A 461,373-nucleotide genomic window follows, 5' to 3' on the forward strand; every position below is an offset into this window, starting at 1 on the left:
GGCGATCAGCTTCCCGCCGGGTGAGACGCTCGTCGTCGCCAGCGTCGGGATGGGTCAGCTAGAGGTGATCCTGCCGGCCGGCGTTGGCACGATCGTTGACTGGCAGGTCGGCGCGGGCGACATTACAATCTTCGATTCGTTCCAGCAATCCGGCGCGGGCCGCAGTGGCGTCGAGCGCCGTGAGGGTTCGAGTGGCCATGTCGTGCGGCTGCAGCTTCTCGATCGGGGTCGGCGATATCGAGGTGCGCGATGGGCGATAAGTCACTGAACATAACCGCTGTCGTTCTCGGACTGCTGTTCGTCGTGATCGGCGTGCTCTTCCTGTTGAACGAGTACGATCTCATCAAGGTGGACGGTTACTATATCCTCCCGCTGCTGGTCATCGGTGTCGGGGTGGCGATATTGCTGGGTAGTCGTAGCCCGGGTAAGCAATAAGGAGAACCGAGAGTGAGACTGAATCACGGCCGGCTTCTCATCGGGATCGTATTGGTGCTGCTCGGCGTGCTTCTGATTCTCGAACGCGCGGGGATGGTTGGAAGCTTCAACGTCTGGAGTCTCTGGCCGCTCTTCGTCGTTGCCGTTGGTCTGTCGATATTGAGCAGTGGCGGCAGAGCGAACCTGGGTGGCTGGATTGTTACCGGTGTCGGCGTTGTGCTGCTCGTCCAGAGTCTCGATCTGTTCTCCTTCAACCTCTGGAGTATCTTCGGCGCACTCGTCCTGGTCGGCATCGGCGTCTCGTTCATCCTGCGCCGCGATATGCCGCTCCCCGACGGCAGCTCGCACTCGTCACCAACGGCGGGGACAACGGGCAATTCCAGCATCGACGACGTCGTCAACCTGACGACGATCTTCAACGACAACGACGTCGTCAGCGCTGCCACTGCCTTTCGCGGTGGCTCGGCTACGTTGATCTTCGGCGATGTCGATCTCGACCTGAGCAGAGCGCAACTCTCGCCGAATGGCGCAGTGCTCAACGTCACAATGATCTTCGGCGACCTGGATATCACCGTCCCGGCCGGCTGGACAGTCCGCGTTGATGGAACCTCGATTCTCGGTGATATCAAGAACCATGCGGCGTCGATCACCGACCCAACGCAGCCCGGGCTCGTCATTCGCGCCACCACGATCTTTGGCGATATCGACGTGAACCAGCGCGGCTGACGCCAATCGGGGCGCTGTTTGCCTGTGCTACTATCGTGGCACGATACGCCTGCAGCAGCCATGGTGCCCTCCCCCGCGACGCAATCATCTGTTACTGCTGGCCCGATTCTTGCCGTAAGCACTGACATCGTGGACAGGTACCCAGATCGAGGGAGGCGAGCGATGGAGAATGTCCGCAGGCGAGCGTGGATCGTCACGGCGATCGCCACTGTCGCGCTACTGGCCCTGATCTATATCGGCTCGCGTGGTCTGCGCGACTTTGACTCATCGCTGATCGGCTATTGCGTCGCGACGATCTTCGCGGTTGCCGCGATGACCTGGCGCTACACGCTCTGGCTCGGCCGGCCGCCGACCTGGCGCTACTTTCGCGCTGGGTGGGCGAACTTCCTGTCGGTGGCGAACTTCCGCCGCTATGCCCTCATGATCCCGAAGGCATGGTGGACAGACATCTTCGGCCAGACCTTCATCCTCCGGCGCAGCACTACCCGGTGGGTGATGCACATGTGCATCTTCTGGGGTGTGCTCCTGTCGGTCATGGTGACGGTCCCGCTGACGTTTGGCTGGATTCGCTTCACCCTCAAGGGCATCGACCACTATACGGCCTGGTTCTTCGGCTTCCCGATCTTCACCTTCCCGATCGCCGCGCGCTCCGGCTTCGCGATTTACCACGTCCTCGATTTCACCGCCGCGCTGCTCCTCATCGGGTTGGCGATCGCGTTCTGGCGGCGAATTACCGACATGGGACTGATGTCGACGCAGCGCTTTGGCTTCGACCTCGTGCCGCTGATCCTGCTCTTTGCCATCGCGGTGACTGGCCTGGCGTTGACGGCGTCGTCGACCTGGTGGGAGGGTAAGTTCTACTGGTTTATCGCGCTCACCCACGAGATCGTCGTCGTTCTCTGGTTACTGTCGATGCCGTTCGGCAAGTTTTTCCACATCATCCAGCGCCCCGCCAGCATCGGCGTCACCCTCTATCAGCAAGTCAATCAGGACGTCGAGCACTACCACCTCCCCGATCCCGCTCACGCCAACCGGGCGATCGGCAGTGGCGCCTGCCGGCGCTGCGGTGAAGCGCTGCCGTCTCAGCAGTTCATCAACGACCTGAAGGGCGTGCTGTCCGACCTGGGGCAGGACTACGACCTGGGTGAGGACAAGGGCCAACTGCAGGACTACTGTCCGACCTGCAAGCGCATCCTGCGTGGGCAGGCGTACTACGAGATGATGGGACGACGGTTTCTCTAGACACACGGACGCACGAGACGAACCCCCGGCGAGGAGGCTGCCATGTCGGTCAACAAGGACACCTTCGTTCCCGACCGCGATTTCAACTATGACTTTCAGGAGGTCGGGCGCACCGACGAGCAGTGGCAGCACGCCACTAACATGCCCGACACGCTTGTCCCGACGCATTGCTCCTTTTGTGGCGTCCAGTGCGGGATGAACCTGCGGGTCGAAGGTGGCAAGGTCGTCGGCGTCGAGCCGCGTAACTACGCCCACAATCGGGGCTCGCTCTGCCCCAAGGGCGTCGTTGCCTATCAGCAAGCCAACCATCCCGACCGGCTGCTATACCCGATGATCCGCCGTGGTGGCAAGGGCGGCAAGCTGGAGCGCGCAAGCTGGGACGAGGCGCTTGGCTACGTGGTCTCCCGTTGGCAGCAGCTGGCAATCCGAGCATGGCCGCGACGCTGTTGCCGTCTATTCCGGCTCGTCGATGACGAATGAGAAGTGCTATCTGGCCGGCAAGTTCGCTCGGCTCGGGCTGCAGACCCGCCACATCGATTACAACGGCCGGCTCTGTATGTCGTCGGCCGCGGGCGCATATTCGAAGGCATTTGGCATCGATCGCGCTCCGCTGCCGATGACGGACATCCCGCTGACAAAGTCGATACTCGTCGTCGGTTCGAACGTCGCCGAATGCTTCCCGGTGATGATGCAATGGCTCTGGCGCGCGCGCGATCGCGGCGCCAGCCTGATCGTGGTTGACCCCCGCGAGACCCCGCTCGCCCGCACCGCCGACCTCTGGCTGCCAGTCAAGCCCGGCACCGATATCGCGCTCCTCAACGCCATGCTGCGCGTCATCATCCACGACGGGCTGGTCGATGAGGAATACGTCCGGTCGCGGACGAACGGTTGGGACGATGTCGTCGAGATGGTCGAGCCGTTCACGCCCGAATATGCCGAGTCGCTCTGTGGCGTGCCGGCCAAGCGCATCGTCGCCGCCGCTCGCCTCTATGGCCGCGCGGACCCATCGCTCGTCATGCACGCTCGCGGTATCGAGCATTCCACCCACGGCGTCGACAACTGCCTCGCCTGTATCAACCTCGCGTTGGCGCGCGGGCAGATGGGCAAGCCGGGCGGCGGCGCAATGACAATCACCGGCCAGGGCAACGGCCAGGGCGGTCGCGAAGTCGGCCAGAAGGCCAACCAGCTGCCCGGCTATCGCCATATGGACGTCCCCGAGGACCGCATGCACATGGCCCGCTTCTGGGGGATTCCCGAGCCGGAGCTGCCCGGCCCCGGAGCAGCCGCGACCGAGATGATCCACCTGATGGCTTCTGGTGATATCCGCAGCTGCATCGTCATCTGCTCGAATCTGATGGTGTCCTTGCCCGACCTCAACGTCGTCCAGCGAGCGCTGGAGAACCTCGACCCGCTGATCGTTGTGGACTTCTTCATGTCGGAGACGGCCGAGCTGGCCGATGTCGTCTTGCCCGGCACCGTCTGGTGCGAGGACGAGGGCACAACGACGAACCTCGAAGGCCGCGTGATCAAGATCAACGCTGCCCAGGAGCCGCCCGGTGAGGCCCGTCGCGACTGGGAGATCATGAACGAGCTGGCCGACCGGCTTGGCCGCGGCAATCTCTTCCCGGCCCGCAGCGCCCTGGCGATCTGGAACGAGCTGCGCGAGGCGTCTCGCGGCGGTATTTCCGACTATTACGGGATCACCTGGGAGAAGATCGAGGATCAGCAGGGAGTCTTCTGGCCATGTCCGGAGCTGGACCATCCCGGCACCCCGCGTCTCTTCACCGAGCGCTTCGGGCACCCCGATGGGCGGGCGCGCATGTTCGCTATTCCCTATCAGCCGCCGGCCGAGGAGCCGGGCGATGCTTATCCGTTCCGGCTAACGACTGGCCGCGTGGTCTATCACTATCTCTCCGGCAATCAGACCCGTCGAATCGGCTTTCTCGCCAGCCAGGCGCCCGAGCCGTGGGTCGAGATTCACCCGAATGCAGCCGAACGGCTCGGCATTCAGGATGGCGAGATTGTGCGTGTGCGCACCAAGCGCGCCCAGATGGAGGTCAAGGCACTGGTCGTCCCGACCATCCGACCGGACACGATCTTCATCCCCTATCACTGGGGCCATCGGCTCGCCGCCAACCAGCTGACCAATCCGGCCGTCGATCCCGGGGTGAAGATTCCGGAATACAAAGCCTGCGCCGCGACCGTCGAGAAGGTCCAGGCTGTCTCGACGATCTCCCAGAATGGCGCGATCGAGAACTTCACTCCGGCGAACGCCCCGAAGATGTTCCCCTACGCTAACGGCGAGGTGAAGACCCCCGTCGCGGAGGAGGCGAAGACCCATTGAGTGGCGCGTCAACGTCAAAGTGGCATATATGTTGGCGCGGCAGCCACCCCGGTGGCCTGTCATTTCGAGTGCGAACGCGAGAAATCTCTTCTGCGTTGGATTGGCATCGAACGGGTGGGAGATCTTTCGCTGCGGCTCAAGATGACGGGACAAACGGCAGGCTGCCGATCGGACAGTCTGACGTTGACAACCCATTGAGTGCTCCGACTAGGATAAAGTGTCAGGTTGGCAGCCTCCCCGCACCTTGTCATCCTCTGCCCAGAGGGCGCCCGCGCAGCCGAAGGATCTCCCTGCGTTCGACTGTATCCAGCCAGGGGAGATTCCTCGCTGCGGCCCGGAATGACAACGAGCGGTGGTGGCTGTCGCACCACAGTACAGGACACATCACGCTGGTCGGAGCATTGAGTGGCGCGTCAACGGCAATCTGTCCGGTGGGCGGCGTCTCCTTCCTCTGTCATCCTGCGTGGTGCGTCAACGCCGACCCGCCGGATCGGCAGTATCCCTCTGTGCCTGTCATCCTGAACCGCAGTGAAGGATCTCCCCCGCGCTGCCGCGCACGGACGCAGGAGAGATTCTTCGCGGGCCGGACGCGCAATGTCGACTGCCGCCCCCATCCCTCCGCCACCGAAAGGAGCGTCCGTGGCCGTCAAGTCAATCTTCCTCGACCCTAGCCGCTGTATCGGCTGCCGTGCCTGCGAGGCTGCCTGTCGGGAATGTGACACACACAAGGGTGAGAGCATGATCATGGTCGATTTCATCGACCGTGGCACGAGCGTCGCGACCCAGCCGACGCTCTGCATGCATTGTGAGGACCCGGTCGCCCCGTGCGCTCAGGTCTGCCCGGTGATGGCGATCCTGATTACGCCGGATGGCGTCGTCCAGCAAGCCGAGCCGTCGCGTTGCATCGGCTGCCGCAACTGCGTCTATGCCTGCCCCTTCGGGGTGCCGAAGTTCGACATCGAGGCTCGGCTGATGAAGAAGTGCAACCTGTGCTACGACCGAACCAGCCAGGGGCTACAGCCCTGGTGCGCGCAGGCCTGCCCGACGCAGGCAATCTGGTACGGGGACTATCAGGAGTTCATCAACCAGCGCGAGGGGCGCGCAGTCGAGGTGACCAGCTTTGGGCCGCAGTCGGTGCGGACCAAGAACTACCACGTTGTGCCGGCCGATGAGCCACGGTTGGACGTCACTCTACTGCTGATGGAGGCCGACGGGCGGATTGTGCAGACCGGCGGCGCCGACGAGGAGGCATGGGTGCTATGAAGCAAGCGGACGACGAGCTTCTCAGTCCTCGCAATCGCGACGAACGCTGGAACGTCGCGTTTCCCTTTGGCTGGGACGCCGACGACGCCGTCTCGCGCCGCCAGCTCCTGCGTTGGGCCGTGATGACTTCCGGCGCGCTCTTCGCTGCGACGGCCGGCCTCGCCGGTCTTGGCCTCTTCCGCGACCGACGCACGGTCGATTTCCAGAAGATCATCAAGGCGAATGACGTCGCTGTTGGCGAGGCGCACTACTTCAGCTATCCAGGCACGACCAACCCGGACCCAAGTAACGACCACCACGGCATCCTCCTGCGTCTCACAAACGACCGTTTTGTCGCCTACAACGGCAAGTGCACCCATCTGTCTTGCGCCGTCTACTGGAATGCCGATCGGGGGATCTTGCACTGCCCCTGTCACAATGGGTCATTTGATCCGGAGACCGGCGACCCGATCGCCGGCCCGCCGACCAGACCGCTACCGAAGATCGCGCTCCAGCAGGAGAACGGAGTCATCTACGCGCTGCAGGTGGCGCCATGATCGATCAGACCGATCGCGATGACCGCCCCCTCGCAATCCCAACCAGCTCCGAGGGGCGCCGCCCGTCCGTTGGCCAGACGGGCCTTGTCATGCTCGGCCTGGCCGTCGGCATCCTCCTGATGTCGTTGCAGCTCTGGCTACTGACGCTGGCCTTCGACTTGTACCAGCTGAATGACGACCGCGGCACGGTGCTGGTGGCGATCTTCTCCGGTCTCGTCTTCCTCGGCGGGGTGATCATGCTTCGATTGCTCGGCTGGCCACAGCGCCCTCCCCGGCGCGGGTCGCGGTGAACCGATCGTCCGGGGCAATGTCCGAGCCGCCGGAAGACGATAATCGACTCGCATATGGGCCGATCGGCGGGCATCTCGCGGCGATCCTCCATGGGTTGCTCGTTCGCTTCCGCTTCGCGTCGATGGTTACGCGCCACGATGCGCGCTGGATGCTGGCGATCTTCAGCTTCGTCAATGGCTGCCTGTCGATCGCGATCATGGCGATGGCGGCGCTGGTCAGCGGCCAGCCGTTCATCTTTCCCTCGCTCGGGCCGACTGCATTCCTGTTCTTCTATGCGCCGTTGACACCGCCGGCCAGCCCGCGCAATGCCTTCATCGGACATCTGATCGGCTCCGCGGCCGGCTATTTCAGCCTGTTTGCCTTTGGCCTGCTCCACGAGGGGCCGGCTTTGGCAACCGGCGTCACTGGTAACCGGGTCGCTGCGGCGGCGCTCTCGCTCGGGCTGACGAGCGCGCTGATGGTGCTGGCGAGAGCGCCACACCCACCGGCCGGCGCGACGACGCTGATCATCTCGCTCGGTATCCTCCGCGATCTGGACCAGATTGCGATCCTGATGGTTGCTGTCGTCCTGCTGACGATCCAGGCTATTGCGATCAACCGACTCGCCGGCCTGCCTTACCCGCTCTGGGACATCCCGCCAGCGCCCGGGCGCCGGGACGGGGGATAGGCGCGGTCAGCGATAGATCGGCAGATGGGGTACGGTATGCTCCAGTGACAGGATGACATCGTGGAGAGGGGTGATGGGATGGATCACGAATCGGTGCTGGCGGTCTTCGACCTCGATCAGGAAGTCGATCGTTTCCTGCCTGGCGGTGGACACAGTGGCCGGCGGGCGCAGATTCTGGTCAAAGCCGACCGGTTGAGAGTCGTGCTGGTGACGATGAATGCCGGGGTCGAGCTGCACGAGCACACCGCGCCCGGGCCGATCACGATCCAGACCCTGCGCGGGCGGATGGCAGTCTCCGTCGGAACCGGCGAAGTCACGCTCGACGTCGGCGCGATGATCGCCATTGTCGAGGGCGCCCCGCACTCCGTCCGGGCGGTCGAGGACGGCGCGTTCCTGCTGACGATCGGCTACCCGTCGGCTCGGGCTGCTGCCGCCGACGATCATCTGCCGTTCGACCGCGAGTAGTCGCGCGCCGTCTATTGCTCGGTTGGCACCGGCAGCGACGTCCCCTGAACACCGTCGAGCGCCTCGGCGTGCTGGAGCGTCAGGTCGCGCCGCGGGCCGTAGTGGCGGCGTAGCCAGGCGCTCAGCCCGTCCAGCCCGGGGAAAAGCACACGTTCGGTGATGTTGGCCTGGTCGAGCTTATCGCGGATCTCCCACTTCAGGCTGGCCGGGATGATGACTCGTCGCAGCAGCTCCGGGTGTTCCAGCAGCCAGTCATCGAGGCTCAGACGCGGGCTGGAGAGTAGCGAGAAGAGCGCATACTGGTTGACGATCCGGTTGTCGAGCGAAGGCGGCTCGAAGAAGGTCACGAACTGGCCGCCGGCCGCAAGCGCGTCGAAGGCCGGCAGTGACGCCGCCGCCCGCTGAAGCATCTCCGCCGTGAAGACGTTGGCCCCCTCGTCGTCCAGCACCGCCCGGAGACCGATCGGCAGAAAGCGCTTCGTCTCGACATAATCGACACACCAGATCAGCCCATCGGTGTCGAAGTGGTCGAGGGCGGCGGTCGCGAAGTGCATCGCGACGAACGGTGAATAGGTCCAGTCGAGCAGGCGAGTCGGCAGCCCATGGTGTTGGGCGACGGCCAGCCAGTGCCAGGTCGAGTCGATCGGGATGCGGTCGATCATCTCCATGTGCGCGTACTTGCGGAAGTTGCGCAGCAGATGGCCCTCCAGCTGCTGGTAGGGTCCGCCGAGGCGCATCAGGCTGGTGTTCAGCGTCGAGAAGGCGGCGTTCGAGACGCCGCGAAAGACATCGTCAGAACGGAAGCGCCCGATACCCGGCTCCCACGACCCGGCATAGAGGGTATCGACCAGCTCGTCCCAGCTCGCGACCCGTATCTCCTGCATTTCGCCCCTCGTCCTTCGCCCGGCCTGATTGATGCTCACAACGGTACACGCTGGCCGACCTGTCGCGAATCTGTTACGCCCGGCGCGCCTTTGTCACCCGTTCGTCACTCGCTGGAGACTACCCTTCCAACGGGTGAGATCGCCCACCCGATGGTAACGAAGGGGGCCGAGCCGTGACCACGCTGGTAATCCCGCTAAGCGATCCGCAGGTTGATCTCGACGGGATCGCCGCGCGAGCGATCGACTGCACGCGGATGATTCCGGGTGGCGATGATGCCGCGGTCGTCGTCGTCTCCGCGGTTTCGCGCGACGAGCAGGCCGCGCCGCGCCAGGGCTACCTGGACGGTGTCGCCGGGTCGATCGGCGAACGGGCGCGGTCGCTCGTCGAGTACGGTGATCCCGCTGTGGTCATCCTCGATGTCGCCGCCGAGGTTGAGCACCCTGTCATCGTGATGGCCAGCCATGGCCGGCGTGGTGTCGAACGCAAAGTGCTCGGCAGCGTCGCCGGCCGCGTCGTCACCGGCGCTCGTTGCCCGGTGGTCATCCTGCCCGGCGTCACCGTTGCCTGTCCCGTCCGGCTTCGTCACGTCCTCATCCCGATCGATTCGTTGGAGAAGGCTGGCGACCTGGTCGAGGCGGTAATCGAGCTGCTCGGCCCACAGCGAGATATTGCCCCGACGCTCCATCTCCTCGACATCGCTGATCCGACGCCGCCGCGGCCGGCAATCGTTCACGGGGAGGCGTTCGAGAGTAGCCACGAGGTGCCGGCGCATGCGCTGCGGAGAGTCGCCGAAAACGCCGCGCGCGACGGCCTGTCGGCGACGTGGGAGGTCAGGATCGGCGATCGTGCTCGCCAGACAGCAGTGGCGGCACGCGAGGGCGAAGCCGACCTCATCGTGCTGGCGGCGCGAAGTCAGGTCGATATCGAACGGACACTGGCCGGCCTTCTCGCCGAGCTGGTCAGCCAGCAGCTGCCTGTTCCGGTCCTCGTGCTGCCGCCGGCCTGGTTGCGCTCTCGCGATGCGCAGACGCCGATAAACACCGCGTGGGCCGGCTGAGCGGCAGTTATCGACGTCTCAGCGTCAGATCACCTGCTCGAAAGCGCTGGAATGTATCGTTTCCGTGACCGCGGCATCAGCTTTGCGTTGTCATAGTATGGGAGAGGATCGCGCGGGGCGGTCCGACGCCCGGGATCGAACAGGAGCCTCGCTCGTGAACATGGCAAGTCTCGCGCTCAGTGTCACGATAGCCGTCCTCGCGGTCGCGCTTCTGACCCTCCTCTATTGCCGGTCGCGCGTGTCACGGAACGGGGTGGATCCCATCGTTGGCCTCCAGCGCCATGGCCGCACGTACTATGTTCCCCGCTCTCTGCTCGAAGAACACCAGCCAGACGGCGTCGCCTCGGCGCTAACCGTCGCCGGCCGCGTCGCCCTTCTTGTCGCGCTCGGCAGCGCGCTCCTTGTCGCAGCTTTCGTCCGTTTCGCCTGATCATCTCACGTCGCAGAATCTGATCCTCGTCATCTGCGTGTATCACTTCACGCCAGTGATATAGTTCCACACCGTGGAACTATCTATGGTGTTGGAACAACACCATTCGAGCGCAGGGGTGATCATGACCGGGAAGCGAGAGGATCTGACCCGCCGCTTTGTCGAGCTGGCGGGACGAATACGGTCTGGGATGGCGCGGCGGCGCTACGCCGCCGAGTGGTCGCAGTTCGACCTGACGATGCCCCAGCTTCGGTCGCTTGCGCTGCTGTTCACCGGCCCGCAGCGAATGAGCGCGATTGCGGAAGTGCTTGGCACAAGCCTGCCGGCAACAACCAGCCTCATTGACCGGATGGTCGACAAGGAGCTCGTCGAACGGGTGAGCGATGCCGCCGATCGGCGTGTCGTCGTCTGCCGGCTGACACCGGCCGGCCAGCGCGAGGTCGAGCGCTTGCATGGCATCAGTCATGCGCGCCTCGATGAGCTCGTCGAGGTTCTGACCGACCCGGAGCTGGCTGTGGTCGTCGATGCGTTCGAGATTATGGCCAGCGCGGTCGAGCGACTGGAACATCGCCGGCCGACAGAACATGGCGCGGCGTGCTCGCTGCGCTACGTAACCGCTCAGCAGGCGGACTAGCAGGAGGCACCCGACGTTGGAATCGATCTCCTCAACCACGCACGAAGCCAACTCCCCATTCGACGAGGCCCGCGACTCACGCTGGAAGATAATCTCGATCGTGGCCGCGGTCATGCTCGGCATGCTGCTATCGTCACTCGACCAGACCATCGTCGGCACAGCGATGCCGCGCGTTATCGCGGATCTCCATGGTCTCGAGCACTATGCCTGGGTCTTCACCGCCTACATGCTGGCCTCGACGGTCAGCGTGCCGATCTACGGCAAGCTCTCCGACATCTATGGCCGCCGGCCGTTTTATATGCTCGGTATGGTCATCTTCCTGCTTGGCTCGGCCCTGTCGGGCATGGCGCAGAGCATGCCGCAACTCATCCTGTTTCGCGGCATCCAGGGGCTCGGCGCGGGGGCGATGATGCCGATCGCGATGGCGATCATCGGCGACGTCTTCCCGCCGGCCGAGCGTGGCAAGTGGCAGGGGCTGTTGATGTCCGTCTTCGGGTTGACGACGATCGTCGGCCCGACCCTCGGTGGGTGGCTCACCGATAACTGGGGCTGGCGTTGGGTGTTCTACGTCAACATGCCGGTTGGCGTGCTGGCGCTCATCGTCGCCGGACTGGCCCTGCCGCGCAAGGTCACTCGCCGGTCGCACACAGTCGACTACCTCGGCGCAGCCGCGTTGGTCGCGGGGACAGTCCCGCTGCTGCTTGGCTTCTCCTGGGCTGGAACGGAGTATGCCTGGGGCTCGCCGCAGATCATTGGCCTGCTCGTCTTCGCTGTCATCGCGCTGGCTGCATTCGTCGTTATCGAGACGAAGGCGGCCGAGCCAATCATCAGCCCGCGCTTGTTCCGCAACCAGATCTTCCGTGTCTCGTCATTGGCAACGTTCCTGACAGCGGCAGGAATGTTCGGCGCGACCCTCTACCTGCCGCTCTTTATCCAGGGAGTGCTGGGCAAGAGCGCGACGAACTCCGGCGCGGTGCTGACTCCGATGATGCTCGGCTTCATCGTCAGCAGCATCGTCGGTGGCCAGATCATGTCGCGAACCGGACGCTACAAGTTCCTGGCGCTGGGCGGCTTCGTGGTCGCGACGGTTGGCATGGCCCTGCTTGCGCGGATGCCGGCCGATGTCTCCAGCAGCGTCGTCATCCGCAACATGATCATCCTCGGCCTGGGCATCGGCGTCTCGATGAGCCTGTTCACGATCATCGTCCAGAACGCCTTCCCGTTCCGCCAGCTCGGCGAGGTGACCGCCAGCCTGACGTTCTTCCGTTCGATCGGCGGGACGATCGGCGCGGCGCTGTTTGGCACGATCATGACCAATCGCTTCCACGCATCGTTCAACGCGAGTCTGTCTCCTGAGATCCGGCAGGTCATCCCGGCAGATCAGCTCACCCAGCTCGGCAATCCGCAGGTACTGCTATCAGAGCAGACGATGACCAGCCTGCGCCAACTCTTCGGCGCAGCGGGGGCATCGGGCAACGATCTGTTCAACCAGTTCATGCTCACCGTCCGCGACAGCCTCTCGGCATCCATTGGCGACCTGTTCGCCGTGGGCGCCGTCATGATGGCGCTGGCGGTCGTCTCCGTGCTCTTCCTCCGTGAGATCCCGCTGCGCTCCAGCTTCGCCGAAGACCCCATTGCTGTGACTGGCGAAGCCGTTGCGGCAGCGGCGGCGGAGATTCCAACGAGCCTGGCCGGCGGCCAGAGCGCGCCGATTAGCGCCGGCAGCGACCGGCTGGGCCAATCCCGGCCATTGCCAGGGTCGAGCGACTAACTGGGAAGCAGGTCGGCCGGCGGCGCGTCCCTGCGACGGCTGTCGGCCGCCAGCACGAACGCCTCGTGGGTCATCAGTCCGGGGCCGAGCGACTCTCGAGCCTGTCGGATCAGGTTGTTCTCTCCGAATTGAGTTGCGTGGCACTCGGACGCTCGCCACTTGTCGTCGGTCCAGGCGGCGATATCGAGCATCAGATCCACCTCATCGTCGGGCCAGCCGGCCGAAGTCTCGATCAGCTCGTCGGCCCAGGTGGTGTCGAGACCCGCGCTGGACATCGCGTCGCGCAGCGCGCGAAACGCCGACCGGGGGAGGACCGACCACCAGGTCAGTGGCGTCCGCCAGGGCGCGCCAAGCTCGGGCGCATAGGTTGTCGTGCCTGCCGCGCTCAACGCCGCCATCGTGTGGTGGTGCGCCGCGATGTGGTCTGGATGGCCATAGCCGCCGCCCGGCTCGAATGTCAGGATCGCGCCGGGCCGCTCGCGGCGAATGACCTCGACCAGCTTGCGGACGACCGCGTCGGCCGGCTGCGCCGCGAACGCGCGAGGGTCGGTATTCCCCTCCGTCCCGGCCATGCCGGAATCGCGATAGTCCAGGAAGATCAGCTCGGAGATACCGAGCGCGGCGGCGGCACAGCGCAGCTCCTGCTCGCGGACCTCGCCCAGCGTCTCTGGCGTCGCCAGCGCCGGGTCGCTGATCTCTCCCAGCTCGCCGCGTGTTGCGCAGACGAGCACAACCCGGTGGCCGGCGGCGGCGTGGCGAGCCAGCGCCCCGCCGCAGCCGAATGCTTCGTCGTCGGGGTGGGCGAAGATCGCCAGCAACGTCGGCCTGCTATCCGTCTCGGTCATCGTGCCTGCCCTTCATTGCGTAATCAGCTTGACTGCGCCGAGAGCGCATCTCGAGCGCGAACGACGGAATCCTGATCGGTTCCGGTGATCAGGGTAACCGATGCTCCCGCCCGAATAACGGCGCTGTGCCGTCCCTGGCTGTCGCTGATGATCTGGCCGGCCGGGTCGGCCGTGCGGAACGTCTGGCCGAGGGCGGTAACGAACTCGCTGGCGTCCGCTTCGGTATCCCATTCGACCGTAATGACCATGAGCGAATCTCCGGCGGCCGGCCCGCTATAGAGGCTGTATTGGCCGCCACCCCAGCCAGCTGCGGCACTGTCCGCATTCTGTGCCCCGTTTTCGCGGAGGAGGATTCGCAGGTCGAACTCGCCGATCGAGTCAGTGCGCGCCATCCGCCACCCACTGCCGAGGGCTCGTTCGAGGTCAGGGACCACGACGGGCAATGGATCGTCACGCTCGACCAGATACTTCTCGGGATGAAGAATCTGCTCGGTCGAGATGGGTGGATCGGCGAGCGCCGCAGTCTGTCCCTCGACACCGCGCAGCTGGAACAGTTGGGTGGCGAACGTGACCCCCTCGATATAGGGAAAATAGAGGGAGTCGCGGATGTAGGCCGGAGCGCGGTCGAGGACATCGGATGAAGAGTCATTGCTCTCGGTGGTCAGATCCATCAGCTGGGAACGGCTGAAATACTGGAGCACATACCGGGTTGCGGTAACCTCGGCGTCCCCTTCGATCAGCGCGCTATGGGCCAGTGACCGATCCCCGTCGATGTCGTCGCTGCGAACTGACAGCAGATCCGAGTGCTGATCCTGCAACGCATGAACCATCTCGTGGGCGACGGTCATCTCGCCCAGCGGCGAGAGCGTCGGATTATCGTTGACGACGTACAGTTCCTTCGTCTCGGGGTCGTAATAGCCGAGGACGCGCTCAGTCAGCAAGTCGATGTAGAGGTTGAACAAATCCAGGTCACGGTCGTCGGTCAGCCGTAGCAGCCAGAGGGCGTTGGCATCCTCGCGCGCCTTCTCCTCGCTGTACTCGTCGGTCTGGAGCCGCACGAGATTGTCGTGAAGCTCCTGCCGGGAGATCAGCCTCGGCTCGATCGGCATCGTTGGCGTCAGCCCGCGCAAGTCGACGACACGCCGCTCGATCTCGGCGAACTGCTCCTGCAACCCCTCCGGCGACGCAGCCGGCGTGGCGGAAGGCTCGGTTGGTGTCGCTGTCGGACTGGCCGCCGTCTCCGTGGTGGCTGTCGCGGTCGCCGCTGTGGCTGTCGGCGCAACTGCTTCGACCGTCGCGACGCTGGCGGCGGTTGGCGATGTGCTGCTCGTGCCACCGAAGCCGGCGCAGCCGGCCAGCAACAGCAGGCAGAGCAGGACAGCATAGAGTGGGCGAGCGTTCATCCGAGCGGCTCCGTTCGTCGCGTGGTCCACATGGCGACCACGTGCCGCCCGCCGGAAAGGATACGTGGAGCCCGGGCCGGAGCTCAGCGGCCGGTGGCGACCCGGCCGTAGCCGGCAAGATGGGCGCGCCAGAAGGGTGTGTCGAGCTTGTCGACACGGACGAACTCGCCGACGTCCGGGGCGTGGATCATCATCCCGTTGCCGACGTAGATGCCGACATGGGTGATTACCCATACGGGCTGGCCGTCGTTCTGCTGGCCGGCCAGCGCGCTCGCCTGTCGGCCGACCGGGGTAGTGTTGGCGAAGAAGATGAGGTCGCCCGGCTGGACATCGGCCGGGTCGAGCCGCTGGGTCGCGGCGAATTGCTCGGCGGCGGTCCGAACAACCGATACGCCCAGTTGCGCCCATGCCCACTGGACGAGACCGGAGCAGTCGAACCCACCCTCGTCGTACGACTCGCCACCCCAGACATAGGGCGTGCCGAGCGCCGACATCGCCATGCGGACAACATCGACCTCGCGTGGGACGAGGCTATATGGCACGGCAACGGGTCCGATCGGATAGCCGAGGCTGGCGGACTGGCGCTCGATGAGGGCGACGTACTCGCGGCCGGTCAGGCCATGGTCATCCAGCCGCTCGACGGTGTTGCCCCGTTCGTCGATCCGCCCCGTATACGCTGCCGCAACCTGTGACCACGACCCCCAGCGCTGGTCGAGGGTGGCGAGAATCGCCACGCCAGCCCGCAGATTCGTCGCCGGGTCGGTCAGATCAACCCCGGCTGCGCTCGGGAAGAGGTCCGGCCGGACCTGCATCAGCCCGATGCCGCCAGACGGCGAGATCAGCGCGGGGTTGCCGGCCGACTCGACCATCACGACCGACGCGACGACCTGCCACGGAACGTTTTCCGCGGCTGCCGCCTGCTGAATCTGGTCCGACCACTGGCCGAGGACGACGACGACACCGCCGGGTTCGGCGCGAGCCACCGGCGTCGGCAGGCTGGCTGACGTAAGCAATGTGAGCAACAGAAGGATGAGCGGGATGCTCGAGAGGCGACGCATGCGCAGATCCATTACCGTTCGTGCGTAACCGACGCGGCTTGGGCCGTCGTCGCGCGAATCAGGCCAACATAGAGGATAACAAACGAGACCTGATATTGGTTCCGGATGCGTGCCATCTATCCAGACAGTCTTGTCATATATGCGCTGTCACTCGCTTCCCGGTTCGGCGCCACAAGGCTGAACTGCGCGCCGCCTTCGTCCTCGGCAAGCGCGACAGCGCCACGACGGGCAACCGTCGTGGCGCTGTCGCGCTTTGCCCGGAGGTTGGCGTGTCTAGGCCTTCTTGCTCCAGTTCTTCATGTCGTAGACATCGCTCATGAAGGCGGCCGGAGAGTAGCCCTCGAGAGTCTTCGATACGGCGATCAGGTTGCCGCGGTGCACGATCGGCACCTCGACGAAGTCGTTGACCGTCAGGTCGTTCATCGCGATGAACAATTCGGCCTGCTTGGCCGGATCCATCTCAACCTGTGCCTGATCGTGGAGCTTGTCAAACTCGGGGTTGTTGTAGCGGGTGACGTTTGTTGCTGCCCAGCTGTTGGACTTCTGGCAGATCTCATCGCTACGGAAGCGCCGCGCCCAGGCGATCGGGTAGGGGCTATCCGGCCCGTTGGTGTACATCTGCAGATCGGCATAGAACTTCCGGTTGGTGTCCGGGTTGCCGGCGTCGGACGAGAAGAAGACCGAGCCGTCGATCGACTTCAGCTCGACCTTGAATGCCACCTTCTCAAGACTCTGCTTGATGATCTCCTGCGTCTTCTGCCGCACAGAGTTGATCGAAGTCTGGAACAGCAGCTTGTAGCCGGCCGCCTCCGGTACTCCCGCCAGCAGCTCCTTCGCCTTGTCGATGTTGTACTCCCACGTCGTGTTCGGCGAGACGAACTGCGGTGGAGTATTCAAGTTATTCGGGGTAACCGTACCGCCCTTACCGTACAGCTGCTCGACAATCACATCGCGCTGAACCGACAGGGCGATCGCGTTACGCGCGTCCTTGTTCTTGAAAATCGGGTGCTGGGTGCTCGGCTCGGAGCGCGCGCCATCAACTTCTTTGTTCGGGTCGGCGAAGTTGATCATGACTCGCTCGGAGCTGGCGCCAGGACCAGAGAACAGAATGCCAGCGCCGCCTTGCTCCATCTGTGCCAGCACCGATGGTTCGACCTGCAGGTTCCAGGCCCAGTCAGCCTCACCAGATTGCAGCACGGCGCGGGCCGCGCCCTGTGAATCACCGCCGCCCTTCATCTCGACACTGTCGAAGTGAGGCTTGCCGGCATCCCAGTAATCAACGAAGCGATCTCCCCAGACGGTGTCGCCGGCGCGGAATTCCTTGAGCTTGAACGGGCCAGTGCCGACCGGGGCCAGGTTCGCTGATGCGTCACGGGACTTCTCGCCAACATAGTCGCCAAAGACGTGCTTCGGCAAGACGCCACCATTCGGCCCAACGAACAGGTCGTACCAACCCGGCGATGGCTTCGCGAATGAAACCTTGACCGTCAGGTCGTCGACTTTTTCGACGGACGCTGCGCGGGAATAGATTCCCTGGGTGACCGCGGAGGTCGCCGGGTTGGAAGCGTACTCCCAGGTGAACACAACATCATCAGCCGTAAACGGCTTGCCATCGTGCCACTTCACGCCTTCGCGCAGCTTCCAGGTGATGCTCAGACCATCCTTGGAGACGCCGCCGTTGTCCAGCGTCGGTGCTTCGGTCGCGAGAACCGGGAACATGTTGCCATCAGTGTCAAAGTCTGCGAGCGGCTCGTAGAAAATGCGCGAACCGTCGGAGTCCTTTGTGCCGGTCGAGAGGTGCGGGTTGAGGATCGTCGGCGCCTGCCACCACAGCAGCCGAAGCGTTCCGCTACCACCCGCCTGACCGGACCCCGCCGAGCCGCCAGCCGGGGCAGTTGCGCCGCCAGCCGGAGCCGTCGCGCCGCCAGCCGGGGCCGTTGCTCCACCGCCGGCCGGCGTGGTGCTGCCGCTGCCACCGCAGGCCGCCAACAGGCCAGCGATCACCGGCGCACTCAGGCCGAGAGCGAGTCCGCGCTTCAGCGTGGCGCGGCGTGTGAGCTTGCCCGATAGCACATCGGTTTGCAGCTGGTCCAGCTTCTGACTGAGGCTCACGTCGATCGATACCTTTCCCGAGGCCCCACGGGCCCGCTCAATACCCCCGCAAGACAGCGCGATCAAGGGCTTGCGCAGATGCGCAAGCGCCTGAACCAGGACGCCCGACAGGGGACTCCATACGTGGAAATTCGGCACGGGAGGACTTACGGGGTATCCAGCCACCCAGCGCGGTTGCGGCGCAACTAACTAAGTATGCGTCATTGTTTGCGTTCTGCGCAACCACTTTTGAATACTCGCGAGATGGTATATAATGAATTGGCGTCAGTATATAGTGGCAGAGGCAATGCGTGACAACATCGACGACAAGACGGCGCGGAAGACCCCGGTCGATCCCAGAGGCGCAGCGACGCGAGGAGCTGCTCGACGCCGCGATGGAGCTCTTCCTCGACCAGGGAATCGAGTTGACGACGGTCGCTCAGATCGCCGCGCGAGCCGGTGTCGCCAGCGGCACGGTCTACCTGTATGTCGGCAGCAAGGAATCGCTCGTCGCAGCGTTGCGGGCGCGGTTCCGCGAGGCGATGGCCGGCGAGATCGAGCGTCTGGTCGATGGCTGGGCGGGCCCGTTCGCTGGGCTGATCGACGCGCTGGTGGATCTGACATTCGAACTCCACATGACTCACCGGACGGAGATCGATCTGTTTCGCCGCCAGATCCCGGCTGACGCGATTCGCGAAGTGGCCGAAAGTCGTCGCCGCTACAACGCGCCATTGACCCGCGCGATCCAGCAAGCGGCTGCCCGAGGCGAGGCCGCCGTCCCTGGCGGAGACCCGGAGCTACTGGCCTACTTGCTATCCGGCGCGATCGAGGAATCGGTGTATGCATGCCTGACGTTCGGCTTTCCCGCCGACGCCGAGGCGCTGCGCGTGGCGGCCCGCGCGATGGCCCACAAGCTGCTGAATCCAGCAGCAGGGGTTCTGGCCGCGACAGGAGGTGCATGATGCGGACATCTGATCTGGAGGCATCGGTCGGCACGGCGAAGCTGGTCGGGATCGTCTCGGGCGGGCTTGGCCTGGCAACACTGGTAACGACGATCTCGCTCCTGGTTCGCCAGTGGGTGCGGACGCCGTTGCCTTACACACCGGATGAATGGTGGTTCACCTTCGGGGCGGATCGCGAGGCTCCCGGAGCATGATCGGCGGCTCGGCGCGCATTCTCGAGCGCCCGGATATCGTCCGGTGTGTCAAGGTCGAGGTGCGTGCCGCGCCGCTCCACGTCGGTGATCGGGATATCGGCTAGCGCCAGGCTGCGACGATGGCGAGCGGCGCTGCCGACGCCGAAGGCCGGCGCAATCCCGTCTGGCGGCGCGAGCAGCAGCGCGTTCGTCCCGGTTCCGTGGCGGTCGGGCGCCAGGACCGCGGCGTCCGGCGCGGCTGCGTCGATGATCGCGCGGATATCGGCGACATCGAGCGTTGGCAGATCGGGCAGCAGAATCAACAGCCCACCCGCGCCACCAGATAGCGCCCAGCGTTGCCCCTGGCGCACGGCGGCATTCAGCCCCTCGTTGTCCTGGAGCAGCACTTCGGCGCGTGGATCGAGGCCGGAAGCGGCCAGCAGCGGATCGCGTGTCACGACGGCGATGCGCTCGACTCCAGCGTCGGCAACGGCGGCTACCGCGCGATTCAGCAGCGCGAGCGCCAACTGGCGTCGCTCCGCCTCGGATAGCGCGCTGGCTAGCCGGCTCTTGGCGTTCACCAGCCCGCGGAATGGCAGCAGCGCGTAGATGCGGAGATCGGCCGCAGCGCTCATGGTTGTACTCCGACGATCGATCGCGCTGGTCTTCATCGTGCTCCGGCTCGCGCCGCGGCAAGCGTCGTCGCGAAATCGAGCACTTCGCGAGCAAGCCGCTCGCGACCGGCATCGTCGCGCATGATCGCGTCCGTAACCAATGCCTGCATGCCAAGTGCTTCTATCGCCGGGGCGAGCGCGGAATCGACCGCGTCGATGACAATTCCCGTCGCCAGGCCGGCATACATCCGGGCAACACCAAGCGCTGAGACTTCGTGGCCAAGCCCCTCCATCATCAGCGCCGCCGGCCCCTTGAGCGCTTCGCCACCGACGATCGGCGAGACGACGATGAGGGGACCCGATGCCGACTCGACCGCGTCGCGCAGCCCCGGCACGGCCAGAATCGGGCCGATCGACACGATCGGGTTCGATGGGCAGATGATGACCGCGTCGGCTGTGGAGAGAGCGTCCAGCGCGGCAGGGCTGGGCCGCACCGCCGCGATGCCGTCCAGCACAACGTCGGTGACGATATCTGCGTGGCGACGGGCGACGAAGTAATCCTGAAAGTCCAGCCGGCCGCCGGGCGTGTCGATCAGTGTCGCAACAGGGTCGTCGGTCATCGGCAGCAGGGTTGGTGTGATGCCGAGTGCCCGGGCCAGGCTGGTGGTTGCCACGGTTAGCGTCGTGCCCGCGCGCAGCGCCCGGGTGCGAAGGATGTGGGTGGCGAAGTCGCGGTCACCGAGCTGGAACCAGGGATCCTCGCCGTACTGTGACATCATCGTCAGCGTCGTGAACGTATCGTCGCGGACACCCCAGCCGGTGGCCGTGTTGGCGAGGCCGGCCAGCGTGTACATCACTGTGTCGATATCGGGAGAGATATGCAGCCCGTAGAGCTGGAAATCATCCGCGGTATTGATGATGACCGTCATCATGGTTGGGTCGTCGAGCGCCATCTGCAGTCCGTGGGCGAGCTTGGCTCCGCCGACTCCGCCTGCCAGTGTCACGATTCGCTGGGTCATCTCGCGCCGCTCCTCACCGATCGTCCTGCCCGCGGCGTCCGACCGGGGCCGGAGAATCGTACCGCGATGGCGGCCAGAGCGGTTCTCAGGCGTGGTGCGCGGCTGAATACCAGGGCAGTTGAGCTCCCACGTGGCGGTGATTGATCCAGATGTGCTGGTGGCTCGTGTGCGCGTCACTGAAGACGAAGGCGAGGCAGGCAGTGAGTGTTGCGATGTCGAATGGCTTCTCGATCATGACATCGATATCGAGAAGAGGATCCAGACTCTCCGGCGTCTCAATCGCGGAAATGACGATAACCGGCATCTCGCTGAGGTGTGAATCGGCCCGCACGGCGCGGACCAGCTCGATCCCGTCCATCACCGGCATGTTGACATCACAGACAATCGCATCCACTCGTGATTCCGCCAGCCGATCGAGCGCGTCGCGCCCGTTTGCCGCCATGATCACCTCGTAGCCGGTTTCCTCTTCGAGAATCGAGACAAGCAAATCGCGGATGACATCGTCGTCGTCAACAACGAGAACGCGTTCCATCGCCTCTCGCCTCCGCTCGTGTGCATCGTTCGTTGAGCCCGGCCGGACGCATCGTTGTCCGTACTGACGCGTCTATGCAGAGCGCATGCCACATCCTCGAACACGCCACCATCGGTAGCTACCCGCAGCGAATCCAGCCGATGCTGCCTGCCGCATGCTGGGGGTCAGAGGAGCGACTTGATATCGTCGGCAATCATCTGCGTCGGCGCCTGGAACGGATAGATCACGCGCAGGCGCCCGTCGGCGTCGATCAGATACGAGTAGGTCGTGTGGTCGACGGTGTAATTCTCGCCAGCCGCCGTTGCTGTCCCAAGCGTCACTCGCTCAAAGTATACATAATAGTCTTTGCCGATCGTTCGCACCAGCTCCTCGTCCCCGGTCAGCCCGATGAACGCGGGGTCAAATGCATGAAGATACGCAGCAAGAGACTCCGGCGTATCGCGGGATCCGTCGACGCTGATGAAGACGAATCTGGCCTGCTCGCCCTTTTCGCCCATCTTCGCCTTGATCTGGCGGAATTCGCCCAGTGTGGTTGGGCAGACGTCGGGACAATGGGTGAAGCCGAAGAACAGCAGCACTGGTGTGCCGCGCAGGTCGCTCAGCCGGAGCGGTTGGCCCGAGTCGCTGGTGAGGGTGAAGTCGGGCATCTCCCTGGGCGGATCGATGACCTGTTTCGTGCCGACCCCTGGGAGAGGCGCATCGTTGCGCGTGAGGAATGTCCAGGTGGCGAACGCTGAGACGGCGATGATGCTGCTGACCAGAATCATCAGCCCCGCCCGCGCAAGCCACCCGGGCCGCTTGTTCGTGTCCGAAGCGGTGTCCCCGGTCTGCTCGCTCATCGTTCGCTCTACCCTTCGTTGCGCTCGGTCCCTACTCGCCGCGCATGCGGGTCGAGCGGTCAATCCTGAACAGTTGGTGTCGGTGTCGAATAGCAGCGTTCGGACGGTATCAGAGGCTGGTCTACCGACGGTGACCCTATTCTGACCGCTCCGATATCAACCTGCTTCCTGAGTGGGTCGCCCGCGCTTGTCGTGCCGCTAACGACCAGTACCCAGTTCCCAGCCATCGTGAACTCGAAGTCGTCGACCTCATACTGACCCCGGGTGGTCTCGACAGCATCCCGGATGACCGGAAGCATACCGGCATGGCTCATCGTACTCTCGATGCGGATTGTTGCGCCGCTAATCGGCGTGTTCGACCGATCGGTCAGAAGCATGACGATCCGCGCCGGGCCGACGATGGCCGGGGCTGGGTCGGTCGTGACACGGACCGTAATATCGCCAGCCTCGCCCGCGCTTTCACTTCGTCCACATCCCGCGAGAACCAGCAGGATAATCGCCCCGACAATTGCGATTCGTTTGCGGCTTGTCGTCCGGCCGTCCTCGGTGGCCGATGCCGGGCGGCACGCGGCCGGGAGGGTCATGGCTGGCGAACCTCGACTGCGTTGAGCTCGATTGTCACTCCCGATTCGAATGTGAGCGTCAGCGCGATCGTGTCGCCCGCGTTTAGCGGTTGCTTCAGACCGATCAGCATGACGTGGAGTCCGCGTGGCTTCAGCTCGACCGAACCGTGGGCCGGAACGACAACGCCTCCTTCGACGGGCCGCATCCGCATCGTGCCGTCGGTCATCGTGGTCTCGTGAATCTCAACGACCTCGGCGACGCTCGATGCTGCGGAGATCAGTCGCTGCTCGGTGTCGGAGTCGTTCTGGATCACCATGAAGGCGGCGCTATTCGTGCCTCCGCCGTTACCCATTCCTGCCATCGGAGTCCCCATATTGTGGCCGGGCATTGGGCTGGCGTCCGTGGCCATCGGGCTGCCGGATGCCATCGGGCCAACAGCGGCCCGAGCCCAGGCGCTGCTCACCGAGATACCATCCGCTGACGTCGCGGCTGTGGCCGCCCCTGCGGCCGGCGATGTGGCTGTGGCGTTGCCGTCGTCGTTGCCGCAGGCAGCCAGCAGCACCGCGAGTATGACAATGGTTAGCGGCACGATCTTCCATGCCCGAATCTCTGTAAACATTCGATACTCCCGACTGATAACGCCCGATGGCCATTCGATCGAACCATACCGATCGAGCGACCCGTTCCCCATAGCCCGATAGTGAACACCGGGAGTCATTTCGGAGCTACCAGCCGTGGATCATGACTGTCGTCGTGGTTGGATCCAGCCGCGTGCGACGGCGTACGCCGCTGCCTGACGCCGGTTGCTGAGCTGGAGCTTGGCCAGGATATTCTTGAGATGGTTCTTGACGGTGTGTTCGCTGATCGAGAGTCGTTCGGCGATCTCCTTGTTCGACAATCGATCGACGACGAGCTCCAGGACCTGAGTTTCCCGCGCGGATAGCCCGCCCTCCGGCTCGATGATCGCTGCCTGCCGGTCGAGGGAGCGGAACTCGTCGAGGATTCGCGCCGCCATTCGGCGGCTGATGGCCGCCTCGCCACGCGACAACCCGTCGAGCTGATCCACCAGCTCCTGTGAGCGAATACTCTTCAGTAGATATCCCTGCGCGCCAGCGCGGATAGCCTCGAAGAGCCGGTCCTCATCGTCGAAGACGGTGAGCATCACGATACGAATGTCGGGCAGTAGCGCCTTGATGTGGCGCGTCGCCTCGATTCCATCGATGCCGGGCATATTGATATCCATCAGCACGACATCGGGGTTGAGCTCGATGGCCATCTGGATCGCCTCTTCGCCGGTCCCGGCGTCGCCGACGACATTGAACCTGCCGCGATAGGACAGCAGATTCCCGAGGCTTTCACGGAATAGCGCGTGGTCGTCCACGATCATTAGCCGCGGGGCCGACATTCGTCAGTGCTCCGTTCTGGTGCAGTGGGATCAGCGCCGAAAGGCGCGTCCCCCCGTCAATTACGCTTTCGATATGAAGCTCGCCACCGAGGCTCGCGGCACGCTCGCGCATGGTCATGAGCCCGAAATGACGTGAGACGACATCGTTGGCGACGGAAGCCGTATCGAATCCTCGTCCGTTGTCCTCGACTTCCAGTGATACGTCGTCCTCGCCAGCTGAGAGTCGGATGACGACGAGTGTTGCCTCGGAGTGCTTGCGGATGTTCGAAAGGCTCTCCTGGATGATACGGATCAGCTGGAGGCCGGCCTCGGGGCTCAGTGGCGTATCCGGGTCGTGTTCGACAACGAGGTCGGTCGCGATGCCCGTCTGGTCCTCGAAGTCCCCGACGAAGGTGCGCAATCGCTCGAAGAAGTCGCGATCCAGATCGGAGAGCAGCCGCAACGACGCAATCTCGGCGCGAATCTCGGCATTCGCGCGTTCGGCAGTGTCGCGCAGTGCGCCAAGCGCGATGAGGGAATGGTTGCGCTCATCGTCGTTTGTCAGGGCTTCGACGATGTCGATCTGGACCAGGATCGAGGCGAGCAGCTGGCCGAGACCGTCATGCATCTCGCGCGCGAGCCAGTGCCGCTCGTCAGCAATAGCGGCTGAGCGGAGCTCCTTGAGTAACAGCGCGTTTTCGATCGCCATCGTCGAGGTATCGGCGACGAGATGCAGGAGACGCTGCTCGGAGACGTCGAGCTCGCGCTCTGGCTGGACGATTGTGATCGAGCCGATTGTCCCGCGGTGGGACTGGAGCGCTGCCTGGGTCTGATGGCTGTCGGGCCGGGGCGCCGGCGCGGGCGCCCCGCCGGCCGGGTGTTGCCCATGGAGGGATATCGTTACGATGGCTGATGGAAACAGAGAGGCGAGCAGCGCGCGTGTGCGCTGCACGATACCGGAGACATCCAGCATCGAGACTGCCCCGGTCGCATACTCGTTGACAGCCGCGAGCTCGGCATTGCGGCGCAAGAGCTCGGCCTGCATGCTGTCGATAATCCGAAAGATAAACGCGCTGAAGGCGAACGAGCAACAGAACGCGATGACACCGACGGCGATGTTTCCGACGATGTTTGCCGGCAGGTATGGCTCGATCCAGTCGTGGCGAATCGTCTCGCTGAGATAGATAGCCAACGCGGGGATGATCGCGCCGACCCACTTCAGGTAGTTGAGGTGTCGTACTCGATCGAGATGGGGTGCGGCCACCGTCTGCGCTCATGTTCGTGATGGTGATTCGCCCGCTACCGCCGTCATGACGGTTGCCGCGCAGAGGGCCAAAGCCATCTGCGCGGCAAGTATAACCGAGCGTCGACCCCGCCTAGTCTCGCGCCTTGCAGGTGTTGCGTAGCGTGCCGATGCCCTCGATCTCGACCTCGATCGTGTCGCCGGCCTGCATCGGGCCAACACCCTCCGGCGTGCCGGTCATGATCACGTCGCCCGGCTCCAGCGTCATCACGTTGGAGACGAAGCTGACCAGGAACGCCGGGTTGAAGATCATGTCGGACGTATGGCTACTCTGGCGCACATCGCCGTTGAGCCGCGATTGAATCGCGACGTTGCCGGGGTCGAGCTCGGTCTCGATCCACGGGCCGAGTGGGCAGAATGTGTCGTACCCCTTGGCTCGCACCCACTGGCCGTCCTTCGCCTGCTGGTCTCGGTGCGAGACATCATTGCCGCAGGTGTAGCCGAGGACGTAGTCGAGCGCCTCGGCCTCGCGAACGCGCGAGGCGCGCTTGCCGATGACGATGCACAGCTCGGCCTCGTAATCGATTCGGTTGGCCGGCGGCAGCGCGATCACGCCACCTTGCGGCAGCAACGCGCTGGGCGGCTTCATGAAGATGACTGGCTCGGTCGGCGCTTCGCGGGTGGGGTCAGTCTCCGTCACATGGGCGGCGTAGTTGAGCCCGATCGCCACGATCTTGCCTGGCACGACCGGCACGTCGAGCGCCACATCATCGAGCGACCCGACGCGCGCGCCCTTTGTCAGCCCGCCAAACAGATCTCCGCTGGCCATGTAGACATCGCCGCCCTCGACGATCCCGTGCGCAGCGCTGCCATCCTGTCGATACCGTGCGATCTTCACGATAAACCCTCCCTGTCAGTGAATCAAACAACCGTATCTTAGCGTGGGGCCGGCGATGCGCTGATCGTCCGACGTGTCATAACCTGCGTCTGCTGTTTGCGTGCGAGAGTTATGGCCATTCCTGGTCGATCGTCGACGTCAGACGAATCACCAATTCATCCGTCACTGCGCTGTTGCGCCGCCATCGGCAATGACGGTGCTGCCCGTCATGTACGACGAGTCGTCCGAGGCGAGAAACAGGGCGACGCGCGCGATCTCCTCGGCGCTGCCGATGCGGTGGAGTGGAGTCTCGTCGAGAATCATCTGCTCGTAATCGGCGCTATTTGCGTGACGATCGATCGAGCGACGTAGCATCGGAGTCTCGATCGGTCCGGGGCAGAGAACGTTGACACGGATACCGTCCGGCGCGTGGTCGAGCGCCATCGACCGGGCCATGCCGATCAGCGCCGCTTTCGAGGCGGTGTAGGCGGCGTTACGACGCGAGCCGACCAGGGCGAGCTCGGACGCGGTGAAGATGATCGAGCCGCCGCCACTGGCAGCCATGTGTGGGATGGCATGGCGGGCGGCGTGGAACGCGCCGAACAGGTTCACCTCAATGGTGCGCCGGAACTCCTCCTCGGCGATCTCGACCACCGTGCCGTTGCCGGAAACACCTGCGTTGGAGAAGAGTACGTCCAGCCGGCCGAAATGGTCGGCAATGGCGTCGGTGGCGGCGCGCACCTCGTACGACCGTGAGACATCCGCGACCTGTCCGAACGCCGCCCCGCCGGCCGCACTGATCTCCGCGACGACCGCGGCCACTGCGGCGGAGTCGACATCGACGATCCCGACACTCGCGCCCTCGGCCGCGAACAACCTCCCGCTCGCTGCGCCAATGCCCGACGCGCCCCCAGTGATCATCGCGACTCTGCCTGCCAACCGTGCCATGCCACCTCGCCCCTCTCTGAAGCCACCGTCCTACATCGAATGGACGATAGCAGGTCGTCGAGGGCGTGGGTATGAAACGGCGTGTGGAGCGGGGTCGATCAACTGGCCGGCGTGGGTGGCGCGAGCTTGGCGTGGGCGTCGGGCGTGTTCTGCGCGCCGCCGACGAGATCACGCAGGGTGTTCAACCCCAGATCCGGCATATATGCGCGCACAATCGCGTAGCCGATCTTCGGAAGCACGCTAGCGCCGGGATAGGCGATGTAGACCGGTTCCCAGCGTGGGGAGAACTTGTTCTTGAACTCAAACAGCGAGTGCGCGCCGTAGACCGGTTCGACCAGGCCGGCCAGCCCGATAACCGCCTGCTCGACGGTGCCGATCTCCTCACCCTCGCGCTCGACCCGCGCCAGCGGCGCGGTTGCGAGACTGACGAACGGCGCGCCCTCGTCGCGGAATGCGAGCGCGGAGCTGATGATGAGGAATTCCATGATGCCGTTGAACGCATCTGGCCGGCGGCGCATGATGTCGATGACCCAGCCACCCGTGCCATGGATCGGTAGCCAGGTGACGAACCCGTGGACCTGCCTCTGGTCATCGATCGCGACTGCAAAGCGCACCTCCGGGTCTGGCTCGCCAGACAGGCTCCCGAGGGTAAAGCCCATCTCCGACATCCGCTTGGCGCGCAACCACGCGTCCGAGATCTCACGAAGCTGACGAAGGATGTCGGGGTCGATCTGGCTCGCGTCGACGAGCTCGAGCTCGATTCCCGACCGACGGGCCCGGTTGATAGCGGTGCGGGCATCCTGCCAACGCCGGCCGCGAAGATCGAGTGCCGGCAGGTCGATATAGGCGTCCTCCCCGACGTGCATCATTGCCAATCCATTGCGAGCATATTCCGCGCGCAGCGCCTCGCCGACGCCATAGAAACAGGGAGTCCAGCCCCGATGACGGGTGAGATGAGTAAACTCGCGGATCGCGGCGGCGCAGCCATCCGGCGATCCGATCGGATCGCCCAGGACGAGCGCGACGTCGCCGATCAGACGGTAGGCGATATAGGCATCGCGGTGATGGTTGAGCAGTAGCGTGTTGCCGGGCCAGGTCGTCATGTGGGCAACCGACGAATTGCCATAGCGGTGGAGCAGCTCGAAGGCATCTCGCCGGTCGGCATCAGTCTCCTTGGTCAGTCGCAGGATCGGCCGGAGGAGCGCGATAACGCTGACGAGCAAGACGGCGACCCAGATCCAGGTGATCGAGTCGAGGAACCAGCGCGCTCTGAAGTGTTCGCCGTTGATCTGATGCGTCGTTGTCAGCAGCACGCGCGCGAACGTCTCTCGCACGGCAATGCCAGGGGTGATCGGCTGATTGAATCTGTCGCGGAGCAGCCAGAAGCCCAGCGCCGCATAGAGCGGCAGCATCGCCAGAGCGACGGCTGAAAACCTGAGGCTGCGGCGAACGGTTGGCAGATCCGGTCTCGCGACATAATCATCGTGATGCCAGAGCAGCCAGAGCAGCAATAGCACCTCGATCGTTGCGACCTCGATCTCAAGGCCCTTGATCACCTGGGAGATGGCGCCGCCAGCTAGCAGCGCTAGCGTCGCCAGCCATGCCACCCTGCGACCGTGCCTCAGCCCGTTGCCGAGCAGAATGAGCCCCAGTCCGGAAAGCGCGACGAACGTGCGCGACCCATGCAGCGCTGCGAATGGAATATCGTTATCCCATGTTCTGGTGTGGAAGTGCGTCGATGTGACGAACGCCGAGTAGACGTTGAGCAGCCCGGCCAGGACGACCAGTATGACTGCGACGTCGCGCGAATGAGGCCACGGAAATCGGTTGAGCGTGCGCGCGATGCCGGCCCCATGGTTGCGTTCCACCAGCAGCCAGCCGGTCCCGAGACCGATCATGCCCGCGATCAGATGCTCGATATCCCATATCTGATGTGTCAGGATCAGGAACCCCATGAAGTACAGAAACAACGCGACGATGCCTCGCCATTGCCAGCGTCGAGGCAGGTACCAGACTAGAGCCGCGAGGCAGCCGAAGGCGCCTGCCGACGGTCCGACATCCCGCGCCGTCGCGAGTGACTGGCCCCAGGCGCTCCCGGTCGCGGAGAGCGGCCAGGCGACGAGCAGCGACGCGAACAGATAGCCGCCGACTTGCGACGCGAAGAACACGACCGCCGTCCGGCGCCAGCCGGCCACCACCTCGAAGGGCGCGACGCCGATCAGAACGAGGAACGTGATCGTTACCAGCATCCAGGGATAGAGCGCAAACGGGATGTTGGTGATCAGCGTGTCGAAGCGGCCCACCCGAAGCGGGTCGAGACCGTAGCCGACGTCATTCAGAAGGGAATGGCCAGCAATGCTGTGCGTCAGCGAGCCACTGATCGCGTTCGCGACGAACATCGTCGCCAACAGGCTGGTGGTGAACGGCAACAGCCATCGGCGCGCACGACCCAACTCGATGAACCGCGTGGCTCCGGCGCTTGCTTCACGCCAGGCCTGTTCGATCATGTCGTGCCACCCCCCGTAGTGATCGGCTGTCCGGTTACCGATGCGGCGTTATTCGCGGTTGCGGGGAAGTGTTGATTGGCGTATTCGAGCGCGTCGAGAAGGTGCGTCTTCCAGAACTCCCAGCTGTGGCCTCCCGATGCGAAGAGAGTCCGATGGTCGATCTTGCTCTGGGTCAACTTCGCATCGAATGCGTTGGTGTCGGCGACCCCTTGCCCCTCGTCGAGCCCTTCCATGAGGAGGATATGCATAGGCTGTGCCAGGGAATGAACCTGGGAGATCGGGCTGTTGGCGCTTCGGGCAGCGTCGCTTCCCCAGATATCATGCCCGTCGTACGTGTTTGTCGGCTTGAAGTAGCCCGAGAGCGAGAAGGCCACCCCGAACGTTTCGGGGTGGTGGAGGGCGATGTTGATCGACCCATACCCGCCGGACGAGAGCCCGCCAATGGCGCGTGCGTCGCGCCGCGCGATTGTGCGGTATTGCTGGTCGATCACGGGAATCAGGTCGTCGATAATGGCGGCCTCGACGCGCTCGCCAGTCACTGGCGAATTACCCCATTGCGTGTCGTGGTGGGGATCTCCGAGCGAGCCGTCTGGCATGACGATGATGACCGGACGGATGGTGCCGCTGCGGATCAGCGCGTCGGCCGTCTGATCGGCCGACGCGCCATCGACCCAGTCTCCACATCCACCGGGCGAGCCGTGCAGCAGGAAGACCACAGGATAGCGAGTCTGGGCGAAGCGTGGGTCGTCGTAACCAGGAGGCAGGTAGATGCGGAATGCAACGCTCTTGCCGAGTGTTGCGCTGTCAAAGTGTCCATCCTGAACCGCGCCGTTCCCCAGTGTCATCATGTCGATATGGCTTGTCGTCTGGGCGGTTGCGGCCGGCGCGGCGTTAGCCAGCCCACCGGCCGACGGCGGGGTGTTTGCCGGGGGAGTCGACAGCGACTGCAACAACGCCTGCTCGTGGGAGCGGCCCCAGTCTGGAAGACGGCGATAATGGATGTAGCGATCCCACCCCTGGGTGTAACCCCAGATGCCGAGTAGCAACCCAGCGACCGAGACGACACTCAGGAGGACTGCCGCCCGCCGGAGCCAGCGCCTTTGGTGATGGACGGTGTTGTGCTTCCTGCGCATCGCGATGGTTCTCCGTGTCCAGGTGTCATGGCGGCCGGCCGGGCGTTGAGGTCGCGCAATCCGCATCGCGATGGTGGCAACGTCCCGGTTCGGCCCCCAGGTCTATCGAGCCCCGTCTCCCGGTGGAGGCATTACGACGATATTGGGCTGACATGAAGCCGACATGAAATGAACCTGAAAACATGTCGAATGTGCTAACCAGCGACGGGTCGCCGACACACGCGGAGTACACTGGGGGCGCGGATTCGGTGGCGCGAGAGGACAGTACTTGGCATCGCAGACGATCCTGGCGGCCGCGCCCGACCTTGATACGCGCAAGCACCTTGTGGGGCTGACCGGCGCAGACGTCGAGGACCGGCGGGCGCGCGGCGCGGTCAACACAGTCAAGCCTCAGAGCAGCCGCTCCTACCGCCGCATCCTCTTCGAGAACGCGATCACCTTCGTCAATGTTCTCCTCTACGTCATCGTCGGCTTCCTGCTCGCCCTCGGCCTCTACGGCGATGCCTTTATGACAGCGATCCTCGTCGTGGCTAATGTCGTCATCGGCTCGTTCCAGGAGGCGCGGGCGAAGCGAAAGCTGGACAAGATCGCGTTGCTGACCCGGCCGGTCGCGACGGTGCTGCGCGACGGTGTCGAGCGCCAGATCGAGCCGGGCGAGATCGTCGTCGATGATCTGCTTCTCGTCGGGCCGGGGGATCAGGTGCTGGTCGACGGATCGATCGTTCTCTCGACGTCGGTAACAATGGACGAGTCGCTGCTGACCGGCGAGTCCGACCTCGTCCCGAAGAACGTCGGTGATCAGGTCTATTCCGGCAGCTTCTGCATGACGGGTGGTGGGATCTATCGGGCCGAGAAGGTCGGCGCAGCCAGCATGGCGCAACGCATCACCGAGCAGGCCCGCGCCCACCGCGCAGCCAAGACACCTCTCCAGCGTGAGGTGACGCTGGCGATCCGGATCATGTTGTTTCTGATGCTGTTACTGGGCGTCCAGGTCGCCGACACGTTCCGGCAGATCTACACCCATGTGCCGATGACCGAATCGGTCCGTGCTGCGGCGGTCATCGTTGCGCTCATCCCGCAGGGGCTGATTTTCATGGTTACCGTGTCCTACGCAATGGCAGCGGTGCGGATGTCGGGCAAGGGAGCGCTGATCCAGCGCATGAACGCGGTCGAATCTACCAGCCAGGTTAATATTCTCTGTCTGGATAAGACCGGCACGCTGACGACCAATGAGCTGCAGGTCCGCGAGCTTGCGCCGATCGGGCTGGATGAGCCGGCGCTGCGGCGCGCGCTGGGCGACTTCGCCGCCAGCGCTAGCTCTGGTAACCGCACGAGCAACGCGATTCGCACTGCCTGCCCGAGCGAGGGCCGCCCGGTTCTTGCCGAGACCCCGTTTTCCTCCGACCGTAAGTGGAGCAGCGTTGCCTTCGACGATGGCGTCTGGGTCCTGGGCGCGCCGGAGATGCTGTTGCCGGCGCTCGCCGGCGGGGCGGAGATCGCGTCGCGCGTCAGCGCGTGGGCCGATCAGGGATACCGGGTACTGTTGTTTGCCCATGCCGCCACCGGCGCAACATTGCCGGATCCGGCTGGGTCGCCCGAATTGCCGGCAGGCCTCGAGCCAGTGGGACTGATCAGTATCAGCGACGAGCTGCGCCCTGAGGCGCGAAGCACGATCGCCGAATTTGCCGCTGAGGGCATCGCGCTGAAGATCATCTCCGGCGATAACCCGACTACCGTCGCGGCGCTGGCGAAGCAGGCAGGCATGCCGGGCGATCTCGCTGCCTGCTCGGGCCTCGACCTCGACGGGATCAGTGATAGCGACCTTGACGAGCTGGCCCAGCGCACGACCGTCTTCGGACGCGTCTCTCCGCAGCAGAAGGAGCGCATCATTCGAGCGCTCCGCCGTGGCGGCGATCACGTCGCGATGATCGGCGATGGCGTAAACGATGTGCTGGCGCTGAAGCAGGCGAATCTGGCGATCTCGGTTCGCAGCGGCAGTCAGGTCGCGCGGAGTGTGGCCGATATCGTCCTGCTCGACGACTCATTCGCGGCGTTGCCCGCAGCCTTTCGCGAAGGGCAGCGCATTCTCAAGGGGATGCAGGACATCATCCGTCTGTTCCTCATCCGCGCGCTCTACACGTCGTTGCTGATCTTCGGCGCGACCCAGCTGCGTGTCGAGTTCCCGACGACGCCGAAGCAGAGTGGCCTCATCGCAATGTTGACGGTTGGCATCCCCGTGCTGTTTCTGGCGCTCTGGGCAAAGCCCGGTGTCACCCCTCGGCGGCTGATCCCCTCCTCGGGTTACTTCGTGGTGCCGGCCGGTGTCAGCATTGCCATCGCTGGCCTGACCATCTATGCGGCGATTCTGTCGTTGGGCGGCAAGCCCGAGGAGGCGCGGACGGCGATTACGGTGACGTCGATCGCCTGTGGGCTGCTGTTGCTGCCGTTCCTCTCGCCGCCGTCACCCGCCTGGGTTGGTGGCGACGAGCTGACTGGCGACCGGCGGCCGGCGCTGCTGGCCGGCGCGATCCTGGTGTTGTTCGTCGCCGGGATGTTTGTCGGGCCATTGCGCGATTTCTACGAGCTGATTCACCTGCCGCTGTCGATCTACGTATTGATCGGGTTCGTTGTCGTCGGTTGGGCGTCACTTCTGCGCTTCGTCTGGCGGCTGCAGCTGCTGCCACGCTCTGTCGCGGCAGTGAGCCGCTGGATCGCATCGATCCGCGGCTGGTTCCGTCGCGTGTTCAGGCGCGAGGAACCAGCCGCGACAGGCAGCAGCAATTGAGCGCGAGACCATCGGAATAACTGTAGGCCAGCGCGTCGCCTACTGCCGTGCGATCTTGTCCCAGTTCGCCAGCTGCTCCTTGGCTGCGCCGAGCAGGTCCGCGTCGGTCATCAGGTCGAACGCGGTCAGCGCCATCGCCTTCGATACCTTGATGAGCTGGTCGTAGCCAAATTCAGAGCAGGACGCGTCGACTACCTCCTGCGAGTGACCCGGCATTGGCTCATGGCTAATGATGAAGTTGCCCGTCACCGATGGAGCTTTGTAGCTGACGTTGCCGAAGTCGGTCGAACCCATCCCGCGTCGCGAGCGAGGCGGCTGGATCTCGAGCCCGACCTCTTTCATGTTCTCAAGGTAGCGGGCGGCGACGATGTAGTTTGTCCGCATGTCGTAGAACGTGTTGCCGCGGGTGAGCTTCATCTCGCAGCCGGTCATCAACGCGGCGCCTTCGGCCACCTTGTCGAACTTCTCCATCAGCGCGTCAAGACCCTCGATCGATTCCGAGCGCACTTCGATGAACGCCGACGCGTAGTGTGGAATGACGTTTGCCATGTCGCCGCCATGGGTGATGATGCCGTGGATCCGCGTGTCCATCGTGACGTGCTGGCGCAGCGCGTCCAGCCCGGTGAAGAGCTTGATCACGGCGTTGAGCGCGTTGATGCCGTTGTACGGATCGGCGGCGGCGTGGGCCGGCTTGCCGAAGTACTCGACCTTCGTCCCCACCAGCGCCAGGCTTGTGCCGTCGGGATAGCTCAGTGGCACGCCCGTGCGGTCGCCGTAGTGCACCATCAGCGCGGCGTCGACATCATCGAAGACGCCCGCGTCGACGAGGTCGATCTTGCCGCCGGTGGTCTCCTCGGCCGGCGTCCCGACGATCTGGAAGATGCCGTTGATCTCTGGCATCACCGCCTGCAGCCCGATCGCCGAGGCCAGCCCGCTGCCGGCGATCAGGTTATGGCCGCAGCCATGCCCGACGCCTGCGAGCGCGTCATACTCGGCGAGGACGGCGACGATCGGACCCTCGCCCCGACCGTGCAGCGCCGCGACGAAGGCAGTCTCCAGCCCGCCGGCCGGCTTCTCGACCTCGTACCCGAGCCCCTGCAGCTTCGACGCCAGCAGCGCCGACGCCATGTGCTCTGCGTTGCCGACCTCGGGGTTCTGATGGATCGTCGCAGTGACATTGATGATCTCATCGCGATGCGCGTCGATCGCGTCCACAATTCTCTTGCGAAGCTCGTCCCGACTGGCCATTCGCTCACCTCCACTCGTTGTGCCTGTATCGTTGCGGCAAAACGTAGCATGAACAATGAAGTTTGTCATTCGGCGGGCGCCGGCCGGCTCGGTGAAATGGGTCATGATGCGTCGTTGCCCGCATCGCCGACGCGATCATTCGGGGGCATGCCGACTGCAAGCATGGTCTGGCGGACTGGCATGGTGGTGTCGTATTGCCAGCGTTAGGCGTCACGCGGCGGCCGTGTGATGATTGAGATGGATAGTCGTTACAGGTTCAGGCGCGAGACGGAGGCGCTGATTGCCGGACGCATCGATCGCGGTGAGTCATCTGACGCGCTCCTATGGGAAACGGCGCGGAGTCGTCGACCTCGATTTCACGGTCGGGGCCGGCGAGATCTTTGGCTTCCTCGGGCCGAATGGGGCCGGCAAGACGACGACAATCCGCCTGCTGATGGGGTTGCTGAGGCCGGGAGCTGGCGGAGCGCGTATCTGCGGGCTGGACTGCTGGCGCGATGCGCCGGCTGTCAAGGCGCGGGTCGGCTTCCTGCCCGGCGAGATTCACCTCTACGAGAAGATGACCGGCGCGGCGTTCCTCGACTTCTTCGCCGCGTTTCGCGGCGGTCCGGCTCCGCGCCGCGATGAGTTCGTCGAGCGATTGCAGCTCGATCTCGCGCCGCGCATCCGGCACCTGTCCAAGGGTAACCGGCAGAAGCTGGCGGTCGTCCAGGCGCTGATGCACGACGCGCCGGTGCTGATTCTCGATGAACCGAGCAGCGGCCTCGACCCGCTGATGCAAGCGGAGCTGATCGAGGTCCTTCGCGAGGAGCAGCAGCGGGGCAAGACCATCTTCCTGTCCAGCCACACGCTCTCCGAGGTCGAACGTGTGGCCCAACGCGTCGCGATCATCCGCGAGGGACGGATCGTCGCCATCGAGGATGTCGAGCATCTGCGGGCGACTCGCGAGCGGCGGATGGAGGTGCTGTTGCATCAGCCGGTGGATCCCGCCGTCTTCGAGGCGCTGCCGGGCGTGCGATTCCTGACGACCCACGCCGACGGGCGTCACGTCGATCTTGCAGTCAGCGGCAACCCGCGCGCCCTCCTCGAATTGCTCGGGACGCTGCCGATCGATGACCTGGTCTACGGCCCGCCGGATCTGGAGAGCGTCTTCCTGCGCTACTACGATCGCGCGGATTCCGTCGCGGCAAACGCCGACAGGTCTGCGGAGGCGCGTCGATGAGTATGGTGATGTTCCGTCGATGGCTGTGGAGCTCACGCTGGTCGGCGATCGGCTATGGAATCGGCGCGGCGGCATACATTCTGATCATCATCGCCTTCTACCCGACTGTGCGCGCCAACTCGGCGCAGATGGATCAGCTGCTGAAGGTCTATCCCGAGGCACTGAAGCAGGCATTTGGCATCGCGAATATCGGCACGCTGGCCGGCTTCCTCGGCGCAGAGGTGCTCAACATCATATGGCCGCTGATCGTCGGTGTCTTCGCGATCATGGCCGGCAGCGCCGTCGTCGCTCAGGAGATCGACAACGGCACGGTCGATCTCTGGCTGTCCGTGCCGGAACGACGTTCACGGCTGCTGCTGGGGAAGATCGTGGCGCTGGCGATGGTCGCGCTGCTCATCGTCCTGGCCACGCTGGCCGCGATCTGGGTCGGCGCGATGCTGGTCGGCGAGTCGTTCACAACGCGTGGCTATCTGGCCGCCGGTGTGTCGATGCTGGCGTTGATCCTGGTGATGCTCGCCTACTCGGCGCTGTTCTCATCGTTCGTGAGTGACCGCGGCCGCGCCGGGGCTCTGGCGGCGGCCGTGACTATCGGCGGCTACCTCGCCTGGATCATCGCGGGGATGAGCAACAGCTGGAGCTGGCTGCGGTACGTGTCGATCTTTGCCGGCTACAAGCCGCAGCCCGCGCTGGCCTCCGGGACGTTTCAGGTCGGCGGAATCGGCATCCTGCTGGGAATCAGCGTCGTCTCTGTCGTTGCCGCGCTCGTGCTGTTCGAGCGACGCGACGCGATCTCGTGAGCGGGGGTGAGGCGGAACGATGACACGACAGCGCTACCCGGGACGGGGCTGGCCACTCGGAGCGCACTGGGACGGTCGCGGCGTGAACGTGGCTGTGTATTCCGAAGAGGCGACCGGGGTTGACCTGTGCCTGTTCGACGATGCCGGCAACGAGGAGCGGACGCCGCTCTATGCAGGGCTCCAGAACGTCTGGCACGCGTGGCTACCCGGCATCGGCCCCGGACAACGATATGGATTCCGCGCCACTGGCCCGTACGAACCGATCAATGGTCTGCGCTATAACCCCAACAAGCTGTTGGTAGACCCATATGCGCGCGCGCTGTGCGGCTCGGTCGACTGGGGCGCGCCGATCAACGGATATCGGCACGATGACCCCGCGCTCGACCTGTCGTTTGACGAGCAGGACGACGCCCATGGCGTGCCGAAAGGGGTCGTGATCGACCCTGAGTTCGACTGGGACGGCGATACGCAGTTGCGTATTCCCTGGCAGGACTCGATCATCTACGAAACCCACGTCAAGGGGTTCTCTCAGCAGAACCCGGCGGTCCCCGAGCCTCTGCGCGGCACGTATGCCGGCCTGGCTCATTCTGCGTCCCTCGACTACCTCACCAGTCTCGGCATCACTGCCGTCGAGCTCCTGCCGATCCACCCGAGCGTCGACGAACAGCGGCTCTACCAGATGGGCCTGTCGAACTACTGGGGGTACAACTCGCTCTGTTTCCTCGCGCCCGATGGACGATACAGCAGCGCCGGAAGCTGCGGTGAACAGGTGCGCGAATTCAAGGCGATGATCAAGACGCTGCACCAGGCAGGAATCGAGGTCATCCTCGATGTCGTCTATAACCACACTTGCGAGCACAACGAGTTCGGCCCGACGCTCTCGCTGCGGGGGCTGGACAACCCGACCTACTATCGCCTCGTTCCAGGCCGCGAACGGTACTATCTCGACTATACCGGCACCGGCAATTCGCTCAACGCACAACACCCCCAGGTGCTGCAGCTCATTATGGATTCGCTGCGCTACTGGATCACCGAGATGCACGTCGACGGCTTCCGGTTCGACCTGGCCGCCACCCTGGCCCGCGAGCTGTACGACGTCAACCGGCTCAGCGCCTTTTTCGACATCATTCACCAGGATCCGGTCATCTCACAGGTCAAGCTCATCGCTGAGCCGTGGGATGTCGGCGAGGGCGGCTACCAGGTCGGCAATTTCCCGGTGCTGTGGACTGAGTGGAACGGGAAGTACCGCGACACCGTCCGCCACTTCTGGCGTGGCGACGCCGGCCACATCGACGAGCTTGCCTACCGGCTCTCTGGCAGCAGCGACCTGTACGACGAGGCCGGCCGCGGCCCGTTGGCCAGCGTCAACTTCGTCACCGCCCACGACGGGTTTACGCTCGCCGATCTCGTGTCATACTCAACCAAACATAATGATGCAAACGGCGAACACAACCGTGATGGCGCCGACGACAACATCTCGTGGAACTGCGGGGTGGAGGGGCCGACGGACGACCCGGAGATCCTTGCGTTGCGGGCGCGGCAGCAGCGCAACTTTCTGGCGATGCTGTTGCTGTCCCAGGGTGTCCCGATGATTCTGGGCGGGGACGAAATCGGCCGGACCCAGATGGGCAACAATAACGCCTATTGCCAGGACAACGCGACCTCGTGGTACGACTGGGATCTCAGCCCGGCGGACGAGGCGTTGCTGGATTTCACCCGGCAGATCATCGACTTTCGCAAGGAACACCCCGCGCTTCGCCGGCGTCGATTCTTCCGCGGCCAGCACCACGAGGAGCATGGCACAGCGACCGATGTCGCCTGGCTCCGGCCGGACGGGGCCGAGATGGCGCACGATGACTGGAAGATCGGCTGGATCCGCAGCCTCGGCGTGCTGATTCCCGGCGACGAGGTGCACGATGTCGACGCGCTGGGGCGTGACCTGGTCGACGACGATCTCCTATTGCTTATCAACGCATCCGATGTCACTGAGTCGTTTCACTTGTCGCTCGCCGATTTCCCCCAGGGCTGGGAGATTGTCATCGATACGACGGTCGGCGCTCGGTTTCCATATCCGCCCGTCGCCGCAAGCCAGGTCGATGTCCCGGCCCGGTCGCTCGTTCTGCTCCGCAAGCATCACTGGGCTGGGTAAGCCCAACGAGGAGGTTCTTGATGTATGCCCGCGTGATCTCCGTAACGATCCAGCCAGGGCATGAGGATGACCTGCTGGACACCACGACATCGATGGTTCTGCCGGTCGCGCGCGAACAGGCCGGGTTTGTCGATGCGGTGGGATTGTTCGACCCCTCGACAGGCCGCATGATGTTCATCACCCTCTGGGCGGACGCGCACTGCCTCGAATCGTCCGAGGCGAGCGGCCACGTCTCCTCCCAGTTGGCGCGCGTCGCCCCGTATCTCAAAGGGCCGGCGGTTCGCGAGACGTTCGAGGTCGTCATTCCCCCCGCCGGCCAGGTACCTCAACCGAGCTGATCCTCGATGGCCTGCTTGGGCAAACAGTCTGATGTCGCGACATGGGCGGTCGCAGTGGTGACGGTTTCGAGCCACTGGGCGATCTCGGCCGGCGAGCGTAGCCGCACGAAGGCGGTCCGCGACCAGCGCGGGTCGGTCAGCGCCTGCGCAAACGCCCGGCGACGAGTTCCGTGGGTCCGAACCATGTAGGCGAGAATCGACCGGTCGGGGTTCCACACCGAGAGCGCGTTGCGCAGGTTCTCCCGGTTTCCGTTCCATAGCTCCTCGCGAAGAACGACGCGTCGCCCGGTGCGCCACGAGACGCGCCACAGCACCGTCATCAGCGGCAGGTCCAGCCAGACAATCGTGTCGGCCAGCGGCCAGGAGATGTGTTGCTGCTTGCTCGTGTAGTTGCCGGCCATGATCCATGCTTCCGCGGCGGTCGCCGCAGAAATCCGAGCGCGAAAGATCGCCTCGGTCGCCGGAACCCAGGCTGGCTCCCAGTGCAGCGCATCGAGCTCGATGAATGGCCGGCCAAGCCGCTGGGCAAGCTGCTCGCCAAGCGTGCTCTTGCCGCTACCCGAACCACCGATGATGATGACTCTCTGGCCGATTGTCTGGCGCACTCGGGGCCTCACGTTGGTCGGTGATGATCCATCGTCGGAGCCGAAGACGATAACAAAAGGCGATGGTCAGCGGCGCAGGCGTCCGGGCGGGAGGCGATTCAGAAACGCGAGGTCGACCGCGGCCCAGATCGTTTTCGAGATCGGATAGAGAAAGAATGGCAGGACGATGTTCAGAATAACGCCGCCCAGGATGAGCCGCCAGACCGGGATATCCGGCCAGGTGGAAATGACGATCGCGACGAGCAGGGCAGCAAAGATGAGCTCGGTCAGGACGATGTTGAACGCCATCGCGCCGACCCAGTAGCCTTCTTCGTGCTCGAAGCTCCAATCGCAGCGTGGGCAGCGACCGACCATATGTGTCCAGCGCTGGAACAGCTTCCCACTGCCACAGACCGGACAGCGCATCGTGACCCCGCGCCACAGCATGACCAACTCGTTCATTCTTCTCCTCGCTGCCTCGCCCGGCGAGCCCATTCCATCTAAATGGTACTGGCTCGGGCCAGTGCCGCGGCCCCTGACCTTTCCTGGCCAGTCGGACAGGCCCGGAGCGTGCCTGTCGGATGATGGCGCGGCCGCGGGCGCCCACTAGACTGGTAGAGGTCGGCAGGCCGGCGATGTCGCCGGAGGACGCAATGACGCGGCCGACATGGAGACGAAGGAGAAGCCTCGGCAATGGATGCAACGATGATGAAGTACGTCGTCAACTACACCCAGCAGGAGCTGGCGCGAGCTCGCGGTCAGTCCGCCTGGCGGACCTTGTTCAAGACCAGGTAACCGCGCCATCGGCTCACGGCAACGATCTCGCTCATCCCCGAAGAACGCCCGGCCAGCAGTGGCCGGGCGTCCGTATGCTTGCAGGAAGAAGGATGGGGGCGCCGGGCGTGGGTTCTGGACGACGCGGAGCGGGGGTCGTTGCGGCGTTGCTGCTGGTGGCGGTGACGCTACTGAACGTTGCCATCTCGCGCGGGGTGTTCCTCTATGGCGACGACACGCTGATGTTTCAGGTGACACGGAGCATCGTTGAGGATCGCGATGTCCGTGTGACGTCGCCGACCTGGAACGAGGTGGCAGACAACCCGGCACTCGACACTGCCGGATTTACCGCGGCGTCAATCCCCGGTGTCGATGGCGCTCGCTACGCCAAGTACGGCGTCGGCCAGTCGCTGGTGGCGATCCCGGCCTTCATCGCGGGAACGCGCTGGATCTCGCGCTTGCTGGCGCTGGACATCCGCGTCGATGCCTGGGGCAATGAATACACCGGGACGCCGATCTATGCCGTCGGCCTGGTGAACGCGCTGATTGGCGGGATGACGGTCGCCCTGTTGTTCCTCCTGTCGGTTGCGCTCGGATACCCCCAGCGGACGGGATTCGTGCTGGCCGGCCTGCTGGTGACCGGGACGGTGCTGTCGCACTACGCTGCCTCGTTTCTCAGCGAGCCGTTGTCGGCGCTGTGCCTGACGGCAGTGGTCTACGGGATCGTGCGCGCCCGGAATGCCGAGTCGGCGTCGGGCTGGCTGGCGCTCTCTGGCTTCGCGGCCGGCCTGGCGCTTGCGACGAAGATCGCGCTTGTGGTGGCGGTGATCGCACCGGGACTCTGGCTGCTCTGGTTGCTCTGGCAACGTGAGCGGGGGGAGATCCGCGCCGTGGGGCGGATGTGCCTGGCCTGGGGCGCCCCGGTGGCGCTCTGGCTGGGCGTGATCGGCGCGTATAACTGGCTGCGGTTCGGGAGCCTGACCGAAACAGGCTATGGCGCTGAGGCGAACGCATACACGACGCCGTTGCTGGATGGGCTGGTCGGTCTGCTGTTCTCGCCCGGCAGGGGGCTGTTCTGGCACGATCCGCCATTGCTGCTGGCGTTTGTTGGCGCAGTCTGGTTTGGCCGGCGGCATCCGGGGCTGGCGTTGACGATCCTCGGGATGCTGGCGGGACTGCTGCTGCTCTACGGCCGCTACTACGCCTGGTGGGGAGGCGGCGTCTGGGGGCCGCGCTTCCTCGTGCCGCTCCTGCCTCTGTTGCTTCTGCCGGCCGCCGAGGTGATCGAGCGCGCCTGGTCGGGACGCCGCTGGGCGGTGGTTAGCGTCGGCGCGGTGGCGATTCTCGGCGCGATCGTCACAGCGCTGCCCATCCTCGTGCCGTTCGACCGCTACGTTGCCGCCTACATGTCCTCGCCCGAGATGCTGCGCGAGGCGCTCTGGACGGTGAGCGGCTCGCCGATCGTCGTCGCGGCCCGCGATGTGCTCGACGGGCACGTTACGCTCGACATCGCGGCAATGCGCTACGGAGATGGACGCCTTGTGGTGGCATCCGTCGTGGCTGGGGCGCTGGGACTGGCGCTGCTGATGCTTGCGGGTCTGCGGGTCATGCGCGAGGAAACCGGAGACGGACCTCGCTAGCTAGCGCCGAGAGATACGACAGCATTGTCGCGATGAACAGGATAATGCCGGCGTTCTCCAGTGTTTCCTCGACGCCGACCATCAGCCGGTAGGGCATGTTCTCGACGCCGTGCAGTGTGTCGTAACGCGCCTCGAAGCTCTCCACGATGAGAGCGCCAAACACGAAGACCGTCGCCGCGACGACGACGCGCCAGCGGGTGGCCGGCGGCAGATGAAACAGGAACCGTAGGTACGCGATCCCGACCAGCGCGACGAGTGCCGCCGCCGGGATCACCCAGGCGTAGGCGAGAAACCCGCCGGTGTCGAACATCGCGTGGAGCGTATACGACGTGTGGCCGTGAACATCCGCGGCATCATCGATCGACATGGCGAGAAAGATCAACGCCAGAACAACCCAGTGGCGGGCGTAGCGGTCTCCGGAGGCGCGCTTGCCGGCGGCGATGATGGTGAGGACGCCGGACGCCAGCAGCAGAAGCGTTACCGAATACCAACTCGGGATCGACACCTCATCCCACATGTCAAACAGCACATAGAGATCGTTTGCGCCGAAGAACGTCAGGCCGAACACGTAGCGATTGAGCGATGTCAGCAGATGCGCGACGAGCAGGAGGCCGGCAGTGGCCGACAAGCTCCACACGAGCCGGTTTCGTGGGATCACCAGCGTCAGGTCGCCTGCCTCGACCCGCGCCTTCGCGTCGATTGTCACTGCTCCCCCCTTCCCCTCTGGCCTCGTAGATCGTAGCAGGGCGGGGGATGGGAGGACGGGGGGCGTGGCGGTGCAGGGTTCCTGGCTCTGTCCGCTTTTCAGTCATCCTGAGTACAGCGACCAGCGTGATCTGTCATGTCGTTAGGTACGGCAAGCCCCCTTCCCTCTGTCATCCTGAACGGAGTGAAGGATCCGTTTTCCCGCATGGAAACCCAGAAACGGGGAGGACGGATGTTTCGCTCCGCTCAACATGACAGAGGCACAGGTGGCTGTCGACCGGACACTTCATGGTAGTCGCTGTACTGAGTGCTCCGACCAGCGTGATGTGTCAGGTCGGCAGCCAGTCCCGTGTCTTGTCATGTATCGTCCAGAGGGCGTCCGGAGCGAAACAGCCGTCCTCCCCACTGCTGGGCGTACAGACGAGGGAAACGGATCCTTCGGCTGCGCGGGCGCCCTCTGGGCAGAGGATGACAGAGAGATGGGGTGGCGGCCGCAACCAACAATCCGACATTTCACGCTGGTCGGGCCACTCAGTACAGTGACTAGCATGATGTGTCAGGTTGGCAGCCTCCCCGCACCTTGTCATCCTGAGGCCGCAGCCGAAGGATCTCTCCTGCGTCTGAATGCATCCAGCATGAGGAGATGCTTCGCTGAGGCTCAGCATGACAAACGGCCGGGGTGGCTGTCGCACCACAGTACAGGACACATCACGCTGGTCGCTGTACTGAGTACAGCGACTAGCATGAAGTGTCCAGTTCAGGGACCGGATACAGCCGGCGCAATTTGATGCGTGCGTGCTCCACCATGAAGTGCCATTGCACCGGTTTGGCGCGGCTGTTGCGCCGGGTTGTCCAGGCATCAACCGCCTGCTGCAAGTCCGTCGGCGTGGGGATGCGCTGATCCAGACATTGGCGCACCAGCGCACTAAACTCCAGTTCGGCGATGTTCAGCCACGAAGCATGCTTGGGGGTGTAATGCAGTTCCAGCTTGTCGCGAATGCGCTTTGCCTCCCGGGGCGGGAACGCCGCATAGAGTGAGTGGTCGGCATGGATGTTGAGATTGTCGAGCACCACCACGATCCGCTCCGCCGTCGGGAAGACCTCATCGACGAGATGGCGCATGGCGACGGCCCAGTCGACCCGGGTGCGCCGCTCGGTGACGGTGATGCCTCGCTGTCCAAGATGGGGCGCACACCAGAGAAAGAGGTTGGCACTGCCGTGGCGGATATAGGCCGGATCTTCCCGCAGCGCGTGACCGGGTCCAGCTGGCTGACTGGGACGGACATCGCCCCGGAGTGCTTTGCCACTCTCGTCAAAGCAGACTAGTGGACGCAGTGGGTCGATCGGTCGAGCATAGACGTCGAGCACATCTTCCATGGCTGCGACGAATCCCGCATCAGGCTTCCCGGACAGACACCAGCTGCGTTTCAGCCACGGCTTGAGGACGTTTTTTTAAGTGTCATGCGGACCGTCTCCGGGCACACCTGGGGGACAATCTCCTGCTCCACCACGGTATCGGCCAGCAAGCGCAGCGTCCAGCGGGCAGCACCCGCTGGTGCAGGACTACAAGCAAGCGTGGTCAGCCGGGCTTCCGCTGCGCCATCAAAGCGTCGCCGATAGACCCGTGTCGAGGGACGTCGCCCCAGACTGGCGGCCAGACCCTCACGACAGCATCGTTCCCGGAGTCGCGCGACCGTCCGGGGACTGCATTCCAGTGCCTCCGCAATCTGGACATCGGTCCACCGTGGTCCGGCGATACTGGCATCGGCTTTGAGCAGGATGCGGGCGCGTTTAAGGCGCCTGGCATGGGCGGACCCTGTCTCAATGAGCTGGCGCAATTCCGTTCGTTCCGCTGCCGTCAGCCGTACCACGTGTTGCTTATTACTCATGCCAGACCCTCCCGCTGGTGCACACAACTGCGTTGCATCCCATCAGCCAGTTCTGTGCCAACAAGTCACTTCATGCTAGTCGCTGTACTGAGTGCATCGACTAGCATGATGTGTCAGGTTGGCAGGCTCCCCGCATCTTGTCATCCTGAGCCGCAGCGAAGGATCTCTCCTGTGTCTGAATGCATCGAGCCAGGGGAGATGCTTCGCTGCCGGGCGCCCTTTGCGCAGAGCATGGCAGGGTAATTGGAAGGCTATCGACGTGACACATCATGCTAGTCGCTGTACTGAGTGCTTCGACTAGGATAAAGTGTCAGGTTGGCAGCCTCCCCGCACCTTGTCATCCTCTGCCCGGGTGCCCCTGGGCGATGGCGCCCGCGCAGCCGAAGGATCTCTCCTGCGTCTGAATGCATCCAGCCAGGGGAGATTCCTCGCTGCGGCTCGGAATGACAACGAGCGGTGGTGGCTGTCGCACCACAGTACTGGACACTTCATGCTGGTCGGAGCACCCAGGATGACTGATAAGCAGATTGGTGATCGAGAGCGACTACCCGGCCTGTTGCTCCCGGACGACCTCTCCGAGAATCACGATGCCCTTCTGGATCTCGGCGTCGTCATTGAATGAATAGGAAAGCCGGAGGTTGCGCTCCCCGCCGCCATTGGCGAAGAACATGAGTCCCTGCCCGACGCCGACGCCGCGCTTCATCGCCGCTTCGGCCACCGGGCCGCAGGTGACCCCTTCCGGCAGGGTTAGCCAGATGAAGAAGCCGCCGGCCGGAGTCGTCCAGGTCGTGCCTTCTGGCATCTGCTCCGCCAACGCCTCCAGCATGACGTCGCGGCGGTGCTTGTAGAGCGGGCGCAACTCGGAGATATGCTCCTGAAGAGCGCCGGATTCGCAGAACTGGGCGGCGATGTGGTTGGTGAAGGCGTTCGCCCCGGCGTCGCTCTTCAGCCCGGCCAGCCGAGCAAGGATCGGGGCGTCGGCGACGCACCAGCCGAGCCGGATGCCGGCCGCGATGGTCTTCGAAAACGTCCCGCAGTACATGACCAGCCCCTGATCGTCGAGCGAGTACATCGTCGGGATCGTCTCGCCATCGAAGCGCAGGTCGAAGTAGGCGTCGTCCTCGAGGATCGGTAGCCCGTGCTTCTGGGCGAGCGCGACGAGCGCCTTGCGCCGCTCCAGCGAGTAGGTGATGCCGGAGGGGTTCTGGAACGTCGGGACGCAGTAGAGCAGCTTGGCGCGCTTACCCTCGGCCTCGATGGCGACGAGCGTGCGTTCCAGCTCCGCAATGTCGATCCCCTCGTCGTCGAGCGGAACCTCGCGGACTTCGGCGCCGAGCGCTTTCGCTCGCCAGATCGCGCCCATGAACCAGGGCGCCTCCGCGATCATGACATCGCCGGGGTTAAGGAAGAGATCGAAGATGAGGGCGAGCGCCTGCGACGATCCATTCGTGATCAGAATGTTCTCGACGCCGGCCTTGATGCCCTGATCGCGAGCCAGCTTCTTGCTCAGCTCATCGACCAGCTCGGGGACGCCCGAGCCGAACGCATAGGCAAGCGCCCAGTCGCCGTCGCGCTCCAACGCGATGCGGGTGGACTCGATCAGATCCTGGATCGGCAACGAGGCGGGGTCGGGGTAGCCGCCGCTGAGGGCGATCACGTTCGCGACCGCGCGCGGATCCATACCGACCCCTCCCGCCCGCGAACGTCGGGCCAGGTCGGAAAACAGCTCCTCGATGTTGCCAGTTGCCGGTGTCGTCGCCATCTGCTCCTCCAGTGTAGGTGTCGGCCAGTGTTTGGGGACAATACACGGTCTCGGACGATTGGGGAAGAGGAATGTCCACCGCGCGGGTATGCTACGCGGGGATGAGGGACGGGGGACGGGGGACGATGCCGATCTATGTTTATGCGTGCGCAAGGTGCGATATCGTGCTGGAGGAGCGGCGGCCAATGGAGCTGGCCGATTTCCCGCCGGTTGAATGCCCCGTCTGCCACGAGCTATGCGAACGACAGATGGCGGCGTTCAGCATTAATCGCGGGGCTACCGAGGTAATGCCGGACTCCAAGGCCGGCCATCCTCCCGGCTGCCCATGCTGCGCCGGCCTGCGCTATCCTGCCAGCGGAGACGCCTGAAGGATCGGGCGAGGAGGGGACGACGATGAGCGGTGGATACCCGGACGGGGCGATCGATTCGTTGCCTCGAAACCAGCTTCGCGCGCTCCAGTCGGAGCGCCTTGCGTCGATTGTGCGGTGGGCCTACGATCGGTCGGAGTTCTACACGCGGCGCTTCGACGACTACGGGATCAACCCGAACACGATTCAGAGCGTCGATGACGTGGCGACGCTGCCGTTTACCGTCAAGGGAGACTTCCGCGAGCATTACCCGCTCGGGATGCTGGCAGTCCCGCGCGAGCAGCTGGTGCGGGTGCAGGTATCGTCCGGCACACGGGGCACGCTGACGGTGGTTGGCTACACGAAGCGCGATATCGCGACCTGGGCCGAGGTCTGCGCGCGATCGTTGGCGCTGGCTGGGACACGGCCGGGAGACATTGTCCAGAACGCGTTCAGCTATGGGTTGTTCACCGGAGGCCTCGGTCTGCACTACGGCGCAGAGCGGCTGGGCGCGGCGGTGATACCGGCGTCGGGCGGCAACACGTTGCGGCAGGTGACGCTACTCCGCGATCTCGGCGCAACCGTCCTCTGCTGCACCCCATCCTATGCGTTGATCATTGCCGAGGTGCTGGAGCGCGAAGGGGTCACGGCCGATGAGCTGGCGTTGCGAGTCGGGGTGCTCGGCGCAGAGCCATGGTCGGAGGAGATCCGGGTCGAGATCGAAGGAACGGCTGGGCATCCACGCGATCGATATCTACGGGTTGAGCGAGGTGATCGGGCCGGGCGTCGCCTGCGAGTGCGCTCATGCGCGCGACGGGCTCCATCTGATGGAGGATCACTTCCTGGCCGAGGTCATCAACCCGGCCACCGGCGAGCTGGTCCCAGATGGCGATTTCGGAGAGCTGGTGCTGACGACGCTCAGCAAGGAGGCGATGCCGGTCATCCGCTACCGGACCGGAGATATCTCGGCGATCATCGATGCGCCGTGCGATTGCGGGCGGACGCACCGGCGGATCGCCCGGCTGCGCGGGCGGCTCGACGACATGATCGTCCTGCATGGGGTCAACGTCTACCCCTCCGAGGTCGAGGCGACACTCCTGGAGTTCGACGAGGTTGCGCCGTTCTACCAGATCATCCTCGACCGCGACTCTGGGCGCGAGACGATCCAGGTGCAGGCGGAGATCACTCCGCAGTACGCCGGGTCGGCAACTGCCTCGGACATGGCTATTCTGACTAATCAGATAACCCGGATCCTGAAGAGCCGATTCGACCTGACGATGGGCGTGCGGCTGCTCAAGCCGGGCGAGCTGGGCCGAATGGAGAACGACAAGGCGGTTCGCATCGTCGATCGACGAACCGGCTAGCGGCCGGCAGAAGGGAGCATCGACCGTGACCCAGCTGGAATCCGACGTCCTCCTCGCCGAGCAGAAGGGCGGGGTGCTGATTATTACGCTGGATCGGCCCGCGACGCTGAACGCGCTCAACCGGGCACTGCTGCTCGATCTGCTCCGGGCATTCGAGCTGGCGGCAACAGACGATAGCGTGCGCTGCGTCGTGCTGACCGGGGCGGGCCGGGGATTCTGCTCCGGCGCGGATCTGTCGGACCTTGGCACGCAGTACGAGGGACCGGAGCCTCCCTCGCTCGGCGCGTATGTCCGCGAGCTGTACAGCCCGCTGGTGCTGGCAATTCGACGGATCGAGAAGCCGGTGATCGCGGCGCTGAACGGGATCGCGGCCGGCGGCGGGGCCAGCCTGGCGCTCGCCTGCGATCTGCGGATCGCGTCGGACCGCGCCAGCATCGCCGAGCTGTTTGTCCGCATCGGCCTGCTGCCCGACACCGGCGGGACGATCATCCTGCCGCTGCTGGTCGGGCTGGGCAAGGCGGCCGAGCTGGCGTTCAGCGGCGCGCGGATCGGCGCGGCGGAGGCGGAGCGAATCGGCCTGGTCAACCGCGTCGTGCCGGCCGACGATCTCGTGCCAGCGACGCTGGCCTGGGCCGCCGAGCTGGCTGCCCTGCCGACCCGCGCGATCGGCCTGACCAAGCGCGGCTTCAACGCGGCCCTGCTGCCGCACCTGGAGCAGCACCTCGAGCTGGAGGCCCAACTGATGGACGAGGCCGGCCGCACGGCAGATCACCGCGAGGGCGTCCTGGCGTTCCGCGAGAAACGCGAGCCGAAGTTCGTCGGGGCGTAAGGGATGGGGGACGAGGGACGAGGGACGAGAGGTGACGTAGGGACAGGACCCGGCCTGTCCGCGTCCGCAGACGCCCTCTGTGCCATGTCGCCCAACCCCGCGCCAGAGAAGGACGCGCCATCCGGATTCCCGATTCCTGATCCCTTAAGGATCGGGAATCGGGAATGGGGACGACAAGCGAATGGAGACCGCAACGAGTGACGTAGGGACAGTGCCTCTGGCCTGTCCGCGCCCGCAGGCGCCCTCTGGGCTGTACAGACACAGACCGGAGATAGTCAGGGAGTCGCTGTTGGATCGTCGTTCAGCTGGTAGATGATGCCCTCATGGAGGAGGTACTTCGGATCGGGCCGCCCACTGGATCCGCCGATTGTGCCATCCGGCAAGACGTACTGGTGAACAACGGCGATTTTGTCCCCCGTAGCGTGCAGGTAGGAGACGATCTGCGAGCGCGTACCTTCTGGATGACCGTACGGTGGGGGGTTCGGGGTTTGATTGCGCTTGACAATCATGCGAAACTCGCCGTCACGCGCTCGCTCCCAGTAGCGACCTTCATTGAAAAGTCGGCGAAGGTGTTGTGCTGGCACGCGACGGGAAGGAAAGCCCCCGATGGTCATCCGCGTCGATTCTCCTTTTCGAGCCCTGATCGAGCGCTATTTGCTCGATGAGATCCCGTTCCTTGATTTCGAAGAACGATTCGTCGTTGCCACATGGGATAGTGAGAAGCTCGGCGATCCTGACCTGACCAGACTGGTGGATGCTGTTATCTGTCTGCTGGTCGATTTTCGCGATGGCCGGATTACCGATGACGAGTTTCACTCTTCCCTGTGGGCCGCGATTACCACTGGCATCCACGGCGAAATACTATCCCGCATCACGCTCTCGGGTTCCTCCGCAACTGAGCCGAAAGATGAATCTCAGCCATCGGGAACTACGACGTGTAACGTTGGTACACCACTCGTAGCGGCACTTTCGTGACGAATCGATCGTCGAGCTTCACGGTGAACCAGTAGAGACCAGCGCCGCTAATCGGATAGTCACCGAGATAGAAGGTGAAGTGCGCGCCGCGATCCTCGCCCTCGAAGTGGACTGGTAGCGTCAGCGGATCTCCAGCGACCATGCCCGAAGGCGACTCGATCTCGACGACGAGCGTGCTACTCCCACGCGCCTGACCCGCGCGAAACGCGATCACGAGTGACATAGGGAATGTGATTACAGGCATCTCGACAGGCGCGTCCGGCCCACGTTCGACGTGGACGAGGCGGTCGATTGCGCGAATGAAGCTGTGGACTCCGTCTCGTTCGATCATCTCGCGCTCGCAAAGGAACGCCCAGGCGAGATACGGCCCGCCATAGTCACGGGTTGGGGTAACCGATTCATTCATTCTGCATGCCTTTCGGATGTACGTACGTCTTAGATCAGGAATATCACACCCGGGTCGACAGAAAACGTTTTCCCAATCGCAAACCGTTACTCAGTCTGTGCCCGCTCCAGGTTGAGGGCCAGCAAGCGGGTGAGGATCGTTTCGTCGTCGGTTTCGGCCGGCGGCTCGGGCCAGCCGTAGGCCTCCCAGACGGCGGCGTCAAGGCGGGCGTGGGCGTTGGCGAGCCAGGTCGGGCGCTGGTTGTAGAGGTTGGTGAGGGTGCGCTTCTTCAGCTCGGCGGGTTCAGCCCCCTCGGGGTCGAGCCAGGCGCGACGCAGGTCGTCCAGCTTCCCGGCGGCGGCGGCGATGGCGTCGCTCTGGGCGTCGGTCGGACGGGGGCGGGGGAACGTCTCGAAGCAGGTGGTCGGCGTGTAGCGCGGGTCGTTGCCGACGCCGAGCCACGTCCCCATCCGCAGCGACCAGACCTCGTGGGCGCGAGAATGCAGGACGCCGAAGAAGTAGTCGTCGTCGCGGGCAAAGACGATCAACAGGTTTGACGCAAGCGCGGTAGCATCGAGCCAGGTGAAGAATCGGTGTTTTGACACGTGTGGTGTGACAACGTAGCGATTCAGGCCGGTGATCGCCTGTCGCATCTCCGGCCGAGGCCGCCAGTGCCTCCACCAGAAGTCGCGCGCCATCCTCTGCTTGTTCTTCAGCCGAACCGGCTTGACATGCATTCGTGCGTACTCGAATGGCGTCTCGTAGAGCGCTGCCTCGGCTTCGTCGAGATCCACGCCAAAATCAATGATCCAGCGGTTGGCAGATCGGCCAGCGAGATCGGAAGCGGTTACGTACGGACGGACGACGTCTGAGTTAGGTCGACCGTTCGGATTCAAGGGCAGCGCCACCCATCTGGCCGCGAACTCGGCACTGATATCGAATGGCCCCGTCGGCTGGTCGCCGGTGAACGAGATGCCCGAGTTCTCTGTCAATCGGCCTGCTAGCGCGAGGTCCACTCCCGATGTCAAAGCGGAAGTAATCGAATTCACCGGTTTACCATCGAGGGTTCGAAGCGTTTCGCCACCATCGTCAAAGCCGATAATTGAGATGCGGACGGCAGCACCGTCGATTACCCATGGTTCGTCATGCCCACGCCATGAAGATATCGCCGGTCGTCTTGATTCGATCGACGACAGTGCGATTCGCGCCACCGCGAATAGAGTTCGTGGCAAGGAGACCGGCGCGCTTGGCCTTTCCCGACTCAATCTCCTGTCGCGTCTTCTCGAAGAAGTAACAGACGAGGTCCGAGAACGGTGGAAGACTACCGGCAAATAACCGATGGAGGTCATCCACATATAGATCCCCCAACTCGGCGCGGAGTCGCTTGCCACCCAGAAACGGCGGGTTGCCGATGATGACGTCGGCGGCCGGCCACGCCGCCTCCCGTGGCTGCTCCGGGTCAGAGCGGTCGAGGAGGGCGTCCTGCAGGCGGATGGCGTCGAGGCTCTCCAGGATCGCGCCGGTCGTCCGCCGGCCGAGCATGCCGTTCTGCTGCAGCCACTGCAGGTAGCCGATCCAGATGACGACGGAGGCCAGCTCGGCGGCGTACTCGTTGATCTCCAGCCCCATCACCTGCCGTGGATGCACCTGGCTGATCATCGCCGAGAGGCCGCTGGTGGCGGCGTAGCGTGAGACCTCCTTCTCCAGATCCAGCAGCGCGACCAGCGCGACGTAGAGGAAGTTGCCGGAGCCACAGGCTGGGTCGAGCACGCGAATCGACGACAGCTCGTCCTGGAACTGGCGGAGGAGCGCGATCAGCTCGGCGCGGCGGGTGTTGGCCGTCCGGGTGGTCGTGGCGGCCTGCCAGGCCTCGCGGAGCGCCTCAGCTTCGGCGCGGACCTCGTCCCACCTCCGGCGCAGCGGGGCCATCAGCACCGGCTCGACGACGCGCTCGATATCGCGCCGGCCGGTGTAGTGCGCGCCGAGCTGGGCGCGCTTGGCCGGGTCCAGCGAACGCTCGAAGAGGGTGCCGATGATCGACGGCTCGATGCTGCTCCAGTCCAGCGTGGCCGCTTCGGCCAGGGCGGACAGCTCGTCGGGCGCGAGCGGGACGACGTCGACCTCGGCGAAGAGGCCGCCGTTGAAGTGGGGGATGTCCTCGAAGGCGACGACGCCGCCATTGCGCATGGCGACGAAGAGGGCTTCGATCTGGGTGGTGAACTCGGCCGGCTTGCGAGCCGAGAACTGCATCAGCTTGGTGAAGACGCGGTTGGGCAGCAGGCCGATGTCCTCGGCGAAGAGGCAGAACAGGAGCTGGACGAGGAAATGGGCGGCGCGGTGCGGGTCGACGCCACGGCCGGCCATCCGCAGGGCGAGATCGCCGAAGTGCTCGGCGACGCCGGTCGTGACCTCCTCGACGGAGATGCCGGGCTTGAGCGCGTCGGGGTCCTCGAAGGCGTTGCGGAGGATGCGTAGGAACTCGGGACGGTCGATCTGGTCGAGGGTGAATTCGTGCACCTGAGTGATCGCGCCGGTGAAGTTGGTGTAGACGCGGAAGCGGTTGAGGTCGCAGACGACCAGCAGGGGTGGATTCTGGAGGTCGTCCTTGTACATGAGGAGCTGGCGATAGGCGACATCGAGGTTGGCGTGGCGGCCCTTGTACTCCCAGGCGAAGTGGTTGAGCATCCAGACATCGGCGAATCCCTGCCCGCCGCCCGCGCGGGTGAGGCCCTTCTCGAACGTGTACCAGCTGCCGGTCGGATCGGCCTCAGCGGGGGTAGGCTGTCCGAGCATGTGGCAGAGGTCGAGGAAGTGCTGCTGCGCCGCCGAGCGCTCCGTCAGCTCGACGTTCCGCCATTTCGCCTGGAACTCGTGAACGAGCATCGCGCGGTCTCCCATGCATCGCTTGCGTCTATGGATGATAAACGAACGAAGGGATGGGGGATGGGGGTGTTATTCGTGGCACTTGGCGTGCTGCAGTCTGGCTGACGAGAGGAGAGTCCAGGATGATGACGGTGATGAGCGAGACGCGGGTGAAGGCCGGCCACGAGGCGGAGTGGGACGCCGCCTACGCCGAGCGCGCCGCCGATGCCAGGACGCAGGACGGATGGGTGGATCTCCATCTGCTTGTGCCGGAGACGGATCCGGCCGCCCGAGTGATCGTCGGCACCTGGCGCGACAAGGACGCCTGGCGTCGCTGGCACCAGACCGAGACGTTCCAGCGCACCCGCGAGCTCCTCGACGGAGCCTCCGACGACCGGGGTGACGACCATTGGTACGCCGTCGTCGAGCAGGAGACGGCGTAGCGTTTAGCCGAGCTGGCCCGAGCGGCACAGCGCGCCGATCAGCGTCAGGATCAGCCGTGTCGCGACGAGCGCGGTGTGGCCGTTGACGTCCATGCCGGGCGCGTACTCGACGACATCCAGCCCGGCGACCTTGCCGCGTGCCGCCAGACCAGCCAGCAGGCCGGCCACCTCCTCGTAGCTCAGGCCGGCCGGCGCAGGCCCGGTGACCCCGGGCGCGACCGCTGGGTCCAGCCCGTCGAGGTCGATCGTGACGAGGTATGGGTGTTCGGTCGGGATCCTGCCCAGTAGCCACTCGACTCCTTGCTGGCGAACTTCCGCGGCAGTCACCAGCAGGTTGCCGTTGTTGCGAGCGTCCTGCACGTCGCTCGGGCGGGCGCTGCCGACCCCGCGCAGCCCGACCTGGACGACCTTGTCGATCCATGGCATCTCGCTCGCGCGGCGGATCGGGCTGGAGAATCCCTCGCGAACGCCGTCCAGCTCGTCGCGGAAGTCGAGGTGCGCGTCCACCTGGACGAGCGTCAGCGGCCCGTGGCCCTCGAATCCGCGGAAGAACGGGATCGGGACCGAGTCGTCGCCGCCAAGCATGATCGGCAGCGCGCCGCTGGCGACGATCTGGCGCGTGGCCGCCGTCGCCTGGGCCGAGTTGCCGGGGATGTCGAGCGGGTCGGCGGCCACGTCGCCGCAGTCGACGATGCGGACGGCGCGCCCATCCAGCAGCGGGCCGTCGAGATCAAAGTCGTAATGCTCGATGAAGCGGCCGTAGCCGAACCTCTGTGACTGCGCCCGTAGCGCTGTCGGCGCGGTGGAGCAGGGGCCGGCCACGCCAGCCATGCCATAGGGGACGCCGTAGGGGATGCCGAGGATGGCGACGTCAGCGTTGAGGTTCGCCAGGTCGCCGGCCAATGGCGCGTTGAGGAAGGTGTGGCCGCCGGCCGGCGGGGTTGTCAGGGGGTTGGGCATGCCATGACTCCTTCGTTACTCCAGCCGCGTGAGGGCTTCGTAGGGACAGGACCCGGCCTGTCCCGCCGTCCGCAGACGGCAATCCCCGTCCCGATGTTGCTCCAGCCGCGTGAGGGCTTCGTAGGGATGCCCGCCGTCCGCAGACGGCAATCCCCGCGTCCCGGTGTGCTTGGCGTCGGCCGAGCGGTCTGGCATCGGCGGGGGAGTGCGCCCATCGCCCAGATGGCGCCCGGGCGCCGGACAGGCCGGGTCCTGTCCGTACGCATCGTTCATCCTTGCGTGGTGTAGCGGTCGCCGTCGCGGGTGAGGCGGCCGTCTTCGACGAGCTTGTCGAGGTTGGCCTGCAGGGTGCTGCGGGCGGCGAACGAGAGGTGGTCGAGGATGCCGGGGTAAATGATCGGCAGCAGCTCCTTCAGCGTCGCCGCGCCGCCCACGACGGCGTCGTAGACCTCCGTCTCGCGCGTCTGCCGGTGCTCGATGTACTCCTCGATCTTCGCCCTTGTGGCCGGGATTACCGGGCCGTGGCCGGGGCAGGTCAGCGAGAAGGGCGCGATTTCGTCGGCCGCCAGCAGCCGTCGAAGGCTGTCCATGTACTGGCGCATGCTGCCGTTCGGCGGGAAGATGCCGACGCTGCCGAAGCCGGAGATCATGTCGCCGGCGATCAGCACCCGGCTCCGCGGCTCGACGATGCAGACATGGCCGGGGGAGTGGCCGGGGGTGAAGATCGTCTCAACGGCGAAGCCGTCGCCTTCGATGGTCTCGCCGTCCTCGATCCAGTGATCGACGACCAGCCCCTTTGCGAAATGCGCGATTTGCGCCCGCTCCAGCGGATGCGCCCAGACCGGCGCGCCGGTTGCCTGCTTGAGCATCGTGGCGTTTCCGACGTGGTCTGGATGGCAATGGGTCAGGACGATCCGGGTGATCCGGGCAAGGTCGATGCCGCTGGCGGCGATCGCGTCGAGCAGCGCTTGCTCGCTACCGTGGTCGCCGGTGTCGACGAGCATCAGCGGGCCACCCTGGTCGACATATCCCAGAAGGAACACATTGGTCGGCTGGCCGGCCATCATCCCGGTGTTCGGCACGCCGAACATCAGAATATCCGGCGCGTCGGTTGGCAGTGTGTCAGTCGTTTCGCCAGCGGCCGGCTCGCGTCGGAAGACACGCGCCGTCACCGGCTCGAAGTGCGGCGCGGCGTCGTCGCGGACCTGGACCGGCAGGCCTTGCCAGCGGCCGCCCTGGTGAAAGCGCGCGTAGCGTTCGTCGTCGCTCACCGAGCCTCCTTCGTCGGGCTGAGGTTATCAATGAAGACCGGCACGTCGAAGTAGCGGATATCAGGAGGCGTGCCGTAGAGCGTGGCCGCCTTCGCCTTCCACTCGTCGGTGTAGACTGCCTCGGCCGCCTCGCGTGACTCCCAGAGGTAGAACCCGCCCAGGTCGGCGCCGTCCTCGGCGTAGATGTATGCCTTGGCATGCAGGCCGGCGCGACCGCGATAGTTGGGCGCGGTCGTCTCGAAGCGGCTCACCGCGTCGCTTTGCGGTATCCCGTCACCATTCCCGAACAGCACCAGCGCGGCGATCATCCTCGTCCCCCTCCTGCCGACAATTCATCTCGTTGCAGGATACCAGCCGTTCAGCCTGCCCGGGCGTACCCCGGACATCGAATGACGGCGTCTCTGCCAGCGCCGCTTCCTCCTCGATACGCGATTGCTGAAACGAGATTGTCACGAACACGAGGGATTGTTGACGGAATTCTCACGTGCTGCCACCCATACTGTCACCGGACATATTCACAGTTCTCCATGCGCCTGGCTCTGGCTCTGTAGTGGTTTCTCGGCGAGGAGGTTCGATATGGCCTCTGCTGCGCGCTCGTCCCGTTCGGACGCAGGCGGCGCGTCGTCCTCGGCGTGTCCCGCGTGCGGAGCGGCGGTCGATTCGTCGCAGGCGTACTGCGATGAGTGTGGGGTGGCGTTGCCGCCCAAACCGGCAGACATCCGCGGCACGCTGGAGTGGGGCTACCGCATTCCCGTACTCAGCCGCTACTTGCTTGGAACGATGCTGTGGGTGGTCGCCCTGTCGGTCGGCGGAATGCAGGTGGTCGTGTTCATCGCTGGCCTGGTGTTTGCCCGCGAGGTTATTCTGCTGCCCTGGCAGATTCTCGGTCTCGTCATGCTGATCGTCTTCGGGCTCGCGCTCATCGCGATGACGCTTCTGCACGTCATTCGGACGGAGACCCGCTTCCGCGTTAATGCTAACGGCGTGTCCTGGCGCAGCGGATCGCGCGAGTCGCGCCTGATGGTCGGGATCGCGCTGCTCGGTCTGCTCATGCGCAAGCCGACCGTCGCGGGCGCTGGCATGCTCGCGTCCTCGGCCACATCCGGGTCGATCCGCTGGCGTGACATCAGCCGCGTCGTTGTCCACCCACGTGAGCGAGCCATCTCGCTACGGTCCGGCTGGCGGACGGTGCAGCGGGTCTATTGCCCTGCTGCGCTCTTCGATGAGGTCGTCGAATATGTCAATGAACATGTATCACACGCCCCAGCACGGAGGCGATCATGATTGCGCGAGTCGTGCGGGTTACTATCCTGCTGCTTCTGGTCGGCCAGATGTTGGTCATCGCGCCTCCGCGGGGCGCATCGGCTGAAGATCAGGACACCTCCAAGCTGGGCTTCACCCATGGTCCTCTCCCGACGGGCTGGTCCGAGGCGCCGCTGCCGGATGACAAATATTTGTATACAACGTTCACCGCTGGCGCGGAGACCGGCACGGACTGGCCGGGGATCACCGTGGCCGATCTCATGCCGATGGGCGGGACGGTGGAGATGTGTCTGGCTGGTGAGATGCTGCCGAAGGACGGCGACAATCTCTCGTACTGGGGTACGGGAGATGTCCGATTCCGGACGGGGTTTCCCATCGAAGACGGAGCGTTCGAGGCCGGGAGCTGGAGAGCCCAGACGCGCACGATCGATGGCAATGTGGAGCGATGGACGTCGGAGATGGGCTGGGAGCCCTGGGTCGGGATTCGGTATCGCTCCTACTGTGTCGACCTCCCGGGCGCGAACCGGGCGATCGGCATCCTCGCGATGTGGGTAGGCAACCAGGAAATGGAGGTTGAAAACTTCATCCGCACGTTCCAGTTCGCCGGTAACGAGCTCGCGCTCTGCGAGGAGGCCTGGCGCTACTTTGGCCGAGCCGCGCTATACGAACGCTTCCCCGACCCATCATCTCCAACCAAGATCCGAAAGAGCGGCGACCAACTCCTGGTTGACATCATGACCGGCATCTCGGACTACGACTTCAAACACCAGGACGCGCCAAGCTACACCTCCGTCTCCTGGCGTGGGACGCTGCGGGCGATCGACTGGCTGGGCCACGAAGGTGGCATGAGCAAGTTCATGGTGAACTCGTGGTCGGATCGTGATCTCAATTTGGCAACGCCGGATGACACCGTCGAGCTTATCTCGGTCAACGTGGTCGCCGACGAGTTCTCATTCAACAATCCGGACGACGCGTTGCTGCGTTGGGGAGGGCCGGGGACCGAGCCAGCACTACTCGCGGCCATCAAGGCACGCGTGGACAACGATCCGGCACACGCGAAGCTTAGCCCGGCCGATGTGACGTACCTGGCGCTGGAGCAGACGAAGGGTGACGTCCGGCAGGCGATGTTGCTGGTCCACAACACGATGCGGTCGGCCGGCCGCGACGACGCGTTCTTGCCCGGCACTGGGGATACGCCGTCCACTGGGGTGGTGTACGAGCCGTCGCTGTTCACCGATTATCTCGAGCCGATTCGCGGATATCCGGGACGCACCTTCGCGAATGCGCAGGATGCTGCTGAGAACGGCGACAACGCCGGGCCGTGGTACCACCTGTTCGGCACGACGTTCTTCGAGATGCAGGCCATGGGCGACATCGGCGTGGCGCCATTGGCGTTTGGCGTCCTCAACATGCCGCGCGCACTGCTGACCTCCATCTACACCAGCTACTTGCAGAACCTGTTTGCCGATGAGGCCAGCATGGCATCGGACTTCAGCAACGTCGCCGAGCAGTGGTTGCGTTGGGTCGGAGGGTCCGAGGCGGATCCGGAGAAGTTCTGCTTCAACGTCTGGGGCGCGAAGATCGGCCACGAGCTGCACAACTACTACAGCCAGCGAGAGAACGGGATCCGTTGGGGGCCGCCGGGCGCGCAGAAGCCGGCTGGTCCGAGCACCCCGCAACTCCCCGGAGAGCCTCCGCCGGCCGGCCAGGCGCCATCGCTATCGTCCGATACGGTCCATCTCGACGCTGTCGGTCCGGCTGCAGCCTCGGGAACCAGCCCCGACCTGTACCAGACGCAATCGCCAGTCAGCGTGACGTGGCGTGGTTCCAGCGGCGAGCTGCGGCTGGATCAGGACACCGAGACGCTGACGGGGTGGTATCCCCTGCAACTCGTGCCGCTGCTGGAGCCTGAGTCGGAGACCTGGGGCGTGACCTGGGTCGACCTCGGCGCTGAGTCGCACGAAATCGTTTTCGAAGCCTCGGACGACGGGACGTTCACGCTCCTCTGGCGAGATGGCGACAGCGGCCGGGTCGATCTCTGGTCGGCGCCAGTCGCCACAGGCGACGTGTTGACGATGGCCGTCGATCCACGGAGCGAGGAACGGGAACTCCTGCTCGCCGATGGGTCCGCCGTCGCGCCGATTGTGAGCCTGACGCCGGACGATGAAGCAGTGGTTCAGCCGCCGTCCGGATCAGATGACGAGCCGACGGTCGGTGTCGCAACACGCACTCCCGAGAGTGACCAGACCGGACTCATTGCCAAGGTGATTGCGGGGTTCGTGGTTCTGCTTGGCGGGGCGCTGTGGCTGCGGTCGCGCGGAAAGCGTAATCAGGCGACGAAGGCTGCTGCGGCGTCCGCGCCGAAGCAGTCCCGGAAGCGGGCCAGCGCCGCGCGGAGGAAGCCGATGACACCGAAGCAGGACGCCGCAGGGCTGCTGGCCGGCCGTCAGTGCTCGGAGTGCGGCGGCCAACTGACTCCGTCGGCGAAATTCTGTCCCACGTGTGGCGCAGTCGTGCCTGAGCCCGCACAGCCGCCACCACCGGCGACGGTGGCCGATTCCCCGTCTCAAGTGTTCTGCGACCAGTGCGGCGCCTCGGTGCGACCGGAGGCACGTTATTGTCCGAGGTGTGGCGCCGGTCTGCCCGCGTCGGCCGGCGTCGAATCTGTGACGCCACGCGACTGAGTCGTTGGGACCGCCGCACTGCTTGGATCCCTCAGGTCAGCAGGTCGCGCCATCGTGGTGCGACCTGCTGCCGATCCGATGGTCCTGCTACCTCAGTTGTACTATCACAGCCTCGAGATCTTTGACTGTCGCTACAACGCGGCGAAGTCGAGCTTATCATTCGCGATGTTGCCGAACGCCTGATCGAATGAAGTGGGGCCTCTGTTCGTCCCATTAGCATCCCCACGACGAACCCGTCGATCAGCGCCTCTGCGCCTGTCGTGCCATCGGGCCGGACGATGGGCAGGTGTGCGGAACCAGCACAGGGCGGCTCTTCCGTATACGCGAATTCTGCTCACTTGACGCCGATCAGGTCGGAGCGTATTCTCTGAACCAATCTGGACAATTGCCAGCTTCTTGCCGCGCGCTGAGATCGCGGCGGTCTGTCGAGAGGGGAGAGGGCTACTCCGTCATCCGTGGGGGGGATGGGCGCGCGCCTCGCGTCGCCCGTTGTGCGCAACGATTCATAGCAGGGGGACACTATGCACAGGCGACGACTCCGCCTTCTCGCGCTCGTCGGCGTGATGATGCTTCTATCGGCTTTCCCGCTTGGCGCGGTTGGCAAGGGCGGACTACAGCCCCTGACTCCGGCCCCGTCGGCGGAGGACGGCGTCAGGCGCAATGAATCGACGAACCTGTGGTTCGTTGAGCTTTCCAGCCTTCCGACAGCTGACGGCGCCAGCGCGGCCACGCTCTCGCGTGAGCGCTCGACATTCCTCGCCGCCGCGCACAGGGACGGCGTTCGGTTCACAGAGCGCTATTCGTTCCAGACACTCTGGAACGGCGTCTCGGTCGAGATCAATCCGGCTGATATCGGAAGGCTGAGCCGCATCAGCGGCATCAAAGCGGTCTACCCGATCGGCAAGATAACGTACGACCCCGGAACGCAGATCAGTCCCGAGATGGAGTCTGCGCTGGCGATGACGGGCGCGGATATCGCGCAGTCTGAGTTGGGCCTGACCGGCGTGGGCGTCAAGGTCGGCATCATCGACACCGGCGTCGACTATCACCACCCCGATCTCGGCGGCTGCTTCGGCCCCGGCTGTCGCGTCGCGATTGGCTGGGATTTTGTCGGCGATAGCTACAACGCCGATCCCGATGACCCGAACTACCAACCGGTCCCGCAGCCGGGTCCTGATCCGATGGACTGCAACGGCCACGGCACGCACGTCACCGGCATCGTTGGCGCGAAGGCTGCCAGCCCGACCGGCGTCACCGGCGTCGCGCCGGGTGTGACGTTCGGGGCCTACCGCGTCTTCGGCTGCGAGGGGTCGGCGAACGACGACGTCATCCTGGCGGCGATGGAGCGCGCTGTGGCGGACGGCATGGATGTCGTCAACATGAGCCTCGGCGAGGACTACACCTGGCCGCAGGATCCGGTTGGCCAGGCGGCGGACCGGATGGTGCGTCGTGGCGTCGTCCTCGTTGCGGCGGCCGGCAATGCCGGCTCGACCGGCATTTACTCCAGTGGCTCACCGGGCGTCGCCGCGAACGCCATCGGCGTCGCGTCATTCGACAACACCATAGTGACGCTGAATTCCTTCACGATCACGCCAGATAACAAGTCGATCGGCTACATGGAGGCCTCCGGCGGCGGGGCTGCGCCGACGAGCGGTAGCTCTCTGATGGCCCGAACCGGCACGACCTCGACCCCGAACGATGCCTGCAATGAGGTTGCGCCCGCCCCGGGCAGCCTGACCGGCAAGGTCGCGCTGATCCGACGCGGGACTTGCTCGTTCTACGAGAAGTCGTACAACGCGCAGCAGGCGGGCGCGATCGCGGTCGTCCTCTACAACAATGTCGCCGGGCTCTTTGCGGCGACGGTCAGCGGCTCGCCGGCAGTCACGATCCCGGTTGTGGCGATCTCGAACATCGACGGCGCGTTGATTGACGGCCGGCTGGCCAGTGGATCCGTGACGATGACCTGGACCAGCGGCTCTGGCACGTTCCCGAACCCGACCGGCGGGCTGATCTCATCGTTCAGCTCCTACGGCCTGGCAGCCGACCTGACGCTGAAGCCGGATATCGGCGCTCCGGGCGGGCTGATCCGCTCGACCTGGCTGCTGTCAGACGGCGGCTACGCGACGATCAGCGGGACCTCGATGGCCTCGCCGCACGTCGCCGGCGCGGTCGCGCTCCTGCTGCAGGCCCGGCCGGGCCTGTCGCCCAGCGCGGTGCGCGACATCCTTCAGAATAGCGCTGAACCGAAGAACTGGTGGGGTAATCCAGGCCTCGGCATTCTGGACAACGTCCACCGCCAGGGCGCGGGCATGCTCCAGATCGATAAGGCGGTCCTGTCGACGACGACGATCAGCCCCGGCAAGCTCTCGCTCGGCGAGAGTGACCGCAACCGGGCGATCCGCACCCTGACGATCCGGAACACATCGTCCAGCCCGGTCACCTACGACTTGTCGAACGAAGACGCGCTGGCGACATACGGCAATACGTTCGCCCCGAGCTTTGGCTATGCGCCATCGTCGGTCTTCTTCAACCCACGAAGCGTCACTGTCCCGGCCGGCCGCAGCGCCAGCGTGACCGTGACGATTACGCCAAACTCGGCGTATGACGACCTCACCATCTACGGCGGCTACCTCACCTTCACGCCACGAGGTGGCGGCCAGGTGTACCGGGTGCCGTACGCCGGCCTCAAGGGTGACTACCAGAAGATCACGGTGCTGACGCCGAATCCGTATGGCATGCCAGTGCTGGGTCAGCTCGTTGCCGGCGACTTCGAGGACCGGCTATCCGGGGCGACCTACACCATGCAGGGCGACGACATTCCGTTTGTTCTCGCCCACTTCCACCACCAGTCGGCGCTGCTGCGGATCGACGTGTTCGACGCCAACACCGGCCGATTCCGTGTTCGGGCGGTCAACGAGTGGCTGATGCCGCGGAACAGCACCACTACTGGCTTCTTTGCGATTCCGTGGGACGGCACCGGCCCGAACGGCGCGCGGGTCGTCGCGGTGCCGAACGGGCGGTACATCCTCAAGGTGTCGGTCCTGAAGGCGCTGGGCAACCCCGGCGTGTCCTCGGACTGGGAGACCTGGACATCGCCGGTCGTGACGATCAAGCGGCCGTAGCGCGGTTCGTCTGACCGAGAGGAAGCAACGCGGGCCGGCGAGGATTCACTCGCCGGCCCGTCTTCTTACCGGACGATGAACCCGTCGATCAGCGCCTCTGCGCCTGTCGTGCCATCCGGCCGGACGATGGGCAGGCGCGGGTAGCCTTCCTGCCATGCGTAGAGGGCGGTCAGCAGCCGGTAGCTGCCGGCCGGGAAGTCGGGCGGGACGGCAAGCTGGTAGTGGAGGGTGACTTCCTGGCCGGGCTGCCACTGACTGGTGGGTGGGTCGTAGCCGCCGGGGAGCAGATCGTAGCCTGCCTTCCGCTCGCCCCCGGCGTCGATGAGCTGGACGGTCGAGGCATATTCCGCGCCGAGCGGCCGCAGCACACGCCAGGTGACGTCTACGGCGACCGTCGCCCCGGGCGTGACTGTCGTTGGGTCCCAACGGACGCCGACCAGCTTTGCGGCCGGCTCGCCAGTCGCTTCAGCGTGGAAGATCTCGACCTGCTGCTCGCGCCGGGTCGCCGGGTGGCCGTCCAGCCAGGCCTCGACGGTGTAGGTTCCCGCTTTGGCCGGCGTCTCGACCGGCGTCAGCGTCCCAGACGTGCCCGGCTCGGCGGCCAGCGGCAGCGTCGACGCAGAGTGCTGGCGCAGGACGATGTTGCCGGCGGTGTCGCGCCAGACGATCTGCAGGTCCGGGGACGGCGTGAGCCGCAGCAGCGCGGGGTTCGGGTTCGGGTTCTCGATCCGGAGCGACACGTAGTACGGCAACCCCGCGCCGATCGCGGCCGGCATGCTGATCTGCGCGTCGTCCAGCGCGATGGGCGCGCGTTCCCCAGGGCTCAGCTCGTAGATGGTCGCGCCGTCGACCTGGCCGGCCAGCCGCAGCTCGGGCAGCGCGTTGGCCAGCGCGGTCGCGCGTTGCCAGTCGTACCCCTGCTTGTGGCGGATCACGATCCAGCGGATGCCGAGGTCCTGGAGGACGCCGACCGAACGGGCAGTGACGGCCGACGGCTCGTCGCCGTGCTGGCCGAGGAGACTGATGAGCGCGAAGTGGGGCTCGGGGATGAAGCCGCTATATCCGGCGACGATCGGGTTCCAGGTGCGAGTGGAGAGGTACATCGCGCGGATCGGCTCGAACAGCCCGTCGTCGGTGCTCGTCCGGTGTGTGATCAGTCCGTCGGCCGGGAACTCGACGACCGGGCCGGCAGGGTGCTCGGCCAGCCAGGCGACGAACGACGGATCTGGCGGGATGTGGTCGGTGCGCGTCGCGCTGCGTAGCTCGACAGTCGCACCCAGAGTCAGCAGCGCGGTCAGGGCGAGCGCGACCGGCAGCGCCCGATTCCCGAGCCGCGGCGCGAGACGTCGCCAGGCTGCCGTGTAGCCGAACGCGGCCAGCAGCGGGACGCCGATCGCGGTCAGCAGCCCGAACCTGCCGACTCCGCGGATCCCCCGGATCGGCGGGAAGGCATCGTAGATCAGCGCCCAGGGCATCGGCACGCTCCGCCCGGCGATGTGCAGCGAGAGACCGAAGGAGAAGATCGCGGCGACGAGCGTCAGCAACAGCGCCCAGCGGGCCGGCCAGCGTCGGCAGGCCAGCGCTGCCAGCGCCGCGCCGGCCAGCGCAATCGCGCCGGGGAAGAATGCCTCGCTGCGCGTGCCGAGCCGGCCCGCCCAGAAGTGGTTGGTTACGAAGACATCGAGGTACGCCCCCGGGCTGGAGGCGAACGCCTGCAGCTCGGCGCGACTGCGCTCGAATCCGTAGATCTCGCCGACCCACAGGTGGGGCAGCAGCGTCGGCGCCAGCAGCAGGTACGGCACGACCAGCGCCAGCCCCAGCGTCACCCACTCGCGCCGCGCCAACGGCCTCCCGCGCCACAGCACGAACGGCAGGAATAGCCCGAGCGCCACCGTCGACAGCACGGTAGCGTGTAGCGAGGCGAGTAGCTGCATTGCCAGCGTCACGCCGAACAGCACGACATAACGCTGCTGACGAACCCTGCCTGGCTGGTTGGCAGGCGTCTGTCGGGTCGGAAGATGATCAGCTTCCTTGTCATCCTGAGCCGCAGCGAAGGATCTCTCCTCAGTTCGGCTCCCTCCAGCCGGGAGAGATTCTTCGCGTGTGCGCTCAGAATGACAAGAAGGCGGGATCGACACAATCCCCGTGGATTTGTCATCCTGAGCCGCAGCGAAGGATCTCTCCTCTGTCCGGCTGTCTCCAGCCGGGGGAGATTCTTCGCGCGCGCGCTCAGAATGACAAGAAGGCGGGATCGACACAATCCCCGTGGATTTGTCATCCTGAGCCGCCGCGAAGGATCTCTCCTCTGTCCGGCTGTCTCCAGCGGGGAGGAGATTCCTCGCGGCGGCTCGGAATGACAAGGGAGCGGGGGAGCTCCCGGGCGGGCGGGTTGACGACGATCGGGTCAGGTACGCAGCCAATGCCCAGAACGCCAGCGGCAACCAGCAGAGGGCGAGGAGGTGCAGGTGGCTGAGGTGGCTGTAGCGGGCCGGGGCGAACGCGGCGGCGACTCCGGCGATGAACGCCGCCCCGGGGCTGGCGCCCAGCTCGCGGGCCAGCAGGAAGACGGCGAAGGCCATCAGCCAGAACGTTGCGATGAAGACGGCGTTGTAGGCCAGGATGTCGTTGCCGCTGGCGAGGTAAACCGGCCAGGCCACGAGGGCCGTCGAGATCGCCTCCTCGGAGTAGGCCAGCGAGTACTTGAAGGGGTAGAAGGCGTTGCCGTCGTACAGGCGGAGCGGCTGGTGGATGAGGTTGTGCTGGACCGAGCGCATCACCCAGATCTCGAACAGCGGGTCGCCGGGGTCCTGCACCGCCGACCCGGCATAGCGCGGGAGCGGCCAGAGCATCCAGCAGGTGAGCAGCAGATAGAGGATGGCGACGGCCGGCGCTGGCCGCCTGGCTATTCGGTCGAGCGTCTGCATGGCCGGAGTATGCCAGTAGTCGCGGGAATCGTCGTCATGCGCGATACTCCGCGGCGGCCCGGCAGCGTCGCCGGGTCGGGACCATCGAGGAGGAGCACGAGTGACCGACGAGCAACGACCGATCGATATTCAGGACGCGATCAACCAGCGCGCCCCCAGCGGCATCGCGATGAGCCCGGATGGTAGCCGGGTCGTCTTCAGCCTCGGCCCGATCGCCAAGAAGGGCGAGTACCCGGAGGCCGACCTCTGGCTGGCCGAGACCGACGGCAGCGGCCTGCGCCGGCTGACCACTGGGGAGTCCAGCGACGGGCAGGCGCGCTGGTCGCCGGATGGCTCGCTGATCGCCTTCATCTCTGACCGCGAGAAGCGCGGGACCGGCGCCCTCTACGTCATCAGCCCGGACGGCGGCGAGGCGGTGCGTGTCTCGCAGTGGGACGCGAACGTCGCCAGCCCGGTCTGGTCGCCGGACGGCGCGAAGGTCGCCGTCCTCGCGACCGACCCGGAGACGGAGGACGAGAAGAAGCGCAAGGAGGAGCGCGACGACACCTACGTCCATCAGGAGGACGAGAAGCTGGCTCGCCTGGCCGTCGTCGAGCTGCAGTCCGACCCGCTGGGCCAGCCGGCCCTGGTGGCGGTCGAGCCGCAGCGGCTGCTGGAGGGCGAGTGGAACGTCTGGCAGCATGACTGGTCTCCCGACGGCGAGCGGATCGCCGTTGTCGTCTCACGGCATCTGGGGTTTGGCGAGGGGCAGTATGGGCTTAGCCTCGGATTGGTTCCGGCCGGCGGCGGCGAGCTGACAGTAGTCGGCGGGGAATCGCCATCGTTCCGCGCGCCCGGCTCGGTGGCCTGGTCGCCGGACGGCGCGCAGCTTGCCTTCCTCGCCGCGTTCGATCTGAAGCGCGACGCCGGCCATGCCCTCTACCTCGTCGACGCAGCCGATCCGGCCAGCGTCCGCGAGCTGGCCCGCGACGAGGGTTTCACTGCGCTGTCGCTCGCCTGGCCGCTGGCCGACCACCTGGCGCTGCTGCGTCTGAAGAGCGTCTATTCAAACGTCGTCACCCTGACGCTCGATGGCGAGACGGTGGAGCCACTGTTCCACGGCGAGCAGCAGGAACGCGGCGCCTGGTCGACCGGCATGCAGATGACGCCGCTCGGCCTGGGATTCAGCGCCGATGGTGGACGCTTTGCGGCCATCTGGGGCGATTCGACCCGCCCGGCCGAGGTCTGGGCCGGCGTGGTCGGCGCTGCGCCGCGCCAGCTCACCCGCTTCAACGCGGACCTGGCCACCCGCGCGCTCGGCCGCACTGAGTTGGTCCGCTGGGCTGCCGAAGGCGGACTGGAGATCGAGGGGCTGCTGATCTACCCGGTCGGCTACGAGGAGGGCAAGGCGTACCCGACGATCCTCCACGTCCACGGCGGGCCGTCCTGGGCCTGGGACGACCACTTCTACGCCAACTGGCACGACATGGGCCAGTATCTGGCCGGCCATGGATACGCCGTCCTGATGCCCAACCCACGCGGCAGCACCGGCCGCGGCTGGGAGTTCCAGATCGCCAACCATAATGACTGGATGGGCGCGGACTATCGCGATTCGCAGGCCGGCCTGGACCAGCTGATCGAGCGCGGCATCGCCGACCCGGAACGCCTCGGGGTCGGTGGCTGGAGCTACGGCGGCCTCACGACGGCCTGGACGATCACGCAGACGAACCGCTTCAAGGCGGCGATCGTCGGGGCTGGCGTCACCAACCGGACCAGCATGCAGGGCACGACTGACATCGTCGACTGGGCGGGATCCTGGATGGTGGCCGAGTTTGCCGAAGACACCGACGCCTACTGGCACACCTCCGCGATGCGCTACGTCGGCCAGGTGGCGACGCCGACCCTCGTGCTGCACGGCGGCAACGACACCCGCGTGCCGGTCAGCCAGGGCTGGGAGATGTACAACGCGCTGAAGACAATGGGCGTGCCGACGAAGATGGTTGTCTACCCCCGCGAGCCGCACGGCATCGGCGAATACCACCACCAGCGCGACCTGCTGGAGCGAGTGCTGGGCTGGTTCGATCAGTACGTTAAGGGATGAGGGATGGGGGATGAGGGATGGGGGATGAGGAGCGGGAGACGGCGCTCTACGGTTTCGTAGGGACAGCGCTAGCGCTGTCTGCGGGCCGCAGGCCCGCCATCGCTGGACTGCCGGCCGCTCGGACATAGCCCGTCGGGTGCCTCACGGCACCCTCGCGCCCTGATACCCCGGCTCCCCCTGGCTCCAGAACGATTCGGAGTAGCTGACGTACCAGCGGCCGTCGACGCGGACGAACTGGTACGTCAGCACCTGACCGCCGGCCTCGGGCGGGTCGAAGGCGACCTTCGCGCTGCCGCGGTCGGCCGATGCGCGAACGTCGAACAGGTGGTAGTCCGGCTCGATCCAGCGGTCGGCGGTGACGCGCTCCATCGGCACGAACCCCTCGGGGAGGTCGTCGATCGACGGTTGCCGGCCCTCGGCTTCCGCCGTCGCGATCGCAGCCTCCCACGCTGCCGTATTGCGCTCGCCGTAGATGAGCGACGCGATCCGGGCCGTCAGGTAGCCGTCCCGTGCGCCGATCGGACCGCCGGAGAGCGTCGCGAGGGTGGCGCGTGCCTCGTCGCCATACAGGCTGAGAGAGTACTCGTAGTCTGGATGCATCTTCACGGTGGGGTCGTTGTAGTAGACCGTTGGGTAGCGCGACGGATCGCCGGAGACGATGGCGTCGAACAGGATTCGATTCTCGGCGCGGATGAGGGCGATAAGCTCAGCCTGGACAGGCGGTGAGGCGGCCGGCAGAGCCGTCGGCTCAGTCGGCCCGGCGCGCGCGCAGGCGACGATAGTGAGGACACAGGCAGTAGCGGCGAGCGCGACGCCTATCCGCAATCGAGCGGAGCCCGTTGCTCGACGCTCATCGCATGCCTGCGTGCTCAATGACTACTCCATTATCGGTTCGACGCGTAACACACTGACGCGCCAGACGGACTGTCCGTCGATCTCGTCCCACAGCTCGACGGGCATGGGTGGGATGATCGTGGTCGTATAGACGATCGTCTCACGGCGCGTGAACGTCGTTCCGGTTGCGCAGGCCGTGGGACGCTGTTCGGGACCTGCCGCCGAGCATGGGACAGTCACCTCGCGTTGATACTGGACGACGTTCGACGTCGGGTCGGCTGAGCGGTGGAACCCCTTTGACGCGAGCGCGGCGTCGCGCCCCGGCACGAGCCAGGCATTCGGCATGACCGGTACGCCATCCGTGTGGTCGATCGCGATGTCGTCGGCGCCGGGCAGCGAAAGATCGACGATGAATCGCTTGCCGTCGAAGTGGTACGTGTCGCCGACTGCTTGAGGATTCGTCGTGCTGCCAGTCAGCTCCTTCTCCCATCGCCCCAGACCATGCCAGGTCACGACCCAGGTGTCGGTCGTCGGGGGCGTTGACACGCCGCTCGGGTAGCCGAACTCCTCATACGTCATCTGGAACGGCGGCCAATCGGGACGGCGAGCCGGCGCATCCGCGGCAGAGATGCTCGAAGTGAGCGTGATCACCAGTGATAGCCCCAGGAGAACGAACACTCTACGACCTGATCGGCTAAGCATCCTCTGCATCGATGTTGCCCTTCCTGTATCACTCAACCAGACAGACGGTCGTCGTCACCCTCTCATGACGACGCGATGTAGTGATGCAAGACATCTGAGTACCAATACCAGCAGGAGCCACCGCCGTCACATGAGTAGTAGTTGCCCAGGAAGATCACATCAACGAGAGTCGTTGAGTAGCCATGAGTACTGCAGCGACACTCCCAACCATCGAAGAACTGATTATAGTACCATCTGCTCCATTCCTGAGACCGTCCAGTAACCCAGCCCGATCCGTTCCAATACAGGTCGCGGGTGTACGCTAATCGCCACTGTTCCGCACCACCATTGCCTCGGGAGTCGTCGTAATAGCGTGCAGAAACCGACACGCAGTTTGTCGATTTGCTGTATGACACATAGGACTTGAGATATTTGCCGTCAGATCGTATTTGACGGTTGTATCGAGCGCGAATGCTTCACCCGGTAAGAGCGCGAGCCATCCGAGCGTTAAGAACGAAGCTGCCAACAGTGTTCGGATGATGTCGAACCTCGTCCTCTGTCGCATTCATTCCCTCAATTCTTGCTGTTGGTCACCCGGCGTCACAGCCGGAGTGCTTGGCTGCAGCCGAAGCAATGGACCTATTGTTGATCGAGATCAAGCATTGGTCAACGCAGAATCCGCCAAAACGATGGCGAGTCCCCGCCAAAATCGTGGCAAGTATTCGCCATCGAACGTTTCAGCGGACGAGGCCGTGGTTGACGGTCGCGACGATCAGTCTCTCGGAGGTCGGGCCGATCAAGACGCCCCTGAGATCGTCGGCGCCGTTACTCCTCCAGCGCTGGGTTGAGCGGCGCGGCATTGAGCGGGACGACTGGCGCAACGCCCGCGATCGGGCCAGCCGGCATCTCGCCGAGCAGCGCGTCGCGGATCGCGGCAGTTGCTGACGCCAGCGGCTGACGCTCGAACGCGGCGTAGTGCGCGGGCAGGTCGGTAAACATGTCGTCGTCGGTCAGCCGCCAGTAGCCCTGCCGCTCGCCGACGACGAGGTAGGCATCGCCAAACTCGATTCGCTCGTCGTGGTCGAGGAAGAGCAGGAAGCGGTCGCCGGGCGCCAGCTTGAGCTGGCCCATCGGATCGGCGCAGCCGCCGGGGATCTCGCCGCCCGGCTGCCGGATCGTCAGCGTGTCGATCGGCTGGCCACGGACGTACGATTCGACCTTGATATCGAAGTCCGTGTGGAGCGGCAATCGTGCGTCACGAGGATCGGGCGTTGTCGGGTGCGCGCGCAGGATCTCGCCGCCGACGATCTGGTCCGACGCCCAGGCGAGCGACGCGATGTCGGGGATCATCGCGATCGACACGCCAGTTACGATGCACTCGCCCTCTCTCAGTTCCACATCGAGCGTGTTTGTTGCCGTTGGTGCTGCTTGCTCAGCACCCGCGCCGTTTAGGCGTTCGGCCTCCGGGCTAGTTTCCCCGCATGCGGTGATCACCAGTGCCAGGCCGATCAGAACCAATGACCGAGCGAACATGGAATCGCATCTCCCTTCGGCACGGCACCGATGACTACATGTCTAGCACCAGTACGTCGAGCCGCCGTTCCTGCAGCCGTACATAACCCAAGCCTGATGCCGATCGTGCCAGTTCAGGGTTCGTTTCAGTGTCTCCCCGAATGAAATCCATCCATACATAGTATCGGCGGAATCCGCTGAGTCATACGTATCCAGAAGGAAGAACCAGTGGCCGAACTCATGAAGCTGCAACATTATGCAGATCGTGCATATTGTTTGTTTGGCAGTACGTAGGGCCAGCGGCCAGACAGTCGCTGTACCAATTCACGTTGTTATGAAACGTCGTCGTGATTTGGGTAATGGTGCGATATGGTTGTGGCGAAGGATCAATATGGCAGTCGATCACGCCCACGGCGGTTCTCGCGATCACGTTCGGCCGCGATGGATCAGGATTACCTTTGACCACCTTATTCGGTCTTGACCCGTATAGATCCCGTTGGAGGACAAGGTTGAAATTGCCTTCCGACCACGTATTGCCACCGTACTGAATGCGATTGGCATGGTCGGCCGTGAAGTGGGACGAGACGATTTCGTAATTGACGGTAGTCGGCCATGGCCACGGCCACTTGCACCACGTCGCCGTGTTCGCCGCATCAACCGTTGACGGTAACGTGAGCCACATGCTGATAATGGCTGCCGAAAAGATGATGTGAATCAGGCGCGGAGCTAACTTCGCTCGGCCAGTTCGTCTGGTGGCGAGCTTGGCACGTAGCCTCATGAATAGCATGGTGCCCTCCGGTCATGCGTCAATGCTTTGCAGATCACCGAACTAACGCCTTCGAGACATGCTATGAAGTAGCGTTTGGGCCTGTCAACGCAGAACTCGCCATTTACGCGGCGAATCGTCGCCACAACAGTGGCGAATCTCCGCCAACCCGGCTCGTCAGCGCAAGGGGCCGAGGTTGACCGCTGTCACCATCAGGCGCTCGCGGGCCGGGCGGAGGGGGTGGGCTTGAGGTCGTCGATCGTTCGGTCGACGGTGCGTCGGCTGATGGAGAGTTGCTCGGCGATCTGTTGGCGGCTGTGGCCGCGGGCGAGCAGGCGCAGGACGTTGGACTCACGGTCGGACAGTGTCGGGGCTTGCGGCGCCGGGCCGGCCGGATCGCGCAGGAGCTGGTCGTACGCCTCGGCGACCTCGTTGGAGAGGACGACCGTCGTGCCGGCCAGCGCCACCTCCAGCGTCGGGCGCAGGTCGGCGGCGGAGAGGCGCGACCAGAGCAGGTAGGCGGAGACGCCGGCCCGCGCCAGGTCGGGCAGAGTCGCTGACTCGACCTCGTTGTCGACAATGATGAAGACGGCTGCGCGCAGGGTGCGACGGATGTGGCGGAGGAGCGGCGTGACTGGCTCGCCGTGGAAGTGGGCAGCGGTGATGACGGCGGAAGGCCGGAGCTCGCGAACGCGCGTCAGGATTGCCTCGGCATCTCCAGCCGCGTCCTCGACCCGGACACCCGGCAGGTCCGCGAGCTCGTGCCGGAGCGCGGTCCAGCCGACATCGTTCGTTGGGGTGAGAAGCACCGTCCGTGGAGTCATTCGCGACTGCCTTGTCCGCACTGATACCCTACCATAGCACATATGCAGGAGTTGAGCGCGGCAACGGGTCAGCGTCACGGCGGCGCGTGCCTTCGATGGCGTGCGAGAGCGGCGATCTCGCTCAGCCGTTAGCCTGTTCTTCGCGTTCGTCCTTCCGTCGGAGGGGCCGAAGCGCGATCCAGATAACGACAACCACGGACGCGCCGAGGACAACCACGAATAGCATCAGCACGAACAGAGCGGCGAGGAGCGACACGTCGATTGTGGGCATGTATCGCGTCCATCTCGTGAGATCACGACACCTGAAGTTCGCGTTCGGCGATGCTCGTTGTGGCGTAGTGATCATCGATATTCGTCGTGAGCGCGTGAGGGATGGCGCCTGCCGAAGGCGCGCATCGTCCACCTAATGGACGATCATCGATGAAATCTTGTCGTTGGCAGTATTGCCGACGTAGGCACACTCTGGACTGCACAGATACGGCCCAGTTGTCAGGTTCGCGTCGAGATAGAATCGAAATCCACCGTCACATCCGTAGTTGCGCTGAGTGAATCCCGACGATGTGCGATCGTTCATGTAGTCGCCGACATAGTAGAACAATGCGGCTTGCGAACTACACGGGAGCGACGCAGTGTAGTAAGCCGCTCGACCGCTCACATACTGGTTGTAGTCCGCGTGCTCATAGAGATGTGCGACGATGTACGACGACGGCGCAAAACCTCCTTGCGGTTCGGCAACTGAAGACTCCGGCTCGTCAAGCGTTTTCACGAACTCCTGAGCCTCAGCTTCTGTTGCGAAGCAGTGTTCTTCGCCGATCGTGTACCGTCCGAGCGGCTTACCGATCTCATCCTCAATACGCTTGAGCTTGACTGCCTCCTCAGCCGTCGGCGTGTCTGTGATTGGTACCCCGATGCTGACGCAGACTCCCGCGTCTGGCGCGGCGGTCGATGCCGTCGGTTGTATGACGCCAAAGACAAGAGCGAATAAAGCAAGACTCGCCACAGTGGCGAACGCGACGAAGATTCGGGCGCGCATAGCATGTCTCCTTTCGGCGCGCTTCAGGCAGAACACCATCCCTAGCTCACCATCGCCCCGACGCATACGATCGGTCAAGGGAGAACTCGCCATTTCCGCGGCGAATGGTCGCCAAAACGGTGGCGAATCTCCGCCAACCCGGCTCGTCAGCGCACGAGGCCGAGGTTGACGGCCGTCACCATCAGGCGCTCGCGGGTCGGGGCGGCGAGGACGGCCTTGAGGTCGTCGATCGTCCGGTCGACGGTGCGTCGGCTGATGGAGAGTTGCTCGGCGATCTGTTGGCGGCTGTAGCCGCTGGCGAGCAGGCGCAAGACGTTGAACTCACGGTCGGACAGTGTCGGGGCTTGCGGCGACGGGCCGGTCGGCTCGCGCAGGAGCTGGTCGTACGCCTCGGCGACCTCGTTGGAGAGGACGACAGTCGTGCCGGCCAGCGCCACCTCCAGCGTCGGGCGCAGGTCGGTGGCGGAGAGGCGCGACCAGAGCAGGTAGGCGGAGACGCCGGCCCGCGCCAGGTCGGGCAGAGTCGCTGACTCGACCTCGTTGTCGATGATGATGAAGATGGCTGTCCGCAGGATGCGGCGGATGTGGCGGAGGAGCGACGTGACTGGCTCGCCGTGGAAGTGGGCAGCGGTGATGACGGCGGTCGGCCGGAACTTCCGCACCTGCGCCAGGATTGCCTCGGCATCTCCAGCCGCGTCCTCGACCCGGATTCCCGGCAGGCTCGCGAGCTCGTGCCGGAGCGCGGTCCAGCCGATGTCGTTTGTGGGAATGAGGAGCACCGTCCGTGGCGTCATGTGCGCCCGCCTTGCCTGTCGCGATGTCGCAACCATAGCATGCGGGCGCGAGTTGAATGTCGACGCGAGCAGCCGGTCAGGCAGGCGACGCGGCGTCTTGCTGGCCGTGGGCGTCCTTGAGGTAGGCCATGCAGCGCTCGAACGTGGCGGCGTCGATCAGGTCTGACGAGTGGTAGTAGTTGAGCATCGTCTTGAGCCGCAGGATCGGGAGGACGTTATAGCCCCGTTCGTGGAGCCGCTCGACGCCGCCCTGCTCGCGGTCGATCAGGACGATGGCGTCGCGGACGGCCATCCCGGCGTCTTCCAGCCGCTCGGCGGTCGAGAGGATCGAGGTGCCGCCGGTCATCAGGTCGTCGATAATCAGCGCTGACTGGCCGACGAGGATGCGTCCCTCGATCACCGGCTGGGCATCACCCACATTGCCGTTGCGGGATGGACGCAGATAGATCAGCGGGGTGTCGCTCTCCAGCGCGTAGGCGGTGGCAATGTGGAGCCCGCCCATCGGCACGCCGGCGATCGCAGCGAACGAGTGAATCCGCGAGCGGCGGCGGGCGTGGTCGGCCTGGATCTCGGAGTGGATCAGCCGGGCGACGCGGCGTAGCATCGACGGCTCGCTGATCAGCACGCGCGGGTTGATGTAGATCGGTGATGTTCCTGCCGTCGGGCCGAGATCGAATGAGCCGAACTGCACGCCGCCCAGGTCGAATAGCGCCTGTGCGAGATCGAGATTGGAGTCAACATCCAGCAGCACTGCGCTGCTCCCTTCCGCGCTCGTTGCCCCGGCGCCCACTTCCCCGGGCAATCCCCGCGCGTCGGGACGTGTCATAACGCCAGACGATACCACGCGGGAGACGGAAGGCGCTATGAGATCATCGCGAGGACGTATTAGACTAGTCGGCAGTCGGTCGGATCATTCCGATGCGGACTGCTGGAGCCGTTGAGGCTTGGACGAATCTCTCGTGCGTGCCGGATGAAGTTGAGCACGGAGCGACCAGTGCCAGCCACGGATACCCCGTCACGCGGCTGTCGCTCTTCGAAGAATGTGACGCATGAACTACCGCGAGGCGATTCGCTGGATCATCGAGCGGGCCGGCTACGAGAAGGGGTTTGTCGCCAATCCCTTTGCCGGCGACGACATCGCCGCACTGGGCCTGCGACGCACTGCGGCGCTCCTGCGCGGCCTCGGCTCGCCGGAGATGACGTATCAGATCGTCCATGTCGCTGGGACGAAGGGCAAGGGCTCGGTCAGCGCGACGGTTGAAGCGCTGGTCCGCGCTGCCGGCCGGAAGACCGGACTGTACGCGACGCCACACCTGCACACCTTTCGTGAGCGAATCCAGGTCGGCGGCGTGCCGGTCTCGGAGAAGGAGTTTGCGGCGCTGGCCGACGCGCTCGTGTCGATCGACGCGGACGTCCAGGCAGACCAGCCCGAGATAGGCCAACCAACCGCCTTCGAGGTCGCGACGGCAATGGCATTGCTTGCTTTCCAGCGGGCAGGAGTCGACGTCGGAGTGCTGGAGGTTGGCATGGGCGGGCGTCTTGACGCGACCAACGTCGTGACGCCGGCGGTCAGCGTCATCACCAGCATATCCTTCGACCATACCGCGATCCTCGGCAACACGCTGGAGGCGATCGCCAGCGAGAAGGGCGGGATCATCAAGCATGGCGTGCCGATCGTCGTCGGTCCCCAACAACCGGAGGCCTTGTCGACGCTGGAGCGGATCGCGGCCGAACGTGGCGCGCCATTGCTGCGCTGGGAGCGCGACTGGCAGGCAGCCGGGTCGTCCGATTCCGCGCGGCTTGCTGGCCCGTGGGGTGACTGGCGCGGTGTCGGGTTGGCGCTGTCCGGCCCGCACCAGGTCGAGAACGCTGGCGCCGCGCTGATGGGTGTCTGGCAACTCGATCCGGGGTTGCTGGCCGACGAGCAGCGTGCCCGCGAGGCGTTGGCGAGCGTCCGCTGGCCCGGTCGCTTCGAGCGCGTCGCCGAGCAGCCGGATATGTACGTCGACGGCGCGCACAACGCCGATTCGATTGAGAGGCTGGTCGAGACAGTGCAGTGGCGCAGCTCGCGCCCCCCGATCGTGATCCTCGGCGTCAGCCGGGATAAGGATCTCGGCGGCATGCTCGCGGCGCTGGCGACGCTCTCGCCGCACCTGATCGCGACCGCCTCGCACAATCCGCGCGCCGCCGATCCGACCCGGATCGTCGAGCTAGCTATCGCGCGGGGAATGGCTGCCGAACGCGCCGGCGATATCGAGTCCGCGCTCGACACGGCGCGCAGAATCGCCACTCCCGACGACCTGATCCTCGTCACCGGCTCACTCTACGTCGTGGCTGAGGCGCGGGAGGCGCTCGGCCTGGCCGAGACTCCCGTATTCGAGCGCGCGCTGCTCTACAGCTGATCGCCGATCGCCCGTTGACGAATGCCCCCGGGGGCCATACGATACGAGCACGATGCGTACGTACAGTGGCGGGATGACGGCGGGGGGGTCGTCGACAACACGCCCGACGGCGCGTCTCGATCGGCCGGCGGGCAGCTCATGTCCGCCGGCTCCCGGGGTAGGACGGCGCCAGTGCGCCGGGCGGAGGGGTGTGGAGTGTGAGTAGTCGCGCGAACAACGCCGGGGCCGCGCCTGAGAGTGGTCTGGAGGCGACGCTCGATCGCTTCTTCCGCTTTCGGTCGATGGGCTCGAATATTCGAACCGAGCTCTTTGCTGGCCTGACGACCTTCATCGTCATGTCCTACATCATCTTCGTCAATCCCCAGATCCTTCATCTCCCGGACGGCAGCGGCCTGCCGATAGCGGCGACAATGACGTCCACCTGCCTCGTGGCCGGGGTGATGACGATCATCATGGGGCTCTACTCGAATCGAGCCTTCGCCCTCGCTCCCGGTCTGGGGCTGAACGCAATCGTCGCTTTCACCCTCGTCCTTGGCGAGGGGCTGACCTTCCCGCAGGCGATGGGCGTCATCGTTGCCGAAGGCATCCTCATTACAGTCCTCGTTCTCGTCGGCCTCCGGCGCTACGTGATGGATCTGGTGCCGCTGGAGCTGAAGAAGGCGATCTCGGTCGGCATCGGCCTGTTCATCCTCTTCATCGGCCTGGTCAATGGCGGGATCGTCAAAACCGGCGCCGGGACGCCGCTGGAGCTCGGCAACTTGCGTGGCCTGCCGGTGCTGATGACGGCGATCGGGCTGGTCATCACCATCGCCCTGCTAGCTCGTGGCCACCGCGCCGCAATCCTGATCGGCATTGTGGCGACGACGGTCATCGCTATCATCCTGGAGAAGATGCTCAACACTGGCCAGTTCGGACCGGGGCAGGCGCAGGTACCGACGCAGTGGATCGACACGCCTGACTTCAGCCTTGTCGGGCAGTTCTCGTTCCGCTTCTTCTCGCACATGGGTATCGGCGTCGCGATCCTGACGATCCTGGCGATCATGATGGCCGACTTCTTCGACACGATGGGGACGATGGTCGGAGTTGGTAGCCAGGCCGGCTATCTCAATGAGAATGGCGAGCTGCCCGACGCCCAGAAGCCGCTGCTGGTCGATTCAGTCGCAGCGATGGCCGGCGGTATGGTGTCGTCTTCCTCGGCGACGACGTATATCGAGTCGGCGGCAGGCGTTGGCAACGGCGGACGCAGCGGCCTGGTTTCGGTTGTCGTCGGTGTCCTCTTCCTGCTGGCGATGCCGTTTGCTCCGCTGGTTGGTGTCGTTCCGACCCAGGCGACGGCGCCGGCGCTGATCGTCGTCGGCTGGATGATGACCAGCGTGCTCTCCGAGCGCGAGGAGGTCACCTCTGATGGCCGGATCGTTCGCTCCCGCGGGATCGACTTCGGCGACATCGAGGTTGGCTTGCCGGTGCTGGCGGCGATGGTCATGATGCCGCTGACCTATAACATCACCAATGGCATCGGCGCTGGATTCGTCGTCTGGACGCTGGTGAAGATGTTCCGTGGCAAGGCTCGCGAGATCCACCCGATGATGTACATCATCAGCCTGGCCTTCCTTATCTACTTCCTGCGCTCGTTCCTCGGCGTCCACGCCTGAGAACGAGACGACAGCACAGACGAGATTCGACCGGGGCCGGCGAGGGTCATCTCGCCGGCCCCGGCCGTCATCGACCAGATAGTTGCGCTCGAGCTGGGCTATCGATTCGGGCGGCCCTACGGCCCACCCTGACGCGGGCCAGGCTGCTGGTTGAGCTGGGTGCCGACCAGCCTGGGGATGGCGATCTTCGGGATGCCGCGGATGGCCTCGACCTGAAGCCCCCATTCGAGCAGATCGCTGACATCCGTGTACCAGTTGTCGCCATCATCACCGACGACGACGGCAATGACGAAGCGACCGTCGCGAGTTGCCGCGCCGGTCAGGCAGTAGCCGGCGTTATCGGTAAAGCCGGTCTTTCCGCCGATGACATCGTCGCGCATCTGATAGAGCTGGTTGTGGTTCCAGATTTCGTAGCCATCGATATTGATGGCCGGCGTCTGCATGATCTCGCGCAGCACGGGGAAATTCAGCGCCGCCCGCAGGATAATCGCCAGATCGAACGCGGTTGAGTAGTGACCGTGCTCGTCCAGCCCGTGCGGGTTCATGTAGTGCGTATCGCGGAGCTGGTACTCCCGTGCTGTCTGGTTCATCAGATCGACGAACTTCTGGACAGCCTGTTCGGGATCGGTCGCTCCGCTCTGCCCACCAACGGATCGGGCGATCGCGTGGGCGGCGTCGTTGCCAGAAGGCAACAGCAGGCCGTAGAGCAGGCCACGCAGCGTGACCGTCGTCCCGGCGGTCAACCCCATCGAGGCCTCGCCGACAATATCGGACTCGTCGATCAGCACTGGCGTGTCGAGCCGGCCGTAGCGGACGGCGACGATCGCAGTCATCATCTTCGTCGTCGATGCCATCGCGACGCGGACGTTGGCGTTCTTGTCGTAGAGGATTTCGTTGTAGTCGGACAGGACGATGGCGCCGTGGGAGAAGGAGCCCGGAGAGGGCGGCTCTTCGACGGCGGCAGCCGGCCGCGGCGCGTTCGTCAGCGCAAGCGAGATTGCTGAGATCAGGGAGACGAACAACAGCAGTCGAGTCATCCAGCCGTGTCGTCGGGTGTTGTAGTTGAACACGGTGCAGACTCCGCCAGCCATCAAGTGGGTCATCGTCACCCCGGGTGACATCAGGGAGTGTACGAACCCGAACACCGACCAGACAAGGCTTACGAGGCGTCGCGCGCGGTCGCGCCATGCATCGCCTGCCTGTTGGTCCTCCACCGCGGCGCCAGGGGAGAAATCCTCGCGCTCGTAGAATACCCGCCCCGGCGGCGTTATTGGCTCAGACGTTCTGTATCTCTCCACCCGCGCCGCTCGAATTCCGATTGATCTTCGCTGATCTCTTATCCGTCCATTCCTCACTATGCTATTGTCGCGGGCGATCGCCGCGCCACGAGATGGAGGCCCAGGATGCAGGACGACATCATCGACCGTCTGCTCGACGATCTCATTGTCGAGGGGCAACGATCCGGCAGGATGTGGAATGTCGGGCGAGAGGGAGGAGCGCTGCTAGCCTGGCTGGCTGGCCTGCTCGGGGCTCGTCGGGCGCTGGAGATTGGCACATCCAACGGCTACTCAGCGATCTGGATCGCCCGCGCGCTGGTTGCCACTGGCGGCACGTTGGTGACGCTCGAACGTGACGCAGCAAAGATCGCGTTGGCTCGCGCCAATCTGGCTCGGGCCGGCCTTGCCGATCGCGTCGTCATTGTCGAAGGGCCGGCGCTCGCTTCACTGGCCACTCTCGGCCCCGGCTTTGACCTCGTCTTCATCGATGCCGACAAGGGGAAGTACGTCGACTATCTTCGCGCCTGCCTGCCGCTGGTTACGACCGGCGCGGTCATCGTCGCCGACAACATGACCAGCCATCCAGCAGAGACCGCCGCGTATCGCGCCGCCGTCGCGTCGGATGCGCGTCTCCAGAGCGTGACGGCTCCGGTTGGTGGCGGGTTGCTCCTCAGTCGCGTCATTGGGCCGCCGACAGGCTGAGCACGTCATCTCTACGCCGATATTGTCTATGGGCCGGGTGTGCGACACGATTCTGGTCTCGTGGGGTCGTCACCAGTGGCTCTATATGGTACTCATTATGCGTGGTTGCGTTCGCCAAAGCGGCGCGTTCCGATACCAGGGACGGCCAGATCGCCCGGCGACACGTATAGTAAGTCAGGGCTCTCCACCGTGGGGGTAGGAGAGTCGGCCGACTTCATCACCGGCGCCGCCGCCCTCGCTGTCGTGTTCGCGCGCATCTCGTGCGCGACGTGGACGGTGAACGGCAGCCGAGCGATCAGGAGCCGCGCGGCGTTGCGCGGCTGCTGGATGCACAAAGGAGGTGGTTGTCGCTCAAAACCAGGGCGTCATGTCCGGTTTTGGACGCGCCCCAACCCGTCGTGACCGTGTGCAGGGGGGTCGCGATGTCCGTGTTTTCCGATCGAAGCCGAACACTCGAGTATCACCGCTGACGCTAGTCGTCCGTGCTCTCGCGCGTGCTCCGATCGTGGAACGCGATGTCCTGTGCGCGTGGTGTGTGCCACGCGATCCGGTATTTCATTCGATGGAGGAGTGATTTGCGACTCATGCCCAGATGGCTGCGATATGCCGGGCTCCTCATGGTCATTGCGCTCGTTATGCCACTGATCGTGGCTTGCGGCGGCAGCAGTGAGGCAACGGCAACCAAGGGAACCACTGCCACTGAGCCGGCAGCGGCGTCCAGCCCGACCGAATCCGGAACCACCGGCACTGCAACCGGAGCCGAGCCGACGAAGGCGGCCGAAACCCCGTCGACCGGCTCGCCAGTCAGTAGCCCGCCCACTGGCAGCGCTGGCCGGGTCGAAGGTGGCGATCTGACGTTCGGGCAGACGCTCAAGCCGGTCGACAACAAGGGTGGCACCCTGATCGAGGGCGCCATCTCCGATATCTCGACTGTGCTGCCGATCGTCACTGACGACGTCCCGTCGAGTAACTTCGAGGCGTTGATTTTCGAGAGCATGATCACCGTCAACCCGTTCACCCTGGAGCCGGTCGGCCTGCTCGCCGAGGCCTGGGAGTCGAACGAGACGATGGACGTCTGGACGATCTATCTACGCGACGGGGTGACCTGGCAGGACGGCAAGCCGTTCACGGCCAAGGATGTCAAGACCACCTACGATCTGCACATGAACCCGGACTCCGGATCGAGCTACACCTCGGATCTCACGAGCAAGATCAAGAGCGTCGACGTGGTCGATGACCACACCGTCACATTCACGCTGAACCACCCGCTGGTCGACTTCCTGGTTGATGTTGCTGGATACGCCATCGTCGCGGACCACATCTGGGGCAGCGCCCCGGCTGCCAGTGTCAAGACGGACGGTGGCGCGACTGGCCAGGATCCGACGCGTGTTGTCGGCACCGGCCCGTTCAAGTTCAAGGAATGGCTGTCCGGCGATCACGCGACCGCGGTTCGCTACGATGACTACTGGAACGGGGCTGCCGCGCTCGACGAGTACATCATGAAGGTTGTGCCGGACCGCGCAACCGGCGCCCAGCAGCTGAAGACTGGCGAGATCGATTTCTTCCAGGGTCTCCTGGGATCCTCGGTCAGCGAGTTCAAGGGCAGCAACGTTGATGTCGTCGCTGCTGACGCGCTGAGCTTCACCTTCTTCGGTTACAACATGGACCCTGCTCGCAAGGGTGTCTTCGAAGATGTCAACGTCCGCCAGGCGCTGATTTACGCGCTCGACCGGGACGCCATGGTCGAGGAGATTCAGTTCGGCTTCGCGCAGGTGGCCGTTGGCACGATGCCGCCGCTGTCCTGGGCCTACAACCCCGATGGCATCAAGCTGAAGTACCCCTACGATGTCGACAAGGCGAACCAGCTCCTCGATGAGGCCGGCTGGGTCAAGGGCTCCGACGGCGTCCGCGCCAAGGACGGCAAGAAGCTCGAGTTCACGATGTACACCAACGCGGGCAACAACGTCCGCGAGCAATACCTCGTGGCTGCCCAGGCATACTGGAACGAGATCGGCGTCAAGATGACCCCGCAGCTCGAGCCGTTCCCCGAGCTGGTGGATCGCATCACCGAGACGCACGACTTCGATATCTTCCTGATCGGCTTCTCGTGGAGCGCCACGCCGGACCAGTCGATCATGTTCGGCTGCAACTCCTACGAAGGTGGCTTCAACTTCGGTAAGTACTGCAACGAGGAGGTCGACAAGGTCCTGAACGAGGCTATGTCGGAGCCGGATCGCGCCAAGCGCATCGGGCTCTACACCGAGTTCCAGAACCTGATGCTGGCCGACGCGCCGGCTGCGATCCTCGACTTCCCGCAGTCGCCGACGGGCGTTAACCAGCGGCTCCATAACGTGTTCCCGAGCGGGATCAACGCTTATTGGAACGTGAACCACTGGTGGGTCGACAAGAAGTAATCGACCAGACCCTTGTGTAGGGGGCGGGCGTTGCCCGTCTCCTGCGCAACCTCTATCATGTCGCTGGTGTTGGGACGGGCGCTCGCCCGTCCCAACCGATTCAGACGCACGACTGTTGCGTCACATGGATTCTGACTTACCATTAGCGCTGGACCCTGGGCGGCTGCCGCAAGGGCGAAATCCGAGGGCGTGGCGCCCTGGCAGCAGCTGTCGGGCATGGGGATGGGTGTGCGCGTCATCCGACGCCGTAGTATTGGGAAAGGGCCGGCCGATGGGGCGATTCATCATCAGGCGGCTGATTCAGACGATCCCACTGATCATCGGCATCACGGTCATCACCTTCGCGATCGCGAACCTCGTCCCGGGGAGCCCGGTGTCGGGGCTGGAGTTCAACCCGCGGGCGCGGCCCGAGGACATCGCGCGGATCAAGCAGAGCCTGGGCCTGAACGACCCGCTCTATAAGCGCTACTTCGTCTGGGCCGGCAATGTCGTCCAGGGCGATCTCGGTCTTTCGTTGAAGAACTACCGGCCTGTCCGCCAGCAGATCATGGACAAGCTGCCGAACACGCTGCTGCTGACGGGCTCGGCGCTACTCCTCTCGCTGATCATCTCGATCCCGATCGGGGTCTATTCGGCAGTCAAACGCAATTCGGCGTTCGATAAGATAGCGACTGCCGGCGCAGTGTCGGGCTTCTCGATGCCGACGTTCTGGTTCGGCATCATGCTGATCATTGTGTTCGCCGTGAAGTTCCGCGAATGGGGGTTGCCAGCGTTCCCGGCCGGCGGCGCCTACGATCTGCGCGGCGGCGGCGGGTTCTGGGATCGGATCCACCACCTGATTCTGCCCGCGTTTACGCTGGCCTTCGTTCAGACCGCTGCATGGACCCGCTACATCCGCTCCCAGATGCTCGAGGTGCTTAGCCAGGACTACATGCGCACCGCCACGGCCAAGGGCTTGCATAGCCGCGCGGTTATCTTCCGCCACGGCCTGCGCAATGCCGTCCTGCCACTGGTGACGCTGCTCGGCATTGCGATCCCCGACCTGTTCGGCGGAGCACTGATCCTCGAGACGGTGTTCAACTGGCCGGGGATGGGGCTACTTGCCTACAACGCCGCGATCGGTAAGGACTACCCGATGATCATGGGTATTGTCCTGTTCGTCGGGACGCTGGTCATCCTTGGCAATCTGATCGCCGACGTTTGCTACGGTCTGCTCGATCCGCGTATCCGGCTGGAGTAGTGCGGCGTACTCGCCTGCCGAAACGACGACTGGCACAAAGGAGATAGACGTGGGATCGGTTCCGTCTGCGCCGGGCACTACAACAGCTGACTCTTCGAAAGCGGCAGACCGCACTTCGTTGGAGGGGGTAGGCAAACCTCGAACCTACCTCGGCATGGCCTCGCGTCGTTTTCGTGGCAACAAGATGGCAATGGTTGGCCTGTTCTTCGTGCTCCTGATGATTCTGACTGCGATTGCCGCCCCGCTGGTGAGCAAGCACGTTACAGGCCATACACCCAACGCCCAGAATCTGCGGCTCAAGTTCTCGGGCTTCAACGAGAATGGCTTCCTGCTGGGCTCCGACAACCTCGGCCGCGACACGGCAACCCGTCTCGTCTATGGCGCGCGGGTCAGCCTTGCGGTCGCCGGGATGGCGATGTTCTTCGCGATCACGATCGGCGCTGTCGTCGGCGTCGTCGCTGGCTACTACGGCGGTATCGTCGACACGCTGCTCATGCGGTATGTCGACATGATGCTCTCGATCCCGACCCTCTTCATCCTGCTGCTAGTCGCCTCGATGTTCACACTGAGCCCGGTGGCGCTCGCGCTGGTTATTGCCTTCGTCTCATGGGTGACGCTCTCGCGACTCATCCGTGGCGAGGTCATTTCGGTGAAGGAGCGTGACTATATCGACGCCGCCCGCGTCGTTGGGGTCGGCGACCGGCGCATCATGTGGCGGCACATCCTGCCGAATGTCCTGCCGGTCGTCATCGTCTGGGCGTCGCTGACGGTGCCTGCGCTGATCCTCGTCGAGGCGTCGCTGTCGTACCTGGGCCTCGGCGTCCAGCCGCCAACAGCCTCGTGGGGGAACATGCTCTCGCAGGCGCAGCTCTCCTATACACAGTCGATCCTGGTCGTCTTCCTGCCGGGTTTGACGATCTATCTGACGGTCTTCGCCATCAACCTGGTCGGCAACGGCCTGCGCGATGCCCTCGACCCGCGTCTGACGGACTGAGCAACGAGCGAACGCACAGCATAGTGAGACGGGGCGGCCAGCCTGGCCGCCCCGTTCGCGTGTCCTCAGGTGAGATGCGCTCGCCAGGCCGACCAGTTCCAGGAGCCGAGGTGGATGACGCGGTTTCCTCCGCCGTAATCGACGACCTCCAGGTGGTTCGCCTGCGTGTGGCGGGGGAGCCCGGTGGTCGGCTGCCAGGTGTTCCCTGCGTCGCGGCTGAACCATGCGCCGCCGCTGCCGGCCAGGATCAGCACGGCGGGGTCTCGGGCTCGATCGACCTCGAGCGCGTCGATGGAGGTTCCGGCTGGGCCGCTGATTGTCTCCCAGGTGATGAGGTTTGTCGTCCTCAGGAGCGTCTGGCCGGCCAGACAGAAGGCCAGGCCGCCGCCGACGACCGTCACCCGCCTGACCGCTGAGTTCCCAAGACCTGCCGGCAGCGTCAGCTCGACGACCGATCCGGTAGCCGTGTCCAGCCGATAGATATGCGGTCCGGCTGTGCCAACAATCAGCCAACGGCCATCCAGCGTTGCCAACCCACCGATCGCCGCTGGCACGGCGCCGAGCTTCTTCCAGTAGAAGCGCTCGTTGGCAGGGTTCGTCGCGGCCCCCTTGTCGAACATCCCGACCACGTCCCCGGTTGCCACGCCATCGCCAGCGATCGCGACCATCAGGTTGCTGGTTCCGGGATCCTTCCAGGCCGGGTATGACACGCGACTCGCGATCGGCATGAACTGACTGCCGGCTGGATAGCCAGGAGGCTCGAGAGGGACGGGGTCGGTGAACTTCGCGCCGTCCCAGCGTGACCACTTCATGTCGACATCGTCGTTGCCGCCGCGCAGGACGACATCGGGCGTGACGAACAGGGCGCGGAAGCCATCGCCGCCGTCGAACAGCTCTTGCCAGGCTTCTCCGTCGGCGGTCAGATAGATGTTGCCGTTGTCCTGTAGCGCGCCGACGAGCAAGCCCGGGTAGGCCGAGCTGGCGCTCAGTGCCTGGCCGGCTGGTGAATTTCGACCGTCGAACATCAGCGTCGGGAAGTGCTGGTTGCGCGATGTATCCCAGGTCACCCCCGTATCGCGGCTGACGAAGATCCCGCCGTCGCCTCCGGTCAGCACCGTCTGACCAGAGCCATCGAACCGGTCGAAGGCGATGCAGAGGCTATCGGCATGGAAGCTGTTGTCGGCGACGTTTGGCCAACGCGCTGCGTCCCAGGTCTGCGCGGCGTCGGTCGATCCGAGCAGTCCACTCCGCCGGCCCGCAAGCAGGACGAGGTCGCGATTGGTCGGGTGGGCGGCGAGCTTCAGGTTGCGTTCGGCCTGGTAGCCCATATCGACCGTCCCGCCGACCCCAGGCGGCTTCAGGTAGGTCAAGTTCGGGTCGGTGTACGGGATCGACCAGGTGCGTCCGCCGTCGTCCGAGCGCAGCACCGCGAGCCAGGCGTTGTCCATGCTGTCTTCGACCGCGGCGTAGACTCGCGATCGGTCTGCAGGGGAGGATGAGAGCGCGCCGTTCGCCATTCGTGCGACGACTGTCGTCAGCCGTGCGTCGGCCGGCGGCCCGCCGGTTCCGGGAGTTGTGGTGGACCACTGAAGGCCGCCCCCACCCCAGGTCGCGGCGAAGAACGCGCCGCCGGGCGCGCCGGCACGGTAGCAGACGATTCCATCGCCGGGTCCCTGGCAGAGCGCCAACATGTTGCCGGTATTGACCAGTGGGTCGGACGACCAGGCATAACCGACGGCGGTTGTGGCCGGGATCGCGGACCACCAGATCCCGGAGTTTGTTGCGACGACGACCAGATTACGACCGGGCAGCACGAGGATGTCGTTGATCGTTGCGCCGGGCCGTGGCGCGCCGGGGAATATGCCCCCCATGCCTGGCAGACCGTTGACCCGTTTCCAGGAGAGCAGCGGCAGGAGGACGCCTGGGTCGGACTCCATCATGCCGGCGGCCGTCCCGCAGTAGAAGTGGTTGTCGCCGCGTGTTCCACGCGAGAGGCTCCGGATGCGGACCTCCGGCCAGTCGAGGCTCAGCGGGAAGGATGGCCCGCCCGGCTGGACGGTCCAGAGCCCGCTCTCCTCGGTTCCAACCAGGAGCCGGTCGCCGGGGGTCGGCCCCAACGATTCCACCGCCTGAACCCGGCCGGCCATATAGAACCCGCCGCCAACTTCGAGTCCGCCATCCGTTGGCCTGGTCCACTTCAACGCGAGCCCCGGCTGGACGTAGAGCTCGTGCGCGGATCGCTGCTGGCCACAGAGCCGGGCGGTCACGTTCACACGCTGCTCGACGCGCAGCGTCTCGCTGACGCCTACTCGCCCGGTCGGTCCGGCCACCCACGCCTCGCCTGCCAGATGGCCGTTGACGACTATCGTCACCAGACAGCCCGGCAGCAGATCAATGACCGTCACCGATCGGTCGCCGTCGATTGGCTGCTCGATCCGGAATGGCGGCAGGTCGGTCTCGCCTTCGACCTCGCGCTCGGCGACACCGCGAGCGCAGCCGCTGACTTCGGCGCGGATGTGGTCCATCTGCCCATTGGGAAGGGGGTGGAGCAGCGGCGGGAATACCTCGACATCAACGACGCTGCCGGTCGCGAAGGCGTGGCCGATCCGGCCCTTCAGCAGTTCGGAGTACACCTGGACGAACGAGCCATCGGCAACGCCAGACACGCGGACGACCCCGGCGCAGGCGACGAGCCGCTCGGGTATCATCGGCGCGACCCCTTCGGCCGGTTGGGTAACGACTGCCGGCACGGCGGATGCCGGCCCGTAGACATCGCAAAGGCCCTGGACGACCGTGAGTTGCTGTCCTGGCGTAAGAGTCACCCCGGCCAGGTCCACCTCTTGCGACTCCTCGGCCGCTTCGAAGACCAGCAACTCTGTTGCGCCAGACATCACCTTGACTGTCGCCGAGGGGACCAGACCGTAGGCCCAGAATAGCAACGACCCCGGGCAGGGCTGGCTGCCGATCCACGGAGCGCCCGGCGGGCCGGGGTCGACCGTCGCCGACACATTATCGCTGGGTCGCGATTCACAGTGGATGTCACCCATTTCCTGCCGGAAGACGAGTGATTCGCCACCCTTCAACGGCGGATCGACCCGCCCGTACAGCTCCTGATCGGTCACTGGCCAGGTGTAGACTCCGTCGTCGCGTTCCATGTACAAGGTCGCGCCGACCTGCAGCCCGGTGATGTGGAGGACGCGCATGCAGGCGAGCAGCGGCGGAATGACCGGGGTCGGGAGCTCCCCGTTTGCCCCGCGGTGTATTTGTTCGGCCGGTAACGAGTCGACGGATGGCGCGGGCGCCCCGCCGCACGCCTCCGCTGTTGCGGTCAACACCTCACTGCCACCGATTGGTCGATTCAGTGGGACGACCGCTCGGCTGCCAGCAGCCGTGACCTTCCCGAGAAACATACCGCCACGATCCAGAATCGAGACGGTTGCTCCAGGAGCGAGGCGATCGATGACGGCAATGGCGGTGCAAGCCACCAACGGGCCGGCGAACTGCGGTGGGGACGCGGATCGGTCCTGGACGGTTGCTCCGATGCCCGACGCAGGGCTGACATCGGCGCCGCGACTCTGGCGGGCTCGGACGATCTGGCCCGGCTGGAGGCTGACACCGGGGTTCAAGGGGAACCACTGGTCGGGCCAATCGGCCGGCCCCCCGCCGACAGGACCAGCCACGCCGTCGAGGAGGATGTCGACGCGCGCTCCATGGAGTTGACCTTTGACGCGGACCTGTGTGCTACAGACGGAAAGCTCGCCGACGATCACCGGAGCCATCAACCCCATCGCGCGTCTCCTTTCCCGGGCAGGTATTGCTGTGATGGCTGCATCGTGTTCCCAGGATCGGAGACCGTCAACTGTCCTGCCGGACATCTGTCGCCTGTCCGGGTGTCTCCCCGGTCGAATCCGGTGGTACCATGGTTCGCTGGGCGCCAGCGGCCTGCCGACGACGGTGTCGACCCTGGGGCGTCCGTAGTGGCCTGGAGGAAGGCTACGTGCAACGACATGGTCCACCGATGGGCCGGATGTCTCCGGAGCCCGGCTCCGGACGCGCGCTCGGACGCGCCATCGGTTATCTCCGTCAATATCGGCTCGATGCGGCCGGCGCGTTGCTCGCGCTCATCGTCGTCTCAGCCGCCAACCTGGCCGTCCCGCAGGTGCTGCGGGTGGCGATCGATCGCGGCGTCGATGGCCGCAATGGGACAGTGGTTGCGCTGGCAGCCGCCAGCCTGGTTGGGCTGGCGCTAGTCCGCGGGCTGTCGTCGTTCCTCCAGGGCTATCTGTCCGAGCGGGCCTCACAGGGGGTCGCCTTTGACCTGCGTGAGGCGTTGTTTGCCCGGATCGAGCGACTTTCGTTCGCGTACTTCGACCGCGTCGAGGCCGGCCAGCTCATCAGTCGCATTACCAACGATGTCGAGCAGATCCGCCAGTTCGCCGGGACGGGGGTTATCCAGCTCGCTTCGGCCTTCATCATGCTGCTCGGCACGACCACGCTGTTGTTGATCATCAACTGGCGATTAGCGCTGGTCGCGCTGGCGGCCATCCCGCTGATTCTTCTGGTGCTGCTGCGCTTCGTCCGGTCGGTCTTCCCGATCTTCGGCCAGCTGCAGCGCGCGATTGGGAAGCTCAACGCTGTCCTCCAGGAAGACCTCGTCGGGATGCGGGTGATTCGCATCTTTGGCCAGGAGCAGCGCGAGATCGCCCGCTACAGGGTGGCGAACGATGAGCTGCTGGACCGTAACGTCGCGGCGCTGAATGCCTTCGGCAACAACTTCCCGCTCGTGTTCTTCGCCGGCAACGTCGGCCTGCTCGGCGTCGTCTGGATCGGCGGACGCGAGGTCATCGGCGCGCAGCTCACGATAGGCGAGCTGGTCGCGTTCACTGCCTACCTCAACTATCTGCTGTTCCCGATCCTGACGATCGGCTTTCAGATGGCGACGATCTCTCGCGCGGGCGCATCGGCACTGCGAGTCTTTGATGTGCTCGACGAGCCGGACGACCTGGTCGAGAGACCGGATGCGCGTGTGTTGCCGCATCTCAACGGCGGGATCGAGTTCCGCAACGTTCACTTTCGGTACCCAGGCGCGGAACAGGAGATCCTTTCGGGGATCGATCTGACGATCCAGTCGGGGCAGACTGCGGCGATCATCGGCACCACAGGGTCGGGGAAGAGCAGCCTTGTCAGCCTGATCTCGCGCTTCTACGATGTGTCCTCCGGCGCAGTGCTGATTGACGGCCAGGATGTCCGCGAGGTGACGCTGTCCAGCCTTCGTGGGCAGATCGGCATCGTGATGCAGGAGACGCTGCTCTTCTCCGGCACGATCCGCGACAACATCGCCTATGGCCGGCCAGAGGCCAGTGACGCCGAGATTGTCCAGGCGGCGCAGGCTGCTCAGGCGGCAGAGTTCATCGAGACACTGCCGGCCGGATTCGACACCATCGTCGGCGAGCGCGGGCTAGGTCTTTCGGGTGGCCAGCGACAGCGCATCGCGATCGCCCGCGCGCTGCTGGTCGATCCGCGGATTCTGATCCTCGACGACAGCACATCATCGGTCGATGCGCGGACCGAGGCTGCTATCCAGGAGGCGCTCGACCGGCTGATGCGTGAGGGCGGGCGCACTGTCGTCGTCATCGCCCAACGGATCAGCACTGTCCGTGACGCCGACATCATCGTCGTCCTCGATGCCGGCAAGGTCGTTGCCCAGGGCACGCACGCGGAGCTCCTTGAGGAGAGCGCCATCTATAACGAGATCATCCAGTCGCAGCTTGTCGATGACCGAACCACGGAAGCGGCGATGGCAGGAGGCGACCGGTGAGACCACCGATCGAATCGTTTGCGGATCACGAGCAAGCTGCCAATCAGCGCGCCGTTGCCGGCCGGCTGATCGGCGAGGCGCGACCATACTGGCGACAGTGGCTGCTGGTACTGGCGCTGGTGCTGATGAGCGCGGTGGCGCAGGCGGGGGCGCCCTGGCTGATCGGGCGCGCGGTGGATGACGCGATCGTGGCGGGAAACCGCCACGAGCTGACGCTGCTGATGCTCCCGTTGCTGGGTCTCTATCTGATGGGCGCGCTGGCGATGCGCGGGCAGATCCGCATTGTCGGGAGAGTCGGACAGTCTCTCCTGGCCTCGCTGCGTGGGCGGCTGTTCGACCGTTTTCTGCGCGTGCCGTTGCGCTTCTTCGATCGCCAGCCGATCGGCGACCTGATGAGCCGGGTCATCAACGATGTTGAGACGCTCAACCAGTTCTTCTCCCAGATTCTCTCGCAGACGCTCGGCTCGATCTTTGCTCTGATCGGCGTCATTGTCGCCATGCTGTTGCTCGACTGGCGATTGGCGCTAGTCAGCTTCGCGGTCATCCCGATCATGCTGGTGACGACCTCGTACTTTGGTCGCCGGGCGCGCGTTGTCTATCGTCGGGCGCGCGAGACGACCGGCGATGTAACGGCCGGCCTGCAGGAGGAAATCGCCGGAGTTCGTGAGGCGCAGGCATTCAACCGCACCGGCCAGAATATCAGCCGTTTCCGGGAACGCAACGCTGCGAACCGCGACGCCAACGTGCAGGCGGTCGGCGTATCCTCGGCGTTCGCTCCGGCGATCGACATCCTCTCGACACTGGCAGTCGCCGTCGTGATTGCCTATGGCGGCTACCTCGTCGTTCACGATGCGCTGACGGTCGGCGTGCTGACAGCGTTCGTCCTCTACGTTCAGCAGTTCTTCCGGCCACTGCAGATGCTCTCGACGATGTATGCCCAGGTGCAGGCGGGACTGGCCGGCGCCGAGCGGATCTACACGGTCCTCGACGAGCCGGCCGAGCCGGCGGATGCCGCCACCGCCATCGCGCTCGACACTCTCCGGGGCGAGATCGAGTTCCGGCATGTTCGCTTCGGTTACGAGACGGGTCGCGACGTGTTGCACGACGTCAGCTTCCGCGTTGCCGCGGGCCAGACAGTCGCCCTCGTCGGGAGGACCGGCGCTGGCAAGACGACGATCGCAAACCTGATCCCGCGCTTCTACGATGTTGATGATGGCGCGCTGCGGATCGATGGACATGACGTTCGCGAGATCACCCGCGAGAGTCTGCGGGCAGGGATCGCCGTCGTCCTCCAGGAGCCGTTCCTCTTCGCCGGGACGATCGCCGATAACATTGCCTACGGTCGCCCAGACGCGCCTCGCGCCGAGATCGAGGCGGCGGCGGAGGCGACCGGCGCGGCCACCTTCATCGCGATGTTGCCGGATGGGTACGAGACTGTGCTGGGCGAGGGGGGCGGCAATGTCAGTCGCGGCCAGCGCCAACTGCTGACGTTCGCGCGCGCGATCCTGGCCGACCCGCGCATCCTGATCCTCGACGAAGCGACGAGCAACGTTGACACTCGCACCGAGCGGGTTATCCAGCAGGCACTGACGCAGTTGATGGCCGGCAGAACGAGCATCGTCATTGCCCACCGCCTGAGCACTATTCGCACTGCCGACCTGATCCTCGTGATCGAGGATGGGCGAATCGTCGAGCAGGGGAGCCACGCCGGGCTGCTAGCGGAGGGTGGCGCCTACGCCGCCCTCTATCGCCATCAGTTTCGCGATGAGCCGACCGCAGTCGCGGCGGACTGACCGCAGCGACTGGCATGAAATGCCAGGATGGCAGCCGCCCTTGTGCCCTGTCATCCTGAGCGGATGCGAAGGATCTCCCCCGGTTCGATTGTTTCCGGCCGAGGGGAGATCCCTCATTGCGATTCGGGATGACAGGCGACACGGTCGGCTATCGAACCCGCAGCGTCGCAGTGGCGGACTACTCAGCCCAGCCGCATCGCGAGCCCGGTAACCTCGCGGACGCGATCCATCTTCGGCGTCGCGATCTCGCGGGCGCGCTCGGTGCCGCGGTCGAGGATGCGCATCAGCTCGCCCGGGTCGGCCGACAGCTCGGCAAGGCGCTGCTGGATCGGCTCCATGTGGTTGGCGACGACTTCGGCCAGATCCTTCTTGAACTGGCCGTAGCCGGAGCTGGCGTAGCGTTGCTCCAGCGCGGCAATCGGCTCATCACTGAAGAGAGAGTAGATTGTCAGCAGGTTCGAGACGGCCGGCTTGTCCTCGCGGTAGACAATGTCCGAGCCGGAGTCGGTGACAGCCCGCATGATCTTCTTGCGGATCTCGGAGGGCGTGTCCTGAAATGCGATATACGAGGCCGGCGCGCCGGACTTGCTCATCTTCTTCGTCGGATCGTCGAGACTCATGATCCGCGCACCCTCGGCCTGGATGTCTGCTGCGGGAATGACGAACGTGTCGCCGAACGTCGCGTTGAAGCGCTGGGCGACGTCGCGTGTCAGCTCCAGATGCTGTCGCTGATCCTCGCCAACCGGGACCGAGTCGGTGTCGTAGAGCAGGATGTCGGCGGCCATCAGGACCGGATAGAAGAACAGGCCGGCGCCGGCGCGCTCGTCGCCGCGACCCTTGTCCTTGAACTGCGTCATGCGGTTTAGCTCGCCGAACATCGTCTGGGTCGAGAGGATCCAGGTCAGCTCGGAGTGTTCTGGCACCTCGGACTGGACGAACAGGATCGCCTTCTCCGGGTCGATCCCGCAGGCGATCAGGACTGCGGCGAGGTCGAGCGTGCGCTGTCGCAGATCGTCGGCGGTGAACGGCTGGGTCATGGCGTGGAGGTTGACGATCGAGTGGATGCTCTGGTGCTGGTGTTGCTGGATCACCCAGCGGCGGATCGCGCCCAGGTAGTTCCCGATCGTCACCGCGCCGCTCGGCTGGATGCCGGAGAAGACGCGCCTGGGGCTGCTGGCCGGTCTGGTTGCCGCCGGCCGCGGCTGTGTCTCGACGACCATCGTCGTGCCCGGTCCTTTCCATATCCGAAGCCTGTCCGCCCCGGTATCGCTATCGACAGACAACAAAAAACCCTCGTCCCTGTCTCGGGACGAAGGCGTCTGGCGCGCTCCGCGGTACCACCCGGATTGGCTCGTCCCTCGCGAGACGGCCCTCCTTGTTAGATACGGAACGCATCACGCGTCCGATATCCAGCCCCGGGTAACGGTAGAGCCCTCCGGCGCCGCCTACTGAGGCCATTAGCCTGTTCGGAGCGCAACTCCCGGATCCATTCCACGCCTGCTGCGGCGCCGGCCTCTCACCACCTGCCGGCTCGCTGACCCGTGCTCGGGCGCGTACTCGTTCCGTTCGTCGTCGTTCGCGTCTTCACTTGTCGTGCCGATCGTAGCAATCCGTTGGCGTCGCGTCAACGTCACATCGTCGCGCGCGGGGTGGGCAGCGTAGGATTAGCGCGGCAAGGGAGGATACGGTGCGTATTCACATCGGGATGGATCCCAATATTCTGAAGCTTGGGCCGTTCGTGCTCGCCTGGCATGGCGTCCTGACGGTTGTTGCGATCTTCGTTGCGCTCTGGATCTTCCAGATCGGCCTTCGCGAACGTCGTGTGACGTTGGAGGGCTTCGATTCGTTCGTGCTCTGGTCGATCGCCGGGGGCATTATCGGCGCGCGTGTCTTCTTTCTGATCGACCACGCCGGCTATTTCGTCGATCACCCCGGCGAGGCAATCAAGATCAACGAGGGTGGTCTGGCGATCTGGGGGGCGGTGATCGGTGGCTTTATTGCTGTCGCGGCGCTCTGCTGGGCACGCAAGTATCCGTTCCGCAAGGTGATCGACGCGATCGCTCCGGGCCTGATCGTCGCCCAGGCGGTTGGCCGGATCGGCTGCGCGATCAACGGCGACGCCTGGGGCGCGCCGACGAGCTGGCCGTTCGCGTTCATCTATACCAACCCGAACGCGCTCCTCCCCAGCCGCCTGCTGAATGTGCCGACCCATCCATATCCGGTTTACGACATGATCATGGCGATGCTGATCCTCGCAGTCATCTGGCCGCTGCGGAAACGTGGGCTGCCAGATGGCTCGATCTTTGCCGTCTACGCCGCGCTCTATGGCGCGACGCGGTTCGTCATTTCCTATGTTCGCGAGGAGCGTGTCTGGTTCTGGGGAATGCAGGAGGCGCAGGTTGTTTCGCTCGTCGTCGTCGTGCTGGCGCTGATCGCGTTGGCCTGGCTTCTCCGGGGGCGGCCGGCGACTGCGACGGAAACCGAGATGGCTATCTCCGCTGACCAGATTGCTCACCGATAGCGGGACATAACGACTGCGCTGCTGCGGCGTTATCAGTGCAGAACGACGATGCCCTGCGACCGACGCAGCCCCGTACAATGGGGCGTATCCCGCCGTGACACATGTGACGCCTGTGGTGAAGTGAGCCAGCGCCATGTCGGTATCGTCATCTTCGTACATCCTGATAGGCCATCACCGACGTATAGTGAAATGTCGCCTCATATCGGCATCGCGAGGATCCGTTGAGTGAGCGGATCCGCCGGTTGGAGGTGGTGTCGGGTGACGCCGATCGGTCCACGTCTGCCGAGCCAGCAGACGAAGTGCTGGTAAGCCGCGTCTGTGACGGTGATACGGCGGCGCTGGAGGCGCTCTACAGCCGGTATGCGCGGGTTGTTTATTCCTTCGCTGCGCGCATCGTTGGTGATGGATCGACCGCTGAGGAGATTCTCCAGGAGGCGTTCGTCCGGACCTGGCGACAGGCTGAGACGTATCGGACCGGTCGCGGCAGTTTCGCCAGCTGGTTACTGAGCATCACCCACAATCTGGCGATCGACGAGTTGCGACGCCGCCAGCGCCGGCCCCAGCGGTTCGATGGCGCTGACGTTCATGAGGTAATGGACGGGCTTGTCGATGACGCAGCCAGCGTCGAAGAGGCGGCCGAAGCGGCTCTGCTGCGCGAGCGTGTTGGGCGGGCGATGGCATCACTCCCCGACGCGCAGCGAGTAGCAATCGAGTATGCGTTCTATCACTCGATGTCACAACGTGAGATCGCCGCGCATCTCGGCGAACCACTTGGGACGATCAAGACCCGGCTTCGGCTGGGAATGCGGAAGCTGAAGGACGCGTTGGCCGATGAGGAGATCATCGGAGGACGCTAGAACGCGAGACGAGTAAGGGTGGATGTTGGTGAGCGCCGAGCATGATGATCTGTCCGGCCATGGTGAGGACGACGATGGGCACGTCCGAGGCCTGATACCGGCCTTCGCGCTCCATGCGCTCGATCCCGACGACGCTGAACGAGTGCGTGGCCATATCGCGCTTTGCGACGCTTGTGCGGCCGAGCTCGTGGCATACGAGCGGGCGGTCGAAGCGCTGCCGTATGCTGCGCCGGCCATGTCAGTGCCGCTGCGCGCGCGGGCGGCGCTTCTGTTGCGGATCGATGAGCGTGAGCCCGTGTCGGCGGCGTCCGCCAGGCGGCGCGAGCGCCGCCGGTTTGGCTGGCTGCCGGCCAGCCCACGGCTGGCTGGAGCGCTGGCTGCGCCTGCGTTGGTCCTCCTCCTCGTCATCGGTGTCATGGGCGCCCGGCTTTACGAACAGCAGCAGCGAATCGAGGCGATTCAGGCCGAGCAGGATCGCACTGTGCGGACGCTTGCCGAAGCACCGGTAACGGTCGGGTCCACCTTCATTGCGCCGTTCGCTGCCGATCGAGATCTGGCGCCCGACGCCAAGGCCAAGCTCATCGTCAATCGCGAGTCCGATAGCGCGTTGATCGTGGCAGTCGACCTTCCAACGCCAGCCGAGGGGCAGCGGTACATCGTCTGGATGCGTTTCGCCGACGGAACGGATTTCGCCAATGGCGGCGAGCTGAGGGTCGATCCGGACGGCGGCAAGGCCACCTTGATGATTCAGCCATTCGGCGGGTTAGCGAGATACGAAGCAGTTGTCATAACATCCGAACCAATCGCGTCCACCGGTGGGCCGAGCAGCCCCAGTCTGTTGACTGCTGTGCTCGGAGCGCCGTAGTGATATCCACCTCTTGCGGGTGTCGGCCGCAGTCGAGGGGGTGTCCAGCCGTATCTGTCTCGCGGAATTCGCCGAAGCAAGTCGCGGAGGCGAGTCTTCCGGAGGGTGAGCATGGAGGGATGTTGTCCTGTCGAATACGTCAGGCGTCGTGGGAAGGCGCATTCCTGGTCTGGTCATATACTGATGTCACACAGTGACGATCTCCGCTGAGACGCATGCCGACCGGTCTCTGGTCTCGCGTAGTGCGCGTCTCACCGACAGGGGATTGATGCTGTAGATTTTCGCGTGGTCTTGCCGAGGGGCAGAATCGTGCCGATCCTGCAAGCGCAGGAATGGGTCGACTGAGGAGAGGGGTTCGAGGACAGATGGATGAGTTCGTGAAACCAGAGGATCTGGCGGCGCAGACGCTGCGTTCGCGGCTGTCGCGTCGTGGCCTCCTGCGCCGCGTCGCGGTGCTGGGCCTGGCGACGCCGGTAGTCGGCACCTTGCTGGCGGCCTGCGGCGGCAGCAGCGAGACGGCGACGAAGCCGGCCGAAGCGACCAAGCCGGCCGGCGGCGGCACGGAGGCGACCAAGCCCGCCGAGGCGACCCAGCCTGCCGGCAGCACACCGGAGGCGACCGCGCCGTCCGGCGGCGCCGAGGCGACGGCGACAGAGAGCGGTTCGGGGAGCGCCGAGCCGGCCGGCAAGATCGTCATCATCCAGGGTGTCGATGCCAACTCGCTCGATCCCCTGCTGCGCAACTCGACGCCGGAGTTCAACCTGAACCTCCACATCTACGACATGTTCCTCAAGCGCGATGCTGAGACGCTCGAGCTGGTGCCGAATATCGTCGAGAAGTGGGAGTCGGTCGACACCAACACCTGGCACCTGACGCTGGTTGAGGGCGCCAAGTTCCACGATGGCACGCCGGTGGATCCGGCGGCGGTGGTCTTCACCTTCGATCGCGCGAACAAGCCGAAGATCGGCGAGAAGCCGCGGGTCTCGTCATTTGCCAAGCAGATCGGCTACGTGAGCTCGAGCGCGCTCGACGCGAAGACGGTCGAGATCAAGACGAATAAGCCGGCCGCGCTTCTGCCATCTGGTCTCGCCAGCCTGGAAGTCTGCCCGCCGAGCTACTTCACGGACGAATCGCCGGAGAATCTAGCCAAGATCGCCGAGTCGCCAATGGGCTCCGGCCCGTACAAGTTCGTCGAGTGGAAGCGGGACGACCACTTCACCTGCGAGGCGAACCCGGACTACTGGGGCAAGAAGCCGTCGATCAAGACGGTCACGTTCCGGCCGGTTCCGGAGCTGTCTGCCCGCGTGGTTGCGTTGCAGAACGGCGAGGCGCAGATCGTCACGAACATCGCGCCGGACGTCGCGCCGCAGGTCGCGCAGAGCGACGCGGCGCGCATCTCGAAGGTGACCGGTGGCCGGATCATCTTCCTGGGCATCCGCTGCGACAGGCCGCCGTTCGATGATGTCCGCGTGCGTCAGGCAATCAACTACGCGATCGACTTCGATTCGATTATCACGGCGTTGCTGGACGGCAACGGCAAGCGCGCATCGACGATCGTGAACCCACCGCACCAGAATCCCGACCTGAAGCCGTACGCGTACGACCCGGAGAAGGCAAAGGCGCTGCTGGCGGAGGCCGGCGTTGCGCCGGGCTTCGAGATCACGATGGACGCGCCGAGCGGCCGGTACATCAAGGACGCCGAGATGGCCCAGGCGATCGCCCAGAACCTGGAGGCGATCGGGCTGAAGGTCAACCTGAAGGTGCTGGAGTGGTCGGTGTATGCCGGCGAGCTGATCGCGTCCGACAAGCTGGACGAGCTCTTCTTCCTGGGCCTGGGCTCTTCGTTCACTGGCGAGGACGAGCTGTACTATGTCCACCCGGACTTCTCGCTGAACTTCACTCGCTGGAACAACGCGGACTTCAACAGTCTCTACGACAAGCTGACGAACTCGCTCGACGAGAAGGAGCGTCAGGATCTGATGAACAAGCTGCAGGTAATCGTGATGGACGATTGCCCGTGGGCGCCGCTGTGGCAGCAGGTCGACTTCTACGGGGCGAGCAAGAAGATCAAGTGGGAGGCTCGGGCGGACGAGCGGATTACTGCGACCGAGGCCAGCTACATCAGCTAGCGTGCGGTAACGATCGATAATCGCGAGGCGTCGATCTGGGGATCGTCCGGGAACCGGATCGATCATGTTCCGGAGACGCCTCGCGACCCTGAACTGGAACTTTTCTCGAGTCGATCGCCGGCAGCGCAATTCTCTCCACGATGGAGGGGTGTGTTGTCGGGTTCGTCGGGCGGAATGTCGTAGGTTGAGGCGTGCTTGACTTTGCTGTCTGCCGTCGCCTACCATCAGTCACTGGCTCAATGAAGAGTTGGCTTCCGCTTGAAACGCACACTGGCCGGTTCGCGATGTCGCGAAAACCGAGCGCTCGTGCGTTTTGTGTACATGGGGTCGACATATCGGATTCTGGCATGGCGCCACTGGCAATGGGCCGTGCTACGCGTGCATCTGGGGGGATGCCGCTGGCTTGAGGAGAGGGGTCTGAGACCAATGAACGAGATCGTGAAACCAGAGGATCTGGCGGCGCAGACGCTGCGTTCGCGGCTGTCGCGTCGTGGCCTGCTGCGCCGCGTCGCGGTGCTGGGGCTGGCGACGCCGGTGGTCGGCACCTTGCTGGCGGCCTGCGGCGGCAGCAGTGAGACGGCGACGAAGCCGGCCGAAGCGACCAAGCCGGCCGGTGGTGGCGCCGAGGCGACCAAGCCTGCCGGCAGCACACCGGCCGCGACTGCGCCGTCTGGTGGCGCCGAGGCCACCGCGACCGAGAGCGGTACGGGCAGCGCCGAGCCGGCCGGCAAGATCGTCATCATCCAGGGCGTCGACGCGAACACGCTCGACCCGCTGCTGCGCAACTCGACGCCGGAGTTCAACCTGAACCTCCACATCTACGACATGTTCCTCAAGCGCGATGCTGAGACGCTCGAGCTGATGCCGAACATTGTCGAGAAGTGGGAAGCGGTCGATGACACGACCTGGCACCTGACGCTGGTTGAGGGCGCCAAGTTCCACGATGGCACGCCGGTGGATCCGGAGGCAGCGGTCTTCACCTTCGAGCGTGCGAACAAGCCGAAGATCGGCGAGAAGCCGCGCGTTCAGGGTCTGGCCAAGCAGATCGGCTACGTGAGCTCGAGCGCGCTCGACGCGAAGACGGTCGAGATCAAGACGAACAAGCCGGCCGCGATCTTCCCGGCGCTGATGACGAGCTTCGAGATCTGCCCGCCGAGCTACTTCACGGACGAATCGCCGGAGAATCTGGCCAAGATCGCCCAGTCACCAATGGGCTCCGGCCCGTACAAGTTCGTCGAGTGGAAGCGGGACGACCACTTCACCTGCGAGGCGAACCCGGACTACTGGGGCAAGAAGCCGTCGATCAAGACGGTCACCTTCCGGCCGGTCCCAGAGCTATCTGCCCGCGTCGTGTCCTTGCAGAACGACGAGGCGCAGATCGTCACGAACATCGCGCCGGACGTCGCGCCACAGGTCGACCAGAGCGATAACGCGCGCATCTCGAAGGTGACCGGTGGCCGGATCATCTTCCTGGGCATCCGCTGCGACAAGCCGCCGTTCGATGATGTCCGCGTGCGCCAGGCTTTGAACTACGCTGTGGACTTCGATTCGATTATCACGGCGCTGCTGGACGACAACGGCGAGCGTGCCTCGACGATCGTGAACCCACCGCACCAGAACAAGGACCTGAAGCCGTACGCGTACGACCCGGAGAAGGCCAAGGCGTTGCTGGCCGAGGCCGGCGTTGCGCCGGGCTTCGAGATCACGATGGACGCGCCGAGCGGCCGGTACATCAAGGACGCTGAGATGGCGCAGGCGATCGCTCAGAACTTCGAGGCGATCGGGCTCAAGGTCAACCTGAAGGTGCTGGAGTGGTCGGTGTACGCCGGCGAGCTGCTGCCCTCGGGCGAGCCAGACCCAGTGTACTTCCTGGGACTCGGGGCTCCGTTCACTGGCGAGCAGGAGCTGTACTACGTCCACCCCGATTACTCGTTGAACTACACTCGCTGGAACAACGCGGACTTCAACAGTCTCTACGACAAGCTGACGAACTCGCTCGACGAGAAGGAGCGTCAGGATCTGATGAACAAGCTGCAGGCGATCGTCATGGACGATTGCCCGTGGGTTCCGCTGTGGCATCAGGTCGACTTCTACGGGGCGAGCAAGAAGATCAAGTGGGAGGCCCGGGCGGACGAGCGGATCGACGCGACCGAGGCCAGCTACATTAGCTAGCGTAGTTTGCCGGGGAGCCGCGAGCGGTTCCCCGGCATTGTCCACCGTAGACTGGAAGTAGGTCCGCGATGACCCGCTATATCATTCGGCGGCTCCTGCAATCGTTCCTGGTTGTCATCGGGGTGTCGATCCTCGTCTTCGTCATCCTGTTCCAAACCGGCGACCCGGCTATTCTGATGGCCAGCCCGGACGCATCGAAGGAGGAGGTCGAGCAGCTGCGGCATGACCTCGGCTTCGACCGGCCGATCTACGTGCAGTACTGGGACTTTGCCTCCAAGGCGTTACGTGGCGACTTCGGCACGTCGTTGCGGCAGGGTCAGCCGGTGTTCAAGCTGATCAAGCAGCGCATACCGGCGACGCTGAAGCTGGCGTTGACCGCGTTCGCTATCTCGGTGATTGTCTCGATTCCGATCGGGATCATCTCGGCGACGAAACGCAACAGCATCTGGGACAACCTGGTTATGGGCCTTGCGCTGCTCGGGCAGTCACTGCCGGCCTTCTTCCTCGGAGTCGTGCTCATCTTCCTCTTCGCCGGCAAGCTCAAGTGGCTGCCGTCGTACGGCCAGGGTGACGGGACGTTCGTCGATACGGCCAGACACCTGGTTCTGCCGGCGATCACGCTGGCGACATTCTCGCTGGCCCGCAGCGCTCGCCTCGTCCGCTCCAGCCTGCTCGAGGTTCTCGGCCTCGACTTTGTGCGGACCGCGCGGGCGAAGGGGTTGACCGAATCGGCGGTGACCTACCGCCATGCGCTGAAGAATGCGCTGATCCCGGTCATCACGATCTTCGGCCTGGAGTTCGGCACGTTGCTTGGCGGCGCGGTCATTACCGAGACCGTCTTCGCATGGCCGGGGATTGGCCGGATGATCATCCTGGCGATTCAGCAGCGCGACTTCCCGGTCGTCGTCGGAGCGGTGACGATCATCGCGGTGATGTTCGTCTTCCTGAACCTGATCGTCGATCTCCTGTATGGTGTTGTCGATCCGCGGGTTCGGTACGGCTGATCGGACAAGGGGAGTAGTAGATGGGTCAGACAGCCTCCACCGCGCCACAAACCCTCGCCGAGGAGACAGGGCGCTCGACGAAGCGTAAGACGCCGCGGATTGTTCGCAGCCTGTTGCAGAACAAGTTGGCGTTGTTCAGTGTCTTCATCATGGTGCTGATCGTGATTGCCGCGATCGGGGCGCCGCTGCTGGCGCCGCACAATCCCAAGGCCGGCGTGCTGATCGACAGCAAGAAGCCGCCGATGTGGGCCGCCAAGGGCAGCTCGAAGTACGTCCTCGGCACCGACGCGCTGGGGCGCGACATCCTCTCGCGGGTGCTCTACGGGGCGCGCATCTCGTTGATCGTCGGCGTCGTCGCCGTGCTGATCGCAGGCGCGATCGGGATCGTCCTCGGGCTCGTCTCCGGGTTCTACGGGGGGCGGATCGACGACATCATCATGCGCTTTGCCGATATCCAGCTGGCGGTGCCGTTCATCCTGCTCGCGATCGCGATCCTGGCTGTGCTGGGGCAGGGGCTGGACAAGATCATCCTGACGCTGGGCATCTCTGGGTGGGTCACCTACGGGCGCGTCGTCCGCGGGCAGGTGATGTCGTGGCGGGAGAAGGACTTCGTTGAGGCGGCGCGGGCGATCGGCGCGCGCAACGGCACGATCATGTTCAAGCACATCCTGCCGAACACGTTCGCCTCGATCATCGTCATCGCCAGCTTCGCGGTGGCCAGCACAATCCTGGCCGAGGCGTCGCTGTCGTTCCTGGGCCTCGGCGTCCCACCGGACGTGCCGACCTGGGGCGGCATGGTGGCGGCCGGCCGCGACTACATCATCACCGGGCAGTGGTGGATCTACACCTTCCCGGGCGTCGCGATCATGCTGACGGTGATGTCGATCAACGCCATCGGCGACTGGCTGCGCGACTTCCTCGACCCGCGCCTGCGGTTGTAGATCGCGAGACACGACGAGACAGGAAACGGGCCGGGAGCGGTGAATGCTCCGGCCCGTTTCGAGTGTGGATTTCTGAGATTCTGAGATAGTCTCTCTACTCAGCCGTCGTCATCGTCAGCCAGCCACGCGCTGCCAGCGTCTCCGCACCAAGTCGGCGAAGCAAGACATTGAACGGCGCGTCGTTGTCTGGATGGGATTCGAAGACAGCGCGCTCGAAGTACTGTGTCAGAATGGTATCCCCATCAGCGTTTGTCTCCATCATCGGCTCCGAAAGTGGGAAGCCGAAGAGCGCCAGAGACTCACGGAACGAGATGCCGGGATCGCCGAGGTCAAGGCCGCCACCCGACCATGCAGCCATGAATTCTGGCGCGATCGCGTGGCCCGTCTCCGGGAAAATACCGGGCGTACCAGGGCTCGCAGTTGGGAAGTCGCGCCAATCGCGGCCCTGCGCCACCAGCAGCTCGGCACCGAGACGTCCTAGCAGTACCTCATACGGGGTGTCAGCATTCTCCGGGTGATACTCGAAGCGCTGCCGCTCGGTGAATTGCACCGTATAGACTTTACCGGTATCGGCGTTCAGCTCCAGGAACTCATCGGTCAGTGGGAAGCCCAAGGTCGGCAGTCCACCACTTGCCTCCCAGAATGCGCGAAAGCCGAGCCGCAGAGTGTGGCTGGTCTCGGGGAAGCAGGTGACGGATTCGGCTGGCTCATTGCAATCACCAACCGGTGCCGTAGGCAGGACTGTGACCAACGGCGCAGCGTGGATCGCTCCGTCCGTATTGCCCCCCTGTCGCCAGACGAGCATGCCATTGGACAGATCAGGGGAGTCTGCGGCGCTAGCTGGCTCTTCGCTCCCAGCTGCGATCAGGAAGTTGCTGTTCGTTTGCAGATCGTAGCCACGTAGGTCGACCCAGTTGGCCCCAGCCCGATGATCCTCCCAGATGACATACCGGCCATCTGTCGTCGGCCGCTGGCTGTAGGCCGGTAGCGGTGCGTCCGCCTCGCTGTCGGCTGCCAGATCGAATGCATGCAACGTGAACGTCGTGTCGATAACGACGACCGTGTCACCCGCCACGTCAAAGCCGAATGAGCCATTCACCCCCCTGCTGAATGGCTGTCCTTCGAAGACCACCGTCGGCTCACTCTCGCCGACTCGCATGGTGAGTAGTTGCCAGCGATCGGTCGCGCCATCGGGTTTCAACTCTTCCCAGACGACTCGACCACCATCGATGGCCGGTGCATGGAGATTCTCACCAGTCGTGAGGACAACGGGCTCCTCGTTTCCGGCCAATTCCTTCGCCATCAGCGTTGTGCCGCTGACCCACACCACCCAGCCGTCCGAGATCGCGGCTTGCGATCCGCCGGTCGCGATATCAAATCGCTCACCAGTGTTCAGATCCATGCCCACGACATCGTAGCTGTACGATGGTGTGTCGTGTTCCTCCGACCAGACGACGACGCCATTATCAATAGCTGGTGCCGAAGCCTGGACTGCATCAGTTGTGACAGCGATGGTCTCCCCGGTCGTCAGGTCGGCAGCATAGATATCAGCCGCACCCATATCGCCGTCGCGATAGCCCAGCCAGACGACGTAGCGGCCGTCTGTCCGCGGGGCCGCCTGGTTGCCCGACGGATCGAAGATGTTGCCTGTCGAATCGGGAGCAGTTGCGCTGGCGGTCGGGGCAACAACCATCAGCAGTAACGCCACTGCCGCCACCGTGCGTTTCAAATACATAAGGTGGGTGACCCCTCCACATGTGCCTGCGCTGAGTGTTACTGCACTCAGCGCAGGCTCTCTACCTCTCGCTACGGGCTGGATGTCTGGTAATTCTGGAACCATCGCTTTTGAAGCCCCGCGCTATCCAATCCGTCCGCCCGGTTGTTCCAACCTCTCACAATCCAGACTGTGACCGCCTCGGTATTGTGCCGATGGTACGCAAGGAAGCGACTCAGATCATTCTCAAACAGGTGGGTAACGCTGTCCCCAGCTCGACATCCAACGCTCCCCGTGCTCGGCCAGGTTGAGTTTTGGGTTAGCCCAGAAGCCCCAAAGCAGTCAGTGCGCGCCATTTGTCCGGGATTCCAGCCAAACTCGGTGATCATCGTCCGAACCGTGCTGGAGTTTACTCGGCCCTGTAGCCAGGTGTTGAACCAGTTCCACGAGTTGTTGACGACCCCGCCGGACCCATCCGCATCATAGCTTGGTGCAGGATATGTGTGGTATGTCATCCGGCCGTAGAGACTGATCAGCCCCTGGAGATGATCGTAGAAATTGGATCCGTTATCCAGAAGGCGGTAGATATCAGCCATCGGTGGCGTCCATAGTTGCATCGCCTGCAACCGGGTTCGGATCGTCGCGTTGGGATGGTTGTATCGGTAGTAATCAGTGGTGTACCACGCATCAACATAGAATTGGTTGATGGCCTGGTACTTCCGGTAGTCGTAGACACCCGTCCACCGATATGAACGTGTCACACCGTTGGTGACCCAGGTACATGCTGGCTGACCATCCTTGCAGACATCTCCCCAGCCCTCTGCAAGGTTCGGCTCATTGTCGACCTGAATGTGCTTGATCCAGTCGAACGTGGAAGCGAGGCTGATGATCGTCTGCGCCACATCTTCCGGCGTGTCACCGCCTGAACTGCCTGGCTCGGCATTCGGCCACAAGCGCACGACTGGCCGAACGCTATACGTTGACTGCCAATACTTGAGCCAATCTGCGATGGCGGGATTCGTTCCTGCCAGTGGTGAATCTCTGCCGGTGTCGGTAGTCAGGTCGGTGTGCAGAATCAGGAACGAGCCGAACATTGGAGCGTTCCCCGACTTGAGCGCATCGATCGCAGGGCATGCCGTAGCGTTGCAGGGTTGAGGAATGCCACCGTACAGCACCCGCCAGCCGGCGCCAATTGCAACGTGCATCCCTTTGATTGTTGGACGCGTGTACAGTGGAGCAAAGTCCTCCTCAGCCGCGGCTGCCGCGCTGATTTGGCGCTGCTCAGTAAGCATACCGGCGCCTGTTGCAAACGCTTCCTGGATCGGCTGCGCCTGGATCCGTGATCCTGCCAACTGATGATCCTGCCAGTAGAGCATATTGCCGACCACAGTCGGATGAGTCTGATTCCCAGGCATTACAATCAGTGGCGTAGCGTCATGATCACCGACATGGAGGCCATAGATGTCAATTCCTGAGTCAGCGCCGATACTCGGGGCCGCCCAGGTGGTGATCTTCTCGGCGATGGCGATATTCGCGGCTCGTCCAGTGTCGATGCGATCTTCGATGCCCGTTGCCAGATCGCGGACTCTAACGTCAGGATCCGCCCAAACAACCACGCTGCCCTCGATCGCGTATGAAGCCTGTGGGGACATCAGCGAAGTGACAACAGTCGTTTGGCGTGTTCCGAGATCGTATGCTACCAACCGGCTAGCTTGCGCTGAACCAATCTCGCTCCACACAATATACTGATCACTGATGACGGGCCGACCAGCTGAAAACGCCTTTTCCACTGCCGCGACAGGAAACGGCGTGAGCGTCTCTAGGTCAGCAGCCATGACCCGAAGACCCTGTTCGTCGCCTTGCAGCCAGGTCACATGAGAGCGTGAGACCGCAGGATGAGCTTGATCTGCTGGGCCGTCGGCAATTGTGAACGTATTGCCTGTTCGAAGGTCTAGCCCGAGAATGTCGAGCTCACACGTAGGGCAACTGTGTTGGCTGTCCTGCCATACTACGACGTCATCTGAGATTGCAGGCTCAGCTTGGTCACCCTCAGCGAGGGAGATATCGAACACACGACCGGTGTGAATATCCATACCCCGGAGATCCGAGGTGCCGATGCTCGGGTCTGCTTGCCCACCATACCCACCGCCCGAAACCGACGTTGGGAAGAGTCGATCCTCCCAGACGATGGTCGATCCTGCGCCAGTAACGCCGAACTGCTGCCGATTCTCGCGAACACCAATGGACTCGAATGCGGGTTGCGCTGTGACCCTTGACGGCGAGTTCATCGTTGCGATTAGTCCAGCCACCATCGCCAGGATCACGAATGCTGTCACAGCTTTGGCGTGAGAACCCATTCCCTGACCATCCTTTACTTGCAGCTCCTGCTGGCCGGTTACGGCAACGTGCCTCTGTAACCAAAGCAGCGGCAATTCTTGTGTTGCGCTGTAGTTCGAGGACGTGCCCATATTCAAGTGGGGAGGTCGGGTGCAACCATAGACTAGCACGACACATGATTTTGGTCAAGCAAAATGACTTCGGCGATTCGCGCAGGAAACTAGATTGCGTCAGGATTTGTCGTACCGTGACTGACGCGGCGGATGTGTGAAATGGTGAATGTAGTTGGTCGCGGAATCCGTGAGAGCGGTCGACTCTGAACGACGCGACCCCGCACCGCGCTTTGCGCCGCTATCGACGGTGGGTTTGACAATTGGAGGACCACCTCGTTCGGCAAGAGCCCTCGCGGAGATCGAACGCGAGCTGAACCGATGGTTGCCGGCGGGTCCTTCGTGTGCCCTACCTGACTCCGGTTCACGAGACGGCGCGCGCGATCGGCGCACGCAACGGCTCGATCATGTTCAAGCACATCCTGCCGAACACGTTCGCCTCGATCATCGTCATCGCCAGCTTCGCCGTCGCCAGCACGATCCTGGCCGAGGCGTCGCTGTCGTTCCTCGGCCTCAGCGTCCCGCCAGATGTGCCGACCTGGGGTGGCATGGTGGCGGCCGGCCGCGACTACATCATCACCGGGCAGTGGTGGATCTACACCTTCCCCGGGGTTGCGATCATGCTGACGGTGATGTCGATCAACGCCATCGGCGACTGGCTGCGCGACTTCCTCGACCCGCGCCTGCGGTTGTAGACGCGACGCAGAGACACGATGGGACACGGGGCGGCACGACAGTGGCCGCCCCGTTCTGCATATTCCAGCGGAGAAGGGGCTTGCGTATTATACCCCCTGGGGGTATGATGCAGTCAGAGTCACGTTGCCGGCCGGCGGCAGCGACGCAGCATGGAGGGCCAGAATGACGGCCAAGACGCCCGAGCAGGCGAAGATCGAACCCGAGAACATCACTGATATCAGCTTTCCGGTCGAGGGGATGACCTGTGCATCCTGCGTCCGGCGGGTCGAGCGCGCGCTGGAGAAGATGCCGGGCGTGGCGACGGCCAACGTGAACCTGGCGACCGAGCGGGCGTCGGTGTCGTACGACCCGACGACAGTGTCGGTGGAGGCTCTGCGCGGCGCGGTCGAGAAGGCTGGCTACGGCGTGCCGGAGGAGGACTATACCTTCGACGTCGAGGGCATGACCTGCGCCTCGTGCGTCGGCCGCGTCGAGCGGGCGTTGAAGAAGACGCCGGGGGTCGAGGAGGCCAGCGTTAACCTGGCGACCGAGCAGGCGCGCGTCCGGGTGGTCGGCGGCGCGGCGAGCCGCGAGGATCTTGTGCGGGCGATCGAGAAGGCCGGCTACGGGGTGCGCGAGCCGGAGACGACGATCAGCGTCGAGGATGCTGAGGCGGCTGCCGAGGCGCGTGCCCAGCGCGAGCTGACGGTGATGAAGGTCAAAATCATCGCGTCGCTGGCGGTTAGCGGCATCCTGATGTTCCTCATGTTCTGGCCGTCGTGGCTGATCGCCCGACCATATGCCGAGATGAAGGACATCTTCCTGCTCAGCTTCATCCTGGCGACGCCGATCCAGTTCTGGGCCGGAGCGCAGTTCTACCGTCAGGCCTGGGCGGCGGCGAAGCACTTCCAGACCAACATGTCGACGCTGGTCGTCCTCGGCACGCTGGCGGCCTGGGGCTACAGCTCGTTCGTGACGTTCTTCCCGCACGTCGTCGAGAACTCGGGCCTGATGGCCGAGGTCTACTTCGACAGCGCGACGATCATCATCGGGCTGATCCTGCTGGGCAAGTACATGGAGGCGCGGGCGAAGGCGCGCACTACCGGCGCGATCAAGACGCTGATGGGGCTGGCTGCGCGGACGGCGCGGGTTGTCCGTGGCGGCGAGGAGATCGACATCCCGGTCGAGCAGGTGATCGTCGGTGACGTGATCCGCGTGCGGCCGGGCGAGAAGGTGCCGACCGACGGCGTCATCCTCGACGGGCGCTCGGCGCTGGACGAGAGCATGCTGACCGGCGAGAGCTTGCCGGTCGAGAAGGCGGCCGGCGACGAGGTGATCGGCGCGACGGTCAACCGGACCGGCTCGTTCACCTTCCGCGCGACCCGCGTCGGCAAGGACACGGCGCTGGCGCAGATCGTCCGGCTGGTCAGCGAGGCGCAGGGCTCGAAGGCGCCGATCCAGCGGATGGCGGATCAGATCTCGATGTACTTCGTGCCGGCCATCATCGTGCTGGCGCTGGCGACCTTCGGGGTCTGGATGCTGGTCGGGGCGGAGCCGACGTTCAACCGGGCGTTGCTGGCGATGATCGCGGTGCTGATCATTGCTTGCCCGTGCGCGATGGGTCTGGCGACGCCGACGGCGATCATGGTCGGCACCGGCATCGGCGCGGAACACGGCGTACTGATCCGCGGCGGCGAGGCACTGGAGCAGGCGCACAAGGTCGGCGCGATCGTCCTCGACAAGACCGGCACGATCACCCGCGGCAAGCCGGCGCTGACCGACCTGGTCCCGGCGGACGGATTCGACCGCGACGAGCTGCTGCGGCTGGCGGCGTCGGCCGAGCAGGGCTCGGAGCACCCGCTAGGCGAGGCGATCGTGACGGCGGCGAAGGAACGCGGCATCGCGCTGGCAAGCGTTTCCGATTTCGAGGCGATCGCCGGCCACGGCATTGCGGCGACGATCGACGGGCGCGAGCTGCTGCTGGGCAACCTGAAGCTGATGCGCGAACGCGGCGTCGCCGTCTCGCTGGACGACCAGGCCGAGGCGCTGGCCGGCGTTGGCAAGACGCCGATGTACGTTGCGGTCGATGGCGCGCTAGCCGGGCTGGTGGCGGTTGCCGACACGATCAAGCCGGAGTCGCCGCAGGCCATCCAGCAGCTGGAGGCGCTGGGCCTTGAGGTCTGGATGCTGACCGGCGACAACCGGGCGACCGCCGAGGCAGTGGCAAAGCAGGCCGGTATCGCGTCGGAGCGAGTGCTGGCCGAGGTGCTGCCGGGCGAGAAGGCGGACAAGGTTCGCGAGCTGCAGGCGCTGGGGCTGGCGGTGGCGATGGTCGGCGACGGGATCAACGACGCGCCGGCGCTGGCGCAGTCCGACCTGGGCATCGCGATCGGCACCGGCACGGACGTGGCGATGGAGGCCAGCGACGTCACGCTGATCGGTGGCGACCTGCGCGGCGTTGTGACAGCGATCGCGCTATCGCGCAAGACTGTCCAGACGATCAGGCAGAACCTGTTCTGGGCCTTCGCCTACAACGTGGTGCTGATCCCGGTGGCGGCGGGCGCGCTCTACCCGTGGCTGGGCGAGATGCTGAGTCCGGCGCTGGCGGCCGGCGCGATGGCGCTCTCCAGCGTCAGCGTCGTGACTAACTCGCTGCGGCTGCGTAAGTTCGCCGTGCCGGAGAACCCGCGCGAGATCGCCCACCCACCGCTGCGCCGCCGGCTGGCCGAAGTGAGCTACCTGCTGGCCTTCGCGCTGATCGGCTTCGGGGTAGGCGTCGCGTTCTTCTGGTACCAGGCGACGACCGACTCGCACGCCAGCGACGCGCACCAGCACCCGCAGTCGCTGATTCGGGACGCGGGACGCGGGACGTGGGGCGCGTAAGAGCCACTCCTCCCGCACCACGCGACACGCGGCGAAGGCCGTCCTCCCCGACGAGGGTGGCCTTTGTCGTTCCCAGGCGCGGCACGACCCAGGGTCTGTCCGTAACGATATGCTGCTGTGGGCGCGGTCGAGATGGCGCGGTACTAGCCCTACCTGGGAGGAGAACGAATGCGCACGGTCCGGTTCGAGGAGATGTTCCCGTGGGAGGTGGCGCGGGCGATTGCGGACGCGCCGATCTGCTACCTGCCGCTCGGGGTGTTGGAGTGGCACGGCGAGCACAGCGCGGTTGGACTCGACGGGATCAAAGCCCACGCCGTCTGTGAGGCAGCGGCGCGGCGGTCGGGTGGCGTCGTGGTCCCAACACTCTGGTGGGGCTCAGACGAGCGCGAGGACCTGGAGGACGCGACCTACCTGACCGGTGGCATCGAGCGCGGCGAGCGCTACCACGTCCCCGGCTCGATGTTCTGGATCCGGCCCGAGGTGTTCCGCGACCTTCTGCTGGACATGTACGAGGCGATGCGCCGGCGCGGCTTCCGGGCCATCGTCGTGGTCGCCGGCCACTGGTCGCCGCACGTCTACCTGCCCACCGTTCGCGGCGCCGGCGAGGAGTTCCTGTCCCATCATCCCGACACCCGCTGGCTGCTCGTCACCGACCAGGAGGTTGTCCCGGATCTGCACTACCCATACGAGCACGCGGCCGGAGGCGAGACATCACTCCTCATGGCGATCCGGCCGGATCTCGTCGACCTCGAGAAGGCGCTGGCGACCGACGGCTCGCTGGCGGCGTACTACGCCGGAGAGCCGCGGCACGTTGCGCGGCGGCAAACGACGCCCCACAAGTACATCGGCCTGTTCACGGGGGCCGAGGACGATTCGAACGACCCAGTGCTGACGTCGAGCGCGGAACGAGGGCGGGCGCTGCTGCTGGCTATTTCGGAGCGCATCGCCGAGCAGGCGGTGGCGCTGCTGGTGGACGCGCGGTCGTCCTCGACTCAGGGCCGGTCAGCATAGGCCAGCGGGTTCGGTCACGGCCGGCCGCAGGAGAGCCTTCGCGTGCTGGGTGCTCTACTTCAACCGTTATGAGCCGTCGCGGAGCGGCCACCTCGTGCTGTTACCCTGAACGCAGTAAGGGATCAGTCTCTCGGCGTGAGTGTGGACGAGCGCCGGGAGACTGATCCTGCGATCCGCTCAATCGTCGGCCAGATGAATCTGCCGCCCGACACGCAACGCCGCCTGAGGCGCGCTGCCTGACCGACAGACACGAGCCCCGTCGCGCTATCATGCCGGCGGGGCTGATTCGTCTTCCGCATCCCGCGTCCCGAAAGGTCGCCCATGTTCCAGCTCGACCTGCGCACCCTGGGGGAGATCCTCGTGCGGACCACCGCGGTCTATGCGGTGCTGTTGGCGCTGCTGCGGCTGGCCGGCAAGCGCGAGCTGGGGCAGATGAGCGTGTTCGATCTCGTCGTCGTGCTGATCGTGGCCAATGCGGTGCAGAACGCGATGGTCGGGCCGGACACGTCGCTGAACGGCGGGCTGCTGGCGGCAGGCTGGCTGATCGCGCTCAACTGGGGGGTGGGCCGTCTTGGCCTCCGCTACGATTGGCTCGGCAAGCGGATCAGCGGGAGCCCGACGATGCTGGTCTGGGAGGGCAAGCCGCTGCTGGATCACTTGCGGCGCGAAGGGGTGGCGATGGGGGAGCTGGAGATGGCGGCCCGCGAGCACGGGGTCGAGAAGGTGGGCGACGTGAAGCTGGCGATCCTCGAATCGGACGGCACGATCAGCATTGTGACTCGGGATATACCAGTCCGGCACACCCGCCACCGTGTTCGAGGGAGGAAGCCGCGTGGCTGAGCGATCCGGGCCTCGCCGGCCGGCCTCGATCACGGTCACGATCTCGCGCCGGACGATCCTGCTGGTCCTGGCGATCGTCACCGCTGTCTGGGTGGTGATGCACCTGGTCAACGTGCTGATCGTGGTCTTCTCGGCGATCCTGCTGGCGACGGCGATCGACGCGCCGGTGGGCTGGCTGCAGCGTCGGGGCGTGCCGCGCTCGGCCGGCGTGCTGGCGATGTACGGGCTGGTCGTCGGCATCCTCGGCGGAGTCGTCGCGCTGCTGGTGCCGCTGGTGAGCACAGAGGTCGCCTCGGTGCAGGAGGCCCTGCCGGGTTGGACGAAGCGGCTGGAGGAGTTCGTCAATCGCGTCCGGCCGGCCGGCGCCGCCGAGGCGAATCTCTCCTTCGAGAATGTCTCTACCCGGCTGTCGACGCATCTGGAGACGGTGGCGCGGACGCTGACGAGCGTCTCGCTGGCGGCCGGCCACGTGCTGGTGCTGCTGTTGATCACCTTCGTTGCCGCCTACTATCTGGCTGCCTCGCCGGGCGGCGGCGCATACGTCATCCGGCGCTTCCTGCCGCGCGATCATCAGCCGCGGGCGACGGCGATCGCCTCGGCGGTGCGCGACCGGATCGGCGGCTGGGTGCGCGGCCAGGTGCTGGTGGCCGGCACGTTCGGGCTGGGGATGGGCATCGGGCTGTGGCTGATCGGCGTGCCGTTCGCCGTTTCGCTGGGTGTGGTCGCCGGGGTGCTGGAGCTGGTGCCATACGTCGGCGGGGCGGTGACGCTGCTGCTGGCGTTGCCGCTGGCGCTGACGGTCGGCTGGCCGCACGCGATCGGGGTATTGGCGCTCTACACGGTGCTGGTGAACGTCGAGGCGCACGTGCTATCGCCGTGGTACGTCGGACGAGCGGTGCATCTGCCGCCGGTGGTCGTGCTGATCGCGTTGCTGGCCGGCGCGGAGCTGGCCGGGTTCATCGGCATCCTGCTGGCCATCCCGGCGATCGTCGTCATCTGGGCAGTGATGGACGCGCTCTGGCCGGAACCGGAGGGGCGGGGGACGGGGGGCGAGGGGGATGAGGGATAGCGCGGCGGGCCGGTTGGCCGGACCCGCCGCATTGAACCGATTACGCGAGGAGTGAGCTACTGGCCGGTGTCCGGCGTTGAGTCGGTCGTGTTGGTCGACTGCGACTGGAGCTGGTCGTGATCGACGCCTTTCTCTGCGCCTTCGGATTCGTTGGTGTCGGCCTGTTCGGTGGCCAGGATCGAGCCGTTGCCGGCGTCGACCTTGACTTCGACACCACTAGACAATTTCACCTCATACACGAGCCAGCCATTCTCGTTGCCGAGGCTGCTCGATGTGACGGTTGTGCCGGAGTTCGCGGCCAGAGCGGCTTTCTCGGCATCCGCACTCGTGATTTTCGCCAGGTGCTGCAGGGCGGCTGCTTCGTCTGCCTCGCTGGTCGACGAGTTGTCCTGCGTGTCAGGCACCGAGATGCTGCCGGTATAGTTGGGCCATTGCTCGTTCGTGTCGCCTTTCTGCGTCGTGACTTGTTGGGTCGACGGTGTTGCGGGCGCATTCTGGGCGAACGTGGTGAGCGGGCCGGCCGCTGCGCCGCCAAGGAGTAGGAGCGTCCCTGCTCCCGCGCCCATCAGCCATCGTCGTGCTCGAGTCTGCATCGTGAACTCCTTCCGAGTCCTGAGGCCCGGTTGCGGACCATTTTCCGGCGAGTCATCCCGCCGCTGTTCACCAGTCTGGGGGGCGTCCATAAAGTCGCGATGAACTGATCCTGAAGATTGCAGGCGATTTTTCGAAGCTGTTCGGTGCTTGCGCGTGGGGGTATGAGTTCATTCGGACTTCATCTTGACGCCACATCGTTGATGGTGAGGCCGGCGTTGGCCGGCTTCGGAGGAGGGACAACGATGCGCATCCTGATCGTTGAAGATGAAGAGCGCCTGGCGATTCTGACGCGGAAGGGACTGCTCCAGGAGGGACATGCCGCGGATATCGCCGCAACGGGTGAAGAGGCGCTCGACTGGGTGGCGATTGCCAGCTATGACGCGATTATCCTCGATGTCATGCTGCCGGGGATGGATGGGCTTGCCGTCTGTCGCACATTGCGAGCACGCCGCGTCCCGACGCCGATCCTGCTGCTCACAGCGCGTGGGGCGGTCGAGGATCGGGTGGCGGGCCTCGACGCGGGAGCCGACGACTATCTGACGAAGCCGTTTGCCTTCGCGGAGCTGTTCGCGCGGCTGCGGGCTCTCAGCCGACGGCCGGCCGAGCCGCTCGACCCGGTGCTGACGGTTGGCGACCTGCGCCTCGATCCGACGACCCGGCGCGTTTGGCGTGGCGAGCAGGAGCATACCCTGCCGAACAAGGAGTTCCGCATCCTCGAATACCTCATGCGCCATCCGAACCGTGTCCTGACGCGGATGATGATCGCCGAGCATGTCTGGGACTATGATTTCCCGAACCTGACGAACGTGATCGATGTGCATATCCGCTCGCTGCGCCGCACGATCGATGTGCCATACGAGCAGAAGCGCATCGCGACAGTGCGCGGCGCGGGGTACAAGCTCGTCGGCGACGATGGCTAAGCGCGTTCCTGTTCGCTGGCGGCTCACGCTCTGGTACGGGGGGCTGCTGGCGTTGGCGCTAGTGGGCGTCTGCGGCACGCTCTACTTCAGCCTGCGTCACGAGCTCTATCAGGCGCTCGATGACGGGCTGGGGCGCGAGGCGGCGCTTGTGCTTGCCTCGGTCACCGTCGATCAGGGACAGCCGAGCCTGGATATTTCCGCGATCAGTAACCCTCGTGAGGGCGAACAGTTCCTCCGGCTGACCGACATGAGCGGCCAGCCTGTCGCTGATACTGGCGCGAGCCTCACCAGCGACGTCATTGCGTCGGATGGGCTGAATCTCGCGCTTCGGGGCGTCGGCAACCTGCAGTGGGTTGCGATCGATGGCGAGCAGTTGCGGGTGCTGAGCGAACCGGTCCGCGTCGACGGTCATGTCATCGGGGCAATTCAGGTCGGAGCGTTCGGGACGCATATCAGCGAAACGCTCGAGTTGCTCAAGCTGCTGCTGGTCGTTGTCGTGCCGCTCGCGCTGGTGCTGGCGTCCGGCGGCGGGCTCTGGATAGCCGGGCGCGCGCTGGCGCCAGTCGATCGGCTGACGCGGCTTGCCGCAGCGATTGCCCAGCACGGCGAGCAGAACCTGAGCCGGCGCCTGACGACGATGATGCCAGACGACGAGATCGGGCGGCTGGCCCGAACGTTCAATGCGATGCTCGGCCGGCTGGACGATGCGTTTCAGCAGCAGCGCCGGTTCACCGCCGACGCCGCACACGAGATGCGCACGCCTTTGGCGTTGCTCCAGAGCCAGCTCGAGGTCGCGATTGTCCAGGAACGAGACCCGACTGAGGACCAGATCGTCTTCGAGACGCTGGCGGACGACCTGGGGCGGCTGACGCGGATCACCAGCGCCCTGCTGGCGTTGGCGCGCGGTGATGCTGGCGAGCTCACGATCACACGAGAATCAATCGACCTTGCCGAGCTCGTTGAGCTGGTTGCCAGCCAGTACGACGCCCGCGCCGAGGAGGAGGGGGTGGCGGTTGTCGCGGCGACGTCGCCGTTGACGATCGTCGGTGACGAAGACCTCTTGATTCAGCTGCTCGTGAATTTCATCGAGAATAGTCTCCGCTACACTCCGGCCGGCAAGCAGATTACGGTCGGCTGCCGGCCAATCGCGCAGGGCGCACAGCTGTGGGTAGCCGATGAAGGACGCGGCATCGCGGCCGAGCATCTCCCGCACCTGTTCGAGCGCTTCTATCGCGTTGTTGATAGCCGCGGGCGATCTCGCGCATCAGGGGGAGAGCATGCCGGAGCAGGGCTTGGGCTCAGCATCTGTCAGCTGATCGTCACCGCGCACGGTGGCACGATCGAAGTAGCGAGCACGCTCGATCTAGGGACGACGGTGACAGTCACACTCCCTGCCAACACGCCAGGCCCGGATTCCCGATTCCCGATCCCTATAGGGATCGGGAATCGGGAATCGTCGTGACCTCCGCGCCCTACGCCGGGAGCTCATCCGCCCCCAAGGTGGCCAACCTGGATCGCTCGTGACGTCAAGGTGGCCAACTCGTCCTGTATGGAAGTGGCCATCTTGGTCACGTTCGAGAGCGCTGACGCCAGGTTGTCCACTCTCCCACGTATGGAAGTGGACAACCTGAACGCGCAGGTACTATCGAGATTGTCCACTGGCCAACCTGAGGCGTGCGCCGTGAGGGTGCTTGGCCAGGTTGTCCACTTCCATACCTGAGGAAGTGGACAACCTGAACGCGCAGGTACTATCGAGATTGTCCACTGGCCAACCTGAGACGTGCGCCGTGAGGGTGCTTGGCCAGGTTGTCCACTTCCATACCTGAGGAAGTGGACAACCTGACCAACGCTGGGCGACGGAGCCAGATCGGCCGCCGTACGCCGATCACGGTCGAGGCAGCGGTCGAGCCGGCACAACGGGCGCCCTACCGCGGACAGGCCGGAGGCGCTGTCCCTACGGAGCCGTTTGCGCGCCCGTCTCTCTCCGCCTCATCTCCCACTCCCTTCACAGGGGAGGGGGTTGGGGGAGGGGTTACTCGACCGGCACGACGCCCATCGGCATGTCGTCCATCGCGGCTTCGTCGGAGAGGTCCATCTCGTTGGTGGTGGCGTCTTGCTGGGCGAGGATCTGGCGCTTGGCGGAGACGATGGCCTGGTCTGCGCTCCAGAAGAACGAGCCCTGGCCCATCTCATCGACCAGCCCGGTGCGCTCAAAGAGCTTCTGCACCTGTGGCTGCAGCCCTGTGATCAGCAGCACGCCATCGCGCTGGCGCTGGATGTGCCAGAAGTGCTCCAGCGCGTGGACGCAGGAGACGTCGACCATTGGCACCCCGCGCATCGAGAGCACCAGCACCCGCGAGGGGGGCAGCGCCTCCAGCGTCTCCGTCAGCTGCGAGACAGCGCCGAAGTAGAGCGCGCCGGAGACGTAGACGACGCGCATGCCCTCGACCTCGCGCTGGATCTGGTGGCCGGCCCGCCGGATGCGCTCCCAGTCCACCTCGGTCGGCACGATCTGCAGCCGCGACACCTGGCCGAGGAAGACCAGCAGCGATAGCCCGACGCCCAGCAGGATCGCCTGCGTCAGGTCGAGCGCGACCGTCGCCGCCATCGTCACCAGCATGACCCCGGTGGCGCTCTTCAACCGCCGGTGGAGGTAGAAACGGATGACGTGCCACTCGTTCATCCGCCAGGCGGTGACCATCAGCACGCCGGCCAGCGCCGCCAGTGGGATGTGGCTGATGACGCTGCCCAGCGCCAGCGCCCCGGCCAGCAGGGCGAACGAGTGGACGAAGCTGACCATCCGGGTCACCCCGCCGGCCCGCACGCCGACCGAGATCCGCGCGATCGCCGCCGTCGCCGGCACCCCGCCGAGGAACGGGATCACGATATTGCCGACCCCCTGGGCGACCAGCTCCTGGTTGACTGCCAGCTTCGTGCCGGTCATCCGGCCAGCGACGACGCCGGCCAGCAGGCTCTCGATCGCGCCCAACGCGGCAATCGCGATGGCCGGCCCCAGCAGGTCGCTCATCATGCCGGTGTTCGGCAGCGTCAGCGCCAGCCGGTCGTCGAGAATGATGCTGCGTGGGATCGCGCCGATCGTCGCCACCTGCCAGCCGGCCGACCAGGCGAGCGCCGTCGCTACGCTGATCCCCAGCAGCGCCGCTGGGACGCGCTGGACCGGCCGGACGTGCGGCAGCAGGATCATCGTCGCCGCCACGATGCCGGTCGCCACGATTGCCTGGACGCTGACCGCCGGCAGCGGGTTGGTCAGGTAGCCCCAGATCTTCAGCGCGGAAGTGTCGGCCGGCTCGGTGTGGATGCCGAGGGCGTTATCGATCTGCCCGATGAAGATGATCAGCGCGATGCCGCTGGTGAAGCCGGTGATGACCGGGGCGGGGATGAAGTTGATGATCCGGCCGAGCTTGAAGACGCCGAGGGCGAAGATGACCAGGCCGGCCATCACGCCCGCCACCCAGATGCCCTCCAGCCCGTGCTTCTGGCCGACGAGGATCAGCACCGCCGACATCGCGCCGGTCGGGCCGCTGATCTGGTAGGGCGCGCCGGAGAGAGCGCCGATCAGGAAGCCGGCCACGATCGCCGTGATCAGGCCGGCCGCCGCCGTCGAGCCCGAGGCGACGCCGAAGGCCAGCGCCAACGGCAACGCCACCGCCGCGACCGTCAGCCCGGCGACGACATCCAGCTGGAAGTGGGCCCGGTTGTAACCCGCAAACTCGGACTGCCAGAGCCGTACCAGAACCGGTGTGCGCGACAGCACGATAAGCCTCCCGCTGGGGACACGGACAACCGCGCCGCGAGCGTCAGCCCGCAGCCCATCTCACGTAACGTCAGAACGGCGACGACGCCGGACGCCTCATCGCGCTCCGGTGTTGTGGATCGATCTAGCCTAGCACCGCGACGGACGAGGAACAATAACCACCGCCCAGCTATTCAGAATGCCCCCCCCGCCCCCTACGCCGGCTCCAGCCGCTGGGTCGTGACTGCGTCGTCGTCGACTGCCTCGCGGGAGTAGGGCATCGGGTGCATTCGCACGGCGCTCCAGGTCTCGGCCTGGTCGGCGTAGTGCGGGCTGCCGGGGTGGCCGGACGCGCCGAGCGGCGAGACCCATCGCGACATATCCCACGAGTCGGTATCGAACGCATAGCGGGCGACCGATGTGCCATTGATAAGGTAGCTCTGGCCCGGGAACGTCCCGGCGCACTGGAGCGTGTCGGCGTCGCCACCGAGCGTCACCGAGGGCGGATTGAGCAGCCCGGCTGCCTCCGGGAACAGCGCTGCCAGTGGATGAACGGGGCGGGTGCGGTGCAGCTGCTCCCAGCGCCACTGGTCGATGTCGTCCCCCAGCTCGGCCCGCAGGAAGGTGATTGCGTCGCTGAACGCCGCGGCGAGCGGTGTCGACCATGTCTCGCCCTCGGCCAGCAGGCTGGTGTCGCCATCGCGCAGCATGCCCGGGATCTGGCTCCAGAGACGCGCGGCCGGCCCCATCGCTGCTGGTTCGCCGGGGTAGGGGTTTGGCGCCAGCGCCGACGCAGCGGGCCGCTGGAGAACCTGACGGGTGAGATGCTCGCGAGTGACGGCGTAGATCGCCGGCTCGACCAGCGCCTTGTTCATCGCGCCATCCCAGCCGGCCAGCCGCTCCCGCGCGGCGATCTCCAGCGGGTTGTCGAGCGCGAGGCCGGCCAGCGCGTCCACGAGCAAGCGGCTGGGGATCGAGACGCAGTCGGAGTGCATTGCCTCGATGTCGTCGATCGTCGCGCCGTCCAATGCTGCCAGCCGGGCAGTCACGCGCAGTGCTCGATGGGGAGGGGCGTAGTCGAGCCCGAGGTAGTAGGGATAATCGTCGCCGACGACCTTGTTGTTGGCCGTCCCGATCCAGCTCGTCTCGGGGTCTCGAGAGCGCGGCAGGTCGGAGAACGGAATGTCGCCCTGCCACTCGTGGTCGTCATTCCAGCCGGGGACGGGTAGCCAGCCGTTGGCCGCGTTGCGGACTGGCACGCGGCCGCGGAAGAGAAACGCGATCGTGCCGCCGGCGTCGGCCATCGTCATGTTGTTGCACGGGTCGACCCAGTCGCGCATCGCGTCGTCCATCTCGGCGACGCTGGTCGCCAGCATCTGTGGGACGAGGCACTGGAAGCCGGGGTTCGGCCGGTCGAGCGCGGAATAGCGGAGCGTGATCGCGTGGCCAGAGGCCGGCGCGCCGACGACCACCGGGCCGTGGCGGGTGCTGACGACATCGATCTCGACCGGGTCGCCGCCGCGGACCTCGATCGTCTCCCGTCGCGTTGTGGCCGGCCGCCACTCGTCGTTGACCGCGTATTCCAGCGCGCCGTCGGAATCGCGGAATCGCTCGACGTAGAGATCCTGATAGTCGGCCATCCCGTGGGTGATGCACCAGGCGACCTGCGCGTTGTGGCCGAAGTGCGGGAAGCCGGGGATGCCGGCGAACGAGTAGCCGATGACATCCGCCTCGGGACAGGTGAGGTGGTTCTGGTAGTAGACGTTCGGCACGTCGAGGAGGCGATGTGGATCGCCGCCGACAAGCGGTTTGCCCGAAGCCGTCCGGCTGCCACCAACAACCCAGCTGTTCGACCCGGCCGCCTCCGGCATGCGCGAGAGCGCCTCGATGCCCGGCATCAGCGGTGCGAGATCGGCCATTGCTCCCTCGTATTCCTCGCCCGGTGGGACGATGACGATACCCCCTTCGGCCGTGCGCACCCCCAACTCCGACACTGCCTCCGGCCCCAACGCCATCAGCACCCGCGCCCGCCAGAGCTTCGACCCCCAGGCGCCCATCAGGACGTGGCGCACCTTGAAGATCGCGCCCGAGTCCCACGGTTGCCACGGCGCAGGTGAGACGCCGAGCAGATCCAGCTCGACCGGCAGCGTCGCTGTTGTGTCGATGAAGGCGTTGACGCCGGCCGCGTAGGCGTCCAGCATCACCCGGGTGTCGTCGTCGAACGCTGCGTAGTCGGCCTGCGCGCTGGCGACGAGGTCGAGGCGACGCATCAGGCTGTCGCTCTCGAGCAGCGTCTTGCCGGCCAGCGCTGCGCCACGGCCGGCGGCGCGGTCCCGGTCGAACACCATCTGCCAGAGCCGGTCCTGCGCGTGCGCGAACCCCTGGCCGAAGAATGCGTCGCGCAGGCTGGTTGCGCGGACATGCGGGATGCCGAGGCTGTCACGGACAATCTCGACCGGCTGATCGAGCCCTCCGACGCGGACGGTCCCGCTGGTGTCGGGCAACGCCCGCTCGAGTCGCTGCCGGTCTATGCTGCCTGCCATGCTGCCCCACTCCTCTTTGCTATCGCCATACGCATGTTCGGCACATAGTACCGCCATCGGCGCGCCTGCGACCGGACCGACCCTGCATGAGCCTGGCGTCGAGTTATACACTTGCGCATTGGATCGGCCGTGTGCGTGGCCGGCCAGCTTTCGGAGTAGGCAGGATGATCGACACCATGCGCCAGTCTCTGCTGCGCGCCATCCTGTTGTTATGCACGGTATTGCTTGTCGCTTGCGGCACGCATGCCGGCGATAGCGCGACCCGCCTCCCGGGGGCCGGGATGCAGACGGCGGGCAGCGAAGCGGTGGCCGGCACGAAGACGCCGCCAACCGGGGCTACCAAAGTCGGGTCCACGGACGCCACCGGGGTTCCGGCTCCGCCGCAGCCGACAGGTATCGCGATCTCGGCTACCAGCGTGCCGACAGCCATTTCCGGCCCGGAGGGAACCGGGACGCTGACCGCGCCAGCGCCAACCTCGACACTGCCACCCGCCACCGGTTCGCTGCGCATCCGCCAATGGGGATACAGCCAGTCCGAGGCATACACCGAGGTGAGCTGGGGCTTTCTCATCTCAAATCAGGACCGCGCCAGCGCCGTGCTGGACACTGCCTATGTCCTGACCTTTGTCGACGACACCGGCCAGACGATCAAGGTCGACGAGGGGTATATCGACATCATCATGCCCGACGCTGAGATCGGCGTTGGCGGATCAACCTTCCTGCCCCAGGACGCCATTGCTCGATCGATGCGAGTCGATCTCCGCCCCGGCCGCCTGGCGCAACCGCCGATCCGGCCGGCGATTGCCGTCGAGAATATCGCCTATTTCGAGCGGTCGCTCTTCCCGATCGCGACGGGCGTCGTCAGCGCCGTGTTCGATCGGCCGGTCGAAGATGTCAGGGTCTATGCGGTCGGGTTCGACCGCAACGATGCGATCGTTGGCGGCGGCTCCGTCTTCCTGCCCTTCATCCTCCCCGGTCAGCCGATCGGCGTCGAGGTGTCGATCTCCGGCGCCGGCCAGCCGTCTCGCATCGAGCTCTACCCGGTCATCACATCCGCGACAGTCCACGCCGACGAGATGGCGCTCCTCAACCCACGGCCGGCGGCTGTCACGATCGAGAAGCAGGGCTGGGGAGCCGTGGCAGCCAGCGGCGAGATCGGCTGGGCGTTCCTGCTCCAGAACCCGAGCGACACACTGGCAGCCGAGCCGGTCTTCTATCAGGTGACAGCCTGGTCGGCCGATGGCCGGGTCCTGGCAACGAACACGTCCGCGATCCCGGTCCTGCTGCCCGGAGAGCTACTGGGCGTCGGCGGCTCGGTCTTTGCGCCGGACGGCGTCGCGCCCGATCGCGTCGATATCCAGATTCTCGACCCCTCGTGGGAGAAGCTGAACGCCACGGCCGGCATGCTGCCAGTCAGCAATGTCCAGCTCGTGCCAGACGTACTCACTCCCCGCGCGACCGGTGTGGTGACCAACGGCCTCGATGTCGATCTCGGCTCCGTCGCGGTGTTCGCGGTTGGTTATGATGCTAGTGGCGCGATCATCGGCGGCGGGCTTGCGACAATCGAGACGTTGCCCGCGCGCGGTGAGGCGACGGTTGATGTGGCGCTTGCGGTTGGCGGCGAGCCGGCGCGTGTCGAGCTGTACGCGGCCCTGAGCTCCTCCAGCCAGATTCCCTGAAACAGCCGGGAGGCAAGAACGATGCATGGTGAGTACAAGACGCCGGGCGGCAAGCTCGTCGTCGTCGATTTCGCCGTCGCCGATGGGCGATTGAGCGACGCGATGGTCTCGGGAGATTTCTTCCTGTATCCCGAGGAGGCGCTGGAATATATCTCCGGCGCGCTCGACGGCCTGTCGGTCGATGCCAGTGAGGAACATATCGCGCAGTCGGTCGCCGACGCTCTGCCACAGGGCACAGAGATGCTCGGCTTCTCGCCGGAGGCGATCGCGATCGCGGTGCGAAGGGGGTTAGCATGAGCCGAAGCGAGCAGCTGTACCCGCGCGAGGCGAACTCCCGCTGGCGGGACTATGAGTGGGAGATCATTCCATCGACCCCGCTGCCGCCGGCGATGAACATCGCGCTCGACGAGGTGCTGACCCGCCAGGTTGGCGCGGGAGCGCGCCGGCCAACCCTGCGCTTCTGGGGCTGGGCCGCGCCGGTCGTCGTCATCGGCCGCTTCCAGTCAGTCCGCAACGAGGTGCAGATCGAGAACTCGGCAGACCTGGGCGTTCAGATCGTCCGCCGTATTACCGGCGGCGGCGCGATGTTCACCGAACCTGGTCTCGATATCACCTATTCGCTGTACGCGCCGCCGGCGCTCGTCGAGGGTCTGTCGTTCCCGGAGTCATACGCTTTCCTCGATAGCTGGGTGGTCGAGACCTTTCGCGAGCTGGGGATCGACGCCTGGTACGCGCCGCTGAACGACATCACCTCGGCCGGCGGCAAGATCGGTGGCGCGGCTCAGGCCCGTCGGTTCGGCGCGGTGTTGCACCACACGATGGCGTCGTACGAGATGGACCCGACGCTGATGCTTCAGGTGCTGCGGATCGGGATGGAGAAGCTGTCTGACAAGGGGCTTCGCAGCGCCGACAAGCGGGTCGGCCCCCTGCATCAGCAGACGAACCTGCCGCGCGAGGCGTTCTTCCACGCGCTGACCGAGCGCTTCAAGGATCTAACGGGCGGCGAGCTGGGAGAGATTACCGACGTCGAGCACCAGGCGGCCGTCGAGCTGGTCCGCGCCAAGTTCTCAACCGAGGAATGGACCTACCTCCTGCCCTGAGTGCTCTGGCTAGCACGAAGTGTCAGGATGGCAGGGCACAGGGGACGGCAGCCACTCCCATCGGTTTGTCATCCTGAGTGCTCCGACCAGCGTGACGTGTCGGATTGTTGGTTGCGGCCGCCACCCCATCTCTCTGTCATCCTGAGGCCGCAGCCGAAGGATCCGTTTCCCTGCGTTCGGTCGCAGCTGGCGGGGAGGAACGGATTCTTCGCTGCGGCTCAGAATGACAGGAGGCGGGGAACCGTCCAGAATGACAGGATCACTGCGGTCGACGACTCAGTGCACCGACTAGCGTGATGTGTCCTGTACTGTGGTGCGACAGCCACCCCGGCCGTTTGTCATGCTGAGCCTCAGCGAAGCATCTCCTCATGCTGGATGCATTCAGACGCAGGAGAGATCCTTCGGCTGCGGCCTCAGGATGACAAGGTGCGGGGAGGCTGCCAACCTGACACATCATGCTAGTCACTGTACTGAGTACAGCGACTAGCATGAAGTGTCCAGTTCAGGGACCGGATACAGCCGGCGCAATTTGATGCGTGCGTGCTCCACCATGAAGTGCCATTGCACCGGTTTGGCGCGGCTGTTGCGCCGGGTTGTCCAGGCATCAACCGCCTGCTGCAAGTCCGTCGGCGTGGGGATGCGCTGATCCAGACATTGGCGCACCAGCGCACTAAACTCCAGTTCGGCGATGTTCAGCCACGAAGCATGCTTGGGGGTGTAATGCAGTTCCAGCTTGTCGCGAATGCGCTTTGCCTCCCGGGGCGGGAACGCCGCATAGAGTGAGTGGTCGGCATGGATGTTGAGATTGTCGAGCACCACCACGATCCGCTCCGCCGTCGGGAAGACCTCATCGACGAGATGGCGCATGGCGACGGCCCAGTCGACCCGGGTGCGCCGCTCGGTGACGGTGATGCCTCGCTGTCCAAGATGGGGCGCACACCAGAGAAAGAGGTTGGCACTGCCGTGGCGGATATAGGCCGGATCTTCCCGCAGCGCGTGACCGGGTCCAGCTGGCTGACTGGGACGGACATCGCCCCGGAGTGCTTTGCCACTCTCGTCAAAGCAGACTAGTGGACGCAGTGGGTCGATCGGTCGAGCATAGACGTCGAGCACATCTTCCATGGCTGCGACGAATCCCGCATCAGGCTTCCCGGACAGACACCAGCTGCGTTTCAGCCACGGCTTGAGGACGTTTTTTTAAGTGTCATGCGGACCGTCTCCGGGCACACCTGGGGGACAATCTCCTGCTCCACCACGGTATCGGCCAGCAAGCGCAGCGTCCAGCGGGCAGCACCCGCTGGTGCAGGACTACAAGCAAGCGTGGTCAGCCGGGCTTCCGCTGCGCCATCAAAGCGTCGCCGATAGACCCGTGTCGAGGGACGTCGCCCCAGACTGGCGGCCAGACCCTCACGACAGCATCGTTCCCGGAGTCGCGCGACCGTCCGGGGACTGCATTCCAGTGCCTCCGCAATCTGGACATCGGTCCACCGTGGTCCGGCGATACTGGCATCGGCTTTGAGCAGGATGCGGGCGCGTTTAAGGCGCCTGGCATGGGCGGACCCTGTCTCAATGAGCTGGCGCAATTCCGTTCGTTCCGCTGCCGTCAGCCGTACCACGTGTTGCTTATTACTCATGCCAGACCCTCCCGCTGGTGCACACAACTGCGTTGCATCCCATCAGCCAGTTCTGTGCCAACAAGTCACTTCATGCTAGTCGCTGTACTGAGTGGCCCGACCAGCGTGAAGTGACCGGTTGTTGGTTGCGGCCGCCACCCCTCCCTCTGTCATCCTCTGCCCAGAGGGCGCCCGCGCAGCCGAAGGATCCGTTTCCCTGCGTCGTTCGCTGCCGCCGAGGAGGGACGGATGTTTCGCTCCGGGCGCCCTCTGGACGATACATGACAAGACACGGGACTGGCTGCCGACCTGACACATCACGCTGGTCGGAGCACTGAGCTGCAGCGAAGGATCTCCCCGCATGGCATTCCATGCTGGCCGATACCCTGAAGCCGGCGGCATGGGGGTTATCCCCACCACGAATCTTCCTGCCAGCGGCGTTCCCGCGGGGCGCAGGGCGCTCGACACTACCAGTGTTGACGTACGCGCCGCGTGGGCTGTAGCGTAACGTCCGCGTCACTGGAAGGAACCACAACATGGCCGGGATCCTGGAAGCGCCTGTGCGACCCGAGCGGGCATCGCTCGCCAACCCGCTGCGCCTGCTCGTCGCGCGCGAGACGTGGGTCTCGTTCACGTTTATTCTGCTGAGCTTCGCGCTCGGTATCTTCTGGTTTGTCGCGCTCGTGACGCTGCTCTCGACGGGGCTCTCGCTCGCGGTCACCGTCGTTGGCCTGCCGATCCTGGCCGGCACGCTGGTCTTCTGGGTCGGGGGCGCCCGGCTGGAGCGCGCGAGGTTCAACGCAATGCTCGGTGAGCAGATCGCAGATCCCTACAAACAGCTCCCGGCCGGCAGCCTCTGGCAGAAGCTCAAGGTCCGGCTGAGTGATCGGTATGTCTGGCTCGATCTCCTCTACCTGTCGCTGCTCTTCCCGATCGGGCTCGTCCAGTTCGTCATCGCGATTACCTGGGCCAGCGTGGCGCTCGCACTGATCACCGCGCCGTCGTGGTACTGGCTGAATTCCGACGCCACGGGCTGGACTGTCGATACCCTCCCCAGGGCGCTCCTTGCTATTGTGATAGGTATCCCAGTTCTGCTGGCGATGCCCTATGTCCTGATCGGCATGGTCCGCGGCCACGCATGGCTGGCGCGGAACTTGCTCGGCGCGGACCTCGAAGCGATGCTCAGCGCGCGGGTCGGGGAGCTGACCGAGAGTCGATCCCGTGCCGCCAATGCGTCGGTGGACGAGCTCCGCCGGATCGAGCGCGACCTGCACGACGGAGCTCAGCAGCGATTGACACGGCTGGCGATGGATCTCGGCATGGCGAAAGAGAAGATGGACAGCGACCCGGAGGCTGCCAAGGCGCTCATCGCCGAGGCCCACGAGGAGGCCAAGGCGGCGATGCGCGAGATCCGCGACCTCGCTCGCGGCATCCACCCGGCCGTCCTGACCGATCGCGGATTGGACGCGGCGATCTCGGCGCTGGCCGGCCGCTCGCCCGTCCCGGTGACGCTTGACATCGATCTGCCGACCCGTTTACCCGACGCAATCGAGTCAACCGCCTACTTCGTTGTCGCCGAGGCGCTCACCAACGTCGCCCGCCACAGCAACGCGACCTCCGCGCGCGTGACCGCACGCCTGACTGGCGGCAGATTACTGGTCGACATAACCGACAATGGACGCGGCGGCGCAGTCGTAACCCCGGGTGGCGGGCTGGAGGGCCTGGCCGATCGCGTTGCCGGGGTCGACGGCACGCTGACGATCGACAGCCCCTCTGGCGGGCCGACCACCATCCACGCGGAGCTGCCGTGCGTGTGGTGATCGCCGAGGACTCGGTTCTGCTGCGGGCGGGGCTTGCCCGATTGGTGACTGATGCTGGCCATGAGGTCGTCGCGGCTGTCGGATCCGGGCCGGATCTCGTCGAAGCGATCATTCGCGAGCGGCCGGACGTGTCGATCGTCGATGTGCGGATGCCGCCAACATTTCGGGACGAAGGCTTGCGCGCCGCCATCGCGGCGCGCGACCGCGTCCCGCTCGCGCCAATCCTCATCCTCTCCCAGTATGTCGAGGAGCGCTACGCGGGTGAGCTGCTGGCAACCGGCGCGGCCGGCGTCGGCTACCTGCTCAAGGACCGCGTCGCTGATGTTGGCGATTTCCTGACCGCCCTGCGCCAGGTGGCCGGCGGCGGGACCGTCCTCGATCCCGAGGTCGTTTCTCAGCTGGTGACCCGTCGCCGCCGGGACGACCGCCTGGCCGGCCTGACGCCCCGCGAACAGGAGGTTCTCGCCCTGATCGCCGAGGGCCAGTCCAACACTGCTATCGCCGATCGCCTCTTCATCGGTGAGGGCACGGTCGAGAAGCACATCAGCAACATCTTCAGCAAGCTCGGCCTCGACGACGCTATCAGCCAGCATCGCCGTGTGCTGGCTGTCCTCGCGTATCTGCGAGGGTAGCGGACTGTCGCCGGCCCGGCGATTCGCGAGGCGGCCTATACTAGGGTGTGATGCGCTGAATGGACGGGAGTGGACGTGTTCCTGCCGATCTATCACGGGGGTAAGCTGACCTGGGACGAGTGGCTCGTCCTGGCCGCGGTCATGGCGGCCGTGCCATTGCTTACCTGGCTGTGGGGTCGACGCAACCCAACCCCGGATTCTCCACCTACCCCGCCTGAGTCCGACACGCCGGACGATATCGCCGCCTGATCCTCGTCCTACTCGATTCGCTGGAATGCGTCCCCGGTCGCCCGATCGAGCGGTTGGCCCGTGTCGATGACGATGTGCTCGTCCGGAGCGAGCTCGTCGATTGCTTCGAAGTGCCGGCGCTGGTCGAGCCAGACATCCAGCCCTGCGTCCGAGATGGCAGCCGCGTCAGTCTGGCGCGTCCGCAGCCGTGCGCGAACGATCTCCTCGCTCGCAACACATTCGACGCAGACGAAGCTCGCCCCAGCCCGGCCGGCCAGTGCATGCGCTGCCGCCCGTTGCCGTTTGCGCGTGAATGTCGCATCGAGAATCACGCTGGTCCCGGCGTCGAGCAGCCGCTCGGCTTCGTCCAGCATGGCGGCGTAGGCGCGTTCCGTCTGCGCGGCCGTGTAGATCCCGCCGCCGACGTCACTGCTGAGCCGGTCGGTTGGCGCGTGGCCGCTCAACGCTTTGCGAACGACATCCGAAGCGATGACCGTCGCGCCGAGCCCGGTTGCCAGGCGCGCTGCCAACGCCGATTTCCCGGTTCCAGATAGTCCAGCCATGACGATCAGCCGCAGGCGGCATGGTTGCGTGGTGTACTGATCTGCAAGCGAGAACGCGTGGCGGGCGCGTTCGGCTGCCCGTTCGCGCTGCTCGGTCGGGATCTCCGGCTCGGCTGTCTGGAAGCTCTCGACCTTGCCACGCACGAACGCGCGATAGCACTGATAGAACCCGACGATGTCGAGCAGCCCGGTGTCCCCAGAGGCTACGACATACTGCCGAACGAAGCGGCGGCCGAGATCGGGCCGGCCCTGACGGTCGAAGTCCATGGCCAGAAAGGCGATGTCGGCGGCGACGTCCGAATAGCGGAATCGCGCGTTGAACTCGATGCAGTCGTAGACGCAGATATCGCCGGGGTTGCGGAAGCAGACTGTCGATAGCCGCAGGTCACCGTGACAGTCGCGGACACGACCCTCGGAGACTCTGCGCTCAAGCTGCTTGCGATGGTCGCGCTGGAACGCGGCAACCCACTCCCGGATTCGCCTGTCCTGGTCGACATCGAGCGTCGTTCCGACGAATTGCCGGGTCTGATCGAAGTTCTCCTGCCAGTTACGCGCGATGACGCGCGGGGATCCGAAGCGGCTGATTCGCGGGTCGCGGTCGGATCGATCGTGGAAGCGCGCGATGACGCCGGCCAGCTCGTCGACCATCTCACCAGTCACCAGTCCCGCCGGCAGCAGCCGGTCGAGCATCCGATGTTCCGGCAACCTGCGCATCTTCACCGCATAATCGACGACGCGGCCGGCCGACCCGCCAAAGCGCAGCCCGGCCTGTGTCTCCCGGATCGGCACGACGCCGAGATAGGTGTCGGGACAGAGGCGACGATTCAGGCGCACCTCGGCCTGACAGGCAGCCAGCCGGCGACGCGGCGTCGTGAAGTCCAGAAAGCCGAAATCGACCGGCTTCTTCACCTTGTAGACATAATCACCAGCCAGGAACACGACCGAGATGTGTGTCTGGATCACCTCGACCTCGGTTACCGGGTCGGGCCATGCGGCGGGCTCGCGCAGCGCCGCAACCATATCTGCCAGATCGTCGTGGATGTCGGGGCGTCTGGATGTCATGCGGCGGTTCCTCAGTGTGCGGTGATGATCGAGGCGTTCTCCTCCAGCCAGTCTCGCAGGAAAGTCCGGCTGGATTCGACGATCGCCCGCACGTCTTCTGCCGCGATCCCCTCTGCCTCGGCGATCGCGACCGACTCCCAGCCATCGACAACCCGCAGAAGGAAGACTTCGCGCCAGCGCTCCGGGAGCTTGTCGAGCAGCGCGGACAGCGCGTCGGTGTCCTCGGCGGCGATCAGGAGATCGTCGGGAATCGCGGCAGCAGGGTCGGCGAGCACGGAGATCAGCCGGACGACGCGGTCGGGCCAGTCGCCGACGACCATCACAGGCTCCTCGAGCGAGACCTCGATGCGGTTGAGACGCTCCTGTTCGAGCAGCGCGGCACGGACCTCGCGCCGGCCGATCCGCCGTAGCCATGTATAGAACGCTCGCGCGTGCGGCGCTTCGTCGGCATGCTCGACGGCGGCCAGATAAATGGTGGCGACGATGTCATCCACCGGCGCATCATCCAGCTCGAAGCCGTCGATCGCGCCCCAGTGGATGACTTCGCGGTGGACGAAGCGGCGGAGCGGGCCGAAGAACGTGAGGCCGGTCTCGATGACTTCGTTCCGACGATGCGCCAACTCGCGCGCGGCCGGCGCGGGAAGGGCGGAGGTGTCGAGGTCAGCAACGTACTCGCTCAGCGCGCGGGCGAGCTGCCGACGCGCGGCCTCATACTGCGTCGCAACATCAGCGGGCTCCGGTTGCCGCATCAGGGGTGTCTCGATATTCATCGTGCGCCTCCCTGGCTGGGTGTCTGGTCAATCTTCTACCTGAACCATAGGCTGGGCGCCGTCTCAGCCGCGTGACGGAACGACGTGCTGTGCGACAAATGTGCAACAACCCAGCGAGGCTTGCCCTGCCCCGCGAATCCGGCGATACTGGCGCATCCAATCGGTGAATATTTGTGATGGCCCGAGGAGGTCTGCGAGATGGTAACGGCAACGGTGGGACGGGTTCGACAGCGCAGCGGCGCGGCGGTCGTCGAGGCGCTACAGGCCGAAGGGGTTGATATCGTCTTCGGTCTCGTCGGCTCGCACGTCCTGGAGATTTACGACGCGCTGGCTGACGCGCCGGAGATCCGCCACGTGACGGTGAAGCACGAGGGCGGCGCTAGCGGGATGGCAGACGCCTACGGGCGACTCACCGGCAAGCCTGGCGTCGTGGTGGTGACGGCCGGCCCGGGCGCGACCAATTCGTTGACCGGCGTTGCTCAGGCCTACATGGCCGCCTCTCCGATGGTCCACATCTCCGGCGCGGTGCCGCGCAAGGCGTCGTACGAGTCGTTCCACGGTGTCGACAAAGAGGACTTCCTCGTCCGCACCTTCGCGGAGGTCACCAAGTGGAGCGTATCGATCCAGCGGCCAGAGGACATCCCGAGTGTGCTCGCCAGGGCGTTCGCGATCGCGCGCAGTGGCCGGCCGGGGCCGGTGCACGTCGAGATCCCCCAGGACGTCCTCCTCTCCGAGGCGACTGAGATGGACGTCTATCAGCCGCTGGAGCTGCCGGCCGTCCCGCTTGATGACGATGGCCTGAACGCGATCGCCGATGCGGTCAGGGCCAGCAAGCGGCCGGTGATCTGGGCTGGCAAGGGAGTCCGCTCGACATTCTCGAGTGATGAGCTAGCCGAGCTGGCCGAGCTGCTGGAGGCGCCGGTGGTTCTCTCCGGCGACGCGGCCGGCGCGATCCCCGACACTCACCCGCTGGCAGCCGGCCAGCTCAACCTGTACGATCGAACACCGCTCCACAAGGAGCTTGTCACCGAGGCCGACCTCATTCTCGCCGTTGGTGAGCGCGGCGGCACTGGCCATGCCGATGCGCTGTTCGACTCGTCGACGGCGCCGGTTGTCGGGATCTGGCTCGGCAACGAGGGCGAGCGTGCCGACCCGCGCGCGAAGGGCGGCGCGGTCGCCGACATCCGGCCGGCGCTCAACCAGCTCATCGAGGCGCTCGGCGACCAGCAACGCCCGCGCGACGACGCGCTGCGCGCTCGGATCGTCCGTGGCAAGGATGGACTTCGCGGGGCAGTCCGTGCCCAGATCCGTCGCGATTACGCCAACGACCGACCGATGCATTACGGGCTGGCGCTCGAGGCGCTGGCCGACAGCGTTGATGATGACACGGTGATCCTCGGCGACATCGGCTCGCACAATCAGTGGTCACGCGTCATGATCCCAACGCGCAATCGCGACACGTTCACCCCCGAAGGCTACTGGGGCGCGATGGGATTCGGCCTGCCGGGCGCAATTGCCGCGAAGCTGGCCTGGCCGGAGAAGAAGGTCATCACCGTCACCGGTGATGGCTGCTTCCTGATGGCCAGCGCCGATTTCGGCACTGCCGTCGAGCAGGGCGTCAATCCGGTCATCATTGTTCTGAACGACCGGCAATACGGCATGATCGTTGGCATGCAGCAGCACATGTACGGTCGCAAGAGCGAGACAGCGCTGGACGGCCCCGATTTCGTCGCCTTTTCCCGCTCGTTTGGCGGTGACGGTATGCGCGTCGAGCATCCTGACCAGATGGCCGAGGCGCTCGAGCGCGGCTTCGCCAGTGACACGATCTTCGTTATCGACGCGATCTGTGACTACAACCACCCGCCGGCCAACCTCGTCGCCGCAATGAAGGAAGTCGGGGAGTAGGACGGATGGGACTTGGAGATCGGTCGTCACCCATGACCAGGGGCTCTGGATCGTGGCGTGATGGCCGTTCTCTTCATCCCGCCGCATGAACCGGGCTTCGGGCTTTGCGTTACTGGGGGCGACGCTCATCTGGGGCTTCGTCCCGGTCTCGACGCGACACGTCGTTGAGACGCTGACGCCGGGGCAGATTCTGCTGGCGCGTTTCATCGTCGGTGGCCTGGTTGGCGCACTGGCGCTGGGGCTGCTTCACGCGCCGGCCCCGCCCCGGCGGCTTGTCCTTCGCGCAGTCGGCTTCGGGCTCCTCGGCCAACTCGGCTTCAATGTCCCGCTGGCCTATGGCATCAAGTACGTTGAAGCAGGGACGGTCGCGCTGATCTCCAGCACATCGCCGGTGCTGATGGCGCTGCTGGCGGTCCCGCTCCTTCAGGAACGACTGCGGCCGCGCGTTGTCTTCGGTCTGGCGTTGTCACTCTCGGGCAGCGCGCTCGTCGTCGTCGCTGGCGGGCGGACCGTCGCGCTCGGCGTTGACCAGGTCGCAGGGAGCCTGCTGATTCTCCTATCGGCGATTCTCTGGGCGTTTTACTCGGTGGCCGTCAAGCCGTGGCTGGGGCCGATTCCGCCGACGAGTATCCCGATGGTCGGGTCGATCGTCGGCCTCCCGCTGATGCTCCCATTCGGCGCGGTTGGATTTGCGTCTGCTTTGTCCCGGCTGGATCTACCGGGCTGGATGGCGGTCGCGCTCTTCACCGTCGGCGCTAGTGTCGTCGCTCCGATCCTGTGGGCCGTCGGGCTACAAGGGGGCGCGGCGTCGCGGGCAGGGATGTTCCTGTACCTGACCCCGCTCATCGGCGTTATCTCCGGCGCGATCCTGCTCGGCGAGCCGGTCGGCCTCGGCACGGTGGCCGGCGGGACCCTGATCCTGCTCGGCGTTGCTATCGCCACGCTACCACTCGCCCTGGCCCGGGTCCGCTGCCGTTCGCTTCTGTGGAAACGCCCGGGTGCGCGTCATGGTTTGGCGTGATGGTGGTGAGCGGTATGCTGGGGGAGCGATCATCGGAGCCGAGCACCTGAGGAGCCACCAATGCCAGACGAGCGAGCGAGCGACCAAGGACTGGGCACAATCGAGGCGGAGTTCCGCGCCTGGCTAAGCGCGCATCCCGCCGCGACCCTGACGGAGCTGGAAATCGAACTGGATCGGCGTCTGCGGGCGGGTCGTGCGCAGATCCTGCGAGAGGCCGTCACGGCCATGCCGAACCCTGCGGGCGTATGTCCCGATTGTGGCCGGCCGCTCGTGGCGCATGGCCAGCATGTGCGGCGCCTGGTGACGCAGGGGGACGAGCCGCTGACCGTGGAGCGGTCGTATCAGCGCTGTCCGGCCTGTGGGGCCGGGCTTTTCCCCCCTGGATGAGACGCTAGGGCTCCTGAGTGGGGTGGCCTTCACGCCGTGGCTCGTTGAGAGCATTGTGCGGCTGGGCACGTTGCTGCCCTTCGCGCAGGCGCCGGAGATCCTGCAGCACTTCACCGGGGTCACGGTCAGCGCCGCCACCGTGCGACGGCTGACGGAGGTGGCCGGCGCGATGCAGGAGCAAGTGGAGCGTGCGGAGGTGGCGCGGCTGGAACGGGAGCTTCCCGCCGCGCCAGCGGGTCCGGCGGTGCAACTGCTCAGCGTTGATGGGGCGATGGCGCCGCTGGTCGGCGGAACCTGGGCCGAGGTCAAGACGCTGGCCATTGGCACGGTCGAGGCCAGGGCGACCGGGGTCCGGACGCAGGAGCTATCCTATTTCTCACGGCTGGCGGATGCGGAGACGTTCACCCGTCTGGCGACGATCGAGACACAGCGCCGGGGGACAGCTTCGGCCCGGACGGTGGTCGCCGTCGTCGATGGGGCGGCCTGGTGCCAGGGGTTCATTGACACGCAGCGATTCGATGCGGTCCGGGTGCTTGACTTCGCCCATGCGCTGGAGCACCTGGGGCAGGTGGCGCACGCCGTCTACGGGGCGGGCACGTCGTCTGCCAGCGAGTGGCTCGGCCAGCAGGCCCAGGCGTTACGCCATGGCGACGAACAGCAGGTGCTCGATCGGCTCGCGACGCTCGGTGAAGCGCCGCACTGCGGGTCGGAGGCGCGGACGCTGATCCAGCAGAACCACGACTATCTGGCCGCGCGGATCGAGCAGATACGCTACGACACCTTTGTCGCGGCGGGGTATCCGATCGGCAGTGGGTGTGTGGAGAGCGCCAACAAGCTGCTGGTCGAGGCCCGGCTGAAGGGGAGTGGGATGCACTGGGCGCGCGCCAACGTCAATCCAATGCTGGCGTTGCGGACACTCGAGTGTAATCAGCGCTGGGAGGAGGGATGGCCGACCCTCTGGCAGGCCTGGCGGCGTGCCGCCCGCGTCCGTGCCAGTCACCGTCGTCAGGCCCGTCGTGCCTCGGGCCAGGCGCCGACACCGGCCGCGTGCGCAGTTCCGCACCCTGCCGTCGACATCGTCGAACGACCCAGCCGACCCAAAACCATCGTCAACGGCAAGCCCACCATCGACCATCCCTGGCGACGATCCTCACCCATCGCCGCCAAACCATGACGCGCACCCGAAACGCCCCGCTCGCTAGCGATCCGGTCGGCGACCCGTTATCATCCTCAGAGTACAAATTCGAGGCTTACGCAGGAGCATCACGTGACGCTGGCCGTCCCGACCGTTGCTGGCCTTGCTGGCAACTGGTTCGTCTGGAAGTACACACGAGTTCACGCCGCCCCGCTGTCCTGAGAAGCGACGCAGGAGGACAGCGGGGATGGCGCGTCCACGGGACCCCATCCCCACGTTAGTGACGTGGGAGCGTTTTTGGCATGCTCGAAACAACAACGGCAGCGCCGCAAGGTGTCGGCTCTGCCTCGATTCGCCGGTTCTACCTCTACCAGCTCGTTACCCGGACCGAATTCACCGGCGGGATCTGGATCCTCTATCTCACCAGCCGCGGCTTTTCGCTGTCGCAGATCGGCCTGGCGGAGTCTGCATTTCACCTGGCGCCGGTGCTGCTGGAGCTGCCGTCGGGATCGTTTGCCGACCTGATCGGCCGGCGCTGGTCGCTGGCGCTCGGCGCGCTGCTGGTGGCGATCTCGGCCGCGCTGATCTTCGTTGCGCCGTCCTTCTGGGTCGTGCTGGTCGCGATGTTCCTCAACGGCACGTCCTACAGCTTCCGCTCCGGCGCGGACCAGGCGTACCTCTATGACGCGCTCGGCGAGCAACGTTCCAGCTATACCGGCATCCTCGGCAAGCTGATCGGCGCGGGATACATCGTCGGAGGCGCGACACTCTGGCTTGGCGCGGCGCTGTCCGACATCTCCTACGCCTGGCCGTATGGGCTCGTGGTTGGCGCGGGACTGGCCGGCGTCTGGCTGGCGGCCGGCCTGGTCGAGCCGCCACGCCGCGCCATCGGCGAGCGCCGTCCGTCGGCAGTCGAGCACATCCGCGATGTCGTCCACGAGTTGCGCCAGCGCCCGCGTGTTGCGGCGATGCTGGCCTTCTCCGGTGGCTTCTGGGCGACGGGAACAGTCGCCTATCTCTACCTCCAGGCGGCCTTCTCCGACCGGGGGATGTCAAACTCGACGATCGGCCTTGTCATCGGCGCGGCGCTGCTGGTCAGCGCGGCCGGCGCGGCAATTGCCGGGCGTGCCGAACGTGTCGGCACGTTCCGCCGGCAGGTCGTCATCCTCGGGTTGCTGTCCGGCCTGGGCGTCGCCGGACTCGCGGTCGGCTCGATCTGGCTGGCCACGGCTGCCTATCTGGCGTCGAACGTCGTTATCGGCTTGCTCGAGCCGCTGATGTACGCCTGGTTCAACCGGCAGATGCCGTCGGAGCAGCGCGCGACGTTGCTCTCGGCCGAGTCGTGGCTCTTCTCGCTGACGATGATCGTGATCTTCCCACTATCCGGCTGGCTTGCCGAGCGCGCGGGCTGGAATGTTCTCTTCCTGCTCTGCGGCGGCGTGATGGTCCTTCTGACGCTCATCGTTGCCGTCGCGGCGCGCGCCGCAACAGGGCGGAGCAGCGATGTAACCTGATCGCCAGTGTCAGGCGCGTCGACCCTCCGTCTCTCCGATCGTGTCTCGCTCGGCAAGCACGTCGAGCGGGACGCTGGCCAGCACGACCGCAGCGGCCGGCCCGCCGAATGTCAGGTCGACTGCCGCCGAGAAGAGAATGTAGGCGTCCTCGGCTGTCAATCCGCGCTCTGCAGTGAGGTAGTGGAACATCTGGTCACAGGCGTGGCGACGGGCGGCTGCGTAGTCGCACTGCTCGGCCAGCCCGATGGTGTAGATCCGTTCCGGCGTCTCGACGCGCGGCATCTGCAGGTCGAGACGCTTCCGCACGCCCAGTCGCACCGTTGCCGCCCCGGCGCACTCTATCGAGACGCTCGTCGCCTCGCCGTCGCCCATGGCGGCGTGCAGGTCGCCGAGCGAGAACAGCCCGCCCCGCACCTGCGCAGGAAAGAGGATCGTGCTGCCCGGCCGGACCTGCTTCAGGTCGTAGTTGCCGGCCCAGGGATAGGGTGGCTGCAGCGTCGACGTCGTGCCGCGCGCCGGGGCCAGCCCGAGGCAGCCGATCATCGGCTCGACTGGCATCGACAGCGCTTCGTTCAGCCAGACGCGCCCATCGCGGATCGGTATCCGGCGCAGCAGCGGATGCTGCATGTTATCCGAGAGGATGCCGAAGCCGGGGATGTTGGCGTTCCAGCCCCAGTCGAGTGGCTCGACCTCCAGGATCTCGACCGACACCGCGTCGCCCGGCTCGACGCCCTCGATATAAACGGGCCCGGTCACTGCGTTGATCAGCCGCACGTCGACGGCATCCACCCAGCCGTCGCCGGCCGCGAACAGCCGCTCGGCCGGCAGGGGCGACGTCTCGAACCGCACCACCTCGCCGGGCCGCACCCGCAACGCCGGCTCGGCATCCGGCCGGAACTCGAATGTGTGTCGCTCCGCGCTGACGATCTTCATGAGCATCATCCTTCGTTTGCGTGCCTGACGGCTCTCGGCCTGATGGTACGATGCCCGCGCGATGCATGCCGGACGGACGAGTGGGGATGAGCGAGCAGGCCGAGGTCGTCATCATCGGCGGTGGGATCATGGGCACGAGCCTGGCGCTCGCGCTGACCCGGTTGGGAGTCCGCGACGTGCTGGTGCTGGAGCGCCACACCGTCGCATCCGGCGCTAGCGGCAAGACCGGCGCGTTGCTGCGCCAACACTACACGAACGTCCCGGAGGCGACCCTCGCCCACCTGTCGCTCCAGACCTTCGCCAACTGGGCCGACGCCGTCGGCGGCGACTGCGGTTTCCGCCGCACAGGCTCGATCGTCACTGTCGCCACCAGCGGCGACGATGCCGTCAACGTCGAGCGGATGCATCGGGTTGTCGCGATGCAGCGCGAGGTTGGCATCCAGTCGGAGGTCATCTCGGCTGACCGGCTGGTCGATCTCCAGCCGTTCGATCGCGCCGACGACATCACTGCCGCGATCTACGAGCGTGACTCCGGCTACGTTGACGCCGTTGCCGCGACACATGGCATGGCCGACGCGGCGATTCGCGGCGGCGCACGGGTTCGCGAGCGCTGCGCCGTCACCGGTCTCCAGAGCGATGGCGGTCGCGTCATGGGCGTCGAGACGACCGACGGACCGGTCTCGGCCGGCGCGGTCGTTTGCGCGGCCGGCGCCTGGTCGGTGCCGCTGCTGGCGGGGATCGGCCTGGCCGTCCCGGTCGAGGCGCAGCGGGTGCAGGTCGTCGTCCTCAACCGGCCTTTGGAGATGCCGGCGGACGGCACGATGACCTACGTCGATACGGCCGCCGGGTTCTTCTGCCGCGACTGGGGGCCGGGCCGCACACTGGCGGGGGTCGGCGGCGGCGAGTTCCACGACATCGTCGACCCGTTCGCATTCGACGAGCGCTCCGAGCCGCGCTTCGGCGAGGTGGTCAAGTCGTACGTCGCGCGCCGGATGCCGGCCATGGCGCGTGCACACGAGCTCTACGGCTACGCCGGCATCTACGACATGACCCCCGACACCCACCCGATCCTCAGCGGCATCGAAGGCCTCGACGGCCTCTACCTCATGCTCGGCTTCAGCGGCGCTGGCTTCAAGAAGGGCCCGGCGATCGGCCAATCGCTGGCCAGCCTCATCGTCCACGGCCGTGGCGACCCGGTGGACCTCACCCGATTCCGCTTCTCGCGCTTCAGCGACGGTACCTGGGAAGAGCCGTGGAGCGAGAACGAGTACAGCTTCTCGACCGACTTCGGGCACAAGTTCTGACGGCGGGCGACCCGCTCAGTCCTTGTAGGGGTCGCGGACGTCGGAGCCGGCCATGACGACGACCAGCGGCCGGAGCCGGTGGAGGATCTCGATCGTGTCACCCTGTTCGGCCAGGACCGCGTCGAGCCTGCGATAGACGTGCGGGCTCTCGTCGACGTCGCCGCCGCGGACGATGACGCCCTTCTTTGAGGTCCACTCGGACATCATCTGCCGCGTGATGGCGCCGCGCTTCCGCTGGTTGCGCTCGCCGGTGCGGCGGTCGGTCCGAACCCTCGAACCCTTGGCCTGCGTTCTGGACATGACCCGGCCGGCGCCATGGACGGTGGAGTAGAGCGCCGACTTCTGCAGGTCGGTGTTCGCCCGCGACCCCTGCAGGATCACCGCGTCGTCGCCCATCGATCCGCCGACGAACCCCTTCTGTCCCGGGAAGGCCGGCGTCGCGCCCTTGCGCACGACGACGAGGTCCCGGCCGAAGTGGCGTTCCCGCCACGCGTAGTTGTGATGGTTGTGGACGGCTAGGCGGGCACGCGCGCCGAGGATGCCCTCGACCACGCGCTCGGCGACCCACTCCCGGCCGGCGTAGGCGTACTGACCGACCATCTCCATCAAGGCCCAGTAGCGCCGGCCCAGGTCGCTATCGAGATCCAGCAGCGCCTCGAGTTCCGGCACCCGCTCGCTCCAGGGCCGGCCGGCCGCCAGCGACATGAAGCCCGAGGCGATGGTGTGCCCCAGGCCGCGGCTGCCGAAGTGGACACCGACCCAGATCGCGTCGTCCTCGTCGGCGAAGACGTCGACGTAGTGGTTTCCCGAGCCGATCGTGCCGATCTGCGCCCGCGCTCGCTCCCGCAGCGGCGCGCGCACGTTGCCGGGGAGCGCGTCCCACGCGGGAGACGCGAAGAGCGGATGGTCCACCGGCCCGTCAGGCGTGGTCCGGCCAATGCCGAACTCCAGCCCGTGCGCGATGTGGTCGGCGATCTCCGCCAGCGCCGACTGCTGGACGTTCTGGCCGAGGACGAGGTCGGTCTGGATCGCCAGGTTCCCGCAGGCGATGTCGAACCCGACCCCGGCGACCGAGACCTGATTATCGTAGGCGGCGACACCGCCGATCGGCATGATGTATCCGAGATGCCCGTCCGCCATCAATGCCGTGTAGACAGCACGGCTGTCGACGTCGGCCAGCTGGGCGAGGGTCTGCTCGTCGTGGTTCCCGAAGATGGCGAGCGTCGTCATCGATAACCTCTCGCGCGGCAGGCGGACCCGGCGCCTTGCCGACTAGTGACTCTCTCCTTTGAGGTCAGTGGCAGGTCGCGGTCCAGACGCTGGTGCCTGGCGGATCTCGCTGATAACCCAGCCGAATGCCTGGCGAAACTTGTCCATGTTGCGATCTGAAGCGAGGACCGTGATCGGGATCGTCGGCCAGAGGTCAATCCGAGACGGGTCCATTGACACCTCGTCGAGTTCGTTGAGCCGTCGAAGAAGCTCCAGTCGCTTCGCATCGTCGCTGAACGCTGGCGTCTTCTTCATATTGCCGAACTCGAATTGCACGCGACCGGTAGTGATGACGGAGAACAGCCAGTTGGTCTGCCCGTCCACTTGAATCGACGGATACATGGAACCCTGTATCCTGCCCTTGCCCCACCATATCCGCGACGCCTTCTCCTCGGCCCAGTCCAGCAGCTCGCGGGTGATGCGTCTCGCTTCCGGACCTGCCTGATTCTCGATCTCCGCCATGAACGATGGTTCGTCCCACTGTCGAGATGGTCCCCTCGACTTACCGCCGGACTTCTGGCTGATCGCCTGCTGCGTTTGGCCGACGACGCGCGGAACGAGTGCTTGCTGTCCCTGCCCGACGTACTGGCGCACCTCGACGGCGAGCACCTCGGCCGGGTTCATCTGCGCGTTGAGAAACTCAACGACGCGCCGGAGCTCGGGCGGGACGATGTCCGCGACGAAGACGAGGCGCACACGCCCGGCTTGCAGGTTCGTCTGTACGAGCTTCCAGAGCTCGTCGGAACCGCCATCAAGGCCGAGAGTGTCGGCGACCACGCTCTCGGGGTCGCGTCCTTCGGTCGAGCATAGGGATTCAAAGCGCGAGCGCAGGCTTTCGACCGGCCAGTAGACGACGGCGTTCGCGGCGTAGTCGAGCATCTGGCCGACGACCTCACGGCGGATGCGGGTGTCGGTGCTGCGCTTGACCTCGATGATGGTCGGGATGCCGTCCTGGTCGACAAAGAGATGGTCGATCGACCATCTGTCAGTTCCGTCCTCGGCGGAGGGCAGGCCCGCCTCGCGGGCAAGGAGCAGCCAGCGGCGAGGAGCCGAGGCGTTCATCTGCTCGCCGCCCAGAAGATCGGGATAGTCGGCGAGGAGCCGCTGGAGGACGTCCTCGCTGTCGTACGACTGTTCGGTCATTGGCACCAGCGTTCCCTCGCCATGGACGAGGTAGATCACCCCACTCATCCGACCTCCGTTCGTCGTGACACTGCCCAGGAGCCAGTATCGGTCGTAGGGGCCGACCGAGCAACGATGCGTGAGCGGGTGGCTTACCCGGCGGGCTTCACCGCGATCACCCGCACGCGGCCGCTGCGGCCCAGCGTCGCGCCCAGCGCGGCCAGCGGCGTGGCGGCCACGATGAGGAGCGGGTGGATGCCGCGGAGGAGCGGTTCGGCGGCTGGCAGGTGGTCGCGGGCGAACAGGCGCAGCGCCCAGGCCCACTCGAGCCCGACCGCCTCGTGGCGAATCTCCGCCATATCGAGGCCGGCGCTGGCGAGTGTGCGCCGCAGCGTCGTGACGCCGAACGTCGTCAGGTGGCGCGGGGCGTCGTAGCCGATCCAGTATGTCCGCAGCAGGCTGGCCTCGACCGACTCGACGCTCGGCAGCCAGAGGATCAGCGCGCCGCCGGGACGCAGCACGCGGGCGACTTCGGCCAGCGTGGCGGCCGGGTCCGGCACGTGCTCGATTGTGTGCGAGAGGATGACGGTGTCGAACGAGGCGTCGGGGAACCGAGCGTCCTCCAGCTCGCCGGTGCGCACGTCGAGGCCGCGACGCCGCGCGATCCGCGCCGCCAACTCGCCCGTCTCGACGCCGGTGACGTGTGCATTCCCGGCCGCGCGGATCGCCAGCAGCAGCTCGCCGGTCGCGCAGCCGACATCGAGCACCCGGCGTGGCGCGGCGAGATAGCGCCGGAGCTGACCGACCGAGCGGCGCTCCAGCCAGCTCTTCGCCCTGCCAGACAGGCCGGCCCGCGCGTGCGGCGTGTAGCCCGGCCCGTAGGCGACGGCCAGCGTTGCCGAGTCCGGCTGTGGGTGCAGCCGGAGCAATCCGCAGCCAGAGCAGCGGACGAGCGGGAAGACGGCGTCGGTCGTCTCGAACATGCGGTCGGTGAGGTCGAGATGGGGCGTACAGTCGGTCGAGCCGCAGACCGGGCAGCGGAACGTCACGTCAGTCATTGGCTGCCCCTACGCGGGTTAAGCATCGGCTGATGGATCGTGGCGCAGGACGCGGCGGATCGAATAGTCGGTCGGCCGGCCGCCTGCGTTGCTGAGGTGCGCGTGATGGGCGATCATCTCGCCCAGCAGACCGAAGACGATGAACTGCGTGCCGACGATGATCAGCAGCACGCCGAGCGTCAGTAACGGCCGATGGCCGATCGGCTGGCCCAGCACTAGCTTGACGAACGCCAGCCAGGCGTCGATCAGGAAGCCCAGCCCGAACGTGATCACGCCAATCAGGCCGAACAGGTGCAGCGGCCGGCGGGTGTACTGCGACAGGAAGAGGACCGTCAGCAGGTCGAAGAAGCCGCGAAAGAAGCGCGACGGGCCGAACTTCGAATGCCCGTAGCGGCGCGGTCGGTGCGGCACGGCGACCTCGGCGACGCGGAAGCCGCGGACGTGCGCCAGCACCGGGATGTAGCGGTGCAGCTCGCCGTAGAGCGTGAGCTCGTCGAGCACCTCGTCGCGATACGCCTTGAAGCCGCAGTTGAAATCGTGCAGCTCGACGCCGGTCATCGAGCGGACGACGCGGTTGAACACCGCTGACGGAAGCGTCTTCGACGGCGGGTCCTGCCGGTCTGCCTTCCAGCCGGAGACGAGGTCGGCCTCGTCGTTGAGGATCGGGGCGAGCAGCGACGGGATCCTGGCTGGCACGTCTTGCAGGTCGGCGTCCAGCGTCACAACTAGCCGGCCGCTCGCGGCGCGAAAGCCGGCCGCCAGCGCGGCAGACTTGCCGAAGTTGCGCCGGAACTGGATCACCTGGACGCGGGGATCGACGTCGAACAGCCCCTGGAGGATGCGCGCCGATCCGTCGGTCGAGCCGTCGTCGACGTAGATGATCTCGGCCGGCCCACTCAGATCGAGCGTCGCCAGTGCGAGGGTGATCTCGGTGTGGAGTTGCGGCAGGCTCTCGACCTCGTTGAGCAACGGCACGACGACGCTTAGCGCCGCGCGCTCGACCGCTGGCGCGATATCCGGTTCGCGATGCTCCGTTGATGCCGGGATGCTCATCGGCGTTCCTCGATCGCCGCTACACGTTAAACAGGAAGTGGGTGATATCGCCATCCTGCATCACGTAGGTCTTGCCCTCCAGCCGAAGCTTGCCGGCCTTGCGCGCCTCGGCCATGCTGCCGGTCGCCATCATGTCGTCGTAGGCGACGATCTCGGCGCGGATGAAGCCGCGGGCGATGTCGGAGTGGATCTCGCTGGCTGCCTCGACAGCGGTCGCGCCGCGTCGGATCGTCCACGCGCGGTCCTCGTCGGGCCCGACGGTGAAGAACGAGATCAGCCCCAGCAGATCGTAGGATAGCCGGATGACGCGATCGAGGCTCGATTCGCTGATGCCGAGGTCTGCCATGAACAGCGCGGCGTCGTCGGCGTCGAGCTGGGCGATCTCCATCTCGATCTGGCCGGCCAGCGCATGGATTTCGACGCCAGGCCGGCCGAACCGCTCGCGCGCGACGGCGACGATCTCATCGGCGGTCGCGCCGAGCTGGTCCTCGCCGACGTTGAACAGCACCAGCGCGGGCTTCTGGGTCAGGAACCCGAAGCCACGCAGCAGTCGCGCGTCTTCCTCGTCCAGCTCGACTTCGCGGATGGGAGTATCGGCTTCCAGCGCCACCTTGCAGCGCAATAGCGCCTCTCGCTCGCGCTCGTGCTGCTCGCGCTCTGTGCCGCGGAGCTTGCCGACTGTCTGGTCGATCCGGACAAGCCGCTTCTCGATGATGCCGAGGTCGGAGAAGGTGAACTCCAGCAGCAGCGTCTCGAGATCACGTAGTGCGTCGACCGTCTCCTCCGGGTGGGGGACGTTGGCATCCTCGAAGGCGCGGACGACGAGGACGAGCGCATTGGCCTGCGCAAGCTGGCCCAGCAACTGCCCGCCCATGCCGGATTCGCCAACGCCCTTGGCCAGGCCGGCCACGTCGAGATACTGCACGTCCGCCGGGACGATGCGCTTGGGGTTGAACAGCGGCGTCAGCGCGTCGAGACGCGGGTCCGGCACCTTGACGGTCGCCAGGTTCGCCTCACTCTCGCCCGACGAGAACCCGCCGGTTTCCGCCTCGGAGCGGGTGAGCGCATTGAATACCGTCGTCTTGCCGCTCTGCGGCAGACCGACAATGACCATCCTCAGCATCGACGCCCGTTCCTCCAGCCAACCCATCGCGCCGTCGCCCGGCGCTCGACCCTGTGTTGTACCGTACCGGGCTGCTTACGGCCAATCGAAGCTGACCGCTACGGCCGGCGGAATCGTCTATTCGTGACGGTCGCGGCCTGTATTCTGCCGGCAGGCGTTGCCCTCACGCCCCGACGATTCGCGCGTACGCCTCCGGATCGGTCGCGCCCTCGGTGACGATGACCAGCGCTGTGGCGTCGGGGGTCGCGCCGAGGAGCGCGCGGTAGCGATCGGCGTCGGGGCCGGTGAGCAGGTCGAGAAGGCCGGCCAGGCCGGCGGCGCCAGTCTCACCCGCGACAACCCCGTCGGCGGCCAGCAGGCGCATCGCCTCGCGGGCGCGCTCGTCGGGGACTGAGACGAAGATGTCGGTGGCGCGAGAGACGATCGGCCAGGCCAGCATCGACGGCGCGCCGCAGTTGAGGCCGGCCATGATCGAATCGTGCGGCCCCGGAACCGAGACGATCTCGCCCGCCTCCATCGAAGCCAGCATCCCGGCGGCGTGGGCTGGCTCGACGCCGACCAGCATCGGGCACGCCCCGCCCGGCCGGCGGTAGTGCGCGACGACGGCCGCCGCCAGCGCCCCGACCCCGATCTGGACGGCGACGACGTTCGGCGCTGGAAGGCCCTCTGCGGCCAGCGCGTCGTCCACCTCCCAGAGGATCGTCGAGTAGCCATCGATAACCCAGCCTGGCACATCCTCGTAGCCGGGCCACGAGGTGTCGGAGATGACAAGGTGCTGGTCGTCGGCATCCTCGGCCGAGCGGGCGACCGCCTCGTCGTAGGTGCCGTGGAAGACGATGACCTCGGCGCCTTCGCTGGCGATCGCGTCGCGGCGGGCCTGCGCCATGTCGTCCGGCACATAGATCCGCGACGACAATCCGAGCAGGGCGGCCATCCGGGCGACGGCCCGTCCGTGGTTGCCGTCCGTCGCGGCAACGAGGGTCAGCGGACCGTGCGGCGCGAGCTGGCCGGCCAGATCATCGAGCGTCTGCCACGCGCCGAACCCGCCGACGCGCTCTGCCAGCGCCCGGTAGGTCGCCCACGACGCGCCGAGGATCTTGAAGGCCGGCAGACCCAACCGGCTGGATTCGTCCTTGACCAGCAGCCGACCGATCCCCAACGCTCTCGCCGCGTCCGGCGCTTCGGCCAGCCGCGATGGCGCGTAGCCGGCCAGCAGCCGGTGGAACGCCATCGGCTCGCGACTCGGCGAGCTGTTGGAATCCGCAACGACACTGGTGTTGACATAGGTCCGTGGCGTCTGCGCGTTCGATGACACTGCTACGCTCCGATTGTGATGTTCGCGGGGCGATAACACGGCGCCGCCTCGCTCTGTCGGCGCTCATATGGTCGCATAGATCGTCAGGCGTGAACCAATCGTGTCGAACACGCAACAGAGTAAATGAGATGGATGATCACGACCTGCTAACCGCCATTGCCGGTGGAGACGACCTGGCCTTGCGGACGCTCTTCGAGCGCCACGCCGGCTGGCTGGCTGCCCGACTTCGCGCACATTTGCCAGCCCATGCCGTTGAGGACGTTCTGCAGGAGACGTTTCTCGCTGTCTGGCGTGGCGCAGGGACGTATCGCGGGGCGGGGCAGGTTGGAGGATGGATGTGGGGCATCGCCGCTCGGCAGGCGGCACTCTGGGCACGCAAGCACAGCCGACCGCTGCCCGATCTGGACCTGCATATGACTGACGACATGGCGGCACAGTCCGCCTTGCGAATAGACCTGCAGCGCGCATTCGCCCGCCTGAATACCGACCATGGCGATCTGGCGCGCATGGTCCTGATCGAGGACCGCTCGACCGCCGACGCCGCGCAGCGCATGGGCATCCCCGAGGGGACGGTCAAGAGTCGGATGCATCGCATCCGCCGCCTGCTGCGTGCCGCACTTGAAGGAGGCTCGTCGTGAGCGACCACGTTCCCCCAGATGTTGATTTCGGGCGCGTCTGGTCCGGGGTTGCGGGAGAGGTCTGGTCGCCGCCGACAAGTGCTGTCGAGCGGGCGATGGCGCGGCTGCTCGGCTCGTCGGCCTTTGCGCGCGTTATCGTGACGACTCCGTCATTGGTCGTCTCATGGCTGCTGGCAAGCGTCGTCGTGCTGGTCGTCGGAACTGTGGTGACGGCCCAGACGGGAGAGCCATGGATCGCCGTGCTCGCGCCTGTGCTGGCCGGCATCGGCATCGCGTTCGCCTACGGCCCCGGCGTCGATCCGGCGTGGGAGCTGAGCCGCTCGATGGCAACCAGCGAGCGGGCGGTGCTGCTCTCACGGGTCGTAGCTGTTTTTGCCGTGAATGCGCTGCTCGGTTTGCTCGCCTCAATCATCGTCGGCGACGCACTGACGCTGACGCTGCAGTGGCTAGTGCCGATGGCGATGCTCTCGGCGCTCGGGCTGGCGGCTGCATCGGCCAGCGGATCCGCGCCGGTCGGCGCGGCGGCTGTCGTGCTCGGCTGGGCGCTGATTGTCCTTGGTGGGTCGGTCTCCCTCGGCGGCATGGCTGCCGTCCAGGATGCACGGCTCATGCCGTTCTACAGCGCGTTGGCGGTGGTGCTGGCTTGCGTGGCGCTGGCGCTCCCAAATCGAAAGGCTACGGGATGGTAACGAACACGACGCCAAGCGTCGCCGCGCGCGGCCTGACGCAACGAATCGGCCGCACGACGATCCTGAACGGGATCGACCTGCAGATCTCCGGCGGTGTCGTCGGCCTGCTCGGCCCGAATGGCGCTGGCAAGACGACGCTGTTGCGGACATTGGCCACCGTGCTGTCGCCGGCGAGCGGTGAGCTGCAGCTCCTCGGCCACGACCCGCGTCGATCAAGCGAGCGGACCGCGATCCGTCGCCGGCTCGGCTATCTCCCGCAGCACCTCGGCTACTATCCCGGTTTCACCGTCTTCGAGTTCGTTGAGTACTTCGCGCTGCTCAAGGAGATGCCGGCCGATGAGGTTCGTCCGGCGGTCGCGCGGGCGATCGAGCGGGTCGGGCTGGCGGACCGGGCGAAGTCGAAGCTGAAGACGCTCTCCGGCGGCATGCTCCGGCGGGTTGGCATCGCTCAGGCGCTCGTCAACGATCCCGACCTGCTGCTGCTTGACGAGCCGACCGCCGGCCTCGACCCCGAACAGCGCGTTCTCTTTCGCGCCCTGCTACGGGATGCCGGCCAGCATGCCACGGTCATCATCAGCACCCACCTTATCGAGGACGTCGCCGCCGCCTGTACCGCTATGGCGTTGCTGGACGGTGGACGGATCGTCTTTCGTGGCACGCCCGACGAGCTCAGCCAGCTCGGCGACGGTGGCATCGGCGATTCGGCGCTGGAGCGTGGCTATACACGCGTGCTGACAGGAGCGCGCGGATGACTACGCTGCGACTCGTCGCCATCGAGGCGCGCCACAACGCGGCGCTGCTGCTCGTCCCGGTGATCCTGCTTGGCGCGTGGTACCTGATCGATGCGCAACTCTGGGAGCCGTATCTCTGGTCGAGCACGAACGAACTATTACGGAAATCGGTTGTCCCGCTGGCGGGGCCGGCCATCGCTGGCGCGGCGGCCTGGATGGCGGGCAATGACCGTCGCCGGGCCATCACCGATCTGCTCTCGACGACGCCACATCCGACACTCTCCCGACACCTGACCCGCTGGTTCGCGACGGCCGTCTGGGCGTTGCTGGCCTACGTCGTCGTTGCGGTCTACATGTTCTCCCGAACGACGCCGCACGCGACGTGGGGCGGGCCGGAGTTCTGGTCCGTTGCCATCGCGGAAGTCGCGTTGCTCGCCTTCGCAGCCTGGGGCTATCTGGCCGGCTACCTGTCGGCCTCGCGCTTCACCGCGCCGATCGTCGCGGTCGTCGCCTTCAGCGGGCAGATGTTCGTCGCGAACAGTATGGCGGCCATGGGCGATGGCACGCAGCGCTCGACCTGGCCAACGTTGCTCGCCGTCAGCAACGTCACCGAGCGGTCCGCGCCGTGGCAGGCGCTCCTCTATGCCGGCCTGACGTTCACCGCTATCGCCGCGCTCTGGCTGGCGCAGCGGCGCGATCTGGTCCGTGGTGCGCTGCTGGCGCTCGCGATCGTGCCGGTCGTCGGTACCGTGGTCATGATCTGGGCCGGCGTGCCGCGCTGGGATTACGCGAACAATCGCCTGGTCGACGGTTGGGGTAACACGATCGCGGCCGAGGAATACACAGCGCCGGAGCCGGTTTGTCGTGGCGACGACATCGTCGTCTGCGCCCATCCGCAGTACCAGCCGTGGCTGGACGATGCGGTCGTTCAGGCTGAGGCACTGGCCGCACCGCTGCGCGGCCTCGCCACATTCCCAAGTACTATGGAATGCCGCAACACCGGCTTCCGAATGAGTCGCGATCTCGGATCGTCGATCGACGTCAGTAATTGCGCCGACCAGCTGGTTGCCGATCCGGGAACGCTCAGTCGTGACGGCGTACCGCAAAACGACGCGCAGCTTGCGATCCGGGCCTGGCTCCTGCGGCGAATGGACTTCTTTTCGATGTGCGACGTGCCGAGCTATGTTGGTCAGGGCGCCACAGTTGCAGGCGCCTGCGACGCTGCCGACCGGTTCGCCGCGCTCCCCGAATCGGAGCAGCACGCCTGGCTCGGCACGCACTACGCCGACCTGCGCGCCGGCACGCTGTCGCTGGCCGACTTGCCGTGAGGCTGGCGATCCTGTTCTTGCGCGCGCGGTTGACTTGCGTTGCGCTGACATGGTTCGCCGCCGCGGCAGCGCTAACCTGGGTCTGGCTCACGCGCTTCGATGCGCTGCCGGTCGGGCTGGCGCTCGTGACGCTGCCGTTGCTGCCGGCCGTCGTCGTCGGCGCAGTAGCACGCTCGCCGTTCGGCGAGGCCGAGGAGACCGCCAGCCGGCCGATGCCGGTCTATTGCGCGCTCCACATCCTCGGTCTGACGATAGCCGCGGCGGTCCTGCTCGTCACGGTCGCCACCGCCGTCGATGCCGCCGACCTCCGCCTGGCGCTGGCGCGGACGCTCGTCGGCTTCGTCGGCCTCGCGCTGCTCGGTGGGAGGGCGATCGGCAGTCGCGTGGCGTGGCTCACGCCGCTCGCCTATGCCGCGCTGGTGCTCTACCTCGACCCCGCCAGTCGCTGGGCGTGGCCCATACAGATGCCAGTTGAGGGCTGGTCGGTGGTCTGCGCGATGGCGCTTATGGCGGCGGGGCTGTTCGCCGTCACGAGGCCAGCGGCGCGCGATCGATTCGACGAACAGTAGGCCGCCGGTCGAATCGGTCGCGCGCCATCAGTGCGTCAGGCGTTGCGGATGTCCTTGACGATCTCGCCGCCCTTCATGACGAACGCGATGTTGTTCGTGTCCTCCAGCGAGCGGATGTCGGCCAGCGGGTCGGTCCGGGTGATGACGACGTCGGCGTACTTGCCGGCCTCCAGCGTGCCGACGCGATCCTGCCAGCCGAGGCATTCGGCGGCGACCTTCGTCGTGGCGACGAGCGACTCCATCGGCGACATGCCGGCATCGCACATCAGCCCCAGCTCGCGCAGGTTCGTGCCGTGGGGGACGACCGCTGCGTCGGTTCCCATCGCGATCTTGACACCGGCCTTGTAGGCGCGGGCGATGCTGTCCTTGTGCGCGCCGACCGACTCGCGAGCCTTGCGCAGCGCGTACTCCGGCGCGGCGTTGCCCTGCTCGACCGATTCGAGGACGCCGAGCGGCGCGACGAGGGTCGGCACGAGGAAGGTGCCGTGCTCGATCATCATCTCGATCGCCTCGTCGTCCAGATAGATGCCGTGCTCGATCGAATGGATGCCGGCAATGACGGCGTTCTTGATCCCCTCCGCGCCCTGCGCGTGGGACATGACCTTGATGCCGCCGTGGAAGTGACCCTCTTCGACCATGATCTTCAGCTCTTCAATCGAGAACTGGGTGAAGTTCGGGTGGTCGGTCGGGCTGCCGACGCCGCCGGTCGAGCAGACTTTGATCACCTCCGCGCCGGCGCGCAGGATCTCGCGGACCTTCTTGCGCACCTCCTCGGGGCCGTCGCAGATGCCATCCGGATAGCCAGGGTAGGCTGGCGTCATCTTCAGGTCGTTGCCAGAGAGCATCCAGCCGTCGCCATGCCCGCCGGTGGTCGAGAGGACGCTGATGCTGATCTGCATCCGCGGGCCGGTGATGAGGCCGTTCTCGACCGCCATCTTGATGCCAGCGTCTGCGCCGCCGGCGTCACGGATCGTCGTGATCCCGACGTCCAGCGTCTTGCGCATGTAGTCGATCGTCTCGTAGAAGCGATAGGAGAATGGCGTCGTCAGCAGCTTGGCGAGGTTCATCCCCTCACCGGTGATGTGGACGTGGGTGTCGATCAGCCCCGGCAGGATCGTCCCGCCGCCAGCGTCGATCTCGACTGCGCCGCCCGGCACGGCGAAGCTGCCGTCCGGCCCGACGGCGACGATCCTGCCGTCCTCAACCAGCACCGCCCCATTGGCGACTGGCTCACCGCCATTGCCGTCGATCAACGTGCCATTCCGAATGATCTGCGCGGTCATCCCCACTCCTCTCGCAGTGTTTCTGCGCGTTCAATTGAGCATACGAACGATGAGGCTACATCAGTCGTGGTGCGTCGTCCAGACTTGGGATGTCGAGGCAGGGGCGACGGATCGGTCGTTCGGACGTACGATACCGCTCGGTCTACCAGCAGGGAGGGATGGCGAATGGGCAGTGACATGACGACGTTCGGCCGGCGGGTTGCCGAGCTTGCGGAAGAGCATCCCGACAAGCCGGCGCTGATCTTCGCCGCGACCAGCGGTGATGAGCAGATCGTGACCTGGGCGGAGTACGACCGCGCGACAAACCAGCTGGCGAGATTGCTGGCCGGGCGTGGCGTGGCCGCCGGGACGATGGTCGTCGTCGGCCTCTGGAACTCGATCGAGCACGTCCTGCTGACGACCGCTGCCTGGAAGCTGGGCGCGCTGGCGCTGCCGCTGCGCGCTGCCCTGCCGGCCCACGAGCGCGACCAGATCCTCGATCTCGCCCGGCCGTCCCTCGTCTGCGCCGACTGGGATGACACCGACTGGCCGCTGCTGCGGCCGGCCGAGGTTGCGCTGTCCGACGGCTACGACGATGCTCCGCTGCCCGATGACCCGCCGCACCCCGGCAAGGCGATCGCCTCCGGCGGCTCGACCGGCCGCTCGAAGATCATCACCGACCCAACCTGGGACCCGGTCGCCTACGCGGCGCGTGGCAGCAAGCTGGGCGCGCGGCACGGCTCGGTCGAGCTCCTCGCCGCGCCGCTCTACCACAACTCGCCTTTCCTCAGCGCATTCGGCGGGCTGGCCGACGATCATGTCCTCGTCATCATGGAGCGCTTCGACGCCGCGCGGGCGCTGGATCTGATCGAGCGTCACCGGGTCAACTACGGCTACATGCCGCCGATCATCATGCGGCGCATCGTGCTGCAGCCGGACATCCACGAGCGCGACCTCTCCAGCATCGAGGGCATCCAGTCCTCCGCCGCCCCCTGCCCGGAGTGGTTGAAGCGCGCCTGGATCGACCTGGTCGGGCCGGAGAGCGTCTACGAGGTGTATGGCTCGACCGAGGGGATCGGCGCGACGATCATCCGCGGCGACGAATGGCTGGAGCATCCGGGCAGCGTCGGCCGGCCGGTCAGTTGCGACATCCGCATCCAGGACGCCGAGGGCAACGCGCTCCCGCCAGGCGAGATCGGCGAGATCTTCATGCGCCCATCGTCCGGCGACGTGACCTATCGCTACATCGGCGCGGAGCCGAAGGCAACCGACGACGGCTTCCAGTCGGTCGGCGACCTCGGCTGGGTCGATGCCGATGGCTACCTCTTCATCGCCGACCGCCGGACCGATCTGATCGTCACCGGCGGGGCGAACGTCTACCCGGCCGAGGTCGAGGCGGTCCTCGGCACGCATCCCGGCGTCGACGACGTTGCCGTCATCGGCGTGCCGGACGAGGAGTGGGGCCGGCGTGTCCACGCCATCGTCCAGCCGCGCGATCCTGCCGAGCCGCCGTCGCCCGAGGCGCTCGATCGTCACTGCCGCGCCGACCTGACGTCGTACAAGGTCCCGAAGACGTACGAGCTCCTTGCCGCGCTGCCCCGCAACGAGGCCGGCAAGATCCGGCGCTCCGACCTCGCCGCCGAGCGCGAGTCCGGCTGGACGGACGCGATGATGCGCCCGAAGCGGGAGACGCCGGCGTCGTGAACCGGCTATGCAGAGTTGGCCGTCCCGATTCCTAATTCCCAACCCCTTAGGGGTCAGGAATTTAGGAATTTGGGAATCGCCCTGAGCGGGCTGCTACCACAAGCAGTTGGTTCCGACAGCCACCCCGTGCCTTTGTCATGTCCCACCCGTTCGATGCAGCCCGGCGCTGGGGGAGATTCTTCGGCTGCGGCCTCAGAATGACAAAGGGCGGGGGATGCTGCCGGTCTGTGTCGGCGGGATTCCTAAATTCCCAATCCCTTAGGGATTAGGAATTTGGGAATTCAGGAATCGCCCTGAGCACGCTGCTACCACAAGCAGTTGGTTCCGGTAGCCACCCTGTGCCTTTGTCATCCTGAACCGCAGTGAAGGATCTCCCACCTGTTCGATGCCAGTCCAACACAGGAGAGATTCTTCGGCTGCGGCCTCAGAATGACAAAGGGCGGGGGATGCTGCCGGTCTGTGTCGGCGGGATTCCCAAGTTCCTAACCCCTAAGGGATTGGGAATTTGGGAATCGCCCTGAGCGGGCTGTTACCACCGGCGGTTGGTTCCGACAGCCACGCCGTGCCTTTGTCATCCTGAACCGCAGTGAAGGATCTCTCCTGCGTTCGATCACCATCTGCGCTGGGGGAGATTCTTCGGCTGCGCGGGCGCCCTCCGGGCAGTGAATGACAAAAGGCGGGGGATGCTGCCGGTCTGCGACGGCGGGATTCCCAGATTCCTGAATTCCCAAATTCCTGACCCCTAAGGGATTGGGAATTAGGAATCGCCCTGAGCACGCTGCTACCACAAGCAGTTGGCGCCGACAGCCACCCCGTGCCTTTGTCATCCTGAACCGCAGTGAAGGATCTCTCCTGCGTTCGACTGCATCCAGCGGGGGAGATTCTTCGGCTGCGCGGGCGCCCTCCGGGCAGTGAATGACAAAAGGCGGGGGATGCTGCCGGTCTGTGTTGGCGGGATTCCCAGATTCCTAAATTCCTAACCCCTAAGGGGTTGGGAATTGGGAATCGGGCGCCCCACCGCGGACAGGCCAGCGGCGCTGTCCCTACGAGACATCCACCTCTCGGCGCTCGACGATCGCTCGGGCGAGCTCCTGCATGCGTGCGGCGACATCCCGACTGGCCAGTTTCGCCACACGCTCCATCGCGGCGCTGATGCCCGGCGGGCGATAGCGGACGTTGTGGGCGTCGCTGGCGATCAGGTGGGCGAGGCCGGCGTGGATGAGCGCCTCGGCGGCGCGGCGGTCGAGGTCGGACTCGCGGTAGAACAGCGAGGCGGCGTTGACTTGCACAGGCACACCGAGCGCGATGATCTCGGCGACCGCGGCCGGGCGCTTGTGGACGAACGGGTAGCGCTCGGCATGCGCGAGGATCGGCCGCGCCCCGACGGCGCGTAGCCGCTCGATCGCGCCCAGCACCAGCGGCAGTGGCCACTCGTCGTGCAGCGGCAGCTCCAGCAGCAGCCAGGGGCCGTCGTCGATCGACTGCAGCTCCCCGGCGCGCCAGGCGGCGTCAAGCCCGGCGACGATCCGCACCTCGCTCCCCGGCAGGATCGTCACGTCCAGCCCTTCCGCATCGGCGAGCTCCTGCAGGCGCTGCGTCGCGCCCCGGATGTCCCGGCCGCGGACGTGGTGGCTGTGCGGGGTGGCGACCAGCGTCCCGACGCCGTCCTCGACGGCCCGCCGAACCATCGCGACGGCGGTGTCCCACGATGTCGCCCCGTCGTCGATGTGGGGCAGGATATGGGTGTGGAGGTCGATCACCCGCCCGGCTACCAGTAGCGCATTGCGTCGGCGAACAGGCCGGCCAGGTCCTCCTCCGACGCTGGGCGTGGCGAGAGCTTCGTGACGCGGTGCTGCGGGATCGTGCCGGCCACCAGCGCCGGGATGTCGTCGCCCTCGAAGCCGACAGCGGCCAGGCCGCTGGGCATGCCGGTCTGACGCATCAGCACGATCATCGCGTCGGCGAGGATACGGCCGGCGTCCTCCGGAGCGGCGCCCTCGACATCGGCGCCAATCAGCCGTGCCGCCAGCAAGTGGCGCTCCGGGTTCGCCGAGCTGGTCCAGCGGAAGACGGCCGGCGCGTTGAGCATCACCGACATGCCGTGGGGGATGATCGGGTGGCCGACGTCGTAGCCGGCCGGCTGGTACTCGCGGACCATCCCCGAGACCGGGTAGGACATGCCATGCGGCAGGTGCACCCCGGCGTTGCCGAAGCCGATCCCGGCAAACGCCGACGCCAGCAGCATCTGGCCGCGCGCCTCGTCGTCGTCAGGATGCTCGACGGCACGGACGATGTTCGCCGCGACCATCTCAAGCGCCCTGGATGCCCAGATGTCGGAGATCGGGTTGGCGCCCTGGTAGGAGGGCCGCATCGCGATGCTCTCTGGCGCAGGCCGCTGGTTGTAGGGCAGCGCCGTCAGCGACTCGACCGCGTGCGAGAGCACGTCGAACCCCGAGCACGCCGCGACCATCGGCGGCATCGTCCGGGTGTTGTCCGGATCGATGATGCCCATGACCGGACGCAGCGCTCGGTGGGCGATGCCAGTCTTGGCATGCATCGCGACATAATCGAAGATCGCGACACCGGTCGTCTCGCTGCCGGTCCCGGCGGTGGTGGGGATGGCGATCAGCGGCTTGACCGCCCCCGGCACTGGCGTCGCCCGGCCGACCGGCGCGTTGACGTACTCCAGCAGGTCGGCCGGCCACGTCGCGTAGAGATTGGCGACCTTGGCCGTGTCGATGCTCGACCCTCCGCCGATGCCGACGTAGCCGTCGAACCTGCCCTCGGTTGCCACCGCGATGGCGTCGAGAAACGACGCGTCAGTCGGCTCGACCCGCGTCCTGTCGTACAGCTCGGCCTCGATCCCGGCCGACCGCAGCGACTCCAGCGTCGTCTGGACCGGCTGGCTGGCGCTGAGGCGCGGATCCGTCACGACCAGCACGCGCTTTGCGCCGAGCCGCCGCATCTCCTCGCCAACCTCGCGGGTCGCCCCCGGCCCGTACTTGATGCTGGACGTGTCCATCGTAAAGATCGTCTCGGTCGCTGGCATATCCCCATCCAATCAACAACCTGTCGGCCACGCTGGCTGTCGGCGGTCGCGTGCATCGTATCCGCAACGTCGGCAGGCGCGCCAGCGACGGTCGGGTAGGCCGGATCGTCAGGGCAGGTGAGCGGCGGCGATCGAGAAATCGTGGAACAAAGACTCGGTGTCTGTATACCCAGGAGCGCCTCGCTGGACGGCGAGCGCAACGTTTCCAACAAGTGGCCCGGAGTGCGTGACATGGGCCAGCATTTGCCCGTTGGCGACGAACCAGAGATCCGCGCCGACTGCCACGATCGTGAGGTCGTAATTCAGCCCGAAGGGCGCTGACGCGACGCCCGGCGGCACGAACCAGTCCACACTCTCGACGCCACCGGCCCGCTGGTAGTAGAACGCGACGAAGTCCTCGCTCCACCGAATGCAGAGCGCGTAGAAGCGCAGGTCTGGGCCGTCCTGCAGGACCCGACTCAGCAGGCAGCTCCGGTCGCCGTCGTGGGCCGTCCCGAGGAGCGATCGCACGCCGACGTGAGCGACGATGTCGTCGAACGCCCCTGCCGGAGCGGTGACGCCGACCCATGCGCCGACCTCGCCGGAGATCGCGAGCTGGTACTCCTCGTTGCTGATGGCGGCCGTGCCGGCTGGTCCACCGAGCCAGCGACTGTCACCGGCTGCGAAATTGCCGGCCGGCCACTGCGTCCAGCCGGCGAGGTTGGACCAGTAGTTCGGCATTCCTGCCCGCGGTCCCGTCCCGGGGAAGAGCTGGTAGCGCCAGGCGTAGTAGTGCAGGCCGACGTTGCCCGCCTCGACCTGCCAGCCCTCGGGGTTGTCTGGCGTGTAGGTCAGGCAGCGGCGCTCGAAGCACTGCATCAGGACATCCTTGTAGGTTCCAGCCACCTTGACGTTGGCCCAGTAGGGTTCGGTGATGGGCCGGCCGGTGGCATAGAACGGGTCCGGGAAGAGGCTGCCGTTGACGTAGCCGCTGCCGTCGAAGATGACGCCTGATGAGTTCATGAACCACCAGAACGGTCCGGCGATGTTGTGTTGGGTGACGGAGTCGTAGAAGGTGATCGTGACGCCGCGGGCGGTGAGAGTCGGATCGTCGTGGACGGCGCCATCTCGGTCGATCCGCGACGCAACCGCCGCGTCGATCGCTGGATCGACCGTGTAGCCGGGGAACGACAGAGCGGTGAACGTCGCATAGGTCGGGCCGGTCGGGTCATCCGGGTCGCCAGCGACATTGATCTCGGCCGGGCTTCCGAAGGCGAGTTGATCGTCGCCGATCTGTTGGCTGCCGGAGATCATCTCGGTGGCGAGCAAACCGTTGGTCACGTACCAGACTCCGTCGTCCGACGCGTCGGGATGGGTGATCTCCATGCGGGACTTGTCGAAATACTGGACCGTCCGCCAGCCTCGGGGCGCTTCCTTATATGGCTCGATGCCCGCGTGGGAGTTTGCCTCCGGGCCCCACATCCAGGTGCGGGTCGCGTTGCCGACGACGACCGGCTGGTCCGTGCGCGCCCAGGTGCTCTGGAAGGCGTCGTTGGCCGGCGGGGCGGCAGCGGTCGGTGGTGGCGTGATACCCGCGATAGATGCGGCGAGCATGGCGGCGATAACGATGCGAGGCAGAAGGCGGCTGACCATCTCTCGATCTCCTTCACACGAAAGGAACGCACTCTTCGGCGTTCGTGCGTGGGAGGCAGGACCGCTGGAATGCGCGTGCCAGGCGAACGGAGTCGATGCGGGGACTATAGCATGCCGGCCGTGCCGGCTGGGGTGCTCTGTGGGGGAGTGGCGTTGGGTGTCGGACAGGGTGTGCAAGCGGCCAGCAGACGCTTGTATTCTGCTGGCCGTTCGATGACACGCGGGTAGTTTGCTACCGCGCGGTCTGCTGGCTACATCGGATCCTTCAGGTTGGCCGCGTCGCCGCCGCAGGCGAGGTAAAGGGCGTTGTAGACGTACCACTGGCGGCGGATCGACTCACGGTCGTCGTAGCCGCCGGCCTGCGCCATGCGCTTGAAGCCGTTCGCCATCGAGTTGAGCCCGCGCGATTCGGGGGTGAGGTCCTTATTCGGTGTGTCCGCGCCACGCACGATGCGGGCGACGCCGGCCAGCGCCTCGTCATCCTTCGGCCCGTGGGCCCTCAGGATCGCGTCGAACGCGCACTCGTCGCCGTGATGGCCCATCTCGACGCCCGGGATGTCGAACGGGATTGCGTTCTCCTGCTCGGCGACCGCGAGCACCTGGTCAGTCGGCACGTACAACAATGTCGCGTCCGGATCGACGAACGACAGGATCAACCACGAGCTGGAGACGCGATCGACCCGCACACTCTCGCGAGTCACCCATTTCGTAGCCATTGCTCCTCCTTCGCATTATCAACGCGGGCGAGGATACCGCCTCTTGCGGCCGATGTCACCAGCCCGCCGAACCATGGGGCTTGACAGCCTGTTGACAATGACACGATAGACAAGGTTGTGTCGGTACGTTGATGAAAGCAGGACGCCGTGTCCGAGGTCGAATCTCCTATTCAGGTTGTGCAGCATCCGTTTGTCTTCCGCATGCTCCAGGTTATTCGATCGGAGCGAATCGCCCCGAACATGGTGCGAGTGACCCTGGGCGGAGATGAGATCGCAGGGTTCCGTACGGACGCGCCTGACGACGGCATACGGCTGTTCTTTCCGGCGGATCCGACCGATGCATCGTGGCGGCCGGAGGTAGACGGCTCGAAGCTGGTCTTCGCGGAAGGCACGCGCCCGCCGAACCGTGAGTTCACAGCGCGGCGATACGATGCGGAGGCCGGCGAGGTGGACTTCGACTTCGTCGTCCATGAGGGCGGATCGGCGTCGACCTGGGCGGTGAACGCCCAGCCGGGCCACTACCTCGGCTGTAGCGGCCCGCGTCGATCGCGCATGATCGCCGGCCAGGTCGATGGCTACGTGCTTGCCGGCGACGAAACGGGCCTGCCGTCGATCGCGCGGCGACTCGAGGAGCTGCCGGCCGGCATCCCGGCGCTCGCGATCATCGAGGTGGCGAACGCTGCCGTGGAGACGCCGATCGAGACTGCCGCGGATCTGCGGCTGGTCTGGCTGCACCGCGATGATCACCCCGGTGACACGAGCAATCTCATTGCGAACACGATGCGCGAGCTCGAGCTTCCGGCCGGCAACATCTTCTGCTGGGCAGCCGGCGAGGCTGTCTCGATGCGCCAGACGCGCCGCCACCTGCTGACCGAGCGCGGAGTTCCGGAGCCGCGCACGCGCTTCACCGGCTACTGGAAGCGGACTGTGACCGACTACGATCATCACCTCCCGCTCGACGAGTAGGTTGCATCCGCCGCCGAGTCTGGTACACCTTGAGTGGCGCGCCGTAGACGGCGCGCCGCCAGCCGGTCGTCCACGCAACGACCCCGTCCCACCGAGCTGATGAAGGGGGATCCCGGTGATCCCGACGGATGAGATGGCCCATTCTGAACACCTCGAACAGCAGCCGACCCAACCGCTGCAGTCAGTCAAGCCAGTGAACCCTGTTCGTGCCTGGCTGCCGACAATCCGCTTTCTGCTGCTCTGCGCGGCGCTGTTTTTCGGCATCCGCACCGTCGCCCCGACCTATGCGATCGAGGGCGAGAGCATGTCACCTACTTACCATAACGGCAATCGGGTGATCCTCAACGGTGTCTATCGGTTTCAGTCGCCGCACCGGGGCGATGTCATCGTGTTCAACCCGCCAGTGCAGAGCACCGAGCCGTACATCAAGCGCGTCATCGGCCTGCCCGGCGACCATGTCCTGATCGAGAACGGCGAGGTGACGATCAATGGCGAGCCGCTCGGCGAGTCGTACCTGCACGGCGTCTCGACGACCTGTTACCACACTGCCTTCTGCGATCTCGTTGTCCCGCCGGGGACGGTGTTTGTGCTTGGCGACAATCGGCCCAACAGCAGTGATTCGCGTGTCTTCGGCCCGGTTGATGAGAAGGCGATCATCGGCAATGTGCTGGTGAGCATCTGGCCGCCGAACGCGATCGGCGTCGGCTCCTAGCTCACGTTCGACAACACAACTGCCCCCTCCTGTTTCGATGGCTCGTTCGTCGTAACCCGTAACGCGAGACAAAAGCGCGAGGCGTGGTCTACCATGCGTTCCAGCGATACCGTTCGCGCGCTGGAGCGGAGGTGGGGAACGCGATGAGACCACTGGCCGGCGTCTATACGATCCTGACGACGCCATTCCTCAACGACGGTAGCCTGGATGAGATCAGCCTCGCGCGTTTGATCGAGGTGTCGATCGGCGCGGGGGCGGATGGACTGACCGCGCTTGGCGTGGCCGGCGAGGCGCACAAGCTGACCGATAGCGAGCGTCGCCGCGTCGTCGAGCTCGTGGTAGAGACGGCCGCCGGCCGCGTCCCGGTCGTTGTCGGCGCCAGCCGCGAGTCGACTGAGGCGACGATCGAGGCCTGCCGCGAGGCAGAGCGGGCTGGTGTAGCCGGCGTCATGATCGCCCCGCCCACGTTCGTCCAGCCAGGGCCGGCGCTCACTCGCCACTTCGCCCGCGTCAGCGCGGCGACGACGCTGCCGATCACGTTGCAGGACTATCCGCCAGTGAATGGCGTCACGATGTCGCCGGCCGACATGGCTGCGCTCGTTGATGCCGCGCCGTCGATCGTGACTGTCAAGCTGGAGGATCCGCCGACGCCGCAGCGCATCGCCCAACTGGTCGATCTGCTCGGCGACCGCGGCACGACCGTCGTCGGTGGCTCGGGCGGGCTCTATCTGCTCGACGAGCTCCGGCGCGGCGCGGCCGGCACGATGACTGGCTTCGCCTACCCCGAGGTGCTCGTCCGCATCTGGCGGGCGTGGCGCGATGGCGACCGCGTAGCCGCTGCTGAGACCTATTACCGCTACCTGCCGCTGCTCGTCTTTGAGGGCCAGCCGAAGCTCGGCGTCGCCATCCGCAAGGAAATCCTGCGTCATCGCGGGCTGATCGACACGGCGCTTGTCCGCCAGCCCGGCCCGCAGCTCGCGCCCGGCATCGCCGACGATCTTGCCGCGACGCTTGCCTGGCTGCGGATGGACGATGAGTTCCCGCCGAGCGCAAACGAAGGAGATGACCGATGAACGACCGGCCGACCTGCTACCTTTCGGCGCAGGCAGAGGACGCGCTCCGGCGGGTCAGCACCGCGACGCTGACCTCACAGATGCTGAAGCGCGGGTATCGGACGACGTTCATGGCCGGCGTCGCGCCGGTGCGGCCCGACCTGCGGATGGTCGGCTACGCCTTCACCCTGCGCTACGTCCCGATGCGGGAGGATCTCGACCTCGGGCCGACCGACAACCGCGCCAGCATTCAGCGCATCGCCGTCGAATCGGTCGGCCCCGGCGATGTGCTGGTGATCGACGCCCGCGGCGATGTCGAGGCCGGCGTGCTGGGCGATATCCTGTCGACCCGGATGCAGGTGCGCGGCGCGGTCGGGCTGGTCACCGACGGCGCGCTGCGCGACGTGCCGGCCTTCCGCGCCATGGAGTTCCCGACCTACTGCCGCGCCGCTCACGCTAGCCAGAGCGCCGTGCGCCACCATCCAGCGGACCTGAACGTGCCGATCGGCTGCGGCAGCGTGCTGGTCATGCCCGGCGACGTCGTCGTTGGCGACGCCGAGGGGGTCGTCGTCCTGCCGCGCGCCACCGCCGAGGAGATCGCGCTGGCCGCCCTGGAGCAGGAGGAGATCGAGGCGTTCGTCCTGGAGAAGATCCGGGCCGGCGCGTCGATCCACGGCATCTACCCGCCCGACGAGGCCACGCGGGCCGAGTTCGCCAAGCGTCGCGGTTAGATCACCTCCAGCCCGTTCGCGTCCGGCAGCTGTGGAAACGGCGCGTGAGGCTCGGCCTGATACCAGAAGGCGGTCGAGGCGATATCGTCTTGCAGTGGCAGGTACCGGCGCTCGCCGCCGACCGGCGTCCGCCAGCCGAGCGCCTGGATCGTGACGCGCAGGTCGGTGGCAAAGCGGATCGGGTCGGGGACGTGCCAGCGATACATGCCGAACCGCTGCTGGCTGGCGTAGAGGCCGTCCGGCCGGATCACCTGCGGCAGGCCGAGGTACGGAGTCGAGAACGTGCCGTACTCGCCCTGCGGCTGCTCGAAGTTCCACGCCCCGCCGAAGTAGTCCTCGGCGCCGGTGCCGCAGATCGTCGGCCAGTCGTCGTCGCCGTCCAGGTAGAACTTGATCTCGCCCTCGCCCCACCAGCGGTTGTTGTTGACGCCCCAGGCGAGGTACGTCCCAACGTACTGGCCCTGGCCGCGGACGCCATCGAGCAGCGTGTGGACCTCCTTGTAGGGGAGGGGGTTGTTGCGTCGCCACTGGGCATGCAGGTAGGCGCGGTCGTCCTCGACGTCGGTCAGCGCGTAGGTGATCTGGTAGTAGAAGCCGCGCACCTCGTCGGGACGCAGATTCTCGATCGTGATCCTCGCCCGCTTGCGAAAGGGCATCTCCCAGTAGGAGTTGAACCCGCCGGCCGGGTTGACGGCTACCGGCAGCGAGGCGATGTTGCAGCGCACGCCCCAGCCGTTGCAGAAGAAGTCTCCCAGTGGCGTCTCGACCGATGGGGTCTCCTCGTCGTCCCAGTAGCAGCGCAGGACGAGCTGTCGCCAGGCAGCCGGCGTGACGGTCAGCCAGATGTGCTGGATCGCGCCGGGGCCGTCGATGTCTGCGAGGATCACTGTCGCGTCCCCCGGAATGACGATGCTCGGCGAGACCTTCCAGCCCTGGCCAAGCTCGCGGGCGGCGATTGCGCCAGTTCCTTCTGTCGCCATGCCGCCCTGACCTTTCGCGCCGGTGAAGTTCTCGGCCGAGATCGAGCGTGTTTTCGCGTTGCTCAGCCGGGCGAGGTTGCCCAGGTGCATGCCGAGGCCGTTGAATTCGCCCACTGTGTCCCCCTCCGTCGTTGATAGTCCGTCGATCGGGCGAGCGTATGATCGCATAGCGCCCGTAGACGGTTTACGATAGGGGACAGCGAGACAGCCACGAGCGAGGAAGGCGGGTGCGGACGATGCCGGTTGAGACACAGACGCTGCCTGGGGTCATTACGGTGGGCGCCGACGGCGAGGAGCTGGCCCGGGGCTGGTGCATCGTTGTCTATGAGATGGCCGGCCAGCACCTGCCGCTCGCTGACTGGCGCGGCGAGATCGCGGTCGATAGCGAGTCCGCAGCCCGGCTCAGCGCCGCCGCGGATCTCCATATCCGCTTCCACCCGTATGGCGGCGTCTACGAGCCGTGGCATGGACCGGTGACGGTCGCGCCAGTGGGCGAGGAGGACGATCCCAACGGCCGGCGGCTGCGGCTCAGCAGCGCGGGGCCGCTGATCCGCTCGCGGTATTCGCCCGACGAGCTGCGCCACGGCTTTCCCGAATTGGCCAGCGCGACGGAGGAATAGCGCGAGGCGAGTATCCCGACCGGCGCTACGGTAGCGCCTACCGCGACTGCTTCCTCGCCCGCTGGGCGAGGGCCGAGGCTGCCGCCGCGCTCAGCGCAACCACCGCAACCGCGCCGATTGCGAAGTAGACCTTGGCGTTCGACGACCCCTTTCCGCTGGTGTCGCCGCCAGACGCTGTCGGGTTGGCAGAAGCAGCGCCGACACTCGTGGCGCTGGTTGGAGACGCCGCGCTCTGGGCGGTCGGCGCCGGGGCATTCGGATCGACTGTGAAGCTGAAGTCGCCGGTTGTCTTGTGGCCGTCCGCAAGCGATAGCGCCACCCAGTCAACCGTATATCTGCCGTTTGGCAGGTCGCCGGCCAACGATGCGACGAGCATGTTGCGGTCGGGGTTCTCCAGATCGACGCCCGCGCTGCCTGGCGTGATGTCCTTGCCGTCCGGGTCGAGCACCCTGATTGAGCTGCCGGTCGCGTCGAGCTCGCCGGGGAAGGTGATCGTTATTTGCGCGGGCGCCGTGGGGATAACGCTGCCATCGGCCGGGTTGGATCGGGCCGGAGCCTCGTGCGCGAGAACGGTTGCCGCCGATAACGCCAGGATGAGCGTCAATATCGCCGCCAGCCACTGAAATCGAGATATCACGTGGTTCGGTCCTCCCTGTTGCGTCTCACGTCGTCCCCCGGCGTGCCGTCGGCAATCATAGCCCGCCGGCCGGCTGCTATAGTCAGCGCGAAATTGCGACACGCCCACGGAGACGCGCCGGACAGAACCGCCCCGCAGGGCGATGTCACGCCAGACACGAGAGGCATCCGATGGTAACCATTGCGCCCCGCGCCCGCGCCGAGATCCCAGCCGACGACACCTGGGACCTGACTGCGATCTTCCCCGACAAGGCGGCATGGGAGGCCGTAATCGAGAGTGTCCGCGCCGATCTGCCACGTCTAACAGTGATGCAGGGCACGCTCGGTGATGGCGCCGGCCAGCTGCTGGCCGCGTTTGCGCTCCAGGACTCGATCGGCAACCGGCTGGGCCGCATCTTCGCCTGGGCCGGACTCCGCAAGGACGAGGACAACGCTAACGCCGAGGCCGTTGCGAACTATGATCGCGCCGTCAAGCTGAGCGTCGACGCAAGCGAGGTCGGGTCGTTCGTCGAGCCGGAGATCCTCGCCATGCCGGACGGCGTGATTGAGTCGTACCTGGATGGTGAGCCGGCACTGGCGGTGTATCGCCATGCCCTCGAGAGTCTGTTGCGCCAGCGCGCCCACGTCCTCTCTGCCGACCAGGAGCGGCTGCTAGCGGCGGCCGGCGAGATGGCAATGGCGCCCGGACAGATCTTCTCGATGCTCAACGACGCCGACCTGCGCTATGGAACGGTCACCGACGAGGATGGTAATTCGGTCGTCCTGACCAAGGGCAGCTACTCACGCTTTCTGGAGAGCCGGTCGCGAGATGTTCGCAAGCAGGCATTCACGCTGATGCATCAGGCATATCGTGACCATCGCAACACACTCGCTGCAACCTACGCCGCTAGCGTCAAGGCCGATGCCTTCTACGCGCGCGTCCATAACTATGGCTCGACAATCGAGGCAGCGCTTTCGCCGCACAACATCCCTCTCGACGTCTATGACAACCTGATCGCGACGGTCAACGGCCGACTGGGCCTGCTCCACCGCTACATTGCGCTCCGCAAGCGCGTGCTCGGGCTGGATCGGCTCGGCGTCTACGATCTGTATGTCCCAATCGTCGCTGAAGTCAAGCGCGAGTTCACCTGGGAGGCGGGCGTTGAGACGGTGCTGGGCGCGCTCGGCTCGCTGGGTGACGACTATCGTTCGGTGCTGGCGGGTGGCCTCGACTCGCGCTGGGTGGACGTCTACGAGAATGTTGGCAAGACGAGCGGCGCCTACTCGTGGGGTGTTTACGGCGTCCATCCGTTTATTCTGATGAACTGGTCCAGTCAATTGCGCGATGTCTTTACGCTGGCACACGAGGCCGGCCATGCGATGCATTCGCACTATTCCAGCAACACGCAGCCATATGTCTATAGCCACTACACGCTCTTCGTCGCCGAGGTCGCATCGACCGTCAACGAGCTGCTCCTGACCGATGCGCTCCGTCGCCAGACCGACGACCGGCTGTTCGAGGCGTATCTGGTCAACCACGTGCTGGAGGATCTCCGCGGGACGCTGATGCGTCAGACGATGTTCGCCGAGTTTGAGCGCTGGGCCCATGCCCACGTCGAGGCGGGCGACGCGTTGACTCCCGACCTGATGGATTCGCGCTACGCCGAGCTTTGCCGGACGTACTACGGGCCGGATGTCGAGGTCGACGAGCACGTCGCAGCCGAATGGTCACGGATCCCGCATTTCTACCGCGCGTTCTATGTCTATCAATATGCGACCGGCATCTCGGCGGCAGCGGCGCTATCCAGGCAGATCATTGAGGAGGGCGAGCCGGCCCGTCGGCGGTATCGCGCGTTCCTCTCCGGCGGCTCGTCTCGCTACTCGATCGACCTGTTGCGCAGCGCGGGAGTCGACATGGCGTCGCCGCAGCCGATTGATCGGGCGCTCGACCTGTTTGAATCGTTGATCGACGAGCTCGAGCGGCTGTTGGGCGGGGCGGACTCTCACTGATGAGCGATCTGCTTCTGCGCTATGCGATCTGGGAGTCGCGGTTTGGCCCGGGCCAGCTTCTGGCCGGGCCGGCCGGGCTCCTGTGCCTCGAGTTCCGGCCGGCCCGGCCGGACGCATGGGACCGCTGGGTACATCGCTGGCTGGGGCGCGATGCGCGCATCGTTGAAGCCGGGGCAGGAGCCGCGGACGCGATCGTCGAGCAGGCGATCGCCGAGCTGGACGAATATGCTGCCGGCCAGCTCGCCGAGCTGCGCGCGCCCCTCGACCTGCGGGGCACTCCATTCCAGCAGGCGGTCTGGGCGGCGGTGCGATCTGTCCCCTACGGGGAAACTCGCAGCTACGGCCAGATCGCTGCTGAGATCGGCCGGCCACGGGCAGTGCGGGCCACCGGCGCGGCAAACGGAGCGAACCCGCTGTCGATCTATATTCCGTGCCACCGGATTATCGGCGCCGACGGTAGCCTGCGCGACTACGGTGGCGGTCTCGAGATCAAGGCGGCACTGCTGGAGATGGAGAGCCGGGCGAGCCAGCCGCGCTGATCGCATGATTCAGACGACCTGATCGCGCGAGTCGTGTGTGCGCGCGCGCGCCGGCAGGAGATGGCCGGCGGCGGACGGGCCGACAGCGACAGCCGTGAATGTGACGGCCAGCACGGTTAGCGCGAGCAGATGGTGGGTCGGGGAGATGTGGGTATTGACGATCTTGTCGTCGATAACCATCCGCGCGGCGGTAATCGTCAGAATCACCGCGCCGACCAGGCTCAGCCACGGCAGGCGGTTCATCATCCGGGCGATCAGCGTGGATGAGAACAGGATAATCGGCATTGAGGCGAGCAGCCCGAAGACGAGCAGTCCGATCGACCCATTTGCCGCGCCGCTGATTGCGAGGATGTTATCCAGACTCATCAACAGATCGGCGACGACGATCGTCTGAAATGCGCCCCAGACGGTCGTCGCGGACTGAATGTCCTGCTCGTCCTGCTCCTCGCGCAGCAACCGCCAGGAGATCCAGACCAGCATCACGCCGCCGGCCGCCTGAAGCAGCGGGATGCGCAGCAGGATGCTGGCGACGATGGTGAAGACAACGCGCAGCACGATCGCCCCGGCTCCGCCAGCGAGGATCGCTTTGCGCCGTTGTGGAGGTGGCAAGCGTCGGGACGCCATCGCGATGACGACGGCGTTGTCTCCTGAGAGCAGCACGTTGATCAGGATGATGGTGAGCGTTCCGGTGATGAGCGCGATCGTCACGTTAACAGGGGCCTAACACATAATTTGGCGGCTACTCGGCAGCGAGATTGGCGAAGGCGCTGCCGGATAGCCGCGTGGCGCCGGCTCGATCAGCGATGGGCGACATTGGCGGAGAAGATCCGTCGCACCACGAAGACCGTTACCAGTGACGAGATCGCGACCAGTGGGATGTCGACCAGGACAAACTCCCAGGTCAGCGCCAGCTCGCCGCTGATAGCCGAGGCTGCGATGCCGAACACGACGCTCAGCAAGATGATAGCGGCTGTCCTCACGCGCAGTGACGCGATCCGCATCGCGATAATACCGACGAGGACGCCGGCCAGGACGGGAAAGATCTCGTTCATGGAGTCCCCTTTCTACACGCGAAACACGATGACCGACGATGTTCGTGATACCACCGTTCTCCCGATCTGTGAAGACCCAGAGCAACACGATGGCCAGCCCGCGACACCATCAGCTTCCGGGAAGCAGCACACCCTCCGGGAGGCTGTCCAGCAGATCGCTGGAGAGGCCGAAGCGCCGAGCGATCTGGCGGAGCTGGTCAAGCGTCAGCCCCGTAGCTGGCCGGCCGGCGATGAGGTCGATCACCTCGTACTCCGCCACCGTCTCGACATAATCGATCAAGTCGACACAGCCAGCCGGGCCGCGATCCGAGCGAGCGACGACGCCGTGCTGCGACCAGATCACCAGTCGATGTTGTCGCATGGCCCGTGCCGTCAGCTCGCCCTGTTCGGGCGTGCCGGGAGTGACGAACGGCAAGACGCAGATTCCATCCGAGAGCATAACCATCGTCTCCGGCTGCCAACGGAGCAGTTGGCGGTTCAGGCGCGCCTGATCCTGGTAGGCGGGGATGTGTGAGAGCCAGGTCAGCTTCGGTGGCTGGGCGTGGACGACGGCATGAACGCGAGCGTGGCCGGCCAGCGTCGCGGCATGGATGCCGAGATGGCTATCGATCTCACTCGTTGGCCGGACATCACCGGGCGCGCGGTGTAGCCACACTGCGCCTTCCTGATCGAAGGCGATGGCGCACAGCGCCTGGTCGGGGTCGCGAGCGAGGTCGGGCAGCCGCCGGCCGGTGCCGGTGATGAGTAACACGCCGGGAGGCAATGCGGCGCTGTCTCCGACATCCGCCTTGCCAGCTCGTGGCATGCGCTCGGACAGGAAGCGGTCGAGACCCGGTGTATCGTCAGGCAGGAACAATGAGATATTCCCGGCTGCGCCTTCGACGGCGCGAAGCGCGGCGAGCCGGACGGCGGCTGACGCCATCTCGGCAATCCAGGTGTCGATCCCGGTCGGTGTGGCAGTCAACGGCATCTCCCATCCGTGAAGGTCACTGCTGGAATGGGCAGCAGCCTGATCGTAGTATTATCGATTGCCGGTCGATCGGGCTTCCTGGTCCCGGGTGATCGACCCTGACCGCGGAGCCGCCGATGAGACCCGATGTCATCTTGCCAGAACCTCGACAATGGAGCGTGGATGGCGTCTGAGCGAACCATGGCTACCTTGCCCTCGTACCTGAGATCGCTGATCGACGGAGTTCAGGATGGATTCGTCCTGCGTTCCGTCGATGGCACGATCATCGAGGTGAACCAGGCGTTTCTCGATCTCGTCGGGTTCGATCGCGATGAGGTGATCGGCACGCGACCTCCGCATCCCTGGTGGTTACTAGACGAGAACGATGTCGGGCTTAGCGATCGGTACTTTCGAGGCGCGGCGTCCGAAGAACGTGTTGTCTATCGCCACAAGGATGGCAGGACGTTCCCGGCGCTGCTCGCCAGTGGCCCGCTACGCAACGACAGTGGAGAGATCGTCGGGCTTGTCGGCACGGTCAAGAATGTCACTGACTGGGCAACGGTTGAGGAGCAGCTGGCGTTTCAGGCGCAGGTCATCGACCAGGCCCAGGGCGCGGTGATAGCGACCGACATAGCCGGCCGGGTGATCCTCTGGAGCAGCGGCGCTGAGGGGCTGTTCGGCTACCCACGTGCTGAGATGGTTGGCCGGAACCTCGCGCATCTGCTCGTTGAGATGGTTGACCGGCTACACGCGGACGCCATCTTCCACCACCTCTCCACCCATGCGACGTGGGAAGGTGAGCTCGTGGTTCGGCTCCGCGACGGCGGGCAACTCCCTGTTCTGACGACAATCTCGTCGCTGTACAGTAGCGCGAACGAGCCGATAGGGCATGTCGTTGTCTCGGTCGACCTCCGGGAACGCAAGCGCGCTGAGTCGCGCATCTCCGCGCAGTACGAGGTGGCGCGCGCCCTTGCGACCGCCGAGTCGCTGACGGAGGGCATTCGTTCCGTCCTGAAGGCGGTCGGCGTTGCGAGTGCATGGGATGTTGGCACATTCTGGGCGCCGGATGCGGTGACCGAAACGCTTCAGTGCGTTGATGTCTGGAGCGCGTCCGCGATCGATATCACGGCGTTCGAGCTGGATTCACGACGTGGCGCCATGCCAAACAGCCTTCCCGACCGTGTCTGGCGGGCGAGGCAGGTGATCTGGGTTGCGGACATCGCTCGCGACCTGGCGTTTCAACGCACTGACAGCGCGCTGGCGACGGGGTTGCGGTCAGGCGCAGCGTTCCCGGTCGAGGCCGAGGGCCGCATCCTCGGCGTGATGGAGTTCTACGGTGTCGAGGTTGATCGGCCGGACGACGCGCTCGATGCAGTCCTGGTCACCATCGGCCATCAGGTTGGTCAGTTCATCGAACGCCGGAGGGCTCTCGCGTCATTGCGCGAGAGCGAAGACCGGTTCCGGGCGATGGCCGAGAGCGTCCCGATCATGATCTGGTTGACATCGGCGATCGGCCAGGTTGAATACGTAAACCGGAGTTGGCGCGAGTTCACCGGCCGACCGATCGAGCGGGATCTCGGCATCGGCTGGCTGGAGAATCTCCACCTCGACGATCGGGATCGGACGATGACCCGGTTCCAGGCTGCGTTCGACGCGCGAACAGCCTATGAAATCGAATACCGGCTACGCCACCATGATGGCGAATTCCGTTGGGTGCTCGCGACCGGTATTCCGCGCTACGACACGGATGGGACCTTCCGCGGCTATACAGGCTCCTGCGTCGATATTGACGCGCGCCGCCGTAACGAGCAGCACCAGATATTCCTGAGTGAGGCGACGCGCATCCTTGCGTCGTCGCTTGACTACCATACGGCGCTGACACGCGTTGCTCGGCTGGCAGCGCCGTCCGAGGCGGACGTGTGTGTCATTCATGTGGTGGATGACGCGGACCAATTGCAGCGCGAGGCGGTCGAGAGCGCTGACCAGGACCATGAGCATGACCCAGTCCGTTCGTTCGAATCGGAACTGGAGGATATCGTCGCCGACGTCACTCGCAGCGGTCAATCGCGGCTGTATTCGGTGAGCGCCATCGGGTGTGACGGTGACTTCGATGATGATCAGCGTGTCCGTCGCCTCAGACAGTCCGGGTTCAGCTCGGCGATCGTCGTGCCGATCGTCGCCCGCGACCGCACTCTCGGCGCTATTTCGCTCATTCGAGCCCGGCCAGGGCGCAATTACGATGCGGACGACCTTTCTATGGCTCAGCATCTGGCCCGCCGGGCGGCCGTCGCGATCGATAACTCACGGCTCTACCGCGAGGCGCAGGAGTCGGCGCGCGCGCGGGACCAGTTCCTCGCGGTGGCAGCTCACGAGTTGCGTAGCCCCCTGACATCGATGAAAGGGTTTGCCCAGCTGCTGCTGCGCCGCGCCCGGAAGAATGCGTCGGGCCAGGAGTGGTTGAGCCCGCTGGAGACCATCGATATGCAGGTCAACCGGATGGCAGATCTCGTCAACCGCCTGCTCGACGTCTCGCGGATCGAGGAGAAGCGGCTGCGGCTGATCCTTGCGCCGGCCGATCTGAGCCAGATTGCCGTTGACGCCGTCGCCGAGGCGCAGATCACCACCGAGACTCATACCGTGGAATACGTTGGCCCGGTCGAGCCAGTCAGGGTGGAGATCGACAGTACCCGCGTCACCCAGGTGCTATCGAACCTGCTGAATAATGCGATCCGTTACAGCCCTCCGGGCACGACCGTAACGGTGGACCTCCGGCCCAACGACGATAGCGTTGTGGTGTCGGTTCGTGATGAAGGGCCGGGAGTGTCTTCGCAGCTTCGCGAACGCGTTTTCGAGCGTTACTTCAGCGGGATCACCGGGTTGCGCGGATCGACCGAGGGGCTCGGCCTGGGGCTGTATGTTGCGACTGGGATCGTCGAGGCGCATGGCGGGAGAATCTGGGTCGATAGCGACGCAACGCACGGGTCAACCTTCAGCTTCACGCTTCCTCGTCAGACTCCCCGGTTCGGCGTGGGAGACGGGGAGTGAGTAGGGCGCAGCCCGACCGGCGCGATGTCGTGCCGCCGACGCTGGCCTCGTTCGTCGTGCCGCCGCGCTTTGACGACGCAACCTTCGACAGCTATCAGCCAGATCCGGGGTATCCATCGCAGGAACGGGCGCGAGATCGTCTGAGTGTAGCGGCGCATGACTTCGACAACGGGGACGCGCGGCGCGGATTGCTCAGCCGGTTGCGGCGCGGGGGAGCCCAGCCAGGCTGGCAGGCGCTCTACCTCGACGGCCGGTTTGGTGTTGGCAAGACACACTTGCTGGCGGCGGCCAGCCACGCCGCCTGCGTGCCGAAGGCGTACCTGTCGTTTGCCGACCTGACCTACGCTGTTGGCGCGCTCGGAATGCCGCAGGCCGTGGATCTGCTCGGACAGGCGCGACTGATCTGTCTGGACGAGTTCGAGCTGGACGACCCCGGCAATACGATGCTGGCGACCTCGTTTGTTCGCGCTGTGCTGGAGCGTGGCACGCGGTTGATCGTCACGTCGAATACGCTGCCCGGCGAGCTCGGCAGAGGGCGGTTCAGCGCGGATGAGTTCGAGCGCGAGATTGGCAGCCTGGCGGCAGTGTTCGAGTCTATTCGGATAGACGGAGATGACTATCGGCATCGGCGCTTCGGCAACGACGATGCACTGCCGCGGATCGTCCCACGCGATGTTCTCGATGACCAGGCCGAACCGATCCGCTGGCTCGAGCTTCAGCGCCTGATGGTGACGATCCCACCGATCCATTTCAGTGACATGATCCGCGACTTCGATGTGCTGGCCATCGACGGACTGGCGCCGATCGAAGACCAGGATATGGCGCTGCGTTTCGTGCATTTCATCGACAAAGTCTATGACCGGAGCATTCCGCTACTGGTCTCCAGCGATTGCCTGCCGGAGGATCTCTTCCCGCCCAGCTACGGATACGGTGGATTCGAGCGCAAGTTTCGTCGATGTCAGTCGCGATTACACGAGATGTTGGCCCAACCGCTGGATCAGCCACACGGCGCGGAGCTCGCCGGCGAGGAGTAGGAGATTCGTAATGCGCATTCGATCCGAGGCGGACTGCGAGATCGAAGTCTGGCGCGATGGCGTCAAGACCCGAATGTATGCGTCAGCGACAACCGGCGCCCATCAGCTGTGCGTCTTCGAGCAGTGGTGCGCGCCGGGACATGGCGCGCCGTCGCACGTTCACGCCGTCGAGGAGGTGCTTCGGGTCGTCGCGGGTGAGGCCGAAGTCTGGGTTGGCGATGGTCGCCAGCAGGTGACGGCCGGCGTGAGCGTGTTGATCCCGGCCGGGGCCGTCCACGGCTTCCGCAACACCGGCGATGGCGTACTGCAGATGCTGGCGATCCTCGCCGAGCCGATCTTCGAGGCTCGCTATCTCGACCCCGAACGTGATGTCCGCCGCTGGTCGCCTCGATCAGAAACAGCGCCCTCATAGCAAACAGGCACGTCGGGTAGCAGCAGAGTCGCGTGCGAATGCCAGCCGGCCGCGTGCGTCACCGGCCCATATCCCTGAGAGCTGTCTCGCGGGCGTCGGCGACTGCCTCCTGAAGGATCACGACGTCGTCGGGTGTTGTTGCCCAGTTATCGAACGCTGCGCGGACCGCTGTGCGACCGTTCCAGATTGTTGCAGTCACGAACGCGCGCCCATCGCGCTGGATTGCCGCGACGGTCGCGCGATTCAATTCGTCAGTCTCGTCGCCCGACAATCCCGGCTCGATCGCGCGGAAGCAGGCGATATTCAATGGTGTCGGGGCCAGTGCCTCGACGCCAGATGTTGCCTCGACCCAGTCGGAGAACGCGGACGCGTTGGCGCAGCAGCGCTCCACCAGTTGACGATACCCGTCGCGCCCATACGCCTTCAGCGCACACCAGGCCGGCAGCGCTCGGAAGCGGCGCGACATCTCCGGCACGTGCGACGAGGGATCCCAGCCGCTCCCGGCTGTCGCGGCGATGTACGCGCCCGTTGCGTTGAATGCGCCCCGCAGCGCGTCGGCGTCGCGGACAAAGGCGAAGCCGCAGTCATACGGCACGTTCAGCCACTTGTGGCCGTCGGCTGCGACCGAATCCGCCAGCTCGACTCCCTTGACCAGCGAGCGGTACTTCGGAGACGCGGCAGCGAACAACCCGAATGCGCCATCGACGTGGAGCCACGCGCCGCCGGGGTGCGCGCGACAGAGCGCGGCGACCTCGCGGAGGGCGTCGAATGCGCCGGTGTTGACCTCGCCAGCGTTGGCGACGACGATGACCGCCCCTTCGGTCTCGTCCAGCGCTCGCTCCAGCGCCACGAGATCGACTGCCCCACCCGGCGCGGCAACCTTCCGCACGGTATTGCGACCGATGCCGAGGGTTCCGAGTGACTTGAGCGCGCTGGCGTGGATCTCGGTCGAGGAGATGACCGGGATCGGCGGGTGACCAGCGAGGCCATCGGCGGCTGGATCGAATCCCCGCTGCTGGCCCGCCCACTGACGCGCGGCGGCCAGGCCGACCAGGTTCGACATCGTCCCTCCGCTGGTCATCGCGCCGGTCCACTCGGCCGGCAGGCCGAACAGGTCCTTCAGCCAATCGATCACGACGAGCTCGGTCTGGGCTGCTGCCGGGCTGGAGAGCCAGAAGCCGGCGTTTTGGTCGATCGCCGAGGCCAGCCAGTCGCCGGCCAGCGCGGCGGGCGTCGAGCCACCGTTGACGAAGCCGAAAAAGCGCGGCCCCGGCGAGGCGGTGATGCCAGGCCGCGCCCGTTCGAGCCACTCGCTGACGGCTGCTGCGGCGTCGATGCCAGCCTCCGGCAACGGTTCATTGAGCAGCGTCGCCATTTCTTCAGGCCCGAGCCGGAGACTGACCGGCTGATCATCGAGCCCGCCGACCCATGCGCGAGACAGCGCGTGTGCATGGTCGAGCGCGGCGGCGACATGGGCAAACGCATCGCCGGATGGCGCCGGTTCGGTCTTGCTTTGCGGTGTCTCGTTCGTCATCCCTGCTCCTCCTCCGCGGCCGATGGCTCTACACTGCATCTGGAAGACCATCATACGGCGCGAGAGGAGTGAGACATGGCAGTCGTCCGTTGCGAGACACTGAGTCGTGAGCCATATGCCGGGGGAGTGGAGTTTGGCGAGGCCGGCGCCTACGAGCGCCTGGACGCGCGACTGCACTTCGCAGTCGACCCCAGCAACCCTGCCAACCAGAAGATCGTCGACCTCGCCCTCGCGCCGCGCGACGAACGCGGCCGCGTGCAGTTCAGCGCTGACTTCTGCCTGCTCCGGCCGGCCGATCCGTCGCGCGGAAATCGGCGACTGTTCCTGGAGGTCCCCAACCGCGGACGCAAGCTGTTGTCTGGCCAGCTCAATCGCGCTGCCGGGGGATTGATCCCGACCCGCGATATCCCGCCTGGCGACGGCTTCCTCTATCGCCACGGCTACGCTGTTGGCTGGATCGGCTGGCAGTGGGACGTCGTTCGCAGCGAGGCGCTGATGGGGCTGGACGCGCCGCTGGCGATGGACGGCGGCCGGCACATTGCGGGCCAGACCGTCCTGCGCTTTCAGCCGAGCGTGGCGCACCACACCCATCTGCTAGCCGATCGCGTCCACCACCCGTACCCGGCCGCGGACGTCGACGAGGCCGGCGCGGCGCTGACCGTCCGCGACTTCGATGACGACGCGCCGCGCGTCATCCCGCGTGACCATTGGCGATTCGCCCGTGAGGAGGGTGGAGAGGTCGTGCCGGATGGCGAGCACTTCTGGCTGGCGGACGGCTTCGAGCCGGGCAAGATCTACGAGCTGGTCTACACAACCGACCGCGCGCCGGTGGTCGGCTGCGGGCTGCTGGCGATCCGCGACGTCGCTTCGTTCCTGAAGCACGACGTGACAGCGGACAATCCGCTGGCCGGGGCGCTCGATCTTGCCTACGGCTTCGGTGTCTCGCAGGATGGCCGGCTGCTGCGTCACTTCCTCTGGCTGGGGCTCAATCTCGATGAAGAGGGCCGGCAGGTCTTCGATGGTCTGATGCCGCACGTCGGCGGCGCGCGACGCGGCGAGTTCAACCACCGGTTCGGCCAACCATCGGTGCAGTACACGCCCGGCTTCGGCCATCTCGCGCCGTTCGACGATGCCAGCCTGCTGGCGCGTCAGCGCGCGCTTGGCGGCTGCCCGAAGGTCATCCAGACCAACTCGTCGGCCGAATACTGGCGCGGCGACTGCGCGCTGATGCATGTCTCGCAGGACGGCACGGCCGATTTGCCGGCTGATCTCGAGACGCGGATCTATCACCTCGCTGGCACGCAACACGGCCCGGGGACATTGCCGCTCGGCTGCGAGAGCGTCGCCGACGGCGCGAAGGGACGCTACTGGTTCAACACGCTCGACTACACGCCGCTGCTGCGCGCGGAGCTGGTCAATCTCGATCGTTGGGTCAGCGCTGGCGTCGCGCCGCCAACGAACGCCCACCCACGCTTAGCCGATCGCAGCCTCGTCACCCGCGCGGCAGCGCTCGATAGCATGCCCGATATCCCCGGTTTCCGGCTTCCGGACCCGGAGAAGATCCTCCGCATACGGCGTGTCGATCTTGGCGAACGTGCCAGCGAGGGGATCGGCCGCTTTCCGGCGGTCGAGGGCGAGCGTTATCCGTCGCTGGTCTCGGCGGTCGATGCCGATGGTAACGAAGTTGGCGGCATTCGGCTGCCAGACCTGACCGTTCCAGTCTCGACGCTTACCGGCTGGAACCCACGCGCCCCGGAGACGGGCGGCGAAGATCTCATCATTCCGATGCAGGGCATCACGGTGTTCTTTCACCGCACTCGCGCGGAGCGTGAAGCGGCCGGCGACCCGCGCCCGTCACTCGAGGAGCGGTATCCGACCCGAGACGACTTCCTCGCTCGTGTCCGCGAGGCGGCGGCAGCGCTTGCTGGGCAGCGCTACGTGCTCGACGAAGACATCGACGTCATCGTAACCAACGCCGCCGAGCGCTATGACTACGCGATGCGCGGGGAGCCAATCGTGCCGGCGTAGGGGCGCGGTGGCGGCGTTCCGCCAATCGGCTCAGGGCCTCGGCGCTACCTCGAACACCGGGTTGGCGATTGAGGCAAGGATGCGTTGGAGGTCGGCGCCGCTGATCTGGAAGGTGACGGTCGGCAGGGCGGGGCTGAACAGCAGCTGGTCGATTGTGTAGAGCGCCGGGTCGACGACGATCGGGACGCTGGCGTCGAAGCCGAACGGGTAGGCAGAGCCCGGCACCGCCCCGAGTCGATCCATCAGCGTGTCGGGTGTAGCGAGCCGGGCCGAGCGCGCTCCGGTGAGGCGCTTTACTGCTCGCTGATCCATGCGCTGGCCGGCGGTCGTCAGGTAGACGACCAGCCCACGATCCGTCTCGCAGACGACCACCTTGCTCTCGATTCCGTCGAATCCGGCCTCGTGCCGGGCCAGCGCGGCATCGTCGTAGTTCAGCACCGGTTGGTGCCGCCATGACTGGCACGGGATCTCCAGCTGTTCGAGGAGGGCGACGATCCTGTCATACGCCGCAACGGTTCGCGGGTCGTGCTCCATCCCGCTCAGCTGCCCAGCGACACGCCGCGCATGTCCATCGGCAGCGACATCAGCAGGACACTGACGCCGAGCAGTAGCGCCGCCAGAATGATCCAGGGAGTGACGGCGCGAAGGGCGACCGATCGGTTGCTATGGATGCGGCCGGCAACCGCGCGCAGCGCGGCAAAGGCGGCGTAGAAGCCGAGCCCGAGCGCGATCATTTCAACGTAGTCAATGACCTTGACGGGGAGGATCGCCGCGAGATCCCAGCGCGGCTCGCCGAGGAATCCGACGCCCATGTCGGCCAGGAACGACTGCGTCACCGGCACGATCGTGAGCGCGCCGCTGAAGAAGTGGTAGCCGTAGTGGGCGAACCACATCGCGAAGCCGAGCGGGATCAGGGCCGGGACGTACCGCGCAGCGGTTGCCGCGACGCCAGTCGGCCCACCACCCGGGCCGGCCAGTTGCAGGCTCGACCACGCTGCGAGCGCCGTCAATGCGACCGGGATCACGGCGATGCCAGCCAGAAAGATCAGCAGCAGCAGCACCGGCCCGTTGGAGATGCCGAGCACGCCCGACAGCCAGCGCTCCAGCCGGTAGACCGGGCTGACCATCCCGAAGGCGTTGACGACTGAGCCGAAGACGAGGATGAGAATCAGCGCGGTGTAGTCCAGCCGCTCCCCCAGCCGCCCGATCCCCGAGCGGTTGGCTGTCGATGTCAGATCGTTGAGCGGGTTGCGATAGAGGACGCCGACATTGTCGTATGGGCAGGCACGAACGCAGTCCAGGCAGAACGTGCAATCCATGTTGCCGACCTTGCGTTGCTGGAAGAGCCAGAGTTCGCAGCCGGGTTGGCTGATCGTTGCCGTCACGGGATCGAGCCGGCCGCTGATGCAGTCCTTCGTTGTGCATTCGAGGCAGGTCTGCGGGTTGCGAACGGCGACTTCGGCCGGCGAGATCATCGAGTTGACGAAGTTGAACTGTCCGATCGGACAGACATGCTTGCAGAATGCCGCGCCTTTGAAGAAGGCGTCGACAGCGAATGCCGCCAGGAAATAGCCTGCGACGACCCAGGCTGTCAGCCATGGGCTGGACCACAGGTCGAATGCCTCGTAGACCCAGAAATACGCCACCAGCAGCCCGGCAGCCAGCCACTTGCCCGGCAGCCAGCGGGGCCAGGAGCGATTGTTGATCCCGAGCTTCTTCGCCAATCGGCGTGGCAGCATGAACGGACAAGCCATGCAGAACAGATTGCCCACCAGGAGCAGCGCCAGCACCACCAGACCACGCCAGTGGACCCACGGCAGCACTCCGGCGAGGTTTTTCGGCGCCAGCGACGGGCCAACGAGGCCGTCGTAGATCACGAGCGCCGCCAGGATCAACAGGGGGACCTGCATCGCGCTGCGCCCGTGCTTCCAGCGCGCCAGGCGGCCCAGCAGCGGGACGCGCAGGAGATCTCGCCGGCGATAGGGGCGTTGGTGACGATCGAAGACAGTCAATGGCTGCGAGGTCATCCGCCAACACCCCCCACGTCGATCTGCGCCTGATACGGCGTGCCGTCGGGAAGTGTGCCGCGAACGCTGATGACCCAGTCGCCGCCCATCGTGAACTCGAATCCGTCCGAGACGTATGTTCCCGGCGTTGTCTCCGTCAGGGTGGCGATCACCGGCGCCATGCCGGCGTGGTTCATGTTGCCCTCGATCTCCAGCTTCGCGCCGGTGATCGGCGTGTGGTCGTCGTAGCGCGGCTCGATCGTGATCGTGGCTGGGCCACGGGCAGGCGGGGATGGCTCGACCTTCCACGCCAATGCACTGCCGTCTGTCGAGGCGGAGTTGCCACGGCTACACGCTGTCAGCGAGGGCGGGATGACGAGCAGCATGACGACGAGTGCCAGCGCGAAGCGCCGGTTCACAGGCGACATAATATCTTCATCCTCTGAGCTTGTGATCGACAACACAACCTATCCCGCGGTAAGCATACGCCAGCGGCGCGGCGCGAACTCCGGGTGGGCGAGTCGGGATCAGCCGCCGATGCGGGACATTTCGACCTTCTTGAGCTGGGCCGTATTCTCCGAGCGTAATTCGGAGTAGCGGTCGGCGCGGTTGCCCCAGACGCGGCCAAGCACCGAGAAGACCTCGTCGTCGGACGCGCCGCCGCGCAGCAACGCCCGGAAGTCGTGGGAGCGTGTGCCGAACAGGCAGGTATAGAGCTGGCCATCTGCGGAAAGGCGAACGCGGGTGCAGTTGCCGCAGAACGGCATCGTCACCGAGGCGATGATACCGAACTCGCCGCCGCCATCCCGATAGCGCCAGCGGGTAGCAACTTCGCCGGTGTAGTTCGGCTCGACTGCCTCGATTGGCCACTTGGCGTCGATCGTATCGAGGATCTCGCGCGCCGACACGACGTCTTCCATTCGCCAACCGTTGGTGTTGCCGACATCCATGAACTCGATGAAGCGCAGGATAATCCCGTTGCCGCGGAAGTGCTCGGCCATCCCGAGGATGCTATCTGCGTTGTAGCCGCGCTTGACGACCATGTCGATCTTCACCGGTGAGAGGCCGGCCCCCGCCGCATTGTCGATCGCCTGCAACACCTTGGTGACCGGGAAGTTGACATCGTTCATCGACTTGAAGACCGTGTCGTCGAGCGAATCGAGCGATATGGTGATGCGTTGGAGCCCGGCGGCCTTCAGCGCCTGCGCCTTCTTCGCCGACAGCAGCGAGCCGTTCGTCGTCATCGCGATGTCGTGGATGCCCTCGACCCCCACCAGCATCGCGACCAGATCCTCGATATTGCGTCGCACCAGTGGCTCGCCGCCGGTGAGGCGGATCTTCTCGACCCCGTGGGAGGCGAAGATGCCGGCCAGGCGCGTGATCTCCTCGAAGGTCAGCACATCCGCATGTGGCAGGAAGGGATAGTTAGCGCCGAAGATCTCCTTCGGCATACAGTAGACACAGCGGAAGTTGCAGCGGTCGGTCACCGAGATCCGTAGATCTCGCAGTGGCCGGTTCAACAGGTCGGTCGTCGCCATCATTCACCCCCGCCTTTGAATACTCATGCGTTGAGTATACCGCCATTGATGATATTACGCGCGCTCTGCGATCATTCAGGCGAGACCGGCAAGAATCGGCGGAAGAGGAAAGCGGAGGCTGGGCAGCATGCGGATCGTAGTGACCGGAGGCGCGGGATTTATCGGCTCCCACGTCGTCGACGCATATATCAACCTCGGCCACGAGGTCGTTGTCGTCGACGATCTATCGGCCGGCAAGCGTGAGAATGTCAACCCACTCGCGCGACTGGAAATCGCCGATGTTTCGTCGTCGGCGTTTGTCGATCTGCTTGGCGAGCTTCGGCCGGACATCGTCAATCACCACGCCGCCCAGACCAGTGTCCGGAACTCGGTCGCGGACCCTCTCGATGATTGCCGGCGCAACATCCTCGGCACGCTCAACCTGCTGGAAGGCGCGCGTCGGGCTGGGGTGGGAAAGGTGATCTACATCTCCAGCGGCGGCGCGATCTACGGCGAGCCGGAGACGCTGCCCTGCCCGGAGGATAATCCGATCGCCGCTGATTCACCCTACGGCATCTCGAAGCACACGCCCGAACACTACCTCGGTCTGTACCGACGCCTCCACGGGCTGAGCTTCACGACGTTACGGTATGGGAACGTCTACGGTCCGCGTCAGGACCCCTATGGCGAGGCCGGCGTTGTCGCAATCTTCACCGCCCAGATGCTGGCCGGCGAGCAGGCAATCATCAACGGCAGCGGCGACCAGGAGCGCGACTACGTCTACATTGCCGACGCGGTCCGCGCCAACGTTGCCGCGCTCGACCGCGGTGATGGCGAAGCGATCAACATCGCGTCCGGCATCGGCACGTCGGTGAACGAGATCTTCGAAAGCCTGAAGGCCGCGACCAGCTACCAGCGGGAGGCGGCCCACGGGCCGGCCAAGCCGGGCGAGACGTTCCGGATCTACCTCGCCATCACGCGCGCCCGCGACGTGCTGGGCTGGCAGCCGGAGGTCCCGCTGGAGCGCGGCATCGCGCAGACCGTTGCGTCGCTTCGGGGCAGGTGACGGCGCTAGCTGTCGGCCTTCCGCGCTCGGTCACCACCGTGTGCAGTCGGCAAACGTACCTGGAACGTCGTCACCTGGTCCCCCGTCCATACTGGAACGATTGCCAACCACAGTGTTGGCTCTGACTAGTGTTCCCTGTGGCTGTGGCCCAGCCATGACTGACCTGTGACAGTTGTGTGAACGCACGACGAAACCCGACAACAGGCCAGCCGCGCTGCTTGGCACGATCATGAATAGCGCCTACCAGGGCTATTTCAGCGCAACCGTCGCCTCGGTTGCCGTGGTGATGGTCGCGGCCCACCAGATTGAGGGGCGCGCGGGACACGGAGTTGAGCTGGAGGTGGTCCCGGTCTTTGTCGAACGGGGGGGTTGACGGTACTCGACGTAATGTTAACGGCGAGGGACAGAACGAACCCGTTCTGTCCCCCGATTCCCGCGCCGCAATCGCCTCACCGCAGGGGACACTGTGGCAGCTCAGCCAGTCTCCAGACGCCGTCTGTGTCCTTCGCGAACGCCCATGTCCGCTCGACAGTCGTCTTCGTCCCGTCAACACCGGTGAGCTCGAGCGTCACGGTCGACGTGGCCGTGTCTCCGTGGATTTCGACTCGCTGGTCGACAATTCGCGCCGTCGCGTGCTCGGGCATGCACGTTGCCAGGTGATCCATGTCCCGGTCGTGGTCGTGGCCATCGAGATGATGTCCCGACAGCTCATGGAGCCGGTCGCGATCGTGGCGCTGCATGGCGTCCAGAACATGCGTGGCGGCCAGGTGAATCTCGTCCTCATCGTGATGAGCGCTCGGCGTCGCGCCGCTCTGCGTGGAGACAGATGGCTGTGCCATTGAAGTGGCCGTCGCGTCAGGCGACGGAGCCACTGTCGGCATGGCGCTGGTCGCTACCGCCGCTGGTTGCTGGGTGGGCGCCGTCGTTGGTGTTTTGTCCGCCGCGCCACAAGCGGCGAAGACGAGCGCGAACGTCGCGATCACGAGCGCGACCTGCCGCCGGTGTCGTCTGTATGTCATTGGAAAGCCTCCCCAACTACTGGTTGCCAGGACACGTACTATCCATACACCCGCAGCCATGCCAGACGCGCTACATGCGCGAGGCGCGGTGTGTCAGTCGCGTATCAGTCGGGATTTCGCGATCATGCGCCGGCCGCTGCATGATGTTGGACATAATCACGGACTGATGTACGATACGATCGAGGCATCGTCGATGGGAGGCGTGGCACATGCGATACATCTGGACCGTCGCGCCTGACCAGGAGCGAGTGCAGCTCGTGACTGAGAATGGCGACGAGGACGCTGAACTGCTCGGCCGACGATCGACTTCATCGTTACGTTCGCTGATCCTGCTGATTTCGATCAGCCGGAGCGCGACGAGGCGGATTCGGCGGTAGATGCCGGCCCTGTCACTCAATCGCCGAGCTGACTCTCCTCAGCCGCGACGCGAGATGGCGCGGGCCTTCGAGCCCCGCCGTGTCATCGCCCCTGTCACACAGCGTCAGGTCGTGTTCTTCCCTATGCGTACAAGAGCAATTATCCGCAAAGTATCGCGGACGCCGGTGGGACCTGTTTACGGGGCCCATATATGTCACCGTCCGCGATAGCTCCCCCGTTCAGGGGAAGCGATCGCGGACGGTGCTGTTCCTGCGAGGGTAATGTCGGACTAGATACGCGACAGGATATTGAACCGCTCTGCCGAGAATGGCTTCATGTCCACGTCGCTCGTGCCGGTTGTCATCAGGTCCGCCATGACGGCGCCTGTTGCCGGGGCCAGGGTGACGCCGAGCATTGCATGGCCGGCGGCGATCCATGTGTTGTCCGAGCCGGGGACGCGGCCCATCACCGGAATACCGTCGGCCGTCATCGACCGCATGCCGACCCAGACCCGCTCGTTGCCGCCGCCGTCCCAGTTCGCCAGATATTTCCGGCCGGCTCTGTTCAGCGCCTCGACGCGCTCTGGCCGGATATCCAGGTTGATGCCCGACAGCTCCATCGTCCCGGCAAGCCGCAGGCTGTCGGAGAATGGCGTGCAGGCGCAGCGCGCTTCGATGAAGTTCATGGTGCGCTTGATAGTCGGGGGGCTCTGGTCCACCGAAACGCTATATCCCTTGCCCGCCTCGAGTGGGAGGTGCTTGCCAGTGATGCGTTTGGTGACCGGGCCAGACCACGCCCCGGCGGCGACCACAATCTCGTCTGCCTCGATATCGCCGACCGTCGTCCGGAGTGTCGTCACCCGGCCGCCGCGTCCGGAACTGCCGTAGACATCCACGCCCGATCGGATCTCGATCCCACGCTCGGTCAGCGCCTCGACCAATCCGTCGACGAACGTGTCCGGCTTGATGTGGCGTTCGCCGTCGATGGCAACCGCGCCAGCGACGTTTCGTGACAGGCCGGGCTCGGCGTCGAAGACTTCCTGACCGTAGACGGTGCGGACAGGATCCAGGCCGAACTCCGTCATGCTGGCGAGCAGCTCCGCTTCCTGGGCGACCATCTCGCGGCTGAGCCCGAGGATGAACATCCCCTCCTTGTGCATCTCGAAACGGACGCCATCGCCGGCCAGCGAGTCGTACTGCGCCATCGTCTTGGCGTTGAGCGCCGAGAGCGCCCGCATGTTGTCGCGGAATGCGTCGTCGGTGCAATGTCGCCAGAAGTCGACCATCCACAGCGCAAACCGGGGGTCGAGGCGCGGCTTGACGTAGAGCGGGCTATCGCTATGCATCATCCACTTGATCGACTGCGCGACGATCCCCGGCGCTGGCACCGGCGTCGCGTAGCCGCGAACGACCCAGCCGGCGTTGCCGAACGAGCTCCCCGCGCCGGGACCGGTACGGTCGATGACCAGCACCTCTCGCCCACGCTTCTGCAGCTCCCAGGCGGTGCAAAGGCCGATCACCCCTGCGCCAACGATGACTGTCCTGCCCATTTCTCTCCCCGTGCCTGTCTCCCGTGCGCCTCTCCTGGCGCTCAACGTATGAGTATCGGTTACGGCTGGTATCGCTGTCCAGTGCTTGGCCGGCGATCCTGCCGCAATCGTGTGATCGGTGGGGCGCGCGATGCCGGATCCGACGATCAGGGCCAGGCGACGACGCCGAACGCTTCCGGGCGACGGACGACGCGACGAAACCCAGCCTCGCCGAGGCGCTGGACCACGCCGCGCGTTATGTTGCGTTCGGATGCACTCTCCGGGTCTCCAATATAGTGAAAGACGCGCCCGTTTGGCCAGACGACACGATGGAGCTGCTGATAGAGCTCCCGTGAGTACAGGTCACCGCCAAGGCTCGTTGCGGGCGGATCGTGGATGATCCGCGAGAATGCGGCGTCCGGGAAGTCTCGGATCGCCTCGAATGTGTCTCCGATGATCTGCTCTAGCCGCGGACTCTCAAAGAGGTCTCGCGACCAGGGGTTCTGGCGAACAATCTCGAGCGCGGCCGGATCCAGCTCGATCGTCATGATCCGTCGGATGCCGCGATCTGCGCGAGATCGTCCCAGTGGATGATCTCTCCGCCAGGGAAGATGACGCCGTCGTCGCACAGTCGGATCTCGACGCTCGTCATCCCCAGGTCTGGTGAGGTGTTGGTGGTGAGTGCGCGCCCCCTCAGCGCCAGTAGCGACGCGACCTGGTAACGGGACAGCACGATGACGTCGTCATGGGCAGACATCGTGTTCTACCCAGCTGGCGAACGCTTCAATGGACGTGAACAGCGCGCGTGGCCCGGTCTGTGCCAGCGCTTCTCGGTTGGCGGTCGCCGCCCATGCCGCAGCGATCGCGGCCGCCCCGGCCTCCTGGGCGTGCTCGATATCGTGGATGGTGTCGCCGACGTAGGCTAACCGCTCGACCGGCACATCCCAGATTGTTGCGATCTCGCGGATCTGATCGGCTTTGACCAGCCCGTCGGCCGATCCGGAGCGGACAATATCGAAATAGCGGGCCAGCCCCAACCTCTGGATGGAGATGGCCGCGCTCCCAGCGCCCTTGCCGGTGATGATCGCCAGCCGCGCGCCTCGTTCATCGATCCGACGCAGAACGTCGTCGATCCCTTCGAATGGCGCCGGGCAGGTGTCGTGGTTTGCTTCGTATTCGGCCAGGAAGCGCTCCATCGCGGCCGGCCAATCATCCCCGGCGAGTCGACGGAGAATCCCCTCTTCGTTCGGCCCGAAGAGCGCAACGATCTCGGAATCGTTGTATTCCCTGCCGGTTATGTCGAGCAGAACTGGTCGAAATGCCGCACAACAGACCGGGAGTGTGTCGGCCAGCGTCCCGTCCAGGTCGAAGATTACGCCACAGATGCTCACTCGCTCATCGTCCTCTTTCGCGTGCCGTCGCTTCTCGGAGGCTATTACAGCACAATCCGGACGACGCTCCGTACAATGCTCGCATGGATGAACAGGTTCCCGACTGGTTCGAGAATATCGACGATCCCGAGCTGGAGAGCCGGGAGCACGCATCACGCGGCCCGGGGTTCTGGATCGCGATCGTCACCGTGCTGATTATCCTCGGGCTGGCGGTGATCCCTTTGCTCGATCTGCTCGATCTCGGCCCTCGCGCGAATCACTCGACGCCCAGCCTCTCCCCTGCCCAGCAGGTGGGGTGGAAATTCGGCATTGCCATGCTCCAGGCTGCGTCGGTTGAGGATGCGACGCGTCTCGCCGCGCCCGACCAGTGGCCGACGATCTCGTCGATCATCGATGAGCGCCACGCGGTCGACCAGCCGTTGCTAGTTGGAGCGCAGATCGGAATCGGGGTTGTTCGCTGTAACGATTCGGCGCCGGCCGACGCGGTATGCTTTCACGCTTGGCTCTACACGACCGGCCGGCCGGAGATCATGCGAATTCGCTACGTGGTGTCTGGCCCGCCGGATGCCTTGCTTGTGACGCAGATCGACCGCGTGGCCCCGCGGACTGCTGCTCGCTAGTCGCCGGGCGCGCTGAGAGTCGAAGCGGCTGGGACTGCCTGACTTGAGTCATTTCGCTGCCTTGCCGGCAACCGCGCCGCTGCTGGTCGTGGCATGACGTGGACCGATAGATACGCCATCGTCCCGAAGAATAGTGAGACCAGAATGCTGTGCGATATCGTCGCCAGCGTGCTCACTTTCGTCAAAACAACAATCCCTCCGCCGATTGCCTGAATGCTGACGAAGACGAACGCAGCGACGCTCCCCCAGAACAGATCTGGCCGCGTTTCGCGAAGACCGCGTGTCCAGTAGAGCAGGATCCCCACGCCAACCACCAGCAGCGCGGCCGAGACACGGTGCGTGAACGCGATACCGACCGGGCCGCTGAGCCCCGGGTAGATTCGCCCGTTGCACAAGGGCCAGTCGAGGCAGGCGAGCATCGAGTTTGTGTGCCTGACGTAGGCGCCGAGATAGACGACGATGTACGTGTATCCGGTCAGTCCCAAGACTGTCCACCTCAGTCGTTTGCTGGTCGGGCGGTCTCGCAGCGTATCCCAACTGTCGATGTCGTACATCAGTGCCGCGACCAGGACGGTGCTGGCAAAGGCGATCAGCGAGATGCCGAAATGTAGTGCCTTGACCTCCTCCGACTGCGGCCACATGACCGCCGCCGCGCCAAGGCCGGCCTGCAAGAACAGGAACGCGATCATGATTGGGACATAGATGCGCATCTCGCGTCGGTGGCGGTAGAGCTTGAGGGCGCCAATCGCGGTCGCGAAGATCAGAACCGTCGCGATCGTCGTCACGAAGCGGTGGCTGAACTCGATCGCCGTCTTAAGTGTGTATTCCGGGATGAACTGGCCGTGGCAGAGCGGCCATGAGTTGCCGCAGCCATCGGCCGAATTGGTGTTGGTGACCAGCGAACCCTGGATCAGCACCAGCAGCATCACCAACGCGTTCGCCAGCGCAATCCGACGGACGACGGTCTTCAATCGAGATCGTTCCATACTTGAGCTACCCCCGAGGACGTGCATATCGACCTGCGGTCAAGGATACGACGTTGGCGCATGCCCGGCGAACAGCCACTCCAGTCACCGCTAACCGGCAACCACGAGTCATGCCCTCCGACGGCAGCAGGCGTCCGGCTGGTCTCCGTCTGGTAGCATGCGCCCGGGTGAGATGTGTGGTCAGAGAATTGGAGCAACGAATGGCTGCGATGCGGGCGATCCGTCCCGGGATGCCGGTCGAAGAGCTGGAAACGCCTGTTCTTACGATCGAGCTCGATGCCATGGAGCGTAATCTGGCTCGGATGATGGAGGCGCTCAATGGGTCGTCGATGCGCCTGCGTCCGCATCTGAAGACGGCGAAGTCGCCGGCCATAGCACACTTGATGATTGGCGCCGGCGCGGTTGGTATCTGCTGCGCGAAGCTGTCCGAGGTCGAGGTGATGGCCGACGCTGGCATTCGGGACATACTGCTCACCAGTGAGGTTGCTGGTCCCGGCGCGTTCGACCGGCTGGTGGCTATCGCCGCCCGACTGCCCGACTTCAAGGCAGTTGTCGACAACGCCTGGGCAGTCGATCAAATCGCTAGCGCCGCTCGGGTCCGCCGTGTCGTTGTGAAGCTGCTGATTGAGATCGATGTCCTCACCGGACGAAGCGGTGTTGTGGATAGCACGGCGGCACTCGCGCTGGCCGATCTCATTCGCGCGACGGATGGCGTCGAGCTGGTCGGATTGCACGGCTACGCCGGCCACGCCCAGGTTCAGCCAGAGGCAGTTCGACGCGAGCGCAACGACCCCGCGATGGCACTTCTCGCCGATGTTGTTGAGACGCTTCGGGAGCATGGCCACGAGATCCCCGTCCTGACTGGCGGTGGCACTGGCACTGCGTCGATGGACGCCCAACGCGGGCTGCTGACGGAACTGCAGGCCGGCTCGTTCCTGCTGATGGATGTTGCCTATCGGAATGCCGGGACGCCGTTCGAGAACGCGCTGTTCTGCCGCTCGACGATCATCAGCCGGCCGACACCCGAGCGTGCCGTCTGCGACGCTGGGCAAAAGACCCTCACGGCCGATTCTGGCCCGGCCGAAGTCATCGGCCGGCCGGGAGTTCGCTACCTGCGTGGCTCCGATGAGCACGGCTCGCTCGTTGTGGAACCTGTCGCGCTGGAGGATGATCTGGCTGTTGGCGACGTGATCCAGCTGATCCCCAGCCATGTCTGCACAACGATTAATCTGCACGATGTTCTTGTCGGAGTTCGCGACGGACGTGTTGAGGTGGTCTGGCCGGTCGCCACGCGTGGCCATGTCTGGTAGGTCGGGAATGCGACGATTGATTGTCAACGCTGATGACTTCGGTCGGGCTCCCGGTGTGAGCCGCGGGATCGTCGAGGCACATCGTGCCGGAATCCTGACGAGCACGACGCTGATGGTCAACCTACCGTGGAGTCGAGACGCGTCTGATCTCGCCGTCAGCGTGCCGGCGCTCGGCGTCGGGCTGCACCTCAGCTTCTGCTATGGGGAATCACTGGCAAGCGACGCCCCCTCGCTGCTCGGGGACGATGAGCTGCTGGATCGAAACCTGGCGCGGCTGCAGGGCCGGCTACTGGTCGAGGATATCGACCGGGAGGCGCGTGCCCAGCTGGAACGTTTCCGCAAGCTCACTGGGCGCAATCCGACCCATATCGATAGTCACCAGCATGTCCACTCCTGGCCAGAGGTTCGCGAGGCCGTTGCCCAGATCGCGCAGGAGAATGACCTGCCGCTCCGTGCGATTGATGCCGATCACCGCGCGTTCCTGCGCCAGCTCGGGGTGCGGACAACCGATCACTTCGTGGGCGACTTTTTCTCTCCCGGCAGCATGACCGCCGACCGTCTGCTGATCGCCCTCGAATCGCTGCCCGACGGCGACACAGAATTGATGTGCCACCCCGGTTACGACGATGCGCATCTTGCCGACAGCTCGTTCCGTCGGGAGCGCGAGGGCGAGCTGATGCTGTTATGCCGAAGCGATGTTCGGCGGGCTACGGCCGGAACATCGCTCGTCAGCTTCGCGGATCTGTAGCTACAGACAGCGAACGCCCGGCCACCAGGCCGGGCGTTCGTTGCGAAAGGTCGCGATCGATCAGTAGTGGACGATGACACGGGTTCCGTATGGCGCCCACGAGTAGAGCCATGCGGCGTCGCTGACCGGCGCATTCACACAGCCGTGGCTACCGGAATAGCCGAACGAGGATCGCCAGTAGGCGCCGTGGATTGCGAAGTCCGCGTAGAAATACATGACGTACGGCACGTCCTCGGTCTCGTACTTGCTACCGTCGACGTTGTAGCCGCTCATCGTCTGAGAATCGAGCTTTGAGTAGATGCTGAACTGGCCGGTCGCCGTCGGGTACTCTGCGGCGCCATCGACGATGTAGGTCTGGAGCACAACGGTCTGACCCTCGTACGCCGTCAGCAGGTAGCTCGACAGGTTGACGTCGATCCACTTCTCGCCCCCGCCGCCCGGCGTCTTGTTCGTTGTCTCCGCATAGGTCGGCACGCCATCGGGCTTGGCCCCGGTGAGCTTCAGCGAGGAGTTCAGCGCCGCATCGAAGATGCCAAGCGGTAGCATCGAGACGCCGTAGTTGGGGTTCCAGGAAAGCGCGCCGCGCTCGAAGAACTGATACGTCGTGCCGCCGATCGAGAATTCTTCGGAGATCGGTATGCCCAGACGATCGCCGGTGTCCCCCTTCTCCCAGGCGTGGAGGAAGGCGTTGGCGAGCATGCGGCCGTTGTCAAAGACGCGGGTCGTGTCGCTGGCAGTGTGGTTGATCGGCCGGAAGGCTGGGTGCAGCTTCAATAGCCCGAGGCTAGCGGCGACCGACGATCCGACAGGGGCGGTGACAGCATCGGCCGGCGCTGCGTTGTCGAGCGATGGCTTGGCGATCTCCATCCGGGTGAAGGTAAACCATTGCGTCCAGCCGTTGTTTCGCTGGATGGCCGGGCTGACCGGCTCTCCTGCTTCTCGCAGTCCGCCATGGTCCTTCCAGGCATCGTAGAACGGGTTGCTCAGAACCTGACCGGTCTCGTCAAAGTAGACTTTATCGGCAGAATCCTGGCTTGCAGAGGCAAACGCTGGAGTCAAACTGGCAATAAGTACACACGCGAGAACAATGACTATCCAGCGGAACGTTGTCTGTGTCTTGCGAACATTAGAATGCATCATCGCGAACGTACGAACCCTTTGTTATCCCAGCCGAGCGTGTCGAGCTCAAACTTAGCAGGATTGTGTCTTTCGGGCAACTGCCAGATCGGACGGCAGCGATAACCATTGCCGTTCGCCGCCACGGGTGACGGGCCTTGGCGGCCATCCGGTCTGCCTAGTCGTCGTCGCTGGGCGCGTCATCCTGCGGGGTTGCTGGCTGTGCCACCCGCATCGACGCGGCGACCAGCTCGGCGAGGTCCTTGACGGCGAAGGTCTCCTCTGCGCCAACCCCTTTGATCCCATCCTCGAACATCGTCATGCAGAACGGGCAGGCGGCGCAGAGCACCTCGGCGCCAGTGTCGATTGCTTCGGTGACGCGCGCCTGGTTGATCCGCGTGCCGCGCGTCTCCTCCATGAACATGCGCCCGCCCCCGCCACCGCAGCAGAACGACTTGTTGCGGTTGCGTCCCATCTCGATCAGCTCGATCCCCGGCAGCGCGCTGATCGCATCACGTGGCTCGTCGTAGACGCCGTTGTAGCGACCGATGTAACAGGGGTCGTGGTAGGTCACCTTGCCCTGGGCGATTGCAGAGTCCGGGTCGAGCGTGATCCGGCCTTCGTCGATGAGCTGGTTGATGAGTTGGGAATGGTGGACAACCTCGAAGTTTCCACCGATTTGCGGGTATTCGTTGGCGATCGCATTGAAGCAGTGCGGGCAGGCGGTGACGATCTTCTTGAACGAATACTGGTTCAGCGTCTCGACCGTCTGCATCGCCAGCATCTGAGCCAGATACTCGTTGCCGACTCGCTTGGCCGGGTCTCCGTTGCAGGTCTCCTCCTTGCCGAGGATGGCGAAGTTGATGCCGGCCTCCTGGAGGATGCGTGTCAGCGAGATTGTCGTCTGCTGGCTGCGCGAGTCGAACGAGCCGAGGCAGCCAACGAAGAACAGGACCTCGACATCCTCGCCGGCCGCCGCTTTCTCGGCCATGACTGGCACGGGCGCGCCGACCTTGCGTGTCCAGTCGGCTCGCTGGTTCTGGGGAAACTGGTACGGGCTATTGAGCCGTTCGAGGTTGTTGAACATCGACACGAGCTCGTCGGGGAACTCACCCTGCTCAAGCACCAGGTTGCGGCGCATTCCGACGATCATCGGCACATGCTCGATGTAAACCGGGCAGTGCTCCATGCAAGCGCCACAGGTCGTGCAATCCCACAGCTCGGCCGGGGTGACGACTTCGCCGATCAGCGATCGTTCAGGCCCGACTCCCCAGCGATAGCGCGCGAGGTTCTCGCCCTCGCCCACTTCGCCGGAGAAGATGTCGCCACTATCGGCGGCATACCCGGCGATCTGCAGAATGAGATCGCGAGGATGAAGCGGCTTGCCGGTGTTAAATGTTGGACAGTACTCCAGGCATCGCCCGCAGTGCATACAAGCGTCCACGTTCATCAGTTGGGCCCAGTTGAAGTCCGCGAGGGCGGCGATGCCAAATGATTCCGCCTCCTCGAGATCCGGGATCGACGCGAGCTCGCCCATCGGCCGTAGCCGGCGGAAGAAGACATTCGTCAGGCTGGTGAAGAGGTGAACCATCTTCGAGTACGCCAGGTAGCTGAGGAAGATGTAGGTCGTGACAAAGTGCCCCCACCAGTTGATCCAGTGCAGGTGGCGGATCGTGTCGACCGATAGCCCCTGGAGAGGGATTGACATTGGATAAGACACAAACGACCAGTCCGCCCACGGGTCGCGAGTGACGGCGAGGCGCAGCGCCTGGAGGATGAACCCCTGGATGCTGAGGACCAGGAGCATCGTGAGCAGGATCAGGTCGTCTGCGGCCGTCTCCTGGTACTTCGGCCGGATGCGGAATCGCCGCAGGAATGCCATCAGCACCCCGACGATCAGCGCAACCCCGCCGATGTTCACCATCAGCTTGTAGCCGAGATAGAAGTTGCCTCGATAGAAGGACCAGTGGAACAGCGGGACAGTGATGTCATCCTCGATCGCAACGATGACCGTGCCGATGAAGAGGATGACGAAACCCCCGAAGATGCAGGCGTGCATGATCCCGGCATAGCGCTTGTTCCGGCGGATAATCCGGCCGTGGAAGATGCTCTTGACCAGGGCGCCTCGCAACCGGATGCCCCACTGGCCGAAGCGATCCTCGGGCTTTCCCCGTCGCCAGACGCTCACCCTCCGGGCCAGACCGAAGGCGATGAATATGAACGGCAGGACCATCGATGCAAGCAGGATGATCCTGGAGATGCTGCCGATATTCCAGAGAATCTCGCGAGTCGGGATCACGCGTCGGCTCCTTCCCGGTCGACCGTGGCCGGGTCACCGGGGTTCGGCTGGTCGTTTGCGGCGCGGTTGATCCGCACGATCGTCATGCCTCCGGTCAACAACGTTGCCGCCAGCATGAGCGCGCCAATGAGCGCGCCAAGAAACAGTAGCAACGCGCTGCGGTCGTTGCCCGCGTTGCCGGCCAACCCCGCCAGGAGCGCGACAAGCGCCGCGACGGCCGGCGCGATCGCCAGGACAGTCGAGATGATCCCGATTACTGCGCGGCGGCTGCGAAGCCAGGCAGGAGTTCGGAGAGTTCGTGGGGGGGCGAGACCGGCGTCGATGCCGAGGCCGATCCCACCGAGCGCAACCAGCCCCGCGGCAAAGACGCGAAGCTGGTGAACCCCTCCAAGCTCAGAGATGATTAACCCAGCGACGCCGAAGGCAAACGCCACCGCCGAGAATAGCCGCAGGTGTTCGTTGAGGAGCGCCCTGAGCGCATCACCGCGCGGCTTCGGCGCCGACTGCGGTTCATCGACCGTGGACATCGCTCACCCCTCGTCTCCACGCCGGCCATGGCGCGCTATCCCCGTCGGAGCTGTTCGGTCAGCTTCGGCACGATCGTCATGACGTCGCCGACGACGCCGAGGTCGGCAAGCTCGAAGATCGGCGCGTCCGGATCGCGGTTGATCGCGATGATGTACTTGCTGCCCTTCATCCCGGCGATGTGCTGGATCGCGCCAGAAATGCCACAGGCGACGTACAACGTAGGCTTGACCGTCTTCCCGGTTTGTCCGACCTGGTGCGAGTATGGAACCCATCCAGCGTCCACGATCGCGCGGGTTGCGCCCGGCGCGCCGCCGAGTGTCTTTGCCAGGTCTTCCACCAACGCGTAATTTTCTGGCTGGCCAAGTCCCCGTCCGCCCGAGACGATGATCGACGCATCCTCGAGGTTCGGGCCTTCACTTGCCTCGACGACTGTCTCGATGACTTTCGTCCGCAGCGTTCGCTCTTCGATGGCGATGCCCACCGGCCTCACGTCCGCCTGTCCGCCAACCTCCTCGGCGGCGAACGCCTTGGGGCGAATCTGGACGAGGTGCGGCTGCGAATTGCGGAGTGTTACTGTGCCGGTAGTCTCGGCGCCCCACGGAACGGTTACCCGCAGGTCGTCACCGTCGTAGCGCACGTCAGTCGCATTCGCAATGACGCCGACGTTCAGCCTCGCTGCCAGCCGTGAGACGAGATCCCGCGCCGACGGCGTGCTGGAGAACAGAATCAGGTCGGGTGGGTCGCTTGCGATCATCGCCGCCAGCGTCGCGGCGTGTGGCTCTGCGAGGTATTCGGCGTACCGTGGGTCGTCGCCGTGGTGGATGACTGTCGCGCCGTGGTTGCCGATGCTTGTTAGCGCATCGCTGCCAGCGGGGCCGAACACGACCGCCTCGGCGGTACCGAGCGCGCGTGCTGGAGTGAGGAGCTCCAGAGATTGTCTGTGGACTGCGCCATCGGTGACTTCAGTCCAGACCCAAACTCGCTTTTCTGTCATCTACGCCACCTGGATTTTCTTCAGGTAGGCGACGATCTGCTCGACGCTATCGCCGCCCTCGTCCGTGATCTTGACGCCCTGCTTCTCCTCGCGGATCAGCGCGACCGTCAGAACTTCTTCCTTCGCTCCGGTCTCGCCGACGGAATCTGCGGCAACTCCGAGCGCCGCTGTGTCCTTCGCGTCCACCGGCTTCTTCTTGGCTTGCATCATCAGCTTGAATGATGGGTAGCGCGGCTCGGCAACCGACGCGGTGACGGTGACGAGCGCCGGCAGTTGTGCCTCGACGGTCTGATAGCCCGTCTCGGTTGCCCGTTGGACGGTGACCTTGCCGCTGTCGGCAGATAGCGAGCGGGCGAACGTGACCTGTGGCAGGTCCAGGAGCTCTGCGAGAGCCCCGGGAACCATTCCAGTGTAGGCGTCGGTGCTCTCGACGGCGCAGACGACCAGGTCGGGGGATTCGGCGCGGATCGCAGCCGCGAGCGTTCTGGCAGTGCCGAGCGCGTCGGAGCCGGCCAGCGCGTTGTCCTGGATATGGATTGCTCGCCCGGCGCCCATTGCCATTGCGCGGCGCAGTGCGTCTTCGGCGGCGGCCGGCCCCATCGTCAGGACGACGACCTCGCCGCCCTGTTTTTCGACGAGCTGTAGAGCGATTTCGATTCCGTATTCGTCGGACGGATCGAGGATTGACTGGGCGGGATTGCGCTTCAGCCGCTTCGTGCCGGTGTCCACTTCCATCGGCATGTTCGGGTCGGGGACGTGTTTCGCGCAGACGACGATCTTCATCGCGGCAGACGATTCCTTTCGTTACGCCGAGTGTCGCCTCGAGTATCGACGGGGAAGGATGCACTGGTGCTTCGGGCCGGCATGATAGGTGAACTAAAGCATGGTTGGCAAGCCTTCTGCTCTCTGGTTGGCGCGATCAATCGAAGAATTTCCGTTGACGTGTCTCAGCCCGGCGACGCTGCAGACGCCAACCAGCCTGCGTCAGGACGATCGTATCGTAATAGTCTCCGGTCATTGGTGGGCCTTCGTTCGGGAACGCGATGAACTTGCTATGGGCGTTGACGACGCCGTCGATGGCTTCTGTGAGTGTCGTGTTGCCCGTGAAGTGAGCGTACATGTTGCGACCAAGGAACGTCCGGATGATGTCCGCGGCTCCGTGAAGGTCGGGAATCCCGTATGCGCTGCGATCGAAGATGAAGTCTTCGGCGAATACCTCGTCGACGCGGCCCCAGTCGTGATCGTCGACGATATGCCCGTAGTCGGCCAGCAGCGCGTGGATCTGGAGGATGTCGTCGGCTGTCAATGTCATTCGTTCGCTCCCCTCTCGATCGATAGTATGGCGCAATCCAGGGGAATGTCGTGGGCACGCAAACGCCCACTGGCTAGAGACTCCGGGAGTCTGTTACCAGTGGGCGTCAGGCGTAGGTAGTAGCGGGGGCAGGATTCGAACCTGCGACCTTTGGGTTATGAGCCCAACGAGCTGCCGCTGCTCCACCCCGCGGTGGTGGTGGTGGATGCGTGTGTGTGAGGGTGGGTGTTGGTGATGACGAGTCGGGGGTGGGCGCGACGGCCTCGCCTCCCACGCAGTTGCCCGCGCAGTACTCTCCGGCGCTGCCCGGGGGCACGACCCGGTGCGGGATGGGACGGGGTGGGGCCCGGGCGCTCTGGGCCACGCCCACCCCCGGCTCGTCAGTTGGTGGTGGTATAGATGGCGTGGGTTTGCCGTGGTGGTCGGGAGACGCGCGTGGGCGGTGGTGGTGGTGGAGAGTGGGGTGGGGTGTGTGTGTGGGAGGGGGAAGAAGAACCGCCCTCGACCATGAGGACGGCTTGGCTCCAGTCGGTTACCCGCTGTCCACCGGCCGCCTCTTAACCCGGTCGTCTTCCGGGGGTCTTACTCTGTAATGATGAGAAGGCTCATCTTGGGGTGGGCTTCCCACTTAGATGCTGTCAGCGGTTATCCCTGCCAGACGTAGCTACCCAGCGCTGCCGGATGTCCGACAACTGGCACACCAGCGGTCTGTCCAGCCCGGTCCTCTCGTACTAGGGCCAGCCCCCCGCAACCTTCTATGCGCCCACGGCGGATAGAGACCGAACTGTCTCACGACGTTCTGAACCCAGCTCGCGTACCTCTTTCATGGGCGAACAGCCCAACCCTTGGGACCGCCTCCAGCCCCAGGATGAGACGAGCCGACATCGAGGTGCCAAACGCTGCCGTCGATATGGACTCTTGGGCAACATCAGCCTGTTATCCCCGGGGTAGCTTTTATCCGTTACGCCACGGCCCTTCCACGCGGGACCGTGGGATCACTCTGCCCGACTTTCGTCCCTGCTCGGGTGGTCACCCTCGCAGTCAAGCCCCCTTGCTGCCAGTGCACGCTCCGGCCGATTTCCATCCGGCCTGAGGGGACCATTGGGCGCCTCCGTTACTGTTTAGGAGGCGACCGCCCCAGTCAAACTCCCCGCCAGCCACTGTCCCCGCGCCGGATAACGGCCGCAGGTGAGAGCGCCGACCTGGCCAGAGTGGTATTTCACCGCCGCCTCCCCCGGGACTGGCGTCCCGGGTTCATTGGCTCCCACCTATCCTACACAAGCCAGATCTACGCCCGATGGCAAGCTGGAGTAAAGCTCCACGGGGTCTTTTTGTCCTGCCGCGGGTTGTCCGCATCTTCACGGACAGTTCAATTTCACCGGGTCCCTCGTTGAGACAGCGCCCAGATCGTTATGCCTTTCGTGCGGGTCGGAACTTACCCGACAAGGAATTTCGCTACCTTAGGACCGTTATAGTTACGGCCGCCGTTTACCGGGGCTTCGGTTCAGAGCGTGAACCCCTCCCCTTAACCTTCCGGCACTGGGCAGGCATCAGCCCCTATACGTCCGGTTTCCCGTTCGCAGAGACCTGTGTTTTTGGTAAACAGTCGCCTGGGCCGCTTCACTGCAACCCCCTCCCGCTCCGGTTCGCGAGGAACCATCACGGTACCGGGGCCCACCTTCTCCCGAAGTTACGGTGGTAATTTGCCGAGTTCCTTAACGAGGGGTCTCCCGTCCACCTTGGTCTATTCGACCTGCCCACCTGTGTCGGTTTGCGGTACGGGCACAGATCACCTGGCTAGAGGCTTTTCCTGGCAGTTCAGGCCCAACCCACTTGGCCGGGGTGTCCCCCGACCTCGCCATCGCCTCTCGGTCATCGTCGCGGGGGATTTGCCTCCCGCGGCTCCCTACCGGCTTGGACGGATTGCTCCGCTGGGCCTGCCGCCCTGCGTCCCCCCATCGCTCGTAACGGGGATCTGTGGTACGGGAATATTCACCCGTTGTCCATCGCCTACGCCTTGCGGCCTCGGCTTAGGCCCGACTCACCCGCAGCTGATCAGCATGGCTGCGGAACCCTTGGGCATTCGGTGGGGCGGATTCTCACCGCCCTTGCGCTACTCATACCGGCATTCGCACTCGTCGCCGCTCCAGCCGTGCTCCCGCTCGACCTTCTCTGCTGACGACGACGCTCCCCTACCATACGATGCATTGCTGCATCCTATCCGCGGCTTCGGTGCTGGCCTTGAGCCCCGGTACATTGTCGGCGCCAGCGCACTCGACCAGTGAGCTATTACGCACTCTTTCAAGGGTGGCTGCTTCTAAGCCAACCTCCTGGTTGTCTGTGCACGCTGACAGCCTTGTCCACTTAGGCCAGACTTGGGGACCTTAGCCGGCGGTCCGGGCTGTTTCCCTCTCGACGACGAAACTTAGCTCCCGCCGTCTCACTCCCGATGGATCGGCGCCGGCATTCGGAGTTTGGTTGGGGTCAGTAAGCGGGAAGCCCCATCGCCCATCCAGTGCTCTACCTCCGGCGTCGCCTGACATCGAGGCTGGCCCTAAAGCCATTTCGGGGAGAACCAGCTATCTCCAGGTTCGCTTGGCATTTCACCCCTACCCACAGCTCATCCGCGCCTTTTGCAACAGACGTCGGTGCGGGCCTCCACGCGCTCTTACACGCGCTTCACCCTGGCCATGGGTAGATCACCTGGTTTCGGGTCGACCGCCCGCGACGTGATAGCCGAAGCTATCGCTCGCCCTGTTCGGACTCGGTTTCCCTCTGGCGCCGGGTATCACTCCCTCAACCGCGCCACAGACGGTCACTCGCCGGTTCGTTCTACAAAAAGCACGCCATCAGCCTGCCCGTCCCGTAGGCCGGGCAACAGCCTCTGACAGTATGTCGGCACACGGTTTCAGGATCTATTTCACTCCCCGCGCCGGGGTGCTTTTCACCATTCCCTCACGGTACTGTTCGCTATCGGTCGCCTGCGGTATTTAGCCTTGGAGGGTGGTCCCCCCTGCTTCCGGCGGGATATCACGTGTCCCGCCGTACTCCCGGATTCCTGACCGAGTCCGTCGCTTTTCCCCTACGGGACGCTCGCCCTCTTCGGTGGCCCGTTCCAGTGGCCTTCGGGTAAGCGGCGGATTGATAACTCGGTGCGGGTGCTGCCGCCCCCGCTCCAGGCCCGTCCAACCCCAGACGACCATCGCCGGCAGGCTGTGCCAGCCGTCTGGTTTCGGCTTCTCCCGTTTCGTTCGCCACTACTCCGGGAATACTCTCTTTTCCTCGGGGTACTCAGATGTTTCACTTCCCCCGGTGCCCTTCACCCGGCCTATGTGTTCAGCCGGGGATGACGGAGGTCCACCTCCGCCGGGTTGCCCCATTCGGACATCCTCGGATCATTGCGTGCCCGCCGCTCCCCGAGGCGTATCGTCGCGTGGCCACGTCCTTCATCGGCCGCAGGCGCCAAGGCATCCACCGTGTGCCTTCGACGCGGTTCTTCTTCGTCTCCCGCGTCCCACGTTCTCTCCACCACCAGCACGCGCCTCGCGCGTCTCCCGGCCACCCGGTCGACCACGCCGGCCACCTGCCAGCAGTCCTCACACGATCGACAGCCCGGCTTGGCTGTCGTCGCGCGCATCCTCCACTTGGTAAGGTGCCGGTGGAGCTGCGGGGATTCGAACCCCGGACCTCCGCCGTGCAAAGGCGGCGCTCTCCCAACTAAGCTACAGCCCCGTCTCGACGACTCCACTCGCCGCCCGCCTTCCCTGTCCGGGAACAGCGGTGGGCGTTCGTGGACTCGAACCACGGGCCTCACCCTTATCAGGGGTGTGCTCTAACCAGCTGAGCTAAACGCCCCCAGGCCGTGGCTCCGGCTGAAGCCACGCGCTGGCGCCGTGCCAACTGAGCCGTGATGCCCCCGTGCGAACCAGAAACTTGAAAAGCGGATTCAGTGTCTGCGGTCAGTGTGTGGTCGCCCCTCCCCGTCCGACCCCATCCGCCCAGGCCCTCCCCCCGGTTTGTGCCGGGGCTCGTCAGGCGTGGGATGGTGGATGACGGCGGCGGGTGACTCGCGGTGCGACCGTTGACCTGGAAGGGATCCGTCCTCGATGACTCGAGACCCGGATCCGGCTCCCTAGAAAGGAGGTGATCCAGCCGCAGCTTCCGCTACGGCTACCTTGTTACGACTTCGTCCCAGTCACCAACCCCACCCTCGGCGGCTGCCTCCTTGCGGTTGGCCCACCGACTTCAGGTGTTGCCGGCTTCCATGACGTGACGGGCGGTGTGTACAAGGCCCGGGAACATATTCACCGCGGCAATGCTGATCCGCGGTTACTAGCAACTCCGCCTTCATGAGGGCGAGTTGCAGCCCTCAATCTGAACTGAGACCGGGTTTGGGGGATTGGCTCCGCGTTACCGCTTGGCAGCCCACTGTCCCGGCCATTGTAGCGTGTGTGTCGCCCAGGGCGTAAGGGCCATGCTGACTTGACGTCATCCCCACCTTCCTCCGGTTTGGTCCGGCAGTCTCGCTAGACACACCATGGTAACTAGCGACGAGGGTTGCGCTCGTTGCGGGACTTAACCCAACATCTCACGACACGAGCTGACGACAGCCATGCAGCACCTGTCTCACCGCTCCCGAAGGCACTCCTCCCTTTCAGGAGGATTCGGTGGACGTCAAGCCCTGGTAAGGTGTTGCGCGTTGCGTCGAATTAAACCACACGCTCCGCTGCTTGTGCGGGCCCCCGTCAATTCCTTTGAGTTTTAGCCTTGCGGCCGTACTCCCCAGGCGGGGCACTTACTGCGTTAGCGCCGGCACGGCAGGGGTCAACTCCCGCCACACCTAGTGCCCATCGTTTACTGCGTGGACTACCGGGGTATCTAATCCCGTTCGCTCCCCACGCCTTCGCGCCTCAGCGTCAGGTCAGGTCCAGGCGGCCGCCTTCGCCACTGGTGTTCCTCCGGATCTCTACGCATTTCACCACTACACCCGGAATTCCACCGCCCTCTCCCTGCCTCCAGCCAGTCCATCTCGACGAACCCTCCCCCGTTGAGCGGGGGGCTTTCACCGCCGATGCGACCGGCCGCCTGCGCGCCCTTTACGCCCAGTAATTCCGGACAACGCTCGGCCCCTACGTCTTACCGCGGCTGCTGGCACGTAGTTAGCCGGGCCTTCTTCCGGGGGTACCGTCACTTCCTTCGTCCCCCCGAAAAGCGGTTTACACCCCGAAGGGCGTCCTCCCGCACGCGGCGTTGCTCCGTCAGGCTTTCGCCCATTGCGGAAAATTCCTTGCTGCTGCCTCCCGTAGGAGTCGGGGCCGTGTCTCAGTCCCCGTGTGGCTGGTCGTCCTCTCAGACCAGCGACCGATCACCGCCTTGGTAAGCCATTACCCCACCAACTAGCTAATCGGACGCAGCCCCCTCCAGGCGCGACCCCCGAAAGGGCCTTTCCTCACCTCCGTCCCCAGAGATGAGCGTATGCGGTCTTACACCCCGTTTCCGAGGCCTATCCCCCACACCTGGGCAGGTTAGCTACGCGCTCCTCACCCGTCCGCCACGGTCGACGCCCGAAGGCGCTCCCGTTCGACTTGCATGCATTAGGCACGCCGCCAGCGTTTATCCTGAGCCAGGATCAAACTCTCCATCATGACTCGTCCCGGCCACGCATCACTGCGCCCCGGTGACTCGTGTCCTGCTTCGTGATTCTGTGCCTGACTTCAGCACACAGACCCCACTCCACATTAGTCACTCGCCCGCACGTTGGCATCACGGCTCAGTTGGCAAGGTGCTGCTTCGACCCCGCTGGTCTGCCGCCGAGCCTTGCGTCATCTCGACGCAACACCCTTGAGCCGCACACCGCACGGTGGCGAAGCCTCGGAAGTATAGCCACCACCCTAACCCCTGTCAAGGCGATTTCGGCGCTCTTGAGAATCAATTCGATCCTGGCCGGATTCGCTGGCAGACATATTGACGAGAGACGCGGAAACGAGTAGCGTGCTCGCCGCGATAGGTATTGAAGGAGTATGCAGGCGGAGGGGTCCGCTGACGCGAGTTTCGAGGGAGGAGAGCCGTCGGGAGACGACGTTTCGATACTCGTTGGATGTGAGAGGATCGGCATATTGTGGACCTGAACTACACGGCAGAGGATCAGGCGTTTCGCGCCACTGTTCGCGCATGGTTTGAAGAGAACCTCCCCACTGAGCCACTCCACACGCTCGAGGAACGGCGCGCCTGGCACCGGAAGCTCTATGAGGCTGGCTTTATCGGCATGGGCTGGCCGAAGGCGTATGGTGGCCAGGAAGCGCGGCCGATGGAACAGGCGATCGTCGGCGAGGAGATGGCTCGGGTCAACGCGCCGGCCGGCGTCGGCGGCCTCGGCATCTCGATCGTCGGCCCGACGATCATTCACCACGGCACCGAGGAACAGAAGAAGCGGTTCGTCAAGAACATCCTGACCGGCGAAGAGATCTGGTGTCAGCTGTACTCCGAGCCGAACTCGGGGTCTGACCTGGCCTCCCTTCAGTGCCGGGCAGACATCGACGGCGATGAATTTGTCATCAACGGCCAGAAGATCTGGAACAGCGGCGCCCATATCTCCGACTGGGGGCTGATGCTGGCGCGGACCGACCGCTCGGCCTCGAAGCATCAGGGTATCTCCTGCATTCTGATTGATATGAAGGAACCCGGGGTTGAGGTGCGCCCGCTCAAGCAGATCAGCGGCAGCAGCGAGTTCTCCGAAGTCTTTTTCTCCGACGTCCGTGTCCCGGCTGACAATCTCATCGGTGAGCTCAACACTGGCTGGCAAATCGCCCAGACGACGCTGGGGTACGAGCGCGGCGGGAGCACGCTGTCGCGGGTATCCCGGCTGCAGGTGCAGTTCTCCCGGTTGCTCGAAGTCGTCCAGTCACTTGAGGTGACTGGTGGCAAGGCGATCAATGATCCGGTTATCCGCCAGGAGCTGGGCGCGATTGCGGCAGATATCGAAGTGTTGCGCTATGCGTCGTTGCGGATTCTCAGCCGACTTGAAAAGGGCCAGCGACCCGGGCCGGAGGCGTCGATCGCCAAGCTGCACTACTCCGAGCTCGACAAGCGCGTGCAGGAGATCATCCTCGACATTCTCGGCCCCTACGGCCAGGAGCTCGACAATATCCCCGAGGAGCTCCGCGCCGATGGCGGCGGCTCCCCGAGCGGTGAGGATACGGCCGGATCGTGGGCGTATCCCTACGTCTGGTCGCGGGCAGGCACGATCTACGCAGGCTCGTCCGAGATTCAGAAGAACATCATCGGCGAGCGCGTTTTGGGCTTGCCGAAGGAAGTTCGCGCGGATCGTATCGCCGCGGCCCAGCCGAAGGCTGGCACGCCAGCGGGTGAGGGAGGGCAATAGATGGATTTCGACTTTACCGAAGATCAGGTGATGCTGCGCAACCTGGTGCGCGAATTCCTGACCGAGCAGGCGCCGGTCAAGCAGGTCCGCGACATGATGGACGATGCGCTTGGCTATGACACTACTGTCTACTCCCAGTTGATGGGGCTCGGGGTCACGCCGTTTCCCGAGTTGTACGGCGGCGGCGGCCTCGGCATGATCGAGCAGGCCATCATCCTTGAGGAGATGGGCCGCATTCCGTACCCGGGTCCGTATTTCGCCTCTGTCATTCTGGCCGGTTCGGCGCTGATGCACTCTGGCGACGACAATGCCCGCGCGCGCTATCTGCCCGATATCGCCAACGGCGATCTGACGGCGACGCTTGCGCTCATCGAGGACGCTGTCGACTGGACGCCGGCCGGCATCGGCCTTGCGGTCACATACGACGGCGGCGATCTCGTCCTGAACGGAATCAAGCGCTTCGTCCCATTCGGACAAAGCGTTGATGTCGTCTTTGTTGCCGGCCGCGCTCCCGGCTCGTCCGGCGCCGATGGCGTGTCACTCGTCGTGGTTCCGCGCGACGCAGCCGGTCTCACCGTCGAGCCAACGACGATGCTCGACATGACATCGAAGGTTGCGACGTTGCGTTTCGACAACGTCCATGTGCCTGCCGAGAATCTGGTTGGCGCCGAAGGCGGCGCGGCAGCCGCGCTGGAGGAGACGCTGCGCGCGGCTGCGATTGCCGCCGCGGCAGAGATGCTCGGCGCGTCGCGCAAGTCGCTGGAGATGTCGAACGATTACGCGAAGGTCCGTAAGCAGTTCGGTCAGTTCATCGGGCAGTTCCAGGCGGTCAAGCACAAGCTGGCTGAGATGCTGGAGCTGGTTGAGAACTCGCACGCTGCCGTCTACTACGCTGCCTGGGCGGTCGACGCCGGGGCAGCAGATGCCGCGCTGGCGGCGTCGGTCGCCAAGGCCACGCTTAACGAGTCGTCAAAGCGAGTCTGCGGCGAAGCGATCCAGGTTCATGGTGGCATTGGCTACACCTGGGAATACGATCTGCATCTGTACTGGAAGCGGGCAAAGTACCTCGAGCCATTGTATGGCGACACGTCTTATCATCGCGAGCGCGTCCTCGAGGAGTCGCTCGCGCAGCATGCCGCATCCTGACGAAACGAGCGCCGGCCGGCGATATCGAACGTCGCATGGCCGGCGCAACCATCAGAATTGACGGCGATTCCGTAGTGGTGTGATGGCGTGGGTCGAGGACGCCGGGAAGGAAGGGATGAACGTGAGCGAGACCGAGGCGGGCAAAGTCGTCCGCAGCGTTGCCGAGCTGAGGGAGCTGATCGGTCAGGAGCTCGGCGTCGGTGACTGGGTCGAGATCGATCAGGACCGAGTCAACGCATTCGCCGATGCGACAGGAGACCATCAATTCATTCATGTCGACCCGGAGCGTGCGAAGCAGACGTTCTTCGGTGGCACGGTGGCGCACGGGTATCTGACGCTGTCGCTGATCCCCTATCTCGGCTCTCACCGTGGCGGCGTGAAGATCGACCTCGGCGGCAGGATGGGAGTCAACTACGGGTTGAACAAGGTTCGTTTCCCATCCCCGGTGCCGGTCGGCAGCCGTATCCGGTCGCGACACAAGCTGGTTGCCGTCGAGGAGATCGGCGACAAGGCGGTCCAGATGACTACCGAGGTAACTGTCGAGGTGGAGGGCCAGGAGAAGCCGGCCTGCGTTGCCGAGACACTCAGCCGGACCTATTTCTAGATACGTCGACGCACAGGAAGCGAGCGTGAGACGAGTGGATATTCTCGACCGACTGCTCGGCCATGATTACGCCACAACGCGGGAGCTGCTGCTGCAGGCCCGCCGCCTCAACGATGACCAGCTCGATCAGGTCTTCGATGTTGACCACGGGAGTGTTCGCGCGACGTTCGCGCATATGATCGGGAACGTCGCCATCTGGAGTGATCTGATCGACGAGCGACCGGTCGATCGGAAGTCGTTGGACCCCTCGATCGTCGGGCTGCTGCGCGCCCACGAGCGCACCTACGGTGAATTCGCCGATCTTGCTCGCGAGATCCGCGACCGGGATCGGCTCGACGAGCTGTTCACGGATACGCTGGATACCCCGGCGACCGAGAAGCGCTTTGGCGGAGCGATCGTCCACGTCATCACCCACAACATGCACCATCGGGCACAGGTCATCTGGATGATGAACAAGCTCGGTGTCCGCGGCGTGACCGAGGGAGACGCGCTCTCCTGGGAGACCAGTCACGAGGCGATCGGTGTCCATGGCGAGGACGATATTTTCGAATGACATGCAGGACCGCGGGTTGGATGGATCGGCCCAGTTGAGGAGGACGGGGTGGTAATACGTCAGGCTGCTGAGGAGCCAAATCCCGGAGATGAGGCTATCGCCTTCCGGCGGGCGATGGATGCCCTCTTTCACCCAAAGTCGATTGCGATTGTCGGCGCATCGCAGCGGCCGGGCTTCGCGAACTCGATCCAGCGGCTGATCCTGAAGGGCGGCTACGAGGGCGCGGTCTATGGCGTGAATCCGCGCTATGACGAGATTATGGGCTGCCCCAGCTATCCGACGATCGACGCGATCCCGGGCGGGGCCGATAAGGCGATTGTCGTCGTGCCGAGCCAGTCCGTTATGGATGTCCTCGGCCAGGCCGAGCGAGCCGGCGTCAAGGCAGTCAATATCATCACCAGCGGTTTCGGCGAGCAAGCCGATGACGACGCCGCCGGCCGGCAGAAGCAGATCCGCGACTTCGCCGACCGCACCGGCATCCGTATCGTTGGGCCGAACTGCCTGGGCATCATCAGCACACCCGCAAAGATGATCGCGAAGTCTGGCCCATATAGTTATGTCAATCGGGGTCCGATCGGGATTGTCTTCCAGAGCGGGTTGCTGGCATACAGCGCCGTACTGCCGCCGACCGACCGCGGGTTTGGCTATTCCTACATTGTCACGACCGGCAACGAGGCGGATCTCGACGCGACTGACTTCATGCGCTACTACGTCGAGGATGATGAGACGCGAATCATCGGCTGCTTCATCGAGCAGTTCCGCGATGCAGACAAGTTGCGACATGTGGCCGAGATAGCGGCCGATGCCGGCAAGCCGCTGGTGATCCTGAAGATCGGGCGTTCCGAGGGTGGTCAGCGCGCCGCGCGCGCCCACACTGGCTCGCTCGTCGGGTCGGATGGCGTCATCGACGCGGTCATGCGCAAGTCGGGCATCGTTCGGGTCACGAACCTCGACGAGATGATCGAGACGCTGGCCGTCTTCCACACGCGGAAGCTGCCGAAGGCGGACGGGCTCGGGACCATCTTCGTCTCGGGCGGGGCCGGCGGGTTGATCTCCGACCTGAGCCAGGATCTCGGGATCAACCTGCCCGAGCTTGCGCCGGATACAGCCGAAAGGCTCCACGACATCATCCCGCCCTATGGCACCGTCGGCAACCCACTCGATACAACCGGGCAGGTCGCCCAACAGCCGGAGATCATGGGCGGGGTCCTTCAGGCGATGGCCGAGGATCCCAATATCAGCACCGTCGTCTATGGTCAGGCATACCCGAGCAAGATCGACCTCGACAGCCCGGTCGGCCGGGTGATGAAGGGGATCCCCGATCGATACCCGGACAAGGTCTTCCTGATTCTGTCGCTTGTCACCGGGAAGATGCAGGAAGGTTTCCGCGCGGATGAGCCGCCGGTCGAGCCAACAGAAACCTGGGACGGCATACCGTTCCTCCAGGGCGCCGAGAACGGCCTGCGCGCGATACGGTCGCTCAACTGGTACGCCGACTTCCAGCGCCGACGGGCCACCGCAAAGCCGGCAGCTACCGGTGACTCTGTCGTCGCAGAGCAGGCCCGAGCGATCGTTCGCGCGGCCGGCGGCCATCCACTGGTGGAGCGTGAGGCGAAGCAGCTACTTGCGCTGTACGGGATCCCGGTTACCGGTGAGCGGCTGGCGGTCAGCGCCGATGAGGCGGTTGCCGCAGCAGGGCAGATCGGCTATCCGGTTGTGCTGAAGATCGAGTCACCAGACATTGCCCACAAGACAGAGGCCGGCGGCGTGTTGCTGGGCGTCGCAGATGATGCCGCAGTTCGCGAAGGGTACGCCAGAATTATCGCGTCGGCAGGCGCATATAACGCGAACGCGCGAATCACCGGAGTGCTGGTCCAGCAAATGGTTCAGGGCGGGCGCGAGGTGATCCTCGGCATGACCCAGGATCCCACGTTCGGCCCGGCGGTCGCAGTCGGTCTCGGCGGCATCTTCGTCGAGATCCTGAAGGACGTTGTGCTCGGCGCGCCGCCGCTGACGGCAGACGAGGGTCGGGAGATGCTCGGCCAACTGCGGGGACGTGCGATCCTGGAAGGAGCACGCGGCGCAGCGCCGGCCGATCTTGACACCGTTGCCGGGATCATCGAACGATTCTCTCGGCTGTGCCTGGATCTGCGCCACGAGGTGGCCGAGATCGACATCAATCCGCTGCTCGTCTTCGACGAGGGGCAGGGCGCCTGTGTCGTCGATTGCCTGATCGTGCCGTCGGATGGAGCAGCTTCCGGCGGGAAGCAGAACGGGGCATCTTGAGCTTCGGCAAACGAGTCGGTGTTCTCTCCGATATCCACGGGGCGACGCGTGTGCTAGGGCTGGCGCTTGATGTCTGCGCGCGCGAGGAGGTCGAAACGATCGTCCTGCTGGGTGATCTGTTCGACCGGGCGGAGCAAGCGGACGCCACGATCGATCTGCTGAAGAGCTGGCAGGTGATCGGTGTGTATGGGAATCACGAGCGTGAGGTTGCGCTGGCAGCGGCGGCCGGCGAGGTCGATCTCAAGCCGGAGACGATCGCGCTCTTGACCGCGCTCGAGGAGGAGGTCCGGATCGGCGACATCCGGTTGACTCATGAGGTTCAGCGCTGGGGCTCGGTCGACCCGGTTGCGCGGATGTTTGGCGGTCATCACCAGGATCATGGGGATGACCCGGCTGCCCGGCTGACGTTCACCGGGCACACGCACTTTCGCCAGGCTCGGGATGAGCGCGGCCTCCTCGACATAGGACGCGGGGTCGTCTCGATCGTTCGCGAGCGTCGATACCTGTTTAACCCGGGCGCGCTGCAGATCGGGCAGTTCGCCATCTGGGATCGGGAGGAGCGGACGGTGAGGTTCCGCCACATCGAATGGTGAACCGCAACGGCCCGCCGCGAAACGCCAAGGAGGGATTAATGGGCAGGCTTGATGGCAAGGTCGCGCTGGTCACTGGCGCCGGGCGAGGGATCGGACGTGGGATTGCTCTGTTGATGGCCCAGGAAGGGGCAGCGGTCGTTGTCAACGATCTTGGCACCGGCCTGGCCGGCGAGGGCGCCGATGTGTCCGTCGCCCAGCAGGTGGTGAATGAGATCGAGGCGGCTGGCGGCAAGGGTCTCGCCAACACCGACTCGATCACCGATTACGATGCGGTCGGCGCGATGGTCGAATCTGCGATCGACCACTTCGGCAAGCTCGATATCGTCGTCAATGTCGCTGGCATCCTCCGCGATCGGATGATCTTCAACATGGACGAGGCAGAGTGGGACGCGGTCGTCGCCGTCCACCTGCGAGGCACGTTTAACACATGCCGGCATGCCTCGACGCATTTCCGTGATCGGCGGGAGGGTGGCCGGATCATTAACTTCTCGTCCAGCTCGGCATGGGGCAGCCCGGGCCAGCCCAACTACGCCGCCGCAAAGTACGGCATCCTCGGACTGACCGCGGTATTGGCGAACAGCCTCGATCGCTACGGTGTTACCTCCAACGCGATCCTCCCGTACGCGGCGACTCGAATGATCGACTCGACGCCGCGCGCAGAGAAGGTGCGCGAGGAGACCGGCAAGCTCCCCAGCGAGCTGGCAATTGGCAGCGAAGGCGATCCCGCCAATGTCGCGCCGATGGTGACTTACCTTGCGACCGACGATGCGCACAACATCAACGGTCACTTCTTCGGCGTCGGCGGCTACACCGTCGGCCTCTATTCGCACTGGGAGCTCGCCGGCGTGCTGCAGGCCGACCGTCGCTGGACGGTTCAGGAGCTGATCGACCTGTTCCCGAAGACCATCGGCGCTGAGGTTGTTCCACCACCACCGGTCGAGGCTGGCGGCCGGATGATCAACGGCTCGGCAGCGCAGCAGCTCGATCCGGCGAGCTGGAAGTCGCTCAGCGACAGCATCGCCTACTGGGAGCGGCAGCTCTACTATGACGCCCGCCGCCAGGAACGCCCGAGCGCGTCATAGGTAGAGGGGAGATACGAGACATGGGAGTTCTCGACGGGAAGGTCGCGCTGGTTACCGGGGCTGGCCGGGGTATCGGGCGGGGTATCGCCCACTTGCTGGCTGAGGAGGGCGCATCGGTCGTTGTCAACGACCTCGGCGCGTCGCTTGATGGCGAAGGTGTCGACACCGGGCCGGCTGCCACGACGGTGAAGGAAATCATCGACGCTGGCGGCGCCGCAGTCGCCAATACCGATTCGGTGACCGACTACGAAGCCGCCCAGGGCATGGTCCAGCAGGCAATCGACACCTTTGGCAAGCTCGACATCCTGGTCAACGTCGCTGGCATCCTGCGCGACCGGATGATCTTCAACATGTCGCCCGAGGAGTGGGATGCCGTTATCGCAGTCCACCTGAAAGGCACATTCAACACGTCGCGATGGGCGTCGGTGCACTTCCGCGAACGCCGGGACGGCGGGCGGATTATCAACATGTCGTCGAACTCCGCCTTCGGCGCACCCGGCCAACCAAACTATGCGGCAGCGAAGGCCGGCATCATCGGGCTCACGCTGGTCTTAGCCGCGTCACTCAGCCGATATGGCGTCACCGCCAATGCGATTCTGCCCAGCGGCTCGACCCGGATGATCGATTCGATTCCCCGGGCGGTCGAGGCTGTCGCCCACACCGGCAAGCTTCCCAGCGAGCTGGCGATCGGCACCGAACGAGACCCGGACAACGTCGCGCCACTGGTCGGCTTCCTGGCCAGCGAAGCCGCCGGCCACGTCAACGGACAGGTCTTCGGCTCCTTCGGATACAACGTCGCGCTGATGTCGCAGCCGAAGGTCATTCGCACAATCAAGAACGAGCATCGCTGGACGGTGGACGAGTTGGCCGAAATCGTCCCGCAGGCGTTTGGGCCGGAGTTTGTCGGCCAGGCGAACATGCCGGGCATCACTACCAACATCAACGCGCTGCCTGATGACCAGTGGGTCACGATCGCCGAGGGGCTGCGCGCCTGGACGACGACACTCGAGCCGTACGGCGAGCTCGTCTGGTAGCGCTGACGCGCGGAGCAATCTGGGAGGGCAGCGATGGACGAGCATGTCTTGATTGTGGACTTTGCGGACAAGACCATCGAGATGGTCGAGCGAATCCTGGCCTGTGCCGATGGGTTGGATGAGGCCGGCATCAACTGGAAGCCGGATGCTCCCGAGACGAATAGCATCTACGTGTTGGCGACCCACACGATGGGGAACGTTCGCCAGAACACGCTGGCGGTCCTTGGTGGTCAGACAGATCACCGCGACCGCGACGCCGAGTTCATCGTGGCTGGGGACAGCGCCGCCGAGCTTCAACGACAGTGGTCGGTGCTGAAGCCTCAGGTTCGGGAGATTCTTGGCGGGCTTGGCACAGCAGACCTGGAGCACGTCCACGCGCATCCCCGCCGTGGGACGATCACCGGCCACCAGGTGCTGATGCTGATGGCGACCCACGCGGCCGAGCATGCCGGCCAGGCAGAACTGACACGGGACCTGTGGAAGGCGCGGGGGTAGGGGACGGCCCTCACCCCGCTGCCCCCCTCTCCCAATGCTGGGAGAGGGGGAGGTATTTGAAGGAGGATGGTGTGGCGTTCAGTCTGAATGGGAAGACCGCCATTGTCGGAGTGGCGGAATCGGATGAGCTGGGGAGGCTGCCGGACAAGCCGGCGATCCTGCTGCATGCGGAAGCCGCGCGTAACGCGCTGGCCGACGCCGGGCTGACCAAGGATGATGTCGACGGACTCTTCACTGCCGGCATTTCGACACTCGAGCTCGGCGAATATCTCGGGATCGAGCCGAAGGTCACCGACTCAACGTCGGTCGGCGGCTCGTCCTTCGTGATTCACATCGCGCATGCCGCCGCTGCGATCGCGACCGGCCGTTGCGAGGTGGCCCTGGTGACCCATGGCGAGAGCGGGCGATCGCGTGTCGGCCAGATGCCCTATCCGTCTTCCGCGCAATCGCTGCGGGGCCAGTTCGAAGCGCCATATGGTCTGCCGCAGCCGGTCGGCGCCTACGCAATGGCGGCCACCCGCCATATGCACGACTATGGCACGATCCACGAGAACCTCGCCGAGATCGCCGTCGCAACGCGCAAGTGGGCGATGATGAACCCCAAGGCGATGATGCAGGATCCGATCACGATCCAGGATGTGCTCGACTCGCGGCCGATCGCCTATCCCTTCAACCTGCTGGATTGCTGCCTCGTCACCGACGGCGGTGGCGCGTACATCATGACGTCTGCCGAACGAGCAAAGTCGTTGAAGCAGACGCCGGTCGTCGTGCTCGGCGTCGGCGAGGGGCACGACCACGCGATGATCTCGCAGATGCCTAGCTACACCAGCTTCGCCGCGAAGCACTCTGGTCAGCGCGCGTTCGAGATGGCCGGCATCGGCCGCGACGAGATCGACATCGCGATGGTCTACGACTCGTTCACCTATACAGTCCTCCTGTCGTTGGAGGAGCTCGGCTTCTGCGCGAAGGGCGAAGGTGGCGCGTTCGTTTCCAACCAGCGCACCGCGCCGGGTGGAGCATTCCCGTTGAACACGAACGGTGGTGGCCTCTCGTACACCCACACCGGGATGTACGGCATGTTCGCTGTAATCGAAGCGGTTCGCCAACTGCGTCACGACTACGCCGATCAGGGTCAGCGCCAGGTTCAGGACGCGAAGCTCGGCATTGTCCACGGAACCGGCGGCGTTCTGTCGTCGGCCGGCACCGCGATTCTGGCCCGCGGTTAGCGGCGCTCGTTGTTGAGGGAGAACAGATATGGCCGACTATAAGAAGCCGCTGCCGACGCCCGATCCGGTGACCCAGCCGTTCTGGGATAGTCTCAAGCAGCACGAAATGAAGATCCAGCGCGATAACGACACGGGGAAGTACTTCTTTTACCCGCGCGGGCTTAGCCCGTACTCGCTCACGGACAACATCTCGTGGGAGCCAGTCTCCGGCAAGGGAACGCTCCACGCCTTCACGATCGTCTGGAACCAGCGGCAACCCGGCTTTGCCGAGGAGGTTCCCTATGTCGTGGCGATGGTTGATCTCGATGAGGGCGTGCGGATGATGTCCAACCTCGTCGAGGTCGAGGCCGATCCCGAGCACGTCAAGATCGGCATGCCGGTCCAGCTCGTCTACGAAGATGTCAACGACGAGATCACCCTGCCGAAGTTCAAGCCGGCGTAATTACGTCAATTGCCAACAGCCCCCGCGTCATTGCACGACGCGGGGGCTGCGTCTTGCCCGTGTGCTGGCTGAGAGCACGGCGCGTATCTTTTGTCTCCGAGCATCGGCGTCTAGTTGCCGGGACTGCCGCCAGCCTGCATCGCACAACCGACATAGGCTAACAGCCCACAGTCGATTCCCTCGCCGGCCTCCATCTTCGCTCGAACCTCTCTGGGTGCTGCGTGATGGCGTCCGGGTGGTGTTCGCAGCAATTGGCTGTCTACCGCCGGGGATTGCGCCGCGCACGTAATCCCCGGCGAACACGCCGTCGGCCGTCAGTCGTCGCGGCGGCCGGGAATTCGCTTGAATCCGGCCAGGGCCGCGTCGAATCGCGGATCGCGCTCGTCGGGCGCGGAAACTGAGATCGTATCGATCAGGCCAGAAAGGCGCGCGTCGACTCGATCCGCGATCGTGTCCCAGGTTCCCGAGACGCAGAACGTATCCAGCACATCGTCCGGCACAACCGTCGGGAGGTCTTCCCAGCGATTCTGGGCAATCAGGTCGCGCAGCTTCGGGTTGAGATCCTCCCAGCCGTGATGCTCCAGCACCGGCAAGTAGGTTCGAGTGGATGCGTAGAACGCGATACGGTAGCGGGCGTCCTCGCGTGCTTTCGCGACTGCCGCAGCGTCCGGCCCGGTGGCGATGAACCCGGTGCCCGAGAGCTCAAAGTCGTCGAGCGAGCGGCCAGACTTCGCCGCGCCGGCCATCACGTTCGGCCAGATAACATCGCGCGTGTACTCGGCGGTCGAGAACGGGTGGACGCGCAACCCATCGCAGAGCTCGCCGGCCAGGCGGATGTTGTAGGCATTCACCGCCGCGATCTGCACCTTCGGCAGCGCGGTTGCCAGTGGTGGCGGCGAGAACTCCGGCGTCATCAGGCTGAACTGGTAGAACGGGCCGTCGTGACGCAGCGGCGTGCCATTCTGCCAGGTGTCCCAGATCGCTCGTAGTGACTGGACGTAGTCGCGCAGCCGCGGGCCGGGCGAATCCCAGGTCGTCGAAAAGCGGCGCTCGATGTGGCCCTTGACCTGCGTCCCCAGTCCGAGCACGAACCGGCCGCCGCTCATCTCCTGCAGGTTGAACGACTCGTAGGCAACGACCATCGGGGAGCGTGGGAAGGCAATGGCGACGGATGTCTCCAGTCGGATTGTCTTCGTCTCGCGCGCAGCGACGGCCACAGTGAGAAACGGGTCGCGCTTGAGCTCCGGGGCCCCGATCCCGTCGAAGCCCATTTCTTCCGCGAGCCTCGCCTGCCGCGCTACTTCATCCCACGGGCGGTCGCCCAGCCCCGTTTCGACCCGCATCGCAGCCCCTCCATCCGTTCCCAACTGTCGAGTGACATAGACTCACTGTAGCGTAGCACGCGTCGCGCCAGCGACCGGCTCAGATCGTTGGATACATGAATATGTGGTAGCCGCCGTAGAGTAACATCGCCGCGCCGATGGAAATGACGAGCGCGCGAGCCGGCCGGCCGGAGATCTTGGCACTGATGCCTGCGAAGAAGAGCGCGGTCGCCAGGTAGACGGTGTTGAGCACATAACTGTCACTTTGCGCGCTCGCCATCAGGCCACGGACGAAGATTTCATCAGCCTGCGCCTCGAGTTGATGGGCTCGGTCAAGTGAGGTCGGGATATATTCCGGCATCGCCAGCGGGTTCGGTGGCGCGTTCGGGTTCTTCAGCGGATCCAGCGCCACCCATGCATCGACCGCCGGCCGCAGCCGATCCGAGAACTGGTGTTCCAGGAAGTCCATCATCTGCTGATTGTTCTGTGTATAGGCCGCAGCGTAGTCGTTGAACACCTGGATGTCGATCATCATCTCGAGTTGCGCTGTGGTCAGCGCGTCGCTCGCGCGCACTCGGGCCGACGATGCCTTCGAGAACGCCTTTGCCTGCTCACCGCCCCATCGTGCCGCCTGATAGCCGTTCCATGCGGTGATGAGTGATGCGGTCGTGAGCAATATTACTGCGACTGTTTCCAGCCAATCGTCAGCGCCCTTGCCCTTGACCCATACCCTTGTGCTACGCCAGACGCCTCTGAGTGACAAGTTCGTCGAGTGGATCGGGGCATTCACCAGGCTATGCCTTTCATTCTCAAATCGCGTCAAGACCCGATTGGCATAACCAAACCGGGTCATCAGACAGGCTGCCGTTTTCGGTCGCCCGGGAGTTGTGAACGCTGATGATAAACCATGATGAGAGGAATTCGGTACGCCGATTCGTGCGGCGAGCGGGATAACAACGGTTTGCAAACAGCAACGTGTTTACAGCAATACGTCGTTGGCGTTGAGGTCGTCTCGTCCGCGCGATCTCGTGCGCTACGGGATTGGCAGGGATCCCAGATCGCCGTATCGTCTATCGGGCATATCCGGGCCCGATCCGAAGGCACTGCGTCGAAGGAGTATTGCTGTGACCGCGATTACCATCGTCGATGTTGGGCCACGAGACGGCCTGCAGAATGAACCTGTTGTCTTGTCTCCGGTTGTGCGAGCTGAACTGTGTGACCGGCTGGCGGCAACAGGCATCATGCGTATGGAGGCGGCCAGCTTCGTGCATCCGAAGCTGGTGCCGCAGATGGCCGGGGCTGAGGATGTGATGACGGCGATCCATCGCCAGCCTGGCGTGATCTACGCCGGCCTGGTGCTGAATGAGCGCGGCTACGATCGCGCAATCGCCGCGAATGTCGACGCCGTCCACTACACCTTCGCCGTTAGCGACACCTTTGCCGCCCGCAACCAGAACTCGACCGTTGCCGATTGCATCGCGCTGGCGCTCAAGCTTGCCGCGCGAGCAAAGGCGGACGACAAGCGCTTCGTCATCCCGCTCAGCACCGCCTTTGGTTGTCCCTTCGAGGGCGTCATTGACCCTGCTCGGGTGCTTGACGTCATTGCTCAGATTCAACAAGGTGAGCCGGACGAGATCGTTCTCTGTGACACGATCGGCGTCGGCGTTCCGCGTCAGGTGCGCGAGCTCGTCGCAGGGGCCAAGCAGCTTGGTGTCACCGTCGGTTGTCATTTTCACGACACACGCACGACCGGCATCGCGAATGCGCTGGCCGCGGTTGAGGCTGGCGTTCGTGTGCTCGATGCGTCGGTCGGCGGCACGGGCGGCTGCCCGTTCGCTCCGCGAGCGACTGGCAATATCGCTACCGAGGATCTCGTCTACATGCTGCATGGTATGGGGTATGAGACAGGCATTGACCTCGATGCGTTGATTGGCTGCGCCGAGTGGCTCGCCGGCCAGCTCGGTAAGGAGCTTCCGGGGCGGGTCTACCGCGCTGGATCCTTCCCGGCGAACGGCGACTAGTCGCGCCCGGTGTGATCCTTCCGAAGGGTCGAAGCGCTGTAGGTGATGCCGATTCCGAGGAGGAAGAGTGTGCCGAAGCTGAGCAGCAGCGCCTTCCCCGGTGTCTGGCCGAACTCGACGACTCCAAGCCAGATGAGAATGAAAAAGACGACCGTAACGGCCAGTATCGTCAGAATATGGCGTGGCATCGTGGTTCGTTACTCCTCCTGTGCGTGCACCATAGCAGATCGCGACATGGCGCGGAGCATCGCCACCACCCCGATCATGGCCTGTGGCACACTCGACACGCTCGTGAATCTGGACGGGCTTCCGCCAGCTCTGCCTTTCGGGCGGCTGAGAAAAATGCGGCGCGAGCAACGACATGCGATGGGAGATACTTGTTGATCGCTGACGACTCGTTTACCAATCCGTTTGATGAGGACGATGTCTTCGAGCTGTACGACCTCCGCGTCACCGTCGAGCGCATCGAGGGGCGTTCGGTGTGTGGACTCGAGGTGGGCGACTACTTCGAGCTGACGGAATCCAGTCAGGTACGAATCCCTGCCGGCAAGCATTTCTGCCTCTACGCGCTTCAGTCGGTCTTGCCGCTTCTGCCAGCCAAGCAGCGCATTCTGGACCCGGACGACTGGCTGGAATACGACACCCTTGTTGCCTGCCCGGACGTAGACGAGCGCCTGATCATGCGGATCGAGCGAATCGCGCGATCGACGTTCCGCACCGACGTTCTCACATGACCGACGCCAGATCCCTCTCGATCGCGCTCCAGTCCAACAAACCGCTGACAGACTACGCGCCGCTCGCCGTCCTGGTCGAAGATCTTGGCTTCGACATGCTCTCGATCTATGCGGATCTGCTTTTTCAGCCTCCCGTCGTCCCTCTGGCGCTCGCGGCGCAGGCGACAGATCGAATCGCACTGGGGCCGGCGGCGATCAATCCGTTTACCCTGCACCCGGTCGAGATGGCCGGCCAGATCGCGACGCTCGATCTCCTCAGCGAAGGCCGCGCATACCTCGGCCTCGTCCGTGGCGCGTGGCTGGAGGATATCGGCGTCCGGCAAGGTGACGCCGTTGTCATGCTTCGCGAGGCGATCGATGTCGTCGAGCGGCTCCTGGCCGGTGATGATGCTGGCTATCACGGACGATATGTCCAGCTGAAGCCTGGCCAGCGCCTGCGCTACGACGTGCAGCGGCCACGAATCCCGTTGATGCTCGGAGGGTGGGGGCCGCGCGTCCTGGCGCTGGCCGGCGAGCGGGCCGATGAAGTCAAGGTTGGCGGGTCGTCCAACCCGGATGTCGTCGCTTCAATGCGCGAGCGCATCGCAGTGGGCGCGCAGCGTGTCGAGCGCGATCCTGCGTCGATCGGCGTTGCGCTCGGCGCGGTGACCGTCGTCGACGAGGACGGTCACCGCGCACGCGATCTCATCCGTCGCGAGATGGCGCTCTATCTGCCGGTCGTCGCGCCGCTGGATCCAACGGTCGCAGTCGATCCGGAGTTGGCGGCGCGAATCGACGCGCTCGTTGCGGCCGGCGATCCGGCGGGAGCCGGCCGGCTGATCCCCGACGATCTGCTCGATCGCTTTGCCTTTGCCGGTACGCCCACGCAAGTGATCGAACAGTGCGAGGCGATCTTCGCGGCAGGGGCGACGCGAATCGAGTTTGGTACCCCGCACGGCATCACCGCCGAGGGTGGCATCCGCCTGCTTGGCGAGCGCGTATTGCCTGCGCTCCGACGCTGAGCCCAGTGCTGAGTTCGGATATATCTCCAGTATGATGGCGGCGCTGCGCTTCGGCAGCTGGCACGGGAGGAGAGCTCTATGGACTTCACGAATGCGTTTGCGGCCGTGGACGCACAGGAGGACAGGCTTATCGAGCGGCTTCGCGCGATCATTGCGATCGACAACTGCGTCCCGCCGGGGCTGAATTACGACACACTCCTCGATCTCGTCGAGCCGGAGTTCCAGCGCCTCGGCTTCGAAACGACTCGTGTCGTCATTCCTCCGGAAAAGGTCGCCCTGATTCCTTTGCCGCTGGAGGGCGAACGCATCAACCTGGTCGCGCGGCTGAACAACGGCAAGCCGCCACTGACCGTCTACGCTCACATGGACACAGTGCCAATCGAGGAAGGCTGGACGTACGATCCGTTCGGCGCTGAGATCGTCGATGGTCGCATCTATGGGCGTGGCATTGCTGACATGAAGGGCACGATCGCAACGCTGCTTACTGCTCTCGATGTCATGCAGCAGCAGGGCATCGAGCCCGTCTGGGACCTCAATGTCGTCCTCTGCACCGACGAGGAGATCGGCGTCTATCCCGGCCTCTATCATCTGGCGCTCGAGGGCTACGTTACCGCGCCAGTGCTCTGCATGGAGGGCGGGCAGGACCCACTGCTCCGACTCGGATCGAACGGCGCAGTCGATGTGACGATCACCGTTCATGGCCGTTCGTGCCACTCGGGCGCGAACTACCTCGGCATCAACGCGATTGAGGAGATGATCCCGATCCTCAATGAGTTGATGACGCTCAAACACGAAGTGGAGTCGCGCCGTTCGGAATTGCCGCTAGCGCCAGCTCCCGGCGCGCCGTCGAACCTCCGGCCCATGTTCAACCTGGATATCGTCGGGGGCGGCGTAAAGTCGAACATCGTGCCGGCCACGGCATCGCTCGTCGTCAATCGCCGGTATATCCCCGAGGAGAAATACGAGGACGTCGCAGCCGAGATCCGCGAGGCAGTCGACCGCGGACTGGAGAAGTCGCAGGCTCTCTCAGTCGATGTCTCGTTCATGCACGCCTACCCGTCGTACTACCAGTCGCCGGATTCACCCGGCGCGAAGCGTCTGGTTGAGGCATTGAAGCTCGTGCAGGGCTACAAGGACGAGGATTTCATTCGGTCCGGCTCTGGCGGCTCGACCGACATGGCCTACGTTGCCCAAGTCCTCGGGACCGACCAGTTCGCGACGGTCGGCAATGGCCGGCAAAAGGAATCGAAGGCGCACGGGTCGGACGAGTCGATCCGCCTCTCCGATGCCCGCGCGCACGCCAAGGAGCTGGTCTACTTCTTTACTGCTCCACTCGACGCCAGCTAGGGCCAGTGGGCTTGCCGCCGTGCCGTTCTGGCGCGGCGGCAAGCCTACTAGCCGAGAATCACCTCAGCGATGACGTGTGGCTGTGTAACGACCTTGCCGATGCCGTCTCGCAGCTCCAGCGCATTGCCGCCATCAATCGCTCGCAGGCGTAGTGATGACCAATCCACACTCGCGAGTGACCGTGGCCTGGATAGCATGATCAGATAGGCGCCACTCTGCAGCTCGCCGCCGGCCCCGATCCTGAATGGGGTTGTCGCCGTGCCATCTGCCGCCCGATAGTCGATCCAGCCCCGCAGGCCGCCCTCCGTGTCCAGCGGGATGTCGACGCGGGCGAGCGGGCTTGTGTTTGTGACTGGCCCTGCCTGATGTCGCCAGATATCAAGCGCGCCGTCGTGGGCTGGCCGCAGATCGAGGCGAAGCCCGGTCGAGCGGTAGCCATTCCAACCGGTGAGCTCCGACGGATCGCAGCCGACGGTCACGGTGATGTGCGCGGTGGTGGCTCCGCTGCGGGCCGGCTGGACCTCTCTCGCGTCGATGAACGACGAATCGAGCCGCCCATCCCAGTAGCCGATTGCGACGCGCGGCGCAGCTGTTGTCGCAGCGTGGGCGATCTGGCCAAATCTCGGCAGCGGCTGGATCGATGCCGATGCGCCGACCAGTGTCCCAGTTACTGCCGACGCAGACGTGATCTTGAGGAAATCGCGCCGGGCGAGCTTGACGTTACCGATATCAACCTTCATTACAGACCCCTCTTCGCGTCGTCTGGCTCGTTAGTCCGGCTCCGGTAACCTGCCACGGCAGGCGATGATGTAGGTCAGCGCCATGTAGGGTTGCAGATTGGAGTGACCGTCCGATCCGCCGATGCGCTCGGTGACAACTGGAACAGCATGTTGCGATGCCGCTCCGATCGCGCTGATTGCGACGCCGGCCGACGACGCCATCAGTGACCGCGTGCCAGGAGCGGTTGCCACGCGGATCGACGCGTCATGCTCGTGGGTCGGAACCTGATCCTCGCGAAGCGCCACCGTCATCTCGCCGCCTGATTCAGCGAGCCAACGGGTCGTGAGCTCCGGGCCGCGGCCGGCGGCGATCGCAACTCTCCCGCGCAGATCGGGTAGCGCGAACGCCTTGCGCCCGTCGCCTCCAAAGGTTGTGCCAATAACCGAGTAGAGGTCGCCGAACTCGTCGATTGCCAGCCCCTGCCCATCGCAGCGCGCCCAGCCATCCGGCGCAGCCGCTCCGGCAAGGATCCGCACTTCCCCGATGAACGGTCCGTCAGCTTCGTCACTGAGGGCGATGATGGCGTTCAGCGCCAGGTAGGGCTGCATGTTCGGGTGGGTCGTGCCAAGGCCGTTGCTCGTCATCGCGCCGAGGCGGACATCGACTCCGCTGCCGCCACCGTCGGTAACAAGGAGCGCCCGGCTGCTCGATTGGCCGGCCTTCCCGACGCTCGTGGCGATCGGCAAGCCGTGGGTATGGCGCGGGATCTCTGCCTCAGCAAGCGCGACGGACTCGGCCCCGCCGACCGTTCCGACGCCGATGCGTTCCGACCGGTGGACTGGCACACGACTCCGCAGATCGGGCAGCCGAAATGTCGTCCGCCCATCGCCCCCGAAGCGTGTCCCGATCGCGGCATGAAGTTGACGCGCGGCGTCGATCTGCGCCGTCTGCCCGTGGCAAAACGCCCAGCCGGCGGGTGGGACATTCCCGGCGAAGAAACGGATTTCCCCAGAATATGACATCGCTCGACTCCCTCCTCAGTGCCGCGTCGCCTGTGACCTGCCGAGCGCGATCATGAATATCAGGCCGAGATACGGCTGCATGTTGTCGTGCCCGGCGACGCTCGCAGCCGTGAGATGCGCGTCAGTCCATCCGATCTCGGTTACTGCGGAATCGGTCAGGTAGCTGACTGCCTCGCTACCGACTCCGTCCGCCGCCGGTGGCGCGAGCAGCAGCTCATGCTGGTGCGCCGGCAACTCGGCAAGCGCCAGTGCGTGACGCTCGGCGCCGCCAGATGCGCCGAGGGCAAGGCCCGCGCTGTCGTTGTGGATGGCCACCCGGCCGCGAAGGTCGGGCAGCGCGAATGTCGTGCGCCCATCTCCGCCGTAGGTCGTGCCGATTACCGTGAAGAGAGCTCGATATTCGGCGATCGGGAGCCGCTGTCCGTCGCAGGCTGCCCAGCCATCCGGTACCCCGTCGAATCCGGCGAGCCGGACTTCGCCGATGATGATGTTGTCCACGCAGTTGTCTCGCCTTTCGATCTCGCTCTTTCGATCTCGCTCTTTCGATCAGTCGAAGCGCTTGATCCACATCCGACGTAGCCGTAGCACCGGCGTGCCCATCGAATTGCTAAGCGTGCTGAACACACTCAGGTCGAACTCGTAGAAGCCCGTGCGTTTGGTCGGGCTGCTGGGAATCTGCATCGCTGTCTCCCAGGTCCGAATGACAGCCGCGACGTCGTTCGCAAACGCGGATGCGCTCGACGGCTGGAACGGCACGTGATCCATGACCGGCAGATAGACGAAGAACTGATCGTCGACGCCTGGCCCGAGAACCGGGAACGCCGCGTTTCGCGGGTCGTGACCGTAGCGACAACCGACCTTGGTGAGCGGCCAGGGGTAACCGTTGTCGATCGCGATCTTGAAGATTTCGTTGAACATCGGTGTCAGGTATCCCACGAGCGAATCAGAAGTCTTCGTCACGCTGGCGGCGATATCGACGGGAACGGTCCGGTCGATGTATGGCTGCAACGGGTCGGTGAACTCACTCGCGCCGCTGCGATAGACGAATCGCTCGTTCGTTGTCCGTCCTTCGAGCTCGCCGAGATTCTCGTTGCGCGTGAGCCACATCCGACCGCGCGCGTTCTCGGTGCGAAGCACGTTCAGGTTCGAGAAGACGAACGACCGCGTCTGATTGTCGGGCACCACGCCCGACCAGCTGAACGAGTAGGTCACCGGGTCTCCGAGCGCGGCAGAAGTGGGGTAGTGCGTCAACTCCTGCGGCCCGTTTGTCTGCGGGTCGGGGACGCGCACCTCGGGGAAATCGCCAAAGAGCCTGCCCCCGATCGGCTCCTTGATTGCCAGTGGCTTCAGTCGGATGGTGACGACCGGGGCGTCCGAGTTCGGGTAGCCCACCGTCTCCGACAGATAGTAGGCCCAGTCGTCCTTCTGCCAGTCATACAGCTGGAGTGGGACATTCGGTGTCCAACTGCCCCATTTCGCGGCAACATCCTCAATCGCGTCGACCAGGCCCAGCAGTTGGGCAGGCGTTGGCTGAGTCTGATCCGCAACCGGTTTGTCTGCGCCAACCAGGCGCGAATACCGCAGGTCAAAGCGGCACAGCGCATGCAGGAGAGTCTCCTCCTCGGCGAGGAGCGCGCGCATACTCTGGTTCTTGTTGAACGCAATCTGCAGGTAGATGCGGTCTTGCGCCGCGCGTGGACGCTCGATCTGATACTCGTATTCCCACGCGGCAGCCTTGTCGAGAGTGACCGACTCGCCGGCCGCCGTCTCGGGCGTGCCGAACTGCCGCAGCACGGCTGGGGTGATCGGGAACTCCCGCAACGGGACTGGGACGTTCGTGTCGGCGCCAGCGGCGAACAATGGCGTTGGATCGTTGGGCAGCCGAGAGTCGTTCAGGATGCGCGTATTGTCCGGCAGGATCAGCTTCAGCCACGACGAGGAACGATATTCATAGTCACCGCTCGGCGGCGCCCAGGCGGGCTTGCTCGTCTGGATGTTGTGCTCGACGTAGGTGATCTGATACGCCATCTTTGCGGGCAGTTGAGCGCGCTCGCTATCGTGATCGGTCGAGAAGGTGAACGCCAGCTGCGGCGGGTTGCCAGCGGCGTCGTTGCCGAGCCGGAGCTTCGCCGTGCCAACGACGAATGGCGGTTCGCTGCCATCAGAAGGATCCAGTGAGACGACTGTGCCATAGAGATTCGGCACGACCCCGCTCGGCGTCTCCGAGTTCGTGACTGCTGCGTCGCAGGCAATGATTGTGTCCACATCGTAGGCTGCCGAGAGCGACTTGAGCAGCGCCTGCCGGAATACCTCACGTGACGCAGACTGACGGCCGGCGACGTCGTCGCCCTGGTAGATCGCCAGCATCCCGTTCGGAATTCCTGATGCAAGCGTCTCCTTGGCCCGCAGAATGCGCGCGAGCTTCGAGGAATCCGCCCGCCGCAGCGCGACCGCCCGATCCTGGGAGAGCATGTCGTCCACGATGGAAACGAACCGGCGCCCCAACTTGTCCATGTCGATATTGCTGAACGGGACCGTTGCAGCCGCATCGTCCGGGTCGGCGATCGTGACTGCCTCCAGTCGCGTCGAGAGCGGGGCGTTGGCGAAGTATGAGCGGCCATCGGGGTCGATCGAGTAGTGAATGCCCGTGCCGCCGGCCGCCACACCGCGGCCCATCCGGATCGTCCAGAGCGCCTGATCGTTGGTGTCGGAGTCGCCAATTGCCACGCGGAGCTCTGGGAACGCCTGTTCGAGCTTCTGGGCGAAGCCGACGAGAGAATCGGCGGAGAGCACGGTCATGTCTGCCGGCAGTGGCGGTAGATCGCGCTCCGCCTTTGTGTCCGGCTTGATCGTCGATGTCACCGCTCCGATCGAGGCCAATCGCGCCGTCGCGTCGGCGTCCACCTTGTTGTCCGGGCGAGACATGACGACGCTGACAGTGAGCGGATGGATGTTTTCCGTCTGGGCGTCGCGGCTGGCGCGGCTGATCGTGGCGGTCGTAATGATCTTCATGCTCGGGTCAGCCGCTGCCCCGCCTGTGACTTTCGCGTTGAGGAAGGCGAGCACCTCCTCGACCCAGCCAAGCAGTTCCGCATTGAGCGACGAGCCATTGGCAAGCGCGATCGAGGCGTTGCCGTTCAGTAGCGTCGTGTGCAGCTCGACGGTGGTGTTCTCGTCCTTCAGCTGGAACCAGATTGTTTCGTACTGCGCCCGCAGCGCCCTCGCCCGATCGACCGTTGCCGGGTCGGTGAAGCTGTCGGCTCCGAACTCGAGGATAATGACGATCTGACCGGCGGTGTTGACCTGATACGACGCCTTCGCCTCGGCCCACTCCGGGATCGAGATCAACGCGTCGGTGTAGCGAACGTCGAATGACTGGCTCGTTTTCGTCGGGAACAGGTTACCGAACGTGTCGAGCGCGGCGAGCTCGACCTCGAGCGTGTCCCCGACGAGGTCATACGGGCTGCGCGCGCCGGTATTGGCCACCAGCGGCGACTGCGTGCGACCGCCAGTGAGGAATGTCGTCCACGGAACGACGACCTCGTACGTCCATGGCATGCCGGCGATGTTGGCCGGCGCCTGTTCTGCGTCCAGCTTCAGCGGGCCGAAAGGCATCGACCAGCTTTCGTTGCTGACTGCCCACTTGCCGGCGTGCGCCCCAGCGTCCTTGATGCGATAGGCCAACAAATTGAACAACGTTGCGGTGCTTCTGACGATCCCGGTTGCTGAGGCGTCGGAGACATCGCGGCCGGCATAGAACGCGACCGTGCCGGCCGCGCCGACCGGTATTGCCACCTTCGCGGCGGCGTCGGTCGCCTTGATGTAGAAACGTTCGGGCTTGGCCGGCGTGGCCTTGTAGACGATGCCGTTCGCGTATGCGGGAAGTCCCTGGCTGGACGAGAGTCGGACGACCAGCAGGAGGTTGGCGGTGCCAGTCGTGCCGAACGCTTCGTCCGGAAGGCCGCCGCTGCCGTCGTATTCCAGGAAGAACCCGGGGGCATTGACGATGCTCGCTTCCCAGATCAGGCGCAGGCTGGCGAAGATGTCGGCGGCGTTCAGGTCGCCGTAGAACTTCTCGGCTGGTGGTTGGACTCCGGCAAGGCGTCGGGCTGTGCGGGGGGCGCTGATCGTGGAGAGATTCGTTTTCAGAATCCGGGCGGTATCGGAGAGTCCGGCCAACCCGCCGACCTCGTCGATTGCCGTCGAATGCAGAACGTCCACGCCGGCGATTGATGGCGAGCCGTTAATCAGATCGGTCATCAGGCCGGCGATTCGTCCGCGCGTCTGCTCGTCAGTGCCGCCGAACGTATAGGTGTCCTTCAGATAGACCCGCGATCCATTGCCGGCTGAGCCCGACACGAGTGGCGCTTCGACCCTGCCAGCCGTGAATGGCACGATCAACACCCAGTCATACTGCCCGGTCGTCAGATCGGTTCGGCTGATGATGTCATTGGAAAACTCATCGGCATAGACCACCCGGGAGACTGTGGAGGCCAGCCGGTCTGTCGTGCCCAACTCACCGAGCCGAGCAAGGAGCGGTGTCGAGAATGGCATCACCGCGTTGCCGAACGCGCTGCCACCATTGCTGTTGAGCGGTACGCGCTCGTCGATCGGGTAGTCAGGGCTGCGTTCGAGGTAGGGCTTGATCCGCGTGATCACCGGCTCACCTGCGCCGAAGTCGATCGCGTCTTTCACGTCGCCCGGCAGTGCCGTCAACATGTTGTAGTCGGCTCGCGTGGCGGTGGCCGAGGCCAGCGCAGCGCCGCCCGCGTCGGTGAGCGTCAGCTTCCAGACGACGTCGGTGTCCTTCGGCTCGTCGACCGTCGGAAGCACCAGGGCGACCGGGACCTGCTGCCCGGTCAGCGCGTAGAGTGGCTGGAATCCCGATGGCTTGGGCGGCGCGCCAGCGCTGAACGTGCCCGGCAGCTGATGCCCGCCGAGCATCAGACGCGACACCAGACCGGTGACGGGCTTGACGATGGCAGGGTGCTCGCGGTCGATGATGTCCTTGATGATCTGGGCCAACGACCATGTATCGGTGATCGTCGTGGGATCCTCGGCGCGCGGCGCCTTGTCCTCGATGGTGTTCTCGACGCCGGCCTCGAGCAGAAGCTCGAAGTAGGCCTCGAAGACGTGGGTGACGAGCGGCTTGGTTGTGACGGTGCTCGACCCGGTCGACCCGTCGCCGAGACCGAGGTGCTGCTCCACCTGGAGTACCAGTGATTGAAGGTAGGCGTCGAGATTGGCATAGAAGGCAGCGTCGCGCAGCGTCTGATCGGCGAAGACGACGGTCGTCTCACCATACGTCAGCTTGTAGTCCGGTCGCATCGGGAAGATCGTTGCCACGGTCTGGCTGGATCCGGCTGGCTTCAGCACCGCCGCCGCATCGGTGGGCGGATGGATCGTGAACACGAAGTTCGCGTCCAGGAAATCGCGCAGGGTCGCATACTCCAACTCCTGCCGCTCTCCATCAATGGCTGAGCGTAGTGTCACCAGGTCGTTGGCGGTCAGCACTGTGCTGCCAGTGGTGCTGGCGCCGAGGACGGTCTTCGCGGCCCAGGCGAACATGCCGGCCTGCAGGAATCGTCCGTGGAGCTCGGAGATGACAAACCCGGCCGCGCCGACGAGCTTCTCGCTCTCATCGATCGTGAATGGCGTGGCGAAGACGAGGTCGATCGGCAGCTTTCCACCCGCGCGGAGATCGCCGCCCGAATAGACAAACGCTGGATCGAACGATGCTCCCCACATTGCGCCCGGCGCGGTCCATGTGACGGTCGTGGCTGCGAGTGCCCGGCCGGCGTGTGGTCCGAAAGAATTGCCTGCAGCCTGTCCGGTCAGGACGTTGTCGCCCCGATCGACACTCTTCGGAGGGTAGCCGCTGGCATGCGCCAGCCAGTCTGGGCGCTCGTTGTTCTTGATCGTGAAGGTCGGCTGGAACTTGAACTCGAACTTGAAGCTGATCGAGATCGAGAAGAAGACCAGATGGAGCTCAACCGTCAATTCTGCCTCCAGCGTGACACTCAGCTGGATGCGGATATCGACGGCCGTCATGTAGCGGAACTGGAGGCCCAGGCTCGCCTTGATGTTCAGTGATGCAGACAGGCCAAAGCCCGCCTTTCGGACCTCGAACTTGCCCATTGCCAGCAGAACGAGGCCGAAACTGGCCTCGAGCATCAGGTAGTCGGCCGGCGCAGGCTTCCCGGAGTTGCTGGTTGAACCAACCCGGTCGATCGCGGCCGCGACTCCCTGGAAGACGAGCTGTGCCGTCAGGGAGAACTCAAATGAGAGCGGACCGCGCTTGTACGCCTTGCCGAAGCCCAGCTTCGCGGCGAATCCGAACTTCCATACCGAGTTCCACACGCCAAACATTGTGTCGAGATCGGGGATCGTGTACTCGGCATCGGCGCTAAGCCGCCCGAAGTATAGCCCGACCGCGCCCATCACCGGGAACGGCCCAATGAAACCCTGGATGGCGAACGATCGCGAGAAGTCGTAGCCGGTGGCAAAGCTGCCGCTCGGAAACCCGAGATCCAGCATGAAGCCGCCGTCGGTGTAGATCGCCAGGCTGATGACAGGCACTGTGATCGAAAACCCACCGACGTCCCAGTACCGCAGGACCTCGGGCAGGATCAGGGTGCCCTCGTAGACGCCGAGGTCGCTGTCGTCCCATAGGCGGCGATAGAGGATCTCGATCCGCAACCCGGCGAGCTTCTGTGCAAATGGGGGCAGCTTGTCGGCATTCTTGATCTCGATGAGACCACCGTAGATCTCGTCGGCCGTGTTGGCGATCACGGCGAACCGAAGCCAACCCATGATCGTAATGTCGATGCCGACCATCATCCCGGCTGACGGCGCGTAGATATCGCGCAGCACGTCATACAGGTCGGGGCCGGATTGCCCGTCGGGCAGCATCTGCTGCATCAGCGCCAGCGCGTCACCGACGGTGCGAACCTCGGGGCGAACATTCAGATTGGGGTCTCCGCCATCGGCCGTGCCGCGTCGCAGCCGGATGCCGCGCCCGATCGCCACATAGTCGATTTCGATGATTGGCGAGCCGGATCGGCCTGGCTTGCCCTCGTCGCTGCGCAAGCTGATGGTATTGGTCAGATGGATGGTCTTGCTTCGGGAGTCGGCAATGAAATTGCCGCTAATGCGCACGTCGGCCGTGTATGTCTCATCGCTGCTCGGCCATGGCTCCTGCGCGAAGAAGATCTCGAACTTCTCTGACCCTTTGAACGACCCCTGCGGGAAGGAGACATCGATGGACCGCGCCGTTGTCGTTGAGCGAATCACGCCGCCATCGAACAGTCTTGCCCTGACGTTGATCGTCGTGCTGGCGCCGATACCGCCTGTGTTCTGCACGTAGCCATGCGCCACCAGCTGGAAGTGCGTCGGCAGGTTCTTCGGATTCCGTGTGACCAACACCCGAAGCGCGGCGTTGGCCAGCACAATGACTGGATCCCCCGGCTTTGCCGGCGAGACGATCGGCGCGGGCAGTATGTCGACGCTTGATGTGCCGCTGCTGCCCTTGGTGGCCGAAAACGACGCGAACCATGCCGAGATGTTCTTTCCGCCATCGCCGAATGCGCCGCCGAATCCCTCATCGCCGGGGACCGGGGCGAACAGCATCAGCGACACTTTCGCGGTCCAGCGCATGATCGTGAGTGACAGCGAGTTGACGTAGATGAAGAAGAGCCGATCGTTGCTCGATGTCGGCACCTCTCCGAAACCGAAGTCCTTGAGCTCGGCCTTGAACATGCCCTTCTTGCCGATATCAAGGCCAGCCAGCGGCGTCCCCCACTGGAGCGCCGTGTAGAACACACCCTCGCCAGACTCGACCCAGGTGCCCTCTTTCCAGCCGGTATGGACGGTTATATCGATCAAGCTGCCGGGAGAGACGTTGAGCCCAACCCCCGCCGTGCTGATGTTGTACGAGATGATGTAGGTGACAGGGCTTGGGTCGGCGGCGTGCGATGTGCTGGCCGGCTGATAGGGGATCATCGCTTTCGACATCGGCACGAGATTCGGAATGGGGAAGACGCCAGCGTCGGCCGCCGAGAAGGTGCTGACGGACTCCGCGATCCCCTTGACGGTTAGCGGCGCCTTCTTGACGATGCTGTCATCACGCGCCTTCCCCCGCACCGTGTCGAACCGCATCGTATTTGGCGAGAAGATCCAGAACGGGTTGCCCATCTCCTCTGGTCTGGCGATATCATCGGTCATCTTGTCTTCCGCAAGCGTGTTGTAGTTCAGCGCGAGGCTGAGCTTGCCGAAGCCGACGCGGTCATAGGAGAAGAAGTCACGTCCGCCGAGATCGCGAGTCGCCAGAAACCCGGCCAGGACGAACTCTGCGATGTTGGAGTCGCCGACGTTCATGCCGATCTGGAGCATGTTGTAGTCAACGCGGGTGGATTCGATCTCGGTGATGACGGGGCTCACGTCTGGGAACCTGACGATTGCCCTGGTCTTGTCGAGGCCCTTTTCCGCGCAGACAATGAAGTTGTTCTTCAGCGGGTCAACACATCCGAAGCGGAAGACATAGGTCGGGATTCCGTCGATCTGCTGGAGCGAGCCCGACAGGTCGATCACGTTGATCGACTTCGTGCCGTCGGGCAGATCGACGATCGCAGGTGTTTCCTTGAATAGCCGGTGGAAGCGCAGGGTAACGTCGCTGATGAAGTTCTTGATGTACGAATTCTCGAAGACGATGCGCATGAACTTCACGCGATACGAGAAGTCGCTGATGTTGGCTATCGCATCCACTTCGATTGCGGACTTGGAATTGTCTGTCCAACGGGAGACGCCGGTCACTGGGCTATTCTGATTGGTGTAGTCGACCAGCGCCGACATCGAGCTGTTCTCGATACCCTCGATCGAGTTGTCGCTACCTTGCTTGACGTGCGCGATGTCGATCCGCAGATGGTGTGCCTTGAACGATGGGTCCATCCGGTTCGTCGCGGCGCTGTAGCTGTTCCCGCCGACGCCGGCCGTGGTCCTGGTCACGACCATCCCTGGCAGCAGCCCGCGGATCTCTCGTGGCATGTCGTTGGGGTTTCCAAGCGCCGCGTCAAAGACGACGATGCCGGCCCAGTTTGGCGCGTCGATGACGGTATCCAGGAACGTCTTGTAATAGCGGGCGACGTCGGCATCGGTATCGGCGCTGGCGCTGCTACCGCCGGCTGCCGCAGCCTTGGCTCGGACATCGGCGATGATACTCTGGAGTCTCGCCGAGATTGGCGCGGCATCGGTGAAGTTGTCCGGGTCCCGCCACTGACTCGTGTCGGCGACCATGTTGGCCAGCGACGTCCCATCGGCGAACTTCATCACCATGATGCTGCGTACGACGTTTTCCGCCTTCAGCGGAATGTCAGCGATGAAGCTCCAGCCGCTGATCGCCACTGAGTTCGAGGAGAATCCCGCGTCGGTGTCGTCGCTAAGCGTGTCGCGATGGGAGACGACGAGGAAGAGCTTGTTGGCGGCAAGCGCCTGTTGGAGCGCAACGGTCGGCGAGTCGATCGCAAGCTCGGTATCGTCCATCTTGCCGAGCAACAGCCGAGTGTAGCGGCTTGACGCGATGTCGACATCGACGACCAGCCCCTGAGGCGTCGTGCGCTTCTCGTTGCCGACGCCGGTTGCCAGGAGTCTGCGGACGGAACGAGCCGGGCTGGCCGCCAGCGCCATTGTCGAGGAGCGTTTGATGGTCTCGTCACGTGTCGGCACGAGGACGTCTCGCTCGAATAGCTCGTAGGTGTCGACATCGATCCCTGCCGCGTATGGTTCGATATTCACCCCGGCTACCGGAGTCATCGGGAAGGCCGTCTTGACCGTCGCAATCGAGACCTCGCTGAAGTCGAGGTATTCGGTTCCGGTGAAGATGCCATTTGCCTGATACAGCGGCGCCTCAGGCGGTTGTGCGAAGTAGTAGCGCTCGGTCGGGGCGCTTACCCCGGCAACCGTTGCCCACGATGTCTTGTAGTCGGGTGACAACAGCGCGCTGCCGCCGACGTTGAGATCGCCAAATGTCACGGCGTAGGCGTTGCGATCGAGCTCGAATCGTAGAAGGTCGCCGGCCGAACCGTTGCGTGGCCGGAGCCGGAAGTACTCGGTGCCAGATGCGCCCGCCAGAAGCGTGAGCATGCCGTGCTCGTCACGCGGTCCACTCGCGGCGATCTCAAAGCCGCCACCCGGCGTCAGATGATAGATCTCGGGCAGATCGGTGATCTCACGATTGAGGTTCAGCCGCGGACGGAGATAGAAGCGCCCTTTTGCCTGGACGTTCGCTAGCAGATCAACAGGAAAGCCTGCCGTCGTGCGGAAGTACGACGGCACCGGTGTCGGCTGGCCATTGGACTGTGGTGGGACGCGGAAGAACGATGAGAGTTGGTATGTCGGAAAGAACGTAGCCTCGAAGCTCAGCGGGCCATTGACGCGAGGTTTGTCGATCAGCGGATAGCGCAACGCGCGAGGGTTGGTCGAGCCGGCGGCCGGCCTGAGGTAATAGTAGAGCGACGCGTCGATCGCCCCGTAGCCGAACTTGGCCGTCGTGAGTGGCTCCAGCGTGAACTGCATGGCGCCGCGCAGCTCACCTCCGAACGGAATGAATGCTGTCGAAACCGCGGCGTAGCGTTGTGGCGCGACGGGTATGCGAAGCTCGACGGCGGTTGCGCGAGGCTTGAGCAGGATCTCAACGCCGGACCAGTCCGACTTCACCTGAACCTCGGACCCTCCGGCCACCGCGATGGTGAACTGCTTGAACGTGAACTTCTGCTCATAGGCTGGCGTAATCGGGTTGGGCTGGCGACGTGACGGGTTGGCTGCCAGGAGATCCAGCCGCTGGACGACGAGCGTTGCCGGCTGTCGGAGGTTTCCATCAAGCCAGACAAAGCCCACGTTGGCTTTGGTTGCGCTGCTGGGTAGACGAGTTCGGAGTTCGCGGATCAGCGCCGTAGCCCCGGCGGTATCGGTCGGGATCGATTGCCCCGGCGCAGTAAACAGGCACCATCCGGCGCCGCTAGAGTTGATTCCCCATCTCCAGACGTCCTGAATGGTGAGCTGGCTGGGTATGTGGGGGGTTCGATCGGGCACCAGGAACCCGACACTTCCGTGGCTTGTCGGGTCTACAGGCTGCTCCGCGAATAGCGGGGTCTGCCCGACACGAGTCAACGTCAACACAGGCGCCTCCGGCATTGGCTTACAGACACCATGGATGCTCACATCCGGCGTCTGGACGAGGGTCGGCAGAGCGATCGCGTCTATCACCGAGCAACGCACATCCACGCTTATTACAACGTGTGCGTCGCGACACGAGATTACTCCACCAAAAACAAGGTGCGCAGACGACCCCGGGGGAGCGGGAGCGTCGCGGTGCGATAGAAGTCGGGCACTGCAAACATCCTAGCGGACAAAGTCAGATCCTGCAAGCATCTTTCGCGGATGTGTCGCAGGATCCTGCCCGCGTCCGTTCGCGGCTAGTGGGGGGCAGCAGGTCGCCAGCGAGCATGATGCCGGTCACTCTGTTTCGCGACCTCTGCTGCTGCCATCGGGGGGTGGGCCCGCTGATACGGAACGGATGATTCATGCGCCATGGTCGACCCGAGCGATGGATACCAGCGCTACGCTGTGGTCGCGTTCGCGCCGTCGTCCTTCTGTCGCTTGAAGATCCACAATTCGTCGGTTGTCATCCCCGCGTTCGTCGCTCCGCCACTACTTGAGCGTGGCAGCACGGTCACCAGCTCCCAGCCCGTAGCGCCCAACTCTGGCAACATGCCAACGACGTTTTCATCCCAGCCGCCGGTGATTTCACCCAGCGTGATGGTGCGTTGGCGGTGGAAGACCCGATATTCCCAACGTTGCATTGTGATCTCCTCGATTCCGGCTGTCCACGCCGCTATTGTCCCCACGATATTGTGAGGGTGCTGACACACCGCTGCCAAAGGCGGCGCGCCGGGCGATTATTCTACGACCAGAGGCCAGACGCAAAAGCGGAGCTGTCATCCACCTCCGGCGCTCCGATCTGGGTGGGCTTCGCCCCGGACAGATCGTGTCGTTCGGCGCGAGGCTCCGGTCGGACGGCTCCCCCGACGCACGGTGTGAAGATCCTTGTCTTGTTGCGTGACAGAGTCGTGACGGCGCAGCTCTGGCGCGTGTCAGCCTCGTTACAGTCGCCACCAGGGGAGTTGACCCGCGCCGATGAGGATCTCAGACTGAATCCGGAGCCCGGAGATCGTGGACGCGGGGCGGCCCTCGTCATCGTAGGGGAGGCACGAGATGCGGCGGGTAAGATGGGCGAGAGTATTTCGTTGGACGGCGATCGGCTTCGTCGTGCTGCTTCTCGCGATTCAGCTCGTCCCCTACGGACGTGACCATAGCAACCCGGCGATCACCGCTGAGCCCGCCTGGGACAGTCCCCGCACACGCGAGCTTTCGCAGGTCGCATGCTTTGATTGTCACAGTAATGAGGTCGTCTGGCCTTGGTACTCAAATGTTGCGCCGATCTCATGGCTGGTGCAGAACCACGTCGATGAGGGACGGCGAAAGCTGGAACTTTTCAGAATGGGATCGAAAGCAGGAAACCGACGAGGTAGTCGAATCGATCGAGGACGGCGATATGCCTCCCGGCTACTATCTGTTGACACACCGCGCGTCACGGCTATCGGCGGCAGATGAGCAGGCGTTGATCGACGGCTTCGTTGCGATGTTCGGTCGTGGCAAGCATCGCTAGTGTGACGGGTATCCGCCTACAGCGCCGTCAGAATCTCCGGGCCGGCGGTGGTGATGACGATGGTGTGCTCATATTGCGCAGAGCGCGAGTGATCGTCGGTCACGATCGTCCATCCATCGGATAGCGTGTGGACCGCGCGTGATCCGGCTACGATCATCGGCTCGATCGTGAAGACCATGCCGGCGCGAAGCTCCGGCCCCTGGCCGGCCGGGCCGTAATGCGGCAGCGACGGCGCCTCGTGCATCTCGCGGCCGATGCCGTGACCGAAGAGGTCGTGAACGACCTTGAACCCGGCTGCGTTTACCACCTGTTCGATTTCCCAGGAGATGTCGGTGAGCCGCCGACCTGGCTGTGCCGTGGCGATCCCGACGTTCAGCGACTCCAGACAGACATCCATCAATCGCTGCGATTCGGCGTCTATCGTCCCGACGGCGTACGTGCGGGCAGCATCGCCGTGCCAGCCGCGGAGAATAACGCCGACATCGAGGGCGATGATATCTCCATTCAGCAAGACACGGTCACCCGGGATACCGTGCACAACGACATCATTGACTGAGGAACAGACTGATCCGCTGAAGCCATGGTAGCCCTTGAACGACGGCACGCCACCCTTGCCGCGGATGTATTCGTCTGCAATCCGGTCGAGTTGGCCCGTCGTTACTCCCGGCACGATCATCTCTTCCATCAGGTCGAGGATCTCGGCGACGACACGCCCTGCCTCACGCATCAGCGCGATCTGCTCCGGTGTCTTGAGGTAGATTCTGGATCGGGCCATGTCGGACGTACCGCCTTCGTTCTCCCGGGCTACGGACTCGAAGCGGGGGCGCCACAGACGCCCCCGCGACCTGATCTGGAATTGTACCGGACAGGCCGGCCGCCCCCGGCCTACTCTTCGAGCGTGCTGATGTCGCCGACCTCCTGGCCTAACTCCTGGGCCTTCAGGAAGCGGCGCATGATCTTGCCCGAGCGGGTCTTTGGCAGCGAGGTCACGAACTCCAGCTCCTCGGGCACGGCGATCGGGCCAACGTTCACCCGGACGTGCAGGCGCAGATCGTTGAGCAGGTGCTCGCTTGGCTCGTAGCCGGTCTTGAGGATGACGAACGCCTTGATCGCCTCGCCCTTGATCTCGTCAGGCTTGCCGATGACGGCCGCTTCTGCGACAGCCGGGTGGCTGACCAGCGCGCTCTCGATCTCCATTGAGCCGAGGCGATAGCCCGACTTCTTGATCACGTCGTCGACGCGACCCTGGATCCAGAAGTAGCCATCCGCATCGCGGTGGGCTGCGTCGCCAGCAAAGTAGACGCCCGGGATCGTGTTCCAGTAGGACTCGTAGCGTCCCGGATCGCGGAAGATGGTTCGCATCATCGCCGGCCATGGGTTGTGGATCACGAGGTAGCCGCCCTCGTCAACCCCGACCTCTTTGCCGTTCTTGTCGACAACGCTCGCCTTTACGCCCAGAAACTCCTTGGTCGCTGAGCCGGGCTTGAGCGGAGTGATCGGCGTCGGCGTGATCATCTGCATGCCGGTCTCGGTCTGCCACCAGGTGTCGATGACCGGCTGGCGGTTGCCGGCAATCTTGCGATACCAGATCCACGCCTCGGGATTGATCGGCTCGCCAACGGTGCCGAGCAGCCGGACGGTCGAGAGGTCGGATTCGGCCGGCCACTGGTCGCCGAAGCGCATCAGCGCGCGGATGGCGGTTGGCGATGTATAGAAGATCGTCACACCGTAGCGCTCGATCGTTCGCCAGATGCGGCCCGGATCGGGATAGTCGATAGCTCCTTCGTAGAAGACGCTCGTTGCCCCTGCGATCATCGGGCCATAGACAATGTACGAATGTCCAGTCACCCAGCCCGGATCGGCGGAGCACCAGTAGACATCGTCGGGGCGCATGTCGAACACATATTTCATCGTCGCGTAGACGCCGACCATATAGCCGCCGTGAACGTGAACGATGCCCTTCGGCTTGCCGGTCGTGCCCGAGGTGTACAGCATGTAGAGCGGCGCTTCGGCGTCGAGGTGCGCGATCTCGGTATCGGGGGTCGCGAGCGCCATGACCTCGTGATACCAGACGTCACGGTTGGGATACCACTTGACCTCGTTGTTGGCCCGCTTGACGTTGACGACACGCTTGATCGTCGGACACTGGCGGACCGCGTCGTCGACGATACTCTTCAGCCCGACCATCTTGCCGCGATAGAAGTAGCCATCGGCGGTGATCACTGCCTTCGCCTCGGCATCCTGGATTCTGTCGCGCAGAGCCTGGGCGGAGAAGCCGGAGTAGACGACTGAGTGGACCACACCGATGCGGGCGGCGGCGACCATCGCGACGATTTGCTCGGGGATGCGTGGCATGTAGATGACGATGCGATCGCCCTCTTTGATGCCCATGCTCTTCAGCGCGCCAGCGAAGCGGCAGACCTCGTGGTAGAGATCGCTGTAGGAAATCGTCCGTGTCGCCCCGTCCTCGCCTTCCCAGTAGAAGGCGACCTTGTTGCGGGTAGGGGTGCTCATATGGCGATCGAGTGCGTTGTAGACGATATTGGTCTCACCGCCAACGAACCACTTGGCATGTGGCACTTGCCAGTCCAGCACCTTATCCCACGGCTTGAACCAGTCCAGCTCCTCCGCCATCTCACCCCAGAACTCCTCGGAGTGCTCGACCGACCATGCATGGAGCTCGTCGTAGCTGGAGAAGCCTTTTGAGCGGATATAGGCTGTAATGTTGGCGCTCTCGACAACGTCCTCGCTCGGCTCGAAGACGCGTTCTTCGGAGAGGACGCGGTTTGTCGTTTCCCAGTCGAGACCCTTCGGCTTCGTCGTGGTCATTGCTCCTCCTTCGCTCCCTGTATTGTCTGGAGATGTGCGGTGATAGCAGTCCCTATCGGTCGATTCTAGCATCAGCCCGCAGTTTTCTGGCCAGCGCTTACTCCCCCTGAGAACCACCATCGTCCATCTGGATTATCACCTGTAGTGTTTTGCGAAGCGCCTCGAGCTGATCGCGACCGAGGATGTCCGCGTATTCCGCCTCGATCTCCTGCCTGACGGCGCGAGCATCCCCGAGGAACTGCCAGCCAACGTCTGTGAAGCGGACGAGCACCGCCCGTGCGTCCGCCGGGTCGACGTCGCGACGAACATAGCCCTGCCGTTCCATGTCGCGAACCAGCTGCCCCATCCCCTGCTTCGTCATGCCGGCCCGCTCCGCCAGCGTCGTGATCCGGGTCCCTTCCAGATCGAGATATGGCAGTAGCGACGTGTGCGTCAATGTCAGTCCGTGATGTCCACGCTCGTGGAGTCGCGCGATCGCGCGCGCGTTGACGGCGCGCTGCGCGCGCAGGAGTAGCCGGCCGATGTGCTGCTCTCGCATCTCGTGGATCTGCTCGGCTGTCGTCCCGATCGCGCTGGACTCTGGCATGCCCGGGTTATCTCCCTTGTCAAGATAGGTAAGGTCGTTTCCTGTATAGTCTAGCCAACGAAGGTCACCAGCGTATCGCCACGGCCCCGTGTTCGCATGGCTTCGATCGGCAGGCTGGTCGGGCCGATCGGCTGAAGAGCCCGGCTGGATCGCGTACAATCCTGCTATCTCGCAGCATCGCGGATGGCGAGCCTCGGGTTAGCAATGGAGGGTGGGTCAGTTAGCCTATGGCCTTGTTCAAGCGCAGTGTGACATCCGCGCCGTACGAGCCGCGGCGAGTCGGACCCGAGACTCCGGGCGCCTTGGTTTTCACTCTCCGTTCGACGCCCCGCCATCACGACGGGATTGTGGCGGCGATCGAGAGCACCGGCAGCGCGAAGGTCTATTTCTCCGAACCGCTCGCCTATCTTCGTGGGCAAGGGGTCGCGCTCTTCCGTATTGAGGCGACCGGGTTCGACTGGCTGCCGAATCTCTATCAGTTCTGGCGCAATACCGAGGCGATCGAGGCGTTCGCGTACGATATCGCCCTCTACGCCAACAACATTGATTATGTCACGACCCTGCGAGGCCTCGCGCCGGATGATGCCCGTCGCGCCATCGAGCGGGCGGCGTCGCAGACACCCGAGAATCCCAGGAGTCACTGGCGCACGCCACTGACGCACTAGCCCGCCCGTCAATCTGGCCCCCTGAATAGCGCCACACGACCGAGTCGCGTGGCGCTGTTGCGTTTGGCTACGAGCGGGTAGCATGGCCGTGGTTGCGCGCTCCGCAGGGCGAGTGTCGAGAGGGGGAGCAGTTGGCACATCGTGTTGTCATCGGTTCGATCATGCACGAGACGAACTCATTTTCGCCGGTGGGGACAACCTTCGCCTCATTCCACACCGGGCGCGACGATTTGGTGAACGGGATTGAGGTGATCGAGGATCACCGAGGCACGTTCACCGGCCTGGGTGGCTTCATCGATGTTGCCGATGCGGCCGGCTGGGATCTGATCGGGACAGTCAGCGGGCACGCGACGCCGAGTGGCAACGTCCCGGCGGCAGCATACGATGAGCTGAAGCGCAGGCTGATCGATCGAGTCCGACACGCCGGCGATGTCGATGGCGTCCTGCTCTATCTCCACGGCGCGATGTTGGCCGAGAACGCGCCGGACGCCGAGGGGGACCTCTGCGCGGCGGTGCGCGAGGTGGTCGGCGGCGACGTCCCGATCGTCGTTGAGCTCGACCTGCACGGCAACATCACCGAGGCAATGTGCCGGGTCGTGAACGCCGTTTACGTCTACCGAACGAATCCGCACATCGATGCCTACGAGCGCGGGATCGAGGCGGCACGCTGCCTGCAGCAGATCCTCGATGGCGCCCTCGTGCGGCCGGCAGTCTACATCTCCAAGCCGCCGATGATCCCGCCGACGATCAATATGCGCACCGCCGAGGGGCCGATGCGCGACCTGATCGAGCGTGGCATCGACTGGGAGGCGCACCCGGGCATCGTGACGACCGCCGTCTTCGGTGGCTTCGCCTACGCCGACTTCGATCAGGTTGGCGCCGCGATGGTGGTTACCGCGACCGATCCGGCGCTCGGCCAGCGCTGCGCCGATAGCCTGGGCCGGGCCGCCTGGGAGATGCGCGAGGAGTTTCTCAAGTCGATCCCGACCCCCGAGGAGGCGCTCGACCAGGCGTTGGCGATCATCTCGGCCGGGGCCGAGAGGCCGGTCGTGCTGGCGGACGTTGCCGATAATCCGGGCGGTGGCGGCAGCGGCGACACGACCGAGCTGTTGCGAGTGATCCTCGCGCGTCGCGTGCCGGGCGCTGCGGCGGCAATCTTCGATCCCGAGGCGGTCCAGCAGGCGATCGAGGCCGGGATCGGCGCCGAGCGCGATTTCCGGATCGGCGGGAAGGTGGGTCCGCCCGAGCACGGCCAGCCGCTTGAGGTGCGCGGTCGGGTGACGCGGCTGAGCGACGGCTTCTTCGTCGGCCACGGGCCGGTCGTGCGAGGACAGACAGTAGCTTCCGGGCCGAGCGCGTGTATTGAGGTGAATGGGTTCAAGCTCGTCGTCACTTCGATCCGTCATGCGGCGAATGATCGAGGCTACTTCAAGATGGTCGGGGTCGTGCCGGAGGAGGAACCGCTGCTGGTCGTGAAGTCGCGTGGCCACTTCCGCGCCGACTTCGAGCCGATCGCCGAGCAGATCATCGAAGTCGATGCTCCCGGGGCGGCCAACCCCAACGTCCTGCGTTACCCGTTCCAGCGCGTTCGCCGGCCAGTCTGGCCGCTGGATCCGGGCGTGGCCTGGGAGGAGTGAGACTACCTCGCCTCACCCCAGCAGGTGCGCGAGCCCGATCAGTACCGCGACGAACACGAGCGGCGCAGCGTTCCAGAGCCAGCCGCTGCCGCCACTCGCCATCGAGCCGGTCGGGGCAGCGTCGAGGTAGCTGAAGCGCGGGTCGAGGTGGCGGTAGGGGTTCTGGGGGCGGGCGAACTCTTCGAGCATCGCGATGCCGACCGCGGCGATGATCATGATCCCGGCCGCGATGATGTCCCAGCCGTAGCGCCCGAAGAGTGGACCCCACACCATCTGAATCACCACCCCGATCGCCAGCGCGACGAGCGTGGCCGCGACGCCAACCTTCATCTGCGCGACGATAGAGCGAATGGTCGTCATCGATCCGCCCTCCCCGTGGGCGTGGCCGACAGCAGCGGCAGCAAGAGCCGCTGCCAGTGCTGCCGGACATCGGCTCGATGCTGCTCGGCGCAGACGATGCGGATAAGCCGCCGGTGATCTTCGTACGCCTTGAGCTGCTCCGGTGACGCGCCGGCGACATCGTGCCACGGCATCAGTGGCGCGAAGCCAACCGGCGGGTTGTCGAAGCGCACCCAGACATCGGTTCGCCAGCGTTCGGGCTTGGGAATGTCGACTAGAATATCGCCTTGCTCAACCGGCCGGCCGGTGATGTGTCGTAACTGACTGACCATGACGTTTTCGAGAGCCCGGCGTCGGCCAGGATGGTCGAAGAGCGTGCCGAGGTAGACGAACAGCTCGCCTGCCCGCGAGCTGATCTCGACGGCTCGTTTGTGCAGCCTCCTGCCCGCTAGCGCGCCGACGAGCCGGCGCGTGGTGGCCGGCAGCTCCGGGGCGGCTAGCGCTGCCAACAGCGAGGCGTCGTCGTGGCGCGTTAGCTGCTCGGGCGGCAGCCCGGCGAGGACCGCCTCCTGAACGGCCCGTAGCAGCATCGCCATACAGGCGCGGTTAGTGTGGTGCCAGTAGACGTTGTCGAACATCTCCTGGCGAGCGTTGATCAGCGAGTGGAGCGGCGAGATGCCTTTCGCGTCGATCCCGATCGTGCGCCGACCTTCTACCTCGATCACCCGCAGCGCGCCCAGCAGCCGGGTCGTATCGACGCCGCCGTAGGGGACGTGACAGGCGCGAGCATCGCGCGGCAGATAGTCGAGCTTGTCCACGTCCAGCGCGCCGCTCAGCAGCCCGCGCACCATCCGGTCCTCAGCCGGTAGATCCTTGCCGCCGGGGCTGATCAGCCGGGCGACTCGTGCCGGATCGACGCGCCAGTCAGCGCGCAATATCCCGGCGATCTCGCTCTCGACGACGATCTGGCTGCCGACTTGTTCATGGCTGGCGATCGGTGCGCCCAGCTCTTCGATCGCGTGGCTGAAGGGATAGTGGCCGATGTCATGGAGCAGCGCGGCGGCGATCGCGACGCGGGCGGATTCGTCGTCGATTCCTGCGCCGCGCTCGTTCAGTCGCTCCAGTGCTTGTTGCATCAGGCACATCACGCCGAGCGAATGCTCAAAGCGAGTGTGCCTGGCGCCCGGCCAGACTCGCGAGACGAACCCGAGCTGCTGAATGCCGTCGAGACGGAGGAATTCGGGCGTGGCGATCAGCCGCGCCGCCTCGTGGGAGAGCGGGATCAGATCGTAGAGGCTATCGCGAATCACCGTTTCCGGCGTCAACCCGAACATGCGCGTTACTCCAGCATCCGTTCAAGGGTCATCGTAGTGATTCTATCCATCTTCCGCCGGTCGGGAGGCGCGACTGACTGCGTTACACTTCAGACGAAACCCATGTGATGTGGATCGGTGGAGGTGGGCATGTTGCGCTCGACGTTGATGTGGCTCGCGGGCAACCAGCAATCGGAGAAGATGGTCCGCGGCTGCCGGGTTACCCGATCGCTGATCGACCGATTCGTGGCCGGTGAGAACCTCGATGAGGCGCTGGGTCGCGTCCGTGATATCCATTCCCACGGTCAGCATACGACGCTTGACCTGCTTGGTGAGAACGTCTCCAGCGCGGCCGATGCCCAGGCTGCCGCCGACGCATACGTCCAGATTATCGGTCGATTGCGGGAGAGTGGGTTCGATCCGAATATCTCGATCAAGCTGACGATGATCGGGCTCGATCTCGACGAGGGGGCAACCTGGGAACGGCTGCAAACGATCGTCGGCCGAGCCGCCGATCTGGGCGGTTTCGTCCGGGTTGACATGGAGGGTTCGGCCTATACCGAGCAGACGCTCGCGCTCTTCCGTCGGATTCACGATCTCCATCCGGAGCATGTCGGAATCGTGCTCCAGGCAATGCTGTATCGGACCGAGCGCGACGTTGATGAGATGATCGAGCGGCGTGCTCGCGTGCGTCTGGTCAAAGGCGCGTATAACGAGCCGGAGACAGTCGCGTTTCCACTCAAGGGCGATGTGGACGCAGCCTATCGCCGCCACCTCGAGCGGCTGCTCGAGACCGGTAACTACCCTGCGATTGCCACCCATGATGAATCCATTCTGCGGGTGGCGCGTGGCTATGCCGGGCGGATGGGGATCGGCAAGGAGCGCTTTGAGTTCCAGATGCTCTACGGAGTCCGACGGGATCTTCAGCAGCAACTTGCCGACGATGGCTACAACATGCGAGTGTATGTGCCGTTTGGCACAAGCTGGTATCCGTACTTCATGCGCCGCCTGGCCGAGCGGCCGGCCAACGTCCTCTTCGTTGCCCGTAATGTCGTGCGCTCCTGAGTCTCCGATGGATGCTATGCTGCATCCCGCTTGCGCAGCGCAATAGCGGCGCGATCGGACTGGCTTCCGTGGCACGAAGGGGACGATGAGATGGTTCGACTTGGCATTATGATCGAGGGCCAGGAGGGCCTGACCTGGGAGCGTTGGCAGCGCATTGTGCGGGCCGGCGAGGACTTTGGTTACGACTCAGTCTGGCGTTCAGACCATCTCTACTCGGTGATGGCGGAGGTTTACCGGCCGACTCTCGCGCTGGTGCCATCGCTGACCGCCGCCGCAATCTGGAGCGAACGAGTCGAGCTGGGCGCGCTGGTGTCGCCCACGACGTTCCGTCACCCGGTGCATCTGGCGACCGAGGCTGCCGCGCTCGACCAGCTCACGGGCGGGCGTTACTGGTTCGGCGTCGGCGCTGGTTGGAACGAAGCCGAGCATCATGCGTTCGGTTTCCAGCTTCCTAACCTCGGAGAACGGATGGACCGCTTCGAGGAGGCGTTGCAGGTCATCACCCTGCTGTGGACTGGCGAGGTCGTCTCATTCAACGGCGTCCACTTCCAGCTTCGCAACGCGCAAGCGGCCTCGGTTCCGGTGACCGCCGGGGGAGTCCCGATGATCATTGGTGGCAGCGGAGAGCGTAGGACGTTGCGGATCGTTGCGAAATACGCCGCCGAGTGGAACGTCTCGACGATGACTGTCGATGCCTATGACCACAAGCGCGCGGTGCTGGCCGAACACTGCCGAACAATCGGGCGAGACCCCGAGACGATTCGTCAGTCGATGATGCTCGGCCATGTCATCGGCCGGGATGAACGAGAGGTTCTCGACCGGGCGAGGAAGCTTCAGGAGATTATTCCGTCGCTACGCGACGTGTCCGCCGCGGAGGCGCTCGACCGGGTCCGGCAGCGCGGCTACCTGGCCGGCACGGTGGACGAGGTGATTGAGCAGGCTCGCGAGCGAGGACGTCAGGGAGTCGAGCGCATCATGCTTCAGACATACGACCAGGACGATATCGACGGCCTGAAGCTGATCGCCGACGAGGTGGCGCCGAATATCTGAGGTCGAATCGACACACTCGCGCGAGGTCGATCATCCATTGCCCGCATACACGCTGGGTGATGGCGTTCGGCGGCGAAGGATCTCTCCGCGTTCGGTCGCTGTAGACCGGGGGAGGTCCTTCGGCGGTGAGAGCGCCATCTCCCGACGGATCGCCTCCGTCGCGTCGGAGCATGGAACCGCCGGGATGCGGTGATCTGCTGGGTAGCGTGGCCGGATCCCTCAGCCTGCAGCAAACATCTGGGCGGTATTGCTTGTCGGCCAGTGCAGCGTCGTTTCCAGATCGTGCCTGAACGACGCGCCAAGGAATGTGCCGAGCGTGTGATCGACCAGCGCGGCTGCCGCAAGACCGCGACGAATGCCGTAGGCGGGCTCCAGCCGGTCGATCGTCTCCCAGTAGAACGCGCACGACGCATACATCGATAGCCGCAATCGCTCGGCCTCGAGCAAGTCCAGGGCCACGGCAGCATCGGCACTGGTTGTGCGCCACGTCGAGAACCAGTCATCGAATGACACAGCGCCGTCAACGACATCAACGTAGGCGTCGCGCGCTGCCCACGGGTCGCGGAGATGTCTACTGCCGTGCTCCTCGAACGCGCGGTCGATCTGCGCTGCCAGCCGATCGAAGGCATTTCGCAGCGGTCGCTTCCATCCCGAGTAGCCCGACGTGCAGGAGCAGCCGTCCGCCCAGCGCGCAAGATCGTGTGCGCAGCCCCACGAAGATCGCTCAATCAGATCGGCAGTGGCCGTTGCCGGCCTCGTCGCGACATGCCAGTCCGCCGAGACGGGTGTCACCCCACGTTCGCGCAGCCGGCGGACAAGCAGATCCTGGAGGAACAGATCCTTGAACTTGTGATGGTGGCCATAGACCTCGCCATCCGTCGTGATTGCCACCAGCGGATCGGCGGTGTTGCGTTGCTCGAACGCTGGCAGCACATGCGAGGCGACGAATTCGGCGGCGTTGGCCGTCGCGATCGGGTCAAATGAAACGCACCCGCCCAGGCCCGCGTCATAGACAACGGCTTCGAACGGCCGGCCCGTCGCCAACGACAGCCGGTACGAGCCGTACATCTCCCCGGTCGGACGAACCTGATCCGGGGCAAGGATCGTATAGCGCAATCCCTCGTCGGCGCACATCTCCAGGGTGGTGCTATCGACCGCCGTTTCGGGCAGCCAGATGCCAAGCGGCTTTCGACCGTATAGCAGCTCGAACGAGCGGACGCCCCATCGGATCTCGGTCCGGCGGTCCCGTGGTGAGTCGAGTGGCAGGATTGTGTGGTGATACCCCTGAGCGATCGCAGAGCCGTGACCTGTTGCCGTCCGCGCGTTCTGATCGGAGCGGACGACGCGGGAGAGGACATCCGGATGCTGGCGACGCAACCACGTTGCCAATGTAGGACCGAGGTTGAAGCTCATCCGGCTCAGGTTACCGAGGTCAGCATTTGGCCGGTAGCACTCGGCCAGGATCTTCTCGTTGTAGTCATGAAACGGGCTTGCGCCCGGTTCCCAGGGCATCTCCCCGGATGTGGGATGTTCCCGAGGAGGCTGATAGAAATGCCCATGAACGATTGCGTAACGGGTGCTCACATAGCGTCCTGTTCGTGACTTGAAGCCCCCCAATGCAACGCTGGCGGCAGGGGTGGGGAGATCCCGTCGTCGTACTGCTTACATGTTGTGTTGTACGTACAGTATCACACTTTCCGGAGTTCGCACGGGTTGCCGCCCGCTATGGGCATCGCGTCCAGATATGCGCGACGGCGGCCTTGTTCAGGGGCCGCCGTCGTCTGCTGGTGTGAGATTGCGCTAGCCGTCAGCAACAATCGCGAGATCGGCTGATTCACGTGCTGGCAACGGCACCGGGCGATAGTGCTCCATCGTCAGACACTCGGTCGGGCACCACTCGACGCAGGCTCCGCAGCGGATGCAGGCGAGCTCGTCGATGATCATCGCGACCGCGTTCGGCCCGAGCTCGGCGCGCGCGAGCTCGGCCAGCGAGACATCGCTATCGATTGAGTAGATTCGGTCGGTCGAGATCATCTCGATGACTCCGACCGGGCAGATATCGACGCAGCCGTTGCAGAGAATGCAGCGGTCGCCGTCGATGAAGATGTTGAGCTGGCACTGGAGGCAGCGCTTCGCCTCATCGAAGCCGACTGGCTTCGGATATCCCAGCTCCACTTCGAGTGTCGTTTCGTCCGCCAGCAGCCCCCGCTCCTGAAGCGGCAGCGTCGGCATGATCTGGCGTTGCAGCGAGGTGTAGTTATCTCCCCAGCGCAGTCGTCGGCTCATCGTGGACGTTGACCACTCGGCGACCCCCTCGGCCATCAGCGGGTTCGGGGTGTGCAGGTCTTCGATCGGCACCCGTGTGATCTCGAAGTCCGGCTCGGGGATCGGCAGGCCGCTCAACTGGGAGTGGACGTGCTCGGCGACGCGCTTGCCATCGCCGATCGCCGAGATGAAGTTCAACGGGTTGGTGACATAGTCTCCGCAGGCGAAGACCTTCGGGTGGGCGGTTCGACCCTCGGCGTTTACCTTCGGCACGCCGCGCCGGTCGACTTCGGGGAAGAAATCCTTCGGGAAGAATGAATTGTCCTGGTACTGGCCGATGGCGATAATGACCTGATCGCACTCGATGACGAACTCGGACCCTTCGACGGGTTCTGGCCGGCGACGGCCAGAGGCATCCGGCGCGCCGAGCTCATTACGGACGAACTCGATGCCGGCGACGTGGCCATCCTCGCCAGCGATGCAGCGAGTCGGCGAGACCATGTACATGATCTCGCACCCTTCGAGCTCGGTCTCCTCGACCTCGAGCGCGTCGACCGGGATCTCATGGGCCGAGCGTCGGTAGGTCATGATCGACCGCTCCGCGCCGAGACGCAACACACTGCGAACGCAGTCCATCGAGGTAAAGCCGCCACCGACGGTAACGACCCGCTTGCCAACGAAGACATCCGGGACGAGCTCGAGATTGATCTCCTCCAGGAAGGTCAGTCCGGGGACAACACCCGGCAGATCCTCGCCGGGGATGCGAACCGGGGTGACATTCTGGTTCCCCGCGGCAATGACGACGGCGTCGTGCGAATCGATGAGGTCCTGGAAGGAGATGTCTTCGCCGATCTTGGTGTTCAGCCGAAGCTCGATGCCGAGATCGAGGATCAGCTCGACCTCCTCCATGATGACGTCGCGCGGCAGGCGCCACTCTGGTACGCCGGCCCACATCATCCCGCTCGGAACAGGCATCGCCTCGTAGATGGTGACGCGATAGCCCTGCCGGGCGACCTGGCGGGCAGCGCTCAGGCCGGCCGCGCCCGCGCCGATTACGCCGATCGTCTTGCCGTTCGGTGGAGGCGGCGTCTCGCGACGCGTCTCGCCACGATAGTCCGAGGCGACCCGCTTCAGATAGCAGATGCCGATTGGCTGATCCACGATCTGGCGTCGGCAGGCTGTCTCGCATGGCCGGGCGCACATTCGGCCCAGACAGCCCGGGAAGACGTTGTTCTCCCGGTTGAGCTCGAACGAATCGGCGTAGCGCCCGTCGGCAATGAGGGCGATATATCGCGAGATGTCGGTGTGCGACGGGCATGCCTTCTGGCAGGGGATGTTGTCCGCAAACCAGCGCTGGTCGCCGGTGAAGACAGCGTAGCGCGCGCCGGATCGCCGCGTGAAAGGCGAGAACATCTCGGAAGAAACGAACGCCAGCAGCCGGATACGTCGCGTGTCGTCGACCGGAGTCTCCGACTGATCCTGGCTCACGATGCCATACGACGTTCGGCCATTGATGATCTGGCTGACCTCATCGGAGGTCAGCGGGGCAAACCGGTCGCTGGATGCGCCACACGATGGGCACTCTACCGGCTGCGTGTCGTCGGTCTCAATATATCCGCAGATCCTGCAACGGAACATTGGCAAGTCCTCCCACATCGATCGGATACGCCAGCCCCTGCGTGCGGGACAACGCCAGCAGGAGCGCCCACCTCGCCGGCTCCTCGTTGCCGACCGTTCGATGGCGCGCGAACGCGAAGGCGTCCCAATCCGCTAGGCAGAGTATAGCAGTGACACCAGGAGATTCTGCATCACCAGGAGGTGTTGGCAAGTCGTTTCCGGCCACCACTTCGAGCGGCGAGGGTTTCGGGGTCAGACAACCCCGATTCAGCGCTCTTGCTGCGACACGGGCGCGCCGGCGTCATTGTGCGCGCGGTCGCCGACGATGATGCCGAACTCGGCATCCTGCTCGGGAAGATCGGCAATTGGCGTGCCGTCGGGGTTCATGCCGTGCTGGCGGCGTAGCTCATCGCGCTGGTACTTTCTGACCGCGGCCTTGAGCGTCCCAAGCGCGAGCGTCGCGCACTTTGGTCGCATCTGGACGGCCTCTTTGCCGAGGACTTCGATCATCGTGGTGTAGTCGTGGGCCAGCGCCTCCTCCAGCGTCCAACGTTCGTCGTGAACCATCTCCATGAGGATCGACGCGGCGGCCTGGCTGATCGTACAGCCTTCGCCCTCCCAGGAGACGTCGGCGATCGACAGGCCATCGTCTCCTGGTTGCAAGTAAATAGTGATGACATCGCCACACCCGGGATTGCCGCCAGGCATCGTCACCGATGGATTGTCCATCGCATGGCGGTGGCGAGGATTCTGATAGTGGTCGACGAGTATCTCGATTTGCTCCTGGCGGTCCATGCCGTGTCTATTCTCTTTCTCAGCAGGTGTTCACTGTGTGTCGCTGCGTCGTCCTCAGAGCTCGATCGGCACGCCGATCACGTTGCCCCATTCGGTCCACGAGCCATCGTAGTTCCGCACATCCGGGTAGCCGAGCAGCTCGTGAAGAACGAACCACGTGTGCGATGAACGCTCCCCGATCCGGCAATAGACGATCACCGGCTGATCCGGCGTGATCCCCTCACCTTCGTAAAGAGCGCGCAATTCATCGACACTCCTGAAGGTGCCGTCTTCCGCAACGGCCTTGCCCCACGGGATATTTCGCGCGCCAGGGATATGGCCGCCGCGCAATGCCCCCTCCTGTGGATAGTCGGGCATATGAAGCAGCTCGCCGGTGAACTCCCCGGGGGAGCGAACATCGACCAGCGGGTTGCCTTCGCCGATCCTGCGCAGCCGGCTGTAGCCGATATGAGCCAGCACATCGTCGCGGTAGGCGCGCAGCTCCGGCCGTTCGGCCGAACCGTGGTAGTCAGCCGGCGTGATCGTTGGCGCTTCGCGCGTAGTCGCGCGGCCCTCCGCTTCCCACTTCTTCCGGCCGCCATCCATGATCCTGACGTTGTCGTGCCCCATGTAGCGGAAGAACCAGTATGCGTAGGCGGCCCACCAGTTGGTCTTGTCGCCGTAGAACACGGCGGTCGTGTCCCGGGTGATGCCCAGCGCGCTCATCAGCCGATCGAACCCTTCGGCATCGATGAAGTCGCGTGTATCGGTGCGCTGCAGATGTTCGTGCCAGTCGATCTTCACCGCGCCGGGAACATGACCCAGCTCGTACAGCAGGACATCTTCGTCCGCTTCAACGATGCGGATGGTTGGGTCGGCCAGATGCTCCGCGACCCAGGTGGTGCTGACGAGCACCTCGCGGCTCGCATTTGCCTTGCCGTTTGCCATCGGGTGCCTCCTCGTTGATCCAGATCGTCGCCCGCGCCCGAGGCGCGGCGTCGAACCTTCTATTGACTATACACGCGGCACGGCCCACCTATTCCGCGATGGCTCGAGTGGCGCATCCTCGCTCTCACTCGCGCGTCGCGAGACAGTGCGGCGCGTAATTCTGTACGATCAGTAAGCAGATGGCCTGGTTTGACCAGATCATTAGTTGTTCGTTGGTATGTCACGGCGGAGTGCGCGCCTGTGACGCATATGGAAGAGGGGGCGCAATGGACGAGCGCGTTGGGTCGGGGGCGAACGGATTGGCGGCGCTGGAAGCAGCTGTCCTCACGGGTCGCCTCTCGCGTCGCGATGTTCTGAAGCGTGGCGCGGCGCTTGGTTTGACTGCGCCTGCCATCGCCGCTCTTCTGGCTGCATGTGGCAGTAGCAGTAAGGAAACACCGGCTGCAACGGCCAGCTCGGGGGGCGGTGCTCCGGGCGCGGGCACGGCAACAACGGGGCCATCCGGTGGCGGACGTGGACGCGGCTCGGGCGACCTGCTGCGCATCCTTTACTGGCAGGCGCCGCCGATGCTCAATCAACACTATGCCAATGGCAATCTGATCTCCAATCCAGCGGCGCTTGTTCTCGAGCCGTTGATTCGTATCAGCCCTGAGGGCGACGTTGTCGCAGTCCTCTGCGAGAAAGCGCCGTCACTGGAGAATGGTGGCATCTCGGCCGACGGCAAGACCGTCACCTACACGTTGCTTGAGGGACTCGTCTGGTCAGACGGCACGCCGGTGTCGAGCGACGATGCCAAGTTCACCTGGAAGTGGGCAATTGACCCGGCAGCGGGAACGACGTCCTCGCCAGCATTCGTCAATGTTGATGACATCGAGGTGGTGGACGCGCGAACCTTCAAGATCCATCTGAAGAACACAGACCCTGCCTGGTACAACATCTTCGGCCGCGGCACGAGCGATGGCGCACCGATCCTGCCCAAGCACCTGCTCGAGAACTACATGGGGGATAAGGCGCAATCTGCGCCGTTCAACATGAAGCCGGTCGGCACCGGCCCATACAAAGTCACCAATTTCGTCCCCGGTGACGTCGTCAACTACGAGATCAACGAGAGTTACCGCTTCCCCGATAAGCCGTTCTTCAAGAAGGTTGAGTACAAGGGTGGCGGCGATGCCCCGTCCGCCGCGCGGGCTGTCCTGCAGACCGGCGAGGTGGACTACGCGATCAACCTGCAGGTCGAAAAATCCGTCCTGGAGAACCTCCTCAAGAGTGGCGTCGGTGAACTGATCGTCCTGCCCGATGGCAGTGTCGAGCACGTATTCATCAACTTCGCCGATCCGAACAAGGAGGTCGACGGCGCCCGTTCGGAGCCATCCACTCAGCACCCGTTCCTGACCGATAAGGCGGTTCGCGAGGCGCTGGCGCTCGGCGTCGATCGCGACATGATCGTTAGCCAGTTGTATGGCGAGGCGGCCAACGCGACGGCAAACGTGATTGTCGCGCCAGAGATGTTCGTGTCGAAGAACACGAGCTACAAGTTCAGCGTCGATGACGCCAGCGCGGCACTTGAGGCGGCCGGTTGGACCGGCAAGCCGCGGACAAAGGATGGCGTTAAGACGAAGATCCTGTTCCAGACGACAGTCAGCCCGCTGCGCCTCAAGGCGCAGGAGATCATGAAGCAGCCCTGGGACGCGATCGGGTTCGAAGTCCAGTTGAAGTCGATTGACTCCACCGTCTTCTTCTCCTCCGACGCTGGCAACCCGGACACCTGGAAGCGCTTCTCCGCCGACCTGCAGATGCTGGCGCTCAACGGCCGGCCGTTCCCGATCGACCTGATGTCGTACTGGAAGTCGATTGACCCGGCCGAGGATATCGCCCAGAAGTCGAACGGCTGGTCTGGCCGCAACCTCAGCCGGTGGGTCAACGAGGACTACAATAAGCTCTGGGAGGCCGCCTCGACTGAGCTCGACCCGACCAAGCAGGCCGAGTTGTTCATCAAGATGAATGACATGATCTCCGACGATGTCGTCACGATCCCGTTCATCGCGCGAAAGCGGGTCTCGGGCAAGAACAAGCGGCTCCAGGGCAATAACCCGGGTCCGTGGACCGAGGACACCTGGGACGTTGCCGACTGGTATTTCGAAGGCTAGAGCCTTGTTGCGTTCGACGTAGCCGGTTCGCGATCGTGAACCGGCTGCGTTGGAGCACGGTGAAGGGACTACCATGAATCATCAGCAAGCCCGCGCGGCGCTGGAGCAGCGGCTGGAGCGTGACGCTGACGATATTCTCGGGTTTGTCCAGAAGATCGTCCAGATCCCGAGCGAGAACCCCGACGGCGACACGACCCAGCTCGTCTCATTCCTGACCGACTGGATGGATGAGCGTGGTCTCGATCACGAGATTGTCGCTCCGCAGCCGACGATGCCGAACGTCCTCGCCGGATTCGATGGCGGCGATCCGGGCAAGCACCTCATCCTCAACGGCCACCTCGATATCTTCCCGGCCGGCGACCCGACGCAGTGGTCGGACGACCCGTACTCCGGCGCGGTGCGCGATGGCAAGCTGTTCGGTCGCGGCGTCATCGACATGAAGACCGGAACTGCCGCCTCGTTCCTGGCATACCGATATCTGCACGAAATGCGACAGCAGCTGGGCGGCCGGCTCACGCTGACCGCCGTCTCCGACGAGGAGACCGGCGGAACCTGGGGCACTGGCTACCTGATGGACAACTACCCCGATGTAATCGGCGACTGCGTCCTGAATGGCGAGCCAAGCACCCCGTACACGATCCGCTTCGGCGAGAAGGGTCCGGTCTGGCTCGATATGCTCGTCCGCACTCCGGGCGGCCACGGCGCATACACCCACCTGAGCAAGAGCGCGATTCAGGAGACCGCCGAGATTATCGGGCGGATCGAGCGTCTGGCTGACCAGCCGGTTACGTTGCCGGCCGATATCCTCGCCGTTGTCGAAGCCGCTCGGCCTGAGCTGGACGCCGCGCTCGGCGCCGGGGCGACCGACATCGTGAAGCAGGTGACCGTCAACATCGGCACGATCCGTGGTGGTGTCAAGACCAATGTCATCGCCGCCGATTGCTACACCGGCGTCGATCTGCGCGCGCCGGTCGGCCACTCGGCCCAGTCGCTACTGGAGCAGTTCGAGGCGATCCTGGCCGACTACCCCGACGCCTCTTACGAGCTCTTCAAGGTCAGCGAGCCGTCGGTCTGCACGCCCGACCACGAGATGGTCCGCATCCTTCAGCGCAACGGCGAGGCGGTGCGCGGCATCAGGCCGAAGCCGGCCATCAGCATCGGCGGCACCGACTGCCGCTTCTGGCGCTGGCGCGGCATCCCGGCCTACGTCTACGGCCCGATCCCGTACAACATGGGCGCCGCCGACGAGTACGTCACCCTCGACGACCTCTACGGCACCGTCCGCGTCCACGTCCTGTCGGCCTTCGACTACCTCACCGGTGCGACCGACTAACGGCGGGAAACTCACTGCTGGCCCGACAGGCTTGAGTGCCCTGTCAGGCCAGCATCTTCAGGCAAGCCGAAGCGCGACGATCTGCACATCAATCTAACGCATTTACTTGACAGCCCCCCCTCCCGCATTACAGTAGCGTCATCACATGCGGCCCGTTGGAATTAACATCACATTGGCTTGGTCGTCTCACCTTGGAGACCGAATCGCTCAGATTCGGGATCAATCGCACGATTCAGAGCGAGAGGCTTGCCATGCGTACGGTGGGCGCCGTCGGTCGGATCGTCGCCGAGTTGACGTTATGTGGAGGCTACCTGTTAGCGGGCGATGAACTCGCCAAACAACGCGCAGACAGCGCTCGCGGCCGAGTGACTGTCGGGATGCGTGACCTGTGGACGACAATTAGAGAACCTTGCGGATTTACCCGCGCCCATCCCAGGTTATCACTCAATCGAATCGTGTTCGTCATTGCTATCGTCAGCGCTGTGATCGTCAGTGGCTGTGGCGTGGATGATGTATCTACTGGTAGCCAAGTGTCAACGGACGTGTCTGCCAGCGAAGCCTGGACAACCGCAACCCCCCTGGCAAATGGAACGATGATCACGACCTCGGAGGCGCAATACCCTCGATCGGACTCGACCCCCTATCAGGCGTCAACCCCCGATTGGTCAGTGCCGCTTGGAGTCAGCGTCGCGATCGACAGTGTCTACTATGCGTCGCTCGGGGAACTAGCCTGGGCGTCAGATGCGATCGTGATTGGCGTGGTCGTGGAGGCGCGTGCGCCGCAATACATCGAGAACCATGATCCACACCGGCCGTCGGATGTGCCGCAGGCCGATCCGGCCCATATCTTCACCGACTACATCATCAAGGTTGACCGCGTCTTACGGGGTAACGGTACTGATAACGCCGTAATCCGTCAGCAGGGCGGTACGATCCAGAATGTCACGGTGACCAACTTATCTGAGCCGGAGATGAAGATCGGGTACCGCGGTCTATTCTTCTTGCAGCGGATTGAAACGCCGGTCCCGACGAATGGCGACTCGGTGACTATCGTGCACGTGGCGGCTGCGACTTGGTGGGTCGAAGGGCAAAGCCTCGTTCCGGCGCTGCCGACTGGTAGCGAAGAGCATCCTCCCACGATCCCATCGGAGATGATGATGAGCGAGATTGCAGTCACGTTGAGAGGCGCGCCGATCGGAGCGGATGCTGTACCCATGTCAAGCGCTCCTCTCGGGCCAGACCTCCCATAATCGGTCTTTGATGCCGCTGCCTCACCGCTACGATCAGGACGAACCCCCTATTGTCACGACCCTGCTGAGTGGCGCGCGATGCCGAGTTGGCTAGCTCGTTAGATCATCCGATCTGGCGGGCAGTTGCTCTTGCCCATCCCCTCCCGGCCTCCCATTGCCAGCATGAAGATTGCTCCTTGACCAATCCCGACGAAATTGCTATGGTTTATCGGGTTATCTAGGAGTGATTCGCAACTGGGAGTGATTCTCAACGATGGCCGAGAAGACCGAACTCTTCTGCGAGCGACACGACTTCCGTATGACGACGCAACGCGCGGCGATCCTTGAGGAGGTGCGGTCTGGCGCTGGCCACCTCACCGCCGGGGAGATCTTCGAGCGCGTGCACCGGAAGTACCCATCGATCGCGTATGGGACGGTCTATCGGACGTTGCACCTGTTTGCCGAACGCGGGCTCATCCTTGAGTTTCCCTTCGGCGACCAGGCGAGCCGCTTCGACAAGCGGGTGGATCGGCACGATCACGTTCAGTGCCTCATCTGCGGCACACTCGTCGATGTCGACGTGCCAACCGCTCTGCTCGCACAGCAGGTTGCGGCCGAGCAGACCGGCTACCACGTCAGCGGCCACCAGACGGTGTTCACTGGCGTCTGCCCGATTTGCCAGTCCGCGAGTCACACCCGGAGTTAGTCAACCTATGGGTATACTAAGTGCGACGACAGGATCGTCGTGACGGCGCGCGATGGACGCCGCCGGGGTACGGATCGAATGTGGAGGGCGCAAGCCAGGTTATGAGCGAGACCCCACTGTTTCAAATTCAGAATCTACATGCCGGCATCGATGGGCAGGAGATCCTGCGCGGTGTCGACCTGACGATCAATCGTGGCGAGATCCACGCGCTGATGGGCAAGAACGGCTCGGGCAAGAGCACGCTGGCCTACGCCGTGGCCGGCCACCCGAACTACGAGGTCACCGAGGGCGCCGTCCTCTACAAGGGCGAGAATATCCTCGAGATGGGGCCGGACGAGCGGGCGCAGTTGGGTCTGTTCCTCGCGTTCCAGTATCCGACCTCGATCCCGGGCGTCTCGATGGCGAACTTCCTCCGGATGGCTGCCAACTCGCGCCGCCAGCGACGCGCCGACCAGGGCGAGGATGTCGCCCCGTTCACCCCGCGCGAGTTCCGCAAGACGCTGCGCGAGAAGATGGCGCTGCTGAAGGTGGACGAGTCGTTTGCCAATCGCTACTTGAATGAAGGCTTCTCCGGCGGCGAGAAGAAGCGCGCCGAGATCCTTCAGATGGCGATGCTCGAACCAGAATTCTGCATCATGGACGAGACCGACTCCGGCCTCGACATCGACGCGCTCCGCACCGTCTCGGAGGGTGTCAACGCGCTGTTCACCGACAATATGGCGATGCTGGTCATCACTCACTACCAGCGTCTGCTGAACTACATCAAGCCGAACTTCGTCCATATCATGGCCGACGGGCGAATCGTCACGTCGGGTGGACCCGAGCTCGCGATGGAGCTCGAGGAATCCGGCTACGACAAGTTCATGGCCAAGTACGCGCCGGAGGCGGTGGCGGTCTAGCGGCCGTCCGGCTTGCCGGCTGGCAGTGCGTGAGGAGGCACGGATGGCAACAACCGAGCTCGATTTTGGGACATACAAGTACGGGTTCCGCGACGAAGAAGATTACGTCTTTAAGTCCGAGAAGGGCATCGACGCCAAGAAGGTCGCGGAGATCTCCGCGATGAAGGGCGAGCCGGAGTGGATGCGTGATTTCCGGCTGAAGGCGTTCGATTATTTCCTGAAGCGCCCGATGCCCGAGTGGGGCGCTGATCTGTCGGACATCGACTTCGACGACATCTATTACTACATCCGGCCGACCGAAAAGGCGAGCAAGTCCTGGGATGAGGTGCCGGAGTACATCAAGGATACGTTCGAGAAGCTGGGCATTCCCGAGGCTGAGCGGAAGTTCCTCGCTGGCGTCGGCGCGCAGTACGAGTCCGAAGTTGTGTACCACTCGCTGCGGGCAGACCTCGAGAAGATGGGCGTCATCTTCCTCGATATGGACGCGGCCGTGCGCGAGTATCCCGAAATGGTCAAGCAGTACTTCGGGACGATCATCCCGCCCAATGACAACAAGTTTGCCGCGTTGAACTCGGCGGTCTGGTCGGGCGGATCCTTCGTGTATATCCCCGAGGGTGTACGGGTCGATGTGCCGCTGCAGGCCTACTTCCGGATCAACGCCGAGAGCATGGGTCAGTTCGAGCGGACGCTGATCATCTGCGAGAAGAACTCCTACGTCCACTACGTCGAGGGTTGCACCGCGCCGACATATTCGTCGAACTCACTGCACTCAGCAGTGGTCGAGATCATCATCAAAGAGGGCGCGCGTTGCCGCTACACGACGATCCAGAACTGGTCGAAGAATGTCTACAACCTCGTCACCAAGCGCGCCGCGGCCTACAAGAACGCGACGATGGAGTGGGTCGATGGCAACCTCGGCTCCAAGGTGACGATGAAGTACCCGGCTGTCTGGCTGATGGAGGAGGGCGCTCGCGGCGAGATTCTCTCGGTCGCGATGTCCACCGACGGCCAGCACCAGGATGCCGGCGGCAAGGTCGTGCATGTCGCGCCGCACACCTCGTCGCAGATCATCTCCAAGTCCATCTCGAAGGGAACCGGGCGGTCGTCGTACCGTGGGCTCGTCAAGGTTCATCGCGGGGCGGATCACGTCCGCTCCAATGTCGTCTGCGATGCGTTGTTGATCGACGAAGACTCCAGGACTGATACCTTCCCCTATATCGAGATTGAGTCCGAGGAGGTTTCGGTTGGGCACGAGGCGACCGTGTCGAAGGTTGCCGACGAGCAGCTGTTTTACCTGCAGTCGCGCGGCATTTCCGAGTCGGACGCGATGAGCATGATCGTAAGCGGCTTCATCGAGCCCATCGCTAAAGAGCTGCCGCTGGAATACGCCGTCGAGCTGAACCGACTGATCCAGCTCGAGATGGAAGGGTCTGTCGGATAGACGAGGGATGAGGGACGAGGGACGGGGGACGAGGAATCGTCGCCGCACGCCTCGCGTCCTGCATCCTGCGTCCCGATGACGTGAGGGAGATGCATGGCTACGAGTATTCAAGGCGCGACGAAGGGATTCTCGCGCGAGGCGGTCGAGGAGCTCTCGCACCGCAGGGGTGAGCCCGACTGGCTACGCCAGAAGCGTGTCGAGGCGTGGGAAGCGTTCGAGCAGATTCCCATGCCGAAGCGCACCGACGAAGAGTGGCGGCGGACCGATATCCGGCTGCTCCCGCTCGATGAGGTTGCGCCGTTTGCCGAGCAGGTCGATCGGCTGTCGAGCCGGGCGGATCTGCCTGCCGCGGTCGCCGCGGAGGTTGCGGCCGCTGGCGAAGTCTCCGGCGTTGTCGTTCAGCGCGACTCTTCCACGATCTACTTCGAGGTGGATCCGGCGCTGGCCGAGCAGGGTGTCGTCTTCGCTGACCTGGAGACGGCCGTCCGTGAGCACCCGGAGCTGCTCCAGCGCTATTTCATGAGCGATGAGGCCGTCGCAGTCACTGATAACAAGTTTGCCGCGCTTCACGGGGCATTCTGGACGAACGGCGTCGTTCTCTATGTTCCGAGCGATGTCGAGATTGAGTTGCCGTTCCGAGTCTTCTCTACCCAGGAGACTGCCGGGATCGCGACCTTCAATCACGTGCTGATCGTCGCCGAGAAGAATGCTGACGTTACCCTGGTGGATTTCTATGACTCGGAAACGCTCGACGAGGAGTCGATCGCGGATAGTGTCATCGAGCTTCATGCCGCCGAGGGCGCTCAGGTACGCTACATTCAGGTTCAGGACTGGGGCCGGCATGTCTGGAACTTCTCTACCCAGAAGGGCGCTATCCACCAGGACGCGGCCGTCCGCTCGCTGAACGTTTCGTTGGGCTCGCGCCTGTCGAAAACGCTGATTGCCTCGAACCTGCTGGCGGCCGGCTCGTCGGCTGAGATGCTGGGCCTCTACTTCGCCGATGACACCCAGCACTTCGACAACCAGACGCGCCAGAACCACATCACGCCGTACGCGTCGAGTGACCTGCTGTTCAAGGGCGCGATCAAGGATCGCTCGCGGTCGGTCTACTCGGGCGTCATCAAGGTCTGGCCAAAGGCCCACGGCACCGACGCCTACCAGGCGAACCGCAACCTGATCCTTTCGCCGACGGCGCGGGCCGACTCAATCCCGAACCTGGAGATCGGCGCAAACGACGTGCGTTGCACGCACGGCGCGACGATCGCCCAGATCGAGGAAGAGTACGTGTTCTATCTGATGAGCCGCGGGATCTCTCGCACGGAGGCGGAGAAGCTGATCGTCGATGGCTTCTTCGACGAAGTGATCGAGCGTGTGCCGGTCGAATCCGTCCAGAAGACGGTTCGCACCGCGATCGACCGCAAGATCGGGTACGCGATCTAGTACTCTGCCGCGGGGGTGCGTCCCGCCCGGACGCGCCCCCGTTTGGGGCGCCTACGTTCCCTCGCCTGCGTCTCCCCCGCAGGCGAACCCAACAGGAGGTCGCTGTGAGCGCAATACCCTCGACCGCGTCGACATCGTTCGATGCCGTCGCGCTCCGTCAGCAGTTCCCTATCCTCCGTGACCCGAGCCTGGTCTATCTCGACAGCGCCGCGTCGTCGCAGAAGCCCGAGGCGGTATTGCAGGCCATGGAGCAGTACTACCGCCACGACTACGCCAACGTCCATCGCGGTGTCTATGCGCTTGCCGAGCGATCGACTGAGGCATATGACGAAGCGCGCCGCCGAGTGGCCAGCTTCTTTGGCGTAGGCTCGATCGCCGAGATCGTATTCGTCCGCAACACGACCGAGGCGATCAATCTGGTTGCCCGAACCTGGGGTGCGGCCAATCTCAGGCCCGGAGACATCATCGTCCTGAGCGAGATGGAGCATCACTCGAACCTCGTGCCCTGGCAATTGGTCGCTGCCCAGACCGGCGCGATGCTGGAGTTCATGAGCTTTGATGACGACGGGCTGTTGCGACTCGAAGATCTCGACCGCTTCCTCGCGACCGGGCGCGTGCGTCTCGTGTCGGTCTGCCACGTGTCCAACATGCTTGGCACCGTCAACCCGATCGAGGAGATCATCGCCCGGGCGCATAACCATGGCGCGCTCGTGATGCTGGATGGCGCGCAGGCCGCGCCGCACGTCGCGGTGAATCTCGCTGCGCTCGGCGTCGACTTCTATGCCGCGTCGGGCCACAAGATGTGTGGGCCGATGGGGTCGGGCCTGCTGTACGGTCGGCGTGAGCTGCTGGAGGCGATGCCGCCATTCCTTGGCGGTGGCGACATGATCCGGGTTGTCGGGCTGCGTGAGTCGACCTGGGCCGATCTGCCGGCCAAGTTCGAGGCCGGAACGCCGAGCGTCGCTGACGCCGTCGGCTTCGGCGCCGCCTGTGACTATCTTGCCGGGTTGGGCATGGCCAATGTGGCGACCCACGAGCATGACCTGATTGAGTACGCATGGGGGCAGCTGCTCGAGCTGCCAGAGCTCACCGCATGGGGGCCACCGCCGGAGCGCCGCTCCGGTGCGATCAGCTTTTCGATGGGCGGCATCCACCCACACGATATCGCGTCGATCCTCGATGAGGGTGGCGTCTGCATCCGGGCCGGCCATCACTGCACCCAGCCGCTCCATGCCCATCTCGGACTGGACGCGACCGCTCGGGCCAGCTTCTACGTGTATAACACCAGAGACGACGTGGACCGCCTGATCGACGGCCTGCGCCGGGTGCGATCGATCTTCGGTAATTAGCCGCTGGGCGGCAAACAGGAAGCGACCATGTCGGATCTCTATCGTGAGTACATCCTCGATCACTACCGCAATCCGCGCAACCACGGGACGCTCGATCCGAACGATGCGACCTATGAGGACACGAATCCACTGTGCGGCGATCGTATTCGAATTGACCTGCGTCTCGACGGCGACCGGATCGTCGATATCAAGTTCAGCGGTCGTGGCTGCGCAATCAGCCAGGCAGCGACATCGATGCTGACCGAGATGGTCGAGGGCAAGACGATCGACGAGGTCAAGGCGATCTCCAAGGACGATCTCCTTGAGGAGATCGGAATTCCACTGAGCCCAGCGCGCATCAAGTGTGCGCTGCTCGGGCTCAAGGTGCTCAAGGCGAGCGCTTACGGCTTCCACGGCTGGCCGGGCGACGAGTAGTCGAGCCGCCAACAGATATGGCGCCCGCTGTGGCCCGGCGGGTCGGGAGTGAGGAACGCGTGGTTCAGTTCGTCTGCGTCGGCCGGGTCGGAGACCTTGGGCCGGGTGAGATGAAGGCGGTCAGAGCAGGCCGCCATTTCGTCGGCATTGCCAATGTAGAGGGCGGCTGGTACGCCTTCGATGACACCTGCACCCACGAGGAGGCGTCGCTGACCGAGGGAGAGCTCTACGATTTCATCGTCGAATGCCCACTCCACGGCGCGACCTTCGATGTCCGCACCGGGTCGGTTGAGTCCTTCCCGGCCACGATCCCCCTGCCGACCTACGATATTCGCATCGTGGACGGCGAGATTCATGTAGCAACCGAACCGCGCGAGCGGCTCTGACTGCAAGGAGATGCGGATGACGCAGCTGAGCGACGACCTGATCTTCGAGGCGCTCAAGCAAGTCTATGACCCTGAGATCGGCGTCAACATCGTCGATCTTGGGCTGGTTTACGGGGTCGAAATCAAGGACGACAACGATGTCGAAGTGACAATGACGCTGACGTCGATGGGCTGTCCGCTTGGCCCCGTCATCATCCAGGATATTCAGCAGACGGTGGCGAAGCTCGATGACAGCAGGAGCACGTTCGTCCGGATTGTCTGGTCGCCGCCCTGGTCGCCGGCCATGATGACCGAGGACGCCCGCGACGAGCTCGGCATCTGGTAGTTCGCGCAACGCAACCCGGTATCGCAGTCGACCCGGCTCGCTGCCGGGTCGTATCCTTGCTGACGGACGAAGGGCGAGCGAAGCGATGGCAACCGAATCCACGAATAGCAATCAGACCGTTGTCGAGCGAGAGTCAAACGCCCAGCGATCGGATGCCGAGCACCTGGAGCAGGTCATCCTTGCCCAGCCGGAGTTGATTACCGCGGCGATTACCGACAATCTGGACGCGATCCGGGAGGCTGCCGCGCTCGTTGGGGCTGCCCGGCGGGTGCGACTGGCCGGCGCCGGGTATAGCGCCAGCGCTGCCGAGGCCGGCGGGCATCTGCTGCGGGCGGTTGGGATCGATGCGCGAGCGAGCCACGCCTTCGATCTGGCGGTCTATCCACCGGGCTTCGACGCTAGCGATCTGCTGATCGCCATTGCCAGCGGCGATGATCGCTCCTACGCGTCGCGCGCTGTGCAGCGCGCGAATCATGCCGGCCTGTCATCTATCGCCGTCGTGACCCAACTGGCCCCGATCTCGAACGCGACGATCACGATCCAGATCGGGCGGGAGGAGATGACTCCGACCGACCTCACCAGAATGCCGGCTCTCATTGCCGCCCTCGCAGCCATTGCTGCCCGCTTTGAGCCTCGCGCTCCGCTCGCGGAGTTGCTGCCGCGGCTGGGCGAGCTCGTTCGGGCGATTCTCCCGAGCCGAGATGTCGCGCTCGGTGTCGCTGGGGCGCTGGCTGACCCGGAGCGCCGAGTGTTGCTGGTCGCGGCAGGCCCGGCAATGTCGATCGCCCGGGCCACGGCGCTGGCTCTGGCCGAGGTTGGCGGCCTGCTCGTAATGGCCCAGCACGTCGAAGACGCGATACTGGGCGGTCTCCGCGTGCTCCGGCCGGGCGACGTGGTCGTGCAGGTGGCCCCGACCGGGCCGGCCGATGCGCGCCATCGCGACCTGGCCCAGATCTGTTCCGCTGTTGGCATTGATCGCTGGCGAATCGGTGGCCCGACCGACGGCGCCCGCTGGCACACCGACCTGCCAACCGGCGATGAGACGCTCCTGACGGTCGTCGCGGCTATTCCGCTGCTCTGGATGGTTCAGTCCATGCTCGCCGGGACCGATTCTGATTCCACACCTTCATAACTTGGGGACGCGGCCGTCATTGTCACTCGTAGCGGACACTTGCGTGTGATTGGTGAGAGGTAGCAGTCGGTGCGTTTCGTGATCCTCGTGGCGACGATCCTGGCCGTTGCCGCCTGCTCCGGCCCCGCCAGTCGTGAGGCCAGCCCTTCGGCAGCAGCCTGGCCGACTTCGACAGCCGCGCCGACAGTAACGCCGATCGCGACTGCCTCAGCGACCGCGACGCGTGCCCCGACTGCTATGCCTTCGCCGACGCCCGAGCCGACCGCAGCGCCGGCCCCGACCGCCACGATCCCACCACCCCCGACCGCGACCCTGGGGCCGACGGCAACAATCCCGCCCCCACCACCGGCAGCCGACGTGATCACAATCCGCCGAGCTGATACGACCGAGAAAATCGTCGCCTTGACCTTCGACGCCGGATCTGATCGCGGCTACGCCGAGGAGATTCTCGACACACTGAAGGCGAACGGAATCCACGCAACATTCGGGATGACTGGTGTCTGGGCGGAGCAGAACCCCGACCTCGTCCGTCGGATGGCAGACGAAGGACACCAGCTGATCAACCACACCTGGGATCACGCCTCGTGGACCGGCAACTCGACCGGGGAGCCGCCACTGACAAGCGCCGAACGAGCGAGCCAGCTGACCCGGGCGGCCGACGCCGTCGAGCAAGCTGCGGGCTACGACATGCGCCCATACTTTCGCCCTCCATATGGCGACTATGATGATTCGGTCCCGGCAGACCTGCTGGCAAATGGCTACAGCGTCAACGTGTTGTGGACGGTCGACTCTCTGGGATGGAAGGGCCTGAGCGCCTCGGAGATCGTTCGCCGGGTGGTCGACGGAACCGTTCCCGGCGCAATCCACCTGTTCCACGTTGGCGCTGCCTCGGCGGATGCAGAGGCGTTGCCCGAGATCATCTCCGAGCTGCGTGGAGAGGGATATCGATTCGTCACGATACAGCAGATGGTCGGGCGCTAGAGCCGCGTCGCAACGGCGCACGAGATCACAATATGTGGTATTATGTCATATAGGAGGTTCAACCTCCCCCTCCACACCCCTGGCGCCCGGGCACCCCCACCCCGGGCGCCGCTTATTCCGGTCTGGCAATCCAGCGGCGCATCCTGGGAGCGGCTATCATGCGCGCGAGTGAGACGCCCGCAAACCAGTGACCGGAGGATGACACGATGACCCGACGTCCGATTGAGATCGACGACCTGTATAGCATCCGTCTCGTCGCCGACCCGAATATCTCCCCGGATGGCCGGCGGGTGGTCTGGGTCGTGACCGAGGTCGATCGCGACTGCGACGGATACAAGTCCAACATCTGGGGCGCGGATCTGGATGGCGATCGCACAGCCTACCGTCTGACGACGGGGAACGGTAAGGACACCAGCCCGCGCTGGTCACCAGACGGGACGATGTTCGCGTTCCTGTCCGATCGCAGCGGCCGCAACCAGATTCACGTCATGCACACCGACGGTGGCGAGTCGTGGCAGGCGACGGATGGTCCCAACGGCGCTTCGGATCTGGCCTGGTCCCCCGATTCGACCTCCCTTGCCTACGTCGCCAAGGTCGAGCTGGCGGAGGAGCCGGCCAGCGATGTGCGGGTCATCACCTCGATGCTCTACCGAATGGACGGCGAGGGATTCTTCGACGGCAAGAACCGCCAGGTTCATCTCGTCTCCGCCCACGGCGGCGCGGCCCGCATGGTGACCGATGGGGACTGGGACTCGATTCAGCCGGCCTTTTCAGCCGATGGAAAGTGGCTGGCGGTTGTGTCGAATCGCAGTGAGGATCGCAAGGAAAACCGGCTGTCCGACATCTGGGCGATCGAGCTGGCCACCGGCCGCGCCGAGCGACTGACCGCGGGGGATGGCAACTACTCGACTCCAGCATGGTCGCCGGCCGGCGATGTCGTTACCTGGGTTGGCCACCCGATCACCGAGAAGTACGGGCCGGTCACGCTTGATGACCTGTTTATCTACGACCGTGGAGCGGATGAGTTACGTGGATTGCTGTCGTCCCACGATCGCGAACCGGGCAATTCGGCCATCGCCGATGCTCGTTATGGCTTGCCGAACCCGACTCCTGTCTGGGCCGTCGATGGCTCAGCCGTCTACACAATGTTGAGTGACGCCGGCAGCGTCCATCTATATCGGTGCGCGGTGGATGGCCCGGCCGCGCCGCTGCTTGATGGCGCCCAGGATATTCAGTCGTTCACGATCTCGAACGATGGCACGGTTGCCTTTGCCGCCAGCACGATGGCAATACCGACCGAGGTGTTCGTCCGTCGGCCCGATGGGACGGTCGAGCAGATCACCGATATCAACCGGGCGATGCTGGCCGGCGTCGAGCTCGGCGAAATCCGCGAGGTCCGCTTCGAGAGCGATCCGGGCGTCGAGGTTCATGGCTGGTTGCTGACCCCGCCGGGGTTCAACCCCGCCGTTCGTTACCCGGCAATCGTCGAGGTCCATGGTGGCCCGCACGGCATGTATGGTGTCGGCTTCTTCCACGAGTTGCACGTGCTCGCGGCGCGCGGTTATGTTGTCCTGTACACCAATCCACGTGGCTCGACTGGCTACGGGCAGGAGTTCGTCGCCGCTGCTCTGGGCGACTGGGGCGGAGCCGACTACCGGGATGTGATGGCCGGCGCGGACTATCTCGCCAGCCTTGACTTCGTCGATTCGAATCGGCTGGGTATCACCGGTGGCTCGTACGGCGGCTACATGACCAACTGGGTTGTCGGGCAGACCGACAGGTTCCGCGCCGCCGTGACCCAGCGCTCCACTGCGAACCGGATCTCGACATACGGCACCAGCGATATGAATATGACGTACAACGACTGGGAATTTGCCGGCACACCGTACGACAATCCGGCGCACTACATCGACCGTTCGCCGCTCACCTGGGTGAAGAACGTGAATACACCGCTGTTGATTGTTCACTCCGAGAACGATCTTCGCTGCCCGATCGGCCAGGCCGAAGAGCTGTTCACCGCGTTGCGGAAACTGGGTAAGACAACTGAATTCGTCCGTTTTCCGAACGAGAGTCACGGGCTGTCCCGCGCAGGCAAGCCTGCGCATCGCGTGGAACGACTGGAGCGTATCTGCGGCTGGTTCGACCGGTACCTGTAATGGCGGGGCGCTCTCGGTAATTTGTCAGACTTCGAGCCGGCGTCCCCGCTTTCACGACCAGGGGTATGATTGTTGCGCGACATGTGGTGATTCAGCGAGTCTGGCACGAGACAGCTGAAGGTACGGTCAGGGAGGGATGGCAATGCGCGCATACGAATCCAGAAGCGATTTGCTGGATGCCTTTCGCCCATACGGCGAAGTGCACAAGGACGGCGTCCACGTCTCTGATGCCCATGGTCTGCGTGGTGAGTTTGTCGATAATCTGGCCTATACATCGGCGCTAGGCGCCGATGTAATGAAGCTGGCAGCCCGGCACCTCATCTGGGAGCTTGCCCAGATCCTTGGCTGCCCTCCGGCCTCGATTCACGACTACTACATCGCCGGCGGCCGCAACGTCTGGCACAACCAGACGACCCCCGCGATCAATGTCCGCGCCATGGCCTACGATACTGCGCGCTCGATCGCTCGCGCGGCAAACAAGCTCGATGTGGGGCAGGTAATTTTCGAAATCGCACGCTCCGAGATGGGCTACACCGAGCAGCGGCCGGCCGAGTACACCGCGTCGATCCTTGCGGCCGCCATTCGCGAGGGCTTCCAGGGGCCAGTCTTCATCCAGGGCGACCACTTCCAGATCAATGCCAAGGGGTACAAGGCAGACGCTGAAAAGGAGGTTCAGGGGGTTCGCGATCTGATCGACGAGGCGCTCGCGGCCGGATTCCTGAACATCGACGTCGACACATCGACCATCGTCGACCTCTCCTTTCCGACCGAAGATGAGCAGCAGGCTGAGAACGCCCGCCGCACCGCCGAGCTGACCGCCTATATCCGCCAGCACGAGCCGGAGAATGTCACCGTTTCGGTCGGCGGTGAGATCGGCGAGGTGGGGACCGAGAACTCGACCCCCGCTGAGCTGGAGGCGTTCATGCGCCAGTTCCAGCGCGAGTTGGCCGCGATGGATGGCGGCAAGCTGACCGGCATCTCGAAGATCAGCGTCCAGACTGGCACCAGCCACGGCGGCATTGTGTTGCCGGATGGCACGATCGCCAAGGTAAAGGTCGACTTCGAGACCCTCGGCCAGCTCTCGACGCTATCTCGCGAGAAATACGGGATCGCTGGCGCGGTCCAGCATGGCGCTTCGACGCTCCCGGAGACCGCGTTCGGTCACTTTGCTCAAGCCAACGCCTGCGAAGTCCACCTGGCGACCGGCTTCCAGAACATCATGTATGACAGCAGTGCGTTCCCGTCCGATCTGCTCGCAGAGATGTATGCCTACCTCGACGAGAATCATCCGGGCGATCGCAAGCCGGACATGACCGACGCCCAGTTCTATTACACGGCGCGCAAGCGGGCCATCGGTCCGTTCAAGAAGCAGCTCTGGGACCTTGACGACGCGACAAAGGGCGAGATCTGCGGAGAGCTGCAGGAGCGGTTTGAGCTCATCTTCAACAGCCTGAATGTCGTCAATACCTCATCCATGGTCCGCGACTTGACCCCGATTCAGAAGTTGCCGTTCCGCGCCGGTGATGAGATCAGCGACGTGCTGGTCGAGGGCGAGTAGCCGCGGACAGGCTGCCTGGAGGGGCGCCTCAGTGACGCCCACCCGTACCGTCCAGGCATCGATCCGCATCCGCCGGCTGGATTCAGCCGGCGGATGCGGATTTCCGTTCGCGTTCAACAGTCGATGTCACTGCCCAAACACCAACAGACGTAGCGGACATCGCGCTCACTGAGACGGCTCAACGGCCATTGTCGAGCCGGCCGGCCGCGCGGAGCAGCTCGGTGACACGCTCGATTGGAAGCGCCTCGCGAGTGTTGCCATCGCGACCGACAACTGTCGTTGCGCGGAAGAGCGCGTTGACGATCGCTTCCTCTGTTGCCTCGACCGTCGCCTGAAACAACGCGTCGATCGGCTTGTCGGTGTCAATCATCAGCTCGACCTGGATGGTCGGCGTCAGAGGCTCGTACGGTATTCGCACGGATGGCGAAGCCGAAAAGGCGATGACGTAGTCGCCGCTCCCGTTGCCCGCGATCGAGCCAGTGCGCGCCAGCCCGATGCCTGCCCGGCGGGCCAGTCGTCGCAGCCCGCGATCCAGCAAGGGTGCGTCGGTTGCGACGATCATCATGATCGAGCCACGCTCCGGCACGTCGTCTTCGGCGGCGAGTATTCGTCCAATCGGGACACCGTCGATAACTAGCTGACCACGCCGGCCGAAGTTGGCCAGCACAAGCACCCCGACTGTCCATCCGCCGAGGTGAGCTGGCATGACCCGTGAGGACGTGCCGATGCCGCCCTTGTAGCCAAACGCCGTCATTCCGACGCCTGCCCCGACTGTGCCCTCAGCGACCGGGCCTGCGCTTGCCGATGCGATCGCCGCCAGCACGTGCTCTTCCCGGACATGCCGGCCCTGCATGTCGTTGAGCCATGCATCCGAGCATTCGCCGACGACCGGATTGACCGTCGAGGCGTCGATCCCGACGTCGGGATTCTCTCGGATGCTCCAGGCGACGATTGCATCGGTGACGAGGCCGACATTCATCGTGCCAGTCAGCGCGATCGGACTTTCCAGCGTTCCCAGCTCGTCGACCTGCTCCTGGCCCATGCACTTGCCGAAGCCGTTGATGATGTGAATGGCCGCTGGAACTTTGTCGCGATACAGGTTGCCGGCATGCGGCAGGATGACGGTGACGCCAGTGCGAACCGGTCCGTGGCCAGGGATCAGCGGGCCGTCGCCAGCAATCAGCGTCGTCTGTCCGACCATGACACCTGCGACGTCGGTGATCGCGTTCTGCTTCCCGGTCGGCAGCGTGCCAATCCGTAACCCGATGTCCCGCGAGCGAGGGCGTGTATCCTCTGACTGCATCCGACATCCTCTCCTTCGGCGTTGGAGGGGATGCTACGGATCGGTGCGGCGATTGGCAACCCGGATTGCGGTGGCGGATCGAGGGATAGCATGAGCGAGGCGCAGCGCGCGCGTGATTACAGCAGAACGAAGGATCGCCTCAGTCTGCTCGGCGCTTTTCTGTCGCTGCTGTTCGGCCTGGCGTTCGTGTTCAGTGGGCTATCACGGAGACTGGCCGATCGGCTTCTCCCGGCGGGTGGCGAATCACTCGTTCAGCGATTGCGCTTTGCGACCATCCTGTCGGGTATGACGACCCTTGCCGGGTTGCCGCTGCGCTACTACAGCAGCTACACCGTCGAGCATCGCTATGGGCTGAGCACGCAGGATCGGCGATCGTGGATCTCTGACATGATCAAGGGTTCGGCGATGAGTCTGCCGTTGGAGCTCGGGCTGGTCGAGGGACTCTACGCTGTGCTGCGTCGCTGGCCACGCCGCTGGTGGCTCGTCGTATCGGCGGCGGTGGTCCCGCTGTCAGCCGCGATGTCGCTTCTGTTCCCGATTCTGATCGCGCCGCGTTTCAATCGGTACGAACCGTTGCGTGATGAGGCGCTTGCGGCGCGTCTGCGCGATCTGACGGCGCGGGCCGGTGTCCCGGTTGCGGACGTGATGCAGATGGACATGAGTCGTCGGACGGCGAAGGCCAACGCTTTCTTCGCCGGCATCGGCCGGACCCGGCGGATCGTGCTGGCCGATACGATGCTGGCGACGTTCAACCCCGAAGAGATCGAAGGGGTCGTCGCCCACGAAGCGGCTCATCAGGTGCACAGGGACATCTGGCGCTTCATCGGGCTGGCCGGGCTGACCACGGTGGTGACAACCGCGACGGTGAGTCGTCTTGCCAGCGAGGCGCTGCGGCGCCGGCCCGGCCTTGTCGGAACCAGCAGTCTGTCCGACCCACGTTCGCTGCCGATCCTCGGGATTGCGATGTCGCTGGCCGGCGTCCTGCTTTCGCCGCTCCAGCTTGGCTACAGCCGGAGGATCGAGCGGCGCGCGGACGCCTACGCCATTCGTCTGACCGGCAACCCGCGCGCCTATGCGGACGCGATGCGTAAGCTCGCGTCGCAGAATCTGGCCGATCCCAATCCCCCGCGCGCCGTGGTGATCCTGCTGCACTCACATCCACCGCTGGCCGAACGCATTGCGGCTGCCCAGGCTGCCGAGTTCAACTTCGTCGAGGGAATCGAAGCAGGTTGACGCGCTAGCTTGCGGACTTGCGAGCGCGGAGCAGCAGCTTGTTGTCGTCTAGCGACTGAATCGCGCCCTCGTCGATGTCAATGGCAAATGCTTCGAGGATCCGGTCCGGCGCGGTTAGAATGAGCTGCTCGAGCTCATCCTTTGCGGCTTCGGTCATCCTCGATCTTCCTGTCCACGATTCGTACTCGTAGCGACGCTGGAACGGCTCGATCGCGTCGATGACGAGGCCGGCCTCCTCGATGAACGAGCGCCACTCCGAGAGCTTGTAGGCGCGGACATGCGTCGTGTCACGTCGCCACTCGACCTCGTTGATGAACGCATCAAGCTCGTCATCCTCTGGGGCGAGCGAGTCGATCAACACAAAACGCCCGCCTGGCCGTAACACCCGGGCGACTTCGAGGCAAAAAGCGCGGACGTCATCGAAGTGGTGTGGGGCAATCCGGCAGCTGACGATATCGAAGCTGGCGTCGTCGAACGGCAAGTGCTCGGCCTCCGCGATCTCGAACGAGACGTTCTCGATCCCCTTCTCTCCGTGGATGAATCCCTCGGCGGCACGGAGCATCTCCGGCGTCAAGTCGCTCGCGACGACGTGATGGACGTGTGGCGCGAGCGCCAGCGCAGTGTGCCCGCCGCCGGTGGCGATATCGAGGGCGTCGTCACCCGGTGTCGGGTCGGCGAGCTCGACCAGCCGATCGAGATCGCGGCCGGAGCGGTGCCGTTCGGAGGTGACGTAGTCCTGGGCGGTTCTCCCGAATTGATGCCGGACACGGTCTTTGTGGTCGATCGACTGTTCGTTGTCATCAGCCATGGCTGTCTCGCCCTCGTTTCATTCCGACAATCACCGGTAGCAATGCGTAGCGTAACCGATTGCGGTGGATGAGCGGCAAATAAAACGCGGCGGGTTCATCACCCGCCGCGCTTCCCCCATCCCCACAATGAAGGAATCTGTGTGTCAGGCCGGCGGGAGGTCGAAGTCTCCCGCGACGGTCGTGAGCGTGATCCTGTCGTCGATAATCGACGCGATTGCCGCCGCCGGGATCTGGACCCGGTCGCGATGGAAGATGCCGGAGGCGGCGACGATGGCGGTGATTTCATCGCGGTTACCGTAGATAATCTCGCTTAGTGCCCCAACTGCCCGGCCGTCCCGATCGACAACCTCGACACCGCGGCCGAGCGCGACGCTGTCGTCCGGAAGATTCGACCGGCGTTCGACCGCTCCGCCATCGATTGTCGCCGATTCGAAGAACGGGCGGTCGACGCCGTGGAATCCCTTACCAGAGTAACCCGATCCCCAGACTCCGGGCGCCGTTAGCCCACCCGCGATGCTGCCGGCGATAGGGTACGCATTGTCGGCCGTCTCATTCGACGCGGGAGTGACATACTGGTGGTAGATCAACCGAGGCAACCGTGATACCTCGTCGGCGGGAATCGCCAACTGAACGACGCCAGCTTCGATGCGCGCGATGTTGAATACCTCAACGATGCGGTCAGTATGTAGAAGATGGCCGGCGCGGACGATGATCTCAAGAACCTCTCGATTATCTGGCGATACGACGAGGCGGGTCACCTTGCCGACCGGTCTGTCATCAGCTCCGACGACCAGGCTCCCAAGCGCGATCTGATGATCCATCGGCTATCTCCTCCAAGCGTCACCTCTACCAGTCATCAGGATTGAAGATACCAGAGCGCCTGCCGCGGGGGCGCGCGAAAGTGGAATGAAATGTGACGATCCCGTGTCAATGGGCCAGGCGGCGACTATAGCCACTGGCGGTCGGAGCCGTGACCCGTCACAATCAGGCCGGGCGGGGAAGCGCGAGAGGATCGCGGCGTGAGCGAGGAAGATGTTCTATAGAATCGGCCGATGGTCCTACCGGCATCGACGACTGGTTGTTCTGGTCTGGTTCGTAGCATTCATCCTTGCGATTCCGATCCTGCCCCGGATGACGGACGTTCTCAAGGTCGGCGGATTCTCGAACCCGACGATCGAAGCCGCTCGTGCCCGGCAACTTCTCGAAGATGAGATCCCGAGCTTCTCCCCTTCCACGCTCGTGGTGATCTTTCAATCCGACACACTGACTGCGTTCGAGCCGCAATATTCCGAGGCCGCGAATCGGGCACTGGCTGGCGTGATGCGGCTGCCCGAGGTGACTGGTGTAACGGCATTCCAGCAGAATCCGGCGCAGATCTCGCGAGGCGGGCACACGGCTTATTCACTGGTGCAGCTCTCGTTATCGCCCGAGCAGTCGCAGCGGCTGATGCCGGCGATTCGGGAAGCGATCGTGGAGTCTCCGGAAGTCACCGTGACACTGGCCGGCGCTCCGGCTTTCTACGAGGACGTTGAGCGAATCTCCGAGCAGGATCTGCGGCGGGCCGAAGTAATCGCGATTCCGTTCGCGCTCATCGCTCTCGTCATCGTCTTCGGCTCGGTCGTTGGCGCGGCGGTGCCGCTCGCCGTTGGCGCGCTCAGTGTCGCCGCCGTCATCGGGCTGCTCTGGCTGATCGCTCACGCAGTCGATATGTCGATCTTTGTCCTGAATCTGACGACGATGCTTGGCCTCGGCCTGGCAATCGACTACTCGCTCTTTATGACGAGCCGGTTCCGTGAGGAGGCGCCTCACCGACCGTTGGTCGAGGCAATTGCCGTAACGGTCGGCACTGCCGGCCGGGCGGTGTTCTTCTCGGGGCTGACGGTGCTGATCGGGCTGGCCGGGCTGGCGCTGTTCGATTTCATGTTCCTGCGCTCGGTTGGCGTGGCGGGAGCGCTTGTCGTCGCTGTCGCTGTCCTGGGAGCGCTGACGCTCTTGCCGGCCGTCCTCGGATTTGTCGGCCCCCATATCGATCGGCTGCGCCTGTTCCACCGGGGCGATCACCGCGGCGGCTCGTTCTGGGCCATCCTCGCCGGCTGGGTGATGCGCCATCCATGGAGCGTATTCATCCCGGTCATAATCTTTCTGGTGACACTCGGGTTGCCGTTCGCCAACGTCGAGCTGTCCTCGCCGGACGCCACGATTCTGCCGCTACGGGTCGAGTCGCGACAGGGGTTCGAGGTGCTACGACGCGAGTTCGGGGATGGCGAAATTTCGCCGATCGTCGTCGCTCTCCGCACACGCGGAGAGCCCACCACGCCGGAGAATCTGGCGGCGCTCTGGGATTTCACCCGCCACTTTGCCGGGGACGACCGGGTGACGCGAATCGATAGCCTGGTCACTCTCGATCCCCGCCTCAGCCTGGCGCAGTACGATCTTCTCTACAACACAGGGCAGACGAGCGATCCGTTCATCTCCGCCGCGCGAGCCAAGCTGGCCGGCCCAGATGCCACGGTCGTCCTTCTCTACACTCGCGGTCTGCCGACTGACACCGCGAACAAGGCGTTGCTCCGAGATATCCGCGCGTGGCCGATCGGCGGAGACACGCAGATGCTGGTCGATGGCGGCACTGCCGAAGTGGTCGATGTCGTGCATGAGATGTATTCCGAGTTCCCGCGGGTTGCGGCGGTGGTTGTGCTATCGACGTACCTCGTGCTGCTGTTCCTGTTCCGCTCGGTCGTCCTGCCGCTCAAGGCGATCCTGATGAACGCGCTGTCGATCATCGCGTCGTACGGCGCGCTCGTCTTCATCTTTCAGGAAGGGCATTTCTCGAACGTTCTCGACTTCGAGCCACTCGGTTTCGTCGAGGCATCGTTACCGATTCTGATGTTCTGCCTGCTCTTCGGGTTGTCGATGGACTATGAGGTCTTCCTGCTGTCTCGCGTTCGCGAGGCGTATCTGGAGACGCACGATAACACCGGCAGTGTCGCAATCGGGCTCCAGCGCAGCGGCCGGATCATCACTGGCGCGGCACTGATCGTGGTTGTTGTCACGCTTTCGTTCGTGTCAGCGGAGATCGTGCTGGTCAAGGCGCTCGGCCTCGGCATCGCGCTCGCTGTCCTGCTCGACGCGACCATCGTCCGCGCGCTGCTCGTGCCGGCGACGATGCGCTTGCTCGGTGACGCCAACTGGTGGTTGCCGAGCTGGATAGCACGGCTGCTGCCGAAAAAGGAGTTCGATCATTGAGACGCCGGTTTGTCGTCGCCTTTGCGCTGCTGGCGCCCCTCATCGCGGGTTGCGGCGCAGGTGCATCTTCCCAGACCAGCGGCGCGTCAACCGGTGAGCCTACCGCCACTCGCGCCGCAGCGGCATTCGTCGCGCCATCCCCAGCCATCGAGCCAATTCGCTTTCCGGGAGATGAAGCGCCTCACGATATGCTGACCGAGTGGTGGTATTACACCGGCCACCTCTTCACTGCCGATGGCGCTCGCTACGGGTTCGAATATGTCATCTTCCAGGCAGAGCGTGGCGCGTTCCCACCCTACTACGCCGCGCACTTCGCGGTTACTGACAACGCCGGCCAGCGCTTCGTCTACGATCAGCGAGCGGGGCCGGATGCGCGACGCGACACCGAGGCTGGGTTCAGCCTCGACCTCGATGGCTGGACGATGGCCGGCGCGCTCGGTCACGATCGACTGGTGGCCGACATGGCCGGATTCGCAATCGATCTCGATCTCACAGCCGCGAAGCCGCCCGCGTTGCACGATGGCGATGGCTACGTGTCGTTCGGCCCGGCCGGCGGCTCGTATTACTACTCGCGCACGCGGCTGGATGTCAGCGGAACACTCGTCGTCGATGGAGACCCGCGCTCGGTGACCGGTGAGGCATGGATGGATCATCAGTGGGGCAACTTCATCCAGGTCGGCGGTGGCGGGTGGGACTGGTTCTCGGTTCAGCTTGATACCGGTTGGGACATGACAATCTCGCTCGTGAGAGGCCTCGACGGATCGCTCTCGGCGGAGTACGGGACGATTGTCGATCCGGCTGGCGTCGCCCACCACCTCGCCGCCGAGGATATCGACGTCCGTGTAGTCGAAACATGGACGAGCCCGCGTTCGGGCGCGGTCTACCCGGCCGGCTGGCAAATCGACCTGCCAACTCACGATTGGTCGATTCTGCTGACACCCTCACTGGCCGATCAGGAGCTACAGACGCAGGCGACGACGGGGGTGACCTACTGGGAGGGCGAGGTTGTCGTGAAGGGCGTTGTTGCCGGTAAACCCGCTCTCGGTCTGGGTTATGTCGAGTTGACCGGGTACGCGCCGAATACTGTAACGGCAACCCCGGCCGTCATACCATGACCCCCTCGTCAGTTGAGCCGACGATATCGTGCCGGAGCGCCCAGATTGCGAGCTCGGTGCGATTGGCGCTCTGCGTCTTTCCCAGGAGGTTCCCGACATGCGTCGTCACCGTGCGATGGCTGATGAAGAGTTGATCCGCGATCTGGCGGTCCGACAACCCTTGCGCAACAAGACGCAGGACTTCGATCTCGCGCGCGGTAACGCCGGCCGGCCGGGTAGCGCGGATTCTCGGCGTCAGAGACTCAATCTCCCGAATGCCCGCCGTCGCGCCCAGTCGGGCGAATATCGCGCCGGCTCGAGCAAGATCCTCATGTGCGGCGACTGCATCGCCTGACGCCAATAAAGCCCTCGCCCGCTCGATTCGCGCCTCGGCGCCTTCGTAGGGCAATTGACAGTCGCAGGCACGCTCAATCGCCATCGTGGCCAATCGCGCAGCTTCGTCGTGGTAGTTTGCTATGTGGAGTGCTTCTGCTTCGAGCAAACAGGACTGGATGAACGCCAGTTGATGATGTGTCGCGTGCGCCTTGTCCCGCGCGTCGACTGCAATCGTTCGCGCCGTGGTCGTGTCGCCGCGAGCGAGCGCCAGCCGGCCTCTGGCGATGTCCAGCGCGAGTCGTCCCGGCGCAAATTCGCGCTCGGCCAGAACACGATCCATTGCGTTGACCCACTCGGCTGCGCCGGCAATGTCACGCGTCGCCAGACATAGTTGCACTCGCCGAGACGCGGCCGCCATCCACGTGCGAGAGGCGTGGTCGCCGATGCCATCCGACGCAGTCCGGGCCACCCGATCGAGCGCGAGCTCGCACGCGGCACGGCGTCCCTCGGCGAGCGCCAGCTCCGCGACAAGGAGGGCGGTCATGTCGCGGACAACCTTCGGTGAAGAATCAACCAGGGTCTCAAGGATCGGGACTGCCGAACGAACAACATCCCAGTCTCCGTAGAGGAAGCGGACGGAAACGAACGCTGGCTCGGGGGTGTCGGAGACCACCAGGCGCAGGCTGCGGAGACGCGCGAGCTCCTCCCCGCGCTGGAGGAGTGCCCGCATACGGGCGGGCTCGTGGAGATGAGCAACAACCCCGGTGACGATTCCTACCGCAGCGTAGTCGGTCGCGTGGTCCACATGGCCGAGCTCCTCCGCGATGTCGACGCACTGGAGGACGAGCCCAAGCGCATCCCCTCCCTCACCACGGCCAACGCGCAGGCTGGCCAGAAACTGGAGCGCGACCGCCTGATACATCGGCGTGCCAGTTTGCCGCGCCAACTCCAGCAGCTCTTCCGCGATGTCTTCGAGGTCGTCATAGCGGCCCCCTGATCCGTGGCAGTAGCCGGTGTACGTGAGCGCTGTGGCGAGCGACTCGGTGTCTCCTTCGGCACGGAGGATCGGGATGGCCTCCGTCAGAATAGTCAGACAGCCGCTGACATCGCCATCTTCATAGAGCATCGTTGCGCGTCGCTGCGCGGATCGAGCGAGCATCAGCGCGTCACCACGCAGCCCGGCGCGGGTCGTAACGCGATCGATCTCTCGCGTGCCTCGCACTCGGTCATTCCAGACCAGGACGTCGGCCATAGCGAGGCGAACGCTATCCTGCTCGGCGTCCGGGATATGGAGGCGCTCAGCAATGGAGAGTGCCTTCATATACAGCTTCGCTGCCTCCGGAAAGCCGAATTCGTCACGCGCCTGATGAGCAGCATCGAGAAGCGCATGATAGGCAGTCGTCAGGTCGCCGGATCGTTCCGCATGTCGAGCAATCTCGCCGGCACGGCTGTCGGGCTGGTGGCGCAGCCAGTCCAGAATGTTGGCGTGCGCGAGTCGTCGCTGTAATGCCGGTTGATGTCTTGCCAGCATCTGCTGGAGCACGCCATGCCGGAACCGAACCGTGCCATCGATATCCTCGACAAGTAACCCCACTGCTAGCGCGGCATCGAGACGCCCAGCCAGATCGACCGGCGCGATTGACCTGAGCTCGGCGAGCATGTCGAGGTCGATTGTTTCGCCAGCGATAGCAGCCAGCCCCAGTATGTCGGTTGTTGAAGAGGGCAGCCGGCCAACAAGCGCCGCGATGACGCCGCCGAACGAGGTTGGCAATCGCTCGGCGATGTCGTCGTCGGAGACGAGATCGATCACGCCCGTTTCGAACACATCAAGGAGGCTATTGAGCACGAGCAGATTACCGCCACTGAGCCTGACGAGCGTCTCGGATATTCGCTGGCGGGTGGCCGGCGACCGACTGGAGGCGATTTCGTCGATATGGCGCGAGATTTCCTCCGGGCTGATCGGCGTCATCTCAAGCAGTGTGACCCGACTCTCGGAGACGAGAGTATTCAGCCAGCCGGCGAGTCGTGAAGCATTCGTCTGTGCTGCGTTGACGGTAAGCACGAGTAACAGCGCCGTCGATGCCGCGCGCTGCGCGAGCGCGCGTAAGAGAACGAGCGATGAGTCATCGGCGAGGTCGATATCCTCGAAGGCGACGACCATCGGCGAATCAGCAGCGGCGTCGATGAGCGCCTCGGTGACGCGCCGGCCGAGCTCGGCAATGCCCTGAACGGCCGGCTCGGCCTCACCGATCGGTTGTGGCAGTCGATGCTCGAGCGCCGGATAGGTCGCAGTCAGCTGGCGCCAGGGAGCATAGGGATCGGCCACATCGCTGGTATAGCAGCGTGCCAGAATGATCCGCGGTCGATCGACGTGTTCCTCGGCGTAGTCCACAACTCGGCGCAGCAGGACTGTCTTTCCACTGCCTGGTTCGCCCACGATGATGACGACTCCACCGTCGCCGTTGCAAGCCCGGTCGAGTGTTCCACGGAGTGTCAGAATTTCTTGCTCACGAGCGACGAATACCATGCGCTCACGTCACCCTCCGCCTCTGGCCCCACTGCGCGAGAAATATTGGTCGCCGCAGATTATGACCGTGCTTCGATCCACCGCCACGCTGCAACCGGAGACCCATGTGTCGCCAGATAGGAACTCGACCATTGTCAGGTAGATTGCGTCGTGTGTGTCCGTATCGGGTTCGACGACCAGGTCGGCAGGCCAACTGCCCGGCACTACCCGCGTCTCGCCATTGACGATCTTGTTGCCTTCACCGTTGACTGAATTGATCTGGAACCAGTCACTTCGTGAGACGAGGTGGCCACGAAGGACGGCGCCGCTGTCGAGACCAATGACGAGCTTGATTGGTCCACCGTTCTCATTCCTGTACTCGTGTCTTTCGGCAGACTGCAGGATTACGCCGACGAGATTGTCAATCATGGGTGTGCCCTCTCTGCATTAGTCGAACGGGAGAAACGCGACGATTCGACGCCGAAATCTGACGGAAACACAGGACGCAGGCGAACGAGTTGCGGAAGCATGAATACGGCGGGTCGCGTGTCTGGAACATAACAGTACCTGCCAACATTGTCAAAAGTTTCATCTCCACACTCGATCTGCTGAACGACTGACACAAGGAGGCGGCCGAAATGTGGGGTCGGCCGCCTCAGCAAGATGGGAAGGAGGGAGGGAAGGACTTCTGAGGTCCGGAGTCCGTCACCCGTGCCGTTGCTGGGTCACCAACTCTTGAGGATCAGGGTTCATCATTCGCCTTTCGCGTCGCGGGATCGCCATCGTCCCGCCTCGTGCCTTTTCGAGCCAGGTCGCGAAGCGCCGCTGCAAGCTCGTCGATCCACGATCTGTCCGTCTCGTCGCTGTTGTCATCTGGTGGTGGGTCTGGCTGGGGGTCGGCATCACGCGCCGGGCGAGGATGCTGTGTGTCCGACGCCTCGCTGAACATGCTCGGGACAATATGAGACTGCCAGACCAGGTGGTCGACCATTCCAGGGCCTTCCTGCGCGAATGGCTCGCGTGTGCCGATTCCCGCCGCCATGCGGATCGTTCCAGTGGACTGCCGCTATTGTGCGGAACTGTCCCGCGAATCCCATCGGAAAGAATGCGCAATTTGCCGTGGGTCGTCCGAGCATCGAGCATACGTAGAATTACGTAGTCGACGTGCAGTCAACTGACGCGAAGGCCGGCCATGATGAGCACAATCGTCTGATCGGCGATCGCCTGAAGCTCGGTGCGCGTAGTGATCCCGGCTCTCTCGGCCTCGACGAATCCGACGATACTGAGCAGCAGCGCGCGGGCGATTGCCGGCGCGATGTCATCGCCATCAGCCAGTACTGCAGCGACCGCGTCGACCAGAGGCGCTTCGAGCACGGCCGCGAGCGGGGACATGGCCGGCGCCGCAGTTGCGCGAGCCGGACGAAGCGTGAAGATGAAATGAAAGGCGTCCGGCGCATCGAGCGCGGCGTTGGACAGAATGAGAAATGTCTGGCGCAGCTGCTCGTCAGCGCCGATACCGCGTGGCAGCCGGCGGAGGCGCGCGACGATCTCGTGCGCCGTAGACTCGGCAACCTGGTAGAGCAGATCGTCTTTGTCACGGAAGTACAGATAGATCGTCCCGTGAGTGACGCCAGCCAACTCGGCAACGTGACGGATGGACAGCCGCTGCCCGGCGTCGAGCACCAGGTCACGAGCCGCCGCGAGAATTGCCGCCCGCGTTCGGACGGGATTACGTCCACTTAGCGTCGGCTCGTCGGGCGCCATGAATCCTGCCCTTCATCGGGACCGAGACTCGTAAATCGCGGAGCGTGAAACGTTGTCATGGTCCTGTGGATCCGCCACCGGAACAGCTCGGTGATGATGACACCACCGAAAGCGATCTGGGCGGTTATTGACATATCTCGGGTCACGGAATTGATCGGGATTCAGAAGCTGGCGTCTGGCCGGCAGCCCCCTCAGGCTGCTGAGCCAGCCACTCCGCTACCTGGCGCAGAATCTGAAGCTGCTCGTCGTTCACATCGTAGAGATGGCTCCAGGCGAGATGATCGGCTTCATCCTTCACGCGGTCGCGCTCGGCTGAACGGTTTGAAGCCGTGAGCATTGTCGGGACGAAGAGCGATTGCATCACGCCCCCGAGGATGAAGAACAGGAACGAGTATGGATAGGGGTCAAAGCCATGATCGTGATCAAGGATGCTTTGCCAGAGTCCCCAGCCCATCATCAGCCCACACAGGAGGTAGAAAAAGGCCATTGTTCCGGCAAGCCCGACGATATGGTCGGCGAGCAAGCCATTGAACTGCCCGATTGCGGAACGCCGCGATCGAAGCTCGTGGAGGACGACCTGTGGATGCACGAGGTAGGCTCTGCCCTTATGCACCCGCGTGACCATCTCACTCAACTCGTCGGGAGTCTGGTACGAGTATCCGCGCCGGTTTGCCACGCCCGCCACCTTTCTCAACTACCCACACACGGGGTCCGTCGGCCAATTCGGCTCACCAGTCTACTCCCGAGTCGGCTATGCCAGACACATCACCCCCTCTACGACGGCCAGGAGCGTTTGACTGACTCGAACAGGCCGCCGCGCGCGTCTGGTCTCGGGTGGTCAACGTCACTGTCTCCTTCATGGGGTGACATTTTCACTGACCCATTCGGAGTGACAGATTCACTGGACCACGACAAACCACGAAGAATGGGTTGACACGGCCCGGGGGCGCTGGTATCGTCTGTTCCACAACTGAATAGACCCTGCGCTCATCCAGAGTGGTGGAGGGAATCGGCCCTTAGAAACCCGGCAACCGGCGTCTCGTGCGTGCGGTGCCAATTCCGCCGGAACCTGGTTCCGGAAGATGAGCGAATCGAGCAACCACCATCTCGATTGAGATGGTGATTTTGTTCTTCCTCTCCGGCGCAGGGCAGCTACGGCAACGACGAGGACGAGTAAACGGCACACTGCCGGCACAGCGAGCCACAGATGGTGTGAGGTGGCGTCGACCAGCCCGTTGAATATGACCTCCGAGCTGCGATCTGAACAGCGCCGTGCCACGCCATGCCTCGCATCGCTTTGATGCGCAGCCGTTTGGCGAACCTCATGGACGCACAGTAGGAGTCGCCGGAATCGCCCCCGATACAGGGCTACGTGTGCATGACATGCACCAGCTGAGTCCGTCGCCGCGAGGCGGTGGTGAAGCGGGGTGGTACCACGGGCGCGTCCCGTCCCCGCGCGGGGGCGATGTGTCGATGTCCTGCGCGCTCCCGCCGTTCCAGTCGAACGACGAACGAAGGGAGCCGCGACCAATGACCAGTGTCACACCGATCGACGCGCATACGCATGGAGCCTCCAGTATCATCGCCGCGCCGGGCATCGCCTGGGAGCCAAGCGTCGCCCAACAGACGATCCGGATTGCGACACCGGCCGATCCGTTTGTCACCGAAGCCGGCGCAGAGCTGGACGATGTCGTCTTGTCGTACGAGACGTGGGGTCGGCTCTCGGACGCGGGTGACAACGCGATCCTCGTCTTCCACGCCCTCACCGGTGACTCACACGCGGCGGCGCATCCGGAGATCCCCGGCGACCGGCCCGGCTGGTGGGAGCCGTTGATCGGCAGCGGCCGGCCGATCGACACGGATCGTTTCTTCGTCATCTGTGCCAACACGCTCGCGTCGTGCTACGGGTCAACCGGGCCGTGCACGCTCGCGCCCGACGGCGCTCGCTGGGGTATTCGTTTCCCGGCCGTTACCGTCCGCGATCAGGTCAACGCGAACCTGAGGTTGCTGGACCTTCTCGGCATTGGCCGGTTGGCCTGCGCGATCGGCGGTTCGCTAGGCGGGATGGAGGCCGTCGAGCTCGCGACAACCGCGCCGGAGCGCGTCGCGCGGCTGGTCGTCGTCGCTGCCTCGGGTAGATTCCACGCACAGGGAATCGCGTTCAACGAGATCCAGCGCCGGTCGATCATGCTCGACCCGAGCTGGCAAGGGGGCGACTATGGCAACCAGCAGCCGGCTGGAGGTATCGCTCTCGCCCGAATGGTCGGAATGCTCACCTTCCAGTCCGACGAGTCGATGACGATGCGGTTTGGCCGGCATCCGGACGCCCGCTATCACGCCTGGCCGGAGTTCCAGGGTCGGTTCGACATCGAGGGCTACCTGCAATACCAGGGAGATAAGCTGGCAACGCGGTTCGACGCGAACGCCTACCTTTATCTCCTTCGGGCGATGGATAGCCATGACATCGGTCGCGAGCGCGGCGGGCTGGCCGAGGCGTCGCGGCGGATTTCCGCCCGGACACTGGTCATCGGGGTGCGGTCGGACGTGCTGTTCCCGACCGTCCACGTTCAGGCAACAGCGGAGGCGATCACCCGAGGCGGCGGCGCTGCCCGGTATTGGGAATTGAACTCGCCGCACGGGCACGACGCATTCCTGAAGGATTTCCACCGGCTCGACGCTGTGCTTCGTGACGGTGTTGGCCAGCCGGGAACCCGACGAGTGGCGCGTCTCGCGGAGGCAGTCGAGACGGAGGCGGCTGATTGAATGCGCTCGCCCCCAGGTGGATCGTCCGCGCGCCACCGCTCGGCCGGGCTCGCGGTGATCCGGCGCGCCAGCCACTGACCGACACGATTCGTTGATACACACAGAGAGGGACTGATAGACCGATGGCAGAGCATAATGGAAACGGGACGCACGAGCCGAAGCCGTGGGGGTTCAACACCCGCCAGGTGCACGCCGGCCAGCAGGTCGACCCGACGACGACCTCGCGAGCAGTGCCGATCTACCAGACTTCGTCGTTTGTCTTCCACGACGCCGACCACGCTGCGCGACTGTTCGGGCTGCGGGAATTTGGCAACATCTACTCGCGGATTATGAACCCGACCAACGATGTCCTTGAGCAGCGTATCGCGTCGTTGGAGGGCGGAATCGGCGCGCTAGCGACTGGCTCCGGTCAGGCGGCCGAGGCAATTGCCATCTTTACCTTCCTCGAAGCTGGCGACGAAATCGTCTCGGCTGCCAGCCTCTACGGCGGCACCTACAACCTGTTCGCCGTGACACTGCCGCGACTCGGGATTGTGACGCGCTTCATCGACCCGACCAATCTCGATAACTTCCGCAATGCGATTAACGATCGCACCCGCGCGATCTATATCGAGACGATCGGCAACCCGAAGCTCGATGTCGTCCGTATCCGCGACGTGGCCGCAATCGCGCACGAGGCCGGCCTGCCGCTGATCGTCGATAACACCTTCGCCTCGCCGTACCTCTGCCGACCGATTGAGCATGGCGCGGATATCGTCGTCCACTCGGCGACGAAGTGGATTGGCGGCCACGGCACGTCGATCGGCGGCGTGATCGTCGATTCGGGCAAGTTTGACTGGACCAATGGCAAGTTTCCGAAGATGGAAGACTATATCGAGCGGTTTGGCGATCTTGCCTGGATCCTGCGCGCCCGGGTCGAACCGTACCGCGACCTCGGCCCTGCCCTCGCGCCGTTCAACGCGTTCCTCTTCCTCCAGGGACTCGAGACGCTGTCGCTGCGGATGGATCGCCACTGCGCCAACTCACAACAGGTTGCCGAGTGGCTCGAGGCCGATCCGCGTGTCAGCTGGGTAACCTACCCGGGCCTGAAGAGCCACCCGGATCATCAGGTTGCGACGGAACAGCTCGAGAACGGCTACGGCGCAATGGTCGTCTTCGGTGTGAAGGGCGGTCGCGAGGCCGGCCGAACACTGATCAACAACGTCAAGCTCTTCTCGCTGCTGGCCAACGTCGGTGATGCCAAGTCACTGATCATCCATCCGGCAACGACCACGCACGAGCAGTTGAACGAAGAGCAGCAGGCGGCGGCTGGAGTTGCGCCCGACCTCCTGCGGCTTTCAATCGGCATCGAGGATATCCAGGACATCATCGACGATCTGGATTCCGCGCTCGACAAGGCGGTCGCGAAGAAGAAGGTCGCCGTCTAGGGCGGCTGGCCCCCACCTCCGTCCCCTCCCAGATTTGGGAACAGGGACCGGAGGTGGGGGCCGTTTTTCCTACCCCAGCCGCGGGGTCGCGGCGCTGCCGGTCTTCACCGCCTCGACGATGTCGGACAGGATCGCGCTGGAGGTTGGGGACGGGCCGGCGCCCTGGCCATGGAGCAACACCGGGCCGACGCGGTTTCCGACGATTTCGATCGCGTTGTAGTTTCGCATCACTCGCGAAAACAGATCATCACCCGGAACGAAGACGGGGCCGACCCGCAACGCTGTGGTATCGCCAAGCCGCTCGGCGCTGGCGATGAGACGAATCGTGCCACCCTGCGCCTTCGCCTCGGCAACCTGCTCGCTGGTGACGCCGGTGATTCCCGTCCGATCGATCTCGTCTGGCTGGACGTGGCGACCGAGCATCAGCGACGCAACGATTGCCAGCTTGTAGGCAGCGTCGAACCCCTCGACATCGGCGGTCGGATCCGGTTCGGCGTATCCAAGCCGCTGCGCTTCGGCCAGCATATCGGTGTAGCTGGCGCCCTCAGCGTCCATCGCCGACAGAATGAAGTTCGTCGTCCCGTTCACGATGCCGCGCACTCGTTCGATCCTGTTTGTTGCCATCACCTGCCGGAGAGCGGCAAAGAGTGGGATGCCACCGCCCACACACGCCTCGCAGAGGAATGCCGCGTCGCCGTCGCGGGCGGCCGAAAGGATGGCCGGAAGATTCTTCGAGACAGCTTCCTTGTTCGCGGTGACGACATGCTTCCCGGCCGACAGAGCGCGGATCATCAGGTCGGCGGCCGGCCGCTCACGCCCGAGAACTTCCACGACGACCTGAACCGAGGGATCGTCGATCAGCGCGTTGCCATCGTCGGTCACCAGTGCCGGATCGATCCGGGCGCGCTCCGCCTTGTGCGGTCCACGATCGAGCGCGCCGGCCAGCCGCAGCTTGATGCCACTCGTGGCGGCCAGGCTGGCCGCATCGTTGGCGATCGCGTCGGCCACCGCGCTTCCGATCGTCCCGAGCCCCAGTACCGCGACCCCGATCGTCTGCGACACGGCGCAACCTCTTTCGTGATGCCGGCCGCGATCTTGACGCGCGACCGTCTGGCTGTTATCGTCCACCCACACCGGTTGGCAGTTGCAGCCTACCGAACTCACGCCATCCATGACAACGGGAGCGACGCAAGTGATCTGGCCCTGCTGGATTATCAACGAGGAGACTATTACCGCGCACGCCGCAACGGCGTTGCGCGGGGGAACCGGCTGACGGTTTCAACAGCGCGATGACGTTCTGGCGGCAGGAGCGACGGCTCCTGCTTTTTGTTGTTCGGGATCAGGTGATGCTCCGCGCTGGAGCGCGACAGGGAGGGATTGGACCGATGGCAGACAGGATCGATGTGGCGGTGCTCGGAGCGACCGGGAGTGTCGGTCAGCGTTATGTCGAGCTTCTGGCGAAGCATCCGCAGTTTCGGCTGGCCGAGCTATTCGGGAGTGAGCGTAGCGCCGGCCAACGCTATGCCGATGTTGCCGACTGGCGTATCTCGGGCGCGCCGCCGGAAGAGGCGGTGAACAAGGTTGTCAAGCATCATGAGGAGCCGATCAATAGCCCGATTGTCTTCGCCTCGCTTCCTGGCGGGATTGCTCGCGAGGTCGAAACTCGGCTGGCCTCCGAGGGTAAAGCGGTGTTTTCGAATGCCCGGGACAACCGGATGGACCCGGATGTCCCGCTGATCATCCCTGAGGTGAATGCCGACCATGCGCGAGCGATCGACGTTCAACGCAAGCTGCGCGGCTGGGATCGTGGCTGTATCGTGACGAACCCGAACTGCTCCACGATTCACCTTGTGCTGGCGCTCAAGCCGATCTGGGATGCATATGGCATTGAGCAGGCGATGGTGACCACGATGCAGGCGACCTCCGGCGCGGGGTATCCCGGCGTGCCGTCGCTCGACCTGATCGACAATGTCGTTCCCTACATCGGCGGCGAAGAAGAGAAGATCGAGTCGGAGAGCAAGAAGCTGCTCGGCGGCTGGATGGGCGACGAATTCCAGTATGCCGACCTGCGAATGAGCGCCCAGTGCAATCGCGTGCCCGTCCGGCACGGCCACCTGGAGACGGTCAACCTCAAGCTGGGTCGCAAGGCTACGCCGGAGGAGGTTATCGAGACACTGCGGTCGTTCCGCGGCCGGCCACAAGAGCTCGGCCTTCACTCCGCGCCGGAGACTCCGATCATCGTCCGCGACCAGCCGGACCGTCCGCAGCCGGCGCTGGACCGCGATGTTGCCGCCGGGATGGCCTCGGTGGTTGGGCGTGTCCGCGAGTGTTCGCTGTTTGATATCAAGTTTGTCGTCCTCGGCCACAACACGATCCGGGGCGCGGCCGGCGCATCCATCCTCAATGCCGAGATGATGCTGGCCGACGGCTATCTGCGGGTCTGAGCCGCGCCGGCCAGCGTTGGGATTTGTGCGTGGGTAGTCGGTCCGATAATCACGCACACCGCGTGGCCACCGAATAGACGTGATGGCGCCGACAGTTCTGTCAGCGCCATCACGGCTACGGGTCTGAATTACCCGCGCGGGCGCACCAGCAGGAGAGGGTGCGTCGATTCGTGGAGCACCCTCTCGGCAACCGAGCCGAAGAAGAGACGCGATACGCCGCCCCGGCCATGCGTGGACATGAGGATCAGATCAGCTTTTTGCTCCGCGGCAGTTCTGAGGATCTCATCAGAGACCCGACCCTGACGCACCTCCGACGTTACGGCTACGCCCTTTTCACTCAGCCGCCCGGTCACCACCCCCAGATAGTTCGTTGCTTCCTCTTGCATCGCCTCTGTGTATTCGGCGACGAGTCCGTAATCAAGAGGGATGTCCGGCCCGGGGATTCTGACGGCGAGAAACTCGATGACGCGCAACAGATGCACGGCAATCGACTGGCCGCCTGGAGCGATAGCGTCCAGCCCCCGATCGAGAGCATGCTCGGAGAACTCAGAACCGTCGAGCGGCACCAGCACTCGATCGAAGGATGGCGTCACGTCCGGCGTTTCGCGCTGCGAGCGGATCACGAGCACCGGGCAGCGTGCGTCGCGCACAATGCGGTTCGCGGCGCTTCCCATCACCACCCTGCTCGCGCCGGTCCTGCCATGGCTCGTCATGACTATGAACGGGTCCTCAACGTCGCCAATTGCGCTAAGAACCTCGCTGGTGGGACTGCCGATACGGCTGACGATATCGATCTGGATACCGTCGATCTTGCTGGCGACGTCCTTGAGGTAGGCCTTTCGCTCGGCCGCCCATTCGTCGAGCTCGTTTCCGACGGCCATCGCGCTGGCTGCGCTCCACGCGCCGAACTCGACCGGGATCTCAACGACTGAGATCAGTGTCAGCCGGGCGTTGATCCTGTGGCAAAGCGCTGTTGCCCAGGGGATGGCCTGCTCTGCACGGTCCGACCCGTCGAGCGGGACGATGACTGTTGTCATCGATGAGGCTCCTCTCCTCCTGCGAAGGTCCGGCGCTGTTGCCGGTGGCAATGATACGGATACACGGTTTCGCCGGGGAAGGCAATGGCTGGCCGGCATACTGCGCCTACCAGAATGCATGCCCGGCTCGTACACTTGGCAACCGGAGTCGCAACTTGCCGGCACGTCGCCTGCCGGTCGTAAGGGCCAATTGAATGCATCGAATCATCCTGACACGACGGTCGTTTCTGCGTGTTGTCGCTGCTACTGGCGCAACGTTGCTCGCAGCTTGCAGTGGCCCGGAGGAGAAGCCGGATGCGGCGCTCGGTCCGAATGCCGCGTCGCAGCCACAAGTGGGTGCGTCTACGCAGGTTGCGAAGCCGGGCCAGACGCCATCCGGAACCAAAGGCAGCGGCGTCGCGTCGCCGACTTCGGGCGGCGCGAGCGACGGCACAATGACTGTCCGCATTGACGGCGTCCCCGAACCGTTGTTGACGCATGCGAGCTGGATGCGGGATCGATTCGTCGAGCATCTTGGCGCCGTTGCGGCTGCCGCATCTGACAGTCGCGCAGACCTGACGATCCGTATGGCCGAGCCCGGCGCTGTGGACGCGGGACTGCCGCGGCTAGTGACAGACTATGTTGCGGTCGTGTCTCGTCGGCTGGTGGTCCGGGGAATCACGAGCGAACAGCTTCGCGGGCTTTGGTCTGGCGAGATTACCGACTGGAGCGCGCTCGGTTCTCCAGTGTCGCAAAGGGTCGTGCGGGTGAAGGTGGCGGAATCCGCCGGCCCGTTCGCTGTGGCGCAAGCTGACCAGGCGGTGCCGAACCGCGACAACCTGGCGACCTTTATGGAGGATGAACCAGGCGTGCTGGCGATCATCCCGGCGGCGTGGGTCGATTTTCGATTCCGAACGTTGCGGCTCGATGACATCAGCTGGTTCCGGACGGGTGACGCGACCTGGCCGTTGCAGGTGACGATGGTGGCCGATGTCGATGACTCGCGCGAGACAGGCCTTGCCGCGCGGGCCGCGGAAGCCATCGCAACCGTGCCACTCCATCCGGCCGTGTCGATGACCTGGGCCGGCGACATCATCATGGGCCGTCACGTCCACGTCAGGATGGTCGAGCTTGGTGATTGGGCGGCGCCATTCCGCGCGATCGCCGACGAGCTGACCTGGGCGGATGTGACGATCTCGAACCTGGAATGCTCGCTGTCAGATTCCTTCGAGACGCCGACGGACTGGTCAACATTTGAGTTCAAGACTGATACCCGCGCTGTTGCCGGACTGCAGCTCGCCGAGATCGACGTCCTCAACAGAGCGAACAATCACTCGTTCAACTTCGGCGTCGTCGGTATGGATGACACGACCGATGTCCTCGACAAGGCGGGAATCCTGCACTTTGGCATGGGCCACACCATCGAGGAATCGCGGAAGGCGGCGCTGGCCAAGGTCGGCGGCGTCACCTATGCGTTCCTTGGCTACAACGGGATCAGCGATCAATGGGATGGCGCCGAGGCAAATAGCCCGGGCACGAACCCGCTGATTGACTGGCTCGTTGTCGAAGATATCAAGCGCGAGCTGGCCGCTGGCCACGTCGTCATCCCGTTCTTCCACTGGGGCACCGAGTATGTTTACGATCCGACCGAGGAACAGCGCGCCTTTGCGCAGCTGGCGATCGACAACGGCGCGGCGATGGTCATGGGCTCTCACCCCCACTGGGTTCAGGCCGTCGAGACCTACAAAGACAAGTCGATCGTCTATTCGCTGGGGAACTTCGTCTTCGACCAGGAATGGTCGCTCGAGACCAAGCAGGGGATGATCGCCGATGTCTGGATGCGAGGTGACGCGGTGCTGGCGCTCGATCTCGTCCCGGTGTTGATCGAGGATTATCATCGGCCGCGGCGGATGAGCGATGACGAAGCCTGGCCCGTCCTCCAGCATGTCTGGGACGCGAGCGACCTTATTCGCCACGGCTGATCGGCGCGGCTGGTGGAGAACCCACGCCCAGGAGAGCGATAGAGTGCGTGCTATACTGCCAGCAACGTGCGCATCATCTGGCGCGTCCACAGGAATGGCGTGCCTGTGTATAGATCGAACCCCACTGAGAAAGGTACCGCGCGATGACCTATGTGATCGCCGAGCCATGCATTGACGTGAAGGACGCCTCCTGCGTCGAGGTCTGCCCCGTCGACTGCATCCACTCGGACGACAATTCGAACCAGTATTTCATCAATCCCGACGAGTGCATCGACTGTGGCGTCTGCGCCGAGGTCTGCCCCGTCGAGGCGATCTTCTTCGAGGATGATCTGCCCGAGCAGTGGGCCAGCTTCCTCAGCCTGAACCGTCAGTACTTCGACAATCGGTAGCCGCCGATACGGCAACGCAACATCCCCGGCCTTGCCGGGGATGTTGCGTTGTGCGCCTCTCTCACTGGATCCAGGAGGCCATATTCAGCGACGGTGAATCGCTGAACATGGCCTCGGTTGGTGACAGGGAGCGCCGCATGCTTATGATCCGAGCGAATACACCCGGAAGCTGCGGATCATCACCTGGATGTTGCCATCCAGGTAGAGGCCGGCGCCGCCGGCTGCCGAGAATTGGCTGTTCTGCGTCTCGCCAGCGAACTTGCCATCGATGAACAGGCGGATGTTGTCGCCCTTGACCTCAAGGCGATAGGTATGCGCCGTCGTGTCGAGCGGGCGATAGCCGCTCTTCAGTGTCGAGCGACTGTCCTGGCTGACAGCGTCGATGCGCCACTCGTGCGCGCAGGCGTTGCCAGCGTAGCCGGAAGACTTCGGCGGAGTTGAGTCTTTCGTCTGCGTGGCGCGCACAAACACTCCAGCGAGCTCGTTGCAGCCATGGCTTCCGATGATGGCGATCTGCGCCTCGACTGCGTAGTCCGGGCTGGTTGGCGTGAACGGGGATAGTAACGGGCCGGCGAGGGCGCCATCGGCGACCAGCGCACTGCCGTTGACTTCCCATCCTTCGCCGAGCTTCCAATCGCCTGCGCCACCCGACCAGTTGGCCGAATACACTAGCGCGCCTGGAACTGGCGTCGGCACGGTTGGCGGCTCGGTAGCGGTCGGTTCCGGCTTCGGCGTTGGAGTCGGTGGCTCCGGCTTTGGTGTCAACGTCGGCTCGGGCTTCGGTGTCGGCGTATATGTTGCCGTGGGTTGCGGCTTCGGCGTTGGTGTGTACGTTGGAGCCGGCGTATATGTTGCAGTTGGTTTCGGCGTCTCGGTGGCCGTCGGGCTTGGCTCTGGCGTCTTCGTCGGCTCGACAGGGGTAGCAGTTGCGGTTTCCGCGACTGCTGTCTCCGTCGCTACTTTCTCCGCCGTCTCCGTCGCCACAACCTTGGGAGCCACGATCGTCTTGGTTGCCTCGGCGACATGATCTTCGTCGTCATCATCGTCATCACGGGAGATGAAGAACACACCAATGAGCACGATAAAGACCAGGAAAGCGATGAGCCCGCCGATGACCCAACGCTGATACGTCTGTCTGTCCGATGATTCGGGCGGCTCGCCGCCGCCCGGTGGCTCGATCGGAGGCTCTCCCCCCGGCGGCGGCGGTGTGTTGGGAGGCACTATTGGGAGCGCGGTTGTCGGCTGATCTGGCGCGATGTCGCCGCCAGCGCCATGCATATCGCCGGCCTCGTCTGGCGCGGACGAGGCCGACGGGGTCTCGTCGTTAGTTGGTGGTCGTTGTTCGTCAGTCATCTTGCCTCCTTCGGGTATTCCGTTCAGTCTTGCGGTTGCGCCGTATCCTGGCGCGTCGGTGTTATGTGTCTGCTGGCAGCGACTCCTCACCAGAGGTGAGGAGCGCGAACGCCTCCCGTCGAGTCATCATGGGCTGGTCCTCGCGCTTGAAGCTGTAGCGGAGCAGCCAGATAACCGGCAGCAGCACGATTATCGGCGCCACGATCATGACGATACGCGGGCCGACGAGGTTTGACACGACTCCCAGCGCGATGATCGTCGCCAGCGCGAGGGCGTTTTCCTGGACTTCCTTCAACCCGAACGTCGCGCCCTGACGATCGGCTGGCGTATGACGGTTGACGAAGTTGTCGACGGCTGCGCCGGCCGCGGTCGAGCCAAAATTCGTCGGCAGTGCGATGACCGACGCCGCCAGGACCTCCTTGCTGAGGTGAACGCCGAATGGCTCGAGGAGCCGGAGGGGGCTGATGATCGACACAAACGGCGCGATCGGCCTGATCAATCCAAACAGGATCATTCCCGTCGTCACGCAACCGAGGGCAACGACCGCGAGTCGCCGCTCCCCAAACCGCATGATGACCCAGGGCGCCACAACAGTTGCGACCAGAAAGCCGACGCCGGCCGGCGCGAAGATGTAGACCGAATGAGCCGGATTTGCGTTCAACACATCCCGCACATAGATCGGGATCAGCGTGGTGAATGCTTCGAAGAGCGCGACGACGATAGCGCCAGTCAGGATCATCGTCCCCACCGAGCGGTGGTCGCGAATCCAGTCCGCGTTCATGCGAAGCGAGATGGAGCGGGGCTTCCAGTCGATTTTCCGCCAGGCGCCGGGTTCTGGCTTTCCGTGTTCAACGTCCATCTTGAAGACGCGGATTGCGCCGACTGCAAACAGGACAGCGGCGACGTAGAGAACCATGTCGATGCCAGAGACGCTGATCAGCACTGGCGCGATCATCGTCGAGCCCAGCGCGGAGCCGACCGAGCCAACTAGCGCGATGACCGCGTTTACAGACGCCATCTCCGACGGCGTCGAGACAATTGCGACCGCCGCCTTCATGCTCGGTATGACGATCACCATCAGCAGGCTGGTCATGAACATGAGGAACATCAGACTGCCGACTGTAGTTGTGAGGAAGACCGCGGACAGTAGGCACAGCAGCGCCTGCATGCCGAACCCGAACGCGAGCGCAACTCGTTTGGACATCGTGTCGGCGGCGGCCCCACCCTGCACGCCGAAGAACAGCGGGGCGATGTAGGACACGGAGCCGACGAGCGAGACGCCGAGCTGTGATGCGCCGGCCTGCCCGAGGTGAACCATCGCGCCGTAGCTCAGTGTCGTCTGCGCCATCCGGCTGGTGAATCGGGAGCCGGCGAGCAACCGCACATTGCGTCGTCGGAGAATCGTTCGGTATGGGACTGGCTTGTCAGAGTTGTCTGCCGAGGGTGTCTCGGCATCCGAAAAGGTCGGCTGCATACGAGCTCCTCAGCGTGCCGCGCCGGGGATGAAGGCAAAGACCATCATCCCCGGTGCGCGCCCGGTATCAGGCAGGCTCGGCCCGCGTCCAGCGATCTTCGGGCAGAACAACTGCCTTGATCGACTGGAGCTGATAGAGGATGCCGACCACCGCGGCGACGATCCAGATGATGAGCCAGAACCACGACTCGTTCACGGTGGCCCAGGCGAGCCCGTAATGCAGGTCCACTCTGTCGATCTTGTTGATGATCAGAAGTAGCCCGGTGACGGCGGCCGCAGCGCCGACGAACGCAGTGTTGATGACGACGACATAGACCGGCAACGCCAGCAGGAATGCGATGGCGAAGAAGACGATCGCGACGGCGGCGGCGATCAGGAAGATGACCCAGCCCGAGCTAACGCCGATGGCCTTCATAGCGCCCGAGCCGATCAGCGCGCCGGTTGAGCCGGCCGAGAGCAGCGCGCCGAGATACCAGAAGAGATACGCCAGCGTGCCAAAGACGACGCCGACAACGAACCCCACGATGACCGCCGTCAGATCTCCAAGGAAGCTGCCATTGGTGATCGCGGCAATCGCTGCCGCGCCCGCGTAGAATCCCGCGACAAAGCCGATAATCGGCAGTGCCACGAAGAATACCCGGAGACCAGCTAGACAGACGAGGAGACCGAACGCGCCGAGAATGAGACCGATAATGATGTCGGCCACGGAGCTACCCCCTTCTCCACTAGACCCCACGCTCCACGAAGTGATCCTGCAGGATCACTGTTTGTTGAGAACCCCCTGGTTACCCCCCGAGCAACTGCGCCTTCGCGGCCTCGAACTCAGCGTCATTGAGTATCCCGGCAGCCTTCAGGTCGGCGAGCTGCTTCAGTTGCGTGATCAGGTCGCCACCAGCAGCCGGAGCCGGCGCTGCCGGGGCCACGGGCGTAATCGTCGCTTGCGCCTGTTGCATCTGAAGCGCCGCGAGCTGTTGTTGCATCTGCTCGACATCTGTCTGGGTTTGCGCAGCTGCCTGCTGGGCTGCCTGCTGCTGCTGAGCAACGTTGGCTTTCGCGTGCTGCTTCTGCGCGACGTTGCCAGAGACCGCCGTCGCTGTGCCGGCGATCACGGCCGTGCGGGCCATCGTCCCCATCAGGCTCGGCCCACGCCGCGGTGGTGGTCGACGTCTCATAGCGCTGTTTCCCCCTTCGTCGTGTCCGGTTCGGTATCCGGCCGGCCTTAGTTAGGCCGATTCGATCTCGGCGGCAATGAGCTCCTCGATAACCGCTCGCGGGATCCGTTCGTTCAGGATAACCTGTCCGTTCGCCTCCGCGACGGCGTCCGCAAAGCGCTTGGCCCAGACGTTCTCGAACAGCATGATCCCGGCAGAGGAGTTCGGCGCCATGGCCGCCGTCAGCAGCTCGGCATCCTCGTGTGTCAGCAGCCCACTGACCTCATCCACCACCGGATCGTAGGCAGTGTACACGTCGTCAATCAGATCTCCGAGCTCGCGCTCGGAGACGTTCCCATCGGCATCTTTCGTGACGAACAGAATATCGATGATGCTGACTGTCCCGTGGTCTACCAACTCCTTCAGGGCCGGGGCGAGCTCCCCGGTGAACTTGTTGCCGGGGAATTCAACGACCAGAAGCTCGATCGGCCCAAACGGCATGTCTATCCTCCTTAGTCCAAAAAGCGCCGGTGCGCCACAGCAGACCGTGGCGCACCGAACTGAGTCTCGTTTTACTTCGATTCGTGGAACATGACAAGGAGCTGCCCGTCACTGCCCCGAAGGTCGAGCGTGCCATTGCCCAGCTCGTACGTCTTGGACTGCTCGAGCGCCTTCAGGAATCGCTGCTCCTGGATCATGATTCCCTGGTCGCAGGCCATCGCCGTCTGCGCGATCACGCCGATCTCCAGCGTGTCAGCCCCCCGCTTGTAGCTGCTATTGAAGGTATTGCAGCCGCCACTGCCACTGACGGTGCCGTCCGGAGCGAACACGGCGGTCATCGTTGTGGCGTCGACCGAGATCACGGCGTCCTCGCCGTTATTGATCCCGACGGCTTCCCACTTCGTCCGTGTCAGTTCGGTGGCCTTCAGGGTCGCGAACTCGGCAACCTTCACGTTGTCAGCGTTGTAGAGGCTGAGGTCGTCACCTTCGAGCCTGTACCGCGAGGTCTGCTCGAGAGCCAGCGAGAACTCATGCTCCTGCTTCATGACCGGCTCTTCGCACGCCATCATCGTCGATGCGCCCATCGAGAGTGCCAGTCTGTTCGAGTCGCTGTGCTTCCAGCTCCCCATGTAGTTATTGCAGCCGCCATTGCCGATCAGCTTGCCATCTTCGGCAAACTTCATCGACACCAGGACAACCGGCACCGCGTCATTCCCATTCAGTTGGGTCAGTTGCCACTCGGTGTCCAGGAGCGTCGCGGCCTTGCCGGTCGTTCCGCACGCGGCCAGCAGCGACCCAAGCATCACCAGCGCAGCCAGCGCCAGCGTGCTTCTGTAGATTCGTCTCATCTTCATGTCGTGTCCCTTCGCGTCACCTACACGTCGTCGCAGTTCGACTCACCGTTATAAGACGATAGGCGCCGTTATAGTTTCACCGGGTAGCCGGGGCCCAGTGGGATACCGACCAGATACCAGATGACGAAGAGAATGATCCAGACGATCGTGACGATCAGCGTGTACGGGATCATCAGCGAGATGATCGTGCCGAGCCCTGCGCTCTTCACGTAGCGTTGCGACACGATCACGATGAACGGCAGGTAGACCATCAACGGGGTGACGACGTTCATCGGCGAGTCGCCGATTCGGTAGGCTGCCAGCACCGTCTGTGGAGCAACCCCGAGCCGCATAAAGATTGGCACGAACACCGGCGCGAAGATCGCCCACTTCGGCATCGCGCCCGGGATGATGATGTCGAGCAGCATGATCACCAAAATGAAGCCGATCAGCAGTGGCAGCGCGCCCACGTTAGCGCTCTCCAGCAGATGAGCCATTGCGCCGGCCAGCACACGCGGAATGTTGGTGAAGTTGAAGTAGGCGATGAACTGGCTGATGATCAGCAACATGAAGATCAGGCCGGACAGGCTGGCGAAGGTCTTGACGATCGCGTTGATCACATCGGTGCTCTTGGTGAACGTCTTCGCGCCGATGCCATAGCCCAGGCCGGCCAGCATGAAGATCACCGTGATCATGAAGACCAGGCTATCCATGAACGGGGTGTTGCCAATGATCGAGCCATCGACCGGGTCGCGGAGTGGGGCGCCCGGAGGAGCGGTCATCACGGCGAAGAACACGACGCCGGCCAGGATGCCATAGACCGAGTACTTCAACCCGCGTGATTCGGCGGCGTGATCGATTGCCACTTCCTCTGCCGGGACTTCGTCCCCAGCCTCGGACGGATCGTAGATGCCGAGTCGCGGCTCGATCAGCCGCGTCGTGACGAACGTGATGACGAGCGCCATCAGAATCGTGAATACCGCCGAGAAGATGAAGTTCGCGGTAATCGTGATCGATCCGGTCGGATCGGTGATCTGGATGGCCTCGTTGGTCATCTCGGTCAGCATCGCGTCGAGCGGCGCGATCAGAATATTCACCGCAAAGGCGGCGCTGACGCCTGCATAGGCTGCGGCGACGCCCGCGAGAGGGTGTCGCTTCACGCTCAGGAACGCTGCCGCGCCCAATGGGACAAGGATCAGGTAGCCAGCGTCGGTCGCGACGCTGGAGAGGCCGCCGATCAGGACGATAATGAACGTCAGCGCGCCACTCGGAGCCACAGCCACGAGCTTGCGGATCGATGCGGCCATCAGTCCGGCTTCCTCAGCGACGCCGACGCCGATCATCGCCACGAAGATCACGGCGACGACACTGAAGCTGGCGAAGTTGCCGACGAACGATGTCAGCAGGAATCGCAAGCCGCTGATCGACAGCAGGCTCTTGACTTCGACCCGTTCTGTGATGATCTCGAAGTCGGGATTGAGGATTGCGCTATCGGTGACGTCGAGAATGTTCTCGGTTGTGCCTCCGAGAATGTTGTACTCCTCGGTGACGTTTGTGCCGACCGGGACCATGATCTCTTCGACGATTCCGACGTTCATCATGTTGAGGATCGCCGACAGGATAATCACGAGTACGATCAGGTAGACGAACATCATCACTGGATGGGGAACCTTGTTCCCCGCTTTTTCGATGCCATCCAGCATCTTCTCGGTGAAGCCGCGTTTTTGTGCTTCTGGCTTCTGGGCGGCAGCCCCCGCTGCGCTCATATGGTCCTTCCCCCTACCGCGTCACCCCCGGCGCGGCTACATGCTACATGTCGAGTGCGCTTGCTATGGCCGAGCCACCGGCTCGGCCGACAACCAGATCCTCATGAATCGCCGGCACATCCTTTCGCTACTGCTGGCTCCACAGCTCGGCGAGCCGCACGCACATTTCGGTGGCGCGAGCCATGTCCTGAACGCTGACCCACTCCATCGGCCCGTGGAATGCTTGCATTCCGGTGAACAGATTCGGCGTCGGAACGCCGAGCTCGGTGAGGCGAGATCCGTCGGTGCCACCACGCGTTGGCTGCGAGAACCAGTCGACGCCGATCTCGGCGCATGCCTGGCGCGCCAGCTCAACGGGCGACATGTTGTCCTCCAGCCAGTAGCGCATGTTGCGGTACTGCGGGGTGATCTCGCAGGTGACCGTCGCGCGGGGCTCGCTGGCCTGGACTGCATCGCAGACCTTGGTCAGTAGCTCGCCGTGTTGGGCCAGGAGGTCCAGCTCGAAATCGCGAATCGCGAAGTGCATCTCGGCCGCGGCCGCTGTACCACTCATCGCGTAGAGGTGGATGAATCCCTGCCGGCCGTCGGTCGTCTCCGGCTGGAGCGTTGCGTGCGGAAGGGTCATCACGACCTTGGAGGCGAGATGCAGCGCGTTGACCATCGTGTCCTTCGCCTGCCCGGGATGGGTCGAGACGCCCTGAATGGTCACCGTGCCCTTGTCGGCGGAGAACGTCTCGTAGACGATCTCGCCAAGGTCTGCGCCGTCGAGCGTGTAGGCGTATTTTGCCTTCAGGTCGCCCGGCAAATTCGCATGGACCCCACGACCGATCTCCTCATCGGGCGTGAAGCAGATGCGGATCGGGCCGTGCGGAGTTTCCGGGTGCTCGGCGAGGTGGCGAACGAACTCCATCACGATCGCGAGGCCGGCCTTGTCGTCAGCGCCGAGCAGCGTTGTCCCACTGGCGGTAACGATGTCGTCGCCGACCTTCTTCGCCAGATACGGCATCTCGCTGGCCGAGAACACGATGCTGGGGTCGTCTGGCAGGACGATGTCGCTGCCATCCCAGGCACGGTGGACGAGCGGCTTGACGCCGGTCGCGTTGAATGCGGACGACGTGTCGACGTGCGCAAGGAAGGCGACCGTCGGGATGTCCTTGTCAACGGTGGCCGGAATCGTCGCCAGGACCGCGCCGTAAGCGGTTAGCTCGACATCCGCGAGGCCAAGCCCCTTCAGCTCCTCCACGAGCAAGTTGAGCAGATCGTACTGCTTCGCAGTACTGGGAATGGTGGCCGATGTCTCATCGGCCTGGGTGTCGATGATGCAATAACGCACGAGCCGATCCTCGAGCGCAGCGTACAGGTCGTGCCCCATAGAGCTATTCCCTTCCTTCCGATGTCTCTCGCTGTTCGCTGGCGGGTATGACAGGCCTCGACGCGAACAGATTCAACCCGAGCCGCTCTGAGAGAAGCCTCGTCGCGAGCTGGCCCCTGACACTATTTCCGGCTGGGTCGAGCGGCGGCGAGAATGTCGCCAACCCGCCCTTGCCCGGTGCGACGGTCAGAATCCCACCACCGATACCACTCTTGCCTGGTAGCCCTACATCGTACAACCAATCACCCGACGTTTCATACAGCCCAGCTGTCGCCATGACTGCGAGCGTCGGTCGGCAGACCTCGGCGTCGATCACCCGCTCCCCGGTCAGCGGATTCACTCCGCCGTCTGCCAGCGTGGCTGCCATGACGGCCAGATCGGTTGCGGTAACGTCGAGCGAACACTGACGCGTGTAGAGCTCGGTCGCCTCGACAGGGTCAAAGTAGAGTCGGTCGTAACTGAAAAGTAACCGGGCGATCCCATGGTTACGGTGGTTCGTCTGCATCGCCGAGGCATAGACCTCGTCGTTCAGCGATAGTTGCCGGCCGGCGAACCGCGACAGTCCATCATGGATGTGTTTCCACTTCTCGTCCGATGTCGCGCCAGGCACCAGACTCGTCGTCGCGATCGCGCCGGAGTTGACCATCGGGTTCGTGCGCCGATCCGCGTTCAACTCAATCGCCATGACCGAGTTGAACGGCAGCCCGGTGGCATTCACCCCCAGTTGCTCGCGCGCTTGCTCCGCGCCGATGAGCTGGCACACGATCGCGAAGACGAACGGTTTGGACACACTCATGATCGCGAACTGATAGTCGGCATCGCCGACGGCGTAGAGGCGACCATCTACGCCGGCGACGCATAGACCGAACAGATTGCGGGGGACGGCGGCGAGCGCCGGGTACACAGCAGCATTCTGGCCGTCGTTGACGTCAGCGAACTGTTCCCAGGCAGCGGTGATCTCGTCCCGCACGCGCCCGGGTAACGGGAGATCACCGGTTGAGACTGGCGCCTCAACGGAGGTGTCCATGCTGTTGCCGGGCTCAGCTGAACGGATGCCGTCATCTTCTGTTTTCATGCTACGTCGTGCTTCCACGTGTTCCCGATTGTCCCCACCACCGGACGTTTCGGCGCGCTCCGAGCTAGCGCTCCATCGTCGCTAGCTCGTCGAGATAGACGATTGCAGTCTCAATTCCTCGGTGGAACATCTCGATCGTGAGATGTTCGTTGGTCCCATGAAGGCCGTCGGTGTCGAGACCATACCCCATCATGACGACCGGCATGTTCATCAGATTGTAGAAGTCGGCCACCACCGGGATGCTGCCGCCGCCGCGCGTGAAGACCGGGGTATGCCCCCAGCCCTTCTCGTAGGCGCGAACCGCCGCCTGCATTTCGGGCAGATGGAAGTCGATCAGCGCCGGCTCGCCTGTCGTCAGCAGCCGAACCTCGACTCGGACCGTCGGCGGCGTGATCGACTCGATGTAGCTCTTGAGGTGATCGTAGATCTTGTGCGGATCCTGGTTGCCGACCAGCCGGCAGCTGATCTTTGCCATCGCTTTCTGGGGAATGATCGTCTTCGGTCCGGGGCCGGTCCAGCCGCTGCCCATGCCGTTGATCTCGAGGGTCGGGCGCGCCGAGACGCGCTCGCGGATGGTGTAGGCCGCCTCACCCCACTGGGATGGGGCGCCCGTTGCGACGAGAAGCTCTTCCTCGCTCATGTCGGTCTTGGCAACCTCGGCGCGCTCGTCGGGCGCCAGCGGCACGACATCGTCGTAGAAGCCCGGGACCGCGATGCTGTGATCGGGGTTGTGGAGCTTGGAGATGATCTCCGCCAGCGCGAGCGCCGGGTTGTGGACGGCGCCGCCGTAGAATCCGCTATGCAGGTCGTCGTGCGGGCCATCGACCTCAACCTCGATATAGGTCATGCCACGCAGGCTGTGCATGATCGACGGGCGGTCGATCGACGGCATCGACGAGTCGCTGATCACACAGACGTCGGCCGCCAGCAGATCCAGGTGCGACTCGATGAATGGCCGAAGGTTCGGCGAGGAGACCTCCTCCTCACCCTCGAGCAGCATCTTCACGTTGACCGGCGCGCTTCCCGCGGTGCGCAGATACGACTCAAGCGCCTTGACGTGAATGAATAGCTGCCCTTTGTCGTCAGTGACGCCGCGAGCGTACATCTTGCCGTCTTTTTCGATCGGCTCAAACGGCTCGGTGTCCCAACCATCCTCGAGGGAGGCCGGCACGACGTCGTAGTGGCCGTATACCAGCACGGTTGGTTTGTCCGGGCCTGCGCCGAGCCAGTCGGCGTAGACAACCGGATGTCCGGCAGTCTCCATGATCTCGACGTGATCGAGACCCAGCGTGTTCAGATGCTCGGCGAGCCACTCCGCCGCCTCGCGCACGTCGCCGGCATGAGCCGGATCGGCGCTGAGGCTCGGAATCCTCAACAGCTCATGAAGCTGGCCGCGGAACTGCTCCGCCTGCTCGCGAGAGTAGGCTCGCGCCTTATCGGATGCCTGTGTCATGATGAGTTCCTTCCTGAGACCATCCCATGTACCACCATGTCCTAATCGCCGGCCGGGCCGGGCGGCGGGGGAGAACGCTCCTCCTCCGTCGCGTCGGATTTGCCGACGTTCAGATCCGTTGGAATCTCCCCGCGCCGATATGGCGGCAACCCGCCAGCGGGGATGATGCCGAGCAGCGCGAGCCCGGCCAATACTTGAAAAGAGATCTTGAGTGCGCGGAGGCGCGCGTCGGTGTTGATGCGCACTGCCTCTTTGATCTGGGCATCGGTTGCGGTCGTCTCCTGTTCGAGGACCGCCTCCAACTCGTCGTTGTCGATGAAGTCAACGGTGTCGAGCTCCATCTGGTCTACCAGCGAGGGCGGGATGACCGGACTCTCTTTGACCGTGGTGTTGACGATGATGCCAAGCGCGGCGATCGCGAGCAGGCTGGCAATCGCAGTGCCGAGTCCGGTCGCCAGGTTGTTGACCGTTCCGCGGAGCGCGCCAACGTCACCGGAGAGCTCCTTCGGCGATGCCGAGACCAGGATGTTGAACATCAGCGTCAGCAGAGAGCCCTCGCCGAGCCCGATGACCAGCAGGCTGACGACGACCATCGGTGTGCCCCACTCGTTGTTGATCGTGTAGGCAAGCACAATCACACCGACGGCGACCATCCCGAACCCGTAGCGGCCGATCTGTCGCGGCGACAGCGTGCCATAGACACGGACGACGAAGGTTGCGCCGATGAAGATCGCTACCGCGTAGGGGACGATGGCGATCGCCGTCTCCATCGTGGTGCGTCCCTGCACGATCTGAATGTAGAGGGGCAACAGGAAGTTGACTGCCGGCCCGACCGCCGCGATCACCAGGAGCGCGAAGGTTGCAGATCGTTCCTTGGGCGTGTCGAGCGTCTCGATCGCGAACAGGGTCGGCTTTTCATTGGCGCGCTGTCGGCGCATCCAGGTGAAGAACGCCTGCCCTACCACCACGCCGGCGATGATCATCAGCGGCGCTGGCGACATGCCGGCCATGTCGAATGGCGCGTCGGGCTGCGCAACGAGGAGGCCCCATGCGCTGATACTGTTGAACCCAAGGCTGATCAGTGTGACAGCTGCGGCGGCGAGAATCGCGCCGAGCCAGTCGATCCGGATGCCCTTCCGTGGCTCGATGACCTCCAGCCGGAAGCTCAGGATGACGATGATCGCCCCGACGACGACCAGCATCGCGAATGCCCAGCGCCAACTGACGACCATGCTCATAAAGCCGACGACAAGGAACGCCAGCGCGCTCGAGCTGGCCTGGGCCGCGCCGAGGAGCCCGAGTGATTGTTCCTGCTGCGCGGCGTGGTAGTAGTTCGCGATCATGACGACGAACGCCGGAACGGCGAGCGCAGCGGCGACGCCGGCAATGGCCTGAGCGAGGAGCATCAGCTCGGCGTTGAAAGCCAATGCCATGACTGCCATCGCGGCCGCCTGCGCGGCGATGCCGATCTGAAACGCGAGCCGGGAGCCGATCATCCGCCCGATCTTCGCGCCGAGCATCACCAGACCCGCGACGGCCAGCGAATAGACGACCAGCGCCGTCCCGACCATCGCCGGCGGAACCTGCAGATCCTCGACGATCGCCCCCATCGAGATCGTCAGGGCATTTACATTGAATCCCAGCTGGATTTGAGCCAGCGCGATGATGACCATCGGCAGCCAGGAGGCCTTGATGACCGCTGCCATCGGGGCGCCGGCCCCTTGTCCCTGCCTGTTATGGTCGATAGCCTCTGTCAACGGATCAGACTCCTGCCCGAGTCAACGCCCATTGGACTCTGCGCGCTGATGACAATTGACTTTGTGTGCTTCCGAGTATAGTAAGCCCGGTTGGCTTCGTGCGTTACCAACCGGGCTCGGGTATTGTGCCGAAACAGATCCAGCCTTGCTCGTCTCGTCGACTACTCCGCGCCGAAGGTCTCGCGGAGCCGCTCTTCCTGCTCCTGCGAGAGGTTGCTGGCGACCAGCTTGAACGAGATGTTGCGGGCCTTCATCTCTTCGGCGAGCCGGTCCGGCACGGCGCCCGACGACAACAGAAATAGCGCAGAGGTTCCCTCGGTCACCTCGTCGCGGATCTTCTTGATGAAGTCGTCGTTGATGCCGAAGTCGGTCATCGCCCCGCCGAGCGCGCCCATCGCGGCGCCGATGGCCATGCCGAGCAATGGCACGAAGAAGATCAGCCCGAACAGCAGCCCCCAGAACGCGCCGGACATCGCGCCCGCGCCGGTCAAGTTGGCCAGCTGGTTGGTCTTCGGCTTCTTCTTGCCCTCGGGCCAGCTGACGATAGCTGCGTCTTGCAGCGTGATCAGCTTCTGCCGCTGGAGGTCGCCAAGCGCCTTGACCATCTCTTCAGCGCCGCCTGCGGTCTCAAACTCAAGAACTGTAAGTGTGGCCACGAATGCCCCTTCTATACATACCGATGTCGCTGAACCTTCCGGACGCTCACGCTCGTGGGCGTCCAATCTCAACTTTACACGTGGATTGACTCAGGATTGACTCATTAGCGATGCTCACCAGGAGGATCTGATGACGGACATCGCGCTAGTCGCTGTTGGCATCGACAATCAGCGCCGAGGTTGGCAGGCTTGAACCATGCCCAGCACACTCGCCATCGCCCGTGATCGGCTGATAGTGGCGAAGAATGGTCGCGCGATCGGCATACGCGGCGACGTACCGGCGTCCCTGTTGCGCCGGCAGGCGAGCAGCGCGCTGGGAGATGAGCAACGCGCCGGCCCGCAAGACCTCGCTCGCGAGCTGGTCTCCGGTGGATGTCAGCGCCCGGTAGGTGACGAGTATGTTGCGACCTGGCTCTTCGCACCCGGCGAGGCGTCGCTGGAGCAGATGATCGGCAACCTGCCTCGCGACGCGCCCGGCCAGGTCGAAGCTGTCGTTCGAGAGCGAGACGTTCGCGATCCCGGTTAGCGCATCGCAGGCAATGTGTGGGATTGCGAGCAGCTCGGCGAGCGCGAGCGACTGGGCGTAGGCAGAAAGCGCCGAGATGCCGTCGCCATGCTGTTCGTGCGCGCCTCCGAGCACGAGCTGCAATGTAGCCTGGGCGTGCTGGCGACCGGTGTCTCGCGCGATCTGGAGCGCCTGCTGAGCGCGATCGATTGCTGTGTCACGGTCCCCTGCTGCGAGGGCAAGCTGGGCGAGACAGGCAAACGAGTGGCCGATCGCGCGGTCGTTGCGCACATCGATTGCCCGGTCGAGCGCGTGGTCGAAGTGACGCCGGGCGTGGTCGAACATACCCACGCGCATCGCATTACGTCCGCGCGCTCGCTGAATGTTGCCGTCGAGGTGGGGATCGCCTGTGAGCTGCGCGATCTCCGAGGCCTGATCGAAGTAGTCGTCGGCGTCGGCGTGACGGCCGAGCGCGACGTCGTGGATTATTCCGAGCTCAAGGAGCGAAAACGCCTCGACAGAACGGTCGCCCAGTAATGTCGCGATCCGGAGACTCTGCTCGAACTCGGTCTGCGCCGCGGCAAAGGCGCCAGTCACCTCATGCAACCTGGCCTGCTGCAGCGTCGTCCGAGCCAGTGCGTGGCGATCGTTGAGCATGTGGTAGAGGCGGGCTGCTCGCTGCAGGTACGTGGTCGAGAGGCGGTAATCCTCGCTGTCGTATGCTGAGTAGCTGAGCTCGAGGAGGCTTCGTGCTTCGACCTGTGGCTGCCTCGACACGCTCGCCAGAACGCGGGCTTGTTGCAACGCGTCGGAGGCGGAAATCGCAGAGCTACGATGAAAGCGCAAGAGCCGGCCCTCAATAAGACTGAGCAGCGCCTCGACCTCGAATGAGCCTCCCTGCTCGGTGATCTTCCGGGCGTCCGCGATGTGCGCGAGCCCACGCTCTGGGTCGCCCTGCCAGACGCAGATGTCGGCGGCGCCGGCGAAGAGCCGCGTCAGGAGCGCAGCCCGGGCTGGGTCGTCGCTGTGGCCACGCAGACGGGAGATCGCGCGTTCGATCCGTCGATACCAGTCATCGTACAGCCCGGCTCGCCGGCTCCACGCATCCAGCCCATCAAACAGCTGCTGGAGCTGCTGGAGGTTGCTCGTCTCAACGCTCCAGTCCCAGGCCGCCTGAATATTCGCGAGGTCCCGGGCGATCGTTGCCGGCGCGTCGTCCGACCGGTCTATCGATGGCGCGACCTGGTTGGTGAATGCGGCGAAGTGCGCCGCGTGGAGCGATCGAGCATCCCGCTCGACGTCCGGGCGCTCGACCAGCCGTTCGACCGCGAGTCGACGCACGAGTGGGTGGAGTGCGTAGCGACCGTGGGCGTCACGCTCCAGCAGCGAGCGTCTGGATAACGCCAGGAGATCCGGGAACGTCAACCCGACTGCGATGGCCGCGGCACGGTCGAAGGTAGTGGGAAAGACCGCGAGCCGCGGCAGCGAGTCTCGCTGCGGCTGCGCCAGTCCGTCAATCGCCGCGTTGAAGGCGGAGCGAATCGTGGCTCGACCATGCGGAGTCGCGACCGTCTCGAAGAGCGCCGTGCCGTGGGCTAGCTCGCGCGCAACATCGGCGGGCGACATCGCGATGAGCGCGCTGGCCGCAATCGTCAGCGCCAACGGCATGCCGCCGACAAGCCGGCAGATCTGCACGATATCCGGCCAGTCCGATTCGGAGACGACAACGCCCGCCTGTCGAGCCGCATGGAGCAGAAGCTGGCTTGCCGGCGTTGTCTCGGCCTCTTGCGCGGTCGTCGGGACCGGCAGCATGGCCAGCTCGATCGTCCACTCGTCTGCCAGACCAAGCGCGGACTGTGACGTCGTGACGACTGTAACCCGTGGCGCATTGCCGAGGATTCCGGCTATTACGGTTTCTGCGCCGCCGGCCTCGTCCACATCGTCCAGCACGAGTAACAGCCGTCGCGACTGAAGGAACGAGACGATCCGGTCGAGCTGGTTGCCTCGATCGCTGGAGGGAATCTCGAGCGCTTGCGCGATCGCCGCCATGAGTCGATCGCCCGCATCCGCCTCGTTCATGCGTGGATCGATTGCTGGCGATTGGTGAAGCTCGATCAGATAGACACCGTCGGCGAACGGGTGTTCGTGGATTATCCAGGCCGGTATAGCAATTCGGCGGGCCGCGGCGATCGCGACACTCGTCTTACCAATCCCACCGATCCCGACGAGGCTCACAAGCCTGCAGGCCGGGTCAACAAGGCATCTGGTGATGGTGTCGATACTCTCGCGGCGCCCGATGAGGCCGTCTACTGCCGGCACTGAAGGGAGATTGTTGCGGATTACTGAGGGCTCGGCGTGAAGCTGGTCGATCAACGCGACGGTCTCTGCTTGTGGCTCGATACCGAGATCAGTAGCCAGAGCCTCACGACACAGCGCATGCTGCGCCCTGGCGGCAGCAAGCTGCCCGTCGCGAGCCAGCATGCGTATCAGCATACGATGGGCTGGTTCGTGCCACGGCTCGACGACGAGCAATCGCCGGGCCAGGTCGATGCCTCGCTGGTGCTGGCCACTCCACAAGAGCGACTCGAGAATACGATCCACGACTGTCGTGAGCTGCCGGCGACGCTGAATCCGCTCCCACGCGAGCCATGTTTCGAAGCCGGGCGCATCATCCATGTCGAGCCCGGAAAGAAACTCGTGATCACAGCGGGCGCTCGCCCAATCGAAGTCGTCCGTCTTCTCTCTGCCGTGGTTCGACAGCATCGCGTCGAGACGGTCGACGTCAATCGTCACTCGTTCCGATGGCCGCAGCCCGATAGACCGCCGGTTGATCTCAAGAAACGGGCCGAGTCCGTGATTGACGAGGTCGGCAAGGGCGTTTCTCAAGCGTTTGCGCGCCGCGTCGGTTGGCAGCTCGCCGGCAAGAAGCGCGGTGAGATCCTCGCGAGTGTGCGAGCGTCTGGTGACTGCAAGATAGGCGAGGAGGCCGAGCGATGGACGGCGATTGAGGTGGACAGGCTCGCCGTCGAGTATCACGTCTGGCACGCCAAGCAGGCGCAATTCGAGCATCGCCACGTTCCCGCTCCATGCTGGCGGGCGCCGTGGATGCGTTTCATGCGTCCGGGCGCCGGTGTTTTCTGCAACAGTCGCGAGCTGCGGCTGTGGCGAACGAGATCCTTTACGTTCCTTCTTGCGATTCTACATCAGCGCGAATCTCGATTCTCGGACAATCGAGATAGCTCAGTGAGTCAGTGATGAGCGGGTCATTGGTCATACTGCGAGATTCCTCGACGTCACCGTGGTGGCGATTGTGGCGCGAGAGGCGACTATCGTGCCACGATTGACGTGCGCGGGGGGCTTCGCGCCTCACTCGACGACCATTCCCGGTGGCGCAGGAGATCGATTCCGGATGATCCAGGTCGCGCCCTTGCCGTGGCGTTCGGGGTTGCGGACATGGCTTAGGATTCACAACGCCCATCCGATATCGTTGGCGGCGAGTGTCGTCGGGGCGACGTCCCGACGCGGCGAGGAGCACCATGAGCCCATTACTGGTTGGCCGTTCCCGACGGACGGTGCATTTCATCTTCGTGCTGGTGAGCGTGGTGATTGTCGTGTTCGCCGCGTTCGTGCCTGCCGGCCAAAGCCGAGCGGCGGATGGCGGCGTTACGAGCACGACTATTGGTGATCCGCCGCCGTCCGCCGACGCCGGGCCGGCCCAGCAACTCGCAGATCGCTACGCGCCGGTCGTCTATCTTCGCGAAGTCAATTCCAATATCTGCGACACCGAGAACGAGGGATTTGACCCCGTCGCGGTCGACTTTGTCCTCAAGCGCGACGATATCCCCCTGATGAAGTCCGTCGATGGCACTGCGAATGGCGCTCGGGAGCTGGTGAAGGACGCGCCGTCGGCCGCCGATCTGTACGGCCGTGACGCTGGCTACTATCTCGATTACCCAGGCTCGCCCGTGCGTCCGGGATGTGTCTATCGCCGATACTTCGCTGACCGCATGTCCACCGAGAACTGGCCCTTCGTCGCCTACGCGCACATCTACCAGGAGCCCGGCTCTCACGAGCTGGCCCTGCAATACTGGATGTACTACTACTTCAACGACTGGAACAACAACCACGAGGGCGACTGGGAGATGGTGATGCTCTTCTTCGATGCGAACACCGCCGAGGAAGCGTTGACGAAGGAGCCAACCCGTGTCGTCTATGCGCAACATGGCGGCGGAGAACGCTCTGACTGGAACGACAAGAAGTTCTCGAAGGAGGACGGGCATCCGGTTGTCTATGTCGCGCGGGGGGCGCATGCCAGCTTCTTCGAGCAGCGTGTGTATCTCGGGCTTGCTGAGAATGGCACCGGATTCGGCTGCGAGACGACGAGAGGTCCGCATCGCCGCGACGCGATGAAGGCGGTTGTCGTGCCGCATACGCCGACGGGGCCGGATGACCCATTTGCCTGGCTTGCCTTTGACGGACGTTGGGGCGAGCTACGTCGCTCCGAATGGAACGGCCCAACCGGCCCGAATGATAAGACCTCGTGGACTCAGCCGGTAAAGTGGGGCAACAACGTCCGCGACACCAGCCTCACCGCCCCCGATTTCGAAGGGTTCGGACGAGCCCCCCTCGGCATCTTCTGCGGCGCCGTCAGTGGTGGATCACGCGTGCTTGTCGCCTTTACGCGAGCCCCCGCGATTGCCGCAGGTATTCTTGGCGGGTTGCTTGTCGTGCTCGGGCTGATGTTCGCGTACACGAGCCAGGAGACTCGTGGCGCATACGCCTACTACCGACGTCATCTCCACACCTTCCTGCTGATCGGCGCTTGCCTGATCCCGATCGCCTACCTCCTCGCGGCGCTGCAGACTCTGATCTTCCACATCCCGCCGATTGGCCCGTTCCTCGCGATGATGGGCAGATTCCCAGGCGTCCGAATATTCCTGCTGCTCCTGGTCGGCAGCCTGAACGCTGTTGCCGCGCTCATCTTTGTCGAGCCGACGATCGTCTGGGCGATGGGCCAATTCCGTCGCGGACGACGACCTGGAGTCGTTGAGTCCTACCAACAGGGCTCCCGCTTCATCGTGCCGATCATCATCGCCCGCTTCAGGGCGATACTCGCAGCGCTCCGACAGGCGATAACGATCGTTGGGATTCCCCGCGCGATCATGATGCTGGTGCGAATGATCTTCATTCCCCAGACAGTTGTCGCCGGAGGTGATGTGCCAGAGAAGGCAATCGCTGATAGCGCGAAAGCGGTGAATGTCAGTGTCCCTCGCACACTCCTGACACAGCTGTCATTGCTTATGCTCACCGGTCTGGCCGGCCCGCTGTTGGCGCTCTTCCTTCTGGTCGCGATCCCGACCCGACCGGTTGACATGGTCAATTTCATGAGCAGCATCTTCTTCGCGTTCCTCTATCCGTTCGGCGTCATCGGCATGACGCTCCTCTACGAGCGGCACCGTGGCGGCGAGGCCTGGCAGGGTGAGACGCAGACGGACGGGCAGGTCGCGAGCGCGGAGGCCTGATCATTCCGCCTCACAGGTTGTCTGATCAGTAGTCGGTCCGCTGCCCCGGTATCCCGAACTCACACATGAAGAATCTCCCCCGCGACGACGAACAAGCGCGAGGGAGATTCTTCGTAGTTGCCGGGGCAGAGAATGGCAAGCGGCAGTGGACGCAGCGGACGGGACGACACTCTGTTGGCTGCCGGCTCGGGTTCATGCCGCCAACCGTCTTCCGACGTGGCGGGGTCAGAGTGAGTGGCTGCCGGGACCTCATGCTGTTCCGATGACAGTGGCGTTGTCTCGACGTGGGAGGGCTGCCGCTATCGCGTTTCGCCCGCTGTTGGCGTCACCTTGTCGCTGGACGCGGGCGGAGCTGGCAGCCGGACGGTAACGACCGACGTCTCGGTGAGCACGTAGGCGATGCTCTTCTCCTCGTCGACAGTTAGCCCGATTGCGCCCCGAAGGCGATCCGCGGCATCACCTGCGGTGATCTGCTGCGTCAGCGCGCCGTCGCGGGTCAGTCGCAGGATACGGCCGTCCGGCCCATGCAGGAGGTAGATGAATGCCTGATTCGGCTCGGCGACGATCGATGTCGCGTTGCTGAGAGGAGGAATGATCGCGGGCGCGAAGGTCGTCTTCAGTCGCGAGCGCAAGAAATCAAGGACACGACCATCGCGGAGTAGCACGTAGACATGGCCGTCGACCGCGAAATCGACGGCGGACTTCAGGTCTTCTTTCGCGACTGTGCCGACCCAATCTTCGGGCGTTGCCCCGTAGGCGTCTGCCGGGAATTTCAGGATCTTCCCGTCGGCTGGCATAAGCAGGTACAGATTGCCGTCGAAGGCTTCGGCGGCGATCGTGTTGACGTAGCCGGCCGTGTCGGGTGTCGACAGGGATTGCGCCTGCCACTGCCCGGTCGATGAATCGAGCGTGTAGGCGCGGGTCGCGTCGATGACCATCAGTCGATCTTCCCGCCAGGTGAGCGCTCGGGGCACGAGCACTGGCGCATCGCTAACGACATCGCCGGGCTTGAGCAGCTGGACCAGAACGGAGTTGATCGGGTCGATCTCATAGACGGCGTCCGACAGCATGAATAACCGCCCACCGGCTGTGATGACCTGTGGGACGACGCCGGCCGGCGCGGCTGGATAGTTCCCGATGATCTGAGTCCCAACAACCGGCGTAGAAACTGAGAGATCCGCGAGCGCGGTGTCGATCGTTCCCCGGAGGGCAGCGACTTCGTCTCGTGATGTGTCATCGCTCGCGAGTGGCGCGAGCCGATCCAGCTCGGCGCGCGCGTCGACGAGCGCAGTGTATGCGACGGCGGGGTCGGTTACGCTGCGGGCTTCAGCCGCGTGCTGGTTGACGCGCGACATACCCACACTGAAGCGATCCTCGCGCGAAGCGTTCTGCGACACCGACCGGGTGTAGAGCGCAAACGCCCCGCCGGCCACCAACAAGATGATGAAGAGCACAATGCCGAGCCGGCTAAGCTCAAAACGAGGGAATTGCGATCGAAGGCGTTGGAATCTGGGAGGGTGGTAGCTTTCGTCCCACCGCTGGATACGTGGCAGCCCGAGCGTGCCATCGTCGATCGGCCCGTGGAGCGGGCGATCCCGGCGCGTGATCTGCCACGCACCGACGACCGCGGCAGTGAGGCTCAGCACGAGCCCCGCGAGCAGTTCCACGAAGCGTCGTCCTCTCAGCCCGCTGGATACGGCATGCCCCGCGGATGCCCCACGCCAGCGGTGAAGGTGCGTCAAGTCCGCGACAGGTCAGGTTGAGCCCGAAAGCAGGATGGGACTCGTGTCGCGCAGTCATCTCTCTCGGCGCTCGCGCCGGACAGCGAGGTTCCACAAGGACATGCGTGGCGCACAGCGCGGCACGCCCCGAGATAACCCGGCACTGGCGTTTTGCACCGCTCGAGCGTCCAACCGTGTACGCCATCAGTCTGCATCTTCGTGGCGTCGGGGTCAAGCGATTTTGAGGCGATTTGTGACTGAATGTCATGAGTCCGGCGATATCTGGCCGGCTGTCGTCGCGCTATCGAGCGGCGGTCAGTAGGGTGGCGCCGGACGGGGCCGGCTTGGCTCCTCGCTGATCGGGAAATCGATCGATTCGTCGTCGTTCCAGGCCGAATACGGCGCGGGCGGCGGCGTCAGAAGCCGGAGTAATGAGCGCGCGCGATCGCCAAGCGCGAAGTCACGCAACTGTTCGGCATGGTCTCGTGCCTGGGTGAGATGGTTGCGGGCTTCCTCGTCTCGATTCTCGTCGACGAGTATCGCGCCGATGTTGTAGTGCGCGGTTGCGATCGTCCGCTCGTCGTCGGCAATCATCGCGGCCTGAAGCGCGTCGCGGTAGAAGTCGAGCGCGGTCTCAAGGTCTCCGGCCGTATCGTAGATCGCGGCGATTCCTTGCAGCGCGCGACCTCGAACGAGATCGTCGCCGGTCTCCGCGGCGGCGTCCACCGCGCGCATATACCGCTGCTCGCCGGCCTCGCGTTTGCCAGACTGCGTCAGCAACCTGGCGGCCTGCGAATGGAGCCGAGCGATCATGCCCGGCTCCCCGGATCTGGTTGCCTCGTCGATCGTGGCATCGATGTAGCGCAGCGCCTGATCGATCGCTCCAGACTCGGCGGCCAACCGGGCCAGCAACGGGAAGTAGTGCAGCGATTGGCCCGGCAACCCGGCCGCGCGCGCGGCTGCGGTCGCCGAGGTAAACGCGTCCTCGGCGTCGTCCAGCCGGCGCTCAACGAGCGCGATCTGTCCGGAAAGGTTGAAGACCTCGGCGCGCAGCGCGTTGTCGGCGGTCATGCGGGCCAGCTCTTCGGCGCGTTCCGCGAGGGCCGACGCATGATCGCTCTGCCCGGAGCGCAGCATCGCTTCGCCGGCCGCGATCAACCAGTGAGCTTCACCCGGCACGTCGCCCAATGCTCGCGCGCCATGGACGGCGTTCTCCAGCTCGTTCAGCGCCTCAACCTCACGGTGAACCAGCATCAGCGCGCTCCCGAGCAGCCCGTGCGTCCTGACACTGAACTGCGGGTCGTCGACCTGGCGGATGAGGTCGCGAGCGTCAGACAGCTCGCGAATCGCGTCTGCCGGCCGGTCTGCTTCGAGGTAGATCTGTCCGCGCGTCAACCTTGCGCGAGCAACCTCGGTCCGGTTGCCGAGTCGAGTCTCGAGCGCGATCACCTCGTCGAAGTGGCGCAGCGCGTCGTCGCGTCGGTCGAGCTGGAGGTCGAGGCGCGAAAGCATCGCAAGCGCGCGGGATTCCATCGACAGGTCGCCCAGCCGGCGCGAGCGGTCGAGTGCAATATCGAGCCGTTCGGCCGCCACTTCTGGCATCTCCAGCTCGAGCATGAGCGCGCCAGTTCGAAAGGCAACCTCGGCCTGGAGCGCGTCGTCGACTGTGCGGTCTGCGGCATCGCTGGCTTGCTGGAGCAGCATCAGGCAACCGTGGAGATCCCCGCGCTCGCGCAGGATCGCAACCTGGCGGAGTAGCGCGTCCACGGCGCTAGAGTAGTCCCCGATGCGCCGGGCGCTGCGGGCGGCCCGATGATAGAGGTCGTGGGCGTCGGCAACGTCGCCGTCCGACAGCGCAATGTCGGCCAGCAGGATCGCGGTCTGGATGTCGTCGCGGGTGTCACTCTCCTCGCGGCCGGCATCGAGCTGCTGTATCAGAAGATCACGCGCCATCTCCGTCTCGCCGCGCTCGAATGCGCTTCGGGCAAGTCGGTTGAGGGAGCGCTTCTGGCCGGCAACGTAGGAGATCCGCTGTGCTGTCAGCAGTGCGTCGCGCAACTGCTGCTCGCGTTCGCGCTCGTCGCGATCATCGACAAGTAGATCAGCGACGCGAAGGTGCAGGTCGACGAGTACCTTCTCGAACCCCTTTGCGTGCGCGGTCGCAACGTTCAGTTGGGCGAGGGTGAGCGCGAACTCGGGGTTCACGCGGGATTCGAACTCGACCTGGTGATCGAGCTCGATCAGATCACCGTCTGCAATCCGACCGTTTACCTGGAACGACTGAGCAGCGGCCAGCGCGCGGTCGAGCGGCATCCGGCCGACGGTGACGTCGGCGGCAAGCCGGTAGAGCGGATTAGCCTCGATGCCCTGGTATCGTCGCAGCCATCGACTGAACATCTCCAGCATCGGCTCTGGAACCCTCCCCGCGTCGGCCTGATCCTCGCCCTACGGCCAGGGTGCTTCATCACACATCGCTCGTTGCAGCGTGTCGAGCGTTACGTTACCCCCACTGACGATCAACCCGACTCGTTGGCCGCGGAGATCGTCCGCCAGCAACCCGGCAGCTGCTAATGATGCCGCGCCAGCGCCTTCGCTGACGAGGTGTGCTTTGTCGAGCAGAAGCACCATTGCCTGGCGCATCTCTTCTTCGGAGACGAGCACGACATCGTCGACGAGCTCCTGCATGATTCGAAATGGTGTCTCGAACGGCACTCTCGTGGCCAGTCCTTCGGCGAACGTGCTGCCGCCCTCCAGGGAGATCATCTGCTTTTGATGAAACGACTCATAGACGGCCGGCATATTCCGCGTTTGCACGGCGATGATGCGTGTCTGCGGGCGCATCGCCTTGAACACAATCGCCGTCCCACACACTCCGGAGCCGCCGCCGACCGGCACGATCACCGTGTCAAGATCCGGGGCAGCCTCGATGAGCTCCAATGCATAGGTGCCGACTCCGGTCAGGAGCCAGGGCTCATTCGCGGGATGGATGTACCGCATGCCCTCGCGTCGCGCGTGAGCTTCCGCCTCGTCGCGACACGCATCGAAGTCGGCGCCCGACTCTACGACTTCCGCGCCAAGTCGCCGGGTTGCCGCGACTTTGTCCGGGTTGTTGATCTCGGGCATATAGATCACTGCGCGCACCCCGAATTCGCGGGCCGCGTAGGCGATCGACTGCGCATGGTTGCCGGTGGATGCTGTGACGACGCCACGCGCGCGTTGCTCCGGATCGAGGCGGCTCATGAAGTAGATGCCGCCACGCACCTTGAATGCGCCGACGGGTTGCATGTTCTCGCACTTGAGCGTCAGCGCGAGGCCAAGGTGCTCGTCCAATGCGGGCGAGCGGACGATCGGCGTTGGCGGGAGGTAGCGATTGACGACGAGGCGCGCGGCGAGAATATCGGAGATGGTTGGAGCAGTCGTTGCCATCGTGGTCAGTCCCCCTGCCGTCTCCGACCGGGCTGCCTACGAAGCGCCTTGATCGGTGCTGGGCGCGGAGTGGACCCGGTTGGTCTGTAAGCCTCCAGCGAGTATATCATCGTCACGGTTGACCTTACGTTCATACCCTTGGCCGATCGTGACGGAAGGACTGCTCGTGACCGTTGATTCGAGCTCATTTTCTCAACGGCTCCGCGCCGCGCAGCAGACGCAAGAATCACTTCTCTGTGTTGGGCTCGATCCGGATATCAATCGATTCCCGGATGGCTTCGCCCGTACCCCGGAGTCGGTTGCCGATTTCAACCGCGCCATCATCGAGGCTACCGTCGATCTGGCCTGCTGTTACAAGCCGAACATGGGCTTCTATCTCCAGTACGGCATTCCGGGTGTCGAGGCGCTGGCGCGCCTGCGCGACGATGTGCCTTCCCATATCCCGGTGCTGCTGGACGCGAAGCTTGGCGATATCTCGGTGACGAGCGCCGGATACGCGAAGGCTGTCTTCGAGACATGGCGCTACGATGCGGTGACGGTCAACCCGTTCCTCGGTCACGACTCGCTCGAGCCATTCCTCGCCTACTCCGACCGCGCGATCTTTGTCCTGGCCAAGACGTCCAATCCCGGCAGTGGCATGCTGCAGGATCGCCTTCTCGCCGGGGATGGCGCGAGCGAGACAGTGACGATGGCGGTCGTTCGCCACGCTCGTGAGTGGAGCAGCGGAGGGAACGTCGGGCTTGTGGCAGGAGCTACCTGGCCGCGCCAGCTTGCCGAGATTCGCCAGGCGGCCCCGGAGTTGCCGATCCTGATCCCGGGTGTTGGCGCACAGGAAGGGGATCTTGCGGCGGCTGTGTCGGCCGGCCTCGATGCGGAGGGTTACGGCATCCTGGTTAACGCCAGCCGCGCCATCACCTACGCATCGGCCGGCCGCGACTTTCAGCAGGCAGCCCGGGCGGCGGCGCTGGCGCTACGCGACGGGATCAACGCGGCGCGCTCAGGCGCGGCGGGGTAGCTCACCCTGCCAGCCGCGATGGCACGACGCGCCATTGGGCCTCGGCCCGCCTCCCGCCGCCGATCCAGCGGTGATAGCTGTCGAGCTCGTCACGATGGTCCCCCCAGTCCCGGAAGATAACCGGCAGTTGGGACGCGTAGCAATCGATCGCTCGGCACTTGCGTTCGAACGCGTCGTCGTCCAGCCCAACGAGCCGAACCTCGCGGGCAACGCCGGACGCCAGCCGCGGGGTGATCGCGCGCCGGTCCAGCGCATAGGGCAGGTCGGCATACGCCCAGACTCGTACCCCTCGTGCAGCCAGCCGGCGGCCGGCACGAAGGACGATCTGGTGATCGACATGATGGCCAATCGCGAGCGGGACGACTAGCTCCTCGGGATCGAGGGCCAACAATGCCTCGACGATCCGGTCGATCGTCGGCATGTCCTCGTCGAGCAGCCTCCCGAATAGCGCCTCGTCCGAGTCGTATCGCGGGTCGCGATAGATCGCATCGAGCTCGTCGAGCCATATCGGCGTGACCCGGTCACCGAGCGCCGCGGCGGCGCAACGATCCTCACCCTGGCGTTGACTGGCGATCGTGTTCGTTTCCAGACCCCAGCGCTCATGCTGCGATCGGGCGAAGGCGCCCACTCCTCCCTGCGGCTGGCCGGCGAAGACTGTGACAATCTGGGCCCCGTCGTCTCGCGCCGCGATCGCGACGGCGCCTCCGCATGAGAGTGCGACATCGTCAGGATGCGGGGCGACGAACAGGCGGCGCATATCAGGCTGTCCCGCGGACGCGGGCGTCGCCAACGCGGCGGGTAACGCGCTGCTGGTCGAAGTATTCGAGCACAGCCTGGGCGTACTTGCGGCTTGTTCCGAAGACATCACGGAACTCCGCCAGCGTGATGCTTTCACGCTCGTCGATAATCTCGCGGACCTGTCGTTCGATCTGCGCTAACTCATCCACGCCATAGACGACCCCGTCGGCGATCCGGACGACCTGTCCGAGTTCCGCCATCGCCGCGAGCAGGTCGGGATCGACTCCGAATGCGTCGGGCGCGGGCGGGGACACTGGCTCGGCAGCCAGCGCTGCCAGGTAAGCGCCCGCTCGCCGCTGCTGATCCTGCGAGAGCGCGATCTGATGGTCGGGTAGCGCGATCAGGCTCCCGAGGTCAGCGATCGAGAACTCGGCTGCCAACGATTGCAGCAGCGCATCGGCGGCTCGGCCACGGATCGTGATGCGGCTCTTGATCTCCTCTCGGGGCATGCCCCGTCGGAGCGGCCATCAACGGTGATAGTCATGTAGCAGATTGACGATCGACAAGCGCTCGGATTCCAACCGATCGCGTCGGATGATCAGGCGGTTTGGCGCGAGTGGAACATCGTCCCCCGGGCCCAGCGGCGCGACGAGATCATCGACAGAAGCCACCGACGATCGAGCGGAATCGAGGTCGATCGAAAGCCGTTCAGCCAGAGTCCGCAGCTCGATCGGCCCGTCGGCCAGTAGTTGAACGAGTCGTTCCTCGGTGGTGCCGGTCGACCGTGTTTCGAGATTCTGCAGCACGTCGTTCCGAAATCGTCGATGGCGACGGGGCTGCGTGTCGACAATCCGGCCTCCGCCCAGCGTCTGACTAGGCGATGCGCGACGGATGATGAAGTGATCGCCGGCCACCGCCGCAATCGGTTGGTCGAGGCGGATCTGGACCCAGCCATCGGCCCCTGGTGACAGGTGTTCTGTGTCCAATAGAGTCAGATGACCCGATGATTCGGCCGCGCCAACGAACACGTCGATTGGCTCGTTCTGCTCCAGCGGAGCTGGTGCGTCCGCGACGACCCGCAATCGCGCGTCGAGGAGCGCGGTCGGTCGCAACCAGCCGGGGGTCGTCAACACATCACCGCGATGGACGGCTTCGCGATCGACCCCGGTCAGATTGACCGCTGTGCGCGAGCCGGGTAGCGCGCGGTTTGTCTTCCGTCCGTGGCTCTGGAGGCCGCGGATACGGCTCCGAATCCCACCCGGCGCAAGCTCGATTTCCTGGCCGACCTCAAGCGGACCGCCGCTGAGGGTCCCGGTTACGACCGTCCCGAAGCCAGCGACAGTGAACGCTCGATCGACCGGGAGCCGCGGACGCCCGGCCGTCGATCTGACCGGCAGCGCCGAGGCGAGCTGGTCGATCTGGGCGATCAGGTTATCCAGACCGGCTCGTGAGAGTGAATCCACCGCCACGATCGGCGCGTCCGCGAGCGAGGCGCCGGCAAGTCGTTCGCGTGTTTCCTCTGTAACCAGCTCCAGCCACTCTGCATCGACAAGATCGCGCTTCGTCAGCACGACGATGCCGTGTTGGATGTCGAGCAGGTCCAGGATGGCGAGGTGCTCTGCGGTCTGCGGCATCGGTCCTTCGTCTGCGGCGATCACGAGGAGCGCAAGGTCAATCCCGCCGACGCCGGCGAGCATATTCTTGATAAAGCGCTCGTGTCCGGGCACGTCGATGACGCTGAGCGACAGCCCTCCGGGTAGACCCAGCCACGCGAACCCCAGGTCTATCGTCATCTCCCGCTCGCGCTCCTCACGGAGCCGGTCTGGATCGATGCCAGTCAACGCGCGGACGAGGCTCGATTTCCCATGGTCGACGTGTCCAGCCGTCCCGGCAACGACTGTCGATGCCGAAAGCGACGTGGTATTGCTATGGTTGGTTGTTGATGCCATCTGGTTCAACCCTGATGCGTTCTGTGAGGCCGGCCCGCAGTATAGCAACGCATCCCGCCGCTTCCACGTTGCTACGATTGAGATGGCTAGTCCGGGCCGCTATCGAGGAGCCCCGCGTGACCGCAGAAACAGGCCGCCCTATCCGCCCGTGGATTGGCGATCCTCCACGCACCGATCCCCCAGAGCATGTCGGTTATGTCGAGTTATCGCGAGAACGGTTGCGGATGGGCCCGATGACCGTCGTGGGCTTTGTGCTCATTCCTGTGTGGTGGTATGTCATCGCGACGCTCGTTATGCTGGCCGGCGGCTCGAAGAGCCTGAGCTTTGCGATCGACGGACGGTCGCTCGTGTTCGGGTTGCTGATTGCGCTCGTTGCGGTTCCCGTTATCCACGAGCTGATCCACGGTGTTGCGGGCAAGCTGGTGGGTGTCAAGCCAGCGTACGGGGTTGGACCAGGGTTCGCATACACGACGTTTCGCGAGCCCCTCGGCAAGTGGCAATACCTTGCCGTCGGGCTGGCCCCGCTCGTTGTCCTCACGATTCTGTCGGTGATCGTCGCGGCGCGATTTGAATCGGCTGCGATCGGCGCGATCTTTTTCGCGGTCATCAACGCGGCCGGCGCGATCGGTGATATCTGGATGAGTTGGCGGATCGTTCGCGCGCCGCGCGGGGCGATCTTCTACGATCTTGCCGACGGCTTTGCCGTCCTCATTCCCGACCCGTCCACCCGCGCCCGATAGCCCTCCGCGTCAGTCAGCGGCCAGTGCCGCAATCCGCGCGACGCGCGGCTCTGGCGCCAGGAGCTCGGCGATCGCCAGTGCCCGCGCGACAATGCGTTCGAGCACGTCTGGCGCGATCGACTGCTGGGCGTCGCAGAGCGCGTCATCAGGCGAAGGATGCACCTCGACGATCAGACCCTGCGCCCCTGCCGCTATTCCTGCCAGCGCCATTGGCTCGACCAGCTGACGCAGGCCTGTGCCATGGCTGGGGTCGACGACGACCGGCAGATGGGTCAACTGCCGCGCGAGTGGCACGGCGTTCAAGTCGAGCGTGAATCGGGTGGCGGTGTCGAAGCTGCGGATGCCACGCTCGCAGAGGACAACCTGATCGTTGCCGCCGGCCAGAAGGTACTCGGCTGACATCAGCCATTCCTCAACGGTCGCCGAAAAGCCGCGCTTGAGCAGGATCGGCTTGCCAGCAGTCGCCGCACGGCGCAGCAGCGGGAAGTTGGCCATATTGCGCGAGCCAATCTGAAGCATGTCGGCATAATGGGCAACGAGGTCGACCTGGTCCGGCTCCATCACTTCAGTGACGACCGGCAGCCCGGTAACGTCGCGCGCCAGGGCCAGAATCTGGAGGCCTTCCTCGCCCAGTCCCTGGAAGGAGTAGGGGGAGGTGCGCGGCTTAAACGCCCCGCCACGCAGCATGTGTGCGCCGGCCGCCTTGACCGCGTGGGCTGCCTCGAGCATCTGGTCGCGTCCCTCGATGACACAAGGGCCGGCCATGATGACCGTCTCGCTCCCGCCGACGACGACATCGCCGATGTGAACCCGGGTGCCATCGGGTCGTGCTTCACGCTGGGCGAGCATGTATGGCCGTGTCGCCGGCGTGACCGCGGCGACGCCGGCCAGCATTGCGATTTCGTCGCGCAGCTGTGGTGTCATCGTCCGCCCGGAGACACCGATGACGGTGTTGCCGCCGCGCCCGAGCACGTGCGTCTGAAAGCCGCGCTCCTGGACCATCCTGACGATCTGCCGTTGCTGGTCGAGGTCGCCTTCGGCGTTCATCGTAATGATCATGTCTTCCCCGGTCCTTCCCTCGTTGCCACCCAACTCATCGCAAATCCGAGCAACAAAAAAGCAGAGGTATTGCCTCTGCTCCTCCGACGCCCCTGGTATGTGCTAGACGGTTATCTGCTCAACCCCGAATAGCCCACCAGCGACGCCGGAGGGGTAAAGTAAAAGTAGAACCACCAGTATGATGGCTGCTGCTCTACCAGGCTATTCGAGTGATCACTGATCGTCTGCTCCATAGTAGAGCCATGGTACGAGCCGATGTTGGAGATGTCAAGGACGAATTTCCGCGTGCCATTATCCGACCGTGTTCACATGCTATACAGGCGGTTGAATCGGGACGCACGTCGCACAACAGGGGAGCCGGGATGAGCCAGAAAACGGATTCGCGCGGGTTCGGGCCTCTGCGCGGGGTTCGGGTACTCGACCTCGGGACAATGATCGCCGCCCCATATGCCGCGTCGATGTTGGCCGACTTCGGCGCGGAGGTCATCAAGGTCGAGATGCCCGGCGCGGGTGATCCCAGCCGCGACCTCCTGCCGCAAGTTGAAGGCTACTCGGTTCGCTGGGGTAGCTTCAGCCGCAATAAGAAATGCGTCACGATCAATCTCAAGTCGCCCGCCGGCCGCGACCTCTTTCTCGATCTCGCTCGCCAGGCCGATATGATCGTCGAGAACTTCCGCCCCGGCACGCTTGACCGGCTTGGCCTCGACTACGAGACGCTCAAACAGGCAAACCCGCGCATCATCGTCGTCCATATCTCCGGGTACGGACAGACTGGCCCGAATCGGGAGCTGGCAGGCTTCGGGACGCCAGCCACCGCGTTCAGCGGTGTCACCTATCTGACCGGCTACCCCGACCGGCCGCCGGTTAGTCCGCCGTTCTCGCTCGCAGACTACGTCGCCGGCCTGACTGGCGCATTCGCCGGGTTGATGGCGCTCTACTACCGCGACACCAGCGGGGATGACGAGGGCCAGGAGGTGGATGTCTCGCTCTACGAGCCCCTCTTCCGGATGCTCGAGGCGCTTGTTGCCGAGTTCGACAGGTTGGGCGCGGTCCGCGAGCGGACTCCCTTCGTGGCAGCCGGCGCCAGCCCGGCAGGGACGTATCGGACGGCGGACGGCAAGTGGGCTGTGCTGGTCTGCAGCACTCAGCGAACCTGGGAGCGGCTCCCGGCGGCAATCGGCCGGCCGGAGCTGCTGGATGATCCTCGCTTCGCGACGAACGCCGATCGTGTCGCGCATGATGACGCCCTTGACGCGCTATTGGTGAGTTGGTTCGAAGCGCGGACCTACGGCGAGGCGAAAGCGCGGCTCGACGTTGCTGGATGTCCGGTAAGCCTCGTCTACTCGATTGCCGACATCTTTGCCGATGAGCACTACCACGAGCGCGAAAGTATCGTGGAGGTTCAACACCCGACGGTCGGGACGCTGAAGATGCCGGGCATTATTCCGAAGCTCTCACGCACGCCTGGTCGGGTTGTGTTCCCAGGTCCGGCGCTGGGCGAACACAATCGCGATGTGTTCGGCGGGTTGCTGGGCCTGGATGACGAACAGATTCGCGCTCTTTCCGACGACGGAGCGATCTAGTCGGCGACTGGGATTTGACATACGACCATCGGCGCTGCTACCATCCTCGGCAATCGAATAGCCGAACGACGACGAACGGAACGAGTACGCGCCCGAGCACGGGTCAGCGAGCCGGCAGGTGGTGAGAGGCCGGCGCCGCAGCAGGCGTGGAATGGATCCGGGAGTTGCGCTCCGAACAGGCCAACGGCCTCAGTAGGCGGCGCCGGAGGGCTCCACCGTTACCCAGGAGCTGGATATCGGACGTGTGATGCGTCCCGTATCTGACAAGGAGGGCCGTCTCGCGAGGGACGAGCCAATCCGGGTGGTACCGCGGAGCGCGCCAGACGCCTTCGTCCCGAGACAGGGACGAGGGTTTTTTGTTGTCCCCGGAATACCGGGGGCAGTACTGGACGGACGAGCGCATCGTGTTTTCTGGAGTCAATCAGGCGAACCTGATACGGCCGGCCACGGTCGCGGAATGGAGCCGGGCAAGCTGGCGTCGCTGAACTGCGCCAGACACACCGTGCTGCGAAAGTTCGCTGTTATCGAAGGGCCGGATTCCACGATGATCGATACAACCGCTGTTCCCGACAGTGCCACCAGGTCCACCGAGTCCCACCGCTATTCGCTGAGCCTCGACGATGTCATTGCGCTCCGCGAACAGGGCAATGTGATCCCCATCTATCGTGAGATCATGGCCGACCTTGAGACGCCCGTGTCCGCGTATCTAAAGGTGGCCGAGGGACCGCACTCCTTTCTTCTGGAGAGTGTCGAGGGCGGCACGACCCTGGCCCGTTACTCGTTCCTTGGTAGTGACCCATATCTCGTTGTGCGGCTCGAGGATGGCATCGCGAACGTCAACCAGGGCGGCTACAAGCAGTCTGTCCCCTACGACGACCCGCTCGTCGCACTCCAGCAGTTTCTGGCGCCGTATCGGGCGGTGAATGTCGAGGGTCTGCCACGCTTTCTGGGCGGCGCAGTCGGATACCTGTCATACGAGGCCGTGCGCTACTTCGAGGATCTGCTGGTTGCGCCGGATAACCCGAATCCGTTCCCGGACGGCGTATTCATCTTCGTCGACACAATGCTCGTCTTCGATCACCTGGAGCGAAAGATCAAGGTCGTCTCCCACGTCCACGTCGACGATGACACGCCGATCGAGCGGTCCTACGACGAAGCGACCGAGCGGATTGAGCGTCTGGCCGGCCGGCTGGAGCGTGGCGTCACCGTCGTCCCGACTGGCGACCGCCCGCTGCCGGACACAAGCGTCCGCGATCGGGCGCGGCACAACATGGGCCGCGAGACGTACAACACGATGATCGACCGGGCGAAGGAGTACATTCAGGCCGGCGACATCTTCCAGGTTGTCCTCTCCCAGCGTATCGAGATTGAGACTGGCATCCATCCCTTCACCCTCTACCGGGCGTTGCGGACGGTGAACCCGTCGCCGTTCATGTTCTACCTGCAGCTTGGGGACGAGCAGATCGTCGGCGCTTCTCCGGAGGCACTGATCCGGCTCGATGGCCGGACGTTGACGACCCACCCGATCGCCGGTACCCGGCGGCGCGGACAGGACGATGCCGAGGATCTGCGACTCGAAGCCGAGCTGCTGGCTGACGAGAAGGAACGGGCCGAGCATGTGATGCTGGTCGACCTTGCGCGCAACGACATCGGCCGAGTCGCGACGCCGGGGACGGTCGAGGTTCCGGTGCTGCTGACGACCGAGCGCTTCTCGCACGTCATCCATCTGGTCAGTCATGTCACTGGCGAGATCCGCGCCGACCTGAGCGCGGTCGATGCGCTTCGCGCCTGCTTCCCGGCTGGGACAGTGTCGGGCGCGCCGAAGATCCGGGCGATGCAGATCATTGCCGAGCTGGAGCGCGACCGGCGCGGGTTCTACTCCGGCTGCGTCGGCTACCTCGCCTACTCCGGGAACATGGACATGGCCCTTGCGTTGCGGACGGTCGCCATTCGTGATGGAACAGTCATCATGCAGGCCGGCGGCGGGATCGTCTACGACTCGACCGCCGACTTCGAGTACCAGGAGACGTTGAACAAGATGGGCGCCGGGCTGCGGGCGATCGAGGTCGCCGAGGAGATCGAGCGCGGCGCGCGCAGAGCGGGGGCACGAGCATGATCGTCCTTATCGATAACTACGACTCGTTCACCTACAACCTCTATCAGTACCTGTGCGAGTTGGGTGCCGAAGTCGAGGTCGTCCGGAACGACCGCGCGAGCGTCCACGACATCCGGATGATGCAGCCGGAGCGGCTGATCATCTCCCCGGGGCCATGCACTCCGCAGGAAGCCGGCATTTCGGTGCCGCTGATCCAGGAGATGGCCGGCCAGACGCCGATCCTCGGCGTCTGCCTCGGTCACCAGGCGATTGGCGCGGCCTTCGGCGGCGAGGTGGTCCGTGCAACGACCGTCATGCACGGCAAGACGAGCCAGATCGAGCACAACGGCCGCGATATCTTCGCAGGCCTGCCGAACCCGTTCACCGCGACCCGCTATCACTCTCTGATCGTTGCCGAAGACTCGTTGCCGGCCACCCTGGAGATAACGGCGAGGTCCGAGGACGGCACGATCATGGGTCTGCGCCATCGCGAGTGCGCGGTCTATGGAGTCCAGTTTCACCCCGAGTCGATCCTGACAACCGGCGGACACCGATTGTTGGCGAACTTCCTCGGGCACGAGCAGCCCGCCGTCACCGAGCGAGCACTCGTCCACGGTTACTGATCGGAAGGACGACTCATGCTCAAGCCGTATATCCAGGCAGTTGTCGAGGGTGAGCAGCTCAGCCGTGAGCGGGCTGTCCAGGCGATGGAGATCATCATGAACGGCGAGGCGTCGCCCTCGCAGATCGGCGCATTCCTCACCGCGCTGCGGATCCGCGGGGAGACGGACGAGGAACTGGTTGGCTTCGCCACTGTGATGCGCGCGAAGTCCCGCCGTGTCCGGCTGCGCACCGATGAGCCGGTGCTCGATGTTGTCGGAACCGGCGGGGATGGGGCTAATACGTTCAACATATCGACAACGGCGGCGTTCGTTGTTGCTGGCGCTGGAGCACGGGTCGCGAAGCACGGCAACCGCGCCGCAACCAGCCGGTGCGGCTCGGCCGACGTTCTCGAAGGGCTCGGCGTGCGGATCGAGCTTGCGCCGGAGCAGGTGGCCGAGTGTGTCGATCGCATCGGCATCGGCTTCATGTACGCCCCGACCTTCCACCCCGCCATGCGGTTTGCCGGCCCCGTGCGGCGCGAGATCGGGATCCGCACCGTCTTCAACCTGCTCGGGCCGATCACAAATCCGGCCGGCGCAACGCATCAGGTCGTCGGCGTGCCGAGTGACGGGGATGTGACGCGCATCGCACGGGTGCTGGGGCTGCTCGGCTCGCGGCATGCGCTGGTCGTCCACGCTCACGAGGGGATGGATGAGCTGGGCGTGGCCGGGCCGACCAGCGTCGCCGAGATGGTCATGCGTGAGAGTGCCTGGTTGACCCTCTACGAGATTACCCCGGAGCAGTTTGGGTTGACTCGCCATGGGCGCGAGGAGGTGCGAGGCGGCAGTGTCTCAGACAATGTGCGGATCACCCAGCGTGTGCTGACCGGTGAGCAGGGAGCAACGCGGGCGATCACGCTGCTCAACGCTGCCGCCGCGCTCTACGCCGCCGATATGGCCGGCAGCATTCAGGAGGGTATTGACCTTGCCGCCTATTCGATCGATAGCGGCGCAGCGCGCGAGAAGCTTGACCAACTGGTTGCCCTGACGGTCCGGATGACTGCTGGCGAGACGGTGGCGGCCTGAGATGAGCACGAGAGCGATCGAAGGAACCTACCTGCGCGAGATCCTGGCGAATACTGCGAACGAGGTCTCGGCGCGAATCGCGAGAGTACCGCTGGCTCAGATCGACGCGGCAGCACGCGTAATGCCGCCGGCGGTCGACATGACCGCGCGGCTCCGGAGTGACCGCGTCACGGTTGTCGCCGAGTTCAAGCGCGCGTCGCCGTCGAAAGGCGCGATTGCCGCTTCGGCCGATCCGGAGAACGTAGCCAACGCGTACCTTGACGGTGGCGCGGCGGCAATCTCGGTCCTTACCGACGCGCGGTTCTTCCGCGGCTCTCTCGACGACTTGCGCAAGATCGCAACGCTGGCTCACGCCACGGAGCTGCCAGCCGCAGTGCTCCGCAAGGACTTTGTCATCGACCGATATCAGATCGCCGAAGCGCGGGAGGCTGGGGCGGACTGTGTCCTGCTGATTGTCGCGGCGCTCGACGACGGTGAGCTCGCCGAGCTGTTCGGCATCGCACGAGACTACGGCGTGCAGGCGCTGGTCGAGGTTCACGACGAGGATGAGCTGGGGCGCGCGCTGGGTATCGGCGCGACACTGGTTGGGATCAACAGCCGCGATCTGCGGTCGTTTCGGGTGGATCTGGCGACGATAGAACGCATCGCAGCGCGCGTCCCACCGGAAGTCACGCTGGTCGGAGAGAGCGGCATCCGGACGCGGGAGGATGTGATCCGACTGGAGCGGGCCGGCGTCCATGCCATCCTCGTCGGTGAGACGTTGATGCGTTCCGCGGACCCTGCCGCGGCGATTCGGGATCTCGTCGGATGACGCTGGTGAAGATCTGTGGCATCAGCGACCCGGCTCATGCGACGGCCGCCGTAGAGGCCGGCGCGGACTTCGTCGGGGTGGTCTTCTATCCGCCGAGCAGCCGCTATGTGACGACCGACCGGGCACGCGAAGTGGCCGCGGCGCTGGACGGGAGTCGGACACGGCTGGTCGGGTTGTTTGTGAATGAGACGTCCGAAACGATCAACCGCACAGTCAATGCTGTCGGTCTCGATCTCGTTCAGCTGGCCGGAGTTGAGAACCCGCAGGACGCTGGCGGTATCGACCGGCCGGTCATCGCGACCATCCGGGCCGATTCATCCGGCCGCGTCGATGAGGAGCGACGGTTCCTCGCCTGGACCTCGGGAACGGCGCAACCGTTCGCGATCCTGCTGGATGCCCACGTCCCCGGGATGTACGGCGGCACCGGGACCGTCGCCGATTGGTTCGTCGCCGCCGAGTTCGCCCGGAGATACCCGGTTGTGCTGGCCGGCGGGCTGACCCCAGCGACGGTTGGCCTGGCGATCCACCGTGTCCATCCGTTCGGGGTGGACGTCTCCAGCGGCGTCGAAACGCAGGGCCATAAGGACATAGAGAAGATTCGCGCGTTCATCGCCGCCGTCCGGCAGACGGACGCGGACCCGATATCGAGTGTGACGGCATCGATCGATGTACCCGCTGGGCGGGGGAGGTAAGAAATGGCGACCACGACGCGACAACATCCGCCGGCTGCGAGCTTGCCCGACCGATTTGGCCGCTTTGGTGAGTTTGGCGGAACCTACGCGCCGGAGACGTTGATGCCGGCGATTCATGAGCTGGCGGCGGCCTGGGACGAGGTGTCCGCCGACCCGGAATTCCAGCGCGAGCTTACCCACCTGCACCGCACCTATATCGGCCGGCCGACTGCGTTGACCTACGCCGGAAACCTGACCGTGCGTTGGGGCGGCGCGCAGGTGTACCTGAAGCGTGAGGATCTGGCCCACACCGGCGCGCACAAGATCAACAACGCCATCGGGCAGGCGCTACTCGCACAGCGCATGGGCAAGAAGCGAATCATCGCCGAGACGGGGGCTGGTCAGCATGGGGTCGCCTCGGCTACCGCCTGTGCACTGCTCGGCCTCGACTGCATCGTCTATATGGGCGAGGTCGATATCCAGCGCCAGTCGCTGAACGTATTCCGCATGAAGCTCCTCGGCGCCGAGGTGCGTCCGGTTTCCAGCGGATCCCGGACGCTGAAAGATGCGCTGAACGAGGCGATCCGCGACTGGGTGACGAATGTTGAGACGACCTACTACCTGCTCGGCACGGCCGCCGGCATGCACCCCTACCCACGGATCGTTCGCGATCTGCAGGCGGTCATCGGGCGTGAGGCCAAGGCGCAGATCCTCGATGTAACCGGCAAGCTGCCGGCCGCCATCGTCGCTTGCATCGGCGGCGGCTCGAATGCGATTGGCATCTTCCACCCGTTCGCCGACGATGACGAGGTCGCTCTGGTCGGAGCTGAGGCGGGTGGCTACGGAGTGGCCTCCGGCAAGCATGCCGCAAGCATCACCGCTGGCAAGGTCGGCGTCCTCCACGGGTCGAAGTCGTACCTGTTGCAGGACGAGCACGGTCAGGTTGCGGAGGCGCACTCGATTTCGGCCGGCCTCGACTATCCGGGCGTTGGGCCGGAATTGTCGTATCTGCACTCGATTGGACGCCTGGAGACGGCCGCCGTCACCGACGATGAGGCGCTTGAGGGGCTCCAGCTTCTCTGTCGGACTGAGGGAATTATCCCGGCGCTCGAGTCGGCGCATGCGGTCTATCTGGCCGAGACGATCGCCAGACGGTATAGCCCGGACGAGTCGATCATCATCAATCTGTCTGGTCGTGGCGACAAGGACATGCACACGGTTGCACAGGCACTGGGGGTGACGCTGTGATTCAGCAAACCGCATCGACCGGCACATCCCGCGTCACGGAGGCGTTTGAACGAGCGAGAGCGCAGGGCAGGGCGGCGATCATCCCGTACGTCACCTGCGGCTGGCCGGAGATCGGCGATACGGTCGGGATCGTCGAGGGACTGGTCGCTGGCGGGGCGGACATCATCGAGCTGGGCGTGCCGTTCTCCGACCCGATTGCCGACGGCCCGACGATCCAGCGCACCAGCCAGCGCGCGCTCGATAATGGCATGACTCCGCAACTGGCACTCGACACCGTCCGTCGGTTGCGCGAGCGCGGTGTTGCGGCGCCATTGCTGTTCATGGGATACTACAACCCTGTATTCGCATATGGTCTGGATGCGTTTGCCAGAGCATGTGCCGAGGCCGGGGTCGATGGATTGTTGATCCCCGACCTGCCCCCCGAGGAGAGCGATGAGCTGCTCGCTGCGTGTCTTGATAACGGCATTCACCTCATTTACTTCCTCGCGCCCACAAGCACCGAGGAGCGTGTCGAGGCTGTCCTGCAGCGCGCCAACGGCTTTCTCTACCTCATCTCGCGCACCGGCGTCACCGGTGCGCGCGACCAGCTCCCGGCCGGCCTGGACGACTACGTCGTGCGGGTGCGGCGGCACACCCAGCTACCGCTAGCCATCGGATTTGGCATCTCCAATCGCGACCAGGTGGTCGTGACGGAGAAGCTGGCCGATGGCGTTGTCTGCGGGACCGCGCTCCTCTCCGATCTGGAGCAAGCCCGCCCGGACGAGCTCGCGCCGCGCGCGACGGCGTTTATCCGCATGTTGCGCGGCGATTGACGGAACGGGCAGTGGCGATGTGCGTGGGCGGAGGCGGTCGACCTGATCCTGCAACGAGCAAGCGATCTGCCAGTGATTGAAAGGACGCACATGGCCTGCCGGGCAATTCGCGGCGCAACGACGGTCGAGTCGAATACCGCCGAAGACATCCTCGAGGCAACCGACGAACTGCTGCGAACGATCGTCGGGCTGAATGAGCTGACATCGGATGACGTCGTCAGCATCATCTTCACGACGACTGCCGACCTGAATGCCACGTTCCCGGCCGTTGCGGCCCGGGCGATGGGGCTCGACCTCGTGCCGTTGATGTGCTCTCACGAGATGGCTGTGCCGGGCGCGCTCGACATGGTCGTGCGCGTGATGATGCATATCAACACCGAGAAGCCGGCCGCGCAGATCAACCATGCATATCTGCGTCGGGCTCGAGAGCTGCGTCCCGAATGGGGCCGCGAGCCGGTCCACGCCTAGAACGATCGAAACGCCGGCCGCGATGCGCGAGACCGGGAGTGAACAAAGGATAGACCAGTGATCATCATCATGAAAAAGGGCTACGAGGAGCAGGAGCTGGATCGCGTCATCAGGCGCGTCGAGGAGGTCGGCCTTCGCACCCATCTTTCCATCGGCGATAACACCGCGATCGTTGGCGTCGTTGGTGTGCCGATTCCACCTGAGCTGCAGTCCGATCTGGAAGTCGTCGGCGGGGTTGAGGAGGTCTTGCGGGTCACCAAGCGCTACAAGCTGCCGAGCCGCGAGTTCCACCCGGACGATACCCGTTTCACCGTCCGCGGCGTCGAGATCGGCGGCGACGAGATTGTCGTCATTGCCGGCCCCTGCTCGATCGAGACGGAGGAGCAGACGCTCACGACGGCCCGAGCGATCAAGGCGGCTGGCGCGAAGATCCTGCGCGGCGGCGCGTTCAAGCCGCGCACCTCGCCCTACGAGTTCCGTGGGCTCGGCGAGGAGGGCCTCAAGATCATGGCCGAGGCCCGCGATGAAACCGGCATGCCGATCATCACCGAGGTGCTCGCCCCTGGCGACGTGGACCTCGTCGCCCAGTACACCGATATCTTCCAGATCGGCGCTCGCAACTGCCAGAACTACCTGCTGCTCGAGGAAGTTGGCAAGACCGGCATCCCAGTGATGCTCAAGCGCGGGATGAGCGTATCGGTCGAAGAATGGCTGATGGCGGCCGAATACATCATGGCCCAGGGCAATCCGAACGTGATCCTCTGTGAGCGCGGCATCCGGACGTTCGAGACGATCACTCGGAACACGTTCGATCTGAACGCCGTCCCGGCGGTCAAGCGCCTGTCGCACCTGCCGGTCTTCGCCGATCCGAGCCATGCAACGGGCAAGTGGTATCTCGTGCCCGCGATGACGCTGGCCTCGATCGCGGCCGGCGCTGATGGGCTCATGATCGAGGTGCACCCGAACCCCGATCACGCCCGCTCGGACGGCGCGCAGTCGCTGACGTTCGAGAATTTCGCCAAGCTGATGCCGCAGGCGGACGCGGTTGCCCGCGCCGTTGGCCGCCACGTCGCGACGACGGCTGATGAGCCGTTGACCGTTGCAGGCTGAACCTCAATAGTCCTGTGAATCAGGGGGGCCGCGCCGGACAGGGCGCGGCCCCTCGCGTTTCCACCTCGCAACACCTCGTACAATTGGCGATTCGGACGGCAACCTGGCCGGCCCCTTTCCAATCGGCGTATCCGGTAGCGAGGTTTCATGGCTGACGCACACGAGATAGAGCAGCAGGAGCGGGTTCGCCAGGGCGACGTTCTGACGGTGGAGTTGACCGACATCGCATTCCATGGCGCGTCGATCGGTCGGCACGACGGGCAGGTCGTCTTCGCTGACTATGGCATCCCCGGCGAGACGGCCGAGATATTGATCGAAAAGGTCAAGCGCTCGATGCTGCTGGCGCGGGTCGCCGAGCCGGTCGAGCCGTCGGCCGACCGCGTCGATCCGCCTTGCCCATACTTCGGGATCTGCGGCGGCTGTCAGTGGCAGCATATCTCCTACCCGCGTCAACTTGAGCTGAAGGCCCATGTCGTCGCCGAGCAGCTCCGGCGGATTGGCAACTTCGACGACGCGCCGGTGTCACCGATGATCGGCTGTGACCGGCCGTACGGCTATCGCAACAACGCCCGCTTCACGACGAGCCCGGATGGTGAGCTGGGATATATATCGCGACCTGGCAGCGGCCGGCAGTTCATGCGGATCGATCGCTGCCTGATCATGGATGACACGATCAATGCGGCGCTGGCTGAGATGCAGGGCAGGGCACGCGTGAAGCACCAGGTCGTCGTCCGTCACGGCGAGCATACCGGCGACCTGTTGATTCAGCAGGATCTCTCCGAGCTGGTTCCATCACTCCCCTCCGGCCGCGAGCACTACGAGGAGGAACTCCTCGGGACGCGCTTCCGTGTCTCAGCGTCGTCGTTCTTCCAGACCAACACGATCCAGGCCGAGGCGCTGGCCAGACTGGCGATCGAGCGCATGGCGCTTACCGGCAACGAGGTTGTCGTTGACGCGTATGCCGGCGTCGGGACATTTGCCGCGCTCGTCGCGCCGCATTGCCGGCAGGTCATCGCGATCGAAGAATCGCGTTCGGCGCTTGATGATGCCCGAATCAACCTCGCTCCGTTCGGAAATGTCGAATACCATCCGGGCAAGGTCGAGAAGATCCTGCCGGATCTGGAGATTGAGCCGGATGTCATCCTGCTTGACCCCTCGCGAACTGGAATGGCGAAGCGAGCAATCGACGGAGTGCTGAAGCATCGCTCCCGACGGGTCGTCTACGTCTCTTGCGATCCGGCTACGCTGGCCCGTGACCTCCGGATCCTGGTCGATGGCGGCTACAGGCTGCTGGATGTGACGCCGGTCGACATGTTCCCGCAGACCTACCATATAGAGTGTGTTGCGACGCTGGAGTTGGTGTGAGGCGAGCAGAGGCCGCCCCGACCCTGATCCTCGCATCGGGATCACCGCGCCGCCGCGAGCTGCTCGGGCGTCTTGGCGTCAGGTTCGAGGTCGTAGCGCCCAATCTTGACGAGTGGGCGCCCGCGCGACATCCGCGCGCCGAACGACTCGCGCGGCGACTCGCGCGGGAAAAGGCGCTGGCCGTCGCGGCTGTGCATCCATCATCGGTGGTATTGGCTGCCGACACGATCGTCGTCCAGCAAGGTTCGCTGCTGGCGAAGCCAGTGGATGCCGAAGAGGCTCGCGCGATGCTGGAGCGGCTTCGTGGGCGCGACCATCGGGTCATCACCGGGGTTGTTGCCGCGCGGGGCAGTCGCGTTCGGGTCGCTCACGCCGTAACGCACGTGCGGATGCGTGACTATACGAGCGCCGAGATCGACCGGTACATCGCCCGCGGCGAACCATTCGATAAGGCCGGCGGCTACGCAATTCAGGACGCCGAGTTTTCCCCGGTCGACCGATTCACTGGCTGCTACTGCAATGTCGTCGGTCTACCGTTGGCGCTGGTCATCCAGCTGCTGGACGCGATCGGGTTCGATGTGCCCGCCACCGCCCCATCACAACTGACACCGGAGTGTCCCCTCTGCCCACTGTTCAGACCTCTCACGCCGTGACCACACGATCCGGATAGCCGCCGCGATCCTCCAGATCTACGATCCGTAAGGGTATTCGGCAGATTTCTGGAGGATGCATGGCTCATCGGTTCCCGTTTCGCTTCGGCGTCATCAACGAACGGCCACTTCCGCGCGACGAGTGGTTGGCACTTGTCCGTCGTGTCGAGGAGCTTGGCTACGCAACGTTCTTGATCCGTGATCACCTGGCTACGGATTTCTTCGGTCCGCAATACGGACCGATCGCAGCATTGGCGACGGCAGCTGCGATCACATCGCGGTTACGGGTCGGCACGATGGTGATCGCCAACGATTTTCGGCACCCCGCGATTCTGGCCAAGGAGTTTGCGACACTGAGTGTACTGTCTGGCGGTCGGGTCGAGCTCGGCATCGGCGCGGGATGGATGCGCGCCGAGTACGACCAGACAGGGATCACATTCGACTCGGCCGGCCAACGCATTGCGCGGTTGGAGGAGTCGCTCGCCATCATCGACGCCATCTGGCGCGGAGAGCGGCTTTCCTTTGCGGGCGCACACTACCGGATCGAGGATCTGGCTGGATATCCACTGGTCGGAGCTGGCTGCCGTCCGACGCTGGTGGTCGGCGGCGGCCGGCCGCGCGCGCTGCGGCTCGCCGGACGTGTGGCCGATGTGGTTGGCGTCCTGACCTCGGCCTACGGTACCGGCAGGATGATCAGCCCGGTGAGCGAACGAACGCAAGAGACCGTCAAGTTGAAGATCAGCTGGATTCAAGAGGGCGCTGGCGATCGGTTCGAGCAGGTCGAGTTGAGCATGATCCCCACGATCGTCGTGACTGACGACCGCGAAGCGGCTGCATCAGCGGCCGTGTTGCAGTATGGATGGGAGGGGCACGCCGTGGCCGATGTGTTGGAGATGCCCTCGATGCTGCTCGGCACGATCGAGGAGATCATTGATGGGCTTGTGAGGCGTCGCGAGGAATTCGGCTTCTCGTATATCGTTGTCTCGGACACACAGATGGAGGAGTTCGCGCCGGTCGTCGCCGCTCTGAGGGGCCGCTGACGGGCCAGGACGGGAACAACAAGAAGCCGGCCAAGCGGCCGGCTTCTCTGGCTTCTGGGCGATCACCCCGAAGTACGCCAGTCTAGCTGGCAGCCTCCGAGGCGACGCCCGATGTACCATGACTACTCATGATTGGGCATCACCTCCTTCGCCCTGTTTGGTCTGTGCTAAGCGAACCCGTGAACAGTTCCACGGGTTAGTGGCGACAGTGTAGCAGCGCCCCTAATTCCTGTCAACGGCCTACCGTTTGGCCTGTCGTGGTCCAGTGAATCTGTCACTCCGAATGGGTCAGTGAAAATGTCACCCCATGAAGGAGACAGTGACGTTGACCACCCGAGACCAGACCCGACTCCAGATCCTCAACCAGCTGCTCGTCGGGCAGCTCACCGCCGACGCGGCGGCCGAGGTGCTCGACCTGTCGGTGCGACAGGTTCGACGTTTACTGGCCGCCTACCGTGAGGACGGTGTGGCAGCCCTCGTCCATGGCAATCGTGGGCGCGTGCCAGCTACGCTCGCTCCCGGATGACGCTGCACGAACATCTGGATGGCCGCCTCAGCGTCACCTATCAGGGCCGCGAGCTCGCGCATCGCCCAGCGCCGGTCGATGCCCACTACCAGCGAGCGTCTCCCAATGACCGGCCCGCCAGTGCGGCAGCCGTGCCCGAGCGCCTGAGGCCCGGACGCCGTCGACCGGCTGCAGACCATCCCTGGCGCTCACCGCGGCCCGCATCATCCCCATCGACGACCCGCCCAGTGGCATAGTCATTGACCCAAAACAGACAGCGATCCAGATCTGCTGGTCGCACAGAATTTGGGCAATGATTGTGGCCGTCTTCCTCGATCCGCAGCACAATCATCCGTGGCGTCATCAGTTGCGAGAATCAGCATCGCCACGGAGGATCAAATGCGGGCGAGGCATGTTGTTGACGACGGCGAGGGTGACTGCTAGCATCACGCGCAATTCGCGATACCGATTTCGTTCGCTATGGCTCACTCCCGACGGCTGGGGGATCTCTACCCAGTTCGCGCCGATCGGCGGTTGCGCGTCACGATAAGGTGGTGCTGGTGGGACAATACGCGATTCGCCGAGTCCTCTTGCTCGTTCCAACGTTGCTGACCGTCTACACGATCACATTTCTACTGATTCACGCGACACCCGGCGGGCCGTGGGACACCGGCGACAAGCCGATTTCGCAAGAAGCGATCGCGTCGCTGAATAAGGCATACGGCCTGGACAAGCCCATGTGGCGACAGTACGTCGACTATCTGGGCAAGGCATCGAAGCTCGACTTCGGGCCATCCTACGCGCAGCGCAACCGCGATGTCGTCGACATCCTGCGTGACTTTGTTCCCGTGTCGCTCAAGCTGGGGGTAGCGGCGATGATCGTCGCGGCGGTGATCGGCATTACCGCCGGCACTATCGGCGCGGTTCGCCGCAACACGGCGGTCGACTATCTCGCGACGTTTGGCGCGATCGTCGGAGTATCGGCGCCATCCTACGTTGTCGCGTCACTCCTGATCCTGCTCTTCGCGTCGAAGCTGCACTGGTTGCCAACTGGTGGCTGGGACGGCATCTTCAGCAAACAGGCGATCATTCCAACCCTGGCACTCTCATTCGCGCCGGCCGCCGCGCTGGCGCGCTATACACGCTCCTCGTTAATCGAGGTGCTGCAGCAGGACTATGTCCGGACCGCGCGCGCGAAAGGGCTGGCCGAGACGGGTGTCATCGTCCGCCATGGCTTGCGCAACGCGCTGATTCCGGTCGTCACGATTCTCGGTCTGCAATTCGCAGCCGTGGCGACGGGCTCATTCTTCGTCGAGACAGTTTGCGGCGTGCCGGGCATTGGCCGCTACTTCGTCCGTAGCATCGCCGTGCGCGACTATCCGGTCATTCTCGCGACGACGCTGCTATTTGCCGTCGCGGTGAGCGTGATGAACCTGATCGTGGATCTGATGTATGGATTGCTCGATCCACGTATCAGCTATTGATTGCCGGCATGGAGGCTGACGGGATGGTATCGGACGCCGCAACACCACAGGCTGCCGGAGCCGACGAACTGAGCACGGCCGGCCGCCGACAGACACGGACGCTTGCGGGTGACGCATGGCGAAGCTTCCGCAAGAACAAGGCGGCGCTGATCGGCCTGGTCTTCATTGTCTTCATCGTATTCGTCGCCATCTTCGCGCCGCTTCTGGCGCCAACCGGCTATGCCGAGCAGGATCTGCTCGCGGTGACACAAACGCCAAGCCGCGCCCACTGGCTCGGCACAGACCAACTCGGGCGTGACATTCTGAGCCGGTTGATCTACGGGTCGCGAGTCTCGCTCCTCGTCGGCGTCGTTGTGCAGATCGTCATTCTCGCGATCGGGGTGCCAGTCGGGCTGGTAGCCGGCTACTTCCCCGGCAAAGTGGATACCTTCCTCATGCGGGTCGTAGACGTCCTCTACGCCTTCCCGAATCTACTGTTCGTCATCATCATCATGACCTACCTGCGCGCGCAGTTTCAGACGGTCGACAGTGGGCCACTACTGCCACTCAAGACATTCGACCGCGCGACAGGCGGGTTGCTCGGGGTATACATCGGGTTGGGTCTCGTGTCGTGGTTGACGGTGTCGCGGCTGGTGCGCGGCCAGATCATGTCATTACGCAACAAGGAATTCGTCGAGGCAGCGCGCTGCATCGGCTCGACCAATAGCCGGATCATTTCGCGCCACCTGCTCCCGAATACATTACCGGTTATCATCGTCGCGACGACGCTGGGGCTTCCCGCCGCGATTCTCGGCGAGGCCGGCATCAGCTTTCTCGGGCTCGGTGTCACGGTGCCAACGCCATCGTGGGGCTCAATGATCTCCGACGGAGTCGCGCTCCTGCGTTCGTACCCTCATATTCTGTTTTCTCCCGCGGTGGCGCTGTCGTTGACGGTTCTCTCGTTCAACTTCGTCGGCGACGGCCTGCGCGATGCTCTCGATCCCTGGGTGCAGCGCTGATGTGCAGCGCAAGGCGCCACGGAGATAGACGGTCGAAGTGACGGAGGAGGAGATATCGTGGACCTGTCAGAACTCCAGTTTCGGCGTGCGGTAACCCGACGGGCGTTCCTCGGCGCGTCGGTCGTCGGCGCTGCTGGTCTGCTCGCTGCCTGCGGAGGCAGCACTGAGAAGAGCGCGACCTCGACAAGCGCGCCAGCCGCCAACACACCGGCAGCCGAGAAGCCGACTGCCGCTGCGACAGCGCCCGCTGGTCAGGCAACAGCCCCCGCGCCGGAGCCAACGGCGACAGCCGCCGCCCCAAAGGCAACGGGTGGCATCTTCCGCTATGGCGCTGTCGAGCCAGAAGACGCCGACCCCGGCATTACCGGCAGCCCGTGGTCGCTCAGCGAGCTCTTCGAAGGGCTTGTCGTCATCAGCCCGAAGGACGGCACGGCCAGTCCGGCGATGGCCGAAAGCTACGAAGCGAATGCCGACGGCACCGTCTGGACCTACAAGGTCCGCCCAGGCATGCAGTGGTCCGACGGGACACCGTTGAACGCGAATGACTTCCTCTACGCCTGGCGGCGCGTGATGGATCCCGCGACGGCCTCGAAGTACACCTCCGTGTTCTATCCGATCAAGAACGGAGAAGAGGTCGCAAAGGGTGACATGCCGACCGACCAGCTCGGCGTCAAGGCAGTCGATGACCTGACCTTCGAGGTAACACTCAGCGACCCGACGCCGTTCTTCCCGATCATTTCCGCAACCTGGACCGCCTATCCAGTGCCGCAGCATGTGATCGAAAAGGCCGGGAACAAGTGGCTCGAGCCGGGAACTCTGGTCGTCAACGGTCCATTCATTCTGAGCGAATGGAAGCACGACCAGTTGATGGTCTTCGAGCCGAACAAGAACTACTGGGGCGATAAGCCCAGCATCGACAAAGCCGAGTACACGATCTATGACGACTGGGTCGCCAAGGGCCTGACTGCCTTCGAGAACGACGAGGTCGACCACGCGCTTGTCCCAGCAGCCGAGTACGATCGGGTTCGCGCAGATGCCACCCTCTCGGCCCAGATGCAGCCATACCCGACCTCCAGTACAGAGATGATCCATTTCGACACAAGCAACAAGCCGACCGATGACGTCCGCGTGCGGCAGGCGCTGGCGCTGGGCTTCGACCGCGACTCGTTGATCGCAAAGGTACTGAAGGATTACTACCTTCCAGCGCCGACAATCCTGCCGGCCGACATCCCGAGCAACAACCCTGGCGCCGCACTAGCAGGGGATATCGCCAAGGCGAAAGAGCTCCTGTCCGAAGCCGGCTTCCCGGACGGCAAAGGCTGGCCGACCGACTTCACCCTCGTCTCACGGACCACGTCGCCACTGCCGCTGATCACACAGTATCTTCAGCAGCAGTGGAAGCAGAACCTTGGGATCGATGTCCAGCTCCAGCCTCTGGAGCCTCGCGCATACGTCGAGTGGCGCAGCGCCCGCAAGACACAGCCCTACAACGCCCATCTCGGAATCTGGGGATCCGACTTCGCGGATCCGAGCAACTGGCACAATCAGCTGTTCGCCTCGAACGCGGATTTCTACAAGACGCACTGGAAGAACGATGAATACGACAAGCTGGTGGAGGCCGCCCTCATCGAGACCGACGAGAAGAAGCGCATGCAGATGTACAGCGACGCGGAGGTGATCCTGGTCCGCGAGGCCGCCAACGTTGGCGTCTATCACGGCCAGAACTTCTACGTCACCAAGCCGAACGTGCACAACATCTACCACCTGCCGACCGCAGCCGCCGGCTCATGGTTGAAGCTCATTACGATCGAGAAGTCGTAAGCCGTTCTGCGAGGCAGTGGGCGCTGCCACTGCCTCGCGCCACTCATCCATTGTTCCCGTTGGCCGGGCCATCTCGACGAACACACTCGTTGGGCTAGTCGCCATTTCGGAGCTCGGCGTTCTGGTATCCTTAGCGATCACCCCGCAGCCGTTCGGGTGTTCCCGAGGGGTTCGCCCTTCGTGACAGGGGTGGGTCGCCGGAACGGACAATCACACAGAATCGTCGTGGCGGGAGAGGCGGTTGGGCAAGGTTCTGGCGCTGGCGAATCAGAAGGGCGGAGTCGGGAAGACCACGACCGCCGTAAACGTCGCCTGCAACCTGGCCGAACGTGGCTACCGCGTGCTTCTGATCGACCTCGACCCCCAGGGAAACGCAACCAGCTCGGTCGGACTTGATAAACGTGCGCTCGATGGCACGATCTACGATCTGCTCGTCGATGGCGTCGATGCCGAGGAGATCGTGGTTCGGGATGTCCGGCCACAGCTCGATCTGATCGGCGCAAACCATCTGCTCGCGGGCGCGGAGATCGAGCTGACCAGCCTGACCCGCCCCCAGATGCGACTGGATGCCGCCCTCACGCCGATCCGCGACCTGTACGACGTGATCCTCATCGACTGCCCGCCGTCGCTCGGTCTGCTGACCGTCAATGGGTTGGTCGCGGCCGATGAAGTGATGATTCCCGTCCAGTGCGAATATCTCGCCCTCGAGGGGTTGACCCAGCTGATCAACACCGTCGATCTCGTTAAGCGCGGGCTCAACCGCCGGCTCGACATCCTCGGGCTGGTGATGACGATGTATGACTCCCGCACACGCCTGGCCGGCGACGTCGTGCGGGATGTCGCGCGATTATTTCCTAACCGTATCTTCCGCACAATTGTGCCGCGGACAGTCAGGCTGGCCGAAGCGCCATCCCACGGTCGTTCGATCTTTGAATATGACCCAGGCTCCCGCGGCGCCGAAGCGTACCGGGAGCTTGGAGAAGAAGTTGCCCAACGGCTGGGGCTCTGCCCAGCCGAGGGACAAGGCTCTGACATCCCGGCGAGCGAACCAATCGCCGGAGCTTTGCGTGATTAGTGTGGCTGTGGTGGCAATAGAACCGGCGGCAGCGCCGCAGGCGAAGGAGGGTGCGATTCGATGACGATCATGGGGGATCCGAAAGCCGCGAGGTTTGTCGGCGTGGATGGAATGGCGTTCGATCTGTCTGAAAAGATCGTCGGAACCGGGCTGACGTTCGACGACGTGTTGTTACTGCCGGCGGCGTCGGATGTGATCCCGAGCCAGGTCAATACCGGCACCTGGTTTTCGCGCAATATCCGCCTGAACATCCCGATCGTTTCCGCTGCGATGGACACAGTGACCGAGGCGCGCATGGCGATCGCTCTCGCGCGCGAAGGAGGTATCGGTGTCATCCACCGAAACCTGTCGATCCACGACCAGGTCCAGGAGGTGGATAAGGTCAAGCGGAGCGAGTCGGGCATGATCGTCGAGCCGGTGACGCTGCGACCAGATGATCTGCTCTCCGAAGCCGTCGAGATGATGGAGCGCTACCATATCTCTGGCGTGCCGATCACCGACGAGTATGGCCGGCTGGTCGGTATCCTGACCAATCGTGATCTGCGCTTCGAGGATAGCCTCGACCGCCCAATCGCCACCCTGATGACCAGCGAGAACCTGGTGACCGTCCCGGTCGGCACGACGCTCGACGAAGCGCGTGAGATCCTGCATCAGCACAAGGTCGAGAAGCTGCCGGTCGTCGACGAGCGCGGCTATCTCAAGGGCCTGATCACGGTCAAGGACATCCAGAAGAAAATCCAGTATCCCAACGCTACCAAGGATGACCAGGGCCGCCTCCGCGTCGCCGCGGCAGTCGGCGTTGGCCGCGATGCGTTTGAACGCGCATCGGCGCTGGTGGCAGCGAATGTGGACGTAATCATCGTCGATACCGCCCACGGGCATTCGAGTGGCGTGCTCGAGATGGTTCGACTGATTAAGCGCGAGCTCCCGGTCGAGGTTGTTGCCGGGAATGTCGCGACCGGCTCGGCCACTCAGGCACTGATCGACGCCGGCGCCGATGGCGTCAAGATCGGCGTCGGGCCAGGGTCGATCTGCACGACGCGCGTCGTTGCAGGGACCGGCGTTCCGCAGATTTCAGCGATCATGGACAGCGCGCAGGTCGCGGCGGCCGCGGGTGTCCCGCTCATCGCCGATGGAGGCGCTCAGTATTCTGGTGACATCGCCAAGGCAATCGCAGCCGGCGCCGACACGATTATGCTTGGCGGGCTGCTGGCCGGCACCGAGGAGAGCCCGGGTGAGGTGGTGTTGTTCCAGGGCGAGCGCTTCAAGGAGTATCGCGGGATGGGCTCACTTGGCGCGATGAAGGAGCGCTCGTTCTCGAAGGACCGATACTTCCAGGAGGATATCGACAGCCTGGCGAAGTTCGTGCCGGAAGGGATCGAAGGGCGCGTCGCCTACAAGGGGCCGCTGTCGACAATCGTCTACCAGCTCGTCGGCGGCCTGCGGGCAGCGATGGGCTACTGCGGCGCTCCATCGATCGAGGCACTCAAGAGCGAAGCCCGCTTCGTCCGGATCACGTCGGCGGGATTGCGCGAGAGCCACCCGCACGATGTCGTCATCACCAAAGAAGCGCCAAACTACCGCTCCACGCGCTAGCTCGTTCCGAAGATACTGGACGAGGGCGGCCGAACGGCTGCCCTCGTTGCTTCTCCGCCATCGTTCGACGCTCGCTCAGGAAACCCAGAACCAGGTTGAGAACTGCACAGTCAGCAATACCATCAACACAGCGGATGGAACCAGGATGATGGGCAACACGAAACGACGCCGGGCGAAGATGGCCAGCGCGATAAACAGCGGGAACAGGACAACCATGAACCGCGGGATCGACATCAGCGGGTGGATTGTCGATGGGCTGAACAGCGGAAGAGCGAACATTATCGCAACCCACGCACTGTGCTCGATCGGCAGCACCCTGAACGCATAGACGATCAGCACGATCCCGAGAAACGTCATGGCGATGTCCAGCGATTCGTACTCGGCAAAGGACATCCGCACCGGGTACGAGGTCAGCGTTGCCCAGGTCGGTGAGGCAAGCAATGCGTACAGCCACCCCCCCTGCCACTGATCGAACGCCATCCTGAACGTCGTCCATGGCATCGCCTGGATGCGGGCCCATCCCTTCTGGGCATCGATTGTCATCAGCGGGTTGCCGAACGCGCGCCACAGGTACAGCATGTACAACACCGGGCCGAGCGGGATCAGGCCCAGCGCGAGCGTCTGAGCCGGCCAGGCACGCAGATCGAGCCAGCGCCCGCGGAGACCAGGTCCATACTGGCGCAAGAACATGATCCCGAGCGGAACGATGAGCAGCACGCCGACATTCCTGGTGAGTCCCGCGAGCAGCGCCGCGCTGCCGGCCAGCCACCAGCGCGCCATCCGGCCCCAGGAAAACGCCAGGACACAGAAGAGCAGAAAGAAGGATTCGCTATACACTGCCGTAAAAAAGAACGCTGTCGGGAAGAACGCCAATAACAACACACTGCGCCGAGCGACGTCCACACCCCAATTCGTGGATACATATCGGTATAGTGCCACCAGCGCGATAAGAAACGCGATATTCGACAGCATGTAACCGGCAGTCTCGTAGGGGATGAGTAGTAATGTGCCAAGAAAGCGCATGGACCATGGGTAGAATGGCCAGAATGCGGTAGTTGCAGAGTGGACATAGCCCAACTCTGCGATCAGGCTATACCAGAATCCGTCCCAGTTTCTCATCGGTTGCACGAAGAGCCCACTAGCTCCGTCGAGGTGCGGCAGGGCCCAGCCCAACGCTTTCACGGGAGGGTTCGCGTAGGCAAACCGGGTGGCCAGCGCCGCGACGATCGCAACCAGGAGCCAGTGAGCAGCGTATACCGAGCCAACAAAGACAAGCTGGTACTCGTGGGCGATCTGACGAACCGTCGAGGTGGTGTGATCTCGGGATTCAGCTTCTATGGCAGTCGGACGTAATGACACCGGTTGTGTGCCTCCAGCAGGACAGAACGGACCGCGAAGAGCGTGCCACGTCAGACCATCGTCAATCAATCCTGACCGGGCCGATGCTACAATCCCGCCACGGGGTGGCGTGTTCCGGAATGACGAGACGCTCGGACAGATGTCGGAAAGTCAGCCAGTAAAATGGCAGTCGGCCCTGCGGCGCTCGCGGTGAACGCCTCGAGCAGCGCCCGCCAGGCCAGTTACTCGCGTCGAAGGGGGCTCCGGTGCGCATCCTGTTCGTCTCACCATTCGACTTCGGCTACCAGGGTGGTGTCAACGAGCACATCACCCAGCTCGATCACCAGTTCCGCGCGATGGGCCACCAGACGCGGATCATCGCTCCGACATCGCCGGACACTGGCGAAACGGACGACGGCCATGTCTACCGTGTCGGGATGGCGATCCCGGTTCCGTCCAACGAGTCGATGGCGCGAGTCACATTCTCTCCAACAGTCACCTGGAAGGTCCGCCAGTTCATGCGTGGGGAGACGTTCGATGTCGTCCATCTGCACGAGCCACTCACGCCGATACTCTGCTCTGCGGTTCTGCTCTATTCGGATGTCGCGAACGTCGGCACATTTCATGCTGCCCGGCCGAGCAATGTCATGTACATGTATCTCAAGCCAGTTCTGGATCTCTTCTTCGACAAGCTCGACGCGCGAGTCGCTGTCTCCGAGGCGGCACGCGAGTTCGTCGATTCGTACTTCCCGTCCGAGTACGAGATCATTCCCAACGGAATCTCGCTAGATCGGTTCCATGGCCAGGCGGATCCGCTGCCGCAGTTCATGGACGGACGGCCAAATATCCTCTTTGTTGGTCGGTTCAACGAGCCACGCAAGGGATTCCGCTATCTGATTCGTGCAATGCCGATGATTCGCAGCCAGTTCCCGGATGCCCGGCTTATCGTTGTCGGCCAGGGGGCCACCGACCGGTACGAGCACTTTCTTCACCAGCACGGCATCGACGATGTCGTGTTCGCCGGATTCGTCTCTGCCGACGAATTACCACGTTACTACGCGAGTTGCGATGTGTTTGTCGCGCCATCGACTGGTCGCGAATCGTTTGGCCTGATCCTGCTGGAGGCGATGGCCAGCGGCAAACCAGTCATCGCATCGTCGATCGCTGGCTACAGCGCGGTGGTTCGCGATGGTCTCGATGGCGTGCTGGTCGAGCCGAAGAATCCCCAGGCACTCGCGCTCGCGATTGTGCGCGTGCTTGCCGACGTCCCCCTGCGCGAACGGCTGACGACCTCAGCGCACGAGCATGTCAAGCAGTTCTCGTGGGCCGTCGTCGCGGAACGACTGATCGATGTCTATCAGCGCGCTATCGTAAGTCGGGCTACCGACGCTATCCGCCAGCCATGGCCGGCCGAGATTGTAGGGCGACGTGGTTAGCACCCGATTTGCAAACCGTGTTCGATCGCGGCTCGGGCCAGTCGGCCGAGCCATCGCGAGGACGCATATATCGCCGAACGCGTTGACGGTCGCCGGCTTGCTGCTGAACGCCGGCGTTGCCGCGGCCATCGCCAGCGGCCATCTCGTCCTCGGCGGCGTGCTCGTTCTCGTTGCAGGCGCCTTCGATGCACTCGACGGCGCAGTCGCAAGGGCAACCGGCAAGACCAGCGCATTCGGCGGCTTTCTCGATAGTACGGTCGACCGCTACTCGGAGGCAGTCGTCTTTGCCGGACTGCTCATCTACCTCACCCGGACCGATGCAGGGACAATCCCGGTTCTGCTGACCTATGCAACGATCGTCGGGTCGCTGATGATCTCCTACACGCGCTGCAAAGCAGAGGCAATCGGGATTCGGGGCGACGTCGGCATTGCCCAACGCCTTGAGAGAGTCGTCATCCTGGCCGTGGCGCTGCTCTTCGCCCAGCCGATCTGGGGGCTCTGGGTGCTTGCGATTCTGACCCAGATCACTGCCATCCACCGCATCGTCCACGTATGGCGGACGACGCGCGAGCCTCGCGAGCAGTAGCGACTATGCGCGACCGCGACAATGCCTCAGCCGCCCGCACGTGCCTGGTGCTCATGGCGCTCGCGGCGATCGTTCTGCTGGTCGTCTGTGTCATCCTGGCCATCACGATTCTCCCTGTGAGAGACGGCAGCCACGACACAACGCCGGCCACCGCGCCGATGGCAGAGAGCGGAAAGCTGATCTTCGCCGTACTCGATGTCGGACAGGGCCTCTGCGCCGCTATCGTGACCCCCGATGGCCACGCGATGGTGATCGATGGCGGGCGATCGGGTGACCGGGTGAAGCAGGAGGTTATCCCGTTTCTTCGCCAACATGGCGTCGAACGTCTCGACTATGTCGTGATAACCCACCCGGATCAGGATCATATCGGAGGGCTGCCCACGCTGCTGGATGCGATACCAGTGGCCGCGTGGGTCGATCCGGTAATTCCAACGACAAACCAGAGCTACGAGCGCGCATTGACAATGGTTGCCGACAAGGGGATCAAGCCAATTCGGGCTCGCAGAGGCATGGATCTGGACCTCGGGCCGGGTGTCGGCGTCCATATTCTGTGGCCGGCCGACCCACTGGCGCCCACTGCGAGCGACAACAATAACAGCGTGGTCGTGAAGGTCACCTGGGGCAACGTGTCATTCCTCGTTACCGGAGACGCCGAAGCGCCGACCGAGCGAAAGATGATCGATCTGGAGCAGGGCGAGGAGCTACGCTCGACATTCCTCGTTGTCGGCCACCACGGGAGCTCGTCATCCTCATCCACCGCGTTTCTCGACACGGTCTCGCCATCGGTCGCGCTCATCCCGGTTGGGCTGAACAATTCGTATGGCCACCCTGCCGACCAGACCATTCAACGGCTTCGAATGCGTAACATACAGATCTATCGGACCGACCTTGACGGGCGGATCGAAGTGACGACCGACGGCCGAGGCTACGATATCCGCACCGCGAAGGCTGGGAGTTAGGCATGAGCGCGCGCGTGACTGTCGACGAAATCTCGCGGACCGAGCATGGCGAGCTGGTAGCCACGCTGGTAACTGATGACGGGCGGGTTCTCGTCGTGCCACTGGCAAGCCTCCCAGCCGACGTCCGGGATGGCGATGTGCTCGATGCGTCATTCGAGCGATTGCCGGATGAGACCGCGACGCGGCGGGAGCGGATCGACGCGCTCCAGCGCCGGCTGTTCGGCGAGCCCTGAGATGCCACGGGAAGCAGCGGGCGTCGCCAGGGCATGGCGCGGGTTCGTCATCGTCCTGTCACTCACGCTCGTCGTGGGTTGCTCCGGCGGGATTCGCAATCGCGGGGATGAGGCATCACCAGTCGCCGGCGCCACGCCGACCACAGAGCGACCACCATCGATGCCAATTCTCACGCCCACCCCGGTTGCTCCCCCGGCGCAGACGACAGGCCCAACCACTGTCGCGCCAGCAGAAAACCCTGCCACCTACGTGGTCATCGATGGTGACTCTCTCTACGCCATTGCGCTGCGCTTTGGTGTCGACCTGAATATGTTGATCGAGTTGAACGGACTCCGCGACCCGAACGATATCAGCGTCGGTCAGGAGCTGAAGATCCCGCCAAAGCCCTGAGCAACTGTCACTGACCCATTCGGAGTGACAGATTCACTGGACCACGACACGATCGCGATCGCTGTCTGTACAGGAATTGCGGGATGTGCTACGCTGGCCACAGGTGAGGACAACTTAACGATCGATTACGGGGTCATCCTTGCGTGACGACCCGCAGCCTCCTGGGTGACGGCTGCGGGAGACGTGCTGCTGTTCGGGGGTGGTTCGGTCGCGCATCGACTTGCCACGTCCGGCGTGGGGAGCGGGTGGGATGGGCGAGGCGGGGAAGAGCTCGCGGCTCGCGAGCATGCTCTCTCGGATTTCTCTGGCGGCGGCGCTTATCTTGCCAATGCTGGCTACTCTCCCGGCATCCGCCGGCCCGCCCGGACATCCTCACTTTCATCGCACCTGGGAGCGGACCGATCGGCCGGTCCTCGACCAGACGGCGCGACGAACGTGGATGTGGGGTCCTGCCGCGTTCAGCGACGAGCTTCCGGAGACGTATCTCGAGGCTGCCCGTGGCTCCCGCACAGTCCAGTACTACGACAAGTCGCGGATGGAGATTACTGACCCGGCCGGCGATGTGTCGTCACCGTGGTTCGTGACCAACGGTCTTCTCGTCGTTGAGCTCGTCACCGGCCGGCTGCAGGTCGGCAACAATGTATTCGTCCCGCTCCCTGCTGCGGCAGTAAACGTGGCCGGCGATCCAGATGATCTATCCGGCCCGACCTACGCCACCATCGCGACAGTGCTCGATGCTCCGGCGGCCCCGCCCGGAGCGAGCTATGCCGAGCGACTCTCGCGCGATGGCACTATCGTCAGAGATCCTGCGCTTGCGGCGCGTGATGTCCGAGTGGCGCTGGTCGACGACGTGACACGTCACGCGATCGCCGCGCCGTTCTGGGCGTTCATGACATCGTCCGGGGCAGTCTGGGATGGCGGAGGGATCGTCGACAACCCGCTCTTCGAGAATCCGTATTACGCAACCGGCCGGCCGATCAGTGAGGCGTACTGGGCAACAGTCCGCGTCGGCGGAACCCCACACGACGTGCTGCTGCAATGCTTCGAACGGCGCTGCTTGACGTACACGCCAGATAACCCGGACGGCTGGCAAGTCGAGGCCGGTAACGTTGGCCGGCACTACTTCACGTGGCGATATGAGGCGGGGCTCGAGTTCACCGTCGCCTGGGTTGATGCGCTGTCCGGAGGAGACGTCGCGCATGGTGAGACCGTGTCGCTCCAGATCCCGCCCTCCGCGCTCGCCAATGCCGCGATCGTTTCGATGGTGCCGGCGGTCGCGAGTGGGACGCTGGATGGCTTTCTTCCAACAGGTCGCGCTTGGCGTGTGGATGTCGACCGGGAGCCGCTTCTCAGCCCGGTGACGCTCTCTCTCGGTATCGATACGTCGTTGTTGCCGGCCAACGTCGATCCGGCTGGCGCCGTCCTCGCCTTCTTCGATGAGGAGGCAGGTCGCTGGGTTGCCGTGCCAACGATCCTCGATGCTGGGGCGCGCCGCGCGACGACAACGACGACGCACCTGTCGATCTGGCAGCTATTCATGCCAACCCGGGATGATGGCGGTGACCCGCCACCGGCGCCAACTCCCCCGCCTGGCCCGTCGCCAGCTCCGTCGCCTGCGCCGAATAGTGTGCCTATCGTGGATCTCAACGGACCGGATACGCCGGGGAACGATGGTGCGTTACTGACGCGCGCGGGCGGGGACCCGATCAGGGTCGCGCCGATGGCGACGATCAGCGACCCGGATAGCGAGACGCTCATGTCGGTGACCATCGAGCTCCTCGGCGCCACGAACGGCGAGCGGGAGTCGATAGCGGCAACGGCCGCGCCTTCGGTGGTTGTCAGTCGGGACAGCAGTGGGCAACGGCTTCAGCTCAGCGGGCCGGCCGGGATCGGCGTGATGCAGGATGTCCTGCGTTCGCTAACGTACCAGCATGATGGCGGTCAGGTGACATCCGGGGCGCGGCGAATCGTCGTCCGAGCGAGTGACGCGAGCACGACTGGGCCGGCCGCAACGGTCATTGTCACAGTCGCCGCGAATCAGATGCCAGCGGCCGGCGATGCCAGAGCCGCCACCGACGAGGACACCTCCCTGCCGCTTACCCTGGTGGCGACGGACCCGGATGGTGATGCGCTGACCTGGTCGATCGATACGGAACCGGGGCATGGGACACTCGCCGGGATCGCGCCAGTGCTCACCTATGTGCCCGCGACCAACTTCCATGGCGTCGACCAGTTCACATGGAGCGTCAATGATGGCCACGGCGGCGTGGCGACGGCGCTCCTCACGATCGACGTGCGACCAGTGAACGATCCGCCAGTTGCGTTCGCGGCGTCGTTCGAGACAGACGAGGATGTCGCGATTGCGATTACGCTCGCTGGAAGCGACATCGATGGTGATGATCTTTCGTCTTCCGTTCTCTCTGAGCCTGCCCATGGGACGCTGAGCGGGGTCGCACCAGATCTCACCTACACCCCGACACTGGACTACTCGGGCATGGATAGCTTCACCTTCGCCGTGTCGGACGGTATTGAGACCTCCGCCGTGGCGGCGGTAACGATCCTCGTGCGCCCAGTCAATGACCCACCGGTGGCCGGCGCGCAACAGATCGAGACAGACGAGGATGTCCCGCTTGCGATCGTACTGGCTGCCACCGACGACGGAGAAGATCTCGTCTTCGTCATCGTCGATGGTCCGCGCCACGGCACGCTCTCCGGGGGCGCCCCGCACTTGATCTACGCGCCGGATCCCGACTTCCACGGCAGCGACTCGTTCACCTTTACCGCGAGCGATGGTGAATATCACTCGGCCACTGCGACTGTCTCGATCGTCGTCAACCCGGTGAATGACCGGCCGACCGCATCGTCCCAGTCGATCACGGTGCTGGAGGACGGCGAAGTGTTCTTCACCGTGACGGGCGCCGATGTCGATGGCGACGCCGTTCGATTCAACTTCACCCGGATGCCGACGCTCGGCGTCATCGCGATCGATGGTGAATGGAGCTGTGTGACCGGGTCAATGCCACGGGTCTGCAGCCACGTCGTTTACTACGCGCCGTTTGCCGACCTGAACGGGACTGACAGCTTCGAGTTCACCGTCACTGATGGCAAGCTCACCTCGGCCCCGGCGACAGTGTCGATTACGATCGTGCCGGTGAACGACCCGCCAGTCGCCCGGGATGACTCAGTAACGACGACCGAAGATGCGAGAGACGTCGTCATCGATCTGCTTGGCAACGATTCCACTGCTCCTGACGTGGGCGAGACGCTGGAGATCATCAGTGTCGAGTCGTTCAGCCATGGCGGTTCAGCGCTGATAGTCGACGGGACCGTGCTCTATACTCCCGCGCCAGATTTCCACGGCACGGAGACGTTTCGCTACACGATCTCGGATGGCAACGGCGGCACGGCGAGCGCCACGGTGACGATAGTCGTCACGGGCGTCAACGACGACCCGACCGCGGTAGACGACGCGATCGAGCTCGACGAGGATAGCGATTGGACTGCGCTCTACGTCTTGGCCAACGACAGCATCGCGCCGGACCGCGATGAGACGCTAACGATCGTCTCTCACACATCACCGGCGCACGGGTCGTTGGTCCTGGACGGCCTGTTGCAGTACCGGCCGGCCGCCAATTACTTCGGCACGGACTCGTTCCGCTATACGATCTCGGACGGCAACGGTGGCAGCGCGACGGCGACGGTCACAATCACTATCCTGCCGGTCAATGACCCGCCCGTCGCGAACGATGATGCGGTCGAGATCGACGAGGATGTCGGGCCGGTGGTGATCGACGCGCTGGCGAATGACTCGTTCGCGCCGGACGTGGGCGAGACCCTCACCATTGCCGTCGTTGGCGTCGCGACGCTTGGCGTGGCTGAGATCATGCCTGGCGGCGCTGCGATCCGATATACGCCGGCGCTGAACGTAAATGGCGTCGATACGTTCACGTACACGATCGCCGATGACGGCGGGTTGACCGCGACGGCGACAGTGACCGTCACGATCGCGGCGATCAACGATCCTCCGACCGTCGCGACGCCAGCGGGAACGCTCATGTGGGTCGAAGATGACGCGCCACTGGCCATTGTGCCGGGACTGACGGTGGACGATGTCGATTCGGATATCGTCGGCGCCACCGTCGCGTTCGGCAGTCGGCCCGACGGCGCGGCGGAGGTTCTGTCCGTTGTTGTGGGCTATCCCGCGATCGCAGTGACGGTCGACGCCGCCACTGGGACCGTGACATTGGCCGGCGGGGCGTCCTCGGCCGAGTATCAGTCGGCGCTCCGCAGTATTCACTATGTCAACTTGTCGCAAGCCCCGACGGCGGGTGATCGCGTTGTGACGATCACGGTCAGTGACGGCGAGCTTGTCGCGAGCGCGACGGTGGTAATCGAGGTCGTGCCGGTCAACGATCCGCCGGTGCTGGTCTTCGGTGGCATCGTCGGCCCCAGTGTTGGCCCGGTCGTTCTCGATGTCAGTGCAACGTTGATCGACGTGGATTCGTTCGACTTTGACGGCGGCCAACTTTCGGCGACGATCACTGGCGGGTACGACGACGGCGATACACTGCTCGTTCGGCCAGATGGGCCGCTCGGCGTAGCTGGCAGCCTGCTGACCTGGGATGACGGCGGTGGGGCTGTTGTCATTGGAACGGCCGAAATCTCCGAACGGCTGCTCGTCGTCACGTTCAATGCCGCCGCAACGCCGGCCCGCGTTCAGGCCGTCGTTCGCGCTCTTGCGTTCCAGACGATCTCCAGCTCGACAGGTGACCGCCTCGTGTCGGTCGTCGTCAGCGATGGCGATGGTGGCGGGAGTGAGACGGGCATCGTCACTGTCGGTGTCAACCGGCCGCCCGACGCCATCACTCTCTCGTCGACGGCCATCCCCGAAGATGCCGCGGAGGGGGACGTCGTCGGGATAATCACCGGGAGTGATCCCGACGGCGACACGCTCACCTTCGAGCTGGTGTCCGGGTTCGATCCGCGGTTCGAGATCGTGCTCTCCAATGGCGCCTGGTTGCTGCGCGTCGCGGCTGGCGCTGCGTTCGATCACGAGACAGAGCCAGATGTTGCGCTGACGATCCGCGCCAGCGACCCCGCCGGCCGCATATATCAGGAGACGTTCACGATTGCCATTGCCGATGTCAACGAGCCGCCGGCGCTCATCGCTCCGTCGTCGATCCAGATCGCGGAGAACAGCGTGGTTGGTTCCATTGTCGGCGTCGTCGGTGTTACAGATCCGGACGCCGGCCAGCACCATGCGTTCAGTATTACTGCCGGGAATGACGCGGGCGCGTTTGTGATCGATGCCGCGACCGGCACGATCACCGTGGCAGACAACGCCCCGCTCGACTTCGAGACGACTCCGACGTTTCATCTCGTAGTAACCGTCACCGACGATGGCGCTCCGCCGCTTTCCGCGACTGCAACCATCACGATTCAGCTGACCGACGTTCCTGAGGGTGGCGTCGATACCGAGCCGCCAGTCGTGGAGAACCTGACCTATGACGGATTGATCGGCAATCTGCTGTTGCGGGCTGGCACGTCGGACGGCCTGCTCAGCACCGCGAGTGACCCGGAGGGTTCGACGCTCTCGATCGTGTCCGCCGAACCGTATGGCGGGTCGGCGTTCGGGTCGCTCGTCTGGCAGTCGGATGGCAGCTTCACCTGGGATCCGCCGGCCGGCGCGAAGTACACGGCGGGAACCTGGCAGATCACCGTCACGGACACCGCCGGACATGAGACGACTGGCCTGGTCACCTTCGAGCTGACGAACAAGCGTGTTCTCTTTGTCGACAACACCTACGCTGGGTCGACGCAGAACGGCCATCGCTCGACGCCATACACGACCCTTGCCGCGGCAGCGAGCGGATCCGGAATCGGAGACATCATCTACCTCGCTGCCAGCAGCGTGTCGTATACGGGTGGTGTGGCACTCAAGACCAACGTGACACTCGTCGGCGCAGGGGTGGTTGGCGAGGGTATGCGATCGGTCGTCGGCCTACCGCCGCTGTCGCGCGGCGCGCAGGAGTATCCGGCGATCAACGGCGTCAAACCGATAATCACCAACCCCAGCGGACCCGGGCTGGACCTGGCGAGTGGCAACACGATCGTTGGCCTGACCCTCGGCGCAACGCGGGGTGTTGCGTTGTCCGGCAATGGTGGCGGCGTTCAGGCCGGCCCGACGGTCCGTGACGTCGATATCGTGGGCGCCGGATCGAAGGTTGGCGCGGCGATCCAGCTGTCACGATATGTCGGGGGGAGCCTGACGTTCGATACGATCCAGCGGGAGCTGACCAATTCGACCGGCGCGCAGGCAGTCGTCGATCTGGCGCAGATGCCGACCACGGAGCTCGTCGTGACCGGACTCTTCAGCGCGACCAGCTCTATCGGTGGCGGTCTCCGACTCCACGATGCGGGCTCGGTTGAGCTGCGCGGCCCGGTTGCGATCACGACTGACGGATTCAGAGGCATCCATGTCAGCTCGACTGCGTTGCGGCTTACGGGCGTCAACAGCAGGTCGGTCGTGACGACCGGGTCGGAGTTTGCGATCTTTGTCCGAAACGGCGCAACGTTCACCGTCGCCAACGGAGACCTGTTCGTCGAGGCAACCGGCGCAAACGCGCTCGATATCTACGGCTCAACAATCGAAATGACCGGCGCCGGGAGTGTCATCAAAGCGACGAATGGAGTCGGTCTCATCATGCGTGATGCGACGATCGGCCCGGCCGGCGTTGCGATTGAGGCTGTGTTCGCAACAGGCGCGGAGAACGGCGTCGTCGTCGGGATGGTTGGCGGCGACGGGGCGCTCATCATCGGCCCGGATGCTCCGGACAGTGTGTTCGGGGATGGCGGGGTGATCGTGGGGACCACTGGCTCAGCCGTGCTGCTCCAGAACGCACCACAGGTCACGCTGCGTCATCTTGTCATCGGCGCGGCCGATGCCGTCGTCGGGGAGGCGGCATCTGCTGTGGATGCTGTGGCCGGAATCGGCATCGATGCCTACTTCGTCACTGGTTTGACCCTCGACCACGTGAAGATCGCGCGGACCGGGTCGCACGGCATCGCGGGTGTTGAGGTTTCGGATTTCTCGATGACCCGTAGCGAGATCCTCAATGCAGGTGACGGTCCCGGTGAGCATGGGCTCTGGTTCGACGGGCCAGCCCGTGGCGGAGAGAACGGGATGACCGGCGTTGCGCTCATCGCCGACAGCATCATCGACGGCTTCTGGGATACCGGCCTGGTGGTGCGGAACGTACCCAGCGAGGCAACGGCGCTTGACCTGACCGTCGAGGGGACGACGTTCTCCGGCAACAAGCACGCCGGCGGTGGTGTCTACCTGCGTGCTGAGGGCCTGACTACTATCGACGCTCGTATCGACAGTTGCGCCTTCGAGCGTCTGACTGGTCCGACGGTTGACGCTCTGGCTGTCGGAACCGGGGTGCTGAATCTGATCAACCAGTAGCGCCCCGGCGCATGGCGAGGGTTGTTGCGGCGGCTCGACGCAGCTTGTTCGTCGAGCCGCCGCCTGGTCGGCGCTAGATCGTCGCGCGGGGTGGAGCGACGTCCTTTTCCTTGAATCGACTGTAGCGCAGCTTGTGCAGGTCGACCGAGGGTTGGCCGTCGAGGATCAGCTCGGAGACGACTCGGCCGACGATCGGGCCGAGGGCGAAGCCGTGGCCGCTGAAGCCGGTCGCCACGATCAGGCCGGGCCGTTCGTCGATCGCGCCGATGACCGGAATGCCGTCCGGCATCGTGTCGATCAGGCCGGCCCACTTGCGCGCCAGCAATGTGTTCTCCAGCGCCGGGAAGAGCTGGCCCAGCTCGCGACGACAGCCCTCAACGATATCGTTGTTCGGCGTTGGGTCGATCTGCGGTCGGGGATCGAAGCCGGGGACGCGCGTCGGCGAACCGGGGATCGAGCGGGCCGCGTCGCGTAGCAGCGCGCCGGTGACCCTCCACTCAAGGAATCCGCGGTTTGCCCGGTAGTTCGGCATGAAGTCTCGCGCGTAGCGGAACGAATCGAGCGTCACCTCGTGGTCGGAACCGCCAACGAGCGACATATAGAGCGAGCCGCCTGGTCGCTGCCGAAAGGCCAACCCGCCACGGATGGCCACCGCAACACCGGTGATTGGTGGCACGGGCACTGTCTCAACGGCTGTCCCACGAACGACAAGCTGTGGCAGGTTCAGCCCGACAGTCCGTAGCAGGCGGCTCGACCAGCCGCCGGCCGCCACGACGACGAGCGGCGCTGCGATCGTGCCCCGGTCGGTGCGGACTCCAATAACGCGCCCGCCGGCCAGCTCGATGGATTGCGCGGTGCAGTCCGTCTCAATGGTCGCCCCCAGCCGCTGAGCTGCGTCGGTGAAGGCGGCCGGCGCTTTGCCCGGCTCGGCGTGGCCATCGCTGGGCGTATACATCCCCCCGAGCCATTCACCCTGAATCCCGGGCACGAGCTTGTGAATCTCTTCGGGCGAAATGAGACGCGTATCGACGCCGTAGTCGCGTGACGCAGCCACCCAGTCGCGGAATTGCTGCATCCGCTCCTCGTTGTCAGCGATCATCAGGTTGCCCTGCTGGACCCATTCGACATCGCTACCGAGCTCGGCCGAAAGTTCCGGCCAGATCCTGTTGCTGGCAATTGCCAGTGGCAACTCCGCCAGGTCGCGCCCCTGCTGTCGGACGAACCCCCAGGCGCGCGTAGACTGCTGCCCGCCCTTCGGGCCCTTCTCCAGCAGCACGACATCCGAGCCGCGCCGGGCAAGCTCGTATGCGGTTGCGCTGCCCATGATTCCGCCGCCAATAACGACGACATCGGCCTTTGTCTTCATGCTCTCCTCCTCATGTTTCCCGGGGCGCCGAGTGAATTGTACGAGGAACTGGTCAGACTCACGTCATGACGATCACGAGCGCCTCGGGCGTTGCCTGGATAATATCGACGCCAGCCTCCCAGTCGAGCGGGATGTCGCGCTCGCGCAGCAGTGCCGCGATATCGACGTCGATCGACTTCGGGCCTGACAGTCGCATCCCGGGCTGGTGGTTCACAGAGCCGAGAACGTGCTCGAGCAACCAGTTTGCGCCAAACGGACCGAGCCGCAGGTCGGCGACTGTCGCCCGAAGCTGACCGTTGCCGGCCGGACTGAGGCGGACACGAGTGGTGACCGGCTGGTTCAGAATCCCGCGCCTGGCACGGATAACGATCTCGACCCCGCCGTCGATCAGCCGCGCGGATTCGTATCGCACAGTCGCCGGCCCGACCTTGACAGGATCGGCCAGCAACTGCTCGACGATGCGGATGAAACCGGCGTTCGGCAGGCGCACCTCGCAGGCGTGGATGGCCGGCCGTATCGTGCCGTCGGGTTCGATACGCAACCGCACGACCGCATTGTTCACGATCAGATCACCGACAATATCCAATTGATGCTCCTGTCGATGGGCTACGATCGATCTCGGCTCGGCCCTGCGCCGGACGATAGCACGCCAGAAACTGACGCGATTGGTCGACACCCCTTTACCGTTGAGGATAGAGTCGTATACTAGACGGCGACAAGCGAGGTCCTTCGGGGCAGGGTGCGGGGCGTGTAGCCCCAATTCCCGATCGGCGGTATAGCCCGCGAGCGAGGTGTGTAACCTTGCATGATCCGGTGAGATTCCGGGGCCGACGGTACAGTCCGGATGAAAGAAGGCTCGCGGTAGTCTCAGACCCGATGGCTGGGGTTCGCGGCGTTGTCCGTCGCTCCCGGCAGCGAGTTGTCTGGCACTGCTTCCCCCCGAAGGCATCCCCGCCTTCGGGTTTGTTGTGTCAGGCAGGTTAATCGCATGCTGCTCACCCGGATATCTCCTTCTTCGAGGGAGGTCGCTCACATCGAGAGATCGACGTCCCAGACTGCGCCAGCGCTGAATGCGCCTGGTCGACAGACGACGCGTTCGTCGCGGCGATTCAGCCGCCTGCTGGGGCTCCTTCCTGCGATTCTTCTGGGGCTATCTCTGCTGTTGCTTTGGCAGATGCTCGTTAGCTCCAAGACCGTTTCGACGTTCCTGTTGCCCCAGCCGATCGACGTGGCGCGCTCGTTCTGGAACGCGCTAACCAACGGGTTGTTCTGGCGATATACCCGAACCACCCTGGCGGAAAGCACGCTCGGCTTTGTCGCCGGCGCGGCGTTCGCCCTGCCGATTGGCTACGGGATCGCCCGGAGCGGTCTGCTGGCCCGCGCTCTGGAGCCATACCTCGCCGCCAGTCAGGCGATGCCGGCGGTGGCCATCGCGCCGGTGCTCGTGATCTGGCTCGGCTACGGGTTGAAGGCCGTCGTCGTGCTGTGCGCGCTCATCGTCTTCTTCCCGATCGTCGTCAACACCGCGCTTGGCATCCGCACGATCGACCGCGACGTGATCGATGCTGCCAGAGTGGATGGCGCGCACGGCCTGTCGCTGCTACGGCATTTCGAGGCGCCATTGGCGATGCCGTCCGTGCTGACCGGGCTGCGCACGAGCCTGACGCTCTCGATTATCGGCGCGGTTGTTGGCGAGTTTATTCTCGGAGACCAGGGGTTGGGAGGGTTGCTGACGATTGCTCGCAGCAATTTCGACACGCCGCTCGTCTTCGCCACACTGTTCATGTTGATGCTGATGGCGTCCGCGATGTACGGGGTCGCCCGGTTGATCGAGGGGCGCGTGCTGCGCTCTCTGGAAGGATAAGACACAGAATGCGGATGCTCGTATCGACCTGGCAGTCGTCACGATCTCGCCGGCCAGCGTTGGCGATGCTCGTCATGTTCGTGGCGCTCATGCCGCTGCTTGCGGCATGCGGGGGCAACAGCGGCACGCCCACAACAGCGACCGGGGCGGGGACGACCGCCTCGCCGGAGAGCGCGGGCTCACCGGCAACGGCTGCCGGAAAGACGACCAACGTCACGATCGGTCTCAGCTTCGTGCCGAATATCCAGTTCGCCCCGTTCTACGTTGCGATCGAGAAGGGCTTCTTTGCCCAGCGCGGACTGAACGTCAAGCTCAACCACCATCAGGCCGGCGCTGACTTGTTCGGGCCGCTGATCGCCGGCCAGGAGAACGTCATGATGGCGGGCGGAGATGAAGTGCTCGCCGCGAGGGCCAAGGGCGCCGAGATCGTCTACGTCGGCGAGGTATTCACGCGCTACCCGGTTGGTCTGATCGTGCCGGCCGATTCAGCCATCCAGTCGGTCGCCGATATCAAGGGCAAGAAGGTCGGGATCCCCGGGCCGTACGGCGCGAATTACATCGGCCTGCTGGCGCTACTGGCGAGCGCCGGCCTGACCGAGAAGGATATCCAGACCGAGAGCGTTGGCTTCACCCAGGCAGCGGCGCTGCTGGCCGGGCATGTCGATGCTGTCATGGGTTATGTCAACAACGAGCCGCTGCAGTTGCGAAAGGGAGGCATGGAGACACGGGTCTTCCCTGTCGCCGATGTCCAGCCACTTGTCTCGAACGGACTGATCATCACCGGGAAGACACTTCAGGACAACACCGAGATGGCGAGGGCAACCGTTGCTGCGACGCTGGAGGGCGTTCAGTACACGATCGACCATCCGGACGAGGCGCTGGAGATCACGAAGAAGTACGTGCCGACGCTGATCGACGCCCAGCAGGTCGCTGACGCCAGGGCAGTGCTCGACGCGTCGCTACCGCTCTGGAAGCAGGCGACCCCACCCGGATCGACCGACCCGGCGGCATGGCAAAGCATGGCCGACTTTCTGACCGGGCACGGCCTGCTGGATGGTTCGGTGGATGTCTCAGCCGCATTCACGAACTCGCTCGTCGGACAGCCGTAGGCCGATATGAAGACCGGCCGGCCCCTGCGCGCCGGGTGTCCACGCGATGAAGTGCCAGAGGGCGACTGATGCCGAAGGAAGCCGAGATGATCCCAGCCCCGACACCCGCTGAACGACAGCCGTTGGCAGACGACGCGTTGGAAGCGTTCGGCACGGTGATCCGCGGCCGCCGGTCGGTGCGGCGGTTCCGGCCCGATCCGTTGCCGGATGAGCTGGTTGATCGGGTGTTGGAGGCCGGGCTCTGGGCTCCTTCGCCGCACGGCACGCAGCCGTGGCGGTTCGCTGTGCTGCGCGCCGTGGAAACCCGCGCGCAACTGGCCGACGCGATGGCTGCGAGCTGGCGGCACAATCTGGCGATGGACGGTGAGTCGGAAGAGGTCATACTCGGCCGGCTGGCCGGGTCGCGGCGACGGCTGACCGAGGCGCCTGTCTTGATCCTCGTGTCCCTCGATACTCGCGATCTCGACCACTATCCGGATCCTGCGCGCGCGGCTGCCGAGCGCACGATGGCGATCCAGAGCCTTGGGGCGTGCGTTCAGAACATGCTGCTGGCAGCCCATGCGAACGGCATCGACGCAGGGTGGATGTGCGCGCCGCTGTTCTGTCCAGAGATTGTCGTCGCGTCGCTGGGGCTGGATCCGGCGATCGAGCCGCAGGCGCTCCTCGCGCTCGGCCACGCCGCGGCGGATCCGAAGCGCCGTCCACGCAGGTCGCTCGGCGCGCTTCTCGTGTTCGACGACCGAGATAGCTAGGACACCGGCGGCAACAACGGATCGTGCCGCGAGGCACTATTCAAACCGGGCAGTCGCCACTATGATGCAGTGGATGTCCGCGCACTTCTGAACCATTCATCGAACGACGCCGGAGTCCTCTACACAATGGGTTCGTCGTCGTGGTGCGCGGCCCGTGCCGTTCCGGAGGGATCGCCCCCACGTCGCGAAACTGCCGCGTCGCGCGAGCATCCATCCTCCATAGCGTCAGGACAGCCAGATGCTGCGTCGAATCCTGTTGGTGTTCTTCCTCCTGTTCTCGTTGGGGGTTCTCCTCGCTCCCATGCCGGCCAGCGCGGCAACCGACTCGGGCGGAGATTTCGTTCCCGGCGAACTCCTGGTCAAGTTTCGGACAGGGACTCGAACCGCCGACATTGCCGATGCACATCGAACGTCAGGCGGTCGCGTCGAGCGGACTGTCCGTGGCGGCGATGTCCAGGTGGTGGCGGTGCCGCGTGGTCTCGAGACCTCCCGGCTGGCGCTGTATCGCCGCAACTCGAACGTCGAGTTCGCTGAGCTGAACGGGATCTATCACGCAGTCGCGATGCCGAATGATCCCCGCGTCGGCGATCAGTGGCAGTATCAGAACACGGGCCAGACCGGCGGGAAGGTCGATGCGGATATCGACGCGTTTGAAGCCTGGGATGTCACGCAGGGCAGCCCGAGCGTCGCGATCGCTATCGTCGACACGGGCATCGACTCGGCGCACGCCGACCTGTCGGGCAAAGTGGTGAAGTCGGTGAACTTCACCAGCAGCCCGACCGCCGAGGATCGCTTCGGACATGGCACCCATGTCGCGGGGATTGTTGCCGCGACAACCGGCAACAGCATCGGCGTCGCCGGGACGTGTCCGAACTGTGTGCTCTACAACGTCAAGGTGCTGGGCGATGACGGCAGCGGCTCCTGGGCGAACATCGCTGCCGGAATCAACTGGGCGCTCGACAACGGGGCCAAGGTGATCAACCTCAGCCTCGGCGGGACAGTCGGCTCCTACGCGCTGCAATCATCGATCAACAACGCCTGGAGCAAGGGGGTCGTCGTTGTCGCGGCAGCCGGCAATAGCAACACCTCGTCGGCGTTCTACCCTGCCTACTACAGCAATACCATCGCCGTGGCCGCGACGAATAGCAGCGACCAGCGGTCGAGCTTCTCGAACTACGGCAGCTGGGTTGATGTTGCCGCGCCGGGCGAGAACATTCTCTCGACGACGATGAACAGCACCTACGGCACGATGAGCGGCACGTCGATGGCCGCGCCGTTTGTATCCGGTCTGGCCGGCCTGCTCTGGTCCACTGGTTACGGGACCAGCAACAGCAGCGTGCGTAGCCGGCTGGAATCCACCGCCGATCGCATCACCGGGACCGGTAGCCGGTGGGCGAACGGAAGAATCAACGCCTGCAAAGCGGTTGGCGGGCAATGTGACCAGCCGGCCAATGGGCCGACTGTCTCGATTGCCAGCCCGGCGAACGGTGTCCTCGTCACTGACGTGAGCGCCGCGCTCTTCGTCGAGGTTCTGGCGAATGACGCGGCGGCCGCGCCTGGGTCGCTGGGCGTGGCGATTAGCGTCGACGGTGGCTCATGGAACGCGGCTGCCTGGAACGCATCTACCTCCCGATATGGGTGGAGCTGGGATCTCAGCGGCTTGGCAAACGGGCCCCACTCGATCCGCGCCCGCGCGACTAACGCGACGAACGTGAGCACAGTCACTACTCCCGTCAACGTCCGGATTGCTCGACCAGTAGCCCTGCCCGGCACGTTCCAGGCAGAGGACTACACCTCGTACTACGACAACTCCTCTGGCAACGTAGGCGGCGCCTACTGGAACGATGACGTCGACAAGGAGTCCTGCTCGGACGGAGCCGGCTGCTACAGCGTCGGCTGGATTGAGTCTGGCGAGTGGTTGTCGTACCCAGTGGCGATCGCCGGGGCAGGCAACTACGCATTCTCGTTCCGCCTGGCGACGCCGAACTCGAACGCGACGATCCGGGTGCTGATTGACGACGCCGACGTGTCCGGGCCGATCGCGATCTCAAGCACCGGCGGCTGGCAGGCCTGGGGGAACGCCACCAGCGGGCCAGTGCCTCTGCCGGCCGGATCCCACACACTGAAGCTCGTCTTCGGATACAGCGGGACCAACCCCGGCTATCTGTTCAATCTCAACTCCGCGACCGTCACTCAGTCGGTCGCAGTCGACAACCCGCCGACCGTCGCGATCACCAGCCCGGGGGCGACGACGACGGTCGCCGGCCTCGTCAGCGTCGTGGCGACAGCTAGCGACGACATCGGCGTGGCCCGCGTCGAATTCCTGGTCGATGGCGCGTCGATTGGCGTCGATACGAACGGCGGAGACGGCTGGGCGGTCACCTGGGATTCCAGCAGTGTCGGAGATGGCGCGCGCACGCTGACGGCGATAGCGACGGACAGCGCCGGCCAGTCGACGACGAGCGCCGCCATCACCATCAATGTCAAGAATCTCAACGCACCGCCCCAGGCTCTGTTTACCGCGGCCTGCAGCGGCCTCTCGTGTGCGTTTGACGCGAGCGGATCTCTGGATCCCGACGGCACGATCGTGGGGTATGCGTGGCTGTTTGGTGACGGTGGCAGCGGCTCCGGATCGACGACCAGCCATACATATTCCGGCTCGGGAAGCTACACCGTCACACTGACAGTGACCGACAACCAGGGAGCGACTGCGCAATCCAGCAAGACGGTCGATGTGGCTGCCCTGGCGGCAACGATGCACATTGGTGACCTCGATGGCAGCTACGCCCGGTTCTGGTTCTGGACGAGCGCGACCGTCAGCGTCCGGGTGGAGGCCGGCGACGGCAGCGGCGTCGCTAGCGCCACGGTGAACGGGACGTTCCGGCAGGGAACCTGGTCGAAACGCATGTCGTGTGTGACCGGCACTGCCGGCGTCTGCACGATCTCGTCCGGCACGCTGCCATCGGGCACTGCGAGCGCGAGCTTCACAGTCGATTCGGTGACGCATGCGACGTTGACCTACGACGCAACCGCGAACCGCGACCCGGATGGCGACAGCGACGGCACGACGATTTTGATTCGATAGCGGCAACTGGAGGATGCGTCCGGATTCCACTGCCCGGTGCGATCTCAGAGTGCTGATACGATGGTGTCGGCCCCGAAGGGATCAGGCATGGGAGGGACGAAGTGACGCATCCGGTCGTGCTGTCGATTCAGGTCGGCATGCCAAGGACGATGGTCGATGAGAGCGGTATCGATCAACTCGATGCTCAGTGGATCAGCGGGATCTATAAGGACACCGTTCAGGGGCCGGTCCGGCTCACGGTTACCGGGCCGGAGGGGGATGGGCAGGCCGACCTGGTCTACCACGGTGGCCTCCATCAGGCTGTCCTGCTCTACGCGGCGAGCCACTATCCGGCCTGGCGCGAGGAACTCGGCCGGCCGGACCTCGTGTTCGGCGACTTCGGCGAGAATCTGACGGTCGAGGGTCTGACCGAGGCGGACGTCTGCATCGGCGATCGCTACGAGCTCGGCGAGACGCTCCTGGAGGTGTCGCAGCCACGGCAGCCGTGCTGGAAGCTCTCGCGCCGCAACGGTGTCGCCGGCCTGGCCCAGGAGGTCGTGCGCAAAGGGCTCGGCGGCTGGTACGTCCGGGTGCTTCGCGAGGGCAATGTCGAAGCTGGCCAGGAGCTCATCAGGCTCGCGCGCCCCTACCCCGACTGGACCATCCTGCGCGCCAACGACATCATCTACGGTCGCGAGGCGGATCCGGTCACGCGGGCCGCGCTGGCCGCCTGCCCGGCGATCTCGCCACGCTGGAAAGAGGCGCTGTCGGGAAACCCTGACTGAGCCAGCACCACCGCGCCTGCGCGCCAGCCATTCAGCCGAGATTGGCTCGATCCGCAAGGAGGCGGGTAGATCCCTGTGTTGATGGTATGCCAGCAACACCCGCAGCGTCGTGCTGCTACGTTGCAGAGACGCGCATGATAGACTGCGCTCACCGCTCGAGAATCCGTTTGTTGAATCGATCGTAGACCGCGCTAATCGTTGGCCACGCAACGTTCCAGTCCGGATCGGACTGATGTTCGGGTGCACCCTTGTAGCCGAGAGGCCAGGCGAACGACCTCAGATCGATCGTTGCTGGCCCTGCGGCTCACTATCGAGTCATTTGCTCCTGTCAGTAACCCGCATGCAGGCGGGATCTGGAGCGCAGTGATGGGGAGGCTCGCATGGTCGATCATCAGTGGCGTCGGTTTCGTCTGTTTGTCATCCTGATCGTGATGGGGCTGATCTCGACGGTTGCGGCGGCCGGCGGCGCGGCTGAGGCGCAGCTCGGGCTGAAGAGCAGCGCGGCGGCCCAGAGGGCCACGATCACCGCGCAGACCGTCTACTTCGAGCCGTATGATCTCCTGCTCCAGGCGGGCGTTCCGGTGGTGCTGGAGTTCAGGAACGATGGGCGGTCTCACCACGACCTCGTGATCGACGGGATCAACATTATCGACGGGGTTGTCGATATGGGATCGAGCAGTGGTGGCCCGAAGATGTCGTTCAAGCCCGGCACTGTGCGACTGGTGGCGGGCAAGGGGCAGTCCGTTCGGGTGACGTTCATCCCGCGGGTCGGGAGGTTCGACTTCTATTGCAGCGAGGCCGGCCATCGTGGGGCCGGGATGCGTGGGACGATTGTGGTGCGGTAGGTCGCCTGTCCTGACAGGGTTCTACGGCGAGCGGGTCGGGCGCTGATGATAAGATCCACCACCCGTCGCGGCGCGACGCCCTGAGTCAGCCGCATGCCGATGAGGCGCGGCCGATGTGCCGCGTCGAAAGGACCCAGCATGGATACCCGGCTGCTCTACGCGATCAACGGCCTTGCCGGCCGATATGACCTTGTCGACGACATGGTCGAGATGATCAGCCACTACGGGCCGCTTCTGATGGTCGCTATCCTCGTCGGGCTCTGGTTCTGGCCGGCCGCGCGAGACCAACGGGATCGGTTCCAGTCGGCGGTGATCATCGCCACCTTCAGCGCGACACTGGCGCTTGGCGTGAATCAGGTGATCATTCGGACCTGGGATCGCCCTCGCCCATTCGCTGCGCACGCGGTGACGCTGCTGCTGGCGCCTTCGAAGGATCCGTCCTTTCCCAGCGATCACGCCGCCTTCGCCTTTGCGGTGGCGGTTGCGGTGCTCCTGATGGCGCGGCGCGTTGGCTGGCTGCTGCTGGCGATGGCGGCGCTGATCGGCCTGGCCCGCGTGTACGCCGGCGAACACTACCCGGGTGATGTCGTCGCTGGCGCGGTGGTGGGCTCGTTGGTGGCGACGCTGTGCGCAGCGCAGTACTCGCTGGTGGCGCCGGTGCTCGACCCGATGCTGCAATTCGCTCGTCGGATACACCTCGCCTGATGGGTTGGCGAGGCGCCCTCGACGTCGCTCAGCCGACGTGGACTGCTGGGCGGCTCTCGGGGTCTGGCTCGGCCTTGCGCAGGATCTCGTGCGTCAGTGGGGCGATGTCACCTTCGCCGAAGAGGATGAACCGCGCCAGGTACTTGAGTGGGTTTCCCTCCGTCCAGCCAAAGTAGATGTGCGGGATCGTGCCGGTGCGGTCGCGCGCGTAGAGGGAGAACGCCGCGATGGCGTTCGGCACCGAGGATGCTCGCGCCTGGAGGACACGATAGTCGCCGATCTGTTCGCCGTGAACCACCAGGGTCGGCGCGAATTCGGATGCGTCGGCAATCTCGACCTCGAAGAACAGCGGGACGCTGCCGCCGGGGATGTGATGGTCCGCGCGTTGTTCGCGCAGCTTCAGCAGGTATGAGCGTGGCGTGCGGGCGTCCGGGTGGTTGGCGATCAGGCGGATCGATCCATGGCCGGCCGCGTCGATCAGCATGCGTTCGGCCGCGTTGTCGAGCACGACCTCGCTGACGCGAAGCTCGGTAGCGCGAAAGACCCGCGAGATGAGCGAGGTGACGATAATCGCGCCGATGAAGAACGACGCGATCTTGACGCCGTCTGGCCGCTCGAACACGTTCACGATGGTTGTGTAAACGAAGACGATCATGATCGCCCCGAAGACGACCTGCCGGAACCGGGACTGGTGGCGGAGCATCGACAGGAATACGGCGATCGCTGCCGACGACATCAGCACCAGGACGCCGGTCGCGTAGGCGCCACCCTGCGCGTCCACGTCGGCGTTGAACCAGAGGGTGACGACGAAGGCGATGACAGTGAACACGATCACGAGCGGGCGGATCATCCGGGCCCAGTCTGGCGCCATGCCGTAGCGCGGCAGGTAGCGCGGGACGAGGTTGAGGAGGCCGGCCATCGCAGACGCGCCGGCGAACCAGAGGATCAGGATCGTGCTGATGTCATAGATCGTTCCGAAGGTGTTGCCGAGGTATTCGTGCGCGAGGAACGCGAGCGCTCGCCCGTTGGCTGCGCCATTCGGCTCGAACTCGGCCTTCGGGATCAGCACGATCGTCGCGAAGCTGCTGGCAATCAGGAAGAAGCTCATGATCACGGCGGCAGTTCTCAGCAGCTTGCGGGTGTTGCGAATGCGGCCGGCCGGGTTAGCTTCGGTGTCAGTCGGATCTCCTTCGACCAGCGGCATCACCGCCACACCGGTCTCGAATCCGGACAGCCCGAGCGCCAGCCGTGGGAATAGAAGCAGCGCGACGGCTACCATCATGATCGGGTTCGGGTGCTCGGTTGTGAGCCGTGTCCACCAGTGGCTGACGAGAACTGGATGATCCAGCACATGTGCCAGTCCGACGGCGATGACGACGACGTTGAGGGCGAGGTAGGTGAACACCAGGATGACCGCGATGCCTATCGCCTCCTTGAACCCTTTCAGGAAGACGAGGCACAGGACCGTGATCATGAAGAGCGTGATGAGCACCTGGTGGCCAGCCAGGGCGCGAGGCCAGAACGGATTCTCTCGCACGTGAGCGGTCGCGTCTGCCGACGAGAGGGTGATCGTGATGATGAAGTCGGTTGCCGCGAAGCCGAGCAGCGCCAGGACGAATAGCTTGCCTTTCCACCAGTCCAGCAGCCGCTCCAGCATTGCGATAGAGCCCTCGCCATGGGGGCTGCGCGCGGCGACGATGCTGTAGATGGGATAGGCGCCAACCAGCGTGAGGATCACCAGGATGAGCGTGGCCAGCGGAGCGAGCGCGCCGGCGGCCAGCGCCGCGATGCCCGGCTGATAGCCGAGGGTCGAGAAGTAGTCGAGCCCGGTCAGACACATGACCTTCCACCAGCGATGCTTCTTCTCGGCGTGCTCGTGCTGGGTTCCCCCCTGGGCGTCGTCTGATGTCGTCTGGAGCAGCCACCCGCCTATCCGCGTGTGACGAGGGTTGCCACGCCGGCGAAGGAATGTCCGCTCCCCCTCCTGGACGAGTATCTCCGGCGAGCGCAGCACGTGGATGCGCCGGTCGCCCGGCTTCGTCCCTTCGCGCTGGATGTACCGCGTGGGCTTCCGTGGCGGATCGCCGGTGTTCTTGCGGTCTGGATGGGAAGGGTCCGACGAGTCGCTCATCGCTGCGCCGACGCAATGCGCCGCGCATTGGCCACGACGGGACGGCGGGATACCCGCTTGATGTTCACGGAGAGAACCATCGCCACCCCAATCTCTCGGACTGCCGGCCGGCCCGAAACCGAGTGATGCTGCCGTCGTGCAGCAGATACGATGCCAACATACGACCGCCAGTGCCGGCGCGCACCTGCAGTGGGCGGTTTCTCGCCATGATGCCGCATGCGCGAGCACCAGCGCTGGCTTGAGGACGCGCAGTGTTGCACTCGCCGCGCGCGCCGTCAACCTGTCCTGGTGGGCGTCACGAGGCGGTTGACGTGGTTTGATGGTGTTGCTACCGTCCGCGCCGGACATTCACTCTGTTGATCTCGTTCATGTCGTCGCCGCGTGGTTACGCATGCTGGAGAGGAATTGCGTCGTGGGCAGATCGGGCGAGCCTGGGCGGGCTGTTGAGAGCCATCGTTTGCGGCGTCTGGTCGATCCGGCATCGATCGCAGTCGTGGGCGTCTCGCCGAAGGGTGGATACGGACTCGGGACCGTCGAGAACCTCGAGCGTTTCGGCTTTCCGGGTCGCATCTACCAGGTGAACCCGAACTATCGCGAGGTTGCCGGCCGGCCGGCCTGGCCCGATCTGGCTTCCCTTCCGGAGGCGGTCGACGCGGTCGCGATTGCCGTCCCTGCCCGCGCGACGCCGGGTGTCGTTCGTGACGCGATCGCGACCGGCGCGGGTGGCGCCGTCGCCTTCGCCGCAGGATTCGCCGAGCTGGGCGCCGAGGGGCTCTCGCTTCAGGCGGAGATCGCGGCGCTGGGTCGTGAATCGGGCTTTCCGTTGATCGGCCCGAACTGTCTCGGCGTCGTGAACTACGTTCGGCGGACACCCCTCTGGGGGATCACCACCGGCACGCGGACAGAGGCGGGGCGCATTGCGGTTGTCGGTCAGAGCGGGAACATCGTCCTGTCGCTGATGTCGTCCACCTGCTGCCCCCCGCTCTCACACGCCGTCTCGTGCGGCAACCAGGCGGTGGTAGATGCTGTTGAGGTTATCGACTTCTTCCTTGGTGATCCTGAGGTTCGGGTTGTCATCGCGGTGATGGAGACGATCGGGGATGTTGCGGCATTCCGGCGGGTCGCCGCGAGGGCCGCTGAGCGCGAGACGCCAATCATCGTCCTCAAGCTGGGGCGATCCATGCAGGGAAGTCGAGCGGCGGTCGCGCACACAGGCTCGCTCACTGGCGCGACGCACCTGGCCGATGCGCTGTTCGATGAGTGTGGCGTGATCCGGGTCAACGATCTGGATGAGGCGGGGGCGGTGGCCGCGCTGCTGGCTGCGAAGCGGCGGCCGGCCGGCCGTGGCCTCGGTGTCACTGCCAGCTCTGGCGGCGAATGTGGCCTCGTCTCGGACATCGCGGCGGCGGCCGGCCTGACGCTGCCGGAGCTGCCAGCGTCGGCGAGTGAGCGCATCGCACCGCTGCTCCCGCCGTTCGCGCGGCCGGCGAACCCACTCGATATCACCGCCGTCGGCTGGGGCTATCGGGATGTGTCGCGCGAGACGATTGCCGCGCTCGCGGCGATCCCGGGCGTCGATATCGTGGCCAGCGTCGGGCAGGCGTCGGCCTACGTCGGCTCGCTCGACGAGTATGGCTGGTGGCCGATGGTGGAGGGGCTTGGCGACGTCGCTGCCAGCGGTTCGACGCCGATCGTCGTTGTCAGCACCGTCCCGGATGTCCAGCCCGAGCTGGTCGCGGCGCTGGCGGCCTACGATATCCCGGTCCTGGCCGGGACGCAGACCGCGATCCATGCGATCGCGAGCGCCGGCCGGTATGCCGAGTGGCTTCGCGATCGGCCGGCGCCGGCGGTGGCTGCCCCGATTGACGAGCGGCGACGGGCGAAGGCGCTGGCGCTCCTGCCTCCTGCCGGGTCGGGGGGAGTGTCGGAGACGGTGAGCAAGGCGGTCGCGGATCTCTACGGCATTCCGACGCCGGCCGGCGGCATCGCGACGACGGTGGACGAGGCGCTGGGGATCGCGCGTGAGACAGGGTATCCCGTCGTGCTGAAGATCGAGGCGGACGGGCTGCACCACAAGACGGAGGCCGGCGGCGTTGTGGTCGGCCTTGATAGCGACGACGCGGTGCGGGTCGCGTACCCGGCTCTCGTCAGGCGGGTGATGACCGCCGTGCCGGACGCCGGGATCCGCGGGGTGCGGGTCGAGCGGATGGCGCCGGAGGGGGTCGAGCTGGTTGTCGGCGGGACGAACGATCCGGCATTCGGGCCGGCTGTCGTCGTCGGGATGGGCGGCGTGCTGGTCGAGCTGCTGCGCGACGCGGTCCACGGGCTGGCGCCGGTCGACATGGCCGGCGGGCTTCGGATGCTGGCGGCATTGCGCGGGCGACCGCTCCTGGAGGGGTTCCGCGGGGGGAGGCCGGCCGACACCGAGGCGGTCGCGGCTGCCATCGCCGCGGTCTCGACGTTGCTCTCCGAGCTGCCGGAAGTGCGTGAGATCGACATCAACCCACTGGTCGCGCTCGGGCGTGGCGACGGATGTGTCGCGCTGGACTGCCTGCTCGTGGTCTGAAATTCGCGACGGAACAGGCTATACTCCCGCGTCGGTGGGGTATCGCAGTGGTGGGGCGGGGATATGCTTGAACGTGGGGTGAGGCTTGCCGCGCTGACGGCGCTCGTGGTGGTGCTGTTCGCGCCACAATTGTCTCGATCGGCCGAGGCGGCGGGGGTCGGCTACTTCGATCCGACGAGCCACACGCTGGGTGGGCCGATCCGCGAGTACTGGGAATCGCACGGCGGGCTGTGGCTGTTCGGCTACCCCGTGTCCGAGCCGTATGCCGCTCTGTCGGAAGACGGCCGGCCGATCGTCGCGCAGTACTTCGAACGGACCCGGCTGGAATACCACCCGGCGCTGGACGACACGCCCTACCGTGTCCTCGGCGGGCGCCTTGGCGCTGTGTTGACGGCGGGACGCGAACACCAGCCGGAGTTCCTGCCGGTGGCCGGGGCCGGCGCAGGTTGCGAGTATTTCGCGCCGACGGGTCATACGCTCTGCGCGCCATTCCGCGACTGGTGGCGTGACAAGGGCGGCCTGCCGATCTTCGGCTACCCGTTGTCCGAGGCGTTCGAGGAGGGCGGCTACACCGTCCAGTACTTCGAGCGCGCCCGCTTCGAGTGGCACCCGGAAAACCTCGGGACCGGCTGGGAGGTCGAGCTCGGCCACCTAGGCATCGACGATGCCCGGCGAACCGGAGCCTCGACGCTCGACGCGTTCAATGCGGCGACGCCGGTGATGACGACGCTCCGGGTCGCGACGGACCTGACGGCGAGCCCCGGTGGCGAGGTCGTCGGGACGCTGAACGCCGGGACACCCGTCCGGGTCATCGATGGGCCGCGCTCCGACCGCTATCTGGTGCAGACGCCCGGCATCACCGGCTGGGTGGCGTTCTCGACGCTGAGCTGGACGGCGCGCCCCGATCCCAGAACGACGCGGGTCGAACCGCTGGCGGCTTTCGATCCCCGCCTGGCGGGGACTGTCCGGCTGGTCGATGCCTGGCTGAGTGTTGGCATCTACGATCCGGCGTCGGGCCGACTTTATGGCGACGGGGATGGCGGGCTGATCGGGTCGGCCAGCCTGTCGAAGTCGTTGCTGCTGGTGGTCGCGCTTCGTCAGATCGAGGCCGGCCGGTTTTCGCTCGACGACGTGCGCGGGCTGATCGAGCCGATGATCATCTACTCCGACAACGACGCGCCGAACGTGCTCTGGCAGATGGTTGGCGGCGACGAGGGCGTCGAGGAGACACTGCGCGAGGCGGGCATCGACGGGTTCACCATCCGCGTCCCGTGGGACTGGGGGCAGATCGCGGCGACCGGCGCGGACTGGGCGCGCTTCTACGCGCTGCTCGGCAGCGGCCAGCTGCTCTCGCCGGATCACACGGCGCTGGCGCTGGGCTTGATGGAGAACGTGACCGGCGAGCATCGCTGGGGGGTCAGCACGCCGGGCGCGGATCGGCTGGGGATCGGCAAGAACGGCTGGTATCCGGACGATGACCCCTACGACTGGCGGATAGCCAGCGCCGGGTTCGTTGGGGCACGCGAGGGCGCGCCGGGCGTCGCGCCGCTCATCGTCGTCGTCGTCGCGCAGTACCCGGGCGAGCTCGGCGAAGAGTGGGGGATTGCGACGGCGAGCGAGCTGACGCAGATGGCGGTCGACCACGCGCGGCTACGCTGGGCGGATCACTTCTTCGACAGAGATCGGGCGTTGTCCTCGGTCAGCCGACCGCCGCTTCCGATACGGTTCCAGACGATCGGGTTCCGGTCGATGTACTGACCTGGGCGTGGCCGGCGGCGCTCCGTCTGGTAGGCTCATCCGCCATGAACGAGTGTGGCATCGGTGGACAGAGGGGCTGGCGCGGGTTCGTGGCCGGCATGGTTCTCGCGACGCTGGCGCTGGCCGGCTGTAGCGGGCCGGAGCGGGCTGCCGACGAGCCGCCTCCGCCGTCTGTTGTGACGGCGACCGCGGCGTTGCCGGCGCCGACCGAGGCGCTCCCGGGCAGTCCGACGGCGGCTGGCACGCTGGCAACCCCGACGATGCAGACACTGCCGACAGCGACGACGATTCCGACTCCGGTCAGTATCAGCAGGGCGTGCGCGCCGGGGATCGACCTGCTCGGCTTCTCCGATGCGCTGGACAAGACGGTGGTCGATGGCGTCCGGGTCGGCAACATCTCGGCGATCGCCTGGGCCGGGGGCGACGACTACCTGGGACTCTCCGATCGCGACGGGTTCGTCTATCGGATCGCGTTCCCGCTGGGTGGGACACCGAAGGCGCAGTCGGCGTTCCAGCTGACCGACGCGGCCGGCGAGCCATACCCGACCGACTCGATCGACGGCGAGGGGCTGGCTCTGGATGGCGGCGACCTGCTGGTGGCCTCGGAGGTGGGGCCGGCGGTGAACCGCTACGACTCGGCCGGCCGGCTGTTGGCTGCGTTCCCGGTTCCCCAACGCTTCCTTGTTGCGCCCGACGGGCAGGGGACGCTGAACCAGACGTTCGAGTCGCTGGCGCTCTCTGCGGACGGGCAGACGCTCTGGACGGGCAACGAGCGGCCGCTGGCCGGCGACGGCGAGGACGCCGACGGGCGCGGACGGGTGCGGCTGCTGCGCTACCGACGCGAGGGGGACACGTTCGTGCCGGACGCCGAGTACGCCTACCTGACCGAGCCGGGGCAGGGGCTGTCGGAGCTGATCGCGCTGGGCGACGGGTCGCTGCTGGCGCTGGAGCGGGGCCTCTCGCTGAAGACGGGCTTCACTGCGCAGGTCTACCGCGTGACGCTGGGGGGCGCGACCGACGTGGCGCAGATCGACGCGCTGGATGGCGCGGGGGCGACGCCGGCGACGAAGACCCTGTTCGTCGACCTGAGCCAGTGTCCGGTGACGCCCGGCGGGGGGCCGGCCGGGCCGTTCAGCCCGCTGCTGGACAACTTCGAGGGGATGACGTTCGGCCCGGATCTGGCGGACGGCCGGCACAGTCTGTTGCTGGTCAGCGACGACAACGACCAGTCGCTACAGGTGACGCGCCTGATCGTGCTGGCGATTGATCCGCGGGTGTTGCCATAATGCGACGTGCTGCGGGGGGCGTAGGGACGGGGGACAAGGGACGGGGGGACGGATGAAGCTCGATCTCCGTTGGGAGCTGCCACAGTGGCTACTGATCGCCGGGATGTTCCTCTCGACCGCGATCATCTGGCCATCGACGCCGGACCGGGTGCCGACGCACTGGAACGCGGCCGGCGAGGTGGATGGCTACGGCGGCAGGTTCATGGGGCTGCTGCTGCTGCCGCTGGTTACGCTCGGGCTCTACCTGCTGCTGTACTTCATCCCGCGGATCGACCCGAAGCGCGCAAGCTACGACTCGTTTGCCGGCGCGTATGGCGCTATCCGTATCGCCACAATTGCGCTGATGGCGGTGATCCACGCGCTGGTGTTGCTGTGGATCAAGGGGATCAAGATCAATGCGACGGTCGTCGTGCTGGGCGGCGTCGGGGTGCTGTTCATCGTCATCGGGCTGGCGATGGGCAACATACAGCCGAACTGGTTCGCCGGCATCCGCACGCCGTGGACGCTGTCGAGCAAGCGCTCGTGGGAGAAGACGCACCGCCTTGGTCGGTGGATCTTCTCCGGCATGGGGCTGGCGATGATCGGCGCCGGGTTCCTCGCTCCCGCGCTGATGCTGCCGGTGATCCTGATCGTGTCGCTCGGAGGGTCGGGCGTGCTGGTGGCCTACTCCTACGTCCAGTGGCGCAACGACCCGGACCGACGGGACGGGGGATGAGGGGCCAGGGGATGATCGCCGAGGGGGACGATTCGTACGGACAGGACCCGGCCTGTCCACGCCGTGAGGCGTCACCCACCCGTTAATTGCCCACCATGCCAGACAGGGATGTATCGTCCCGATTCCCGATTCCCGATCCGTAAGGGATTGGGAATTGGGAATGAGCGTGGGGCCACGTCTGGTGTGTTCATGGGTCGGCGTGGGGGTGGCGCCTCACGGCGCGGACAGGCCCAGGCCTGTCCCTACGGACCTTGGCTTCTCGCTCCCCCGTCCCTTCGCTTACCGCGAGATGGTTTGCTGGGTGAGGTCGTAGTCGTGCTCGTCGCGCCAGAGGCGGCCTTCGGCGACGCGCGATGGGCGGAAGGGCGTCAGGTCGACGGTGCTGGCGGCGCCCTGGGTGATCAGCTCGCTGAGGCAGAGGCCGATCGCGGGGGCGGTCTTGAAGCAGGTGCCACTGTCGCCGGTCATCGTGTAGAGGCCGTCGAGCTGCTCTAGCCGGCCGATCAGGGGCCGGCCGTCCGGGCTCATCGAGAGCGCGCCGGCCCAGTTGCCCCGCATCGTGCTGTGCGCCATCGTCGGGAAGCGCCGAATCAGCTGGCCACGGGTGGCGTCGATCTGCCGCTGGGTGAGCGACTCGCTGATGTTGCCGAGGTCGATCGGATCCACCTGCGCCACCTCTGCGCCGCCGAGCGTGCAGTTGCCGTCGGTCGGTCGCGCCCAGGTGCCGTTGATGTGGTCGATGTAGGTGATGTGGCTGGACGGGCGCTCGTATGCCCAGCGGAAGACGGCGACGCGGGCCGGGATCGGCCGCAGGCCGAGGTCGATGCCGAGCGGGTCGAACAGCTGGTTGGTCCACGCGCCGGCCGCGACGACGACGATGGGCGCCTGGATCGTGCCGCGTGACGTCTCGACGCCCGTGACCCGGCCGGCCTCGCTGAGGATGCCGGTGACCGGCGTGTCCAGCTGGATCTCGACGCCCAGCGCCTGCGCCGCGCGGGCGAACCCGTAGACGGTCGCGTTCGGGTCGGCGTAGCCAGAGCCCGGCTCCCAGGCGACGACATCGACGTCGTCGAGATAGAGCGAGGGGTCGAGCTCGCGGGCGTCGGCAGCGCTGATGAGCCGGGTGTCGACGCCGGCCTCCTGCTGCATCGCCAGGTTGGCCTCCAGGTCGGCGCGCTGCTCGCGAGCGACGAAGACGAGTAGGCCGATCGGCCGGAACCCGCAATCTCCACCGATGAGATCGCTCCAGTTGCGGAAGTAGTCGAGGCTGACGCGAGCCAGGCGTGTCTCCGGCTCGTTGGTGTAGTGCATCCGCACCAGCGCGCCGCTCTTGCCGCTCGCGCCGGCCGCCAGATGGTCGCGCTCGACGACGACGATCTTGCCGGCCCCCGCCTTCGCCAGGTGGTACGCCGTGCTCATCCCGTTCACCCCTGCGCCAACAACCACGATATCCGCTGTCTGCATGCTGCCTCCCTCCGGCTACGGCGCAGATGATAGCCGAACGGGGGGACGAGGGACGAGGAGCCAAGGTTCGTACGGACAGGACCCGGCCTGTCCACGCCGTGAGGCGTCACCCACCCGTTGATTGCCCACCATGCCAGGCAGGGATGTATCGTCCCGATTCCCGATTCCCGATCCGTAAGGGATTGGGAATTGGGAATGAGCGTGGGGCCACGTCTGGCGTGTCTGTCGGCCGGCGTTGGGGGTGGCGCCTCACGGCGCGGACAGGCCTATCCCTCATCCCCCGTCCCCCATCCCTCATCCCCCCAATCCCCATCCCTGACACCCAATGTCCCATTTTTCGGTCCAGATCCCGTTCGAATAGTAGGGGGGTATGCGCTCCCCATCCGGAATCCGGGCGTCGAACAGAAGGGATGGCTGACGTGACAAGCTGGGAACCGCCGCGTATGTCTGACGAGGACATCGAGTTTCTGGTCGGCTTCGATGATGACGGGCTGGCGCAGCCGACAGGGCCGGCCCCGTCGCCGCAACCACGAGCGCGTCGGCGCTCGGCGCGGATCGTGCCGCTGGATCTGCGGGCGATCGAGCCGGAGGCAGTGCGCTGGCTGTGGCCGGGCTGGCTGGCGCGTGGCAAGCTGCATATCCTCGGCGGTCATCCGGGCGATGGCAAGAGCACGCTGGCGATCGCTGTCGCCGCCAATCTCTCCACTGGCGGAAGCTGGCCGGATGGCGGCCGCGCCCCACTGGGCCGCGCGCTGATCATGCCGGCCGAAGATGGCATTGCCGACACCGTCATCCCCCGCCTGCGCGAGCACCATGCCGACACGGCCCGTGTCGCGGTGGCGACGACGATGGACGACGCCGGCCGGGAGCGGCTGATCGACCTCACCCGCGACATCTCCGCGCTGGAGGAGGTGCTCGTCGCCAATCAGTACGACCTGCTCGTCATCGACCCGTTGACCGGCTATATGCCCGGCTCCGACCGCAACGCCGAGGGCGCCGTGCGCGACATCCTCACCCCGCTGGCGGCGATGGCTGACCGGACGGGGACGGCGCTGCTGGCAATCATGCACGTCGGCAAGCCCAGCGGGATCAGCCGCCGGCCGCTGCAGCAGCTCCTCGGCGCGACAGCCTTCGGCGCGGTCGCCCGGCTCGTCTGGATGACTGCGCCGGCCCCCGGCGAGACCGATGGCCCCGAACGCCGGGCGCTGGGCGTCGTCAAGAGCAACCTGGCCGAGCGCCCACGCGCGCTGGAGTGGAGCCGCGACCGCGACGCCGCCATCCAGTGGCACGGCGATGCCAGCGCGTCGATCGAAGCCCTCCTGCGTGAGAGTGGCGTCGAGGCGAAGCGCCTGCCCCGCGACGACGCCCGCGAGTTCCTGCTGGACCTGCTGGGAGATGGCGAGCCGCTACTGGCGACGGACATCCAGGAGGCGGCCAGAGTGGAGGGCATTGCCTGGCGCACCGTGCGTCGCGCCGCCGACGGCCTGCCGATCGCGAAGCGGAAGGTGACGAACGCTGGACAGGCCCACTACTTCTGGGAGTTGACTCCGACGAGCGTGGCCAGCTTGTCCACTTCCATACCTGAGGGAGTGGACAACCTGGACAACCTCGTTACGAGAGAGGTCAGCGTGGCCAGCTTGTCCACTTCCATACCTGAGGAAGTGGACAACCTGGACAACCTCGTCACGAGAGAGGCCAGCGTGGCCAGCTTGTCCACTTCCATACCTGAGGGAGTGGACAACCTGGACAACCTCGTTACCAGAGAGGCCAGCGTGGCCAGCTTGTCCACTTCCATACCTGAGGAAGTGGACAAGCTGTCCAACGCCGGAGGCAGCCCAACGCTGGAGAGATCCTTCGCTGCGGCTCAGGATGACAGCGGGACAGGGGGGCTGCCGATCCGGTGGGCCGGTGGCAATGCCGCCCTCGGGATCGTGATCTCCCCGGCCAGCGAGGACCCCTGGCGTGTTGAGACCACGCCGCCTCCTCCGACGCCGCTGAAGATCCGCGACATCCTCAAGATCGAGGATCGCGAGAAGCGTCGCCGGCTCCTGCGGCTGCACCCGGTTTCGACCCGCCAGGCGGCGATCGACTGGTGTCAGCAGCACGCCACCCGCATGTCGCCCGAGGTTCACTTCGACCTGCTGGCGCTGGAGGTGGACGACACGACCCCGCAGCGCCAAGGTTCACCGCCGCACGCTATCCCCGACCAGGCGTTCTGCAGCGTCTGTAGCAACCTGCTGCCACTGCCGGCCGACCGCGCCCGCGGCCACCACCTGGGCTGCGTCGCCTGAGCGGATTGTCATCCTGAGGCGACAGCCGAAGGATCCGTTCCCTGCCCGTGCGGCTCCAGCGGGGGACGGATTCTTCACTCCGCTCAGAATGACAGAGGGTGGGCGGGGTCGGCTTCCGAGCTGGCCGGTGTGCCACGTTGGCGTTGACGTTCCATTGAGCGTTCTGATTCCCAATTCCTAATCCCTAAGGGATTGGGAATTGGGAATCCGCGTGCGCTCTCGTCTGGCATGGTCGTGGGCCGACCGGGGGTGGTCGCCTGCGGGCGACGGACAGGCCCGGTCCTGTCCCTACGAACCCGTAACCCCCCGTCCCCCGTCCCCCGTCCCCCGTCCCCCATCCCTGCGTTCGGCTATCCTTAGCGGTGGCGTCGGGGTTGGCCGGCGTGGTTGCGTCGCGAGATGTAGACGGATAGACGAGATGAACGAAACGATCGCTGTCTTCGTGGCCTGGCCCTATGTCAATGGCGATCCCCACCTCGGGCACGTCGCCGGCGCATACCTGCCGTCGGATATCTTCGCCCGCTACCATCGCCTGCGCGGCAACCGCGTCCTGATGGCCTCCGGCAGCGACACCCACGGCACGCCGATCACCATCGGCGCAGAGCGGGCCGGCGTCTCGCCCCGCGAGTTCTTCGAGCAGTACCACCGGCGCTACATCGCCGCCTGGCAGCAGCTCGGCATCTCGTTCGACCTGTTCACCCACACCGACACCGAGAACCACTTCCGCGTCTCGCAGGACATCTTCCGTGACCTCTACGAGAAGGGCCACATCACCCTGCACGCCGTCCAGCAGCTCTTCTGCGAGGTCGACCAGCGCTTCCTGCCGGATCGCTACGTCGAAGGCACCTGCCCCTTCTGCGGCTACACCAACGCCCGTGGCGACCAGTGCGACAACTGCGGCCACACGCTCGACGCCACCGACCTGATCGACCCGCGCTGCAAGCTCTGCGGCAGCACCCCGGTCATCCGCGACACCGAGCACTTCTTCTTCGACCTGCCGGCCTTCGAGAAGCGCCTGCTCGACTACATCAACACCCAGCACCACTGGCGGCCGAACGTGCAGAACTTCGTCCGCAACTGGCTGCACGAGGGCCTGCTGCCCCGCCCCGTCTCCCGTGATATCGAGTGGGGCATCCCCGTCCCGGTCGAGGGATACGAGCACAAGATCATCTACGTCTGGTTCGAGGCGGTCATCGGCTACCTCTCGGCCAGCATCGAGTGGGCCGCCAACACCGGCCAGCCCGAGGCCTGGCGCGACTGGTGGAACGACCCCGAGGCGCGCGCCTACCACTTCATCGGCAAGGACAACATCCCCTTCCACGCCATCATCTGGCCGGCCGAGCTCATGGCCTACGACCCGGAGCTCGTCCTGCCCTACGACGTCCCCGCCAACGAGTTCCTCAACCTCGAAGGCCGCCAGTTCAGCACCAGCCGCAACTGGGCCGTCTGGCTGCCCGACTACCTCTCGCGCTACGCCCCCGACCCGCTGCGCTACTACGTCGCCGCCATCGCGCCGGAAACGCGCGACAGCGAGTTCACCTGGGCCGGCTATGTCGAGCGCAACAACAACGAGCTCGTCGCCGCCTGGGGCAACCTCGTCAACCGCGTCGTCTCCTTCGCCCACCGCCACTGGGGCGGCGTCGTCCCGACCCCCGGCGAGCTGGGAGAGCGCGACCGCGAGCTGCTGGCCACGATCGAGGCCGGCTTCACCACCGTCGGCGACCACTTCGGCCGCGTCGAATTGCGCGAAGGTCTGCGCCAGTCGATGGCGCTGGCCCGCGAGGTGAACCGCTACCTCGATGAGACCGCCCCCTGGTTCGCAGTGAAGGAGGATAAGGACGCCGCCGCCACCAGCGTCTACGTCGCGCTAAACGCGATCGACTCGCTCAAGCTGCTGCTGGCGCCGGTGCTGCCGTTCACCAGCGAGCGCGTCCACCAGTTCCTCGGCTACGACGACTCCCTCTTCGGCGATCTCACCATCACCGAGTATCAGGAGGAGACGCGCAACCACCTGGCGCTGACCTACCAGCCGCTGCCCGTCGAGGGCGTCGTTGACCGTTGGAAGCCCAGCAGCCTGCCGGCCGGCCAGACGCTCCGCAAGCCCAGCGTCCTCTTCCAGAAGCTGGACGAATCGGTTGTCGAGGAAGAGCGCGCCCGCCTGGAGGCTGCCTCAGCCGACTAGCCCGCGCCGCAGCCGCCGCACCGTCACGACCGTCCCGCTGTCCTCCGGGTCGTGCCATGGGCCGGTGTGTGTCCGCGAATCCCCGTGCCAGCCGCGTTCGGCCGCCAGCTCGACGAAGCGGCCGGCAACGGCGCGCCCCGGCTCGGCCAGCCAGAGCAGCCCACCTGGCGACACCAGCCGCGTCAGCAGCTCCAGCAGCGGCTCGACATCGCGCGACTCGTAGAGGACATCGGCAGCCAGCACGACAGGGAACGGAGGTAGCGCCAGCAGCTCCTCGCCCGGTTCGCGCCAGTTGCAGCGGATAGTGGCCGGCTCGCGCCCCGCGTTCAGCAGCGCGTTCAGCCGGCACAGCGCCAGCGCCTCCGGGGCGTAGTCCGCGACGGTCAGCACTGCCCCGGCCCGCAGCGCCATCGCTGCCGTGATCCCGATGCCAGAGCCGAGCTCGAACGTTGGTTGGCCGGCCAGCAGCCCCGGCTCAGCGACGATCTCGTCGGCTAGCGCCACCCCGCTGGGCCAGATCTCCGCCCAGTAGGGCAGGTTCTGCTCCGGGTCATCCTGCACAGCGTCCAACAGCCGGTCCATGTCGTCCGGCTTGACGATCGCCAGCGTCTCGTCGCACTCCGGCAGCCGCACGGCGATATCGCGCGCCTGCATCGCCGCGCCCAGCTCGCGGCGCAGCCCCTCGATCCGCCCCGCCACCCGTCCCCCACTCCCCTCGCTCATCCCGACCCCGCCTCTTTGTCATGCTGAGCCTCAGCGAAGCATCTCCCCCCGCTGGATGCGATCGAACGCAGGAGAGATCCTTCGCGTGCGCGCTCAGGATGACAAGCTAGCGGGCTGGCTGCCGAACCCTGCCTCTTTGTCATTCACTGCCCGGAGGGCGCCCGCGCAGCCGAAGAATCTCCCCACGCTGGAAACAGTCGAACGCAGGAGAGATCCTTCACTGCGGTTCAGGATGACAAACCAGCGGGGCCGACAGCCACCCCAGCCCCCGCCTCCTTGTCATTCTGAGGCCGCAGCCGAAGAATCTCCCACTCTGGATGCACTCGAACACAGGAGAGATCCTTCACTGCGGTTCAGGATGACAAACCAGCGGGCTGGCTGCCGAACCCTGCCTCTTTGTCATTCTGAGGCCGCAGCCGAAGAATCTCCCCACTCTGGATGCGATCGAACGTGGGGGAGATCCTTCACTGCGGTTCAGGATGACAAGCTAGCGGGCTGGCTGCCGAACCCTGCCTCTTTGTCATGCTGAGCCTCAGCGAAGAATCTCCCCCGCTGGATGCACTCGAACGCAGGAGAGATCCTTCACTGCGGTTCAGGATGACAATACGCGAGCGTGGCCGGAGCGGCAGCATCCCCCGCCTCTTTGTCATTCTGAGGCCGCAGCCGAAGAATCTCCCCACGCTGGATGCACTCGAACACAGGAGAGATCCTTCGCGTGCGCGCTCAGGATGACAAGCTAGCGGGCTGGCTGCCGAACCCCGCCTCCTTGTCATTCTGAGGCCGCAGCCGAAGAATCTCCCCACGCTGGATGCAGTCGAACGCAGGAGAGATCCTTCGCGTGCGCGTTCAGGATGACAAGCTAGCGGGCTGGCTGCCGAACCCTGCCTCTTTGTCATTCTGAGGCCGCAGCCGAAGAATCTCCCCACGCTGGATGCACTCGAACGCAGGACGCGAGCGTGGCCGGAGCGGCAGCATCCCCCGCCTCTTTGTCATTCACTGCCCGGAGGGCGCCCGCGCAGCCGAAGAATCTCCCCCCGCTGGATGCGATCGAACGCAGGAGAGATCCTTCACTGCGGTTCAGGATGACAAGCTAGCGGGCTGGCTGCCGAACCCTGCCTCCTTGTCATTCTGAGGCCGCAGCCGAAGAATCTCCCCACGCTGGAAACAGTCGAACGCAGGAGAGATCCTTCGCGTGCGCGCTCAGGATGACAAACCAGCGGGAGTAGCTACCGATCCCCCGCCTCTTTGTCATTCACTGCCCGGAGGGCGCCCGCGCAGCCGAAGAATCCGTCCCCCAATCGGGTCGTTGAATCGCCAGCCCCGGGGCTACTCCTCGATCGGCTCGTGGTGGTCGTGGTTGGCCGTGCCACGCTTCCAGTGACCGTTGAAGCGCAGCTGCTCCCGCGCGATGCCCCGTTCGTTGATCAGGTGCCGCCGGATATCGCGCAGCGTCGCCGCCTCGCCGGCCAGCCAGAACGCGCCGTCGCCCTCCGGGAACTCGAGCGCCCGGGTCGCGTCCAGCTGCAGGCTGGTCGTCCCCGCCTCCGCGCCGTTGCGGTGTGTCCACGTCACCGACACGTCCGCCGCCGAGCGCAGGTCCTGCTCCTCCTCGGGAGACGCGACCTCGATGATCGCGATCGCCGTCGCGCCGGTCGGCAGCTCCTCAAGCCGCCGGCCGATCGACGGCAGCGCCGTCTCGTCGCCAGCGAAGAAGTACCACGGCTCCTCGTCGGAGACGACCCGCGAACCACGCGGCCCCGCCACACCCAGGAAGTCGCCCGGCTTCGCGTTCTCTGCCCACGTCGAGGCCGGCCCCGACCCGTGGATCACGAAGTCGATCGTCAGCTCGCCCCGCTCCGCGTCGAAGGAGCGCGGCGTGTAGTCGCGGCTCGGCGACCGCTCGACCCCCTCGGCCACCGGCCCCATCACCGGCCGCTCGCCCTGCGTCAGAGGAAAGAACACCTTGATATGGTCATCAGCCGCGCCCGAGATGAACCCCTCCAGCTCCGGCCCGCCAAAGATCGCCCGCACCATCCTCGGCGTAATGCGCTCAACCTGCCGCGCCTCCAGGGTCCTGAACACCAGCGGATACGAAGGCAATAGACGCTCCTCATCCATACACACAACGCGGCCAGCACAGCCCGGCCGCGAATCTGTTGACTCTCGCGGAAAAAGCGCGATATGCACCCTTCCCTGATGAGCATGACTAAACCCGAGTATGATAGTCGGGATTAGCCTACCTGATGAGCGCATCGCTGACAAGGCTGCCGCCCCTGCTCCACCCGAACACGCCCATTCCTGATTCCCGGTCCTTATAGGATCGGGAATCGGGAATCCGACCGACGGAGTCATTCCGTGTGCGCGATCGTGTGCTATGCTCAGCACACACAGATCAGGGAGGCCCGCATGAGCGTTCGTATCCACGTCATCCTGCCCGAGGAGCTCGTCGCGGAGATCGACGAACTGGTCGGGCCACGCCGTCGCAGCGAGTTCATCGCCGAAACGCTGGAGGCTGCTGTCCGTCGCGAACGCTTTCGCGATGCGCTGGCCCGGACCGCCGGCCGTCTCGATCTGAGCGACTATCCCGAATGGTCGACACCCGAGAAAACCGCCGACTGGGTTCGCCGCTCCCGCGAGCTGGACGATGCGCTGTTCGATCAGGAGCCTGGTGACCGGGCCAGAGTCGGCGTGTGACCCTCTTCCTGCTCGATTCCAACATCGTGATCGACGTCCTCGGCGGAGATAGCGGGGCGCTGCGCCTGATCGACCAGCTCGACGACGCCGGCGCCGTCTTCGGTGCGTGCGACATCGTTCTCGCCGAAGTCCTCACTGGCGTCCACGAACGCGACCGCCCCCTCGTTCTCGACTTCCTCCGGAACCTGCGCTTCCTGGCCTCGACCCGGGAGATCGGAGAACAGGCCGGGCTCTGGCGGCACGACTACGCCCGCCGCGGGATCGCGTTGTCGGTCCCCGACCTCCTGATCGCTGCCACTGCGCTGGTGTACGACGCGAGCCTCATCACTCGGAACCTTCGCCACTTCCCGATGCTCGGAGTGCGAGCGCTCTCTCCAGACTAGCTCCTCCAACCCCCCTCGGCGCTCGCTTCTCCGTCATCCTTCGTGGGCCGGCAACGTCTAGGCTGTCCGATCAGCAGCCACCCGCTTGCCTTGTCATCCTGAGGCCGCAGCCGAAGGATCTCCCACCCGTCCGGTGCCAGTGCAACGCAGGAGAGATCTTTCGCGTGCGCGCTCAAGATGACAAGCCATACGGGGTGAATGTCGATTGGATAGTCTGGCGCTGACAGCCTACTGAGCCTCAGCCGAAGGATCTCCCACCCGTCCGGTGCCAGTCCAACGCAGGAGAGATCTTTCGCGTGCGCGCTCAAGATGACAAGCCAAACACCGGCCTATCGATCAGACAGCCTGACGTTGACAGCCCCCTCAGAACCCCAGCAGCGACAGCCCCAACCCGTGCATGAATGTCAGCCACAGCAGCCCCGCCGAGCCCAGCACGGCGATCGCCAGCGCCAGCCAGTCGGCCGGCCGCATCCGGATGTCGCGCAGCACCGTCCGCTGACGGTTGGCCCCGAATCCGCGCGACTCCAGCGTCATCGCCAGCTGCTCGCTCGCCCGGAGCGCGCTCACCAGCGCCGCGACGAGGATCGGCAGCATCTGCCGGGCGCGACGCAGCCACCAGCCATGCAGCACCAGCCCACGCGCCTGCTGCGCGTCGGTGATCGTCGACCAGGTGCCAGCGAACGTCGGGATGAAGCGCAGCGCGATCGTCAACGCCATCCCCCAGCGGTAGGGCAGCCCCAGCCTGACGAACCCCCGCACCAGGTCGCGCGCGTCGGTCGTGCCGATCCAGAGGACGAACAAGAAGTTGATCCCCGCGATCCGCAGCGCGTTCGCCACGCCCCGCAGCAGCCCGTTGTCGGTCACCTCGACCGGCCCGATCTGGAACAGCGTCGTCCCGCTATGGTCGAAGAGCGGCCAGACGATGACGATCAGGATCAGCAGCAGCGCGATTGCCCGCCAGGCCGTCGCCAGCCGCTCCCACGGGTAGCCGGCCGTCAGCAGGACCACGTGGATCAGCAGCAGCGCCCCGGCCAGCAGCGGCAGATTAATCCAGAAGAACAGCGTCACGCCGGCCAGCGTTAGCGCCGCGAGCTTCACCCGCGAGTCGAGCCGGTGCAGCCAGGAGTCGCCCGCGACGTAGAACTCCAGCGCGTTCGCCGTCATCGCCGGCCCGCCAGTAGCTCCGCGCACGCCGCCACGAAGGCGTCCGGCGTCGCCACCCTGGCCGGCATCCCCAGCGGCCGCAGCGCCTGCGCCAGCCGCGCCGCCTCGGGTGGGTCGAGACTGGTCGTTGCCAGCAGCTCCGGCTGGTCGAACAGCGCCTGCGGTGTGTCATCGCCAACGATCCTGCCCTGCCGCAGGACGACCATCCGGTCCGCGTGGGCAGCGACGAGCGGCATCTCGTGGGTGATCAGAATCACCAGCCGGCCCTCGCCGACCAGCCCGCGCAGCATCGCCATCAGCTCCTCGGTGCGCCGGTGGTCCAGCCCGCCGGTCGGCTCGTCGAGCACCAGCGCGCGCGGGTTCATCGCCATCACCGCCGCCAGCGCCGTCAGCCGCCGCAGCCCCCGCCCCAGCGACGCAGGGTGCCGGCCAGAGATCGTGTCCAGCCCGAAGCGACCCAGCGTCTCCTCCACGCGCCCGGCCAGCGCCGCGCCCTCAAGGCCGAGCTGGCGGGGCCCCCACTCCACCTCCGCCCGCACCGTCGGCAGGAAGAGCTGGTGGTCGGGGTTCTGGAAGACGTAGCCAACCCGCGCGGCCAGCCGGCCGACTGCCTCCGTCCGCGTGTCGATGCCGGTCACCGTCACGCGCCCGGCGTCCGGCTTCAGCAGCCCGTTGAGGTGCCGCGCCAGCGTTGATTTGCCCGACCCGTTCTGCCCCACCAGCGCGACGAGCTGGCCGGCCGGCAGCCGCAGCGAAACGTCGACCAACGCCGGCCTCGGTGGCGCCCCTGGCGCGACGTAGGCGTAGGAGATGTCCTCAACCTCGATCAGCGGCTCGCTCACCGCGCGTCCGTCTCACGCAGCGCGCCGGAGAGCGTCGTCAGCGCGTCGTCATGCTCGACGAAGGCGAACGCCGTGCCTGAGCGCGCGTTCAGGCCGGCCGCGATCCAGGCGGCAGCCGGGACGCCAACGCCGATCTCCACCAGCGGCCCCGGGTCGCGATACAACCGGTGTGGCTCGTCGATCGCGACAATCCGCCCCTCGTCGAGCACCGCCACCCGGTCCGCCAGCCGGGCCAGCACGTCCGGGTCGCGCTCGACCATGACGACCGTCATCCCCGCCTCGCGCGCGCGCAGGTCGGCCACCACCTGGGTAATCTCGCGCCGCCCGACCGGGTCCAGCTCGGCGGTCGGCTCATCCAGCACCAGCACGCGCGGCAGCATCGCCAGCACCGACGCGATCCCGATGCGCTGCTTCTGCCCACCGGAGAGCTGGCTGGCCGAGCGATGCCGCGCGTCCGTCATCCCGACGACATCCAGCGCCCAGACCAGCCGCTCCTCGATCTCGCGCGGATCGACCCCGAGATTCTCCGGCCCGAATGCGATCTCGTCCTCAACCGTCAGCCCGATGAGGTTCGCCTCCGGGTCCTGGAAGATGACGCCCACTCGCGTCGCGAGCCGCGGGATTGGCACCCGCTTGGTGTTCCAGTCGCCGATCCAGACGTCGCCGCGGATCGTCCCGCCCGTCTGCTGCGGAACCAGCCCGTTCAGCGCCAGGCAGAGCGTCGTCTTCCCGCTGCCGGTCGTCCCGGTGATGCCCAGCAGCTCGCCCTCGGCCACCTCCAGCGACACGCCGGCCAGCGCACAGCGCGGCTCCTCCCCCTGCTCGGGGTCGAAGACCGGATAGCGATAGTGCAGGTTGTCGATGCGGATGGCGACGGACTCAGCCACAGATCATGCGCTCCCCCGGGTCAACGCGACGCGAGGGAATCATATCCGTCAGCATCCACGCCGCATACAGAAGTGCCCCTCCCCATCGTGGAGAGGGGCGTGGAACCCCGTGCCTATTCCTCGGTCCAGCTCGGGCCGGCGCCCCAACGACGGACCGGCGGGTACGCCTGGCGAATTGCCATGATCAACGGGACAGCGATGATCGCGGCGATCAGCACCTGGAACGTGTTCGGCCAGACGGCAGCCGCCGCGGTGGCGATGGCGGACTTGCCCTCGTCTGCCTGAAACGAGCTGAATGAGCCGGCCGAGATCAGAAGCCATTGATACAGGAAATACCCGATGACAACGATTGCGCCACCGACGATGACAGCGACGATCGTCCGCGTCAGCCCACCGCGCCAGGCGATCAGGCCGGCCACGAACGCCTGCAGCCCGTGGATGACGAACGTGCCGGGCGCCCATGCGCCGTAGCCGCTCGAGAGGTCGGCCAGCGCCGTGCCAGCCCCGCCGGACACCCCGCCGACGATCGGCCCGAACAGGAACGCCGCGACGTAGAGCGCGATGTCCCCGAAGTGGATATAGCCACCCGGCCCGATCGTGATCTGCACCACGCGGGTCATGACGAAGACGACGGCGATCATCACCGCCGCAGCCGCGATCAGCCGGACATCGAACCCGCCGATGTCGCTCGCGCTGACGTTGCGCGGCCCGTCATTCCCGGAGCCCTTGGTCTTGTCGAAGCTCACAGCGCCCACTCCCCCTCTGATCCGCTGTCCGCCCGGACCCGTCGCACGAAGGGCAGGCAGCAGCGTCGATCGCAACACGTCGATACGCCCATGCTGCCGCACCCGGCTCGGTCCAGAAACATCCAATTGGAGCCATCCAACCGGGCTGGCGAGATAGCCCGCGCGTGTATGATCGCCCCGAGGAGTCGGCGTGGGAGATCGAACAACGGGCAGGCGAACCATGCGGGGCATATCGACACCGGCGATCGCGGTGGCGCGGAAGGCCGGGATCGAGTTCTCGGTCCAGTCCTACGAGGTGGCCGGCGAGCACGGACCCGAGGGTTGGGGCGTCGAAGCGGCCAGAGCGTTGGGCCTCGACCCTGCGCGTGTCTTCAAGACGCTCATCGTCCTCTTAGACGGTGGGCGTCTCGCGGTGACGATCATCCCGGTGGCTGCCAGGTTGCGCCCGAAGTCGGCTGCCGCGGCGTTCGGCGCGCGCGAAGCGCATCTGGCTGCGGCGCACGATGCCGAGCGCGCGACAGGCTACGTCCTCGGCGGGATCAGCCCGCTGGGGCAACGCCGGAAGCTGTCGGCGGCGCTCGACGCCTCCGCGTTCGACTTCCCGACGATCCACGTCAGCGCCGGCCAGCGCGGCCTGCAGATCGAGCTTTCGCCGCACGACCTCGCGCGCCTCATCAGCGCGACCACCGCTTCGCTGACCAGTTGAGGGTGACATGAGGGCTGCATAAAGAGGAAAGGCCCCGACAAGCCGCTCCGTCTCGACGCGCGCCTGTCGCCTCTGACCGCCCGCCCGGCAAGCCGGACGATGGTAGATTCCAACAGCCGGGTCGGCAGCAAGCCGCCTCCCCGATCCAGACCCTCCGCGGTCAGCCGCTCGACCAGGCTTACGCCCATCTCACGACCCCGGTTGAGGAGTCCAGGCCCATCCGCCAGACAGAAAACCGTCGGCTTCCGGTGCGTCGATCCACGAGAACTCATCGGGACCGTACATACACTATAGCGACCCTGTGCCAGCTTGTCAATACCCTGTTTCGACCGGGGTGCGCGTCATGGTTTGGCGGCGATGGGTGAGGATCGTCGCCAGGGATGGTCGATGGTGGGCTTGCCGTTGACGATGGTTTTGGGTCGGCTGGGTCGTTCGACGATGTCGACGGCAGGGTGCGGAACTGCGCACGCGGCCGGTGTCGGCGCCTGGCCCGAGGCACGACGGGCCTGACGACGGTGACTGGCACGGACGCGGGCGGCACGCCGCCAGGCCTGCCAGAGGGTCGGCCATCCCTCCTCCCAGCGCTGATTACACTCGAGTGTCCGCAACGCCAGCATTGGATTGACGTTGGCGCGCGCCCAGTGCATCCCACTCCCCTTCAGCCGGGCCTCGACCAGCAGCTTGTTGGCGCTCTCCACACACCCACTGCCGATCGGATACCCCGCCGCGACAAAGGTGTCGTAGCGTATCTGCTCGATCCGCGCGGCCAGATAGTCGTGGTTCTGCTGGATCAGCGTCCGCGCCTCCGACCCGCAGTGCGGCGCTTCACCGAGCGTCGCGAGCCGATCGAGCACCTGCTGTTCGTCGCCATGGCGTAACGCCTGGGCCTGCTGGCCGAGCCACTCGCTGGCAGACGACGTGCCCGCCCCGTAGACGGCGTGCGCCACCTGCCCCAGGTGCTCCAGCGCATGGGCGAAGTCAAGCACCCGGACCGCATCGAATCGCTGCGTGTCAATGAACCCCTGGCACCAGGCCGCCCCATCGACGACGGCGACCACCGTCCGGGCCGAAGCTGTCCCCCGGCGCTGTGTCTCGATCGTCGCCAGACGGGTGAACGTCTCCGCATCCGCCAGCCGTGAGAAATAGGATAGCTCCTGCGTCCGGACCCCGGTCGCCCTGGCCTCGACCGTGCCAATGGCCAGCGTCTTGACCTCGGCCCAGGTTCCGCCGACCAGCGGCGCCATCGCCCCATCAACGCTGAGCAGTTGCACCGCCGGACCCGCTGGCGCGGCGGGAAGCTCCCGTTCCAGCCGCGCCACCTCCGCACGCTCCACTTGCTCCTGCATCGCGCCGGCCACCTCCGTCAGCCGTCGCACGGTGGCGGCGCTGACCGTGACCCCGGTGAAGTGCTGCAGGATCTCCGGCGCCTGCGCGAAGGGCAGCAACGTGCCCAGCCGCACAATGCTCTCAACGAGCCACGGCGTGAAGGCCACCCCACTCAGGAGCCCTAGCGTCTCATCCAGGGGGGAAAAGCCCGGCCCCACAGGCCGGACAGCGCTGATACGACCGCTCCACGGTCAGCGGCTCGTCCCCCTGCGTCACCAGGCGCCGCACATGCTGGCCATGCGCCACGAGCGGCCGGCCACAATCGGGACATACGCCCGCAGGGTTCGGCATGGCCGTGACGGCCTCTCGCAGGATCTGCGCACGACCCGCCCGCAGACGCCGATCCAGTTCGATTTCCAGCTCCGTCAGGGTCGCGGCGGGATGCGCGCTTAGCCAGGCGCGGAACTCCGCCTCGATTGTGCCCAGTCCTTGGTCGCTCGCTCGCTCGTCTGGCATTGGTGGCTCCTCAGGTGCTCGGCTCCGATGATCGCTCCCCCAGCATACCGCTCACCACCATCACGCCAAACCATGACGCGCACCCTTTCGACCGAATCCGCCGGTCATTCTGAGCGCTCCGCCCAGCGTGATGTGTCATGCAATGTGGCGCGACAGCCACCCCGGCCGTTTGTCATGCTGAGCCTCAGCGAAGCATCTCCTCATGCTGGACACAGTCGAACGCAAGAGAGATCCTTCGCGTGAGCGCTCAGGATGACCGCGTACAGGGAAGCTGCCATCCTGACACTTTATCCTGGTCGGAGCACTCAGAATGACAAGGAGGCGGCGGCTGGCTGCCGCTCTGGCCACGCTCGCGTATTGTCATCCCGAGCGCGCACGCGAGGGATCTCCCCGGCGTTGGTGGCAGGCGGAGCGGGAGATGCTTTGCTACGCAGGCGACATCACCCAGACGGTATCCATGCAGCGAATGACAAAGGCACACAGAAACCACCGGTCCGCCAGGTTCGACGGGGCAACGCTGCCTAGCGCAGCAGCAGGATCAGGATGACGATCAGCGCGATGGCCAGCACGATGGCTGCGATCGTCAGAACCACCCGCCGCCGCGATGTCGGCCGCTTCCCGACGATCTCGCCTGTCCGACCGTTGACCAGCACGCGGTAGTCGGCGTTGTCGTAGCGGTAGTTGAATAGCCAGACCGGCAGATAGCAGACGGCGGCCTGCCGGTTCGACAGGCGCGTGTCGACGCGGGTGAGCCGCTCGACCTCGCCGGCGCAGGCGTCGTGCTCCATCTGCTGGATCTTCGGGTCGCCGGCCGCCCATGCGCCGGCAACATCGACCCCCGGCTCCTCCACCGAGTAGCCAGCAATCGCGTCGGCGGAATACGTCAGCATGCCTTCCTCGGGGAACGGCATCAGCTGGTCTCCCTCGACCTGGGTCAGTCCGGTCGAGCCGGTAACCCAGGCGCGATGGTTGCCCTCGTGCGTCCCGCTCCGTGGATGCCAGGTCTTGTACTCTTCCGTCTCCATCCGCGTCCCGCTGTTGCCGCCGCTGTCGGTGAACTGGCGCGACACCTCCCGCGTATGTGTCTCAGAGACCTCGCCCTCCCACTCCGAGCTGGCATCCGCGTCGAGCCGCCAGAATGGGACATAGGCGCCCTGCCCGCGGTCGAGTGTCGAGCGAGATTGCAGGTCGCTCGGCGCGAAGAAGGACTTGCCGAGCCACGTGCGGACGCTATCGATCGAGGCGTCCTTGTCGATGGAGAACGGCAGGACGAGCTTCCCCACGTCCTCCGGCACGGTCGCGCCGGCCGCAGTCGCGCGAACGGCAGCCTCGGTGCCGCAGAACGGGCAACGCAACGTCTGGGTGCGTGGGTCGAATGATGTCGTAGCCCCGCAATTCGCACAGGTGAAGGTCTGCAGTGTCGTTGAGCTATCAGTCGACATGACGAATCCTGCCTGAATTGGGCGCCCCGCCCTCTGGCTATCGCGTCAATATCGGAGTGTACGGCGGGTTTGCTGGCGTCGCAATTGCTTCTGTTCGGTTGACCGCAACGTCGTTGGTGGACACAATCCACACTGGTGCGTGATCGTCACCGTTGACCGCAAAGGGGTTTCCTATGAGCGCTCCACACGCCGACCTGACCTCCCAACCCGTCGCCTGGCGTCCCGACGCCGGCCGCCTTGCCCGCAGTCGGGCGCTGGCGTTCGCCCGCGCCAACGGGCTGACCACCTGGGAGGAGATCGCCGACCGCGCCGCCGCCGATCCGTCCTGGTTCTGGGGCGCAGTGGCAGATGAGCTCGGCCTCGTCTGGTCGCGCCAATACGACACAGTGCTCGACCTGTCGGCCGGCCCGGCCTGGCCTCGCTGGTTCGTCGGCGGTCGGATGAACTACGTCGTCAGCGCCGTCGACCGGCATCTCGCGGAACGGGCCGGCGAGGTGGCGCTCGTCTGGGAGGGCGATGATGGCGCAACCCGCTCGCTGACCTATGGCGAGCTGGCCGGCGAGGTCAACCGCCTCTCCAACACGCTGCGCGCGCTGGGGATCGGCAAGGGCGACCGCGTCGGCATCTTCATGCCGATGCTCGTCGAGACGGCCGTCGCGACGCTGGCCTGCAGTCGAATTGGCGCGATCTTCGTGCCGATGTTCTCCGGCTACGGCCCGGATGCCGTCGCGACGCGGATCAACGACGCCAGCGCTCGGCTGCTGATCACCGCCGACGGCTTCTACCGGCGCGGTGCGGTCGTCTCGATGAAGGCGACTGCCGACGCGGCCCTGGAGCAGACAACCACCGTCGAGCGCGTCCTGGTCGTCCGCCGCACTGGCGCGGACGTGCCCTGGACCGCCGGCCGTGATGTCTGGTGGCACGACATCGTCCCGACACAGCCCGACGCCTGCGAGCCGGAAGACACTGCCGCCGACGACCCCTACATGCTGATCTACACGTCCGGCACGACCGGCAAGCCGAAGGGCGCTGTCCACGTCCATGCCGGCTTCCCGGTCAAGGCCGCCCAGGACCTGGCGTTCTGCTTCGATGTCCACCGGGGCGACCGGCTGTTCTGGCTGACCGACCTCGGCTGGATGATGGGTCCCTGGGCAATCGCTGGCGGGCTGATCGCTGGCGCGGCAATCGTGCTCTTCGAGGGCACGCCCGACTATCCCGAGCCGGATCGCCTCTGGGAGGTCGTCGAACGCCACGAGGCAACGATCCTCGGCATCTCGCCGACCGTCGTCCGCGCGCTGATGGGTCGTGGCGACGACTGGGTCGAGCGCCACGCGATGCCGTCGCTGACGACGCTGGGCTCGACCGGCGAGCCGTGGAACCCCGGGCCGTGGCTCTGGACGTTCGAGAAGGTCGGCAAGGGCCGTTGCCCGATCGTGAACTACTCCGGCGGCACCGAGATCAGCGGCGGTATTGTCGCGTCGACGACGATCCACCCGCAGAAGCCCTGCTCGTTCAACGGCCCCGTGCCGGGTGTGCCGGCCGATGTCGTCGACGACGAAGGCCGCTCGCTGCGTGGCGAGGTCGGCGAGCTGGCCATCCGGGGACCCTGGGTCGGGATGACCAGCGGCTTCTGGCACGATCGCCAGCGCTACGAGGAGACGTACTGGACGCGGATACCCGGCATCTGGATCCACGGCGACTGGGCGATTATCGACGATGACGGCTTCTGGTACATCCTCGGTCGCTCGGACGACACGCTCAAGGTGGCCGGCAAGCGGATCGGGCCGGCCGAGATCGAGTCTGCCGCCGTCGCTCACCCGCTCGTCCAGGAGGCGGCGGCGATCGGCGTGCCGCACGAGATCAAGGGCGAGGCGATCGTCGTGTTCGTCATTCTGAAGCCCGGCGCTGTCGAGTCCGACGCGCTGCGCCAGGAGATCCGCGAGACGGTTGCCCGCCACGTCGGCAAGCCGCTGCAGCCGGAACGCGTGCTCTTCGTCGATGACCTGCCGAAGACGCGCAACGCCAAGATCATGCGGCGGGTCATTCGCGGCCGCTATCTCGGGCGCGAGGACCTCGGCGACCTCTCCTCGCTGGAGAATGCTGCCGCCGTCGAAGGGATTGCCACTGCCCGTTGAGCTTCGGGGGTTGCGCGAGGCGTCAGTCGCGGGGAAGATTGAGGCACGACGACACAGGGAAGGGCGCGCGCCGGCATCGGGCCGGAGCGCGAACGCTGCGAAAGGCGATAGACGGATGGACCAGACGACGCAGTTCGATCCACGGCACAAGAGTCGGGTGATGAACGACGGTCGAGACCGGGCGGCCGCGCGAGCGATGCTCCACGCGATCGGCTTCTCGGACGATGACCTGCGCAAGCCAATCATCGGCGTCGCGCACTCCTGGATCGGGACGATGCCCTGCAACTACGGCCTGCGCCGGCTGGCCCAGCAGGTGATGGCCGGCATCCGCACGGCCGGCGGCACGCCGATGGAGGTCAACACGATCGCCATCTCCGACGGCGTCACGATGGGCACCGAGGGCATGAAGGCGTCCCTCGTCTCGCGCGAGGTGATCGCCGATTCGATCGAGCTGGTCGCGCGCGGCCACATGTTCGACGCGATCGTCATCCTGGCGGCCTGCGATAAGACGCTGCCGGCCTCGGCGATGGCGCTCATCCGCCTCGATATCCCCGGCTTCGTCCTCTACGGCGGCTCGATCTACCCGGGCCGCTTCCACAACCGCGACGTCACGATCGTCGATGTCTTCGAGGGCGTCGGCGCAAACGCGGCCGGCCGGATGACCGATGAGGATCTCAGCATCCTCGAGCACGCCGCCTGCCCCGGCTCCGGCGCCTGTGGCGGGCAGTTCACCGCCAACACGATGGCCGGCGCGCTGGAGACGCTCGGCCTCTCGCCGGTCGGCATGGCCAGCGTCCCGCAGGACGACCCAAAGAAGGAGAAGATCGGCTTCCGCGCCGGCGAGGTCATCATGGACCAGTTGCGCCAGGGCCTGTTGCCGAGCCAGATCCTGACCCGGCCGGCCTTCGAGAACATGATCGCCTCGGCCTGCGCGACCGGTGGCTCGACCAACATCGTCCTCCACTCGCTGGCGATGGCTCGCGAGGCCGGCATCGACCTGACGATCGACGACTTCAACGCCATCTCCGAGCGCACCCCGGTCATCGCCGACCTGATGCCAGGCGGCCAGTACACCGCAGTAGATGTCTACAACGCCGGCGGGATCGAGCTGATCACCAAGCGGCTGATCGAGGGCGGCGTCGTCGATGGCTCGCAACTGACGCCGACCGGCCAGACGCTCACCGAGGCAACGGCCCACGCCGAGCCGACCGAGGGACAGAAGGTTGTCTACACCGTCGAGGCGCCGTTGAAGCCGACCGGCGGGCTGGTGATCCTCAAGGGCAACCTCGCGCCAGAGGGCAGTGTCATCAAGATCGCTGCCGCTGATCGTGGCTACCAGCGCGGGCCGGCTCGCGTCTTCGAGCGCGAGGAGGACGCGATGCACGCCGTCACCGAGGGACAGATCAACGCTGGCGACATCATCGTCATCCGCTACGAGGGACCCAGGGGCGGCCCCGGCATGCGCGAGATGCTCGGCGTCACCGGCGCGCTGGTCGGCGCTGGCCTGGGGCACACTGTCGGGCTGCTGACCGATGGCCGCTTCTCCGGCGGAACGCGCGGCTTCTGCATCGGCCACGTCGCCCCGGAGGCTGCGCTCGGCGGACCGATTGCCGCCCTGCGTGAGGGCGATATGATCACCATCGACATTCCCAGCACGACTCTCTCGGTCGAGCTCACCGACGCCGAGATCGCCGAGCGCATGCGCGACTGGACCGCGCCGAAGCCGCACTATGAGAGCGGCGTCTTCGCCAAGTACGCGTCACTCGTCTCCAGCGCCGCCGAGGGCGCGATCACCCGGCCGATCTGGTAGCGCCAGGGCTGGAGCAGGATCCCCGGGGCCGGTCGTCGCGTGGCGGCCGGCCCGCTTTCAGCGACGAACGGAGGGCCCCACGGCGACCGAGACGACGTTGGATGACGAGCCGCGCGAGCGCGAGGTTGCAGACGCGGAAGCAGACACCTACAACGCCCGCGGCGTCGGCGTGGCGTCATTCGCTCACTTCTCACACGACATGTATTCGTCCTTCATCGGGCCGCTCATCCCGGCAATTCGCGATCAGCTCGGCATCCCGCTCTTCCTCGTCAGCCTGATGATCCCGGCCCAGCAGATGCCCAGCGTCTTTCAGCCGCTGATCGGCTACGTCGCGGACCGTACCAGCCGTCGCTGGTTCGTCGTCGTTGCGCCCGGACTGGCGGCCATCTCGCTGTCGTCGCTGGGTCTGGCGCCGAACATCACCGTCGTGCTCCTCCTGCTGCTCATCTCGGGCCTCGCGTCGGCGATGTTCCACGCGCCGGCCGTCTCGCTTGTCGGCGAGTACGGTGGCCGGCGGATGGGCCGGGCGATGTCGATCTTCATGTCCGGTGGCGAGCTGGCGCGGACGATCGGCCCGCTGATCATCACCGGGGCGATTGCGCTGTTCACGTTGCGGGGCTCGTTCGTCGTGGCGATCTTCGGGATCATCGCGTCGGTGCTGCTCTACTTCACGCTCGACACCACCGGCGCGGAGGCATCGCACCGCGATCGGACCCAGCCGGGCTTTGGCGCGATCTTTCGCTCGCGCCGCCGGGCGGTCTCGTCGATCCTGGCCTTCTCGATGCTGATCGGTATTGTCACGACGCCGTTCAACTTCTTCCTCGTCGAGTTCCTTGTCCAGCGCGGCCACGGCGAGTGGTATGGCGGCTTCGCGCTCTCGACGCTCTTCGCCGCGGGGATCGTCGGCGCGCTCTTCTTCGGTGGTCTCTCCGACCGGATCGGACGACGCGCAGTGCTGTTTGTGCTTGTCGCTGCCACGCCGGTGTTTATGTCACTCTATCTCTGGCTGGAGAACGGCAGCTGGATGGTGCTCGGAGTGCTTGCGCTGGCCGGCGCGGCCATGATGGCCCCACGGACGATCATCCTGGCGCTGGCGGCTGAGGTCGTCCCCGAGGCGCGTGGCCCGATGGCCGGGATGCTGTTGGCGCTGGGCTTCGTCTCGCAGAGCGTCGCCGCGCTCAGCTTCGGCGCGCTCTCCGACGCGATCGGGATCGACACCGCCTACTGGTTCGTCCCGTTCGCCGCGCTGTTCTGCCTGCCCGTAGTCGCGCTGATGCCGCGGAACTAGTCACGCCATGGATCCGCGATCGCTCGTCGAGCTAGTCAGTCTATCGACGCCATAGCGCCTGATCGATAACTGTCCGGTCCTTTGTCATCCTCTGCCCAGAGGGCGCCCGCGCAGCCGAAGGATCCGTTCACGCTGGTTGCGATCGGGCGTTGGGCGGATGCTTCGCGAGCGCGCTCAGTGCTCCGACCAGCGTGATGTGTCCTGTACTGTGGTGCGACAGCCACCCCGGCCGTTTGTCATGCTGAGCCTCAGCGAAGCATCTCCTCATGCTGGATGCATTCAGACGCAGGAGAGATCCTTCGGCTGCGGCCTCAGGATGACAAGGTGCGGGGAGGCTGCCAACCTGACACATCATGCTAGTCGGAGCACTCAGCATGACAGAGGGCAGGGTCGGACTGCCGATCCAGCGACCTGCCGTTGGGCGTGTGTGAGAACCGAGGGGCTGGTTGTGGTCCGTAGGGACAGGCCCGGGCCTGTCCGGGCTCCGCAGAGCGCCACCCCGTGCCGATTGCCCGCCACGTCTATCGCTCAGCCCAGCGGAGGCCGTGCGTGCCAGGGGAAGCGATCTTCCCAGGCGGCGGCGGCGCGCAACACCGTCGCGTCGTCGTGCCAGCGGCCGACGAACTGCAGCGCAACCGGCAACCCGTCGCGGGCGAACCCACAAGGGATCGTCGCGGCCGGCTGGCCGGTGACGTTGAACGGATAGGTGAAGCCAGTCCAGCCCAGATAGGTCGTCGGCGCGCCGTCGATCGTGCCGGGCTGATCGTCGCCGGCCGCAAACGCGGTGACCGGCAGTTGTGGCGTCACCAGCAGGTCGTAGCGATCCATCAGCTTTCGCATCGCGTCGTACCAGATATTGCGCTGGACGCCGGCCGCATAGATATCTACGCCTGAGAGCGAGCGGCCATACTCGATGATCGGGATGCGCCCGGGATCGATCAGGTCCCGGACCCGGTCGAAATCATCCTTGTGGACGCCGGCCTGGGCAACCGACCAGAGTGTGTCGACGATCGGCCATGGGTCGGGCAAATCGAGCTCGATCTCCTCGACATGGCAGCCGAGCTCGCCGAGCTTCGCAGGCTGCCGCTGTCGTCAGCTCGCGCACCTCGGGGTCGATCGGCGCGAAGCCCAGGTCCGACGACCATGCCACGCGGAGTCCGGCGATGCCGCCCTCGCAGCCAGCGAGATAGTCCTCGGCGAGCGGCCAGGTGGCGCGATCGCGCGCGTCGGCGCCGGCGGTGATGTTCATCAGCAGCGCTGCGTCGCGGACAGTGCGCGTGATCGGCCCCACGTGAGCGAGGCTTTCCACGGAGCTCGGCGGGTAGTACGCCAGCCGGCCGAACGATGGCTTCAGCCCGAAGACGCCGCAGAAGCCGGCCGGCATCCGGATCGACCCCGCGCCGTCAGTGCCGGAGGCCAGTGGGCCCAGACCGGCTGCGACCGCCGCCGCCGCGCCGCCACTCGATCCGCCGGCCGTCCGGCCATGCTTCCACGGGTTGTGTGTCGGCCCGAAGACCCGATTGCCCGAGTCCCCCTTCCAGCCCAGCTCTGGCGTGTTGGTCTTGCCCAGCATCACCGCGCCGGCCGCGTAGACATGCTCGACGAACGGCGCGTCCTCCTCCGGAACCCAGTTGGCGTAGAGCAACGACCCGCGCGTCGTGCGGATGCCCTTCGTCGGAGTGATGTCCTTGATCGAGACTGGGACGCCGATCAGCGAGCCGGTGGGGTTGCCGCTCATCCAGGTGGCTTCCGCTGCTCGAGCGTCATCCATTGCCCGCTCGGCGGTGACGGTGACGTAGGCGTTCAGCGTCGGGTTCACTCGATCGATGCGCTCCAGGATTGCTCTTGTCACCTCGACCGGTGACAGCGTTCTCGCCCGGTACGCCGTCAGCAGCTCCGTCGCCGACAGGTAGCAGAGATCAGTCGAATCCACCGCGCGCCTCCCATCATGTCGCCGTTCGTCGAATATCGTAGCACTGCATCTTGCGCTACAAGGGGATGATCTGTCCTTCGTCCGCAACGGCAAACCCACGCTCGCGCACCTCGATAGCCTCGGCGCTGTCGGGGTCGACCGCCGGGTTTGTGTGATTGAGATGGGTGAAGATGATCTGTGATTGGCCATCGCGCGCGACCGACGCCAGCCGGTCGAGCGAGTCGCGGACCGGCGGATGCGGGACACCCGGCCGGCTGAACGGCTCCCAGAAGGTGCCATCCAGCAGCGCCACATCGACGGATGCGACGACCTCGCAGATATCGTGCTCCCAGACGTCCCATGCGTCGATATCGGGAAGATACAGGACGCTCTGGTTCGGCCCGTCGATCCGATAGGCAACGGTGTCGGCCCCCCACTCGGAGCGATGCGGCACCGGCATTGGCGTGACCTGCACGCCTGGCACGACCTCGAATGTCGTGTTCAGCGCCAGCGGGGCGAGCGTGATGAACCCGTCCACAACCATCTGCCGCCACGGCTCGTTCGTCGCCAGAAGCGCGATCGTCTGCGGCGGACCGAGGACGCGGACGGCCTTGGCGGACAGCACCGACCGGTCGAGCTGCCAGAGTCCGACATAGTGGCCGGTGTGTGTGTGCGTCAGCAACACGGTCGCTGGCGGCGCGTAGCGCTTTTCAGGAAGAAAGTCAGACGCTGTCGACTGCAGCAGATGCACCTGTTCGGCAAACGCGTGCGTCGCGTCGATCAGCGCCGTCGCGTCTCCGGCGCGGATGCCGACGGCTGGCGGGAGACGACGAAACCCCGGATCGCGCCGCGCTCGCTCGCAGTTCACGCAGCGGCAGCCAGCGTGTGGCATCCCGCCATCCTGAGCTGTTCCGAGTACTATGAGCTCTGGCATCCGTTCGTTCTCCTTATGTCAAGAACCGGGCGTGGCCGAGAGCAGCCGCGCCGCAAGGTGATCGAGCGCCAGTCCGGCCGGTGCGTCGACACGAAGGTCGGCGGAGTCGTCCAGCCCGGTCTCGCCCTTGTTCAGAATTGCCAGATACGACCCAGCCTTCTTCGCGACCGCTGGCACTCGGGCGGCCGGGTTGACCAGGAGCGTTGATCCAACGACGAGCATCACACCCGCCTGCTCGGCGACGGCGAATGCGACGCGCAACGCATCCGGCGGCACGGGTTCGCCAAATGAGATCGTGCCGGACTTCAGGATGCCGCCGCAATTCGGACACGGCGGCGGCTCCTGGCTAGCGCTGTAGGCCTCCAGAATCTCGCGGGCGAGGTAGACAATGCCGCACTGCGAGCAACGGATCTGCCGGCTGCTACCGTGGAGCTCGATCACGCGTGCTGGATCGGAGCCGGCCGCCTGCTGAAGCCCGTCGATGTTCTGGGTCACGATGGCGAGCATCACGAACGCTCGCTCGATCCGGGCGAGCGCACGATGGCCTGCGTTCGGCTGCCGGGCCTCGACCTCATCGAGGCGCGCCGGCAGACGACGCCACCACTCACGGCGAGCCTCCGGGTTGGACATGAACTCGTCGTAGGTGAACGGCTTCTGGCTGCCGGATGTCCACAGACCATTCGGGCCGCGGTAGTCGGGAATGCCGGACTCGGTCGAGATGCCCGCGCCCGTGAAGGCAACCAGCGGCGCATGAAAGCGGACGATCTCCGCGAGCTCGTCGATCTGCGCCGTCTGAAATGCGGTGAGTGAGTCCGTCGTCATCAGAATACCTGTCTACGGTCCGAAGCCGGTCATGATCTGAGCCTTGGCCGGCCGTCAATCGGTTGCCAGTGAGTCCGGCTCCACCGGTCTGGCCGCGCTTGCTGCCTGACTGATCGTCTCCGGCATCCGGCCGCCAAAGGCCACTACGTAAACGGCCACCGACAGCGTGCAGAAGACCGCCAGCGAGATATAGGCGGGAGTGTAGCTGCCGGTCCTGGCGATGATCTGTCCGGAGAAGAACGCGGCGAAAGCGTACCCGAAGTTCCACGAGGCCGAGCGCAATCCGAACGCATGCGCCCGTGCCTGCGGGGGCACCAGCCCGCCAGCGTGCGCAGACTCCAACGGCCAGGCGACTGACCCGGAGATCTTCCGGCCGGCATACGCCAGTGACACGAACCACGGAACTGGCAGGATGATCAGCGCCAGATGGATCGGAATGAAGAACAACCGTGTCCAGACCTGCGCTGAGATATAGCCAATGCGTTGAGCCAGCGCCGGCCCCGTCAGCGACAGAACCGTCGCCGCCAACCCCGAGATGGCGAAGATGATGCCGATCGTGCCGGCCGACGCGCCCATCTCCGTCAGCAGCACATTGTAGAACGGCTCGATCGCGCCAACACCAAGCGCGAGGAACAGGCCCAACAAGATCAGCGCGCCAACATCGCGTCGTGCCTGCCGCCGAACTCGATGCGACAGTAGCTGCGCGTGGGAGACACGGAAGTCCTCATGGTGACGCTCGGTGCGGGCCGGCCCCATGAACAGGTTGGGCAGGATACTGACTCCGCTGATCAGCGCGCCGATGACAAGCGTCCAGCGATAGGCCTCGGCGGAGCTTGCCGCGACGCCGATCATCGCGCCGATAGCGGATGGCAGGAGTCCGCCGACCAGGCTTCCCAACATGATCGATCCAGAGCTGACCGCCGACGAGAACGCAGCCATCATCGCCGTGTGTCCACGGGGAGTCCACTCGATGACGAACGGCATCTGCCCCGCCATGATGAAGGCGCTGCCGATCCCGTTGAGGAATGCCAGTGTCAGCAGCGCCGGCCCAGACGACACGAACGCCAGCGCGACCAGCGAGACGGCGAACTCGACCGTCCCAATCGTCAGGCAGGCCCAGTTGCCGAATCGATTGATGAGGTAGCCCAGCAGCAGACAGGTCGTGCCCATCGAAAGCGTGACAACGCCATTGACCGCGCCAATGAATCCCTCGTTGTACCCTAGCTGGACGATGTACAGATTGAAGATCAGCATAAAGACGCCGATGCCGACATACGACAGCAGCGCATAGCCGAGAAACAGATGGATGTCGCGCCCGCAATCGAGGACTTTCTGCCAGTAGGCGCGCATGTTCTCCTGCTGCTATTCGAGCGTGTCGATACCTGCCCTCAAGGATACGTCCTGGGATGCGCGCGGCGCTCGAATCCCGAACGCCGCGCGTAGAGTCGATCGGACTAGTCCAGCATCGTGCGGACAGCCTCGATGATGTGACGGGCCGAGATGCCGGCCCAGTCCATCAGCTCGTCCGGCGTGCCAGAGCCGGGCATTTCCGAGGGCGCCAGATGCGTCATTCGGAAGTTGTCGCCGAAGCCATTCGTCGAGCCTGGACGAGTGGCGAGGCACTCGAGGATGGCCGACGCGAGCCCGCCCTGTGGCCAGTGATCCTCGACCACCACCAGCCGGCCGTGGGTCGCCACCAGCGCCTCGCGCACCGTCTCGTAGTCGACCGGCTTGACCGAATACAGGTCGATCACCCGGATATGGATCCCCTGCTCCGCCAGCTGATCGGCGGCCTTCAGCGCCTCGTGAAGCGTGATGCCGGCCGCGACGATGGTGACCTCGTCGCTATCCGACTGACGCGCGACCTTGCTCCCGCCGATCTTGAATACATCGCCGGCCTCGTAGATCACCGGTGTCGCAGCGCGGGTCGTCCTCATATAGGCAATGCCGTCGTGATCGGCCATCTCGTGGACGAGTGCGACAGTCTGGTTGGCGTCCGAGGGATAGAGCACCACGCTGCCGTGGACGGCGCGCATCATCGCGATGTCCTCCAGCGCCATCTGCGACGGCCCATCCTCACCGATCGAGACTCCAGCATGCGAGCCACACAGCTTGATGTTGGCCTGGGAGATGGCTGCCATGCGGATGAAGTCGTAGGCGCGGCTCATGAACGCGCCGAATGTGGACGCGAACGGGACGTAGCCACGGACGCCGATGCCCACTGCCGCGGCAACCATCTGTTGCTCGGCGATGAACATCTCGAAGAAGCGGTCCGGATACGCCTCCTTGAAGATCTCGGCCATCGTTGAATTCGAAACCTCGGCGTCGAGCACGACGACATCGGGTCGGAGTGCGCCGACTGCCTTCAACCCGTCTCCATACGCCTTGCGGGTCGCGACCGCGCTGCCGAGCTCATAGGTTGTTGGCGCTGGGTGGTCTGCTGCCGCAGTGACGTACGCCGTCGCAGCAGGCGCCTCCGGGATCTCGAACGTGAGATTGGTCGCCCCGCCGAGCTCTGCGATCGTCGCGTCGAGCTTGTCCTTCGGCACGGGCTTGCCGTGCCAGCCGTTCTGGTTCTCCATCCAGGAGATGCCCTTGCCCTTGACAGTGCGAGCGACGATCAGAACCGGCTGCTCGTACTGGTCCTGATGCTGGATCGCGAGCTGATAGCCGCGTTCGATGTCGTCGAAGTCGTGGCCGTCTACCTCGATCGGGTGCCAACCGAACGCGCGCGCCCGGGCGGCGTATTCGTCGCCATCCCAGCCGTATTCGGTCTGACCGCGCTGACCCAGGCGGTTCATATCGAGAATCGCGACCAGATTGCCCAACTTGTAGTAGTTCGCCTTGTCCATCGACTCGGCGATCGAACCCTCGGCGAACTCGGAGTCACCACAGAGCACCCAGACGCGGTACGGCAGCTTGTCAAGGTACTTGCCCGCGATCGCGACCCCAACAGCGATCGGCAACCCCTGTCCCAGCGATCCTGTCGCGACGTCAACCCACGGCAGGGCCGGCGTTGGGTGGCCCTGAAACGGGCTCCCCATTCGGCGGTAGGTCATCATCTGCTCGTCGGAGATGGCGCCGGCCGCCTTGTACATCGCGTAGAGTAGCGACGACGCATGGCCCTTGGAGAAGATCAGGTGGTCGCTGCCGGGATTCTCGGGGCGATCGAAGTCATAGTGCCAGAAGCGCGTGATCAACACTGCCATCAGATCGGCCGCCGAAAGCGCCGAGCTGGGATGACCCGACCCGGCTGCCGTGCTGTTGCGGACGCTGTCGACGCGGAGTTGCTGTGCGAGCGCGGTCAGGTTCGTGGATACTGCCGTCATAGTTCGATTCCTCTTCTCCGTGCAACGTGGCGCGCCCGATACGAGCGGGCGGTCCACGCTATTATCCTGGCCAACCCGAATTCAATCATGCAGGCTGTGGCGGGGGGCCAATCCGCGCCACGACCATCACTCGTCAATCGACCTTCTCGCCAGAATCCGGCCACCAGAATCTATATCAGAAGTGTTCGCCGGAGCCCGCCGGCGGATGATGTGACACAGGAGGACGGACAATGCGCTACGAGTTTCGAAACCGGCGGGACGCAGGACGCGAGCTGGCACAGCGACTCGCGGGCTGGGGAGGCCGGGATGACGTCATTATCCTGGCGCTGCCGCGCGGAGGAGTGCCGGTCGCGGATGAGATCGCCCGCGAGCTCGACGCTCCGCTCGATGTGCTGCTCGTCCGCAAGCTCGGCGTTCCCGGACACGAGGAGCTGGCGATGGGCGCGATCGCCTCAGGTGGCGTCCGGATGGTCAACGACGAGGTCATTGGCTCACTGCGCCTCCCGCTGAGCGTTATCGACGAGGTCGCCGCGCGCGAGCAACGAGAGCTCGAACGTCGCGAGCGCGCATTTCGCGACGACCTGCCACCACCTGCTGTCTCCGGGAGAGTCGTCATCCTCGTCGATGACGGGCTGGCGACCGGCGCGACGATGCGTGTGGCGATTGAGGCGCTCCGGCTGCAAAGTCCCGGACGCATCGTTGTCGCAGTGCCGGTGGGCTCTCCAGACACCGTCCGCTCGGTGGCGCTCCTGGTCGACGAGGTGGTCTGCCTGCTCACGCCGGAGTCGTTCTTCGCGGTTGGACAGTGGTATGGCGACTTCTCCCAGGTGACGGACGCAGATGTTCGGGCGATTCTCGCCGAATCGCGCCGCGTTGCGATCGAGCAGCCCGAGGACGAGACACCCGCCACATGACGCCAGAGCCGAAGATCAGGGCGCGACAGACGAAGCGACGAGCGCATCCAGCTCGGCGATGTAGTCAGCTGGCAATCCGGTTGCGCGCGCGCCAGCCAGGATCGGTCGGACGTAGGCGGCGGAGGGCTGAAACGCGCCGATGGGCGATGGAATCACATAGGTGATCGCCTCGACCGCCTCGCCGCTCGCCGTCGTGACAGTAACCGCGATCTGCTGATACATCCCCTGTCCAACGCCGGAGATATCGTCGAGCTGGGCGAGGGCAGTGTCATCCATCTCGTAGATCAGACCATGAACGATGTGCCCGGTCTCGGGCAGCAGGTGACATCCCCCGCCACTGCCACCGAGACCGTGTGCGGCGAAGCCGACACGCCACCCGCTGACTGTGCCAATCTCCGTCGCCCGCGCGTTCGGGCAGAAGCGCTGCATCTCGTCGCGTTCCAGCAATGTGCAATACGCGAAGTATCGAGGCATGAATATCCCCTTCCCGGCAAACCCGTCGATATCAGTCAGCAGTCATCCTACCGCGGTCGCGGTTATCATCCGATCGATGCTACGGCACTGACACGATAGGGAGTGTGATTGTGACTGACGAGGGCCGGATTCCGATGCCGGAGGATGTGCTCGGTTATCAGATCGGCGCGCCGCGTCGCTTGCCGGATTGGGGTGAGATCGTCGGGTATTTCGACGCGCTCGCTGCTGCGTCGGATCGCGTGGCAATCGAGCGGCTCGGTGTCTCGACGGATGGGAGACCGTACATTGCAGTGTTTGTCTCGTCGCCGGAGAACCTGGCGCGGCGCGATGAGCTCCGATCGATCCTGGCGCGGTTGTATGACCCACGCGGTCTCGATCCCGCCGACGAGCGCGAGCTGACCGAACGTGGCAAGGTCACAGCGTTCCTGCTGTGCACGCAACACTCCAACGAGATCGGCGCGGCGGTGATGACGCTCGAGCTCGCGGGCGACCTGGCGCGGGCAACGGATCCCGACAGTGTCGAGATCCTCGACAACGTCGTCACGGTCATGATTCCGTCGCATAACCCCGATGGACACCAGATGATCGTCGAGTGGTACCGGCAGTGGCTGGATACTGAGTATGAGGGCCAGCCAATGCCCTGGCTCTACCATCCCTACGTCGGCCACGACAACAACCGCGACTGGTTCATGTTGACGCAGGTCGAGTCGCGTCTGTACGCCGATCTGCACAACCGCGAGCGGCCGCAGCTCGTCTTCGACATGCACCAGATGATGCGCGACGGCGCGCGATTCATGGTCCCACCATTCATCGACCCGCTCGATCCGAACCAGGATCCCGTGATCCAGCAGGGGTTCGCTGACCTCGGCACTGCTATCGCCAGTCGATTGACGGCGGCCGGCAAGGCGGGAGTTGCAACCAACATCATCTTCGACAACTACAGCCCGTCTCTCGCGTACGGCAATTACCACGGCAGCGTCGATATCCTCTCGGAGGCCGCGAGCTGCCGGCTCGCGACGACAGTGGACGTTCCCGAGGACAAGCTGAAGGCGGAGCGTGGGTTCGACCCGAAGGTTCGTAGCTGGAATCAGCCGCTGCCGTGGAAGGGCGGCGCGTGGTCCCTCCGCGATATCGTCGAATATGACAAGCTGGCGGCACTCGCGTTTCTCGAGCACGCCGCCCGCAACCGCCGGCAGTGGCTGCGAAATTACGTGGGGATCACGCGGCGGGCCGTCGAACGCACCGATGGGCCATACGCCTTCCTGGTTCCCCCGCGACAGGACGATCCCGGCTCGGCGTTCGAGCTGCTGGATATCCTGCGCCTCGGCGACGTTGCGCTGGAAGAGGCGACTCGCGAGTTTGTGGCCGATGGGGTGACCTGGCCGGCCGAAACCGTCGTCGTGCGCCTGGCGCAGCCGTCCGGAAGCTTCGCGAAGACACTCCTGGAGGTTCAGTCGTACCCCGATCTTCGTCGCTGGCCAGATGGACCGCCGCTTGCACCCTACGATATCGCTGGTCATACCCTCCCGCTGCAGATGGGCGTTCGATCGGTTCAGATCGAGAAGGCGTTTGAAGCGGAGCTGCGGCCAGCTCAGATCGCTCCGCCGGTCGGCGTCGTCCGTGGCGAAGGTCGCTTCGGCTGGGCGATCCCGGCATCACGAAATGGCTCCGTGCGCGCGCTGTACCAGCTGCTTGCTGGTGGCGCTGCCGTCGACCGGCTGACCAGACGGGCCGGTTCCTACGCGCCCGGCACGTATGTGGTTCGGGATGTCGAACGCGCGGTAGTGGAGAACGTCGCCCGTTCCTCGGGCGTGGACGTGATCGGCATCGATGAACCGGTTCATCTGTCGATCGTCAGTCAGTCGCTACCACGTGTGGGGGTTTATCAGTCGTGGAAACCGTCGATCGACGAGGGTTGGCTCCGCTGGATCTTCGATGACTACGGCATTCCCTACGAAACGCTGCACAACGCAGATATCCGACAGGCCGGGTTGGCGGATCGCTTCGACGTCGTGCTCCTGCCACAGCAGCCAGTGAAGGACATGGTGGAAGGCAATCTCGAAAAGAACGAATACCAGGAGCCGTACCCGCCTGAATACGTCGGCGGCCTCGGCCGGCTCGGCGGGGATGCGCTCGCCGCGTTCGCGGAAGCAGGCGGGACGATTGTCGCGCTGGATTCGGCCTGCGGGTTCGTTCTCCGTCATCTTCACCCGCCTGTTCGTGATGTCGTCGAGGGAGTGAACGAGGAAGAGTTCTACTGCCCCGGTTCGCTGCTGCGCGTCATCGTCGACTCTGATCACCCACTCGGCTGGGGCATGAACCGCCAGGAGGTGGCCCTCTTCATGAAGAGCCCGGTCTTCGAGGGCAAGGATGACGACCAGGTTCAGATCGTCGCGCGCTACCCGGAGTATGAGCCGAATCTGAGCGGCTGGATTCTCGGGGAAAACAAGTTGGCCGGCAAAGGGGCGCTCGTCGAGGTTGCGCTCGGCGCCGGCCGGGCCGTGCTGATCGGATTTCGGCCGCAGTTCCGCGCTCAGGCGCGCGGTGGCTACCGGTTTCTGTTCAACGCACTCGCCCGCGGCTCGCAAGGGCCGCAGCGCGAACTCTCGCTCGGCTAGTCTGCGGCGCTGGCGGTCAGCCTCGGTGGACCGCCAGCGCTTCCTCTTCGAGGAACGGGCCAGTCACTTCGACAGGGTGAGATGCGCGCGACATGACCTCGGCGCACGACAACCGCAGCGCGGCTGCGTTCGGATCGCCTCGTTCGGCGCGAAGCCGCTCGGCGCTGACGCCGAAGACAACGCGGCGGATGTTGGCCATGAAGATTGCTGCCGAGCACATCGGGCATGGCTCGGTGCTGGCGTACAACGTGCAATGAGAAAGTGTCGTAGTGTCGAGCGCCCGTGTGGCCTGGCGGACTGCATGCGTCTCGGCATGGCCAGTGATGTCGCCGTCGTCAGCCACAGTGTTCTCGCCCTCGAAGAGGATGTTGCCGTGAGCGTCGACGAGGACGGCGCCAAAGGGACTGTTGCCAGTCGAGCGGGCGTGTCGGGCGACATCGAATGCGCGCCGGATCATCTGCTGGTCAAGGTCATTCATATCGCCTCCAGATTTGCCACGATTCAGGTGTGCCAACGGGAAGACGCCGACATTCCCGAGCACCGTAGTACCATAGACTCAGGGTTGTGGCCCGTCCAGTCTGGCGTCGAGTGCCCGGACGCAGCAGGTGGGAGGGGTGTGCAAGACGACACCGGTTCGGTGTTCCGAGCTCAGCCAACGAGGAGAGGGAATCCATGAGCGAACATCGTGATCCATTCGGCGCCAGGGCGACGTTGGAGTATTCCGGCGGATCGATCCAGTACTATCGGCTCGCCGCGCTGAGTAAGTTCGGTGATATCGACCGCCTCCCGCTGACGGTCAAGATTCTTCTGGAGAACGTGCTGCGGAATTGCGGGACAGAGAGCTTCGGAGAGGCGAACGTCGAAGCCCTCGCCAGCTGGAAGCCCGGCGAGCGTCGCGAAGGTGAGCTGCCGTTTCTCCCCGCTCGCGTGCTCTTGCAGGATTACACCGGCGTGCCGGCCATCGTCGATCTCGCGGCGATGCGCTCCGCGATGGCGCGGTTGGGCGGCGACCCGTCGAAGGTCAATCCACTCCTGCCGGCCGACCTCGTTATCGACCACTCGGTCACGGTCGACGCCTTCGGCTCCACCCTCGCCTTCGAGCGCAACGTCGAGTACGAGTACCGGCGCAACAAAGAGCGATACACGGTCCTGCGTTGGGCACAGCAGTCGTTCAACGGACTGCGAATCGTGCCGCCAGGCACCGGCATCTGCCACCAGGTGAACCTGGAGTATCTTTCGCAAGTTGTTCAGGCCCGCGAGATCGACGGGGAGATGATCGCCTTCCCCGACACGTGTGTCGGCACAGACTCCCACACGCCGATGGTGAATGGCCTCGGCGTGCTGGCCTGGGGAGTTGGCGGCATCGAGGCCGAAGGGGCGATGCTCGGCCAGCCGATCTTCATGCTGCCCCCGCGTGTCGTCGGAGTGCGGCTTGTCGGCGAGCTGCCGGAGGGTGGCACAGCAACCGACCTGGTCCTGACGATCACCCAGATGCTGCGGAAGCACGGCGTCGTTGGCCGCTTCGTCGAGTACTTTGGCCCGGGGCTGAACAAGCTGCCAGTCGCTGACCGAGCGACCATCGGCAACATGTCACCGGAATACGGCGCGACCTGCGGCCTCTTCCATGTCGACAACGAGACGCTGCGTTATATGCGGATGACGGGCCGGCCGGAAGAGGTCGTTGACCTGGTCGAAAAGTACTGCAAAGCGCAGGGCATGTTCCACACTGACGACTCGCCCGAGCCGCTCTTCGATGAGGTGCTCGAGCTCGATCTGTCGACAGTCGAGCCAAGCATGGCCGGCCCACGACGCCCTCAGGATCGGGTGTCACTCTCTGGCCTGAGCGACGCGCTGCGCGAGACGTTCGGCGACCAGATGGCGCCGCGCCGCTCGAACCCTTCGAGCAGCACGACGGACGACATCGCGGCCACCGCCGCCGTCGCCGATACATTCCCGGCCAGCGATCCAATGCCTGCCCAGGGGCAGAAGCTTGGTGGTGACGAAGAGGCCATGGCGCTCGGCGCCCCATCGACGCACTCGGCGATTCCGGGTGTGAAGCGCCCGGCGCCCGACGTCATTTCGAGCCCGTCAGAGACCATTCAGATCCCGCATGGCGTGGCGAGCGGCGGGGAGGTAACGCATGGCTCGGTCGTGATTGCGGCGATTACCAGCTGCACCAACACATCCAACCCGTCGGTGATGTTGGCCGCCGGCCTGCTGGCAAAGAAGGCAGTCGAGCGGGGCCTGACGGTCAGTGACTCAGTGAAGACCAGCCTCGCTCCCGGTTCGCGAGCGGTGACGGATTACTACAACAACGCCGGCCTGACGCCGTATCTTGAGAAGCTCGGCTTCTACACCGTTGGATACGGCTGCACCACTTGCATCGGCAACAGCGGCCCCCTCGTCCCGGCGGTCGCCGAAGTGGTCGACGCAAACGACCTCGTCGTCGCCTCGGTGCTCAGCGGCAACCGCAACTTCGAGGGCCGCATCCATCCGCAGGTGCGCGCCAGCTTCCTCGCCTCACCACCGCTCGTTGTCGCCTACGCGCTGGCCGGCACGGTCGACATTGATCTCACGACGCAGCCTGTTGGCATCGGCGCTGACGGCACTCCGGTCTATCTGCGTGATATCTGGCCGACGCAGGCGGAGATACGCGAAGCAGTTTCTTCGGCGGTAACGGCCGATGTGTTCGCCAGCAACTACGCGCATGTCTTCGACGGCGACGAGGCCTGGCGCGCGCTCGAGATCCCATCGGGCGAACTCTATGAGTGGGATGAGGAATCGACCTATATCCAGGAGCCGCCGTACTTCGATGGGCTCGAGATGGAGCCGGCCCCGCCTCAGGACGTTGTCGGGGCTCGCGTGCTGCTCAAGCTTGGCGATTCGATCACGACAGACCATATCTCACCAGCCGGCTCGATCAGCCCGAAGAGCCCGGCCGGTGAATATCTCATCCTCAACGATGTCGGCCTGTTCGACTTCAACTCGTATGGCGCTCGCCGCGGCAATCACCAGGTCATGATGCGCGGCACGTTCGCCAATGTCCGACTCCGGAACGAGCTTGTTCCGGGGAAGGAAGGCTGGTGGACGCGCTACTTGCCGACGGGTGAGGAGATGTCGATCTACGATGCCGCGCACCATTACCAGCAGGATGGCACCCCGCTGATCGTCGTTGCCGGCAAGGAATACGGCTCGGGCTCGTCACGCGACTGGGCGGCCAAGGGGCCACAGCTGTTGGGCATCCGGGCCGTCATCGCCGAATCGTATGAGCGAATCCACCGCAGTAATCTCGTGATGATGGGCATGCTGCCGCTGCAGTTCAAGGACGGCGTGACCCGTGATTCGCTGGGGCTTGATGGCACCGAGGTGTTCGATATCCCTGGGATTGCCGGCGGGTTGCGGCCAGGTCAGACGTTGGCTGTGACAGCTCGGCGAGATGGCGGCGCTGACGTTCAGTTCGATGCGATCGTGCGAATCGACACCGAGATCGAGTGGGAGTACTACCGGCACGGCGGCATCCTGCCGATGGTCCTCCGCCGACTCGCCACCGAGTAGGTTCGGCCGCGAAGCGACATCGGGGCCCGGGAGAAACGATCCTCCCGGGCCCCGACGTGGCTTGCCGGGTCGACATCCCTCCCGGCGGTCTTCCCCGCCTTACTTCGCGGAGGGGATGCCGACGATCATCTCGATCTCGACCTTCATCGCCGAGCCCGGCAAGCTTGGCCTCGATCGTCGATCTGGCCGGCTTCTCTTCGCCAACATAGCTGCGGTAGACGGCATTGAACGCCTGGAAATCGTTGATGTCGGTGAGGAAGCAGGTCGCCTTCAGCGCCTGATCGAAGCCAGTGCCGGCCTCGGCCATGATGAGCTTTAGCTTCTCCATCACCTGCTCGGTCTGCCCTGCCACATCCTGCGATGTGTCATCGGCCACCTGGCCGGACGTGAACAGCAACCCGCCCCATATGGTCGCAACCGAGTACGGACTTGCCGGAACCGGCAGCTTGTCCGATCGAAGAATCTCTCGACTGGTCATCGTCCCCCCTGATTCACTGAATCGACGCGACGGCACGGCGCCGCCCGCCGAGATTCTAGCCCGTCGTCAGTCACTGAAGCAGCGACGAGTGGGAATAAATACCCCATAGGGGTATACTTCCTGTGACGAAAGGAACATGCTTATGTCGATGAAGCTCATCTCCCCCGGCGAAAGCGACCAGCCCGATGCTAGTGGACCACACGGCGAAGGACACGCGTCGTACGCCGCCGACAAGGCACGGATCCTTGCCCGGCTCCGCCGCATGGAGGGGCAGGTTCGAGGTGTTCAGCGGATGATCGAGGAGGATAAGTACTGTGTGGATGTGCTTACCCAGATCTCATCGATCATCGCCGCGGCTCGCGCCGTCGGCATGCTTGTGCTCGAGGATCATATCCGCGGCTGCGTGGTGAGTGCTGGAGAAAAGGACGCCGAGGTGCTGCTGACCGAGCTGACCGACGCTATCGAGCGCTTCACGCGGAGCGTCGGCTGAGATCGACGGTTTGCGACAGATCAGCGGATATGTCGGTATGAGGGGTGAACGACGCCGACGACCGCGATGACTGCCGCGAGCAACACCGCGCCAAAGCCGATTGCCACAGGCGCGGTGAACGCATCAGCCAGCGCGCCATACGGCACGACCGCCAACGGCATCGCCGAGAACGTCAGCATATAGACGCTCATCACCCGACCGTGGTATTCAGAGTCGGAGTTGTTCATCACCAGCGTGCTGTTGAGGGACTGATACCCGGACGAGACGAACCCGATCACGACCAGTGTCACCAGACCGATATGGAATGAGCGGCTGAAGGCAAAGACCGCCAGGGACAGGCCGAACGCGATCCCCAGCATCATCTGCAGCAGACCCTTGCGCGGGAAGGCCGTCAACGCGGCGATCGTCAGTGAGCCGGCCAACGCCCCAAGACCGTTGAAGGTCAACAGTAGTCCGAGCCCACGCGGGCCAACTTTGAAGACTTCCTCAGCGAAGACCGGCATCAGCTGCTGATACGGCATTCCCAGCAGCACAGGGACGAACGCCAGCGCCAGCAGCGTCGAGACGACGCTATTGTTACGGATGTATCGCAGCCCCTCGCGGAGCGACTCGAGCGGCGGCGGGCGAACCGATCCCATGGGCCGGCCCTGATCCTTGATCCGGAAAAGGCTCAGGACGACGTAGGCGTACATGCCGGTCATGATCGCGTAGACTCCGCCAGCCCCGATGAATGGAACTGCGATCAGCGCTCCGGCCATCGACGGGCCGAGGACCCGGCAGAAGTTCATCCCGGCGTTGTTGAGCGCGACTGCGTTCATCAAGCGGTCGCGGCTGACCAGCTGGCCAACGAATGCCTGTCGCGCCGGCATATTGAACGCGAACCCGATTCCCTGAATTGACGCAACGGCCATCAGGTGCCAGATCTTGACGACACCGGTAAGGACCAGAATCGCGTTGAGCGCCGCGGCGATACCCACGAGCGTCTGGGTCATCAACAGCACGTTGCGCTTCGGAAACCGGTCGGCGACAACTCCTCCCGCCAGCCCGAACGCCAGCATCGGGATGCCCGACCCTAACGAGACCAACCCAACTGCCGCCGCCGAGCCGGAGAGGTCGTAGGCGACGTAGCCGGTCGTGATCATCCCCATCTGCATCGCCATCGTGCCGGGGAGCATCCCGAGCCAGAGGGTGCGGAATCCCTCCTGGTCGAGGGCGAGGAATGGCTTCTTCCAGGACGGCACCCGGGCTTCGGCACGAGCGGCGGAGGCCGACGCCGGGTGTGACGGCGCGACCGACGTCGAATTGGCGGCGTCAGTTGCTGTGTCGGGCGGCGTCGTCGCCGATTCAACCCTCACCGGATACGCGTCCCCATCCTGGAAAATTCCAGTTGCGTGACCTACGACGATACGTTGCCGCGCGACAATACGCGATCGCAGCCACGATGGCAAGTGCGACCGACGTTACGACATGACGTGGACGATCGAATAGATGCCCATGAACATCATCCCCGCGCCGAGCGCCAACCGGGCCAGACGCCCGGCAGGATGCGTCGCCGCGCGCCAGAGGACAATTGCCCCGTATCCTGCGCCCAGTGTCCCGACGACCCATGTCAGCGCGATCAGGATCGCTTTTGCAGCGTCCCCGGTCAGGTCGCGGGTTGTGATTGCGACGACGAAGATGACGAATAGCCCCAACGTCTCGGCTGCTCCGGCAAGAATCTCTTCGCGACGAATGCCGGCGCTTCGTTCGCCCGTCGATAGCCTCTGCATGTACCATCCTCTGTAACGGTGTCGTGTCGGTCCGTTGCGATGGATCGCTCACCCTGATTCTAGCCACCCGGATACGATGGCATCCAGAAGTGTGAGACGTTTTTGCGATCCGGGTGTTATCACGTTCGTAGTACTGGCGCCGTGCGGCCGATGCGCGCAACGTAATCATGTGGGGGTAGTCTTGTGCGGATAGCGTTCCTTCGTCGGAAGCTCGTTCACCTGTCGGCGGTTGCCATTATCGTGGCAACTGCGGTTGCTGGCGCTCTGACGCCTGGTCTGGCCAGCGCTGAGCAGAACGTCGTCACCGTGCCGGTCGATAGCGCCGGCATGCCGGCAAGCACGTACTTTCCTCCGACCAGCCACAGCCTGTCTGGCCCATTGCTGAAGGCCTGGAGCACCACTGGCCTGATGATCATCGGCTACCCGATTTCTGAGCCGGTGCAGGAGAACGGTCGTGCGGTTCAGTACTTCGAGCGCTCGCGCCTGGAGGTCTGGCCGGAACACGCTGGGACGAAGTGGGAGGTTCAGGGCACGTTGCTCGGGACCTGGCTCGCCGAACAGCGCTATGGCAAGACCCGCAATAACCCCGCGTTCAATGCGCTGCCGGATGGTTTGACGAGCAACACCCCGGATCGAGTCATCTTCAGCGAGACCCGCCATTCGTTGGCGTACGGATTCAAGAACTACTGGGATAAGAACGGCGGGCTCTGGCAGTTCGGCTTCCCGATCTCTGAGGAGTTCGTCGAGGACGGCTATACCGTCCAGTACTTCGAGCGCGCCCGCTTCGAGTTTCACCCGGAGAACGCTGGCACCCAGTTCGAAATCCTGCTCGGTCTGCTCGGCAACGACTACGCCAAGGCGCTGAAGATCCAGACCACCCCGGCGGCTCAGCCGGCCGATGCCGTCATCTGGGACGCTGGGCTCTTCAGCCCGCAGATCGCGAATGCCTTCCGCAATGGGACCGGCATCTGGTGGGGCAAGGTCTCGACCGATGCGGTTTCGGTGCGCAGCGCGCCACGGAACGATGCTCCGGCGATGGACGTTGCCTATAGTCGCCACCCGATCGTGATCTACGCCATCGTCAAGGGCGATGTTCGGGAGGGCACGGATGCCTGGTATCTGACTGATAATTACGGCTATGTCCCGGCGGTCTACGTCGCTCCACTTGTGCTCAATCCGCCACCGCAAACGTTCGGCGGCCATTGGGTGGACGTGAACCTGAGCCAGTTCTACGCCGTCGCCTATAACGGCAGCACTCCCGTGTATGTCGCGATCATCACGGCCGGCCGCGACGGCAAGACGCCGCTCGGCACGTTCAACATCCAGAGTCAGGTGCGCCGCGAGATCATGGACTCGGCGACGGTCGGCATCCCGCATGGCTCTTCGGGCTGGTATTACCTGGAGAACGTCGAGTACACCCAGTACTTCCTGGCCGGCGGCTACGCATTGCACGGGAACTACTGGACGCCGGAATCGAGCTTCGGGAACTTCACGTCCAACGGCTGTGTCGGGTTGATGAACACTGACGCCGCGTTCTTCTGGAATTGGCTGAACATCGGGGACGTTGTCACCATCCACTACTAGCCACCGGCTCTGTCCGGACAGTTGACAGCCCAAGGTGATTCGCGCGATGGTTCGCCGGAGTGAGCAATTGCTCACTCCGGTTTCTCTGCGACGTGGATGGAGGCTTTCAGATGGCCGACAAAATTGTGATATCCGGCGAAAACCCCAGCCTGACCCTCTACAAGCCCGGGACGGACCAGATCATCGCCAAGGTAAGCTACTGGAAGAGTGTCTTCTCCGAAGCCGGCGATGGGAACGCAACGTTGATCTGGGTCGACCCGGAGGCATCCGGGCTCGGCGATGCCGCTCCCCATGCGATCTACACGGATAACCCCGCGGTGGCCCGACTGGTGACCGACCGATTCACGCTGCACTTCGGCGGCTGGGCCGAGCTCGGCTTCGCCACGATGGAGCCGACCATGGCCCGTTTCTTCCAGGAAGGCGACGGTCGGCTGTATCACCGTGTCGTCTCCATCTGCGAAGGCGCTGTTGTCGAGCTCGTCTGGTGGGACATCATCGAGCAGCAGCTATTGCAGCGGCCGAATTTCGAGCTTGGGCCGGATCGGTGGGATCTGGCGACGGTCATCTGCCCGTGCACGTCCGCTCTGATCACGGTCAACAACCAGCGGATCGAGGGCGAGGTCAAGGTGAAGGAGGGCGACGAGCGGCTTGAGAGCTCAGCCTTCCTGGCCTTCTCCGAGACCTGGCGGCTCAGCTCGTGATCTGTTGATAGGCGGCCATCGGAGCTGACGCGACGTTGGCCGGGGTACTCATGCTCGAGGGAGGAGAAGTGGACGTGGATGCATCGATGCCAGGCTCGATGACGTGGCGTCTGGTCGGGCCGTTCCGCGGTGGGCGCGTTGTCGCCGTCGCCGGCCACCCGACGGAAGTTGGCACGTTCTATTTCGGCGCGTGTGCTGGCGGTGTCTGGAAGACGACGAATGCCGGCGATTACTGGGAGAACATCTCCGACGGGTACTTCAACACCGCCGCCGTTGGCGCGATTGCCGTTGCGCCGTCCGACCCGAATGTCATCTATGTTGGCATGGGGGAGACGAGCATCCGCGGTGATGTCTCGCACGGCGACGGTGTCTACAGATCGACCGACGGTGGGCAGACCTGGCGACATGTCGGCCTTCCGGAGACCCAGTCGATTTCGACGATCCGCGTCCATCCGACCGATCCGGATCTGGTCTACGTCGCCGCGTTCGGGCATGTCTGGGGGCCGAATCCGGAGCGGGGTGTCTACCGCTCTCGCGACGGTGGATCGTCGTGGACACAGGTGCTTCACACGAGCGATGGCGCGGGTGCTATCGACCTGGCGATGGATCCGAACAACCCTCGCGTCCTCTACGCGGCGATGTGGGACGCTCAGCGTTACCCCCATGCCCTGCGCTCTGGCGGCCCGAATAGCGGCATCTTCAAGACGACCGACGGTGGCGATACCTGGACAGGAACTGACACGTAACCCGGGCCTGCCGACAGGTGTGCTGGGCAAGATCGGAATCGCGGTCGCGCCGGCTAAGCCCGGCCGCGTCTGGGCATTGGTCGAGTCGGAGGATGGAGCGCTATTCCGCTCCGACGATGGTGGCGCGAACCTGGCAGCGCGTCTGTGATCAGGGCGACCTGCGTCGCCGTGCCTGGTACTACACGCATATCGTCGCTGACCCGTCAGGATGGCGACACGGTCTATATCCTCAATCTGAAGTTCTGGAAGTCGATCGACGGCGGAAAGACATTCACCGCGATCCCGACCCAGCATGGTGACAACCAGGATCTGTGGATCGACCCGGCGGATCCGCGCCGGATGATCGAGGGCAACGACGGCGGCGCGAACGTGTCGTTCAACGGCGGCGCGACATGGTCGACGATCTACAACCAGCCGACCGGGCAGTTCTATCACGTGACTACCGACGATCGGACACCGTACCGACGTGTACGGATCCCAGCAGGACAACACGGCCTTCTGCGGCTCCCCAGCTCGTCGCTACGCGGCGCAATAACCGCCGCGGAGTACTTCGAGCCAGGCGGCGGCGAGTCCGGCTATATCGCGATCAAGCCGGATGACAACAACATCGTCTATCGGTGGCGCGATCGGGTCGGGCGCTGGCCACGGCCGGCTACTGCGCTTCGATCAGCGGACGAACGAGATTCGGATCGTTACCGTCTGGCCGGAAGTCCACGGAATGGGCCGCGGCGCGGAGGCGCTGAAGTACCGTTTCCAGTGGACGTTTCCCGATCTCATTCTCTCCGCACGATCCGAATACGCTCTATGTGACCTCGAATGTCGTCCACCGCACGCGCGACGAAGGCATGAGCTGGGAGGTCATCTCCCCCGACCTGATCACATAACGACCCGGAGACGCTGAAACCCTCCGGTGGACCGATCACCCGCGACAACACCGGCGCGGAGGCATACGGCACGATCTTCGCGTTCTTCGAATCGCCGCATGAGCGCGGGTATCTTCTGGGCCGGCTCGGACGATGGCCGTCTGCACATCTCTCGCGATGGCGGCGAGTCATGGGACGAGGTTTCGATCCCGACAAGCCAACTCCCCGATCGCCCGATGATCTCGGTGATGGAGCCATCGCCACACGAGCCGATCGACGGTCTATGTCGCCGCGACACGATACAAGCACGATGACTTCGCGCCGTATCTGTTCAAGACAGCCGACGACGGCAAGACCTGGACGAAGATCACGACCGGCATCCCTGACGGTGAGTTCACCCGTGTGATTCGCGAAGATCCGAATCGCATGGGCCTGCTCTACGCCGGGACCGAAACCGGTGTGTATGTCTCGTTCGACGATGGCGCGAGCTGGCAGCGATTCCAGTCGAATCTGCCGGTTGTGCCGATCTACGATCTGATGATCAAGGGGACTGATCTCCTCGCGGCGACGCATGGGCGCTCGTTCTGGATCCTCGACGATCTATCACCGTTACACCAGATGGACGCTGCGACTGCTGACGAGAAGGTCGTCCTGTTTGCTCCTCGAACGGCGAAGCGGATCAAGGTCTACGGTCGTCTCGGCGATCCGTCGGCAGATGCCTACAGCTACGGGCGAGCCGGCGGTATGCCGATGACGACGCGACAACGGCCGGCTGCTGGTGGCGGCGTCGAAACTGAGTATGTTGACGCCGGCAAGAACCCTCCGGACGGCGCGATCATCCACTACTGGTTGAAGGATGCGTCGAAAACCGCCACGTTGACAATTAAGGACGCCGACGGTCAGACGATTCGGACGTTTGCCAGTGATGAACCAGGTTCCGGCACGCCTCGACTGGTCCCCTCAGCCGGGATGAACAAGTTCGTCTGGGATCTTCGCATTCCGCCCGCGAAGGCGATCTCGGGGATCGATTCGTCATTCACCTCTGGTATTCAGCCCGATGCGCTTCTGGGGCCCGTCGTCGTGCCCGGCCAGTACTCGGTCGAGCTGGACGTTGATGGGACCACGCGCCAGCAGGTGCTTCTCATTGAAGCCGATCCACGGGTCAGTGGCAATCAGCAGGATCTCGAGGCGCAATATGATCTTCTACTGAAGATCCGGGACAAGCTTACCGAGACTCATGCGGCAATCGACCGAATTCACACGATTCGAACGCAGGTCCGTGACTGGCTGACGCGGCTCGATGATGAGACCGTCACGAACACTGGCAGGGCGTTGCTTGACAAGCTCGCGGGGGTCGAAGAGACGCTGGCTCAGCCGAAGGCGAGTGATCCGCGCCAGTTTCCCAGCGGCCTCAATGACAAGCTTGCCGCGTTGCCTGGGATGATCTCCAACTCCGATACGCGCCCACCGAAGCAGTACTACGAGGTGTTCGACAAGGTCTCGGGAGAGGTCGATCAGCAACGAGCAGCGCTCGATGGGATCGTCGACGCGGAGGTCCGGGCGTTCAACGCCTTGATCTCCGGCATGCAGACCGACGCCGTGATTCTGTAGGGTTGAGTTCGCCGGGCTGCTAAACGCGGTCAGGTGGGTATGTATTGCGAACGACGCCAACTGAGAGCGAACCACTGGGGCTCGTTCGATGCTGGTGGCTGAACTAGGAGGCATGGGAATGACTGCAGGAGCCACGTCCGCGAAGGATGTGAGCGGGAGCCTGTTGGGTTCACTGGATTGGCGGCTCATCGGGCCGTTCCGCGGTGGGCGCGTCGTCGCTGTCACCGGAGTTGTGTCGGATCGGGAGACGTACTATTTCGGCGCAGTCGCTGGCGGGGTCTGGAAGACGACTGACGGTGGCGTTGTCTGGCGCAATGTGTCTGACGGCCAGTTCAACACGGGGGCTGTCGGCGCGATTGCCGTCTCGGTATCGGACCCGAACGTCATCTACGCCGGCACCGGAGAGACGAGCATTCGTGGCGACGTCTCGCACGGAGATGGCGTTTACAAATCCACCGATGGCGGCAAGACCTGGGCGAACGTTGGCCTGTCCGACACCCGCCACATCGGCCGCATCCGCATTCACCCGACGAACCCGGATGTCGTCTACGTCGCGGCGCTGGGCCACACCTGGGGGCAGAATGAGGAGCGCGGCGTCTTCCGCACGACCGACGGTGGGAAGAGCTGGCAGAAGGTGCTCTACAAGAGCGACCGAGCTGGTTCGCACGACCTCTGGCTGGATCCGTCTAACCCGCGCGTTCTCTATGCCGCGATCTGGCAAGCGCAGCGCTTCCCGAACGCGCTATCGTCTGGCGGCGAGGATTCGGGCATCTGGAAGTCCGTCGATGGCGGCGATACCTGGGTCGAGCTGACGCGCAAGCCGGGCCTGCCAACCGACGCCGTGCTGGGCAAGATCGGCATTGCCGGGTCGCCAGCGCAGCCGGACCGCGTCTGGGCGTTGATTGAGGCGGTCAACGGTGGCCTGTTCCGCTCGGACGATGGTGGCGAGACCTGGGAGAAGGTCAACACCGAGGCGAAGCTGCGAACGCGGGCGTGGTACTACATGCACATGATCCCGGATCCGCGCGACCCGAACACCGTCTATGTGTTGAACTACAATTTCTGGAAGTCGATCGACGGCGGGAAGACGTTCACCGAGATCCCCTCTCGCCACGGCGACGAGCAGGACCTCTGGATCGACCCTGACGACACGCAACGGATGATCAAGGGCGACGACGGCGGCGGTTGTGTCACCTATAACGGCGGCCGGAGCTGGTCGTCGATCATGAATCAGCCGACGGCGCAGCTCTATCACGTCACCACTGACAATGCCTATCCGTTCCGGATCTACGCCTCGCAGCAGGACAACTCGGCGGTGAGCATTCCGAGCGCGACGGTCAATGGGACGATCCACGAGCGAGACTCGTATACGCCCGGCGGCGGCGAGTCCGGCTATATCGCTCTGAAGCCGAGCGACCCTGACATCATCGTCGCGGGCGGCATCGGATCGGGAAACTTCAATGGCCGCCTCATCAAGTACAACCACCGCACCGGCCAGTGGAAGAACATCACCGTCTGGCCAGACCTGGCCGGCATGGGGTCGGGCGCTGGGAGCCTGAAGTACCGCTTCCAGTGGACCTACCCGATCTTCTACTCGCGTCACGAAGTGGACACACTCTATGTCGCCGGCAACCGGATCTTCCGCTCGACCGACGACGGAATGACCTGGGAGATCGTTTCCGACGACATCACCCGCAACGACCCCTCGAAGTTGGGACCGTCCGGCGGGCCGATCACGAAAGACAACACCGGCGCCGAGGCGTACTGCACGATCTTCGCGCTGGCCGAGTCCCCTCAGGAGCCCAACACGCTATGGGCCGGCACCGACGATGGGTTGGTTAAGATCAGCAAGGATCGCGGCAAGACCTGGGAGGACATCACCCCGCCGGCCCTGCCCGAGTGGGCGCTCATCTCGATCATCGACCCGTCCGAGCACCACGCTGGGACCGCCTACGTCGCCGCGACACGCTACAAGTCGGACGATACGACGCCGTATCTGTTCAGGACCAGCGACTACGGCAAGACCTGGACGACGATCACCAACGGCATTCCATCCACCGATTTCACCCGCACGATCCGCGAGGACAAGGCCCAGCAAGGGCTGCTGTATGCCGGAACCGAAACAGGCGCCTACGTCTCATTCGATGACGGCGCAAACTGGCAGCGTCTGGGTGGCAACTTCCCGGTCGCGCCGGTTTATGATCTCATCGTCAAGGGGCACAGCCTCGTGGTCGCGACTCACGGCCGCTCGATCTGGATGCTCGACGACTTGACGCCTCTGCGCCAGATGGCTTCTGGACGAACCGGCAATGGCGTGACGCTCTTCGAGCTGCCGTCGAAGGTTCGCTTCAACCCTGTCATCGGGTTCGGTGGATCGCCCCAGAAGGGGTACGTTTCCTACCACGCGGCGAGCACCAGCCACGTGTCCTACGAACAGGTCGAGCAACCCGACGGCACGATGAAGAATGTCTACGTCGACGCTGCCGCCAACCCATACGACGGGGTGATCGTCTCCTACTACCTGCCCGAAGCGGCAAAGCAGTCTGCGGATCTTGCCGTCATCGACAGCCAGGGGAATACCGTTCGGTCATTCACCACGAAGGTGGCCGACGCCGCGTCAGAGGAGAGCGCTGCCGGTGGCCAGAAGGTGCCGGCTGCCGCGGGGGTGAATCGTTTCCATTGGGATATGCGCTACGAGCCCGCGGCAACGCTTGAGGGTCAGGAGCTCGCCGATTGGGATAAGCCAGTCGGGCCGAAGGCGCTGCCCGGCAACTACACTGTGCGGCTGACGATCGACGGCGCGACGCACGAGCAGCCGCTGGAGATCGTCCCCGACCCACGTCTGGATACCCCGGCCGAGGCGCTTCAGGAGCAGCTCGATCTACTGCTGAAGATCCGCGACCGGCTGAGCGACACGAACCGTGCAGTCTCGCGCGTGCGAAAGGTTCGCACGCAGGTCGAGGACTGGGAGAAGCGCGTCAAGGACAGCGACGCCGCTGAGTCGGTGCAGGCCGCCGGCAAGGACGCGCGCGAGGCCCTGACCGCGATCGAGACCGAGCTGGTCGACACGACCACTGATAGCCCGTTGATGGCGCCATCCCGGCTCTTCGAGAAGCTGAACGCCCTCACCGAGTTCGTCTCTCTCGCCGAGGGTGCGCCGGCGAAGCAGGGCTACGAGGTCTTCGACGAGCTCTCGACGCGCCTCGACGACCTTCTCGAGACGCTCGACGGCGTCATCAGCAGCAAGGTCCGCGTATTCAACGAAGCGATCTCGGCTGCCAAGCTCCCGCCGGTCGGATAGTCCGACCCGGAACGACAACGAGAACGGCCACCGGCAAGATTGCCGGTGGCCGTTTCCTGTTGGATCACCCGTTGCTAACGTCCGAGGATCTCGCGCGTCTTGTCGTCAGCAGTCTGCAAGGCCGCGTCCAGCGACTTTGTGCCGAAGAAAGCGACGTAGATCTCGTCGTTGATGACCTTCTCGATCTCCGGCCATTCAGCGATGGTCGGCAGGCTGACCAGGTGCGGGCCAAGATCGAGGAAGATCTGGCTGTTGGCCGGTGACTGGCCCGGGTCGAGGAAGGCGTCCGACTCGGCAACCGACTTCAGCGATGGCACCGTCCGGCCTAGCTTCGCTGCGACCGTCTGTCCGTCCTTGCCGATGGCGTACTCGATGAACTTCCAGGCCGCGTCCTTGTTCTTCCCGTCCTTCGGCATGCAGAAGGCGTCGCTATGCAGCGTCGAGGCCTGCGTCTTGTCGGCCGGCGGCGGCGCGACATCCCAGGCAAACCCCTCGATCGAACGGAACACCGGCGTTGCGCGGCGACTGTTCAGCGTCATCGCAATGCTGCCCTCCATGAAGCGGCTGTCCGGGTCCTGGGCAGCGTAGGACGCCTCATCGGGGACGACATGGTGGACGAGATTCAGGTCAACGAAGAACTGCAGCGCCTCGCGGGTGGCGTCGCCGCCAAACGTGATGCTACGCGGATCATTCGGGTCGGATTGCAGGCTGCCGCCGTGTGACCAGATGAACGGCGCTGCGCGAATGATCGATGGCTCGAAGCCCAGTCCCCAGATGTCGGTCTTGCCATCGCCGTTCGTATCCAGCGTCAACGCCTTGGCGGCGGCGACAAAATCGTCCCAGGTCCAGTCGTTGGTCGGCAGCGGAACGCCGTGCTTCTCGAACAGATCCTTGTTGTAGTAGACAACCAGGCTCGACTGGTTGAACGGGATGCATTGCAGCACGCCATTGTAGGTGAACGCTTCCATCGGGACATTGAAGAACTGGTCGGCGCTCAGGCCCTTGGCCTTCTCCAGCTTCGGCCCCAGCGGCTCCAGGACGCCCTTCGAGACGAACTGGCCGTTGTGCCGGTAGTTGATCAGATAGACGTCCGGCGGGCTGCCGCTGGCAAACGATGCCGAAAGACGCGAAAGGAACGTCTTCCGGTCGGGAATTGCGTTCAGCGTCACCTTGGCCTTCGGATTTACCTTGATGTACTCGTCGGCGATTGACTGGTAGACCTGCGCCTCTTCAGGATCGGCCCAGACCTGCCAGGTGATTGGCGCGGTGCTTGAGTCCCCGCTGCCGCCGCAGGCGGTCATCAGCACCGACAGCGCAAGGAGCGCGGCCAGGGCTGCTACACCCCATCGTCGCGTCATGTCTCTCCCCCTCAACTACCCCAGTGAGCTACTCACTGGAACGGATTCCCCTCATCGTATTCTCTCAAGAAGTGACGCTGGGCGACAATGAACACCACAACTGCCGGGAGCGTCACGACGACCGCGCCGGCCATCATCAATGGCCAATCGCTTGGATGAAGCTGCTGGAGACCCTGAAGCGCCACCGGCAGCGTGTACCACCTGGGATTGTTGATATAGAGCAGCGGGTCGAGAAAGTTGCCCCAGTGTCGCTCGAACGACAATACCGTAACCGCCATCAAGGCTGGTCGCACCTGCGGCAAACCGATGCTCCACCAGATCCTCGACGCGCTCGCGCCATCCAGACGCGCAGCCTCGAACGAGCCGATCGGCGCCCGCCGGAATGCCCAGAACATGATCAGGACGTAGAGCGGGCTGCTGCCCATGAGCCCCGGGACGATCAGGACCCCGAGCGTGTCCAGAACGCCGAGCCACTTGTAGACCATGAACCTGGTCAACCAGACTGCCATCAGCGGCACCATCAACGCGGCAACAAGCGTCGCAACGAGGAGGTCGCGCATTCGCGCGGGAACCTGCGCCATCGCAAATCCAGCAAGCGACGTCGTCAGGAGCGTCAGCGGAATGACTGTGACGATCACGATGACCGAATTGGCCGCGTAGCGCGCCATCGGCACGACGTGGAATATGGCCCGGTAGTTGCTGAGTGTCGCCGGATCCGGCCACCACTGGATGCGGAGCGGCATCGGCAGACCGAGCGGGCGTAACGAAGCAACGACCATCCAGAGCAGCGGCAGAATGAAGAGTGTTGCGGCCAACACACCGGCGATGAGCCGGATGCTGCGCGCCGGCCTGCGGCGCGTTCGCGGCGCCGGCTGAGCTGTCACTTCTGCCGCTCGCTCACTCAAAGTACCCGGTCCTCCATCGACGGACGACGACGAACTGCAGCGCAATCGCCACGACAGTCACGGCAAACAGCACCAGCGTCATTGCTGCGGCGTAGCCAAACCGTTGATAGTCGATCGCGTTCTGCCAGATCCAGAATGGCAGATAGCTTGTCGCGTAGTACGGGCCACCGTTGGTCAGGATGACGGTCGCGACGAAGTTCGCCTGGAAGCTCCGGATCGTGTCCCGGAAGATGATGAGCAGCAGCATCGGCGCGAGCATCGGGAGGGTGATTCGTGTCAGCACCTGCCAGCGACTGGCGCCGTCGATCGCCGCAGATTCCAGCATCGCGCGCGGGATGTCCTGCAGTGTTGCCATCAGCAGCACGAATCCCTCGCCAAGAGTCCAGAACAGGACGATGGCGATCGCGACCTGCGCCGAGGTTCCATTGAGCAACCAGCCGGCCGGCGTGCTGCCCCGACCGCCGAAGAGCGGTAGAAAGACATTCAGCGGGCTGAACAACGGGTTGAAGATGTAGAGCCAGAGGAGCGCATAGGCGATATCCGGCACGACGGTCGGCAGATAGATCGCCCCACGAATGAATGTCCGCCCCCGGCCAGGGCGGTGCAGCAGCAACGCCAGCAGCAATGCGCCGAGTAACCGGATCGGCACAGCCAGCAGCACGTAGACCAGCGACGCGCGTAGCCCGTTGAAGAACATCCCGTCGTGAAGCATCTCGCGGAAGTTGCCCAGCCCAAGCCACTCCGGCGAGCTAAGCGCGTCGTAGCGAGTGAACGCGAGCGGAATCGTCATGAGCGCCGGGACGATAATCAACAGTGTCAGGCCGAGCAGAACCGGACTCAGCATCATCAGAAGCTGGCGATTGTAGGAACTACCGAAAGCCCGCCGGATTCGGTCAGGTTGCTGAGCGACGGAGGCATCGTCCGGTGGCGAAACGGTCAGCGGTCAGTCCTTTCCGGCAAGATTCGGGATGCGCATGATCTTCCATCCTACCATGGCCGCGTCGGCTGGACGTAGCCGTCTCCGATGCCCTCACTGTGTCCGTGCATACGACATCTCCTCGGCTGTAATGCCGGGGAGATGTCGTATCAGTATCGTCGGCGATGGCGCGCGAACGGCGGATACCGCGCTGTTCCGGCGGGACCATCGTCGTTGCCCCGCCCGAACACAGTTCGCGTTGTTACTCCGGCCGGATAGCAGGAGCGCTTGCGGGAAACGTCAACCCATGACTGGCACGACCTCCGGTGGTCGCTTGCCCTGCCATGGTCCATCACGCTCTACGACTCTCGCCGCCCGGAAGACGAGCGATTCCAGCCACGGCCGAGCCGCGATCTGGATAGCCACTGGTAGATCGCCCTCGCCGAGGCCGACCGGCACGACCATCGCCGGCCAGCCCAGCGCATTGAACGGCCCGGTGAAGCGTGTGTTGCTCTGGACGACGCCGAGCGGCGGTGCTTCATGCGGCATGCCGGGCGTTACCAACAGATCCACGCCGCTCACTCGCTCCACGATCCGCGAGCGAAGAATCGTGCGGGCCTGTTCGACCCGCACGAACGCGGTCGGCGAGTAGGCGTAGGCAACCAGCATCCGGTCGCGGACGAAATCGTCAAGGTCGCCGAGGCGATGTCGAAGGTAGTGCTCATAAGCGGCCGCCGCTTCGATCGTCACAATCGTCCCGTACAGCGCGGACAGATCAGCGAGCTCGGGGATCGCAATCTCGACAATGTCGGCGCCAGCTGCCGCCAGCGCAGCGACGCCATTGCTCACGCCCTGGACGACGGCCGGCGTCCCCAGTGAGCCCATCCCGTCGTCTGTCAGCACGCCGATACGAAGTCGCGCAATCCCACGCTCGACGGCTGCCGGGTAGTCGTCAACTGGCACTCTGCGCGTGCGCGGGTCGCCCGGGTCGAATCCGGCCAGGATCTTGAGCATCGTCGCTGCGTCCGCGACGCTCCGCGTCATCGGGCCGACATGGTCCAGCGACCACGACAATGTTGCTGTGCCGCGTCCACTCACTCGCCCGAACGTCGGCTTGATCCCGGTGATGCCGCAAAGCGTCGAGGGCATGCGGATCGAGCCGCCGGTGTCCGAGCCGATTGCGCCGAGCACCAGTCCGGTCGCGACGGCCGCGCCAGAGCCGCTGCTGGACCCACCAGCATCGCGCGAGTAGTCCCACGGGTTCGGCACCGGGCCGTAGTGGGAGTTGTTCGAGCCTGGCGAGAACGCGAACTCGGGCATGCTCGTCTTGCCGACGATCACTGCGCCCGCCTCATCGAGCAGCCGCACGGCTTCGCTGTCCTCGGCGGCGATCGCGTCGGCCAGAACCTTCGAGCCGGCGGGTGTTGTCTCGCCGCGCATGTCTGCCAGGTCTTTGATCGCGATCGGGATGCCGTGCAACGGGCCGCGATAATTCCCACGTCGGATCTCGTGGGCTGCCGCGCGTGCCTGCGCGAGCGCGCGATCAGGCGTGGTTGTCCGAAACGCGTTGAGGATGGGATTCGCTGCCCCGATCCTCGCGAGCGAAAGCTCGGCCAACTCGACGGGAGAGATTTCGCCCGAGCGGATGAGCGGCCCGACTTCGGCGATCGACCGATGAAGGATCGACGCATCAGCCATGGTGCGTCTCCCCCGTCGTCGTTGTCACGAGGTCCAGATAGTCGGGTATCTCGACTCCGGTGACGATGCGATCGATCATCTCCTCGACGGTCAGTGCGCGGCTGAGAAAGCCTCGCTCGGCGGTTCGCTCGATATCCTCGTCGGAGAGCTGTATGCCGGCCGCACGGGTTGCGACCTTCCAGCGCTCGATCATTGCTCGTTCACGCTCGCTTGCCATCACACCTCCGTGTTGTCGGGCCGGGCTATCGGGGTGTCGTCCCGGTTCCCCCACTCACCGAACGACCGGTCGTAGGTTGCGATCTTCTCATACCCAAGCAGGGCGAGCACGTAGACTCCGTGCGCCGCACGGATGCCACTTTGTCAATAGGGGACGACTGCCTTGCCGCGTGTGATCCCATTCAATTCCAGAAGCGTGGCAATCTCCAGCGCGGGCTTGAATCGCGCCGACGCTTCCCAGTCGACAAAATGCTTCCACTCAAGGTGCACTGCACCCGGGATGTACCCTTCGCGCTGATTCCGAACGGTTTCCGGAGTGCCGGCCCATTCCAGATCGGTGCGCATATCGAGCGTGGCGAAATCGTCATTACCCAGGCGCGGCAGGATCACGTCACAGTCGGCGATACGGTCTCCGACCGGTTGCGCCACGAAATCTCCTGCCACCGGCTCACCCCACGCATGCTCGACCGGGTTGCCCTCGGCGGCCCACGATATCCAGCCGCCATTCAGCAGCGCGGCATTCTCGAAGCCGTAGTACCAGAGCACCCACCAACAGCGCGCGGCCAGCACGCCGCCTTGCGAGTCGTAGCAGACGACTCGCCGGCCATCGCCAACGCCGAGGCCGCCAAGGATCGTAGTCGCCTGATCCGGAGGAAGGACACCGACGTTGGTGTGAATATCACGCAGGTACGGGTGGATCGGCAGCGGAACAGCGCCGGGGATGTGAGGCCGAACGGCCCGCACATCGGCGTCGTCACAGTCGATGATCAGGAGATCGGTGTCTCCCAGATGCGCCGCCAGCCAGGCGGGCTCGACGATCAGATCGGGACATGGATATTGCCGGGGGGGATGGGTCACGAGATTACCTCCGGGTCGTGCCGTCGTCAGCGAACCCGGGTGACGACAGTGACGACGTGTGGGATTGCGATCAGAAACCGATGCTGGGCGATAGCGCGTTCGACGGCTCGCTCCCAGCGTTTGACCGTGCTGCGATCGACTTGCCGGCCGGCGGCTGCGTGCTCCGCCCAGACAGATGTGATCCCCTGCACGTTAGGCGCGTTCGGATCCTCGAACACCAGCAGGTGACCGTGCACCCTCTCGACGTACAGCCCCACCTGAATGCACGCGGATGGCGTCTCGCGCGCCGCCAGTGGGGAGGCGTAGACCGACGCCGCTGACGCCAGAACGCGTGATGTGATGGTGGGATCTGGGCCGGCGGCGAACGCGCTGTACGGGTCGTAATCGGCAAACACCGCTCGGCCACCGATCGTCAACACACGGGAGATTTCGGTCAGCACACGTGTGATCGGGGCGACGTGCATCAGCAGACGCTCCGCAAGGACGGCATCGAACGTGGAGTCGGGATACGGCAACGTGTGGCAGTCGGCAGTGACGAACCGCGTCTGATTCAGCCCAAGCATCCTCGAACGTCGTGTTGCGATGTCGATGAAGTGGGGGTTGAGGTCGAGGCCATGGATCTCGCCTTCTGGCCCGACGCGATCGGCAATGCCCTCCAGCATCATGCCGGGGCCGCAGCCGATCTCGAGCGCAACGGCGCCCGGATAGAGGTGGGCTTCGTCGAGAACAGTGTCGCGGAGTGCCTTGAAGCGTTGGTCATCCAGTGATTCGAGGAGGCTGGCAGCAATCGGGTTGGTTTGCGCCGCGCTCCCGAGTGCCAACTGCTCGTATAGATCGTTTTGCCAGTGCTCCTGCGCCACTCCGCGTCCCTTCTCCGCGTGGGGAAAACTAACAGACCCCAGGGATTATCGCTATTGGACCCCAGGCTCGTGCCGCGTGTCCGACGTCTGCGGCCCGGTGCTTCGTCAGCCGGCCATCGCTGTCGTCACCGCGGCGAGAATGAGGACCGCGATGATCCCGAGCGACGCGAGTTGACCCTGACGTGATCCAAGACGCTTGCGCAGGATCGGAGTCGACCCGAGCACTGCAACAGTGAGCAGGCCGAGAATCGGATGAATGATCGAGACTCTGCCAGAGTCTTCCGAAATCAGGAGGACCCCCATGATGACCTGAACGGCCAACAACAGATGCGCGACGCCAAGGAGCGCGGCAGGCACAGGCCGTCCTCGCCGCCCCGCAAACAGCACCACAATAATGACGAACAGATAGATGACGAAGAGGCCCTCGCCGAGATATTGATGAAAGCTCGCCATGCCTACCCCTCACACACCAACTGGCTCGCCTCCATCAGCGAGCGCCTGCAACCGTAAGCGTACCGAATTGATGCGATGATCAGTAGATCATGCGAGACAAGTAATCGCTCGAGCATGCGCGAGGGGGTGGCGATGATCACAAACAGCCAGATTGCCGATCGGCTACGAGCCTATGCCGACCTGCTGGAAATGACCGGCGAGAGTGGATTTCGACTGAACGCCTATCGGCGGGCGGCGGACTCCATCCAGCAGCATGATCGGCCGGTCGCGACAGAGTCAGACCTCCGCTCAATCCCGTCAGTCGGCGCCGGCATCGCGGCAATCCTCGACGAGATTGTTGCCACGGGGTCGTTCATGGCGCTCGACGAGCTTCAGGAACAAATGCCGGGGTCGGTGCTGGCGCTGCTCGATGTGCCGGGTGTCGGATTGAAGACAGCCGCGAGACTGTATCGGGAACTGGGAATCACCTCGCTTGCCGGACTCGAGGAATCGATCCGCGACGGCCGGCTCGGGACGATGAAAGGGATGGGGCCGAAAGCGCAGATCCGGATCACCGAGGGGCTTGCGTTCCTCCAGCGCCGGAGTGGTCGGAGCTCGATCGGCGCGGCGTTGCCGTTGGCCGAGCGACTGGCGGCTGACCTTGCGGCGAGGATCAACGCTCCGGTACACGTCGTCGGGTCTGTCCGGCGGATGTGTGAGACAACCGGCAACATCGACCTGCTGGCGATCGGGGAGGATCCGGACGAAGTGCTGGGTATTGCCAGCCAGTTGGCGTCGATCGCCGGGATGATCGAGCGCGTGGACAATTCGGCTACGTTCACGCTCCAGCAAGGTATCGACCTGCGCGTCGCGGTTGCGCCCGCGCGCTCGGCCGGCACTGCGCTCGTCCGCTGGACCGGCTCGTTCGCGCATCTCGCGGCGCTTGGAGGCGTCAACGCCCTGCCGGACGCGCCGACGGAAGAAGGAGTCTATGCCGCGTTGGGAATGGACTGGATTCCGCCGGAGCTCCGCGAGGACCGCGGTGAGGTTACCGCCGCTCGTGAGCGCCGGCTGCCACGGCTGATCGAGGTTGGCGACCTGCGCGGCGACCTGCACCTGCACACGACCTGGTCGGACGGCTCCGCGTCGCCACTCGAAATGGCGATTGCCGCGGCCGCTCGCGGTTACGAATACCTCGCGATCACCGACCATTCGGGCAGTCTCGGCGTGGCCGGCGGACTGCGTCCCGAACGTCTGCGCGAGCAAATCGATGTCATCCGGGATCTCGCTGGAACCGCCCCGGTGCGCCTGTTCACCGGCTCGGAGGTCGAAGTCCATCGCGATGGGCAACTGGATTTCGACGACGCGCTGCTGGCCGAGCTTGATGTGGTTGTGGCGTCGCTCCACAGCGGTCTGCGCCAGCCGGAGGATGAGTTCACTGGCCGGATGCTGCGGACAATCGCGAACCGCCACGTCGACATCATCGCCCACCCGACCGGTCGTCTCGTCGAGCGGCGTCAGGGCGCCGACGTGACCTGGGCGCGCGTGATCGAGGCGGCTCGCGAAACAGCGACCGCGCTGGAGATCAACGCCGATCCGGCCAGGCTTGACATGACCGACGTCGTCGCGCGCGCCGCCGCCGGGGCTGGCGTCCTGATCTCGATTGATTCCGACGCGCACCATCCGGATGGTCTCGCCAGTGTGCGCTATGGAGTCGGCATCGCGCGTCGCGCGTGGATCGAGCCGCGACAGGTTGTCAACACATGGCCGCTCGCTGACCTCACCGCCTGGCTGCGCGACCGGCGCTTGCCGGGCCGCTCGCGGTGACCCAAGGTCGCGCTTTGGGCACACAGGGTATCGCAATTCTGTGGAATTCGGAGTATTCTGGTCGGGTGATCCGCACGTTGGATCTCACGAGCGAACCGCCGCTGTGACAGAAGAACTCCCATCCTCGCCGATGGACCGCCGCGCGCTCGGGAAAGCCGCACAGCGCAGCTGGCGTTGCCATGCGTCGCAGCAGGGTCGTCATTTCTCTTCGATCAATATGGAGCGAACTCTCTGAGAGGAGGTGTGGTCGTCGTGGTGGATACGTATCTTCCAGCCTGGTGCGAGCGGGGCAGCCCCGGCCCGGACGGCAGATATGTCGTCGCGTGCTACTTCAATCGCGATGGCCACCCTGTCACGCGCGGTCGCGCCCAGAGGGTCCAGGTGACCGAGTACGCGCCCGATGGCACAGCGCTGCGGGTCCGTCAGGGAACGATCGACGATTGGGCGCGCGCGCAGGATATTGTCTTCAGCGGCGTCGTCCAGCACTTCAGCTCCTGGGCCGCTCCCGATCGAGCAACGAACGAAGCCCCAACGGATCGTTGGTGATGATGCCGTCCGCTCCGGCCACGATCAATTCGCGCATCCGCTGAGCGGAATCCACAGTCCAGACATTGACGAGCAGACCTCTCCGATGTGCCGCCTCGATGATGGCGTTGTTGACCGACGCGTCATTGGGGTGGATCGCCCTGTGTCCTGCTTCGGCAGCCGCGGTGATTGCCGCGTCGATATCCACATGTGGCTCGACCAGCAGCGCTGTTGTGATGCGTGGATCGATCGACTGTGCGGCGTCGAGTGCGCCGGAATCGAACGACGACAGCAGTACACGGTCGCGTATCCCCCGGCTCGTGAGGATGTCGATGGTCAGCGCGACGAGCTGGCGCGTGCGACTGGTGTCATCTTGCGCCTTGATCTCCAGATTGAGCCGAACCGAAGCGTGCGCCTCCAGGAGATCGAGGAGCTCGTTGAGCGTCGGAACCCGAACGCCGCGACCCCGAAACGGCGTGATATTCTCGCCGGCCGGCCGGAAGCAGAACCCCGCGTCGTGAGCGCGAATCTCGGTGGCACGCAAGTCGCCGACACGACCGGCGGCCCCACTGATACGGCGGAGGTCTGAATCGTGCGTAAGCACGACCTGTCTGTCCACGGTGAGCTGGGCATCGGTCTCGATCATATCGGCGCCGGCCGCGATGGCCATCTCGAAAGCGGGCAGTGTGTTCTCCGGCGCGACGAGTGACGCGCCACGGTGCGCAATCACCAGCGGCGCGTCACGTGATGGACTGGAGGTGTCTCCCGTATTGCACATACGATCACCCTTGTCGTTTCGCAGGGACTGTGTTTCGACGGGTGTAGTATAGGTTCCTGCTATTCGTTGTTGGTGAGGTGCACCCATGAGCCAACGTCAACCCTCCATGTCCGGCAGTTCTCCCGCCGGTATGACAATCTCCGACGCTCCGGAATCACCTGCTATCGCCGCGCCGATCATCGACGTCCGCGGCCTGCTCAAACGTTATGGCTCGCTTGCAGCGGTCGATGGTGTCGACTTGCAGGTGCGGCAGAACGAGATCTTCGGCATTCTCGGCCCGAACGGGGCCGGCAAGACGACGACGCTCGAGATGATCGAAGGACTGCGGCAGCCCGACGCTGGTTCGATCGTGGTTGCTGGTATCGACGTTGTTGCTGATCCCGTCGCGCTCAAGCGCGTCATCGGCGTGCAGTTGCAGACGACCGCATTGTTCGATCATCTGAGCGCGCGCGAGCTGATTCGGCTCTTTGCTGCCCTCTCCGGTGGCGACACGTCCAGCAGGCGCGTCGACGAGCTGATCGCGCTTGTGTCGCTCGAAGAGAAAGCCGGCAGCTATGTAGATCAACTGTCGGGCGGGCAGCGCCAGCGACTCTCGATCGCGCTGGCATTGGTCAACGACCCGACTGTCGTCTTCCTCGACGAGCCGACTACTGGCCTCGACCCGCAGGCGCGCCGCAATCTCTGGGATCTCATCAGCGACCTGCGCAACTCCGGCAAGACCGTTGTCCTCACGACGCACTACATGGAGGAGGCCGATATCCTCTGCGACCGGGTCGCAGTGATGGACCACGGGCAGATGATCGCGTGTGATACGCCGCTGAACCTGATCCAGTCGCTGGATGTCGTCGCGACGATCCAGGCGCGGCTCAACCCGCCGGTGGATCCTGAGACGATTGGATCGCTGATCGGTGCGCTGGAAATTGAGAACCAGGGTGATCAGCTATTCGTCAAGACGCGTGATGTTCAGACGACGCTCGGCGCGTTGCTACTTCGCGCGGAGGAGCTTGGCTTGCGTCTCGAGAACCTGACGACGGCGCAGGCAACCCTCGAAGATGTCTTCCTGACGCTTACGGGACGGAGCCTCCGCGAATGAGCGCATTCATCCAGATGACGGTGGCAAATCTCAGGATGACGGCGCGCAATCGCGTCGCGCTGTTCTGGAACCTCGCCTTTCCACTGATCTTTATCGTGCTCTTCGGGTTTCTGTTCTCCGACACCAGCGTTACGATCAACGTCGGTATTGTTGGCGCGGACCAGTCGGAAGTCGCTACGTCAATTACCAACGCGATGAAGGCGACGGACGGGTTCAAGGTCTCAGTCGGCAACGAACAGTCGGAGTTGGACAGTCTGCGCAACGGTGACCGGTCGGTGGTCGTCGTGTTTGGCGCTGCCGGCTCGGGCCAGCAGGTTCCGACCGATGTGTACTGGGATTCATCGAATCCCCAGACGGGGTCGGTCGCGCTCAACGCGGTTCAGAGCTTTCTCACGCAGGCTGGCGCCGGCCCCGCTTCTGCGCAGCCAATCGCGGTGACGGTCCACTCGATCGTGTCATCAGGGTTGTCGTATGTTGACTTCCTTGTTCCCGGCATCCTTGCGATGACGATCATGAACTCAGGGATTCTCGGACTGGCCTCGGCGTTCGTCTCCTATCGCGAACGGGGTGTTCTCCGTCGGATCAAGGCGACGCCGTTCCCTCTGTCCTCGTTCATCGCCGCTCGCATCGTCAGCCAGCTCGTGATCGCCGTTGTTCAGGCGGTGATCCTCATTGCGGTCGGCATCCTGGTTGTCGGCCTGAAGCTCAATGGCAACCTGTTCTATGCGTTTATCCTCGTCATCATTGGGTCACTCGCGTTCCTCTCGATCGGGTTCGTCATTGCGTCGTTTGCTCGCAACCAGGAGGCGGCTGACTCAATTGCGAACGCGGTAGCCTTCCCGATGCTCTTTATGGCAGGCGTGTTCTTTCCGACCGACGCTGCCCCGAAGGTGCTACAGCCGATTATCCGGCTGCTGCCGCTTCGCTATCTCGCCGATGGGCTGCGCAACGTGATGGTCAAGAACGGCAGCCTGGGCGCGCAATGGCTCAATATCAGCGTGCTGGTCTTCACCGCGGCGGTCGGCTTCGCGTTGGCACTGAAGCTCTTCCGCTGGGAGTCGAGCGCGGTCTGATCGGCGCGTTGTGCGCCGCTGGTTGCCTCTGCCCGTGTCTGTGAGTCATGGAACTAACACAGCCCGAAGTGCCTCGCTGTGTCGAACAGCGAGGCACTTCGGTGTTTTGCCCGATTTGGCAGCCCAATGGGTCGATCAAAACCCGACTCATATTCGAGCAACGCCCATGGCTTTGTGACAGTGTGACAAACCTTGACTCCCGTCACGAAGCGTATGTACGCTATGTACGTACGCATCTGGAAGCGAATCTCCAGATCGAATCAGACGGGCAGGAAACGCATGAGACATTTGCGAAAAGGGCTGATGGCCGGCACGCTGGCGATCGTGCTGGTCGGTGGACTTATCACGCCGGTTGCGGCGGGCGAGAGCTATGTAGTCTATGAGGGCGACACGCTGAGCCATATCGCCGCCCGATACGGGATGACAGTGCGACAGCTGGTGGCGTTGAACGGGATCGACGATCCTGACCTGATCTTCCCCGGTCAGCAGATTGTCCTGTCAGCGTCGGGCTCCGGCGTCGTGTCGGGGGCGGAGGATGATGCGGACGAGCCTGCGCCGGCCGTAGTTAGCCATCGCGCCGACGAAGAGGTCGCCGCGGACGAATCCGGTGAGGCGCCGCCGTACTTCCCACGTGAGCAGATCCGCGAACTGCTGATCGACGCGGCGCAACGCTACGGGTGGGACCCGAACCTGATCATGGCCCAGGCCTGGCAGGAGAGCAGCTGGCGGCAGGATGAGGTGTCCTGGACTGGCGCGGTCGGCGTGATGCAGATCATGCCGCGCACCGCCGCGGACATGGAATCGTGGTTCTTCGGCTATCGTGTGAATACCTGGGACAGCGCGTACGACAACATCGAGATGGGCGTCGCCTACCTGTCGGTGCTCTACGAGGAGACCGGCTCCGTCGAGCTGGCGCTGGCGAGCTACTATCAGGGCTGGGCGAGCGTCCAGCGCGACGGGTTCTTCCCGGACACCCACGACTATGTCGACCGGATCTTCAAGTTTCGAGAAATGTTCGCCAACGGCGAACTTCCGTAGAAACCCGACGGTCGCGATGTGTCTCGGATGGGCGGCTCACTAGCCGCCCATCTGTGTGTCCAGCAGGCTGCATCGATCACCGCGGTGCAGGCCGACCGGCTAGCGCCAGCGCCTCCGCGCACACCTCCCGCTGCCGGCCGTCCATCACCCGCCAGACGGCGCTGACGGCGAGATGGAACAGGTCCAGAGACGCATCGAGCGACACCGCGATATCCTCGCCGTCCAGAATCAGTGCTGCCCGCTGCGCTCTGTTCCAGGCCGGCCCCAGATGGGTTGCCATGAGATCCCAGAGGCCATTCTCCGTCTCGTAGAGCATCCGAAAGTGGACGGTGAGCCGCGGGGCGAGCGCGAGCGCCAGAACCGAGCGCTGGATCGCGGCCGTGGTGATATCACCGGCATTACGCGCCGCAACCAGCTTGTGTGCTTCCTCGGCGTAGCCGGTGATCTCCTCGGCCACCCAGGCGTCGAGCCGCGCGTCGCCGATCTGCGTCCAGTCCCACTCTCGCGCCTTCCGCTGGAGCGCGGCTGCGACCCCGGCTGGGTCGGCGACGATCATCGCTCGCCGCCAGCCCGGCACCTGCGCGCCAACCGAACGGGGATCATCGAATGCGGCTTCGAACTGGGCGAATGTGCGCCAGGACACGGACACCAGGCGACCTGCAACGATCTCCAGCCGGTATAGAGGTCCATCGCCAACAACGTAGAGATCGATATCAGACTCTGGCCGGGGATCTGGACGAGTCTGGCTGCCAGTTAGAACGACGGCCCGCGCGCCATCGCGCATCACCCGGGTTGCGATCGTTAGCGCGATGTTGCGCACCAGAGGATCGACGACGTCGAGTCCGGCCGGCTGGCCATTCATGGCAGTCGGCGGTCGATCTGGTCCAGGTCGTCGGGACAGGTCTGGAGGCCGGCTGCCTCGGCGGCGGCGTTCGCCGCGCCGTCGGCGCTGATGAAGAGGATCCGGCCGGGCTCGACGCCGGTCAGCGCGACTGCTCGGTCGAATGGCCAGCGATCGTCCGCGCCGGGGAGCCAGAGATCGAACTGCTTCGTCAGCCCGGTCCGGCTCAAAGCTTCGGCCACATCGGCGTCGTCCGAGATCGCGCCACAGTGCAGACCACGGCGTGCGATGTCCTCGACGGCGGCGGTCACTCGCTCGTCGTCGAGAGAGTCGGTGTCGAACAAGACGAGCTCGACCATGCTGCACGGTTGGGACATCCCGTTCCCCTCTCTGTCACTGGCCGATCATCGCATACAATCTCCCGGATTCGCAGATGCCACGCGCCGAAAGGAACATGACAATGCCCACGAGACCGCGATGTTTGCAGCCCGGCGATACGATCGGCCTTGTCTCCCCGTCTAGCCCGACATCGCGCCCCAGCGACCATATTCGTATTCAGGAGTGGGCCGATGAGCAGGGCTTCCGGCTGAAGTTCTTCCCACACGCCGCCGACCGCGCGACGTACCTCGCCGGCCGAGATGAGGATCGCGCGGCGGACTTGATGTCCGCATTTGCCGACCCGGACGTCGACGCCGTGCTGACGATTCGCGGCGGCTACGGCGGCTGGCGCGTCGTCCCACACCTCGATTTCGACGTCATCCGCGCGCATCCCAAGTTCTTCTGTGGCTATTCCGATACGACCGCGCTCCACATCGCGATGGGCAACGTCGCCGACCTCACCACGTTCTATGGGCCGGCAGCGTCCTCGTTCATCGGCCGGAACCGTTCTGCGTATTCGTTGCGCCACTTCCTCAGCGCCCTGACCGTCCCCGCTCCGATTGGCGTCATCGAGCGCGACCCCGACGACCCCTTCACCTGGGCGATCAACTCGGGTGTCGCCGAGGGACCACTGCGAGGTGGCTGTCTGTCGCTCCTGGTGCAGTCGCTCGGCACTCCGTGGGAGGTTGACTGGGATGGCTGCATCGTCTTCGCCGAGGATGTCGGCGAGGAGCCGTATCGCATCGACGGCTATCTGACGCAGCTCAAGCTGGCCGGCAAGCTGGACAACATCGCCGGGTTCGTCGTCGGTGAGCACGTGAGCTGCGGGCCGCGCGAGTTTCGCCCCTCGTACGCTTACGGCACCTATTCGACCGAGGAGGTCTACCAACATTACCTGGCGCCGTTGGGTGTTCCGGTGATGGTCGGCCTCCCCTGTGGGCATGGTAAGCATCTCGCCACCCTGCCGCTCGGCGCACGCGCCCGGCTGGACGCGGACAACCTCACGCTGGAGATCCTGGAGGGGGCGACGATCTGAGGAACCAGGTCAGCCGATGCCTCAGGCGTGCTCCGTCTTGCGCTTGTTGGCGACGTAGTCGACCAGGATGTATTCGCCGAGCCGATCGGGCGTGGCAAAGAATGCCCGACCCTTGTTGATCTTGGCCATCTCCGAGACAAAGCCCGCCATGTATGGGCTGCGCTCCAGCATGAACGTGTTGATCGTGATGTTCTCGCGCGTGCAGCGCATGACCTCCTTCAGCGTTTCCTGCAGCGTCTGATAGGTCGGCGGGTAGGAGAATCGCACCTGGCCGTCCTCGAAGTGCGCCGTTGGCTCGCCGTCGGTGATGACGATGACCTGCTTGTTGCCGCCCTTGTGGCGCGCGAGGAGCTGGCGGGCGAGCATGAGGCCGTGCTGCATGTTCGTCCCGTAGTTGTATTCATCCCACGAGATCGTCGGCAGCGCGGCCGGCTCGATCCGGGTCGCGATGTACGAGAAGCCGAGTATGTACAGGTTGTCGCGCGGGAACTGGCCGCGGATCAGGCTATCGAGCGCCAGCGCGACCTTCTTGGCCGCCGCGAAGCAGCCGTTGTAGAGCATAGACCGGCTCATGTCGACCATCAGCACGGTCGATGACTGGGTCAGTTGCTCGGTGCGATAGACCTCGAAGTCGCTGGCGTCGAGATGGATCGGCGAGCCAGCGCCCTCGCGCCAGACTGCGTTCATCACCGTCTTCGGCAGGTCGAGCAGGAACGGATCGCCGAACTCATAGCGCTTGCTTGTGTCGGTCCGTTCGCCGCCGGCCCCGCTATGGTCGAGCTCGTGCTGGCCGAACCGGTCGCGTTTCATGTGCTGGAAGATATCGTTGAGCGCCTTCTGGCCGATCTTGCGCACCCCTTGCGGAGTCATCTCCCAGCCGCGGCGCGTCTTCCGGATGTAACCCGCGTCCTCCAGCAGCTGCGTGAGCTGGCGGAGCTGGTCGAGATCGTTCTGGAACTCGTCACCCAGCAGCTCGCGGATCTTCTGGTCGTCGACGTTTTCCAGGTCACGCCAGTCGCGGACACCGCGTAGCTGCTCGGCCACCTCATCCATGTCGTGCAGCCGGTCCATCAACCCCAGCGCCTGGTCGAGCGAAAGATCCTCGTCGCCACGGAATGGATACTGATCGGCGTAGGGATTCGGCCCCATCAGTCCCGAAAGGTTCTCCGAGAGGCGATTCATCTGTTCGGCAACGCCGGGGTCGTTCATCACCGCCTGCATCGCGTTCCACAGCTCGGCACGCTGCTCCTGGGTCATCGAGTTCATCAGCGACTGCATGGCCGCCATCTGCTGGGCCATGCGATCCATCAGCTCGTCCAGTGAGTTGACGTCGTTGCCGAAGTAGTGCCCCCAGCGGTGCATGAAGCGCTCGAAGTCCGGCTGTCCGCCTTTGGCGCGCTCCTCGAGCATGTCGTTCAGCTCGGAGAGCATCTGTTGCATGTCCTGCATCGACTCGGGCGTCATGTTCTGGAGCGACTGCTGCATGCCCTGAAATGTCTGCTGGAGTACCTGCTGCTGGAGCTGCTGGAGCAGCTCCTGAAACTTCTCGCGGGCGCGCTGGTCCATGAACTCGTACTCGGTGAGCGCCTTGATCTGGCCGGCCGCGTCTTTCGGCAGCTTGTCGAGCGCGTCGAGCTTCTTCCGAGCCATGTTCTCGAGCATCTGTTGCAGCTGTTCGTCGTAGCCGTCATCGCTCGCGTTGTCGCCCGGCTGCCCCTGGGCCTGCTCGCCGGCCTCACTGGCTTGCTGTTCCGTGGGCGCCTCGGGCTGGTTCAGGCGTTGACGACCCTGTTCGAGTCGCTGTTCGATCCCCTCGCGTTCGAGGCTCTGAATCTCCTCTAGCCGTTGTTTGAGATCCTCCAGCACCGAGCCGATGTCGTAGCGGCTCAGCTCGCGCTGCCGCATCGCCTTGAGACGCTCCATCATCTGGCGGATACCCGGCATCTTCGTGCCGTCCTGCTTGTCCATGCCCCAGCGGAACAGCCGCTGGAGGGCGCGCTGCAGGTCGCCATCGGCGAACATGTCGTCGGAGATCGCCTCCATGATGTCGTCGGCGGAGAGCCCCTCGATCTTCTGGGTGCCATCCCAGCGGGAGTAACGGTTGGGTCGGTAGTAGGAGTAGTCGAAGCTCATCGCTCGTCCCCTTGTGTGTTCGATGTGCTCGTGCTGACCAGCGGATCTGTCGGCAGATTGGCTACGACTTGTACCGCGCGCCCGCCCCGCTCGACCGGTCCTTGTTCAGCCGCCGGTTCAGGTGCAGCCCTTCCAGAATGAACTCGACGCCCGACGCGACGCCGGCCGGGCTGCCGGGCAGGTCGAGCTTGGCGAGCGCCTCGCGGACGCCGTCGATGTGCGAGACCTGATGGACGTAGGTCATCGCCGACAGGTCGTCGGCCGCGTCGACCGTCAGTCCGTTGTCGAAGCCGAGGATCAGGTCGGTCGAAATCGCGGACGGAGAAGTAGCGATTGAACGTCGCGATGATCGCGCCCTGGATCAGCTTCTCGACGATGCGGTCCTCGCGCACCTCGCCCATCGTCTCCAGCTCGATCTTGCCGGTCGTCGACGCGATCACGGCCCGCAGGTCGGAGACGCGCGGCACTGCCTGCTTTTCGTTGAGGCGGATCGCGCGCTTCGAGCGCATTGGCGACGACGTTCTCGAAGTTGGCGATCGACATGCGCACCGAGACGCCCGAGCGCTGGCTGATGTCGTGGCTGCGACGGGCGAGATGGGTGATCTCGGCGATGATCTCGCGCATGTACTGCGGGACGATCACCTCAACCCCGTCGGTGACGGCCGGCAGCGCTTCCTGGCTCATGATCTCCATCTCGAGCTCGATGGTCTCGGGGTAGTGGGTGCGGATCTGCGAGCCGTAGCGGTCCTTCAGCGGGGTGATGATCCGGCCGCGGTTCGTGTAATCCTCCGGGTTGGCGCTGGCGACGACGTAGACGTCGAGCGGCAGCCGCACCCGGTAGCCACGGATCTGGACGTCGCGCTCCTCCATGATGTTCAGCAGGCCGACCTGGATGCGCTCGGCGAGGTCGGGCAGCTCATTCATCGCGAAGATGCCTCGGTTGGTCCGCGGGATCATGCCGTAGTGGATCGTCAGCTCGTCCGACAGGTAGCGCCCCTCGGCGACTTTGATCGGGTCGACCTCGCCGATCAGATCGGCGATGGTCGTGTCGGGCGTCGCCAGCTTCTCCGCATAGCGTCGTTCGCGGCCGATCCACTCGATAGGCGTGTCGTCGCCTTGTTCATCGACGAGGTCGATCGCATAGCGGCTGATCGGCTCGAACGGGTCGTCGTTGATCTCGCTGCCGCCGACGATCGGCACCGCACTCGTCGAGCAGATTGACCAGGCTGCGGGCCATGCGTGTCTTCGCCTGGCCGCGTTCGCCGAGGAAGATGATGTCCTGGCCGGCCAGGATCGCGTTCTCGATCTGCGGCAGGACGGTCTCTTCGTAGCCAACGACGCCGTCGAAGATCGGCTCGCCCGAGCGTAATCGCGCGATCAGGTTGCGGCGCATCTCCTCGCGAATCGGCAGCACGGTATAGCCACTGGCGCGAAGCTCGCCGAGGGTTTGTGGTCGAGGTTGATCCGGCATGCTCTACAGACCTTTCTTCAACGGTGGGCCGGGTGACCGGAGGGCGCAGTCCGGGTCCGGGGCCGTTGGCTGTGGCGTGATGAAGGCGTTCAGAAGTCGCGACATCCACGGCGTTCGCCAACACGCGGTCGCGCTGCGACCAATCGTACCCCCGCCTTCGGGGGTGTCAAGCGCGAGGTCCGGTCACTCAGTGCCGGGCCAGCAGCTCGGCCAGCGAGCGGCCGTCTGGCGCGACCCCGGTCCGCTCGGCCTTTTCGTCGATTCTCGCGAATCCTCGCTGGACTGCCCGGACGCCGGCAAATCGGAATGGCTCTATCTCCCACTGCTGCAGCTCATGACTGGTCATCGGGAGCCGCGTGAGATCGGTGTCGCGGCCGAGGATCTGGTCGGCCAGAACTCGCCCACTCAGGTTAGCGGTGGCGACGCCGGTGCCTGTGTACGCGCCGGCCATCGCGAGGTTCTCTCGCGGGTCGTAGCGCATGGTCGGCATATAGTCGCGTGACCATCCGAGCGCTCCCCCCCACGAATGGGTGAATTCGATGTCTCTCAGCATCGGGAACCACTCCCGAACCCCGTCTTGCAGCATCCGGTGTGTCGGCTCGTGACGGTCGTATTCGTCGCGGATTGCCGAACCAAAGTGATACGGCGCGCCGCGCCCGCCGAACATGATCCGGCCATCGGTCGTGCGCGACAGGTAGTTAACCTGATGCGCGACCGATGACACGCATTCGTGGGCATCCCAACCGATCTGCTGCCAGTCGGCATCGGAGATCGGCTCGGTCAGCGTGATCAATGAATAGGCAGGCAATACGTCTCGATGTGTCTTGTCGAGCTGGCTCATGTACGCCTCGCCGGCCAGAACAATCGTTTTTGCCCGTGCATGGCCTGTTTCGGTGTGGAGCGCCGGCCATGCTCCGGTCGTGAAGTCAGTCACCCGTGTTTGCTCGTAGATCGTCGCGCCGCGCTTCTCCACCGCGTGGGCCAGTCCTCGGACGAGCTTTGCTGGCTGGATCGTTGCGGTGTGGGGTGTATAGATTGAGCCGAGCGCGCCGGCCACATGGACGCGTTCGGCGGTCTGGCGCTGGCCGAGAAGCTCAAACTGATCGGCCACCCCGAACGCGTTATATGTCGCCCACGAGTCCTCGATTGCTGGGAGTTGGTGCCGACCGCGCGCCAGTCGTAACCCGCCACCCTTTCGCCAGTCGATGTCGATCCCCTCGCGTTCGGCGCGGGCGCCCACTTCGTCTACGGCATCCCACATCGCGCGTTGGACAGCGATCGCGGCGTCGCGACCGTAACGCTGCTCGAGAGACGAGAGCCCGAGCGGGAAGCCGGACGTGCACCACGCGCCGTTGCGGCCAGATGCGCCGAATCCTGCAATCTCCGCTTCAAGCACCGCGATCTTCAACGACGGGGCGTGTTCCAGCAGGTAGTAAGCGGTCCATAGTCCAGTGTAGCCCGCGCCGAGGATGGCAACATCGACATCGACCGACCCGTGCAACGCCGGCCGCGGGGTCAGATCGTCGCCACATGTTTCCAGCCAGTAGCTATAGGTCGTATAGTCTTTCATCCCGGCTGCCTCGCTCATCCTCATTCCGCGTGCGCTCGCACCGCTGAGCGCATTCTAGCGATGTTTCGGAGGCAGGCAATGGGTCAGCGTCGTGTGGCTACGAGCTCGGCGCGAATCGAGGGGGCAGCGGCGAGCCCGCGCGCGAGCCAGCCGTCGATCTGGCTTGCCCGTTGTGCCAGGAGTGCTGAGGCTTCGAGATTGCTACAGCCGCCCAATTCCGCCAGCACCGCAACGTAGCGACCGGACTGATAGATGATCTCGTCGTGCAGAGACTCACGACGAGCCAGCTCGACGATTCGCACGCTCCCATGCCCTGGCATGATGCGCTCGATCCTGACCACACGGCGCAACAGACGGTTGCCGGCGTAGCCGACTTCAATGGACACGACGAGGTCGATCAGCGCGACCTGTTCGACCGGCACATTGAGCGGAACGGACATGAGCTGCTCAAGCGCGTCTGTCGCGCCGCGCGCGTGCATCGTCGTTGCCAGCGGGTAGCCTATCGCGACAGCATCGAATACCTTCCGCACCCCATCCCCCCAGAGATAGATCGGCAGATGGGCGCTGATCTCGTTGCAGAGCAGAAACGCCTGATCGGGGGATGCAGACTGCAGGAATGCGAAGCGTTCGTACCAGCCACGAAGGAAGATCGGCTCGCAATCGTCGGGCAGGAAATCGGCCAATGCCGTCAGCATCGTCGTCTTGCCGGCCTCGTGCGGCTCGGCAACCACGATGAACGACGCGCGGAGCTCGACCGCGATGGAGAGGAACGCCGCTGTCAGCACGTCAAGCGCGCCGCGCTCAATCAGCCAGAGGAGCGAGTGCCCATTGCTCGATATCCAGCCCGAACCCCACCAGCCAAACGGTTGGCCGTAATCGATCGTGTTGTCAGGGCCTCTGTGGTGCTCGTGCCCTTGGGAAGATCGTCGAAACATGGGCATACTCCCATCGGAGAGCGATCTTACTGCATCTAGTGCTCTCTTCATGCGAACGAGGCGCCGCCCGGCTGCCGGCAGGGTTTGGCCGTGCGCGGATCGACTCAACAGGAGGACCGTTCGCGCGTGAATCACGTCACCAGGTGGTCCATCGTCTTCCTCGTTGTCATGCAGTGCGTGGTTCTTGCGGGAATGCTCCGTCGGGACGGCCCTTTCGACCACGTCGGGATGGACTACCTGACCACATGGGTCGCGTCCGATATGCTCCTGCACGGAGAGGCCCGGCATCTCTACGACACGCGCGCACAGTGGGCCGCCGAGCTCCCGATCATCGAACAATACAACGTCCACTGGGACGATCGTGTGATGCATCCGTACCTTGCGCCACCGCTGTTAGCCATTTTCGCGCTGCCGCTCGGGCTTCTTTCCCCTGTCGTCGCATTAACGCTCTGGATGCTGCTCGCCATCGGCGCGGTAGCGTTGGCAGTTCGCGGGATGGCATCGGCGTTCGAAATCGACTGGCGTGAGATCGCGCCCCTCGTGTTCGGTTCGATGCCGCTCTTCGTGTTGGTAATGCTCGGGCAGGCCGACGGGCTGCTGGCGCTTGGCTTCGCGGCGTTTGTCGTGTTGCTGCGACGCGGACACGAAGGACGCGCCGGCATGGCGCTGGCGGTGCTCGCGCTGAAGCCGCAGCTCCTCCTGGCGCCGATTGTCTATCTGGCGATTACTGGCCGGCGAAGGGCGTTGATCGCAGCTGCACTGACTGGCCTGGTCGAAGCCGTGATCTCGGTCGCGATCATAGGCATCGGTGGGGTTCGCGACGAGTTGGCCGTTTCGCGACGGATGGCCGGCCCGGCCGGCGATGCCGTCATCAACGTGCCTGGCATGCTGAACATCCGCGCCGCAGTCTTTCGCCTCCTCCCGTCGGACCTGACGGCCTTGCAGGGGCCGCTTGTCGTCGGCCTGACATTGCTGGTCCTCGTCATCTCTGCCCGAATCTGGCGGCAGTCTGACGCTCGTGAGGTTTCTTTATTCGGGATCGGGCTCCTGGCGATCACGACCGTGCTGACGGCTCTCCACGCCCACTATCACACCGGTGTGATCGCGTTGCTCGGCGTCGGGCTGGTGGCTGCCGCGCTTCGCGAGCGTGGCGACGGTCATACAGCGCGTCGCCTCACGTCGATTACCTGGGTCAGCTTCTCGGTAGTTCCGTTTCTGATGTATGTCTTTGTGGAATCTTCGCGAGCGCCGGCTGCGCTGGGCACCGTGATACTCATCGGGGTGTGGGTCTGGCTGATCCGTGATCTCGCGCCGCGGCGGCGCGAGGCGCAGGTGAGGGCACGGGTCCCCGCGCAGTCGGCGCAGATGTCGGTTGGTTCCTCTGGCGACCGGCAGGGCGGCTAACGACGGCGGCGCGTCACCGCGCTACGCAGCGTCGCGAAACGGTTCGAGCGCGCCGAGCTCCTGAAGCACCAGTGCGCGGTGCTTGCAATACGGTCGGAACTCACTCCCACGGCACGAGCAGAGTAAGTGGCCATCGTGGACGGTGACCTCGTATGCGGCCGTCGGATCGCTCTTGCTCGATACTGCCCAGTAGCGTGGGTTGCCATTGAGGCGGTATGCGCGGAGTCCCTCGCGGCCGGCCTTGTCGGCCATTCGCCGCCAGATCGATAGCGGGGTTACCGTCCAGACACTCGTCATTGTCATTTTCACCCGCGTTTCGACCGAATCAATCGACCGTCGAATTATATCGATTTTCGAGCGTGGCTCCCACTCGGATTCGGCGTCTGGACGCGGAAAACAGCCACTGATTGTGCCGCTGTCGGACCGGGCGGATAAGCCTCCCTGCTATACTGGCACGTGAGGGCGTTGTCGCTGACCGTGCCGCCATGCCTTGTCTGGCGTGGGCGCGCGACTGGCGCCAGGGTACGCCCGCGTGACTGCGCGATGAGTGCGCAGCCGGATCGCGTGACGCTGGATGCAACGCGGGCAGAATGGGAGTGGCGAGGTCGGAATGGCGCAGGAGCAGAACGTATACGATGTCCTCTTTCTCGGTGGCGGGACCGGTGGCTATGTTGCGGCGATTCGCGCCGCGCAGCTCGGCATGCGGGTCGGGGTCGTCGAGAAGGATCTCGTCGGCGGCACGTGCGTCCACCGCGGCTGCATCCCGGCGAAAGCGTTGCTGAAGGGCGCGTCAGTTGCGGCGACCGTCAAAGGCGCTAGCACGTATGGCGTGACGCCCGGTGAGATTTCGCTGGACTACTCGGTCACGATGGCAAACGCCCGAAAGGTCGTCGAACAGAACTACAAAGGTATCCAGTTTCTGTTCCGCAAGCACAAGATCGACACGATCGAGGGCTATGGCGTGCTGACCTCCCCGACCACGATCAGGGTCCAGGAGTCGGACGGCGCCTCGCGCGAGCTGTCGGCGAAGAACATTATCATCGACACCGGCTCGACGCCGCGCCCGATCGCCGGGCTGGACTGGGATCCCAAGCGGGTGTTCAACAGCGACCACGCTACGACCGAGCCATATCTTCCCAAGCGCGTGATTGTCCGTGGCGGCGGCGCGACGGGGCTGGAGTTTGCCAGCACCTATCGTGACTTTGATTGCGAGGTCACGCTTGTTGGGCGTGTCGCCCCGAACGAGGACGAAGAAGTCCAGAAGGATCTCACTCGCGCGTTCCAGCGCCGTGGCATCCGCGTCATTCCTAACGTGAGACCAACCGCCGATGACTTCGAAATCAGCGATTCCGGGGTCAAGATGCGGATCAGCCCCGGCGGAAAAGAAGAGATCATCGAGGCGGACGCGCTGCTGGTCGCGACTGGACGGTATGGCAATTACGAGGGTATTGGCCTCGAGGATATGGGCATCAACGTCGTCGATGGATATATCGCCGTGGACGAGTACATGCGAACCAACATCCCCGGCGTTTTTGCCATTGGCGATGTCACCGGCAAGCAGCAGCTGGCCCACACTGCGATGCACCAGGGTGTCGTCGCAGTCGAGCTGATCGCTGGCGAGAAGCCGCACCCGCTCGATTACGGCAAGATCCCCTGGGTTACCTACTGCGCCCCCGAGATTGGATCCGTCGGGTTGACCGAGAAGAAGGCGCGCGACGCCGGGTACAACGTCCAGGTCGGCAAGTTCCCATTATCAGCCAATGGCAAGGCGCGAATTGAGGGCGAGGCGGTCGGCTTCGCCAAGCTGGTCGTCGATGGCGACACCGATCAGATTCTCGGCGTCCACCTGCTGGGTGGCCACGCAACCGAGCTGATCGCTGAAGCGGGCCTGGCAATGATGTTCGAAGCCACCGCCTGGGAGTTGACGATCACTGTTCACCCGCACCCGACGATCTCCGAAGTGATCCACGAGGCCGCGCTCGCTGTATTCGGCCGGCCGCTCCATATTTAAACGCGCGATCCACGGGGCGACCGGCTTGCCGGTCGCCCCGCTCAGTAGAAGGGGTGCTGGCAGACCAGACCGACGATTACTCGGCAGCGAAGTGAATAGCCAACCGGCGCGGTGGTTCGCGATATGCGGATATCTGCTATCGAGACACTGTGCGACCTGCTCACTGGTGACGAGCCAGTCCAATGGAGGGCTGGAAGGGCGAAGGAGGCAGCACTATGGCGAGCAATGGCTCAGGCGGTGCGGCAACGGTATCCCGCGATGTGGTGGGAGATCTGTCGCACGACGATTTGCGGCGTTTGTACGAGACGATGGTTCTCGCACGTCAGCTTGACGAACGGATGTGGTTGCTCAATCGCTCCGGTCGCGCGCCGTTCGTGATCTCGGTCCAGGGCCACGAGGCTGCCCAGGTTGGGATGGGATTCGCGCTCGATCCATCGAAGGACTGGCTGTTCCCGTACTACCGCGACCTCGCGCTCGTCCTCCACTTTGGTCACACTCCCCGCGACGCAATGCTCTCGCTGCTCAGTCGGGCGGCCGAGCCGAACTCTGGCGGCCGGCAGATGCCGGGTCACTACGGCTCACGCGAGCACCACTTCTACACAGTCTCCAGCCCGGTCGGCTCACAGATCGCCCAGGCGCCGGGGTTCGCGCTGGCCGCGAAGATGCGCGGCGAAGACACCGTTGTTGTCACCTCGATCGGGGAGGGCGGAACGTCTCAGGGCGACTTCCATGAGGGGCTCAACTGGGCCTCGATTCACAAGCTTGGCGTGATCTTCTTTGTCCAGAACAATCACTATGCCATCTCCGTCCCGATGGACATGGAGATGGCGGTAAAGACGGTCGCCGAGCGCGCGGCCGCCTACGGCATGCCAGGCGTGCGTGTCGATGGCGCCGACGCGGTCGAGGTGTACCTCGCTGCGCGTGAGGCGGTTGCACGGGCGCGACGCGGTGACGGACCAACGCTCTTTGAGGCGGTCATGAACCGGATGACCCCACACTCGTCGGACGACGACGATCGGTTCTATCGCAGCCGCGAAGAGGTTCAGTCGTACAAGCAGCGCGACCCGCTCGTCATTACCCGCCAGCGATTGCTCGATCTTGGCGCGCTGGACGATGCGCATGAGGCGGAGATACTGGCTCGGGTAAAGGCCGCCGTGAACGACGCAACAGACTACGCAGAGCAGGCTCCGCTCCCGGATCCGAGCGAGGCGTTCAAGCACGTCTACGCCGAAGAGGGCCGAACGGTCTAGTCGCGACGATGGCGTCCGATCACTGCGTCCCTGGAGAGCAGTGCCTGTCGTGCGAGGTCGCACGTAGCTCGGGAGGACATGTGGCAACGAAGCTACTGATTGAGGCGATTCGTGAGGGTCTCCATCAAGAGATGGCGCACGACGAGCGTGTGATGGTGCTCGGAGAGGATGTCGGTCAACGCGGTGGTGTCTTTCGGGTTACCGACGGACTCCTGGCGGAGTTTGGCCATATGCGTGTCATCGACGCGCCGCTAGCCGAGTCGTCGATCATCGGCGTCGCCATCGGCGCGGCTGCGAACGGCATGCTGCCGGTGGCCGAAATCCAGTTCCTCGACTTCATCCATCCGGCCATGAATCAGATCATGAACGAGGCGGCAAAGACCCGGTATCGATCTGGTGGCGATTTCGAGTGTCCGATCGTTATCCGCGCGCCATACGGCGGGGGTATCCACGGGGCGCTATATCACTCGCAATCCCTTGAGGCGTTATTCACGCATATCCCCGGCCTGAAGGTGGTTGCCCCGGTTGACCCCTACGACGCGAAGGGCCTGCTCAGCACCGCGATTCACGATCCGGACCCGGTGCTGTTCCTGGAGCACAAGCGAGCCTATCGCGCCGTCCGCGCCGATGTGCCGGACGAGCGCTACACGGTGCCATTGGGCAAGGCCAGGATCGTCCGCGAGGGTTCGGACATGACGATCATCTCCTACGGCTGGTATCTCCAGGAGGTCGTTCAGGCGGTGGATCGCTATACGCAAGAGCAACAGGCAACGATTGAGGTGATCGATCTGCGATCCCTGCGACCACTGGACACGACAACGATCCTCGAGTCGGTGATGAAGACCGGGAAGGTCATCATCGTCCACGAGGCCAACAAGTTCGGTGGTCTCGGTGGGGAGATCGCGGCGACCATCGCCGAAGAGGCATTCGGGTACCTCGATGGGCCGATTGTGCGCGTGGCCAGCCCGGAGGTCCCGGCGATGCCGTATTCGCCTCCGCTGGAGAAGGCGTACCTGATCACTGCCGATGACATTCGCCTGGCGATCGACAGGCTCGCCGCCTACTAGCCCGCGCGGGGCCGAGGAGGGACAACGATGTCCAGCACGAAACAAGGCACGACGATTACGATGCCAAAGCTCGGCGAGAGCGTCACCGAGGGCACGCTTGGCGCATGGCTGAAGCAGGTGGGCGATACGGTCGAGAAATACGAGCCGCTGGTCGAGGTCGTGACCGACAAGGTAACGGCGGAGATCCCTGCGCCGATCTCTGGCACGATCGTCGCGATCGTCGGCGACGAAGGCGCGACGATCCCGGTTGGTGGCACGATCTGCGTGATCGACGAAGGCGGCGAAGCCGCGACGACCGACACCAGCGCTCCGACTCAGACCGCCGTGGACACTGAGCCGGGGGTGGCGACGCTGACCGAGCGGGTCCCCCCCGATCAGCTTGCTCCTTCCGTGTCAGCGATGTCATCCGGCGATCTCACCCATGCTCGCGCGAACCGCGACGAGCGTGAGATGTTGCGCATTCGGTCGTCGCCGATCGTCCGTCGGCTCGCCGAAGAGCACGAGATCGACTTGTCGACAATCGGCGGCGCCGGCCTTGGAGGCCGGGTGACCAAGGCAGACATCCTGGCCGAGATCGAGCGTCGGCGACAACAGCCGGCCGCGTATGCTGCGCCGCCAGTCGCGCCACTGCCACCGCTGGTCCAGCCGCCCGTTGCGCCTCCGGTTCCGTTTGCCGCGCCACAGTTCGCTGCCCCGCAGGTCGAGCTCTGGCCAGGTGATGAGGTCGTCGACGCCAGCATCATGCGTCGCCAGATCGCGGAGCATATGGTCCGCTCGGTTCAGACCGCCCCGCACGTGACGGTCTGGATGGAGGTAGACATGACCAACGTCATGGCCGTCCGCAACCGGCATAAGGATGAGTTTGCCCGACGCGAAGGCTTCGGGCTGACCTACTTCCCGTTCCTCGTCCGCGTCGTTACCAACGCGCTCCGCGAGCACCCGAATGTGAACGCCGTCTGGGATAACGGTCGAATCATCCGACGGAAGGCAGTCAATATCGGTGTCGCGGTTGCCTTGGAGGAGGGGCTGATCGTCCCGGTAATCGCGAACGCCGACGAGAAAAACGTTGTCGGAATCGCACGCGCGGTCCACGACCTTGCCGAACGCGCACGGACCAACCGCCTGTCGGCCGATGAGGTGCACGGGGGGACATTCACCCTGAACAATCCCGGCACGCTCGGCTCGCTATTCTCGACGCCGATCATCGTCCAACCACAGAGCGCGATCCTTTCGATGGAGGCGATCGTCAAGCGAGTGGTCGTCGTCGACGACGCGATCGCCATCCGGCCGATGATGAATCTGTCGCTTTCGATCGATCATCGTCTGCTCGACGGGCTCGCGGCGACCCGTTTCCTGGCCACCGTCAAGCGCGGCCTCGAGACCTATCCGACCGACGCGTCGATCTACTGATCGCCAGCGAGATAAAGTGCAGCGGCCCGGCCATACTGGCCGGGCCGTTCGCGTGCTGGGCCGTAGAAACGACGCCAGGCATGACACGTTGCGGGCAACGCAGCGCGCTGGCCCGATGCCGTCGTTCCTGACTTCGCGGTGTCGATAAGAAACGTTGCGTCGTGCCCCGGTTTGGCGTGCAGTAGGGATGGCGTCTGTCTTGCGTTTGTCGCTATTAGATTGTTGCGCGATTCGCGCTCCCGGACGATTCACGCGTCGCGGGGACGCCTCGCTAGCTATATGAACGGGTGGTTGGGATGTCTCTGGATAATCGACGCCAGCGAGCGGCCGATCTGCGTGCGAGGCGTGAGTCATATCTCCGGTCGCGGTACTCGAGGCTTGAGCCCGAGCCTGGCTGGCGCGGGCCGATTCATTCGCGTCGTCGTCGTCTGTACCCGCCCCTCATGATTGTGTCGGCTGTCGCGTTCTCGCTCGTTGCTGCTCTTGACGTGCTGCGCGTGCTCGCTGGCGCGGATCGTTTGGAGAGCTTATCGAACACGCTGATCATCGTCGGGCTCGTGGCTGGCTTGCCGGCCGCAGTCATCGGCACTATCGAACGGTCCCAGATGCCGATCGGGTCGGCCGAGAGGCGGGCGGCAACCTGGCGCGGCGTCGGGAACATCGTTGCGCTTGTCTTAATCGTGGCCGGTTGGTTGACCCGCACAGGTGATCAAGGCGCGCTGGGCGTGGGGTCGCTCCTGCTTGTCTGGTCTGGAACTGTGGTCATGTTGGTGACCGGCATGATCGATAGCGGGCTTCCGACGCAGCCGGTCGCGCGCCTCGGCTTCTCGGAGGACGATCGTGTTGAGGCGTGCCAGCTACCAGCGACGACACTTGCGTCGCCAGCGCCACCCGCCGATGAGCGTCAGATTGCTCATGGCTAGTGTTGCACCCTATGGCGCCATCGCTCCGGCCGGCGTTGCTTCGGCCTCGAGCTCCGTTGTCGAATCTGTGGCGCGCGCACTTCGTAGTGTCAGTAGCAGGAGCACATTGGCGCTCAGCGCGAGCGCCAGCCCGCCGACGGCGAGGATGGTGACCCGCTCTCCGTAGAAGATGGCGCCCCAGACGGGTGATAGAGCGGGGTTGACGAAGGTGGCGACAGCGATAACGAACGCCGGGGCAGTGACAGACGCGCGGTTATATGTCACCGGCGCCAGGATGTAGTGTGCGCCGACCCAGGCGAGCAGCACGGGAACTACCCACCAGACCATATTCCCCACCGCACTCCAGTCGGCAAACGGAACCAGAACCAGCCCACCAACCAGCATCGTCCAGGCGGCAGTTGCATCGACGCCGACGGTCGGAACGAGTCTGCGGCCGGCCAGAGCGCCAACGGACCCGATAACCGCCGCGACGAGCGCGATGACGAGCCCGCCCAGCACGTTGTCGCCGCTCTCTGAGCCTCTGCCCGCCAGCAGCAGTAATCCGATGCCCGCTGCGCCGATCGCCAGAGCTGGGATCGCTCGTGATGGAACCCTGTCTCCCAGCAGCGGGCGCGCCACCAGAACCATCCAGAGGGGCAATGACGCGAACGCAAACGAGGCGTTGCCGATTCCAGCCATCGTCACGGCAGTGGCCATCAGCAAGTTGGTTGCGCCGTTGGCAACGCCAAACCCGAGCGCCTCGGCGCGAAGCCGCCAGCTGGGCAGTCGTAGCCGATGACGGGGCGTTAGCAGTGCCAGCAGACTCCCGGAGATGAGCAGCGCGGTCGCCATCAGCGTGGACGGCGGCAGCGGTTCCCAGCGGATAATGACGCCTCCGAATGACCAGACGACCTGGCAGAGCGCGAGCAACAGGATTGCGCGGCGCACAAGGCGATCCTTCTTGTATGCTGGCGTTCGATCCGCACGACCACGGTCGATCGTGTAGCGAGCCGGCGCGAAGTGTACTCGCCGGCGCATTGGCGTGCTGGATCAGCCAACAATGAGGAGTGGGTTGTGGATCGGGACGCATATTTCGAGCATCTCCGCCGTGGGATCGACGCTGTCGACCGGTGGCAGGATCGGCGTGGTCCATTCGAGGCCGACGACACGTTGGCGGTGCCAGGGAGCCGTGTTGCCGAGGCGCTGGCGGAGCTGTCGGAGCGGCTCGAGGAGAATTACCCGTACGGTCATCCACGCTACGCCGGCCAGATGATGAAACCACCCCACCCCATCGCAACCCTCGCCTACGCGATCGCAATGCAGATCAACCCGAATAACCACGCGCTCGATGGCGGCGCGGCGACGTCGCGAATGGAGCGAGAAGTCGTCACGGATCTCGCCGCGATGTTCGGCTTCCCCGAGCAGCATCTTGGGCACCTGACCGGTGGTGGGACGATCGCCAACATCGAGGCGCTCTGGGTCGCACGCTCCCTGTACCCCGAGCGCGCGATTGCCGCGAGCGACCAGGCACACTACACGCATGGCCGCGGTTGTGATGTGCTCGGGATCGAGTTCATGCCGATCGCGTCCGACACGGCCGGGCGGATGGATCTTGACGCGCTGGAAGCCCAGCTCCGGTCCGGCAAGATCGGCACGGTCGTGGCGACGGCCGGCACCACCGGGCTTGGCACGGTCGATCCAATCCACGAGATTATCCCGCTGGCGCGTCAGTACGGCGCTCGTGTGCACGTCGACGCGGCCTACGGGGGTTTCTTCATGCTCCTCGCGCGCCGTGCCGACCCGCCTATCGTTCCAGCGCCCTTTCTGGCCATTGCAGACGCCGATAGTGTCGTGGTTGACCCGCATAAGCACGGGCTGCAGCCGTATGGATGTGGGTCGGTGCTGTTCCGCGACCCGGCGGTCGGCCGGTTTTATGTCCACGATTCACCCTACACCTACTTCACTTCCAGGGATCTGCATCTCGGCGAGATCAGCCTCGAATGTTCGCGGGCCGGCGCGTCGGCGGCGGCGCTCTGGACGACGCTTCGCTGCTTGCCGCTTGCGCCGGATACGGGCCTCGGTGCGATTGTCGCGCGTGGTCGCGACGCTGCGTTGCTGTGGAGTGAATTGATCTCGGAAGGCCCGTATTTCCGACTCGTCGTCGAACCGGATCTGGATATCCTCGCACTCTATCCGACACCTGAATCCAGCGGGGCGACCACCGCCAGCGCGATATCCCGACTCGTCGATGAGCTCTTCCTTGCCGCTGAGCATGATCCGCAGTCTCCGGCGTTCTTTGCCAAGCTCGTCGTTCCCCAGAGACTGCTGGCCGCACACGGCCCGGCGATCATCTGGGATCAGCCAACTGTCACCGTGCTGCGTAGTGTCCTGATGAAACCGGAACACCTGTCGTTTGTTCCTGCGCTGAACGACACACTCGTCCGTCAGCTGACCAATATTGCGAGGACCATGTGAGCGATGGTGGGACTGGACGTATCGTCCGACTACAGATTCAGCAGGCGTCACTGAAGGTTGGCCCGATTCGGGCGCGTCGATATGACCCATCCCCGATCCTGAGCGTCGATCGCCTGATCCTCACGCCGGACGGCGCGGAAGCGGTTGTTGGCGGCGCGCGACTGATCGATGTCCATCATGGGCATCACCCCGACTCGAAGAACCGGAATGGCGTCAATGATCTGTCGATTGGCTTCACGGGAAATTACCGGCGCATCCGCGAGAGGTTGGGCGCTCACATCGTTGATGGAATTGCTGGCGAGAGCATCCTCGTTGAGTGTGATGACCCGCCAGCGCTCGGCGCGTTGATGAATGGCATCGAGATCGAGGTGGATCCGAGCCTCTGGATCAGGCTCGCGGAGGCATCAGTGGCCCACCCGTGTGTCGAGTTCAGTCGCTTCTGCCTGAGATCCAGCGTGGTCGAACCCCGCCAAATCAAGGAGACGCTACAGTTCCTTGATGATGGGACGCGCGGCTTCTATGTTGGCCTGCCGGCCGGCGATCCGATCGGTATTGCCGTCGGCGCGGCGGTCCGGTGGCGCGGATAGTCAGGTCCGGGCAGGCGCTGGAAGCCGCAGTGGGAGCCACTCTGCAACGAGAACGATGAGCGCGCCCCAGACGAGTGTCGCGAAGGCCAGGTGGCTGATTCGCACCCAGTTGGCCAACTCGGTCCAGATGTTCGCGGCGCCGATCAAGGTCTCGATCAGTGTCAGCGCGAGCGCCAGGCCGGCCAGCATCGAGACTCGCGCGCTCATTCCGGCGTCACGCACCGCGACGACCAGCAGCCACACGATTGCTCCGATGGTGATCAACGCCAGCCAACGATGCAGGATGTGGACGTCGGCGGAGGTCCAGCCTGTCGGAAAATACTTGCCGTGGCATAGCGGCCACTGTGGGCATGCCCAGGCAGCCCCGCTGGACGCGGTATAGGCGCCAGTGAGTAGCAGCCCGAATGTTGCAGCAATAGCGACGATCGCCGCCCGGACGATCGCCGGGCTTGCCGGCCGCGCCGGCCGGCCGGGTCGGGCATAGCCGATGAACGCGATCACGATCATGATCGCGAAGTACGCCTGCGCCATCCCGAGGTGCGCGGTTACCGCGCGGGGATCCAGCTCAGCGAACACAGTGACGGCGCCCAGAAGCGCCTGAGCCAGAACGAGGACGAGCGCGGTGACCGTCAGCCAACGACGAGCGTCGGATCGTCTCGCTTGCCGCCAGGTCGCAAACACAAGCCAACTGGTGAGTAGCAGGATCGCGCCCGCCACGACGCGATGGAGGTACTCGATCGTCGTCAGGTAGCTGAATGTGGGAATGACTTTTCCGTTGCAGATCGGCCAGTCGTCGCCGCAGCCCATTCCGGCTCCTTCGATCCGGACGACGCCGCCAATCAGAATCAGAATATAGCCGAGCACGACTGTCGCGACTGCAAGCCGCTCGACAGTGAACCACCCCCGCTGTGCGGCCGGCGCTGCTTCCCGCTCGCTATTCGCCTGTTTTGCTGTCTGCCCCATACTGCCCCGCGCCTCCACCCCCATGAACACGCATAGACCCGCCGGTGGACGGGTATTATGCCAATGATTGCTGTTTGCTCGTCGCGCGCCTGTGACCTAACGCACATGCGCTCCCGGGCTAGATACCAGCGATGCCGGGTAGCCGCCGTGAAAACGCGGTAATCAGCCGAACCGCTTCCTCGAAATCGGAGAGCCGTAGTGTGGCATACGGCGAATGGATGTAGCGGCATGGCAACGACACTACCCCTGCCAACACACCCGCCTTCGACCGATGGATGACACCCGCATCAGTCCCGCCCGGCGCTGGCACTTGATACTGGAACCGGATCGATTCCGTTTCGGCGGTCTCGGCAAGAGCCCGGATGACCCGCGGCATTCCGATCATGCCGCTATCCATGATGCGGATCGATGGACCCTGGCCCTGGCGCGTCGGTTGGCGAGCAGGCGGGACCCCCGGCATATCCGCTGCGATCGACCCCTCCAGCGCGATCGCGATATCCGGGTCGATCTGGAACGCCGCAGTCTGGGCGCCGCGAAGCCCGACTTCCTCCTGGACGGTGAACGCCGCGACAACTGTGATCTCCGTCGTTTCGTTGCGTAGCGCCTCAAGAGCGCCGACGACGACGGCACAGCCGGCCCGGTCATCGAAAGCTTTCCCCATAACGACATCGTCGCCCAACTGCTCGAAGCCGTACGAAATGACTGCGGGCGACCCGATCCGGATGCCCAGCGCGGCAGCCTCTTCCGGAGAGCTTACGCCGATGTCGATGAACAGATCGTCGATCCTGAACGGTTTCTCGCGGTCTTCAGGCCTCAGGATGTGCGGTGGCGCTGTCCCGATCATCCCGCGGATGTAGGTTCCGCGGTCGGTCCGAATTGTCACCGCATGGGCCGGAACGATCCGCGGATCCCATCCGCCGATTGTGGTGAAGCGCAGGAAGCCGCCATCCTCGATCCACGTCACCATGAACCCGATCTCGTCCATGTGCGCGTCGAGCATCAGCGTCCGGTTGCCACTGCCGCGCTTCGTGGCGATCAGGTTCCCGAGCGCATCGACGCGCACGTCGTCGACCAGCGGCTCGACCATTTGTCGGATCTCGTTGCGAACCTCGTCCTCGAACCCGGATGGACCGAATGCTTCCGACAATGTCCGAAGTACCTCGACCGAATTCATTGGCAACCCTTTCCTGTGTCGCGGCCCGTTGGCTGCCATCGTCGCACATTCAACGATGGCGACACGCGATCATCCGCCCGGATCAGGCCGTTGCCCTGCGGCTGACGGATCCCCGGCGCAGCGATGTTCGGCTATCATGCGCTAGCCGGCCCGGTGGGTGCGGGGCTACGGATCAGGGTCAATGAGGAGGAATCATGGCGGATATCAATATCGTCCGCGACCAGCTTCCTGGTGTCACAGACACCGTCTACCTGAACACCGGGACGTGTGGCCCGTTGCCGCTCGTCGCATACGAGGCGATGCGAGAGGAGATGAGCCACGATCTGACCAAGGCGCGCATCGACTCCGACCACTTTCCGAGCCTTGGCCGCAAACGCAATGAGGTTCGCGAGGCAGTCGCGTCCTACGTTGGCGCCGTGCCGTCCGAGATCGCAGTGACGTCCAGCACAACCGACGGGATGTACGTCGCGATCCTTGGCTATCGCTGGCAGGCTGGCGATGAGCTGCTGATGAGCAACATCGAGCACCCCGGCGGGATGGTGCCGTCGTTCCTGGTGAAGCGGCGCTTCGGTGTGCGGGTCAAGGTGGTTGATATCGGTCTTGGCGGGGGCGATCCTGCGGACGTTGTCGCGGCCTTTGAGCGCGCGATTACTCCCCGGACTCGAATGATCGTGATCTCGCACGTCTCGTACACGACCGGCGCGAAGCTGCCGCTCAAAGAGCTGGTGACAATGGCTCACGCGCATGATGTCCTCGTCGTCGCAGATGCCGCGCAGTCGTATGGCCCAGTTGCCCTCGATCTTCACGATATCGGGGTCGATGCCTATGCTGGGTCGGGCCAGAAATGGATGTGTGGTCCGGACGGCACCGGGATGCTCTACGTTCGCGCCGATCGTGTGGGCGACTTTGAGCAGACGTTCGTCGCCGGTGGCACGACGATGGGTACGCTGGACTACTTCGGGGGCTCCTACGCGCCGGCCCTCGGCGCGGCGCGCTTTGACACTGCCGGCCGTAATACGATCCTGACGGCCGGGCAGGCTGCCGCAACCCGCTGGATCTCGAGCGAGCTCGGCAAAGATTGGGTCTCGACGCGAGTTCAGGAGATGGCCGGCCTGGCGTATGACGAGCTGTCGCGGCTGAAGGGCGTCACGATGGTGACGCCGAAGGAGGCGGTGGCCGGCCTGATCGCATTCAATGTCGACGGCATCAGCGGCCCCGATCTCTCGACCCGATTGGCCGGCGAGCATGGCGTCACGATTCGTTATGTCACGAAGTACATCAATAACCCCGAAGCGGCCCGCGTCTCGCTCCATTACTTCAACACACCCGAAGATCTTGGCGCGCTCACCGAGGGTATCCAGTCGATCCAGGGCACGCTCTAACATGCGACCAGATTTTTCGACCGTCGAGGCACTGAACGCCTGGTCACCTGGTTCGCTCGCCGAGCTGTTCGGCATATCGATCGTGTCGATTGAAGAAGGCCGGTTGACGAGCGAGCTTGTCATCCGGCCCGAATTCATGGCGCCAAATGGCTACCTTCATGCAGCGACGGTCGTTGCCATCGCCGACACGACCGCCGGGTTCGGGTCTCGCGCGCATCTCCCGAACGGAGCGTTCGGGTTTACGACTATCGAGGTCAAGACGAACTTCCTTGGCACGGCGCGCCAGGGGGTCATCGAATGTGAGGCCCGGCTCATCCATGGGGGCCGGACCACGCAGGTCTGGGACGCGACAGTAAGCCACCGCGAAAGTGGCAAAACGATCGCGCTCTTTCGTTGCACGCAAATGATCCTATACCCCTCAACCGGCTGACCCGAAGACCGCGCACCGCGTACACTGATAGACCGCGCGACGACGCATCTGTCGTCGCGCGGCGTTTCGATCGAGCAATCACGGTGGGTGAGGGACAGGGCATGGAAGGTCGGGCGACCAACATCGGCATCATCGCGGTTCTCGGGTATATCGCAACGGTCTTTGCGGCGAACTGGGCAATCAATCGATTCGGGGTGGTGTCGGTGGGTCTCGGCCTGGTCGCGCCGGCGGGCGTGTACTTCGCCGGCCTTGCGTTCACGCTTCGCGACATCACCCAGGACACGCTGGGGCGCTCGTGGGTGCTGGTCGCGATTCTCGTCGGGGCGTTGTTGTCGGCGCTAGTCTCCACGCAGTTCGCGCTCGCCAGCGCGACGGCGTTTCTGTTCAGCGAGCTCTGCGATTTCGCGGTCTACACGCCACTACGCGAACGAAACTGGATCGGCGCAGTAGCGGCGTCGAATGTCGTCGGTCTGGTAACCGACTCCGTCCTGTTCCTGTGGATCGCGTTTGGATCGCTCGAATATCTCAGCGGTCAGATTGTCGGCAAGATCTGGATGACTCTCCTCGCCGTTGGCGTGCTCATGGTGTGGCGACGCTATTCGGGCCGGCCGGGCTGGATCTGAGCGTCCGTCCGGATGTCGGCCGTCGCGTCAGCCAGGTTGCCCCGCCAACTCCATCCGTAGCTCGGGAATCACCCGCGTTGAGATGTCCACCACCGTGGCCGAAGGCGATCCCGTTGGCAAGTCGAACATGAAGTCGCGGACGCCCGCCTGATAGTACGCATGGACGTGCTGGCGGAACGCATCCTCGGACACAAGTGGATCTGCGCCGGTCGAAAGGCAGCGGCGGATTTCCGATGGATCGCGACCAACCTCCCGGCATGCGGCGACCAGTTGCGCGTCGTGCCCTACGTATTCCTCGGGGCTGCCGCCACCGTCCCAGAGATCAGCATAACGGGCGACGTGGCGAAGCATGCGCTTCCCGGTCGAACCGATCAGCACGGGAATGTGGTGATTGACCGGCTTCGGCGCGAACGGCGCATCCTCCAGCGTGTAGTACTCCCCGTGGTAGGTCGTCCGGTCCTGGGTCTCAAGCTGACCCATGAGCTCCATCGCCTCACCGAAGCGATCGACGCGTTCACGAGCCGATGGGAAGGGGATGCCGTAGGAGGAGTGCTCGCGCTCGTTCCACCCAGCGCCCATGCCGAGGATGAGGCGGCCACCCGACAGGTGGTCGACAGTGACAGCCTGCTTGAACATGATCGCCGGGTTGCGGTGCATGTTGCCCGTTACCATCAGACCCATACGGATGCGGCTTGTGCTGCTGGCCAGGCCGGCGAGCGCGGTCCATCCATCGAGCGTCGGGCCATCCTCTCCGTCGTAGAGTGAGAAGAAGTGGTCGAACAGCCAGGCCGAATCCCAGCCCGCTTCTTCCGCCCAACTCCATTGCTCGACCAGCATCGGCCACGACCGCCAGTGCTGGGCAGTGACGATTCCAAAGGTGACACCGTTGCTCATAAACCTCACCATCTCCTTCTCCTGTCGCATTCGGCGCGAGCCGGCCATCATGCGTCGGGAGCAACTCGCGGCGAACGAGCGAATCGAATCGATAGTGCGCCGCCGATCAGCATCAGAATCGTCATCATCGGCCAGATCACACCCGGATTCGGGAGATCCAGCGCGATACCGGCCGTAAAGGTCGCCAGGGCAAACGACCCGCCCCAGACGATGCTGGTGGCTGAAAAATAGCGACCCCGTAGATGGAGCGGCGCCAGCCGCACCGGTACAACCGCCGTCACCGGCATGAACAGGATCTCGCCAGCCGTGTAGATCACAAACGCGGCGACCGCGGCGGCAATTCCGACGTGGGGTGTCGCCAGGATGAACATGAAAGCGATCGCCCAGAGGACTGACGCCGTGACCAGCGGTCGGCCGATTTGACCGCGGTTGATCCATGCGGCGACGGGGATCTGCGTGCTGACGACAATGATGGTATTCAGCAGGAACAATGCGCCGATCGTTCCTTCTCCGATTCCGGCTGCTTCGCGCAAGTAGGCCGGCACGCTCATCGTGATCTGGGTGAAGCCGAACACGAGGATAAACAGGATGACGAGCGCGAAGATGAATGTCCGATCTGGCAGGACATCAGCCCATGTTCCATGCGCGCCGGCGCCATCCGTGGCGTGCAGCCGAATCGCGGGGACCGTTCTCCAGATCAACACTGCTGCGCTGGCGATCATCAGTGCGCTGACGACGAAGAGGATGCGATATTCGTGCAGTCCGCCGCCCGCCACGATTGCGCCGCCCAGCATGCCCCCGACACCGATCCCGACTGCGTTCGCAACCCGGAGCACCGACATAGCCTCGGCCACCCGCGCTCGCGCGGTTAGCGACGCGATCGTCGAGTCGGAGGCCGGCCAGTAAACCTGACTGGCGAAATTGAGCACGATCGTGACTGCCAGGAACGTCCAGACCGACGTGCCCCATGGGTAGATTGAGGTCGCGACGGCGATGACGGCCATGCAGACGAGCAACACGGGCCGGCCACCGCGTCGATCGATCTGCCCGGCAATCAGCATGAGAAAACCGATCCCACCGAGGCTGGCCATCGCGATGCCGCTGCCGACGATGCTGGCCCGGAGCCCGACGATCTGCGAGAAGAAGATCACCAGAAACGGGATGGTCATGCCGCGACCGGTCCAGAGGATCAGGTTGCCGAGCGCCATCGACCAGACAGCGCGGGGATGTTCGGCCAGAACCGACCGCAGGCGTGTCATCACGCCCGGCGGTCTCGTCGTGTCCTGCTCCTTCACGGTCGATTCCGACACGCAGATCCCCTCAGTCCCCGGTGAATCGTTCGACCGGGACAAGATATCAGCCGCGTCGCTGCTGCGACGCGGCTCCAACGGTGTATTGTGCAACAGTCTGGCGACATGGCAATACGTCAGACGGGGCGCGGCGCGGTCAGCACGGAGATCAGATCGCTCGCACGCGGATCATCGTCAGGTATGGCGCAACGTCGGCAATGGGCGCGTCTTCCCAGCGCGCGCTACGCCCGGCAAAGAGCTCCACCACCGCGCGAATCTCGCCACGCGAGACCCGCCCTGCCACCCGGGTGTCGAACGCGATCATCCAGGCCGGCCCGCCAGGTGTGTCGGGCGCATACGCGACCCCCACCCGCTGCTGACCGGGGACCTCCACCCAGTACACACGGTCGCGGTCAACCCCGACGGATTCCCTGTATGGTAGCGCTCGTGCAATTGCGCCGATTTCATCCGCGACAGCCTGGGTCAATTCCGACACGATCATTGGCGATGGCGTAGCTGCCTCCTTTCGTGGCGTCCCTGACGCCGATCGACTCTGCCATACCGATCGGGGAATAGCCAGATGCCACAGGTGTTGTACGAGACGATTGCCGACTGCACGATACCCTGTCACGGAGGAGCCATGAGCGTAGCGGATCTATGGGACGTCGCCTTGAACGTCGACGAGTACATCTCCTCGATGACTCAGAACCAGGGAGTGTTCGCCGCAGCGATTGGCGCGACCGAGCTCACGGACCAGCAAAGGCGTCTGTTTGCCGGTGATCCCGTCCGGATCCTGGTCTTCACTGAAGATTTCTGCGGTGATTCCGCGCAGCTCATCCCGCCGGTTGCGCGATTGGCTCGGGAATCCGCGGATGTCGACTTACGAATACTTCGGCGCGACGATCATCGGGATATCGCCGCGAACTACCTGCGTAAGGACGGATACCAGGCGATCCCGGTCTTCATCGTGTTCGGCGCTGACGGTGGGGAGCGTGGATTCGTCATCGAGCGACCGCAGGTTGCCTACAGCGAGATGGCTGCGGAAACCAGCCGCTTTGCGTCCGAGCATCCGGAGATCGAGGGAGTCAGTCGAAACTACGATCGGATGCCGGATGAGACGAAGGCGGCAGTGCGAGCCAATATCGAACGATACCGGCGCACCCGGACATCGGAGTGGGTTGCGGCGCTGTTCGACGAGCTGGAGATAGCGGCCCGACGTGCCACGCTGACAACCGCCGAGAGCGGCTGACAACCATCTCTCGCGGCTGGACTTGACGCTGGATGTCCCGTGACGTGTATGCTCATGCGTGATTGTAGTCGCAGCGATACGCGCCGCACGCACGAGGATCATGAGACGACGCCAACGCCCAAGTCCATTCTCGACCGCCTCGGCCCGGCCTCGACGGCGCGAGCGATCTCCACGCTACCCATTGCCACGATCGAAGGGCGCACGCCCTTACGAGCATGACGGGGATGCGCGCCCGCAGTCTTCGTCGTTCGACCGGACGATGCGCCTACCGGCGTTCCTGCATGCTGCCCGCCGCCGTCCGATCCGTTCAGTGCGAACCATCGCCGTTGTGCTTCTTCTGTTTCTGCCTGTCGCTTTGACGACCTGGGCCGCGTCAGTTGTGGTGCCGATCGCGATCGAAGCCCGACAAGCAGCCGGGCAGGTGTTCGTCACGCCGGTGGTGCGCGAGCATTTCGTCGATACACCGGGGACGCGAGTGCCCGAAATCCCGGGATCGCCAACAATCGCCTCAACGACCACCACCGGGATTGTCAGCATCCCGACCGCG

393 protein-coding genes, 3 tRNA genes, 2 rRNA genes, 1 pseudogene and 2 riboswitches (2 of these 401 cut by a window edge) are annotated in these 461,373 nt (G+C 64.6%); of the genes and pseudogenes, 210 read left to right on the top strand and 189 right to left on the bottom strand.

All coding sequences use genetic code 11. The features are described from left to right. The 11 genes from V9F06_13850 to V9F06_13900 all read left to right on the top strand — a co-directional run. Positions 1-268: the end of a LiaF domain-containing protein gene (locus V9F06_13850; GenBank protein MEI2618691.1), read on the top strand. It extends 368 nt beyond the left edge of the window; the window shows 268 of its 636 coding nt (coding positions 369-636); its start codon lies beyond the left edge, outside the window; it ends in the stop codon at positions 266-268. Then, a complete protein-coding gene (locus V9F06_13855) occupies positions 250-435 on the top strand; it encodes a DUF5668 domain-containing protein (GenBank protein MEI2618692.1) in 186 nt (61 codons plus the stop codon). Before V9F06_13850 ends, V9F06_13855 begins: the two co-directional genes overlap by 19 nt. Positions 436-447: 12 nt before the next feature. Next, positions 448-1,161, top strand: a complete 714-nt coding sequence (locus tag V9F06_13860; GenBank protein ID MEI2618693.1) for a LiaF domain-containing protein — start codon at positions 448-450, stop codon at positions 1,159-1,161. Between the two features lie 162 nt (positions 1,162-1,323). Then, positions 1,324-2,403, top strand: coding sequence for a hypothetical protein (locus V9F06_13865; GenBank protein ID MEI2618694.1), 1,080 nt, complete (start codon positions 1,324-1,326; stop codon positions 2,401-2,403). A gap of 42 nt (positions 2,404-2,445) precedes the next feature. After that, positions 2,446-2,883 carry a molybdopterin-dependent oxidoreductase gene (locus tag V9F06_13870; GenBank protein MEI2618695.1) on the top strand — a complete coding sequence of 146 codons (438 nt, stop codon included), beginning with the start codon at positions 2,446-2,448 and terminating at the stop codon, positions 2,881-2,883. Next, the gene (locus V9F06_13875; GenBank protein ID MEI2618696.1) at positions 2,873-4,747 is read left to right on the top strand and encodes a molybdopterin oxidoreductase family protein; all 1,875 of its coding nucleotides are present in this window, start codon (positions 2,873-2,875) and stop codon (positions 4,745-4,747) included. The genes V9F06_13870 and V9F06_13875 overlap by 11 nt, the downstream gene beginning before the upstream one ends. A 639-nt stretch (positions 4,748-5,386) precedes the next feature. Then, positions 5,387-6,010 (top strand): 4Fe-4S dicluster domain-containing protein, encoded by a 624-nt coding sequence (locus tag V9F06_13880; protein MEI2618697.1) that lies wholly within the window; start codon positions 5,387-5,389, stop codon positions 6,008-6,010. Next, complete coding sequence (locus V9F06_13885) at positions 6,007-6,546, top strand: ubiquinol-cytochrome c reductase iron-sulfur subunit (protein MEI2618698.1); 540 nt, start codon at positions 6,007-6,009, stop codon at positions 6,544-6,546. The genes V9F06_13880 and V9F06_13885 overlap by 4 nt, the downstream gene beginning before the upstream one ends. After that, on the top strand, positions 6,543-6,836 hold the full coding sequence (locus V9F06_13890) for a hypothetical protein (protein ID MEI2618699.1): 294 nt from the start codon (positions 6,543-6,545) through the stop codon (positions 6,834-6,836). The genes V9F06_13885 and V9F06_13890 overlap by 4 nt, the downstream gene beginning before the upstream one ends. A gap of 17 nt (positions 6,837-6,853) precedes the next feature. Then, positions 6,854-7,504: an HPP family protein gene (locus V9F06_13895; GenBank protein ID MEI2618700.1), complete on the top strand. Its 651-nt coding sequence runs from the start codon at positions 6,854-6,856 to the stop codon at positions 7,502-7,504. Positions 7,505-7,582: 78 nt separating this feature from the next. Next, positions 7,583-7,969 (top strand): cupin domain-containing protein, encoded by a 387-nt coding sequence (locus tag V9F06_13900; GenBank protein ID MEI2618701.1) that lies wholly within the window; start codon positions 7,583-7,585, stop codon positions 7,967-7,969. 11 nt (positions 7,970-7,980) lie between these two features. Here V9F06_13900 and V9F06_13905 read toward each other — a convergent pair whose 3' ends face one another. After that, complete coding sequence (locus tag V9F06_13905; GenBank protein MEI2618702.1) at positions 7,981-8,853, bottom strand: FRG domain-containing protein; 873 nt, start codon at positions 8,851-8,853, stop codon at positions 7,981-7,983. Between the two features lie 173 nt (positions 8,854-9,026). Between V9F06_13905 and V9F06_13910 the strand changes: the two genes are divergently transcribed. The 4 genes from V9F06_13910 to V9F06_13925 all read left to right on the top strand — a co-directional run bounded on the left by V9F06_13910 (position 9,027) and on the right by V9F06_13925 (position 12,746). After that, positions 9,027-9,911, top strand: a complete 885-nt coding sequence (locus V9F06_13910) for a universal stress protein (protein ID MEI2618703.1) — start codon at positions 9,027-9,029, stop codon at positions 9,909-9,911. 160 nt (positions 9,912-10,071) lie between these two features. After that, complete coding sequence (locus V9F06_13915; GenBank protein MEI2618704.1) at positions 10,072-10,341, top strand: hypothetical protein; 270 nt, start codon at positions 10,072-10,074, stop codon at positions 10,339-10,341. Between the two features lie 124 nt (positions 10,342-10,465). After that, a complete protein-coding gene (locus V9F06_13920; GenBank protein MEI2618705.1) occupies positions 10,466-10,975 on the top strand; it encodes a MarR family transcriptional regulator in 510 nt (169 codons plus the stop codon). 16 nt (positions 10,976-10,991) lie between these two features. Next, entirely contained in the window at positions 10,992-12,746 is a 1,755-nt protein-coding gene (locus V9F06_13925; protein MEI2618706.1) for an MDR family MFS transporter, read from the top strand. On the opposite strand, the gene V9F06_13930 is transcribed toward V9F06_13925, so the two are convergent. The 4 genes from V9F06_13930 to V9F06_13945 form a co-directional block, all read right to left on the bottom strand. Continuing rightward, on the bottom strand, positions 12,743-13,591 hold the full coding sequence (locus tag V9F06_13930; protein ID MEI2618707.1) for a PIG-L family deacetylase: 849 nt from the start codon (positions 13,589-13,591) through the stop codon (positions 12,743-12,745). The genes V9F06_13925 and V9F06_13930 overlap by 4 nt on opposite strands. Before the next feature lie 23 nt (positions 13,592-13,614). After that, entirely contained in the window at positions 13,615-14,994 is a 1,380-nt protein-coding gene (locus tag V9F06_13935; GenBank protein ID MEI2618708.1) for a hypothetical protein, read from the bottom strand. Between the two features lie 83 nt (positions 14,995-15,077). Next, positions 15,078-16,052, bottom strand: coding sequence for a C40 family peptidase (locus V9F06_13940; protein MEI2618709.1), 975 nt, complete (start codon positions 16,050-16,052; stop codon positions 15,078-15,080). A gap of 273 nt (positions 16,053-16,325) precedes the next feature. Next, on the bottom strand, positions 16,326-18,164 hold the full coding sequence (locus tag V9F06_13945; protein MEI2618710.1) for a peptide ABC transporter substrate-binding protein: 1,839 nt from the start codon (positions 18,162-18,164) through the stop codon (positions 16,326-16,328). A gap of 290 nt (positions 18,165-18,454) precedes the next feature. Between V9F06_13945 and V9F06_13950 the strand changes: the two genes are divergently transcribed. Then, on the top strand, positions 18,455-19,105 hold the full coding sequence (locus V9F06_13950) for a helix-turn-helix domain-containing protein (protein ID MEI2618711.1): 651 nt from the start codon (positions 18,455-18,457) through the stop codon (positions 19,103-19,105). Continuing rightward, on the top strand, positions 19,105-19,299 hold the full coding sequence (locus V9F06_13955) for a hypothetical protein (GenBank protein ID MEI2618712.1): 195 nt from the start codon (positions 19,105-19,107) through the stop codon (positions 19,297-19,299). Before V9F06_13950 ends, V9F06_13955 begins: the two co-directional genes overlap by 1 nt. Here the strand turns inward: V9F06_13955 and cofC are convergent. From cofC to V9F06_14015, 12 genes are all read right to left on the bottom strand, one after another. Continuing rightward, on the bottom strand, positions 19,239-19,949 hold the full coding sequence (gene cofC, locus V9F06_13960; protein MEI2618713.1) for a 2-phospho-L-lactate guanylyltransferase: 711 nt from the start codon (positions 19,947-19,949) through the stop codon (positions 19,239-19,241). The two genes, V9F06_13955 and cofC, sit on opposite strands and share 61 nt — an antisense overlap. Further along, positions 19,946-20,911, bottom strand: a complete 966-nt coding sequence (cofD, locus tag V9F06_13965) for a 2-phospho-L-lactate transferase (protein ID MEI2618714.1) — start codon at positions 20,909-20,911, stop codon at positions 19,946-19,948. Before cofD ends, cofC begins: the two co-directional genes overlap by 4 nt. Before the next feature lie 85 nt (positions 20,912-20,996). Continuing rightward, entirely contained in the window at positions 20,997-21,443 is a 447-nt protein-coding gene (locus tag V9F06_13970; GenBank protein ID MEI2618715.1) for a response regulator, read from the bottom strand. 164 nt (positions 21,444-21,607) lie between these two features. Next, positions 21,608-22,282 (bottom strand): SCO family protein, encoded by a 675-nt coding sequence (locus V9F06_13975; protein MEI2618716.1) that lies wholly within the window; start codon positions 22,280-22,282, stop codon positions 21,608-21,610. A 59-nt stretch (positions 22,283-22,341) separates the two neighbouring features. Continuing rightward, positions 22,342-22,866: a FixH family protein gene (locus V9F06_13980; protein MEI2618717.1), complete on the bottom strand. Its 525-nt coding sequence runs from the start codon at positions 22,864-22,866 to the stop codon at positions 22,342-22,344. Next, positions 22,863-23,465, bottom strand: coding sequence for a copper chaperone PCu(A)C (locus tag V9F06_13985; GenBank protein MEI2618718.1), 603 nt, complete (start codon positions 23,463-23,465; stop codon positions 22,863-22,865). Before V9F06_13985 ends, V9F06_13980 begins: the two co-directional genes overlap by 4 nt. 120 nt (positions 23,466-23,585) lie before the next feature. Continuing rightward, on the bottom strand, positions 23,586-24,251 hold the full coding sequence (locus V9F06_13990; protein ID MEI2618719.1) for a response regulator transcription factor: 666 nt from the start codon (positions 24,249-24,251) through the stop codon (positions 23,586-23,588). Then, complete coding sequence (locus V9F06_13995; GenBank protein MEI2618720.1) at positions 24,202-25,494, bottom strand: sensor histidine kinase; 1,293 nt, start codon at positions 25,492-25,494, stop codon at positions 24,202-24,204. The genes V9F06_13990 and V9F06_13995 overlap by 50 nt, the downstream gene beginning before the upstream one ends. Positions 25,495-25,606: 112 nt before the next feature. Next, positions 25,607-26,371, bottom strand: coding sequence for a fumarylacetoacetate hydrolase family protein (locus V9F06_14000; protein ID MEI2618721.1), 765 nt, complete (start codon positions 26,369-26,371; stop codon positions 25,607-25,609). A 162-nt stretch (positions 26,372-26,533) separates the two neighbouring features. Then, positions 26,534-27,298, bottom strand: a complete 765-nt coding sequence (locus V9F06_14005) for an SDR family NAD(P)-dependent oxidoreductase (protein ID MEI2618722.1) — start codon at positions 27,296-27,298, stop codon at positions 26,534-26,536. Between the two features lie 98 nt (positions 27,299-27,396). Continuing rightward, positions 27,397-29,805, bottom strand: coding sequence for a DUF2156 domain-containing protein (locus tag V9F06_14010; protein ID MEI2618723.1), 2,409 nt, complete (start codon positions 29,803-29,805; stop codon positions 27,397-27,399). After that, the gene (locus V9F06_14015) at positions 29,802-30,938 is read right to left on the bottom strand and encodes an alpha/beta hydrolase-fold protein (GenBank protein MEI2618724.1); all 1,137 of its coding nucleotides are present in this window, start codon (positions 30,936-30,938) and stop codon (positions 29,802-29,804) included. The genes V9F06_14010 and V9F06_14015 overlap by 4 nt, the downstream gene beginning before the upstream one ends. A gap of 268 nt (positions 30,939-31,206) precedes the next feature. Here V9F06_14015 and V9F06_14020 point away from each other — a divergent pair, with 268 nt between their 5' ends. After that, on the top strand, positions 31,207-33,723 hold the full coding sequence (locus V9F06_14020; protein ID MEI2618725.1) for an HAD-IC family P-type ATPase: 2,517 nt from the start codon (positions 31,207-31,209) through the stop codon (positions 33,721-33,723). Positions 33,724-33,762: 39 nt separating this feature from the next. On the opposite strand, the gene V9F06_14025 is transcribed toward V9F06_14020, so the two are convergent. Further along, positions 33,763-34,971 carry a M20 family metallopeptidase gene (locus V9F06_14025; protein ID MEI2618726.1) on the bottom strand — a complete coding sequence of 403 codons (1,209 nt, stop codon included), beginning with the start codon at positions 34,969-34,971 and terminating at the stop codon, positions 33,763-33,765. A 280-nt stretch (positions 34,972-35,251) separates the two neighbouring features. Here V9F06_14025 and V9F06_14030 point away from each other — a divergent pair, with 280 nt between their 5' ends. The 4 genes from V9F06_14030 to V9F06_14045 are packed head-to-tail and all read left to right on the top strand — an operon-like array spanning position 35,252 to position 39,474. After that, on the top strand, positions 35,252-36,190 hold the full coding sequence (locus tag V9F06_14030; protein ID MEI2618727.1) for an ABC transporter ATP-binding protein: 939 nt from the start codon (positions 35,252-35,254) through the stop codon (positions 36,188-36,190). Then, positions 36,187-36,987, top strand: coding sequence for an ABC transporter permease subunit (locus V9F06_14035; protein ID MEI2618728.1), 801 nt, complete (start codon positions 36,187-36,189; stop codon positions 36,985-36,987). Before V9F06_14030 ends, V9F06_14035 begins: the two co-directional genes overlap by 4 nt. 19 nt (positions 36,988-37,006) lie before the next feature. Continuing rightward, positions 37,007-39,136, top strand: coding sequence for a glycogen debranching protein GlgX (glgX, locus tag V9F06_14040; GenBank protein ID MEI2618729.1), 2,130 nt, complete (start codon positions 37,007-37,009; stop codon positions 39,134-39,136). 20 nt (positions 39,137-39,156) lie between these two features. Further along, complete coding sequence (locus V9F06_14045; GenBank protein MEI2618730.1) at positions 39,157-39,474, top strand: antibiotic biosynthesis monooxygenase; 318 nt, start codon at positions 39,157-39,159, stop codon at positions 39,472-39,474. Here the strand turns inward: V9F06_14045 and V9F06_14050 are convergent. After that, positions 39,462-40,079, bottom strand: a complete 618-nt coding sequence (locus V9F06_14050; protein MEI2618731.1) for a shikimate kinase — start codon at positions 40,077-40,079, stop codon at positions 39,462-39,464. The genes V9F06_14045 and V9F06_14050 overlap by 13 nt on opposite strands. Before the next feature lie 66 nt (positions 40,080-40,145). Next, positions 40,146-40,520, bottom strand: a complete 375-nt coding sequence (locus V9F06_14055; GenBank protein ID MEI2618732.1) for a DUF983 domain-containing protein — start codon at positions 40,518-40,520, stop codon at positions 40,146-40,148. Positions 40,521-40,960: 440 nt separating this feature from the next. Here V9F06_14055 and V9F06_14060 point away from each other — a divergent pair, with 440 nt between their 5' ends. After that, positions 40,961-42,472, top strand: coding sequence for a phospholipid carrier-dependent glycosyltransferase (locus tag V9F06_14060; GenBank protein MEI2618733.1), 1,512 nt, complete (start codon positions 40,961-40,963; stop codon positions 42,470-42,472). Here V9F06_14060 and V9F06_14065 read toward each other — a convergent pair. The 4 genes from V9F06_14065 to V9F06_14080 all read right to left on the bottom strand — a co-directional run bounded on the left by V9F06_14065 (position 42,438) and on the right by V9F06_14080 (position 46,828). After that, positions 42,438-43,178: a hypothetical protein gene (locus V9F06_14065; protein MEI2618734.1), complete on the bottom strand. Its 741-nt coding sequence runs from the start codon at positions 43,176-43,178 to the stop codon at positions 42,438-42,440. The two genes, V9F06_14060 and V9F06_14065, sit on opposite strands and share 35 nt — an antisense overlap. 737 nt (positions 43,179-43,915) lie before the next feature. Next, a complete protein-coding gene (locus V9F06_14070; protein MEI2618735.1) occupies positions 43,916-44,608 on the bottom strand; it encodes an IS630 family transposase in 693 nt (230 codons plus the stop codon). Beyond that, on the bottom strand, positions 44,605-45,066 hold the full coding sequence (locus V9F06_14075; protein ID MEI2618736.1) for a helix-turn-helix domain-containing protein: 462 nt from the start codon (positions 45,064-45,066) through the stop codon (positions 44,605-44,607). Before V9F06_14075 ends, V9F06_14070 begins: the two co-directional genes overlap by 4 nt. 544 nt (positions 45,067-45,610) lie before the next feature. After that, complete coding sequence (locus tag V9F06_14080) at positions 45,611-46,828, bottom strand: PLP-dependent aminotransferase family protein (protein ID MEI2618737.1); 1,218 nt, start codon at positions 46,826-46,828, stop codon at positions 45,611-45,613. Positions 46,829-46,953: 125 nt separating this feature from the next. On the opposite strand from V9F06_14080, the gene V9F06_14085 reads away from it, so the two are divergent. The 3 genes from V9F06_14085 (at position 46,954) to V9F06_14095 (ending at position 49,368) form a co-directional block, all read left to right on the top strand. After that, positions 46,954-47,196, top strand: coding sequence for a zinc ribbon domain-containing protein (locus V9F06_14085; protein ID MEI2618738.1), 243 nt, complete (start codon positions 46,954-46,956; stop codon positions 47,194-47,196). Positions 47,197-47,828: 632 nt separating this feature from the next. Continuing rightward, positions 47,829-48,539, top strand: a complete 711-nt coding sequence (locus V9F06_14090; protein ID MEI2618739.1) for a hypothetical protein — start codon at positions 47,829-47,831, stop codon at positions 48,537-48,539. A gap of 25 nt (positions 48,540-48,564) precedes the next feature. Further along, positions 48,565-49,368 carry an enoyl-CoA hydratase-related protein gene (locus V9F06_14095; protein ID MEI2618740.1) on the top strand — a complete coding sequence of 268 codons (804 nt, stop codon included), beginning with the start codon at positions 48,565-48,567 and terminating at the stop codon, positions 49,366-49,368. A 275-nt stretch (positions 49,369-49,643) separates the two neighbouring features. On the opposite strand, the gene V9F06_14100 is transcribed toward V9F06_14095, so the two are convergent. Then, on the bottom strand, positions 49,644-49,982 hold the full coding sequence (locus V9F06_14100) for a hypothetical protein (GenBank protein ID MEI2618741.1): 339 nt from the start codon (positions 49,980-49,982) through the stop codon (positions 49,644-49,646). Between V9F06_14100 and V9F06_14105 the strand changes: the two genes are divergently transcribed. Next, on the top strand, positions 49,975-50,343 hold the full coding sequence (locus V9F06_14105) for a hypothetical protein (protein ID MEI2618742.1): 369 nt from the start codon (positions 49,975-49,977) through the stop codon (positions 50,341-50,343). The genes V9F06_14100 and V9F06_14105 overlap by 8 nt on opposite strands. Here V9F06_14105 and V9F06_14110 read toward each other — a convergent pair. From V9F06_14110 to V9F06_14120, 3 genes are all read right to left on the bottom strand, one after another. Beyond that, positions 50,297-50,749, bottom strand: a complete 453-nt coding sequence (locus V9F06_14110) for a hypothetical protein (GenBank protein MEI2618743.1) — start codon at positions 50,747-50,749, stop codon at positions 50,297-50,299. The genes V9F06_14105 and V9F06_14110 overlap by 47 nt on opposite strands. 86 nt (positions 50,750-50,835) lie before the next feature. Further along, positions 50,836-51,720, bottom strand: a complete 885-nt coding sequence (locus tag V9F06_14115; GenBank protein ID MEI2618744.1) for a type IIL restriction-modification enzyme MmeI — start codon at positions 51,718-51,720, stop codon at positions 50,836-50,838. Between the two features lie 151 nt (positions 51,721-51,871). Then, a complete protein-coding gene (locus tag V9F06_14120; GenBank protein MEI2618745.1) occupies positions 51,872-53,611 on the bottom strand; it encodes a DNA methyltransferase in 1,740 nt (579 codons plus the stop codon). 122 nt (positions 53,612-53,733) lie between these two features. Between V9F06_14120 and V9F06_14125 the strand changes: the two genes are divergently transcribed. Beyond that, positions 53,734-54,033: an antibiotic biosynthesis monooxygenase family protein gene (locus V9F06_14125; GenBank protein ID MEI2618746.1), complete on the top strand. Its 300-nt coding sequence runs from the start codon at positions 53,734-53,736 to the stop codon at positions 54,031-54,033. A gap of 3 nt (positions 54,034-54,036) precedes the next feature. On the opposite strand, the gene V9F06_14130 is transcribed toward V9F06_14125, so the two are convergent. The 3 genes from V9F06_14130 to V9F06_14140 all read right to left on the bottom strand — a co-directional run bounded on the left by V9F06_14130 (position 54,037) and on the right by V9F06_14140 (position 56,572). Continuing rightward, on the bottom strand, positions 54,037-54,993 hold the full coding sequence (locus tag V9F06_14130; GenBank protein MEI2618747.1) for an agmatinase: 957 nt from the start codon (positions 54,991-54,993) through the stop codon (positions 54,037-54,039). Positions 54,994-55,262: 269 nt separating this feature from the next. Then, a complete protein-coding gene (locus V9F06_14135) occupies positions 55,263-56,264 on the bottom strand; it encodes an MBL fold metallo-hydrolase (GenBank protein MEI2618748.1) in 1,002 nt (333 codons plus the stop codon). Then, positions 56,261-56,572: a hypothetical protein gene (locus V9F06_14140; protein MEI2618749.1), complete on the bottom strand. Its 312-nt coding sequence runs from the start codon at positions 56,570-56,572 to the stop codon at positions 56,261-56,263. The genes V9F06_14135 and V9F06_14140 overlap by 4 nt, the downstream gene beginning before the upstream one ends. A 382-nt stretch (positions 56,573-56,954) precedes the next feature. On the opposite strand from V9F06_14140, the gene V9F06_14145 reads away from it, so the two are divergent. From V9F06_14145 to V9F06_14155, 3 genes are all read left to right on the top strand, one after another. Then, complete coding sequence (locus V9F06_14145) at positions 56,955-57,548, top strand: hypothetical protein (protein ID MEI2618750.1); 594 nt, start codon at positions 56,955-56,957, stop codon at positions 57,546-57,548. Beyond that, positions 57,545-60,211, top strand: coding sequence for a zinc ribbon domain-containing protein (locus V9F06_14150; GenBank protein ID MEI2618751.1), 2,667 nt, complete (start codon positions 57,545-57,547; stop codon positions 60,209-60,211). Before V9F06_14145 ends, V9F06_14150 begins: the two co-directional genes overlap by 4 nt. Before the next feature lie 521 nt (positions 60,212-60,732). Continuing rightward, entirely contained in the window at positions 60,733-63,333 is a 2,601-nt protein-coding gene (locus V9F06_14155; protein MEI2618752.1) for a S8 family serine peptidase, read from the top strand. A gap of 65 nt (positions 63,334-63,398) precedes the next feature. On the opposite strand, the gene V9F06_14160 is transcribed toward V9F06_14155, so the two are convergent. Beyond that, complete coding sequence (locus V9F06_14160) at positions 63,399-66,257, bottom strand: hypothetical protein (protein ID MEI2618753.1); 2,859 nt, start codon at positions 66,255-66,257, stop codon at positions 63,399-63,401. Positions 66,258-66,357: 100 nt separating this feature from the next. On the opposite strand from V9F06_14160, the gene V9F06_14165 reads away from it, so the two are divergent. Then, positions 66,358-68,337 carry a S9 family peptidase gene (locus V9F06_14165; protein ID MEI2618754.1) on the top strand — a complete coding sequence of 660 codons (1,980 nt, stop codon included), beginning with the start codon at positions 66,358-66,360 and terminating at the stop codon, positions 68,335-68,337. Positions 68,338-68,478: 141 nt separating this feature from the next. Here V9F06_14165 and V9F06_14170 read toward each other — a convergent pair whose 3' ends face one another. From V9F06_14170 to V9F06_14210, 9 genes are all read right to left on the bottom strand, one after another. Then, positions 68,479-69,210 carry a hypothetical protein gene (locus V9F06_14170; protein MEI2618755.1) on the bottom strand — a complete coding sequence of 244 codons (732 nt, stop codon included), beginning with the start codon at positions 69,208-69,210 and terminating at the stop codon, positions 68,479-68,481. Positions 69,211-69,213: 3 nt separating this feature from the next. Continuing rightward, entirely contained in the window at positions 69,214-69,873 is a 660-nt protein-coding gene (locus V9F06_14175; protein MEI2618756.1) for a hypothetical protein, read from the bottom strand. A gap of 804 nt (positions 69,874-70,677) precedes the next feature. Continuing rightward, complete coding sequence (locus V9F06_14180) at positions 70,678-71,385, bottom strand: hypothetical protein (protein MEI2618757.1); 708 nt, start codon at positions 71,383-71,385, stop codon at positions 70,678-70,680. A 217-nt stretch (positions 71,386-71,602) separates the two neighbouring features. After that, positions 71,603-72,151: a hypothetical protein gene (locus V9F06_14185; protein MEI2618758.1), complete on the bottom strand. Its 549-nt coding sequence runs from the start codon at positions 72,149-72,151 to the stop codon at positions 71,603-71,605. Between the two features lie 191 nt (positions 72,152-72,342). Further along, a complete protein-coding gene (locus V9F06_14190) occupies positions 72,343-72,954 on the bottom strand; it encodes a LuxR C-terminal-related transcriptional regulator (protein MEI2618759.1) in 612 nt (203 codons plus the stop codon). A 121-nt stretch (positions 72,955-73,075) separates the two neighbouring features. Then, on the bottom strand, positions 73,076-73,225 hold the full coding sequence (locus tag V9F06_14195; GenBank protein ID MEI2618760.1) for a hypothetical protein: 150 nt from the start codon (positions 73,223-73,225) through the stop codon (positions 73,076-73,078). Between the two features lie 132 nt (positions 73,226-73,357). Continuing rightward, a complete protein-coding gene (locus V9F06_14200; protein MEI2618761.1) occupies positions 73,358-73,987 on the bottom strand; it encodes a hypothetical protein in 630 nt (209 codons plus the stop codon). Positions 73,988-74,133: 146 nt separating this feature from the next. Then, positions 74,134-74,781 (bottom strand): response regulator transcription factor, encoded by a 648-nt coding sequence (locus V9F06_14205; GenBank protein ID MEI2618762.1) that lies wholly within the window; start codon positions 74,779-74,781, stop codon positions 74,134-74,136. A 76-nt stretch (positions 74,782-74,857) separates the two neighbouring features. After that, positions 74,858-75,532 (bottom strand): phosphoribosyltransferase family protein, encoded by a 675-nt coding sequence (locus V9F06_14210; GenBank protein MEI2618763.1) that lies wholly within the window; start codon positions 75,530-75,532, stop codon positions 74,858-74,860. Between the two features lie 298 nt (positions 75,533-75,830). Here V9F06_14210 and V9F06_14215 point away from each other — a divergent pair, with 298 nt between their 5' ends. Further along, positions 75,831-77,183 carry a folylpolyglutamate synthase/dihydrofolate synthase family protein gene (locus tag V9F06_14215; protein MEI2618764.1) on the top strand — a complete coding sequence of 451 codons (1,353 nt, stop codon included), beginning with the start codon at positions 75,831-75,833 and terminating at the stop codon, positions 77,181-77,183. Between the two features lie 197 nt (positions 77,184-77,380). Beyond that, the gene (locus V9F06_14220; protein MEI2618765.1) at positions 77,381-78,835 is read left to right on the top strand and encodes an NCS2 family permease; all 1,455 of its coding nucleotides are present in this window, start codon (positions 77,381-77,383) and stop codon (positions 78,833-78,835) included. A 116-nt stretch (positions 78,836-78,951) separates the two neighbouring features. Here the strand turns inward: V9F06_14220 and V9F06_14225 are convergent, their stop codons facing one another. Next, entirely contained in the window at positions 78,952-79,938 is a 987-nt protein-coding gene (locus V9F06_14225) for a D-alanyl-D-alanine carboxypeptidase family protein (protein ID MEI2618766.1), read from the bottom strand. 300 nt (positions 79,939-80,238) lie between these two features. Between V9F06_14225 and V9F06_14230 the strand changes: the two genes are divergently transcribed. The 4 genes from V9F06_14230 (at position 80,239) to V9F06_14245 (ending at position 85,462) form a co-directional block, all read left to right on the top strand. Further along, positions 80,239-80,814: a class I SAM-dependent methyltransferase gene (locus V9F06_14230; GenBank protein ID MEI2618767.1), complete on the top strand. Its 576-nt coding sequence runs from the start codon at positions 80,239-80,241 to the stop codon at positions 80,812-80,814. Positions 80,815-81,398: 584 nt separating this feature from the next. Then, positions 81,399-83,228: an ABC transporter substrate-binding protein gene (locus tag V9F06_14235; GenBank protein MEI2618768.1), complete on the top strand. Its 1,830-nt coding sequence runs from the start codon at positions 81,399-81,401 to the stop codon at positions 83,226-83,228. A gap of 271 nt (positions 83,229-83,499) precedes the next feature. Next, the gene (locus V9F06_14240; protein ID MEI2618769.1) at positions 83,500-84,468 is read left to right on the top strand and encodes an ABC transporter permease; all 969 of its coding nucleotides are present in this window, start codon (positions 83,500-83,502) and stop codon (positions 84,466-84,468) included. Between the two features lie 49 nt (positions 84,469-84,517). Further along, on the top strand, positions 84,518-85,462 hold the full coding sequence (locus V9F06_14245; protein ID MEI2618770.1) for an ABC transporter permease: 945 nt from the start codon (positions 84,518-84,520) through the stop codon (positions 85,460-85,462). A gap of 65 nt (positions 85,463-85,527) precedes the next feature. Here the strand turns inward: V9F06_14245 and V9F06_14250 are convergent, their stop codons facing one another. Next, positions 85,528-89,250, bottom strand: coding sequence for a hypothetical protein (locus V9F06_14250; protein MEI2618771.1), 3,723 nt, complete (start codon positions 89,248-89,250; stop codon positions 85,528-85,530). Between the two features lie 209 nt (positions 89,251-89,459). Between V9F06_14250 and V9F06_14255 the strand changes: the two genes are divergently transcribed. Then, complete coding sequence (locus V9F06_14255) at positions 89,460-91,280, top strand: ABC transporter ATP-binding protein (protein ID MEI2618772.1); 1,821 nt, start codon at positions 89,460-89,462, stop codon at positions 91,278-91,280. Further along, positions 91,277-93,073 carry an ABC transporter ATP-binding protein gene (locus tag V9F06_14260; GenBank protein MEI2618773.1) on the top strand — a complete coding sequence of 599 codons (1,797 nt, stop codon included), beginning with the start codon at positions 91,277-91,279 and terminating at the stop codon, positions 93,071-93,073. Before V9F06_14255 ends, V9F06_14260 begins: the two co-directional genes overlap by 4 nt. A 182-nt stretch (positions 93,074-93,255) precedes the next feature. Here the strand turns inward: V9F06_14260 and trpS are convergent, their stop codons facing one another. Continuing rightward, the gene (trpS, locus tag V9F06_14265) at positions 93,256-94,293 is read right to left on the bottom strand and encodes a tryptophan--tRNA ligase (protein MEI2618774.1); all 1,038 of its coding nucleotides are present in this window, start codon (positions 94,291-94,293) and stop codon (positions 93,256-93,258) included. 467 nt (positions 94,294-94,760) lie between these two features. On the opposite strand from trpS, the gene lgt reads away from it, so the two are divergent. From lgt to V9F06_14300, 7 genes are all read left to right on the top strand, one after another. Next, the gene (lgt, locus tag V9F06_14270) at positions 94,761-95,594 is read left to right on the top strand and encodes a prolipoprotein diacylglyceryl transferase (protein ID MEI2618775.1); all 834 of its coding nucleotides are present in this window, start codon (positions 94,761-94,763) and stop codon (positions 95,592-95,594) included. 221 nt (positions 95,595-95,815) lie between these two features. After that, positions 95,816-96,451, top strand: coding sequence for a sigma-70 family RNA polymerase sigma factor (locus V9F06_14275; protein ID MEI2618776.1), 636 nt, complete (start codon positions 95,816-95,818; stop codon positions 96,449-96,451). A gap of 28 nt (positions 96,452-96,479) precedes the next feature. After that, a complete protein-coding gene (locus tag V9F06_14280) occupies positions 96,480-97,316 on the top strand; it encodes a zf-HC2 domain-containing protein (protein MEI2618777.1) in 837 nt (278 codons plus the stop codon). Positions 97,317-97,681: 365 nt separating this feature from the next. Further along, positions 97,682-99,445 (top strand): ABC transporter substrate-binding protein, encoded by a 1,764-nt coding sequence (locus V9F06_14285; GenBank protein MEI2618778.1) that lies wholly within the window; start codon positions 97,682-97,684, stop codon positions 99,443-99,445. 426 nt (positions 99,446-99,871) lie between these two features. Beyond that, positions 99,872-101,617: an ABC transporter substrate-binding protein gene (locus tag V9F06_14290; protein MEI2618779.1), complete on the top strand. Its 1,746-nt coding sequence runs from the start codon at positions 99,872-99,874 to the stop codon at positions 101,615-101,617. A 68-nt stretch (positions 101,618-101,685) separates the two neighbouring features. Further along, positions 101,686-102,621, top strand: coding sequence for an ABC transporter permease (locus V9F06_14295; protein ID MEI2618780.1), 936 nt, complete (start codon positions 101,686-101,688; stop codon positions 102,619-102,621). A gap of 20 nt (positions 102,622-102,641) precedes the next feature. Beyond that, positions 102,642-103,562 carry an ABC transporter permease gene (locus V9F06_14300; GenBank protein ID MEI2618781.1) on the top strand — a complete coding sequence of 307 codons (921 nt, stop codon included), beginning with the start codon at positions 102,642-102,644 and terminating at the stop codon, positions 103,560-103,562. A gap of 94 nt (positions 103,563-103,656) precedes the next feature. On the opposite strand, the gene V9F06_14305 is transcribed toward V9F06_14300, so the two are convergent. Continuing rightward, positions 103,657-105,297, bottom strand: a complete 1,641-nt coding sequence (locus V9F06_14305) for a hypothetical protein (GenBank protein MEI2618782.1) — start codon at positions 105,295-105,297, stop codon at positions 103,657-103,659. Positions 105,298-105,368: 71 nt separating this feature from the next. Beyond that, the gene (locus V9F06_14310; GenBank protein ID MEI2618783.1) at positions 105,369-107,633 is read right to left on the bottom strand and encodes a hypothetical protein; all 2,265 of its coding nucleotides are present in this window, start codon (positions 107,631-107,633) and stop codon (positions 105,369-105,371) included. 434 nt (positions 107,634-108,067) lie between these two features. Here V9F06_14310 and V9F06_14315 point away from each other — a divergent pair, with 434 nt between their 5' ends. The 5 genes from V9F06_14315 (at position 108,068) to V9F06_14335 (ending at position 114,201) form a co-directional block, all read left to right on the top strand. Continuing rightward, on the top strand, positions 108,068-108,418 hold the full coding sequence (locus V9F06_14315) for an ABC transporter permease (GenBank protein MEI2618784.1): 351 nt from the start codon (positions 108,068-108,070) through the stop codon (positions 108,416-108,418). Positions 108,419-108,581: 163 nt separating this feature from the next. Further along, on the top strand, positions 108,582-111,281 hold the full coding sequence (locus V9F06_14320; protein MEI2618785.1) for a heavy metal translocating P-type ATPase: 2,700 nt from the start codon (positions 108,582-108,584) through the stop codon (positions 111,279-111,281). A gap of 168 nt (positions 111,282-111,449) precedes the next feature. Then, a complete protein-coding gene (locus V9F06_14325; GenBank protein MEI2618786.1) occupies positions 111,450-112,292 on the top strand; it encodes a creatininase family protein in 843 nt (280 codons plus the stop codon). Positions 112,293-112,613: 321 nt separating this feature from the next. Next, entirely contained in the window at positions 112,614-113,132 is a 519-nt protein-coding gene (locus V9F06_14330) for a YetF domain-containing protein (GenBank protein MEI2618787.1), read from the top strand. Next, entirely contained in the window at positions 113,125-114,201 is a 1,077-nt protein-coding gene (locus tag V9F06_14335) for an AI-2E family transporter (protein MEI2618788.1), read from the top strand. Before V9F06_14330 ends, V9F06_14335 begins: the two co-directional genes overlap by 8 nt. A 56-nt stretch (positions 114,202-114,257) precedes the next feature. Here V9F06_14335 and V9F06_14340 read toward each other — a convergent pair whose 3' ends face one another. Continuing rightward, positions 114,258-114,794 (bottom strand): PepSY domain-containing protein, encoded by a 537-nt coding sequence (locus V9F06_14340; protein MEI2618789.1) that lies wholly within the window; start codon positions 114,792-114,794, stop codon positions 114,258-114,260. Positions 114,795-115,037: 243 nt separating this feature from the next. Between V9F06_14340 and V9F06_14345 the strand changes: the two genes are divergently transcribed. Next, a complete protein-coding gene (locus tag V9F06_14345; protein ID MEI2618790.1) occupies positions 115,038-115,715 on the top strand; it encodes a response regulator transcription factor in 678 nt (225 codons plus the stop codon). Further along, on the top strand, positions 115,708-117,177 hold the full coding sequence (locus tag V9F06_14350) for an ATP-binding protein (GenBank protein ID MEI2618791.1): 1,470 nt from the start codon (positions 115,708-115,710) through the stop codon (positions 117,175-117,177). The genes V9F06_14345 and V9F06_14350 overlap by 8 nt, the downstream gene beginning before the upstream one ends. A gap of 570 nt (positions 117,178-117,747) precedes the next feature. Here the strand turns inward: V9F06_14350 and V9F06_14355 are convergent. Both V9F06_14355 and V9F06_14360 read right to left on the bottom strand, forming a co-directional pair. Then, positions 117,748-119,490, bottom strand: coding sequence for a SulP family inorganic anion transporter (locus V9F06_14355; protein ID MEI2618792.1), 1,743 nt, complete (start codon positions 119,488-119,490; stop codon positions 117,748-117,750). A 194-nt stretch (positions 119,491-119,684) separates the two neighbouring features. Further along, positions 119,685-122,012, bottom strand: a complete 2,328-nt coding sequence (locus V9F06_14360) for a penicillin acylase family protein (GenBank protein MEI2618793.1) — start codon at positions 122,010-122,012, stop codon at positions 119,685-119,687. Between the two features lie 164 nt (positions 122,013-122,176). On the opposite strand from V9F06_14360, the gene V9F06_14365 reads away from it, so the two are divergent. From V9F06_14365 to V9F06_14375, 3 genes are read left to right on the top strand one after another with little or no spacing between them, the layout of a single operon-like run. Further along, on the top strand, positions 122,177-123,691 hold the full coding sequence (locus tag V9F06_14365; GenBank protein MEI2618794.1) for an FxLYD domain-containing protein: 1,515 nt from the start codon (positions 122,177-122,179) through the stop codon (positions 123,689-123,691). A gap of 21 nt (positions 123,692-123,712) precedes the next feature. Continuing rightward, positions 123,713-123,988 carry a biotin--protein ligase gene (locus tag V9F06_14370; protein MEI2618795.1) on the top strand — a complete coding sequence of 92 codons (276 nt, stop codon included), beginning with the start codon at positions 123,713-123,715 and terminating at the stop codon, positions 123,986-123,988. Continuing rightward, complete coding sequence (locus V9F06_14375) at positions 123,985-124,791, top strand: biotin/lipoate A/B protein ligase family protein (GenBank protein ID MEI2618796.1); 807 nt, start codon at positions 123,985-123,987, stop codon at positions 124,789-124,791. Before V9F06_14370 ends, V9F06_14375 begins: the two co-directional genes overlap by 4 nt. Positions 124,792-125,274: 483 nt before the next feature. Here the strand turns inward: V9F06_14375 and V9F06_14380 are convergent, their stop codons facing one another. Both V9F06_14380 and V9F06_14385 read right to left on the bottom strand, forming a co-directional pair. After that, entirely contained in the window at positions 125,275-125,967 is a 693-nt protein-coding gene (locus V9F06_14380) for an IS630 family transposase (protein MEI2618797.1), read from the bottom strand. Further along, the gene (locus V9F06_14385) at positions 125,964-126,425 is read right to left on the bottom strand and encodes a helix-turn-helix domain-containing protein (protein ID MEI2618798.1); all 462 of its coding nucleotides are present in this window, start codon (positions 126,423-126,425) and stop codon (positions 125,964-125,966) included. Before V9F06_14385 ends, V9F06_14380 begins: the two co-directional genes overlap by 4 nt. 515 nt (positions 126,426-126,940) lie before the next feature. Here V9F06_14385 and V9F06_14390 point away from each other — a divergent pair. The 3 genes from V9F06_14390 to V9F06_14400 all read left to right on the top strand — a co-directional run bounded on the left by V9F06_14390 (position 126,941) and on the right by V9F06_14400 (position 129,105). Continuing rightward, positions 126,941-128,224, top strand: a complete 1,284-nt coding sequence (locus V9F06_14390; GenBank protein MEI2618799.1) for a sensor histidine kinase — start codon at positions 126,941-126,943, stop codon at positions 128,222-128,224. After that, positions 128,212-128,856 (top strand): response regulator transcription factor, encoded by a 645-nt coding sequence (locus V9F06_14395; GenBank protein MEI2618800.1) that lies wholly within the window; start codon positions 128,212-128,214, stop codon positions 128,854-128,856. The genes V9F06_14390 and V9F06_14395 overlap by 13 nt, the downstream gene beginning before the upstream one ends. Positions 128,857-128,931: 75 nt before the next feature. Continuing rightward, positions 128,932-129,105 carry a hypothetical protein gene (locus V9F06_14400; GenBank protein MEI2618801.1) on the top strand — a complete coding sequence of 58 codons (174 nt, stop codon included), beginning with the start codon at positions 128,932-128,934 and terminating at the stop codon, positions 129,103-129,105. Between the two features lie 8 nt (positions 129,106-129,113). Here V9F06_14400 and V9F06_14405 read toward each other — a convergent pair whose 3' ends face one another. Both V9F06_14405 and V9F06_14410 read right to left on the bottom strand, forming a co-directional pair. Further along, positions 129,114-130,709 (bottom strand): AAA family ATPase, encoded by a 1,596-nt coding sequence (locus V9F06_14405; GenBank protein ID MEI2618802.1) that lies wholly within the window; start codon positions 130,707-130,709, stop codon positions 129,114-129,116. Positions 130,710-130,720: 11 nt separating this feature from the next. Next, positions 130,721-131,479 carry a sigma-70 family RNA polymerase sigma factor gene (locus V9F06_14410; protein ID MEI2618803.1) on the bottom strand — a complete coding sequence of 253 codons (759 nt, stop codon included), beginning with the start codon at positions 131,477-131,479 and terminating at the stop codon, positions 130,721-130,723. A gap of 198 nt (positions 131,480-131,677) precedes the next feature. On the opposite strand from V9F06_14410, the gene V9F06_14415 reads away from it, so the two are divergent. Both V9F06_14415 and V9F06_14420 read left to right on the top strand, forming a co-directional pair. Continuing rightward, complete coding sequence (locus V9F06_14415; GenBank protein MEI2618804.1) at positions 131,678-133,384, top strand: thiamine pyrophosphate-binding protein; 1,707 nt, start codon at positions 131,678-131,680, stop codon at positions 133,382-133,384. An 85-nt stretch (positions 133,385-133,469) separates the two neighbouring features. Continuing rightward, positions 133,470-134,405, top strand: coding sequence for a DMT family transporter (locus V9F06_14420; GenBank protein ID MEI2618805.1), 936 nt, complete (start codon positions 133,470-133,472; stop codon positions 134,403-134,405). Between the two features lie 123 nt (positions 134,406-134,528). Here V9F06_14420 and V9F06_14425 read toward each other — a convergent pair whose 3' ends face one another. Then, on the bottom strand, positions 134,529-134,693 hold the full coding sequence (locus tag V9F06_14425; protein ID MEI2618806.1) for a hypothetical protein: 165 nt from the start codon (positions 134,691-134,693) through the stop codon (positions 134,529-134,531). A gap of 70 nt (positions 134,694-134,763) precedes the next feature. Here V9F06_14425 and V9F06_14430 point away from each other — a divergent pair, with 70 nt between their 5' ends. Together V9F06_14430 and V9F06_14435 are read left to right on the top strand one after the other, a co-directional pair. Further along, positions 134,764-135,966: an ISKra4 family transposase gene (locus V9F06_14430; GenBank protein ID MEI2618807.1), complete on the top strand. Its 1,203-nt coding sequence runs from the start codon at positions 134,764-134,766 to the stop codon at positions 135,964-135,966. A 263-nt stretch (positions 135,967-136,229) separates the two neighbouring features. Continuing rightward, positions 136,230-137,441, top strand: a complete 1,212-nt coding sequence (locus V9F06_14435) for an MFS transporter (protein ID MEI2618808.1) — start codon at positions 136,230-136,232, stop codon at positions 137,439-137,441. 9 nt (positions 137,442-137,450) lie between these two features. Here V9F06_14435 and V9F06_14440 read toward each other — a convergent pair whose 3' ends face one another. Continuing rightward, the gene (locus tag V9F06_14440) at positions 137,451-138,374 is read right to left on the bottom strand and encodes an acetamidase/formamidase family protein (protein ID MEI2618809.1); all 924 of its coding nucleotides are present in this window, start codon (positions 138,372-138,374) and stop codon (positions 137,451-137,453) included. An 86-nt stretch (positions 138,375-138,460) separates the two neighbouring features. Between V9F06_14440 and V9F06_14445 the strand changes: the two genes are divergently transcribed. Then, positions 138,461-139,678, top strand: coding sequence for an FAD-dependent oxidoreductase (locus V9F06_14445; protein ID MEI2618810.1), 1,218 nt, complete (start codon positions 138,461-138,463; stop codon positions 139,676-139,678). Between the two features lie 15 nt (positions 139,679-139,693). Here the strand turns inward: V9F06_14445 and V9F06_14450 are convergent, their stop codons facing one another. The 6 genes from V9F06_14450 to V9F06_14475 form a co-directional block, all read right to left on the bottom strand. Continuing rightward, on the bottom strand, positions 139,694-140,908 hold the full coding sequence (locus V9F06_14450; protein MEI2618811.1) for an RtcB family protein: 1,215 nt from the start codon (positions 140,906-140,908) through the stop codon (positions 139,694-139,696). A gap of 42 nt (positions 140,909-140,950) precedes the next feature. Next, positions 140,951-142,138, bottom strand: a complete 1,188-nt coding sequence (locus V9F06_14455; GenBank protein MEI2618812.1) for a hypothetical protein — start codon at positions 142,136-142,138, stop codon at positions 140,951-140,953. Between the two features lie 83 nt (positions 142,139-142,221). Next, positions 142,222-143,127, bottom strand: a complete 906-nt coding sequence (locus V9F06_14460; protein MEI2618813.1) for a class I SAM-dependent methyltransferase — start codon at positions 143,125-143,127, stop codon at positions 142,222-142,224. Between the two features lie 18 nt (positions 143,128-143,145). Beyond that, the gene (locus tag V9F06_14465) at positions 143,146-144,180 is read right to left on the bottom strand and encodes a glycosyltransferase family 2 protein (protein MEI2618814.1); all 1,035 of its coding nucleotides are present in this window, start codon (positions 144,178-144,180) and stop codon (positions 143,146-143,148) included. A gap of 19 nt (positions 144,181-144,199) precedes the next feature. Then, complete coding sequence (gene ychF / locus V9F06_14470) at positions 144,200-145,303, bottom strand: redox-regulated ATPase YchF (protein MEI2618815.1); 1,104 nt, start codon at positions 145,301-145,303, stop codon at positions 144,200-144,202. Between the two features lie 163 nt (positions 145,304-145,466). Beyond that, positions 145,467-146,618 (bottom strand): diaminopropionate ammonia-lyase, encoded by a 1,152-nt coding sequence (locus tag V9F06_14475; protein ID MEI2618816.1) that lies wholly within the window; start codon positions 146,616-146,618, stop codon positions 145,467-145,469. A 128-nt stretch (positions 146,619-146,746) separates the two neighbouring features. Between V9F06_14475 and V9F06_14480 the strand changes: the two genes are divergently transcribed. The 5 genes from V9F06_14480 to V9F06_14500 are packed head-to-tail and all read left to right on the top strand — an operon-like array spanning position 146,747 to position 150,573. Next, entirely contained in the window at positions 146,747-147,256 is a 510-nt protein-coding gene (locus V9F06_14480; GenBank protein ID MEI2618817.1) for an RNA polymerase sigma factor, read from the top strand. Next, complete coding sequence (locus V9F06_14485; GenBank protein MEI2618818.1) at positions 147,253-147,945, top strand: hypothetical protein; 693 nt, start codon at positions 147,253-147,255, stop codon at positions 147,943-147,945. The genes V9F06_14480 and V9F06_14485 overlap by 4 nt, the downstream gene beginning before the upstream one ends. After that, positions 147,939-148,697 carry an ABC transporter ATP-binding protein gene (locus tag V9F06_14490; protein MEI2618819.1) on the top strand — a complete coding sequence of 253 codons (759 nt, stop codon included), beginning with the start codon at positions 147,939-147,941 and terminating at the stop codon, positions 148,695-148,697. Before V9F06_14485 ends, V9F06_14490 begins: the two co-directional genes overlap by 7 nt. Next, on the top strand, positions 148,694-150,004 hold the full coding sequence (locus V9F06_14495; GenBank protein MEI2618820.1) for a hypothetical protein: 1,311 nt from the start codon (positions 148,694-148,696) through the stop codon (positions 150,002-150,004). Before V9F06_14490 ends, V9F06_14495 begins: the two co-directional genes overlap by 4 nt. Further along, positions 150,001-150,573: a hypothetical protein gene (locus V9F06_14500; protein MEI2618821.1), complete on the top strand. Its 573-nt coding sequence runs from the start codon at positions 150,001-150,003 to the stop codon at positions 150,571-150,573. The genes V9F06_14495 and V9F06_14500 overlap by 4 nt, the downstream gene beginning before the upstream one ends. A gap of 35 nt (positions 150,574-150,608) precedes the next feature. On the opposite strand, the gene V9F06_14505 is transcribed toward V9F06_14500, so the two are convergent. Then, positions 150,609-151,856 (bottom strand): amidohydrolase family protein, encoded by a 1,248-nt coding sequence (locus tag V9F06_14505; protein MEI2618822.1) that lies wholly within the window; start codon positions 151,854-151,856, stop codon positions 150,609-150,611. Between the two features lie 165 nt (positions 151,857-152,021). On the opposite strand from V9F06_14505, the gene V9F06_14510 reads away from it, so the two are divergent. Further along, entirely contained in the window at positions 152,022-153,539 is a 1,518-nt protein-coding gene (locus V9F06_14510; protein MEI2618823.1) for an AMP-binding protein, read from the top strand. A 1,043-nt stretch (positions 153,540-154,582) separates the two neighbouring features. Here V9F06_14510 and V9F06_14515 read toward each other — a convergent pair. The 4 genes from V9F06_14515 to V9F06_14530 all read right to left on the bottom strand — a co-directional run bounded on the left by V9F06_14515 (position 154,583) and on the right by V9F06_14530 (position 158,936). Further along, positions 154,583-155,299, bottom strand: a complete 717-nt coding sequence (locus V9F06_14515) for a CpsB/CapC family capsule biosynthesis tyrosine phosphatase (GenBank protein ID MEI2618824.1) — start codon at positions 155,297-155,299, stop codon at positions 154,583-154,585. An 8-nt stretch (positions 155,300-155,307) separates the two neighbouring features. Then, positions 155,308-156,588, bottom strand: a complete 1,281-nt coding sequence (locus V9F06_14520; protein MEI2618825.1) for a hydroxyacid-oxoacid transhydrogenase — start codon at positions 156,586-156,588, stop codon at positions 155,308-155,310. 108 nt (positions 156,589-156,696) lie between these two features. Beyond that, positions 156,697-158,220, bottom strand: a complete 1,524-nt coding sequence (locus V9F06_14525; GenBank protein MEI2618826.1) for a hypothetical protein — start codon at positions 158,218-158,220, stop codon at positions 156,697-156,699. A gap of 251 nt (positions 158,221-158,471) precedes the next feature. After that, positions 158,472-158,936, bottom strand: coding sequence for a chromate resistance protein ChrB domain-containing protein (locus V9F06_14530; GenBank protein ID MEI2618827.1), 465 nt, complete (start codon positions 158,934-158,936; stop codon positions 158,472-158,474). Between the two features lie 147 nt (positions 158,937-159,083). Here V9F06_14530 and V9F06_14535 point away from each other — a divergent pair, with 147 nt between their 5' ends. The 4 genes from V9F06_14535 to V9F06_14550 all read left to right on the top strand — a co-directional run bounded on the left by V9F06_14535 (position 159,084) and on the right by V9F06_14550 (position 162,397). Further along, on the top strand, positions 159,084-159,902 hold the full coding sequence (locus tag V9F06_14535; protein ID MEI2618828.1) for a siderophore-interacting protein: 819 nt from the start codon (positions 159,084-159,086) through the stop codon (positions 159,900-159,902). Positions 159,903-160,017: 115 nt separating this feature from the next. Then, positions 160,018-160,614, top strand: a complete 597-nt coding sequence (lepB, locus tag V9F06_14540) for a signal peptidase I (GenBank protein ID MEI2618829.1) — start codon at positions 160,018-160,020, stop codon at positions 160,612-160,614. Between the two features lie 143 nt (positions 160,615-160,757). Beyond that, a complete protein-coding gene (locus tag V9F06_14545; protein ID MEI2618830.1) occupies positions 160,758-161,687 on the top strand; it encodes a dihydrodipicolinate synthase family protein in 930 nt (309 codons plus the stop codon). Beyond that, positions 161,684-162,397, top strand: coding sequence for a ribonuclease activity regulator RraA (locus V9F06_14550; GenBank protein MEI2618831.1), 714 nt, complete (start codon positions 161,684-161,686; stop codon positions 162,395-162,397). The genes V9F06_14545 and V9F06_14550 overlap by 4 nt, the downstream gene beginning before the upstream one ends. Here the strand turns inward: V9F06_14550 and V9F06_14555 are convergent. Next, positions 162,394-163,491, bottom strand: coding sequence for a glycoside hydrolase family 172 protein (locus V9F06_14555; GenBank protein MEI2618832.1), 1,098 nt, complete (start codon positions 163,489-163,491; stop codon positions 162,394-162,396). The two genes, V9F06_14550 and V9F06_14555, sit on opposite strands and share 4 nt — an antisense overlap. 113 nt (positions 163,492-163,604) lie before the next feature. On the opposite strand from V9F06_14555, the gene V9F06_14560 reads away from it, so the two are divergent. Then, on the top strand, positions 163,605-163,997 hold the full coding sequence (locus V9F06_14560; protein ID MEI2618833.1) for a hypothetical protein: 393 nt from the start codon (positions 163,605-163,607) through the stop codon (positions 163,995-163,997). Positions 163,998-164,034: 37 nt separating this feature from the next. Here the strand turns inward: V9F06_14560 and V9F06_14565 are convergent, their stop codons facing one another. After that, positions 164,035-164,634: a copper resistance protein CopC gene (locus tag V9F06_14565; protein ID MEI2618834.1), complete on the bottom strand. Its 600-nt coding sequence runs from the start codon at positions 164,632-164,634 to the stop codon at positions 164,035-164,037. A 170-nt stretch (positions 164,635-164,804) separates the two neighbouring features. On the opposite strand from V9F06_14565, the gene pepF reads away from it, so the two are divergent. After that, positions 164,805-166,622, top strand: coding sequence for an oligoendopeptidase F (gene pepF, locus V9F06_14570; GenBank protein ID MEI2618835.1), 1,818 nt, complete (start codon positions 164,805-164,807; stop codon positions 166,620-166,622). Beyond that, a complete protein-coding gene (locus V9F06_14575) occupies positions 166,622-167,161 on the top strand; it encodes a methylated-DNA--[protein]-cysteine S-methyltransferase (protein ID MEI2618836.1) in 540 nt (179 codons plus the stop codon). The genes pepF and V9F06_14575 overlap by 1 nt, the downstream gene beginning before the upstream one ends. Positions 167,162-167,170: 9 nt before the next feature. Here V9F06_14575 and V9F06_14580 read toward each other — a convergent pair whose 3' ends face one another. From V9F06_14580 to V9F06_14590, 3 genes are all read right to left on the bottom strand, one after another. Continuing rightward, complete coding sequence (locus V9F06_14580; protein ID MEI2618837.1) at positions 167,171-167,869, bottom strand: TerC family protein; 699 nt, start codon at positions 167,867-167,869, stop codon at positions 167,171-167,173. A gap of 89 nt (positions 167,870-167,958) precedes the next feature. Next, complete coding sequence (locus tag V9F06_14585; GenBank protein ID MEI2618838.1) at positions 167,959-168,213, bottom strand: hypothetical protein; 255 nt, start codon at positions 168,211-168,213, stop codon at positions 167,959-167,961. 109 nt (positions 168,214-168,322) lie between these two features. Then, positions 168,323-169,177 (bottom strand): class II aldolase/adducin family protein, encoded by an 855-nt coding sequence (locus V9F06_14590; protein ID MEI2618839.1) that lies wholly within the window; start codon positions 169,175-169,177, stop codon positions 168,323-168,325. A gap of 168 nt (positions 169,178-169,345) precedes the next feature. Between V9F06_14590 and V9F06_14595 the strand changes: the two genes are divergently transcribed. The 3 genes from V9F06_14595 to V9F06_14605 are packed head-to-tail and all read left to right on the top strand — an operon-like array spanning position 169,346 to position 173,653. Continuing rightward, positions 169,346-172,207 (top strand): PAS domain S-box protein, encoded by a 2,862-nt coding sequence (locus V9F06_14595; protein ID MEI2618840.1) that lies wholly within the window; start codon positions 169,346-169,348, stop codon positions 172,205-172,207. Continuing rightward, complete coding sequence (gene zapE / locus V9F06_14600) at positions 172,204-173,241, top strand: cell division protein ZapE (GenBank protein MEI2618841.1); 1,038 nt, start codon at positions 172,204-172,206, stop codon at positions 173,239-173,241. Before V9F06_14595 ends, zapE begins: the two co-directional genes overlap by 4 nt. A gap of 10 nt (positions 173,242-173,251) precedes the next feature. After that, positions 173,252-173,653 carry a cupin domain-containing protein gene (locus V9F06_14605; GenBank protein ID MEI2618842.1) on the top strand — a complete coding sequence of 134 codons (402 nt, stop codon included), beginning with the start codon at positions 173,252-173,254 and terminating at the stop codon, positions 173,651-173,653. Positions 173,654-173,711: 58 nt separating this feature from the next. Here the strand turns inward: V9F06_14605 and V9F06_14610 are convergent, their stop codons facing one another. Then, positions 173,712-175,187 carry a pyridoxal-dependent decarboxylase gene (locus tag V9F06_14610; GenBank protein ID MEI2618843.1) on the bottom strand — a complete coding sequence of 492 codons (1,476 nt, stop codon included), beginning with the start codon at positions 175,185-175,187 and terminating at the stop codon, positions 173,712-173,714. Positions 175,188-175,262: 75 nt separating this feature from the next. Here V9F06_14610 and V9F06_14615 point away from each other — a divergent pair, with 75 nt between their 5' ends. After that, the gene (locus V9F06_14615; protein ID MEI2618844.1) at positions 175,263-177,215 is read left to right on the top strand and encodes an alpha/beta hydrolase domain-containing protein; all 1,953 of its coding nucleotides are present in this window, start codon (positions 175,263-175,265) and stop codon (positions 177,213-177,215) included. Positions 177,216-177,245: 30 nt separating this feature from the next. Here V9F06_14615 and V9F06_14620 read toward each other — a convergent pair whose 3' ends face one another. The 4 genes from V9F06_14620 to moaA form a co-directional block, all read right to left on the bottom strand. Further along, positions 177,246-177,749 (bottom strand): YbaK/EbsC family protein, encoded by a 504-nt coding sequence (locus V9F06_14620; GenBank protein ID MEI2618845.1) that lies wholly within the window; start codon positions 177,747-177,749, stop codon positions 177,246-177,248. Positions 177,750-177,754: 5 nt separating this feature from the next. Further along, complete coding sequence (locus V9F06_14625; GenBank protein ID MEI2618846.1) at positions 177,755-179,242, bottom strand: FesM; 1,488 nt, start codon at positions 179,240-179,242, stop codon at positions 177,755-177,757. After that, on the bottom strand, positions 179,239-179,649 hold the full coding sequence (locus tag V9F06_14630) for a FixH family protein (protein ID MEI2618847.1): 411 nt from the start codon (positions 179,647-179,649) through the stop codon (positions 179,239-179,241). The genes V9F06_14625 and V9F06_14630 overlap by 4 nt, the downstream gene beginning before the upstream one ends. Before the next feature lie 99 nt (positions 179,650-179,748). After that, positions 179,749-180,762 (bottom strand): GTP 3',8-cyclase MoaA, encoded by a 1,014-nt coding sequence (gene moaA, locus V9F06_14635; GenBank protein MEI2618848.1) that lies wholly within the window; start codon positions 180,760-180,762, stop codon positions 179,749-179,751. Positions 180,763-180,886: 124 nt separating this feature from the next. Here moaA and V9F06_14640 point away from each other — a divergent pair, with 124 nt between their 5' ends. Both V9F06_14640 and V9F06_14645 read left to right on the top strand, forming a co-directional pair. Further along, entirely contained in the window at positions 180,887-181,804 is a 918-nt protein-coding gene (locus V9F06_14640; protein ID MEI2618849.1) for an NAD-dependent epimerase/dehydratase family protein, read from the top strand. 172 nt (positions 181,805-181,976) lie between these two features. Beyond that, complete coding sequence (locus V9F06_14645; GenBank protein MEI2618850.1) at positions 181,977-182,177, top strand: hypothetical protein; 201 nt, start codon at positions 181,977-181,979, stop codon at positions 182,175-182,177. Positions 182,178-182,253: 76 nt separating this feature from the next. Here V9F06_14645 and V9F06_14650 read toward each other — a convergent pair whose 3' ends face one another. Then, positions 182,254-182,823, bottom strand: coding sequence for a hypothetical protein (locus V9F06_14650; GenBank protein ID MEI2618851.1), 570 nt, complete (start codon positions 182,821-182,823; stop codon positions 182,254-182,256). Positions 182,824-183,032: 209 nt separating this feature from the next. On the opposite strand from V9F06_14650, the gene V9F06_14655 reads away from it, so the two are divergent. Then, entirely contained in the window at positions 183,033-183,200 is a 168-nt protein-coding gene (locus V9F06_14655) for a hypothetical protein (protein ID MEI2618852.1), read from the top strand. A 269-nt stretch (positions 183,201-183,469) separates the two neighbouring features. Here V9F06_14655 and V9F06_14660 read toward each other — a convergent pair whose 3' ends face one another. From V9F06_14660 to V9F06_14675, 4 genes are all read right to left on the bottom strand, one after another. After that, entirely contained in the window at positions 183,470-184,729 is a 1,260-nt protein-coding gene (locus V9F06_14660) for an FAD-dependent oxidoreductase (GenBank protein ID MEI2618853.1), read from the bottom strand. A gap of 146 nt (positions 184,730-184,875) precedes the next feature. Further along, the gene (locus V9F06_14665; GenBank protein ID MEI2618854.1) at positions 184,876-185,256 is read right to left on the bottom strand and encodes a hypothetical protein; all 381 of its coding nucleotides are present in this window, start codon (positions 185,254-185,256) and stop codon (positions 184,876-184,878) included. Beyond that, positions 185,253-185,465 carry a hypothetical protein gene (locus V9F06_14670; GenBank protein MEI2618855.1) on the bottom strand — a complete coding sequence of 71 codons (213 nt, stop codon included), beginning with the start codon at positions 185,463-185,465 and terminating at the stop codon, positions 185,253-185,255. Before V9F06_14670 ends, V9F06_14665 begins: the two co-directional genes overlap by 4 nt. Next, positions 185,452-186,099: an HAD hydrolase-like protein gene (locus V9F06_14675; GenBank protein MEI2618856.1), complete on the bottom strand. Its 648-nt coding sequence runs from the start codon at positions 186,097-186,099 to the stop codon at positions 185,452-185,454. The genes V9F06_14670 and V9F06_14675 overlap by 14 nt, the downstream gene beginning before the upstream one ends. A gap of 83 nt (positions 186,100-186,182) precedes the next feature. On the opposite strand from V9F06_14675, the gene V9F06_14680 reads away from it, so the two are divergent. Further along, positions 186,183-186,719, top strand: a complete 537-nt coding sequence (locus V9F06_14680) for a hypothetical protein (protein ID MEI2618857.1) — start codon at positions 186,183-186,185, stop codon at positions 186,717-186,719. Here V9F06_14680 and V9F06_14685 read toward each other — a convergent pair. Further along, complete coding sequence (locus V9F06_14685; protein MEI2618858.1) at positions 186,716-187,705, bottom strand: heme A synthase; 990 nt, start codon at positions 187,703-187,705, stop codon at positions 186,716-186,718. The two genes, V9F06_14680 and V9F06_14685, sit on opposite strands and share 4 nt — an antisense overlap. Positions 187,706-187,905: 200 nt before the next feature. Here V9F06_14685 and V9F06_14690 point away from each other — a divergent pair, with 200 nt between their 5' ends. Further along, on the top strand, positions 187,906-189,015 hold the full coding sequence (locus tag V9F06_14690) for a DSD1 family PLP-dependent enzyme (protein MEI2618859.1): 1,110 nt from the start codon (positions 187,906-187,908) through the stop codon (positions 189,013-189,015). A gap of 7 nt (positions 189,016-189,022) precedes the next feature. Then, positions 189,023-189,763, top strand: a complete 741-nt coding sequence (locus tag V9F06_14695; GenBank protein ID MEI2618860.1) for a ChbG/HpnK family deacetylase — start codon at positions 189,023-189,025, stop codon at positions 189,761-189,763. Between the two features lie 60 nt (positions 189,764-189,823). Here the strand turns inward: V9F06_14695 and V9F06_14700 are convergent, their stop codons facing one another. The 11 genes from V9F06_14700 to V9F06_14750 form a co-directional block, all read right to left on the bottom strand. Beyond that, positions 189,824-190,903 carry a L,D-transpeptidase gene (locus V9F06_14700; GenBank protein MEI2618861.1) on the bottom strand — a complete coding sequence of 360 codons (1,080 nt, stop codon included), beginning with the start codon at positions 190,901-190,903 and terminating at the stop codon, positions 189,824-189,826. Positions 190,904-191,057: 154 nt separating this feature from the next. Next, on the bottom strand, positions 191,058-193,178 hold the full coding sequence (locus tag V9F06_14705; protein ID MEI2618862.1) for a (Fe-S)-binding protein: 2,121 nt from the start codon (positions 193,176-193,178) through the stop codon (positions 191,058-191,060). After that, a complete protein-coding gene (locus V9F06_14710) occupies positions 193,175-193,705 on the bottom strand; it encodes a hypothetical protein (protein ID MEI2618863.1) in 531 nt (176 codons plus the stop codon). Before V9F06_14710 ends, V9F06_14705 begins: the two co-directional genes overlap by 4 nt. A gap of 35 nt (positions 193,706-193,740) precedes the next feature. Further along, the gene (locus V9F06_14715) at positions 193,741-194,700 is read right to left on the bottom strand and encodes an electron transfer flavoprotein subunit alpha/FixB family protein (protein MEI2618864.1); all 960 of its coding nucleotides are present in this window, start codon (positions 194,698-194,700) and stop codon (positions 193,741-193,743) included. Further along, complete coding sequence (locus tag V9F06_14720; protein MEI2618865.1) at positions 194,701-195,483, bottom strand: electron transfer flavoprotein subunit beta/FixA family protein; 783 nt, start codon at positions 195,481-195,483, stop codon at positions 194,701-194,703. A gap of 136 nt (positions 195,484-195,619) precedes the next feature. Continuing rightward, positions 195,620-196,012 (bottom strand): nuclear transport factor 2 family protein, encoded by a 393-nt coding sequence (locus V9F06_14725; protein MEI2618866.1) that lies wholly within the window; start codon positions 196,010-196,012, stop codon positions 195,620-195,622. Between the two features lie 120 nt (positions 196,013-196,132). Continuing rightward, positions 196,133-196,204 (bottom strand) — tRNA-Met (locus V9F06_14730). A 296-nt stretch (positions 196,205-196,500) separates the two neighbouring features. Further along, positions 196,501-199,510 (bottom strand): 23S ribosomal RNA (locus V9F06_14735). Positions 199,511-199,671: 161 nt separating this feature from the next. After that, positions 199,672-199,744: transfer RNA gene (locus V9F06_14740), tRNA-Ala, on the bottom strand. Positions 199,745-199,793: 49 nt separating this feature from the next. Further along, positions 199,794-199,867 (bottom strand) — tRNA-Ile (locus V9F06_14745). 281 nt (positions 199,868-200,148) lie between these two features. Then, positions 200,149-201,657, bottom strand: a 16S ribosomal RNA gene (locus V9F06_14750). Together the 16S and 23S rRNA genes with 3 tRNA genes alongside form the textbook arrangement of a ribosomal RNA operon. Positions 201,658-202,130: 473 nt before the next feature. Here V9F06_14750 and V9F06_14755 point away from each other — a divergent pair. From V9F06_14755 to V9F06_14805, 11 genes are all read left to right on the top strand, one after another. Continuing rightward, on the top strand, positions 202,131-203,393 hold the full coding sequence (locus V9F06_14755; GenBank protein ID MEI2618867.1) for an acyl-CoA dehydrogenase family protein: 1,263 nt from the start codon (positions 202,131-202,133) through the stop codon (positions 203,391-203,393). Further along, positions 203,394-204,539: an acyl-CoA dehydrogenase family protein gene (locus tag V9F06_14760; GenBank protein MEI2618868.1), complete on the top strand. Its 1,146-nt coding sequence runs from the start codon at positions 203,394-203,396 to the stop codon at positions 204,537-204,539. A gap of 121 nt (positions 204,540-204,660) precedes the next feature. Next, positions 204,661-205,143, top strand: a complete 483-nt coding sequence (locus V9F06_14765; GenBank protein ID MEI2618869.1) for a MaoC family dehydratase — start codon at positions 204,661-204,663, stop codon at positions 205,141-205,143. Between the two features lie 25 nt (positions 205,144-205,168). Further along, positions 205,169-205,696 carry a DinB family protein gene (locus tag V9F06_14770; protein ID MEI2618870.1) on the top strand — a complete coding sequence of 176 codons (528 nt, stop codon included), beginning with the start codon at positions 205,169-205,171 and terminating at the stop codon, positions 205,694-205,696. A gap of 48 nt (positions 205,697-205,744) precedes the next feature. Next, positions 205,745-207,982, top strand: a complete 2,238-nt coding sequence (locus V9F06_14775; protein ID MEI2618871.1) for an acetate--CoA ligase family protein — start codon at positions 205,745-205,747, stop codon at positions 207,980-207,982. Continuing rightward, positions 207,979-208,575 carry a metallophosphoesterase family protein gene (locus V9F06_14780; protein MEI2618872.1) on the top strand — a complete coding sequence of 199 codons (597 nt, stop codon included), beginning with the start codon at positions 207,979-207,981 and terminating at the stop codon, positions 208,573-208,575. Before V9F06_14775 ends, V9F06_14780 begins: the two co-directional genes overlap by 4 nt. A gap of 38 nt (positions 208,576-208,613) precedes the next feature. Further along, positions 208,614-209,657, top strand: a complete 1,044-nt coding sequence (locus tag V9F06_14785) for an SDR family NAD(P)-dependent oxidoreductase (protein ID MEI2618873.1) — start codon at positions 208,614-208,616, stop codon at positions 209,655-209,657. A gap of 20 nt (positions 209,658-209,677) precedes the next feature. Beyond that, entirely contained in the window at positions 209,678-210,691 is a 1,014-nt protein-coding gene (locus tag V9F06_14790) for an SDR family NAD(P)-dependent oxidoreductase (protein ID MEI2618874.1), read from the top strand. 33 nt (positions 210,692-210,724) lie between these two features. Next, positions 210,725-211,186: a DinB family protein gene (locus V9F06_14795; protein MEI2618875.1), complete on the top strand. Its 462-nt coding sequence runs from the start codon at positions 210,725-210,727 to the stop codon at positions 211,184-211,186. A 71-nt stretch (positions 211,187-211,257) separates the two neighbouring features. Beyond that, positions 211,258-212,412 (top strand): acetyl-CoA acetyltransferase, encoded by a 1,155-nt coding sequence (locus tag V9F06_14800; protein ID MEI2618876.1) that lies wholly within the window; start codon positions 211,258-211,260, stop codon positions 212,410-212,412. 28 nt (positions 212,413-212,440) lie between these two features. Further along, positions 212,441-212,854: an OB-fold domain-containing protein gene (locus tag V9F06_14805; GenBank protein ID MEI2618877.1), complete on the top strand. Its 414-nt coding sequence runs from the start codon at positions 212,441-212,443 to the stop codon at positions 212,852-212,854. Between the two features lie 314 nt (positions 212,855-213,168). Here the strand turns inward: V9F06_14805 and V9F06_14810 are convergent, their stop codons facing one another. Together V9F06_14810 and V9F06_14815 are read right to left on the bottom strand one after the other, a co-directional pair. Beyond that, a complete protein-coding gene (locus V9F06_14810) occupies positions 213,169-214,197 on the bottom strand; it encodes a TIGR03617 family F420-dependent LLM class oxidoreductase (protein ID MEI2618878.1) in 1,029 nt (342 codons plus the stop codon). A 79-nt stretch (positions 214,198-214,276) separates the two neighbouring features. Continuing rightward, positions 214,277-214,966 carry a hypothetical protein gene (locus V9F06_14815; GenBank protein MEI2618879.1) on the bottom strand — a complete coding sequence of 230 codons (690 nt, stop codon included), beginning with the start codon at positions 214,964-214,966 and terminating at the stop codon, positions 214,277-214,279. Positions 214,967-215,300: 334 nt separating this feature from the next. On the opposite strand from V9F06_14815, the gene V9F06_14820 reads away from it, so the two are divergent. Then, entirely contained in the window at positions 215,301-216,197 is an 897-nt protein-coding gene (locus tag V9F06_14820; protein MEI2618880.1) for a hydroxymethylglutaryl-CoA lyase, read from the top strand. On the opposite strand, the gene V9F06_14825 is transcribed toward V9F06_14820, so the two are convergent. Further along, positions 216,194-216,385, bottom strand: coding sequence for a hypothetical protein (locus tag V9F06_14825; GenBank protein ID MEI2618881.1), 192 nt, complete (start codon positions 216,383-216,385; stop codon positions 216,194-216,196). The genes V9F06_14820 and V9F06_14825 overlap by 4 nt on opposite strands. Positions 216,386-216,577: 192 nt before the next feature. Between V9F06_14825 and V9F06_14830 the strand changes: the two genes are divergently transcribed. The 3 genes from V9F06_14830 to V9F06_14840 all read left to right on the top strand — a co-directional run bounded on the left by V9F06_14830 (position 216,578) and on the right by V9F06_14840 (position 219,279). Then, a complete protein-coding gene (locus V9F06_14830; protein MEI2618882.1) occupies positions 216,578-216,931 on the top strand; it encodes a TIGR04076 family protein in 354 nt (117 codons plus the stop codon). Further along, on the top strand, positions 216,928-217,932 hold the full coding sequence (locus V9F06_14835) for an LLM class flavin-dependent oxidoreductase (protein MEI2618883.1): 1,005 nt from the start codon (positions 216,928-216,930) through the stop codon (positions 217,930-217,932). Before V9F06_14830 ends, V9F06_14835 begins: the two co-directional genes overlap by 4 nt. Positions 217,933-218,010: 78 nt before the next feature. Beyond that, entirely contained in the window at positions 218,011-219,279 is a 1,269-nt protein-coding gene (locus V9F06_14840; protein ID MEI2618884.1) for a M20/M25/M40 family metallo-hydrolase, read from the top strand. 47 nt (positions 219,280-219,326) lie between these two features. On the opposite strand, the gene V9F06_14845 is transcribed toward V9F06_14840, so the two are convergent. From V9F06_14845 to V9F06_14865, 5 genes are all read right to left on the bottom strand, one after another. Continuing rightward, positions 219,327-220,019, bottom strand: coding sequence for a hypothetical protein (locus V9F06_14845; protein MEI2618885.1), 693 nt, complete (start codon positions 220,017-220,019; stop codon positions 219,327-219,329). A 30-nt stretch (positions 220,020-220,049) separates the two neighbouring features. Beyond that, a complete protein-coding gene (locus V9F06_14850; GenBank protein ID MEI2618886.1) occupies positions 220,050-221,021 on the bottom strand; it encodes a tail fiber protein in 972 nt (323 codons plus the stop codon). 15 nt (positions 221,022-221,036) lie between these two features. After that, positions 221,037-221,519 (bottom strand): tail fiber protein, encoded by a 483-nt coding sequence (locus tag V9F06_14855; protein ID MEI2618887.1) that lies wholly within the window; start codon positions 221,517-221,519, stop codon positions 221,037-221,039. Positions 221,520-221,567: 48 nt separating this feature from the next. Continuing rightward, positions 221,568-232,280 (bottom strand): hypothetical protein, encoded by a 10,713-nt coding sequence (locus V9F06_14860; GenBank protein ID MEI2618888.1) that lies wholly within the window; start codon positions 232,278-232,280, stop codon positions 221,568-221,570. A gap of 353 nt (positions 232,281-232,633) precedes the next feature. Beyond that, positions 232,634-232,876 (bottom strand): hypothetical protein, encoded by a 243-nt coding sequence (locus tag V9F06_14865; GenBank protein ID MEI2618889.1) that lies wholly within the window; start codon positions 232,874-232,876, stop codon positions 232,634-232,636. A 665-nt stretch (positions 232,877-233,541) separates the two neighbouring features. Here V9F06_14865 and V9F06_14870 point away from each other — a divergent pair. Beyond that, complete coding sequence (locus V9F06_14870) at positions 233,542-233,742, top strand: heme-binding domain-containing protein (protein MEI2618890.1); 201 nt, start codon at positions 233,542-233,544, stop codon at positions 233,740-233,742. A 16-nt stretch (positions 233,743-233,758) separates the two neighbouring features. On the opposite strand, the gene map is transcribed toward V9F06_14870, so the two are convergent. The 3 genes from map to V9F06_14885 form a co-directional block, all read right to left on the bottom strand. Continuing rightward, the gene (gene map / locus V9F06_14875; protein ID MEI2618891.1) at positions 233,759-234,517 is read right to left on the bottom strand and encodes a type I methionyl aminopeptidase; all 759 of its coding nucleotides are present in this window, start codon (positions 234,515-234,517) and stop codon (positions 233,759-233,761) included. 110 nt (positions 234,518-234,627) lie between these two features. Beyond that, positions 234,628-236,571 (bottom strand): acetate--CoA ligase, encoded by a 1,944-nt coding sequence (acs, locus tag V9F06_14880; protein MEI2618892.1) that lies wholly within the window; start codon positions 236,569-236,571, stop codon positions 234,628-234,630. A gap of 97 nt (positions 236,572-236,668) precedes the next feature. Continuing rightward, positions 236,669-237,157: a MarR family winged helix-turn-helix transcriptional regulator gene (locus tag V9F06_14885; protein MEI2618893.1), complete on the bottom strand. Its 489-nt coding sequence runs from the start codon at positions 237,155-237,157 to the stop codon at positions 236,669-236,671. Positions 237,158-237,504: 347 nt separating this feature from the next. Here V9F06_14885 and V9F06_14890 point away from each other — a divergent pair, with 347 nt between their 5' ends. Together V9F06_14890 and V9F06_14895 are read left to right on the top strand one after the other, a co-directional pair. Further along, complete coding sequence (locus V9F06_14890) at positions 237,505-237,822, top strand: hypothetical protein (protein MEI2618894.1); 318 nt, start codon at positions 237,505-237,507, stop codon at positions 237,820-237,822. A gap of 131 nt (positions 237,823-237,953) precedes the next feature. Then, complete coding sequence (locus V9F06_14895; GenBank protein ID MEI2618895.1) at positions 237,954-239,459, top strand: M81 family metallopeptidase; 1,506 nt, start codon at positions 237,954-237,956, stop codon at positions 239,457-239,459. A 12-nt stretch (positions 239,460-239,471) separates the two neighbouring features. Here the strand turns inward: V9F06_14895 and V9F06_14900 are convergent, their stop codons facing one another. Further along, positions 239,472-239,819 (bottom strand): hypothetical protein, encoded by a 348-nt coding sequence (locus V9F06_14900; GenBank protein MEI2618896.1) that lies wholly within the window; start codon positions 239,817-239,819, stop codon positions 239,472-239,474. Beyond that, on the bottom strand, positions 239,816-241,132 hold the full coding sequence (locus V9F06_14905) for an HD domain-containing protein (protein MEI2618897.1): 1,317 nt from the start codon (positions 241,130-241,132) through the stop codon (positions 239,816-239,818). The genes V9F06_14900 and V9F06_14905 overlap by 4 nt, the downstream gene beginning before the upstream one ends. Before the next feature lie 129 nt (positions 241,133-241,261). On the opposite strand from V9F06_14905, the gene V9F06_14910 reads away from it, so the two are divergent. Together V9F06_14910 and V9F06_14915 are read left to right on the top strand one after the other, a co-directional pair. After that, positions 241,262-242,176 carry a proline dehydrogenase family protein gene (locus V9F06_14910; protein MEI2618898.1) on the top strand — a complete coding sequence of 305 codons (915 nt, stop codon included), beginning with the start codon at positions 241,262-241,264 and terminating at the stop codon, positions 242,174-242,176. A 90-nt stretch (positions 242,177-242,266) separates the two neighbouring features. Beyond that, positions 242,267-243,226: a TIGR03560 family F420-dependent LLM class oxidoreductase gene (locus V9F06_14915; GenBank protein MEI2618899.1), complete on the top strand. Its 960-nt coding sequence runs from the start codon at positions 242,267-242,269 to the stop codon at positions 243,224-243,226. Between the two features lie 219 nt (positions 243,227-243,445). Here V9F06_14915 and V9F06_14920 read toward each other — a convergent pair whose 3' ends face one another. The 4 genes from V9F06_14920 to V9F06_14935 all read right to left on the bottom strand — a co-directional run bounded on the left by V9F06_14920 (position 243,446) and on the right by V9F06_14935 (position 248,830). Beyond that, the gene (locus V9F06_14920) at positions 243,446-244,810 is read right to left on the bottom strand and encodes a DUF3536 domain-containing protein (protein ID MEI2618900.1); all 1,365 of its coding nucleotides are present in this window, start codon (positions 244,808-244,810) and stop codon (positions 243,446-243,448) included. 216 nt (positions 244,811-245,026) lie between these two features. Next, on the bottom strand, positions 245,027-247,129 hold the full coding sequence (locus tag V9F06_14925; protein ID MEI2618901.1) for an FAD-dependent oxidoreductase: 2,103 nt from the start codon (positions 247,127-247,129) through the stop codon (positions 245,027-245,029). A 246-nt stretch (positions 247,130-247,375) separates the two neighbouring features. Next, complete coding sequence (locus V9F06_14930) at positions 247,376-247,903, bottom strand: iron-sulfur cluster assembly scaffold protein (protein MEI2618902.1); 528 nt, start codon at positions 247,901-247,903, stop codon at positions 247,376-247,378. A 54-nt stretch (positions 247,904-247,957) separates the two neighbouring features. After that, complete coding sequence (locus V9F06_14935; GenBank protein MEI2618903.1) at positions 247,958-248,830, bottom strand: sulfurtransferase; 873 nt, start codon at positions 248,828-248,830, stop codon at positions 247,958-247,960. Between the two features lie 266 nt (positions 248,831-249,096). Here V9F06_14935 and V9F06_14940 point away from each other — a divergent pair, with 266 nt between their 5' ends. From V9F06_14940 to V9F06_15010, 15 genes are all read left to right on the top strand, one after another. Then, positions 249,097-250,977, top strand: coding sequence for a peptide ABC transporter substrate-binding protein (locus V9F06_14940; protein ID MEI2618904.1), 1,881 nt, complete (start codon positions 249,097-249,099; stop codon positions 250,975-250,977). Between the two features lie 73 nt (positions 250,978-251,050). Continuing rightward, complete coding sequence (locus V9F06_14945; protein MEI2618905.1) at positions 251,051-252,310, top strand: M20/M25/M40 family metallo-hydrolase; 1,260 nt, start codon at positions 251,051-251,053, stop codon at positions 252,308-252,310. Between the two features lie 251 nt (positions 252,311-252,561). Continuing rightward, entirely contained in the window at positions 252,562-253,560 is a 999-nt protein-coding gene (locus V9F06_14950) for a hypothetical protein (GenBank protein MEI2618906.1), read from the top strand. 253 nt (positions 253,561-253,813) lie between these two features. Next, positions 253,814-254,245: a transcriptional repressor gene (locus V9F06_14955; protein ID MEI2618907.1), complete on the top strand. Its 432-nt coding sequence runs from the start codon at positions 253,814-253,816 to the stop codon at positions 254,243-254,245. A gap of 101 nt (positions 254,246-254,346) precedes the next feature. After that, positions 254,347-255,144, top strand: a complete 798-nt coding sequence (gene sufC / locus V9F06_14960) for a Fe-S cluster assembly ATPase SufC (protein ID MEI2618908.1) — start codon at positions 254,347-254,349, stop codon at positions 255,142-255,144. 43 nt (positions 255,145-255,187) lie between these two features. Further along, the gene (gene sufB, locus V9F06_14965) at positions 255,188-256,585 is read left to right on the top strand and encodes a Fe-S cluster assembly protein SufB (protein MEI2618909.1); all 1,398 of its coding nucleotides are present in this window, start codon (positions 255,188-255,190) and stop codon (positions 256,583-256,585) included. Between the two features lie 93 nt (positions 256,586-256,678). Beyond that, a complete protein-coding gene (gene sufD / locus V9F06_14970; GenBank protein MEI2618910.1) occupies positions 256,679-258,025 on the top strand; it encodes a Fe-S cluster assembly protein SufD in 1,347 nt (448 codons plus the stop codon). Positions 258,026-258,129: 104 nt separating this feature from the next. Beyond that, complete coding sequence (locus tag V9F06_14975) at positions 258,130-259,374, top strand: cysteine desulfurase (GenBank protein ID MEI2618911.1); 1,245 nt, start codon at positions 258,130-258,132, stop codon at positions 259,372-259,374. Positions 259,375-259,401: 27 nt separating this feature from the next. Beyond that, entirely contained in the window at positions 259,402-259,788 is a 387-nt protein-coding gene (locus V9F06_14980; protein MEI2618912.1) for an SUF system NifU family Fe-S cluster assembly protein, read from the top strand. Between the two features lie 59 nt (positions 259,789-259,847). Then, positions 259,848-260,174: a non-heme iron oxygenase ferredoxin subunit gene (locus V9F06_14985; GenBank protein MEI2618913.1), complete on the top strand. Its 327-nt coding sequence runs from the start codon at positions 259,848-259,850 to the stop codon at positions 260,172-260,174. A 16-nt stretch (positions 260,175-260,190) separates the two neighbouring features. Next, entirely contained in the window at positions 260,191-260,499 is a 309-nt protein-coding gene (locus V9F06_14990) for a metal-sulfur cluster assembly factor (GenBank protein MEI2618914.1), read from the top strand. A gap of 85 nt (positions 260,500-260,584) precedes the next feature. Then, positions 260,585-261,631, top strand: a complete 1,047-nt coding sequence (locus tag V9F06_14995; GenBank protein ID MEI2618915.1) for a hypothetical protein — start codon at positions 260,585-260,587, stop codon at positions 261,629-261,631. 69 nt (positions 261,632-261,700) lie between these two features. Continuing rightward, positions 261,701-262,612 carry a polysaccharide deacetylase family protein gene (locus V9F06_15000; GenBank protein MEI2618916.1) on the top strand — a complete coding sequence of 304 codons (912 nt, stop codon included), beginning with the start codon at positions 261,701-261,703 and terminating at the stop codon, positions 262,610-262,612. 206 nt (positions 262,613-262,818) lie between these two features. Beyond that, positions 262,819-264,768 carry a S9 family peptidase gene (locus V9F06_15005; GenBank protein MEI2618917.1) on the top strand — a complete coding sequence of 650 codons (1,950 nt, stop codon included), beginning with the start codon at positions 262,819-262,821 and terminating at the stop codon, positions 264,766-264,768. Positions 264,769-264,910: 142 nt separating this feature from the next. After that, positions 264,911-266,326: a class II fructose-bisphosphate aldolase gene (locus V9F06_15010; GenBank protein ID MEI2618918.1), complete on the top strand. Its 1,416-nt coding sequence runs from the start codon at positions 264,911-264,913 to the stop codon at positions 266,324-266,326. Positions 266,327-266,504: 178 nt separating this feature from the next. Here V9F06_15010 and V9F06_15015 read toward each other — a convergent pair whose 3' ends face one another. After that, on the bottom strand, positions 266,505-267,629 hold the full coding sequence (locus V9F06_15015) for a P1 family peptidase (GenBank protein ID MEI2618919.1): 1,125 nt from the start codon (positions 267,627-267,629) through the stop codon (positions 266,505-266,507). 90 nt (positions 267,630-267,719) lie between these two features. Here V9F06_15015 and V9F06_15020 point away from each other — a divergent pair, with 90 nt between their 5' ends. Beyond that, positions 267,720-268,862 (top strand): M48 family metallopeptidase, encoded by a 1,143-nt coding sequence (locus V9F06_15020; protein MEI2618920.1) that lies wholly within the window; start codon positions 267,720-267,722, stop codon positions 268,860-268,862. Positions 268,863-268,866: 4 nt separating this feature from the next. Here V9F06_15020 and V9F06_15025 read toward each other — a convergent pair whose 3' ends face one another. Together V9F06_15025 and V9F06_15030 are read right to left on the bottom strand one after the other, a co-directional pair. Then, entirely contained in the window at positions 268,867-269,670 is an 804-nt protein-coding gene (locus V9F06_15025) for a methyltransferase domain-containing protein (protein MEI2618921.1), read from the bottom strand. A 144-nt stretch (positions 269,671-269,814) separates the two neighbouring features. Continuing rightward, the gene (locus V9F06_15030) at positions 269,815-270,492 is read right to left on the bottom strand and encodes a PRC-barrel domain-containing protein (protein ID MEI2618922.1); all 678 of its coding nucleotides are present in this window, start codon (positions 270,490-270,492) and stop codon (positions 269,815-269,817) included. 211 nt (positions 270,493-270,703) lie between these two features. On the opposite strand from V9F06_15030, the gene V9F06_15035 reads away from it, so the two are divergent. Both V9F06_15035 and V9F06_15040 read left to right on the top strand, forming a co-directional pair. Continuing rightward, entirely contained in the window at positions 270,704-272,914 is a 2,211-nt protein-coding gene (locus V9F06_15035; protein ID MEI2618923.1) for an MMPL family transporter, read from the top strand. Beyond that, positions 272,911-274,029, top strand: a complete 1,119-nt coding sequence (locus V9F06_15040) for a carotenoid 1,2-hydratase (protein MEI2618924.1) — start codon at positions 272,911-272,913, stop codon at positions 274,027-274,029. Before V9F06_15035 ends, V9F06_15040 begins: the two co-directional genes overlap by 4 nt. Here V9F06_15040 and V9F06_15045 read toward each other — a convergent pair. From V9F06_15045 to V9F06_15065, 5 genes are all read right to left on the bottom strand, one after another. Further along, positions 274,019-276,871: an AAA family ATPase gene (locus V9F06_15045; protein ID MEI2618925.1), complete on the bottom strand. Its 2,853-nt coding sequence runs from the start codon at positions 276,869-276,871 to the stop codon at positions 274,019-274,021. The two genes, V9F06_15040 and V9F06_15045, sit on opposite strands and share 11 nt — an antisense overlap. Before the next feature lie 9 nt (positions 276,872-276,880). Further along, positions 276,881-277,279, bottom strand: a complete 399-nt coding sequence (locus V9F06_15050) for a hypothetical protein (protein ID MEI2618926.1) — start codon at positions 277,277-277,279, stop codon at positions 276,881-276,883. 313 nt (positions 277,280-277,592) lie between these two features. Beyond that, a complete protein-coding gene (locus V9F06_15055) occupies positions 277,593-277,892 on the bottom strand; it encodes a hypothetical protein (protein MEI2618927.1) in 300 nt (99 codons plus the stop codon). Between the two features lie 128 nt (positions 277,893-278,020). Then, entirely contained in the window at positions 278,021-278,614 is a 594-nt protein-coding gene (locus tag V9F06_15060; protein MEI2618928.1) for a TetR/AcrR family transcriptional regulator, read from the bottom strand. A gap of 142 nt (positions 278,615-278,756) precedes the next feature. Continuing rightward, positions 278,757-279,290, bottom strand: a complete 534-nt coding sequence (locus tag V9F06_15065; GenBank protein MEI2618929.1) for a DUF1003 domain-containing protein — start codon at positions 279,288-279,290, stop codon at positions 278,757-278,759. A gap of 308 nt (positions 279,291-279,598) precedes the next feature. Beyond that, a riboswitch (SAM riboswitch) is annotated at positions 279,599-279,703 on the top strand. A 441-nt stretch (positions 279,704-280,144) separates the two neighbouring features. On the opposite strand from V9F06_15065, the gene V9F06_15070 reads away from it, so the two are divergent. Together V9F06_15070 and V9F06_15075 are read left to right on the top strand one after the other, a co-directional pair. Continuing rightward, entirely contained in the window at positions 280,145-281,377 is a 1,233-nt protein-coding gene (locus V9F06_15070) for a homoserine O-acetyltransferase (protein ID MEI2618930.1), read from the top strand. 122 nt (positions 281,378-281,499) lie between these two features. Further along, the gene (locus tag V9F06_15075; protein MEI2618931.1) at positions 281,500-282,804 is read left to right on the top strand and encodes an O-acetylhomoserine aminocarboxypropyltransferase/cysteine synthase family protein; all 1,305 of its coding nucleotides are present in this window, start codon (positions 281,500-281,502) and stop codon (positions 282,802-282,804) included. Between the two features lie 69 nt (positions 282,805-282,873). On the opposite strand, the gene V9F06_15080 is transcribed toward V9F06_15075, so the two are convergent. Next, positions 282,874-283,866 (bottom strand): homoserine dehydrogenase, encoded by a 993-nt coding sequence (locus V9F06_15080; protein ID MEI2618932.1) that lies wholly within the window; start codon positions 283,864-283,866, stop codon positions 282,874-282,876. A 323-nt stretch (positions 283,867-284,189) separates the two neighbouring features. On the opposite strand from V9F06_15080, the gene asd reads away from it, so the two are divergent. After that, the gene (gene asd / locus V9F06_15085; GenBank protein ID MEI2618933.1) at positions 284,190-285,248 is read left to right on the top strand and encodes an aspartate-semialdehyde dehydrogenase; all 1,059 of its coding nucleotides are present in this window, start codon (positions 284,190-284,192) and stop codon (positions 285,246-285,248) included. 128 nt (positions 285,249-285,376) lie between these two features. Here asd and V9F06_15090 read toward each other — a convergent pair whose 3' ends face one another. Beyond that, positions 285,377-286,285 carry a universal stress protein gene (locus V9F06_15090; protein ID MEI2618934.1) on the bottom strand — a complete coding sequence of 303 codons (909 nt, stop codon included), beginning with the start codon at positions 286,283-286,285 and terminating at the stop codon, positions 285,377-285,379. A 194-nt stretch (positions 286,286-286,479) separates the two neighbouring features. Between V9F06_15090 and V9F06_15095 the strand changes: the two genes are divergently transcribed. Beyond that, positions 286,480-288,246 (top strand): CapA family protein, encoded by a 1,767-nt coding sequence (locus V9F06_15095; GenBank protein ID MEI2618935.1) that lies wholly within the window; start codon positions 286,480-286,482, stop codon positions 288,244-288,246. A gap of 143 nt (positions 288,247-288,389) precedes the next feature. Next, a complete protein-coding gene (locus V9F06_15100; protein ID MEI2618936.1) occupies positions 288,390-288,635 on the top strand; it encodes a 4Fe-4S binding protein in 246 nt (81 codons plus the stop codon). 141 nt (positions 288,636-288,776) lie between these two features. On the opposite strand, the gene V9F06_15105 is transcribed toward V9F06_15100, so the two are convergent. The 13 genes from V9F06_15105 to V9F06_15165 form a co-directional block, all read right to left on the bottom strand. Next, on the bottom strand, positions 288,777-289,988 hold the full coding sequence (locus V9F06_15105; protein MEI2618937.1) for a hypothetical protein: 1,212 nt from the start codon (positions 289,986-289,988) through the stop codon (positions 288,777-288,779). A gap of 61 nt (positions 289,989-290,049) precedes the next feature. Then, positions 290,050-291,462, bottom strand: a complete 1,413-nt coding sequence (locus V9F06_15110; GenBank protein MEI2618938.1) for an MFS transporter — start codon at positions 291,460-291,462, stop codon at positions 290,050-290,052. Between the two features lie 67 nt (positions 291,463-291,529). Continuing rightward, positions 291,530-292,168 carry a DUF4203 domain-containing protein gene (locus tag V9F06_15115; GenBank protein MEI2618939.1) on the bottom strand — a complete coding sequence of 213 codons (639 nt, stop codon included), beginning with the start codon at positions 292,166-292,168 and terminating at the stop codon, positions 291,530-291,532. A gap of 79 nt (positions 292,169-292,247) precedes the next feature. Continuing rightward, on the bottom strand, positions 292,248-292,634 hold the full coding sequence (locus V9F06_15120) for an SHOCT domain-containing protein (GenBank protein MEI2618940.1): 387 nt from the start codon (positions 292,632-292,634) through the stop codon (positions 292,248-292,250). Positions 292,635-292,685: 51 nt separating this feature from the next. Further along, complete coding sequence (locus tag V9F06_15125; protein MEI2618941.1) at positions 292,686-293,114, bottom strand: DUF6325 family protein; 429 nt, start codon at positions 293,112-293,114, stop codon at positions 292,686-292,688. Positions 293,115-293,185: 71 nt separating this feature from the next. After that, positions 293,186-293,968, bottom strand: coding sequence for an META domain-containing protein (locus V9F06_15130; GenBank protein ID MEI2618942.1), 783 nt, complete (start codon positions 293,966-293,968; stop codon positions 293,186-293,188). Between the two features lie 68 nt (positions 293,969-294,036). Beyond that, a complete protein-coding gene (locus V9F06_15135) occupies positions 294,037-295,713 on the bottom strand; it encodes an AbgT family transporter (protein MEI2618943.1) in 1,677 nt (558 codons plus the stop codon). 127 nt (positions 295,714-295,840) lie between these two features. Then, positions 295,841-297,085: a peptidase T gene (gene pepT / locus V9F06_15140; GenBank protein ID MEI2618944.1), complete on the bottom strand. Its 1,245-nt coding sequence runs from the start codon at positions 297,083-297,085 to the stop codon at positions 295,841-295,843. Positions 297,086-297,089: 4 nt separating this feature from the next. Next, positions 297,090-298,160 (bottom strand): glutaminase A, encoded by a 1,071-nt coding sequence (glsA, locus tag V9F06_15145; GenBank protein MEI2618945.1) that lies wholly within the window; start codon positions 298,158-298,160, stop codon positions 297,090-297,092. Positions 298,161-298,224: 64 nt separating this feature from the next. Continuing rightward, positions 298,225-299,613 carry a dipeptidase gene (locus V9F06_15150; protein MEI2618946.1) on the bottom strand — a complete coding sequence of 463 codons (1,389 nt, stop codon included), beginning with the start codon at positions 299,611-299,613 and terminating at the stop codon, positions 298,225-298,227. A 41-nt stretch (positions 299,614-299,654) separates the two neighbouring features. Beyond that, positions 299,655-301,319, bottom strand: a complete 1,665-nt coding sequence (locus tag V9F06_15155; protein ID MEI2618947.1) for an MFS transporter — start codon at positions 301,317-301,319, stop codon at positions 299,655-299,657. Between the two features lie 212 nt (positions 301,320-301,531). Beyond that, positions 301,532-302,026: a DUF1269 domain-containing protein gene (locus V9F06_15160; GenBank protein MEI2618948.1), complete on the bottom strand. Its 495-nt coding sequence runs from the start codon at positions 302,024-302,026 to the stop codon at positions 301,532-301,534. Between the two features lie 145 nt (positions 302,027-302,171). Continuing rightward, on the bottom strand, positions 302,172-305,600 hold the full coding sequence (locus tag V9F06_15165; GenBank protein MEI2618949.1) for a BTAD domain-containing putative transcriptional regulator: 3,429 nt from the start codon (positions 305,598-305,600) through the stop codon (positions 302,172-302,174). Between the two features lie 467 nt (positions 305,601-306,067). Between V9F06_15165 and V9F06_15170 the strand changes: the two genes are divergently transcribed. Then, on the top strand, positions 306,068-308,053 hold the full coding sequence (locus V9F06_15170) for a Vps62-related protein (protein ID MEI2618950.1): 1,986 nt from the start codon (positions 306,068-306,070) through the stop codon (positions 308,051-308,053). Positions 308,054-308,352: 299 nt separating this feature from the next. Here the strand turns inward: V9F06_15170 and V9F06_15175 are convergent, their stop codons facing one another. The 3 genes from V9F06_15175 to V9F06_15185 form a co-directional block, all read right to left on the bottom strand. Continuing rightward, complete coding sequence (locus tag V9F06_15175) at positions 308,353-309,720, bottom strand: hypothetical protein (GenBank protein MEI2618951.1); 1,368 nt, start codon at positions 309,718-309,720, stop codon at positions 308,353-308,355. Between the two features lie 369 nt (positions 309,721-310,089). Further along, a complete protein-coding gene (locus V9F06_15180; GenBank protein ID MEI2618952.1) occupies positions 310,090-312,180 on the bottom strand; it encodes a tetratricopeptide repeat protein in 2,091 nt (696 codons plus the stop codon). A 39-nt stretch (positions 312,181-312,219) separates the two neighbouring features. Further along, complete coding sequence (locus V9F06_15185; GenBank protein ID MEI2618953.1) at positions 312,220-313,200, bottom strand: threonine/serine dehydratase; 981 nt, start codon at positions 313,198-313,200, stop codon at positions 312,220-312,222. Positions 313,201-313,366: 166 nt separating this feature from the next. Here V9F06_15185 and pyrF point away from each other — a divergent pair, with 166 nt between their 5' ends. Further along, positions 313,367-314,215, top strand: coding sequence for an orotidine-5'-phosphate decarboxylase (pyrF, locus tag V9F06_15190; GenBank protein MEI2618954.1), 849 nt, complete (start codon positions 313,367-313,369; stop codon positions 314,213-314,215). 1 nt (position 314,216) lies between these two features. Here pyrF and V9F06_15195 read toward each other — a convergent pair whose 3' ends face one another. From V9F06_15195 to selB, 4 genes and pseudogenes are all read right to left on the bottom strand, one after another. Beyond that, a complete protein-coding gene (locus V9F06_15195; protein MEI2618955.1) occupies positions 314,217-314,972 on the bottom strand; it encodes a PIG-L family deacetylase in 756 nt (251 codons plus the stop codon). 1 nt (position 314,973) lies between these two features. Then, positions 314,974-315,213: a SelB C-terminal domain-containing protein gene (locus V9F06_15200; GenBank protein MEI2618956.1), complete on the bottom strand. Its 240-nt coding sequence runs from the start codon at positions 315,211-315,213 to the stop codon at positions 314,974-314,976. Positions 315,214-315,357: 144 nt separating this feature from the next. Next, a pseudogene (locus V9F06_15205) lies at positions 315,358-315,468 on the bottom strand (DNA/RNA-binding winged helix domain-containing protein). Positions 315,469-315,480: 12 nt separating this feature from the next. Further along, on the bottom strand, positions 315,481-316,902 hold the full coding sequence (selB, locus tag V9F06_15210; GenBank protein ID MEI2618957.1) for a selenocysteine-specific translation elongation factor: 1,422 nt from the start codon (positions 316,900-316,902) through the stop codon (positions 315,481-315,483). A 116-nt stretch (positions 316,903-317,018) separates the two neighbouring features. Between selB and V9F06_15215 the strand changes: the two genes are divergently transcribed. Continuing rightward, a complete protein-coding gene (locus tag V9F06_15215; protein MEI2618958.1) occupies positions 317,019-317,642 on the top strand; it encodes a DUF3267 domain-containing protein in 624 nt (207 codons plus the stop codon). Positions 317,643-317,651: 9 nt separating this feature from the next. Here V9F06_15215 and aroF (V9F06_15220) read toward each other — a convergent pair whose 3' ends face one another. After that, a complete protein-coding gene (gene aroF / locus V9F06_15220) occupies positions 317,652-318,701 on the bottom strand; it encodes a 3-deoxy-7-phosphoheptulonate synthase (protein ID MEI2618959.1) in 1,050 nt (349 codons plus the stop codon). Positions 318,702-319,063: 362 nt separating this feature from the next. Between aroF (V9F06_15220) and V9F06_15225 the strand changes: the two genes are divergently transcribed. The 19 genes from V9F06_15225 (at position 319,064) to guaB (ending at position 339,721) form a co-directional block, all read left to right on the top strand. After that, positions 319,064-320,284 (top strand): CoA transferase, encoded by a 1,221-nt coding sequence (locus tag V9F06_15225; GenBank protein MEI2618960.1) that lies wholly within the window; start codon positions 319,064-319,066, stop codon positions 320,282-320,284. A 544-nt stretch (positions 320,285-320,828) separates the two neighbouring features. Next, positions 320,829-322,400, top strand: coding sequence for an anthranilate synthase component I (trpE, locus tag V9F06_15230; protein ID MEI2618961.1), 1,572 nt, complete (start codon positions 320,829-320,831; stop codon positions 322,398-322,400). Beyond that, on the top strand, positions 322,397-323,002 hold the full coding sequence (locus V9F06_15235; protein MEI2618962.1) for an aminodeoxychorismate/anthranilate synthase component II: 606 nt from the start codon (positions 322,397-322,399) through the stop codon (positions 323,000-323,002). Before trpE ends, V9F06_15235 begins: the two co-directional genes overlap by 4 nt. A 15-nt stretch (positions 323,003-323,017) precedes the next feature. Next, positions 323,018-324,067, top strand: a complete 1,050-nt coding sequence (trpD, locus tag V9F06_15240) for an anthranilate phosphoribosyltransferase (protein MEI2618963.1) — start codon at positions 323,018-323,020, stop codon at positions 324,065-324,067. Between the two features lies 1 nt (position 324,068). Further along, positions 324,069-324,878, top strand: a complete 810-nt coding sequence (gene trpC, locus V9F06_15245) for an indole-3-glycerol phosphate synthase TrpC (GenBank protein ID MEI2618964.1) — start codon at positions 324,069-324,071, stop codon at positions 324,876-324,878. Further along, entirely contained in the window at positions 324,875-325,570 is a 696-nt protein-coding gene (locus V9F06_15250) for a phosphoribosylanthranilate isomerase (protein ID MEI2618965.1), read from the top strand. The genes trpC and V9F06_15250 overlap by 4 nt, the downstream gene beginning before the upstream one ends. A gap of 3 nt (positions 325,571-325,573) precedes the next feature. Beyond that, entirely contained in the window at positions 325,574-326,797 is a 1,224-nt protein-coding gene (gene trpB / locus V9F06_15255; protein ID MEI2618966.1) for a tryptophan synthase subunit beta, read from the top strand. After that, complete coding sequence (trpA, locus tag V9F06_15260; protein ID MEI2618967.1) at positions 326,794-327,609, top strand: tryptophan synthase subunit alpha; 816 nt, start codon at positions 326,794-326,796, stop codon at positions 327,607-327,609. Before trpB ends, trpA begins: the two co-directional genes overlap by 4 nt. 72 nt (positions 327,610-327,681) lie before the next feature. Beyond that, positions 327,682-328,077 (top strand): chorismate mutase, encoded by a 396-nt coding sequence (gene aroH / locus V9F06_15265; GenBank protein ID MEI2618968.1) that lies wholly within the window; start codon positions 327,682-327,684, stop codon positions 328,075-328,077. 57 nt (positions 328,078-328,134) lie between these two features. Then, on the top strand, positions 328,135-329,187 hold the full coding sequence (gene aroF, locus V9F06_15270) for a 3-deoxy-7-phosphoheptulonate synthase (GenBank protein MEI2618969.1): 1,053 nt from the start codon (positions 328,135-328,137) through the stop codon (positions 329,185-329,187). 147 nt (positions 329,188-329,334) lie between these two features. Then, positions 329,335-330,552, top strand: a complete 1,218-nt coding sequence (locus V9F06_15275; protein ID MEI2618970.1) for a class I SAM-dependent RNA methyltransferase — start codon at positions 329,335-329,337, stop codon at positions 330,550-330,552. Next, on the top strand, positions 330,549-331,205 hold the full coding sequence (locus V9F06_15280; protein MEI2618971.1) for a Maf family protein: 657 nt from the start codon (positions 330,549-330,551) through the stop codon (positions 331,203-331,205). The genes V9F06_15275 and V9F06_15280 overlap by 4 nt, the downstream gene beginning before the upstream one ends. Positions 331,206-331,282: 77 nt before the next feature. Next, positions 331,283-332,242 carry a TIGR03621 family F420-dependent LLM class oxidoreductase gene (locus V9F06_15285; GenBank protein MEI2618972.1) on the top strand — a complete coding sequence of 320 codons (960 nt, stop codon included), beginning with the start codon at positions 331,283-331,285 and terminating at the stop codon, positions 332,240-332,242. A 325-nt stretch (positions 332,243-332,567) separates the two neighbouring features. Then, complete coding sequence (locus V9F06_15290; protein ID MEI2618973.1) at positions 332,568-332,768, top strand: helix-turn-helix domain-containing protein; 201 nt, start codon at positions 332,568-332,570, stop codon at positions 332,766-332,768. A 539-nt stretch (positions 332,769-333,307) separates the two neighbouring features. Continuing rightward, complete coding sequence (locus V9F06_15295) at positions 333,308-334,231, top strand: ABC transporter permease (protein MEI2618974.1); 924 nt, start codon at positions 333,308-333,310, stop codon at positions 334,229-334,231. A 23-nt stretch (positions 334,232-334,254) separates the two neighbouring features. After that, the gene (locus V9F06_15300) at positions 334,255-335,229 is read left to right on the top strand and encodes an ABC transporter permease (GenBank protein MEI2618975.1); all 975 of its coding nucleotides are present in this window, start codon (positions 334,255-334,257) and stop codon (positions 335,227-335,229) included. A 57-nt stretch (positions 335,230-335,286) separates the two neighbouring features. Next, positions 335,287-337,050 carry a peptide ABC transporter substrate-binding protein gene (locus V9F06_15305; GenBank protein MEI2618976.1) on the top strand — a complete coding sequence of 588 codons (1,764 nt, stop codon included), beginning with the start codon at positions 335,287-335,289 and terminating at the stop codon, positions 337,048-337,050. Between the two features lie 241 nt (positions 337,051-337,291). Next, complete coding sequence (locus V9F06_15310) at positions 337,292-338,125, top strand: AAA family ATPase (protein ID MEI2618977.1); 834 nt, start codon at positions 337,292-337,294, stop codon at positions 338,123-338,125. 60 nt (positions 338,126-338,185) lie between these two features. Beyond that, positions 338,186-339,721 (top strand): IMP dehydrogenase, encoded by a 1,536-nt coding sequence (gene guaB, locus V9F06_15315; GenBank protein ID MEI2618978.1) that lies wholly within the window; start codon positions 338,186-338,188, stop codon positions 339,719-339,721. 75 nt (positions 339,722-339,796) lie between these two features. On the opposite strand, the gene V9F06_15320 is transcribed toward guaB, so the two are convergent. After that, positions 339,797-341,080, bottom strand: a complete 1,284-nt coding sequence (locus V9F06_15320; GenBank protein ID MEI2618979.1) for a mannosyltransferase family protein — start codon at positions 341,078-341,080, stop codon at positions 339,797-339,799. A 245-nt stretch (positions 341,081-341,325) separates the two neighbouring features. On the opposite strand from V9F06_15320, the gene V9F06_15325 reads away from it, so the two are divergent. From V9F06_15325 to V9F06_15350, 6 genes are all read left to right on the top strand, one after another. Further along, positions 341,326-342,495: a glycosyltransferase family 4 protein gene (locus V9F06_15325; GenBank protein MEI2618980.1), complete on the top strand. Its 1,170-nt coding sequence runs from the start codon at positions 341,326-341,328 to the stop codon at positions 342,493-342,495. Then, positions 342,488-343,081: a CDP-alcohol phosphatidyltransferase family protein gene (locus tag V9F06_15330; GenBank protein MEI2618981.1), complete on the top strand. Its 594-nt coding sequence runs from the start codon at positions 342,488-342,490 to the stop codon at positions 343,079-343,081. The genes V9F06_15325 and V9F06_15330 overlap by 8 nt, the downstream gene beginning before the upstream one ends. A gap of 5 nt (positions 343,082-343,086) precedes the next feature. Further along, on the top strand, positions 343,087-344,040 hold the full coding sequence (locus V9F06_15335; protein ID MEI2618982.1) for a ComEC/Rec2 family competence protein: 954 nt from the start codon (positions 343,087-343,089) through the stop codon (positions 344,038-344,040). Positions 344,041-344,042: 2 nt separating this feature from the next. Further along, positions 344,043-344,273, top strand: coding sequence for a DUF3006 domain-containing protein (locus V9F06_15340; GenBank protein MEI2618983.1), 231 nt, complete (start codon positions 344,043-344,045; stop codon positions 344,271-344,273). Position 344,274: 1 nt separating this feature from the next. Then, positions 344,275-344,664, top strand: coding sequence for a LysM peptidoglycan-binding domain-containing protein (locus tag V9F06_15345; GenBank protein ID MEI2618984.1), 390 nt, complete (start codon positions 344,275-344,277; stop codon positions 344,662-344,664). Between the two features lie 250 nt (positions 344,665-344,914). Next, a complete protein-coding gene (locus V9F06_15350; GenBank protein MEI2618985.1) occupies positions 344,915-352,129 on the top strand; it encodes an Ig-like domain-containing protein in 7,215 nt (2,404 codons plus the stop codon). A 73-nt stretch (positions 352,130-352,202) separates the two neighbouring features. Here V9F06_15350 and V9F06_15355 read toward each other — a convergent pair whose 3' ends face one another. Together V9F06_15355 and V9F06_15360 are read right to left on the bottom strand one after the other, a co-directional pair. Then, on the bottom strand, positions 352,203-353,495 hold the full coding sequence (locus V9F06_15355; protein ID MEI2618986.1) for an FAD-binding oxidoreductase: 1,293 nt from the start codon (positions 353,493-353,495) through the stop codon (positions 352,203-352,205). Between the two features lie 58 nt (positions 353,496-353,553). Beyond that, positions 353,554-354,081 (bottom strand): hypothetical protein, encoded by a 528-nt coding sequence (locus V9F06_15360; protein ID MEI2618987.1) that lies wholly within the window; start codon positions 354,079-354,081, stop codon positions 353,554-353,556. Positions 354,082-354,216: 135 nt separating this feature from the next. Beyond that, a riboswitch (FMN riboswitch) is annotated at positions 354,217-354,355 on the top strand. A 314-nt stretch (positions 354,356-354,669) separates the two neighbouring features. Between V9F06_15360 and V9F06_15365 the strand changes: the two genes are divergently transcribed. The 7 genes from V9F06_15365 to V9F06_15395 all read left to right on the top strand — a co-directional run bounded on the left by V9F06_15365 (position 354,670) and on the right by V9F06_15395 (position 362,619). Next, on the top strand, positions 354,670-355,359 hold the full coding sequence (locus V9F06_15365) for an ABC transporter permease (protein MEI2618988.1): 690 nt from the start codon (positions 354,670-354,672) through the stop codon (positions 355,357-355,359). Positions 355,360-355,367: 8 nt separating this feature from the next. Next, on the top strand, positions 355,368-356,468 hold the full coding sequence (locus tag V9F06_15370; protein ID MEI2618989.1) for an ABC transporter substrate-binding protein: 1,101 nt from the start codon (positions 355,368-355,370) through the stop codon (positions 356,466-356,468). An 86-nt stretch (positions 356,469-356,554) separates the two neighbouring features. Then, positions 356,555-357,220: a nitroreductase family protein gene (locus tag V9F06_15375; protein ID MEI2618990.1), complete on the top strand. Its 666-nt coding sequence runs from the start codon at positions 356,555-356,557 to the stop codon at positions 357,218-357,220. Between the two features lie 238 nt (positions 357,221-357,458). Then, positions 357,459-360,305: a S8 family serine peptidase gene (locus tag V9F06_15380; protein ID MEI2618991.1), complete on the top strand. Its 2,847-nt coding sequence runs from the start codon at positions 357,459-357,461 to the stop codon at positions 360,303-360,305. Positions 360,306-360,406: 101 nt separating this feature from the next. Then, the gene (locus V9F06_15385; protein MEI2618992.1) at positions 360,407-361,069 is read left to right on the top strand and encodes an MOSC domain-containing protein; all 663 of its coding nucleotides are present in this window, start codon (positions 360,407-360,409) and stop codon (positions 361,067-361,069) included. A gap of 380 nt (positions 361,070-361,449) precedes the next feature. Continuing rightward, entirely contained in the window at positions 361,450-361,914 is a 465-nt protein-coding gene (locus tag V9F06_15390; GenBank protein MEI2618993.1) for a plastocyanin/azurin family copper-binding protein, read from the top strand. Between the two features lie 138 nt (positions 361,915-362,052). Next, positions 362,053-362,619 carry a phosphatase PAP2 family protein gene (locus V9F06_15395; GenBank protein MEI2618994.1) on the top strand — a complete coding sequence of 189 codons (567 nt, stop codon included), beginning with the start codon at positions 362,053-362,055 and terminating at the stop codon, positions 362,617-362,619. A gap of 28 nt (positions 362,620-362,647) precedes the next feature. On the opposite strand, the gene V9F06_15400 is transcribed toward V9F06_15395, so the two are convergent. Then, positions 362,648-364,750 carry a hypothetical protein gene (locus V9F06_15400; protein MEI2618995.1) on the bottom strand — a complete coding sequence of 701 codons (2,103 nt, stop codon included), beginning with the start codon at positions 364,748-364,750 and terminating at the stop codon, positions 362,648-362,650. 412 nt (positions 364,751-365,162) lie between these two features. On the opposite strand from V9F06_15400, the gene V9F06_15405 reads away from it, so the two are divergent. The 4 genes from V9F06_15405 (at position 365,163) to V9F06_15420 (ending at position 371,075) form a co-directional block, all read left to right on the top strand. Continuing rightward, positions 365,163-367,316 (top strand): acetate--CoA ligase family protein, encoded by a 2,154-nt coding sequence (locus tag V9F06_15405; GenBank protein MEI2618996.1) that lies wholly within the window; start codon positions 365,163-365,165, stop codon positions 367,314-367,316. A gap of 63 nt (positions 367,317-367,379) precedes the next feature. After that, on the top strand, positions 367,380-369,074 hold the full coding sequence (locus tag V9F06_15410; GenBank protein ID MEI2618997.1) for a serine hydrolase: 1,695 nt from the start codon (positions 367,380-367,382) through the stop codon (positions 369,072-369,074). 44 nt (positions 369,075-369,118) lie between these two features. Beyond that, positions 369,119-370,360, top strand: a complete 1,242-nt coding sequence (locus V9F06_15415; protein MEI2618998.1) for an esterase-like activity of phytase family protein — start codon at positions 369,119-369,121, stop codon at positions 370,358-370,360. A gap of 52 nt (positions 370,361-370,412) precedes the next feature. After that, complete coding sequence (locus V9F06_15420) at positions 370,413-371,075, top strand: DUF1648 domain-containing protein (GenBank protein MEI2618999.1); 663 nt, start codon at positions 370,413-370,415, stop codon at positions 371,073-371,075. Positions 371,076-371,354: 279 nt separating this feature from the next. Here V9F06_15420 and V9F06_15425 read toward each other — a convergent pair whose 3' ends face one another. Then, the gene (locus V9F06_15425; GenBank protein ID MEI2619000.1) at positions 371,355-372,539 is read right to left on the bottom strand and encodes an FAD-binding oxidoreductase; all 1,185 of its coding nucleotides are present in this window, start codon (positions 372,537-372,539) and stop codon (positions 371,355-371,357) included. Between the two features lie 419 nt (positions 372,540-372,958). On the opposite strand from V9F06_15425, the gene V9F06_15430 reads away from it, so the two are divergent. Next, a complete protein-coding gene (locus V9F06_15430; protein ID MEI2619001.1) occupies positions 372,959-374,830 on the top strand; it encodes an AAA family ATPase in 1,872 nt (623 codons plus the stop codon). A 418-nt stretch (positions 374,831-375,248) separates the two neighbouring features. Further along, a complete protein-coding gene (gene metG / locus V9F06_15435) occupies positions 375,249-377,012 on the top strand; it encodes a methionine--tRNA ligase (protein MEI2619002.1) in 1,764 nt (587 codons plus the stop codon). Here metG and V9F06_15440 read toward each other — a convergent pair. Together V9F06_15440 and V9F06_15445 are read right to left on the bottom strand one after the other, a co-directional pair. Then, the gene (locus V9F06_15440; protein ID MEI2619003.1) at positions 377,001-377,735 is read right to left on the bottom strand and encodes a methyltransferase domain-containing protein; all 735 of its coding nucleotides are present in this window, start codon (positions 377,733-377,735) and stop codon (positions 377,001-377,003) included. The genes metG and V9F06_15440 overlap by 12 nt on opposite strands. A 1,326-nt stretch (positions 377,736-379,061) precedes the next feature. Next, positions 379,062-379,835: a siderophore-interacting protein gene (locus V9F06_15445; protein ID MEI2619004.1), complete on the bottom strand. Its 774-nt coding sequence runs from the start codon at positions 379,833-379,835 to the stop codon at positions 379,062-379,064. Between the two features lie 306 nt (positions 379,836-380,141). On the opposite strand from V9F06_15445, the gene V9F06_15450 reads away from it, so the two are divergent. Together V9F06_15450 and V9F06_15455 are read left to right on the top strand one after the other, a co-directional pair. Then, positions 380,142-380,429, top strand: coding sequence for a ribbon-helix-helix domain-containing protein (locus tag V9F06_15450; protein ID MEI2619005.1), 288 nt, complete (start codon positions 380,142-380,144; stop codon positions 380,427-380,429). After that, positions 380,426-380,812: a PIN domain-containing protein gene (locus tag V9F06_15455; GenBank protein ID MEI2619006.1), complete on the top strand. Its 387-nt coding sequence runs from the start codon at positions 380,426-380,428 to the stop codon at positions 380,810-380,812. The genes V9F06_15450 and V9F06_15455 overlap by 4 nt, the downstream gene beginning before the upstream one ends. A gap of 363 nt (positions 380,813-381,175) precedes the next feature. Here the strand turns inward: V9F06_15455 and V9F06_15460 are convergent, their stop codons facing one another. The 4 genes from V9F06_15460 to V9F06_15475 form a co-directional block, all read right to left on the bottom strand. Continuing rightward, the gene (locus V9F06_15460) at positions 381,176-381,976 is read right to left on the bottom strand and encodes an energy-coupling factor transporter transmembrane component T (GenBank protein ID MEI2619007.1); all 801 of its coding nucleotides are present in this window, start codon (positions 381,974-381,976) and stop codon (positions 381,176-381,178) included. Next, positions 381,973-382,818: an ATP-binding cassette domain-containing protein gene (locus V9F06_15465; GenBank protein MEI2619008.1), complete on the bottom strand. Its 846-nt coding sequence runs from the start codon at positions 382,816-382,818 to the stop codon at positions 381,973-381,975. Before V9F06_15465 ends, V9F06_15460 begins: the two co-directional genes overlap by 4 nt. Continuing rightward, entirely contained in the window at positions 382,815-383,705 is an 891-nt protein-coding gene (locus tag V9F06_15470) for an ATP-binding cassette domain-containing protein (GenBank protein MEI2619009.1), read from the bottom strand. Before V9F06_15470 ends, V9F06_15465 begins: the two co-directional genes overlap by 4 nt. A gap of 113 nt (positions 383,706-383,818) precedes the next feature. Continuing rightward, positions 383,819-384,451, bottom strand: coding sequence for an ECF transporter S component (locus tag V9F06_15475; GenBank protein ID MEI2619010.1), 633 nt, complete (start codon positions 384,449-384,451; stop codon positions 383,819-383,821). A gap of 190 nt (positions 384,452-384,641) precedes the next feature. Here V9F06_15475 and ybaK point away from each other — a divergent pair, with 190 nt between their 5' ends. Continuing rightward, complete coding sequence (gene ybaK, locus V9F06_15480) at positions 384,642-385,157, top strand: Cys-tRNA(Pro) deacylase (GenBank protein MEI2619011.1); 516 nt, start codon at positions 384,642-384,644, stop codon at positions 385,155-385,157. Between the two features lie 341 nt (positions 385,158-385,498). Here ybaK and V9F06_15485 read toward each other — a convergent pair whose 3' ends face one another. Next, complete coding sequence (locus V9F06_15485) at positions 385,499-386,701, bottom strand: ISKra4 family transposase (GenBank protein MEI2619012.1); 1,203 nt, start codon at positions 386,699-386,701, stop codon at positions 385,499-385,501. Positions 386,702-386,771: 70 nt separating this feature from the next. Between V9F06_15485 and V9F06_15490 the strand changes: the two genes are divergently transcribed. Continuing rightward, on the top strand, positions 386,772-386,936 hold the full coding sequence (locus V9F06_15490; protein ID MEI2619013.1) for a hypothetical protein: 165 nt from the start codon (positions 386,772-386,774) through the stop codon (positions 386,934-386,936). 584 nt (positions 386,937-387,520) lie between these two features. Here V9F06_15490 and V9F06_15495 read toward each other — a convergent pair. Beyond that, complete coding sequence (locus V9F06_15495) at positions 387,521-388,441, bottom strand: hypothetical protein (GenBank protein MEI2619014.1); 921 nt, start codon at positions 388,439-388,441, stop codon at positions 387,521-387,523. Between the two features lie 173 nt (positions 388,442-388,614). Between V9F06_15495 and V9F06_15500 the strand changes: the two genes are divergently transcribed. The 3 genes from V9F06_15500 to V9F06_15510 all read left to right on the top strand — a co-directional run bounded on the left by V9F06_15500 (position 388,615) and on the right by V9F06_15510 (position 393,674). Beyond that, entirely contained in the window at positions 388,615-390,576 is a 1,962-nt protein-coding gene (locus V9F06_15500; GenBank protein ID MEI2619015.1) for an acetate--CoA ligase, read from the top strand. Between the two features lie 115 nt (positions 390,577-390,691). Next, the gene (gene ilvD / locus V9F06_15505) at positions 390,692-392,386 is read left to right on the top strand and encodes a dihydroxy-acid dehydratase (GenBank protein ID MEI2619016.1); all 1,695 of its coding nucleotides are present in this window, start codon (positions 390,692-390,694) and stop codon (positions 392,384-392,386) included. Positions 392,387-392,483: 97 nt separating this feature from the next. Continuing rightward, positions 392,484-393,674 (top strand): MFS transporter, encoded by a 1,191-nt coding sequence (locus tag V9F06_15510; GenBank protein MEI2619017.1) that lies wholly within the window; start codon positions 392,484-392,486, stop codon positions 393,672-393,674. A 528-nt stretch (positions 393,675-394,202) separates the two neighbouring features. Here the strand turns inward: V9F06_15510 and V9F06_15515 are convergent. The 6 genes from V9F06_15515 to V9F06_15540 form a co-directional block, all read right to left on the bottom strand. Continuing rightward, on the bottom strand, positions 394,203-394,703 hold the full coding sequence (locus V9F06_15515) for an amidase family protein (protein ID MEI2619018.1): 501 nt from the start codon (positions 394,701-394,703) through the stop codon (positions 394,203-394,205). Further along, positions 394,636-395,607, bottom strand: a complete 972-nt coding sequence (locus V9F06_15520) for an amidase family protein (GenBank protein ID MEI2619019.1) — start codon at positions 395,605-395,607, stop codon at positions 394,636-394,638. Before V9F06_15520 ends, V9F06_15515 begins: the two co-directional genes overlap by 68 nt. A 55-nt stretch (positions 395,608-395,662) precedes the next feature. Beyond that, on the bottom strand, positions 395,663-396,520 hold the full coding sequence (locus V9F06_15525) for an MBL fold metallo-hydrolase (GenBank protein ID MEI2619020.1): 858 nt from the start codon (positions 396,518-396,520) through the stop codon (positions 395,663-395,665). An 18-nt stretch (positions 396,521-396,538) separates the two neighbouring features. Beyond that, positions 396,539-397,342, bottom strand: a complete 804-nt coding sequence (locus V9F06_15530) for a Sir2 family NAD-dependent protein deacetylase (GenBank protein ID MEI2619021.1) — start codon at positions 397,340-397,342, stop codon at positions 396,539-396,541. A gap of 54 nt (positions 397,343-397,396) precedes the next feature. Further along, complete coding sequence (locus tag V9F06_15535) at positions 397,397-398,692, bottom strand: MFS transporter (protein ID MEI2619022.1); 1,296 nt, start codon at positions 398,690-398,692, stop codon at positions 397,397-397,399. 104 nt (positions 398,693-398,796) lie between these two features. Next, complete coding sequence (locus V9F06_15540) at positions 398,797-400,728, bottom strand: transketolase (GenBank protein MEI2619023.1); 1,932 nt, start codon at positions 400,726-400,728, stop codon at positions 398,797-398,799. Between the two features lie 173 nt (positions 400,729-400,901). On the opposite strand from V9F06_15540, the gene V9F06_15545 reads away from it, so the two are divergent. Continuing rightward, positions 400,902-401,585, top strand: a complete 684-nt coding sequence (locus tag V9F06_15545; protein MEI2619024.1) for a phosphoribosyltransferase — start codon at positions 400,902-400,904, stop codon at positions 401,583-401,585. 15 nt (positions 401,586-401,600) lie between these two features. Here the strand turns inward: V9F06_15545 and V9F06_15550 are convergent, their stop codons facing one another. Continuing rightward, a complete protein-coding gene (locus V9F06_15550) occupies positions 401,601-402,059 on the bottom strand; it encodes a gamma-glutamylcyclotransferase (GenBank protein MEI2619025.1) in 459 nt (152 codons plus the stop codon). A 110-nt stretch (positions 402,060-402,169) separates the two neighbouring features. On the opposite strand from V9F06_15550, the gene V9F06_15555 reads away from it, so the two are divergent. Then, the gene (locus V9F06_15555) at positions 402,170-404,677 is read left to right on the top strand and encodes a M14 family zinc carboxypeptidase (protein ID MEI2619026.1); all 2,508 of its coding nucleotides are present in this window, start codon (positions 402,170-402,172) and stop codon (positions 404,675-404,677) included. A 16-nt stretch (positions 404,678-404,693) separates the two neighbouring features. On the opposite strand, the gene V9F06_15560 is transcribed toward V9F06_15555, so the two are convergent. Then, on the bottom strand, positions 404,694-405,155 hold the full coding sequence (locus tag V9F06_15560; protein MEI2619027.1) for a nucleoside deaminase: 462 nt from the start codon (positions 405,153-405,155) through the stop codon (positions 404,694-404,696). Between the two features lie 194 nt (positions 405,156-405,349). Here V9F06_15560 and V9F06_15565 point away from each other — a divergent pair, with 194 nt between their 5' ends. The 3 genes from V9F06_15565 to V9F06_15575 all read left to right on the top strand — a co-directional run bounded on the left by V9F06_15565 (position 405,350) and on the right by V9F06_15575 (position 409,200). Continuing rightward, complete coding sequence (locus V9F06_15565; protein MEI2619028.1) at positions 405,350-408,232, top strand: aconitate hydratase; 2,883 nt, start codon at positions 405,350-405,352, stop codon at positions 408,230-408,232. Positions 408,233-408,347: 115 nt separating this feature from the next. Continuing rightward, complete coding sequence (locus tag V9F06_15570; GenBank protein ID MEI2619029.1) at positions 408,348-408,551, top strand: hypothetical protein; 204 nt, start codon at positions 408,348-408,350, stop codon at positions 408,549-408,551. Positions 408,552-408,852: 301 nt separating this feature from the next. After that, complete coding sequence (locus tag V9F06_15575) at positions 408,853-409,200, top strand: metal-sensitive transcriptional regulator (GenBank protein MEI2619030.1); 348 nt, start codon at positions 408,853-408,855, stop codon at positions 409,198-409,200. A gap of 20 nt (positions 409,201-409,220) precedes the next feature. Here V9F06_15575 and V9F06_15580 read toward each other — a convergent pair whose 3' ends face one another. Together V9F06_15580 and V9F06_15585 are read right to left on the bottom strand one after the other, a co-directional pair. Next, positions 409,221-410,555 (bottom strand): MFS transporter, encoded by a 1,335-nt coding sequence (locus V9F06_15580; GenBank protein MEI2619031.1) that lies wholly within the window; start codon positions 410,553-410,555, stop codon positions 409,221-409,223. Positions 410,556-410,660: 105 nt separating this feature from the next. Beyond that, positions 410,661-410,969 (bottom strand): hypothetical protein, encoded by a 309-nt coding sequence (locus tag V9F06_15585; GenBank protein ID MEI2619032.1) that lies wholly within the window; start codon positions 410,967-410,969, stop codon positions 410,661-410,663. Positions 410,970-411,152: 183 nt separating this feature from the next. On the opposite strand from V9F06_15585, the gene V9F06_15590 reads away from it, so the two are divergent. The 8 genes from V9F06_15590 (at position 411,153) to V9F06_15625 (ending at position 419,775) form a co-directional block, all read left to right on the top strand. Next, a complete protein-coding gene (locus tag V9F06_15590) occupies positions 411,153-412,553 on the top strand; it encodes a L,D-transpeptidase (GenBank protein MEI2619033.1) in 1,401 nt (466 codons plus the stop codon). A 110-nt stretch (positions 412,554-412,663) separates the two neighbouring features. Beyond that, positions 412,664-413,254, top strand: a complete 591-nt coding sequence (locus tag V9F06_15595) for a hypothetical protein (protein MEI2619034.1) — start codon at positions 412,664-412,666, stop codon at positions 413,252-413,254. 74 nt (positions 413,255-413,328) lie between these two features. Further along, entirely contained in the window at positions 413,329-414,000 is a 672-nt protein-coding gene (locus V9F06_15600) for a hypothetical protein (protein ID MEI2619035.1), read from the top strand. Then, a complete protein-coding gene (locus tag V9F06_15605) occupies positions 413,969-414,148 on the top strand; it encodes a hypothetical protein (protein ID MEI2619036.1) in 180 nt (59 codons plus the stop codon). Before V9F06_15600 ends, V9F06_15605 begins: the two co-directional genes overlap by 32 nt. A gap of 20 nt (positions 414,149-414,168) precedes the next feature. Next, entirely contained in the window at positions 414,169-414,810 is a 642-nt protein-coding gene (locus V9F06_15610; GenBank protein MEI2619037.1) for a hypothetical protein, read from the top strand. Between the two features lie 172 nt (positions 414,811-414,982). Then, the gene (locus tag V9F06_15615) at positions 414,983-415,177 is read left to right on the top strand and encodes a hypothetical protein (protein ID MEI2619038.1); all 195 of its coding nucleotides are present in this window, start codon (positions 414,983-414,985) and stop codon (positions 415,175-415,177) included. 88 nt (positions 415,178-415,265) lie between these two features. Further along, positions 415,266-416,474 (top strand): hypothetical protein, encoded by a 1,209-nt coding sequence (locus V9F06_15620; GenBank protein ID MEI2619039.1) that lies wholly within the window; start codon positions 415,266-415,268, stop codon positions 416,472-416,474. A 118-nt stretch (positions 416,475-416,592) separates the two neighbouring features. Continuing rightward, positions 416,593-419,775, top strand: a complete 3,183-nt coding sequence (locus V9F06_15625) for a glycosyl hydrolase (protein MEI2619040.1) — start codon at positions 416,593-416,595, stop codon at positions 419,773-419,775. Positions 419,776-419,849: 74 nt separating this feature from the next. Here V9F06_15625 and V9F06_15630 read toward each other — a convergent pair whose 3' ends face one another. The 8 genes from V9F06_15630 to V9F06_15665 form a co-directional block, all read right to left on the bottom strand. Next, the gene (locus V9F06_15630; protein ID MEI2619041.1) at positions 419,850-421,133 is read right to left on the bottom strand and encodes a sugar ABC transporter substrate-binding protein; all 1,284 of its coding nucleotides are present in this window, start codon (positions 421,131-421,133) and stop codon (positions 419,850-419,852) included. Between the two features lie 32 nt (positions 421,134-421,165). Beyond that, positions 421,166-422,017: a carbohydrate ABC transporter permease gene (locus tag V9F06_15635; protein MEI2619042.1), complete on the bottom strand. Its 852-nt coding sequence runs from the start codon at positions 422,015-422,017 to the stop codon at positions 421,166-421,168. A 13-nt stretch (positions 422,018-422,030) separates the two neighbouring features. Further along, entirely contained in the window at positions 422,031-422,885 is an 855-nt protein-coding gene (locus V9F06_15640; protein ID MEI2619043.1) for a sugar ABC transporter permease, read from the bottom strand. A gap of 369 nt (positions 422,886-423,254) precedes the next feature. Then, on the bottom strand, positions 423,255-424,652 hold the full coding sequence (locus V9F06_15645; protein MEI2619044.1) for an amidase: 1,398 nt from the start codon (positions 424,650-424,652) through the stop codon (positions 423,255-423,257). Then, positions 424,645-424,869 carry a hypothetical protein gene (locus V9F06_15650; protein MEI2619045.1) on the bottom strand — a complete coding sequence of 75 codons (225 nt, stop codon included), beginning with the start codon at positions 424,867-424,869 and terminating at the stop codon, positions 424,645-424,647. The genes V9F06_15645 and V9F06_15650 overlap by 8 nt, the downstream gene beginning before the upstream one ends. A gap of 143 nt (positions 424,870-425,012) precedes the next feature. Continuing rightward, positions 425,013-425,726, bottom strand: coding sequence for a rhodanese-like domain-containing protein (locus tag V9F06_15655; GenBank protein ID MEI2619046.1), 714 nt, complete (start codon positions 425,724-425,726; stop codon positions 425,013-425,015). Between the two features lie 26 nt (positions 425,727-425,752). Further along, positions 425,753-426,586, bottom strand: coding sequence for a methyltransferase domain-containing protein (locus tag V9F06_15660; GenBank protein MEI2619047.1), 834 nt, complete (start codon positions 426,584-426,586; stop codon positions 425,753-425,755). A gap of 105 nt (positions 426,587-426,691) precedes the next feature. After that, complete coding sequence (locus V9F06_15665; GenBank protein ID MEI2619048.1) at positions 426,692-427,039, bottom strand: hypothetical protein; 348 nt, start codon at positions 427,037-427,039, stop codon at positions 426,692-426,694. Positions 427,040-427,171: 132 nt separating this feature from the next. On the opposite strand from V9F06_15665, the gene V9F06_15670 reads away from it, so the two are divergent. Further along, positions 427,172-428,845 carry a PHP domain-containing protein gene (locus tag V9F06_15670; protein MEI2619049.1) on the top strand — a complete coding sequence of 558 codons (1,674 nt, stop codon included), beginning with the start codon at positions 427,172-427,174 and terminating at the stop codon, positions 428,843-428,845. A 198-nt stretch (positions 428,846-429,043) separates the two neighbouring features. Here the strand turns inward: V9F06_15670 and V9F06_15675 are convergent, their stop codons facing one another. After that, positions 429,044-429,331, bottom strand: a complete 288-nt coding sequence (locus V9F06_15675; GenBank protein MEI2619050.1) for a hypothetical protein — start codon at positions 429,329-429,331, stop codon at positions 429,044-429,046. A gap of 1 nt (position 429,332) precedes the next feature. After that, complete coding sequence (locus tag V9F06_15680; GenBank protein ID MEI2619051.1) at positions 429,333-430,148, bottom strand: glycerophosphodiester phosphodiesterase family protein; 816 nt, start codon at positions 430,146-430,148, stop codon at positions 429,333-429,335. Positions 430,149-430,233: 85 nt separating this feature from the next. Here V9F06_15680 and V9F06_15685 point away from each other — a divergent pair, with 85 nt between their 5' ends. From V9F06_15685 to V9F06_15695, 3 genes are all read left to right on the top strand, one after another. Beyond that, positions 430,234-431,241 (top strand): ABC transporter ATP-binding protein, encoded by a 1,008-nt coding sequence (locus tag V9F06_15685; GenBank protein MEI2619052.1) that lies wholly within the window; start codon positions 430,234-430,236, stop codon positions 431,239-431,241. Continuing rightward, the gene (locus V9F06_15690; protein ID MEI2619053.1) at positions 431,238-432,314 is read left to right on the top strand and encodes an ABC transporter permease; all 1,077 of its coding nucleotides are present in this window, start codon (positions 431,238-431,240) and stop codon (positions 432,312-432,314) included. Before V9F06_15685 ends, V9F06_15690 begins: the two co-directional genes overlap by 4 nt. Positions 432,315-432,593: 279 nt before the next feature. Continuing rightward, complete coding sequence (locus V9F06_15695) at positions 432,594-433,352, top strand: transglycosylase SLT domain-containing protein (GenBank protein ID MEI2619054.1); 759 nt, start codon at positions 432,594-432,596, stop codon at positions 433,350-433,352. A 76-nt stretch (positions 433,353-433,428) separates the two neighbouring features. Here V9F06_15695 and V9F06_15700 read toward each other — a convergent pair whose 3' ends face one another. Further along, on the bottom strand, positions 433,429-434,214 hold the full coding sequence (locus V9F06_15700) for a nucleotidyltransferase domain-containing protein (GenBank protein ID MEI2619055.1): 786 nt from the start codon (positions 434,212-434,214) through the stop codon (positions 433,429-433,431). Then, on the bottom strand, positions 434,211-434,570 hold the full coding sequence (locus V9F06_15705; protein MEI2619056.1) for a hypothetical protein: 360 nt from the start codon (positions 434,568-434,570) through the stop codon (positions 434,211-434,213). Before V9F06_15705 ends, V9F06_15700 begins: the two co-directional genes overlap by 4 nt. 83 nt (positions 434,571-434,653) lie before the next feature. Between V9F06_15705 and V9F06_15710 the strand changes: the two genes are divergently transcribed. Beyond that, positions 434,654-435,607, top strand: a complete 954-nt coding sequence (locus tag V9F06_15710) for an LD-carboxypeptidase (GenBank protein ID MEI2619057.1) — start codon at positions 434,654-434,656, stop codon at positions 435,605-435,607. A 21-nt stretch (positions 435,608-435,628) separates the two neighbouring features. On the opposite strand, the gene V9F06_15715 is transcribed toward V9F06_15710, so the two are convergent. The 6 genes from V9F06_15715 to V9F06_15740 all read right to left on the bottom strand — a co-directional run bounded on the left by V9F06_15715 (position 435,629) and on the right by V9F06_15740 (position 441,716). Next, positions 435,629-437,740 (bottom strand): VWA domain-containing protein, encoded by a 2,112-nt coding sequence (locus V9F06_15715; GenBank protein ID MEI2619058.1) that lies wholly within the window; start codon positions 437,738-437,740, stop codon positions 435,629-435,631. Between the two features lie 61 nt (positions 437,741-437,801). Continuing rightward, entirely contained in the window at positions 437,802-437,984 is a 183-nt protein-coding gene (locus V9F06_15720) for a hypothetical protein (GenBank protein ID MEI2619059.1), read from the bottom strand. 53 nt (positions 437,985-438,037) lie between these two features. Continuing rightward, on the bottom strand, positions 438,038-438,940 hold the full coding sequence (locus V9F06_15725; protein ID MEI2619060.1) for a sigma 54-interacting transcriptional regulator: 903 nt from the start codon (positions 438,938-438,940) through the stop codon (positions 438,038-438,040). Continuing rightward, entirely contained in the window at positions 438,861-439,211 is a 351-nt protein-coding gene (locus V9F06_15730) for a hypothetical protein (protein ID MEI2619061.1), read from the bottom strand. Before V9F06_15730 ends, V9F06_15725 begins: the two co-directional genes overlap by 80 nt. A gap of 187 nt (positions 439,212-439,398) precedes the next feature. Beyond that, positions 439,399-440,799: an FAD-dependent oxidoreductase gene (locus V9F06_15735; protein ID MEI2619062.1), complete on the bottom strand. Its 1,401-nt coding sequence runs from the start codon at positions 440,797-440,799 to the stop codon at positions 439,399-439,401. 65 nt (positions 440,800-440,864) lie between these two features. Continuing rightward, the gene (locus V9F06_15740; GenBank protein ID MEI2619063.1) at positions 440,865-441,716 is read right to left on the bottom strand and encodes a type II secretion system protein E; all 852 of its coding nucleotides are present in this window, start codon (positions 441,714-441,716) and stop codon (positions 440,865-440,867) included. Between the two features lie 126 nt (positions 441,717-441,842). Here V9F06_15740 and V9F06_15745 point away from each other — a divergent pair, with 126 nt between their 5' ends. Continuing rightward, positions 441,843-443,120, top strand: coding sequence for a glycosyltransferase family 87 protein (locus tag V9F06_15745; GenBank protein MEI2619064.1), 1,278 nt, complete (start codon positions 441,843-441,845; stop codon positions 443,118-443,120). 21 nt (positions 443,121-443,141) lie between these two features. Here V9F06_15745 and V9F06_15750 read toward each other — a convergent pair whose 3' ends face one another. Then, the gene (locus V9F06_15750) at positions 443,142-443,417 is read right to left on the bottom strand and encodes an SWIM zinc finger family protein (GenBank protein MEI2619065.1); all 276 of its coding nucleotides are present in this window, start codon (positions 443,415-443,417) and stop codon (positions 443,142-443,144) included. A gap of 313 nt (positions 443,418-443,730) precedes the next feature. On the opposite strand from V9F06_15750, the gene lpdA reads away from it, so the two are divergent. The 5 genes from lpdA to V9F06_15775 all read left to right on the top strand — a co-directional run bounded on the left by lpdA (position 443,731) and on the right by V9F06_15775 (position 449,781). After that, on the top strand, positions 443,731-445,131 hold the full coding sequence (gene lpdA, locus V9F06_15755; GenBank protein MEI2619066.1) for a dihydrolipoyl dehydrogenase: 1,401 nt from the start codon (positions 443,731-443,733) through the stop codon (positions 445,129-445,131). 215 nt (positions 445,132-445,346) lie between these two features. After that, on the top strand, positions 445,347-446,381 hold the full coding sequence (locus V9F06_15760; GenBank protein ID MEI2619067.1) for a thiamine pyrophosphate-dependent dehydrogenase E1 component subunit alpha: 1,035 nt from the start codon (positions 445,347-445,349) through the stop codon (positions 446,379-446,381). Between the two features lie 80 nt (positions 446,382-446,461). Beyond that, positions 446,462-447,448, top strand: coding sequence for an alpha-ketoacid dehydrogenase subunit beta (locus V9F06_15765; protein MEI2619068.1), 987 nt, complete (start codon positions 446,462-446,464; stop codon positions 447,446-447,448). Positions 447,449-447,475: 27 nt separating this feature from the next. After that, positions 447,476-448,858, top strand: a complete 1,383-nt coding sequence (locus V9F06_15770) for a dihydrolipoamide acetyltransferase family protein (GenBank protein MEI2619069.1) — start codon at positions 447,476-447,478, stop codon at positions 448,856-448,858. Between the two features lie 443 nt (positions 448,859-449,301). Further along, on the top strand, positions 449,302-449,781 hold the full coding sequence (locus tag V9F06_15775; protein ID MEI2619070.1) for a DUF2231 domain-containing protein: 480 nt from the start codon (positions 449,302-449,304) through the stop codon (positions 449,779-449,781). 9 nt (positions 449,782-449,790) lie between these two features. Here the strand turns inward: V9F06_15775 and V9F06_15780 are convergent, their stop codons facing one another. Beyond that, a complete protein-coding gene (locus V9F06_15780; GenBank protein MEI2619071.1) occupies positions 449,791-450,708 on the bottom strand; it encodes a DMT family transporter in 918 nt (305 codons plus the stop codon). Between the two features lie 126 nt (positions 450,709-450,834). On the opposite strand from V9F06_15780, the gene V9F06_15785 reads away from it, so the two are divergent. After that, on the top strand, positions 450,835-452,235 hold the full coding sequence (locus tag V9F06_15785) for an aminotransferase class I/II-fold pyridoxal phosphate-dependent enzyme (GenBank protein ID MEI2619072.1): 1,401 nt from the start codon (positions 450,835-450,837) through the stop codon (positions 452,233-452,235). Then, positions 452,232-452,822: a hypothetical protein gene (locus V9F06_15790; protein ID MEI2619073.1), complete on the top strand. Its 591-nt coding sequence runs from the start codon at positions 452,232-452,234 to the stop codon at positions 452,820-452,822. The genes V9F06_15785 and V9F06_15790 overlap by 4 nt, the downstream gene beginning before the upstream one ends. Here V9F06_15790 and V9F06_15795 read toward each other — a convergent pair whose 3' ends face one another. Together V9F06_15795 and V9F06_15800 are read right to left on the bottom strand one after the other, a co-directional pair. Beyond that, on the bottom strand, positions 452,823-453,785 hold the full coding sequence (locus V9F06_15795) for a COX15/CtaA family protein (GenBank protein MEI2619074.1): 963 nt from the start codon (positions 453,783-453,785) through the stop codon (positions 452,823-452,825). 118 nt (positions 453,786-453,903) lie between these two features. After that, a complete protein-coding gene (locus V9F06_15800; GenBank protein MEI2619075.1) occupies positions 453,904-454,959 on the bottom strand; it encodes a M42 family metallopeptidase in 1,056 nt (351 codons plus the stop codon). A 194-nt stretch (positions 454,960-455,153) separates the two neighbouring features. On the opposite strand from V9F06_15800, the gene V9F06_15805 reads away from it, so the two are divergent. The 3 genes from V9F06_15805 to V9F06_15815 all read left to right on the top strand — a co-directional run bounded on the left by V9F06_15805 (position 455,154) and on the right by V9F06_15815 (position 457,394). Continuing rightward, a complete protein-coding gene (locus V9F06_15805; protein MEI2619076.1) occupies positions 455,154-456,341 on the top strand; it encodes an aminotransferase class V-fold PLP-dependent enzyme in 1,188 nt (395 codons plus the stop codon). A gap of 1 nt (position 456,342) precedes the next feature. Then, positions 456,343-456,771, top strand: coding sequence for a PaaI family thioesterase (locus V9F06_15810; GenBank protein MEI2619077.1), 429 nt, complete (start codon positions 456,343-456,345; stop codon positions 456,769-456,771). An 83-nt stretch (positions 456,772-456,854) separates the two neighbouring features. Beyond that, positions 456,855-457,394, top strand: coding sequence for a VUT family protein (locus tag V9F06_15815; protein MEI2619078.1), 540 nt, complete (start codon positions 456,855-456,857; stop codon positions 457,392-457,394). 27 nt (positions 457,395-457,421) lie between these two features. Here the strand turns inward: V9F06_15815 and V9F06_15820 are convergent, their stop codons facing one another. The 3 genes from V9F06_15820 to V9F06_15830 form a co-directional block, all read right to left on the bottom strand. Then, positions 457,422-458,300 carry an LLM class flavin-dependent oxidoreductase gene (locus tag V9F06_15820; protein ID MEI2619079.1) on the bottom strand — a complete coding sequence of 293 codons (879 nt, stop codon included), beginning with the start codon at positions 458,298-458,300 and terminating at the stop codon, positions 457,422-457,424. Positions 458,301-458,335: 35 nt separating this feature from the next. Then, positions 458,336-459,598: an MFS transporter gene (locus V9F06_15825; GenBank protein ID MEI2619080.1), complete on the bottom strand. Its 1,263-nt coding sequence runs from the start codon at positions 459,596-459,598 to the stop codon at positions 458,336-458,338. 148 nt (positions 459,599-459,746) lie between these two features. Then, entirely contained in the window at positions 459,747-460,064 is a 318-nt protein-coding gene (locus V9F06_15830; GenBank protein ID MEI2619081.1) for a hypothetical protein, read from the bottom strand. A gap of 153 nt (positions 460,065-460,217) precedes the next feature. Here V9F06_15830 and V9F06_15835 point away from each other — a divergent pair, with 153 nt between their 5' ends. Next, on the top strand, positions 460,218-460,826 hold the full coding sequence (locus V9F06_15835) for a thioredoxin family protein (GenBank protein MEI2619082.1): 609 nt from the start codon (positions 460,218-460,220) through the stop codon (positions 460,824-460,826). 100 nt (positions 460,827-460,926) lie between these two features. Next, positions 460,927-461,373, top strand: partial view of an LCP family protein gene (locus V9F06_15840; protein MEI2619083.1) — the start only. It continues 975 nt past the right edge of the window; the window shows 447 of its 1,422 coding nt (coding positions 1-447); it begins with the start codon at positions 460,927-460,929; its stop codon lies beyond the right edge, outside the window.

This window comes from Thermomicrobiales bacterium, assembly GCA_037045155.1.
Classification (GTDB): Bacteria; Chloroflexota; Chloroflexia; order Thermomicrobiales; family CFX8; genus JAMLIA01.

Coding starts and splice junctions, on each gene's coding strand:
- V9F06_13855 (MEI2618692.1), top strand. CDS start 250: ATGGGCGATAAGTCACTGAACATAACCGCTGTCGTTCTCGGACTGCTG.
- V9F06_13865 (MEI2618694.1), top strand. CDS start 1,324: ATGGAGAATGTCCGCAGGCGAGCGTGGATCGTCACGGCGATCGCCACT.
- V9F06_13870 (MEI2618695.1), top strand. CDS start 2,446: ATGTCGGTCAACAAGGACACCTTCGTTCCCGACCGCGATTTCAACTAT.
- V9F06_13875 (MEI2618696.1), top strand. CDS start 2,873: ATGACGAATGAGAAGTGCTATCTGGCCGGCAAGTTCGCTCGGCTCGGG.
- V9F06_13885 (MEI2618698.1), top strand. CDS start 6,007: ATGAAGCAAGCGGACGACGAGCTTCTCAGTCCTCGCAATCGCGACGAA.
- V9F06_13890 (MEI2618699.1), top strand. CDS start 6,543: ATGATCGATCAGACCGATCGCGATGACCGCCCCCTCGCAATCCCAACC.
- V9F06_13895 (MEI2618700.1), top strand. CDS start 6,854: ATGTCCGAGCCGCCGGAAGACGATAATCGACTCGCATATGGGCCGATC.
- V9F06_13900 (MEI2618701.1), top strand. CDS start 7,583: ATGGATCACGAATCGGTGCTGGCGGTCTTCGACCTCGATCAGGAAGTC.
- V9F06_13905 (MEI2618702.1), bottom strand. CDS start 8,853: ATGCAGGAGATACGGGTCGCGAGCTGGGACGAGCTGGTCGATACCCTC.
- V9F06_13915 (MEI2618704.1), top strand. CDS start 10,072: ATGGCAAGTCTCGCGCTCAGTGTCACGATAGCCGTCCTCGCGGTCGCG.
- V9F06_13920 (MEI2618705.1), top strand. CDS start 10,466: ATGACCGGGAAGCGAGAGGATCTGACCCGCCGCTTTGTCGAGCTGGCG.
- V9F06_13930 (MEI2618707.1), bottom strand. CDS start 13,591: ATGACCGAGACGGATAGCAGGCCGACGTTGCTGGCGATCTTCGCCCAC.
- V9F06_13935 (MEI2618708.1), bottom strand. CDS start 14,994: ATGAACGCTCGCCCACTCTATGCTGTCCTGCTCTGCCTGCTGTTGCTG.
- V9F06_13940 (MEI2618709.1), bottom strand. CDS start 16,052: ATGCGTCGCCTCTCGAGCATCCCGCTCATCCTTCTGTTGCTCACATTG.
- V9F06_13955 (MEI2618712.1), top strand. CDS start 19,105: ATGCGGACATCTGATCTGGAGGCATCGGTCGGCACGGCGAAGCTGGTC.
- cofC (MEI2618713.1), bottom strand. CDS start 19,949: ATGAAGACCAGCGCGATCGATCGTCGGAGTACAACCATGAGCGCTGCG.
- cofD (MEI2618714.1), bottom strand. CDS start 20,911: ATGACCCAGCGAATCGTGACACTGGCAGGCGGAGTCGGCGGAGCCAAG.
- V9F06_13970 (MEI2618715.1), bottom strand. CDS start 21,443: ATGGAACGCGTTCTCGTTGTTGACGACGACGATGTCATCCGCGATTTG.
- V9F06_13975 (MEI2618716.1), bottom strand. CDS start 22,282: ATGAGCGAGCAGACCGGGGACACCGCTTCGGACACGAACAAGCGGCCC.
- V9F06_13980 (MEI2618717.1), bottom strand. CDS start 22,866: ATGACCCTCCCGGCCGCGTGCCGCCCGGCATCGGCCACCGAGGACGGC.
- V9F06_13985 (MEI2618718.1), bottom strand. CDS start 23,465: ATGTTTACAGAGATTCGGGCATGGAAGATCGTGCCGCTAACCATTGTC.
- V9F06_13990 (MEI2618719.1), bottom strand. CDS start 24,251: ATGTCGGCCCCGCGGCTAATGATCGTGGACGACCACGCGCTATTCCGT.
- V9F06_14005 (MEI2618722.1), bottom strand. CDS start 27,298: ATGGCACGGTTGGCAGGCAGAGTCGCGATGATCACTGGGGGCGCGTCG.
- V9F06_14010 (MEI2618723.1), bottom strand. CDS start 29,805: ATGATCGAACAGGCCTGGCGTGAAGCAAGCGCCGGAGCCACGCGGTTC.
- V9F06_14015 (MEI2618724.1), bottom strand. CDS start 30,938: ATGCGCAGGAAGCACAACACCGTCCATCACCAAAGGCGCTGGCTCCGG.
- V9F06_14025 (MEI2618726.1), bottom strand. CDS start 34,971: ATGGCCAGTCGGGACGAGCTTCGCAAGAGAATTGTGGACGCGATCGAC.
- V9F06_14035 (MEI2618728.1), top strand. CDS start 36,187: ATGAGTATGGTGATGTTCCGTCGATGGCTGTGGAGCTCACGCTGGTCG.
- glgX (MEI2618729.1), top strand. CDS start 37,007: ATGACACGACAGCGCTACCCGGGACGGGGCTGGCCACTCGGAGCGCAC.
- V9F06_14045 (MEI2618730.1), top strand. CDS start 39,157: ATGTATGCCCGCGTGATCTCCGTAACGATCCAGCCAGGGCATGAGGAT.
- V9F06_14055 (MEI2618732.1), bottom strand. CDS start 40,520: ATGAACGAGTTGGTCATGCTGTGGCGCGGGGTCACGATGCGCTGTCCG.
- V9F06_14075 (MEI2618736.1), bottom strand. CDS start 45,066: ATGAGTAATAAGCAACACGTGGTACGGCTGACGGCAGCGGAACGAACG.
- V9F06_14080 (MEI2618737.1), bottom strand. CDS start 46,828: ATGGCGACGACACCGGCAACTGGCAACATCGAGGAGCTGTTTTCCGAC.
- V9F06_14085 (MEI2618738.1), top strand. CDS start 46,954: ATGCCGATCTATGTTTATGCGTGCGCAAGGTGCGATATCGTGCTGGAG.
- V9F06_14090 (MEI2618739.1), top strand. CDS start 47,829: ATGAGCTGGCGTTGCGAGTCGGGGTGCTCGGCGCAGAGCCATGGTCGG.
- V9F06_14105 (MEI2618742.1), top strand. CDS start 49,975: ATGGTCATCCGCGTCGATTCTCCTTTTCGAGCCCTGATCGAGCGCTAT.
- V9F06_14100 (MEI2618741.1), bottom strand. CDS start 49,982: ATGACCATCGGGGGCTTTCCTTCCCGTCGCGTGCCAGCACAACACCTT.
- V9F06_14110 (MEI2618743.1), bottom strand. CDS start 50,749: ATGAATGAATCGGTTACCCCAACCCGTGACTATGGCGGGCCGTATCTC.
- V9F06_14120 (MEI2618745.1), bottom strand. CDS start 53,611: ATGCTCGTTCACGAGTTCCAGGCGAAATGGCGGAACGTCGAGCTGACG.
- V9F06_14125 (MEI2618746.1), top strand. CDS start 53,734: ATGATGACGGTGATGAGCGAGACGCGGGTGAAGGCCGGCCACGAGGCG.
- V9F06_14130 (MEI2618747.1), bottom strand. CDS start 54,993: ATGCCCAACCCCCTGACAACCCCGCCGGCCGGCGGCCACACCTTCCTC.
- V9F06_14140 (MEI2618749.1), bottom strand. CDS start 56,572: ATGATCGCCGCGCTGGTGCTGTTCGGGAATGGTGACGGGATACCGCAA.
- V9F06_14150 (MEI2618751.1), top strand. CDS start 57,545: ATGATTGCGCGAGTCGTGCGGGTTACTATCCTGCTGCTTCTGGTCGGC.
- V9F06_14155 (MEI2618752.1), top strand. CDS start 60,733: ATGCACAGGCGACGACTCCGCCTTCTCGCGCTCGTCGGCGTGATGATG.
- V9F06_14160 (MEI2618753.1), bottom strand. CDS start 66,257: ATGCAGACGCTCGACCGAATAGCCAGGCGGCCAGCGCCGGCCGTCGCC.
- V9F06_14175 (MEI2618756.1), bottom strand. CDS start 69,873: ATGCTTAGCCGATCAGGTCGTAGAGTGTTCGTTCTCCTGGGGCTATCA.
- V9F06_14180 (MEI2618757.1), bottom strand. CDS start 71,385: ATGTTCGCTCGGTCATTGGTTCTGATCGGCCTGGCACTGGTGATCACC.
- V9F06_14185 (MEI2618758.1), bottom strand. CDS start 72,151: ATGCTATTCATGAGGCTACGTGCCAAGCTCGCCACCAGACGAACTGGC.
- V9F06_14190 (MEI2618759.1), bottom strand. CDS start 72,954: ATGACTCCACGGACGGTGCTTCTCACCCCAACGAACGATGTCGGCTGG.
- V9F06_14195 (MEI2618760.1), bottom strand. CDS start 73,225: ATGCCCACAATCGACGTGTCGCTCCTCGCCGCTCTGTTCGTGCTGATG.
- V9F06_14200 (MEI2618761.1), bottom strand. CDS start 73,987: ATGCGCGCCCGAATCTTCGTCGCGTTCGCCACTGTGGCGAGTCTTGCT.
- V9F06_14205 (MEI2618762.1), bottom strand. CDS start 74,781: ATGACGCCACGGACGGTGCTCCTCATTCCCACAAACGACATCGGCTGG.
- V9F06_14215 (MEI2618764.1), top strand. CDS start 75,831: ATGAACTACCGCGAGGCGATTCGCTGGATCATCGAGCGGGCCGGCTAC.
- V9F06_14225 (MEI2618766.1), bottom strand. CDS start 79,938: ATGACCCACTTGATGGCTGGCGGAGTCTGCACCGTGTTCAACTACAAC.
- V9F06_14230 (MEI2618767.1), top strand. CDS start 80,239: ATGCAGGACGACATCATCGACCGTCTGCTCGACGATCTCATTGTCGAG.
- V9F06_14235 (MEI2618768.1), top strand. CDS start 81,399: ATGCCCAGATGGCTGCGATATGCCGGGCTCCTCATGGTCATTGCGCTC.
- V9F06_14240 (MEI2618769.1), top strand. CDS start 83,500: ATGGGGCGATTCATCATCAGGCGGCTGATTCAGACGATCCCACTGATC.
- V9F06_14250 (MEI2618771.1), bottom strand. CDS start 89,250: ATGGGGTTGATGGCTCCGGTGATCGTCGGCGAGCTTTCCGTCTGTAGC.
- trpS (MEI2618774.1), bottom strand. CDS start 94,293: ATGGTCGTCGAGACACAGCCGCGGCCGGCGGCAACCAGACCGGCCAGC.
- V9F06_14285 (MEI2618778.1), top strand. CDS start 97,682: ATGGATGAGTTCGTGAAACCAGAGGATCTGGCGGCGCAGACGCTGCGT.
- V9F06_14290 (MEI2618779.1), top strand. CDS start 99,872: ATGAACGAGATCGTGAAACCAGAGGATCTGGCGGCGCAGACGCTGCGT.
- V9F06_14295 (MEI2618780.1), top strand. CDS start 101,686: ATGACCCGCTATATCATTCGGCGGCTCCTGCAATCGTTCCTGGTTGTC.
- V9F06_14300 (MEI2618781.1), top strand. CDS start 102,642: ATGGGTCAGACAGCCTCCACCGCGCCACAAACCCTCGCCGAGGAGACA.
- V9F06_14305 (MEI2618782.1), bottom strand. CDS start 105,297: ATGTATTTGAAACGCACGGTGGCGGCAGTGGCGTTACTGCTGATGGTT.
- V9F06_14310 (MEI2618783.1), bottom strand. CDS start 107,633: ATGGGTTCTCACGCCAAAGCTGTGACAGCATTCGTGATCCTGGCGATG.
- V9F06_14320 (MEI2618785.1), top strand. CDS start 108,582: ATGACGGCCAAGACGCCCGAGCAGGCGAAGATCGAACCCGAGAACATC.
- V9F06_14325 (MEI2618786.1), top strand. CDS start 111,450: ATGCGCACGGTCCGGTTCGAGGAGATGTTCCCGTGGGAGGTGGCGCGG.
- V9F06_14330 (MEI2618787.1), top strand. CDS start 112,614: ATGTTCCAGCTCGACCTGCGCACCCTGGGGGAGATCCTCGTGCGGACC.
- V9F06_14340 (MEI2618789.1), bottom strand. CDS start 114,794: ATGCAGACTCGAGCACGACGATGGCTGATGGGCGCGGGAGCAGGGACG.
- V9F06_14345 (MEI2618790.1), top strand. CDS start 115,038: ATGCGCATCCTGATCGTTGAAGATGAAGAGCGCCTGGCGATTCTGACG.
- V9F06_14350 (MEI2618791.1), top strand. CDS start 115,708: ATGGCTAAGCGCGTTCCTGTTCGCTGGCGGCTCACGCTCTGGTACGGG.
- V9F06_14360 (MEI2618793.1), bottom strand. CDS start 122,012: ATGGCAGGCAGCATAGACCGGCAGCGACTCGAGCGGGCGTTGCCCGAC.
- V9F06_14365 (MEI2618794.1), top strand. CDS start 122,177: ATGATCGACACCATGCGCCAGTCTCTGCTGCGCGCCATCCTGTTGTTA.
- V9F06_14370 (MEI2618795.1), top strand. CDS start 123,713: ATGCATGGTGAGTACAAGACGCCGGGCGGCAAGCTCGTCGTCGTCGAT.
- V9F06_14375 (MEI2618796.1), top strand. CDS start 123,985: ATGAGCCGAAGCGAGCAGCTGTACCCGCGCGAGGCGAACTCCCGCTGG.
- V9F06_14385 (MEI2618798.1), bottom strand. CDS start 126,425: ATGAGTAATAAGCAACACGTGGTACGGCTGACGGCAGCGGAACGAACG.
- V9F06_14390 (MEI2618799.1), top strand. CDS start 126,941: ATGGCCGGGATCCTGGAAGCGCCTGTGCGACCCGAGCGGGCATCGCTC.
- V9F06_14405 (MEI2618802.1), bottom strand. CDS start 130,709: ATGACATCCAGACGCCCCGACATCCACGACGATCTGGCAGATATGGTT.
- V9F06_14410 (MEI2618803.1), bottom strand. CDS start 131,479: ATGAATATCGAGACACCCCTGATGCGGCAACCGGAGCCCGCTGATGTT.
- V9F06_14415 (MEI2618804.1), top strand. CDS start 131,678: ATGGTAACGGCAACGGTGGGACGGGTTCGACAGCGCAGCGGCGCGGCG.
- V9F06_14420 (MEI2618805.1), top strand. CDS start 133,470: ATGAACCGGGCTTCGGGCTTTGCGTTACTGGGGGCGACGCTCATCTGG.
- V9F06_14425 (MEI2618806.1), bottom strand. CDS start 134,693: ATGCTGGCCATGCGCCACGAGCGGCCGGCCACAATCGGGACATACGCC.
- V9F06_14435 (MEI2618808.1), top strand. CDS start 136,230: ATGCTCGAAACAACAACGGCAGCGCCGCAAGGTGTCGGCTCTGCCTCG.
- V9F06_14440 (MEI2618809.1), bottom strand. CDS start 138,374: ATGAAGATCGTCAGCGCGGAGCGACACACATTCGAGTTCCGGCCGGAT.
- V9F06_14445 (MEI2618810.1), top strand. CDS start 138,461: ATGAGCGAGCAGGCCGAGGTCGTCATCATCGGCGGTGGGATCATGGGC.
- V9F06_14450 (MEI2618811.1), bottom strand. CDS start 140,908: ATGACGACGCTCGCCATCTTCGGGAACCACGACGAGCAGACCCTCGCC.
- V9F06_14455 (MEI2618812.1), bottom strand. CDS start 142,138: ATGAGTGGGGTGATCTACCTCGTCCATGGCGAGGGAACGCTGGTGCCA.
- V9F06_14460 (MEI2618813.1), bottom strand. CDS start 143,127: ATGACTGACGTGACGTTCCGCTGCCCGGTCTGCGGCTCGACCGACTGT.
- V9F06_14465 (MEI2618814.1), bottom strand. CDS start 144,180: ATGAGCATCCCGGCATCAACGGAGCATCGCGAACCGGATATCGCGCCA.
- ychF (MEI2618815.1), bottom strand. CDS start 145,303: ATGCTGAGGATGGTCATTGTCGGTCTGCCGCAGAGCGGCAAGACGACG.
- V9F06_14480 (MEI2618817.1), top strand. CDS start 146,747: ATGGATGATCACGACCTGCTAACCGCCATTGCCGGTGGAGACGACCTG.
- V9F06_14490 (MEI2618819.1), top strand. CDS start 147,939: ATGGTAACGAACACGACGCCAAGCGTCGCCGCGCGCGGCCTGACGCAA.
- V9F06_14495 (MEI2618820.1), top strand. CDS start 148,694: ATGACTACGCTGCGACTCGTCGCCATCGAGGCGCGCCACAACGCGGCG.
- V9F06_14505 (MEI2618822.1), bottom strand. CDS start 151,856: ATGACCGCGCAGATCATTCGGAATGGCACGTTGATCGACGGCAATGGC.
- V9F06_14510 (MEI2618823.1), top strand. CDS start 152,022: ATGGGCAGTGACATGACGACGTTCGGCCGGCGGGTTGCCGAGCTTGCG.
- V9F06_14520 (MEI2618825.1), bottom strand. CDS start 156,588: ATGCCAGCGACCGAGACGATCTTTACGATGGACACGTCCAGCATCAAG.
- V9F06_14525 (MEI2618826.1), bottom strand. CDS start 158,220: ATGGTCAGCCGCCTTCTGCCTCGCATCGTTATCGCCGCCATGCTCGCC.
- V9F06_14530 (MEI2618827.1), bottom strand. CDS start 158,936: ATGGCTACGAAATGGGTGACTCGCGAGAGTGTGCGGGTCGATCGCGTC.
- V9F06_14545 (MEI2618830.1), top strand. CDS start 160,758: ATGAGACCACTGGCCGGCGTCTATACGATCCTGACGACGCCATTCCTC.
- V9F06_14550 (MEI2618831.1), top strand. CDS start 161,684: ATGAACGACCGGCCGACCTGCTACCTTTCGGCGCAGGCAGAGGACGCG.
- pepF (MEI2618835.1), top strand. CDS start 164,805: ATGGTAACCATTGCGCCCCGCGCCCGCGCCGAGATCCCAGCCGACGAC.
- V9F06_14575 (MEI2618836.1), top strand. CDS start 166,622: ATGAGCGATCTGCTTCTGCGCTATGCGATCTGGGAGTCGCGGTTTGGC.
- V9F06_14585 (MEI2618838.1), bottom strand. CDS start 168,213: ATGAACGAGATCTTTCCCGTCCTGGCCGGCGTCCTCGTCGGTATTATC.
- V9F06_14595 (MEI2618840.1), top strand. CDS start 169,346: ATGGCGTCTGAGCGAACCATGGCTACCTTGCCCTCGTACCTGAGATCG.
- V9F06_14605 (MEI2618842.1), top strand. CDS start 173,252: ATGCGCATTCGATCCGAGGCGGACTGCGAGATCGAAGTCTGGCGCGAT.
- V9F06_14610 (MEI2618843.1), bottom strand. CDS start 175,187: ATGACGAACGAGACACCGCAAAGCAAGACCGAACCGGCGCCATCCGGC.
- V9F06_14615 (MEI2618844.1), top strand. CDS start 175,263: ATGGCAGTCGTCCGTTGCGAGACACTGAGTCGTGAGCCATATGCCGGG.
- V9F06_14620 (MEI2618845.1), bottom strand. CDS start 177,749: ATGGAGCACGACCCGCGAACCGTTGCGGCGTATGACAGGATCGTCGCC.
- V9F06_14625 (MEI2618846.1), bottom strand. CDS start 179,242: ATGACCTCGCAGCCATTGACTGTCTTCGATCGTCACCAACGCCCCTAT.
- V9F06_14630 (MEI2618847.1), bottom strand. CDS start 179,649: ATGTCGCCTGTGAACCGGCGCTTCGCGCTGGCACTCGTCGTCATGCTG.
- moaA (MEI2618848.1), bottom strand. CDS start 180,762: ATGATGGCGACGACCGACCTGTTGAACCGGCCACTGCGAGATCTACGG.
- V9F06_14640 (MEI2618849.1), top strand. CDS start 180,887: ATGCGGATCGTAGTGACCGGAGGCGCGGGATTTATCGGCTCCCACGTC.
- V9F06_14650 (MEI2618851.1), bottom strand. CDS start 182,823: ATGACATACAGACGACACCGGCGGCAGGTCGCGCTCGTGATCGCGACG.
- V9F06_14655 (MEI2618852.1), top strand. CDS start 183,033: ATGCGATACATCTGGACCGTCGCGCCTGACCAGGAGCGAGTGCAGCTC.
- V9F06_14660 (MEI2618853.1), bottom strand. CDS start 184,729: ATGGGCAGGACAGTCATCGTTGGCGCAGGGGTGATCGGCCTTTGCACC.
- V9F06_14665 (MEI2618854.1), bottom strand. CDS start 185,256: ATGACGATCGAGCTGGATCCGGCCGCGCTCGAGATTGTTCGCCAGAAC.
- V9F06_14670 (MEI2618855.1), bottom strand. CDS start 185,465: ATGTCTGCCCATGACGACGTCATCGTGCTGTCCCGTTACCAGGTCGCG.
- V9F06_14680 (MEI2618857.1), top strand. CDS start 186,183: ATGGATGAACAGGTTCCCGACTGGTTCGAGAATATCGACGATCCCGAG.
- V9F06_14685 (MEI2618858.1), bottom strand. CDS start 187,705: ATGGAACGATCTCGATTGAAGACCGTCGTCCGTCGGATTGCGCTGGCG.
- V9F06_14690 (MEI2618859.1), top strand. CDS start 187,906: ATGGCTGCGATGCGGGCGATCCGTCCCGGGATGCCGGTCGAAGAGCTG.
- V9F06_14695 (MEI2618860.1), top strand. CDS start 189,023: ATGCGACGATTGATTGTCAACGCTGATGACTTCGGTCGGGCTCCCGGT.
- V9F06_14700 (MEI2618861.1), bottom strand. CDS start 190,903: ATGATGCATTCTAATGTTCGCAAGACACAGACAACGTTCCGCTGGATA.
- V9F06_14710 (MEI2618863.1), bottom strand. CDS start 193,705: ATGTCCACGGTCGATGAACCGCAGTCGGCGCCGAAGCCGCGCGGTGAT.
- V9F06_14715 (MEI2618864.1), bottom strand. CDS start 194,700: ATGACAGAAAAGCGAGTTTGGGTCTGGACTGAAGTCACCGATGGCGCA.
- V9F06_14720 (MEI2618865.1), bottom strand. CDS start 195,483: ATGAAGATCGTCGTCTGCGCGAAACACGTCCCCGACCCGAACATGCCG.
- V9F06_14725 (MEI2618866.1), bottom strand. CDS start 196,012: ATGACATTGACAGCCGACGACATCCTCCAGATCCACGCGCTGCTGGCC.
- V9F06_14760 (MEI2618868.1), top strand. CDS start 203,394: ATGGATTTCGACTTTACCGAAGATCAGGTGATGCTGCGCAACCTGGTG.
- V9F06_14785 (MEI2618873.1), top strand. CDS start 208,614: ATGGGCAGGCTTGATGGCAAGGTCGCGCTGGTCACTGGCGCCGGGCGA.
- V9F06_14790 (MEI2618874.1), top strand. CDS start 209,678: ATGGGAGTTCTCGACGGGAAGGTCGCGCTGGTTACCGGGGCTGGCCGG.
- V9F06_14795 (MEI2618875.1), top strand. CDS start 210,725: ATGGACGAGCATGTCTTGATTGTGGACTTTGCGGACAAGACCATCGAG.
- V9F06_14805 (MEI2618877.1), top strand. CDS start 212,441: ATGGCCGACTATAAGAAGCCGCTGCCGACGCCCGATCCGGTGACCCAG.
- V9F06_14810 (MEI2618878.1), bottom strand. CDS start 214,197: ATGCGGGTCGAAACGGGGCTGGGCGACCGCCCGTGGGATGAAGTAGCG.
- V9F06_14825 (MEI2618881.1), bottom strand. CDS start 216,385: ATGCCACGCCATATTCTGACGATACTGGCCGTTACGGTCGTCTTTTTC.
- V9F06_14835 (MEI2618883.1), top strand. CDS start 216,928: ATGACCGACGCCAGATCCCTCTCGATCGCGCTCCAGTCCAACAAACCG.
- V9F06_14840 (MEI2618884.1), top strand. CDS start 218,011: ATGGACTTCACGAATGCGTTTGCGGCCGTGGACGCACAGGAGGACAGG.
- V9F06_14845 (MEI2618885.1), bottom strand. CDS start 220,019: ATGAAGGTTGATATCGGTAACGTCAAGCTCGCCCGGCGCGATTTCCTC.
- V9F06_14850 (MEI2618886.1), bottom strand. CDS start 221,021: ATGTCATATTCTGGGGAAATCCGTTTCTTCGCCGGGAATGTCCCACCC.
- V9F06_14865 (MEI2618889.1), bottom strand. CDS start 232,876: ATGCAACGTTGGGAATATCGGGTCTTCCACCGCCAACGCACCATCACG.
- V9F06_14870 (MEI2618890.1), top strand. CDS start 233,542: ATGAGGGACGGCGAAAGCTGGAACTTTTCAGAATGGGATCGAAAGCAG.
- map (MEI2618891.1), bottom strand. CDS start 234,517: ATGGCCCGATCCAGAATCTACCTCAAGACACCGGAGCAGATCGCGCTG.
- acs (MEI2618892.1), bottom strand. CDS start 236,571: ATGACCACGACGAAGCCGAAGGGTCTCGACTGGGAAACGACAAACCGC.
- V9F06_14885 (MEI2618893.1), bottom strand. CDS start 237,157: ATGCCAGAGTCCAGCGCGATCGGGACGACAGCCGAGCAGATCCACGAG.
- V9F06_14900 (MEI2618896.1), bottom strand. CDS start 239,819: ATGACGACCATTCGCTCTATCGTCGCGCAGATGAAGGTTGGCGTCGCG.
- V9F06_14905 (MEI2618897.1), bottom strand. CDS start 241,132: ATGTTCGGGTTGACGCCGGAAACGGTGATTCGCGATAGCCTCTACGAT.
- V9F06_14910 (MEI2618898.1), top strand. CDS start 241,262: ATGTTGCGCTCGACGTTGATGTGGCTCGCGGGCAACCAGCAATCGGAG.
- V9F06_14915 (MEI2618899.1), top strand. CDS start 242,267: ATGGTTCGACTTGGCATTATGATCGAGGGCCAGGAGGGCCTGACCTGG.
- V9F06_14925 (MEI2618901.1), bottom strand. CDS start 247,129: ATGTTCCGTTGCAGGATCTGCGGATATATTGAGACCGACGACACGCAG.
- V9F06_14930 (MEI2618902.1), bottom strand. CDS start 247,903: ATGGACCGCCAGGAGCAAATCGAGATACTCGTCGACCACTATCAGAAT.
- V9F06_14935 (MEI2618903.1), bottom strand. CDS start 248,830: ATGGCAAACGGCAAGGCAAATGCGAGCCGCGAGGTGCTCGTCAGCACC.
- V9F06_14940 (MEI2618904.1), top strand. CDS start 249,097: ATGGACGAGCGCGTTGGGTCGGGGGCGAACGGATTGGCGGCGCTGGAA.
- V9F06_14945 (MEI2618905.1), top strand. CDS start 251,051: ATGAATCATCAGCAAGCCCGCGCGGCGCTGGAGCAGCGGCTGGAGCGT.
- V9F06_14950 (MEI2618906.1), top strand. CDS start 252,562: ATGCGTACGGTGGGCGCCGTCGGTCGGATCGTCGCCGAGTTGACGTTA.
- V9F06_14955 (MEI2618907.1), top strand. CDS start 253,814: ATGGCCGAGAAGACCGAACTCTTCTGCGAGCGACACGACTTCCGTATG.
- sufC (MEI2618908.1), top strand. CDS start 254,347: ATGAGCGAGACCCCACTGTTTCAAATTCAGAATCTACATGCCGGCATC.
- sufB (MEI2618909.1), top strand. CDS start 255,188: ATGGCAACAACCGAGCTCGATTTTGGGACATACAAGTACGGGTTCCGC.
- sufD (MEI2618910.1), top strand. CDS start 256,679: ATGGCTACGAGTATTCAAGGCGCGACGAAGGGATTCTCGCGCGAGGCG.
- V9F06_14980 (MEI2618912.1), top strand. CDS start 259,402: ATGTCGGATCTCTATCGTGAGTACATCCTCGATCACTACCGCAATCCG.
- V9F06_14990 (MEI2618914.1), top strand. CDS start 260,191: ATGACGCAGCTGAGCGACGACCTGATCTTCGAGGCGCTCAAGCAAGTC.
- V9F06_14995 (MEI2618915.1), top strand. CDS start 260,585: ATGGCAACCGAATCCACGAATAGCAATCAGACCGTTGTCGAGCGAGAG.
- V9F06_15005 (MEI2618917.1), top strand. CDS start 262,819: ATGACCCGACGTCCGATTGAGATCGACGACCTGTATAGCATCCGTCTC.
- V9F06_15010 (MEI2618918.1), top strand. CDS start 264,911: ATGCGCGCATACGAATCCAGAAGCGATTTGCTGGATGCCTTTCGCCCA.
- V9F06_15015 (MEI2618919.1), bottom strand. CDS start 267,629: ATGCAGTCAGAGGATACACGCCCTCGCTCGCGGGACATCGGGTTACGG.
- V9F06_15020 (MEI2618920.1), top strand. CDS start 267,720: ATGAGCGAGGCGCAGCGCGCGCGTGATTACAGCAGAACGAAGGATCGC.
- V9F06_15025 (MEI2618921.1), bottom strand. CDS start 269,670: ATGGCTGATGACAACGAACAGTCGATCGACCACAAAGACCGTGTCCGG.
- V9F06_15030 (MEI2618922.1), bottom strand. CDS start 270,492: ATGGATCATCAGATCGCGCTTGGGAGCCTGGTCGTCGGAGCTGATGAC.
- V9F06_15035 (MEI2618923.1), top strand. CDS start 270,704: ATGTTCTATAGAATCGGCCGATGGTCCTACCGGCATCGACGACTGGTT.
- V9F06_15045 (MEI2618925.1), bottom strand. CDS start 276,871: ATGGTATTCGTCGCTCGTGAGCAAGAAATTCTGACACTCCGTGGAACA.
- V9F06_15050 (MEI2618926.1), bottom strand. CDS start 277,279: ATGATTGACAATCTCGTCGGCGTAATCCTGCAGTCTGCCGAAAGACAC.
- V9F06_15055 (MEI2618927.1), bottom strand. CDS start 277,892: ATGGCGGCGGGAATCGGCACACGCGAGCCATTCGCGCAGGAAGGCCCT.
- V9F06_15060 (MEI2618928.1), bottom strand. CDS start 278,614: ATGGCGCCCGACGAGCCGACGCTAAGTGGACGTAATCCCGTCCGAACG.
- V9F06_15070 (MEI2618930.1), top strand. CDS start 280,145: ATGACCAGTGTCACACCGATCGACGCGCATACGCATGGAGCCTCCAGT.
- V9F06_15075 (MEI2618931.1), top strand. CDS start 281,500: ATGGCAGAGCATAATGGAAACGGGACGCACGAGCCGAAGCCGTGGGGG.
- asd (MEI2618933.1), top strand. CDS start 284,190: ATGGCAGACAGGATCGATGTGGCGGTGCTCGGAGCGACCGGGAGTGTC.
- V9F06_15090 (MEI2618934.1), bottom strand. CDS start 286,285: ATGACAACAGTCATCGTCCCGCTCGACGGGTCGGACCGTGCAGAGCAG.
- V9F06_15095 (MEI2618935.1), top strand. CDS start 286,480: ATGCATCGAATCATCCTGACACGACGGTCGTTTCTGCGTGTTGTCGCT.
- V9F06_15100 (MEI2618936.1), top strand. CDS start 288,390: ATGACCTATGTGATCGCCGAGCCATGCATTGACGTGAAGGACGCCTCC.
- V9F06_15105 (MEI2618937.1), bottom strand. CDS start 289,988: ATGACTGACGAACAACGACCACCAACTAACGACGAGACCCCGTCGGCC.
- V9F06_15110 (MEI2618938.1), bottom strand. CDS start 291,462: ATGCAGCCGACCTTTTCGGATGCCGAGACACCCTCGGCAGACAACTCT.
- V9F06_15120 (MEI2618940.1), bottom strand. CDS start 292,634: ATGAGACGTCGACCACCACCGCGGCGTGGGCCGAGCCTGATGGGGACG.
- V9F06_15125 (MEI2618941.1), bottom strand. CDS start 293,114: ATGCCGTTTGGGCCGATCGAGCTTCTGGTCGTTGAATTCCCCGGCAAC.
- V9F06_15130 (MEI2618942.1), bottom strand. CDS start 293,968: ATGAAGATGAGACGAATCTACAGAAGCACGCTGGCGCTGGCTGCGCTG.
- V9F06_15135 (MEI2618943.1), bottom strand. CDS start 295,713: ATGAGCGCAGCGGGGGCTGCCGCCCAGAAGCCAGAAGCACAAAAACGC.
- pepT (MEI2618944.1), bottom strand. CDS start 297,085: ATGGGGCACGACCTGTACGCTGCGCTCGAGGATCGGCTCGTGCGTTAT.
- glsA (MEI2618945.1), bottom strand. CDS start 298,160: ATGAAAACAGAAGATGACGGCATCCGTTCAGCTGAGCCCGGCAACAGC.
- V9F06_15150 (MEI2618946.1), bottom strand. CDS start 299,613: ATGACACAGGCATCCGATAAGGCGCGAGCCTACTCTCGCGAGCAGGCG.
- V9F06_15155 (MEI2618947.1), bottom strand. CDS start 301,319: ATGGCAGCGGTCATCAAGGCCTCCTGGCTGCCGATGGTCATCATCGCG.
- V9F06_15165 (MEI2618949.1), bottom strand. CDS start 305,600: ATGCTCGAATTGCGCCTGCTTGGCGTGCCAGACGTGATACTCGACGGC.
- V9F06_15170 (MEI2618950.1), top strand. CDS start 306,068: ATGAGCCCATTACTGGTTGGCCGTTCCCGACGGACGGTGCATTTCATC.
- V9F06_15180 (MEI2618952.1), bottom strand. CDS start 312,180: ATGCTGGAGATGTTCAGTCGATGGCTGCGACGATACCAGGGCATCGAG.
- V9F06_15185 (MEI2618953.1), bottom strand. CDS start 313,200: ATGGCAACGACTGCTCCAACCATCTCCGATATTCTCGCCGCGCGCCTC.
- V9F06_15195 (MEI2618955.1), bottom strand. CDS start 314,972: ATGCGCCGCCTGTTCGTCGCCCCGCATCCTGACGATGTCGCACTCTCA.
- V9F06_15200 (MEI2618956.1), bottom strand. CDS start 315,213: ATGGCGGAACTCGGACAGGTCGTCCGGATCGCCGACGGGGTCGTCTAT.
- selB (MEI2618957.1), bottom strand. CDS start 316,902: ATGGCATCAACAACCAACCATAGCAATACCACGTCGCTTTCGGCATCG.
- aroF (MEI2618959.1), bottom strand. CDS start 318,701: ATGATCATTACGATGAACGCCGAAGGCGACCTCGACCAGCAACGGCAG.
- V9F06_15225 (MEI2618960.1), top strand. CDS start 319,064: ATGAGCCAGAAAACGGATTCGCGCGGGTTCGGGCCTCTGCGCGGGGTT.
- trpE (MEI2618961.1), top strand. CDS start 320,829: ATGATCGATACAACCGCTGTTCCCGACAGTGCCACCAGGTCCACCGAG.
- V9F06_15235 (MEI2618962.1), top strand. CDS start 322,397: ATGATCGTCCTTATCGATAACTACGACTCGTTCACCTACAACCTCTAT.
- trpD (MEI2618963.1), top strand. CDS start 323,018: ATGCTCAAGCCGTATATCCAGGCAGTTGTCGAGGGTGAGCAGCTCAGC.
- trpC (MEI2618964.1), top strand. CDS start 324,069: ATGAGCACGAGAGCGATCGAAGGAACCTACCTGCGCGAGATCCTGGCG.
- V9F06_15250 (MEI2618965.1), top strand. CDS start 324,875: ATGACGCTGGTGAAGATCTGTGGCATCAGCGACCCGGCTCATGCGACG.
- trpB (MEI2618966.1), top strand. CDS start 325,574: ATGGCGACCACGACGCGACAACATCCGCCGGCTGCGAGCTTGCCCGAC.
- V9F06_15275 (MEI2618970.1), top strand. CDS start 329,335: ATGGCTGACGCACACGAGATAGAGCAGCAGGAGCGGGTTCGCCAGGGC.
- V9F06_15285 (MEI2618972.1), top strand. CDS start 331,283: ATGGCTCATCGGTTCCCGTTTCGCTTCGGCGTCATCAACGAACGGCCA.
- V9F06_15300 (MEI2618975.1), top strand. CDS start 334,255: ATGGTATCGGACGCCGCAACACCACAGGCTGCCGGAGCCGACGAACTG.
- guaB (MEI2618978.1), top strand. CDS start 338,186: ATGACGATCATGGGGGATCCGAAAGCCGCGAGGTTTGTCGGCGTGGAT.
- V9F06_15335 (MEI2618982.1), top strand. CDS start 343,087: ATGCGCGACCGCGACAATGCCTCAGCCGCCCGCACGTGCCTGGTGCTC.
- V9F06_15340 (MEI2618983.1), top strand. CDS start 344,043: ATGAGCGCGCGCGTGACTGTCGACGAAATCTCGCGGACCGAGCATGGC.
- V9F06_15345 (MEI2618984.1), top strand. CDS start 344,275: ATGCCACGGGAAGCAGCGGGCGTCGCCAGGGCATGGCGCGGGTTCGTC.
- V9F06_15350 (MEI2618985.1), top strand. CDS start 344,915: ATGGGCGAGGCGGGGAAGAGCTCGCGGCTCGCGAGCATGCTCTCTCGG.
- V9F06_15355 (MEI2618986.1), bottom strand. CDS start 353,495: ATGAAGACAAAGGCCGATGTCGTCGTTATTGGCGGCGGAATCATGGGC.
- V9F06_15365 (MEI2618988.1), top strand. CDS start 354,670: ATGCTCGTTAGCTCCAAGACCGTTTCGACGTTCCTGTTGCCCCAGCCG.
- V9F06_15370 (MEI2618989.1), top strand. CDS start 355,368: ATGCGGATGCTCGTATCGACCTGGCAGTCGTCACGATCTCGCCGGCCA.
- V9F06_15375 (MEI2618990.1), top strand. CDS start 356,555: ATGATCCCAGCCCCGACACCCGCTGAACGACAGCCGTTGGCAGACGAC.
- V9F06_15380 (MEI2618991.1), top strand. CDS start 357,459: ATGCTGCGTCGAATCCTGTTGGTGTTCTTCCTCCTGTTCTCGTTGGGG.
- V9F06_15390 (MEI2618993.1), top strand. CDS start 361,450: ATGGTCGATCATCAGTGGCGTCGGTTTCGTCTGTTTGTCATCCTGATC.
- V9F06_15395 (MEI2618994.1), top strand. CDS start 362,053: ATGGATACCCGGCTGCTCTACGCGATCAACGGCCTTGCCGGCCGATAT.
- V9F06_15400 (MEI2618995.1), bottom strand. CDS start 364,750: ATGAGCGACTCGTCGGACCCTTCCCATCCAGACCGCAAGAACACCGGC.
- V9F06_15410 (MEI2618997.1), top strand. CDS start 367,380: ATGCTTGAACGTGGGGTGAGGCTTGCCGCGCTGACGGCGCTCGTGGTG.
- V9F06_15415 (MEI2618998.1), top strand. CDS start 369,119: ATGAACGAGTGTGGCATCGGTGGACAGAGGGGCTGGCGCGGGTTCGTG.
- V9F06_15420 (MEI2618999.1), top strand. CDS start 370,413: ATGAAGCTCGATCTCCGTTGGGAGCTGCCACAGTGGCTACTGATCGCC.
- V9F06_15425 (MEI2619000.1), bottom strand. CDS start 372,539: ATGCAGACAGCGGATATCGTGGTTGTTGGCGCAGGGGTGAACGGGATG.
- metG (MEI2619002.1), top strand. CDS start 375,249: ATGAACGAAACGATCGCTGTCTTCGTGGCCTGGCCCTATGTCAATGGC.
- V9F06_15440 (MEI2619003.1), bottom strand. CDS start 377,735: ATGAGCGAGGGGAGTGGGGGACGGGTGGCGGGGCGGATCGAGGGGCTG.
- V9F06_15450 (MEI2619005.1), top strand. CDS start 380,142: ATGAGCGTTCGTATCCACGTCATCCTGCCCGAGGAGCTCGTCGCGGAG.
- V9F06_15460 (MEI2619007.1), bottom strand. CDS start 381,976: ATGACGGCGAACGCGCTGGAGTTCTACGTCGCGGGCGACTCCTGGCTG.
- V9F06_15490 (MEI2619013.1), top strand. CDS start 386,772: ATGCTGGCCATGCGCCACGAGCGGCCGGCCACAATCGGGACATACGCC.
- V9F06_15495 (MEI2619014.1), bottom strand. CDS start 388,441: ATGTCGACTGATAGCTCAACGACACTGCAGACCTTCACCTGTGCGAAT.
- V9F06_15500 (MEI2619015.1), top strand. CDS start 388,615: ATGAGCGCTCCACACGCCGACCTGACCTCCCAACCCGTCGCCTGGCGT.
- ilvD (MEI2619016.1), top strand. CDS start 390,692: ATGGACCAGACGACGCAGTTCGATCCACGGCACAAGAGTCGGGTGATG.
- V9F06_15525 (MEI2619020.1), bottom strand. CDS start 396,520: ATGCCAGAGCTCATAGTACTCGGAACAGCTCAGGATGGCGGGATGCCA.
- V9F06_15530 (MEI2619021.1), bottom strand. CDS start 397,342: ATGACGACGGACTCACTCACCGCATTTCAGACGGCGCAGATCGACGAG.
- V9F06_15535 (MEI2619022.1), bottom strand. CDS start 398,692: ATGCGCGCCTACTGGCAGAAAGTCCTCGATTGCGGGCGCGACATCCAT.
- V9F06_15545 (MEI2619024.1), top strand. CDS start 400,902: ATGCGCTACGAGTTTCGAAACCGGCGGGACGCAGGACGCGAGCTGGCA.
- V9F06_15550 (MEI2619025.1), bottom strand. CDS start 402,059: ATGCCTCGATACTTCGCGTATTGCACATTGCTGGAACGCGACGAGATG.
- V9F06_15560 (MEI2619027.1), bottom strand. CDS start 405,155: ATGAATGACCTTGACCAGCAGATGATCCGGCGCGCATTCGATGTCGCC.
- V9F06_15565 (MEI2619028.1), top strand. CDS start 405,350: ATGAGCGAACATCGTGATCCATTCGGCGCCAGGGCGACGTTGGAGTAT.
- V9F06_15570 (MEI2619029.1), top strand. CDS start 408,348: ATGCCGACGATCATCTCGATCTCGACCTTCATCGCCGAGCCCGGCAAG.
- V9F06_15575 (MEI2619030.1), top strand. CDS start 408,853: ATGTCGATGAAGCTCATCTCCCCCGGCGAAAGCGACCAGCCCGATGCT.
- V9F06_15585 (MEI2619032.1), bottom strand. CDS start 410,969: ATGCAGAGGCTATCGACGGGCGAACGAAGCGCCGGCATTCGTCGCGAA.
- V9F06_15595 (MEI2619034.1), top strand. CDS start 412,664: ATGGCCGACAAAATTGTGATATCCGGCGAAAACCCCAGCCTGACCCTC.
- V9F06_15615 (MEI2619038.1), top strand. CDS start 414,983: ATGAGCGCGGGTATCTTCTGGGCCGGCTCGGACGATGGCCGTCTGCAC.
- V9F06_15625 (MEI2619040.1), top strand. CDS start 416,593: ATGACTGCAGGAGCCACGTCCGCGAAGGATGTGAGCGGGAGCCTGTTG.
- V9F06_15630 (MEI2619041.1), bottom strand. CDS start 421,133: ATGACGCGACGATGGGGTGTAGCAGCCCTGGCCGCGCTCCTTGCGCTG.
- V9F06_15640 (MEI2619043.1), bottom strand. CDS start 422,885: ATGATGCTGAGTCCGGTTCTGCTCGGCCTGACACTGTTGATTATCGTC.
- V9F06_15645 (MEI2619044.1), bottom strand. CDS start 424,652: ATGGCTGATGCGTCGATCCTTCATCGGTCGATCGCCGAAGTCGGGCCG.
- V9F06_15650 (MEI2619045.1), bottom strand. CDS start 424,869: ATGGCAAGCGAGCGTGAACGAGCAATGATCGAGCGCTGGAAGGTCGCA.
- V9F06_15665 (MEI2619048.1), bottom strand. CDS start 427,039: ATGGCGAGCTTTCATCAATATCTCGGCGAGGGCCTCTTCGTCATCTAT.
- V9F06_15670 (MEI2619049.1), top strand. CDS start 427,172: ATGATCACAAACAGCCAGATTGCCGATCGGCTACGAGCCTATGCCGAC.
- V9F06_15680 (MEI2619051.1), bottom strand. CDS start 430,148: ATGTGCAATACGGGAGACACCTCCAGTCCATCACGTGACGCGCCGCTG.
- V9F06_15685 (MEI2619052.1), top strand. CDS start 430,234: ATGAGCCAACGTCAACCCTCCATGTCCGGCAGTTCTCCCGCCGGTATG.
- V9F06_15690 (MEI2619053.1), top strand. CDS start 431,238: ATGAGCGCATTCATCCAGATGACGGTGGCAAATCTCAGGATGACGGCG.
- V9F06_15695 (MEI2619054.1), top strand. CDS start 432,594: ATGAGACATTTGCGAAAAGGGCTGATGGCCGGCACGCTGGCGATCGTG.
- V9F06_15700 (MEI2619055.1), bottom strand. CDS start 434,214: ATGAATGGCCAGCCGGCCGGACTCGACGTCGTCGATCCTCTGGTGCGC.
- V9F06_15705 (MEI2619056.1), bottom strand. CDS start 434,570: ATGTCCCAACCGTGCAGCATGGTCGAGCTCGTCTTGTTCGACACCGAC.
- V9F06_15710 (MEI2619057.1), top strand. CDS start 434,654: ATGCCCACGAGACCGCGATGTTTGCAGCCCGGCGATACGATCGGCCTT.
- V9F06_15715 (MEI2619058.1), bottom strand. CDS start 437,740: ATGAGCTTCGACTACTCCTACTACCGACCCAACCGTTACTCCCGCTGG.
- V9F06_15720 (MEI2619059.1), bottom strand. CDS start 437,984: ATGACCTACGTCCATCAGGTCTCGCACATCGACGGCGTCCGCGAGGCG.
- V9F06_15730 (MEI2619061.1), bottom strand. CDS start 439,211: ATGCCGGATCAACCTCGACCACAAACCCTCGGCGAGCTTCGCGCCAGT.
- V9F06_15735 (MEI2619062.1), bottom strand. CDS start 440,799: ATGAGCGAGGCAGCCGGGATGAAAGACTATACGACCTATAGCTACTGG.
- V9F06_15740 (MEI2619063.1), bottom strand. CDS start 441,716: ATGTTTCGACGATCTTCCCAAGGGCACGAGCACCACAGAGGCCCTGAC.
- V9F06_15750 (MEI2619065.1), bottom strand. CDS start 443,417: ATGACGAGTGTCTGGACGGTAACCCCGCTATCGATCTGGCGGCGAATG.
- lpdA (MEI2619066.1), top strand. CDS start 443,731: ATGGCGCAGGAGCAGAACGTATACGATGTCCTCTTTCTCGGTGGCGGG.
- V9F06_15760 (MEI2619067.1), top strand. CDS start 445,347: ATGGCGAGCAATGGCTCAGGCGGTGCGGCAACGGTATCCCGCGATGTG.
- V9F06_15770 (MEI2619069.1), top strand. CDS start 447,476: ATGTCCAGCACGAAACAAGGCACGACGATTACGATGCCAAAGCTCGGC.
- V9F06_15775 (MEI2619070.1), top strand. CDS start 449,302: ATGATTGTGTCGGCTGTCGCGTTCTCGCTCGTTGCTGCTCTTGACGTG.
- V9F06_15795 (MEI2619074.1), bottom strand. CDS start 453,785: ATGGGGCAGACAGCAAAACAGGCGAATAGCGAGCGGGAAGCAGCGCCG.
- V9F06_15800 (MEI2619075.1), bottom strand. CDS start 454,959: ATGAATTCGGTCGAGGTACTTCGGACATTGTCGGAAGCATTCGGTCCA.
- V9F06_15805 (MEI2619076.1), top strand. CDS start 455,154: ATGGCGGATATCAATATCGTCCGCGACCAGCTTCCTGGTGTCACAGAC.
- V9F06_15810 (MEI2619077.1), top strand. CDS start 456,343: ATGCGACCAGATTTTTCGACCGTCGAGGCACTGAACGCCTGGTCACCT.
- V9F06_15820 (MEI2619079.1), bottom strand. CDS start 458,300: ATGGTGAGGTTTATGAGCAACGGTGTCACCTTTGGAATCGTCACTGCC.
- V9F06_15835 (MEI2619082.1), top strand. CDS start 460,218: ATGAGCGTAGCGGATCTATGGGACGTCGCCTTGAACGTCGACGAGTAC.